This window comes from Pedobacter sp. SAFR-022 (assembly GCF_051965375.1).
In the GTDB taxonomy this organism is placed as follows: Bacteria; Bacteroidota; Bacteroidia; order Sphingobacteriales; family Sphingobacteriaceae; genus Pedobacter.
In genome coordinates, this window is sequence record NZ_JBQCME010000001.1 from 865072 (window position 1) to 1310107 (window position 445036).

Consider the following 445036-nt stretch of genomic DNA (forward strand, 5'->3'; position numbering starts at 1 on the left):
AGCGCGATTAACTCCGGGGTAAAGGATATCCGTGAGGTGATAGACCGTGCTACCGCGCTGAAAGATAGTCTGCTAGGCCTGCCGATCCTGTTTATTGATGAGATTCACCGCTTTTCTAAGTCACAACAGGATAGTCTCCTGGGTGCTGTAGAACGTGGACTGGTTACGCTGATCGGCGCAACAACGGAGAACCCTTCTTTTGAAGTTATCTCGGCTTTACTTTCCCGAAGTCAGGTTTACATATTGAAGTCGTTGGATGAAGCGGAGCTGAAAGGCCTGCTGGAAACCGCCATTGCCGAGGATGTGGTGCTTAAGCAGAAGAACATCACCTTAAAGGAACATGAAGCGTTAATCAGGCTCTCCGGCGGCGACGCCAGGAAACTGCTGAACGTGCTTGAAATAGCCATAAACGGCATTGGCGGCGACAACATTGTGCTGACCAATGAAAGTGTGCTTGCACATGCGCAGCAGAACCTGGCCATGTATGATAAAGCGGGTGAACAGCATTACGACATCATTTCCGCTTTCATCAAATCCATCCGGGGCTCGGACCCGAATGCCGCCGTTTACTGGCTGGCGCGTATGATTGAAGGTGGTGAAGATCCGCTGTTCATCGCCCGAAGGCTTGTGATCCTGGCTGCAGAAGATATCGGCAACGCCAATCCAAATGCCTTATTATTGGCGAACAACTGCTTCCAGGCGGTAAATGTGATTGGATTTCCGGAATCCAGGATCATCCTCTCCCAGGCGGTGACCTATATGGCCTCATCTGCGAAAAGCAATGCGGCTTATGAAGCCATTAACAAAGCGCAGCAGCTGGTGCGGGAAACCGGCAATTTGCCAGTACCGCTGCACATCCGCAATGCGCCAACGAAGCTCATGAAGAACATTGGCTATGGTAAAGATTACCAGTATTCACATGGCTTTGAAGGGAATTTCTCCGAACAGGAGTATATGCCCGAGCAGATCAGTGGCACCAAGCTGTATGATCCGGGTAAAAACCCTGCAGAGGAAAAGCTACGGGAAAAACTGCGCCAGAATTGGAAGAAGAAATATAACTACTAAATATGCTGAATACATTTTTAAGTCACCAGTGGAAGGGCTTTTTCCGGGCCAGAGGTAAAGGAACGAGCATCGCTGTCCAGATCATTATGGGCTTGCTGATCCTCTACCTACTGCTTTGTGCATTAGCGGTCGGCTTCTTTATGGATAAGCTTATCCACCAGCTTTATCCCGACCGCGCGGTGATGGATGTATTCAACGGCTTGATCCTATACTATTTTGCACTTGAATTTTTATCCAGGATACAAATACAGGAGCTGCCTACACTGGCCATTGTGCCTTATCTGCATTTGAAAATTCCGAAGCGTAAGCTGGTGAACTTCTTAAACATACGGGCTATTTTCTCTGCCTTTAACATCTTCCCGCTGTTCCTGTTCTTCCCCTTCATACTGATGAACGTGATGGGAACATACGGTGGTTTTGCGGCCATGATGTACATGCTTGCAGTGGTATCCCTTTCGATTTTCAATAACTACCTGGCGCTATATGTAAAGCGACTTTCCATATCGAACACCCGCTTTGTTGTTATCGGATTCTTAGTGCTGATTATACTGGGTTTACTGGAGTACTTTAAAGTGTTCTCCATTGCTGCAGTTTCCAATCAGATCTTCAGCGCTGTAGCGAAACAACCACTCATTGCCTTGGTGTTCCCTTTGGCTGCGGTCGGGGTCTTTATTATGAACGCGAACTACCTGCGCAAGAACCTGTACATGGAAGAACTCCGTTCGGGCGAAGAAAAGAAAACCAGCACAGACTATCCTTTTCTGGATCGCTTTGGTGCTGCTGGTCAGCTTGCGGCCCTGGAGATTAAACTGATATTACGCAATAAGCGAAGCAAATCTACGGTATCTAAAGGCCTGCTATTTATTTTCTACGGATTGCTTTTCTACAAGCAAAAGGAACTGGATCAGAACAACTTTGGTCTGATGCTCTTCGCCGCAGTGTTCATGACTGGCAATATGGTGCTGCTATATGGGCAGTTTATGTTTGGCTGGCAAAGTGCTGAATTTGATGGCTTGCTGAGTAATAAAGTGCGCGTACAGACCTTCTTCCGGGCGAAGCTGCTACTGTTTACCTTGGCTTCTACGGTATTAACAGCGGTGGTGAGCTTGTATGGCTTCATCAGTTGGAAGATTCTGGTGGTACAGTTCGCGGCTTATTTCTTCAGCATTGGGATTGCTCCAATTGTGGTCATGTACATGGCCACGTTTAACTACAAGGCCATTGATATGAAAAGCGGTTCCAGCTTCAATTGGCAGGGTGTAGGTGCGACCTCCATGTTGATGAGCCTGCCGGTATTCCTGATACCATACCTCTTCTACGTGCCATTTAACCTGATGGGAAAGCCTTACTGGGGCCTCGCGGCATTGGGTATTGCAGGTTTAATTTGCTTTTTAAGCCGCAGCTTCTGGATAGACGTATTAGTGAATGCATTTAACAAGAGAAAATATAAAATCGCCGAAGGCTTCAGAGAAAAATAATGATTGTAGAAATTAAGAACCTAAAGAAGATCTACGCGGAACGTACCGTGGTGAATATTCCGCAACTGCAAATTAATGAAGGTGAAACCATCGGCTTGGTGGGGAACAATGGCGCAGGTAAAACCACGCTGTTCCGCATGCTGTTGGACCTGATCCGGCCGGATGAAGGTGGTATCTTCTCTAAAGGCGAGAATGTTGCTAAAACGGACGATTGGAAGAACTATACCGCATCTTTCCTGGATGAGAACTTCCTGATCGATTACCTGACACCGGAGGAGTATTTTATCTTTATTGGCAGTCTGCACAACATGACACGTGCTGATGTAGAGCAGTACCTATTGCGGTATGTGGAGTTTTTCAATGGCGAGATTCTGAACAGCGGCAAGTACATCCGTGACTTCTCTAAAGGCAACCAGAACAAGGTGGGCATTGCAGCGGCATTGATGCAGAACCCTGAACTGCTGATTCTCGATGAGCCATTCGCCAACTTAGACCCGACCACACAAATACGGTTAAAATCCCTGGTAAAAGGCTTAAGGACAACACATCAGGTTACGACGATCGTTTCAAGTCATGACCTCAACCACGTGACCGATGTGTGCGACAGGATCATCCTGCTGGAAAAAGGCATCGTGATTAAGGATATACAAACTACAGAAAATACGTTACAGGAGCTGGAAACCTACTTCTCGGAGTAATACTGTTTAGAAAACAGGGCAACTTACACAGTTGCTCTACACACTTTTTCTCACCTTAATTCTTGGTACTGCAATATTCTTGTTAGTTAACAATAAAAACTAATAAGCATATCTTGGCATCAGGTTTGATTTAGCCCCGGTTTAAAACATACATTATGATTATCTCAAAATTTAAAACAGCAACATTAAGTATAGCATTGGCTATCGGTGCAATGGCATTCCAGTCATGCGATAGTTTAACTAAAACACAAAAGGGTGCGGGTATCGGTGCAGCAACAGGCGGCGTAATTGGTGCCATCATTGGTAAAAAAGCAGGTAACACTGCAGTAGGTGCCGTATTGGGTGGTGCAATTGGTGGTACCGCAGGTGGTTTCATTGGTAAAAGAATGGATAAGCAAGCTGCTGAGATCGAGCAGACTTTACCAAATGCAGAGGTAATCCGTGAAGGTGAAGGTATCATTGTAAAGTTCGACAGCGGTATTTTGTTCGACTTTGACAGCAGCAACCTGAAAGAAGCTTCTAAAGACAACATCAAAAAGCTTGCAGCTTCATTGAATCAATATCCAGGTACAGACATTAAAGTTATCGGTCATACCGATAGCCGTGGTACAGAAGCTTATAACATGAGTTTATCTGAGCGCAGAGCAGCAGCGGTAAAAGCTTATGCGGTAGCTCAGGGCGTGCCAGCATCAAGGTTATCTACCGTAGGTAAAGGTTTTTCAGAGCCTATTGGTGACAACGCTACTGAAGCAGGAAGAGCAACCAACCGTAGGGTTGAGATTGTAATTGTTGCGAATGATGACTTGAAGAAAGAAGCTAAAGCACAAAGCTAGGCGAGTTTACAATGAGCATTAGAAAGCTTTTCCTAAGGGAAAGCGACCAAATATAAAAAGGCCTCCTACAATTCAGGAGGCCTTTTTATTTGAATAAGATTCTTGTATGATAAGGTTCTTCGCCTTTAGGCGTTGAATTCATCGCCGTAGATTTCCTCGAAATAGGTAACCGCCAATGATTTCAGCAGTAGCTCCTGCTCCATCATGGCAAATGCAGGCACTGGTTTAATTAGCTTCCAGTGCGGCCAGCCATCCTGATCGAGTCCTTCGAGTTCGTAAAAGCCCATTTCACTTAAAAGCCTGCAGGTGGCGATATGCATCAGCTCTTCCTTTTGGCGCTTGCTGTATTTTCCAGGGCCTTTTCCCAACTCCTGTACCCCGATTAGAAACAGGATAACCTTCAAGTCCGGCTCATCAGAATCAAATTCCTTAGCGATCTTTTGCTGCAAAATCTTCCATTTTGCATGAATTTCTGAAGGTTTCATACTGCAAAGATACGCTTATATGCTTACTTTTAAACTATGGAGAAGATCATCAACACTGCCCTGCTGGCTTATGGAATGTCTGGAAAGCTGTTTCACGCACCTTTCCTGTCCGTACACCCGGGCTTTAATTTAAGCGCAGTTACCGAACGTAATGAGAAGAAAGCACATAAAGATTACCCGGAAATTAATAGCTACGACAGCATTGATGAACTGCTAAATGATCCTGAAATAGAACTGGTGGTGGTGAATACACCAAACTTCACGCACTACGATTATACCAGACAGGCACTGCTGAAAGGCAAACATGTGCTGGTCGAGAAGCCCTTTGCTGCTACGGTTGAAGAAGCACAAGCTTTATTCGATCTTTCCCGGGAAACCGGCAATCAGGTGTTTGTGTACCAGAACAGGCGCTGGGATAGTGACTACCTTGCGGTAAAGCAGGTTATTGACAGCGGCGTATTGGGTAAAATTGCCGAGGTTCACATCCGCTTTGATCGCTACCGCAATACGATCGGCCCTAAAACCTTTAAAGAAGAGCTGGTACCCGCAACCGGGCTCCAGTATGATCTGGGTGCGCACTTGTTAGATCAGGCGATTAACCTGTTTGGTAAGCCTTTAAGCTTCTACAAGGTCTTGGGTATGAACCGTAAAGACACCAAGGTAGACGATTACTTCCATTTCCATCTGCAATACCCGGATAGCCTGCAAGTATTTGTATGCTCCACAATGCTTGCTCCTGATCCACAGGCAGCGTTTGTAGTACATGCCGAACAGGGCAGCCTAGTGAAGTACCGTGCGGATATTCAGGAGGCGCAACTGCTGAAAGCCATTCGCCCGGGCAGTGAAGGCTATGGCGAGGAGCCAGAGGAGCTTGCGGCGACCTTAACCCGCATGAACCCGGACGGCAGTAAAAAGGAAGAGCGGCTGGTTTCGGAGAAGGGCAGCTACATGCCGCTCTTTGAAGGCGTTTACCAAGCCATCCGGAACAATAAGCCCTACCCGGTAACGGAAGAACAGGTCATCACGCAGCTCCGTATATTAGAAGCGCCGGCAGGGTTCCAGGAGTTTAAATAGTGCATCTTTTCCAGTGTGAGGACATTAGTGGCAGGTTTACCGAAGGCCTAAACCTCTCCTGAAGGGCTTTATCGCTTTTCAAGCGTTAGGCTTGATTAAAGGTTTTCAAGCAGCGTCGCGGCAAAAGCTTTGGGTATTTCGAGGTGTGGTATGTGACCGCAGTTCTCAAACTCGATCAGCTTAGCACCGGGAATCTCGGCAGCAGCCTTTTTACCCAGCACCTTGTATTGTCCATGCTGCGCCTGCTGCTCTGGCGTTAAACTGGCTTTCCCTACAATGGTATTATCTTCCAGGCCGATGAACAACACCGTTGGCACTTTCAGGTTCTTAAACTCGTACACTACGGGCTGCTCAAAGATCATGGTATAGGTCATGGCTGCTACTTTTGCGTACCTAGGAAATTCCTTGCTGTAACTTACGCCTCCCGCAATGCGCACCAGCTCGTCGTACTCAGGCTTCCATTTGGTAAAGTAGGAACCCTGGTAGTACTTGCGTACGCTTTCTGGCGTGGCTTTAAGCTCTGTTTGATACTGCTTTTCCGTGTTGGTGTAGGGGATGAAGGTCCTGTAGTCTTCCAGGCCGATCGGATCTTCCAGCAGCAGCTTTTCTGTACGTTCTGGAAACATCAGCGCGTAGCGCGTGGCCAGCATACCTCCCATCGAATGACCAAGAATCACCGATTTCGAGATGTTTAAACTTTCCAGCAGCGCCTTGCTCCAACTGGCGAGCTGATGAAAGCTGTAGTGAATATAAGCTTTAGATGATTTACCAAAGCCAATCTGATCGGGCACAACTACCCGGTAGCCATTAGTGGTTAATGTCTTAATGACATCCGTCCAGTAGTAGCCAGCAAAGTTCTTTCCATGAAAAAGGACCACAGTTCTGCCGTTGGCATTCTTCGTTGGCTGCACATCCATGTAGGCCATCTTGAGTTGCTGTCCTTCAGTGGAGATCGGGAAGAATTTAACCGGATGAGCATAGTTTACATTTTCCAGTTTTATGGATATAGAATCTTTCTGCGCAAACAATGCCGTGGTGGTAAGAATTAACAGGCTTAGGGTAATCAGCTTTTTAAACATGAGTGGTGCTATCTGAATGAAGTACATATTCTATTACGAAAGTTCAAGTGCAAAATTCATACCTGCATCAAGGCTACACGACAATTGATGATGTACCATTGATGCCCGGCACCTTACCGGCCAGGACTTCCAATCGCAAAGGCTACGGGCAACAAAGCCCCTCTAACTTTAAGCTGAGGGGCTTTCTTGATCCGCTATGTTACTGATCGCAATATGATATGAAGTCTACATCAAATCAGGGGAGTCAATCCATCTGAAAAGTAATTACTTCCCTGTGGTAATGTTCAATGGTAGTCTAAAACCGAAAGTAATGTTTCTTCCAGCGTTGTAAATACCGAAGGTAGGATCTTCTTCACTAAGCCTTCCCGGTTTGAAGCGGCTCAAGTGATCATAGTAGGCTTTATTCAATAGGTTCCTTCCAGCTACGTAGATCGTTAATTCCTGCTTCTTGTTTAGCTTCAACGTGGTACCAACAGCGGCATTCAACAACGTGTATCCAGAGGTGCTGGTTTCAAAAGCATCTACTTTAGACTGCTTGAAGAAGTTATCCAATCCTACGGAAATGTACGAGTGTACTGTACCAGGGATTTTCGGCTCGTAACGGAACTCATTACGTAAGGTCGCTGCAGGAATGAATGGCAGCGACTGCTTAGTGCTACGGTTCGTTGCGCGCGTAAAAGCAAAGGCATTTTCGAAGTGAATGAAGCTTACCGGGTGCAAGGTAAGTGAAGCTTCAATACCTCTTAGCAAAGCGTCGTTCTGCACAAAGTTGAATACCGGGTAATCCGTGCCGTCCACTTCAATGAACTCCCCGTTGGAGTTGTAGTAAATATAGTTGTTGATGGAGTTCAAAAACCCGCCAACACTAGCACTCAGGTACTCATCTGAATATTCAAAAGAAGCATCAAACTGGTTACTCCGCTCCTGCTTTAAGTCCGGATTACCGATTTCGTAACGGAAAGCACCTTCATGTACCCCGTTAGAGGACAATTCCGCAATATTCGGCCCGCGGAAAGCAGTACCTGCATTCGCTTTAAAGCTCAAAGCCTCATTAAACTCGTGGGTATACCCCAGTGCTGCACTCAGGTTGGTGAATTCGTTATTAATGGCCGCAAAAGACACTTCCTCCCCTTCAAAAGCGTAGGAGTTCAACTTGCGGTAATCCACACGTGCACCAATGTTAAACGTATTTTTATCCCAGGTTTTCTTTACAAAGCCGAAGGCTCCGTAAGCCTGACTATCGAAGTCTGGGATCAGTTGTTCTTCAGCACTGGTGTTTAAGCTATGGATAAACTCACCGGAGATACCAAGAACAGATGCCCAGCCATTAATTTCCTTAAAGGTGTATTTGAAGTCGTAGCTGTAAGCGTAGTTGTTCAGGTAAAGTGCGGCGCCCTCGCCTGCACTTTCCAGCTCTCGGCGTTGGTTCTGCTGATAACCGATGGTGGATCTTAAGCTACCATTGTTAAACAGGATGTTACTGTTCAGCGCAAGTTTATAGTGACGCACATCCTGCTTTGGAAAAGCAAGGCTACGATCGTGGTTTTCCGCCTTTGTAGGTACCAGTCCGTCTTCATTGACTAAAAACCCCTCATCATTACGGACAGGTTCATAAAACCCGATGTTATTTCTGAAGCTTGATGCATCCAGATGCGCATAACCCCAGTTTTTGTTCAGGCCAATCTGCCCTTCAAAGCTGGTTTCATTGAATCCGGAGTTCGGTACATATTCTGTAGGAGTTTTATAAGAATAGGCATTGCGGTAAGAGCCGCGGGCACGGTAAACCAGTCCGTTGCTATTACCCTGCAGCATCAGCGATGTTCCGCTTAGGCCATTGTTGGTCGCATAATTACTTAGGAACTCCCCTCTCAGTGTACCATCGGGTGCTGGCAGTGCATCCAGGATATTGATCACCCCACCGAGCGCATCCGAACCGTACATCAAGCTGGCAGGTCCACGCAGGATCTCCACCCGTTCCGCACTGTACTGGTCAATCTCAATACCATGCTCATCACCCCATTGCTGCCCCTGCTGTTTAACCCCGTTGCTCAAGGTAACCACCCGGTTGGCACTTAAACCACGAATCACAGGCTTGGAAATCGCTGGACCTGTAGTGATCTGTGACACCCCAGGTACTTTAGAAAGTGCGTCAATGATGTTGGTGGAAGGATTGTAAAGCAGTTCTTCCTTCGTTACCGTGGCAATAGAAGTACTGTTCTGACGGTTGTCAGAACTGAAGGCCGATCCGGTGATCACGATCTCTTTGCCTTCAATCACACTTTCCTCCATTTCGAAAACCACAGCGGCTGATTTGCTGAAATCAACGCTTTCCGTCAGGGTTTTATAGCCGATGTATCGGATCTGGATCAGGAACCGCCCCCGCGTTGGGGCACTGCTGATGGAGAACTCGCCATTCGCATCTGTGATAACTGATATCCGAAGATCTGGGATGGAAACACTTGCGCCAGGTAAACCGGCTTTCGACCTGGCATCGATGACTTTGCCGCTAAAGGTGATGGTTTCTGCTGCAAACAGGGTAGTCGCGCTCAACGTAAAAAGGAGCACAACCATATAGAAGTATATACGCTTGATCATATTTGTAAAATGGAATTAATGGCCATAATGGCCCTGAAAACTTAACTGGGAGGTGTTAAGCTACAGGCGGACCCCGTAAGGAGGTGCTGATTAATTCCGAGTACAAACCCGCTTCCACAGGCTGATTTTTGATAAACAACCCAGGGCTATCATAGAAGCTGAAGAAGTTATGGGAAATTACATAAGTCTTTTCGAAGTGCGCAGCACAAACCAGACACTGCTCCGCATGGGTGCTAAGGTGTTGCTTATGGCTGCAGATCGTTTCACCCTCGCACTGATACTTAATCTGCTGGTGATGATGGAAAGATGCCCATGGGGTAAGCGCAAGAAAGAACACCCACAGCATAGCTGTAGCCAACATTCTCTCGATATAGCTGCGTTTCTGGTTCACCTGCATGCAAAATTAAACAAAAAGCCTTTTCTAATGATGCGCTAACGTAACAATAACGATGATGGGGCAGGTTTCCCTATAGTAATCAAGATAACGGGTCATTTATTACGCAAGCATGATGATCTACAAGGAATTAAACCGGGTTTTACAAACCAAGATGCCGAAATTTACGTTAATAAAAATAAAATCCTCATGGTTACAGCGGAGCAAATCAGAACGGCTTATATCGACTATGTTCTTACACATGGTGAAAAGCCTAAATCCATATACAGTTTTGTAAAAAGCCTGGACATTCAGGAATCGGAGTTTTACAACCACTATGCCTCCTTTGAGAGCATAGAGAAGAACACCTGGGCAGAGCTGGTCGCAGAAACCATTGATGCCGTGCAGCAGCAGGAAGTCTGGGCGGAATACTCCTCCCGTGACAAAATGCTCTCCTTCTTCTACAGCCTTACCGAACTGCTGAAAAGCCAGCGCAGCTTCATTGTGTACAGCCTGAAACAGAATGGCACCAATCACTACACCCCTGCACCCTTGTCGGCCGCCAGGGAGTTGTTCGAGCAGTTTGCCGAAAACGTACTCGGTGAAGGGCTGGAAAGCGGTGAACTTGCAGAGCGTAAGTTCTTCACTAAACGCTACAAGGATGCGCTTTGGGCACAGTTCGTATTCATAACCAAGTTCTGGATCAATGACGACAGTACTGGCTTTGAAAAAACCGATGAAGCGATTGAGAAAGGTATCAACGTGACGTTCGACCTGTTTCAACGTTCTCCGATCGACAACCTGTTCGAATATGGAAAGTTCCTTTCCCGCAATGGCGCCTTCAAAGAAAAAATGAGATTTTAAAAACCTGATGAGAGAACAAGACAGTATTCCTACTACCAAAACCCAACGTTCTGCTAAATTCGTAAAAACCGGCTTCCAGATTGGTGGTAACTACATCAAACACTATTCTAAAAAGCTTTTCAATCCAGACCTCGACCGGGAACAACTCAACGAGGATAACGCAACGGACATATACAAATCCTTAAGCGAGCTTAAAGGTAGCGCCCTGAAGATCGCACAAATGCTCAGCATGGATAAAAACGTGCTGCCGCGCTCGTATGTAGACAAGTTTACGCAGTCGCAGTACAACGCACCTCCCCTTTCCGGACCGCTGATCGTACGTACTTTCACGAAACAGCTTGGCAAATCCCCAGAGAAGATCTTCGACAAGTTCAACGCCTCCTCTACGCATGCGGCCTCCATCGGGCAAGTGCACGAAGCCATGCTCAATGGAAAGAAGCTGGCCGTGAAGATCCAGTACCCGGGTGTTGCAGACAGCATCTCTTCAGACTTAAAGCTGGTGAAACCTTTTGCGTTCCGCTTGCTGGGCATGAGCGAGAAAGAACTGAACATCTATGTCGCCGAGGTGGAAGAACGACTTTTGGAAGAGACAGACTATGAGCTGGAGGTCCGCAGGTCCATCCAGTTTTCCGAGGCATGTAAAAACCTGAACAACGTCGTGTTCCCAACCTATTACCCAGAGTATTCAGGCAAGCGCATCATCACGATGGACTGGATCAAAGGGAAGCATTTGAAAGAGTTTCTGAAAACGAACCCTTCACAGGAATTAAGAAATAAGATTGGACAGGCCTTATGGGATTTCTACAACTTCCAGCAGCATGAACTACGTGCTGTCCATGCTGATCCCCATCCAGGCAACTTCCTGATCACGGAAGATGAAAAGCTTGGGGTGATAGACTTTGGCTGTATCAAAGAACTGCCAGACGACTTCTATGAGCCCTTCTTTTCACTGGTATCAGCAGGGATCCTTCAGGACAAAGCGAAAACCATAGATGCCTTCCGTAAGCTGGACATGATCTTTAAGACGGATACACCAGCACAGGTGGAGTTCTATTACAAAGCTTACAAGGAGATGATCAGTCTGTTTGCCCGGCCATACCTAGACGAAGTATTCGACTTCAGTAAGCCCGAGTTCTTTGATCAGCTGTATGCCTATGGAGAGAAGATCGCGAAGATGCCGGAGTTTAAACAGCCCCGCGGCGTGAAACACTTCATCTATGTGAACCGCACCAACTTCGGACTGTACACGATACTGCAGGAATTAAAGGCCACTGTGAACACAGGCACTTACAAACCTCATGTAAAATAAAAGGTACAATCGCCACAATTGTACCTTTTATTAAACCTAAAAACTACTAATAAGACGTCTTACAACATAAAAGGTTTCAATTCGCTGTAAAAATAAATTTCAGGTACTTTTTTTGGTGAGTAGATGCCTGAAACCTCTATATATTTGTAAATAAATACTGATTCTGCCTTGAAGAAAAGCGCTACCAACTATAAGAACATTCTAGTTATTGAAGACAATCATGCGATCCTGGATGTGATTACGCTGATTCTGCAAAGTGAGGCATATAAAGTAAGTGGCCTCAGCAAGAGTGCAAACTTTATGGATCATATCGATGAGTTTAATCCAGATCTGCTGATCCTGGATATCATGCTGCCGGATGCTGATGGCCGTGTACTCTTACAGGAACTGCGCTTGAACGAGCGTACCCGCCATATCCCTGTGCTGATGATCTCTGCCAGGTATACCAAGGAAAACCTGCAGAACGTGGAGTTCAAACCAGATGCCTTTGTTGCCAAACCTTTCGACATCGACGATCTGCTCGACCAGATTGAAGGCTTGCTTGCAGGCGAAAAGTATCTGTAAATCCCCTAATAAGCCTCTTAGGCCTTTTTCGATAAGCTCTGCATCAACTGGCTATACAAATCAGAACCGGATTCTTCCCTTGGCTTAAGCTTTTTCACCGTAGCCCGCTTACCTTTTGCTTTCGCTTTAATGATGCGCAACAGCTCCTTGGTATATTCGTCTTTGAAGGCTTCAATGTTAAACGGAGAGGTATACTGCTTTATAAGCGCCAGGCCGACATCCAATTCTTTTTTGTTGATCGTGTCCAGTGAAGGCACGTTGATCTCCTCAGCGGAGCGGATTTCCTCCGCAAAACGAATCTTAGTCACCGTAAGCACATTGTTGAGCGGATGGATCACACAGAGATTTTCGGTATTACGAAGTACAAAACGTGCCACACCAGCCTTGCCCGATTTCTGAAGGGCTTTTAGCAGTAGCGCATAGGCCTTTTTGCCCTGGGTTTCAGGTTCTGCAAAATAAGAAGTTTCATAGTAGATGGGATTGATCTCATCAATGCTGACAAAGTTCTCCAGCTCGATCATTTTAGTCTTCTCGGGACTTGCTTCTTCAAAGTCATGTTTATCCAGGATTACATACTTATCATCCAGCTTATACCCCTTCACGATCTTGTCGAACTCCACCACTTTCTGCGTGTTCTCATTGATCCGTTGGAACTTGATGTGGGAGTGATCTTTGGAGTCAAGCATATCCAGATCAAGGCCGCTGTTCTGCACGGCAGAGTACAGCTTGATCGGTATGTTAACCAATCCAAACCCAATCGAACCTTTCCATATTGATCTCATCGCATCCTGCTTTTAGTAGCATGATAACAACGGGCTAAAGGGAATTGTTTATTTCGACTTAAAGGCCTTTGTCCTGCAGCATATCAATGATGGCATCAATGCCAAGCTTTTCCTGTACACCACTCTTCATATCTTTCAGGGTTAACAGACCACTTTCCATCTCTTCACTACCGATCAGGATCACATATGGGATGTTTTTGTCATCGGCATAAGACATCTGCTTCTTCAGCTTCGCTGATGATGGATATAGCTCTGCAGAGATCTCCGCCTGGCGCAAAGCCTGCAAAAGGGGCAATGCATAAGCCTCAGCTGCAGCATCAAAATTGCTAATCAGCACTTTGGTTCCTGCACTGGCAGATTCTGGGAAAAGGTTCAGTTCCAACAGCACATCATAGATGCGGTCGGCGCCAAAAGAAACCCCAACACCAGTTAAACCTTTGAGGCCAAACATGCCGGTAAGGTCGTCGTAACGGCCACCACCACCAATGCTACCCATAGCCACTTCGTTGGTTTTCACCTCGAAGATACAACCCGTGTAATAGTTTAAGCCTCTGGCAAGGGTTATATCAAGCTCCAGCTTGATCTCCGCACGCAGACCGGCACCTGCCAGTGAAGCCACATAGTTGAATACGGTTTCAATCTCCGCGATGCCTTTCAAACCGGCTTCAGAACCCGAAAGAACAGCTTTCAGCTGGTTGATCTTTTCGTCGTTACTACCTTCCAGTAAGATCACGGGTTTAAGCACATCGATATCTGCTTCCGTAAAGCCTTTTGAAAGCAGTTCTTTAGTTACACCTTCAAAGCCGATCTTGTCCAGCTTATCAATGGCAACCGTCATATCGATGATCAGATCCGGCTTACCGATGATCTCAGCAATGCCAGTCAGGATCTTGCGATTGTTAATTTTGATACTGAAATCCCTTAGCCCCAGGTTGCTCAAAGCTTCCTGATAGATCAGGATGAACTCTGCTTCATTCAGCAGGCTGTCTGATCCTACCACGTCCGCATCACACTGGTAGAACTCACGGTAACGCCCTTTCTGCGGACGGTCCGCACGCCATACCGGCTGCACCTGGAAACGTTTAAAAGGCAGCGTAATCTCATTCTGGTGCATTACCACGTAACGCGCAAAAGGAACCGTAAGGTCATACCTTAACGCTTTTTCGCTGATCGAAGAGATCATCGCATTGGAGTTCTTGCTGCTCAGCAGCTCAGGATCCACCTTTGCCAGGTAGTCACCACTATTCAGGATCTTGAAGATCAGTTTATCGCCTTCATCGCCGTACTTGCCGGTAAGCGTGCTTAGATTCTCCATGGATGGGGTTTGAATCTCCGCATAACCATACTTCCGGAACACCTTTTTAATGGTATCATAGATGTAATTACGCTTAACCATTTCAACAGGTGAGAAGTCGCGGGTACCTTTAGCTAAAGAGGGCTTGATGTTTGACATAGCCGCAAAAGTACAAAAAGTAAAAGGCATAAAAAAAGCTGCCGAAGCAGCTTTTAAGTATTTAGTAGGGTTGTTAAACCAATAATCTAACCGGTTCTTCCAATAAAGCCTTAACAGTTTGAAGGAATGCAGCACCAGTAGCGCCATCTACCACACGGTGGTCACAGCTTAACGTTACTTTCATCACGTTACCTGGAACAACTGCGCCGTTTTTAACAACAGGCACTTGTGAGATACCACCGATGGCAAGGATACAAGCATCAGGCGGGTTGATGATGGCTGTAAATTCATCAATACCAAACATACCTAAGTTAGAGATGGTAAATGTTGAACCTTCCCAATCTGCGGGCTGTAATTTCTTCGCTTTTGCACGTTGTGCGAAATCTTTAACCTCCGCAGAGATGCGTGATAAAGATTTGCCATCTGCAAAACGAACAACTGGTACCAACAGGCCGTCTTCAACAGCTACTGCAACACCGATGTTTACATGCTCATTGTAACGGATCTTGTCACCTAACCATGAAGAGTTAACCGCAGGGTGTTGTTTTAAAGCAACAGCAACCGCTTTTAATACCAGGTCATTGAAAGAAACTTTTGCAGCAGCAAACTCATTGATCTTGGTACGGGCAGCAATTGCGCTGTCCATATCGATAGACATGGTTAAGTAGAAATGCGGTGCAGTGAACAAGCTTTCAGAAAGACGTTTGGCAATAACCTTACGCATCTGTGTAACTGGTTTTTCCGTGAACTTCTCTTCACCAACATATTGAGGAAGTGGAGCCGCAGCTTTTTCGCTTTCTTTAGCCGGAGCCGATGCAGATGCCGAAGCAGCAGCAGCAGCTGGTTTAAAGTTCTCGATATCTTTTTTAATGATCCTTCCACCGTCAGCAGAACCTGCAACCTGTGAAAGATCAATTCCTTTTTCTTTTGCAATGCGTTTAGCAAGTGGAGATGCTTTAACACGGCCGCCTTCAGTTGAAGCCGCTTCAGTGCTTGCAGCAGGTGCAGCCCCTTCAGCTTTGTTCTCTGCAGGTGCTGCAGATTCCTGAGCTGCAGCTGCAGGTGCATCACCCTGGTTCAGGATGCCACTGATGTCGGTGCCTTCCGGACCAACGATAGCAATAATGCCATTTACTTTAGCAGCCTGGCCTTTTTCAACGCCAATATGTAGTAAAGTTCCAGAGGCATAACCCATAACTTCCATTGTTGCCTTATCGGTTTCAACGTCGGCAAGGATATCATCATCTTTAACTTTATCACCAACTTTTTTATGCCATTCCGCAATAACACCTTCGGTCATGGTATCGCTCAACAATGGCATTCTTACCACGGTTACGCCCATTTTCTCCAGGTCAGCATCGGTAACGGCAGGTGCAGATGCAGCAGCAGGTGCCGCAGGGGCAGCCTCTTCTGACTTACTTTCCGCAGCCGGAGCAGCAGGTGCAGCTTCATTATCCAGTAAAGCTTTGTAGTCTTCACCTTCTTTTCCTACTACTGCGATTACCGCATCAATAGGAACTGCTGCGCCTTCTTCAACACCAATATATAAAACAGTTCCATCCCAATATGATTCAAGATCCATGGTCGCCTTATCGGTTTCCACTTCGGCCATAACATCGCCGCTTTTAATTTTATCGCCAACTTTTACATGCCACTTCGCCATCACCCCTTCGGTCATGGTGTCGCTCATTTTGGGCATTCTAACTACTTCAGCCATTCTATATTATAAAATTGAAAACTGTTTAAATTAATCTGTTACGTAAGGATAGTCCGACTGAACATAAACGTCAGTGTATAGTTCAGAAGCTTCTGGCCATGGAGACTCTTCAGCAAATTTCACCGAATCATCAACAATCTCTTTCACTTTCTCTTCTATACTTTCGATCCAGGCCTGATCAGCATACTTCTCTTTAAGAATAACTTCACGTACCAGTTCAATTGGATCTTTAGTTTTATAATCTTCTAATTCTTCTTTTGTACGGTATTTAGCCGGGTCAGACATGGAGTGACCGCGGTAACGGTATGTACGCATTTCCAAGAAAGTTGGACCTTCACCGTTACGGGCACGTTGAGCAGCTTCGTCCATTGCATTGTGTACTGCAACTGGATCCATACCATCAACTGGTGCGCATGGCATGTCAAAACCTAAACCGATTTTATAGATATCAGTCATGTTTGTGGTACGTTGTACGGAAGTACCCATAGCATAACCGTTGTTTTCGCAAACAAAGATCACTGGTAATTTCCATAACATCGCCATGTTGAACGCCTCATTCAAAGCACCCTGACGAACAGCGCCGTCACCCATGTAGCAAACATTAACATTTTTTGTTCCTTTATATTTCTCTGCAAATGCAATACCGGCACCTAATGGAATTTGACCACCAACGATACCATGGCCACCATAGAAGTTATGTTCTTTGCTGAACATGTGCATGGAACCACCTTTTCCTTTAGAGCAACCAGTAGCTTTACCATACATTTCGGCCATGATACTTCTTGCACTTACACCTTTAGCCAACGCATGTGCGTGGTCACGGTAAGCAGTAATCATAGAATCTTCAGGTGTTAAGGCAGAAATAGCACCCGCAACTACGGCTTCCTGTCCAATATATAGGTGGCAGAATCCACGGATCTTTTGTTGTCCGTAAAGTTGCCCTGTTTTTTCTTCGAATTTGCGCATCAGCAACATCGACTCAAACCACTTCAGATAGGTATCTTTATTAATTTCTACTGCACTCATTTTTGGGGTCTTGATTGTTTTTTACGAGAGCAAATCTACTTTTTTATTATAATATATCGAAAGAAATGCTGTAAATTACACACTAAGGTTACAAGACACGATATCCACAATAGAGAATTATTTATTCACATTTGGATTAACTAAGTTTAATACATAGTTTTGGAACTCAAACAATAAGCCATATAACTGGTGTACGTTTAAGTGTAAGTACCTTTTACCCAAACTTATAGTATAACATGATTAAAAAGTTTTTGTTTTCTACCCTGATTGCGCTGTGCAGCATATCCGCAGTAAACGCCCAGTCAAAAGCAAAAGAAACCAACAAATTAGAAGACCCGGATAACCTGGCCTCCCAATACTTCTCTCAGGTAATGGGCGTTGCAGTAGACGCAACATCAAACTTAAAGCTTTACAAATTTATATATGAATGGATTGGTACCCCTTACCGTTTTGGTGGTAACACCGAGAAAGGTATAGACTGTTCCGCATTTACCAAGGCCATCTACGATAAAGTATTTAATACGACCATCCTTCGTAATTCCAGAGACATCTTCAGCATGGTAAATCCACTGCCTAAAGACGAGCTTAAAGAAGGTGATCTGGTATTTTTCAAAATCAAAAGCAGAAGCATTACCCACATCGGTATCTATCTTGGCGATAACCGCTTTGCACATGCTTCCTCTTCAAGAGGTGTGGTGATCAGTAACCTGAATGAACCTTATTACTCCCGCTACTTCTATAAGGGTGGCAGGATCCTGGACTCTGTAAAGGACGAGTTGATTGAAGAATAAGCACACTAGATATTTTAGAAGCCGGTTGTTAAAACAGCCGGCTTTTTTTATGTGCCTAAGCTTCGTCTTTAGTATTCTTCACCAATCCGATACCGGAGAAAAAGAAGATGATGCCGATCACGCCGTAAACAATCAGCTGACGGGTAGCAGGATCGTTCTGCGTATAGCCATAGCCCGCATAAATTAACCCAATGATTCCAAGGATGGTAAGGATCGTTCCAAATGTGCGCTTTACGTTCATAACTTATATTTTCCAGGAATATGCAATATCTATGCCGAGCTGAAAAAAGGAACTAAGTCTTCAACTTCCCAGGCATACTCTTCTTTAACAAGATCCAGAGTAGCTGAACAACTATCAAAATCTTATGCTTACTCGAATGCGTATAATTGAAATTGAGATCTTTTAGTAAGGAAAAGGCGGTATGAGGCGCTCCACGCCTAAGTGCTGCATTTACAGCATACCACGTATTCATCGATATTTTTGATGCTACCAAGGAAATTAGATCCTTATTCATCAGTCTTTCCCTGATCGCATTTAATCCTAAAACCGTGTCCTCGTTTATGCGCCCTCCAGAACCAGTTAATCCATCTGGCGATAAGCGGTAAGCAAAGGTTCGACGATTAGCATACCAGACCTTCAAGCTAGAGTTCAAGAGATCAAAAACCCAGATGAAGTCTGCTACATGCCCAAATTTTGGATCGGGAAATATTCCATCGATTTTACTCCTTCTAACATAAAAGCCATCCAGGCATATCTTCTGATGAAGTGCAATCCCCAGGTTATCATATTGAATGCCCTCCTTCAAAGCGCTCCTACCATATGCAATGGAGTTACCTGTGGTTTTTTCAAGATTAATCTCTCCGCTTTCTTCACATATCCAATGATCGGTAAAGAACAAATCACATTTATATTCAAACTGCGCAGGAAAATCCGAATGATTGCCCGTCAAATAATCATCATCATGTAACAACAGAATCCATTCCATCCTGGAAGCTTTTAATAATCTTGTGACGTTAGTAGCTAAGGAACCTTTACCTTCAGGACGCAAATACCGGAGCGGTAATCGCGACGCAAATTGTCCACACACCATCCTGGTTTCCTCGTCTCCTCCATCATCTCCAACAACCACTTCATCAACTTTTACCATTGATTCAATGATAGATGCTAAATTTCTTCTAAGAAGTGCAGGACGTTTATACGTCGGAATCAATATGGATAAGGACATTTCTTGTTGCTTAGCATTTATGAACAGACGATTAACATAAAGCTAACTGAATAATCAAACATTGCAGCTGCAAAAACAACTTTATTTTCAAGACCAACCAAGGTCAAAACTAAGGGCCGATATCAAGGAAATAAACTGCAGCTAAACTCAGGTAAAACAAGTAACACATGCGGAGAAAACAGAAAGCAGGTGCACATCAGCACCACATCAAACACACAACGAATGTGCGTCTGATGTGCGCTTGGTGTGCGTTTGATGTGCGTTTGGTGTGCGTTTGACCCCAAGCTGGGCCGGACACAAAAAAACGGCTCTACCTGAATTGGTAGAGCCGTTAAAATTTGTCTTTGCTGGCGTATTATGCCTTCTTCATCTCGATCATGTCAACAATAACTTTCATGCTTTCATCTTCGATGAAATCGTAGGTCTCTTCCTTCTTTACCTTCTCACCCTTCTTAAGTGCTGGTAAACCTCTTGAGGTACGGATCAGGTTAGTGCGCTCCAGTGATTTAGCTTCAAGGCTATCTCGTTCGGCTTTCAGCTTGGCCTGGTTCAGCGTTATTGCGGTTTCTTTATCACGCTTTTGCATATCGGCGATGTCCTGCACCAACAGCTTGTAGTCTGTTGATTTTTCCATGCGCGCTTTATGACGGTTTACCAGTTCGGTTTTAACCGTAGACAGATCGGCTACCGGAGTAAAGTTAGATTGTGGTATTACATCCCAAGGCAATGCAGATGGCTCGGTATCCTCACCAATCTTGTCCAGTGGATAAATCGACGGAAACACGACGTCTGGCATCACCCCTTTATGCTGCGTGCTGCTACCATTTACACGGTAGAACTTCGCCATGGTCAGGTTTATCTGTCCAAGTTGTGGAGCTTCTTTAGGTGCCTCACCCTTAACCACTGCAGTCTTATTGATCAGGCTGGCAAGACGTTGCAACATGGAAGGATTTAACAGCTTATTCAGATCTATGGACGACTGCACTGTGCCTTTACCATATGTCTGGGTACCAATGACCACACCACGGCCATAATCCTGGATGGCACCTGCAAAGATTTCCGATGCAGAAGCGCTCAGGCGGTCTACCATCACGGCAAAAGGGCCATCCCATGCCACACCTGGATTGGTGTCTTCAGACACATCAATACGGCCTTTAAGATCCTTAACCTGCACCACCGGTCCACGATCAATGAAAAGACCAGTAAGGTCTATGGCTTCCACCAAGGAGCCACCACCATTTGCACGAAGGTCCATCATGATGGCATCAACCTTATCGCGGTTCTTCAAAGTATCAATCAGTAAACGCACATCACGGGTTGTACTTTTATAGTTTTTCTCACCAGCACTAGCTGCTTTAAAATCAGCATAGAAAGCAGGTACGGTGATCAGGCCAATTTTATAGGCTTTTCCATTCTGCTGGATAGTTTTTACCGACTTCTTAGCCGATTGGTCTTCCAGAATGATTTTCTCCCTTACGAGCGAGATAATTACCGGTTTTGAAGACAAGTCCTGTCCCGCAGGAATAACCTTCAGACGAACGGTGGTTCCTTTAGGGCCTTTGATTTTAGCAACAGAGTTGTCAATCCTCCAGCCAATGATGTCTTCAAACTCCCCGTTCCCTTGTGCAACTGCAACAATACGGTCGCCACTATTCAGCTGCTTGCTTTTGAAAGCAGGGCCGCCAGGGATAATCTCTGAGATTTTAACCACTTCGTTTTCCAACATCAATCGTGCACCAATACCATCAAATGAACGCGCCATATCTTCATTAAAGGCGGTAGCATTGGTTGGATTGAAGTAATTGGTATGTGGGTCGATACTTTCCGTAAAAGCATCCATTAAGGTCTGAAACACGTCCTGGTTGTTCACCTTGGCAACCTGTGACTTCAGGTTCTGGTACCTCTTGGTAAGTGTCTCCACATTTTTCGCTTGCTCGGTACCAGCAATTTGCAGATTGATCAATTCATATTTCAATCGCTTTTGCCAAACTTCATTTAATGCAGTACGTGTAGCTGCCCAAGGCATCTTCTCGCGGTCATAAACGTATTTGTCATTCCCATTGATGTCAAATTTATTCTTCACGTTCTGCAGGGAGAAAGCCACCCATTCATTATATCGTTTCAGGTATACGTTGAAGATGTAGAAAGGTGCACTCAGGTCGCCGTTTCTCAGATCATCATCCAGGCTGTTCCTGAACTGTTCAAAATCCTTGATGTCAGAAGCCAAAAAGTAATATTTGGAAGGGTCTAATGCTTTGACATAGCGGTCTAATATCAGCGATGAAATGGAATCGTTGAGCTTTATCTTCTTGTAGTTGTAATTTTCGATAAGCGTCACCACCTCTCTGGCAACCAGACTTTGCTGCTCATCAGGCTTTATATTTGCGATCCCATCTACCAGCTGTTGCGGCTTGGGAGCGGCACTACAGGCCAGCACTGCAGCGGTAAAAGTGACCAGTAAGATTCTTCTAAGCATCTGTTTAAATATTTTAAATTCCATTTGGGTTAATAGGTATCCAATATGATACCAAATTCTTTAATAAACAAAAAAGAGACAGTAATAATACGTCTCTTTTCTGTAAAAGTTATTTAAGTAAAATTCAACATTATTTTTTAGGGTTCTGACCATCAGCGATAGCCTTTCGGGCGTCACTGATCTGGCCGTTGAAATCCGTGTAGTTATTGGACTTCGCGAGGGTTTCAGCGCGGTTTACATCATAATTGGCCAGGTTAAATTCCTGCTTTTTGATCTTCACCTGTGCAAGTCCAAGCAGGGAGGCGATGTAAGCATTTTGGTTGCTAAGGCGCTGTGCCAGAATACCCTGCTGTGTCGAAAACCACAGGGCCTCTGTAAGTTTGTCTGCCGCAAGGTAAATTTTGGCAAGCTGCTGGTAAGCGTCCATCTCGCCCGAGATGCTGCCCAGTTTAGAATAATTCATTAAAGCGCCTTCCAGTACTAATTTCTCCGCTTTTGTGTAGTTATTCATCAGCATGTGCACGTTGCTCAAGCGCAATAAGGTCAGGCAGTATTGCGGCATCCTTCTAGACATGCTGAAGCCTGTCGCCGCTTTATCGTACAAAGCAAGTGCGATTTTAAGATCCCCTTTGCGCTCATTCTGATCGGCTTCATAGAAGTAATCATCTGCATTCAGCGTAGCGGGGTTGTAATAGGTGATGTTTATGGGGCCGCCAGGTACCGGGCGGGAAACGGTGATATCGGGTATCTGTGCCTTGACATTTACAGCAAGTAACAGCAGAATGATCAGGGAGATTTTTTGCATATCACAAAGATAGCAACAATTTAGTTAAACACCTGTAAACGACCGTCAAAAGCCGCCCATACCATATATGGATGGGAGTCTGTATGGTACATATCCCCATTGCTGCTGATTGCGATCACGCCGGCAAAGCCTTCGATCTGCTTCAGCTCTTCAAAGGATCTGTCTGTGGCCTGCTGTAATGGCATGCCATCGGTAACGCGGGTCACGATCTTCATAGCGAGTCCAACGTTCACGATGTCCTCTCCGACACCTGTGCAGGAAACACCCGCAAACTGGTTTGCATAATTCCCGGCTACAGTAGCAGAATCGCTAACCCGGCCAGGAAGTTCAAATCCCTTGCCGCCAGTAGAGGTTGCCGCCGCAATGTTACCCTGGGCATCCATAGCCACACAGCCAACGGTACCTTTGTTATTCTGCTGGTTGCGCTTCTCATCAAACTCCTGCTGCCTTTGCGGGGTTATGGGGTTATAATGTTCAAAGCCTTGCTGACGGGCGAAAGCCAATGCACCTGGCCCGCTTAACACCCGGTCTTCCTTTTCCATCAGCTTCAGCGCAACCTGAACCGGATTTTTAACGTCTTCTATATTAATTACCCCGCTAAAGCGCAGCGATTTCCCATCCATGATGGAAGCGCTCATCCGCAATTTGCCGTCGCTCTGGATCTGCCCGCCAGTACCGGCATTGAACAGTTCATGATCCTCGAGCAAGCCTACAACATAGGTGACCGTTTCCAGCGCCGTATGACTTTGCAGGTATTCATGACCCGAGGTTACAATTTCTGAAAGCGCTTTTTGCTTGGCAATCTTGGTTTCTTCGCTGGAGCTCGACTCACTAAAGAAGCCGCCGTGAATAATCAGTTTCATATCAGGATTCTGGTATTGCTTTAAGGTGATGGATTTTCAGCTGGTGCGTTTTCAGATCATAAACATCACCATCGCACATCACGTGCACGATCATGTTGTTGATTGAAACCGGTTGGCCCATCTGTACATCCGTTAGATTTGTGTCCGACATTTTACGGCCATCTACCAGAATAACCATGCCAGAGCCGATCGCTTCCATCCGTGTACCCTTACTAATGAACAATCCAGTATCTTCCCCTAGTCCGATACCCAAAATACCCGGATTACTTGCCGCAGCATAGAGTAATCGTCCTATCCGTCCACGTTGCACAAAGTGGGTATCTACGATCACACCGTCGATAAAACCCAGTCCACCGGTAATCTTTACCTCCCCTTTCAGCAAGGCGTCTTTGCTGCTGCCCTGATAGATCATGTTTTTTGAGCTTGCCGCAGCCCCCGCAGAAGTGCCGGCAATTACCACCTGCTCCTGCTGGTACTTCTCGAGCAGTACCTCATGAAATGCTGTACCGCCAAAAATAGAAGATAAACGAAGTTGATCGCCGCCAGTAAAGATGATCACTTCTGCTGCACGCAGGCGATCGGTATATTGCTTGTCATTAGCCTGCTCGCGACTGGAGATATTGAGCACGCCAACATTGTAAACATCAAGATGTGCGAAAGCTTTCACATACTCTTCGCCTACCCGGTCGGGAATCAGGGAAGCTGTGGTAATAATCTCAAATCTTGATAAATTATCTTTGATAGATTCGGTCGTAATTCGCTTTAAGATGCCCCGCTCGAAGAAGTTCATGTTATCGGCCTGACCAAACGTTGTTTCGGTAAAACTTCCTGTATTAATTGCGCCGCCAATTATTATTAATTTACCTTTTGGAGCCATTTAGATACTTTTTATTAGAACAAAGTTCAAATATATGGCTAATGAGGCTAAAAATCAGGTTTTTATACAAAACTTTCAGGTAAAAACCACATTCCATGCTGCGAAACGATAAAAATTTTAGAAAATGTATAAGGCACTTTACAGAAGTATACAAAAACCAAAGCAGCATCTATATAGTTTATAATTGACCAAACAATTCTGTTAATATGCTATTTTTACTGCCTGCAGCGCAGCTTAAAAGCGACCAAACCTTAACAACAATTTCAAATGAAAATATTAGGCATACAAGTGCTGCGAGGACCAAACATCTGGTCCATTACCCGTAAGAAACTCATCCAGATGCGTCTGGATCTGGAGGAGCTGGAACAACAGCCCAGCAATCTTATTCCGGGCTTTGCGGAGCGCATCCAGGCGCTTCTGCCAAGCTTATACACCCATCGTTGCTCCATTGGTGAACCTGGCGGTTTATTTAAGCGTATTGAAGAAGGTACCTGGATGGGCCATGTCATCGAACACATTGCGCTGGAGATACAAACGCTGGCCGGTATGGATACAGGCTTTGGCAGAACGCGGCAGACAAAAACGGAGGGCATTTACAATGTGGTATTCAGCTATCTGGAAGAGAAAGCTGGTGTTTACGCTGCTGAAGCTTCCGTAAAAATTGCCGAGGCGCTGATTAGTGGCGAGCCCTACGATCTGGAACAGGACATTCAACGCCTGCGCGAACTGCGCGAGCAGGAGCGCCTTGGGCCAAGTACAGGATCTATTGTTGATGAAGCCATCTCCCGGAAAATACCATGGATCAGACTGAACAAAAGTTCGCTGGTGCAGCTGGGTTACGGTAAAAACCAGGTACGCTTCCGCGCAACGATGACCGAAAGGACCAACAGCATTGCTGTAGATATTGCTTGCAATAAGGAAGAAACTAAACGTTTATTACAGGATGCTGCCATTCCGGTAGCTAAGGGCGTGACGATTTCAGACCCTGAAGGTGTAAGAGATGCCGTTCGCCACGTTGGTTTCCCGCTGGTGTTTAAACCGCTTGATGGCAATCACGGTAAAGGTGCCACCATTAATGTGCAGACCATGGAAGAGGCTGTTGCTGCTTTTGAGTATGCACAGAAATATTCCAGAAGGGTTATCATTGAGCGATTTATTTCCGGCTACGACTTTCGTATCCTGGTTATTGACCATAAGATGGTGGCAGCAGCATTGCGCGTGCCAGCCCATGTAACTGGTAATGGCCTAGACACGGTACAGGAACTGATCGATATTGAAAACCAGGATCCTAGAAGAGGTTATGGACATGAGAACGTGCTGACTGAGATCACCGTAGACCGCGATACCCTGGACCTGCTGGCTAAAAATAATTATACACTGGATTCCGTAGTTCCAAATGGCGAAACGGTTTACCTGAAGTCTACTGCAAATTTAAGTACAGGCGGAACATCCATTGACGTGACCGACCTGGTGCACCCGGAAAACGTTTTCACCTGCGAACGAATCTCCAGAGTTATTGGTCTGGATATTTGCGGGATAGACATTATGGCTCCGAACCTTACCCATCCTTTTTCGGAAAATGGCGGGGTAGTGCTCGAGGTTAACGCAGCACCGGGTTTCCGGATGCACCTGGCCCCTAGTGAAGGTTTACCGCGCAACGTTGCTGCACCCGTGATCGACATGCTTTATCCGCCGGGTAAATCTGCACGTATCCCTATTATTGCGATTACTGGAACTAATGGAAAGACCACCACAACCCGTCTGATTGCACATATTGTAAAAAGCAATGGTACACGCGTGGGTTTCACGACCTCTGATGGGGTATATGTACAAAACAACCTCCTCATGGAAGGGGATACCACAGGGCCAATCAGCGCGGAATTTATCCTTCGCGATCCAACGGTGGAGTTCGCTGTTTTGGAGACCGCTCGAGGCGGAATTCTACGTTCCGGACTCGGTTTTAACAGCTGTGACATCGGCATTGTAACTAATATTCAAGAAGATCACCTCGGTATTGCAGACATCCATAACCTGGACGACCTGACCCGCGTTAAATCCGTAGTTATTGGTGCAGTGAAAAGAAGTGGCTGGGGCGTGTTGAATGCAGATAATAAGTATTGCATCAGAATTGCGAACAAAGCGGATTGCAAGGTCGCTTACTTCTCGATGAATGAAGATAATCCGGTGATTAAGGAGCACTGCAAGAAAGGCGGCACCGCAGCCATCTACGAGAATGGCTACATCACGATCAAAAAAGGCGACTGGAAGATCCGGGTGATTAAAGTGACACACGTGCCTTTAACCTTCGGTGGAAGTTTGGAGTTCATGATAGAAAACGTGCTTGCAGCGACGCTGGCAACTTTCCTATATGGCTATAAGATTGAAGACATCCGGGTATCGCTGGAGACTTTCATTCCTTCTGCCGCACAGACGCCGGGACGGATGAACATCTTTAACTTTAAGGAATTTAAGATCCTGATCGACTTTGCACACAATCCGGACGGCTTTAACGGCATCAAGGGTTATTTGAGTACCATCGAAGCTACCGAGCATATTGGTGTAATTTCAGGCACCGGCGACAGGCGTGATGAGGACATCATTGAAACGGCAAAGATCTCTGCCGAGATGTTCGATAAGATCATCATCTGCCAGGAAAAATACCTTCGCGGCAGAACGCAGCAGGAACTTATCGATCTGCTTTTACAGGGGATAAGAGCAGTTAAGCCAGATATGAAGGTGATCATCAACAACAGTGGTGATGATTGTCTGCGCTATCTGGTAACGACCGCGCAGCCTGGTACCTTTATTACCATATTAAGCAACACGATTGACGATGCTATTTCGAAAGTGGCAGAGTACCGCGATAAAGAAGCGGGTGTTTAATTCCTTACACAAAAAAGCCCGGAACGATGGTTCCGGGCTTTTTTGTGTATTTATGGCTTCTTAAGCTACGGAGTCTCTTAAAGCTTTGATCTCATCGTGTGATACTCTTAGCTGCGCTTTTTGTTTAGTAATTAAAGCTCTTACATCTTCAGAAAGGTTGTCCATCTCTAAAGCCGTCTTGTACGCTTTTTGAGCCGCATCCTCACCGAATTCGCAGTTGTTCAAAACGGTTTTACGGTCGTGACCAGTAAAGATGGCTTTAACATCCATCCATGCACGATAGATTTTACCAGAGTTGGTGGTTCCAGTTTCGATGTCAGAACCATAACGCTGAACTTCTGTAGCAAGTTCCATTTTAAGTTTCTGGCTTTCTACGATCATCTGTGCAAATAATGATTTCAGATCGCTGTCTTCAGGCTGTAGCTCTTCAATTGCTTTTTCGTAACCTACGATACGGTCATTATTGATTTCAATCAGATCGTTTAAAGTTTCGTAGTTTGCTGTTTGATTACTCATAGTTGTAGATTTTTTGATGTACTAAAACAACAGCAAGAGGCCACAAAAGTTTTAAGCCTTGTATAATGGCATATAGCCAAGGGTTAAAGGATCTGCTTCCATATCGCTTGCCGGGGTGATTTCCAGCTGGTACGTCGCTTTTAAATCAGCAGCAAGAACATCGCTGATCTCGAAGGCATCATCCACATCTACCCCATATTTATCATCGATATGTGATGGTGCACCTGCGAAACCCGTATGCTTGTAAAATGCCGTTTGTTTGGCCTGCCTGGAAGCCTCTGCTTTGTCTTTTGCGACAATCAACAGCTTGTAATGTGGCTCGTCGAACTCCCCTTCGCGGTAGCCCCCAAGGTTTATGAAAAACAACTTCAACCCCTTTGATTCGCTATTGCTGCTTTTCGGCACCACCTTAATCCGGTAGCCGTCTACCGCAGTAACCGCCCGCCAGGCATCCATGTGTACGCGACCGTTTGCTTCCGGCCAGAAGTTGAGCACCTCAACCCTGGTGGCTGCGATCGACTCCGCAATAGTGAAAAAGATGTCATGCTGCTCGGTATGCCGGCCTGGCGGCTTACAGCCGAGCATGATCATGAATAAGGTTGCTTGCTTAGCTAGAGGTTCCATTAGCCGTAAATTTCGTTAATGATCTTTGCCAGACGAACACCACCTTTAAGCAATTGTTCGTTTAAGTGGTCTACAAAATCAAAGTTGTAGCGGTAGCTTAATTTATCATCCGCATGTGTCTTTGCATAGATCTTATCCACCAGCTGGTAAGATTCAAAAACATTTTCTGCCAATGAAATGCTTCTCCAGGCTTTTAACTGTGCTTTAGTTGGGTGGTTAATTGCAGTTGCATATTCCGTATAGCTCAGTTGTTGGTAGTCTACCAGACCTTCATCCCATACTTTGTGCAGGTTTGAACGGCCACCGAACCAGGATACATAAACCTTGTTACCACCAAGGTCTTCTTTTCTCGCGGTATGCATGGGTTGGTGCAGGTCGCCCACCATGTGTACCAACATGCGTAAAGCCATTTTCTTCTCGTCGGCACTGCTTTCCTTCTTTTTCAGGATGCTGATCATATCCTGGATCTTGTTGTAAACGTTTGGTTGTTTTTCTTGCTCCAGGAAGTTAATCACGCCTTGACGGTCGAGTTTTTCAGGCAAATTTACATAGTGCCATGAGCTCAGGTAGTTGTAGCTGCTGTCGGATTTGATGAAGTCGGCCCAGTTTGCGCTCATTGCCAGTGTTTCATCGCCAAGGATGTTCTTGATCGCTTTACGGGATTTTGAGCTCAGGTAAGATTCTGCGACCTGTCCAACAATGCGATGCCCCAACATACCCCATGCGGATGCATTCACAGGAATATAAGCGCAGATTGCCATGATCAGGCCTACTTTTAAGCTTTTACTAAGTTTCATTATTTGAATGTTGTTTTGAATGAATAAAACAGTCAGGACCAGGTTGATGAACATGCCTGATCATGACCGCTTAAGAATTATAAAGGTTTTGGATCGCAGACGATCTTTTCTTTTAACGTCAGCACAGCTTCACGCTGGTCGTTTACGCTTTGAATGATCAGCTGATTCGGTTTTGCTGAGGTAATGGAGAATGACCTCAGGTATTGACCGGTTTGGTAGCAGCCAGATACTTTTTGCTTGTAATTTGATTTGGTATAGGTGCCCTGAAGAAACAAGCTATCATTCCGAACCACATAAATTCCTTTGGCATACTCCTTCCACACGCCATTATTAAAGCAGGAGTCCTCATAGTAATTAACCTTGGAATGTGTGGTCAGGTCTACATAGAACGAGTCGCAGGTGAACTTAAACTTGTGCTCGGTGTAGTTTAACAAGGTGCTGGCATAAGGGATACTATCCTGTGTCCAGACACCTTGCATAAAGACCTCTCCTCTTCCCTGTACATCAGGCAGACGTTGACAAGCGGTTGCAAGTAACGCCAGTAGAAGTATAGGAAAGCAGAGCTGATATAATCTTTTCAATGGAATATGTATTTATTTAAGGCTTCCAACCATGTCTTCAGGTTTAACCCATTCGTCGAACTGCTCGCTGGTTAATAAACCTAGTTCCACTGCAGCACCTCTCAAGGTTTTATTTTCCTTGTGTGCTTTCTTCGCGATCTTAGCAGCATTTTCATAACCGATATGCGGGTTCAAAGCGGTAACCAACATCAGGGAGTTCTCTAGGTGCTTTTTGATCTCCGGCAGGTTAGGAAGAATACCTACCGCACATTTTTCTGTGAAGGAAACGCAGGCGTCACCAAGCAATCGGCCAGACTGTAATACATTGGCAGCGATCACTGGTTTGAAAACGTTTAACTCGAAGTGGCCGTTGCTGCCACCAATGCCTACAGTTACGTCGTTACCCATTACCTGCGCGCAAACCATGGTTAATGCTTCGGGTTGTGTCGGGTTAACTTTTCCTGGCATGATGGATGATCCTGGTTCATTATCCGGGATAATGATTTCGCCGATACCTGAACGTGGACCTGAGCTCAACATCCGGATGTCGTTCGCGATCTTCATCAACGATACCGCTACACGGCGGTAAGCGCCAGAAAGTTCTACCATAGCATCATGTGCTGCTAAGGCTTCAAATTTGTTTGGTGCAGTTACAAAAGGCAGGCCAGTAAGCTCAGCGATCTTCTGTGCAACAAGTACATCATATCCTTTAGGGGTATTCAAGCCAGTTCCTACTGCGGTACCTCCTAAAGCAAGTTCAGAGATCATTTGCAGGGCATTGTTGATGGCTCTTAAACCATTGTCCAGCTGCTGTACGTATCCGGAGAACTCTTGACCAAGGGTCAATGGTGTAGCATCCATGAAGTGCGTGCGACCGGTTTTTACGATCTCTTGAAACTCCTGTGCTTTTGCTGCAAGCGCATCTCTTAATTGTTTGATGCCTGGAATAGTGATCTCTATCGCTTGTTTATAAGCAGCGATGTGCATCGCAGTCGGGTAAGTATCGTTTGAAGATTGTGATTTGTTGACATCATCATTCGGGTGTAATACCTTTTTAGCATCCTCCAATGAACCGCCATTGATTACATGAGCACGGTATGCGATCACTTCGTTGGCATTCATGTTACTTTGGGTTCCAGATCCGGTTTGCCAGATCACCAATGGGAACTGATCATCCAACTGACCTGCGATAACCTCGTCACATACCTTTGCGATCATGTCCGCTTTATCCTGTGCAAGTACACCAAGCTCGGCATTTGCCAATGCTGCAGCTTTCTTTAAATATCCAAATGCGTGGATAATTTCCTTCGGCATAGAAGCCTCCGGACCTATTTTAAAATTATTTCTTGAACGTTCAGTTTGTGCACCCCAGTACTTGTCTGCAGGAACCTGCACTTCACCCATGGTATCGTGTTCTGTTCTAAAATTCATATAATTTCTAATTTTCAACAAAAATAGTCTTTCTCTTCTTAGAATGATTGTAAAGTAACTGATAATGTTTAAAACTCTTTTGCGTTTAGAACCATATAAATCTCTAAATTTCCGACTTTTTATAACCGACTTCTACCTGTCCATGATCTATCGTTATTCCTTTCTGGTAATTGCCATGATTACCTTGATGTTTGCCGCTTGCTCCAATACCAATAGTGCTAACACTGACCCAACGGTTCGTACACTAAGTGACGACAAAAAAGATAGCTTACTGCTGGTTTACAATCCTGCAAAAGAAGACAAGTTTATTGCAGATTTTGTACAGCGATTACATAAACGGGCTGGATTTAATGGCAATGTGCTCGTAGCAAAAGAGGGCAAGATCATCTATCAGAAAGCCATTGGCTGGGCAGATTATCTGCATCGCGACAGCTTAAACATTAAATCGGAATTTGAGCTTGCTTCGGTTACAAAGACCTTCACCGGCGTGGCCATCATGCAATTGATTGAGAATGGTAAACTGAGCCTGGAGGATAATGTAAAGAAGTTCTTCCCTGATTTCCCCTATGAAGGTATCACCGTACGGTTGCTCTTAACACACCGCAGCGGGATGATGAACTACGTTTATTTCACGGATAACATCTGGAAGGAAAAGATGAAACCGATGAGCAACATGGACGTAATGCGCCTGATTGCAGAACATAAACCTGCACGGTATGCTGCTCCCGACACGCGCTTTCACTACAACAACTCCAACTACATGGTACTAGCTTCCATCATTGAAAAGGTTACAGGTAAGCCCTACGCCGACTACATGATGGAAAAGGTGTTCAAGCCTGCGGGCATGAAAAACACACACGTTTACTCCACTACGGTTTACAAAAAACCTCCGGTTGACGTGGTTGGTCACGACCGCACTTGGAGGTATTCTGTGGTTCAGAACTTCCTGGATGGACCTGTTGGAGATAAAGGGATTTACAGCACCATACATGACTTGCTGCTTTACGACAATGCATTACGTAATGGCAGGCTGTTGAAAAAAGAAAGTCTGGACTCTGCATACAAGGGCCGCAATAAGCCGGTAAATGGGCACTTCAACTATGGCTACGGCTGGAGGGTGTTTGAAGGTGATAAAAACCGCCGTGTGGTGTATCATACTGGCTGGTGGCATGGTTTCAGGCACATCTATGTGCGTGATTTAGACAAGAAAATTGTGGTTGTATTTTTAGGCAACCTTACAAACGGAAGCCTGCTGCAGCTGGATGACTTGTACAAATACTTGAAGATGCCAGTGATCCGTAAAGGTGCTTATGCGGGCAATGGCTCGCTTCCGGGTAGTGACGAAGATTAAGGAGCGACAGACCTGTGGTCCCGAACTTCCGTTGATCTTCTAGGAAATTTTGTCGAAGGTGATACCTTGGTTTTTCTTGTGCAGGTATGATTTTAAAAGACTGTTCTTTGGAAGCTCCAACATTGGATCTTCATCAAAAAGGGCGATAATGGTATTTCTTGCCTCTGTGAGGATCACCTGATCTTGTGCCAAGTCGGCAAGTTTTAGGTCCAATACGCCGCTTTGCTGTGTCCCCTGAATATCACCAGGTCCACGTAACTGCAAATCTATTTCAGAGATCTCGAAGCCATTGTTGGTCTTTACCATCGTTTCCAGACGTACTTTACCTTCTTTACTTAGCTTATTGCCCGACATCAAGATACAGAAGGATTGCTCCGCCCCCCGGCCTACTCGACCTCTAAGCTGGTGCAGCTGAGATAGTCCGAAACGTTCTGCGTTTTCAATAATCATGATGGAAGCGTTAGGTACATTTACACCCACTTCAATAACGGTCGTAGCGACCATGATCTGGCTTTTACCCTCCACAAACTTCTGCATTTCGAAGTTCTTGTCGGCATTTTTCATTTGTCCGTGCACAATGCTGATCTGATAGTCTGGCAACGGAAACTGGTACCTTAACTGCTCTATACCGGCTTCCAGGTGCAGCAGATCGAGCTTCTCACTTTCCTTGATCAGCGGATAAACGACGTACACCTGCCGTCCTTTTTTGATCTCTTCACGCATAAAACCAAACATTCGCAGCCGTTGCCCTTCATACAGGTGTTTGGTGACAATGGGCTTTCTACCTTTTGGCAATTCATCGATTACGGAAACATCAAGATCACCGTAGAGGGTCATGGCCAGTGTCCTGGGAATTGGCGTGGCGGTCATGACCAGAATATGGGGCGGCACCTGATTTTTGCGCCATAACTTAGCGCGCTGCTCTACCCCGAAACGGTGCTGCTCATCAATAACCACCAAGCCGAGGTTCTGGAACTGCACCTTGTCTTCAATGAGGGCATGGGTACCCACAAGGATCTGGATCTCGCCGCTTTCCAGCGCCTGATGGAGCTTTGTACGTTGCTTTTTAGGCGTACTTCCGGTTAGTATGGCCACTTTTACCAGCTTATCGCCCAGAAGTTCTGTAAGCGACTCATAGTGCTGCCTGGCCAGAATCTCTGTTGGTGCCATCATACATGCCTGGTAGCCGTTGTCGTTCGCCAGCAGCATGCTCATAAGCGCAACTACGGTTTTACCGCTCCCAACATCTCCTTGCACCAGACGATTCATCTGCACACCTCTTTGGGTGTCCAGACGTACTTCCTTTATGACACGTTTCTGCGCATTTGTCAGTTCGAATGGCAGAATATCCTTGTAAAAGGTATTGACATTATGTCCGACTGTATTAAACAGCGCCCCTTTGAACTTCAAACTGCGCAGCTTTTTACTGTTCAATAGTTGTAATTGCAGGAAGAATAGCTCTTCGAATTTAAGCCGGCGTTGAGCCTTCTGCAATGCGGTTGCAGATGCAGGAAAATGAATGTTCAATAATGCCTCCCGCTTACTCATCAGCCGGTATTTTTCGAGGATGTATGCAGGCATGTTCTCAGGGATCTCTCTTAAATGCTGCTCCAATACAGCACGTTGTAACTGCTGGATACCTTTACTATCCAGGAAACGTTTTTTAAGCTTTTCCGTAGAGTTATAAATGGGCTGCAGGGTAAGGTTGCCGGTTACTGTTTGCGGCCTTGGGTAAGTCTCCAGCTCGGGATGCGATATGCTGAAGCTGCCGTTAAAAACATTGGGTTTGCCAAAAGCGATGTACACCTTCCCGCGCTCCACGTTGTCATCCACCCATTTGAGACTTTGAAACCATACCAGTTCAATGGTACCGCTATCGTCTGTAAACTTCGCTACAATGCGCTTTTTATGTTTTTCACCAATGATTTCCTTTCCTGTAATACGCCCTACGATCTGTACCAAAGGCAAGTCTGGATGAAGCTCGGAGATCTTATAGAATCGGGTACGGTCGATGTACCGAAAAGGATAATAATGCAAAAGCTGGGCATACGTATATATGCCCAGCTCTTTTTTCAGTAAGTCTGCACGCATAGGTCCAACACCTTTCAGGTATTCTATTGGCGCATCTATGGTTGCAGTATACAATTTCTAAATAGGATTATGCTTTATATGCTGTCGCAGAGATTTCCACGTTAACGCCTTTTGGAAGGCCTTTTACAGCTACAGTTTCCCTTGCAGGGAAGTTACTCTTGAAGAATGAACCATATACCTCGTTCACTTCATTGAACAAACTCATGTCTGACAGGAATATCGTTACTTTCACGATATGGGAGAAGTCGTATCCGGCTTCAAGCAGTACAGCATTGATATTACGCATCACCTGGCCGGTTTCTTCTTTGATAGAGCTTTGTTCCAATTCACCTGTGGTTGGATTGATTGGTACTTGTCCGGACAAGAATAAGAAACCGTTCACTGCTACCGCCTGGCTGTATGGTCCGATAGGCGCAGGGGCCTGGTCTGTGTTTATGATTTTCTTCATTACTTTAATATGATTAGGTCTATAAGTTTCCAGATTACACCTGCCAGAAAGACAATAATGGCCAAAGCATTAATAAAATGCATGATTTTGAGGTTTGTATTCTCAGGTCTGTTTGGATCTTTCTTTCTGAAGAAGTACATAAAACAAATGTATAAAATAAACCACATAAGCCACAAAGGGCATCTGGTAAAAATAGCGCATAAAAAAACAGGGCTCCGGATGGGAGCCCTGTTTTCTTGTATGTTGTGTTCTAATTAGTTAGAAGACGACTCAACACGACGGTTTTGGATACGACCTTCTTCAGTATCGTTTGAAGCAATTGGGTTAGCTTCACCATAACCTCTAGCTGCAACTTGGCTAGCGTTAACACCAGAGTTAACTAAGTAAGTTTTTACTGAGTTAGCACGGTCCTTAGATAACTTCATGTTATATGCAGCAGTACCTTCGCTTGAAGCGTAACCTTTAAGAGTTACTTTACTGTTGTTTTCACGTAATCTAGAAGATAATGCATCTAAGATTGGGTAAGATTCAGTTTTTAAAACTGAAGAGTTGAATTCGAATTGGATTGGCTCATAACCAGTTGCAGTTCCAGCTACGCTGTCAACTTGCATTTTAGGTAGTGGACAACCTGATCCGTCAACTGCAGTACCAGCAGGAGTTCCTGGGCATTTGTCGAATTGATCAGCTACACCGTCACCATCAGTATCTTTTTTCAAGTCTTCGATAGAACGCTCTACGTTAGATACACGGTTTTTAAGTGCCTCAACTTCTTGACGTAAAGATGGATCTTTCAATTCATCATACATTAAAGCTAGAGGGTTAACCCACTGAAGATCTGGTTTAGATTTAGAACCTAATGAGAATTCAAGACCAGCATATCCGTAAGAGAATTTATCTTTTGTAGTTGCTTTAGCGTATACTCCGTCTAAGTTATCTGCATCAACAAATGACATGGTGTAACCTAAGTTGAAAGCAACACGATCAGATACTTTGAATTTGACACCAACACCAACTGGGATGTAAGCTTCTTTCACGTAGTCTTTATCTCTGTCTTCGCCAACTGTACCTTTCCAATCAAATTCAGCACCGCTGGTAGAAACTGTTTTAGGCGCATAAGCGATTAAACCGTAACCTGCAGAAACGAAGAAGTTAACTGCATTCTCACGACGTAAAAAGTCTACAGTCGCAACGTTAACAACACCACTTAAGTCAGCAGCATAACCAACTTCAGTTTCGAATGATCTTAGACCGAACTGAGATCCGTTAACCGCATCCTTGTTAGTTCCAGAAATTTTTCCACGGAAGATATTACCTTGTAATGCGAAAGCATGACCTAGTTGTTTCTTCAACGAGATACCATAACCTAAGTTTAGGTCCTGGTTAGTGAAATCGTTAGATCCACCAATCACTACAAACGGAGATAAAACACCCGCGTTCACACCAACTGACCAAGTTCTGTACTGGCCTCTTCCGCCAAATACCTTGGCTGAAGACGAGGTACTTGTAGAATCCTGAGCACTAGCAAGAGTGGTAGCTCCTACTAAGGCTGCGAAGGATAATGCAAGACCCTTTTTTAAAGTAGAATAATTCATAATTTTCTTTTTTTAAGGTTAACAAATTTAAATAGTAATTCTTTTTTGTACAGCAAAACTAAACAAATATTTAATTTCTCAAAGCATTATACAAACTCTGTTCCAAACTTAGCCATGCCAATGTTTAAACGACATCCACATGTCATTCACCCGCCATTGTGAATAAAAATCAGCCTGCAGCGCACATTAGGAGAAAGGAAAATCTTAGGTTTAGAGCTTCTGAAGCGGGATTTTGGGCTAAAATAGAAACAGGTTCAGCGTATTATACAGTAAGTCCATTATTTAAGACAGAGTTATTAACATTATCTCCATGCATCAATAAACCTGTAAATATTGAAATTCTTTTCTTCAGAAGCCACCTTAATATCATTCAGTAAACGTTGCCGGTCAACATCCTGGCTGCGGTAGAATTGAAGTAACTTAAAGGCTTTTTCTGCAAGCAGGTAAGGTTTCCTGAAGTTATCATGGTGAATTGGGCTTGAAAGCCAGTCGCGTAGCGCTGAAATGCCTTTATTTTTGTCCGCTACAGTTTTAAAGACAGGAACCTGGGGTTCCGTTTGCCGAAGCAATTTTATTAGGTTGTTAGCGAATAGGTCTGCGCCTTCCCGATCAGATTTATTAACTACAAACGCCTGCGCAATTTCCATCAGTCCGGATTTGATATTCTGAATTTCATCACCGGACTCCGGAACAAGCACCACAAGAGTACGTTCGGCTAGGCCTGCAATTTCAAGTTCTGATTGCCCAACCCCTACGGTTTCGACGATGATGATATCGAAATTCGAGGCCGATAATACATCAACCATCTCCATTGTTTTTGTGGAGATACCGCCCAATGCGCCCCTTGTTGCAACAGAACGGATAAAAACATTTGGATTGTTGAACTGCTGAGACATTCTAATTCGATCGCCTAGCAGGGAACCGAAGTTAAAAGGTGAGGTTGGGTCCACAGCAAGGATGGCTACCCGCTTATCCGCAGCGGCATAATCGGCGGCAATAGCATTCACCAGCGTGCTTTTCCCGGCGCCTGGCGGGCCGGTAATGCCGATGATCGGTGCGCTACGCTGCACATCAAGAGCTCGCAGCAGTGCTTCGGATCCATGTAAGCTATTCTCCACGATCGTTAGTGCCCGAGCAATACTAATGAAATCACCTTCTTTAATGCCTTTAAGCAGTGCTTCTACTTTGTCCATCCGATCAGCTTTATTTACAAAGAAATATAATTCTCCGCATATTAGAGGTTATGGCGCGGAAAACTATTCTACAGATGATACCTTTGTAGCTCATCGCAGTTCAATCCATATGTCGATACCGAAAATCATTCATCAGACATTTAAAACAGATAAACTCCCGTTTATCACCAGGTGGCACATCGCGCGTTTCAGAAAACGGAACGCGGAATATGCTTATGAGTTTTACGATGATGATAGGATCGCCAGCTTTCTCCAGGAGCATTTCGATGCGGAAGTTTTCAGACAATATCAGCGGCTGAACATTGGCGCTGCGAAAGCAGATTTCTTCCGCTATGCAGTAATGCTTAAAAAAGGAGGGGTATACGTTGACCTCGATAGTGCTATCAATGGCCGCTTAGCTGACTTCATCAAACCAGATGATGTTGCGGTAATATCAAAGGAGCATAACCCAGGCTTATACGTGCAGTGGGCTTTGATTTATGAGCCAAACCATCCCTTTATGCAACGCACGATGGATATGATGCTTGATAATATCCGTCATAACCGCTACCCACACGATGTACACAAAATGACCGGGCCTCAGGTATACAGCGACGCTATAAACGCCTGCATTCAGGAAGACAACCAAGTACCCCACCGGATTTTTGGGTATGATTACAATGGTCACCTTAAGTTTAAATACTTCCTGAGTAAATTGATGTATACAAATCGTTCAGAACACTGGAAAAAAAAGCAGCTCACAACTCCGGTATTAAAAGCACTGTAGCGTTTCAGGAACTCATCTCGTTAATACAACTAAATATTGGCCTACCTTTGGCTTTTAATATTTAAATACTAAATGAAAGTCAGCGGATTTACTTTTATCAGAAATGCCATCGCCAACGATTACCCCGTGGTAGAATCTATTACTTCTGTATTACCACTATGCGACGAATTTGTCGTTGCACTCGGCAATTCTACAGACGGTACCGCTGACTTAGTCCGTAATATCCAATCAGACAAAATCAGAATAATCGATACGCTATGGGATGATACGCTAAAAGAAGGTGGGCAGGTATTTGCTGAAGAAACCAATAAGGCGCTCGATGCGATCTCAAAAGATGCAGACTGGATGATCTATATCCAGGGAGATGAATGTATTCATGAAAAGTATTTTGAAACAATAAAAAAAGAAATGCAAGAGAATTTAACAGACGATAATGTTGAAGCACTTTTGCTAAAGTACAAGCATTTCTATGCATCTTATGATTACATAGCCGAATCACGCAGGTGGTATAGACGTGAAATTCGCATACTGAAGAATCTACCCGGGATACGCTCCTACCGGGATGCTCAGGGATTTAGAATAGAAGGACGTAAACTCCGGGTAAAGTTGATTGACGCTTATGTATACCATTACGGATGGGTAAAAACCCCTGAAGCGCTACAGGGAAAAGTGAGAAACTTTAACAGGTTTTATCAAACAGAAGAATGGGTGGAGCAGAACTTTCCACCACAAAAAACTTTTGATATGCGGAATGCCGACCGCCTCGTAAAGTTCACAGACAGTCACCCTGCAGTAATCAGCAACCGTGTTGCAGCAACGAACTGGAAATTTGAAGACGATCTCACAAAAAAGACTAATAACATGAGCCTGCGGCGGCGGATACTTCAGCAAATCGAAGATTTTACCGGAGTACGGCTGTTCGAGTACCGCAACTATAAAATTGTCAAGTAATTTATTTAAACGTAAAAGTTATATGTTAAACAACCCAACAATAGCTTTATTGATTTCCACTTACAACTGGCCAGAGGCACTTGAGCTGGTGCTGAAAAGCATTTTGCAACAGAGCCGGATGCCTAACGAGGTCATCATCGCAGATGATGGCTCATCGGACGCTACCAGGGTGTTGATTGAACGTTTTAAAGGTAAATTCCCGGTGCCCCTTAAGCACATCTGGCATGAAGATAAGGGATTTAGAAAAAGTGTTATCCTCAATAAAGCAGTTAAAGCGGTGACAGCAGAATACATCGTCGAGATTGACGGAGACATCGTGATCCATCCAAACTTTGTGGCAGATCATCTTAAATCGGCAGAGAAAGGCTTTTTTGTGCAGGGAAGCCGGGCAATGCTCAGTGAATGGAAGACCAAAGAGTTGTTAAAAAGCAAACAGGTAAATCTTTCCTTTTTCTCTGCAGGCCTCAAGAATAGATTTAACGCGCTTCGTTTACCCTTCATGAAAAAGATATTTGAACTTGGGTTTTCGGATCCCTTTCATATCAAAGGCTGCAACCTTGCCTTCTGGAAAGAGGATTATATCAACGTGAACGGCTATTACAACAGCTTCGAAGGCTGGGGTGGTGAAGATTATGAGTTTGGCGCGAGATTGCTGCACGCCGGCATAAAACGTAAACGCCTGAAATGGGCTGCCTTGGCCTTCCACATCCACCATCACGATAATTGCAGACTAAACACCACCTCCAATGATGTGATCTATAAAAGAACCAGGAAAGAAAAACTATCGTACGCAAGTAACGGCTTTGCAGAGGTTTAGCATTAAACACAGGATAAATCTTACTTTTACACTTTATTCTGCTAAATGAAGACCTACTTTCGACTTTTATCCTTTGCCAAACCCATAGAGAAATTTGCTATTCCATATGCTATTGCAACCATACTGGCCGCTCTCTTCAATACCTCTCTTTTAACCTTACTCGGCCCACTGCTGGAAACTTTGTTTATGGACAGTGGAGATGTAGCTCAAGGCGCAACAACGCTTGACAAAGCCTCATCTTTTGACCTTGTTGGCCAGTTTAGTGAATTCATTAAGTACTCCAGCATAACCTATGGACGTACAGACACCCTGAAAATAGTCTGTGGGACCATCGTGGTGGTGGTGTTCATGGCCAACTTTTTCCGCTACTTCGCTCAGCGCTTCATGGAAGATCTAAGGGTACACATGCTCCTGAACTTAAGACGTAGTGTATTCAACAACATCATGGACCTCCAAATAGGTTATTTTACCAATGAGCGGAAGGGGGATATTATATCTAAAGTCGCATCAGATGTTCAGGTGGTGCAGTTTACGGTAACCAACACGCTTCAGGTCGTGTTTAAAGAACCTGTACAGCTGATCTTCTATTTTGCGGTTCTACTATCCATCTCCGTAAAGCTTACGCTATTCTCACTGCTTGTGATCCCGGTATGTGGATTCATCATCAGCAGGATTGTAAAACGGTTAAAAGCGCAGGCTACGCAAGCGCATGAGTCTTTCGGAAGAATGATCGGCTTTCTCGACGAATCACTTGTCGGTATAAAGATTATCAAAGCATTCAATGCTACACAAAGGATTAAGACCAAGTTTGACAATGAAAATGCTTTCTATTCAAATCTTACCAGAAAAATGGTTAGAAGGCAGCAGCTTGCTTCGCCGGTTTCTCAAACCTTAGGAGTACTGGTTGTTGTTTTCATTGTACTATATGGTGGTACCATGATCTTGAACAACCAGAGCGAATTGACTGCGCCGAAGTTCCTGGTATATATCGCTCTGTTTTCTCAGGTGATGCAACCGATTAAAGCCATCGCTGATTCTTTCAGTAACATTCATTCTGGTATTGCTGCGGGCGAAAGGGTGTTGGAAATGATCGACACCAAACCTCAAATGCTGGATAAGCCAAATGCTTTAGCATTGCCAGAGTTTAACAGCACACTCGAATTAAAAAATGTAAACTTCAATTACGGAGAAAAGCCCATCCTTTGTGGAATCAATCTGGCGATAAAAAAAGGGCAAACCGTGGCCTTAGTTGGCCCATCCGGTGGCGGTAAAAGCACAATTATGGATCTGATGTCCCGCTTTTACGATCCATTAGAAGGACAAGTGCTAATTGATGGACATGATTTAAGAGACATCAAGGTCGACAGCCTGCGCCACCAGATCGGGATGGTAAATCAGGAATCCATTCTGTTCAACGACAGCATATTTAATAATATCGCTTTTGGCAAGCCAGAAGCAAGCATGGATGAAGTGATTGCTGCAGCGAAAATTGCAAATGCACATGAGTTTATTCTGAACACCGAGCAAGGTTATCAAACCAATATTGGTGATCGCGGTAATAAGCTCTCCGGAGGCCAGAAACAGAGGATAGGCATAGCCAGGGCAGTACTTGCAAATCCGCCAATTATGTTGCTTGACGAAGCGACCTCCGCTTTAGATACAGAATCTGAAAAACTCGTACAGGATGCGCTGAATAACCTGATGAAAAATAGAACCTCCATCATCATCGCGCACCGTTTAAGTACAATTCAAAATGCAGATATGATCGTTGTCATTGATAAAGGGCAGGTGAAAGAATCAGGTAGTCACCGGGAATTACTAGCACAGAAAGGCTTGTATTACAGGCTTAATGCGCTTCAAACATTAAACGATTAGTTTTTAGCATGAAAGTATCTGTTATAATACCTAATTATAACCATGCGAGTTTTCTTCAGCAACGGATTGATTCTGTATTAAATCAGACCTACCAAGATTTTGAGTTAATTATTCTCGATGATTGCTCTACTGACCATAGCCGCGAGGTTCTGGCAGCTTACAAAGATCATCCTAAGGTAAGCCAGCTTATCTTCAATGAGCAAAACAGTGGAAGCCCCTTTCTGCAATGGGAGAAAGGTATATCGCTCGCAAAAGGTGAGTATATCTGGATCGCTGAAAGTGACGATTGGTGTGAGCCAACACTATTAGAGGTGCTTTTACAAGGCATAGAACAGGATCCTGCTTGCGTCATCAGCTACTGTCAGATGTATTGCGTTAATGATAAGAACGACATTAAATGGCAGTCATGGCACAGATGCTTGTCTGAAGTTGTCGATAGTGCAACGTTCATAGAAGATTACCTTGCGGTAAAGGTTTCTATTTACAACGCTAGTATGGCCATCTTCAGAAAAACTGCCTACGCAGCTGTTACTAAGGAATATTTAGCATATAAGTTTTCCGGCGATCACCTGTTTTGGATACAAGTAGCCATGCAGGGTAAAGTCCACATTAGTGGAAAGCTCCTGAACTATTTTAGGAAGCACGATGGCGATGTAAGCTCAAAAGCCTACAGCAGCGGTCTAAATTTCATTGAAGCGCTCCGCATCATCAACTGGATGTACGATAAAAAACTCATCTCTGATCGCACCTATGCAGCGGGCTTTAAGAAACAGTTTAAAGCCTATTGGCCGCTTAGAAAGCACATAAACGCTCAATATAACGTTATCGCAAAACAACTTTTTGATCATCCCCGCACATCCAGAGCCAGCAAGTACAATATGCTGCCTTCTGCTGTGTGGAACACATTTAAAAAACATTAGCCTTATCATGCAAAAGGGTGTTTCTGTAATCATAAGTACATATAATGGCGCCGGCAATTTGCCAGAGACCATTGAACATATAGCTAAACAACAGCTTGCTGAAGGCATTCCCTTAGAGCTCATCGTAGTGGATAATAATTCCTCGGACAACTCCGCAGCGGTAGCACAGGGCATCTGGAGCAAAGTAGGTTCTGCCCAAACATCCTTTCGGATATTGACTCAAAAAACGCCAGGTAAGTACTACGCGCTGCAGCTGGCTATAAAAGAAGCCAGCTATGAGTATATCATTATCTGCGATGATGATAACTGGCTCGCTCCAGACTATGCACAGCGGGTGTATGACATACTTGATGCCTATCCCGAAGTGGCTGCATTAGGTGGCCGCGGAATACCTGAGACAAAGGGAATACCTTTGCCAGACTGGTTCAAAGATTATAATTACGCCTACGCTGTTGGTCCCCAGGCCAAACAGAGCGGCATAATGAAGCCCCGTGCTGTTTTATGGGGTGCCAGTATGGCCACCAAGCGTTCAGTTTACCTCAAGATGTATGAAAAGTATCCTTCCTTTCTTCCAGAATATACTGATTTTGACGCAGTGTTTGCTGAAGATACCGAATACTGCATGCGCTTAATCTTGAAAGGATATAGAATATATTATGATGATAACTTAATCTACACACACTACATCCCGGAGCGAAAGCTGAATGAAAAATTCCGCGATGACAAGCTAATCTTCGAATTCAAAGGCTCCAATCCAATGCTGCGCAAGTACTACGCAGCCATGCGGGCAAAAGTGAAGACCAGAAATCGTCCCGATATCTGGTTGATGCTGTTGCTGATTGCCCCCTTCAATTACCTACTTTCCTTTTCAAAAAGAAGAGCAGATAAAGCGAAGCTGACACTCTACCATCTACTACCCGGAAACCTGATAAAGGTGGACCCAATATCGAAGAAAATAAAAGCTTTCATAGAAGATTACACGCTCGATTATAAACAGACTTAACTTATGCTGAGTAAATCTGCACCCCTGGTGTCCATAGCACTTTGTACATTTAACGGTGAAAAACACCTCAGAGAACAGCTTGATTCGTTAGTAAATCAAAGCTATCCAAACCTCGAAATTATAATTGTTGACGATTGTTCACTTGATGAGACACCGAAAATATTAGATGATTATAAAAAGCAATTTGCCTCCATTTCGGTCTTTTATAATGAACGTAATTTAGGATACGTTAAGAACTTCGAGCAAGCCATTAGGCTTAGCAAAGGCGAATACATTGCACTTTGTGACCAGGATGACATTTGGCGCACTGATAAGATACAAATCCAAATTAATGGTATTGGTGATCATGCGCTTTCCTATCACGATTCTGAATTGATAGATGAAGATGGCAGCATATTAGGTAAGTATATGTCAAATATATTCAACCTATATGAAGGTAAATCACCCCATCCATTTCTATTCTTCAACTGTGTCTCAGGTCATAGCTTAGTCTTCCATAGGCGACTATTACCTGATATACTGCCCTTAGACGAAAGCTATTTTCATGATTGGTGGATTGCATTGCTCGCGACTGAACGTGGCGGAATCACGTTAGCCAAAGGAAATCTGGTAAAATATCGACAACACCCCAACTCCTCTACAGATATTCTAAGAGCTCGAACCAAAGAAGCTCAGGTGGAGAAGTTCTTCACCACAGAAAAGCTAAGATGGATTAGAAAATTCGCAGAAAAATCAGTTCGTAACAGGACCTATTGCGAAGCGCTTTTAAATTGTTTTGATGCCAAAGGCCAGGTCAAAAATAAGTTTAAGCTCCTTTATTTATTTCTACTCAAGTACGATTCCATCCTATATGTGATAAAAAAATCAAGTCTAAGTAAGTTAAACTTTGTACGAAAGATCTGCTTACAGCGTAAATATTCTGAAGCCTAAACACCGATTATACAGCACAAAAAAATCCCTGTCTGATTAACCAGACAGGGATTTAAATATTATAGATCTTAAAGATTAGAGTTTTCTCTTAACCTCTACCTGTTCGTAAGCTTCAACGATATCCCCAACCTCAATGTTGTTGAAGTTATGGATGTTCAATCCGCATTCGTAACCGGCGTTAACCTCTTTCACATCATCTTTATAACGTTTCAATGAAGCTAGCTCACCTGTGTAAACCACTACACCGTCACGTACAATCCGGATCTTACTGTTTCTGGTGATCTTACCATCAAGAACCATACATCCTGCAATCGTACCCACTTTCGTGATCTTGAATACATCTCTGATCTCCACGTTCGCAGTGATCTTCTCTTCGAATTCCGGTGCTAACATACCCTCCATCGCCGCTTTGATCTCGTTGATCGCATCGTAGATGATCGAGTACAGACGGATGTCAATTTGCTCCGCTTCAGCAAGCTTTCTTGCACCTGAAGATGGACGAACCTGGAAACCGATGATGATCGCATCTGAGGCCGAAGCAAGAAGTACATCAGATTCTGAGATCTGACCAACCGCTTTACCAATGATGTTGATCTGGATTTCCTGCGTAGACAGTTTCAATAACGAGTCAGATAGTGCCTCGATAGATCCATCCACGTCACCTTTAACAATCAGGTTAAGCTCTTTAAAGTTACCGATTGCAAGACGTCTTCCAATCTCATCCAATGTAATGTGTTTCTGGGTACGTAAACCTTGCTCACGCATCAACTGCAGACGTTTGTTTGCAATATCACGTGCTTCATGTTCCGTTTCCAACGCGTTGAACCTGTCACCAGCGGTTGGTGCACCCTGCATACCCAATACCTGAACCGGTACCGAAGGACCAGCCTCGTTTACCTTTTGTCCACGCTCATTGAATAATGCTTTAACACGTCCACTATAGCTACCTGCAAGAATCGGATCACCGATTTTCAAGGTACCTGCCTGAACAAGTACGGTAGTAACAATACCACGGCCTTTATCAAGGGTAGCCTCGATCACGCTACCTGTAGCACGTTTATTAGGATTAGCTTTCAGTTCAAGTAATTCTGCTTCAAGTAATACTTTTTCAAGTAAAAGATCCACGTTTAAACCACTCTTACCAGAGATCTCCTGCGACTGGAATTTACCACCCCAATCCTCAACCAGGATATTCATCTGAGAAAGTTGTTCTCTGATGCGTTCTGAATTCGCACCTGGCTTATCAATCTTTGTAAATGCAAATACCAATGGTACACCTGCCGCCTGTGCGTGGTTGATCGCCTCTTTTGTTTGAGGCATCACCGCATCATCCGCAGCAACAACGATAATCGCGATATCCGCTACCTTCGCACCACGTGCACGCATCGCCGTAAAGGCCTCGTGACCTGGTGTATCCAGGAAGGTTACCTGTTTACCTGTTGGTGTAGTTACCATATAGGCACCAATGTGCTGGGTAATACCACCTGCCTCTCCGGCAACAACGTTTGCTTTACGGATATAATCCAGCAAGGAAGTTTTACCGTGATCCACGTGTCCCATAATGGTCACAACTGGTGCTCTAGGAATTAAATCTTCCGGATCATCTTCCTGCTCAATGATAGAATCGCTCTCATCATCAGGTTTAACAAACTGGATTTCGTATCCAAATTCGTCAGCCACAATGGTAAGGGTTTCTGCATCTAAACGCTGGTTGATGGAAACGAACATACCCAAACTCATACAGGTACCAATGATTTTCGTAACTGGTACGTCCATCATGTTTGCAAGCTCATTCGCTGTAACAAACTCGGTAACACGAAGTACTTTGGATTGTAATTCCTGCTCCATTGCAGCCTCTTCAGCTGTCATGGCAACATCGTCGCGTTTCTGACGACGAAGTTTAGCACGTTGTGCAAACTTACCAGATTTACCAGCACCACTCAAACGAGCAAGTGTTGCTTTGATCTGATCTTGTATTTCTTTCTCCGTAGGTTCTTCCTTAGGACCTCCTGAACCTAGCGCACCCGGTCTGGCGTTTCTAAAGTTAGGCCTGTTGGCAGTATTATTAGTATTGTTCCTGAAATCAGGTCTGTTGGTAAACGAAGGTGCACCTGCAGGGCGTGGAGCAGTACCAGGACCGCCATGCTGATTACCAGCAGCAGCAGTACCTTGTCCTTGTACAGGATTAGCACCAGGTGTTTTCTTGCGTTTACGCTTACGTTTCGCCTCTGCACTTTCGTTAGAAGAAGCAACTGGCTGTGATTTTCTTTCAGGCGTAGTTGGTAAAACAATTTTACCGATAATGTTCGGACCCGATAGTTTAACCGAACGTGCTTTAATAACCTCAACCTCTTCCGGTTTGTCCGCTTTAGGCGCTTCCGGTGCTGGCGTAGGTGCAGGTGTTGCAGGCTTAGGTGCTTCAACCGGTTTCTCCACTGGCTCCGGTGCCTCCGCAGCAACTTCTTTCGGTGCTTCAGGTGCAGCAGGTTGCTCTACTGCAGGGGCGGCAACTGGTTCAACCTTCACAGGTTCAGGAACTACAGCTTTCGGCGCTTCTACAGCAGCAGGCTGCTCTGCAGGTGCTGCAGGCTCATCCTTTTTAGCAGGTCTGGTTTTCGCATTGAAGTTGGTAAGATCGATTTTTCCAACAATCTTAACTCCTGGCAATGTGCCATCTTCATGCTTCTCCTCTGCTTTAGCAGCAGGTGCTGCCGGAGCTGGTTCTTCTTTTGCTTTAGGAGCAACCGCCGCCTCATCCTTAGGTTTTTCTGTATGCGGTGTATGTACGTTAAGGTTCTTAACTAATATACCCTCATTTTCAAACTCTACATTTTTTCTAGGTGCCTCCGCAACTTTCTCAGTTACTTCAGGCTCATCACGACGAATTTTACCTATAACAATTTGATTAGCTTCTTCTTTTACAATTTTGTCCCCCTGAAACTCTTTTAACAAAGAATCATACATCTCACGGGAGAGCTTAGTAGTGGGTTTATTTTCCACAGAGAAGCCTTTCTTTTCCAGAAACTCTACAGCCGTAGCGATTCCGACGTTAAGTTCCTTAACTGCTTTAAATAAAATTATTGGTTTGTCGTCTGACATTGATATCCTATTTTTCTTAATTCTTATACAAAAGTAACGTTTATTCTTGTTTATTTCATGTCCTTACAATTAGTTTTTAAAATTTGGAAGCACATATAACCTTATTTTTTAATCTGTTAAGAGAATATAATACAGGTTCAATAATTAACAAACGCCTATTCAAACTCTGACCTTAAAATACTGATCACTTCTTTGATCGTTTCTTCTTCAAGGTCCGTACGTTTAACCAGTTCGTCAACTGAAAGTGTTAATACACTTTTCGCAGTATCACATCCAATAGCTTTCAACTCATCAATGATCCAGCTATCGATTTCATCTGAGAATTCCTCAATATCCACATCCTCATCCTCTTCACCAGCTTCACGGTAAACATCAATCTCATACCCGGTTAACTTACCCGCAAGTTTAATGTTATGTCCGCCTCTACCAATTGCCAAAGAAACCTGATCTGGCTTCAGGTATACCGAAGCATGTTTGGTCTCATCATCAAGCTTAATGGAAGTGATCTTCGCAGGGCTTAATGCTCTTTGGATATATAAAGAAACGTTATTGGTGAAGTTAATTACGTCGATATTTTCGTTCTTCAACTCCCGGACAATACCATGAATACGTGAACCTTTCATACCAACGCAAGCTCCAACCGGATCAATACGATCGTCGTAAGACTCCACAGCTACCTTAGCACGTTCTCCTGGTTCTCTTACAATCTTCTTAATCGTAATCAGACCATCGAAGATCTCAGGTACTTCAATCTCAAATAATCTTTGTAAGAACTCCGGTGCAATCCTCGAAATAATGATCTTTGGTGTTGCGTTTACCATATCAACTTTGGAGATTACTGCACGTACAGTATCGCCTTTTTTGAAATAATCGGCCGGAATCTGCTCTGTCTTAGGCATGATCAACTCATTACCCTCGTCATCCAGAATCAGGGTCTCTTTCTTCCATACCTGGTAAACCTCACCAGTTACAATTTCTCCAACCCTGTCCTTATACTTCTTGAAGATCTCATCTTTCTCCAGCTCCAATACTTTGGAAACTAAAGTCTGACGGGCAGCTAAAATAGCCCTGCGACCAAAACTCTCCAGCGTGATCTGCTCAATGTAGTCGTCACCAACTTCCATATCCGGATCCAGTTGTTTTACTTCAGATAATTCTATTTCAAGGTCATCATCCTCAGAAAATCCATCTTCCATCACTTTCCTGGTGCGCCAGATCTCCAAATCTCCATTGTCAGGGTTCACGATAACGTCGCAATTCTCATCCGTGCCATACTTCTTCCGCAACATACTACGGAAAACTTCTTCCAACACACTGATTACCGTCGGACGGTCGATATTCTTGAAGTCCTTAAACTCCTGAAATGAATCGATTAAATTAATATTGCTCATTTTTATTTAAATGAAATTAAAACCTTTGTTTCTACTATTTGATCAAAGCTGATTACAGTTTCCTCTAATCTCGCTTTTTTACCTTTCTCTTTAATCTGCTCCTCGATGGTAATGTTATCATCTGTTACCGACAACAATTTACCTTCTTTTTTCGTGCCGTCCGAAAATTTAACACTTAAATCCCGGCCAACATTCTTGTAGTACTGACGCTTCAATTTCAAAGGCTCTCCAACACCAGGAGAAGATACCTCCAGATTGTAAGCCTGCTCAATAACGTTTTCCTCTTCTAAATGAAAACCCACATGCCTGCTTATGGCCGCACAATCCTGGATACTGATGCCTTCATCACCATCAACGTGAATAATTAGCTTATTGTTCGGAAGCATTTTAATTTCCACCAAGAACAGTTCCGGTCTATCCGAAATCTTTTCTTCAATTAACTCTTTTACTCTATTTTCTACTTGCATATCAAAATTTTAACAAAAGAAAAGAGGGGACCTTTGTCCCCTCCTATTCCTCTATTAGAGCACAAAGGTAATTATATTTTTTTTAATTTAAAAATCAAGTGGTTACAAGAATTCAAGTACCTTTTGATTTGGCGCCATATTGAATTTCGTCTTATTCTTTATAATCGACTGGAAATCGGCAAATTTTGAGTTGATATAAGTGAGCACCATATACTTCCTGCCCTTCGCAAAGGGTCTGGCCGGCTGAAAGATCAGAGAATCTCCGGCTGCCAGCAGCTTTCCTGACAGCTGCAGCTGCAAGCCCGCAGTATCTTCCGCCAAGGGAGATTCCATTACGGTTACCAGCTCCTGCAGCAAGGAATCGCCAAGTTCGCCATTTTTAATCTTAGCCATACCTACGGGATCAATGTTCTTGATCACAATCGAGGTACTATCGCCGGAGAAATCAATATCAAGCGGCTTATTTTTTGTAGAATTGCAGGCAGTAAGACTACAAAGCAGCATAAACACAACACAACAAAACGGGAACTTTAACATTCAACTAATATATTAAACGAAGGGCAAACAGATGAAAATTATAATCGACATCTTACTCATGGGCATCATTATGCTCCTGGCAGCTTACCTGGTACCTGGCGTTCAGGTTGATGGTTTCGGAACTGCAATTATTGCTGCGATCTTAATCGCAATTACGAATGCAACGATCGGATTTATCCTGCGCGTCTTAACGTTTCCGATCACCATCCTTACCCTGGGGCTGTTCTCTTTCGTGATCACCGTATTGATGATCCTGTTGGTAGATGCCATGCTGGATGGCTTTCATACCGCCGGATTCTGGTCGGCAGCACTACTCGCCATTGTCATAGCCATCATGAAGTCCATCTTTGGCGTTGTTGCCAAAAACGACTAGTACTATTTAAGGACCTCCCTGGAGATCACCATTTTCTGGATCTCAGAGGTACCTTCATAGATCTGGGTAATTTTTGCGTCGCGCATCAGACGCTCTACATGGTATTCTTTCACAAAGCCGTAACCACCATGGATCTGTACCGCCTCAACGGTTACATCCATGGCAACTTTCGACGCATAAAGCTTAGCCATTGATCCTGCAAGTGTATAAGGCTGTCCCTGATCTTTCAACCAGGCGGCTTTATAAACCAGCATTCTGGCTGCTTCAATCTGCGTAGCCATGTCTGCAAGTTTAAAGGCGATGGCCTGATGATCTGCAATGGCTTTACCGAAAGATTTTCTTTGTTTAGCGTATTCAAGTGCAAGCTCATAGGCGCCTGCAGCAATGCCCAATGCTTGCGCTGCAATACCGATGCGCCCACCTTCAAGGGTCTTCATCGCGAATTTAAACCCGAAGCCATCTTCGCCGATGCGGTTTTCCTTAGGCACCTTCACATCATTGAACATCAGCGAATGGGTGTCACTACCCCTGATCCCAAGTTTGTTCTCTTTAGGACCCACGGTAAAACCCTCCATCCCTCTTTCGACAATGAATGCATTAATTCCACGATGTTTTAGGGATCTGTCTGTTTGCGCAATGACCAGGTATACAGATGCAGTACTACCGTTGGTGATCCAGTTTTTAGTACCATTCAGCAGATAGTAGTCGCCCATATCCACTGCGGTGGTCTGCTGAGAAGTGGCATCAGAGCCCGCTTCGGGCTCCGAAAGACAAAATGCACCGATCTTTTCACCCGATGCCAATGGCTTTAAATATTGCTCTTTCTGGGCTTCTGTACCATAAGCTTCCAAGCCATAACAAACCAGGGAGTTATTTACAGATACCACAACAGAGGCTGAAGCATCTATTTTAGAAAGCTCTTCCATAACCAGAACGTACGACAAGGCATCCAGGCCGCTACCATGGTATTTTTCGTCTACCATCATACCAAGGAAACCCAGCTCACCCAGTTTTTTCACCTGTTCTGCCGGAAATTTCTGGTGCTCGTCACGCTCAATAACGCCAGGTTTTAATTCATGCTGTGCGAAATCCCGCGCAGCCTGCTGGATCATTAATTGTTCTTCACTTAATTGAAATTGCATAATATTGTATTTATGAGATATGGTCTGGCCAAATTTAGTATTTAAGAACTAAATATTATGGCAGCATAGCAATTTTAATACAATAGCTTTCAGTAACTTATTTCAATAAATGGTTGTTGTCGTCGGGGAAAACTAATATTGGATGGTATTTCTTTGCTTCTTCAATCGGCAATGAGCCGTAAGACATAATGATCAAGATATCGCCTACCTGCACTTTGCGGGCTGTTGCACCATTCAGGCACACCATTCCAGTGCCACGCTCGCCTTTAATCACGTAGGTTTCAAAACGCTCACCATTGTTGTTGTTCACGATCTGCACCTTTTCGTTTGCTATAATATGAGCAGCATCCATCAGATCTTCATCAATGGTGATGCTTCCAACATAGTTCAACTCAGCCTGAGTCACCTTTACACGGTGAATCTTAGACTTTAAAATTTGAATTATCATACCACAAAGTTAGGTATTTTTAAAACGGAAATAATACAATTAGCTCAACAGCATATTATCTATGAGCCTGGTATGACCAACCTTAGCAGCTACCAACGCAACCAGGTTTTTAGCGGTTTTATCGCTTTGCTTTTCCAGGGTGCTGCCATCTACGATGCTGAAGTAATCCAGTTCCACACCTGGTGTATTGCTGATCATCTCGCTGGCATGTAGCTCCAGCGCATCAATGCTTTCCTGTTCAAAGTGCTCTTTTACATACTGGAGCGCTTTACTTAATACCAGCGCATGGGTCCTGTCGGATGCAGAAAGATGGATATTCCTGGAACTCATGGCCAGGCCGTCCTGCTCCCGGATGATCGGGCAGGTCACGATCTCGATCGGCAGTTTGAAGTAATGAACCATATTCTGGATCATGAGCACTTGCTGATAGTCTTTTTGTCCGAACAGCGCTTTATGCGGCTGCACTGCATCGAAAAGCTTTTTAACGATTTGTGTTACACCCTGGTAGTGCCCTTTACGGTAAGCACCTTCAAGCAGGAATTCTGCAGAACCAAGGTCAATATGCCATTGTTCCTGCTGCGGATACATCTCCTGAACCGAAGGCATAAATACCAGATCACAACCTGCTTGTTCAAGCATTTTGATGTCATGTTCTACCGGGCGGGGATATTTTTCAAGATCCTTGGGATCTGTAAATTGTGTTGGATTAACAAAGACGCTGCATACTACAAAATCTGCGATTTCCTGAGCAGCCTTGATGAGCGAAACATGTCCTGGATGAAGCGCACCCATGGTCGGTACCAGGGCAATTTTTTGGTTTGCCGCATTTACCGGCTCGAGCTGCATTTTCAATGCCGCTATCGTATTTATTACTTTCAAAACAGCTTCTAAAATTTTAGGCGGCTAAGTTGGTTAATTATAATTTCCCAACAAAACATCTTGCCTAAGAAGTTGATAAATGGTATAATTTTGCTATCTTTGCGCCTTGATTATCTTTTCTTTAACATAATTTATCTACGAATATGGAGATGGCAAAAACGAAGCTACTGATTGTTACACACGAGATGTCGCCTTTCCTCGAACTAACCAAAATTTCAGAAATTACCCGCCAATTGCCTCAGGCAATGCAAGACAAAGGATTCGAAATTCGGATTCTTATGCCAAAATTCGGAAACATTAATGAAAGAAGGAATAGATTACACGAAGTGATTCGCTTATCAGGCATGAATATCGTTATTGACGATAATGATAATCCTTTAATTATCAAAGTTGCCTCTATTCCTGCAGCACGCATGCAGGTTTACTTCCTGGATAACGAAGACTACTTCCACCGCAAGTATGTTTTCAGGGACAAAGAAAGCAAATTTTACGAAGACAACGACGAAAGAGCAATTTTCTTTTGTAAAGGCGCTTTGGAGACCGTTAAAAAGCTTGGCTGGGCACCAGATATCGTGCATTGCCATGGCTGGATGACTTCTCTTGTTCCGGTTTACATCAAAACCAGCTACAAGAATGACCCGACGTTTAAAAGCGCTAAAGTGGTTTATTCTGTTTATGAAAACTGCTTCACTGAAACCCTTAACTCGAAACTTTCTACTAAGGCAGTGATGAACAACATGACTGAAGCGGATACTAAAGTGTTTGAAAAGGCAGATTGCAGTACCATGCATATTGGTGCGATAACTTACTCAGACGCAGTGGTGTTAGCAGACGAAAAGCTTGAAGACGATGTGTTAAAATTTGTTAAAGATTCTAACAAGCCAACTTTAGCTTATAATTTAACAGAAGATTTTGAGAACTTCTACAACCTGTATGAAGAGATCTCAACTGAAGAATTACAGTCAATAGCTTAACAGCATTATTAATTTATTATGAAATTTTACAAAATAGACTTATTAACCCTGTTGATAGGTCTTTTTCTTTTTGCGTCCTGTAAATCCTCGAATACCATTGGCCTGGACGTTGATCCGGAAACCGCTGTTCAAGGTGAGCTGATCGACACACTAACCATCAACACCCAGACTTTACTGGAGGATCCAACGACGACAAACAACCTGGCCCGGTACCCACTTGGCTTGTTGACCGATCCTGTTTTAGGAACAACCGAGGCCAGTATCGCCATGAGCGTGAACCTGCCAAGTTCCAACTACAAGATCCAGCTGGATGCGACACTTGACTCGGCCGTATTGCTACTACCCTATGCAAGTGGATTCTACGGCGATTCTACTTCCGTATACAGCGTAAATGTTCATCAGCTAACCGAGAATCTTTCTACACAGACCTCTTTCCCAAGCAATAAGGAATGGAGTGTAAACACCAGTTCTGAACTGGTTCCAAATGGTGTTATCGGTAACTTCACTGGCCGGCTTAGACCGAATACCGCAATTCGGGTGACCGAGGTTGTTAGCGGAAAAGCAGACTCGACGAAAAGCGTGAAAGCTTTAAGAATTAAGCTCGACAACAACTTTATCACCGAAAGCATCCTGAGAATCCCTGCAAATGCACTGGTTAACTCTGCATTTTTCAATAGTCGTTTTAAAGGACTTCGGGTAAGTGTAAACAAAGAAGGTGTTTCGGGAAAAGGTGCACTGGCATTTTTCAATGTATCAAACACCGAGGATGCTGGCCTTGAGGTTTATTTCAAGCAAAATAATGCTACCACTGCTTCCAAAAAAGATACCGTGTCAGCGCTCTTCCCGGTAAGCACCAGTCTTAATCCTGTCGCAGCAACAGTTAAACACGATTATACTGGAACCCCGGTGGAAACGCAACTTGCAAACCCGGGTGTTCAATATGAAACGACTTACCTGCAAGGAACCACTGGCTTAAGGAACAAGATCACTTTCCCACACCTGGCAAGTTTAATCCAGAACCTGGGCGGCAAAGTAATTATTAATAAAGCCGAGCTGGTTGTTGACCTTGCTGCCGGTACTGACGTTGCGCCATTTACACCTGCTGATCGTTTGGCATTATACCGTTATGACATCGCTGGTCAGCGTGCTTACATTCCGGATGATCCCTTAGGCACTGACCGAAGAAAATTAATAAACTACGGTGGTACTTACGACGCAACCAAAAAGAACTACTCCTTTGTCATTACGGCTTACCTGCAAGACTTACTTGATGGTAAAACCCAGGACTACGGAACCTATATTGCAACAACAGGTGCAACAGGAACAGAATCGACGCTTTTAGCAGTGCCAACATCAGGTGGCAGATCTGTAATTGGATCGTTCAATAATCCGAATAACAAGGTAAAGCTGAATATCTATTATACTAAGATCCAATAGTAGCCGCAAAACATAATTTAAGCCGCCTCATTTTTGTGAGGCGGCTTTTTTTTGCGCTAAACTTTCCTGCGAGGGTTAAGCTTGCATACGGGTTATACCTGGAAAGCCAGTGGCTTTGGGGTTGAGCCGCCCTCAAGCCGCCCTCTACCCGGCGTTGATACGCCCTTGACCGCCTTACTGGCGGATCAATGCCTCATGGATACCCATGCAACGCAGGTTCAAGCCAGGAGCAGTGGGCATTAAAAAAGCCGCTTTACCATTTTCAGGTAAAGCGGCTACAAAAATCTTTGAGATTATTTAAAACGGGATATCGCCTCCGATATCTGCAGAACCCGAGTAATCATGCTCTGGTTTAGAAACCGCAGCTGCAGGTGTTGTGTTTTCAAAATCACTCTTGCGGCCAAGTAGCGTGAAGTTCTCTGCAACAACTTCCGTCACATATTTTTTTACCTTTTCCCGGTCCTCGAAAGTGCGGGTACGTAATTTACCCTCAATATAAACCAGCTTACCCTTGGTCAGGTATTTGGAGGCAACCTCCGCCAGTCCCCGCCAAAGCACAATATTATGCCATTCAGTTTGTTCTACACGTTTGCCATCTTTGTTATAACTCTCAGAAGTCGCCAAAGGAAAACTTGCAACTGTAACACCGCCTTCTAAATGCCGGACTTCAGGATCTTTGCCTAAATGTCCTACTAAAATTACCTTATTGATACCTGACATGGACTTATAATTTGGTTAGATAAAATTTAACAAAGTCGTTAATGACGTTGGGTTTTGGCACAGCCATCAAGGCCTCGCTGTTTAGCCATTTAAAACCTGCCTTTGTATTAAAGTTAGTGATATTATTGTCTAAAGCAAAGAACTGCACATATATTATTTGGTGCGTAAGTACATGTTTTTTGTTTATCACCGGACGCAAAACGGGGATTGATCCGAACAGTTCATGCATAGCTTTCTGGAACATTTCCGGATCAGCATAATGCTCCTGAGCGGTCTCTACCAGGGGGAAATCATAGAGCTGCTGCCAGACGTCGCCGGCACTGCGTTGTTTCATCAATACCAGGCCATCCTGCTCGATTACGAAGTAGTTGAAATGCCGGACACGTTTACCTGCAGCCTTCAGCTTCACTGGCAGCAGCTGTGTCTGGTGGTGCTTAAATGCGAAGCAGTCCGGGCGCAGGGGACAGCTTTCACACAGCGGCACTTTGGGTTTGCACTGCAAGGCACCAAACTCCATGATGGCCTGATTGTAAATGGAAGGATCCTGGCCCTGGATTAACTCGGTAGCCAGTGCAGCAAACTGCTTTTGGCCTGCAGGACTGTTGATCGGCAGATCGATACCAAAATAACGGGCAAGTACCCGGTACACGTTACCATCAACTACAGCACGTAACTCTTTGGCAGAGAAAGAACTGATTGCAGCAGCCGTGTAAGCGCCTATTCCCTTGAGCTTGACCAAAGTATCATACTGTGTAGGAAAAATGCCGCCATGAAGCTCCATGACAGCCCTGGCCGTATGCAGCATGTTCCTCCCTCTGGAGTAATAGCCTAAACCCTCCCAAAGTTTCAGGATTTCCGCTTCCGAAGCGGCGGCAAAATCTTTTACGGTGGGGAAACGGCTTAAAAAACGGTTGAAGTACGGCATACCCTGCTCCACGCGGGTTTGCTGCAGGATAATTTCGGAAAGCCAAATAATGTAAGCATCAGATGTATTTCTCCAGGGTAATTCACGTTTATTATTTAAATACCAGGTGATTATTTCCGGTTGAAAATTCATGCCTGCAAAAGTACATGCTTATTAATACTTATTTACAAAACTTGCATTCAGCTGATGCTTTAAACTACAAATAAATGATCTTTTATTTTCCTATCTCGTTAAAAAGCAATACTTTTGCAACCCCAAAACACTGATAAACATAACACACAATAAATTAATAATAACGAATATGACTAAGGCAGATATTATTACAGAAATATCAACAAAGACAGGAATTGAGAAAGTAGATGTGCAGGAAGCAGTTGAAGCTTTTTTCAAGGTAATTAAAAATAGCATGATCAGTGGCGAGAACGTATACGTCAGAGGTTTTGGAAGTTTTGTTGTAAAGAAACGTGCGCAAAAGACAGCCAGAAATATTTCTAAGAATACTGCGATCATTATCCCTGAGCATTTTGTGCCAAGCTTTAAGCCTGCGAAAGTGTTCGTGGAGAAAGTAAAAAACAACTCTAAAAAAATTACTGCTGTAGAAGCCTAATTAATCATGTCAAATACCCGTTCTAAACAAATCATCTTAGTTTCGGCAGTTTTACTGCTGGTTGTATTTTTGTTTACACGGGATATTAAGGGCCTGGTTAAACCGAAGGAAGATACCACCGCTGCACCTGCAGCAGGGCAAATGCAGGCTGAAGCCGCTGAGATTAATCTGGATGAGGTTTCCACGGTAGGGAAGAACTTAGTCGGCTCTGCCGTTGCGAAAGAGATCTCTACACTGGAAAACGAATTCAAGACTTCAAACGGCAGTAAAAAAATCAGCCTTGCAGCTTCACTTGCTAAAAAGTGGGATGCGGTAGATCAACCTGTTCCAAGTGCCTTGTACCTGGAAATGGTGGCACAGCAGGAAAAAACATTAAATAGCTGGCTTGCCTCTGGCGAGAAGCTGATGAAAGCATTTGATAACAGCAGGGACAGCACATTGTTGCAGCCCCTGTTGCAAAAAGCTAATGCTTCATACAGCGCAGCTGTAGCACTGGATTCTACGAATCTGGATGCGAAAACCGGATTGGGAATTACCATCGTCAATGGTATGGGTATGCCGATGCAAGGTATCGCCATGCTGATGGACGTGGTTAAAAAAGATCCGAAAAACCTAAAAGCAAACATGAGTTTAGGCATCTTTGCAATTAAGTCAGGTCAGTTTGATAAAGCCATCGCCAGGTTTAATGACATCATTGCCATCAAACCATCACCGGATGCTTATTTCTATCTGGCAACCTCTTACGAGAGCTTAGGAAAAAACAAAGAAGCTATAGATGCCTATTTGCAAAGTAAAAAGCTAGCCGGTAACCTTACCCTGTCTAAATTTATTGACAGAAAAGTAGCCGAGCTGCAAGAAAAAATTTAATCAACAGATTTTTAAAATATTAAACTTTAAAATTATGCCAAGCGGTAAAAAAAGAAAAAGACATAAAATGGCCACCCACAAACGCAAAAAACGTTTAAGAAAAAACAGACATAAGAAAAAGTAATTTCTTAACTCTTATATACGCAACAACATAGATCAAGCATATTCATGGTCTATGTTGTTGCGTATAGTGTTTTATTTTCAGTCCATGTATTAATAAGGTATCCGTACCTTGAAATCTCTAGCTTTTGGTAAAGGAATTAATTATCGATTCGGCTCCAACAGGAGTAACCATAGCTTTGATTGAAGACAAACACCTTGTAGAGCTTCATAAGGAACACATCAACAATAATTATGCTGTAGGCGATATCTATTTAGGCCGCATTAAGAAAATTATGCCCGGCCTGAACGCGGCCTTTGTTGATGTAGGTTATGAGAAAGATGCTTTTCTGCATTATTTTGATCTAGGCCCTCAGGTGCAGTCTTTAATAAAGCTCACAAAAATTAAGCGGAATGGATCAGTTACTGGAAATTTACTCGATGATATCAAATTAGAGCCCGATATTAATAAGGCCGGTAAAATATCAGAGGTCGTTTTCAAAAACATGGTGGTGCCGGTTCAAATAGCCAAAGAGCCTATTTCAACCAAAGGGCCCCGTCTAAGTTCTGATCTTTCCATCGCAGGCCGGTACATTGTTTTAGTACCCTTTTCAAATGTGATCTCCATCTCTAAAAAGGTTAAGAGTAATACCGAACGTAATCGACTTAAAAAGATTATCGAAAGTATTAAACCTAAGAACTTTGGTGTGATCATCAGAACTGTTTCCGAAGGGAAAGGCGTTGCTGAGTTACAAAAAGACTTGATGGACTCTGTTGCAAAATGGGAAAGCTTCATGAAGAAGTTACCTGATGCAGAGCCTTCAAAAAGAGTGTGGGGAGAAATGGACCGCACTTCAACTTTAATCCGTGATATTCTGAGTACAGACTTCACGAACGTTTATGTTAACGATCAACACCTGTACGAAGACATCAAATCGTACGTACATGAGATCTCTCCGGAAATGGAGAAAATCGTTAAACATTACAGACACAAAGAGCCCATCTTTGAGCATTTCGGGATCGAAAAGCAAATCAAAAATGGCTTCGGTAAAACCGTAAACCTACCCGGTGGGGCCTACCTTGTTGTTGAGCATACAGAAGCATTGCACGTTATTGACGTGAACAGCGGAAACAGAACGGCAAGCAAGGAAAACCAGGAAGAAAACGCCTTACAGGTTAATAAAGAGGCTGCAAAAGAAATTGCCCGCCAGCTTAGACTGCGAGATATGGGCGGTATTGTGGTGATCGACTTCATTGATATGCACAAACCACTGAACAGGAAGATCCTGTTTGATGATCTGCGTGAACTGATGCAACTTGATCGCGCCAAACATACCATCCTGCCTCCAAGTAAGTTTGGTTTGGTACAGATCACCCGCCAGCGGGTTAGACCTGAAATGAACATCGTGACAAGCGAGAAATGTCCGACTTGCGGTGGAACGGGAGAAATCAAAGCCAGCATCGTGTTGATGGATGACATTGAGAATAACCTGAACTACATCCTTCGGGAGCAAAATGAAAAGAACGTAACCTTGTGTGTTCATCCATACATTGAAGCGTACATTAAAAAAGGGATCTATTCCCTGCAATGGAAATGGTTCTTCAAATTCGGACAACGAATTAAGATCCGCGCAGTTTCCTCTTACAACCTAACCGAATTTCACATTCTTTCTTCCAAGGAAGAAGAGATCAAACTCTAAAACAACAACAAAAAGGGTATTCAATAGAGTACCCTTTTTGCTTGCTGCACTTTTCGGTTATTAAAAGCTAAATTCGTAACAACTAAATATTAAGCAATTGGCTAAAGCTAAATCCTCCTATTTCTGTCAGAGCTGCGGTTATGAATCCGCAAAGTGGCTCGGCAAATGCCCCTCATGTAACCAGTGGAATACCTTTGTTGAAGAGATCGTTGAAAAGAGCAGCGCAAAAGTGCCTTCCTGGAAGACCAGTTCTTCGACGCACCGCAGCAATGTGCCCAGTCAGGTAAGCACCATTGTTTCGTCGACGGAGAAACGTTTGAGCACGAGCGACCAGGAGCTGGACCGCGTACTTGGCGGCGGACTGGTAACTGGATCAGTGACCTTGATTGGTGGCGAACCGGGCATCGGGAAATCGACACTGATGCTGCAGCTGGCACTGAACATTGATAATAAAAAGGTGTTGTACATTTCTGGTGAAGAAAGTGAGCAGCAGATCAAGATGCGTGCAGAACGCATTACCAGTACACCACGGGCCGACTGTTACATCCTCACGGAAACCTCTACACAGAATATATTTAAGCAGATCGAGATCCTGGAACCAGAGATCATCATTGTAGACTCGATACAAACGCTGCACTCCGCACATATCGAATCCACACCTGGCAGTGTATCACAGGTGCGGGAATGTACCGCAGAACTGCTTCGTTTTGCCAAAGAAACGGATACCCCGGTATTCCTGATCGGGCACATCACTAAAGATGGCGCAATTGCAGGCCCAAAGATCCTGGAGCACATGGTGGATACGGTGCTGCAGTTTGAAGGCGACCGTCACCATGTTTACCGTATTTTGAGATCGATCAAGAACAGGTTTGGTGCCGCAGCAGAGATGGGGATTTATGCCATGAACAGCACGGGCTTGCGCGAGGTTTCCAATCCTTCGGAGATTCTGCTTTCTCAGCGGGATGAAGAGCTGAGTGGCATTGCGATTTCAGCCACTTTAGAGGGCGCCAGGCCAATGTTAATAGAAACACAGGCATTGGTGAGCATTGCAGCTTACGGAACGCCTCAGCGTTCTGCTACGGGCTTTGATACCCGGCGGATGAATATGCTGCTTGCGGTGCTGGAAAAACGTTGTGGATTTAAGCTGAGTACCCGTGATGTGTTCCTGAATATCGCAGGTGGTATTAAGGTGGAAGATCCGGCGATCGATTTGGCCATAATCGTGGCCATTATATCTTCCCATGAAGATATTCCGGTAAGCTCTAAAAACTGCTTTGCCGCAGAGGTTGGCCTTTCGGGCGAGATCCGTGCGGTTAACCGCATTGATCAGCGTATTCTGGAGGCACAGAAGCTGGGCTTCGACAAGATCTTTGTTTCGAAGTTTAATTTGAAAGGGTTGGTCATGGAGAAGTACAGCATCGAGGTGATTGGCATCAGCAAAATTGAAGATGTACTATCCATCTTATTTGGCTAAAAAGCAGCCTTAACTTGAATTAATATCTACATGTTGGGGAATCTGATACCCACTGTGGAATGTACCTAAGTATTGTGGCACATTAAAAAGCGTCTTTAAATGTAAATTAGGGGGTTTTTTGCTGGAATTCAAAGTTGGAGCATAAATTGACTATACCTAATTGTTCTAATCCAGAGGTGGGTTTTAACATAATTATAGGGATGATTAAAATCTCGTTACCGGAGGGTAACGAGGTTTTTTTTTGCGCCAGATTTTAGGGCATAAAAAAACCAGGCTTTCGCCTGGTCTTGTATTTAAAATTAAGAAGGAACTATTTACTTAAGTACATGGACTTGTCTTTAACCAGCTTAAGGAAGTATGGATCTTCCAGGTTTTTGATGAAACGGATAGCTTCACCCGTAGATTTCATCTCCGGACCTAATTCTTTGGTTACTTCAGGGAACTTATCAAAAGAGAACACAGGCTCTTTAATCGCGAACCCTTCAAGCTTGCGCTCAATAGTGAAGTCTTTCAGTTTGTTTACACCTAACATTACTTTTGTGGCGATATTGATGTAAGGAACCTGGTAAGCCTTCGCAATGAAAGGAACAGTTCTGGAAGCTCTTGGATTGGCTTCAATCACATATACTTTATTGTCTTTAACCGCGAACTGGATGTTTAGTAAGCCTCGTACATTCAACGCACGCGCAATCTTTTTAGAGTATGCCTCCATGTTTGCAATAACCTCTTCAGATAAACCAAACGGTGGCAATACTGCACTTGAATCACCGGAGTGAATACCTGCAGGTTCGATGTGCTCCATCAATCCTACAATATGTACATCTTCACCGTCGCAGATGGAGTCAGACTCGGTTTCTTCTGCACGGTCAAGGAAGTGGTCAATCAGTACACGGTTACCAGGAAGGTCACCTAGTAATTTCACAACCGCTTTCTCCAGGTCTTCATCATTGATCACGATGCTCATACCTTGTCCGCCTAGGACGTAACTTGGACGAACCAATACCGGGTAGCCCACTTCGTTAGCAACTACAATAGCCTCTTCAGCATTTTCAGCAACACCGTATCTTGGGTAAGGAATCTCAAGTTCTTTCAACAGGTCAGAGAAACGGCCACGGTCTTCCGCAACATCCATATCATTGTAAGAGGTACCAATGATCTTGATACCATGCTCATGAAGCTTCTCAGCCATCTTAAGCGCCGTCTGGCCACCCAACTGCACGATTACACCTTCAGGGTTCTCCAGGTCGATGATCTCACGAACATGCTCCCAGAATACCGGCTCGAAGTATAATTTATCAGCAATGTTGAAGTCTGTAGAAACCGTTTCTGGGTTACAGTTCACCATGATCGCTTCGTAGCCACTTTCTTTGGCTGCAAGGATACCGTGCACACATGAATAATCGAACTCAATACCCTGACCAATTCTGTTTGGTCCTGATCCTAGTACGATCACTTTCTTTTTCTCCGAACGGTGTGACTCGTTTTCTTCTTCGAAAGTCGAGTAGTAGTAAGGTGTTTTAGCGGAGAACTCTGCTGCACAGGTATCTACCATCTTGTAAACACGCTTGATGCCTAAGGCATGTCTGCGGTCGTACACTTCATCTTCAGTAACATTTCCCAACAAGTAAGCGATCTGAATATCAGAGAAGCCTTTCTGTTTAAGCGTTACGAAGAAGTCTTTCGGTATGTTGTTTAAGGAATATCTTTTTAGTTCTGTTTCCAGTTGAACAAGTTCCTGGATCTGAGAAAGGAACCATTTATCAATTCTGGTTACTTTACGGATGGATTCCAATGGAACGCCCATGCTCATCGCATCTTTGATCAGGAATAAGCGGTTCCAGCTGGCATGCTCCAGGCCGTACATGATCTCGTCGATGCTACGGTTGTGTTTACCATCAGCACCTAATCCGGCTCTGCTGATCTCTAAACTCTGACAAGCCTTCTGTAAAGCCTCGATGAAGGTACGGCCGATCGCCATAACCTCACCTACAGATTTCATCTGCAAGCCTAGCTCCATGTTCGCACCTTTGAATTTATCAAAGTTCCAACGAGGGATCTTCACGATTACATAGTCAAGGGTTGGCTCAAAATAAGCGGAAGTCGTTTTGGTGATCTGATTTTCGATCTCGTCAAGGTTGTAACCGATGGCCAGTTTCGAAGCGATCTTCGCGATTGGGTAACCAGTTGCTTTACTTGCAAGGGCAGATGAACGGGAAACCCTAGGATTGATCTCAATGGCGATGATCTCGTCGTTCGCCGGGTTTACGGAGAATTGTACGTTACAACCACCAGCGAAGTTACCGATCGCTCGCATCATTTTGATGGCCTGATTACGCATATCCTGGTAGCAACGATCAGATAAGGTCATTGCAGGGGCAACAGTGATCGAATCGCCGGTGTGGATACCCATTGGGTCAAAGTTCTCGATCGAACAGATGATGATCACGTTGTCATTGCTGTCGCGCAAAAGCTCCAGCTCATATTCTTTCCAACCCAACACCGCCTGTTCTACCAGTACCTCATGTGTTGGAGAGGCTTCAAGACCACGTTTTAACGCATGGTCAAATTCTTCTTTTTTGTGTACGAAACCACCTCCTGAACCACCAAGGGTGTACGAAGGTCTGATTACAAGGGGATAGCCGATCTCTTGTGCAGCTTCTTTACCTTCAAGGAAGGAGTTTGCGATTCTGGAATTCGCAACGCCAACACCGATGTCTACCATCAGCTGGCGGAAAGCTTCCCTATTTTCTGTTTTTTCAATCGCAGCAACATCAACCCCAATCACCTTAACGCCATATTTTTCCCAAACACCGCGTTCCTCAGCTTCCTTACACAGGTTTAAGGCTGTCTGCCCACCCATGGTTGGTAAAACTGCATCAATGCTCTGTTCAGTTAAGATTTCAACAATGGAGTCAACCGTTAATGGCCGTAAATAGACATGGTCAGCAATGACCTTGTCTGTCATAATTGTCGCCGGATTTGAGTTGATAATGGAAACTGAAATGCCCTCTTCTTTGAGGGATAAAGCTGCTTGTGAACCTGAATAATCAAATTCAGCGGCTTGTCCAATGATAATTGGTCCTGAACCGATAATTAATACTGAGCGTATCGAGGTGTCTCTAGGCATAATTGCGTTTAAATATGAAGCGACAGGTTCTATGCGAAATGAAGTAATATCCCGACTATCCTGTCGGGGTGCAAAGATATGGTTTAAAGAGATACCGAGCAACAAAAAAGACCACTCTGGTTAGGAGTGGCCTCTAGGTTTAGGTTGATTGTTTATATATTATTGCTGTAGCTTAATTTCGCCCATATCAGTAGTGCTGCCCTCCACCACGGCGACCCCCTCAACTGGGGTGTCTTTAAACGGCGCCACACCTTTGAACCATACCGAATAGGTTCCCGGTTTTACTTTGGCTAAAAAGAATGTACCATCGGTTATCGGTGAACTGATGGTGTCCTTCCCCGAAATGGCCATCACGAGATTAGCACCTTCCGCAGGTACCACGCTACCTTTAATCGCACCTTCAAAAACATTTGTAAATGCAAATACAGCCGTAAGTGGAACAATACATGCTGCATATTTTAAAAAGCTCTTTACCATGATTGCCATTTTAAGTTCGACAAATAGACAACCTTCGTTCTAAATTGTTTTATTTTTTTAATTTAAAGTTTTTTCATTGTTACAATCAGGGCGCCTATTTAGCTGTAATTCAACACTCTGTAACAAAGACATTTTCTTTAAAACATTAGACGTCATAACAACGTCATGAAATATAAAGAAGGGTCTTTTCCTTCAGTTTGAACATACTTCATTAATCACTTTTCCGTTCTGTTCATAAACATTGCCAACGCGGTATTTGCTTTTGTCTGGAATAGTCAGACGCATGATTTCAGGTGTGGTTGTAACCAGCACCGAGTAGAATTGACTTAAAACATCCTCTTAATCGAGGGTATTCTTCATAAATAGTTTGTTTGGTTTATTATCCGGCAAGGAAAAGATTTCCCTGCCGGATTTTTTGTTGTATTTGTATTTAGGATATTTACTTTTGACCATGCTGTTATTTGCTGATGCCCTGAAAGAAAGTTTCCTGCAATTCTTCACGCAAACTAAACCGCTTGAATGGGCGGGTGTAATCACTGGCATTCTTTGCGTTTGGCTCGCGGCAAAGAATAACATCCTCAGCTGGCCGATTGCCATCATCAGCGTAATTATCTATACCATCATCTTTTTCGAAGCCAAGCTCTATGCCGATATGGGCTTGCAGGTTTATTTTTTCTTCATGAACCTTTATGGCTGGTACTTCTGGAGCAACAATAAAAACCTGGAAGAGGCGAAAAGCCCTGTGCTATCCATTACAAAAAAAGAGATCCTGCTTTCAATTTTGGCCGTAATTGCTTTCACCTATATTCTTGGCAACTTGCTTCATTACAATACGGATGCTTCTTTCCCTTTCATTGACAGCTTCTGCACGGCATGCAGTTTAGTCGCACAGGTTTTTCTTGCCAGAAAGGTGATGGAAAACTGGCTGATCTGGATCTTCGTAGACATCATCTACGTAGGCGTTTACTTTTCTAAGGAATTGTACCCAACAGCCCTGATGTATGCCTTGTACGTTTACATTGCCGCGGTAGGTTATACCGACTGGCGCAAAATTTACCGAACACAACATGATTAAAAAGATAGCGATCGTAGGGCCCGAGAGTACAGGCAAATCAACCATCTCGCAGCAGCTGGCCAGACATTATAATACTTTGTGGGTAGCAGAATTTGCGAGGTACTACTGCGCCGCACTTACGGAACCTTGCACCATGCAGGACGAGATCAACATGTTCCACGGCCAGGTTGCGCTGGAAGAATCGGTGCTCGCAATGGCGGATAAAGACTTCATCTTTTGCGACACCACCTTTGTTACGGTTAAGATCTGGAGCGATGCCATGCTGGGTCGCACACCACAGCTCGTGCTGGATGCACTACCTAAAAGAACTTACGACTTCTACCTGCTGATGGACATTGACCTGCCATGGCAGGAAGACCCTTTGCGCGACTTCCCCAATCAGCGGGAGCACTTCATGGAGGTCTGGCATAAGGAACTTCAGGCATTAAATGCCAATTATGTGGTAATAAGCGGCATCGAAGACCGCTTTGATAATGCTGTAGCTGCAGTAGATTCTTTCTTAGAACAATAGCGAACCACAACTAAGTGCGCTGAATTAGTGTCTGGGCACCTCTTCAAAACACCCCCCGAACTGCACAGCTGGACAACAGTTTCACAACTAAGCCCCGCTATTCAGCGTTTTGAAATAATTTCATACCTTTGCGACATCAAAAAGGGGTGCCTTGTTTTGCTAAGAAACACAAAAACAGGCTGAGAACATACCCATTATAGCTGCACACACAACCTGCCGCTATATGAACCTGATCCGGATAATGCCGGCGTAGGGATTGGAGTTATGGAGTTTAACTACACTGTAAGTACCCCTACTTACAGCAGGTTTAACTAAAAACGTTAGAAATTGAAAAAGTTACTGTTTACAGCCCTGGCTGTAATGTTACTGCCTTTATTTGTACAGGCACAGCTAAGCCTTCGCGGCAAAGTTTCCCAGGCGGGAACAAACAAAGTCTTACCCGGCGCAAGTGTCAGAATTCAAAGCCCAGCCAGAAACACGCAGACCGATGCTTCCGGAAGCTACCATTTCAATAACCTGCAAGCAGGAGATTACACTGTAGTGGTTACTTACCTCGGTTTCACTGCCGCCCAGCAAACCATTTCCCTTAATGCAGATCAAACCCTTGACTTCCAGCTTAGCGCTTCGGCGTTCCTGGCGGATGAAGTGATTGTGCGCTCCACCCGGGCTACCGAACGTTCTGCCACAACGTTCAAAAACATCGGTACCGAGGAGATCGAAGCCAACAACTTCGGACAGGATCTGCCTTTCATTCTAAACAATACTCCCGGCGTGGTGGTGACCTCCGATGCGGGTGGTGGCGTAGGTTATACCGGTATTCGCATCCGCGGAAGTGATGCCACCCGTGTTAACGTAACACTGAACGGCATTCCATATAACGACAGCGAAAGCCAGGGCACGTTCTGGGTGAATATGCCAGACTTCGCCTCCTCCGTAGATAACATCCAGATCCAGCGTGGCGTAGGTACCTCCACCAACGGCGCCGGGGCTTTCGGCGGTAGCCTGAACATCCAAACTACAGGAACCAGCGCTGAGCCCTATGCCGAGCTCAACAATACCTATGGATCCTTCGATACCTGGAAGAACACCGTGAAACTCGGTACCGGCCTCATCAACAATAAATGGAGCTTTGATGGGCGACTGTCCAGAATAAAATCTGATGGCTTCATTGACCGCGCTGCTTCCGATTTGAAGTCCTACTTCCTTTCCGGTGCTTACCAGGGCAAAAACGACCTGATCCGCCTGAACGTCTTTGGCGGATCAGAGCAAACCTACCAGGCCTGGAATGGTATTCCGGAATCCCGGTTAAATGGTGATCTGCCAGGCATGCAGGCCTACATTGCCAGGAACTACCTATCCGAAGCTGATGCCGCGAACCTGCTGAACTCCGGTAACCGCACCTACAACCCTTTCACCTACAAGGACCAAACCGACAACTATTGGCAAAACCACTATCAGCTGCTTTATGCCCGCCAGCTAAGCGACAAGCTTACCTTTAACGGCGCACTGCACTATACCGACGGCCGCGGGTACTATGAAGAATACAAGGCAGACCAGAAGTTCAAGAACTATGGCCTCGCAGATGTGATCCTTGGTGGTGATACTACTACGCGTACCAACCTGGTTCGGCGCAGGTGGCTCGACAATAACTTCTATGGCCTTACCTACAACCTGAACTACCAGGCAAACAGCCAGCTGAACTTTACCATCGGCGGTGCTTACAACGAGTATGATGGTAAACATTTCGGTGAGATCACCTGGGCGCAGTTCGCCTCAGACGGGAACCTGGGCGATCATTACTATGATAACACCGGCAAAAAGCAGGACTTCAACATCTTCGGAAAGCTGAACTTCAGTCCAAGTGAAAAGCTGAGCCTCTTTGCCGACCTGCAATACCGCAACTTAAACTATACCGTGCGTGGAACAGAGAAAAACCTGAACCAGCTGGACATTACCGATAAGTTGAACTTCTTTAACCCTAAAGTTGGCGCAACCTACTTCCTCAATCCGCAAAGCAACTTCTACGCATCCTTCAGTGTTGCCAACAAGGAACCCAACCGCGACGATTACATCAATGCAACAGCAAACCTTTACCCGCTCTCAGAGCGCCTGTACAATACCGAAGCAGGGTACCGGTTTAAAAACGAAAAACTACAGGCGGGCCTGAACATCTACCACATGCAGTACAAAGATCAGCTGGTACTGACCGGAAAGATCAATGATGTAGGTGAATCCATCCGCCAGAATGTGGATGACAGCTACCGCTTGGGTGTCGAGCTGGATGCATCTTACACCATCAGTCCAAAGTTCCTGATCAATGCCAATGCTGCCCTGAGCCGCAACAAGATCAAGAACTACATCGATTATCTTTATGAATATGATGACAATGGCGACATCAGCAACATCATCACGACGGATTACAAGGATACCGATATCTCCTTCTCACCTGCAGCGGTCGCCTTTGCGGAGCTTGCTTACGCACCAGCAAAAGGGCTTGCTATTGCTTTCCAGAACAAGTATGTAAGCAAACAGTACCTGGACAACACACAAGATGATACCCGCAAACTGGATGCATATTATGTGAGTAACATTCGCGCAGGTTATACGTTTACTGCTTTAGGCGTTAAAAAAGTAAACCTTAGCTTACTTATAAATAATATTTTTGACAGAAAGTATGAAAGTAACGGTTATACCTACAGCTCGTTGTACCAGGGTGTAAGAACCACGGAGAACTTTTATTTCCCGCAAGCCGGCACAAACTTTCTACTATCCTTAAACCTAAAGTTCTAAGCAATGAAAAAATACATTGAGCAACTACACTTCATCACCCACGACTTAGACCACCTGAGCCATGTGGAACAGGCAAGAATCGTGTGTGAAGCCGGCGGAAAATGGATCCAGTACCGTTGCCTGACCAAAGATGATGATGCACTTCTAGCAGACATCAATGAAATTGCGACCATCTGTGACGACTGGGGTGCCACGCTCATTGTTACCGATCATATTCACCTGCAAGGAAAAGCAGATATCCAGGGCTTTCACATGGAAGACATGAATGCCGACTTCCTGCGCATCCGTGCGCAAGTTGGCGAAGCCTGTACCATCGGCGGCTCTTCCAACACGCTCGAAGGATTGCTGCGCCTCGCGAAAGAAGGTGTAGATTATGCCGGCTTCGGTCCCTTTGCCCACACAGACACTAAACCAAACAGCTACCCACATCTAGGCGCTCGAGGTTACGAACAGGCCATGCTAAAACTCAAAGAAATGCAGGTAAACCTACCCGTCCTTGCTGTAGGTGGTGTAACCATCAATGATGTAGAGGCACTTATGCAGACCGGTATATTCGGCATAGCGGTTTCTTCGGCAATCAATCAGGCAGAAGACGTTGAAGCCGCATACCTGGATTTCTACCAGAAGTTGCGCTAAAACACTAAGCGGCTAATAAAAAATTGTAGGCCATAAAACACGGAAAAACAGCTAAAGAAAGGGGCTGGTTGTATCATAACAATCAGCCCCTTTTTCCTTTAAACAAATGGTTAGTTTTTAGCGATTAGCAGTTACCTTTGTTTAAAAATACACCTCTTGCAAAAAGCTACCATCATCGACAAGAAGGACCCCTACGCGGCCCTGCGTTACAAAGAATTCCGCTCCTACCTGGGCATGCGGTTCTTTTTCACCTTTGCTTACCAAATGCAGGCCGTAATCATTGGCTTTCACATATACCACCTTACCAAAGATCCGCTAGCCTTAGGGCTGGTCGGTCTCTGTGAAGCCATCCCGGCCATCAGCATTGCACTATATGGCGGCTACGTGGCCGATAAGTCCGAAAAGCGTGGCTTACTCTTAAAAGTCTTTATAGGCGTATTCATCTGTTCCTTGGTGATGCTGCTGGTAACCTCCAGTCAGATGCAGCCCTATGTACCCGTAAACTATATCGTGCCTATCATGTACCTGATGGTATTCGGAATCGGTATTGCGCGGGGTTTCTTCAGCCCGGCAACCTTCTCCCTGATGGCTCAGATCGTACCCAAAGAGATCTATCCAAACTCCAGCACCTGGAACAGCTCCAGCTGGCAGGCAGCTTCCATCATCGGCCCTGCGATGGGCGGGCTGATCTACGGTTTCTTTGGCATCACCGCCACCTATTCCCTGATCCTGTTTTTCATTGGTGTTGCACTCATCTGTATCTTTTTCCTGAAACCACATCCACCCACATTCATCCCCAAAGACAGTATCATCAAGAGCCTTACCGAAGGCGTAAAGTTCGTATTTAACAACAAGATGATGTTGGGTGCCATGAGCCTGGATCTCTTTTCGGTATTCTTCGGCGGGGCCGTGGCACTATTGCCCGTATTTGCAAACGACATCCTGAAAGTTGGCTCTGAAGGACTGGGATTCATGCGTGCAGCAGCATCCAGCGGTGCAGTGATCACCATGTTCCTGATGACGCGCTTTTCGCCGATGAACAAGCCATGGCGTAACCTGCTGATCGCGGTAACGGGATTTGGAACCAGTATTATCTGTTACGGCCTTTCTAAAAACTTCTATTTAACACTTGCATTCCTGTTTATGGAAGGCGCGTTCGACAGTGTAAGCGTGATCATCCGCTCCACAATCATGCAGCTGCTCACCCCTGATCAGATGCGGGGCAGGGTCTCTGCGGTGAATAGCATGTTCATCGGCTCATCCAACGAGATCGGCGCCTTTGAATCCGGGCTCACTGCAAAACTCATGCGCACCGTGCCCGCAGTGGTGTTCGGCGGTAGCATGACCATACTCGTGGCCGGCATCACCTACATGAAGACCAAAGGCATGACCAAGCTATCCCTTGAAGAGATCAACGAGCATACAACTTAGTTAGCCATTTACTTCAGGCACCCGTTCGCCCACCTGCTGGCGCCACATGGCATAGTACAGTCCCTTTTCATCCAGCAGGTCCTCATGGCGGCCCTGTTCGATGATCTTACCACGCTCCAGCACGTATATGCGGTCCGCATGGCGGATGGTAGATAGCCGGTGTGCAATCAAGATGGTGATATGACTGGTCTGTTCGGAAACGTCTCTGATGGTAGCTGTGATCTCCTCTTCCGTCAAGGAGTCCAGCGCAGAAGTAGCCTCATCAAAGACCAGGATATCCGGCTTACGCAGCAAAGCACGCGCAATAGATAGTCGCTGCTTTTCACCGCCGGAAACCTTAACACCACCTTCACCAATAACACTGTCCAGACCTTTATCTGCACGCGCAAGCAGATTCTCACAAGCCGCCTGACGTAACACGAACATACATTCTTCATCGGTTGCACCCGGTCGTACAAACTGCAGGTTCTCCCTTATGGTACCTGAAAACAGCTGCGTATCCTGAGTCACGAAGCCGATCTTCTCACGAAGCTGATCCAGATCAATCTCCTCTGCCGGGGTATCGTTATAGAGGATACTGCCCTGAACAGGTTTATATAGCCCTACAAGCAGCTTCACCAAAGTGGTTTTACCCGAGCCGGAAGGACCTACAAAGGCTATTGTCTCCCCATTATTGCTTCCAAAGGAGACGTCCGTAAGTGCGTTCTGCTGCCCGGTCAGGTGTTTAAAGCTCACACCCTTAAAAGCCAGACGAGTAATACGCTCCAGCTTTACGGGATTTGCTGGTTTCTGATCTACCGGAATACTTAGAATACGCTTGAAGTTATCCAGGGATACTTCCGCTTCGCGCCAGTATAGGATTACATTTCCAAGCTCTTGCAGCGGACCAAAAAGAAAGAAGGAGTAAAACAAGAACGAGAAGTACTGTCCCGGCGATATGGTGTTGTCAAAGATCAGGATCAGCAAAACCACCACCATACAACTCCGTACAAAGTTCACCGTTGTTCCCTGCAGGAAGCTCATGCTACGAACATATTTTACCTTCTTCAACTCCAATCCCAGAATCTTGTAGGTGGTCTTGTTCAGCCGCTCAATCTCCTGATTGGCCAATCCGAGACTTTTCACCAGCTCAATATTACGTAAGGATTCCGTGGTTGAACCCGCAAGCGCGGTTGTTTCCTTAATGATCGTACGTTGAATAACCTTGATCTTATTACTCAGCAACCAGCTCACCAGACTGATGATCGGGATGGCAGCAAAATAGATCAGCGTCACTTTGTAACTCACCGTTACCGAATAAACGATCACGAAGACCATTCCGATAAGACTCACAAAGAGTACAGAGATAAATGAAGTAATGAACTTCTCACTGTCCTGACGCACCTTTTGCAGCACGCCCAGGGTTTCCCCGCTACGCTGATCTTCAAAAACCTGGTAGGGCAACTCCAGTGAATGTTTTAAACCGTCTGCATACATCTGTGCACCTACTTTCTGCACAATAATGCTGGTAAAGTAATCCTGCAGGTTCTTAGCGATCCTGGAGCCCATTGCTGCAGCTACACCAAGGCCTACCAGGCCAAGTACGCCCCAAACAAATTCATTGCGGCTCAGGTCATCTTTGCGCTCAATAAAGCGGTCTACGATCAAACCGGTGATATATGGATCAAGTAAAGAAAAACCAATGTTTAAGGAAGCAAGCACAAGGGCCAGGATAACGATCCACTTGTATGCTTTTAGATAGGCTAAGAGTAATTTCATTCAGGCCGGAGATATGAGGAACAAAAATAAAAAAAGGAATACAGCAGCTGCCATATTCCCTTTTTTTTACTAGGAAAGATCAAAAAAATGACCTTAAATCGTCATGATGTCTTTCTCTTTTGCTTCCGCGTGTTTGTCAACTTTCACGATGCAGGCATCAGTGATCTTCTGAACTTCCGCTTCACCAACTTTAATGTCATCATCAGACACGGCTTCTGCTTTCAATCTCTTGATCTTTTCGTTTGCATCTTTACGGATGTTACGGATCGCGATACGGCCTCTTTCAGCTTCCTCTTTAACCTTTTTAACCAGGTCTTTCCTGCGCTCTTCTGTCAAAGGTGGCACAATCAGACGGATTACAATACCATCATTCTGAGGATTGATACCAATATTGGCTTCCATAATGGCGCGCTCAATAGGTACCAGCAGTTGTTTCTCCCAAGGCTGGATGTTCAAGGTACGCGCATCTGGCGTAGTGATACTTGAAACCTGGCTTAGGGGAGTCGGTGCACCATAATAATCAACCATGATCCCGTCAAGCATACCTACAGATGCTTTTCCAGCACGGATCTTGGTTAATTCAGATTCGCAATGGCTGATTGCCTTCTCCATAGTAGCCTGCGCATCCTGTAATTGTTTCTTTATCAGCTCATTCATATGATATTATTTTTGCAATATATATTCTTATCCTGCTACCAGGGTTCCAATTTCTTCACCATCGGTAACTTTCAACAGGTTACCTTTCTTATTCATATCAAACACAATGATCGGCAATTCGTTTTCCTCACATAAAGTGAACGCCGTCATGTCCATCACGTTCAGGTTGTTTGCATAAACTTCCTTGAACGACAGGTTAGTATAGCGTGTTGCGGTAGCATCTTTCTCCGGATCGGCGGTATAGATTCCATCAACACGGGTACCTTTAAGTACAATATCCGCTTTGATCTCAATTGCACGCAATGCTGCAGCAGAATCAGTGGTAAAATATGGATTACCGGTACCAGCACCGAAGATCACCACACGGCCTTTTTCAAGGTGCCTTACCGCCCTGCGACGAATAAAAGGTTCGCAGATCTGCTCCATTTTAATTGCGGTAAGTAAGCGGGTTTTAATGCCCACTTTTTCCAGTGCATCCTGCAAAGCCATACTGTTGATTACCGTAGCAAGCATACCCATGTAGTCTGCCTGCGCACGGTCCATACCCGACTTCTCTGCACTTAATCCTCTGAAAATATTTCCCCCTCCAATTACAATCGCGATTTCCAGACCTTTATCATGCACGGTTTTAATCTCTTTGGCATACTGATTAACAATTTCATTGTCAATGCCATACTGTTTGTCGCCCATTAGCGATTCACCGCTAAGCTTTAATAAGATCCTTTTATACTTCATTTCTTCAAAAATACTAATTGTTTTAATTAATAGGGTTCAAATATTCAACACCTGCTACAAATACACGTTTAAGGGACAAGTCTTCCCCTAAAACCAACAAGTCTGCCGGCATACCGCTGTTCAGTGCTGTGAGCGCTTTACGCCCGATAACTTTCGCCGGAATGCTGCTCGCCATAGCCAGTGCACGAGGCAATTCAATACCACAATGTTTAACGCAGTTCTGTACGGCTTGCAGTAAAGTGATGTTCGAACCAGATAGCGTGCCATTTTCCGTAACGTACTTATCGCCTTGCAACCGGTGTTTATAGGGGCCGATTTCACATGCGGTCACCGCATCCGTAATCAGGAATAAGCGGTCCTGCATCAGCTTGGCGGCCATTCTTACCACCTCAAAGTTAACATGTTCGCCATCAGCGATGATGCTGCCATGGGCTGTTGGGTGACTGAATAAAGCAACCGGCAAATTGGGTGAACGGTGGTGGATCTGCGGCATGGCATTAAACAGGTGGGTAGTCGTGCTGAAGCCGTTATTATAAGCCGAAGTGGCTTGTTCATAACTGGCGTCGCTATGGCCTAAAGACAGCACTACACCTTTCGAAAGCAGGTACTCGATTACCGCTGCATCCTGCAGTTCAGCAGCCAGGGTCATCATCTTCACGGTACCATCAGCGGCTTCGATCAGCCCTTTAACTTCCTCCAGCGTTGCTTTTTTCACATACGCTGCCGGATGTGCACCCAGACATTTCGGGTTCAGGTAAGGACCTTCCAGATGAAGCCCCATAAAACCTTTCGCTTCCGCACGATAAGCCTTTGCAGCTTCGATGGCTTTATAGAATACATCAATGCTATTGGTTGCCAGACAAACCAGGAAGGACGTGGTGCCCTTCCGCGCCAGGTCCATATCCATCTGCCTCAGCGTTTCTACCGTTGGATAAGCAGAAAACAGGTTACCGCCAGAACCATAGATTTGCAGCTCCATAAACCCGGACGTGATGAGCTGACCCGCAGCATCGATCCGTTCGTAAGTTTCCGGAACTTCCATCGCTCCGATGGCCTCAATATGGCCATTACTGATCAAAAATGTCTGATTGTGCAGCAATTCGCTGCCCTTGTAGTAGCTGGCATTGGTTATGGCGATCATCCTGGTAAATTTAAGTCATAAAAAAAGTCCCTTGAACCAAGGGACTTTTTAAAAATCTATAAGAATTAAGATCCTAACTGAACGCGTTTAAATGCGGTAACAGTTAATCCGTTCGAAGTATCATTTAAGAATTTACGAACGTCTTTAGAAGAATCTTTAACGAACTCCTGGTTCAATAAAGTGCTGTCTTTGTAGAATTTGTTCAATTTACCAGCAGCAATTTTCTCGATCATGTTTTCTGGTTTACCTTCAGCGCGGATCTGCTCTTTAGCAATTTCAGTTTCACGCTCAATAGTAGTTGCATCAACACCGTCTTTATCTAAAGCAACCGGGTTCATTGCCGCAATTTGCATAGCAACATCTTTACCAGCTTCTTCCACACCAGCAACATCCTGGTTTAAAGCAACCAATACACCTAAACGGTAGTTACCGTGGATGTAAGGAACAACTTTCTCACCAACTACAGTCTCATATTTAGAGATACCAATTTTCTCACCGATTTTACCAGTGTTCTCTACGATGATCTCAGAAACTTTCTGACCATCAATTTCCAACGCCAAAAGCGCTTCAAGAGATGCAGGATTGTTTTCAAGTGCTAGATCAGTGAATTTATTTGCAAGTGCAACGAAGTCTGCGTTTTTAGCCACGAAATCAGTTTCGCAGTTCAATTCAACAACAACACCGCGTTTGCCATCAGCAGTAGCTTTAGCGATAACAACACCTTCGTTAGAATCACGATCTTGTCTGCTTGCTGCAACTTTAGCGCCTTTTTTACGTAGGTAATCTACTGCGGCTTCGAAGTCGCCGTTAGCTTCTGTTAATGCTTTTTTGCAATCCATCATACCGGCACCGGTTTGTTGGCGTAATTTGTTTACATCTGCAGCAGTAATTTGTACTGACATTTTCTTTTCTTTTTTAAAGTTTTCAAAAAAAATATGGGTTGTACGTTGCGTGCTGAAGGCAAAGCCTGCAAAACACAACATACAACCCAATTAAATTATTTAAGCTTCGCTGGTACCTTCTTCAGAATCAGCATTAACTTTTTTAGGTCTTCTAGCGCCTGGTGCAGCAGTTTCCGGAGCATCAGCAGCAGCTTTAGCAGCTACAGCTTCTTTTTCAGCTTCATCATCTTTCTCACGTTTACGCTCGTCTAAACCTTCTTCAATTGCTTTGATGATTACATCAGTAATTAAAGAGATCGATTTAGTCGCATCATCATTCGCAGGAATTGGGAAATCGATGTTAGACGGGTCAGAGTTAGTATCAACCATTGCGAAAGTAGGGATGTTTAATTTCAACGCCTCGCTAACCGCAATGTGTTCTTTTTTAACGTCAATTAAAAAGATTGCAGCTGGTAAACGGTTAAGATCCGCGATACCACCTAAAAGGCTTTCTAATTTAATACGCTCACGCTGAATCATTAAACGCTCTTTCTTAGAAAGGATCGTGTAAGTACCGTCTTTAGTCATCTTGTCGATGTTCGCCATCTTCTTGATCGACTTGCGTACGGTAGCAAAGTTGGTTAACATACCACCTAACCAACGCTCAGTTACGAAAGGCATGTTTACTTTTCTTGCTTGTTCAGCAACGATTTCTTTAGCTTGTTTCTTCGTAGCTACAAATAAGATCTTACGACCAGATTTAACGATTTGTTTAATCGCGGCAGCAGCCTCTTCAGTTTTAGTTAAAGTTTTATTTAAATCTATGATGTGGATACCATTGCGCTCCATGAAAATGTAAGGCGCCATTTTTGGGTTCCATTTACGGGTAAGGTGACCAAAGTGTACACCTGCATCCAATAAGTCCTGATATGTTGTTCTAGCCATTGTGTTGTCTCCTTAAGATTAACGTTTACTGAATTGGAATTTTTTACGAGCTTTCTTGCGTCCTGGTTTCTTACGTTCAACCATACGCATATCACGGGTCATTAACCCTTTAGCGCGTAATGCTGGTTTTTTCTCAGCATCTAATTCAACAATAGCTTTAGCAATAGCTAAACGAACAGCTTGTGCCTGGCCTGTGATACCACCACCTGCTACATTTACAGTAACATCATACTGACCAGCAAGTTCTGCAACTTCGAATGACTGGTTAACGATATATTGTAAAGGTAATGTTGGAAAATATTCTTTGTGATCTTTACCATTTACGGTAATAGCGCCGTTGCCTTCTTTTAAATAGATACGTGCAACAGCAGTTTTTCTTCTTCCTGAAGTGTTTGTAACTGACATTTCTTTCTTCCTTTAATTAAAGTGTAATGGTTGTTGGTGATTGTGCTGCGTGCGGATGCTCAGAACCTGCGTAAACAAATAGGTTGGTGTATAATTTAGCACCAAGTTTTGTTTTAGGTAACATACCACGAACAGCTTTCTCGATAACACGTGTAGGGTGTTTCGCCATTAACTCTTTCGGAGAAATGAAACGTTGACCACCTGGATAGCCTGTGTAAGAAATGTAAGTCTTATCACTGAACTTGTTTCCGGTCAATTTAACCTTGTCTGCATTGATAACGATTACATTATCGCCGCAGTCTACGTGTGGGGTGTACTCAGGCTTGTTTTTACCTCTAATGATCATAGCGATCTTAGATGCCAAGCGCCCCAAAATCTCGCCTTGTGCGTCAACAACAACCCACTGTTTGTTAACAGTTTTTGCATTGGCAGAGACAGTTTTGTAACTTAACGTATTCACTTGCTTGTATTTAATTTGTTAAACAATTTGTAATTCCCAGTATTTTAGGGACTGCAAAGATAGCCTAAAATGTGTAATTCTCAAATACTTGCTAAAAATAAAAGATCATCTGTTTACAGCCTGCCTTTTGCACTGCTAAGATCCGCCACTGAACAATCAGAAATACTTCGGGAATATTTAACAATAAAGCTAAGGACTAACGTTGCTTAAGCTTCGTTTTGCACCGTACTTGCGACGTACTTGCCAGGTGCTTGCGACGTACTTCCTACGTATGGAGACGTAACAATCTCCCATCAACCTTGAGGCAACATTAACGCAATTAGCAATTAGAACTCAGCCCATCTAAATTCATTTGCCATTCAATTGCGGCACAATCTTGGCTTTCCCTAAGCCGGAGATTTAAATCGAAACTATTTAAAAGCAACGTTGTTAATTTTTAAAAACCCTTAAACTATGACAAAAGAAACCAAAATCATCGCGGGAGTACTGGCAGGAGCTGCCTTAGGTGCCGCTATAGCACTGATCTTATCTTCAGATAATACTGACGACCTTAAAAACGATGTAACCGATTGGTTCAGCGACTTACTGGATTCATCGAAAGACAAACTTGCAAGTGTTTCTGAATCTGTTAAAGACACCGTATCACATGCTAAAGATTCGCTTTCTCACGCAACTGACTCGATCACACATGCTAAAGAATCAGCAACCGATGCTGTTAAAGATTCCATCTCTAAAGTAAAGGGATAGGAATAGAATGAAAATCACATTTCATGGTGCTGCACGTGCTGTAACCGGCAGCAAGCACCTTATTACGCTAACCAATGGCACCCAGGTCCTGTTGGACTGCGGACTATTTCAGGGTATGGGCGAAGTAACCGACAAACTGAACGGTTACTTCGGCTTTAACCCGGAAAAAATAGACTACATGATTCTCTCGCATGCCCATATTGACCATGTGGGTCTTTTACCAAGACTGGCGAAAGAAGGCTTCAACGGCAACATCTATGCTACCGCAGCCACAATGGACCTTGCCAGGATATTATTAATGGATTCTGCGAAAATCCAGATGCAGGATGCAGAATACCTTAGCAGCACCGGCAACAGTGATGATGATGACGGCTTATATAATGAAGATGATGTCATCAAAGCGCTGGGGCAATTTAAGGTTCTGGAATACAATGAGGAAGTTGAAATTGATCCCAGGATTCGCGTAACACTTACCGATGCCGGTCACGTGCTTGGTAGTGCGGCCATACACCTGACCATTATCGATGATGGGAAAGAATATAAGATCACTTTCAGTGGCGATGTGGGCCGTTATGGTGATCTGCTGTTGAAAAGCCCGCAGACCTTCCAGCAGGCTGATTACATCATCATGGAATCTACCTATGGCAATTCCCTGCACAAGGACCTCGAACCTGTTGAGGACCGGCTATTGGAGATCATCAACAACACCTGCAACATCAAGGGTGGTAAGGTGGTTATCCCTGCTTTCAGCGTCGGTAGAACCCAGGAAATTTTATATGCACTGAACAGTCTTGAACTGAAGAACAAACTGCCGGATGTACCCTACTATGTTGATAGCCCGTTATCTTTGCAAGCAACTCAGGTGATTAAAAACCACCCGGAAGTCTACAACAACGGGGTGAAAGAGGTGATGAAGGTCGATGATGATCCTTTCCATTTCAAAGGCCTTAAGTTTATAGAAAGCGTGGAAGAATCACGTGCGCTGGTAGACGACCCGCGGCCATGTGTCATCATCTCCGCTTCCGGAATGGCAGATAGTGGCCGGGTAAGGCACCACATTCGCAACATCATCAGCAACCAGAAGCATACGATCCTGATGGTTGGATACTGTGAGCCGAAATCGCTCGGTGGCCGGTTGATCGCCGGGCAGCCGGTAGTGGAAATATTCCGTGAGGAGTTTACCGTAGCTGCAGAGGTTATTGCCGTTAAATCCATGAGTGCACACGGGGATTACGAGGATCTGCTACACTTTCTAAGTTGTCAGGATCCTTCTTTGGTTAAAAAGGTGTTCCTGGTCCACGGAGAATATGAGGTGCAGCAGGAGTTCGCAAAGAAGATCCTGGAGAAAGGCTTCACTTCGGTTGAAATTCCGGAATACCACCAGGAGTTTGAACTTGAATAACACGAATGAATGATATTAGATAGCATATTAGGTTACGAGTTTCCCAAATTTCTGAACAATCTGATCATTGCAGCACTTGCATTGTTGACTGGCTATATTATAAAAGTTATCTTATGGCAGGTTTTTCATGTAAGTACCAGGATCTGGGACAGCTTTGTGGTTAAAGCAATCAGCAGACGTTTAAATAAACCTTTTACGTTTTTCTTCCCCCTATTTATACTAAACATTGCGACAGGGTTCATGAATTTGAACCCTGTTTTTCGCTTTGAATTCAAGCGGGTTATCGGGATTTGCATCGCTATTGTTTTTGCATTTATCCTGATCAACATCATCAAAGTGCTGGAAGATTATTTCTACCATCGCTTTGATCTTTCCAAAGAAAACAACCTTAAGGAGCGTAAGCTTAAAACGCAGCTGCAGTTCATCCGGAAGTTTGTGATTTCGTTGATCGTCTTTTTTACGGTCGCCATCATCCTGCTGAGCTTCGAAAGTATGCGAAAAATTGGCGCAGGACTGCTCACCGGTGTGGGTGTAGGTGGTATCATCATCGGTTTTGCCGCGCAGAAATCATTGGGCAGCCTACTGGCGGGCTTTCAGATTGCCTTTACGCAGCCCATCCGGATAGATGATGTGCTGATCGTAGAGGGCGAATGGGGCCGCGTGGAAGAAATTACGCTCACTTACGTCGTAGTCAGCATATGGGACCAGCGCCGTTTGATCCTGCCGATCACCTATTTTATTGAAAAGCCCTTCCAAAACTGGACCCGGGTTTCTTCTGAATTGCTGGGTACCGTGTTTCTGAATTTGGACTACAGCATCCCCATCCCACCCTTGCGGGAGGAGTTTACCCGCTTACTGAAAGAAAACCCGCTTTGGGACAGACGGGTAAATGTGGTGCAGGTGACCGACAGCAAGGAATCCATTGTGGAAGTCCGGTTCTTAATGAGCGCCAGAAATTCTTCTGAAGCTTTTGACCTGCGCTGTTATGTGCGGGAGCATATGATTGCCTTTGTGCGCGACAACTATCCACATGGCCTGCCGCGGGCACGTGTAGAGTTTCATAAGACACCTTAAATCTGTATTTTTGGCGCTATGGACGTATTTGGACAAGCGCTAACCGATCAGTTTAAACATGGCAAAGCCGACACCCTGCATCTTTACACCTCCCTGGGTGATTTAGAGGAAATGCCGCTCGATCTGTTTTTCCGCTCGGAAGAAGAAATGCCAGAGCTGGAAACCTATGCGCTTGAACTTTGCAAGGGCAAGATCCTGGACATTGGCGCAGGTGTAGGCAGTCATGCTTTGGCACTGCAGCAAAAAGGCTTTGAGGTTACGGCAAACGATATCTCTGAAGCAGCCTGTGAGATCATGCGGGAACGTGGGGTACAAAACATCCTTTGTGGTAACATCCAGCAGCTGCAGCTTGAAAAATACGACACCCTGTTGATGCTGATGAACGGTATCGGTGTGTTCGGAAAACTAAAGGGCTTCTCCGGTTTTCTGGAACGTGCAAAAGGCTTGATCAATGAAGGCGGACAACTGCTGTTCGACTCGTCAGACATCACTTATGCCTACGAAGATACTGTGTTGCCCAAAGGCAACTACTTCGGTGAAGTATCTTACCAGTACGAATACAAAGGCAACAAAGGCGAATGGTTCGATTGGCTGTTTATAGACCAGGCGACCCTTATTTCAACGGCATACCAGGCCGGCTGGACCTGCGAGATACTCTATATAGATGAAAATGATCAGTATCTGGCTAGGCTTTTTCTTCCCAGATCGTTGCAATATTAACGATCGTCTGCACCGCTTTTTCCATATCCTGTAAGGAAACCCATTCCTGTTTGCCATGGAAAGCATGTTCGCCGGCAAAGATATTTGGACAAGGTAAGCCCATCAGCGATAGTCTGGAGCCATCGGTACCACCCCTGATGCTTTGACGGATCGGGTTTAAACCTGCACGTGTTATGGCGAGTATACCGTATTCCATCACCTTTGGATGCTGATCCAATACCTTCTTCATGTTCCGGTATTGTGCCGAGATCGTAAGCTTATACGAGGCCTCAGGATATCTTTGCATAACTTCCTTAACTGTACGTTCCAGGGTTTGCCCGTGTTCAGCAAGTTTAGCATCATCAAAATCACGCAGGATAAACTCCACCATCGTTTCCTCTACATTACCTGCAACATCTACGGGGTGAATAAAACCTTCCTTTAAACTGGTCGATTCCGGTGATAAATGATCCTTTGGTAAGGCATCAATAATCGCAGCAGCAATCTTAATCGCACTCTGCATCTTACCTTTTGCGAATCCTGGGTGGGCACTTACCCCATAAATGGTTAACATGGCGCCATCTGCAGAGAAAGTTTCGTCTTCAATGGAACCACAGGTCTCCCCATCAACCGTATAGGCGTATTGCGCAGCGAGCTTTTCGAGGTTTACATTGTCTACACCACGTCCAATTTCCTCATCCGGGGTGAAGAGGATCTTAATTTCACCATGTTTAATTTCCGGATGGCTTAGCAGGAAAGCTGCTGCTTCCATAATTTCGGCTACCCCCGCCTTGTTATCTGCACCAAGCAGTGTGGTTCCACTAGCGGTGATGATGTCATTCCCGATCTGATTTTTTAAGTCAGGATGCTCCGCCATTTTCAATACCACCGTAGGATCATCAGGTAATACAAGATCCTGGCCCTGGTAGTTGCGGTGTATGATGGGTTTAACATCCAAGCCACTGCAATCGGGCGAGGTATCCATGTGCGAACAGAAGCAGATCACCAGTACTTGCTTTTCCGTATTTGAGGGGATACTGGCATATACATAGCCAAATTCGTCAAGTTCTGCATCGTGGATGCCCATGCTTTGAAGCTCCTCCACCAGCACTTTGGCGAGGTTCTTTTGCTTTTCGGTACTTGGACTGCTGGTGCTGCGCGGATCGGATTGTGTATCAATCTGAACGTACTTTGTGAAGCGAAATGCGAGGGAATCGGTTTGAAATTGATAATTTGGCATAATTATGTAGCGGTATAGGATTAAAGCCCTTTACGAACAAAACTAACAATAGATCTCTTGAAAAGAATATATATTTTTCTATTATGCGCCCTGGCAGGATTGCAGGCAAGTGCCCAATCGAACTTCTACAAATACTCGGTTGGTGCTGGTGGAGGGGTAACTGTTGGCTATGGCGACCTGCGGGGTCAGTCGCTTTCGCCTGCAGCATACGGTACGGCAGAATTTTACTTTACGCCCTATGTTTCCATGGGTGTAGAAGGACAACTTGGACGCATTAAGGGCGGAGATACGACAGCGAATTTTGCAAACTATAACAATAAATACAAAGCAGGGTCCCTTTACGCGCGACTTGCCGCTGGTGCTTTTATGAACCACACCTATCGGCATACCACATTGAAAAAGCTTATCAGAGGGGTTTATGTTGGTACCGGGATCGGTTTAATTCGAAATGATATCGTGGAGCGCTACCCAACCGTTAACGTCAATCCACGCGTTGATCAGGGTAAACGCCATTCCTGGGATGCACTTGTTCCATTGAACGTAGGCCTCAACTATGGCATCAGTGAAAGAAATGGGTACGAACGCTTTGTGATAAACCTGAATTTTCAGGGTAACCTTACCTTGGGTGAAGGCATGGATGGCTTTGACCGGAACCCATTATTCTCCCGGAAAACCAGCAACGACATTTATACTTTCAGTTCTATTGGTATAAAGTATAAATTTGGTCCTGTTGGATATTTTAAACGATAAACATTCATGAGGCGAGTATATTTGATTTTCCTGGTATGCCTGGGCATGCAGAGCTTTGGACAGCAGACACCATTTGAAAACAGTCAGAAACACGCGACAGCAACCTACCCAGAAGTCATCAAGTATTATCAGGCCTTAGATGCCGCCTATCCTCAAGCCAAGCTCATTACCTATGGCCCGACCGACTTCGGTGAACCATTACACCTTTTGGTATTATCTAAAGACAAGACCTTTGATCCGGAGCTGATCCGCAAGCAAAATAAACGCATTTTACTGATCAATAATGGCATACATCCGGGCGAGCCGGAGGGTATTGATGCCAGTATGATGCTTGCACGCGACATGCTTAAAGGCAATAAATTGCCAGATAATATGGTAATCTGTATAATTCCGCTGTACAATATAGACGGAAGCTATAATAGAACCAGCACCTCCAGAGCTAATCAAAATGGACCTGTAGCTTACGGCTTCCGGGGCAATAGCAGGAACCTGGATCTGAACCGCGACTTTATTAAAACTGACTCGAAGAACTCTGCAAGCTTCCAGCAGATCTTCAATATCTGGCAACCCGAAGTATTTGTTGATACGCATACCAGCAATGGCGCAGATTACCAATACACCATGACGCTGATCCCAACACAGAAGGATAAACTGAATGCGACATTATCGGCTTACCTGACCAGGCAAATGGTGCCCGCCTTGTACAAGGACATGGCTGCTAAAGGTTACGAGCTTATTCCTTACATAAACAGCGTGGAGGAAACGCCAGATGCAGGGATCACGGGATTTCTGGAGCCGGCAAGATTTTCAACCGGCTATGCGGCGCTACACAATGCCATCGGCTTTATGCCTGAAACCCACATGCTGAAGGCTTTTGATAAACGTGTGGATGCCACCTATAAACTTTTGGAAACCTATATCGCTATTGTTTCGAGAGACGCTAAACAGATCGGTCTGAACAAGCAAAAAGCAGATCAGGATGTTGCTGCGCAAACCGTTTTTCCATTGGAATGGAAGCTGAACAAGGAATTATATGACAGCATCCCTTTTAAAGGATACACGGCGAAGCAAAAGCCGAGTGCGGTAAGCGGAAAAGACCGGCTTTACTATGACCGGAATGCACCTTACGAAAAGTACATCAAACAATGGAACAACTTCGAGCCTGCAGTTACGGTTAAGAAACCCGTCGCATACGTGATCCCGAAAGCCTGGAGCCGCGTGGTGGAACTGCTGAAGTTAAACGGCGTGAAGGTGCAGCAACTGGATAGCGATACCAGGCTGGACCTGGAGATGTACTACATTAAGGATTATAAAACCGCTCCAGCGCCATATGAAGGACATTATATCCATTCGGCAGTACAGGTAAATCCAGTGAAGCAGAGCCTGCAATTCTACAAGGGCGACTACCTGGTATACGTTAACCAGCCGCAGAACCGTTATATTGTGGAAACCCTGGAGCCACAGGCAACGGACTCTTTTTTCAACTGGAACTTCTTTGACTCCATCTTAGGACAGAAAGAGCACTATTCTGCCTATGTTTTCGAAGATACCGCAGCGCAGCTGCTGAAAGATAATCCCGAACTTAGAGAACAGTTGGCGCAGGCAAAAGTGAGTAACCCTGACCTCGCGAAAAGCGCAGCAGCACAACTGCAGTTTGTGTACAAGAACTCTGCATATTACGAAAAAACACACTTGAGGTACCCGGTTGGTAGATTGCTGGAACCTTTAAAGGATAGTACAAAATAAAAGCATGGAATATTTAAACCAGACCCCAGTAGCAAGTCTCATTTTAGTTTTTACCGTTGTTACCAGCATCTATGCTTTCAACGATCATACGCTTTATGGCAAGTTTATGCTGCACCCATACAGTGTTTACCGGAAGAACAAGCTATATACGCTGATTACAAGTGGTATGATCCATTCGGACTGGATGCACCTGATCTTTAACATGATGACCTTCTTCTTCTTTGCATTTACGCTGGAAGCGCAGATCGGTTCATTTCGTTTTGGCTTAATCTATTTCCTGAGCTTGATCCTGAGTGATATCCCTTCCGTGTTGAAGCATAAGGATGACTTCTGGTACAACAGTCTGGGCGCGTCAGGTGCCATTAGTGGGGTGCTGTTCAGCTACATCTTGTTCTATCCGCTAAGCAAGCTGTACCTTTTCTTCATCCCAATTGGCATACCGGCAGTACTCTTCGGCGGACTATACCTGATGTACTGTGTTTATGCTTCAAAGCAATCCAGGGATAACATAAACCATGACGCACACTTTTTTGGGGCACTCACCGGCATTATCATCACCATATTGATCATTCCGGGTATTGTGCCGCACTTTTTAAGTGCCTTAGTAGGCGGGCGGTAAAGCTGGCGGATTGAAATAGCTCATTGGTGCCAAAGGATCTTTGATGATCTCAAACAGTGTATGGCCCCATCGTTTCCAGAAGTTCTCCAGCACCTGCGCATAGGTTTTATGCTGCCAATTATCGAACAAAGGTTTGCTTGAAGCGCCTTTCAGTGGCATTGGTGAGATGTAAATAGTCCCTTCTACCGGCAGAATGGTGTATTCCGGCAAACGGTTGAAGAGGTAGGCGGAGTAAAAGAACCTGGCGCAGAGCTCTTCAAACTGCTGCTCGAGCAAGGCTTTACCTGCAATCTGATCCAGAATTTCCTTGTGGAAACGTTTGTTCGTGCCATTGTCCTGCAGACACATGATGATACCGAAATCCTTTAGCTTAAGAGAGAAGGTCATGGTATTGATCTCATCACGGAAGCTGAAATAATGGTCCTGATCAGCAAGCGGTACAACCACGATAGACCATGGTTCGAAATCCTCAAAATCTACGTTCAGGTAGATGCTTTGGATCATGGTGTGCAGGTTACCAAACTTATGCATCAGGCCCTGCGACATATTCACGCCATCAGAACTTAATTGCTGCAGCTTAATGGCCGCATTCATTTCTATATAGATCAGGCTGTACATGAACTTGCCCACCCATTTGAAAAGATCGATTTCTTCCAGCTTGGACACGGCTGCGTAGCCTCCTTGAAAAGCTGTTGCGATTTTCGCTTCCAGCGGATCAACAAACTGTTCAAGAATCTCGGTGTTAACCGGCACTTTGAGGGTGTTATAAGAACGTACACTTTCATCCAAAAGCTTAATCTGCTCCTGTCCGGAAAAGTTGGCGAGGGCAAGAAGCCAATCCGGAAGCACATTGATTTCCGTTATGGGCGTTTTCAAAGTATCGCCACTCAGGAAGCAGTTTTTATACTTAAAATCGAAGTTTTTGAAAGGCTGGTAGATGCTGCTGTTCATAGAACCGGCAATATTATGGATATTATTTTTACATTCACCGGCGCAATCATATTTTAACTTTACGATTACCAATCCGCTTCAGCATCATGCAGGCAACCTATATTTCCTACCAGCTTGAACTCAAACACCCCTTTGCGATCGCTAAGTTCTCCAGGACGAGCACACCCTTATTGCTGCTGAAGCTCGACCATGAAGGGCATACCGGATATGGCGAGGCCTCTATGGTACCCTATATGGGTGAATCATACGAGTCCGCACTGCGATTTCTGGAACGGGTAGACTGGAGCCGCTTCCAGGCGCCATTCGACTTTCCCGAGATCATTGCCTACCTGGATGCTCTTGAAAGTGGCAATCCCGCTGTAAAAGCTGCCATAGATATTGCGCTGAATGACCTGCAGGGTAAGCTCCTGAACAAGCCCTGTTACGAGATCTATGGTGCTGAACCTTCGAAAATGCCTTTAACATCTTACACGATCGGTATCGACAGGCCAGAGGTGCTGAAGGAGAAGATCCTTGATGCAAAAGATTTCAAGGTGCTGAAGATTAAACTCGGCCGCGATAACGATCGGGAGCTGATCAATACGATCCGTAGTGTAAGTGACCTTCCGCTGTATATTGACGCCAATCAAGGTTGGACAGATCGTAAGTCGGCCATTGAAATGATCTACTGGCTGCATGAGCAAGGCGCGGTGCTGATCGAGCAGCCCATGGACAAGAACGACCTGGAAGGCAATGCCTGGATTACAGGTAGAAGTCCGATCCCAATTCTGGCCGACGAGGCCGTGCAGCGTTTAACAGATATCGACAAGATCAAAGGTGCCTATCATGGCATTAATGTAAAGCTGATGAAAAGCGGCGGAATGTATGAAGCACATCAGATGATCCTGAAGGCAAAAAGCCTGGACATGAAGGTGCTGATCGGTTGTATGAGTGAGACCTCTTGTGCCACGCTCGCTGGAATCGCGCTGGCACCGCTATGCAACTGGGCAGATCTGGATGGACCATGGTTAACCAGTAACAATCCATTTAAGGCCCCGCAACTGGTTGCAGGGCGCTATAAGATGAATGATCTTCCTGGTTTAGGCCTGGAAGGTATTAACGCTGATTTGTTTTATTCTTAATGGTTTGTCTGAGGTCCCTGATCAGTGTGATCTTCAGATAAATAAAGAAGATCGCTGAGGCGACGAACAAACATACCGCAGGCATATTGTGTATTTCCCATGCCCATTTAAGCCCGATGATCGAAATGAAGATCCCCAGGTAAAAAAATACGTTATAGGCAATTTGTTTCTTCATGATTAGTATACCGGCATGTTTGGATCAAACGCTTCCTGCCATGCCAGGATACCGCCTTTAAGGTTATACAGGTTGGTGAAACCCAGTTGTTCCAGCTGCATCACTGCCGCCGCGCTGCGTTTTCCGCTTCTGCACTGCACGATCACCGGTTTATCGGTTGCAATTTTATCAGCTTCTATTAATATGCCGCCTAAAGGGATATTTTCCCCATTTAGATTGGAGGTTTCATACTCGAAAGTCTCTCTAACGTCGATTAGCTGGAAATCTTCGTTATTATCCATCTTCTGTTTAAGCTCTTGTACAGTAACTTCTTTCATCTGTTTAGATTTTTATTGGTAATGAAATCATCATGACGAGATTTCATGGTTAAATTTTCTCAAAGATAAGCAATTAATATAATACGCATTTGTAGCCTGACGACCAGCTTCCTGTAAAATTTATCGACATTATCGCTGTAACAACGTTGCTCCCCAGGCGTTTAATAGATAGCTATATTAATACCCTGAACTATGAACTCCGTTAACCAATTCTTTTGGTTTTGCTCCGGTGTGCACCTGGATACGCTAAAAAAACATCCTACCGAACAGAACAAGTATGTCGGGATCGGCGCCACTATTTTCTTTACAGGACTCTTCGCAGCACTTTCGGGCGGCTATGCCATGTATTTTGTCTTTAAAGGCGATCCATTTGCGGTCATCTTTGCGCTGCTGTTCGGCATCCTCTGGGGGCTGGCGATCTTTAACATGGACCGCTATATTGTAGCCAGTATCAACAAGAATGCCTCCTTATGGAAGCAAATCCTGCAGGCCACACCCAGGATTCTGCTTGCAGTGATGATTGGGATTGTAATTTCGCGCCCGCTGGAGCTGAAGATCTTTGACAAGGAGATCCGGGAACGGCTGAAGGTAAGTTACCTGAACAACCAGCGTGCAAAGATCGATACGTTAAACAAGGCATTCAACAACAAATACGCCATTGAGCTTGCTAAGCTGAATGCTACCCGCACCGAAAGAGACTCCCTTGCCAGTGCGATCAAAGCCGACCGGCAGAAGCTTAACTTTGAGATCTTCGGCAATAAAACTGCGGAAACCTCGGGTGTAATGGGTTATGGTCCGTATGCCAAGCGCAAGGAAGCTGAGCTCATCCAGCGCCAGCAGAACCTGGATACGCTGAATGCTTATGTCCGGCAGCAGGAAGATTTCGTGACCCGACGTAAGGAATTCGATGGTATGTTCGCTGAAAAGATATACACCGGCAAACAGCTGGACAGCCTGGCCAGCATTGCAGGTTTCGCCGACCGCAACTGGGCGCTGGGGCAGCTGAGCTTTAATCCTAATGGTACACGTGATGAAAGTACAGCCATGGCCGTCACCTTCATTGGCCTGCTCTTCATTTTCTTCGAGTGTTTGCCTGTTTTTGTCAAGATGATGAGCAGCATTGGCCCTTACGATAGATCCGTCGAGTTCAGGGAAACTGCCGAGGTCTATACCGCTGAAAAAGACCGTGACTATGAGGTAGAAGTGGTTGATGGCGTACATGAAACACGCGTAAACACCAGCATCGAGCAGAAAAAGTTAAGGCTTAAAGAAGATAATTACTAATTTAACCCAAAAAACAAATAATGAAGAACAAACTCTTTTATGCCTTTCTTTTTCTACTCCTGACCGGACAAGTCAGTGCTCAGGACATCAATAAGATCATCACTAAGGACTATGTAGACCGACTCATCAAAACCCTGAGCAGTGATGAAATGGAAGGCCGTGCCACCTTCACTCCGGGTATAGATAAAGCAGCAAGCTTTATTGAAAAAGAATTTAAGGCCATCGGCTTGAAGCCTTTAACAGGCGCAAGCGGATACAGGCAAAGCTTCTTCAAATACCGCGTAGCACCCGCTTCGGTTGAAGTAAACCTTAATGGAACGACGGTAGCGCCGGAGAACATCCTGGTTGCTGGTAGTACCACAGCATCACTTACCTTCGACAATACTGCTGCAGAAAGCTGGATGAAATTAGATGCTTCTAAAGACTTTATTTCGCAGTTCCGTGGGCTATCAAGAAGTAAAAAGCAACAACTGGTACTGGTTGACCCTAAGATGGAGAAAGACTTCAATCGTGTGAAAGATGCGCTTAAGCGTGGAAGCATGGTTGACGAGAAAGACCTTCAGGCTGCGCAGGCATATGGGTTGGTATTTGTGCTAACGAGCGACACCGTAGCTACGCAGTTCAAGGCGAACGTAAAAAACGAAGTATCCAAGCTGCCATTGTTTAACGTTGCCGGTATGATTCCCGGTAAATCAAAAGCGAAGGAGTTGGTCGTATTCTCAGGTCACTATGATCACCTGGGCATTGTAAAGGCTGTTGAAGGCGATAGCATTGCCAATGGTGCTGACGATGATGCCTCTGGAACTACTGCGATGATCGCGCTGGCGAAATACTATAAAAAGCTAAACAACAATGAGCGTACGTTAATCTTCGTTGCATTTACAGCAGAGGAGATCGGCGGTTTTGGTGCTAAATATTTCTCGGAACAGTTGAACCCAGACGAAGTAGTGGCAATGTTTAACATCGAAATGATCGGTAAAGAAAGCAAGTTTGGTAAGAATGCCGCATTCATCACCGGCTACGAGAGATCCGACTTTGGAAAGATCCTGCAGAAGAACCTTAGCGGCACGGAGTTTACCTTTCACCCGGATCCATATCCGCAGCAAAACCTGTTCTACCGCAGTGACAACGCTACGCTGGCAGCTTTAGGTGTTCCGGCACATACCATCAGTACTGACCAGATTGATACCGATAAGTTGTATCATACAGTGAAAGATGAGTACAGCTCTATGGATATCGACAACATCCTTTCTACCATTAAAGCAATTGCAAAGAGCGCCATTACGATCGTTAAAGGCGCCGACACCCCGAGCAGAATACCTAAGCTGGCTCGATAGTTTTTTCCATGATATAATCATTCATATAGAATCCGTTGCCAATCTCATTGTCAACGGATTCTTTGATTTTAAAGCCAGCACTTTCATAGAAGTCCTTGGCTTTATTATATCTGTTTACGTTTAAACGCAGGTATCTGCCGCCTTCAGCGCGGACCTTGTTTACCACTTCATTCATCAGGAATTTCCCGACACCCTGTCCATGCGCTTCCGGCAAGACATACAGCTTGTGCAGGTGAAAAGCATCACCTTCATCCCTGGAATAAGCAGCAAAACCGACCTCTTTAGAACCCTGGCGCGCAATAAAGAACTGATGTCCTTGTGCCAGCTGCTCCTGCAAGGCCGGAAGGTTGTAGATCTTGTTTAATATATAATCAACCTGCTCCTGACCAATAATATGGGTGTAGGTCGGCCCCCAGGTTTCCTGTGCGATCTCCTGAATGATCGGCAGATCAGATTCTGTAGCTTTCTTAAGTAGGATCATAATATTCCCTCACAAACAAATAGGTACCAGCAAATGTAAATTCAACGAAACCATCTTTGATGACTTCAAAACGTTCTTTCTCATTAGGGAGCAGGTTCGAGGTTTCAAAGTAATTCGTCAGCGGAATCTGGAACTCCGTCCCTTTAGGCTTCCATACTTTAAACCCTGATTTTATCGCATAGTTTTTAGTATTTGTCGTAAAGATCACAATGTTGATTTGCGGGAAGTAGTCAATAAGGTCTGGCAGCTGCCCATCCTGATCGATGATGTTAACCGCCTGGTAGCCCTCCTCGATCAGGAAGTCGAGCACTTCCAGGATATCGGCTTTCATCTTTTCAATTAAACGGGTATTCTCCTGGTATTCCTGTCGGCTGGAGGGATTTAGTACAACATCGACCTTCAAGCCTAAACTCACTACTTTCTCGTATTCCGTGGAATTTACGATCAAAGTCGGGCTCCATTCCAACAATTGTCCAAGGTATTCTTCATTAAAGTCACCCAGCTGGTGAATGTATAACGCAGGTTCCTGCTTTTCTCTGATGATATGATGTGATGACATAAAACAAAAATATAAATATGAGTTTATTGACAAACCCTGATTATTTCAAAAGCGGAAGATAGTCAAAAAATTAGGGTACCCTTGTTCTACACACGTTTACAAGAAATATTGCGTTAATTAGTATATTCTTTTACATTTAAGCCGCAAATGATAACCGCTAAGATAGCTTAGCAATTTAGAACCAATAAAATCTTATGAACAAATTAAGAATGTACTTTTTGCCAGTTGCGCTGGGCATCTTGACACTAACCATGTACTCGTGTAAAGCGAAAAAAATGGTCACAACAACCCCTGCACCGGTAGTTAAAAAAGAAACCCCTGAAGTAACCAAAACTGAGCCTGAGCCAGAAAGAGCACCTGAGCCACAGAAAGAAGAACCGGTTGCAAAGCCTGACTATAACTTTGAGAACATCCTGTTCGAATTCAACTCTGCAGTGCTAAAAACATCTTCTTTCGCGATCCTGGACAAAGCTGTAGCGGAAATGAAAAAAGATACTTCTGTTAAATTTGAGCTAAACGGTCACTCTTCTGCGGAAGGTTCTCCGGCACACAACATGTCACTATCTATCGACAGAGCAAACTCGGTAAAATCTTACCTGGTAAATGCTGGATTTAGTGCAGATAACTTCAGCGTAAAAGGATTCGGTGAAGCGAAACCAGCATCATCAAACACCACTGAAGAAGGTAGAGCATTAAACCGTCGTGTAGAAATTAAAGTCGTTAAATAATAAGCCTTCTGGCTTTAGACTATAAAAAAAGGAGATACCTGCGTATCTCCTTTTTTTATTACCAGAAAGGGCATTAAGCTATGTTACCTGAGCGGTGTTGCCTTACAATCCGCAGGTGCGAATATAAATCTGGCATGTTCATAATCAATCGGCACCGTTTCATCGAAGGCACCTGTGCCCCAAACCACATTGATCTGTCCGATACCAAGTACCAAGCTGTCGCCGCGCTTTAGAGAAGCCATAGGATTCCGGTACCATTTGTCTAGTTTATTTATCTTGAAATCATAAGCAAGGATCAGCGTATCACCTTTCCCTTTTTGTTCACCCAATATGGTGCCGTCATAGACTTTGCCGTCACCATAGTTAATGCGCATTTTACCTTTGATCTTAGATCCGGTAAAGCTTAGGTTCATCATGGCCGTGTCCTGCTGAAAACTGGCAACGTAGCAGCGCTCCGTAGTGCTTAGCTGTGTTGTGGCTTCCGGCTGCGTCTGATTGCAGCTTGTTCCAAGCATTATCGCTGGTGCCAGCAAAGCCAAGACTCCCTTAGCGGATGCAAGCTGCAGGAGAAATCGCGGAACAATGGCCCGTGGTGAATAACTTTCAAGCATTGGCATGTATTTTAACCGACATTCACCGGTTTAAAAGGGGGCATATTGGTTTTATTCAGAACCGATGTTACGCTGGAGATCACACCTGCGATATCAGAAAGATCTGCCGGCACAATCATCGTGTTATTGGTTTTCGCCAGTTTACCAAACTCGTTCAGGTATTGCTCTGCAATACGCAGGTTCACGGCATTCATGCCACCCTCCTGATTTATCGCACCAGCGATTTCCTTTATCCCGATGGCCGTAGCAACAGCAACCATCTCAATTTCCGCAGCAAGACCACTTGCTTCGTTGATCTTACGCTGCTTTTCACCTTCCGAACGTGCAATCATCTCCTGTTTGTCCCCTTCAGCACGGTTGATCTTCGCTTGTTTATCACCTTCAGATTCGGCGATCAAAGCGCGTTTCTCACGCTCTGCACGCATCTGCTTCTCCATCGCATCGCGGATACTTTGTGGTGGAGAGATGTTTTTTACCTCATAGCGGGATACTTTGATGCCCCATGGATCACTCGCCTTATCTACCGCATTAACGATCGCGCCGTTTACGGTTTCTCTTTCCTCGAAGGTTTTATCCAGCTCCATTCTACCGATCACACTTCTCATGGTGGTTTGCGAGATCTGGATCACCGCAAAGCGATAGTTATCAATCCCGTAGGAGGCTTTCTGCGGATCTACAACCTGCAAGTACAGCACACCATCTACCTCGACCGCGATATTGTCCTTGGTGATACAAATCTGTGGCGCCACATCGATCGCCTGTTCTTTCAGGTTCTGCTTGTAAGCTATTTTATCTATGAACGGGATCAGAATGTGAAAGCCGGCTTCTAAGGAGCGGCTGTATTTACCCAAACGTTCTACAATGAATACGGTACGTTGCGGCACAACTTTAAAGGTGGACAAAAATGCCACGAGCACGAATAGTGCGAGGAAGATCAGAATAATAGTGGATGACGTCATATTGCTTTAGTTGGTTTTACATATAATAAAATACTGTCTATTCGGGTAATGATCACGTTTTCGCCGGGTGAGATGGTTTCTTCAGAACAGGCATCCCATTCGGTGCCCCTGAATTCTACACGCCCCTTTTTACCAGGAAGGATCATGGTTTCTGCTACCGCAATTTTACCAACGAACTCATCAGGAAGCATGCTGGCCACCGTTTGTCCCATGCCGAACCTGCGTTTCACCCAGTTGCGAAACAGCAGCACAGAAAGCACAGAGCTTACCAGAAAAACGATCAGTTGCGTATTGATGGAAATGTCAAAAAAGAAGGTTGCTATGGCTACGATCCAGGCACCCAGCCCAAAAAAGAACAAGATGAAACCCGGGAGCAGAAACTCCAGCAAGAAGAGCGCTAGGCCGAGGCCAAACCAAATTACCGCGTTATTTAAAAAACTTTCCATATTACAATTACCTTATTTAGTTTTGAAGGTGCCATTTCTTCAAAGGATCTTTTAATTGGCTATATATCCCTTAGCACTTTCTCTAAATATAAGTAATTTACGCGAAAAAATGAACTTAAAAGGCACTGAAAGCCTTGCAATCACTCGAAAATGAAAGAAATTCCGGAGCGAAATCACGATCTGTTAAGAAAGAAGATATACATCATTATCTTTAGGTCGGATACGCCGGCGGGGAGACTTTTTGATCTGAGCCTGCTGTTCTTAATTCTGCTCAGCATCTTTTCAGTTGCCTTAGAAAGCGTGGCAACTTTCCGGAGAGATTACCTGACCTATATTCACATCATTGAATGGACCTGCACCATCTTTTTTACCATAGAGTATGCCTTGAGGATTTATGTCATAAACCGGCCGAAACAATATATTTTTAGCTTTTATGGACTGGTAGATCTGGTGGCCTTTTTGCCAACCTACCTTAGTTTTTTCCTGGCAGGCACGCAGTTTCTGGTCGTTGTCCGCGCATTCAGGTTGCTAAGGGTATTCCGGATCCTGAAATTGAGCAGGTTCCTTTCCGAAGGTAATATTCTGAAGCAGGCACTACAGAATTCTATGCATAAGATTGTGGTCTTTCTGGCTACAGTACTCACCTTGGTAATCATCATGGGCACCATTATGTACCTTATTGAAGGTCCGCATAATGGCTTTGAAAACATACCTATTTCTATTTACTGGGCTATAGTAACGATTACCACGGTAGGTTATGGCGATGTATCGCCACAAAGCCCCTTAGGGCAGTTCTTCGCCAGTATCTTGATGATTATGGGTTACGGAATTATTGCTGTACCGACCGGGATTGTGTCTGTAGAGATGGCGAAAGCAACGGAGCTGGCAAAAAAACGCTGCCCCGCGTGCAGGGCAGCGATAGTTGATTCGGAAGCAAATTTCTGTTCCAATTGCGGCGTCGATCTGAAACAGATCCAAACCAATGCGGAAGCCCAGAAATTGCAGTAAAGCCCGCAAATCCACCTGATATTAGCTGGCTTGGGCGGTAGGGCGCAGAATGATCTCATTCACGTCAAACTCTTCAGGCTGCTCAATCACATACGCTACTGCCCTTGCAATAGATTCTGGCGATATCGCAATGTCCAATACCGGCTGCATCACTTCTTTAATCTTATTGTCCGTGATGGTGTCAGGTAACTCCGTTTTAATGGCTCCTGGAGAAATAATTGTCGTCCGGATATTATAAGGCTTCACTTCTTGTCTCAATCCTTCTGAGATGGCCCTGACCGCAAATTTTGTGGCCGAATAGACCGCAGCCCCAGGCCCTACACGGTGCCCTGCAACAGAAGATACATTAATGAAATGGCCGCTTTTTTGTTCTTTAAACACCGGCAATACTGCGCCAATGCCATATAACACCCCTTTGATATTGGTGTCAATCATCTTTTCCCACTCTTCATAGTGCAGGTTTTCCAGACGGGATAGCGGCATCAGCCCGGCGTTGTTAAAGATAACGTCAACCCTACCGAAAGCATCCAGCGTGTTTTTTACCAGGGCATCAAGATCTTCCTTTTTCGTGACATCGGTAATGAAAGCACAGGCAGATCCACCTGCCTGCTCAATGTCTTGTACAATCTGATCCAGCTTCTCTTTTCTGCGGGCGCCAAGACTAACTTTCGCACCCTGTGCTGTAAGATGTTTTGCTACAGCTTCGCTAATACCACTGCTGGCGCCGGTGATGATCACCACTTTTCCTTCAATATTATTTCCCATAGAAATTGTTGATAGCTAACAGGGCTACCTGCCCTGGAGCATTTATCTACAATCGGGAAAATTTAATGTTTTAGCAGGGGATGGATCTGTAATAAATATGACAATAACGAACTAGGCGTTTACTTACCCTGATCGTCATTCACCTCCAGCCAGTGGCCATCAGGATCCTGGAAATACACCTGCTTTACCCCGTCAACCCGAATGGTAGGCGCCTTTTCAGTACCAGGCCAGTTAAGGAATTCGATCTTTTGTTTATTTAGTACGGCAATAAAGTTGTCAATATTAGGTACGCTGAAGCAGAGGTGCTCATTTTTATCGTGCGTTGCTTTTGCATTAGGTCCCTGAATCAGGTGCAAAGCGCCTGCGGGTCCTAAGGTAAACCATACATGTCTTCCGTCCTTAAAGGGTTCATCGATCTTCACCAGGTTTAACAAGGTGTGGTAGAACTTTTCACTTTTCTCAAGGTCAGATACGTATACGGCAATGTGGTTTAGCCTGGCACTTACCGGCTGATTTTTTTCCTGGGCATTCATAGATTTACAAAACAGCGTGCTTATTGCGATTGTTAGAAGGACTGCAAACTTTTTCATCATTCGGGTATTTGGTTTAATGGTAAACTTAAACACAAATCGTTATTCCCCGTAGCTGTTATTGTATTATTTTTATTGCTCGAAAAACTAATCAGTCAATTAACCAAATATGAAGTACAAATCCCTATTCTTAGGCAGCATTGCCTTGCTGTTCATCACCTTTGCTACGGCAGCGGCCCCAGTAAAAAAGGCACCACCACGTGAGTTCTACCAGCTTATGGTTTACCACATCAAAGACAAAGCACAGGAAACACGTATGGACAAGTTCCTGTCGGAAGCCTACTTGCCGGCCTTACACCGCGCAGGATTCAAAACTGTAGGCGTGTTTAAGACGCTGAACATCGACACGGCCAGCGACAAGAAAATTTATGTTTTCATGCCATTCAAATCCCTGGCAGCATTTCACAAGACCACGAAGCTGTTGGAAACAGATAAGGAAATCGCCGCTAAAGGCGCAGATTATCTAAATGCAGCTTACAACGATACACCATACATCCGTATGGAGTCTATCCTGATGGAAGCTTTCAGCGGCATGCCAGAGATGAAAAAGCCGACGTTCAGCACGCCGAAGAGCGAACGTGTTTACGAATTACGCAGCTACGAAAGCGCTACAGAGAAGTTGTACAGGAATAAAGTGGCCATGTTCGACAAAGAAGAAGTCGAAATCTTCGATAGAATTGGCAGTCAGCCCGTGTTCTATGGAGAAGTAATTGCCGGAAGCAGAATGCCAAACCTGATGTATCTCACCACTTACAGCAATATGGAATCCAGAACGGCACATTGGAAAACATTTAGCGATGATCCAAAATGGAAAAGGGTATCGGCCATGCCGGAATACCAGCACAACGTGAGTAAAAACGACACCAAGTTTTTGGTGCCAACGGACTATTCAGACATTTAAACAGCAAGCCTCCAAAACGCACGCAGCCTGCATCCAGCTTGTACCTTAACAAGGCTTTAACAGGGGGTTGACAAGGGGTTGACAGGGCCTAAAGCCGGCCAATGCCTTGTCAACCCCTAGCTAAGACCTTTTGAACCTCTTGTCTGACTACTACTTGTATATATTTTTTAAGTCCTTTTCAAAAAGCGTGTATGGGTCCTTGTAAAATTTCATGAAATCCGGTACGCTTGGATGCCCGGGAAAAGGAGCATAGTAGTGGGTAGGGCTTTTCGTATCATTTCTCCAGACCAGTACATAAGATAACTCCATGTTGTTGCGCTTCATCACTTTGAGCAACACATCATTCCACCAGTTGGTATTGGGAATAGACTCCAATCCAGTTTCCGTAAATGCCGCAAGCTTGCCGGTTTTTTTAGCATAATCAGAAACGATAGTAAGCTTCTGTACTGCAGCCTCCAGGTTATAACGATTATCACGGCCCATATCGCCATAGTTGTCCATGCCAACCATATCTACCCATTCATCTCCAGGATAGCGTTCCAGGAATTCTGCTTCAGTGTTGAATTTATTATCCGGGGAGAAAGCATAAAGGATGTTATGAACGTTAGCGCTGTCTTTTAGATAAGAGACTGTAAAGCGCCACAGCGTTTTAAACTCCTCGGTGGTACAATGCGGTTTACCCCACCAGAACCACTCGCCATCAAACTCATGGTAGGGGCGGAAAATGATTGGTACCTGCTTTCCATCCTTACCTTTTAGGTCTTTAACCAGTCCGGCTACATTGTCCAGGATCTTCTTGTATTGCTCATGTGCTTTGCCCCCAGGAATGATGTATTTCACTGCTGGCAAGGAAAGTGAATCTACCCAGTAGAACCCACCTTTGGCAACTGGATTGGAGAAGTGCCAGGCTACAGTAGTAACCCCTCCACGATTATAGGTATCTACGATGTTTTTCTTTAAAGCAGCTTTGTTCTTTTCGATCTCCGCTTCGGGAAGGCCTGACAGGCCAGAGAAATCTACTCCAATTACTGCCGGATGAGAACCGGTAACCGATTTAACATCCGAGCGGTTTTCTTCACCAAACCAGCCATGTCCGTATTCGGTGGCATGCTGGTGCCCAAACAGCGTGTGCTTTTTAGAAAGCGTTTTCAGGTTTTTATACAAGGCCTTGGTTTCAGGGGTTGCTTGCGCGTCTATCGGTCCCTGCTGGGCAGATGCCGCGGTAAAGAGCAGCATCGCGATCGCGGATAATAAAAATGATCTCTTCATGGTGTTATACTTGGTGTTGTAATAATTTCGGTGTTTACTGCATCGATTAAATCAAAGCTATTGGATTCCGCCGCCCGCTTTCAATGCTATTTTATCGGAACATTGTATTAAAATGCGAAACAGGAATGGAATAGCGCAAATTGATGATGATATAAGAAATCCTTACCGGGGAAGGTACTTCGAGAACTTTGCATGCAGGTATTTTTTTTCTTCAGCCTGTTGTCGCCCATAAATACAAATATAGCCGCTAAACAGATACGCGGTAAAACACGCCAGGGCAAAGAAAAGCAGATGTTCAACACCAAACAGTTCAAGGCCCATAACCGTACAGGCTAGCGGGGTGTTGGTGGCTCCGGCGAACACGGCAATAAAGCCCAATGCGGCAAAGAGGCTCACTGGTGCATTAAGCAGGCCTGAGAGTGCATTGCCAAGCGTAGCGCCGATATAAAACAGCGGGGTCACCTCACCACCTTTAAACCCCGTTCCAACAGTTACGGAAGTATAGATGGTTTTCCAGAGCCAGCTCCAGTGGTCTGCGCCGCCTAGGTGGAAAGCTGATTGTAAGGTCACCGCAGCGGGATATTCCGGATCTACTCCAAGGCTCAGGTAATCTGTCTTGCCCAAGAGCTGTGTAAGTCCGATGATGATGAGTCCCCCAACAAAGGGGATCATCCATTTCAGCTTGAAAATGCGGTTGGATAAAGTCTTTATTTCATTGATCATACGGGTAAACAGGTAGCTGGCCAAACCAAAAGCGGCTGCAGCAGGAATAATTTTCAACGCCAGCAGCAGATCAAAATGTAGTGTACGGCTGAAATAATCGGCCTGGAGGGGCAGCTCATCGATGCGGTAATGCTGATGGTGGACCTGCCAGGCCTTAACCGTTGCATCTGCTAGCAGTGCTGCCATAAGGCCCGGGAGAAATGCTTTGTATTGGACTTTGCCCTTAGTGAGTACTTCAAGCGCAAATATGGCACCGGTGAAAGGCGTTCCAAATACGGCGGCAAAACCTGCAGCCAATCCTGCGCTAAGCATCAGTTTGCGTTCTTCCGACATGAGTTTAAACAAGCCATTGAACATGGAAGCAATGCTGCCACCCATCTGTACCGCTGTACCTTCGCGGCCCGCAGAACCGCCAAACAGATGTGTCATCAGCGTTGTAAGAAGTATCAGCGGTGCGATGCGCTTTGGAACAGGACCACCATCCTGTTGAATTTGATCCAGGATCAGGCTGTTTCCTTTTTCGGCAGACTGGCCAATCGACTGGTAAATGAGCTGGATCGCCACCCCGGCTAGCGGTAGCAGGAACAACAACCAGGGTTGTTCAAAGCGGAAGTGAATGGTCTTTTGCAAGGCCCATAAGAAGAAGGCAACCATGCTGCCAACTACAATCGCCATCGGTACAGTTAAGATCAACCAGCGTACAAGCCAGCGAAAAACAGTAAGCTGTTCGGAAAAGTAAAAGTTTCTTTTGGGTGACACCATCTCCTGCGATAAAACTAATGCATTATCCCAGGAAATGCAAATGCCTCATTTTTATTGATGCGGGGATATACTACAGGTTAGCCGGTTGCGTTATAGGTACCTGAGTATGAGAGAGACAAGTAAAAACATTAACGCTTGCCGCTTGCTCCTTACCCTCTTCAGCTTTCTATTTATCACCTTCAGTGCTTCGGCTCAAATCATCCTGACAGACGAAGCCATCCAACCAAAGCCTACTGGTTTTTACATTGCAGAAGTAAAGGATAATCGTGCTGAGAAAAGCAAGCCGGCAGAAATCATTATAAAAGATAACTTAAATAAACCACAAGCACAGTCCATGAACCTTCAGGGTGGCACGGCGGACGCTATTAAGCAGTACCTCGCTAAGAACCTGCCAAAATCAACATCGGGCAGGCCTATCGTGATTGGCATCGAACAGTTCAGGATTAGCGAGACCGCCGTCGGGACTAACAGCGTGGATGGGCAGATCAGTTTGAAGCTGTCCTTTGGCCTGGATAAAGATTATGGCGTAGAGCCGCTGATCAGCTATCCTGGATCCCTGCGCTACCGCAGAGGTTTGGCCGGTACGGCATCTGTGGAAAGGAACCTGCGTCAGCTCATCAACAGCGGGATCGGGTACTTCAGCTCCTGGATGGCATCGAACCTGGGTTCGGACCGCAGACTGGCCAAGTCGGTGAAGATCAGCTTTACGGATTATAAGGAAAGCAAGGAGGGCGATACCATTTATTACGATCCGAAGAGGCCCTTAACCTGGGCAGACTTTCAGTCCAAGATCAGGATCTCCGGTAATTTTCAGGCCTCAGTGATGCCCAGTTTCGGTTACACACAGGATGCTGATCTGGAGAATGGTGTACTGGATGTACGGGTAGCTGTTAAGGCATATGTCCCGAAGAGCGCCTGCTGGGCCAACCCCACAGACCGGAATGCCTACTACCTAAACCATGAACAACGGCACTTTGATATTGCCAAGATCATTGCGGAGCAGTTTAAAAAGAAGATGCTGGCAAAAAAGCTGAGCCCAGACAACTATGAAGCATTACTAAACATGCAGTATTTAGACTCTTACCGGGATATGAATACGATGCAGAAAGCTTATGATGATGAAACGAGCCATGGCATCAACAGGTTTGCGCAGGATGTGTGGAACGCCAGGATTGATAAGGAATTAAAGCAATAAAAAACCGGCAGGGATTACCTGCCGGTTGAATAACTATTTTTGGAATACCCTTACATAATCGACCATCATTTGCTGCGGGAAAGTCGTTGTTGCGTCCGGGTTCCCCGGCCATCGGCCACCTACAGCAAGGTTGAACAACAGGAAGTAAGGCTCCTGAAATTCCTTCCGTGCTGCAGAACTAATCTCCTGGGTATGGAATTCAACATCGTCTACAAACCAGCTGATCTTGTTTTCATCCCATAGGATAGAAAAGACATGGAACTTTTCTGAAAAATCCCCGGTTGGCAATGCGTAAGGTTTGCTGATGTTCGCATAAGTGCCGTTATCGTCAAAATGGATGGTGCCATATACGGTATTGTCTTTGCCAGGACCGCCACCTACTAGCTCCATGATGTCGATTTCGCCACTATATGGCCATTTTACATCATCGATGTTAGCGCCGAGCATCCATAAAGCAGGCCATATACCTTGACCTTTAGCCAACTTCGCCCGGATGTCTATACGACCATATTTAAAGGTCTTTTTGTACTGGGTTTTGATTCTGGAAGAGGTATACTGATACCCGCCAAAGGCTTCTTTTTTTGCGGTAATGGTGAGATAACCGTCCTTCACACTCGTGTTTTCCGCCCGATAATACTGCTGTTCCGCATTACCCCAGCCATCAGTGCCGTTTCCAGTTTCGAAGCTCCAATCTGCAGTGTTTAGCGCATTTCCGCTGAAGTCATCTTTCCACACCAAGCTCATACCGGGGTAGCTGTCGGCACTTTGATAGCCTTCATCTTTGACGGCAACCGTCACATCAACCTCCTTTGTCGCTACTGCAGAGGTGTTATCCGGTCCATATGCGGTAACTTTGATGGTATATTTTCCACTGGCCGTATAAGTCACAGAGGCCTTCCCGTCGGTGGAACGCAGGCCTTCTTCGTTATTACTTTTTCCGAAGGTGAAATAGTAACGGTCAGCATTGTTTGCCGTTGCAGTAGCCTGAACCAGGCCGGAACCATCATTGGAAACCACTACTGAAAGTTGCAAGTTCAGCGATGCAGGTGCATGTTCTGCTTTGGAACAAGATACCGTTAAGGTAAGGAGGAAAAGCAGCAATACCTTGGTCATCGTAGCTATTATCGATTTCATAGGATCTTAATTTAGTCGTTCTTTCTAGTTTACGTAAAAGGGAATATTTGCGGTTGCAACATTATTATTGCCGTCCTTAACGTACACAAACAAGCGGTAAGCGCCTTTCTGGGCTGGTGCAGTAATGGCCACCTGTTTAGTTTTAAGGTTATCCAGGTTCAGCGGGATCGCCACCGGGCGATCTTCATGATCTCCGCCTTCACCCACATTGGTTGCTTCAGGCAAGAGTTCATAATGATAGCTTAAGGGATCCTGATCCGGATCTGCGGCATCAACCAGAACCTGGTACTTTGTTCCGGCCTTCAACTGAATGCTGTTGACTGCTTTTTTCCCATCGAGATTGAAAGCGTAGATATGCGGCGCTTTATTTTTAGGGTAGCTGCCCGACCAAAGGTACTGCATAACGTCTACCACTTCAGATTCTTCACCTTTCTCCGTGAACACACCGTACCACGTTGGTGTCCTTTCCTGTTTCTGTCCCCATAAAAACACGTAGGAGCCCAGGCAGTTCAGCGTGTCGCGTTCTACAGAAAAGGCGTACCTGCTTTTGTAAACCGCAGCTTTCTCGCTGCTGGTCTCCTCGATAGGTGCCTTCCAGGTGGTCTGCAGACCTTCCCAGTGTCCTGTTGGTCCCCATTCGGTTACCATGTACGGTCCTTGCCAGCCAGTAGCTTTAACCTGCTCAGGCAATTGCGCCAGTCCACCATAGGTGTTGATCGACAAAATATCGATGGCCGGTGTATTGGTCTTAATATAATCGATCTCTCTTTTATTGATCCCTGCCAGTACGGTGCTCGCCGGGTGATTCGGGTCTTCCTTGTGGATCATCTTTGCAATATCGTTTACCGCATCCCATACTTTAGGGTTCTTGTAAGAAAGATTAAGCTCATTTCCAATGCCCCAAGCCAGCAAGGCTGGATGATCTTTAAACTTGATGACGTCTGCTTTTACGCGCTCAAACTGCTTTTTAACCGCAGCGGCGTCGTCATAATTAAAGCCATGCCTTTCCGGAACTACACCTAATCCCATCAACACCGTTAATCCGTGCTTTTGCGCCGAATCCAGAATTTGCTGGGCATCTTTAGTACCCCAGGTTCGTACAGAATTTCCGCCATAGGCCGCAATGCGGTCCATATAACTGGTGCCGCCGGCACCTTTGATGAAATAGGGTTGGCCATTTCGCAACAACTGATAGGTGTTGCCATTCTTTTCTACCTCCACTTTCACCGGCCCTTTGGAGGTCGTTTGCTGGGCGCTCAGTGCCAAGGGTAATGTGCATGCAACTGCTGCGAACAATAAGTTTTTAAGCTTCATAACTGTTTAAATATAGGGAAAAGAGGGTAGCGGATGCGACCCTCCGCTGAGCGTATTAATATCCTGGATTCTGAACCAATTTGTTATTTCGCTCCAGTTCGATCTGTGGGATTGGAAGCAGATTATAGTGCTCCCTGTAGCCCCTGTTCTCGAGGTTTTCATCGGTGTAGGTGAAGCTGCCATCGGCATTTTTCACGATCTTAACACGTTTTACTGGCTGATTGAAATAGGTCGAGCCCAATTTCCAGCGGCGTACATCAAAGAAGCGGTGTTCTTCAAATGATAGCTCTACCCGTCTTTCGTTTCTGATCTTTTCTCTCATCTGACTTTGACCCATTGCCGTTAGTGCAGGCTGTCCTGATCTTTCCCGGACTTTGTTTATAGCAGCTAATACCGTTCCATCAGCCCCGGCAACTTCGTTTTGTGCTTCTGCATAGTTCAAGAGGATTTCCGCGTAGCGCATGAAGATCCAGTCGTTATCACCACCCTGGTAAACGGCGTCTGCAGATACATATTTCTCGTCAATAAACTTCTTCAAGCCATAACCCGTTTTGGTACGGTCGCCATTGGTTGGTTTGTTTGCATTGCCACCTTCAAAGGTTTCTACGGTAACACCTTTCCAGCTGGATCCGTTTCTGAGTACGGATTTATCCAGGCGGCTATCGCGGTTTGCATAAGGATTGTTCTTATCGTAGTTGCTGGTCGGATCGGTGATCGATTTACCATCTTTCATCTCGTAAGCATCCACGAAGTTCTGGGTAGCATGGAAGGCACCCCAAGCACCACCAATTACTGAAGGTGCTTCGATGCTCATGGCTAGCTTCCAGGCTGTTTCATGAGTTCTGCCCGGTCTTGCGAATTTCTTTGCGAAGATCACCTCCCGGTTACCGGTTTTATCCATAAACAAACGGTAGTAGTCTGGATGGGTATCGTAAACACCTAAATCCATCACATCTTTAGCTGCTTTGGCAGCGTTTGACCAGCGTGTTGCATCGTTTGATGGGTTGTTTAACGGACTTGCATAATAAAGCAATACACGCGCTTTCAAGCCCAGTGCTGCACCTTTTGTCGCGCGGCCCAGATCTGCATCCGAATAACTCAAAGGCAGGTCTGCAGCTGCAGCATCACATTCATCCACAATGAACTTAACACATTCGTCGTAGCTGCTTCTTGGCACCGAAAGATCATCGGAGATCATTTGTTCCGTGGTGATCAGCGGCACGCCTCCGAAAGCTTTCACCAGTTCTTCATAACCGAAAGCACGTAAGAATCTAGCTTCAGCCTTTAAGCGGGCTTTTAGCTGCTCATCTGTAGTCGGAACAGCGTCTATCCTGGCCAGTAAGGTATTTGCCCTTCTGATCAATACATAGTTTGCCTGCCACATCTCCGTGCCGAAGTTGAAGTTGGAGGAGTTTAGGTCGCCTGCCTGAATCAGGTTGACGTTCAATGAAGCGTGTGCCTCAATATCGTCCGTAGCCATATCCAATAATCCGAAACCTACGGACCAGTCCTGACCCAATCCGGCATCCCGGCGTTCAAAACCACTAAGCAAGCTGGAGTAGATATTGGTTACGAACTGTGAGGTAAGTGTAATGTCCTTGAAAACAGCCTCATCAGACACAAAGTTTGTTGGCTTTACATCCAGGACTTTCTTGCAGGAATAGGCAGTAGACGCAAAGAATGCGATGCCCAGGATCCATGTTATTTTTTTAGTAATCATTATATGCTGATTTAATATGAGTAAATAATTATGCTAGCTTAAAATTGAACACTTAAACCAAAGTTGAAGGTCTTCTGCTGTGGATAGTACCAACCGTTAGCAGCTGTATTTTCCGGGTCAACATTCAGGATGTCGGTCAGGGTAAACAAGTTTTGACCATTGGCGTAAACCCGAACACCTGATAGCTTCAATTTAGAAAGGAATTCTGTTTTGAAGGTATAAGCCAGCTCTACGTTTTTAAGGCGTAAATAGGTCGCATCTTTAAGCCAGAAGCTGCTGGTTACATAGTTATTTCCGTTAGCGTTTAGTGATAGTCTTGGCAAAGTAGCGTCGAGATTATCAGGTGTCCAACGATCTAACCATTCTTCTGTTACGCGACCGCCATTATAGAATGCCCATGATGCATTTTGCGTAAGCATCTGCTGTGATCTGGTTGCTCCCTGGAAAAGGAAGTTTAACTCGAAGCCTTTATAGTTCAGCCCACCGCTGATACCATAAATGATCTCCGGTAAAGCACCACCACCTAAATAGGTTACGTCGAAATCGTCGATTACACCATCCGGAGCACCGTTAGGGCCACTAAGGTCTTCATACTTGATGTCACCAGGACCCGTTGTAGCCAGGAAAGCTGAGGTTTTAGCGGAGTTGTTGAAGTCGGCAGCATCTTTGAAGATACCGATCGCTTTGTAGCCATAATAACCACCATTTGGACGTCCAGTGATTCTTTTTCCTGCAGGCACATTGATCGCCTCGGCAGCTTCGATGATCTTATTCTTCGCATACGTAAAGTTTCCGCTTACATAGTAAGATAGATCATTTGAAATGGTGTTGTTGTGACTTAGCACCAACTCTATACCTTGGTTGGTTACACGACCAATGTTTTCTGTAGGCAGATTTGCACCAAATGATAATGGAACAGATAGGCTACGCGTTGCGAGAATATCCTTACGGTCTTCCTTGAAGTAAGTGAAATCTACACCGATCAGGTTTTTAAGTAATCTGGTTTCGAAACCAATATCTGTCTTGGTTGAAGTTTCCCAGGTAACGTTTGGATTGGCAATGGCACCTGGCGTTAAACCATTATACAAGGTACCTCCAAAAGGATAGTTGTTAGCCACCAGATCATACCTGTTATAGTAACCAAACCGGCTAGCGATTCTGTCGCTACCGAGTTTACCATAAGATCCCTTAATTTTCAAGTAATCTACTACGCTGATGTTCTTCATGAAATCTTCGCCAGTAACCAGCCAGCCAGCAGATACTGCAGGGAAATAGCCGGTTCTTTTGTTTGGTGCAAAGTTTTCGGACTCATCACGTCTTAAACTTCCCTGAATGAAATACTTGTTATCATAATCATAGTTCAGACGGAATGCAGCACTTCTTAAGCCTGTTTTATTTTCATCGTCTGAAAGCACTTCATTCTCTGCAGGACCAAAGTTGATTAGTTCCAGTGCTGAGCTTTCGTAAGAGTTCCTGGCACCACGGAGCCGGCTGTCCTGATTTTCTTTCTGCAGGATTAATGCTAAAGCGGAGATACCGTGTTTTCCAAAGCGGTTCTCATAATTGATATGTCCCTGGAACTCCAAACCCTGACCTTCGTTGAAAGTCTTGGATAAAGAAGATTGGGAAGGTGCCGTAGTTCCATAAGTGCCATCTGCATTCTTGACGTACAGAGGCACCCAGGTATTCCAGGTTTTATTGTAATTGAAGTTCCTGTCGAATGCCATCACCCCTTTTACCGATAGGCCTTTTACCCCAGGAATGTCCTGTGCCAATTGGAAATTGGTTAGAATGTAGTTGCCGGAGGTTCTGTTGTAACCGCTTTCCGGGCTAACTAAAGCTAGCGGATTAGGGTATGAACCCGGGCTAGCCAGATGTCCGTCTGCATACTGCGCCAGGAAGATTGGCGGGTTACGCATGGTATGTTCGAAGATGCCGCCTGAAGGTGGGGCAAGCTTGTTTTCTAACCTTCCGGATAGATCCACAGAGAAACGTGTGGTGTTCGTCACCTGTACATCCAGGTTGGTACGTACATTATAGCGCTTGTAGTTAAGCGATTTATACAAACCATCTTCGTTCAGATAACCTAATGAAGTGAAGTACTTAGTTTTCTCTGTACCTCCGCTTAAGGAAACATTGTGCTGCATTCTGGCTGCAGTTCCACCAAGCACAAGATCCATCCAGTCAGTATTCGGATAAAGTTCGCGATCAACACCGCTTCTGAAACCATCTAATCGCTCCAGAGAAAATTCAGGTGCTGCATTTGGGTTATCGTTTAGTTTGGCTTCATTGAAAAGCACGCCATATTCATAAGAACCCAGGCTTTTAGGCAATCTGGTTACCTGTGAAAGTCCGTAGTTGAAAGTATAACTTGCGGTTAACTTGCCCGCTTTTCCGCGTTTTGTAGTAACCAAAATTACCCCGTTTGCACCTTTAACACCGAATATTGCGGCAGAGGAAGCATCTTTCAGGATGTTTACCGATTCAATTTCATTAGGGTCCATCTGCGAGAAGTCACGGAAAGCACGCACAATTCCATCAACCACGAACAATGGCTCCATAGTAGAGTTGCCAAAAGTTGAATTACCACGGATGTAGATCTGTGCCGCATCAGAACCAGGCTCGCCTCCCGGCTGCTTGGTGATTACACCCACAGTTCTACCAGCAAGCGTATTACTTAAATCGCCTACCGGACTTTGGAGCATTTCCTTACTGTTCAGCGTTGCAATTGACCCGGTAACACTCGCTTTCCGCTGGGTACCGTAACCGACAACCACGACATCGTTCAACACGTTCTCCGAATCTTCCAGCACCACATTGATGGTCCTGGATGTGCCAACCACGATCTCCTGCCTGTTGGTGCCGACATAGCTGAATACCAATACAGCACCGCTTTCAGGAACACTGATGCGGTAATTTCCATCTGCATCCGATGAAGTGGCCGTTGTAGTGCCTTTTAGGAGTACGGAGGCGCCAGCGATTGCTGTCCCTGTTTTATCTGTAATCTTTCCGTTTACAGCGATGTTTTGTGCAACCGCCTGCTGTAGGAAACAGGAGGTGATCAAAAACACTATAATTTGTATAGTTCTTCTCATTTCGTTTTTATTTAAATCTTGAATAGATGATGTTATTGGGCTACAAACCTGAACTGGTGTACAGTTTCATTCGCTTTTCCGCTTCTTAGTACGAGTTCAGAATCTGTAATGGAGATGATCCTGTAGTTATTTGAACTTACGTCGGTAACACCAATGAACATTGCAGGTGGCGCACCTGGAAGGGTGATGGTAGCGAGACCTGCGCCAGATACCACGGTGGAGTAGGTAAAGGAAACATTGCTGTAAGAGCGATCAGCACCACATGCATAGTTCGGCTGAACGTTTCCGGCGTTGAACGTTGATCCATTAGCGTTGTAAGTTAACTTGAAATCGTTGTTAACGAAGGCGAAGGTGTAAACATCATCCATTTGGCAATCTGCCAGGGAACCACCGCCGAAGTATTCTGCGGGATTATTCTCGGTACCCACAATGATCGGCGCGGTAGATGTAGGGTCCAGTTTCCAGGAATGTGCGGTAAGTAATTTGAACTCCGGGCTGTTTAAGATGGGTGAAAGATCATCTTCCGCGACCACTACTTTTTGGGTAGCGACATCATAGCCACCATTGCCGTGCGCATACAACTTTACTTCGTACTCACCCTTTTTAAGAAAGTAAGCTTCTTTGTTTGCCTCAGCTGCAACGAGCCCCTGTCCGTCGCCAAGATCCCACTGGTACCTGTAGGCATTTTCAGAAGTACTCTCTAGCAAGAAGGTATTGACCTTGCCGCTAACCGGGGTAACTGTAAAAGATGCTTTTGCGGCCTGGCCAAGTTCACCTACGGTTTTCTTGCAGCCAAGGATTAGGAAGAAAGCCAGAAATACTGGCAGGTACAGGCACTTGAGCCTATACGAAGATTGTAGAAAATTCATACGTGTTTACATTTGGGTTAAACAGCTACAAATGTATTCACAGCTTTCAGATTTGCGATTTTTAGGGGTACATCAATACTACATCATACCGCCTAAAAACATCATTAAACGCGGTTTTTGTGTACATTGATTGAAACGATGAAGTTTTTGCCTACTTTTATCCAAATTGCTATGCGCAGATCGCTTCTCCTCATTTCGATACTCTACACGCTTACTTGCGGCAGGTTATTAGGGCAAAATCCAGTCGGATTACCAGACATCATCAATTACGAAAAAACCACTTACGGTGCCGGCACACAGAACTGGGCCATTCAACAGGACCGGAATGGCATGCTCTATTTTGCCAACAATGAAGGGCTCTTAACTTTTGATGGAACCTTCTGGAAAACTTACCCTATAGCAAATAAAACCATCGTCAGATCATTGGTTATCGCGCCAGACCACAAGATCTATGTGGGGGCACAGGGCGACTTCGGCTACTTCTCTCCCGCAGCAAATGGCAAGCTGCAATACCACAGCCTGCTGGATAAAGTTCCTGAAGGCGATAAGGTATTCGCTGATATCTGGGATATCGTAGCGCAGGGTAAGGATATTTTCTTCCGTGCGGAAAATAAAATCTTTAAACTGTCTGAGCATAAAATTACCGTGTACAACAGTGCTTCCGGCTGGCGCTTCCTGGGTGCAGCGAACAACCAGATCATTGCGCAGGATAAACGTGGATTGTTAAAGTATGAAGGCAATAAATGGGTTTCCTTCCTTCAAGCGGATATTCCAGGCGACTACATCGCGACCTCGCTCTCTCCCTACAACGGAGATACGCTGCTGCTCGCCACCTGGCAACACGGGCTGTACACCATCAGCAACAACAGCATCCGAAAGCTACAGGACTACCAGGCGGAGCGGTTTACGAATGAACAGCTGTCCCAGGCATTTAAGCTCAATGCGGATATGATGGTGATCGCCACCAACATCAATGGATGCTACATCGTAAACAAGAAAGGTACGATCGTTTACAATTTCTCCCGGAAATTGGGCCTGCAGAACAATGCGGTGCTCAGCATGCTCAAAGACAATCATAACAACCTCTGGTTGGGATTGAACAACGGCATTGATTTCATTGCGAACAACGACGCCATCAGGCATCTCAACCCCGAGGCCTTTAGTGAAGGCGTAGGTCATAGTTCCATGCTTTACGACAATGCGCTATATTTCGGACTATCCGGGGCTGTTTTTAGAATACCCATTGATGAGGCGAAAGATTTCAGCCTGCTGCAGCATGCCTTCGAATACATCAATTACAGTGCAGGACAAGCCTGGGGCATGAATGTCGTGAAGGGCCAGCTCTTGCTTGGTAAACATGAAGGTGCATTCCGGGTCGAGGGAAATAGTGCAGTAAATCTGGTTGCTGGCAAAGGATACTGGAATTTTCTTCCCTATGAGCTGAATGACCAACCAGTAGTATTGGCAGGTAACTATAACGGCATTGATATTCTGCACTACCAGAACGGGAAACTGGTGCCTGCTGGGAAAATTAAGGGTTTTAATGAATCTGCCAGGTTTACCGCAGTAGATCAACAAAAGGTGATCTGGACCTCCCATCCCTATCAGGGCGTGTACAAGATCGACCTCAGCCAAGCTGAAACACCTAAGATCAGGTTGTACACCAAGGCAGACAAGCTGCCATCAACTTATAACAACCATGTTTACAAGGTTAAAAACCAGATTGTGGTTACCACAGAAAGTGGTGTGTATGCCTACAACCCGGTAAGCGATAAATTTGAGCCTTCGAGGTTATTTAACGAGCTTTTTGACGGATTATATATCCGCTACCTAAAAGAGGACAAGGATGGAAACGTATGGTTTGTGCATGAGAAGAATTTAGGTGTATGTGATTTCTCCGGCAATAAGCCAAAGCTGATCTATATTCCCGAGTTAAACGGCAAACTGGTCAGCGGATTTGAACACATCAACCCGATTAATAAGAACAACATCATCGTAGGGGCACAAAAAGGGTTTTATCACCTGAACTATGAAAAGTATCTGCAGGCCTTAAACAATCCTCAGGTACGCATAAATGTGGTACGGGCAATAGGAAAATCCGACAGCCTGCTATTTGCGGGTTATCATGGAGAAGTTAATGATTCAAAAACTCAGCAGCGCATTCCCAGCATTAGATACAACTGGAACTCCTTCCACTTTGAATTTACAGCGATATTGCCCCAAAGCCAGGCCAATGTGGAGTACAGCTACTACTTGGAAGGCTTCGATAAGCAATGGTCTGAATTCAGTAAGAAAACAGAAAAGGATTATACCAATTTGCCGTATGGAGATTATGTTTTCCGGGTTAAAGCCAGGAACAACTTCGGACAGGAGTCTGCCGTAGCGGCTTACCAGTTTGTGATACTTCCGCCATGGTACCAGACCATTTACGCTTATATGGCTTATGCGGTTGTGGCGGTATGCCTGGTGATCTTGATCTATAAACGCCAGCAGAAGAAGTTTCGTAAGCAGCGGGAGGCCTTTGAGCAGGAACAAGAGCGCATGCGATACCTGCACCAGCTGGAAATAGATAAGTCGGAACAGGAAATCATCAAGCTGAAAAACGAAAGACTGATCACCGAGATTGAAATTGCGAACACTGCACTGGCATCAACTTCCATGCACCTGGTTCAAAAGGAAGAACTGCTGACCAAGATCAAGCACGATCTAAGCAAACTGAACACCAACATCCCTTCAGACGAGAACCTTTACAACTTAAGAAAGATCATCAGGTTACTTTCCTCCGAGGAGAAATCAGCGGAGGGTTGGGAGCAGTTTTCCATTTACTTCAATAAAGTACATGCAAACTTTCTGGAAGAATTAAAATCAGTTTATGGCAACTTAACCTCCAATGACATGAAGCTGGCCGCTTATCTGAAGTTGGGATTATCTACGAAGGAAATTGCCGAACTGATGAAGATCTCGCCGCGTGGGGTAGAAATAAGCCGGTACCGTCTTCGGAAGAAGCTGCAGATACCGGCTGAAGTAAGTTTATTTACGTTTTTCTCAGAATTTAAAGCGAACTAGCTACCAGGATACCACTGGAGCAGCTTCACCTCAACACTTTTATCGCCATCATTCACCAGCTTTTTAAACGCTTCCACATCTTGTCCGCGGAAATGGTATGGATATACAACTTTCGGTTTAAATTCAAGCACCGCTGAAGCCGCTGCATTAACATCCATGGTGTATGGCAGGTTCATACAAACAAAAGCCATGTCAATATTCTTCAAGGCACGCATTTCAGGGGTATCTGCCGTATCACCCGAGATGTACAGGCGTTTTCCGCCGATTTCCAGGATGTAACCATTTCCTCTGCCTTTCGGGTGGAACTTGGCGTTTTCTGCATCTGGAAGGTTATACATCGGTACTGCAAGGATAGAAATTCCGGCTTGGCTGGTCTTTGAACCGTTATTGAGGATCACCAGTTTCTTTTTGTTGATGGTTGCTGGCAGCGAATCCGCTACCGCCTGTGGGACCACCAAGGTCGCATCTGATTTATTGATTGCTTCAATAGTTTTTTTGTCGAAATGGTCTCCATGGATATCCGTAATCAGGATTACATGTGCAGCGCCTAATCCTGTGTAGGCTTCCGCACCACCGGTTGGATCGACGTAGATGTTCTTGTTTTGGTAGTTCAATACTAAACTCGCATGAGTTATGGGCTGAATGGTAAGCTCGCCGCCTTTAACACTTACACGCTCCGGAACGGGCAATTTAGCTTGTTGATCCTGTGCATATAGGCTGGCAGTAGAGAGCATTAAGGTTGCGAGTGCAATTTTCAGTTTCATAATCATCTGGTTTTTATATTGTAAACGATAATTCAAAGGCTTTGTTTGCTAAGTCATCATCAATGCTATTTGAATTTCAAAACAGAAACGATCGGCAAATGGTCTGAAGCATAGCGCTCTGGAACGACCTGATGACTAACCACTTCCAGATTACTGGCTTTGCTGAAGCCGATAAAGTCGATCGCCTTTGTTGGATTGATCTGCGGAATGGTGAAGGCACAATCACTGCAGGTACGAGTGAACTGTTCATCAAAGATCTTGATCACTGCGCTTTCTGGTGTCGCGTTTAGGTCGCCTGCAATGATGAAGGGCAGTTCTTCCTGTGCGGCGATCTTGTTGATCTCCGCAACCTGTAAAAGCCTGTTGGTATCATTCTTCTGGGCATCCAGGTGTGTGCTTCCGAAAAGTACTTTTCTACCTCCAGGCAGATTCACCTGTGCTGTGGCGAGTACGCGTGGTTCTCCTTTTGTACCTTCTTGTGTCGGCAGCCGGTGAATTTGACTATTTGATATCGGGTATTTGGAGAGTATCGCCACTCCGTAATCGCCGCCTTCATGATCAATGGCTTTAGCGAAAAAGAAGCCTTTAAATCCCAGTTTCAGGGCAAGTATACTGGCTTCATTGATCTTTCCGGAACGGGCCGTGTTTACATCCACTTCCTGTAAGGCAACCAGATCTGGATCCTGGTCCTTGATAGCCTTCGCAATGGCATCAAGGTCGATCTTGCCCGGTTCGGCGGGTGGGTTAGCGTGGTGAATATTATAGGACATCACCTTTAAGCTACGCACATTGGCGGGCGTGGCTTGTTGAAGCTTCGGCGAACAGCTGAGCAGCACCATGATGCTGCTCAGGAGGCCAAGTTGTTTTAATATGGTCTTCATGGATTATTTGGTTAATTCCAGCCAGGATTTTGACCTAAGTTAGGATTTCGCTGAATTTGATTCAATGGAACCGGCCATAAATAATGTTTATTTTCATCAAATTGCCGCCCTGTCATGACGATAATGTAGCCATCTGCGTCTGCAGCGATGTTACTCACCTGAGCAGGTACCAGCGCAAGAGATTTCTTCATGCCTTTTACGTCTGCTGCAAGCAATGCACCTTGTTTCCAGCGAATGATGTCGTACCAGCGCTGACCTTCACGGGCAAGTTCAACCCGGCGTTCTCTTCTGATCTCATTGCGAAGGTCAAGTCCATTTTGTGCAAGTTCAGCGATCACCATGTGGCGCATACCGACCCGGTCCCGCAGCTTGTTTATGCTGATGTCCAGATCTGCCTGGGTAAGTGTCCCCTGCTCCATTTTGGCTTCCGCGTAGTTGAGCAGTACCTCGCCTAAACGCATAACATGGATATCATTCTGATCCTTTGAGACCTGAGATACGGTACTCACCTCAACATATTTGGTAAAATAATAGCCGGTGATGGTAACACTACCAAGCTTGTCGGATACAAACTTTGGTGCGGTGAAGATGCTCGCATTGGTATTTGCAGGATTACCGTCTCTACGACCGCCCCAAGCGGCACCTGGCGCAAGAATGGTCTGCTTCATTCGTGGATCGCGATTCTCAAACAAGGCCGCATAGCTGTCTTCTTTATACAATGGTGATCTATCGATCGGCAGTCCGTCCACGCAGAGGTACGAATCAACGAGCGATTTGGTTGGATTGTATCTTGAGGCCTGATCGGGAACTTGCGATTCCCGGCTGATGTTGTGCATGCTTACATCGGTCAGGTTCATTCTGGCAACAATGGTTTCTTTGTTGGCGCCATTGGATAGCTTTCCCTTGTAGTTGAAGAGGTTGTTGTAATCTACTGCAGGATTTCCCGTCGAATACAAGCTGTAAACCCCCAGGTCCATAACCTCTTTGGCTGCTTTTTCCGCTTCAGCCCAACGGCTGTCGAATAAGGCAATCCTCGATTTGAATGCTAATGCAGCGCCCTTACTCAGGCGGCCCAATGTAGCACCGGTCTGCGGTTTTGCCTGCATCATTGCTGCAGCTTCATCAAGCTCCTTGATGATAAAGTCGATCACTTCCTTCCTGGGCTTTCTAGGCTCATATAGCTCATCAATATTCAGCGGCTTGGTTACAATTGGAAGATCACCGAAGTAACATACCAGGTTCATATACATGTAAGCACGGATGGTCTTTGCCTCACCGGCCATCTGGTCTCTTTTCTCCTGGCTTACGCTGGTGGCGTTATTGTATTTTTCTAAAAAGACATTGCACTGTCGGATGCCCGCATATTGGCTACGCCATTCGGCATCTACCGACGCCAGATCTGCCCCGAAGTTGCCGCTGCTGAAGATGCGGTAGCTATCGCCGGTAGAGGAGTTGATGCTGTTATCACCCATCTGGTCCAGAGCAACGGTATTGCTGTTTTTGATATTGGCGTATAAGCCATTGACGGCCAGGATAAGCTGCTCTTCGGTATTCCAGAAGGTATCATCTGAAATGGTATCCAGCGGCTGGCGATCTAAAAAGTCTTTTTTGCATGAGCTGGCAACTAAAGCCAGGCTGAGCATCATATAGGTAATTTGCTTCTTCATGTTATTTGAAATTGATGTTCAGACCAAAAATGAATGTCTTTACTTGCGGATAAAATCCGCCGGATGATACAGGGGTCTCGGGATCGTATCCGTAGAAATAATTAGAGCTGGTAAACAGGTTATCTGCCGAGGCATAGAACCTTAGCCGGTCAATGCGAAGTTTCTCTGTAAGGGCTTTTGGGAAGGTATAACCCACCTGCACGTTCTTTAAACGCAGGTAAGAAGCATCTTCCAGCCAGTAGGTGGATAGTCGCTGGTTGTAGCTGTATCCGTAGGCCAGCCTCGGATAACTCGCATTGGTGTTTGTCGGTGTCCAGCGGTCCAGGTGAATGGCCTGAGGATTGGAGCTGTCATTGATCAATGCGTGTCGAGCCCCACCGGTAATTAAACCATCAGCTTTCCCAACACCCTGGAAGAAGAAGCTTAGATCTACCCCTTTGTAGCCAATATTTCCCCTAAAGCCGTAGGTATAACGCGGAATCTGATTACCAATAACCTGGCGGTCGTCTGCAGGGGTGATCCTGCCATCACCATTAAGGTCGCGGAACATGATATCACCTGGAAGCATTGGGTAACTTACATCGTATGGGAAGTTCGGCGTGTATTTGTTGGTTACGGGATCAAGCGTATAATCAGAAACCTGGCTGATGCGTTCTGCGACGAAGCCATAGAAAGCATCTATTGGGTGGCCAACCATGCGCACCTGATCACCTACGGTGGCTGGTGCGTCGCCTAAGCTCAACACCTTGTTGCGGACATCCGACAGGTTAAAGTTAACGCCATAAGTAAACTCGCGGATGTTATCCTGCCAGCCCATTTGCAGCTCCCAACCTTTGTTTTCTACTTTACCGGCATTTTGTGGCGGGTAACTTGTACCAAGCACATCCGGAAGTGGGACTTCCAGTAAGATGTTGTTGGTGGTATTCTTGTAATAATCTGCTGTCAGGCTTAAGCGGTTGTTCAGCATGGTAAGGTCGATACCAATATCCTGCTTCACGACCGACTCCCAGGTAAGCCATTGATTTGGAATGCCCGTTTGTCTGTAACCCAGGGTGATCACGTTACCAATCGGCATGGTATTTACCGAATTGATTGCCGCCAGATAGGCGAAATCGGAACCTACTTTATCATTTCCCTGTGTTCCGTAAGATGCTCTGATCTTACCGAAACTGATGATGTTTTGCAGTGGTTCAAAGAACTTTTCTTTGGAAAAGATCCATCCGGCAGAACCAGACAAGAACGTGTTCCAGCGAAGTTCAGGTGCGAAACGTGAAGAACCATCATACCGGAAGTTACCCTCCAGCAGGTACTTTTCCTGGAAGCTGTAGTTTAATCGTCCAAATAAAGATTGCAGCGCATTCTGGGAGCCATTGCTATCATTCAACTGGTTCAAAGTACCCAGGTTTATGCTACCAACATCCTGTGTAGGCACATTCGTTCTGCTGGCCAGCAGGTAGGTGTTGCTGTTCTCTTCCGAAGATGCACCTGCCAGTGCTTTGATGTAGTGCTTTTCCGCGAAGGTTTTTTCGTATTCTGCGGTTGCGATAAAGGTCTGGTAGGTTTGTGTATAATCCCTGTTGTCGATCTTATTGGGATTGTTGGTCATGTAGATCAGCGAGTTATCAATCGGACTGTAATAGTTGATTGTTTTATTGAAGATCTGTCTTAAGGAATTCGACTTTACCAGCCCATATTGGCCTTTCAACCGCAAATCAGAAGTAATGTTTAAGGTAGCCTGAAGGTTGGCGGTGAGCTCTTGTGAGCTGAAGTCGTTGGTGCCCCCGTCCGTCGCAATTGCAACGGGGTTTGCAGATCCCCCCAGGTACCCCCAGCCGCCAGTGGTAAAACGCACAGGCACCAATGGGGATATTACATGTGAGGTGTAAATGACCCCACTGCCTGCAGCTACGCCGGCGCTGGAGCCGTTTACGGCACGGTCTACATAACCCAGGTTCGCATCCAGCTGCAGTTTGTCGAACAAGGTCGAACTCAGGCGCATTCTGGCATTATGTCGATTGGCATTGAATGCATCCCCGGTGATCAGTCCGCCTTCCTTTAGAAAGGAGTAAGACACGTAATAATTCATGTTGTTTCCACCGCCAGAGAGATTCAGGTTATGGTTCTGCTGTGGCGCTGAACTCTTGTACATTTCATTGATCCAGTTTGTGCTGGCGTAGTAGTTGGGGTCGCTGCCGCTTCTGGCGATCTCAATTTGCTCGTCGGTATAGGTGGGATTGGCTCCTGCGTTGATCTTGGCTTCATTTAGCAGGGTCATATAGTCTACTGAGCCCAGGAATTCAGGCAGTGCCGTTGGCGTCTGAATACCGAAGTAGTTGTTGTACGACAAGCTCGGTTGTGCATTGGCAGCACCTTTTTTGGTGGTTACCAGGATAACACCGTTGGCGCCACGGACCCCGTAAATGGAAGATGATGCCGCATCTTTTAACACGGTGACAGACTCAATATCAGAGGGATTGAGGATGTTAATGTTACCACTGGGCACACCATCAATCACGTAGAGCGGGCTTGCATCGTTCAGCGTTCCGATACCTCGGATGTTGATGGTTCCGCCATTACTGCCCGGGAGGCCGGTGGAGTTTACGACGGTAACACCAGGCATTTGCCCCTGAAGCAGTGCGCCCACCGTGGGTGCCGCGCGACTTTCGAACTCCTTGCCAGTAACCGTGCTTATGGCACCGGTTAGGTTCGCTTTCTTCTGGGTGCCGTAGCCTACCACAACAACCTCTTCCAGGTCCTGTTCGGAGGATTGCATCCTGATGGTAAGCGTGCTTTGTGTGCCTGGACTGATGGTTTGTTCGGCGTAGCCGATCATTCGGAGCAGCAGTTGCTCGCCACCGGCCACTTCAATGCTGAACTTTCCGGAAGCGTCGGTAGAGACACTGCGCTTCGTACTGCTGTTGGTTACCACGACGCCGGGTAGCGCCTGGTTGTTGCTTTGGTCTAGCACTGTTCCGCTGACCGTTCTGCTTTGCGCAAGCAATTGCATGCTGAAAAGAAGCAAAATGCAGGTCATGGCGAGCATTGCCTTGACATGCATGCTGCATGTAAAACGTAAGGGTTTTCTCATGGATTAACTATTATAGGGTGAATAATTAGTCGTCTTTAGTTAGTTTTTACTCGGCGGCAAAGTAACTCATAATGGAATTTTATGGGGTTAAGCTCCTGTTAAGCAATCGTGATGTTACTAGCAAGATATCAACTTGATTGAATTGAAGGGAAGCCTTACTCGTAACAAAACCTTGACTTTGAGCAATTAACAAGGAAGTTACACAGCCGTATACATGGTACATTTCGCTACAAAGAACCTTGAAGAAAAATAATGCTTGTACGGTTTTCCGTAAAAACAGGGACATAGCACTGCATACTTTTGAGACAACAAAAAGAGAAATGCTGAGAAAATGGTTGAACACCATTACACCGATAGTTAAGGCAGATGCTGTTGCTAAACACAGCTGCCAAAGTACAAAGCAGATCAAATATCATTCAGGTGAATGATCCTGGAGGCTGTAAACTCCAGGGATTTAAGCCTTAATCTGACGAATGATGCCGCTAGGCATCTATGAATAGATTTTGAATGGTTTGAGTGCGTTGCTCTCAGGAATTGCGGGGATTGTTTCTGGTTCGTTTCCATCAACCAGCCGGAGCAATCCTCCTTTCCAAACAACATACCTTTATATTTAAAGCCTGAAAAGAACCACATCTTCATGGTTCTGAAATAGCTTTAAACCAAAAAAGCACTCCGAAGAGTGCTTTTTGTGGTCCCGACGAGAATCGAACTCATATCTAAAGTTTAGGAAACTTCTATTCTATCCGTTGAACTACGGGACCAGTACTATTTGATAACGCTGCCGTTGTTATGCTTATCAACAGGCGCCACAAAAGTAAGTTTTCCATCCGAATTTTCAGACATTAAAATCATTCCCTGAGATAATATTCCTTTGATCTCTCTTGGAGCAAGATTTACCAGTAAACTCACCTGCTGTCCAATAATTTCCTCTGGCTTATAGTGTTCTGCAATACCAGATACAACCGTTCTCGTATCAAGACCAGTATCAAGCGTCAGCTTTAGCAGCTTTTTAGTCTTTTCCACCTTTTCCGCAGCAATAATCGTCGCAACCCGGATGTCTACGGCGCTAAAATCATCGAAGTTGATATTCTCTTTAGCAGGTGCCGCTACAGCATTTGCTAGGCTATTTTCGTCTTTACTTTTTGTCAGCTTGTCTATTTGGAACTGCACTTGCTCATCTTCGATCTTCTCGAACAATAGAACTGGCTGATTCAACTGATGTCCACGTGGTAATAGGTTCAACTGACCCGCATGCGCCCAAAGGTGACCACCGTAGTTAAGCATTTTCATCAGCTTGTCGGCCGTAAAAGGCAGGAAAGGCTCAATCAGGATTTCCAGGCTTGAAACGATTTGCAAACTGATGTTCAAGATGGTTCTAACACGATCCTCATCGGTCTTAATGACTTTCCAAGGCTCCATATCCGCCAGGTACTTATTACCTAAACGCGCAACATTCATCACCTCCATCAAAGCCTCTCTAAAACGGTAATTCTCTATAGAAGCACTGATCTTGGCTGGATATTGCGCCAACTCGTCAATCACAGCCTGATCTTCCGGCTTAATTTCCATGATCATCGGTACCTTACCTTCGAAGTATTTGTGGGTTAAAACCACCACCCGGTTGATGAAATTACCCAAAACCGCAACCAGCTCATTGTTATTTCTGGCTTGAAAATCCTTCCAGGTAAAGTCATTATCTTTAGTTTCCGGCGCAGTAGCAGTAAGTACGTAACGAAGCACGTCTTGCTTATCAGGAAACTCCAACAGGTACTCATTCAACCAAACCGCCCAGTTCTTTGAAGTAGAGATCTTCTGACCTTCCAGGTTCAGGAATTCATTGGCAGGTACATTATCCGCAAGGATATACTCCCCATGCGCCATCAACATCGCTGGGAAGATAATACAGTGGAATACGATGTTATCCTTTCCGATGAAGTGTACCAGTTTGGTGCTGTCATCCTTCCAGTATTCTTCCCAATTGCCTTTTTCTACGGTATTCTGATTGATGTAGTATTTCTCCGCTTTCGGGTTCCAGACATCAAGCTTCGCATAGTTAAAAAACTCCTTCGTTGCGGAGATGTAGCCGATCGGCGCATCAAACCACACATAAAGCACTTTTCCGGCAGCATCTTTCAAGGGCACCTCTACACCCCAGTCCAGGTCTCTGGTCATCGCACGAGGCTGCAAACCGGCGTTCAACCAGCTTTGGCACTGACCATACACATTCGGTTTCCACTCCTTATGACTTTCAATATATGCTCTAAGTTTATCTTCATACTTATCCAGTGGCAGAAACCAGTTTTTGGTTTCCTTACGTACTGGAGGCTCACCAGATAAGGTAGATTTTGGATTAATCAGGTCCGTCGCATTTAAAGTACTTCCGCAGTTCTCACATTGGTCGCCATAAGCATGCTCAAAACCGCAACGTGGACAAGTTCCGGTGATGTAGCGGTCAGCAAGGAACTGCTGTGCCTTTTCATCATAGTACTGTTCAGTAATTTCTTCCGTAAACACGCCCTTGTTGTACAGACTTTCAAAGAAACCTGAAGCGGTTTGGTGGTGCGTTAGTGAAGAAGTTCTATGGTAGATATCGAAGGAGATTCCAAACTCCTGAAAGGAATCGCCAATGATCTTATGATATTTATCGACAACCTGCTGCGGCGTGATGCCCTCCTTTTTTGCTTTTAAAGTAATAGGAACGCCGTTCTCATCCGATCCGCAAACGAATTTTACATCACGTTTATTAGAGCGGAGGAAACGTACATAAGTATCCGCCGGCAGGTAAACACCCGCAAGGTGACCAATATGTACAGGTCCGTTCGTATAAGGCAAAGCAGCCGTTACTGTATATCTCTTAATTTTACTGTTATCCAAAACTATTTTTATTAATTTGTCAAAGATAAGTGTTTTACCAATGATTAAACAGCCGCCCTATTTAAAAAAAGGTGACAAGATTGCTATAGTAAGTCCTGCGAAAAAACTACCTGGAAAGATAGACGAAGGAATCAGAATTCTCGAAAGCTGGGGCTTGCAGGTGCTGCTCGGTTCTAGTGTTTACGCTGCCGAGAACCAGTTTGCCGGTAGCGATGAACTTCGTGCAGGAGATCTGCAACAATTCCTGGACGATCAGGAGGTAAAAGCAATTATAGCCGCACGGGGCGGATATGGCACCATTCGGATCATTGACCAGCTAGATTTCACGAATTTTAAGGAGCACCCGAAGTGGATCATTGGTTTCAGCGACGTCACCGTGTTGCTCTCGCACTTACTGGCAAAGCATAATACCATGAGCATCCATGCGCAAATGCCATATACCTTCCCGGATGCCACTCCAGAATCCCTGGAATCTTTAAGGAAATCGCTGTTTGGAGAACCTTTAAACTACGAATACAACAGCAAACACCCAAATATCCCGGGCCAAGCAGAAGGTATACTGATTGGAGGTAACCTGATGCTTTTAGTGATGCTTAGTGGCTCGGAATCCGAAATGGACTATACCGATAAGATCCTCTTCCTGGAGGATGTGGGGGAACAGGAATACGCCATAGACCGCATGATGCGGATGCTTACGCGCAGCGGAAAACTTGCTAAACTGAAAGGGCTGATCGTAGGTGCTTTCAACGAGATCGAAGAAGAACAAGTGCCATTCGGGCAGACGCCCGAATCGCTCATTTACGATTTGGTGAAGGAATATGGTTATCCCGTATGCTTTAACTTCCCTACAGGGCACATTGATGATAATAAAGCACTGACCTTAGGTCAGCAAGTCACGTTGGACATTAACGAATATGCTGTCACTTTCACGAACAACAGCAACAAAAAATAGAGGCTATAACGCGTTGTAATAATCGAACAGTTTTTGAAGATCCTGGCCTGAGGAGAAGCTTACTTTGTTATCTTTCAGATACTTTTCGATTGCAGCAGATTGACTGCTCATGGCTGCCAGGATACTTTTCTTTGATGGCTTAAATAGGTCCAGAGACTTAGATTGCGTATTCTTAATATAGTAGGCTGATTTTTCTAGGATCGTTTTAGTGACAGTCGCAGAATTATAGGTCTTATCTTCCCAGACAACTTTCCAAAGCTTCTTCATCAAACTGAGCTTTCCCTCTGAAAGCACCAGATAACATGAAGTCTCCTTACCATCCCCATCAAAGGTATACCGCATCTTTGCCAGGCCACTGCTTAGGGTATCAATAACAAGCATTTCAGCAACGGGCTCAACAAAGGCCAGCACGACCTCCCCAGATTTCGAAAATAAAGGGGTGTTTGTTACCAGATCAACGTTTACAGGAATGTCTTTCACACTCCTGCCGTTTTTAAGCAGCACAGTGGCTGATTTAAAGTTTTTGAACAAATGGGGGTCACCAACTACATCCGACTGTTTACTGCCCCTAATAGGCCTGCCATTCACTTCTTCCAGATAATTCTGGCTAAAGCAAAACGAACTGATAAACATCAAAAACATTAAAGGTGTCAGGATCTTCAGGGTCATGAAAGAATTATGGTTTAACGATTAAGGACCAGTCCATAAAATGAAACTGGTCCTTGAAATTTAATAATTATTTTTCAAAATCGATGCTGGTCTTACTGCCATCCTGGATTTTGAGTAATTGGGTTTCTATCCAACTCAGAAAGTGGAATAGGTGCTACTCGGCGGAAATCAGTGTAAGGAATATTCTTTACACTACCACCACGTTCAGTGATATCTCTTTTCAAACGATTCAAAGTGTGAAGACGATCACCTTCAAAAGCAAGTTCTTTTCTACGTTCTGTGATGATTCGCTCAAATAAAGCCGGCCCAGTCTCATTAACTGTAGCTTGCGGGTCTCTTTGTGCCACCAAAGTTCGTAAGTAAGTGGTTGCCTCTGTCGGACGGCCTAAGTTATAAGCAGCTTCCGCGGCGATCAGATAAACATCCGAAATACGAAGTACTTTCTTTGTGCCGTAGTTTACCAAATCAGGATATTTCCTCACGATGTAAGCAGGATTCTCCGCGCGGGTTCTTGCACCTACCTGGATTAAAGATTTACGAACATCTGTATCTGAGTATGCAGCATATAATAACGGATTTGCCAATGCATCTCCATAACCTTGTTGGCCAAAGAAATAAGCCAGCTCATCAAAGCCTGCATTATCAATCTGATCTGAAACAATTTCAAACAAGCTCTCATTGGCAGCAGCAGCTGTTTGTGCGATGCTTGAGCTCCAGTAAGTATTGTAATTTGCAAGTGTCAGTAAAGATGTATTCGAGCTGTTTATTACTTCAACAGCCTGGTCAAACGCCAACTGGTTGCTTGCTGGTGTTCCTTTAGACAAGTTAACCTTTGCAGCTAAACCTCTTGCAGCATATTTATTCAATCTTGCTGTAGTAGGCTTCAAAGTCATCAACTCATAAGCTTTGTCAAGGTCAGACAAAATTTGCGCATATACCTCTTCAACTGTAGCTCTCGCTGGTTTGCCTTCAATATTGAAGTCAAGTACAATTGGTACACCCAATCCAGCAGGATTATCAGTGTATGGTCTTGCGAAGTGTCTTACCAATTCAAAGTACATTAATCCACGGATCGCATAAGCTTCACCTTGATATTGATTAACATTTGCCTGACTGGTTACGGTAGGCTTTGCGTTGATAATGTTGTTAGCTCTCAAAATAACGCGGTAAGCGTTTTCCCAAAGCCCTAAAACATCTGCGTTGTTAACAACGAAGTTGTTTAAGTTATGGCCTGTAAAACGGCCTGAGTTACGAGTGGAAATAAAAATGTTGTCGGCCTGAAGGTCGCCAAGCAATGGCAATGTACGACCGTACAAGTTTGTATTCCTCATACCTGCATAGGTACCGTTTAGTGCGGTTAAAATATCCGCGTCAGTTGCCAATGCTTCATTGGCATCAATTGAAGTATAAGGCGGCTGATCCAAAAAGTCCTTGCTGCATGAACTCAACAATGTTCCAAAGACCAATCCGCTATATATTAAGTATTTAAAATTTCTTTTCATTTTCTTTCTAGATAAAATTAAAATCCAACATTCACACCAAAGGTCACCGTCTTAGGAATGAACAACTCAAAGTTGTTTGTACCACCGGCACCACCAGCTTCAGGGTCAAATGCCAATTTATCATCCTTTACCCAAGTCCAAAGGTTTGAACCTCTAGCATATACTCTAACGCTGCCAACTTTTGCTTTCTCAAGAATGCTTTGTGGCAAGCTGTAGCTTAAAGTAACATCACGTAGACGGATAAAATCACCTTTGTTTAACAAACGATCTGAAACTGCGTATGAGTTTGTTCCACCATATACCAATTTAGGCACATCGGTAACATCTCCAGGTTTTTGCCATCTGTTCAACTCGTTTGCACTTTGGTTGTAATTTCCCAAATACGCACCACCGCTGTTTTGGTACTGGTAGAAACCATTATAGATGTAGTTACCAAAGTTGTAGTAGAACATCGCATCTAAACCAAATCCTTTGTAGTTAAAGGTCGTTGAAACACTACCAAACGCTTTAGGCGCAGCAGTTTTGTCTAACAGCACACGTTGAGCCTGATTATAGCTGGTCACAACTTCAGTTCTGCTTGCATCTTTGTACCACTGTGGCGCACCAGTTTCAACATTTACACCTGCATATTGTGGCAAGTAGTAAGTTTGATAGTTCTGTCCAACCTGGCGGATGAAAGGGCTAGAAACTGTTTTGTCGGTCACAAGGTTGGTGATTTTGTTTTTGTTCAAGGAGATATTGAAGTTCAATGTCCATTGAAAATCGTCTGTACGGATCGGTGTTCCGCCCAAGCTGAACTCCCAACCTTTATTTTGCATACCGCCAAAGTTGTTTACATAGCTAGGGAACCCTGTCGTGTAAGAAACTGGAACGGATAGAAGTAGATCATCAGACTGACGGTTATAGTATTCAGCTGTTGCAGTCAATCTATTTTTAAAGAAACCCAAGTCTACACCGATGTCATAACTTTTGGTTTTTTCCCAAGTTAGGGTATTCACACCATATTGGCTAGGACCGCTACCGATAGCACCATTGTAAACAAAGTTATAACCGGTTCTGGTATAACCATAAAGGTTTCTCCAGGCATTGTTACCAATGTTAGCGTTACCATTCACGCCGTAAGATCCACGAACTTTTAACTGTGAGATCCAGTCAAGTTGTTCGATGAAATCTTCGCGATCTGCATTCCAGCTACCACCAAGGGACCAGAAGTTACCATACTGTTTTTCTGAACCGAAACGTGATGAACCATCTCTACGGAAACTACCTGACAATACATAGGTATTTTTGTAAGAGATATCTCCGATCGCTAATAAGGATGCGAAGGCGTAACCATCATTATTACCGTTAGCAGTGATCGGCGTTGCACCAACACTTGGAACATTGTAGTTGATGTTCAAAGGCACGTTATATGCAGCAACTGACGAGTTATAGTTCTGAGAACGTTGTGCTTCGTAACCCGCCTTAATGTTAGCGACTAAGTTATCGTCTTTGGTGATGTCCCAACGGTAATCTACTAAGTTGGTCCAAACCCAGTTGAAGTATCTTGTGTAATCTCTGTAAGTACGACCACCTACGTTTCTACCGTCACCATAAGTTGGGTTGTTGTAGCTATCTTCTTCAAGATTGTTGTAGTCGATACCATATTTCGATGTTAACTTCAAATTAGGTAAAAGCTTATACTCTGCAAAAAATGAAGTAATTGCTTTTTGAGTATTGTTGTTCTGTTTATCCAATTGCAGGATTGCGATTGGGTTGAAAAGACCAGAACCCGGTGCCAGGGGCCCACTCATATTAGGGGTACCATCTGCATTACGGGCGGCAAGATCCGGCATTAGGAATAGAGAACCTAATACAGGGTTAGCAAAAGCACCACCGTTTGATAAACCTTTAGTATTGGTGCTTGACAATAAGATATTAGTACCAATAGTAAATTTATCGGTTAGGCTGTGTTTAAGGTTCAGGTTTCCGGAATAACGTTTGAAAGCCGAACGAGGAACAGTTGCATCTTGTGTGAAATAACCTCCACCAATGTGAAACTGTGTTTTTTCATTTCCACCATCGATAGAAACATTGTACTGCTGCTGTGCACCTGTACGGGTAACTTCATCATACCAGTTAGTATTTACATCCGGATTAATGCCAAAACCATCTTCGCCAGTTACAAAGTCTCTGATGTTTGCAGGGGTTAAGTTGTATTGCGTTACGTTAGCTGGGCTATTCAATAAAGCCTCGCCGATCAAAAGAATGTTTTCTTCCGTAGTTAATGGTCTGGTTGCATCATTAAAAACGCCTGGTTTTACAACACCATACTCAGCGTCAACACGGATTTTCGTTTTACCTGCTTTACCCGATTTTGTGGTAATTAAAACAACACCGTTAGAACCTCTTGAACCATAGATTGCAGTTGAAGATGCATCCTTCAATACGGTTAGACTTTCGATATCATTCGGGTTGATACCAGCTAAAGCATTCGCCGAAGTCGTATTACGAGATAAATCTCCAGAGTTAACCGGGATACCGTCGATGACGAACAAAGGTTCTGATGAACCAGAGATAGAACCAAGACCACGGATCCTGATTTGCTGCATTGCACCAGGCTGACCCGAGGCACCAGTTGATTGCAAACCAGCAACACGCCCTTGAAGGGCCTTATCTACTGAAGTAAATGGAGTGGCTTCGATGTCTTTGGCAGCAACAGTTCCTACAGAACCAGTCTGTCTTGCTTTAGTTGTAGTACCATAGCCCGTTACAATAACCTCCGTTAAAGATTGTGCATCACCAGCCAAAACCACGTTTACCACGGTAGAACTTGCAGTAGCACTCTTGGTCGCGTAGCCGATGTAAGAAAATTCAAGCACGCTTGAGGCAGATGGTACAGAAATCGAGTATTTCCCGTCTGAATTGGTCTGGGTACCAATGTTTACGCCTCGAACTCTAACACTTACCCCAGGTAATGGTTGTCCATCATCCTGTCCGGTAACTGTTCCTGTAATTGTTCTATTCTGTGCAAACCCCAACATGGCGGTAAGTACGAGAAAGAACATACTAAGTAAAAGTTTTTTCATAATGTGAAATTGATAAAAATGAGCACCTAATATACCCTTAATTGGCCATATGAGAAAAAATACATCAGATTTATTCTCATTTTGGCACAATATTCGCGTCGGCAATTCAATTTTTTCAATTTCACAGTTCTTCTCGCTATCTAGAAAAACCTGTACAAGGCACTATAAACAAGCCAATTAATTCATTAATAAGTAGGAATTCTACTCTAAAAATTCAAGTGATCTATTTCACTTCCATAACAAAACCTGAACCCGATATATTCTGATTAAGCAAACCGAACTCCATCTTTATCTATAATCACGGACGTGAATAACTGATACAGCAGCATAAAAGTAGATTATCTTACATCAATATAAGTCCTAATCGACATGAACTTGGGAAACTAGTTGCTATACCAAAAGCTGCATGATGGCTGACGAAGGAAAATAGGCTCAGCTAATTCAAACTTGTATTTGCATTAGGAATTTGTCCATCTGAATCGCTGTCTTCCAACATCATTACTGGAAAAATCAACGGACATATTCACCTTGAACACAGCTGCTACTGGTTTACCCGACATCGTTGCGGGTAGCCATTCGATGTTAAAGAGCTTTACGTCTGGTTTCAAGCGCTTCGTCATCGTCACCCCTTCAGCATTATAATTCCCGGTGTAAGTAGCCCTACCATTCTGATCAATGTTCGCAATTAGTTCAACAGGTACAACACCTTCGGCATTTTTGTTTTCTGCTAATATTAACCTTCGGAATTCGGAACCAAGTAGCGAAACATATTGATCAATTGAACACACGGGAACAGGAATGGAGCCGTTGGCGCTTTCCTCTTTGACACCCGGAAATTCCACTATCGCTCGAGCGACTCTCGCTGTGTCAAGTACAACTAGTTTCTTCTGATCATAGTTGTATCTCATGTATACACTTCCATCGGGATTGAAACAGTACCAGTTTCCAGACCGTTTATCGTCTTTATAGCTTCCTCTTAATAAAACTTTGTCTTCTCTTGTTATGGCAAAAGGACCGTTTAATTTTTTGTCCTCAGACACGTTATAAATCACTTTTGAATTGTCTGATAGTGTAGCAGAGATTTCTTTATTATACAGGAGGCCAAGGAAGCTTAAACCAACTACTAAGACGGATTTTGATATGGCGTACATATTGAGAATGTTTTTATTGTAATATAACAAAAAACGTAAAATAAAAAAAGGCCATCTAAACTAGATGGCCTTTTTTTAAAGGTTGATAATTATGGCCGTGGGCCTACATAAACCATTTTCTCTTTAAAGAAAGTACGATCACCACCTTGCACCATGACGTAACTCACTTCAAGTGTTTTAGTAGCCGGATCGTATTTATTGATCCCGGTCACATCAATTCTTCCAGATCTACCGTTCGACGAAGGTTGACCATAAAAATTGACAACACTTACTACATTATTCTGATCATCAAAGTTAAAAACAGGAGCGAAATTTCCATAGTATGACCCTCCTGTTGGAGTATTAAATAGGTGGCCATAGTTTCCTAAATTTTCATCATCATAGAAAGCAACAGATTTTGCGTTCTGTGTTACCAAATGAATTTCTATAGGATATGCTCCAGTAAATGTTGAATTTTGAGTGTCATTGAAAGTACCTGTTAACGTGTAAATTCCGTCATAGATATTTTTCGGGTTAACACTTAGCAAAATAGTACCGAAATTGCCACTCACTATGCCTGATGACGTAGATGTGATCTTCAAAGGTAAAACATAGGACTTATCAAAATCAAACCTTTCTGTTGCGAATAACGCATTGAAGGTGGCCTTTTTTTCACCTTTTTTGATGACAACGCTTTTTGTAGAAAGTGTGAAAATATCTGAAGGCATTAAATCAAACGCTTTCTCTTGATCCTCATTATATGCCGTCACCTCGGCTTGTGTCCCAGCGTCGAAATTAACAACAATATCCTCCGGTGCTCCACTCTCCGGTCCAGAATAACTGATTGTTATTGGAATTGGAACTGCGGAGCCAGATTCCAAAGCAAATGTATAAAGTGGGTGCACGCTGCCAACTACCCCGATTTGTGCTGGATTGGCGAACTCAATTACATTATGACCTTTTTCAGGGTCAAGAACCAAGCTGTCATCTTTCAAACAAGAAGTAAGAAAACTTACTGCTAACATGAAAGAAAGGGTCCTATATATATATTTCTTCATAATCTTTTTTTTAATATTAGTTTATTTCCCAGAAAATTTTTGCAGAAAAGATGTTAACGTTCTGTGGAACATTGCCTTGATTCAAAGTGTACTCCACTTGCGGATAAGGAAGTCTTGTGATTAACTTATCTGGACTTGTAGAGGTAGACAGAAGTGACGCGAATGTAAGTGTTGGATTAGTTGAACCATTCACAATTCGTGGGTAGTTGGTACGTCTGAATTCTGCAAATGCCTCATCACAGTTAATCACGTTCATAGCAATATATTTCTGCGTAATGATGGCTTCGATCCGTTGCTCTGGAGTGGTAGCAAGATCAAAATTCACCAAGAAACTATTATCATTATCATTCAGGTAAGTTGTAAATGCTTGGTCAACATCCCCTACTACCGCACCAGTTTGATCTTCAAATAAATAAGAAATGGAACTTCTGATACCTGCTTCAAATGCCGCTTTTGCATCACCAGCTAAATATCCTCTAGTAAATGCTTCAGCAAGCAAAAACTCCGCCTCTGCTAGGAGCATGATTACCTGGCCTTGAGCCGGTCCCTTAACTGCTCCTAAACCTGGGGTGTTGAAATCTCTGCCAGTGTACCAGGCAGTTGAGCCAGCGGGTGGAATAACATCACTTTTAAGATTCTCCTGACCTAATTGGTTTGTTGCAGTATTCGGATAATCTCTGAATACCACAGATCCTCTTGCCGAGTCTATAAGCTTTGTGCCATCATAGAAGGAATAGATCCAATCAGTAGGTAATGCCGAAGTCACCCTGCGGTTGTTATTTTCATCAGCAGCCAGTAGGTTGTACGTAGGGTTCAAACGTCCACCTTGTTTTGTATAACCTGGATTTACCAACGCATCATCATGAATAATACCGAGCGCGTTGTCAAACGCTGCAAATTCCGTTGTAGCGAAACCGCTCAATTCTGGAACGGGTGCCATTTTAATCAGAAGACGTAATTTTAATGTATTTGCAAAGCGTTTCCACTCTTCCATATCACCTCCAAACATTGGATCTGCTTCACCTGAAATCGATGCAACACCTTCAGCAGTTTCAGCCGCTTCAATTTGCTCAATTGAAAGATTTAGCTGTGCAACCAAGTCCTTGTAAATATCAGCCGCTTTATCATACTTCGGCGTAAGGAATTCAGCACCTTTTAATGCTTCAAAGTAAGGTACATCATTATATTGATCAACCAGCTTTGAAAACACAAAAGACTTCATAATCCGCGCTATCGAATTGGAATTTGCCAGGCTGGCATCTCCTGTAGTATTATCAATTACATACTGGTAATCTTCAGCCACGTCGTAAGCAGATGTCCAAAGCGCGGTAAAGTTTGCTGATGAATAATTTATGGTAACTGTTGCGCCGTAAGCACCGAATCCATACACATTTGCAAAAAAGCCACCAGGATAGGTTAGTCCATTGTTGTATGTGCTCACCATAGCTCCTGTTCCAACTAAGGATTGAGGAAGCACCAGTTCCGGAGTAGAAGAAGTGGGGCTATTTGGATTGTCATTAATATCTAAGGTCTTCTTACAGGCGGTAGCTCCAATTGCAAGTGAACCAATCATTATATATGTTAATATTTTTTTCATGATCTTTTAATTATAAGGTAACAGAAATCGTCGCTCCATACAGTCTAGATGGAGGAGTCTGGTTTAAGCTAGACAAACCTACAGCGTTGTTATCTGATCCACCTTCGCTATACTCCGGGTCGGTATAGATGTTGCTCTTCGGTGTCCATAGGAACAAGTTCCTTCCTTGAAGACTAACGCGAACACCTTTCACATATTTACCGTTTCCTAATACAGATTTTGGAATATCATAACCCAAAGATAATTCTCTAAGTTTCCAGAAAGCAGCAGAGTAAACAAAGTTTGTTCCTGCATCAGTATAAGTAGGTCCTTCTGTCCAGAAAGCAGTACCACCGCTTCTGGTTGTAATGTTAGTGTTCTCCACGTAAGTATTCGTAGCAGGATCTAAATAAGAGGAATTTGGAACCACAAAACGCTCACGGTTGAAAGAGGCTGTAGCGGCACCCGCACCCGAGAAAGCAAAACTTCCGGCATTGTTGTACATCATATAGCCGCCACGGTATTCAAATAAGGCTGCAAGACGTAAACCTTTGAAAGTTACAGCAGCATCCACCCCAAATTTGTGTTTTGGTTCTGTATTGCCTATTTCAATAAGTTCAGTTCCCGCAGTCGGCATTCCGGTAATCCGATCTACGATAACTCTACCTTGATCATCTCTGATATAATCTCTGGCTTTTAATAATGGAAATGATTTACCCTCTTCTGCAAAAATACCTGCTTGTTGATAAGAAAATAAGTTTAGTTGTTTTAAGTCCTGGCTGATTGATTCAACCGTGTTATTGTTGTAAGTGTAGTTTGCACCAAAACTAACCTCAAGATTCCCAGTTCTAACTGGAACAAATCCAATACGAGTCTCGATACCTTCGTTGGTTACTTCTCCAGTGTTGGTCAGGTAAGATGTGAAACCAGTCGTAGGTGAAATGTTTACTGGTACCGTTTGGTCAGTAGTACTTGATTTGTAGTAAGTCGCAGATAATGTTAAACGTGATTTAAACATATCTAAATCAAAACCGCCCTCCATTAATTTTGTCATCTCCGGTTTAATGTTTGGCGAAACAATTCTGTTTCCTAAAGTATATCCAGGATTTCCATTAAACGGATAGCCAAAAGCTTGTCCAAAAGTTGGAAGTAAGCTGTATGCACCGAAGTTTGAGCTGGTACCTAGGTTAACCTGTCCAACTTTAGAGATACCCGCACGAAGCTTTAAACTCTCCACAATGTTTGACTCTTTTAAAAATGGAATCGCATCTGACGCGATGAAAGCAATGTCGGCGGCAGGATAGAAGAACGAGCGGTTTTCAGGCGCCAAGATTGATCTCCAGTCATTTCTTGCAGTAGCATGGAAATAAAGGTAATTTCTGAAACCTACCCTTGCATCAGCATAAACACCGATTTGAGTAGCATGAAAATTATTTTCAGTAGCACTTGGAACGTTAAGGTTATTACTTAAATTGAATAAATCAGGCTGTACTAAGCCAGAAATACTAGCATTCAAACCTTTGTATTTATTATCCCTTAAACTTGCACCTAATATTACGTTTAGATTAAAGTCCTTAGAAACCTGTTTAATATACTGGGTCTGAAACTCAGGATTTAATTGGGTGTTATATTCCATACCATCCGCCACATTTCCGAGAATATTATTGAAGTTAGGTGTGATGCCTAAACGATATTCAGAATAGGAGAATTTGTTTTGGAAAGCTTTTGTTGAGTTATTCCTGGTTGAAATACCTACCCGGAATAATAATGATAGTTCTTTGATCGGAAACCATTTCAACTGAGCCGAGCCTGTCAAATAGTCATTACGGGTTGATCTACGACTATTAGCTAAAGCAAAATAGGGATTTTGATAGTACTCATTGTAATAACCATTTGGATTTGCAAAGGGATCAGTTTCCCAATCTGCATAATCTAGCAAAGGAATTTGTCCTGGAGTCTGCAAAACATTATCAAAAACTGCAGAAATTGCATTTGATTGATCATATCTGTTCTGTACATAGTTTGCAGTTATGTTGAAAGTCAGATTTTCTAATAAACTCCTTTCTCCATTATATCTGAAACCAAATCTGTTGTACTTATCGCCAGGAATAGTAGCTTCCTGAGTTAAGTACTGACCTGAAAGGTAAGTCGTGCTTTTATCATCACCTGACGAAATACTGAAATCTGATTGGTTAGTGAACCCAAGATCCCAAAACTTGTCCTTATCATCTCTATAAGCATAAGGAACAGTCTGAATAGATCCATCTTCTAAAGGCTTGCCAATCGGTTTCAGGCTGCCATCGAACTCAGGACCATATTGCTGGTTTTCAAAGGGTGTGTAAGATGGCACGTCATCATTACCTGTACCCGAACCGAATCTTTTTTGAAGTTTTGGCAAAAAGCTTACCTGTTCAATGTTGAAAGTGTTTGAAAAAGTAACACTAGTTGTTCCACGTTTACCTTTTTTGGTAGTTACAATGATCGCACCGTTAGAAGCATCAGAACCGTATAATGCAGCTGCACCACCACCGTTTAATACTTCAATGTTTTCAATGTCTTCAGGATTTAAATTACCAAGGATTGACGTTGGTACGATAACGTTATCTAAAACAACCAATGCCTGGTTGTTTCCTAATAACGACCGGTTTCCTCTTAATACCAAACGAACGTTCGGGTTAACACCAGAACTTACACCATTTATCTGCAAGCCTGGAACTTTACCTGTTAGAGCACTCGCTACGTTGAATGCTTTACCTTGAGTCAATTCTTCCGCTTTGATTGATGTAGCCTGGTTACCTTGCTGACGTCGCTGAATCGCAATACCACCAGCAGAGATAACAACTTCATCTAAACCGGTTGCATTAGATGATAACACAACATTCAGGGTTCCTGAGGCACTTGAAACTTCTCTAGTTTCGTAACCAACAAAGGAGAACACTAATGTTTGGGTACCTGCAGGAACTCTGAGGGAGTATTTACCGTCAGCATTTGTCTGCGTACCAACGTTCGACGTTGCTTTTAGCCGGATCGAAACCCCCGGTAAAGGCAAACCGTCATCTTGACCGGTAACTGTACCGGTGATGGTTCTTTCCTGAGCAATTGCAGAGGCTGCAACACACAAGAAAATGAACAAACTTAGTATAAGTTTTTTCATAAATTAATAAAATTTGGGTTAGTTAATGAGTTAATATTTTCTGAAGATACCAAAAGGTGGATAAATGCAAACAAAAAATTTAGATTTTTTTAACATTTTCGAAACAATTAACATTTTGCGGTGTTAGAACCACTTTAAATCAGGTTTCCTTCAGAGTTTCAAATATTTATGTCCATCATGCTATTTTAAGAATGATATTCTGAAAATAGCGTCCAGTTAAAATAATGTAAGTCAATTTCCCATTTAAATAATTCTTCCTTTAGTAAGGTTGAGCTCCCCCAAAACCATTTATTTTCTTTTTAACCACCTAAACCTCTATTTTTTGTAAGTTCTTGTATCATATACGAAGAACTAACACGTAAAGATTGCTCCCTAACAAAAAAAAACGCAGTAGCTAAAAAGCTACTGCGTTTTCAAAGCAGATTACATCTGCCAGGTTCGATGTTTAGAATTTATCCCAGAACAATTTCTTTTCCACGTCGTCACCACCAAGGGCAGCTGCCGCAGCGTCAACATTAGATCTGTTCAAAGTATACTCACTGGTCACATACGTGATACGCAACGGAATACCACTTCTTGCTTCATTAGCTGGTTGCAAGGTTGGGTAATCCAGGCGTCTCCACTCGGTCCATGCATCATAGCCTCTGTTATAAAGTGCGATGTACTTCTGCTCGCCAATTTTTTGTTTGTAAGTTCCTGCAGCTGTCGCATAGGCAACATCCGGTCTTTCCAGATAAGTAGCCGCGCTCGCAGCTGAACCACCCCATGAGGTGATTGAAGCAGTGATTGCATTGTTATAGTGCGTTGCAGCAGATCCCCCAATACTCCATCTTTCAGCTGCTTCAGCAAGGATGAACTCAACCTCTGCGTAATCCAAGAGAACAGCAGGGAAATCTGTTTCGGTAATCCGGTCTGCTGGTTTAGATAGATCTGCAAAGCTGTTATTTACACCTTGCGCACCACCAAGATAAGCGCCGCCCACAGTTGTAAAATAGAACGGCCTTCTTGGATCATTTTTAGCATTCATCTTGTCGATGATCGTCTTGCCTGCAACATAATCCTGTCTGCTGGTTAAGATAGGGTTTGTATTATTTGAAATCGGGTTGTTATTAGGTGTTGAGCCCTGATATTCAAAGATGGCATTATCTGCATTGCTGGTAAACCCTTTATCGAAAGAAGCCTGGATTGCTGCACGGGCAGTTGCATCGTCTGCATCAGCAACTGTGATCGCTAGCTTCATTTTCAAGCTATGACCAAACTTTACCCAGGCGGTTGCATCACCACCGTAGATTAAATCCGCACTACCAAAGGTTGCGTTCGCTGGCGTTAACTGCGCAAGCGCTGCATCCAAACGTGTAAACAGGTCTGCATAAATTTCTGCAGCACTATCATACTTTGGCTTATTGATATTGATATCTAAAGCCTCTGAGTAAGGAATGTCACCCCAGGTATTTACCAAAACTGACCAGGTGTAAACCGACATGATTTCAATCTGTGCAATTCTGTTTGCCTTAACTTCGGGTGTCAATAGAGCATCCGCCTCGGTTAGCTTTTTTGCTTCATTCAAGTCCTGAAGTACTTCACGATAGAAGGGTGTCCAGTAGTTTAAAGGAATATTTCTCGACGTGATGTCATATCGAGGCTCATCCTGATAAGTGGTTGCAGCCCATTGCTGCGTCCAAAAACGGAAGTTGTTGATGTTAACACTTGGAGTTGCCTGGTTATCAGAAAATGCTTTTAGGGCATTTGAAAACAGGGAACTTGCCGAAACCGCCTGCGGGTTCTTTTGATCTATATTATATTCTTCCAGATTCTTTGCACAGGATGCTAAAAGCAGGACCGGCAACAGGAACATTATTAGTTTTTTCATAATTGTAAATTTGATAAGTAGGATTAAAATCTGAATTTGAAGTTAAATCCAATTGTTCTAACAGCAGGATATGCACCACTTTGATATCCTGAAATGTTACCAGAGCTTAAACCTGCTTCAGGATCTGAATAAGGAACATTTCCATGAATTAACCAAAGGTTACGTCCAACAAGTGAAACATCGATACCCTTAATGGCCTTATCTCCAAGGAACTTTTGTGGAACAGTATAAGTTAACGAAGCTTCACGTAATTTGATAAAACCAGCATCGTAGACAAATGCCTCCTGTGGATTATTGGAATAACCGTACGGCGTTACCGAGTTATCATACGCTTCAACCCTCACGGTGTTTGGCGTTCCGTCAGCTTGCACGCCTGGAAGGATCACACCACCACCGTTTGCAATAGGTACACGTTTTGGATTGCCAAGATCATTCAGGCCTGCACTTTCAGGATATAAACCTGTAGCCTGTCCATAGTATTGGTCAAGCGAGAATACACTTCCACCTTTTTTGATGTCAACCAAGAAACTTAAACCGAAGTTTTTGTATCTGAAGTTATTCTGAATACCACCTGTCCAGTCTGGGTTGATGTCACCGATAACCTGGTTCGCAGGTCCGAATACATAGTATCCATCTTCACCCACAACCTTCTCGCCATTATTATAAACAAAGCCTCTACCTCTTAGCGTACCGAAAGGCTGTCCTTTCGTTGCATTCAAAGTAACACCACCTTGGAATGATCCTAATTGCAAGTTGTCAGCGTCTTCATAAAGGTCAATTACCTTATTTCTGTTTCTAGAGAAGTTCAGGTTTAATGTCCAGGAGAAATCTGTTGTTCTTACCGGTAGTACGAATGCCGAAACCTCAAAACCCTGGTTTCTTACTGTACCGGCGTTCACCCATTTGTTTCCATATCCGGTCGCAGTTGAAATGTTAACTGCCATGATCTGGTTTACAGAGTTCGAACGATAGTAACTTAAATCAAATCCAAAGCGACCCTGGAAGAAGTTCGCTTCCAAACCAGCCTCAATACTTTTCGTACGCTCAGGTAATAGATCCGGATTGTTTTTGCTAATTGGCATTGACGTCAATGGATTGCCATTAAACAACGGATTGATGTTATAGATGTCATATAAGCTTAATGCCGCAGCATCGCTACCTACTTCCGCGTAGTTCAATCTTGCTTTACCATAACTTAACCAAGTCGATTCTTTCATCAAGTTCGAGAATACAAAACTACCCGCAACTGATGGGTACCAGTAGGTATTATTATTAACCGGCAAAGTTGTTGATTGATCACGACGAATAGTACCGTCTACAAAGAAGGTTTCTTTATAACCAAAAGTAGCACTTGCAAAATAACCATCTACAGCTACTCTGGAGAACTGCTCAACCGGCGCATTGATCGGACTTGCAGAATTTGCCAGGGAGTATAGTCCTGGAATTACCAAGCCGCCATTGGTTACAGCCGAAATAGAGGAAAGGTCTTGTCTTCTTAAGTTGCTTCCTAATAAACCACGGAAAGTTAAATCTTCAGAAATGTTCTTGTTGAAGTTAACGATCAAATCGTAGTTGGTTTCAGAGAATGATCTGTTGTATCTAAAATATTCAGATACATCTGCACCACCAACTGCAACGCGCTCTTCCTGCATCTCATTTGAACCATCATAAGTAACACGGCCCATCACATCTAACCATTCCAATGGTTTCCAGGTTACAGCAACATTACCGAAATATCTATCTCTCGAATCATTTTCTACGTTGTTGTAACGTGTCCAATATGGGTTGTTAGAATAAATCGGACGGTTAGCGTTGATGTTTGCCCAGTTCCAGGTTTGGTTTTTACCTTCTCTTTCAAAGGCAGCTTTTTGTTCTTTGATGTCAACGTTGGTCTGCCACCATTGTCTGAACTGTTGATTTGGGTTATCACCACTATAACCAGTTCCATATCGGCCAAGGCCGGTGATTCCGGTATAGTTGGCTGAGGCACTTACAGTCAGATTTTTGGTGATGTCGTGGTCACCTGAAACGTTAAAGATGTTTTTAGTGATCTTACTGTTTGGCAAAACACCAGTTTCATCATTTCTTAAGTAACCGAATTTAAAGGTTGTCGCATCGCTACCACCTGCAACGTTTACACTGTGTGAGGAGTTTACACCAGTTTTGTAAAAATCTGCAGGCCCGTTCTTAGCAGCAACCCAAGGCGTTGCCTGTCCATAAGTTGGAGAAGCAGGATCAAAAGCATCCCATTGGTAAACTAAAGTATTAGGATTAAATGCCGCACCATATGAAGCATCCTCTGTAAAAGGAGTAACTAAACTTCTTCCTTGACCAAATACATCATTGTACCAGAAATTTCTGTCTGGTGAAGCGTAACCTTCAGGCTCGCCATCAGCATTCAGCGAGTATTCATTCACATAACCTGCCCCGTATTCATTCTGATACTTAGCAAAAGTCTTTTTGTCAATGTTACCAAACTGGACACCCGTATTTACGGTAATACCTAAAGAGTTCTTTTTACCTTTTTTGGTTGTGATCATGATCACACCATTTGCAGCTCTTGAACCATAAAGTGCAGTCGCAGCAGCACCTTTAAGTACGTTCACAGACTCGATATCATCTGGGTTAACGTCAGCCGCCGCACTTCCGTAGTCAAAACCACCTGTACCTTGCTGCTGTCCGCTGCTGTTTGTAATCGCATTACTGATTGGAATACCATCAATAACAAATAAAGCCTGGTTATTTCCTGTTAAAGATTTGTAACCACGCATAACCACGTTGGTCGATCCACCCATGGTATTAGATTGTGTAATGTTCAAACCGGCAACTTTACCAGATAAGCCATTCACGAAGTTCGCATCCCTGGTACGGGTAAGATCTTCTGCTTTAACTTCCTGAGCTGCATAAGGCAATTCGTTCTTGTTACGACGAATACCTAAAGCGGTTACAACAACTTCGGATAATGCCTGAGCATCGTTATCCAGAGCTACGTTGATCACGTTTCCAGTTCCAATGGTTGCGGTTTGCGTAACAAATCCAATGGACGAGAATTGAAGTACATTGGCAGTTCCTGAGGTTTTGATCAAGAATTTACCGTCAGAACCGGTACTTGTTCCAACTGATGTACCCTGCAGACGAACAGAGACACCCGGTATAGGTTGTCCGTCTTCTTTGCCTGTTACTGTACCAGTAATCGTCCGTTCCTGAGCCATCGCAGACACTGCGAGGAACATCATTAAGAACAAACTTTGTAGTAGTTTTTTCATAAAGTAGGTTTTTAGTTAGTCAATAATTGCCTAATATATAGGTTTTTACGCCGGGCGACAAGCGTTTTTTAACATATTTTAACAATGACAAGTTTCAAGGACATCTTTCGAAAAGAGAAACTCACCGAAAATATGCTACACACCTCGATATTAGCAATAGATTAACTAACTAAAACCATATTGTTATAAAATTATGTTTTGTGCCAAAATTTATCCTTAAATCTGCTATTTATCCCACCAAACTGGCTCATATATTGGAATAGTTCCAGGATAGTTCAAATTTGTCGTAATCTCCGTATTTGGATACAACATTCTTAAAGGCATCCTGCCCGCACCAATGATTGAAGCGGCAGAAGTAACCAGAAATTCCGGATATCCGGTCCGTCGCCATTCTGTCCAGGCTTCAAATCCCTGAAATCCACACATCGCATAATACTTCTGTGTAATGATCGCTCGGATATTACCTGCAGGGGTTCCAGGAAGTTTTGCATCCGGCGAAGCAGCGATATAAGCTGCAGCAGCATCTGGAATACCCACGGCATCAAAACTGGCCTCAATACCAGTGTTAAACAGGCTCGTTAGATTTGCTGCCGATCCGCCCCAACCCCGGGCAACGGCTTCTGCCTGCAGGAAGTAACTCTCCGCAGCGGAGATCAATTTAACCGGACTTACTGCCGATGCAGGATCTACCGCATTTCCACCCACCAGGGCTGAAGGCGAGGAAACATCCTTGCCGCTATTCGCCCGATAACTGCCTTGCGGTATATAGGCTACTGTATCCACCGCTGCTGAAGGATCTGGAAAGACATCATAATAGCGCTGCAACCTTGGATCATTATTCCGCATAAACTGCCGAACCGCAGTTCCACTTGCCACCAGGTTCTGGGTTCTGCCTAGACCAACCATCTCATTGTAGAGCGGGTTCTCATTACCCCCTGTGGTGGAATATTCGATACTTGCATCTTGGTTCAGAAACGGCGCCCCGGAGTTAAATAATGCCGCAACACCGGCCTGTGCTTTTGGAGCATCCACCTGCGACAACCTCATATAGGCCCTCAGCTTTAACGTGTTCGCAAATGCCGTCCAAAGCACCACGTCTCCCTGAAAAAGCAGGTCCTGCTCACCAGGATCGGTTGCATTCGGCGTACCCAGGTCTGCAAGTCCAAGATCAATGTAACGGAAGATACTATCATAAACCACAGCCTGTGCATCGTACTTCGGACTTCCATACTGGCTTGCGTTCAAGGCCTCAGACAGCGGTATGTCTCCATACGCATCAGTGGTTAGTTGAACCGTATAGGCTTTAAGGATATAAGCCATGCCCCTGATTCGTTCATTATTTGGCGTGCTACTATTAATGATGGTCTGTGCATTTTGCAAAGCATTCCGGTAGGTAATCAACCATGGGCGGTCAAAGGCCGTACTGGTAACATTATACTGCTCTAATGATCGATACTGAGAGGAAGAAGGACTTTGGGTCCAGTATTGCGCCCATATATTACCATTGATCTGGTAATTATTACCGACCAGTTGTCCTACAGCAGCTTGCACGGTTGGCAACAACAATACCGGCGTAGCAGTACTCGGATTATTTGGATTCTCGTTTACATCCAGGAATTTTTTACATCCACTGAAAGTCAGGAGCCCGATAATGAACAGGGCTAAAATTTCTTTAGGTATATATAGATATCTAGTTTTCATAGGAAGCTGAATTAAAATGAGACTCTTACGTTAAGTCCAAAATTGCGCACCGAAGGCAAAGCGGTATAATCGAAGCCCTGTGCATTTCCCGCACCTGCCGAGTTTACTTCAGGATCTGCGAATTGGTTTTGCTTTGGTGTCCAGATAAACAGGTTATTGCCGAACACGCCAACAGTCAACTCCCCGAAAGGACTCTTCTGCAGCTGTGCTTTGCTAAAGGTATAGGCTAACCCTAGTGAACGGAGTTTCACAAACGAGGCATCCACCATGTGTTGACCTGCAACCAGGTCAGAATAATAATCCTGCTTGTTATAACCAATATCGGTATTAACCACACTATTGCCATTCTCATCAAGATAAACCGAGTTCGGATAGATTACACCGATACGGTCACCCCCGGTTTCTGCGGAAGTTCCGGTAAAGCCCATGATGTCTCGTGTCCTGGAGTAAAATACACCACCTTGTTTGGTATCAAAAAGGAAGTTCATCGAAAAGTTTTTGTACCGCACATTTCCACCCAAGGATGCTTGATATTTAGGATTGTAACTGCCCAGATACTCCGCTGCTGAACTCGGCAATGGGATACCGGTTTCTGGATCTACAATCGTCCTGCCCTGATCATCGGTAGCATTGGTTACCGCGTAAAACATACCGTAGGGCATTCCTTTAGCAGCAACGATTGACATACCCGAGTAACCGCCCACGGTTACCTGTTCAATGCCGGGCAACAAGTCAACGACCTTACTCTTATTTCTGGTATAAGTAGCAAATAACTCTACGGACAGACCTGTACTTGTGCGCAGCGGTGTTCCTCTTAAGCTGAGCTCGATACCTTTATTCTGTATTTCGCCGGCATTAACCACACTAAAGCTGTATCCTGTAGAGTTCGGGATCGGGATACTCAGGATCTGGTTCTTGGAATTGTTAGCATAATAACTCACGTCTACTGACAAGCGGTTCTTTAAGAACCCCAATTCTGCACCGACTTCAAAGGATATTGTTTTTTCAGGTTTAAGGTTTGGATTTCCGATCGTGGTGCTGGACATCAATCCGGCCACGTTTCCAAAGGGAAAAGTTGTGCTGCCGAAGCCACCAAGGATTTCCGCCCTTGAAAACGTAGTCATGAGTTGATATGGCTCCGGATCGTTACCTACCTGCGCATAGCTGGACCTGATCTTTCCGTAATCTAAGAAGTTGGCGATTGAACTTTCTTTTAAAAGTTCAGAGAATAGGAAGGATCCGCTTACACTTGGATAAAAGAACGAGTTGTTGGCATCCGGCAAGGTAGAAGACCAATCATTACGCGCCGTGGCCTCGAAAAACAACATGTTTTTGTAAGCCAAGTTTAAGTCTGCATAAAGGCCTATTAAACGTCTGGTAGTAAGATTATCTACCTGAACATTTACCGGGCCATTACTATTTGCCAGGTTGTAGTAGCCAGGAACCACCAACCCGCCACTAGCATTTGTGGAAGTCAGGTTACGGTTGGTGTTGCGGATACGAATGTTATTACCCACCATCAATGAGCCTTCCAGATCATCACTAAACTTGTGACTTCCGGTGATCATCAAATCATGAATAACTTCGTTAACATTCATTAGATCAATTTCATAGGCACCATTGCTGTTTTGTAAGTTACCGGCATTGTAATTCCCCGCTTCATCTGCCGGGAAAAAGTTGTACTTAGGGGTGATGGATCGCCTCCGGTCACTGTAAGTGTCTACCCCTAGACGTTCTTTAATGTCCAGCCAGCCGTTCGGCTTATAGCCGATATTGAAATTACCGGTTAAACGGTTTACATCATTGAAGTTGTCGTAGTTCTCCAGGATCCAGTACGGGTTCATGTTGTAAGCACCATAGAACCCATATAGGTCATCATGCTTAATGCCATCAGCGGTTGTAATGCCATAACCATAATACTTATTGTTCAGATCCTTCATGTCACTCAATGGGATGTCCCTTGGTGTCTGCAACACGTTGTTATATACCGAGCCACCACCTTGTCCGCCACCAACCTGATTGCTGTTGATCTTGAAATAATTGAAGGAAATACCCGCATAGAACTTATTGTTAAACTCTGTGTTGCCATTAAAACGTACACTGTAGCGGTTATAAACGTCTTTGTTGCCAGGAAATATGCCATCTGAGTTCACCGCATTCAAGCCCAGATAAAAGCTTGTTTTTTCACTGCCACCAGAGAAGCTTAAGTTATTATCTGTAGAGAAACCTGTGTTGAAGAAATCCTTGATGTTGTTTTCTACGGCTGAATATGGTTTCATCTGCCTTACCCCATCAATCATCTGACCCCACTCCTGCATCTCACCGGTAAATGGCGCACCCCAGCTCCAGTTCTCTTTAGGATCATTGATATAGGTCGCAGTTTTCCCATCAGGTAAGATCTCGTCGTAATAGCCTTGTCCGTATTGATTCTGGAAATCCGGCATCTTCAAGATCGAGGATGCAGAATTTGAGGTACTGAAAGTAATTTCGGTCTTTTGGGCACCCTTGGTACCGCTTTTCGTGGTGATGATCAACGCACCGTTTGATGCTCTTGATCCATAAAGTGCAGCCGCAGCAGGACCTTTCAAAACGGTCACAGAGGCGATATCATCCGGGTTGATGTCATTACCGCGGTTACCGAAGTCTACACTGGCTAAGCTCGAAGGACCTCCAATCACACTGGAGTTGTCAATTGGGATACCATCAATTACAATGAGTGCCTGGTTGTTTCCAGAGATGGAAGATCCACCCCTTAGTACTACACGGGAAGAGGCTCCAGGGGTATTTGAAGTCGTAGTGATGTTCACACCGGCTACACGACCATTGATGGAGTTAATAACACTGGGCTGTTGTCCCTGGTTCAATTCTTCCGTGTTGATCACCGGCGCAGAGTAGCCCAGGGATCTTCGTTCCCGCCTGATGGCATTCGCAGTAACGACCACTTCGCCAAGCGACTGTGCACTGCTGGTAAGTTGCACATTTACTACATTGGAGGCACCTAAGGTTACTGGCTGTGTATTGTATCCGATGGAACTAAAATCCAGGCCGGTGGCTCCAGCAGGAACTGTAATAGAGTATTTACCATCACCTGCGGTTTGTGTTCCGCCTTGTGCGCCTCTGATTCTGATGCTCACCCCTGGAATCGGTGATCCATCCTCGCTATCCGTCACCGTTCCAGTGATTGTTCTTCCTTGCGCGGCAGCACCGACCGCAAATGCAAAGATCAGGAACAAACTGAGTATTAATTTTTTCATAGGGATGTATTTAGGTTGTATGATCAATTGGAAATTCGTCAAAAAACAATCCACAACAGCCCAACCAACACACGTGTAAATACCTGTTTTTCAATATATTGATGTAATTAAAAAACAAATAACAACAAGAAACTCCTCTTTTGCGAGATCAAAAAGTTGAGCCTAATAGTTAGAAATTTTAAGTATAGTTCTATGGTGTTTTCTGGCGTTTGAGTTGGTGTTTGGTTTTATCGACAGGATTAGGTTAATAATCCAAACCTTTGAATAGATTATTATATATAATTTTACTGCGCAAGTCCTAAGTTTATGAGCAATATCGATTCTATATATACCCGTTTTCTTCAAAACCCTTTTATCTGCACAGATACTAGGGCAATACAACCCGGATGCCTCTTTTTTGCTTTAAAAGGAGATAAGTTCGATGCAAATACCTTTGCTGCAAGCGCACTGGAGGCTGGTGCCGCTTATGCCATCATTGACAATCCAGAATATGCCACTAGCGACCGCTGCATTCTGGTAGACGACGTCCTTACCACCTTACAGGAACTGGCACGGTATCACCGCAGCCAACTTACCATTCCTGTTATCGGATTAACCGGCAGCAATGGCAAAACCACAACAAAAGAGCTGATCAACGCGGTACTTAGTACTAAATTCAAAACACTTGCAACCAAAGGCAACCTGAACAACCACATCGGGGTACCATTAACCGTACTCGCTATCGGCACTGATGTAGAAATTGCCATTGTGGAGATGGGTGCGAACCATAAAAAAGAAATTGAATTTCTATGCAGCATCGCTCAGCCTACACACGGACTGATCACGAACATTGGCCATGCACATCTTGAGGGCTTTGGCGGCTTTGAAGGGGTAAAGATCGGGAAGTCGGAGTTGTACAAATGGCTTGCCGCCGCTAAAGGCTATACCTTTATATATAAGGATAACACCATATTGATGGAGTTGATTCAGGAAACAGGCTTGAATGAGGTGGTTTTCTATGGCACAGACCCCATGAACCGGATTTCCGGCAGCCTGGAAAAGTCAGACCCATACCTTCAGATCTCCTGGAACACGGCGGGAAAACAGTATCACACCAAAACAAACCTCACAGGTACCTATAACTTCGAGAATATATTGGGTGCAATCTGCATTGGCGACTTCTTCGGTGTCTCTGCACTTGAAATTAATCAGGGACTGATGACCTATCAACCCAATAACAACCGCTCACAGCTTACCAGAACAGCAAGCAACCAGGTGATATGCGACTTCTATAATGCCAATCCAAGCAGTATGGAGGCGGCTTTAAAAAACCTGAAAGCACTAACAGCTGACAAGAAGGTTGCTATAATTGCAGATATGTTTGAGATGGGCGAAGCTTCTGCTGAACAACATCGAAAGGTTGCAGAACTTGCCGAAAGCCTGAACCTCGATGAGCTGATCTTGATCGGAAAAGATTTCTACGCGAATAAAGAAGGTTTAAAGGGCACTTTTTTTGAAAATACTATGGCTGCAAAAAATCATTTGGAGCAGCATCCGGTTAAAGACAGCCTGGTGTTACTTAAAGGTTCCAGGGGAATGGCTTTAGAGCAACTATTACCTTTATTATAGGCTAAAGCTGCTCAATTTCTTCAGTAGACAGGTCGGTGAATTTAGCGATTTGGTCGATCGGGAAACCTTCTTTCTTCATCTTCAAGGCGATGTCCAAAGCTTTTTTGTGCTCACCCTCTGCAAGTCCCTCTGCCATTCCCAATTCTTTCGCCGTAGACACAGCGTACTCCAGCACACTCTCATTATCCCACTTGTATTTCAGACTTTGATCATACATCGTTTTTTCCTCCTTCGTCAGATTTGAATATTCAGCGATTTCGAACAGTTTTTCAAAAATGGGCTTCCGAAAGTAAACCGGAATCTTATGCATTTTACTCATATTCTTAAGTACATAAAACCACTTCTCCAGATCCGTTTCTAAACTGTCTTCTGTTTTATCAAATTTACTTAATTCAATATAAGTATATCCAAGTTTGTTATAAAATACTTCACCGGTATCCCTGTTACACAGGCAAATATCATGCAAGTACTGCAAGCTCGGTACATCCTCTAAGCCGAAGTTCTCCAGCAGTGCAATTAAGTAAACCTCTGAGATGTTATAACCCCATGCCGCACGGTCTCCTTTTGGCGCCTGCTCACTAATGAGCCTTGAAGCATAGAATAACGCCCGCTCCTTGAAGCGCGTCTGCCTTGCTCTTTGTACTTCAATCAATATCTGTTCGCCGTTTTCGCCGGTACAAAGCAGATCAAAGATTGCTGAACCCTCATGTTTTAAGTCACCGGGATGCTCAATTTTATTAAAAACAAGATCAATAATATGCTTCCTTCCTCTAAATACCGCATTGAGAAAGGCAATCAGTAAGTCCTTATTAGGTTCCGTACCAAAGATCTTCTTAAATGCAAAATCAACTAAGGGGTCGATGTACTTGCCTACTCTGGGCACAGGAGGTTTGCTCATACTTAAAGATAAGCATTCATCAAACCGAAAACAACTGAAAGGAAATTGTTTTAACTTTTAGTATGAAACTGTAATGCCAGCATCACTGACTTCCTTAAGCGGATTGTCGCGCATATTCTGCTCAATCTCCAACTCGTACTTTCCATTCGCAGGGAAATGGTAATTGGTTAACATGTTCAGCTTGTAAGTAAACAAGTTTCCTGAACCCGAACCCAGCCACTGCCCATCCTTTTCTGCAAGCTTATATTCAAACCTGCGGGTCATTTTCTGCTGTCCCGGCGCCTTGATATGCAGCAACACAAAGATGTTGGAGTATCGGTAATCTGCGGTATGGCGGAGCTTGAAATACACCGTATAGGGCTTAGTATGATCTGTGATCTCTATGCTTGCTTTGACCTTGTTCACGTAACTCCAGTTGCGTTTAGGCATGGACACGTTAAGATCTGCCAGGTTATTTGTATCGCAACCGATGGCTGCGATACAAATAGTGGCTATCAATAGAAAATACTTAATCTTATTCATCTTTAGGCTTATCCTGGGCCGGCTTCCTTCTTCGGTTATTCCTGTTTCTGTTGTTCCGGTTGCCTGCAGGTTTTGCTCCAGGCTGCCCTTCAGCAGCTGCAGCGCCCGGTAAGATCACCAGGCCAGGCTCTGCCAAAGGCATATCAACCGTGTTCTTTTTCGGATCTGGACGTCTTTGTTCCGGCCGTTTACCCTCAGGTCTTTTCCCGTCCTGCGGTCTGCCTTCACGACGCTTATTTTCAGCTTTAGGAGCCTCAGTACGTGCTTGATCAGGCTTTTTCTGCGCATCATTTGCATGACGCTGCTGAACCGCACGTGGAGGACGTTCCTGTTTCTTATTATTGTTATTACGCTGATTCTTATTCCTTGACCGGTCATCCAGGCGGGTTAAACTATCCTGACCCACAACGTTTTCGTAATCCAGCACCTTTTCAACTGGTTTTGAACTTGCCAGTTCAAAAGCTTCCTCTTTCAGGTTAATTGGTTTCTGGCCTTTTTTATTCATGGCCATAATCTCTTTTACGCGATCTACCTTCAATGGTATCCAGTCTTCGGCGTTTGGATAGCTGAACCACATGATCTTCTTGAAAATATCGGTCTTTTGGTGACGGGCAACGCCGATCTCCGTCTGCAGACTGTCAATACGATCCGGAATATCCTTCAGGGCATCCAAATAGGTATCAAGCTCATAGTTCAGGCAACACTTCAGCTTGCCGCATTGCCCGGCCAGCTTCAACGTATTCAAAGAGAGGTTCTGATACCTTGCCGCAGCGGTAGATACGGTTTTGAAATTCGTTAGCCAGGTAGAGCAGCAAAGCTCACGGCCACAAGAGCCGATACCACCTAATCTTCCAGCTTCCTGACGCATACCGATCTGCCGCATTTCGATGCGGATTCTGAACGTCTCCGCCATCTTTTTAATCAGTTCACGGAAATCCACCCGTCCTTCTGCAGTATAGAAGAAAGTCGCTTTGGTCTTGTCACCCTGATAATCCACGTCACTGATCTTCATCGATAAACGCAGATCCAGCGCAAGTGTGCGGGCCTTGTGCATGGTTTCCCACTCCAAACCCTTGGCCATTTTCCATTTTTCAACGTCTGCTTCCGTAGCCTTACGGTACACTTTTCGCGTTACCTGATCCATATTGGTCTTACGGCGTTTCATCTGCATTCGTACCAGCTCACCGGTTAAAGACACGTGACCAATATCGTAACCGCCGGTAGGGCCTTCAACAGCCACCAGCTCACCAATTTCCAGATATATGTTCTCGCTGTTTAGAAAAAATTCCTTCCTTGCACCTTTAAATTTGACTTCGATTACTTGAAACGGTATATAATTGGAGGGCATATCCAGGTTGGACAGCCAATCGTAAACTTCTAATTTCTGGCAACCTCCAGTAAGGCATGAGCCATTACTTTTGCAGCCAGAGGGGGCGCAACCGCCACCTGTAGAACAACTTCCACATCCCATAGTTAATTATATATATATTGAGTCCCTTTCGGGAACGATTTAAATTTTATTGTTTTTACCAACTGCAAAGATACATCTAAAAAGAGTATTTTCGGGTTGGCATTCCGCTCGATATGGTAGTGCGCCAGCTCCAACTCCGAAATAATGGCATCGGCCATGTTCAGATCGAGCACGTGGGTACTTAGCTTTCGAGCCGTATCCAAGGTACGTGGGGGCAATTTTACCAAGGCGTCTGCACCACTCAGCAGTAGGCTGCATTCCCTCAAAAAACTGATGCCATAGCGTAGAAAATTCTTTTGATTCTCCCGCCCCCAAGACGCAGCTTTATCTACAAAACCCATCATTCCAGGTACATCACCTTTGAAACCCATGCGTAACCAGTCTGCAAACAGCTCGGCATTGTTGTTGGCCGCATTTTCGACCAGCAATCGCGCTTCAATGAGGTTTCCGTCTGCCAAAAAGCTGTATTCTGCAGCCTGCTCCGCTGGCAGTTGATGCTTTTCCATCAGGTAATCCTGGATATCTTCATCGGAAAGTTTAGGCACCTTGGTGATCTGTGTTCTGGATAAAAGCGTAGAAAGGATCTGGTCCTGATGGTTGGCCACCAGAATAAACAAGGTATTTTCAGGTGGTTCCTCAATGATCTTCAACAGTGCATTTGCACCCCGGTCCAGATACTCCGGAAGCCACATAATCAGCACCTTAGTGTCACCTTCGAAAGCTTTATAACTTAATTTTTTGATGATTTCGTGACACTCTGCAATGTTGATGTTCGCCTGCTTATTCTCCGCATTTAACCGGGCCCGCCAGCTATTCATATCCACGTAAGGGTCCTGAAGCAACATTGTCCGCCATTCTTCAAGCACATCTACCGCCACGCGGATATCCTTTGAAGCAAAGAAGGGATACGAGAAGTGCAGATCGGGATGAATGTAGCGTTCATATTTCCTGCAGGAAGAACAGGTACCGCAACTATCTGTAGCTGTTTTGCTTAAGCAGTTGATGTATTGCGCATAGGCAATTGCCAGTCCGAGCGCACCACTGCCATCACAGCTTAGAAAAAGCTGCGCATGACTGATCCGGTTCTCCTTTACGGTTTGAATCAAATGTTGCTTAACGGCTTGCTGACCTATGATATCTTTGAACTGCATTTTCTGCAAAATAGTGAATTTTTCAGGAACCTGTAGCATGCAGTCATTCTCGATTGAACCAACAAGGGATTTATGCCTTGAAAAAGCTGCAGCATAAAAGACGTACAGCGGAAATTGCCAGGTTGTTGCAAGGCACTTGATAGGGGCTTGCGACGTCCACATACGTAGCAAGTACGTAGCAACTACCTCGCAAGTACGTCACAAACACCCATCAACACGACAGATCAGCGAAATTGTTTAGGCCTCCGTTCAGTGTTCATCAGCACTGTAAAATACGCCCAAAAATTAATTCCTTACCTTTGCCTTTCAAACAAAGCTGCTTATTGCTTATATAAAAATCCTATGCCCAGAATACTAGCCTTTGATTATGGCACCAAAAGAATTGGCATTGCCGTTACCGATCCGCTTCAAATCATCGCTACCGGGCTGGACACTGTTCATCCAAAAGACATTATCGCTTACCTCAGCAAATACCTGCAAACCGAGCAGGTAGAGGCTTTTGTGCTTGGCGATCCCAAGCAGATGGACAACACACCATCAGACAGTGCGCAGCATGTAGTGGGTTTTTCCAGAACCCTGAAAAAGCAATTCCCGCATATACCACAGTTCTGGGTAGACGAGCGTTTTACCTCTAAAATGGCACAGCAAGCCATTATGCAAAGTGGATTTAAAAAGAGCGACAGGCAGAATAAAGAACGGGTGGATACCATCTCGGCGACCTTGATATTACAATATTTCATGGAAAGTCGCCGTTAATTCAAATACCAGCAAACACATGATCAACGAAGACCTGCAAAATTTACTACTACAATACTGCGAGCCGGAAAGCGAATTGCTGCAACGGATAAACCGCGAAACCAACCTGAAGGTGCTGATGCCACGGATGCTTTCGGGCCACTATCAGGGTCGTGTATTGAGTATGCTGAGCAAGCTGGTAAACCCCAGACGTATCCTTGAGGTAGGCACTTTTACGGGCTATGCTACGCTTTGTCTGGCAGAAGGACTGCAGCCGGAGGGTAAGTTGTTTACGCTGGATATCAATGTAGAATTGGAAGATATGGTTCGCCGGAACTTCGCGGATTCGGCATATGAGAAGCAGATTGTGTACCTTCTTGGTGATGCGATGCAAAACATTCCGCAACTGGACGAAGTTTTTGATCTGGTGTTTATCGATGCGGATAAAAAGAATAACGGCGCCTATTACGATCTGGTGATTGATAAAGTGCGTCCGGGTGGACTTATCATTGTTGACAATGTGTTATGGAGCGGCAAAGTTCTTAGCAATCAACAAGATAAAGATACCAGAAATATTATTACATTTAATGATAAGATTGCTAAAGACCCGCAGGTAGAGAAGTTGATATTACCTGTACGCGATGGTTTATTTGTCATCAGAAAAAAATAACTATGGTTAAAAAATTCCTGTTCGTACTGCTAAGTGTAGGATTGTTACACTTTGGGGCTTTTGCACAAACGACTCGCAATTACATTGAAGAAAACCTTCCATTGGCGCAGCAACTGATGCGCGAGAACAACATTCCAGCCAGCATTATCCTGGGCATTGCCATACATGAATCCGCAGCTGGGACCAGCAAAATTGCCCGCTACCTGAACAACCATTTCGGCGTTAAAGGCCAAAATAACAGCAAAAAGATTCGCTCCTCCTATAAAGGCTACTCCAGCGTTGAAGATTCCTACCATCATTTCATAGACTTTTTGCAAAGTCGTACGGCATTCAGTAATTTGTTCGCCAAATACGGCGGCAGCGACTATGCAAGTTGGGCAAAAGGGATACAAAAGGGCGGCTACGCACATAGCAAGGTCTGGTCTGCGCAAGTGATTGCTTTGATTAAAAAGTATGAATTGTTTAAGTACGACAATGACCCTGAGGCCAGCATGCGCATGCTGGGTCCCGTTGCACCATTAACCAAGAAACTAAAACCCGCGCCGGTAAGAAAAGTGAAATTGATCAATGAAAAATAGAATTCTACTATTATTGCTGGCCGTAGCATTTTTTTCGGCTTGTAAAACTGCCAAATACAGCCGCAACAACCGCCAGATTGAACGTAATGCTACAAAGGGCAAGGGGGAAATTCCTTCGTATACGACATTAAGCTATATCGATAAGTTCAAAGACGTAGCCATTGAAGAGATGAATGCCTATGGTATTCCTGCAAGTATCACGCTTGCACAGGGTATCCTTGAATCTGGAAGCGGCAACAGTACCCTGGCTAAATTCGCAAATAACCATTTCGGCGTTAAAGTAACTTCAGACTGGAAAGGTAAAGGATACTACAAGGATGATGATAAAAGGAATGACTGTTTCCGTGTGTATAATGATGCCCGCGAGTCTTATAAAGATCATTCTGAATTCTTAAAGCGCAAGCGCTACAGTGCTTTGTTTGAGCTGGATAAAAACGATTACAAGAACTGGGCATACGGCCTGAAACAGGCTGGTTATGCCACCAATCCGAAATATCCGGACTTGCTCATTAACCTGATTGAGAAATACAGGCTGTATGAGTACGACCAACCGGAGACGGAAGCGCAGAAGTTGAGACGTGAGGATCGCGTGTTTACGGAAATCAATGCGAACATCCCACAGGAAAAGAAGAAGTTTACGCCAGTTAGCGTGCCACCTTCACAAAAGGTGATTACCGAATCGCAGGTGATCGAGAAAGTTGCTCCGGCAACGGCGTCATCAGCAAGACCGACCGTCCCCGCAGCCCTGAATACCTCTACGACGGTGATTGATGGCAAGTATTACATGGTAACCAAAGGAGATACGTTGTACAACATCTCTAAACGTTTTAACCTGACGGTAGAGGAGCTTCAGTCGATGAATACCTTGCTTGATGAGGGTATAAAAATCGGGCAAAAGCTGCAGGTCGTTAAATAATGTTAAACTGCCGCAGGCATCTGGCGGATCATGTAATTTTGCATTAATGAAGTTTTACTGTTCCCTGCTCCTGCTACTGTTGTGCTCCGGATTATACGCCCAGAAGAAACCTGTACAGGGCTTTGTGATTGATAAAGACAGTAAACAGCGGCTTGCCAAAGTTTACATCTATAACTCGAGAACAGACCAGGGGCTATACAATAATACCAAAGGAGAGTTTTCTACGCAAGCGATGCTTGGCGACACCTTGTTCGCTGCATTGCAGGGCTATGCCGTGGATACGTTGATCTACAATGGGCAAAATTCGGTCTTCTTCCAGTTGCACCCGTTATTTATCCGTCTTAAAGAGGTTGCCATTGTAGGCAGTAAACCAATAACACCCGAAGAGCAGTATAAAAAAACACAGCAGGAATACAAATATGCAACCTCCCGTGGAAGTTCCAAAGACCTACTGAACCTGGGTTCCAGAGGTGTAGGCTTAGGCATCGATGCCATCTACAACCTGTTAAGCAAAAAAGGCAAAAATGCCAGACACCTGCAGGAAATTCTGGAGAGGGATTATAAGGAACAGCTCATCGACTTCAAGTTTAAACCCGAGTATGTACAGCAGGTCCTGGGGATTAAGGAACCTGAACTAACGGATTTCATGCAGCAGTACCGACCGAGCTACACCTTTGTGCTAAGCGCATCGGAGTATGCTTTTATCGTTTACCTTCGGAACAGTTATGCCGCTTACAAACGGAATCCCAAGGCCTTGAGGTTACAAACTTTACCCAATGTGAAGATAGACCAGCTTTAAAAAATTGGCTTTAAACTTTTTTAAAGCGACATTTTTGGTTTTCTTTGTAATAATGAAGGGCTTGTATATTGGTTTAATCTTCTTACTTACGTTGGCCTCCGGGTTAAAGGCACAGGAAATCGATACCGTTCCAATTAACACCAATGATTTAAATCTTCGCCTGAAACGCAGTCCACTGCCATCCAGGGTGGGTAACATTGAATACAAACCCGTTCAACTTACGCCAGTTGTCATTGATGCCAAAGTAAATTACTGGAATACACGCACCTCCGTGGGTATTAACCTGAACCAGGCGGCTTTCAGTAACAACTGGACCGGTGGAGGTGTAAATTCTTTGGCCCTCACCGGATTAATCAACCACAGAGCAGAATACAGTCGGGAGGGTTATAGCTACGTTTCGGAAGTAATTCTGAACTACGGGAAGGTGCGCAACAAGAACCAGTCGGAAAAGAAAACCGTTGACCGTATTTTCTGGGATAATAAGGCCGCCATTCAGTTATCTAAAAACTGGTACTTCTTCGGATCGCTAAGTTTTGAATCCCAGTTTGATGAAGGTTATCGTTTTTTCGACGATGGGAGCGGCAATGAACAACGAAACCTCCTTTCCAGATTCATGTCACCAGGCTATTTAACCGAGTCTATCGGTTTTGAGTATAAGCCAAGCAAGTACTTTTCTACGAGGATCGGTACCGGTACGGCAAGGCAGACCTTTGTACTGGACACCAGCCTGGTAAGAATAAACGCAGCAGCCGGGAATTCAGGCTTTAACAATTACGGTGTGCCTGCTGGTGCTACCTTCAAAAATGAACTGGCATTTCAAGTAGTATCAAACTTTGATAAGGAAGTTGCCAAAAACCTAAACCTCAAAGCGAGATACATGGTGTTCATTCCATACGATCAGCTGGATTATACCAACCACCGTCTGGATGTGGAGCTACGTGCCAAAGTGAACAAATTCATGAACGTAACCGTTACCGGCGTGGGCTTGTACGACAAGAATACGACAGACAAGATCCAGGCAAGTCAGACCCTTGCCCTGGGTATGGTATTCGTATTCCCGAGATAATTACTTCTTTTTGTGCTTTCTGAGGTCGAGATAATCTACATAGTAGAGCATCTTGATGGATAGACTGTTATTCTGTGGCCCGGAGAGGATATAATCCAGATTTCTGAAATACCGCTTGGTCAGGAAGCTGTCGTTGGTTTCTGACAGCTTTTTATAGGTGATACTAAGCTCACTTCCAGGTGCGAATTGCCAGGTATAGATCAGGTCTATGTTAAAGACATTGTAGTTCCGGTCGGTGTTTTGCAGTTCGGGTCCGTTGTAGTCTGCTAATCTGCCATCGGACTGAAGGTTGTAGAAAGTCTTATTTCTTCTATCCGACCAGTAGTGTCTCGCCCTAAGATTGATGCCCATTTTATTGGTAAAGTTGTATTTGGCATCTATGGCATTCTCTATGGTGTTGCGATCGTATCTGGAGAAAACACTCTGATCGCCATTGAAGGTTACCCAACTTACGAAATCATAACTTGGCGAGTAACTGAAGTCGGTTCCAAAGCTCAACCGGTCGCTAAGCCTGAAGTTCTGATAGAAATATAGATCGTACATCTTTGCATCAAACATGGTCCGTGTACTGTAGCCAAGATAGCCGCCGGCATTGTAGGCTTTGGCGCGGTTCGAGTTGAGGTACATCTGTATGGTGAAAGCGCCAGGGCTTTTATACAGTCCCCCGTTTCTAGACTCATAGAAGTCATTGCCTTTGGCAGTCCAATTGGCATAAATCTCCGCAGACCACAGGTTCTTGAACTGCACGTAAGGACCTGTTTCCAGCACCAGATTCTGGTATGCTGCAGGTTTATACCGCCTGGAGTAGTTCAGGGACATGAAGGTAGCGATCTTGTAGTACCACTTGCCTGGCTTGTAGATGTTGTAATGGATGGTTCCGTTTTGATCGAGGAAGTTATTGTTGGTGAAGAAACCCATATCGGAAGAATCAAATAGCCGGTCGGCAAAACGCTGACGGTAGCTCCAGGTGAAGTTTCCGCTTTGCTTACCCGTCTCCAGGTCATAGTAGTAGCCGCTACGCTGATCTTTATCGGAATTCGCCGTGATATAGCTCATCTTGCCGGCTCCGTTGAAGTAATATTCGTTTTTTTTGTCGTTTAAATTGAAGAGTATCGCGGTGACATTGGCATCATAAGCACTTCCCTGACGAAGCACATTGGTGTTGATCAGACTTATGGCACTATTGTTTTTGAGGTTCTGATCCAGCACGAACACGTTATAGTTGGTTAAGGGCTGGCTCTCGATTTCCCTTTTGTTGCCTTGTTCATCTTCAACCACTGCATTCATGGCATTGGTTACAGCATTGAACACACCGATACCGAGGCCTTTGGCCGTACGTCCGGATACCTTGGTGGCATTAATGACCTTACTTTCCAGCGGCGATTTGATGACGGTTTCACCTTGTTGGAGTTGCCCGCTCAGGTCTTTGAAATAGCTGGGTGAAACGCCGATACGACGGCTGTAGAACAGATCGCCTTTGTTGAATAACTCTGTGCCTTCGGTAAAGAAGGACCTGTTTTCATTGAATTTAACTTCAAAAGGCGTAAGGTTCAGGATGCGGTTATCGGATTGTACCTGGCCGAAATCTGGAATCAAGGTCATATCCAGTGTAAAGCTGTTACTAATTCCATATTTTACGTCCATACCTCCGTTGAAAGAGGTGGTGGTGTTCTTTACGCCGGGTACGTTGTTTGGATAGTGGTTAATCAGTGCCGAGACATAGGGTGAAAAGGACAGGCGAAGGGGCGCTTTAATGTTCTGCAGGCCCACCATGGTACCACTCTGGTTCAGCAGACCATTCACTTTCGGATCAACGAAATTCCAGAAGGTCTGTGAGTTTTCCATCGCGCGTTTGCGGATAAAGTTGATGCCCCAGTTCTGAATATCCTTGCTGGAGAAACGTAATGCGGAATAAGGGATCTTGATCTCGGCTGTCCAGCCCTGTTCATCCAGTTTCACTTCACTTTCCCATACGGCATTCCAGTTTTCATCTTCACCGCCTACCTGGGAGTATTTTGCGTCGAATTGCGAGCCTGCGGCAGTGACAATAAAGCCGTTTCCGTTAATGCGATCGAGGTAGGTGTCCAGGAACACGCCGAAGAAATCGGCATTACCGATCTGATCGCGGGATACCAGTTCGTGTGCGATGCTGTCTGGTTTGGCGAACATGCGGGCGGCCAGGTAGATTGCGTTATCATCATATAAGACCTTCACTTCCGTACGACGTTCTGCAGATTCAACTCGTCCTGGTATAGGGTTATTCTCAATAAAGCCAGTTACCATTGGAGCATCTTTCCAGACCTCATCATCTAGAATGCCGTCTATTTTAGGGCTGGCAGTGGTTCGCCTTGCGGGCAGTTTCTTTTCAGCAGCCGGTATTTGGGCAGAAAGGGTAAAGGAGAGAAAGACAAGGAACAGTCCTGGAACGAGCGATTTCATTTAAATGATTTCCCATAGGACTGCATCGGAATAGGAATGTTGCACGAATGTTCTATTTTTTTCGGACTAATTGCAATATCAACCCTGGCTTTGCCGTTCCGCATCTTACTAAGCCTTTCGGGATATTGCCACATTCATGGCCAGTAAGTGTTCGAAATCCGATGCTTGCTGCCGATACTGTCAATAAAAGATAAATGGGTGTAAAGCATTTACGCTCAAAAATTAATAACTTTGAGGCTACAAAAAAATTTAACAATAAGCATTAAAAGAGATGTTTGAGAATTTACAGGATAAGTTAGATCGTGCATTTAAAGTTTTAAAAGGTCAGGGAAGTATTTCGGAGATCAACGTGGCAGAGACCATGAAAGAGATCCGCAAGGCCTTGCTTGATGCCGATGTAAATTACAAAACAGCCAAGAATTTTACTGACGAGGTTAAAGAGAAAGCCCTGGGTTTAAATGTACTTACAGCGGTTTCTCCGGGTCAGTTGCTTACCAAGGTAATGAACGATGAGCTTACAGCCCTTATGGGTGGTGAGGTTACCGATCTTGATCTAAAGAACAATCCAACCATTATATTAATTGCCGGTCTGAACGGTGCGGGTAAAACCACCTTTTCGGGTAAACTGGCGAACTTCCTGAAGAGCAAAGGTAAAAAGCCGCTATTGGTTGCTGGTGACGTGTACCGTCCTGCAGCGATCGATCAACTTCAGATCCTTGGTGAGCAGATCGGGGTTCCGGTATTTGCTAACCTGGAGTTTAAAGATCCGGTGGGCATTGCTTTAGAAGGTATTGCGGAAGGTAAAAAGAACAACAATAACGTGATCATCATCGATACCGCCGGTCGTTTGGCGATTGATGAGGAGATGATGAACGAGATTGCTGCAGTAAAAGCACAGACTAAGCCGCACGAGATCTTATTCGTAGTGGATGCAATGACTGGTCAGGATGCGGTGAACACGGCTAAAGCGTTTAACGATCGCCTTGATTTTACTGGTGTTGTTTTGACCAAACTTGACGGTGATACCCGCGGTGGTGCAGCACTTTCGATTAAATCGGTCGTGAATAAGCCAATCAAATTCATTGGTACCGGTGAGAAAATGGAGGCACTTGACGTGTTCTATCCAGACCGTATGGCTTCCAGGATCCTGGGTATGGGTGACGTGGTATCCCTTGTGGAACGTGCACAGCAGCAGTTTGACGAGAAAGAAGCTGCGGAACTACAGAAAAAGATCCGTAAGAATAAGTTCGACTTCAACGATTTCTACAACCAGATTCAGCAAATCAAGAAGATGGGTAACATGAAGGACTTGATGGGTATGATCCCCGGCGTTGGAAAGATGATGAAAAACGTAGAGATCGAGGATGATGCTTTCAAGAACATTGAAGCGATTATTCAGTCGATGACCAAATACGAAAGAGAGAATCCGGATGCCATTCAGCAGAGCAGACGTTTACGTATTGCGAAAGGTTCTGGTAACAAGGTTGAAGAGGTTACCAAGCTGATTAAGCAGTTTGAAGACATGCGTAAAGTGATGAAGCAGTTTTCAAATCCTGCTGCAGCAGCTAAAATGATGCGCGGCATGCCGAAGATGCCACAAGGCAAGTTCTAAGTATTTTAAAATATATTACAACGGCGCTTCCAGGTTGGAGTAAACTGGCATATACTAAGAGAAGTATATGCTTGTTAAAACCTTTGGAAGCGCCGTTTTTGGTGTAGATGCACTGACCATTACCATTGAAGTAAGTATCGGGGGCGGCAATAAGTACCATATTGTAGGCCTGCCGGATAATGCCATCAAGGAAAGCCTGCGCCGGATCGAAAGCGCCATTCAGACCACCGGCCTTCGGATGCCGCGGCAAAAGATCGTGGTTAATCTTGCACCCGCAGATATCAGGAAGGAAGGTTCGGCCTACGACCTGCCGATCGCCATTGGTATTCTAGCCGCCTCAGGACAACTTGAGGATCGTCTGCTTGCAGATTACTTTATCATGGGAGAACTTAGCTTAGATGGCGGCTTACAGCCGATAAAAGGCGCATTACCAATCTCCATACAGGCTCGAGCTTCGGGCTTTAAAGGTTTCATTTTACCGAAGGATAATTCACGCGAAGCAGCAATCGTATCTGAACTGGATGTTTATGGCATGAAAACGCTGGGCGAGGTCATTGATTTCTTCAACGGCAAACAGCAGTTTAAGCCGGTTATCGTAAATACCCGAGATGAGTTTTACCACAATGTGAGTAGCTATGAACAGGATTTCGCGGATGTAAAAGGCCAGCAGAATATTAAACGGGCGCTGGAGATTGCGGCGGCAGGTGGGCATAATTTGATCCTGATTGGCCCTCCCGGTGCGGGGAAGACCATGCTTGCGAAAAGGTTGCCCACCATTTTACCGCCTTTAAACCTGCAGGAAGCCTTAGAAACAACAAAGATCCATTCGGTAGCAGGTAAGTTAAATGCGCTGGATGCTTTAATGACCGAGCGCCCCTATCGCAGTCCGCACCACACGATTTCTGATATGGCACTGGTGGGTGGTGGCGTGAACCCGCAGCCCGGAGAGATCTCGCTGGCGCATAACGGCGTGCTTTTTCTGGATGAGCTGCCGGAATTTAAACGTTCGGTATTGGAAGTGATGCGTCAGCCTTTAGAGGATCGGCAGGTGACGATCTCCAGGGCGCGCCTGAGCGTGGCTTATCCAGCCAGTTTCATGCTCATCGCTTCGATGAATCCATGTCCATGTGGGTTTTATAATCATCCGGAGAAGGAATGTATCTGCGGGCCTGGTATTGTACAGAAGTATCTGAGTAAGATTTCCGGGCCATTGCTGGACCGGATAGACCTGCATGTGGAGGTTACCCCGGTGAACTTCAATGAGCTGGCTTCGATGCAGACCGCGGAGAAGAGTGCTGTGATCCGCGAACGGGTGATGAGTGCACGGACCTTTCAGGACAGGCGCTTTGAGCAGCTTCAAGGCATCCATTACAATGCCCAGATGAGCCCAAACATGGTGCGCAACATCTGCGACATCAATGATGCGGGCAGAAGCCTGATCAAGCGTGCTATGGAGAAGTTGGGCCTGTCTGCCAGGGCCTACGACCGCATTCTAAAGGTCTCTAGGACCATTGCAGATCTTGCGGGTAGTGAGAAGATTGAACTGGAACATCTGGCAGAAGCCATTCACTACCGCAGCCTGGACCGGGAGCGCTGGACGGGTTAGGGTTTCTGGTTGAGCTTAGTACTCTTCATCGTCGAAGAGGTCTTCGTCTTCTTCTTCTTCCTCCTCCTCTTTGTATTCGGAAATTTCCTTTCCAATAAGGTTTACCTCTTCATTGGGCTCAAACTGTGGTAATGCTGTTTCGTCATCCAGCTTAAGCCACTGATTTTCCTCATCTTTCTGGATCTGCATGTATTCTTTTCCGCCTTTGTAGATCACGTATGTATCATTTCCTTCAGGGAAAACGGCGTAGTGCGTATTTGCGACAATGATATCAAATGGTTGTTGCATAATGCTGTTCTCGTTAATTATTGTTCGCTGTTCTTTAGTTGCAGCATAAATTCTATAAACTTCTTGTGCCCGTAATTAGCCGCACCTTCTTCATTGAAACTGATTCGACCTTTTTTGTCGAATACGATGGTCGTAGGCAGACTCCCTTTGAAAAGCTGTTCCGGAATGTTACTGGCTACCTCATAAACAGGCATGCTGTATTTCTTTTTTTGCATAAACTGTTGTGCTTCGGGCAATTTACTATCCGCATCTACCAGCAGGAACACAAAGTCAGGATCTGCTGCAAACTGCGTATGAAGCTTCTGGATTGAGGGCATCTCGGCCAGGCATGGCGGGCACCAGGTTGCCCAAAAGTTCAGGAACACAACCTTACCTTTCAAATTGCCTAGGTCAACGACCTTGCCATTGATATCCTTGAAGCGAATGCCGCTCAGGTCCACTGCCGGCGCTAACCGTTGTTCAGCTGTTACGGCTGATGTGCCGGGTTTGAAAAGCCCAATCTCCATTAACCCACGCAGCATAAAAGCCTTTGCAGAAGGCACAAAAACCATCAGCAACACGAAGCATAACAGCAGCATGTTGAAGTAGTGTTTCTTTAAAAAAGCTGTATTGAACATAGCGCAGATTTTCTTTCAAATATACCAATTAATGTAAAGGTCAGGCGGCCTCCTGCCCTCAAAACCATCCCTGAAGATCAATTGAAATGTAAAATTAAAACCAGTATGAGGTTTTATTGTTTAATATCCATCTAACTAATTGTCTGTCTATGAAAGAGGAAGAATATTTCCAGGTCGCGCCTGGGATTTGGGGAATGCGAATCGTGTTTGTGAACATATACATGGTCGAAACCGGTGATAAAGAGTGGGTGCTTATCGATGCAGGTTTACAAGGAAGTGGCGGTCGCATCAAGCGGATGGCAGCCTCTTTATTCGGCGAAGATGTACCTCCAAAAGCGATTATACTTACCCACGGGCACTTTGACCATGTGGGCGCCATACATGACCTGCTCTCGACCTGGAAAGTGCAGGTTTATGCGCATTTTTACGAGATGCCCTACCTCACGGGCCATTCCTCTTATCCACCCCCAGATTCAACTGTCGGAGGCGGTATGATGAGCTCCATGGCCTTCCTATACCCTAAGAAGCCTATAAATCTGGGCACCAGGATCCATGCCCTTTCGAAAGAAGGCACGATTCCGAATATGCCTGACTGGATGTATATACACACACCCGGCCATACGCCAGGGCATATTTCGCTATACCGCGGCCGTGACAAGGTGCTTATCGCCGGTGATGCGTTTGTGACGACAAAACAGGAGTCTGTGATGTCGATCATTTCACAACGTAAGGAAATCAGTGGACCACCGAAGTACTTTACACCAAACTGGCTTGCCGCGGCGCTTTCTGTGAAAAAGCTCCGGGACCTGCGTCCTGAAGTGGCTGCAACGGGTCATGGAATGCCAATGTACGGCGCAGAATTGATTGCCGGATTAGATAACCTGGTGAACAACTTCAAAGAGGTGGCCATACCAAGCAGCGGCCGTTACGTGAAAGAACCGGCCAAAACAAACAAACAAGGTGTACAGCACCTGCCACCTGCACCATTGAGTAAAACATTACTGGTAGCTGTGGTGGCACTTTCTGCTGTGGTGGCATTCAGCATCGTGAGAAAAGCCAAACGAGGATATTAAAACCTATGAAACATATCCCTAAATGCAAAAGGCCCCATAATGGGGCCTTTGCTATAGTTAAAACGTACTAAAAACTTCATTTGCTTTAAGGTTTAGACGCAGAACCTGCGTTTAAACCTGTCGTTACGACTTAGATCAACTCCACGCTTCTGCTAACGAACTCTGTTAACTCTGCACCGGTCAACATGCCTTGAGCAAGTAAAGCAAGATCTACGGCTTGTTTGGCAAGCTTAGCCTGGGCGTCTGCATCTTCGGTCTGAAGAATACGGCTTACCAGCTTGTGATTACCGTTGATCGCTACTTTGTAGTTGTCCGGCATACTTCCGTAAAAGCCCATACCGCCACCCATAGCAGCCATATCTTTCATCCTGCGCATAAATTCATCCATGGTTACCGTGACTGGTAACTCCTCTGGGTTTAATGCTACAATCTCCACGTTATAGCCTGGCTTGCTGATTGCCTTTTCGAATACTTCCTTAACGGTTTTCGACTGCTCTTCAGTCAATACAGACTCTAAGTTTTCATCTTTTTCAATTAGCTTGCTTGCAACGCTAGAGTCAACACGTTTTAGAGAAGTTTTCTCCAATTTCTGCTCTAAAGAATTGATGAAGTGATTGTCGATCGGAGAATCCATTACCAGCACATCATAATCCTTCTTGTTGGCTGATTGGATGAAACTATCCTGTTTCGCAGGGTCGTTACTGTATATCAAAACAACCTGACCATTTTTGTCGGTTTGAAGGTCTTTTACCTTCTCTTTGTATTCCTCAATAGTGTAGTTTTCTTTCTTGGTATTGGTTAGCAAGGCGAAGTCTTTTGCTTTATCGTAGAACTTTTCTTCACTCACCATTCCATATTTCACGAATAAACCAATGTCAGACCACTTCTCTTCATAACCTTTACGGTCTTTATTGAATAGCTCTGCCAGCTTATCTGCTACCTTTTTGGTGATGTAGCTATTGATCTTCTTCACGTTGCTATCTGCTTGCAGGAAGCTTCTGGAAACGTTCAGCGGAATATCCGGCGAGTCAATTACCCCATGTAACAACATCAAGAACTCAGGTACGATGTCTTTCACTTCATCGGTAATGAACACCTGACGGGAGAATAATTTGATCTTATTGCGTTGCAGATCAAAATCGTTCTTCACCTTAGGGAAATACAATACCCCTGTCAGGTTGAACGGATAATCTACATTCAGGTGGATCCAGAATAATGGATCTTCAGAAAAAGGATAAAGTTGTTTGTAGAAATCCAGGTAATCCTGATCTGACAAATCTGCAGGAGCTTTAGTCCAGATCGGGTTGGTGGTATTGATGATCTTATCTACCTCAACAGGTTTAGTCTTCGGTTTACCTTCTTCATCTTCACCATCTGGTTCCTGTACGGTTGTGGTACCAAACTTAATTGGAACAGGCAGGAATTTACCATATTTATCAAGGATTTCTTCAAGTTTATGCTTGCTTAAGAACTCCTCAGACTCCGCATTGATGTGCAGGATAATGTCTGTACCGCGTGTGGTTCTGCTGCCTTCAGAGATCTCGTAGGTTGTACTTCCGTCACAAACCCATTTCGCTGCTTCAGCACCGTCCTGGTATGACAAGGTTTGAATCTCCACAAGGTCTGCCACCATAAACGCAGAATAGAAACCTAAACCAAATTTACCGATGATCTCATTGGCATCTTTAGCGTCTTTAAATTTCTCCACGAATTCACTTGCACCGGAAAAAGCCACCTGGTTGATGTATTTTTTGATCTCCTCAGCAGTCATACCCAAACCATTATCACTAATGGTGATGGTTTTTTTCTCCTCGTCAACTGCAACTTCTACAAGTGGGTTGCCCAACTCGCCGTTGTATTGACCAAGTGCTGCCAATCGTTTAATCTTTTGCACTGCATCAACCGCATTCGAAACCAATTCACGCAAAAAGATCTCATTGTCTGAATACAGGAATTTCTTAATGATCGGGAAAATGTTTTCGGTGTGTATGGAAATGTTTCCTTTTTCTTCTATGCTCATAATAAATTAATGGTTTTAATAACCCGAGCATATCAAGCCTTGTTCCAATCTGTGAAATTGTCAATTTGACAGGCATATTGCGAAACAACAAATCACATTGATGGCTTTATCCTTATCTTTGAACCTTAATGGAATACAACGTACACACCCTGCCGAATGGCATCAGATTACTCCATGTACCCAGCGCATCCGCGATTTCGCATGCCTGCATCCTGATCAACAGCGGATCCAGGGATGAAGCAGCACACGAATCCGGCCTGGCGCACTTTATTGAGCATTTAGTATTTAAACGCACCGAAAAAAGAAGCACTAACCAGATCCTGAACCGGCTGGAAAGTGTGGGTGCCGACCTGAACGCTTACACCACCAAAGAATATACCTGCATCCATGCCTCCTTCCTGAACCCTTATCTGGATCGTACGCTGGAGCTGTTCAATGATATCATGTTTCATTCCACCTTCCCGGAGGGAGAACTGGAGAAAGAAAAAGGGGTCATCCTGGATGAGATTGCTTCGTATCTGGACCAACCTGAAGAAGCCATTTACGATGATTTTGAAGATTTGGTATTTGCCGGCCACCCGCTTGGAAGAAACATCCTGGGGACTACGGAGTCTGTTTCCAAGCTCTCCCGGACCGACATTCAGGCCTTCATGGCCAGAAACTACCATACCGACAAAATGGTGATTGCTGTACTGGGCAACTATTCGCTCAACAAGCTGATCAAAACCGGTGCGAAGTATTACGAAGGCATTCCTGCAAACCCGTACAAAGCCAACCGCAAAGCGCCAGAAAAGGCTAAGACCGTCGATATCGTGTCAGAGAAACCAATCTCCCAGGCCCACGTGGTTTTAGGCTGTCAGGCTTACGATCTGCATCATCCATACAAAACAGGCTTGCTCCTACTCAATAACATCATTGGCGGCACGGGCATGAGCTCTATTCTAAACCTGCAGATCAGGGAGAAGTATGGCATTGCCTATACCATCGAAACGGGTTACAGCCCACTCAGCGATACCGGCATTTTCACGCTCTACTTTGGCACAGACAAAGAAAAACTGGACCGGGCAAGAACATTGATCTATAAAGAATTTAAGAAGTTCAGGGAAAACCCAATGACCGAAGTACAGCTGCAGCGAGCGAAGAACAAATACATTGGGCAGATTGCATTGGGTGAGGAAAACCGGATTGGCTTGATCATTTCCATGGCAAAAAGCCTGATGGATTACAACCAGATCGATAGCCTTGAAACCGTATTCGCGAAAATCCAGGCGGTGACCACACACGATATGGCAGAAATCGCCAATGAAATGTTGGCGGAAAATAATCTTAGCGGCCTAACTTTTTATCCTTTAAGCTAATATTCGTACTTTTGTACGCGCAATAAGCGGCACCAATGGCCTTTTGCCTTAGTGTTACCAGTTGCGATCATCTAAAAAAGAAACACCAATGAAATTACCTATTGTTGCTTACGGCGATCCTGTTTTAAGGAAAGTTTGTACAGAAATTGACGAAAACTATCCTGACTTACAGCAGCTGATCTCGAATATGTTCGAAACCATGTATGCTGCAAGTGGTGTTGGGCTGGCTGCACCGCAGGTAAATCTTCCTATACGTTTATTCATCGTGGATACCGGCGAAGATGAAAACGGCAATCCAGGTTACAAGAAAGTATTCATTAACGCTAAGATCATTGAAGAAACCGGCGAACCATGGGCTTTTAATGAAGGTTGTTTAAGTATTCCGGATATCCGTGAAGACGTTTATCGTAAACCAAACATCCGTATCACCTATTACGACGAGAACTGGGCTTTCCATGAGGAAGAAGTAACCGGCATGCCTGCAAGGGTGATCCAGCACGAGTACGACCATATCGAAGGGAAACTATTTACCGACACACTAGGCCTGTTACGTAAAAGAATGCTGAAATCTAAGTTTGATGCGATTTCTAAAGGCAATGTGCGTACAGACTACAAAATGCGCTTTCCGCAGCAAAAGAAAGGACGTTAACACCGCAGCTACACGCTGCTGCAGTCATAGCGTTTTAATCATCTGAACGCCTGCTACGATCACCATTGTTGATCATTTGCATCAGCTTACCCCATGCAAATGGGTTCAGTAGCGGGTTGGTCTGCGTCATATTCTTATTCAATGCACGATCATGGTTCAGACGCCAGTTGATGCCGGAGATCTCTCCCGCATCCCTGGAAAGCGTCTGGATCATGCCATTGATGCTCTCTCCAGACAAGTTCTTCCGGGCAATCTCATAATCATCATCCGCAATTTTCATGGCCATAAAGTCCTTGGTAAACTCTTCCACGGTTGCCCATGGTGATACCTGAACGGTACGCAGATAAACGATCTCCGCCTTCATTTTCACCATCTGCGTGAACTTATTCTCCGTAATATCTTCGGGAATGGTAAGCTCAACCTTGGAAAAGCCTACTGCCGAAAACTGAAGAATATCCCCCGGATGGGCAATGAAGGAGAAATAACCTTTATAATTTGCAGAAAAGCTCTGCTTGGTCGAAACATTGGTAATGGTGACATAGGGCACCACAAGGTTGCTGTCTACGTCTGTAATAATCCCCGAATACTGAATCAGTCTTTTTTCAGCTGCTTGCTGCTGCGCAGAAGCACTAAGGGAAAAAACAAGAATAAACAGGGATAAAATATACTTCATACACAAAAGTACTTCGAATAACGATCCTATATCGTTAAAATATGTTAAATGCTTTAGGCAGGTTCTGCCAGGTTAATGGCTTGAACGCCAGTAATCTCAGGTACAGCTTTCATGATGGCCTGCTCAATGCCGGCTTTCATGGTCATGAAGCTCATTTTGCAGGAGCCACAGTTACCAAGCAACTTCAATTTAACAACATTATCTGCCGTAATCTCTTCTATTGCCACATCGCCACCATCTGCAATTAAATAGGGACGAATGGTATCCAATGCCTGCTCCACTTGTTCGGTTAGATTCATTATTACTTGAATTAAAAATTAAACTTACTAAAAATTTAGGAATTTGCAGTCACGCCATTGTTGATTGATACCTGTTGTGCCACACGGCCGGCAATCTCAGCAAAGACTGCGGCAAGTGGACTTTCCGGGTTCAATGCAATTGGCGCGCCGTTATCTCCAGCTTCCGTGATGCTCTGCACGATCGGAATTTCGCCTAAAAATGGCACTTCAAAGCCTGAAGCCAGCGCTTTACCACCGTTCCTGCCAAAGATGTAATACTTATTGTCTGGCAGCTCTGCAGGGGTAAAATAAGCCATGTTCTCTATAACGCCCAGAATTGGGATATTGATACCCGGCATTCGGAACATCTGCAATCCTTTGCGGGTATCTGCCAGTGCAACCTTCTGCGGCGTCGTTACAATCACAGCACCTGCAATTGGGAAGCTCTGTGTAATGGTGATGTGAATATCGCCGGTGCCCGGAGGCAAATCCACCACCAGGTAATCCAGCTCACCCCAATCCGCATCGTTGAACAACTGTTTGATCGCGTTTGAAGCCATTGGACCACGCCATGGCACAGGCTGGTTTGGATCAGCAAAGAAACCTAAAGACAGCAGCTTGATGCCGTATTTCTCAATCGGTAAGATCAAGGTCTTACCATCTGCCGTTTCACGGGCATTTGGTTTAGCGTCAATCAGGCCGAACATCGTAGGTACCGATGGGCCATAGATATCTGCATCGATCAGGCCGACTTTCGCCCCGTCAGCACCCAAAGCAATCGCAAGATTGCTGGCCACGGTAGACTTTCCAACCCCACCTTTGCCAGAAGAAACCAAAATGATGTTTTTGATGTTATTCAATTGTGAGGTATCCATCGGCTTGGTTACTCTCGACGTGATGTTAATTGAAATGTTTGCCGATGCATCTACAAAGTGCTTTATCGCATTCGTACAGGCATTTTTCAGCATGTCCTTCATTGGGCAGGCCGGGGTAGTAAGCTCCAGGGTAAAGCTGATGTTTTTATCTTCGATCTTTAGATCCTTAATCATGTTCAGGGTCACCAGGTCTTTTTTAAGATCGGGATCTTCTACATTTCTTAAGGCTGCTAAAACTTGTTCGTTGCTGATTATCATTACCCAAAATTAACAAAACATGGACACAATAGATTGATATAAGCCGTATTAACTGTAATTTTAACACGAAATAAACATTTGCAATTTGCGTTTGAGCAATAACCACCAAGAAAAAACATGCAATTTCCAAAAATAAACATCCCCAAAAAATACATTAGAATTGGCGCTTGGGTTTTAGGTATATTTCTGGTAATCTGCATGGTCACAGGCGCTATCGCCTATGGTAAACGGGAAGCTTTACTGAAGAAGATGGTTGCCAGAGCAATCAATAAAGCGAAGGTAGACTACAACCTGGATGTGAAGATCGGCAGCGCCGGATTCAGCGGTCTCAGCACCGTACACATGACCGATATCTCCGTGGTCCCTCAGGACCGCGACACCCTGACCACCATTTCCGACATGACCATTGGCGTAAAGCTGATGCCCTTACTGGTGGGCAATGTAAAACTTGCAGAACTGGGGCTGGATTCCGGCACCATAAACATCGTGGTTAAAGACTCCCTGACCAACCTCGACTTCATCCTGAAGCGGAAGAAAAAGGACACGGTAAGCACAGGCAAAATGAACCTGGCCGACCTGGCGCATAACCTGCTCAACCAGATGTTGTATAAAATACCTGACGATATGCAGATCAAGAACCTGATGCTGCGGGTGAATGACAACGATACCGCGAAACTCAGCTTCCTGACCACGGAGGCAACCATCGTAGACGGGGCACTAAAATCTAATATCCTGGTTAACGGAAACGAGGCCACCTGGCACCTGAACGGCTTGCTGGAACCTGCTGACAAGCAGATGGACGTCACATTCTTTGCCGACAACAAGAAGGTAGAACTTGCCTATCTGAACAACAAACTTAAAGCGCAGCTGAGTTTTGACACCGTAAGAACACAGCTTAAAAAGGCAGCATACAAAGGTGATGCATACAAGATCACTGGCTCCTGGGCCGTGAAAAACCTGCTGGTAAATCATCCTGCCATCGCATCCAATGACATCGTAGTACCCAATGCTTCCCTGGATGCAGACCTGCTGGTAGGCGAAAATTATGTGGCACTAGACAGCACTTCGACCATTTTCCTACAGAAAGCATCAATACACCCCTACCTCAAATACACCCTTTCGCCGCATAAAATCTACGAGTTGAAGATGCATACCGAGCAACAGGATGCACAAACCTTCCTCAATGCCCTACCACAAGGCATGTTCGAGTCTTTGGAAGGTTTACAGGTTTCCGGCCAGGTGAAGTACGACATGAACTTCTACCTGGACACCAAACAGCCAGACAGCGTACAATTCAACTCCACCCTTACACCCAAGGATCTGAAGATCCTGAAATGGGGTACCACAAACCTGCAGCGCATCAACGAACCTTTCGTTTATACGCCTTACGAATATGGAAAGCCAATGCGGAACATCACCATTGGTCCTTCTAACCCGAACTTTACCTCTTTAAACCAAATCTCCAACAACTTCAAGAATGCCGTGTTAACGGCAGAAGACCCCTCGTTCTTCAAACATAAAGGCTTTGTAGAGGAGTCTATAAGGAAGTCTATCGCGGTAAACTTCAAAGAGAACCGCTTTGTGCGTGGTGGAAGTACCATCTCCATGCAGCTGGTGAAAAACGTATTCCTTAGCCGTCAGAAAACCCTTGCACGTAAGGTGGAAGAGATCCTGATCGTATGGCTGATTGAGAACAACCGCCTGATCTCCAAAAACCGGATGCTGGAAGTTTACTTCAACATCATCGAAATGGGTCAGAACATCTACGGTATTGGCGAAGCTTCCAGACACTACTTCGGCAAATCACCAGCAGACCTGAGTGTCGGCGAAGGTATTTTCCTTGCTAACATTGTTCCAAGACCAAAGATCGCCATGTTTAAATTCTATGGCGATGGTACCCTGAAGCCATACCTGAGGGGATATTTCAGGTTCCTGGGCAACATTATGGCACGTCGCGGCCTAACACCGTCGGATACGAGCAGCTATGGCTTCTACAATGTAAGATTACGGGAGGGCTTAAGACAATACTTGCTTCCAGACACCATTGAGGTGGATACCACGGTCTTTGACAACGAGGATGATGCACTGCCAGTAATCAATACGCAGGATGAATCTAAAAACCTGTTCGACCGCCTATTTGGCCGGGCGAAAAAAGACACTGCTACGGTAAAACCTGCGCAGCAGGATACCACCAAGACCAGAAAGCAGCTTCGGGAAGAGCGCCGCGAAAGGCGCCGATTAGAAAGAGAGCTTGAAAAAGCAAAAAAAGACGATTGATCCAAAGAAACATGAACAACATACAGATCGCTGATAAGGAATTTGAGATCTTCCTGGAGCATGAAAACATTAATAAACGTACAAGACTGCTGGGCATACAGATCAATGTAGATTATGAAAACCGCTGCCCGGTATTCATCGGCGTACTCAATGGCAGTATTCTGTTTATCGCAGACCTGCTTAAAGAACTGAACATCTCCTGCGAAGTAGAATTCATCAAATTATCCTCCTACCAAGGCGGATTGGCCAGTACGGGTAATGTGAAAGAGATCTTTGGATTACCAAGTAACCTGCATAACCGCGATGTGATCATTGTTGAAGACATCGTAGATACCGGTCGCACCATTAAACACATCATTGAAAAACTTCAGGAGCAAGATCCCGCTTCCATCAAAGTATGCTCACTGCTGTTTAAACCATCAGCCCTGCTGGAGCCGATCAAGGAGCTGGAATATGTAGGGTTTGAAATCCCGAATGAGTTCGTGGTTGGTTTCGGTTTAGACTATAATGGCCTTGGACGGAATTTAAAAGACATTTACCGCGCCGCAGATACAGTTACTTTACCTCAATCTTAAATATTTTTCTCACTTTTGCAGAATACTTTTAAGATTTTATGACCATACATAAGGAAGGTTACACATCGATTGCTTTAACACTGCTCGTTATTTTTGTGTTAAACGCATTCATTGATTACAGATATGCCGACATCACCTGGTTGCGTTGGCTGATCTACGTTGTGTCGCTGGTTTTATTCATTACCGTTCTCCAGTTCTTCAGAAACCCACGCAGACCATTCCTGGCGCAGGATAAAATGATCATCTGCCCTGCAGACGGCAAGGTGGTGGTTATTGAAGAAACTATTGAAGAAGAATACTTTAAAGACAAAAGACTTCAGGTGAGCATTTTCATGTCGCCCGTAAACGTACACATCAACCGTAATCCAATATCCGGCATTGTGCGTTACTTCAAATACCACCCGGGAAAGTATCTTGCCGCCTGGAACCCGAAATCTTCTACAGAAAACGAAAGAACAACCGTTGTGGTGGAGCATGAGTCCGGAACCCCGGTACTGTTCCGTCAGATTGCAGGTGCATTGGCCAGACGTATTGTATGGTATGTAAAAGAGGGCGATGTGGTAGAACAAACCAAGGAGTTTGGCTTTATCAAATTCGGATCCAGAGTGGATCTTTTCCTGCCAATCGGCACCAAGGTTGATTTGGAACTTAACCAAATCGTACGTGGCGGAATCACCGTATTAGGCGAGCTTCCATAAGCTTTATATTTGATCAGCATTCAAGAACGCATCATTAGACAAAATAAGAGATCAAACACGATCAAAAAACAACATAACAAAAAAGCCTGCAATTCAACGTTGCAGGCTTTTTTGTTATGTTGTTTTCGCTGCTACTTACAAAGCAACAGCGAAACGATGTTTATATCAGCTGTTTTAAAGCGATCTCGAAGGCTGTTTTCGAAATACCTGTACGAGCCTCAGAAGCTACATAAACGGCTTTCAGTGCCTTCTCAATGGTCTGAGAAGCATCAGTAAAGATGGCCTCATCACTCATCTCCACATTTTTCTCCATCAGGTAAGCAAAAACGCGGGCCATACCGCAGTTTGCAATGAAATCCGGGATCACGGAAACATGCGCATCTGCATGCTCCATAATTGGTCCGAAGAAGATCTCTTTATCCGCAAAAGGCACGTTAGCACCGCAGGCAATCACTTCTAAACCTCCAGCGATCAGCTGGTCCACTTCAGCCTGTTTTACCAGCCGGGAAGCAGCAGCAGGCACGAAGATTTCCGCATTTAATTTCCAGATCTGTTCACTAGCCAGATCAAAAGGAATTAAAGCATCCGCAACGAGCGTGTTTCCTGCTCTGTTGTTAAACAGATCAGTGATCTCCTCCAATGAAAACCCTTCCGGTTTGATCAGACCACCCACCCGGTCGATGATACCAATTACTTTAACACCGTTTTTAGCCAGGTAATAACCTGCAGCAGCAGCCACATTACCCCAACCTTGTATAACCGCACGCTTTTGACTCAAATCGCCGCCCCAGATGTTATAATAATGGCGGATCGACTCAGATACCCCGTAACCGGTGATCATGTCTGCAACCACATATTTACTCTTGATATTAGGCGTATATTCAAGATCTTCCAGCACTTTGGAAACGCCATAACGCAGCTGGCCGATCTGGTGGATCCTTTCATTCTCCCTTGCACGGTAATGACCGTTGATCACACCCTCTTGCGGGTGCCATAAACCATAATTCTCCGTGATTGGAATCACCTCGTGGATCTCATCAATATTCAGGTCGCCGCCAGTACCATAATAGCTTTTCAAAAGCGGCATTACTGCTTTATACCAACGTTGAAGCACTTCTTTCTTCCTGGGATCTGCAGGATCGAAGTTGATGCCCGATTTTGCACCACCGATCGGCGGACCGGACACGGTAAATTTAACTTCCATGGTTTTCGCCAGGGATTCTACTTCCCGTTTATCGAGGCCTTTGCGCATGCGGGTACCGCCGCCGGCAGCACCACCGCGCAGTGAATTGATCACCACCCAGCCTTCGGCTTCAGACTCCTTGTCCTTCCATTCGAATACAATTTCCGGTTGTTTTTCTTCGTAAATCTTTAATAGCTCCTTCATTTGTGTGTTTGTTCTTTGGCGAATATGGAAAACAAAAAAACCCTCCCGAGGTGATCGGGAAGGTTTAAATATCTTGGTTGCGTGAAATTAAACTCTTCTGGATTTAATACGCGCAGCTTTACCAGTTAATGCACGTAGATAGTAAAGTTTAGATCTACGAACTTTACCGTAGCTGTTAACTTCAATTTTTTGAATGTTTGGAGAGTTGATTGGGAAAATACGTTCCACACCAACGCCGTTAGACATCTTACGAACAGTAAAGGTTTCGCTTGCACCAACGCTGTTACGTTGCAATACAACACCTTGGTAAATTTGAACACGTTCTTTATTACCTTCGCGAATTTTATAGTGTACACTCACTGTATCTCCTGATTTGAATGCAGGAACTTCATTTTTTGCGATTACCTGCTCTTCAACAAATTTTACTAAATCCATGATTTTAAGCTATTAAGCCGATCTTTTGTTGTATTAAAATCGGACTGCAATATTAAGAATAATTTTTAATTAATAAAAGCGATTTTTATTTTTTTCCACATTAGTTGATAATTCCACATTCGACGCTGTTGAAGCCGTTTTTTTGGTGGAAAGATCTGGCCATATGGTATTTACTCATCGCCAAGTAAATCGGGTCTGCGCTGCTGTGTCCGCAATAATGCCTGTTCATGGCGCCACTCGTTGATCTTTGCTTCATGTCCGCTTAACAGAATGTCTGGCACCTTATGTCCGTTCCAATCTGCCGGCCGGGTATACACAGGCGCATCCAGTAATTCGCCCTGAAAGCTATCCGATAAAGCCGAAGTTTCATCATTGAGCACACCGGGAATCAAGCGCACCACGCTATCCACAAGCACCGCTGCAGGAAGTTCCCCTCCAGACAATACATAATCTCCAATAGAGATCTCACGGGTTACATAGATGTCGCGAATACGCTGATCTATGCCCTTGTAGTGCCCGCAAAGGATCATCACATTGCCCAGGCTCGAAAGCTCATTAGCCATGCTCTGATTCAACGTCGGCCCATCCGGTGTCATGAAGATGATCTCGTCATAGCTACGTTCTGCTTTTAGCGCCTCTATACATTTCGCAAATGGCTCTATCGACATCACCATGCCACTGCCACCACCATAAGGATAATCATCTACGCTTTTCTGCTTGTTTGTAGCATAATCCCGTAGGTTGTGCACCACGATCTCCGCCTTGCCCTTCTTCTGTGCACGCTGTAAGATCGAATGTGCAAATGGACTCTCCAATAAACCCGGGAGTACGGTCAGAATGTCGAAACGCATCTTAGGAGTTTAAGTAAAGGTCTAACAAGCCATCAGGCAAATCTACCAGAATGGTTTCCTCATCCAGATCAATCTCCAGGATCATGTCCTCATTCAAAGGGAAAAGCACTTCTTTTTCCTTGTAATTCATGGTGGCCACAAAATGCTGCGGATACTCATTCACATCCAGGATCTCTCCCAGCTCCCCAAGGGTTTCATCACTTACCATAAAGCCGATCAGGTCATTGTAATGAAAATCATCATCCGAACGGTCTGGCATCTTTTCTAAAGGCAGGTAGATCTTCTTTTTAACCAAGATCTGCGCCTTGTCGATATGATCGATGTCATCGAAGTAGATGTTCCCGGTCTGGTTGTTCTGAAGCTTGCAGGAGGACACGAAATATGGAACCATTTTGCCGTTAATTTCGGCAAAAACCACATCCAGGTCCAGTAATTCCGGACTATCGTATTCGAAGTACAGCTGCACTTCCCCTTTTAGTCCTTTGGTTTTGGTAATATACCCGATGTAAAATGCTTCTTCTAATTTCATAATGTCTGTAAATGAAAATAGCGAAGCGTTCTTTTACAGAAGCTTCGCTATTTTGCAGGATAACAATCTTAAGCGTTGTTTTCCGCTGTTTCTTCTGAAGTACCTTCAGCAGCAGTTTCAGCAGTTTCATCAGCAGCTGGTTCAGCTACTTCTTCAACCGGTGCATTTTTAATTGCTAAAGCAGCAGCACGGTCCTGGTTTTTCTTGCTCTCAGCAGCTAAAGCAAGTTTTCTTGCTTCTTCTTTCGAAGAAGTAAGGCTTTCTTTTTTGCCAGCAATCTTACCACCTTTTGCGTCTAACCATTCCGCAAATTTAGCATCAGCTTGTTCTGCAGTTAAAGCACCTTTCTTAACACCACCTTCTAAGTGTTTTTTGTATAAAACACCTTTGTAAGAAAGGATAGCGCGACAAGTATCAGTAGGTTCAGCACCTTTGTTTACCCAGTCTAAAGTTTTTTCGAAATCAATTTCGATGGTTGCAGGATTGGTGTTTGGGTTGTAAGAACCTAAACGCTCAATGAATTTACCATCTCTTGGTGCGCGAGAATCCGCTACTACCACGTGGAAAAAAGGCTTACCTTTTTTACCGAATCTTTGCAATCTGATTTTAGTTGCCATTTCGTTATTGGTTTATGTATTCAACATAGTTCCCGGAGCTACATGCTTGCGGGGATGCAAAAGTAAGTAAATTACTCATGATTAACAAGATGCAAGTTGGGGTAATTGTTGATTATGGTAAAAAGCTGAGCAAAAACCAGCGGGCGCATTATGGAAAGCAAATTATCACGACGCTGTCGCTTGAACTTACCACAAAGTACGGCCGGAATTTCGAGGAAAAGAATCTTCGAAGAATCCTACAATTTGCTAAACAATTTAATGACGAGAAAATTGTCGTTACGCTGTCACGACAATTAAGTTGGTCGCATATCTTGATAGCACAAGAAAGAATCGAAAAAAGCAGACTCTATTGAGTATGGATCAGCACAGTTGTTATTATCTTTTCGATATTAGGCAGCTAAATTCAGTATATGAGAATAGCAATAGATATGGATGAGGTCATTGCAGACCCGATAACTAAATTTATAAAACTCTACAACCGTGATTGCGGTGTCCCTTTAAACCTGGTGCTGGATCCCGGAAATGAAATTTACCATCATGTACCCGAAGCGGTGAACATGAAATGGTTCGATTACATCAATGAAAAGGGCTTTTTTAGAGATCTGCCGGTGATTCCCGGTGCAATTGAAGGCATTCAGAAACTGCAGGAGCAACATGAGGTGTACATTGTATCCGCAGCTATGGAATTCCGCAACTCCCTGGAAGACAAATATGACTGGCTGGCAGAACATTTTCCCTTCATTTCCTGGCAGCAAATCATGTTTTGCGGCGACAAGATCATTGAAGCCGATATCCTGATTGATGACCGCATTAAAAACTTCAAAGATTTTAAAGGGCGTCCGCTCCTGTTTTCTTCCCCACATAACATGCTGATCACTGGTTACGAACGTGTGGATACCTGGGAACAGGTTTTGAAAGCCATTCTTTGATCCAACATCCAAACTTGAATAAACTGCAGTAGAATCAGCCCGATGCATGCGTAGTGGCAGATTTGATCCCGATTGGAATATAAATCGCCTTTAAAGCGGCTCTTAGTCGCGTTTTCTTCGGCTGGAGCCGAACAATAGGCGAACAATAGGCGGTGAAGAGGCGAAGAGAAGGCGGCCAAGAAGCAATACTGCCTGCCCGCCGAATTTAGCTTTGATGCGCTTAAAAACATCTGCAAAAAAAACGCCTGCAGCATTCAACATGCTACAGGCGCTCAATAATGATATGTTTTAGGTTTACATGGATAGAATATCCACCAGTTTCAGCCAGGTTGGTGTTATTTCCTCTGCGTCGATGTGTTTGATCGCGCTATCGAAAGGTGTAAAAACCACTTCACGGTTCACCTGTCCTGCCATTTCTCTTGTACGCCCATTTAACAGCCCTTCTACCGCAGCCACGCCTAAACGGCTGGCAAGTACGCGGTCCATACAGCTTGGCTTTCCGCCACGCTGAATATGGCCCAGAACAGAAACGCGGATATCGTAAGTCGGGAATTTCTCTTTAAGCGCTTCGCCAACGTTAAACGCGCCGCCAATTTCATCACCTTCGGCAACGATGATTATCTTTGAAGACTTGTCGCGGCGGCCACCTTCTAACCTGGTTACCAAACCTTCCACACCAGAATTTGCCTCTGGAATTAGAATAGATTCCGCACCCACGCCAATACCACTTCTTAAAGCGATAAGCCCGGAGTCACGACCCATCACCTCAACGATGAACAAACGGTCATGTGATTCCGCGGTATCCCGGATCTTATCTACGGCGTCAATTACGGTATTGATTGCAGAATCATAACCGATGGTGAAATCCGTACCCCGAAGATCGTTATCAATCGTACCTGGTAAACCGATGATCGGGAAGTTGAACTCAGATGCGAAGAGGTTGGCACCCGTAAATGTTCCGTCACCACCGATCACCACCAAAGCATCTATGCCAGCTTTTACAAGTCTTTCGTGGGCAATTTTACGGCCTTCCACGGTTCGGAACTCTTTACTCCTTGCTGTTTTCAGGATGGTACCACCCCGCTGAATGATGTTCGCTACCGACTTGGCATTCATTTCGATAAAATCGCCATGAATTAAGCCTTCGTAACCTCTTAAAATACCGGTAACTTCTAAATCGTAGTATATTCCTGCCCTGACGACCGCTCTAATGGCAGCGTTCATCCCTGGCGCATCCCCACCTGATGTTAATACACCTATTTTCTTAATCTTACTCATTTGTGTTATTGCGTGCTTTATATATGTCAACCCCACGCTGCAGGAATGCCGCATATTCCGCAGCATCAAAAATTGCACCCTGAGGCGTAACCATTGGCTCAAGATCCTGTCCTGCCAGGACGTAAAAGGGTTGTGAATTTGATTGATATCTGGTAGCCTGGAAATCGCCGTTCCAGCTACCGAGATCTTTGGTTTCTTTTCTCAGTAATTTCGAGTAGTGAACCTTTTCTGCCGGCATTTTCACGGAACGCTCATCTACATATAACTGAATTAATACATATTCTTCTCTGATGATGCGACCAACTTCCGGATCTACCCAGACTTTGTCTTCCATCTTACGACAGTTTACGCAGGCATGGCCGGTAAAATCGATCAATACAGGTTTATTTACTTTCTTCGCGTAAGCCATACCTTCATCCAGATCGAAAAAGGCATTGAAATTACGTGGCGGATGCAATACATCATCGTACTTTACCGAAGCTGGAAATCCAGTATCCGAGGCCGGTGCAGCTGTTGCGCCTCCACCCAGAATAAAATCCTGCGTGTTCATTGGCGGAGCAATACCACTCAGGATATTCACCGGCGCACCCCATAAACCAGGTACCAGGTACATGGCAAAGGAGAAAGAGAAGATCGCAAAGAACAGTCGTGGTACGCTTACATAGGCCACATCACTATCATGCGAGAACTTGATTTTGCCAAGTAGGTAAATCCCCATTAAAACGAAGATCACGATCCAAAGGGAAAGGAAAATCTCCCTGTCGAACCATTCCCAGTGCCACACCAGGTCGGCGGCCGACAAGAACTTGAGCGCTAAAGCCAGCTCCAGGAAACCCAGGCAGACTTTAACCGAGTTTAACCAACCGCCAGATTTAGGCATGCTGTTTAGGAATCCCGGGAATACCGCAGATAAGGTAAAAGGTAGCGCTAAAGCCAGGGCAAAGCCCGACATCCCGATGGCTGGTGCAAGGATTTCCCCTTTAGCACTTGCCTGCACCAGGAGCGTTCCGATAATTGGTCCGGTACAGGAGAAAGAGACCAGCGCCAGGGAGGCTGCCATGAAGAAAATGCCGCCTAGTCCTTTGCCGGAATCTGCTTTTGCATCAATTTTATTGACGAAGGAACTTGGAAGTGTAATCTCGAAGGTTCCAAAGAAGGATATGGCAAATACCACCAGCAACAGGAAAAATGCCATGTTGAACCATCCGCTGCTGCTTAATTCGTTCAGCTTTGCAGAACCGAATAAAAGCGTGATCAACAAGCCAAAAGCCACATAAATCACGATAATGGAAGCACCATAGATCAGCGCCTGGAAGATTCCGCGTTGTCTGCTGCCGGCACGTTTGGTGAAATAACTCACTGTAAGTGGCACCATCGGAAAGATACAAGGCATCAGGAAGGCAATAAAACCACCTACAAGTCCTTCAATGAAGGTTTGCCATAAGGTTTTACTTGAATCCGCTGAGCTGTTTAAATCTGAAGCAGCATCTGAACCTGCGCCGATAGCTGTTGGAGCCGGACTTTTTGGAAGGGAATCTTGCAAACTTGAATCCTGAATAGCAGCGTTGTTAAGGCTGTCTTCAGCGGATCCGATTTCCGTAAATTGAAGATCATCAATTAATTCTGTAGAATCCTGCAAGGTGTTGCTTGCATAAGTATTCTGGCCTTGCAAGGCGAAAAAGCTTAGCATGATTCCAAGAATTATCACAAAATTTCTCATTGGCGCGGTTTAAAGGGCGTGAAATTAATGAATATTTTTTTATTCTGCTTTTTGAAGCAGGTGGCTTATGGCTTGGAGCGCGTGTGGAGCATAAAAAAAGAGCGCCTCGAAAATCGTGCGCTCTTAAAATACCTGTGTAGAGGGTTATTTTACCTGAACGCTGAAAGCGACTTCATTAGGCGGCAAACATTTACGGTCATTACAAACCATGAATTCTACGGTACCTTTAACTACGGTTGCGCCTTTAGCAAGCTTCACACGTTGCTGAAAGATCACATCGTTTTCAAAATAACTTACATCCATGTTGAAGGTGTCTTCGAACTTGGTGATTGGCTTCGGTTCCAGCGTTTTGCCCACTTTGGTGTAGCTTGCTGAAGGTTCAAACTTGATGGTGGTTTTGATCGGGCCACCTGGTTTAACATTCTGAGAATAGATGTGCCAGCCTTTTTCCATGGAGGCTTTAAGGTAAACCACGGCTTCTGTCGCGCTTACTTTTTTAGCGGCATACGACCAGGTAACCGGATCTTCAATCTGAGCAAAGGCGCCCATTGCGGTGAAAAACAAGAGGCTTAGGATTAAGGTTAGTTTTTTCATGTTCTGTTGGTTATAAATTCGATCTCTTTTAAGTTGAACTGTAGCTGCTTACCTTCTTTTTCCATGACCAACTGGCCACTGGAGGTAACGCCGGTAATTTTGGCTTCAAAAACAACATCGCCTTGTTTGTACCAGGCAATTTCATCATATTTGTAGAGCCCTGTCAAATACTGCGCCTGAAGGTCGGCATAAGCACCAGACTTCAATCTGAGGTACCCACTTTCAATCTGACTGCAAATTTCCGCTAATAGTTGAACTAAATTAACATCTTCTTGTAAAATTTGGGCTATAGAGGTGGCTTTACCTGCTAACAGCGGACTGAATTCCAGCTGGTTTACATTAATGCCAATGCCAACAATTGCAGACTTATACTTATTTCCAGCAAGCAGGTTCTCGATGAGGATCCCACCGAGTTTCTGATCGTTGTAGTAGAGGTCATTAGGCCATTTAAAGACGATGTTTTTACCCGTAAAGTTAGCTAAGGCTGTTTTTAAGGCATTACAGATCACCATGTTCAGTTTGAATTGATCGTTGATGGGCAGGAAAAGCGGATGCAGTAATAAACTGAAAGTTAAATTTTTCCCTGGTGCAGCGATCCAGGTAGAATTTTGCTGCCCGCGACCTGCAAATTGGTCATCTGCCATAATTACAGTCCCTTCGGCTAATGGCTCGGATTTTGACACCAGGATCTTTAAATAATTATTCGTCGAGTCGACCGTTGTTAATTTGATAAGATTTTGACCAACAAATAATGTCGAAAAAGTGTTATTTTGCAATGGTTGATTATATATTGTTGTTTATCAAACATAAAACATTTAATGATTAAAAAGAAAATCGGAAATCTCTCTACATACCTCTCAGAAATAGCCGTGCATGGCATCCAGGAAAAGAAAGGAAATGATATCGTTCGTTTAGATTTAAGAGCACTAAACAGCTCGGTGTCAGACTATTTTGTGGTTTGCAATGCTGATTCAGCAACCCAGGTTAAAGCTATCGCAGATAGCGTTGAAGAGGAAATATTTAAAAGTACCCAAACACATCCATGGCGGAAAGAGGGTTTAGAAGCCGCCGAATGGATCATCCTAGACTATTTCGATATCGTAGTGCACATCTTTAAAACAGAAAAACGCAACTTCTACGGAATAGAGGACCTATGGGGCGACGCGCAGACGACATCATATCAAAGCGCCTAATTTGTTAAATCCAGCAGACTAAAATGAAAGAAAAAGATAATAATAATAGCAAACCCAAGTTGATCAAGCGGATCCCGAATATACCTAAGAAGCCACAGAAGGGGTCTAAATTCAATATCTTCTGGGTTTACGCGGCAATCATCATCGGGTTGATCCTGGTTCAGTTCCTGATCAGCTCGGATTCAAGCAAGCCTATTGCTTACCGTACCTTCGAAACAGAGATGCTGCTTCCTGGAGACGTGGAAAAAATCGTTGCCTACAAGTATGAGGACCTGGTTCGTGCAGATGTTTTCATTAAAAAAGACAGACTAAAGGACCCTAAATACGCACCTTATAAGAACAAAAATAACTTTGGTGCTGCAGACGGGCCAACCGTTTACTTCAATTCAGGTTCCATGGACGGGCTTGATAATCAGTTGAAGGAATCGCAAAAGGATCTTCCTGAGGATCAGCGTATCGCAGCCATCAAAGAAACCAGACAGAGCACTTTAAACTCCTGGTTCTTTACGATCATTGTACCAGTATTGCTTTTCATCGGCTTCTGGATCTTCATCATGCGCAGAATGGGCGGTGGTGCAGGCGGTGGCGGTGGCCAGATCTTCAACATTGGAAAGTCTAAGGCCACGCTTTTTGATAAGGAAAGCCAGGTAAATGTAACGTTTAATGATGTAGCAGGCCTTGAGGAAGCTAAACAAGAGGTTATGGAGATCGTGGATTTCCTTAAAAATCCTAAAAAATACACCAACCTTGGGGGTAAAATCCCTAAAGGAGCGCTCCTGGTGGGTTCTCCTGGTACCGGTAAAACCTTGCTTGCCAAGGCCGTTGCTGGTGAAGCACAAGTACCTTTCTTCTCGCTTTCAGGTTCTGATTTCGTGGAGATGTTCGTGGGTGTAGGTGCATCCAGGGTACGTGACTTGTTTAAACAGGCTAAAGATAAAGCGCCATGTATCATCTTTATCGATGAGGTGGATGCCATTGGTCGTGCCCGTGGTAAAAACAGCATGATGGGTGGCAACGATGAGCGTGAAAATACCTTGAACCAGTTGCTTGTTGAGATGGATGGTTTTGGTACCGACTCTGGTATTATTATCTTGGCAGCAACCAACAGACCTGATGTTTTGGATTCGGCATTGCTTCGTCCCGGACGTTTTGACAGGCAGATCTCGATCGATAAGCCAGATTTGGTAGGTCGTGAACAAATTTTTAAAGTTCACTTGAAGCCAATTAAAACGGCTGAAGTGGTCGATGCTAAAAAGCTTTCTGCACAGACACCAGGCTTTGCCGGTGCTGAAATTGCCAACGTATGTAACGAGGCGGCGCTTATTGCAGCAAGACGCAACAAAGAAAACGTTGACATGCAGGACTTCCAGGATGCGATTGATCGTGTGATTGGTGGTTTAGAAAAGAAAAACAAGATTATTTCTCCTGAAGAAAAAAGGATCGTGGCTTACCATGAGGCTGGTCACGCGATTGCGGGCTGGTTCCTGGAGCATGCAGATCCATTGGTGAAGGTGTCTATCGTTCCACGTGGTGTTGCAGCCCTGGGCTATGCGCAGTACTTGCCTAAGGAGCAGTTCCTGTATACCACCGAGCAGCTGCTTGATGGTATGTGTATGACGCTTGGTGGCCGTGTAGCGGAAGATATTGTATTCGGTAAGATCTCTACAGGTGCTCAGAACGACCTGGAAAGAATCACCAAACTATCTTATGCAATGGTGACGATCTATGGTATGAACACCAATATTGGTAACGTTTCTTTCCATGATCCACAGAATGAGTACAACTTCAGTAAACCTTATTCGGACAAAACTGCTGAAATGATCGATGAGGAAGTACGTGCAATTATTGCAAATGCTTACGAAACAACTAAAAAGCTGTTGACCGATAAACGTGAAGGCCTTGAAAAGCTGGCGCAAAAGCTTCTTGAAAAAGAAATCTTGTTCCAGACCGATCTGGAAGAGATCCTTGGTAAACGTCCTTTTGACAACCGTACCACTTACGACGAGTTTGTGAACGGTACTGGTGATCAAACACCTGCAGCAGAAGGTCTGATTCATGAAGGCGTTGGAGAAACTACAGATCCAACTGCAATTATTAATCCTGCAAAATCGGAGTCCTAACAGACGAATTCCGAAAGAATAAAGACGGTTATATGCAGGAAAGCATCTCTTCAAAAGAGTTAATGTTAAAGAAGATAAGGAAAGCCCTTTTGGAAAAAAGGGACATTCCTTATCTTAATGTTGAGGATTCTGCCTTGTATAAAGCGACGGAAGAAATCCCTGAAATATTGTTTGCAGAAGAACTTACCGCCGTTGGCGGTAAGTTCATTTTCTGCGAAAATGGGATCGATTTTATCGAGAACATGCTCGACCTTGCAGCCAGATTTAAGTGGCGCAAGATCTATTGCTGGGAGCCTGAACTCCAGGAGCTCCTGAATCACTATGAATTTCCATTTTACGAGACCGACAAAGACTTTGAGATGGCAGAGGTAGGTATAACCTTGTGTGAAGCCTTAATTGCCCGTAATGGCTCTGTAATGGTATCTAATAAGAATGCTGCCGGTCGCCGGTTAAGCATTTACCCCAATCATCATATCGTAATTGCCCGTACCGGTCAGCTGGTGATGGACCTCAAAGATGGTCTTCAGCTCATCAAATCCAAATACGGTAGTAACATTCCTTCTTTGGTCAGTACGATAACTGGTCCCAGCCGCACGGCAGACATCGAAAAGACGCTTGTTCTTGGTGCTCACGGGCCTAAAGAATTATTCGTATTTCTTATTGACGATTTCGCCTAGTATTTTTCCGGGATTTGTATATTTAGCTAAATAACGTTAGATTTATACTTTATACCAAAACAGTATACGGTTCAAAATGGACAAAATCAGCCCTTTATACTCAACAATTACAGGTACCGGGAGTTACATTCCCAATAACGTCGTACACGGCAACTCGTTCCTGGAATCGGCATTCTATGAAAATGGTTTAAAGATTGAGAAAGACATCAAGGAGATCATCAGCAAATTTTCTGAAATCACGGAAATTACCGAACGCCGTTATGCGGATGCAGATCAGGTAAGCAGTGATATCGCTACGGTTGCTGCGCAAAACGCGATTGCAGACAGTGGTATTGACCAGGAAAGCCTGGATTGCATCATCTTCTGTCATAATTTCGGAGACGTTAAACTTGGGTCAAACCGGATGGACATGATCCCTTCGTTGGCAGCCAAAGTGAAACAGCGTTTGCAGATCGCCAACCCGGATTGTGTAGCTTACGATCTGATCTTCGGTTGTCCGGGCTGGGTGCAGGGTTGTATTCAGGCGGACTACATGATCAAGAGTGGTGATGCAAAGAAAGTTATGGTTATCGGCTCGGAAACCCTTTCCAGGGTGATTGATCCGCATGATCGTGACAGTATGATCTTTTCTGACGGCGCAGGTGCGGTAATTATGGAAGCTATCGCTTCAGACACACCGACAGGCATCATTGCACATAAAACGCAGTCCTATACGCTTCAACATGCATCGTTGCTAACGATGGGCAAGAGCAACAATCCAGGACATAATGCCGAAAATACCTACTTGAAAATGAATGGTAGAAAACTGTATGAATTTGCAGTGATCAACGTGCCGCAGGTAGTAAAAAAGGCAATAGACAAGGCTGGACTATCCATTGAAGACATCAAAACGGTATTCATTCACCAAGCTAACGGCAAGATGGATCACGCGATCATGAAGCGCCTGTTTAAGCTATATGAGGTAGATTGCATCCCGGAAAAACTTGTACCGATGACCATCTCCTGGTTGGGCAATAGCTCGGTTGCAACGATACCGACTTTACTGGATCTGGTTAAGAAGGGGAAGGTAGAAGGTTATGCGGTAAGAAAGGGTGAATATGCAGTGTTTGCATCGGTGGGTGCAGGTATGCACATCAATGCCTTTGTTTATCAATTTTAAGCCTATTGGTTGAACGATCTCTTACTTTACAACTAAGATTACATCAGACATAAAAAAAGCGATTAGAGGATTCTAATCGCTTTTTCTTTATCTAAGCTTTTATGACTAAGATGCTGCTTGTTCTAATGTTAAAGCCTCATCTACCAGAATTCTACCACAGTGTTCGCAAACGATGATCTTTTTGCGCTGACGGATATCTAATTGTCTTTGAGGAGGGATCTGATTGAAACATCCTGAACATGAATCACGGTCGATGGTAACTACAGCAAGGCCGTTATTTGCATTCTTTCTCAAACGTTTGTAAGCCGTTAACAAGCGCTCTTCGATGGAAGTTTCTGCAGTTTGTGCTCTTACGTTCAAAGTCTGCTCATCTTTTTCCGTTTCAGCGGTGATGGTTTCCAGTTCGCCCCTTTTAATTTCTAAATCTTTCTTTCTTGATTCCAGATCAGCTAATGCTTTCTCATAGATTTCGGTTTTTGAAGCGATGTCAAAGCCAAACTCTCTGATCTTTTTCTCGCAAACCTGGATCTCCAGGTTTTGGATCTCAACTTCCTTGGTTAAAGCATCATACTCACGATTATTTTTAACTTCTTTAAGTTGGGTCTCGTATTTCTTGATCAGGCTTTGCGCCTCTTTAATCATATTTTTACGGCTTACGATGGAATCTTCAGTATCATCCAGTTCACCTTTTAATTTTTGAATACGGGTTTCTAAACCTGCAACCTCATCTTCCAAATCCGCAACTTCCATTGGTAACTCACCACGGATCTGACGGATTTTATCGATTTTAGTATGAAGGGTTTGTAATTCGTATAAAGCTTTTAGCTTTTGCTCTACAGTTTGTTCCATTAAAAGAAGTAATTTATGGGGTTTGTATTTTGCGCTGTTAAACGGATCGCAAAGTTAGGAAATTTTTCTCTAATAATATTCAACAACAAATTCGACGTAAACTGTTCACTTTCAAAGTGTCCAATATCTGCAATCATCAGTTTTTGCTCTGCGTCAAAAAACTCGTGATACTTAAAATCTGCGGTTACAAAAGCATCTGCACCAGCAGCTATAGCGTCCTTCAGCAGGAAGCTTCCTGATCCACCACACACGGCAACTTTGCGGATGGGCTTCGGCAATATTTCGGTATGCCGCACTACGCTGGCCTTCATTTGTGTTTTAAGCAGCTGCAGGAATTCAGTGCCTTCCAGGGGTTCTTTTAGAAAGCCAACCATGCCTGCACCAACCTCCTGATTCTTATTATCGAGCAGGTAAACATCGTAGGCAACTTCTTCATACGGGTGGCTTTCCAGTAATGCCAGTAACACTTTCCGTTCATCTTGCGCCCGGAAAATGGTTTCTATACGCATTTCCTGCTCCTGATGGCGGATGCCAGGGGTACCCACAAAAGGATTGGTGTCTTCGTTACCGTTGAAAGTTCCGGTACCCCGGGTATTAAAGCTGCATTCGCTGTAATTGCCAATGTTGCCAGCGCCGGCAGCGAACAAAGCCTCACGGACGGTATCCGCTTCATCAACGGGACAGTAGGTGACCAGCTTTTTCAATTGTCCCTTTTTCGGGCTCAGTATCACCGGATCTTTGATGCCCAGCTTATCGCAGATCACTTTGTTTACCCCATGTTGTACACTGTCCAGATTGGTGTGGATGGCATACAGGGCAATATCGTGTTTGATCGCTTTGAGGATCACACGCTCGATGTAGTTTTTGCCGTTTAGCTTTTTTAATCCCTTGAAGATGATGGGATGGTGGGTGATGATCAGATCACAGTTGTGCAGGATTGCCTCGTCGACAATCGCCTCCGTACAATCCAGGGCTACCAGTGCGGAATTTACCTCTTTGGAAGCTGCGCCGACCAGCAGTCCTGAATTGTCGTAGTCTTCCTGGTAGGCTAGTGGTGCTATGCTTTCCAGGTGTTGTATTAACTCATTTAACTTCATTCTCAAATTGGGTTGCCCATTCGTACCATCTGAAGGCTCTCAAAAACCATGCGCTGATTGTATTCGAAGGCAAGACTTTTATAATTGATCAAATCTATGATGGTTCCGATGAAACAAAGTCCCAAAGTAAAGAAATAAAGCACGCCCATACCGATCTGGTTGATCAGGAATCTGGATAAACCTGGCACAAAGAAGCCCAGGATGCAGTAAAGCAACATATCATCGGGGTTCCTTCTTTTGCCCCCGTAAATCATCAGGAAGCCACGTAACTGGTTCTCACTGAAACCGGTAGTAGCGGTTTGCAGGTAAGAAAACTCCTGCGGGGTAATACCCGGCAGGGACATAAATGGTGAATTAAACATAATATTTCTCCCTTCCTATTAAACTTCTTTTAGTGAACAGCTGTTTGAACAATATGAAAATGCGGGACAACAGGATCAGCAATGCGGGTATTCCAAACCAGTGCATTCTAAAACTTTCCTGAATATGCCCATGCAGCAGCTGGCTTAAAGAACGGCCGATGCCGCAGCCGGGACACCAGGTAATACCCAGATTTGCCAGAGGGCAAAGGCTGAAATCCTGATGTGCTGTCGCGTCCGGCTGACTGGTTGTTGCCAGCAGGAGCAGGGCAGCAATCCAGAAGAGCAGTTCGAACGACAGGTATAACGGCGCTTTCATTTTCGTTTTATTTTTAGAGCCAGAAATGCCCTTTATGTTACATTATACACAATCTTAAATCTTACATTTGTCTGTGAACATCCGCGAAATTATCAATCAATATAAAACAGATGAGCGCATTGTAGCATTGGCAAAGGCCCTTAATATGGGCAAAGGCAGCAAGATCCAGCTTAAAGGGCTGGTAGGTTCTGCTGATGCTATGGCCGCTGTTGCCACTTACTTTCTACTCCATAAACCGCAGCTTTTTATCTTGCCAGACCGCGAAGAAGCAGCCTATTTTTTAGGTGATCTGGAAAGTATCCTCGATAAAGCGGTGCTGCTGTTTCCTTCTTCTTACCGCAAGGGTTTCGATTTTACACAGATCGATACGGCCAACGTGCTGGGCAGGGCAGAGGTGCTGAATGAGCTGAATCATGATTCGGAATTTGGAAAAATCGTTGTTACTTATCCGGAGGCATTGTCTGAGAAGGTGATCGACCGCTCGGTACTGGAGAAAAACACGCTGGAAATTACTGTAAATACGAAGCTCAGCATTGAATTCATTAATGAGTTCCTGTTTGAATACGAATTTGAAAGAACGGATTTCGTCTATGAACCCGGACAGTTTTCGATTCGCGGTGGTATCGTAGACATCTTTTCCTTCTCCCACGATCTGCCTTACCGGATCGAGTTCTTCGGCGATGTGGTAGAGAGCATCCGGACCTTTGAAATTGAAAGCCAGCTTTCGGTAGATGATGTAAAAACACTGACCATCATCCCCAATGTGCAATCGAAATACCTGACAGAAAGCAACATTAACCTGCTGGATTATATCGATAAAGACACGCAGGTCTGGATCAAAGACGTAGAATTTACGCTTGATATCATCAAAGCCGGGCACAAGAAGGCGGTTGAGCTGTGGAAGGCTTTGCCTGCACAGGAGAAGCAGGAAAATCAGAACTGGATAGACCCGAAATACAGCTTCTCCGATGAGAAAATGATTGCGGACATCCTGCAGGAATTCCCCTTGGTGGAATTTGGAAAGCAGTTCTTCTACAGAACGGATCACATCTTCAATTTCGACACCAAGCCGCAGCCATCGTTCAATAAGGATTTCAACCTGCTGATCCATAACATCAAGGAGAATGAGAAAGCGGGTATATTCAACTTTATTTTCTCCTCTTCGGCCAAACAAACAGAACGTTTATACGCCATTCTGGATGATATCGATAAAACCGCCAAATTTACTCCCGTAAATATTTCTCTTAGGGAAGGTTATATTGATCCGGTACGCAAGTTTGCCTGTTATACCGATCATCAGATCTTCGACAGGTTTTATAAATACAAGCTTAAAAGAGGCTATCAACGCAGTCAGGCAATAACCCTGAAAGAACTCCGTGACCTTAAACCGGGCGATTACGTAACCCACATTGACCATGGTATCGGTAAATACGCCGGACTGGAGAAGGTGGAAGTGAACGGGAAAACGCAGGAAATGATCCGTCTGGTTTATGCGGATAATGACCTGCTGTACGTGAACATCAACTCGCTGAACCGTATTGCGAAATACAGCGGCAAGGATGGTACACCACCAAAAATGAACAAGCTGGGTACAGAGGCCTGGGATAAGCTTAAGAAAACAACAAAAAAAAAAGTTAAAGACATTGCCAGGGACCTTATCAAGCTTTACGCTATGCGGAAGGCTCAGGTGGGTACGGCGATGGCGCCCGATGGTTATATGGAAACCGAACTCGAGGCTTCTTTCATCTATGAAGATACCCCGGATCAGGAAAAGGCTACGTTAGACGTGAAAAAGGATATGGAAGCACCTTATCCGATGGACCGTCTGGTTTGTGGTGACGTGGGGTTCGGAAAAACGGAGATAGCGGTGCGTGCGGCATTCAAAGCAGTGGCCAATGGTAAACAGGCAGCCGTGCTGGTGCCAACAACCATCCTGGCATTGCAGCATTATAAGACCTTTGCAGGCCGTTTAAAGGAGTTTCCTTGTACCATTGACTATATCAATCGCTTTAAGACCAATAAGCAGATTAAAGACACCCTGGCGCGTTTGGCAGAGGGTAAAGTGGACATCGTTATTGGTACGCACAGGCTATTAAGTAAAGATGTTAAGTTTAAAGATCTTGGACTAATGATCATTGATGAGGAGCAGAAATTTGGAGTAAGCTCTAAAGAAAAGCTTCGTGCACTTCGCGTAAACGTGGATACACTCACTTTAACAGCTACGCCAATCCCCAGAACTCTCCATTTCTCTTTGATGGGCGCAAGGGATTTGTCGATCATCAATACGCCACCACCAAACCGGCAGGCGGTAAATACCGAGCTTCATGTTTTCAATGATAAACTGATCCAGGAAGCCGTGCAGTTTGAACTGGACCGCGGTGGACAGGTATTCTTCATCCATAACCGGGTGAATGACCTTACACAACTCGGGGGACTGATCCAGACCTTAGTACCGAAAGCACGGATTGGAATTGCTCACGGTCAGCTGGACGGAGATGCGCTGGAAGACGTAATGTTAGACTTCATTAACGGAGATAAGGACGTACTTGTAGCCACCACGATCATTGAAGCCGGATTGGACATTCCGAATGCCAATACGATCATCATCAACCACGCTCATATGTTCGGGTTAAGTGACCTGCACCAGATGCGCGGCAGGGTAGGACGCTCCAATAAAAAGGCCTTCTGCTACCTGCTGAGCCCGCCATTATCTACTTTAACGAACGAGGCCAGAAAGCGCTTAAGTGCCATTGAAGAGTTCTCAGACCTCGGCAGCGGCTTTAATATTGCCATGAGGGATTTGGATATTCGTGGTTCTGGAAACCTGCTTGGAGCGGAGCAAAGTGGCTTTATCGCGGAAATAGGCTTCGATATGTACCACAAGATCCTGGATGAAGCCATTCAGGAGATTAAAAGCGATGAGTTTAAGGAGCTTTTCAAAGATGAGCCAGCCAGGCCATTCGTTACCTTCACACAGGTGGATACGGATGTGGAGTTATACATCCCCGATGATTACGTAACCAACATTACCGAGCGCTATAACCTGTATACCGAGCTATCCAAGATAGAGAACGAAACGGAACTCAAAGCCTTTGAAAAGTCATTACGGGATCGCTTCGGACCAATTCCTAGGCCTGTTACAACCATGATGAAGGTGTTAAGGCTACAGTGGGTAGGAAAACGGCTGGGATTTGAGAAACTAAGCTTTAAAAAAGGCATTCTCCGGGGGTATTTCATCGCGGATAAACAGTCGGCATACTTCGATTCCGCTACTTTTGAGCGGATCATCAATTTTGCGCAGCAGCACCCAAGATTGTGCAACCTGAAAGAAGTAAAAAACAGTCTTCGAATTGCTTTCGAAAACCTGAATACCATCGATGAAGCAGTGGAAATGCTGGAGCTCGTAGCACATTAACAATAAAAGAACCTGTGGTAGCAGTTTAGCTGCCACGATATGCATCATATGAATCCTCAACTGTTAAAAGACCTGGTTACCATGAAGATGCCGTTTGGCAAGTATAAAGGGCGTACCATGTGCGACCTGCCTGAATCTTACCTGGTTTGGTTCCATGGGGAAGGCTATCCTCCTGGCAAACTTGGTGAGCTCCTGGCCACCTTGTACGAGATCAAGTTAAATGGCCTGGAATACCTGTTGCAACCTATTAAGGCACAGTATGGAACCAGAAGCTAGTAAAAGCCGCGTAACGCTATTTATACAACATTACAGGGCTGCTTTATGATGGGCTTAATTCCCTCTCAACTTAGTTGAAAATCAGGTACAAGTAGACATAAACGATCGGCGCAGCAACAAGCAAGCCGTCAAAACGGTCGAGCAGGCCGCCATGTCCTGGCAGCAGATTACCCGAATCCTTAACATCCAGGCTTCGCTTAAGCATAGACTCCACCAAATCACCCAGGGTACCGAAAGTTACGATCAGCACGGCCATTCCCGCCCAGATTAAGATCGATATCTCGGTAAAAAACAGGGATACAATCCCGGCAACCAACACACTCATCAGGATCCCACCAGCAAAACCTTCCCAGGTCTTTTTCGGTGAATGCCGCTCAAACAGCTTGGTTTTACCAAGTTTACGCCCAAAAAGATAGGCGCCGGTATCACTTGCCCATAGCATCAGCATAAAGGCAAGCGGCAGATGGAAGTTAAACTGCTCATCTCGCACATAGCCCAGCGCGTAAAAGAAGCAGAATGGGACCACTACAAAGAGTAATCCGAGGAAAGTATAGGCGATGTTGTTAAAAGGGTTCTTAGCGGTCCTATAAAGCTCAAAGAGGAACACAGAAACGGCTATTGGAATACCTAAAAGCAGGTATTTGGTATCAAATGGAAAAAAGGGAAAGGCTGCAACAGCGCCAAACAGCAGAAATCCGGTCACCATACCAAGGATTTTGTGTGGTAGAATGCCTGCGGTATTAACCAGGGTATAGAACTCGTACAGGCCTGCAAGGCTCAGTAAAAGGTAGAAAATGGTGAATACTTCGGCACCCAAAAAGAAGGAGCCAAGCATTACAATGGCAAAGAAAAATGCGGTTATTGCTCTAGTCTTCATTCAGGTTATTCTCTATGATGTAAGCTAAAGCCTGGTCAAAGTTCTCCGGCTGCACGAGGATGTTTACGACGCCAAAGGCTTTATATGATGAATCCTGCTTGTTCATCACCACTGCAGGAATATCGTGCTCCACGAGAGCCTGCTTAATGATCTCCGCTGTAATGGGGTTCGTGGTGGTGTATACTTTGGTCCAGTTGTTTTCCATTTTCAATGTATCTTTTTCTAAGGTAAATGAGGAGCAATACGGTTAAAACCAGCCCTAAGACATAGCCCATCCAGTTGAATGCCGGCTGTTCATCTACGTTTTCCAAAGGTAGGTTATGAATTTGAAAGTACAAGGCCATACATACCGCATAAGCATTGTTCAGGAAGTGTGCGAACATTGGATACCACAGGCTTTTGGTCCAAACATAAAGGTAGCCGAACAGTGCACCGAGCAACAACCGTGGTATAAAACCGAAAAACTGTACATGTATGGCACTGAAAATGAAAGCAGTGATCCATATCGCTACATGCGGATTACCAAACATCCTGGAGAAAGCCCGCTGTACGCCACCCCTAAACATGAGTTCCTCTGCTACTGCAGGTAAGAAAGCAATCATGAACAGGTTTAAGAGGAAGTCCCCGGCGGTGTCCATCTTTAGCAGTGCTACCACCATCTTGGAAGCTTCCTCTTCTTTGTCCCGCATCCAGTTCTCCAGTGGCTTAAGCGCCTCGGGTAGTGTCATTTTCTGGTTAATTAATCCTGACAATTCCGTTATTGGCAGCGATACCATCATGAGCAAGAAGATGATGCCCAGCATGGCTAAAGTTGGCTTTTGCCAGTTGTAAAACTGACTGATCTTACTTCCTTCGGTAACAGCGAGAAATATCGGTGGCAAGAGAAAAAGCCCGATAGAACTCAAAATCTGCACGATTTTTAGGGAATTAATGCTGTTTGGATCTTCTATGGACAGATTCGTAAGCACTGCTATCGTCTGATGATCAGAGAACACGAGCAATACGATCAGGCTTAAAATACTACAAATGATGAGCCCTGCAAGTGCATATCCGGTGAGGATAAGTAACTGAACATAAGCACTACTTTCTGATCGGTGTTTCTGCAGGAAATCCATTGTATGTATGATTTTGTACCTTTGTGCCTGTAATTTGCGTTGAAGATAGAAAAATGTCCGTAAAAATAGGAAATATTGATCTGGGAGAGTTCCCGTTATTGCTTGCTCCAATGGAAGATGTGAGCGATCCGCCATTTCGTTACGTGTGTAAACAGAGTGGGGTGGATATGATGTACACGGAGTTTATTTCTTCGGAAGGATTGATCCGTGATGCCGCGAAAAGCAGGCAAAAGCTTGATATCTTCGAATATGAGCGTCCTATTGGCATTCAGATCTTCGGCAGTGAGATCGACCACATGCGGGAAGCCACGGAAATCGCCACGATGGCAGGTCCTGATCTGATGGACATCAACTATGGCTGTCCGGTTAAAAACGTGGCCTGTAGAGGTGCTGGTGCCAGCCTTTTGCAAGACATTGACAAGATGGTTAAGATGACCGAAGCGGTGGTTAAGGCCACACACCTGCCTGTTACCGTTAAAACAAGACTGGGCTGGGATGATAATACGAAAAACGTAGAAGAAGTGGCAGAGCGCCTGCAGGATATCGGCATTCAGGCACTAACCATCCATGGTCGTACCCGGGCGCAGCTGTATAAGGGACAGGCAGACTGGACACTGATCCGCGAAATCAAACGCAATCCAAGAATTAAAATCCCGATTTTTGGTAATGGTGATGTAGACAGCCCAAGAAAAGCGGCCGACTGGCGCCTGGAATATGAAGTAGATGGCATTATGATCGGTCGTGCTGCAATCGGTTACCCATGGATCTTCCGTGAAGTAAGACATTTCTTCAATACCGGAGAATTCCTTGCCGGCCCAACCGTAGAAGAACGTGTAAACGTCTGCAGGACGCATTTCGAAAAGTCTATAGAATGGAAAGGACCGAGGGTAGGTATCTTTGAAATGAGAAGACATTATGCCAATTACTTCAAAGGTTTGCCCGATTTTAAACCGTATAGAATGCTTTTGGTGAAGGAAGAGAACATCCAGACCATTCACGAAATATTGGACGAAGTGGCAGATAAATTCCGGAACGTGGAGCCTGTAACAGAAATGGCTTAATTTTTGAAAATAACACCATTTACAACAGCAATATGGTAACAGCAATTACGCAGGGAATCAAAATATCAGTTGAAACCATGTACCAGGATGAATATTCTAATCCTGCCAATGAACAATTTATGTTCGCTTACCGGATTGAAATTGAAAATCTTTCTGATTATACGATCCAACTGCTGCGCCGACAATGGTTTATCTTCGATTCTGCAGGCACCATAAAGGAAGTTGAAGGCGCCGGAGTAGTGGGTGTACAGCCCGTTCTGGAGCCTGGACAGGTTCATGCTTATGTATCCGGATGTCAGATCACAACGGATATCGGCAGTATGCGTGGCAACTATTCCATGATCCGGGTGGCCACAGACACCCCATTTCAGGTAGATATTCCAGAATTTGCTTTGATTGTACCTTACCGTCTAAACTAAGATTTAGCGGGTTCCCTTGCCGAAAAGCATACCCACATAATAGATCAGGTTACCTAACGCGCCTATAGCCGCAATAATGTAGGTCATGGCTGCCCACCAGAGTGCGTCTTTGGCTTGCTGGCGTTCCACCGTAGAAAACGATACCGAACGGTTATTACTAATCCACAATAACGCCCTTCTACTGGCGTCAAACTCCACTGGAAGCGTAATCAGGCTGAAAATAGTTACCAATGCAAGTCCAAAGACCCCGATGCTTAATACCACCGGATTACCGGTGAAACCGATCAGGAGGAAGCCAAAAATAAGGATCCATTGAAGCAGGTTAGAGGTTAAAGATACCACAGGTACCATCTCCGACCGCAAATACAGCCATTTATACGCTTTACTATCCTGAATAGCATGCCCACATTCATGAGCCGCGACCGCCGCTGCGGCTACACTACGCCCATGATAAACGTCAGTACTCAGGTTTACAGTTCTGTTTTGTGGGTTATAGTGATCTGAAAGCTGACCATCAGTACTCATCACCTGCACGTCGTAAATGCCATGATCCTGAAGCATCTTCTGTGCGACCTCCTTACCCGATAAACCTGAACCCAATTGCATTTCCGAATAGCTGGATAACTTGCTTCTGAACCGCCATTGGATAATCATGCTGATCATCAGCACCGGAATAATGAATATGATATAGGTAAGCATCTTAGCCAGTATGAGTTGTAGAGATCAAATCAAAAAGCGTTCCCTAATTCTGTAATGTCCAAAAAATTAACAACTTAATAATTATAAATCACCGCTTAGGGTGGCTTATTACAGGATTTTACCTTTATAATCCTACTATCCTACGATTAGGAATCCCAGTTTTTTACTAATATCTTTGTTATAAACAATAGAAAAGATTTAGAAATTATAAAAATATTAGCAAGATGGAATATATAATTATCGCACTGCTGCTGCTCATCTGTTTCCTGATGTTTCTCTTTTTAAAAAGACCAGCAGGCGACCAACTCAAGGCTCTATTGGAAATCAAAGAATTGGAACACCAGAAGCAACTCGAACGGCACCATGCCGATAAATCTCGAATAGAGGATGAGTTGCGGGATCTGCGTGAAAGTTTCATGATGGAGCGTAGCAGGGCCATTAAGGCCGAAGAAGCTTTGAAAGCCCAATTAAACCGTCAACTGGAGCAAGAACAGTATATCCAGGAACTGCAACATAAATTCAAGCTTGAATTTGAGCATCTGGCTACTAAAATCCTGGAAGAAAAGACCAGTAAATTTACCGAAAGCAACCGCATCAACCTGGATCAGATCTTAAACCCGCTTAAGGAAAACATCAAAGCATTTGAACAGAAGGTGGAAAAGGTCTATAAAGACGAATCTGACGAGCGGAATATGCTTAAAGGGGTAATATCCCAGCTGATGTTGCAAAGTAAACAGATACAGGAAGATGCGAACAATCTCACCAAGGCACTTAAAGGCGACAATAAAAAACAGGGCAACTGGGGCGAGATCATCCTGGAAAAAGTACTTGAACGTTCAGGATTGATCAAGGGACGGGAGTACCGGGTACAGGCTTCATTAAACCACGCTGAAGGCAACAGATTACAACCTGACGTCCTGATAGACCTTCCAGACGAGAAACACGTTGTAATCGACTCTAAAGTGTCTCTCATCGCATACGAGCGTTTGCTTAATGCGGAGTCTGAAGAGGAGCGTACCATTTTCATCAAACAACACGTAAGTTCGATCAAAGGGCATATTCAAAATCTTTCCGGTAAAAACTACCAGGATCTTTACCAGATCAACTCCCCGGATTTTGTGTTACTTTTCATTCCAATTGAATCATCTTTTGGCATTGCAGTGCAGGAAGACGCGGAGTTGTTCAATTATGCCTGGGACCGTAAGGTGGTGATTGTAAGCCCATCAACGCTGCTCGCCACACTACGTACCATCGCCAGCATCTGGAAACAAGAACGTCAGAACCGGAATGTACTTGAAATTGCAAGGCTTAGCGGTAGCCTTTACGAGAAATACATTGGCTTCCTGAACGATATGGAAGGTTTGGGTAAAAACCTGAAGAACAGCCAGGATTGCTATGATAAAGCTTTGAATAAACTGTCCAATGGTGCCGGAAACCTGACCACCACGGCCGAGAAGATCAAACGTCTGGGTGCAAAAACAAACAAACAGATCGACAGCAAGTTCCTCGACCACAGTTTGACCGGAGAGGAGCCAGCCGATGAAATTTCCAGTGAACTGCCTATAAACAATACAGCCAACTAGCACAAGCAAGGATTAAAACAAAATTAAAAGCCTGATTCAAACTTTTCCAAATGGATCTGTTTGAATCAGGCTTTTAAATTATCAATCTACTGGTCAGTTATTTATCGAACTACCGTTTAGCATTGATGGATCAAAACCAGCTAATTTGCTGCTTAAATCAGACCAAACAATTACAGCGGCCTGTTATAACTTGAAAGCATTCCATCCTTGAGCCTTAAGCTCATGTACCATATCTGATTTGGAGATCATTTTACAACCTGAATTCTTATCGGTGATATGCCCAATAACGCTGATGTCTACATCGTGTTTCAACTTTGTGTAGTCAGATTGTTTGATCGTGAACAACAACTCATAATCTTCACCGCCATTTAGCGCACAAACCGTGGGATCCAATCCTAATTCACGAGCAGTTTCATACGTCAAGGGGTCAATTGGAATTTTCTCCTCATACAGCGTTACGCCTTTTTCCGATTGCTGGCAAATGTGCAGGATCTCCGATGCTAAACCATCAGAAACATCGATCATCGAAGTTGGTACAATCTCCATTTGTGCCAGTAAATCAACGATATCCCTTCTGCCTTCGGGTTTTAGCTGACGCTCAATGATGTAATCCTTGCCCTCCAGATCAGGCTGAATATTTGGATTCTCTAAGAAAATCAGCTTTTCACGTTCCAGGATCTGCAATCCAACGTAAGCACCGCCTAAATCTCCGGAAACACAAACTAAATCACCTTCACCTGCCCCATTTCTATAGCAAACATCTTTTTTGTCGGCATAACCAATGCTCGTTACGCTGATCACCAGACCTTGTTTACTCGTTGAAGTATCGCCACCAACCAGATCAATGTTAAACTTATTGCAGGCAAGCTCAATGCCCTTATAGATCTCCTCTACAGCTTCCAGCGGAAATTTGCTCGATAAGCCGATGGAAACCGTGATCTGGGTTGCTATACCATTCATCGCGTAAATGTCGCTTAAATTCACTTGTACGGCCTTATAACCCAAATGCATCAAAGGTACATAAGCCAGATCAAAATGGATGCCCTCCAGCAGCAGGTCAGTGGAGATCAACACTTCCTTACCATCAAAATTCAGCACTGCAGCATCATCACCGATGCCCTTGGTACTGCTTTCATGACGGATTTTGAAATTATCCGTAAGGTGTTTGATCAATCCAAACTCTCCTAATTGCGCAATATCTGTACGTTCCTTATTTTCAAACATAATTTTCTTCTTTAGGGCCCTCCAGCCATTCTTAATCTTTAAACAGCGCGTATGCTGTACTAAAGAGCGTGTTAATGAATGCAAACATCAGCATTATATATTCCCAAATGCTGATACTTAAACACCAATTTACAAACCTAAACTGGCAGAGATTTCCAGCATTCTTTCAATTGGTTTTCTCGCCGCTACTATCGTTTCCATTGGTACAGTTACTTCAGGTGTTTCATTCTTCAAACACAAGTATAATTTCTCCAGCGTATTCCGCTTCATATACGGGCAATCATTGCAGGCACAGTTGTTATTTGGTGGCGCAGGAATAAACGTTTTATCCGGACATGCTTTTTCCATTTGATGGATAATTCCACTCTCGGTTGCAACAATAAATTCTTTAGCATCACTGTTGATTGCGTACTTCAATAATCCGGTTGTTGAACCAATATAATCTGCCATTTGAAGTACCGCTTCTTCACACTCCGGATGGGCAATAAACTTAGCTGAAGGATGACGTTCTTTCAAGCGTGTAATTTTCTCTCTAGAGAAGATTTCATGCACCATACATGCACCATTCCAAAGGACCATTTCGCGCCCGGTTTTCTTCGATACCCAGGCACCTAAATTCTTGTCCGGACCGAAGATAATTTTCGTATCCTTTGGTAAGCTTTCAACGATCTGCACAGCGTTGGTAGAAGTACAAACAATATCACTCAAAGCCTTCAATTCTGCACTGCAGTTTACGTAGGTAATCACAACGTGATCCGGGTATTTTTCCTTGAACTTTTTAAACAAGTGCGGCGGACAGCTATCCGCCAGGGAACAGCCAGCTTTCACATCGGGTAAAAGCACCCGTTTTCCAGGCGAAAGGATTTTGGCAGTCTCTGCCATAAAATGAACCCCTGCAAAAACGATGATGTCAGCTTCTGTTTTGGCAGCCTCCTGCGATAAACCTAAACTGTCGCCAATGTAGTCGGCGATGTCCTGGATATCCGGCTCCTGATAGTAATGCGCCAGAATGATCGCATTCTTCTCCTTTTTCAGTTTTTCGATTTCTTCAAACAGATCCAAGGTCGGATCAATCTTTTCATCTGCAAAACCTTTAATATTTATTTCCTCTAAGGTATCCATTTTCAACAGTTCAATAAATTATAATTATTTAATATAAATAGGTTTCTATTGTTTATTAGTGTGTTAGTAATGTTTATAATCTCCATAAAATTCTTTCGATTATTTGAGTTATTACAAAGTTATTAACAATTTATATAGGTTTTTATTTAATCTTTAGCCTGATCTTGAACGATATAAAAAACAACACCTAAACTTATCAATAGCTGAATGTGTATTATTTTTACGTTAAAAAAACGTTAATAACCCTGGCAAAGTTGCGCATAAATACTTTATAAAATTGTGTCAAATTGCCATTTTACCTTAGCTTTAAACAATCAAGAATAGTTGTTCTTTTTATTTATACAAATAATTAACAATGTTATCAACGTTGTTAACAATAGCCCGAATTACCATAAAGAATGAGAAAAGTAGATTTTTTAGTCATCGGATCAGGTATCGCGGGTTTGAGCTTCGCTTTGAAAGCTGCCCAACATGGAAAAGTACTGATCATTACCAAATCAAATGAAGATGAATCCAACACCAAATATGCCCAGGGAGGCGTGGCAGTCGTTGTAAATGAGGATGATTCGTTTGAAAAACACATTAAAGACACCCTGATTGCCGGCGATGGCTTATGTGATCCGGAAATCGTGGAAATCGTTGTTTCTGAGGGGCCTCAGCGGATTCAGGAGATTATCGACTACGGAACGCAATTTGACCGTGATCATCATGGTGTATACGATCTGGCGAAGGAAGGTGGGCACTCCGAGCATCGTGTACTACATTATAAAGATGTAACCGGCTATGAGATCGAGCGTGTACTCTTAAAACAAATTCACGAGAATAACAACATTGAAATATTAACACATTACTTCTGTTTGGAGTTAATAACTCAACATCACCTCGGTGAATTTGTGGACAAGAGCACAAAAGTTATTAACTGTTTCGGTGTATATGCCTTTAATACAGAGCGTAACGATGTGGAAAAGATCTTAGCAAGTGTAACGGTCATGGCTTCGGGCGGCGCTGGACATATTTATTCAAGTACAACAAATCCGGTGATCGCTACCGGCGATGGCATGGCCATGGTGTACCGCGCAAAGGGAAAATTGCGGAATATGGAGTTCATACAGTTCCATCCAACGGCACTTTACCACCCCGGAGAGTACCCTGCATTTTTAATTTCAGAAGCTGTTCGGGGCTTCGGCGGTGTGCTGCGGCGTAAGAACGGCGAGGAGTTTATGTATGAATATGACCCACGCGGATCGCTCGCTTCGCGTGATATTGTAGCCCGCGCAATCGATGCCGAGATGAAAAAATCCGGTGAAGACTTCGTCTACCTGGACATCACCCATCGCTCAAAAGATGACATTCTGGCACACTTTCCAAACATCTATGCGAAGTGTTTATCCATCGGAATAGACATGACCAAGGACTATATTCCGGTTACTCCAGCTGCACATTATATGTGTGGAGGTATATATGTAGATGCCTATGGGCGTTCTTCGATCAACAATTTATACGCCTGCGGCGAGACCTCATCAACAGGTTTACATGGTGCAAACCGCCTGGCTTCGAACAGTCTTTTAGAGGCACCCGTATTCGCCCATCGGATCTATTTAGATGCCATTCAGAAGTTCCAAAATAATGTGATTCCAGATAATATTCCGGAGTGGAATGACGAAGGGGTTACCCAATCAAATGAGGATATTTTAGTCACACATAATCTACGTGAAACACAAAAATTGATGAGCGATTATGTCGGTATTGTACGTTCGGATTTCAGATTAGATCGAGCAATGCGGCGATTATTTTTACTCTATGAAGAGACTGAAGAATTCTATAAAGCGAACAAAGTTTCCGTTAAACTTTGTGAATTAAGAAACGTTATTCAGGTAGCATTTTTAGTCATTAAATCTGCGAAGGCACGCAAAGAAAGTCGTGGTTTACATTATACGACAGACTATCCTTATCATGCCGAAACCATTCAAGATACCATCTTTTAAAAGACCACATTTATGCCAGTAATACTTCCCGTAGAAGACAAGAACCCCATCTGGGGAAACAACTGTTTTATTGCTCAAAATGCAACCATTGTAGGCGATGTAAAAATGGGTGATAACTGTTCAGTATGGTTCAATGCGGTGATCCGTGGTGATGTAAATTCCATTACGATTGGTCATGATACCAATATACAGGATGGCGCCGTGATCCACGCCACTTACCAGAAGGCTGCCACCGTAATTGGTAACCGCGTGTCTGTTGGCCACAACGCCATTGTACATGGCTGTACGCTTGAGGATAACATCCTCATCGGAATGGGCGCTATCGTAATGGATAATGCCGTTGTAGAGCCTTATTGCATCATTGCCGCAGGTGCAGTAGTCCTGGAGCATACACGTTGTGAGCGCGGCTTCTTATATGCCGGTATGCCTGCTAAAAAGATAAAGCCCATTACAGAGATGCAACGGGCTTTATTAGATAAATTACCTGATAACTATATTATGTACTCGGACTGGTTCCGCTAGCCGGCTCCTTAGGAATGGTCACCGTGGCCTTTCGATCCCAGTTGGCACGGATAGAAAGCTCCTGCAGTTCATTGTAGATCTGCTCCGGTAATTGTTTTAAACTTACCCTGCCGGTGTCCCAGATGCCATTTCCATTATTGTCGTACACCACGCGAAGAAAGTACTTGCCGGCACGGTAATTCGTGAAATTCAGCGTGGTGTCATGACGAATAACATGTTCTGATATCGTCTCTTTCTTTTCATTCGTAACCTGCACAACGTAACTTTTGTTGGCTTCCGGTACCTTTATGCTTAGCCCAAGGCTTCCATAATCATCTGCACTGGCCAGCTCAAAGGCCTTGGTAAACTCCTTGTTCTTGGAATCAAACATTCCTGTAATCGCACCTGGATTAAACTTCATTTCATACTCCGTGCCTCGGTCCCAGGGAAACTGAACATAGTAGCTCAGGAAGTCTGCCGAGTCCTTCAGCAGCTGGAAATTGGTTACTGCCACAGAGTCTTCCAGGAGTTGAATTTTAGTTCTGTCTATAGCTAACACCGGGGTAGGGAAGGTGAGGCGCAATCTTTTATTGGGGTTCAGTTGCCCGCCTTCAAGGTTATCTGCCGGCATCAGCGCCCGGGTATAAGTATCCTTTTTACCCCTGGTTAGCTTTACCGTTTGAAGCAGTTTACCGGCTTCCATGATCGAAACTTTGGTCGAATCAAAGCTTAAGTCATTTAACCACACGCGTACAGAATCGTTAGTCTTGCTGAACTGGAACTGCTTCGAAGCATCCAGATTTGAAGGCTCTGTGATCACTACAGATGGCTGCCGGAGCTTTTGGTTCCAGGTGATCAAAATCGTTCCGTCAGGCGCAATTTTGCGGTCTATGATCCGGAATTCCTGTGGATCTTCTTTAAAGACCTTAATTTTAAGATCGCTGACATTCGCGTTCAAAACGATGGAGTCCGGCAAAAATCCGATCTCATCAGATACCTGCTGGTAGATTTTATCACTGGTTTTTTCCTTCAACGCGTATACTTTATAAGTATTCTCCCGCAGGTTATTCAGTTGGAACCTGCCCGAACTATCCGTGGTTGCGTAGATTGAAGGTTTGGCTTTTCCGATGATGGTGTCACGATCTATCGGGACAATAAAAGCAAGTGCATCTAAAATCGGTTCACCGGTAAGTGCATCCACAACTTGTCCGCTGATGGATAGAGAATCCAGTTTCGGCCCGGTCGCGAAAACGTAAGTGAAATTCTTGAGTACGTTGTTCTCATTGATGTCTGCAATAGACTTTCCAAAATTCAAGGTATAAGTAGTGTTTTTTTCCAGTGTGTCCTGAAAGCTGATCTCTAAGGCACGTTTCTTTATTTTCAACTGTGGCAAGCGTTCCATATCAGGGGAGACACTGAATTCCCGAAATTGATCGTTCAGCTTGAAATATTCGTCGAACTGAATGGTAATCGTTTTAGCATTGAAATTCGTGGTCAGATTTTCAGGGAGCATTTTCAAAACCTTCGGTGCGATGCTGTCGCGGGGCCCACCTTGTATGGTTTTCTGACTTGCACAGCCTCCAACCAGGAAAATTTGGTAAAAACCATATATAAAAATCAAGAGGAACTGCCAGGTTTTAAATTTCATTGTTTTTAGCTGTTTTAAGACGTTTTTAGTTGCTAGAATATAATCTGTTTAAAAATTTCAGAAAGTGGCGTATATCGAATAAAAATAGGTTGATTTCCAAGCGCTACAAAATACCTTGTAGTTTACTGAAAATCAACCTGTTAGGATTTATCTGCTGATGTGGACCATCAAAACGGAGATATCTGAAGGTGAAACACCGGAAATTCTGGATGCCTGACCCAGCGTTCTCGGTTTAATCTTCAATAATTTCTCTCTTGCTTCCTTCGAAAGGGAATTTAACTGCGAATAATCAAAGTCAGGATTGATGTCCTTGTCTTCCATCTTCTGCATTTTCGCTACGATCTCCTGTTCTTTCTCAAAGTAGCTGTCGTATTTAATTTTGATCTCAGCTTGTTCAACCGTCTCCTGGTCAAACTTGCTTAGCAACTCATTTAATGGTGCACTGACTTTTCTTACATCTTCAATAGAAACCTGTGGGCGGCTTAGGAGACTGAAAAGTTTCACATTCTGGCTAATTGGACTCGTACCCAGCTCCTGCAACATGTCGTTCGCCTGCGACATCTCAATGCCTTGTTTCCGACTGAACGCAACGATCTCGTCCGAGTTCGCAACTTTTTGCTTTACAATATCCAAACGCTCATCACTGATCAAGCCAAGTTCGTGGCCAATAGGGGAGAGACGGATATCCGCATTATCTTGTCTTAGTAACAAACGGTGTTCTGCTCTGGAAGTGAACATACGGTATGGTTCTTCGGTACCTTTGGTGACCAGGTCATCTATCAATACACCAATGTACGACTCCGAACGCTTCATGATCAGCTCATGTTTGTCATTTACCTTCTGATGTGCGTTAATTCCAGCGATAAATCCCTGACTTGCAGCCTCTTCATAGCCAGTGGTACCATTAATTTGGCCGGCAAAGAACAAATTCTTGATTTTTTTGGTCTCTAAGGTTAAATCCAGCTGGGTAGGTGGAAAATAATCGTATTCAATCGCATATCCCGGGCGGAACATTTTGGCATTTTCAAATCCAGGGATTTGCGTCAATGCCCGGTATTGTACGTCTTCAGGCAGCGAGGTAGAAAATCCATTCACATAGATTTCTACGGTATTCCATCCCTCAGGTTCTACGAAGATCTGGTGACGGTCACGTTCTGCGAAGCGGTTTATTTTATCTTCGATGGATGGACAATACCTTGGACCAAGTCCTTTGATACGGCCGGTAAACATCGGTGATTTTTCAAATCCTTCTTTTAAGGTTTCGTGTACCTTGGAGTTGGTATAGGTGATCCAGCAGCAGCGTTGTTCTTTGGAACGTTCTACTTTTGTATAGGAGAATCTGCCCGGATTTTCATCACCCCATTGTTCTTCCATCACAGAATAATTCAGGGATCTGCCATCCACACGGGGAGGGGTTCCGGTTTTCATTCGACCCGCTTCGAAGCCCAATGAGGTAAGTTGTTCCGTTAAGCCTGTAGCTGATTTTTCACCAGTACGGCCACCGCCGAATTTCTTTTCGCCAATATGGATCAGACCATTCAGGAAAGTACCATTGGTCAATACTACGGATTTACCATGGATCTCTACGCCAATGGAGGTTTTTACACCACAAACAACATTATCTTTAATGATGAGGCTGCTCACCATATCCTGCCAGAAATCTACATTTGGTGTGCGCTCAAGGGCCAGTCGCCATTCTTCTGCAAAGCGTTTGCGATCATTCTGCGCACGCGGGCTCCACATGGCTGGACCTTTGGAAAGATTAAGCATTCTGAACTGTAGCGTAGTCTTATCAGCGATGATTCCGGAGTATCCGCCCATGGCATCAATCTCGCGAACGATCTGTCCTTTTGCTACACCACCCATTGCCGGATTACAACTCATCTGTGCAATGGTCTCCATATTCATCGTTATTAAGAGCACTGAAGAGCCTAAATTTGCTGCGGCGGCCGCGGCCTCACAGCCCGCGTGTCCAGCGCCTACAACGATGACATCATACGTTTTAAACATGGTTTTTTGGGTTATGTTTCACGTGGAACTTAGGTGAAAGTACATGCTTTTTAAGCCCTCGTTCCACGTGCATTATTCGATTTTAAATTCTTTAATAGGTTAAACAGGGATACTACAACCCAGACACTTTCCAAAATTACAAAGGGCATGAAGTTTATCATCCAGGCTGATATACCCGCTAAAGCGGCACCAACGAGATTCATTAAACTATACCAGTTGCTCTCTACTTTAATGACCTTTAAGATCTGTAGCAGAAAGGCGACCAACAGAATGGTTACGCCTGCAGTGGCTAAAATGTCTGAAGTGCTCATATCCTAGTTGTTTTTTTCTGATAGCTCGAGCCAACGCTCCATGACCTGATCCAACTCGTTGTTTAAAGACTGGATCTCTGCAGAAACGTTTTCAATTTCCTTGTAGTTGCTGCTGTCTATATCAGAAAGGGTGCTGGTAAGACTTACAATCTTATCTTCCAGCTTAGCGATCTTTGCCTCGGACTCTTCCAGTTCTTTCTGTTCTTTATAGCTCAGCTTCTTTGTATTTTCTTTAACTGCAGGAGTGGAGAGCGTAGCAGCAGCTTTCTTTTCAGTTTTCTCCTTCAGCTGCTCCAAACTTAAGCGGTATTCAGAGTAGTTCCCATTGTAGATATTAACCTCACCATTGCCTTCCATAATGAATAATTGCTCGCTCATTTTGTCCAGTAAATACCTGTCGTGTGATACCAGGATCAGTACGCCCGGGAAATTCTCCAGGAACTCTTCCAATACATTCAGCGTATCAATATCCAGATCGTTCGTAGGCTCATCCAGAATCAGGAAGTTTGGATTCTGCATCAATACCTTCATCAGGTGCAAACGCTTTTTCTCGCCACCGCTCAATTTCTCCACCATGCCGTGCTGCTTCTTCGGTGGAAACAAAAATAAGGTCAGCAACTGAGAAGCAGAGATCGTCTGACCATCGGCCATCTTGATGTATTCCGCATCAGATTTTACAATATCAATTACCCGTTCCTTTTCGTTGAAGGCTAAACCACCTTGTTTATAATAACCATAAACAGTTGTTTCACCGACGCTAACTTTACCTTTTTCCGGCTGAAGAAATCCGGTGATGATATTCAGTAGGGTAGACTTACCAGTACCGTTTTTACCAGCTAAACCAATGCGGTCTGCACGCTTAAAAGTATAGGAGAAATCATTGATGATTTTCTTTTCATCAAAACTTTGCCCAATATGTTCCAGCTCAAGAATCTTATTGCCCTGGCGAGCCATTTTAACATTTAACGTAATACTTTGATTTTCAGTATTCTGTTTCGTTCTGCTTTCCAGATCGTAAAATGCATCTATTCTGGCTTGTGATTTGGTACCACGAGCCTGCGGCATTCTGCGCATCCACTCCAATTCTTTTTTCAGGAGATTTTTATTCTTCTGGAAAGTAGCCTCATCAGAAGCTTCACGTTCAGATTTTTTCTCCAGGAAGTAGGCATAGTTACCATTGTAGGTAAAGGTTTTTCCTTTATCCAACTCTACAATCGTGTTGCAAACGTTATCCAGGAAATATCTATCGTGCGTAACCAGCAAAATGGTCTTGTTTCCAGAGGTCAGCAATTTTTCAAGCCATTCAATGGTATCAATATCCAGGTGGTTGGTTGGCTCATCGAGAATATAGAAGTCCGGATCTTCAATCAGCAGTTTCGCCAAAGCAAGACGCTTTTTTTGTCCACCGGAAAGGGTAGAGATCTGCTGCTGGAGATGCGTGATGCCCATACGACTGAGGATGGTCTTGATTTCATGTTCGTATTCCCAGGCATTATGCTCGCTTAGTTCTCCATACAAACGATTCAGATGATCTTCATCAGGATTTTCCTGCTCAATCAATTCCTCGTATTCTTTGATAAGCTGCTGTTGTTTGTTCTCCAGTGAGAAGATGAAATCACTGATTGAGAAACCTTCCGGGAAGGTCGGCTCCTGATCCAGGAATCCAATACGAACGGATTTATTCTTTACGATTTTTCCTTCCAGTGGAAGAAAGCGCTCGGCAAGCAATTTTAGCAGGGTGCTCTTACCTGCGCCATTTATTCCAACCAGCGCAACACGTTGCCCGGTCTGGATTCCTAAAGTTAATTTTTTAAATAGCCATTCATCATGATAAGCATGACCCAGGCCTTCAGCTGCAATTAATGTACTCAATGTGTGTTCTTAACGAAGTTTATATGCGAAATTACTACAAAAGTACACATTAAATTTTTGCATTCAGTTTCAGGCATTTAAGCAGAATGTAATTTTACTTCTGTCGCTTGTTGACCGACCTGTACCACCGCGCCAATAACCAAAATTGCGGGGTAACTGAGTCCTGCATTCTTCGCGGCTAACTCCAGCTTTCCAGCAGTGCAGATCACCTTCCTTTCCTGTGGCAAGGAGCCATGTTGAATAATCGCCGCAGGCATTTCTGAAAGTCCTGCCGAACGATAGACCTCAGCGATTTCACGCAATTTTTTCATGCCCATATAAATGATTACTGTAGCCTTGCTATTGATTGCACAGCTTAGGTCAGCAGATAAACAACCATCTTTTTTTGTACCGGTAATGACCCAGATGCTTTCACTTACACCCCGATGGGTTAAGGGAATACCATGCAATCCCGTGGTCTGCATACTGCTGATTCCGGGCACGTAAAAACTTTTAATACCAAGGGCTGCCGCATATAGAACTTCCTCATAACCCCGTCCAAAAATGTAGGGATCTCCACCTTTCAAGCGAACCACAACGCGATCCTGCGAACAATATGCGGCTATAAGTTGATGTATCTCTTCCTGCGGCATGTAATTTCCATAAGGTTGCTTACCTACATAGACCTTTTTGCAGCTTTCTTTCGCAATTTCAAGTAAATCCCGGTTAATTAAGTTGTCAAACAAGATCACATCAGCATTTTTCAGTACTCTTTGTGCCTTAACCGTTATCAATTCAGGGTCTCCCGGGCCTCCGCCAATTAAATATAAGCCATTTTCTAAGTTTTTATGCATGATATTCAAAGTTTACCGGTTTTAGAATTTATTTTACTCTAAAATTATGCCTTTAAATCTGTAAAACATGATTTATATCATATTATTTCGGGTAATTATTAAAAATAATTTGTTTTTATGCTTGTTAATGTCATAACTTACATTTAAAATCAATGGATTTTGAATTATTAGATGCTTTTTACCGCCATTTATCGGTTTAAAACTGATCGAGTAATGGATTTTAGGTGTAAATAACTGTGCTAAACCAAATATTTTCCTAATTCATGAACCAAAAGCCTGAAATATAAGGTCGGGTGAGAGAAATGTTATCATGAATGCTTTTTCAATTAAAAAATACTAATCAGATGAAAAAGGAAACTATAGTAGTTATCGGAAATGGCATGGTAGGCCATAAATTTTGCGAGAAGTTAATTGCAAAAACAACAGCTTTTAACATCATTGTATTTGCTGAAGAGTCCCGTCGTGCTTACGACCGTGTACATTTAAGCGAATTCTTCAATGGAAAATCTGCCGATGACTTAGCGCTTTGCAGTGCAGAGTGGTATGCAGAAAATGGAATCACACTGTTTCTGAATGATGCGGTTAAGCAAATCGAACGGACACAAAAAATAATTCATTGCCGTTCTGGCATGATCATCCAATATGACAAACTGGTTATCGCCAGCGGTTCTGCGGCTTTCGTTCCCAATATCCCTGGCTTATCTAAGGCGGGCGTATTTGTATATCGGAATCTGGACGATTTAGAATTGATTCGAAGTTATGCGGAGAATACCAAAAATGCAGCTGTTATGGGAGGCGGTTTGCTGGGGCTGGAGGCTGCCAAAGCCCTGATTGATTTGGGCGTCCAAAAAACCCATGTCATTGAATTTGCCCCTCGTTTGATGCCCAGACAAATTGATGCCGCCGGCAGTGAGATGCTGGTTGCTAAGCTAAACGACTTAGGTCTTTCCATTCATCTCAATAAAAGCACGGTTGCTGTACTTGGTGAGCATCACATCACCGGACTACAGTTTAGTGATGATACCACGCTGGAAGTTGATATGCTGGTGATCTCGGCCGGCATCAAGCCAAGAGATGAACTTGCCAGACAATGTGGGTTGGAGGTTAGCAGTAGAGGAGGAATCATTGTTGATGATAAAATGCAAACCAGTGATCCGAACATTTTTGCCATAGGCGAATGTGCCATTTACCAACAGATGATCTATGGTCTGGTTGCTCCTGGATACGAAATGGCGGAAGTGCTTGCCGAAAATCTTAGCAGCGGTCATAAAACCTTCCATGGTTTTGATATGAGCACGAAACTTAAACTCATTGGAATTGACGTTGCAAGTTTCGGTGATCCAGCCATCAAAGAACCTGCATGCAGAACCATCATTTTTGAAGATACCCATAGGGGTACCTACAAACGCATCAACATCAGCAACGACGGAAAGTACCTCCTGGGCGGTATCCTGATCGGTGATGCCAGCGCCTATAACCTGCTGCTGCAAACGGTAAACAACAAGATTCTCTTGCCACCAAATCCAGAGGACCTGATTCTTGGGGTCAGGGGTGCAGGAGCTGCAGATCAAGCGCATGCAGGTATTGCTGCTTTGCCAGATGAAGCACTGATCTGTAGCTGTGAAGGCATCACCAAACTTCAAATCTGTGATGCCGTAACCACAAATTCATGTGAATCGGTAGATGCCTTAAAAAAATGTACCAAGGCTGGTACCGGTTGTGGTGGCTGTATTCCGATGGTAAAAGACTTATTGCTCCATACCATGAAAGCCAATGGTAAGTACGTCCGCAACATCATCTGTGAGCATTTCAGCTATAGCAGACAGGAATTGTATGATCTGATTCATATTCATGAGATCAAATCCTACAATGAAGTGCTTGACCATCTGGGTACCGGCGATGGCTGTGAAGTTTGCAAACCGCTGGTCGCATCGATCTTAGCAAGCTTATGGAAAGAAATGATCCTGGAGCGGGGTAATGATACTGCGCAGGACAGCAACGACCGCTTCCTCGCTAATATTCAAAAAGGAGGCTCATACTCTGTGGTGCCTAGAATTCCTGCGGGGGAAGTCACGCCGGAAAAACTAATCGTTATCGGGCAGGTGGCACAAAAATATAACCTCTACACTAAAATCACCGGAGGACAAAGAATCGATCTCTTCGGAGCACACCTTACGGATCTGCCGCTGATTTGGGAGGAATTGATCGCTGCAGGATTTGAAAGCGGACATGCCTATGGCAAAGGCCTGCGAACCGTCAAAAGCTGCGTTGGCAGCACCTGGTGCCGCTTTGGACTGCACGACAGTGTGAGCTTTGCCGTCAGAATTGAAGAACGTTACAAAGGGCTGCGAACCCCTCATAAGTTCAAAGGGGGTGTGAGTGGCTGCATCCGGGAATGTGCAGAAGCACAGGGTAAGGATTTTGGAATTATTGCGACCGAGAAAGGCTGGAACTTGTATGTCTGCGGTAACGGCGGCAGTAAACCACAGCATGCCAAGCTGCTCGCAACCGATCTCGACAGCGATACCTGTGTTCGATACCTGGACCGCTTCCTGATGTTTTACATGCGCACCGCAGATCCACTGGCCCGCACTGCCACCTGGCTCAACAAGATGGAAGGTGGTATCGACTATCTCCGTAATGTCATCGTGAACGACAGCATCGGCATGGCCGAGGTCTGGGAAAAGGAGATGGAGCAACAAGTGCAGCTATACAAATGCGAATGGAAGGAAGCGGTAGAAAACCCAGCCATCCGTAAAAGATTTAACCACTTCGTTAACGCACCGGGAGAGAAAGACCCATCCATAGGCTTCACTGAAATGCGGGGTCAGAAAAAAGCAGAATGGACTAAAGCCTAAAAAATCAACTTCATTTTTCAAACCTAAAAACAGTATTATGAATGTAGCATGTGCCGAAGAAACCTATACCTGGATTGCAGCTTGCCAGGTAGATGATGCCGCCGAAAATGGTGGTGTATGTGTCAAATTTGGACAGGAGCAGATTGCGCTTTTCTATTTCACCCGCCGCCAGGAATGGTATGCGACACAGAACCAGTGTCCGCATAAGCAGCAGATGGCTTTAAGCCGGGGCATGATCGGCACCATGGGCGATCATCCCAAAGTTGCCTGTCCTTTTCATAAGAAAACTTTTTCCTTGGAAACGGGTGAATGCCTGAATGGCGATTGCGGTACCTTGAAGACCTATCCGGTAAGGGTTGAAGATGGTTTGGTTTACATCGGATTTACAAATTAGAACGACACCAGATGGATTATGTATCACCAAAAGAAGTGGCAGGCAACATGATGGCTGCTGCTGTATCGAAATCAGCACTTTCTATAAAAGACCTGCTGATCCGCGGAAGCATGTCAGGTGCCTTGCTGGGCATATCCGTGACGCTGGCAAATCTTGCAGCATCTCAAACCAAACTGCCTATGGCCGGCGCACTGGTTTTTCCAGTAGGGTTTGTCATCATTATTATCCTGGGTATGGAACTCGTAACCGGTAGTTTTTCGCTGATTCCACTCGCCTGGTTTGAGCAGAAGATTACGGCGAAAACGATGTTGAGCAACCTGTTCTGGGTCTTTACCGGCAATTTGCTGGGCAGCCTGGTATTTGCATTGTTGTTCTGGAGCGCCTCCTCAGAAACCGGAACGCTGACGGTTCTCGGCCCGATAGATAAAATGCTGGTTGCCGCCGCGGAACGGAAAACCACCGGCTTTGCCAGCCATGGCGCCGCGGGATTGCTTACCGCATTTGTGAAAGCCGTATTGTGCAACTGGATGGTCTGCATGGGTGTGGTGATGGCCATGACTTCCAAGTCGACCTCCGGAAAAATCATTGCGGCAAGCATACCAATATTCATATTCTTCGCGCTGGGTTATGAGCACGCGGTAGTCAACATGTTTGTTATTCCTGCAGGAATGTTATTTGGCGCCAAGGTAAGCCTGGCAAACTGGTGGCTGGACAATCAACTCATTGTTACCCTGGGGAACATCGTAGGTGGGCTGCTTTTCACAGGTATGGCAATCTACTATACGCATGGTAAGCCTGAGCAGAAAACAGTTCAAACACCATTAAACTTAAACTCCTGATAGATGAAGATTCTTACCCGGACGAGTGTTTTTGCTTTGCTGATCCTGTGTCCCGCGATAAGCCTGAAAGCGCAGTCTGCTGAAGGCATCAAGGCTAAAGCGCAATTACTCGATGGCTTGTTGGTAGCCGGATATCTGGATCATGGAGCCTTCATAAACTGCACAGGCCCCGCAATTAAGTTTAGCAAAAAGCCATATTGCGTAATGTTAGGTTTATTACCGGGCCTGCGGATAAAGGAGGACCAGGCTCCAGCTGAGGTTCCGAAAAATTCAGTGATTACGCCTTCTCTGGGCTTTGGATTAACAGCTTCCTTTAAACACCTTGCTTTGCAGTTGCCGCTGTATTACAACAGTAAAACGGCCACCAAGGACGGTGTCTGGAAGGCAGGGCTAGGTTTAGGTTATAAGTTTTAAGGATCGCTAATTAACTGGCTTTGCTAAGCAGTTGCAGCCCCTCGGCATTGATAATGCGGATTTTTTTACCAGACAGTTCAATCAGGTTTTCTTGGATCAGTTCATTCATGGTACGAAATACAGTTTCATAACTGGCACCGGTGAATGCGGCAAGATCCTGTCTACTCATATCAATGCTGATGCAGCCGTCCTCATCGACATCAAAGATGGATTGCAATTGAAGGAAAGCAGCCGCTAACCGGCCCTTCACAGACATGAGTGCCAGGTTTCGCATTTTCTCTTCCGATTCCCGAAGCTCTTCTGCATAGAACATCATGAGCTTAAAGGCGAAATCATGGTTTACACGCAGGGTAGACAGGAAAAAGTCTTTATCAATAAAACAGATGGTGCTGGCTTCAATTGCAGTAGCTGAAATGGGGTAAACAGAAGCGCTTTCACCCAGCGCCCGGTGCCCAAAGATCTTTCCTTTGGTTGCGAAACGGATGATAATGTCTTTGTCGCCCCACTGCTTATGTACTTTTACGCTGCCATCATAAACGAAATATACGCCGGTAACGGGATCACCTTCTTGAAAAATCGTTTCCCCTTTTCTAACCAAATAGTTTTTCTTGTGGGCTTGGATTGCCGGTTGCCATGCCGGCAGTGCAAGTTGGCACATCAAACAGCGCTTCATATCACAAGGTGGGCTCTTTTTCATTTCTTTTCGTTAAACCGATGATTTCTCAGGGCGCATTACAGCGCATGCCAAGCTAAAATAAAAATTTGTAAAGCGCGAGAGTTGCCTCTAATAATTTGAGGCCTCCTGCAACGCTGACTCAGGATAAAACAAGCACTGTTAATGGCAGGTACCAGTTGGGAGGTCGAGCCGCCCTCAACCCGGCATCGAACCGGCCTCCAACCGGGGTTGATACGCCCTGATACCGGATCGACCCCGGATTGAACCCAGATCGACACGGAATCAGCTATAATCCCTGTAGTTAGCGATAATGAATTTTGCAATGCCGGTATCTAAGACTTACATTTAGAGGTAAACTGCTTAATTTATGCCAATCAATACGCTCCCAAACCCTCATCTAACAATGCTCCTTCATGGCGAACCTTGCTGTAACTATCGCCTGATCTTTAAAAGAGAAAAGCAGGACCTATGAATGCAGGATCATTCAGGATGTGTGCTCTACGAACAGTACGGCATATCATAAAATCACTTTTATGCACCTTGCTGATGCTCTTGCCGGTCGTTGCCCATGCGCAGCAGGATAGTACGACAAACAAGAAAGGGGAAACCGTTGGACTTAAAAACCCTTTGGAAACTGGGAACGATGCGCTTGTAAATGCCCCGAAATCGAAAAGAGCTGACAAAATCGACGATAGTCAGAAAGGCTATTTTTATGCTGCTTTTAAGCTATCTGTTGAAGACCTTGCAACCTACGCTTTTGCCGATGAAGCCGAGGCACAGGATTATGAAACGAAAGAAGGCTTGATTTTAGATTTTGGTTACGGGAAGCAAATTAATAAACTCATGGGCATTGAAGCTGGCCTTGGAGCGTACTTTTTAAACCCACTTAATTTGTTCTATGATCACGAGGAAGATGAAGGATATGATGCCCTTGATATACAAAGCAGAGCCTTCTCTTTGCAGGTCAGGCCTTTTCTGACGTTTGATGTAGGGGCAGGTGCAAGCTTAAAACTTGGTGCAGGGCTGCTTTACCAGCAGTTGCATTCCTCAGGAAAATACTACCCCGATCAAGGGCAGGATAACACAAGCACGGCTTCGGGGCAGTCAAAGTCCAGTTATCGGTCCAGGTTCTTCCTGAATTACGAACCTTTCACCGGATTGGACTTCAAAATTAGCGATAAATGGGCAGTAGGGCTTAACTTAACCTATGTGCGGATCAACTGGAACAGATCACTCCATGGTTTGCGGTTCAGTAATCAACCGGGTCTTCAGCTTCCAGAACATCGTACCTCTATGGTATTCCTGGGGGCAAAGGTGGCTTTTAAGTAGTAGGCTTCAGTACCAGTTTCGCCAGGTAGAGATCTTCTTTCTCCGTCATGATCTTTTTGGCCGCTTTACCCTTGTCGGGGTAACCCAGCAGATGCAATGTTCCATGGACCATCACACGGCAAAGTTCATCCATAAAATCATGCTTAAATTCCTTCGCATTTTCTTTGATCCTGTCAATGCTGATAAATATATCGCCTACAATCGTTTTCGCAGCCTCTGAGTTATCAAAAGTAATCACGTCGGTATAAGTATCATGATCGAGGTATTGTTGGTTTATACCCAATAAATATTCGTCAGAGCAGAAGATGAAGTTTAGTTCTTCCAGTACATAACCTTCCGCACTGATCGTTTCCCGAAGCCAGTTACGGATGATGGTCTTGTTTTTTAAGGTGAAGGAGATCTCTTCCGTAAAGAAGTGTATGGCAGCTTTGCTCATGGTATGCTAAAAATGCAAAGATAAAAAAAAAGCTCCCCGGAATTTCCGGGAAGCTTGTACGAATATGTTTAATGAAATCTAGATTACTTTAACATTGATCGCGTTCAAACCTTTCTTACCGCTTTCTACATCGTATTCTACTTTGTCGTTTTCACGGATTTCGTCGATAAGGCCTGTTGAATGTACAAAGATTTCGCTATCTCCGTTTGTTGGAATGATGAATCCGAATCCTTTTGTTACATTAAAAAATTTTACTGTTCCTTCTTGCATTGTATTATGTATTAAAAAATTAAGTGTGCAAGGTAGTCATTATTTGTTATAAACAAGTAAATGCTTGAATTTTTGAGGAATATAGAAATTATGTGACTTTTTTCCTACTTTTTCCCACTCACATTTAGGGTGATTTCAGAAGAATGTGGGATGCCCAGCGTGCTGCCAGGTTTCACGATCAGCAGGTTCTGTAAGTACACGTCAATGATGCCCTCCAATACCTTTTTTCTTTGCTCATGATATTCAGGCATATCATCCCGGAAGCTGTTCAGGTAGATCTTACCATGCTTGTCGACCACCGCCGTAAATGAGTAGCCAAAATCCTGATAAGCTTTTTCTATTTTAATGCGGTACTCGGGGAACAAATAGTCGTAAGACTCCGTTCTGCCGACCAATCGATCTACTGTACTTAGCTTCTTTACGCTGATGATCTTACTTTTTGGAGTGAACTGCACAGGAATGCGGCCCGCAAAAGCGCTATCGGCATTTGCCGGATTGCGGTCGGCCCGCGCAACAAGCTTGCGGATGAAAGCCGTATCAGCCGCGGTAGGCTTACGCAGTTCTTCAGGGGTTTTGTTGATCTTCTTCAGGTAATCTTCCGAATAATAGGTCATGAAAACATCCGAGCGGATGTCTTTCTCAATCACCCGGTTGGTGAGTTGCAGACGCTGCATGCGGATGCTGTCTTTGCTGAACCCTTTGATCCGGAACCACTCACCGGCGAAATTATAGACATCCCCGTGATCGTACATGAAGTAGAAGGACTGCATGATCTGCTTTTGCGGACTCCAGGCTTTCACTGTATCATTCGAGGCAAACTGTATGATCCAGCTGGGTTCCTGCTGAAAGCCGATATCAGAAAAGGAAAGCCCGTTACTGAAGCGACGCGTCACCTCATGGTATTTTATGCCAACGATCGGCGTAAAATCCAGTCTTTTTATGTCTTCTTTTTTCTTCTTTTCTTTCTTTGCATTTTTTTCAGGTGTGGAGTTACACGCACTAATTACCAATCCAACAGCTAAAAAATAAATCAGCGTTTTGAAATTTAACATTCTCTATAAACGGATTACACGTAAAAATAATGCCCGCAAGCGGGCAGGAGCTCAGATTCTCTTTTTTAAAGTTAGGACTTTATAAACGATTTCGTCATTTTGGAATAGTTTAAGGACTACATTTTTACCGTCTCCGGCTTTAAGCAGCTGCACAATGGTCTGCAGGTCCAGGCTGGTAACGGACTTGAAATTGATCTCCAGCAACTCGGTACCAGGACGTATACCCTGCTTTTCTGCAGGTGAATTTTCTTCAATGCGTTCGATGAAAAAGCGGTTTGACTTACCTTCTTCCATATAGACTTCCATGCCTGACATATCATGATCAAACGCGTTTTTCAATGCGCTATTTGGTTTAAGGTAAACCACACTGTTCCGGTAATCGTAAGTGATGTGAAAACGCCGCAGCAGCTCCGCTCCGATACTGCCATTTCGCCCGGTGGACATTACCTTTGCCGCACCATCGGCATAATCCGGGTAATTTGTTAATACGTCACTTAAGGTCACCCGGCCGATACTCAAATTATGAACGCGACCGATGTGTCCGCTGATCAAACCACCGAAGCCCATACCTAAGTTTGCAGTAATGTTGCTGTCGGGCAGGGGAAACTTCTGACCGGCTAAACTCTCCAGGGAAAGGGCGAAGCTGGCGCCACTGTCCATCAGGAGCCGGGCATTGAAGAGCCCCACGTTAGGTGCCATGACGGAGAGGTGCAGGTAAGGCTTGTTAAGGATCATCTCCATCGGTACCGCAAAACCTTTGATCTTCCGCTTCAGCTCGTGCCGGTAAAATTTCATCGTATGGCTGAAATAGTCTACATGGACCACAAAGCTGTTTAAAAAATAGTAGCCAATTAGACCATGTACATGTATACCCAGGAAGTTTGACAGGTTGAAGATATCGCTCTTTAGAATGGCCGTAGGCACATTATCCATCCTGGAGGCACCAACACTGACATCAATGGTGTTTGAAGAATAAGCTTCAATCATCTCACCCTGCCCGAGCCCGGAGATCTTCATCGGCCGTAGCTGCGAAAAATCCAGCGTGTCCAGAATGCTGGGGTCTGTGATGAGCAAAGGGGATACGCCGGTGTCGAGAATGAAGTTGAAGGGCCCTTTGTCATTGATGTAAACCGGGATCACAATCAGGTTTTTGATCAGCTGGAAGTTCATGGTTTGCTGCTTCCTTTTGCCTCTGAACTCAAATTGTTGTCCTTGTACTTCTGCAGGAGGCCATAAAAGCAGCAGCCAGATGACAAGCAGCCAATGGCAAATCCGAACAATAGCCAAAAATCCTAAAAGCATTAAGTAATTTAAGAATTTCAAAGGATACTTCATCTGCCGCTTTCCATAATTCTGCCACGCGGTTAATATCAGGCTCCATAGGATTTCCGGATCATCCATAAGCTTCCATGAAAAACTTGCCTTGATTTCAATTCATTTCCAGCCAGGCTATTTGCTGTGTAATAGGGTGTAAATGCCTGTAAACGTAGGCGGAAGAATCTTGTAAATCTTTTTCTTCTGCAAAACTTGGAATTGTTTATTGTTTCATTACTTTTGTTTTGAAAGCTAAAACGAAAGATAACGAAGCTTTTTATAAAAGAATCGAAATGATATTAGATCGGAATTCAGCAATAAGCAAGCTAGAAGAACAGCAGGATTGGGACATCATTATAATTGGTGGTGGTGCAACAGGCTTAGGCACAGCGCTGGATGCAGCAAGTCGTGGATACAAAACTTTGCTGCTGGAGCAGGACGACTTTGCAAAAGGTACATCAAGTAGAAGTACAAAGCTGGTACATGGCGGGGTGCGATATCTGGCACAGGGTGATATTGCGCTGGTTTATGAAGCTTTGCATGAGCGAAGCCTGTTGCTGACCAATGCATCGCATCTGGTTCATGATCAGGAGTTTATTATTCCTTGTTATTCCTGGAAAACAAAATACATGTACCTGGTCGGCTTGAAATTCTATGATCTGCTGGCTGGAAAGAATGATTTCCGCAAGTCCAGCTTTCTTTCTGCAGCGGAGGTTATGAAAGCCATTCCCGGCTTAAATCCGGAGGGATTGATCGGGGGTGTAAGTTATAGTGACGGGCAGTTTGATGATTCCAGATTGGCAATTAACCTGGCACAAACGGCTGCTGAACATGGTGGCGTATTGCTGAACTACGCGAAAGTTACCGGCTTAACTAAAAAGGGAGACAAAGTTTGCGGTCTAAGCCTGGAAGATCTGGAAAGTGGAAAGACTTATAACCTGGAGGCTTCGGTGGTGATCAATGCAACCGGCGTTTTTGTAGATGAGATCTTAAAAATGGATGTGCCGAAAGGTGATCCGTTAGTACGGCCAAGTCAGGGTGCCCATGTGGTACTGGACCAGTCCTTCCTGAAAGGCAATAGCGCGCTGATGATTCCGAAAACTTCTGATGGCAGGGTGTTATTTGCAGTGCCATGGCATGGAAAAGTACTGGTTGGTACAACAGATACGCCGCTGGATACACACAGTTCCGAACCTCGCCCTTTGGAGGAGGAAATAGCGTTTATTCTGAATACCGCAGGCAAGTATCTGTCGAAGGCCCCTACACGGAAAGACGTGCTTTCCGCTTTCGCTGGCTTACGCCCACTGGCCGCACCAGGTAAGGATACCAATAAAACGAAAGAGATCTCCAGAAGTCATAAGCTAATTGTAAGTAAATCAGGGCTGATTACCATCACTGGTGGAAAATGGACCACCTACCGGAAAATGGCCATGGACGTTGTTGACAAAGCCATTGCCTTGGGTAAACTTTCCCCGGCGGCTTGTGTAACGCGGACGACAAAAGTACACGGTTATACTGCGACGGCCTCCAATGATGCCCTTGCGGTATATGGCGCTGATGCGGAAGGTATTCGCAAATTGGTTACCACGCAACCGGAGCTGGGGCGTAAAATACATGAAAAGCATCCATACATCGCTGCGGAAGTGGTGTGGGTAGTGCGGAATGAGATGGCACGCAAGGTGGAAGATGTGCTGGCAAGAAGAATCCGCATCCTGTTCCTGGATGCAGCGGCAGCGATTGAACTCGCACCGGCTGTAGCACGCATCATGGCAGGGGAATTAAAACAAGATGAACAGTGGATTAATAATCAGGTGGAAGCGTTCAGCATGCTGGCAAATGACTATCTCCTGCGACCTGCGGGATCCGGCAGCATCGGTAAATCTTACGTTACGAAGGCTTAATTAATAATTCCTTAACATACAACTTGACTGCAATCAAGATCTTCGTGGCCTTTTAAAAAACGAAATAAATTGAAATGCCACAACAAAAACGAAACCAAGTATAATACCTATAGTATGAAAAAAAGATTTACTCAACGGCGCAAGGCTGGGCAGTATATTGCTGGCGTTGCTTTGTTTATGTACGCTGCGCAAATGCCGCTGGGGTCGTTTGCGGCTCCCAGTGTCGCACTGGAATATCGCCAGCAGATGCAGGAGCTGGTTACCGTAAGCGGAACCATCGTAGATGACCAGAGCGGACAGGCGCTCCCGGGTGTAACCATTATGGATGCACAACGAAAAGTTTATGGCACGAGCAATAGCACCGGTGCTTTTACCATTAAGGTTCCAAAAGGTTCTGTGCTCAGCTTTACCATGATTGGCTATACTGCCACAACCTTACCGATCAACGCTAACCAGCCTAAATTAGCGGTCAGGTTAAAGGAGTCATCGAGTGAGCTGAATGAAGTTGTTGTAACCGCCCTGGGCATTAAACGGGAAGAAAAAGCGCTGGGATATTCGGTTTCAACGCTCGACAATAAAGATGTGACGAATGCCATTTCCAACAACTGGACCAATGCACTTTCTGGTAAAGTTGCAGGTTTAAACATGGTTAAGTCAGGTGGTGGACCCGCAGGATCCAACAAAATTATCTTACGTGGTGAGAATTCGCTATCGGGTGAAAGTGAAGCCCTGATCGTTATTGATGGGGTAATCACCAGCGGTAGCAGCGGCAGATCCACCGGAACAGGATCCGGTGCCTACCTTTCCAGCGAATCGCCGGCAGATTTTGGAAACAGCCTTGCCGACATCAACCCTGATGATATCGAAAGCATTTCTGTGCTTAAAGGACCTGCTGCAACAGCGCTTTACGGTTCAAGAGGTGGAAACGGTGCCGTGATCATTACCACCAAATCTGGTCGACAGGGACAGAAAGGTATCGGGATCAGCTTCAATTCAAATACCTCTATTGAGACCATTTCACGCTGGCCGGACTACCAGACAGAATACGGACAGGGTGATGTGGGTCAGGATCTATATTACTCCTACCTGGCAACTGCAGATGGTGCAAGTACCAGAAGTACCAGTTCAGCATGGGGACCTAAATTTGATGGTCAGAAGTTCTTTCAGTATGATCCTGTAACCCGGACCACAAGTGCGGAGCGTTTACCTTGGGTGGGCTATGAAAATAACCATAGGGAGTTCTTTCAAACCGGAACAAACTTCATCAATAGCATTGCCTTAGACGGTGCAAACGAGAAATCCAGCGCACGCTTGTCGATCACCAACCTGAAGAATAAATGGATCATACCAAATACCGGGTACACCAGGAATACGGTGGCACTATCTATCAGCCATAAGATCACCGACAAGCTACAGATCACCAGTAAAGTAAATTACACCAATAAATATTCTGATAATTTGCCATCTACAGGGTATAACAATCAAACCATCATGTATTTCATGCGCGGTCTTACGCCTAACATGAATATGGACTGGTTCAGGGATTACTGGATGCCAGGGCAGGAGGGGATCTTACAAAACCGCCCTTTCAGTAGCCTGCTCGATAACCCATACCTTATTGCAAATGAAATGCTTAACAAGTCTGACCGACACAATGTGGTTGGAAACGTTACAGCAACTTATAACTTCCTGCCAAACTTGAGTTTAATGGTTCGTACGTCGATGGATATGTCGTATGATGCCCGTTCGCAGCAACGTCCATTCAGTACCAACAAGTATGCAACGGGGATGTTCCGCACACAGAACATCTACAATCAGGAGGTAAACACGGACTTCTTGCTTCGTTATAATGATAAGATCGGATCGAAGTTTGAATATTCCATAACGGGCGGTGGAAGCAGGATGCACAACAAATATACCCGTGATGAACTTCGTGCAGAACAATTGTTGTATCCGGGCATTTACAACTTTTCCAACAGCAAGAATGTACTCGTTGCCTTGCCTAACCGGACACAGTATGCTGTAAACAGTTTCTATGCATTAGGTTCATTAAGTTACGACAACTTCTTGTTCATGGACTTAACTGCAAGGAATGACTGGGCAAGTACCCTGGCAACACCTACCTCCACAGACAACGTTTCCTTCTTTTACCCATCAGCTAGTTTCAGTGCTGTTCTGTCGGAGAAGATCAAAATGCCGGAAATCATCTCTTTTATGAAATTGCGTGCATCGATTGCAGGCGCGGGTAGCGGTTCGACGACAGCCTACCAAACGGCTTATGCCTATTCGCCAACAACTTTCCCGGGGAGCCTTTTGAATCCTACGGTCATCGCTAACCCGGAACTCAGACCACTGGCAACGACCAGTTACGAACTTGGTTTAGATACCCGTTTCTTCAATAATCGTCTGGAAATTGATTTTACCGCATATAAGAACAACACCAGGGATCAGATCATTTCTTCACCGGTTGACCGGGCTTCTGGTTATAATGCCACCATTCTGAATGTCGGAGAAGTACAGAACCAAGGTCTGGAACTTCAGGTAAATGGTACCCCGATCAAATCAAAGAATGGTTTAAACATGAACGTTTTCGGTACCTTCTCTTACAACGAAAACAAGGTTGTGGAGCTCGCAGACAGCGTGGGTACCATCGTGATGTCTACTGGTCCGAGAGGAACGATAGAAGCCAGGGTAGGCGGATCTATGGGCGATATCTACGGCTTGGGTTATCTAAGATCTCCTGATGGGCAGATTGTTTATCGTGATGGCTATCCAGTGTTGGATCAGAATAGCAAATATCTGGGTAATTCCACGGCAAGATACAAAAGCAGCTTAGGTGCGGGCTTCAGCTTCAGAGGTTTCAGCCTGAACCTATTGTTTGATGCACAGTTTGGTGGACGTGCCTATTCTTTAACACACTCCGTACTTGCTGACGAAGGTAAATTGCAGAAAACCGTACCGGGAAGATACAACGGTATCATCGGAAAAGGGGTGGTGCAGAATGCAGACGGAACGTACAGCCCGAATACCGTAGTTGCAGCAAGCACAGCTACCTATTACAAAACCCATTTCCAGCGCGACAACGTAGAAGCGAATACTTTCAGTACCGACTTTATCAAGTTCCGGGAAGCCAGGTTTGATTATAGCCTACGACCGAACCTGGTTAAGAAGCTTGGTTTGCAACGCGCAACAATTGGTGTTTACGGTCGTGACCTGTTCATGTTTACCGATTGGCCGGTGTTTGATCCGGAATTTGGTACCATTGGAAGTTCCGGTGAGATCACTGCAGGCTTCGAAACCGGGCAGTTCCCATCTACCCGCACCTTCGGACTAAACATCAGTATAGGTATTTAATCTTTAGCCAGGAATCATGAAAACTACATACAAAACTTTTTGCCTGATCTTACTTTCAGGCCTGCTCCTAAATACTTCCTGTAAAAAGGATTTTAAAGAGATCAATACAGATCCCAACCGCAGTGCGGCGGCATTACCCGAAGCACTGCTGACGCCATCACTTTGGGACGTTGTTACGCGAAATAATAATCGTGCGCTTAGACTTACCCACGAGTTAATGCAGGACCACGTTGCCATTTCCGATGGCGATGAAATACACCGCTACGTGGTGCGCCCGGGAGAATCCGATTACATGTGGAACAACTGGTACCTGCAGTTAACCAATTTCAAAGACATGTACACCCGTGCGAATGACCTGAAGAATAAGACCTTCATGGGTATTGCACTGATCTGTGAGGTATACGTAACCTCCCTGATTACTGATACTTATGGCGATGTACCTTACTCCGAAGCTGGAAAGGGCCGCGAAGGTTCTTACCAGCCAAAATTCGACCGCCAGGAAGACATCTATAAAGATCTTTTCCGCAAGTTGGAAGAAGCGAATACGCTGCTTGCAGAAGGTACCACCATGACCGCTGAGCAGTTGGCTTATGATCCGCTATACGGTCGCAATACCGGTGCAACTTCAGCAAGTACCATCACCAACTGGCGTAAATTTGGCAACTCCATGTATCTACGCTTGCTGATGCGGGTGTCTGGAAAGCCAGAAACAAACGCTGCTGCAAAGATCAGAGAGATCGTGGAAAGCAATGCTGCAAACTATCCGATCATGAGCAGCAATGAAGAGTCTGCGGTGGTAAGATATACCATGACGCCGCCATACACCTCTTCTTTCTACGGCGGAAGACCGTTTGACTTCAGCGGGAACAATGGTCTGACAGAATTTTTCATCAACACTTTGAACCAGTGGAATGATCCGCGCAGAACCAGATGGGCAACCATCGACGGTGGAACCTATATCGGCGTGCCGAGTGGCTATGCACGGGGACAAGTGCCGGAAAAGAGATCTACTTACCTTGATGCACTGATGAATGAGCCTTTATTAGGGAACATCATGAACTATGCAGAGTTACAGTTCTTATTGTCTGAAGCGGCTTTGAAAGGCTACATCAGCGCTGACGCGAAAACTTATTATGACAATGGGGTAATCAATGCCATCACTTTCTGGGGTGTTGAAGTGCCTGAGGGGCAGCTTGAAAATGAGTTCATCAAATGGAATCCGGAGGAGAGTATGGACAGGAAGATGGAGAAAATACACCTTCAGAAGTATTATACCTTGTTCTTTACTGACTTTCAGCAATGGTTTGAACACAGAAGGACCGGACATCCGGTGCTGCCAAAAGGTGCCGGGCTGGAGAATGGCGGACAGATGCCGTCAAGACTCAGATATCCGGTCAATGTACAATCGCTGAATTCGGCCAATTACGCTGCTGCGGTTGCTGCATTCGGGCCTGATGATATGAACACAAAGGTTTGGTGGAATAAGTAATCCTAATAGAAAGAACATGAAGAAGATTTATTCATTCATAACGGCGTTGACTTTATGCGCGCTGCTATTTAATGCCTGTAAAAAGGATGAAAGGCCTGCAGATGGAACCGTAAATTCCTTTGCTGCGCTATACGTAGTTAAAAATGCCTATAAAGGCAGTGATGTACAGTTAAACGCGGAGGCCCTTGGGGGTGCAACCCAGACCGGTGGTGTCGTGATTTCTAACCTGACGGGGAATAACTTTCCAAAGGGTGGCCTTATCATTCAGAATTCAAGCAGGGGACAGGTAAGAGGATTACTTGTCGAGCTTGGAGATGCCGCCTCGAACTATCTGCCAGGTGATTCCTTGCTGATCAATATTGAAGGCAGTACGCTGTCGAAGGTTGGTGCGTCGCTTCAGCTAAAAGGTATTAGCCCTGCAAACATTACCAAGGTGAGTTCAGCTAATGTGGTATCGCCAAGAACGGTTGCTTTGGGGGCATTACTGGGTAATTTCGAGCTGTATGAAAATACGCTGCTTAAGGTTACTGCAGATGCTAAGCCGTTGCCTCAAACAGGAGAAACCTATGCGGGCAATAAGATGCTGGATGATGGCTCGGGCAGTGCGGTTGCCTTGTATACCGCAGCGGAAGCCACATTTGCAAGCAATAGCTTACCAGCCAGTGCAACATACACCGTAATTCCATTGTTTGGTGACGAAGCCGGGAACTACGGGACAACCCCGCAGCTGCGGTTAAGAACTGCGGCTGACGTGGAAAATGCCAGCGGCCCGATCTATCCGAACTGGCCAGAGAGTTTTGAGGAACCCCTGGAGTCTGTAAAAGGTTCTTACAACATGAATACGCCTGCCGTTCCTGATAACAGCATTAACCTGAAAACAGGAAACTGGAAGTTGTACCAATCGATTCTGGCTGCAACCGCTGGACGCGACCGCATCAATGCTCCTGGCCTACAAAGCATCCGGATGCAGCAGAACCTTAAAGAATCGGCCTTCTTACAGATGAACTTTGACCTTCCGAACGGGGCTTCAAAGGTTACATTTTGGGCAGGCGCTTATTACACCGATGCGGTGAGTACCTTGCGCTTAGAATATTCAACCGATGGTGGTCTGACCTGGCTTGCTGCCGGTCCTGATATTCAGTGTCAGAGTGGTGCATCCAGACAGGAGACCTTCCTGTTAGACATTAAGGGTAACGTACGTTTCCGGATCAATAAACTAGGTTTGGGTACGACCAGCGTTCCAAATATTTTAAACGGCAGGTTGTGTATCGAAGATATCGCCATCTATTCTAACTAAGCATAAGATGAACAGAAGGTCATTTATACAAAGATTATCCTTGATTGGCGGGGCACTGGTTTTCAGTATGCCCGGCCAGTCTTTTTCCTTTTTTTCCGGGCAGAAAAAGCTGAAAGGCCGGGTTACCGATGGCACAAAGGGGATTGCAGGTGTTGTTGTCTCTGATGGTTATTCGGTGGTGAAGACCAATGCCGGAGGTTACTATTCCTTAAAGCCGCATGAACGTGCAAGCTCGGTTTGGCTGAGCACACCTGCAGGGTACGAGTTCCTGCACACGGATGGCATCTCCAGGCATTATCACCTGCTTGGCCGTGGCAAGAACCACGATTTCGTTTTGAAGCGACTATCAGGCACAGATTCGCGTCACCGGTTCATCGTATGGGCGGATCCGCAGGTGAAAACCAAAAATGATGTGAAGCAGATGATGGAAACGTCAGTTCCGGATGTGCAGCAGCTGGTACAGGGTATGGGTAGCGGCACGCTGGTTCATGGCATTTGCGTAGGCGATATCGTCTGGGATAAGCAGGAACTTTTTCAGGATTACAACCAGGCGGTGGCTAAAATGGGTATCCCGTTTTTTCAGGCCCTGGGTAACCATGATATGGACTACCGCAAAGGCGGTGATGAAACCTCGGATGTTACCTTTAAAGCGACATACGGGCCAACCTATTACTCATTCAATCGGGGGCAGGCGCATTATGTGGTGTTAGAGAACGTACGCTATTTAGGTACGGATCGTGATTATGATGGCTTTCTGGTAGAGGAGCAGCTGTCATGGCTGGCAAAGGACCTGGAGCATGTTGCAAAAGATCAGCTCTTGATCATCAACCTCCATATTCCGGTACATAGCGGAGTGAAAAATAAAACCGATTTGTACAAGGTACTGGAAGGTTATACCAACGTTCACATTATGTCTGGGCATACCCATTACAATAAAAATGTGATCAGCAACGGCATTTACGAGCACAACCACGGGACGGTGTGTGGTGCATGGTGGACGGGGCCGGTATGCGAAGATGGTACCCCACGTGGTTATGGCGTTTATGAGGTTGATGGCACCAATTTGAAGTGGTACTATAAGTCTACCGGGGAAGATCGCACAAAACAGCTGAGCGCCTACCTGGAGACTTTAGCGGGACAGAAAACCTTAACCTGTAACGTCTACAACTGGGATCCGGAATGGAAGGTGGAATATTTTCTAGATGGCCGGCCGATGGGTGTTCTGGGGCAAAAGGTAGGCCTTGATCCCCTGGCAACCAGGTTATATAAAGGGCCTGAGCTTCCTGCAGGGCGTCATTTCCCAGAACCACGTCAAACAGACCACCTTTTTGTTGCCCGTATCGAAAACGATGTAAAGCGAATAAAAGTAATCGCTACAGATCGTTTTGGCGAACAGTTCAGCACAGAAATCGACGCTTAATATGAAAAGTTTAAAATACATGGTTGGCATTGCCCTGCTATTTGGAACCGCATGCAAGACCGTTAAAACCGCTAGTAGCAATAAACCGGCTTTATTTCCAGCCTTCAGCACCGAGGCCCATCGTGGTGGCCGTGGTTTAATGCCTGAAAACACCATTATGGCGATGAAAAAAGCCATGGATCTGGGTGTGACCACACTGGAGATGGATACGCATATCACTGGTGATCACCAGGTTGTACTATCACATGATGAATATCTGAATCCCCTGTTTACGCTTAGCCCTGAAGGCCAGGAGATTACAAAGGAACAATCGAAGCAGTTGATCCTATACAAGATGCGGTATGAGGAGCTGAAAAAATACGATGTAGGCGCTAAATACTACAGTAAGTTTCCCGAGCAGCTGAAAGTTAAAGCACAAATTCCATTATTATCGGAATTGATTGACTCGGTGCAGCATTATGCCAAGGTAAAAGGCATCAAGCAGCCCTTTTACAACATTGAAACAAAGATGGGCAAGGATGGAGACAACGTGTTAAATCCTGCTCCAGCGCAGTTTGTGGACTTGCTCATGGAGGTTATACGCGATAAAAAGATCAGTCCGTATGTTGTCATCCAATCTTTTGATGTAAGGACCATTCAATATTTGCATGAAAAATATCCTGACATCCGCACCTCCTATCTGGTGGACAAGGGTAATGTGGAAGACAATCTGAAAAAGCTTGGCTATACACCTTTCATTTACAGTCCTGCTTACAAACTGGTCGATGCTGAGCTGGTGAAAAAATGCCATGATCTGAATATGAAAGTCATTCCATGGACGCCAAATACGAAGGCAGAGATTGAACAATTGAAGCGCCTGGGCGTAGATGGTATCATCTCCGACTACCCGAACTTGCTTGTAGACTAACACCTAAGCCCTATAAATGAATTTTGACTTACTAAAGCCGGCAGCACATAAGCCGCTCTTACCACAGGAACGAATTGATCCTGAATACAAATCACAACGACTGAAAGTTTTTCTTGGCATTTTCCTGGGTTATGCAGGTTATTATCTGGTACGGAAGAACTTTTCCCTGGGTATGCCCGACCTGATTGCTCAGGGCTATTCCAAGACGGAACTTGGGTTTGCGCTTTCGGGCGTTTCCATTGCTTATGGGCTCAGCAAATTTTTGATGGGCAACGTTTCCGACCGTAGTGATGCGCGGAAGTTCCTGACGGTTGGACTGGTGCTTTCGGCTTTTACCATGATCTTCATGGGGGTATTTCCCTTTGCCACCTCCTCCATTACGGTCATGTTTATCCTATTGTTTTTAAATGGCTGGTTCCAGGGTATGGGTTGGCCGCCATGCGGAAGGGTGGTGGTACACTGGTATTCCATTCGGGAGCGGGGTACAATGATGTCCATCTGGAATGTGGCGCATAATGTGGGTGGCGGCCTGGTTGGCCCGGTGACCATCCTGGCCATAGAGATCTTCGGAAACTGGCAGAGTAAGTTCTATTTCCCTGGTATGATCGCTTTGGTATTTGCCTTAATTGCTTACATCCTGGTGCGTGATACGCCACAGTCCTGCGGACTGCCGCCCATTGAAGCTTACAAAAATGACTATCCAAAGAACTATTCTGCAGAACAGGAGAAGGAGCTCAGTGCAAAAGAAATCTTTTTCACCTATGTTTTTAATAACCGGATGTTATGGTACATCGCTTTCGCGAATGCTTTTGTTTACCTGGTGCGTTATGGTATCCTGGATTGGTCGCCGACCTTTCTGAAGGAGGCAAAAGGCTTCACGATCAATGAATCAGGTTGGTCTTATTTCTTGTATGAATATGCAGGTATCCCGGGGACACTGTTGTGCGGCTGGATTAGTGATAAGGTGTTTAAAGGTCGACGAGCACCGGCAACCGTGATCTATATGGTACTGGTAACGGTAGCAGTCTTTGTTTATTGGAAGAATCCTCCGGGTAACATCTGGGTAGACAATGCGGCCCTGATCTTTATTGGATTTCTAATTTATGGACCGGTGATGCTGATCGGTGTTCAGGCCCTGGATCTGGTGCCGAAGAAAGCTGCAGGTACTGCTGCAGGGTTGACCGGACTATTTGGGTACCTTGGAGGCGCTTTATTTGCGAACATCGCAATTGGCATTGTGGTGGATGAATGGGGCTGGGATGGTGCCTTTGAGATGATCATTGCAGCATGTATCCTATCCATATTCTTTACGGCACTATCATGGAACCGTGAGAAACAGAACTTAGTAAACCTAAAATAATGAAGAACGCATTTAAGACTGGCTGCCTCTTTTTTATCTTGTTCCTGCTTGGAAGTAGCGCAGGAGCACAAAAGTTGACCTGGGACAGTACCTATCGTCCAAAAACCTATGCGGAGCAGGTTGCCAAATTCAGGAAGGCGGCCCACTCCAAAAAGGATGTTGTCTTTTTGGGTAACAGCATCACCGCTGGAACAAACTGGGCAACCCTGCTTGACTTGCCTAATGCTAGAAACCGTGGTATTTCTGGAGATATCAGCTATGGCGTACTGGAGCGCCTGGATGAAGTGATCGCATGTAAGCCGGCGAAGGTATTCCTGCTGATCGGCATAAATGATATCTCGAGGAACATTCCCGATTCCCTGATCATTGGAAACATCAAGAAAATTGTATCGCGTATACGTCAGGGCTCAAAACGAACAAAGGTCTATGTGTACACCTTGTTACCGGTCAATAGTTCCTTTGGAAAGTTCAAAAATCATTACAACAAGGATGAACATATCCTTTTGGTAAATGCTGAAATCCGGAAACTTGCAGGCTGCAAGGTCTCTGTTATTGACATCTATCCAGACTTTCTGGATGAAGAAAACCATTTGAGAAAGGCGCTGACCAAGGATGGATTACATCCAAATGCTGCTGGCTATGAAGTTTTTAAAGCAAAACTGAAGCAGGCTGATTATTTGAACTAGAAGATCTTTAAACGATGGTCACCTTAATGCTCATGCCTTCCAGCTGCTGTTTGATGTGGCTGGAAATGCCACTGTCGGTGATAATTTCATCGATCTCTTCGACACCGCAGATACGTCCAAAGCCACGTTTCCCGAATTTGGTGGAGTCGGCAAGCACAATTACTTTGTGTGATACTGCAATCATCTGCCGGTTTAGATGTGCTTCCAGGACATTCGTTGTCGTAATACCGAAATTCAGATCGATACCATCAACCCCCAGGTATAATTTGCTGCAAAAGAAGTCTGCCAGGATCTGCTCTGCATAAGGCCCCATAACGGAAGAAGAGCTCTTGCGGAGCAATCCGCCAAGCAATAGTACTTCCACTTCCGGGTGACGCAGCAGTTCCTGAGCAACGTTTATTGCCGAGGTGATTACCGTTAGGGAGTCCAGCGGTTGAATGTTCTTGGCTAAGGCGAGCACGGTTGTACCGGAGGCGATAATGATCGAATCATTCGGTTGAATAAGCTTCGCAGCCATTGACCCGATCTTCGACTTTTCTGCGGCTTGCAGTTTTTCTTTCTCGTTGACGTTCCGATCTACGGTGTAGGTGTCGGTTAGGGTCGCACCGCCATGGGTTCTGAATAGTAAATTCTTTTCTTCGAGAAGTTTAAGGTCTTTTCGGATGGTCACGGATGATACATCCAGTTCTTTACATAAATCCAGCACACTCACATGCCCTTCCTTCTGAATTTTATTTAAAATAAACTGGTGTCTTTCCGCTATATTAACCATGATTGAGGATTTGTCTGGCCAATTTAATACCCAGAATTGAATTCCAAAGCATTTTTATTTATGGTAGATCGGAACTGCAGGCGGAATCGGCTGTAAAATCTTTAATACAAGTTCTGGCGAACACACCAGGGTGAGTTTTTATGGTTCTTGGGATCAGTGCTTTAGCAAATTTGGTCTTTCGTTTTTAGATGCTTTTGTTTCTTTTCATATTTCATTTAATTTCATATACTTGAACAGGCGATTTCGTATTTTGTGATATTGAAAAAACCGAGACCAAATCAGACTGTATGAATAAATATATTTTAGCCTTTGATCAGGGTACCACAAGTTCCCGTGCGATTGTTTTTGATCGTACCGGTGCCATTATTTCCATTGCGCAACGTGAGTTTAAGCAGATTTACCCCCAACCAGGCTGGGTAGAACACAATCCTAAAGAGATATGGTCTTCACAGGTGTCTGTAGCTACGGAGGCCGTTCTAAACGCCAACCTGACCGCGGAGCAGATTGCGGCGATTGGCATTACCAATCAACGGGAAACGACGATTGTTTGGGATAAGGTAACGGGTGAACCTGTATATAATGCTATTGTATGGCAGGACCGAAGGACCGCAGATTATTGCGGATCGCTGAAAGCACAGGGGCATGACGTGCTGATCCAGGAGAAAACCGGCTTAATTGTAGATGCCTATTTTTCGGGCACCAAAATCAAGTGGATTTTAGATAATGTTGAAGGGGCACGCGATAAAGCAGCAGCTGGAAGATTACTTTTCGGTACGGTAGATTCCTGGCTGATCTGGAATATGACCGGCCGTAAGGTCCATGTAACAGATGTTACGAATGCCTCCAGAACCATGCTGTACAATATTCATACACTTTCCTGGGACGAGGACTTGCTTGCCTTGCTGGATATACCGGCGAGCCTTTTACCAGAGGTAAAATCATGCAGCGAGGTTTATGGTGAAACTTCAGGATCTGTCCTGGCTGCAAAGATCCCGATTGCAGGGATAGCAGGGGATCAGCAGGCAGCGCTTTTCGGCCAGATGTGTACCCAACCGGGGATGGTAAAAAACACTTATGGTACGGGCTGTTTCATGCTGATGAATATCGGAGAAACACCCATCCTCTCTAAAAATAATCTGGTAACCACCATTGCCTGGAAGATCAAAGACCAGGTTCACTATGCCCTGGAGGGCAGTATCTTCATTGCCGGCGCTGTAGTGCAATGGTTACGGGACGAGCTGAAGATCATCAACACTTCGGCAGATGTAGAACGGCTGGCGCTTAGTGTTGCGGATAATGGTGGCGTTTATCTGGTTCCGGCATTTGCGGGCTTAGGTGCACCACATTGGAACCAATATGCCAGAGGTACGATCTTCGGACTGACCAGAGGTACCAACAATGGACATATCGCCCGCGCAGCCTTAGAAAGCATTGCTTTCCAAACCATGGAGGTGCTGAATGCCATGGAAGCGGATTCCGGTAAAAATATTCTTGAACTCCGCGTGGATGGCGGGGCAACGGCAAATGATCTGCTGATGCAGTTTCAGGCTGATGTTCTGAATACTCAAGTGGTACGGCCTCAGGTGACAGAGGTGACTGCCATTGGCGCAGCTTACCTTGCCGGACTGGCTATTGGCTACTGGGACAGCCTGGAGGAAATACAGCAGCAGTGGAAGATTGATCACAGCTTTTCCCCGCAGGAAACGGCGGCTATGCCTGAAATGATCAAAGGCTGGAACAAGGCTGTGAAGGCCGTGAACATCTGGACAGAACTCGAATAAATTACCTTATCAACATAAATTATGAATCAATTTACGGCTGAACTTATTGGGACCATGTTTGTGATCCTGCTGGGCAACGGTGTTGTGGCTAACGTGGTGCTTTCCGGCACCAAGGGCGAAAGTAGTGGTTGGATTGTGATCACTACGGGTTGGGCACTTGGCGTGTTCACGGGAGTGGTGATTGCCGGACCTTATAGCGGCGCACATCTAAATCCTGCAGTAACCATCGGACTAGCCATTGCGGGCAAGTTCGACTGGGCAAATGCACCGATGTTTATCCTTGCGCAGTTCCTGGGTGCCATGCTGGGCGCGTTGCTGGTCTGGCTTACCTATAAAGATCATTTTAAGGTAACCCATGATCCTGGTTGCAAAGCGGCAGTATTCTGTACAGCACCGGCCATACGAAATACGACCTCCAACCTGATTGGTGAGATGGTCGGCACCTTTGTACTAATTTTTGTGATCTTTTATTTTACAAACCCCGAGATGGGCGACAAAACGCCATTTGGATTGGGCTCCCTGGGCGCATTGCCGGTAGCTTTTCTGGTCTGGGGCATTGGCCTCTCGCTTGGTGGTACCACAGGATATGCGATCAACCCTGCGCGCGACCTTGGTCCCAGGATTATGCATGCGCTGCTGCCCATCCCGAAGAAAGGCGATGGAAATTGGGGCTATGCCTGGATCCCGGTTGTAGGGCCTATTATTGGTGCCGCAATTGCCGCCTTGCTCTTTTTGTACCTGAAAAATTAATTAACTTGTCCGCCATACCCGGACAAGTTAAATTTACATGAAGAAAATCATCCTAGGCCTCCTCGCCAGTATTGTTTGCAGTGCCTGCTCCATGAACCAGAAAATGGCCAAGCAGGTTGCCAGGCAGTTTGACAAACCTGCTATAACCAACCAGTACCATACTGGTTTTGCCTTATATGACCTGCAGTCAAAAAGGATGATCTATGAGAAAGATGCTGATCGCTACTTTGTTCCGGCATCCAATACCAAACTCTACACTTTTTACGCTGGCTTGAAGATGCTGGGTGATTCCATTCCGGCTTTGCGTTATGTAGAACGCGGCGATTCGCTGATCTTTTGGGGCACTGGTGATCCCTCGTTCCTGGAGAACCAGCTGAAGAGTGATCGTGTACTGCGCTTCCTGAAGCATAGCCCCAAAAAATTGTTTTTCGCCGCCGGGCGTTATACCGGGAACTTCTATGGGAATGGCTGGTCCTGGGACGACTTTAATGACTATTACCAGCCTGAGATCAACGAATTCCCCATCAAAGACAATATGCTTGCCTTAAGCGGCAGCAATGGCAAGCTGCAGGTATTACCGGCATCGCTGAACAACTGTGTTGTCAAGGACACGAGTGCGGATCGTAAAGCTTTTCGCGTGGTTCGTGCTTATGATCAGAATCTTTTCAGGTACCCGGACCTGCCTGTTCCGGCAGATTTTACGCAATATGTGCCTTACAAAACAAGTACGGTATTGACGGTAAACTTGCTTACGGATACGGTTAAACGCTCTATTGGTGTGGTAAACATGAAAATGCCCGGGGATGCGAAAACTTTGTACAGTGTTAAAACAGATTCGGTTTTGAAGGCTATGATGCTGCCAAGTGATAACTTTATTGCTGAACAGCTACTGCTTGTTTATTCTAATAGCCTGGGTGCAGAATTAAATGGCTCAAAAGCGATTGCACATGTCCGAAAGCAGTACTTATCCAATCTACCGGGAAATCCTTCCTGGGTCGATGGTTCCGGACTGTCGAAAGGCAACCTGTTCAGTCCAAGGGATATGGTGTCGGTACTGGATTCCATTTACCATACGGTGAAGGATCAGAAAAGATTGTTTGATATGCTGCCGGCAGGCGGTAAGTCAGGAACATTGAAGAATGCTTATCCTAAGACAGATGATCCTTTTGTTTACGGCAAAACAGGGACTTTATCTGGCGTGCACAACCAAAGTGGTTACGTGCTGACCAAAAAAGGGAAAGTTCTGATCTATTCTTTTATGAACAACAATTATGTGCTGCCTACGGCCGAGGTCAGGAAAGAGATGGCCCGGGTGGTAAGTTACATCCATGAACATTTCTAGACTCAGGCTAGAAATGTTCCGTTTCTACCGGTTTTCCTTTATGGTTTGTAGCACGTTTTTAGTGTTTTCTTGCAGGCTTGCATAATCTTTTTCCTGTACCAGCGACTTGCTGATCAGCTTGCTGCCCATCCCTACGGCACTTACGCCAGCCTTGAACCAGGCACTGATATTTGCTGCGGTAAGGTCTACACCACCGGTCGGAATGAAGTGCTGCCCCGGGAATAGCTCCCTGATGGAAGCGATGTATTCAGGTCCCAGGATATTCGCCGGAAAGATCTTGATGAGCATTGCACCATATTGCTGCGCCAGATCAATTTCTGTAGGGGTCATGCAGCCCGGGATCCATAATAATCCCGTTTGTTGTGCGAGCTTGCCCACTTCAGGGTTGATGATCGGAGAAACCAGGAAATCGGCACCAGCGTTAAGGAATGTTTCAGCATCCTGAAGGGATTTTATCGTGCCAATGCCCAGATGTAGATCTGGCATGCTGCGGTTTTTAAGTTCGATCAGGTGTTTGAAGTTCTCCAATGCGGCAGGACCGCGGTTGGTATATTCAAACACACGTACCCCGGCCCGGTATAAGGCGGTGAGTATTTCGGCACTTTCTTCCTTGCTGTCCAAATAAAACAGGGGTAACAGTCCCTGCTCCAATAATGCTGCTAATATTTCTTCTCTGGTTTTCTTCATCTGTAAAATGTTGCTCAGGTTTTCTTAATGGAGGCATAGATCTCCGCTGTTTTGGTACTGGTCGCGTCGCTTGCAACGAAAAGTTTGTTGAATGCCGCTGCGGTGGCAAAATCCAGAATCTGCTGGTCATTGTGCCCCTGGAAATGGCCGTAAATTAAGCCGGCCATAAAACAATCGCCGCTCCCAACTTTATCAACGTAATCTGGTGTACTGTATACTGCGGAACGGTAAAACTGCTCGTCAGCATAAAGCGTTGTGTGATATTTTATACCACTTTCCATAAAATCGAAGCGATAGGTATTTGCGACCACCTTACACTTCGGAAATAGGCTGATGATGGCCTTGGAAGTGATTTCTGCCTGTTCAAGATAACCTTGTTCTGTATCGCGTGCTTTCAGGTCGGCGGCCAGAGGTGTGCCGAGCATCAGTTCTGCTGCCCATACATTGCCCATGATCAGGTCGACGTATCTTGCCAGTTGCGGCATTATTGCAATGGGCTGTTTTCCATACTGCCATAGCTTTGCACGGTAATTCAGATCCAGGGAGATAAAGATGCCGTTTTCGGAAGCATATTGCAGGGCTTCCGCACAAACTGCTACGACATTTTCAGAAAGCGCCGGACATATCGCAGAAAAGTGAAACCAGGAGATGCCTTTAAATACCTCGGGCCAGTTAATTGCACCTGGTTGCAACTCCGCAAATGCGGAATGTGCGCGGTCGTAGATCACGCCGGCATGTTTTACATCCTCGCCGGCGGTCAGGTAATAGATACCCATACGTTTACCCTGCAAGCTAATCCGGTCTGCGTTTACCTTTCTCGCTTCAATATAGCCGATCAGTTGCCTTGAAAGCATGTTGTCCGGGATAGCGGTCAGGTAAGCTGATGAAACGTCCCAGAGCGCAAGCGCTGAGGCAACGTTCAGTTCTGCACCCCCAACGTATACAGGTAGCTGGTTAGTCTGTAGCCAATCACCATTTGCATCCGGACAGATCCGCAGCAGCAGCTCGCCAAAGGATAATACGCCTTTGCCCGCTGGATTGAACCTGGGGTTTTCAGTTGTACTCATGGGCTTATCCGTTCTTTAAAGCGGGAAATGCAAAGTAGTTCTTCGCATTGTAATAGCAGATATCCTGGATGGTCTTTCCTATCCATTCGATGTCGTTCGGCAGTTCACCATTCTCTACATCGGTCGCATAAAGGTTGCACAAAATTCGACGGAAGTACTCATGCCGCGGGAAAGAAAGGAAGCTGCGTGAATCCGTCAGCATGCCGACCATACGGCTCAACAGGCCGATGTTGGATAGCGTGTTTAGCTGTTTGATCATACCTTCCTTCTGGTCGTTGAACCACCAGGCAGAGCCAAACTGGATCTTTCCGGCAAGGGAGCCATCGTTAAAATTTCCGATCATAGCGGCCATCACATCGTTGTCGGCAGGATTCAGATTGTAAATAATCGTTTTGGTCAGGCGGTCATCTGCATCAAGCTTATCAAGGAAGCGGGATAGGGCAGCGGCCTGGCTAAAGTCACCAATAGAGTCCCAGCCGGTATCCGGGCCAAGGTTTTGCAGTGCACGACGGTTATTGTTGCGTAAGGCCCCCAGGTGGTATTGTTGCACCCAACCTTTTTCGTGGTCCCAAAGCGCAAACTCGTAGAGCATGGCCGACTTAAACTTTAGGGCTTCGGAAGGGGTAAGTGCAATTCTGAGTCGTATGTTTTCGAAGATCTGCCGAATTTCTGCGGCTTCAAAATCTTCCGCATAGATCTGTTCCAGGCCATGATCAGACACGGTACAGCCCTTGGCGGCGAAGTAGTCGTGCCGGCTCTTTAAAGCTTTCAAATAGCTATCATAATCGGTGATTTCGATATCGCTGATACTTTCAAGCTTGTCAATATACTGGTTAAGCGTATCGAGATCATCCGGGTTCATGGCCTTGTCAGGACGGAAAGCAGGTGCTACCCCGATTTCGAACGCGCCATCCATTAATTGCTGGTGGAAGTTTAGCGAATCTAATGGATCATCTGTGGTGCAGACCTGTTGTACGTTCATGCGGCGCAGGAGGTTCCTTACGGAAAACTCAGGGCTTTGCAGTTGCTCATTACATTGCTGGTAAATGGTTGAAGCGTTTTTATCCGACAGCAGTTCATGAATGCCAAAATAGCGTTGCAATTCCAGGTGTGTCCAGTGATAAAGTGGATTACGCATCGTATAGGGGACGGTTTCTGCCCACTTACCAAACTTCTCTTCATCGGATTTATTGCCGGTGATGTAGGCTTCGCTAACACCGTTTGCGCGCATGGCACGCCATTTATAGTGATCGCCTGCCAGCCAGATCTGCGTCATGTTACCGAATTGCAGGTCCGCTGCAATCTGATCTGGTGGCAGGTGGTTGTGGTAGTCGATGATGGGCATTTCTTTCGCATAGTCGTGGTATAAACGTGCTGCGGTTTTCGTCTCCAGGAGGAAGTGCTCGTCCAGAAATTCTTTCATATTGCCGGTTTTAGGTCGTTCTTTTAAATTCAATTACTGTTATCCAGACTTCTGCGGATGCCCAGTTCCAGTCCCCGTAGTTCGGCCAGTCCGCGCAAGCGGCCAATTGCCGAATAGCCAGGGTTGGTTTTTTTATGCAGGTCGTCGAGCATTTTATGGCCATGGTCGGGCCGGAATGGCATTCTGGTGTCTTTTCTTCCTGCCGCAATGCGTTTCTGCTGTTCCTGAACCAGGGCTTTCACCACGGCATACATATCGACGTCACCATCCAGGTGATCGGCTTCATGGAAGTTGCCATCTTCATCCCGCCGGGTGCTTCGTAGATGAATGAAATGGATCCGGTGCCCGAGGCGTTCTACCATGCCTGGCAGGTCGTTATCTGCTCTAACGCCGAAGGAGCCTGTACAGTACGTCAGGCCATTATGGCTGGAGGGTACGGCTTCATACAGCGCCTGAATGTCGGCTTCCGTGCTCACTACCCGCGGCAGGCCCAGAATGGGATATGGTGGATCATCGGGATGGATACAAAGCAGCACCCCGGCCTGTTCTGCGGCGGGTACCACCTGCTTCAGGAAGTGGATCAGGTTTGCCTGCAGTTCCTTCGGACCGATGTGTTCATAGCTTTTCAGCACCTTGAGAAACTCGACCAGGGTATAACCTTCTTCAGATCCAGGTAATCCGGCAATGATGTTTTTAACGAGCAGCTTCTTATCCGTTTCTTTTTGCTCCTCCAGCCAGGTATGTGCTTTTTGTTGAATTTCTTCGCTGTAGGCTGCTGCGGCACCTGGGCGTTGCAGAATGTATAGCTCGAATGCGGCAAAGGCTAACGCTTCAAAGCGCAGCGCAGTGGAGCCATCCGGCATTTCATAGTCCAGGTTGGTGCGTGTCCAGTCGAGCACCGGCATGAAGTTGTAACAAACGATGTCTATGCCGCAGGCACCCAGGTTAAGTAAGGTGGTTTTATAATTTTCGATGTAGCGCTCGTAATTGCCGCTACGTTTTTTGATGTCCTCGTGTACGGGTACGCTTTCCACGACGGACCAGGTTAAGCCCGCTTGTTCAACTTCAGCTTTACGCTTTAGAATTTCTTCTTTAGTCCAGATCTCCCCGTTGGGGATATGATGCAGGGCGGTAACAACGCCAGTGGCACCTGCCTGCCGTATGGTTGATAGTGGCACCGGATCATTTGGACCGTACCACCTCCATGTTTGTTCTAAGCTCATAATTCTTTTAGCACGCTTATAATTTACCTTTTTTAAATGGCTAACGCTTGTCTTTAAACGCCGCCGAATACGGCAAAACCGCCATCCACACTGACTACCGTTCCAGTTACAAATTTGGAGTCGTCGCTCAGCAGCCAGATCAGCGCACCCTCAAGTTCCTCCGGTTCACCGAAGCGCTTAAATGGTGTTTGGCGGATGACAAGATTACCACGATCGGTCAGGCTCTGGTCTTCATTCGTCAGCAGTCGTCTGTTCTGTTCGGTAATGAAGAATCCCGGTGCGATGGCATTCATGCGGATCTTATCGCCATACCGATTGGCCAGCTCCACGGCAAACCAGCGTGTATAGGCATCAATAGCAGCTTTGGCAATGCTGTAGCCCATGACTTTGGTAATTGCCCGCTGAGCGGTCATAGAAGATATATTGACGATGCTGCCTTGTCCGACCTTTGCGATCTCAGGTCCGAATACCTGCGTCGGCTGGATGGTGCCTTGCAGGTTCAGGCTCATGACCTGGTTGAAGGCATTCATGTCCAGGCTGAAGAGATCCTGCTCCGGTGCGATCACCGCGCCAGGCATGTTGCCGCCTGCGGCATTCACCAAGCCGTCGATACGGCCGAACCGGAGGAGGATTTCAGCTTTCGCTGCTTCCAGACTGCTGATATCCATCACGTCGGCCATGACGGCAAGGGCGTTGCCTCCCTGAGCTTCAATTGCGGCTGCACGGTGCTGCGCGATTTCCAGCTTGCGACCGAGAATGACGACTTTACCGCCCATGCGGCTGATGCTGCTGACAAAAGAAGCGCCGAGCACGCCTGTTCCGCCAGTGACTACGATGACTTTATCTTTTAATGTTCCAAATTCCATATGGATGTGTTTGCAATAGTTTTAGATCAGTTTACTTCCTCTTGTATCATCGTAATGGGCTTCATTTTGCGGGTAAGGAGAGTGATGATTCCCCAAGCCAGAATGTAGGCGCAGCCACTGATGATAAATAGAATATGGTAGCCTGCGGAAATGTTTCCAAGATCTTTATAATAAGCCAATAATGTACCCACGAATATAGGGAAAAGGGCAGAGGCTATAGAACCCGACATCCCGCCGATGCCTACGACGGTACTTACGGCCGATTTCGGAAACATGTCTGATACGATGGTGAAGATGTTTGCGCTCCAGGCCTGGTGTGCTGCGGTTGCCAGGGCAACCAGGGCTACCACATTCCAGATGTTCGAGGCATATTGCACCAGAAAAATCGGCATCACCAGGATGGCCACAATGAGCAGGGTGGTCTTTCTCGCTTTCAATGCCGGCCAACCGGACTTGATGAAATGGGAGGATAGGTAACCGCCGCCGATACTGCCAAAGGTGGTCGCCCCATAAATCGCCGCCAGTTGCAGGCTCGGTTTAGTTAGATCCAGGGCAAAAGTATCGGCAAAAAAAGAGGGCAGCCAGAACAGGAAGAACCACCAGATCGGGTCGGTAAGTACCTTGCCGACGATATAGACCCAGGTTTGTTTCAGGCCCAGCAAATGAGCCCACTTGATCTTCATTTTAGCTTCCGGTGCTGCCTGGTCCACATCGCTCATGATGTAGTCGAACTCCGGCTTTTTAAGTCTTTTCTGCTTGGTCGGAATCTCATAGAAGATCCACCAGAAGATCAGCCATATAAACCCTATGGCGCCGGTGATGACAAATGCTTCCTGCCAGCCATACAAACCGAGGATCCAGGGTACAATGACCGGGGCAAGTACAGCACCCACACTGGTGCCGGAGTTGAAGATCCCGGTAGCCAGGGCACGCTCCCGCACGGGAAACCATTCTGCAACAGCTTTAATCCCTGCAGGGAAGTTTCCCGCTTCCGCCAGGCCCAGCAATCCTCGTACAAAGCCGAAGCCCAGGGTGCTTTTTGCCAGTGCATGCAGCACCGCCGCAATACTCCAGACGAGCACGGAGATACCGTAACCTATCTTTGACCCCACTTTATCGATGAAGGTTCCGAAGATCACATAACCTACGGCGTACATGATGGCGAACACCATCACGATATAGCCATAGTCGACTTCCGTCCAGTGGAATTCCTTCTCCAATGTGGGCTTAAGCAGGCCAATAACCTGACGGTCAATGTAGTTAATTGTTGTTGCGAAAAATAAAAGGGCGCAGACGATCCAGCGGTAGTTTCCTCTTTTTGCGTTTTCCATATTCAAAAACGGGTTTATATTTGGTGATTTTGGTTAAAGGGTGGTGATGGCGACTTCAGTGCCTTTCTGCTCCGCAGACACGTAGCCCGCGTATATGGTTGCCATGACGTCTGCAGCCAGACTGCTGTTGGACTCAATCGGGGCTCCAAATGCAGCGCTGCGGTAAAAGGCATCCATTTCATGCTGGTATCCATTGAACCACCCTTCATCCGGGGAAATGCTTGACCAGCCTTGTTTGGTTTCTGTTTTTTCGACTATATAAACATTCTTGAAGTACGTTTCATTTGGGGTATAGGCCTGCATGGCATCATTTGGTGCAATGTTGCAGACTGTGCGGTGGTTGTTGGCATTCACTTCCAGGCGGTTCTTTACTCCGCCGAGCACGAGCTCAGTCGCAAACAGGTTGGCAACCGTATTATCTTCAAACACGATGTGTACCATCGCCAGGTCTTCAATGTCTTTATAGTGGGTTTGCAGATGACCTTTATTGTCGTAAGTTTCCATGCGAGTAATGGCATGGGTACGCGCGGATACGGTTTTTGGTCGTATCGGGGAGCCATTACGGCTACGGCCTTCGACATGTTTGAGATAGATGGCCGCAGCGATCGGGTGACTGCCTTTGCCGATCATCGACCCACCGCCGGACAACTTCCATTCGCCATAAGCCAGGGAGTGTGATCCGGAATGCGATTGTTCGCCATGCATCCATAGAATCTGGCCGCCGGTTTTTTCCAGGACTTCACGTTCTTTCTGAATGGCGGGGGCGTAAACCCAGTTCTCCGCATACATGATCCGGCCTTGACTGGAGCTTTCAGCGTCCAGCATTCGTTTCAAGCTTGCTAGGGTATGGTCCAGTCCGGTTTGGCGTGGGAAGGTATCGCCGTTGAAGCTACTGCTGCCGTCACCAAAATAACCGGTAAAAGGCTTTTCGACAATTGCATGTTTGTGCTTTTGCAGAATGGCAAGCACCAGAGGTTCATGGGTCACCGGAGGGCTGCAAACATGCAGTACGTCGCAGGCATCAATAAGTGCTTCAAGCTGCTCAAAGGCCTGGATGTTTCGATCGCTGGTAAACTGCTGCAGTTTATCCATGTTCCTGGAATAGGCACCAACAACTTCAACCTTGGTGCTGAAAACACGTTTAAGGGCATCAAAATGAAATCTGGCAGCGAAGCCAGAACCGATGATGCCGGCCTTTATTACACTTTCGTTCATAGCTTATATTTGGTATTCTATTGCCGCAAGGATATGCAATCGTTTGCATTACATATTTAGAAATAATAATCCTTATATCAAAAGAAATCTTCGAAATAAAAGCTTAGTCCTTTTTGTGTCGGGTTGGTATCGTGCTACTGGACTCCCTGGTAATCAGCTCTACGGGCGTAGTCAGGGAAATGTAGCTCTTATTGTTAAGATCCTGTGTTTCGATCAGGTCCATGATCAGCTTGGCAGCGCCGTCGCCCATCAAATGGGGGAACTGTTCTACGGAGGTAATTTGTGGCCTGGAGATCTCCGTCCTGCTATCATTTGCATAGCCGGTGACCTTCAGTTGTTTAGGAACGCTGATGTTTTTGGTTCTCGCATATTCCAGTACTGCAAGTGCTGCAGTGTCATTACATGCAAAAACTGCATCCGGTACCTGAGGTTTACTGAACAGTGCTTGACAGCTGTTCAGCGTATTTTCTTTGTTGAGCTCATGAAAGTAGACCAGCGATTCATCATAAGGGATATTAAATTCCTTTAATGCTTCTTTATAGCCACTGAGCCGCTGCAGGTAGATGCTGCAACTTAAGGGACCGCTGATGTGTGCAATGCGTCTGCAACCTTGCTCCAGCAGATGCCGCGTAACCTGGTATCCACCAGTGTATTCGTCCCCAACAATTTTATGGCAGGTTTTATCAATGGGTACCCGGTCGTAGAAAACAACAGGCACATTGCCTAAGGTACTGCGATCAAAAATATGGTAGTCTTTGGTATATAAGGTCACAGAAACGATGAGTCCTTCCACCTGCGTGCCCATCAAAAGATTTACGATCTTTTTCTCCTGTTCTGGCGACTCATTGGACTGGAAGATCATGAGGTTGTAGCCAAAGGTCTGCAAGCGGTTCTGTATGGCGGTAATTACCGCAGCCTGAAAGGGCATGGAAATTCTAGGTACAATCAGTCCGATGGTCTTGGACCTACTGCTTCTAAGTGCGGCAGCAAGCGCATTATACCTGTAGCCAAGTTGTTGAGCAACAGCTTTTACTTTTTCTTTCGTTTCCTCACTGATGTGCGGGTGGTCGCTCAGTGCCCTGGAAACGGAAGACACCGACATGCCTACTTCGGTAGCGATGTCTTTAATAGTTACTTGTTGCTGTTTCTTTCTCATTTGCTGCAATCGTTCTCAAAAATAGCGGTAAATATGTTACACTGTCTACTTAATTTTTCCTTTCCATCTGTGAAGCTCGATTCCTCCCGATTAAAGCTGTTCCGGAGAACGTGCTTCGATGACCTCCTGAGAGCCTTAAAGCGAAATGCTTTACATCAGATGGGTTGATTTCTACCTTCGATATTTTGTTTATTCTAATTTTTTGTATAAATATGCATATGCAATCGTTTGCAGATGTATACCAAATATAGACTCATAGAATATGAAATCCCAAGTGGCTTACGATGTCATTCGTTTTTGCGCCAAAGAAAATACCACCGATGCTGCGGAGTTTAATGGCACCCTGCAGCATGAACCCGGATGCCTTGATCCCGATCCCGCAACAAGCTGTAGAAAATAGCTTTAAAGACGGGAAAGTTACATTGAAGCAGAACCCTGGTTATTAATTGTTCCTATTTTAGAGCTGCCGCCCCTGAGCCGGCAGAAAACCAAATATATCACCTTGTATGAACCTAAAACAGTGGCCTAAACCGATACGAGCCCTATTTTTCTTTAGCCTGGCTGCCATCAGTGTCTTGTGTAGCCAGTGTAAAACTGACCCGCTTTCTGCAGAAGCCTCACTGGATAACATGACCGTTGAAGAGGGCTTTGAACTGAAGTTAATCGCTTCGGAACCGCTAATTGCGGCACCAGTGGCGCTGACTTTCGATAATCAAAGCCGCATTTGGGCGCTTGAGATGAATGGCTTTATGCCTGATACCCTTGGTACCGGAGAAGATAGTCCAAGCGGAAAAGTAGTTATTCTTGAAGACAAAGACCAGGATGGCGAAATGGACGAGCGCAAAGTGTTTCTGGACAGCCTTCGTTTACCCCGTGCGCTTTGCCTGATCGAGGATGGCTTGCTTGTCGCGGAGCCGCCTTACCTCTGGTATTACGAGATCAAGAATGATAAGCCCGGTAAAAGGGTGCTGGTGGACAGCTTGTATGCCGATGACGGGAATGTTGAGCATCAGCCGAATGGCCTGTTGCGCGCAATGGACAACTGGATCTATAATGCGAAATCTGCCAAACGATACAAGAAAGATGGCGACCGCTGGATCATTGAAAAGACACACTTTAGAGGGCAGTGGGGCATCAGTCAGGATAATTACGGCCGATTGTTCTATAACCACAACTCTGCAAATGTGATCGGCGACTACTTCAGTCCAGGTTTAGGAGCAACCAACAAGAACCAGCGCGAGGTTGCGGGTTACAACATGGCCGTGGTGCCCGACAATAGGGTGTATCCTGCACATGCTACTCCAGGGGTAAACCGCGGATATCTTCCTGGTGTATTGGATACGACACAGCGGCTGGTGAATTTCACTGCCGCCTGTGGACCATTGATCTACCGTGGCGACCTCTTTGCTTCGGCTTACCGGTTAAATTCCTTTGTTGCAGAACCTGCAGGGAACCTGGTAAAGCGGAACATCATGAATTTAGACAGTGGTTATGTTGCTAAAGGGACTCAGGCATATCAGGAGAAAGAGTTTATCTCCAGCGTAGATGAACGTTTCCGGCCGGTGAACCTGCATGACGGCCCGGATGGTGCTTTATATGTCGTGGATATGTACCGCGGTATCATCCAGCATAAAACCTACCTTACGCCATACCTGAAAAATGAAATCAAAAAGCGGAATCTTACCTTGCCACTGGTTTGCGGCCGCATCTATAAGGTTGTGCCTAAAGGTAAAGCACCGAAGTTCAAGGCGATGCCGAAAGCGCCGCAGGCCCTGGTGCAGCTTTTAGGAGATCCGAATGGCTGGATCCGGGATCGCGCACAGCAGATGCTGGTAGACCGAAAGCAAAAGGATGTGGTTCCGGCGTTGAAAAAAATGCTGCAGTCGAATAATGTGCTTGCACGTATCCATGCCTTCTGGACTCTGGAAGGGCTGCATGCATTGGAAAGTCCTGAAGTGCTTGCCGCGCTGAATTCCAATGCATGGCCGGTAAAAATGCAGGCACTTAGTGTTATACCCGCTGTGATAAACCAGCGCACTGCGGCGGCATATGTTACAGCCCTGAACAGCCCTGCCATGCTGAATGATAAACTTGCTGCCCCATACCTGGCTCTACTTGCGCAAACGATAAGAGCCTACGACAGCAAGGCTGCTGAGGCCATGCTAAATCAACTGGTTAAAAACTATGCTAACGACAAGTTTGTAGCAGATGCGGTAATCTCCAATCTGGAGGGCAAAGAGGAAGCCTACCAAAAGCAGGTACTTAACCAGCTGCCTGATACGTCATTGATCATCAATAAACAGCTTAAAACGATTGTGACCAATAAGTTCAATGCGCTGAACAACAATGATCCGAGGGAAACAGAACGGAAGTTCCCAAGAGGTGCAGCTTTGTTCCGTACCAATTGCCAGACCTGCCACGGCGCAGATCTGAATGGCATAAAGTCACTTGCACCGCCCTTGAACAAGTCTGAATGGGTGACGGGCAAAAAAGAACGGCTGGCTGCAATCGTGCTTTATGGCCTTACCGGACCTGTGGAAGTGAATAAACATCTGTACACCAAACCGGAGATCATGGCTGATATGCCTGGAATTGGTAGCAGCATAGAATTTTCTGATGAGGATATCGCGCAACTGCTAAGCTACATTCGCGATTATGGCCGGAACAAGGCCGATAAGGTGAAGCAGCAGGAAGTCACGAAAGTAAGGGAACAATTCAAAGGGCGTGATAAGGCATTCACCGTTGAAGAATTGCTGAGCAATCCATTTACAAAATAACAACAAGTATTAGCAACCAAACCATAACGATATGAACATAAGTAAATTATTGATCCTGGCAGTGTTCTGTTATTCAGGAACCTGTACAGCCCAACAGAAGCAATCCAGTGGTGGCTGGAAGTCCTTGTTTAACGGAAAAAACCTGGATGGCTGGGAGCAGCTGAACGGAAAGGCCACCTATGAAGTTAAAAATGGGGAGATCATTGGAACTACCGTTCCTAAGGAACCGAACTCTTTTCTGGCCACCAAGGAAAAATACAGCGACTTTATCATGGAGCTCGAATTATTGGTAAACAATGATATGAACTCGGGTATACAGATCCGGAGCGAAAGCAAGGCAGATTATCAGGATTACCGTGTGCATGGCTACCAGGTGGAGGTCGATCCTTCGGAACGCGCCTGGAGTGGTGGAATATATGATGAAGCCCGCCGTGGTTGGTTATACCCGCTGGATATTAATCCTAAAGGACAGAAAGCGTTTAAGCGTGACGCATGGAACAAGTACCGGATCGAGTGTATTGGAAATTCTATCCGCACCTGGGTTAACGGTATTCCAACCGCGAATGTGGTGGATGACATGACACCTTCAGGATTTATTGCGCTGCAGGTGCATGGCATCTATGGTGATATGAAGCCGGGCATGCAGATCCGCTGGAGAAATATCCGCATACAAACAGAGAACTTAAAACCTTCAAAAATGGACGACATATTTGTAGTAAACCTGGTGCCGAATGATCTGTCTGCACAAGAAAAGCAGGAAGGGTACCAGATGCTGTGGGATGGCAAAACCACAAAAGGCTGGCTGAGTGCAAGAAACGGCACCAAGTTCCCGGAAAACGGCTGGAGCATTTCCAATGGAGAACTGAATGTACAGGAAGCCAATGGTCAGGAGTCCACCAACGGTGGCGACATCATTACCGAAAAGCAGTATAAAGCATTTGAGTTGAAGTTCGATTTTAAACTGACCGAAGGTGCGAATAGCGGGGTAAAGTATTTTGTAACGCTGGCCGAAAAAACCAAAGGTTCCGCAATAGGTCTGGAGTATCAAATTCTGGATGATGAACGTCACCCGGACGCAAAGATGGGTAGGGACGGAAATCGCACCCTGGCATCATTATATGACCTGATCACCAGTAAGAAAATTAACAATGCAAAGCGTAAGATCGGGGAGTGGAACAGGGGATTGGTGCGTGTATATCCGGATAATCGTGTTGAACATTGGTTGAACGGCTTCAAAGTGCTGGAATACAAGCGTGGCTCTGAGGAATTCAAGGCCTTGGTTCAGATCAGTAAGTATAAAGATTGGAAGGATTTTGGCCAGGCAGCGCAGGGACATATCCTACTTCAGGATCATGGCAATAAGGTCTCCTTTAGAAGCATTAAGATCAAAGAATTGTAGGTCTACTGAAGCCCAGCCTGTGTTGGGCCGGGCTTCAGTATATTCTTTTGTTACAAAATTTAGAACCAGATCTGTCGAATAATTGGTTAATTGGGTTTAGAAAACCAAATATATGCTGCTGACGATTCTGAACGTGATTTTCTGCATCTCTTTCATCGGCTTCGCTTACGTGAATCTGAATGATGGAGATTCCTGGCTTTGGGTGCCGATCTACCTGGTAGCCGCAGGCTTATGTGGGCTGGCTGCGATTCATTTCTATTACCCGCTTGGCTATCTGATTGCCATATCCTTTTACTTGATCTACGCGGTACGGCTGTTTTTCAGCAAAGACGGTGTCTTGGACTGGATTAAAGTTTATGGCCGGCCAAGTCTGGTCGAAAGTATGCAGGCAACAAAGCCTTACATCGAAAAAGCCAGGGAGTTTTTCGGGCTGCTGATCATCAGTGCTGCATTGGGAATCAATTATTTTACGACGTTGATATAGGAGTAACATGAAGACTGGAACGATGGAGGGCATTGAAAACCTGTTTACCTATCTGCTGGAAACCAGGTTGCGACCTGACGCATACAGCTCGCTGCGCAACATAGCGGCTACGTTTAAAAATACGGGTGATTTAAAGCCCTTGAACAGAGTTTTTGCGCAGGTGCCGCGTTATGCATCCAAGGATCTGCTCGGCGGGAATGACAAAGCCATACAGGAAATAAGCGTGCTTCTTCCAGGGTACGAGCTAGGTGACTGGACCATTGAAACGTTCTGTCGGGTGTGGCTGTTGCAGCAGCTGCCCGCAGGTGATCAAGACAACTATGTGAAAGCTGTAGACACCCTGTTTGTAGGTGCGGAACTCCAGGAGCTGGTGGCACTGTACAAAGCTTTACCCTTGCTGCAATACCCCACATACTGGCTAAGCCGCTGTGAGGACGGTATCCGGAGTAATATAGGTAATGTGCTGGAAGCCATCATGTACCATAACCCTTACCCAAGGCAGTACCTATCTGAAGCGGCATGGAACCAAATGGTTTTAAAAGCTTTTTTCACGGATAAAGATGTATTAAGAATAAGCGGATTGCAGGAGCGCCTAAACCCGGCACTTCAAGCAACATTATCAGATTATGTGCAGGAACGTCTGGCAGCAGGGAGAAGCGTTAATCCGGAGATATATAAATTAATAGAAGTATAGAAATCGCAAGAGATATGTGTTGTAATAACAATTTGAATGAACGTCATCAAGGTACAAGAACGCATACGCAACTTGACCTGACTGACATCTCCGGGATGCGGTTCTTTGATCCGCATGTACATATGACCTCGCGGACCACGGACGACTACCAGGCTATGGCCGATGCGGGCATTGTAGCGCTGATTGAGCCGGCCTTTTGGCTTGGACAACCCCGGACAGGCTTAGACAGCTTCCGTGACTACTACAGCAGCCTGATTGGCTGGGAACGCTTCCGCTCCTCACAGTTTGGTATCAAACATTATTGCACGATCGGCTTAAATTCCCGGGAGGCAAATAATGAAGCACTGGCGGAGCAGGTGATGGAGCTGCTGCCATCTTTTGTTTATAAAGAGGGCGTTGTGGGTATCGGTGAAATCGGCTTTGATGATCAGACCGCTGCAGAAGAAAAATACTACAGGTTGCAGCTGGAACTCGCAAAAGAGGCCGGGCTACCAGTTCAGGTGCACACGCCGCATCGTGATAAAAAGAAGGGCACCAGCAGAAGCATGGATATTGCCATGGAGCATGGCTTGTCGCCAGCTTCGATAATTATAGATCACAACAACGAAGAAACGGTAAAGGAAGTGCTGGATCGCGGATTCTGGGCAGCTTTTACCATTTATCCATTTACCAAGATGGGCAATGAACGGATGGTGGAGATCCTCAAGCAATACGGCTCTGAGCGGATTATGATCAACTCTGCGGCGGACTGGGGTATCAGTGATCCGCTGGCTGTACCGAAGTCGGCCGCCTTAATGAAGCAGCGCGGCATATCGCTGCGGGACATTGAGCTGGTAACCTACCGGAACGCAATTACCGCCTTTGGACAGAGCGGCCAGATCAATGAAAAAGATTTTGATCAGGTACGCGAGGTCGATCAGGCACAGAAATTTGAAAGCAACTCCATATTACGTGGCGGACAACAGCCGCGGATTGATAAGAACAACATCATCATCGCATAAAGGTATGGCTAAAGCATTGGGATTGGTCAGGTTGATGCGACTGGCAAATGTAGTTACCGCGATTGCCGATGTACTCGCTGGTATTGCCATTTCGGGTTATTTCAGTAGTTCGGAAGATTACCTGCCGGTGTTGCTGCTTTGTGTCTCTACAATCGGCCTTTATAGCGGAGGCATCATCTTCAACGATGTGTTTGATGCGGGCTTGGATGCCATTGAGCGGCCTGAGCGGCCCATCCCCAGCGGCATGGTCTCCCGGGCGGAAGCCATTGTTTTCGGAACGTTATTTTTCGGTATAGGCATTGGCGCAGCGGCTTTGTTCCAGCCAGAATCTCTGGTGATCGCCATATTGATTGTACTGGCCTGCCTAAGTTATAACCGCTGGGCAAAACATTATACCGTATGGGGGCCGCTGAACATGGGGCTTTGCAGAGGCTTAAACCTCATGCTGGGGATGAGTATCTTGTCGCATGAAATTGGAAACTGGTGGTTCCTCGGGCTCATTCCCCTGGTTTATATTGCCTCCATCACCATCATCAGCAGGGGCGAGGTTCATGGTGGAAATCGGAAGATGCTGCGCATTGCTGCAATTTTGTACGCAGTGGTAATTATCAGCATTCTCGGGGTTTCCGCTTCCTTGCATAATATTGAACTGACCCTGGTTTTTCTCATTCCTTTTGTACTGATGATTTTCAAGCCACTATTAAGGGCTTTCCGTCTGCCCAGCGCAGAAAATATTGGAAAGGCGGTTAAAGCAGGTGTCATTGCGTTGATCCTACTGAATGCATCCTGGGCCGGCGCTTTTGGCATCTGGCAGTTAGCCCTGTTCATCGTTATTTTATTACCACTCTCCCTGTGGCTGAGCAAATCTTTTGCCGTCACCTAATCAGACGATCATCATGAATTTTTTAGAGCAATCCTTTCATATCCGGTACGAATACAAGGTCTTTTTTACAGAGGGCCTGTTCGACACCGACAATCTCACGTTAGCAAACTTTTTCAGGGCTCAACCTTCAACGGTAAAAAAGAAGGTCCTGTTTGTGTTGGACGCAGGTCTGCTGGAAGCGAATCCATCCTTGAAAACGGCGATCACAGCATACTTTCAGGTACATACCGATGTGCAGCTCGCCGGGGAACTGTTGATCGTTCCTGGTGCTGAGGCCGCAAAGAACGACCCGGAAGCCTTTGAGCGAATTATTGACGCGGTGAATACCGAAGGGATCGACCGGCACAGTTATATTGCGGCCGTTGGCGGTGGCGCAGTGCTTGACCTGGTTGGTTATGCAGCTGCGGTGGCACATCGTGGTATCCGGCACATCCGCATACCCAGCACGGTGCTTTCGCAGAACGACTCCGGTATCGGCGTAAAAAACGGCATCAACTATAAAGGGAAGAAAAACTTTATAGGCAGCTTCGCACCACCGGCAGCGGTATTCAATGATAAGCGGTTCTTGCTGAGCCTGAATAATCGCGATTTCCGTTCTGGTATCGCAGAGGCTATAAAGGTAGCCTTGATTAAGGATGCTGCATTTTTTTCCTGGATGGAGGAACATGCCCATCTGTTGTTGAACCGCGATATGGATAGCATTGATTACCTCATCAAGCGCTGTGCGCAACTTCATATGGAGCATATTGCCGGAGCAGACCCTTTTGAAATGGGCTCTTCCAGACCGCTGGATTTCGGTCACTGGTCTGCGCACAAGCTGGAACAGCTGAGCAACTTCAGCATTACACATGGGGAAGCCGTGGCTATGGGAATGGCGCTCGACAGCACATACTCGCTTCATGCCGGGGTACTGACGGAAGAAAAACTGCAACGCATCCTAAATTTACTGGCCATATTCTTCGACATTACCCATCCACTAATCCGGATCACCGACCTCAAGGCGCCGATTCTAGATGGCTTAACCGAATTTCGCGAGCATCTCGGTGGTAAGTTATGCATTACCCTGCTCCGCGACATTGGTGTGGGATTCGAAGTTAATGAGATGGATCTACATACGCTTTTACAGTCCAGCCAGTATATCCTGCAATTCAAAATGTTCCAGTTCAAAACGAATACCCTCCATTGATGAAGACCAAATCAGGGCATTTAAGCTATTGTACAAACATCCATGCGGGAAAAGACTGGAGCGCAGATTTCGAGAATCTTAAAACCCACTTTCCGGAAGTAAAGGCCGCCATCTCGCCAACCGAACCAATGGGTATCGGCTTGCGGCTGTCGAACACAGCCAGTATTACGCTAGCAGATCCTGCCGCGCAGGATGAATTTAAACGTTGGCTGCAGGAAAATCAGGCATATGTGTTTACCATGAATGGCTTTCCTTATGGAGAATTCCATCATACCGTGGTTAAGGCGGATGTTCATAGCCCGGACTGGACCACAGCGGCACGAAAAGATTATACGATTCGTCTGGCACAGCTCCTAACTGGCTTGTTGCCGGAGGCTATGGATGGTGGCATTTCAACGTCGCCCTTAAGCTACCGTCATTGGTTCCACACAGCCGATGCACTAAATGCTGCGGTTGAAATGGCAACTATGAATATCCTTGAGGTCGTAAAAGAATTGATTTCCATCTACCGGGAAACTGGTAAATTAATTCACCTGGATCTCGAACCTGAACCCGATGGTGTGATTGAATCCGGACCGGAATACATCAGTTGGTACGATACCCAACTCCTGCGAATTGGTATACCGCTAATTGCGGGAACCTTCAGCCTGAATGATCAGGCAGCGGAAAGCTTGATTAAACAGCACCTTTGCCTTTGTTATGACGTTTGTCATTTCTCCATCGGCTATGAAGATCATGCTGCGGTACTCGAACAGCTAAAAACGAAAGGCTTAAAGGTTGGCAAAATACAGATCAGTGCCGCCTTAAAAGGCAAGTTTAGCGATGAAGCCCATAACCAGGCCATGCTGCAGGATTTTGAGAAGTTTAATGAGCCCACCTATCTTCATCAGGTTGTTGCAAAAGATGCTGCTGGCAAGTTAACGCGCTATCCGGACCTGGATGAAGCCTTAGCTGATTTTCATCCAAAAGCAGCAGCAGAATGGCGGGCCCATTTTCATGTGCCGGTTTCTACCGACCGGATCGGGCAGCTTTATTCCACCAGGGACGATATCGTCCAAGTACTGAAGCTTCAGAAACAAGCACCATTTACCAATCACCTGGAAGTCGAAACCTATACCTGGGAGGTTCTACCTGAAGGACTGAAAATACCTATCGCCCAATCCATCAGCAATGAACTGGAATGGGTGATCAATCATGCGATAAAATGAAGAAAACCGTAGTTATTGATGTTGTTGGACTGTCCTCAAACTTAATTGGGGAACATACACCGTTTCTCCAACGATACCTGGAAACACATCATATCAGCCACATCAAGCCTATGCTGCCTGCCGTTACTACAGCAGTGCAGTCGACCTATCTCACCGGGAAGAATGCCACGGAACATGGAATTGTGGGCAATGGCTGGTACGACCGTACGGACGCAGAAGTGAAGTTCTGGAAACAGTCCAACAAGCTGGTACAGCAACCAAAAATATGGGATAAAGCGAAAGCCATAGATCCCAATTTCACTTGTGCGAACATGTTCTGGTGGTACAACATGTACTCCAATGCAGATTATTCGGTAACTCCAAGGCCCAACTACCTTGCTGATGGTAGAAAAATACCGGATTGCTATTCCGCACCAGCAGCACTGCGTGACATCCTGCAGCAGGAGCTGGGTCAGTTTCCTTTGTTTCATTACTGGGGCCCCGGAGCGGACATTAAATCCAGCGACTGGATTGCCAAAGCCTCCATGTTTACTGACGAGCGTTATGACCCTACATTAACCCTGATCTATTTGCCACATCTGGATTATTGCCTGCAGAAATTTGGGCAGGATTTCTCCAGGATCGGCAAGGATCTCCAGGAAATCGACAATTTGCTCAAGGATCTGGTGAACCATTATGAGCGTAAAGGTGCCAGCGTGATCATCCTTTCCGAATATGGCATTGTGCCGGTTCACAGGCCAATTCACTTGAATCGTGCCTTGCGTGAACATGGCATTCTGCAGGTACGTGTGGAGCGAGGGCTGGAACTGCTTGATGCCGGTGCTTCTAAGGCCTTTGTCGTCGCAGATCACCAGGTGGCGCATGTTTATATCAACGACCCCACAGTAACGCAGCAGGTAAAAGAAATCCTGTCCAGCAGTCCCGGTATTTCCTTGGTGCTTGATGAAGCTGGTAAAAAGGCTTATGGCATTGCACACGAAAGGGCAGGAGACCTGGTATTGGTGGCCGAAGCAGACAGCTGGTTTACCTATTACTTCTGGCTGGATGATGCAAAAGCCCCGGATTATGCGCGTTGCGTAGACATCCACAAAAAACCTGGATATGATCCTGTGGAGATGTTTATGAGCTCTAAAGGTCGCGCAGCCTACAAGTTACTGCAAAAAAAGGCGGGCTTCCGGTATGTAATGGATGTGGTGCCTCTGGATGCCAGACTGATCAAAGGTTCTCATGGTAGCATTAATGTTTCCGAAGCATTCTATCCGGTACTGATTACCGATAAAGCACAACCTGTTGCGCAGTTGGAGGCGACGGAGATCCATGATGTGATCTGGCGTACGCTTATGCGGGATGAATAGGAAATGAATCCTCTGCTGGCGGGATTAAAGCTTTTCGAAGGGAATATCCATTAGCTCATATTTCTCCCAGCCGCGAAAGTCGTAGTGCCACCATTCGTTGTACATCACGCGGAAGCCATGTTTTTCCATTACCCCGATCAGGAAATCCCGGTTTTTCTTTATTGCGGGCGGTAAGTCCTGGTAATCTGCGGCAGCGGCCTTGCTGAAGCTGTCGTAAGGTGTCGGCATGGGCACATCCTTGCCCGTTTTCAGATCAATGATCGATAGATCTACAGCGCAACCACGGTTATGCTTGGAACCACTTTTTGGATGGGCTACAAAGTTCTTGTCGGATGCTTTCTGGTAAAAGGCTACGGTAATCGTGTACGGGCGGTAGGCGTCAAATATCTTCAGTCCATAACCTTTCTTCTTCAGTTCGGCCTGTATTTTCTTCAACTGTTCCACCACAGGCTTTCTCGCGAAAGCTCGGGCTGATGGATACATCACCTGCTTCATGAAGTTGTTTTTTGTGGCATAGCGGATGTCCAGCACCACGCCTGGAACTGCCTTTTTGATGTCTACCAATGCTTTTTCCGGATGTGCCTTAATGGATGCACGGTACGCCTGCGGACTGTTGATGATGTTCAGGCCATAGGGGTTCTTTTGTGCCCAAAGCACCGATACCTGAAAGAAAAGCAGCAAAGCAAGGATGTACCTCATGATGCTATCAACGATTAGAAACCACAAGCAACTCTATGTCCTTGTATGGCAGGTTAAACTTGTTTGCAAGGTCTTTATTCGTCAGATGCCCTTGATAAATATACAGCGCCTGCCGGATACCCGGCTTGCTCCAGGCCAGGTTCACCATGCCACCCATCTCACCAATATCCACCAGAATTGGGGTGAAGATATTCGTCAGCGCATAAGACGCCGTACGAGGCACCCTAGAAGCAATGTTTGGTACACAGTAATGAATTACATCGTATTTCCGGAAAACCGGGTCTTTATGATTGGTTACTTCGGAGGTCTCAAAACAGCCGCCCTGGTCAATACTTACGTCGATAACCACGGAATCCGGTTTCATCTTGCTTACGGTCTCTTCGGTAACAATGCAGGGGCTGCGCCCATTCGTGGCACGGATGGCACCGATAACCACGTCGCAGGTGGTAATGGCTTTATTCAGCACAATAGGCTGCATAACGGATGTATATACCCGGTCGTGCAGGTTGTTCTGCAAGCGGCGAAGCCGGTAAATGGAGCTGTCGAATACCTTTACTTCGGCACCCAGAGACAGCGCAGTTCGAGCTGCATATTCACCCACGGTTCCTGCACCCAGAATAACGATCTCTGTTGGAGGCACACCGGTAAAGCCGCCCAGCATCAAACCTTTGCCACCCGTAACGTTGCTCAGGTACTCTGCAGCGATGAAAATGGATGTTGCACCGACAATTTCACTCATGGCCCGTACCACGCTCAGGCTGTTGCCTTCATCGCGTAAGTGCTCAAAGCTTAAAGCATTTATCTTCTTATCTAAGAGGGCCTTTAGGTAATCCAGTTTGATGGAGCCCATCTGAAGTGCAGAAATCAGCGTCTGCCCTTTATGCATCATCGCGATTTCTTCGAAGGTAGGCGGGGCAATCTTTACCAGGATATCGGCATCGAAAACTTCTTTTTTGTTAAACGTAATAATGGCACCCTGCTCCGCATAATCGTGGTCGGAGAAGTTCGCACCAACACCGGCACCACTCTCCAGCACCACCTTGTGCCCATGGTTCACCAGCAAGGCCACGGAAAGCGGGGTCAGGGCAATCCTGTTCTCCTGAAAAGAGATCTCCTTAGGGATGCCGATGTAAAGACTATTGTTCTTCTCTTTTATCTCTGACAAGGTCTCCTTTGGCTGTATTAATCCTTGCTGGGCAATAGAGGCCATTTCTTCTCTTAAACAAGTAGCCATGTTTATTTATTAAGTTCTTAGAATACTAAAGATAAGCAATAAGGCATTAAATTTTCGAAAGGCTGATCAGTCGCTGTTCCGGACCGGTGACCTGAATGTCAACTTTCACATGATGCTCGGGGATTAACAATGCAATGCGTTCCGGCCACTCGATCAGGCAGCGGTCGCCCGAATAGAAGTATTCCTCGTAGCCGATGTCGTAGGCTTCCTGTAAATCCTTGATCCTGTAGAAATCAAAATGATAGATCTTGCCATCCTTGGCCAGATATTCATTAACAATGGAGAATGTTGGACTGGAGACCAGATCATCAACACCCAGAGCTTCACAAATCACTTTAATGAAAGTGGTTTTCCCGGCGCCCATATCGCCTTCAAACAGAAAGATCTTCTCCGCTGCTGCAAACTCGAGTAATTGCCTGGCAGCAGATTTAAGATCTTCCTGACTATTTATCTGAATATTCATTTATCGTGAACTGTATGTCGCTACTGGAATAACCATTTCTTCAAGCGAGATACCTCCATGCTGAAAGGTCTCGTTGTAATAATTCACAAACTGATTGTAATTGTTCTGGTAAACGAAGTAGCGGTCTTCTTTCGCAAAAATATAATTTGAGCTGATATTGATCTTTGGCAGCTGCGCTTCATGCGGATTTTTGATCAGAAACACCTCTTTAGCGTTATAGTTCAAATTCCGTCCCTGCTTATAACGCAGGTTCGTGTTCGTATTGCGATCACCAATTACCTTACTTGGATGTTTTACCCGGATGGTACCGTGATCGGTTGTGATCACCAGCTTCACCGGCTTCTGTGAGATCTTTTTCAGCAGATCCAATAATGGCGAGTGCTCAAACCAGGACATCGTTAAGGAGCGGTAAGCTGCATCATCATTTGCAAGCTCGCGGATCATCTGCATATCGGTACGCGCATGCGAAAGCATGTCGACAAAGTTGTAAACGATAGCGTTAAATTCGTTTTGCATCAGGTTGTTCACCTGTTCCGTTAATGCTTTTCCATCATCATAGGTCAGGATCTTGTTGTAGCTGAATTTGCAATCCTTACGCAGACTTCTCTTGATCTGATCTTCCAGAAAGGCCGCTTCATGCAGGTTTTTACCACCGTCATCATCGTCATTCTGCCACATTGAAGGGAAACGCTTTTCCATTTCCAGCGGCATCAGGCCCGAGAAGATGGCGTTTCTCGCATATTGGGTGGCTGTTGGAAGGATGCTCGAATAAGTATCTTCCTCTTCCATACGGAAGTATTCCGTGATCAGCGGATTGATGATTTTCCATTGATCATAACGAAGGTTGTCGATCAGAATAAAGAAAACCGGAACATTGGGATTGATTAAAGGAAATACCTTTTTTTTAAGGAGCTCATTCGATAGCAATGGCGCTTTCTCTTTCCCATTTACCCAGCCCAGGTAATTGTCTTCAATGAACTTGGAGAACTGCATGTTGGCCTCAGACTTCTGCATGGTAAGAATTTCATGCATCTGCGGATCATCCAGCTTTTCGAGCTCCAATTCCCAGAATACCAGCTTTTTATATACGTCTACCCATTCTTCATAGCTCAGCTTATCATTTAGGGTCATACCCAAACGCCTGAAATCCTGCTGGTAGGCCATAGAGGTCTTCTCGCTCACCAGGCGCTTGTTGTCGATAATCTTTTTTATGGTTAATAGCACCTGTTTCGGATTTACAGGCTTGATCAGATAGTCATCGATCTTTGAACCGATCGCATCTTCCATCAGGTTTTCTTCTTCACTTTTGGTGATCAGCACCACCGGCACGTCACTCTTTATATTTTTTATCGCGGAAAGCGTTTCAATTCCGCTCAGACCTGGCATGTTTTCGTCAAGAAATACGAGATCAAAATGTTCTTTGCCAAACGCTTCCAGGGCATCATTACCATTGGTAAAAGTGGTTACATCATAACCCTTTTCGTTTAGCAGTAAGATATGTGGTTTTAATAAGTCAATCTCATCATCGGCCCATAGAATCTTAGTTTCCTGCATTATTTATCTAATTAGTATTCAAAAAGAACCTGCTCTTTCCAAACTATGGATAAAATTAGCAATTTTTGTACCGGATAAACGATTCGACCCATATTGAACAAGAAGAAAATCATAAATGATCCGGTTTACGGATTTATAAATATACCCTCTGCCTTACTCTTTGACCTGATCTCGCATCCGTATTTCCAGCGTTTGAGATACATCAAGCAGCTCGGCATGACCCACCTGGTGTATCCGGGCGCACTACATACGCGCTTTCATCACGCCCTGGGTGCGATGCACCTGATGAGCCTGGCCATCAAAGTGCTGCGCGACAAAGGTCATGAGGTGACATCGGATGAAGAAGAGGCTGCTACCATTGCCATTCTATTGCATGACATCGGTCATGGGCCTTTTTCCCATGCGCTGGAACATTCGCTGGTCAATGGGATTAAACATGAAGACATCTCCATGCTGATCATGCAGCGGCTGAATGAGGCCTTTGATGGAAAGCTGAGCCTGGCCATACGGATCTTCACCGGCAATTACCACAAGAGGTTCCTGCATCAGCTGATCTCCGGACAGCTTGACCTGGACCGTATGGATTACCTGAACCGCGACAGCTTTTTCACGGGTGTTTCTGAAGGCGTGATCAGCTTCGACCGCATCATCAAGATGTTCAATGTAAGTAATGGTGAGCTGGTGATCGAAGAGAAAGGGATATACTCCATTGAGAATTTCCTGATTTCAAGACGCTTAATGTACTGGCAGGTGTACTTGCATAAGACGGTGATTGCTGCTGAACAGCTGTTGGTGAAGATCCTGGAGCGTGCCCGTGAACTCGCGGCTGGCGGCGTAGACCTTTTTGCCTCACCTGCATTGAAGCACTTCCTGACCAATAATATCTCAGAAGCCGCTTTCTTTTCCGAGCCCTTACATTTGGCGCAGTTTACAACCCTGGATGATCAGGATATCTTTACCTCGATAAAGGTATGGGTATCGCACCCGGATCACATCCTGTCGGAGCTCTGTAAAATGCTTACCGCAAGGAACCTTTATAAGATTGAGATCAGCAATGATGAACCTGGTGCCGAGCGTATGAATATGCTAAAAGACACCACTGCTGCAGTTTACCATATCAGTAAAGCAGAAAGCAGCTATTTCGTGTTTACCGCCGCAATTATGAACCGCGCCTACAATGCCGGAACAGGAAACATCAATATCCTGTTAAAAAACAGTACGATAATTGATATAGCTAAAGCATCGGATCTATCGAATTTGGAATCATTGGATAGAACTGTAACAAAGCATATTTTGTGTTATCCAAGAACGATTTAAGAAATTTTAACAAATAAGTAACCATTTTATTCCGTCTTTAGTCTATTGGAAGGCTAACAAATACCAGAAGGGGTAATTTGTTCATATCAATTTAACATCTAACTTTGTAAAATGCAATTTACTGCCCGGCAGATAAGCGAACTATTAAATGGAACCGTAGAGGGGGATGAAAATGTTCTTGTAGGAGAACTTTCGAAGATTGAGGATGGTAAGGCCGGTTCGCTGTGTTTTTTATCAAATCCAAAGTATGAGAACTATCTGTACGGCTCAAAGGCTTCCATTGTAATTGTAGGAGCCGACTTTACACCTGCTCAGCCTGTTCAAGCAACCTTAATAAAGGTTCCCGACCCATATAGTGCTTTTTCCATCTTACTGGAGAAATATAATGAAATGTTAAATATGCCCGACGAGAAGTCTGGTATTGAGCAGCCGAGTTTTGTGCACCCCAGTGCCAAGATTGGTAAGAACGTTTTCATTGGCGCTTTCACGTACATTTCCGAACATGTTGTCATTGGCGATAATACCAAGATCAATGCACAGGTATTTGTTGGCGCTGAGGCCGTAATCGGGGAGAAATGTCTGATCCAGCCAGGTGTGAAAATTTATAATCGCTCCGCAATTGGTAACCGCGTGATCATTCATTCCAATACCGTGATCGGCAGTGATGGCTTTGGCTTTGCGCCACAGGCGGATGGCACCTATTCGAAGATCCCGCAGATTGGAAATGTGGTGATCGAAGATGATGTGGAGATCGGTGCCAATACCACGATCGACCGTGCGACCATGGGTTCTACCTTTATCCGTAAAGGGGTAAAACTGGACAACCTGATCCAGATTGCACATAACGTCGATGTTGGGGCACATACGGTTGTCGCTGCACAGTCTGGTATTTCCGGAAGCACCAAGCTTGGTGGAAACTCTGTAATCGGAGGCCAGGTCGGCATCGCCGGTCACCTGAGTCTGGCAAAAGGAACCCAGATCGGTGCACAAGCGGGCATCAACTTTAACACCGTAGAAGAAAACAAACAATGGCATGGTAGTCCGGCGCAGCCACTGCGTGACTGGATGAGGGCCTCTGTGATATTTAAACAATTACCAAGTGTCGAAAAGCGCATCTCAAAATTAGAGGCTAAGATTGCCGAACTAACAGCTTTATTAGATCAAAGTAACACTACACAGACTTCATAATGAACGTAAAACAGAAGACCATTAAAAGTGAAATCTCCGTAACGGGGGTCGGTTTACACACCGGAGCGAATGTGACTTTAACTTTTAGTCCTGCACCAGAAAATCATGGGTTTAAATTTCAACGTATTGATTTGCCTGAACAGCCAATTATTGAGGCAGATTGTGATTACGTGACCGACACTGCACGCGGTACAACCTTAACTCAAAATGGTGCAAGCATCAGCACGGTGGAACATGTAATGGCATCGCTTGTTGGTATGGACCTGGACAACGTTTTAATGAAAGTTGACGGCCCTGAAGTTCCGATCATGGATGGCAGTGCAATCCAATTCGTGGAGGCGCTGGAAAGTGTTGGAACGCTTTTACAAGATAAAGACCGTGAATACTTCCAAATCCCACATAACATCACCTATACAGAGCCTGATCGTAAAGTAGAGATCGTAGCCATGCCTTTGGATGACTACCGCTTTACCTGTATGATTGATTATAATTCACCAGTGCTGGGTAGCCAGCATGCCGGTATTTCCAGCATCGCTGAATTCAAGAAAGATATCGCATCCTGCCGTACCTTCTGCTTCCTGCACGAACTGGAGTACCAGTTAAATCATAACCTGATCAAAGGTGGTGATCTGAACAATGCGATCGTGATCGTCGATAAAGAGGTTACTGCTGAAGAGCTGGATCACCTGGCTAAGCTGTTCAACCGCAATGAGATCAAAGTTGCGCCACAAGGCATCCTGAACAATATGGAACTGCGTTACCAGAACGAACCTGCAAGACATAAACTGCTGGACATGATCGGTGACCTGGCCTTGGTTGGGGTACATTTGAAGGGCCATATTATGGCTGCAAGACCTGGCCATGCGGCAAACGTTGCTTTCGCAAAGAAAATTAAAGCAGCAATTAAAAAAGAAAAGAACAAAAAAGTACAACATACCTACGATCCAGGTGCTAAACCACTTTATGATGTGGTTCAGATCATGGACATTCTTCCGCACAGACAGCCTTTCCTGTTTATTGATAAGATTCTGGAGCTTTCCAAAACACACGTGGTGGGCGTGAAAAACGTGACCATGAATGAGGAATTCTTCAAAGGCCATTTCCCGGGTGCACCAGTAATGCCCGGTGTAATTCAAATCGAGGCTATGGCACAAACCGGAGGCATTTTGGTGCTCAGTACCGTACCTGACCCAAGAAATTACCTGACTTACTTCCTGAAAATTGACAACGTGAGATTCCGTGCCCAGGTGTTGCCTGGCGATACCATTGTGTTCCGTTGTGATCTGATGGAGCCAATCAGACGTGGCATCGCCCAAATGAAAGGTGTCGGCATGGTCGGTGAGAAAGTTGTGGTAGAAGCAGAAATGATGGCACAGATCAGTAAAGTAAAAGAAACACAGCCAACAACATGATACAACCGCTAGCATATATACATCCACAGGCTAAAATAGCTGATACCGTGGTGATCGAGCCTTTCGCCGTCATACATAAAGACGTCGAGATTGGTGAAGGAACCTGGGTAGGTTCGAATGTGGTCATCATGGATGGTGCGCGTATTGGTAAAAACTGCCGGATCTTTCCCGGATCGGTAATATCGGGTATCCCGCAGGATTTAAAGTTTGCCGGAGAGGTGACTACCGCAGAAATCGGCGACAATACTACCATCAGGGAGTGTGTAACCATCAACCGTGGTACAAAAGATAAATGGAAGACCGTTGTAGGCAGCAACTGTCTGATCCAGGCTTATTCCCATATTGCGCACGACTGTCAGGTCGGCAATCACTGTATCTTCTCCAATAGCACGACCCTTGCAGGACACATCACCATTGGTGATTATGTGGTACTTGCCGGATTAGTAGCCATCAATCAGTTTGTTAAAGTTGGTTCTCACGCTTTTGTAACCGGTGGATCACTGGTTCGTAAAGACGTTCCGCCGTATGTTAAAGCTGCACGTGAGCCGCTTTCCTATGCAGGGATCAATTCGGTAGGATTGCGCAGAAGGGGTTTCTCTTCCGAGCAGATCGATGAAATACAGGAAATCTACCGGGTACTCTTTGTGCGCCATAACAACGTGACCAAGGCGCTGGACATGATCGAAACGGAATTTAAACCTACAGAGATAAGGGACGAAATTGTAGACTTCATCAGGAACTCCAACCGGGGTGTGATGAAAGGTTATGGTTCGGGAAATTAACCTCAGGGTTAGATGCGGATCGAACTTAAAGACGCTGGACGTCGCTTCAATCAGGAATGGATATACAGACATGTAAGCTACCTGTTTGAAGCGCCCAACCGTTATGCCGTACTCGGTCCCAATGGCTCTGGCAAATCAACGCTGCTAAGCCTTCTTTTAGGCAATCTCGCGCCCTCCGAAGGTGAGATCAGCTACACCGCTGCAGATGGCAGCAATATCCCCGTAGATGAAGTCTACAAACACCTCAGCTTTGCTGCACCATACCTGGATCTCATTGAAGAATTCACGCTGCAGGAAACCATCGACTTCCACTTTAAATTCAAGAAAGTTCATCCGGCAATCGCAAAGTCCGAAATACTGAACTTACTGGGACTGAAAAAGTCGCAGGATAAACCCCTTAAATACTTCTCTTCCGGCATGAAACAGCGAACCAAGCTGATTCTGGCCTGCTGCTCCGACACGCCAATGTTGTGTTTGGACGAGCCCACCTCCAACCTCGACGTTCAAGGCATCGCCTGGTACCAACAATTGATCGAGCAATTTTCAGACAACCGCTTGGTAATTGTCTGCTCCAATCAAAAAAATGAATATTTGTTCTGCAATCATTTATTAGAAGTTACTGATTATAAGTAAACAAGTTTATATTTGTGTATAGTTTTTCGGGAAAAAGCGAGAAATAATTGGTTATTTAAAATATTTATATTTACTATTGTTTTATAAGTAATTTACTTTTACCTTTGCGGCACCAAATAGGGCCGATATTATAAGGTTGATTTTTAGTACAATGGCAAAAGCATCAGAAGTAAAAAGTGGTAATATTCTTCGTTTCAATGGTGACCTCGTACAGGTAGAAGAGTTCCTTCACCGCACACCTGGAAACCTTAGAGCTTTTTACCAGGCCAGAATGAGAAATGTTAAGACTGGAAAACTGGTTGAATACAGATTTCGTACAGATGAAGAGGTAACCATCTGTCGTGTTGAAACCAGCGATTATCAATACCTATATGAGGATGGAGATTTCCTTGTGGTAATGGACAACAATTCTTTTGAGCAGTTTAACATCCCGAAAATCCTTTTTGGAGATTCCGTTAAATTCCTGAAAGAAGGCATGAATGTGATTATCGCATTTGAAAGTGACGAGCCGATCATGGCACAAACACCTTCACATGTAGAGTTGGAGATTACCTATACAGAGCCTGCAGTTAAAGGTGACACTTCAACAAACGCATTGAAATATGCAACTGTTGAAACAGGTGTAGAAATTAAAGTGCCAATGTTTATCAACCAGGGCGATAAAGTTAAAGTTGATACACGTACTGGCGATTACATAGAAAGAGTAAAATAAAGATTTTTCATAGTTTAGTTTTAGGTTTAGGTTGATTGTGGCTTCGGAGTGGTTCCCGAAGCCATCTTTTTTTATATATAATTGTAAATGAAAAAATCAGCACTCCGGAAACAAGCCAATCTGTTAAGGGCGCAGCTTGATCCTGAAGGCGTTCAATCGCTGTCCAGACAACTCTTAGCCCAGTTTAGCCAGCTCAACTTCAATGGGGTAAAAGTGCTGCATACCTTTTTACCGATACAGGAAAAGAACGAACCCGATACCTTCCTTTTCATCGAATGGCTTCGTGAACACCAGCCCGACATCAAGATTATTGTACCAAGATCAGATTTCAGCACCTTCTTAATGACGCACCATGTACTGGGCGATCATAAAGCCCTGCAAAAAAATGCTTTCAACATCCTCGAGCCACAGCATGGAGAAGAACACAAGGGAGAGATTGACATGGTTTTATTGCCTTTGCTGGCTTTCGACAAAAGGGGATACCGTGCAGGCTATGGAAAGGGTTTTTACGACCGCTTTCTTCAGGGCATGGATACACTCAAGGTTGGTTTATCGTTTTTTGATGTTTCAGCAGACATTGAAGATGTAAATGAACACGACCTGAAACTCGATCTATGCATAACTCCAGGCAAGCTGCATGATTTTCGCCTGCCTGAAGTTTAGTCTGCATTTAAACGTTCAGTTCCAGTAATACCGGGCAATGATCGGAATGAATGGCATCCGGTAGAATGCTGACCTTCTTCAAACGCGGTAACATTGGTTCGGTCGCCAGGTGGTAGTCGATACGCCAGCCCAGGTTCTTACCCCTTGATCCCGCACGGAAGCTCCACCAGGTGTAATGATGTGGATCTTTGGTGAAATGCCTGAAGGTATCAATGAATCCACGCTTCAGGAACAGATCCATCCATTCACGTTCTTCCGGCAGAAAACCAGAAGAGTTCGCGTTGGACTTTGGATTGTGAATGTCTATCGGCGTATGGCAGATGTTGTAATCGCCAGAAATGATCAAATTCGAATAGATTTTCCTTAATTCATCAATGTAGCCGTCGAAGAACTTCATAAATTCATACTTTTTAACCTGCCGTTCGTCGCCGCTTGATCCAGATGGCATGTACAGGCTCATCAGGGAGAAGTCTTCAAAATCTGCCCTTAAAATGCGTCCTTCACGGTCGATCCATTCCTCCCCGCAGCCATATTCTACATGCAGCGGCTTAACCCGGCTAAAAATAGCCACACCACTGTAGCCCTTTTTCTCCGCTGGAAACCAGTAATGGTAGTATCCGAGCTGTTCGATCAATGCAATGATTTCTGGTATTTGTTCCGGCATGGCCTTTACTTCCTGCAAACACACCATGTCTGCGTCCGTAGCCTGCAGCCAGCCAAAAAAGTTCTTGGTAGCCGCAGAGCGAATACCGTTTACGTTATAGGATATAATTTTCATGTAAGGCTTTCTAAGGGTATTGTTATTAATATTCTTTATTGATCAGCAGTGGATTGCTGGTTTTAAGCGCCTTTTCCAACTTGCGGGCCTGGCGACGCCTCAAAATGCTAACCTCCATCTTTACGTCAGTTACCGGCCGGTCTCTTTCATCCGTTTTCAGCACAGCAATGCTGTCGACCAGTTCCAGCCCTTGAACCACCTCCCCAAACGCTGTATAGTTGCGGTCCAGGTGTGGGGAGCCACCGAGCGTTTTGTAAACGGCACGATGACTTTCCGGCAATTTAAACTGCAATCTTTTCGTTTCGATAGCATCCAGCTGCTCATCGGTGTAGGTTTTCCCCTGAACGATATAGAACTGGCAACCACTGGAAGCTTTCTCCGGATTATTGTCCCTTGCTGCAGCAAGTACGCCCTTTTTATGGAACAGGCTATCCCTGAACTCCGCCGGAACCTGGTAACCTACATCACCCTCGCCAAGGGCCGCACCAGTCTTTGCATTCCTCGAATCAGGGTCACCACCCTGGATCATGAAGTTTTGGATCACCCGGTGAAACAAGGTGCCATTATAAAACTTCTCTTTTGCAAGCTTCAGGAAGTTGTCGCGGTGTAAGGGTGTTTGATTGTAGAGCATGATGATACATTCCCCTTTATCGGTGCTGATGCGAACATACTGATGCTTCGGCTTTGCCGCATAACTGCCCAGACTCAAGCACAGCAGGGCTACTAAAAACAGGTTTTTCATTGCTAGAATATTGTTTGCGGTGATGCATGCGCATCGGCTATTTAGCCGCTTTTCAGCCTGGAGCCGACGTGTAAGCTCACCAAAATTATTTTTGCTAAGGTAATCGTTTTTCCGGAGGGATAGAAAGTCTTCGTTAGTAGTACTTTATGTATAAAAATTCTTGTAGTTTCAAGAAATTTATTATTTTTGGTCAGAATGAAAACAATGCGTACCATAGCAAAGGGATTGAGCGTACTGTGCCTGTTAGGCGCAGTTGGCGTAATGCTGGTTTTGCAGCTATGCAGTTCTAATACAGGGATTTTCAATAATACTGCCAGCGGTAATCGGAACAACGGCCAGGCAGAGCATAAAGCCACTGAAGCCAGCTTCTCGTGTAAGGAAAATGGCCCGGCTTCCAATGCTCCAGCGGATATGGGTGTTACCAGTATCCTGACACCGATCATCTCCGAATACCTGTCAGGATTGTTGCCGCGATTGCTGCGCTAAGCAATTCTCAAACATCAACACTTATATTCAAGACTAATATGGATCTGGGCTCACTGCGCTCCAGCCACCATCCACCAGGATCGTCTGCCCGGTGATCTGCGACGCTTCATCAGAAACCAGAAACATTGCCGTGCTGGCAACATCCTGCACCGTACCCGCACGCCCCGTCGGCGTAATTCTTGCCCATGTTTTTTCGTAATCCGGATCTTCCAGTGTGCGTTCAGTTGCAGTGGCACCGGGTGCAATGCAGTTCACGGTAATGCCAAACCGGGAAACTTCAATCACCAGGTTCCTGGCCAGCATCTCCAGCGCTGCTTTACTCATCCCATAGGCAGCCAGATTGCGGTGTGCCTGGTGCCCTGTTACCGAGGACATGAACAGCAGCCTGCCGCCAGAGGTTTGTGCCTTCATTTGCTTTGCCGCAGCCTGGGCCAAAAAGAAGGTGCCGTTTAAATTCACCTGCATCACCCGCGAGAAAGCTTCCGGGCTATAGCTGAAAAAATCACCAAAAAGCGTAATGCCAGCATTCGCAATGGCAATGTCCAGTTTTCCGAAATTCGAAACTGCGGTATCAACGATTTGCTGAATGATGCTGAGGTCGCTGGAATCGCCAGGCACCGCTATACAAACACCCCCGGCATTGTTCAATTCCAGGACTGCCTGCGCGGCAAGTTCAGCATCAACGTCGTTCAAAATCACCCTGGCGCCCGCAGCACAAAGCTTTCTGCAGATCTCTAGTCCAATACCTTGTCCGGCACCGCTTACAATAGCAACTTTATTTTCAAAACTCATATTCGCATCTATCTTTTAAAGCATCATGGAGATGCCATGTGGTAAAGTTAATGAGAGTCACGGGTAACCTGACTTCCGGATCCACCGCGAAGGAAATCCAGATCGGCACCCAGGTGTGCACCCTGTACATGCTCCTGATAGAGCCGTACATAACCTCTTGCTGCCGTTGGTGCTACAGGAGGCAGCGCCTTCTTGCGTGCCGCGATTTCTTCATCGGAAACATGTAAATGCAGTAGCCTGCCTTTTACATCCAAAGTAATCTCGTCTCCGCCGCGTACAATGGCCAGTGTGCCGCCATCCGCCGCTTCAGGAGATACATGCAGCACCACGGTGCCAAAGCCTGTACCACTCATCCGCCCATCAGAAATCCGTACCATGTCTGTCACGCCTTTCGCCAGCAACTTCGCCGGCAAACCCATATTGCCCACCTCCGGCATTCCGGGATAACCCTTCGGACCAACGTTTTTCAGCACCAGCAAACTCGTCTCGTCAACCTCCAGCAAAGGGTCATCGATGCGTGCATTATAGTCCTCGATATTTTCAAATACGACCGCCTTTCCAGTATGTTTCATCAGCTGTGCGGAAGCCGCAGAAGGCTTGATCACTGCACCCTGTTCACACAAATTTCCTTTAAGTGCAACAATGCCCGACATGGTGCTGAAGGGCTGGTCGGTCGTCGTAATGATGTTCGGGTCATAACACTCAGCGCTGCCGAAATTCTCGGCGACCGTTCGCCCGTTTGCGGTCAGGCAACCGGTATGAAGATGGGGCAGCAATTTATTGATGATGGCCGGTAAACCCCCGGCATAGTATAGATCTTCCATGAAGAAACTGCCGGATGGCTGCAGGTTCGCAATCAGGGGAATGTCTGCCGACAAGCGGTCCAGATCTTCCAGGCTGAGCTCCACGCCAATCCGGCCGGCTATGGCCAACAGGTGGATCACAAAGTTCGTCGACCCGCCGATGGCGGCATTCACCTTAATGGCATTTTCAAAGGCTTCAGGGCTCAGGATGTCCGATAATTTACGGTCTGCCTTAACCATCCTGACGATCTCGGCACCGGAACGCTGTGCAATGATCTTCCGTGCCGCATCAGGCGCCGGAATAGCGGCGTTCCCGGGCAAGGAAATGCCCAAAGCTTCTACCATGCAGGCCATTGTCGATGCCGTACCCATCACGGCACAATGCCCATCGCTGCGGCACATGCCAGCTTCTGCCAGCGACAACTCCATATCGTCCATGTGCCCGGCACGTTGTGCTTCTGAAAATCGCCAGAGGTCTGAGGTGCCGATGCACTTGCCCCGGTGCCTGCCAGTAAGCATGGGCCCGCCCGAAACCACAATCGTTGGCAGGTCCACGCTACAGGCACCCATCACCAATGAAGGTGTGGTCTTATCGCAGCCGCAAAGCAGCACCACGCCATCCAGGGGATTGGCACGGATCGCCTCTTCCACATCCATGGATGCTAAATTTCGGAATAACATCGCCGTAGGTTTCATGAGTGTTTCCCCTAAAGAGAGTACTGGAAATTCTACTGGAAAGCCACCTGCCTCGTACACACCGCGTTTTACGTGTTCCGCCAATTCGCGGAAATGCGAGTTGCAGGGGGTAAGCTCCGACCAGGTATTACAGATGCCGATGATTGGCCGCCCGTCAAACTCATGCGGCGCAATGCCCTGTTTTCTCATCCAGGCACGGTAGATGAATCCATCCTTGCCTTTACGGCCAAACCATCCCTGACTTCTTAATTTCTGCTCGTCCATACCATTCAAATTTTTGCAAAAGGTCAGCGCATAAGTATGCGGCGTCTTCAGCCTTACGGAAACGTTTACATTGGTTATAGCTAAAAATAGTTCTAATAAAGCAAGAAAAGAAAACCCGACCGTAAAGAGATTGTGGCGAAACTGCTAGCGCAAATTATTTTATCTTGCAGCAGCTATATAAATCCTAATTCCTTCATGAAAAGAATCTTTACCGCTTTGCTGCTGTTTTCTGCAGCCGCTGTTCATGCACAGCAAACCAGCACCCTGACCGTAGAAAAGATCATGCGCGATCAGAAGTGGATCGGTGTTGCGCCTACTAACTATCGCTGGGCAGATGATAGTAAAACGCTGTATTTCGACTGGAACCCACAGCAGAAAGCCAAAGAACAACTCTTCCGCGTACAAGCCGGTAAAAACAAACCGGAGCTTTCTCCTGATTCCACTACCGAAAAGGCCATCGGACCTGTTTATACTTTTAACCAGAATGGCAGCCTCGGTGTAGCGGAGCAGGATGGCGACATCTACCTCTTACAGGTAAAAACAAAAAAACAGAGCCGTTTAACCAATACCATGGATCGTGAAAGTAATCCTGGCTTCCTGATCAATGGTGCCATCTACTTCCTCAAAGGCGGTAATTTCTTCAGCCTGGATCCAAACACACAAACCTTAACGCAGTTAACCAATTTCGTACCCGGCAATAAACCCGCAGGGAACAAGGCAGTACCTTCTCCACAGGAGAGTTGGCTAAAAAACCAGCAACTGCAGATATTCGATGTGCTCAAAGAAAACACCAGCACCGCGGGCAGAAGGCCATCCCGTGCCACAAACAAACAGGCGCTGAAACCCATTTACCTCGAAAACAAAGGCATTACTGGATTAACCCTTAGCCCTGATGGCCGTTTCGTGACCTATCAACTCGTAACCCTTGCCAAAGGGAACACCAATACCATCATCCCTAATTTTGTAACCAAATCGGGGTACACTGAAGATATCAATGGCAGAACTAAAGTAGGCGAGATCCCTTCCAGTTATGAGTTCTTCATCTACGATAAACAACGTGATTCAGCTTACCAGGTTGCGGTAAGCAATATACAAGGCATCAAGGACCTCCCAGATTACCTGAAAGACTACCCTAAACAGCTCGAAGAGCGGAAGAAAAAGAACGAAGACCGGAAAGTTCGTTTTACACCCGTGATCTGGAACAGCAACGCCAGCGCAGCAGTGCTTACGGCAAAGGCGCTGGACAATAAGGACCTCTGGATCCTGAAGCTTGACCCTGCAAAAGGCAGCTTCAGCGTAGTAGACCGCCAGCGGGATGAAGCATGGATCGCAGGCCCGGGAATCAGCTCCTATATTGCAAACATCGATTTCATCGACCAGAATAAGATTTATTACCAGAGTGAGGCCAGCGGATACTCGCACCTCTATGTGGCGGATGTCAATACCGGCAGTAAAAAGCAGCTTACCAGCGGCAAATGGGAGCTGCAGACCTTGAACCTTTCCAAGGATAAAAAGACCTTCTATTTCACCGGTAACATGGAACACCCAGGTATCACACACTTCTACAGCCTGCCGGTAACTGGTGGTAAACCGACCCAGATCACCAGCATGAAGGGTGGTAACCAGATCACCATGTCACCAGATGAGAAATGGATCGCCATCAATTATTCTTACATGGACAAGCCCTGGGAGCTCTACATCCAGCCGAATAAAGCAGGTGCGAAGGCGATACAGATCACGGAGTCCAGATCTGAAGAATTTAAATCCTATGCCTGGAGGAAACCCGATTTGGTTGCCTTTAAGAACCGCCATGGCGATGATGTTTATGCCAGGATCTATCCTGCAAAAAATGGAGGCCAGAACAGCCCGGCGGTAGTCTTTGTACACGGCGCAGGTTACTTGCAGAACGTACATTACTGGTGGAGCCAATATTCCAGGGAATATATGTTCCACAACTTGCTGGCAGATAACGGCTATACCGTTATCGACATTGATTACACCGGCAGTGCAGGTTACGGCAGAAATCACCGTACCGGAATTTACAGGCATATGGGGGGTAAGGACCTCACGGATCAGGTGGATGGCGTTAAGCTCTTAGTCGATAAATATGGCGTAGATCCAAAGCGGGTAGGTATCTATGGTGGTTCCTACGGTGGGTTCATCACCCTGATGGGGCTCTTCAACGAACCGGATGTTTTCAAAAGCGGTGCCGGTTTACGTTCGGTAACCGACTGGGCACACTACAATCAGGGCTATACGGCTAATATCTTGAATGAGCCTTTTAACGATGAAATTGCTTATCAGCGTAGTTCGCCGATCAATTTTGCAGCAGGATTGAAGGGTAATTTGCTGATGTGCCATGGTATGGTTGACGTCAATGTGCATTTCCAGGACATTGTGCGCCTGTCACAAAAGCTCATCGAATTGGGAAAAGATAATTGGGAACTCGCCGTGTACCCGGTTGAAGATCATGGATTTACCACGCCAAGCAGTTGGACCGATGAATACAAAAGAATCTTCAAACTGTTCGAAACTACTTTAAAAGAAAAATAGTTTAACGCTATTTTCTGCTTTTATGTTTATAGTTATCCTCTATAACCCTATAGAGAATAACAATCTACAACAAGCCATTTGGTGTTGCTAATCAGGGCGCAGAGACATACCTTTGCGCCATAAAAAAACCAATATAATTATGATCAACTTAGGTGAACAATTTCCTTCATTCTCTAAAATTGCCGTTGTAAGTCTAGAAAAAGGTAAAGAATTTGAAACCATTACTTCAGAATCTTTCATCAATGACAACAACGAGTGGACTTGCATGTTCTGGTGGCCAAAAGACTTTACTTTTGTTTGTCCTACAGAAATCGCTGAATTCAACGCTAACTACAGCGAATTCCGTGACCGCGATACCAAATTAATCGGTGCTTCAACTGACTCAGAAAACGTTCACTTGGCTTGGAGAAATAACCATGATGATCTTCGTGGCTTAAAATTCCCAATGCTTGCAGATACTTCTAAGTCTTTAGCTAAAGCATTAGACATCCTTGAGCCTGTTGAAGGAATTGCTTATCGCGCTACTTTTATCATTGACCCTCAAGGTATCATCCGTTGGGTAAGTGCTAACGACTTAAGCGTAGGTCGTAACGTTAAAGAAGTATTAAGAGTTCTTGATGCTTTACAAACTGACGAACTTTGTCCTTGTAACTGGGAAAAAGGTCAGGAAACCTTAACCGTTTAATTAAAAAACGAAAATATTATCCCTGTAAATGCTTTTTGCAGGGATTTTTTATACCCTAATATTTAAAAAATATGAGCGCAAACACAGAAGTTATCCAGGAAGTTCTAGCCATTGTAGGCTTAGATGCAGATTACAGAAATGCAAGCTTAAACTTGCTTGAAAAAGGCAATTCAAGATATGTACGTGACCTTAAATTGAACTTTACCAGCACCCTTACTTCTTCTTATTTATCAGAAAAGGAATGTGCTTTAGTGGCTTTAAGCATCGCGGTAAACAACAACAATGCGGTTTTAACCAACTTCCTGGAGAAACACGCTTTAGAAAAAGGTGCTACGGCAGAAGAGATTGCTGAAGCAGCTGGCTGTGCCTCTTTATTGGCTTTAAACAACGTATTCTACCGATTCCGTCATTTCACCGGTAAAGAAAAATACACGCAGATCCCTGCACGTATCCGTATGCAACTGATGAGCAGCCCGGTAACCGGAAAAGAGTTTTTCGAGTTGATGAGTATTGCCGTTTCTGCCGTAAACGGTTGCGAAATGTGTGTGAATGCACATGAGAAGTCGATCCTTGCACTAGGCTCTTCAGAAGAGCGTGTTTTTGATGCGGTACGTATCGCATCGATCATCACTGCAACGGGAAAAGTAATCTACTAATCCTTTGATCAGCACCATGTAAATGGTTGATTATAAAAAAACGCTGCCCTGGTAATCAGAGCAGCGTTTTTTTATGCTAAACAGGTATGCTAAGCCAGGTTTCTGCCGGCATTAACGATACCGTAAACGGTACGGATCGCAAGTTTCTCATAAGCTTGCTGCTCCTCTTCGCCTGGCTGCTGCTGTAGCATGGCCATCGCGTAATGCTGGATCAACACCAAAGGCAGCACAATCTTTTCCCTCACCGCTATAGAGCGCTTCTCTACAGGATAATTTTCCATCAAGGACTGCTGGTCAGCCAGCTTCAATAACATCGCCTTAGAAAGCTCGTATTCTGCATGCAGCATCTTCCAGAAACCACCGAATTCCGGGTCTTCCGCGAAGTGTGCGGTGATGGAGAAATCTGTTTTACTCATAGACATCATGCAGTTTTCAATGATCGTCTTGAAATAGCCAGATTCCTGGTAGGTCTTGTGGACCTTATCCCAATTGCCTTGTTCTTCCTGATTTTTCAATGCGGTACCGATGCCGTAAAAGCCAGGGATATTTTGTTTCAGCTGGCTCCAGGAGGTCACGAAGCTGATGGCGCGCAGGTCTTCTAATTCCAGTTTCTTTCCGGAGTTTCGTTTTACCGGTCTGGAGCTTATGGTGATCTTCGACAATAACGTTAATGGTGAAAACTTCTCCAGGTAGCTTAAGAACAGTGGATCCTGACGTAAGGACACATAAGCATTATAGCTATCCCTGGCCATGGTATCCAGTACCTCTTTGTGCAGCGGATCCAGCAGGATGTTGTGCTTTTCCCGGATGCCCGCGGAAATACCGGCATTGATCAGCTGCTCAATGTTGAACTCCGCACTGGCAATGGAGCCATACTGCGAGCTGATGGTTTGTCCCTGTATCGTGAGCTGGATGTTTTTGTTTGCAATTTCCTTACCCATCGAGGCATAGAAGCGGTGTGTTTTACCACCACCTCGTGCAGGAGGGCCACCCCGGCCATCGAAGAAGGCCAGTTGGATATTATGCCTGTTGGACACTTCTGTGAGTGCTACTTTGGCGTTAAAGATCGACCAGTTGGCCATCAGGTATCCACCATCTTTGGTGCTGTCTGAAAAGCCCAGCATGATGTCCTGTTTATTGCCCCGGCGTTCGAGGTGCCTTTTGTAGAATGGATGGGTATATAGCGTCTCCATAATTTCGCCGGCAACAGCAAGGTCATCCACGGTTTCAAACAGCGGCACAAAGTCCATGCTCAGGTCTTCTTCTGTCCAGCCGTTAAACAGGAACAGGTCGGTAAGCTGCAGGATATCACTTGCACGCTGACAGTTACTGATAATGAAGCGGTGGCAGGCCAGTTCTCCATTGCTCTGCTGAATCTGTTTGATCTCTGCGATGGTACTGATCGTGTCAACCGTTAGCGGATCGGGTTCCGTGGTACGATCCAGACAGTAGGTATACGCTTTACGCAGCACCCGGCTGTCTTGGCGGATATCCAGCGAAGCGAAGTGGCAACCATAAAGGTTTACTTTACGGATCAGGTCATCAACCACATCTACAAACAACCCATCATGTGAAGTGATCAGGGTATTGCGGATCTCCTCCAGCTGTGCGATCAGGTCTTCATTAAGGTTCTCGGATTCAATGTTGGAATCAAAGGCATTTTTATACAATACATCCTGTATTCTGGCGATGGTATCTTCCACACCACGGAAAGTAATGCGGCGCTTCAAGTTCCTGAAATCACGATAGTAACAGCGGAACAGGATCTGACGAAGCAATTTGGCTACCTGCAATGTCGAGTCTGCGTGTACGTTCGGGTTGCCATCACGGTCACCGCCGGGCCAGAAGCCCAGTTCGATCACCTTCTTCGAAGGGATGTTGAACTCAGCAAGCGTTTCATCGATATCCTTCTGGATGTTCGCTGCGGCGAAGTAAAATACATTTTCCATGAACCAGGCCAGGCTCAAAGCCTCATCGACCGGACTTGGTGATTTCTTGTTGAAGAAAGGTGTTTTACCCAGTTGCTGCAACAATTGATTGATGGTGGAAATATCATTCACCTTCAAAGCAGCGGTAAGGTCGGTGATGATAGACAACACACTACCCGGATAGAACTGCGTAGGGTGGGCGGTTAATACCAATCGTAAGGAAAACTCTTCGATTAAGGCCTCTACCTTGGTCTGCAGCAACCTGTTGTCTATACCTTTCGACAAATAGGAGTGCAGTGAACTTTGATCATCCGGTGTATTCAGCTTGTTGAAGGATGCATCCTCTACCGCGTCAAATAACACAACCTGGCGTTCAATGTATTGGATAAAGCGGAACAGCAGGTCAATGCCGTCCTTGGTATCTTCGGTCTTGCTGAACTTTTCGAAAAAGCTGTTGATGATCTCGGTAGGGTTCTGGTGTTGCTTCACACCATCCTCGCAATGTTTAATAAACAGCGGCAATAACGTTCCGGTATCTTTTATCTTGTAAAAGGGAAGCGTAAGGAATAAGCTGTTATAAAGTTCAAATCTGGACACGACATCGTTCGAAAAAATTGCTTCTTTTTGTCCACTGATTTTTGGTTTATAGGTCATAGTTTTAGGTCATTAAGAGCCCTTAAGCTAAGGATTTTAAGGTAAAAACGCCTAAAATGCTTCAACAAAAATTTTGAAGAAATACTAAAAGTTATTATCTTGCTACCACAAGGTTATTAAATCTTACAACAAATAGTAGTAATGATGTCCGCAAGACCATCAGATTTATTGTGTTAATTGTTAATTTTTTGGGAAAAAAAGGCCGCTGTTTTCAGCGGCTTTTTTTTGTTCAAAATTTTCTGCCAGCGTTTTTTTATTAACTCCAAAACGTGCAGATAAACCCGGATGAGACATAACCTCGCCTTGCCGTTGACAGGGGGTTAACAAGGGGTTGACAAGGCCTTGACAAGGCTAAAGCCGAAGAACCGCCTTGTCAACCCCTTGTCAATGCTTTGTTAAGGTCTGCTCAGTGCAAAGGCAAATAGGTGTTCTTTACTGTTTTCTACTTGTATAATGCAGGAATTTAAAGATCTTTGGGTATGAAAAAGATAGTACTACTGTTATTCCTCTTTATAACGGGTAGTTATGTACATGCGCAGCAAAAACCTGCGGTGAAAAAAGACTGGATAGAAACCAAGGATCAAAAACGGAAAGCTTATACGATTCCCCGGAAGAAACTCATCAGTACTGCGGTGAAAGATGATTACCTGATCGTGGTAGACAACCGGATCTTCGACAATGATGCTGCAGCTTTCGCGAAAGTGCCAAAAGATTCGCTCCTGCTGGTGAATACGATCAGAGATTCTTTAAGCACTTCAAACATCAAGACCATCCGCATTTATAAAAGGAAATAAAAAAAAGAGATAAGGTTACCTTATCTCTTTTTTCATTGCCACCATTAACATGATTAGTGAACATCAACCGGGATGTTCGCATTCTTTTTAAATTTCTGCAGGTAAAGCAGTGGGATGGAGCAAAGCATGATCATACCTGCAATCCAGTAGGCATCGTTATAGGTAAGCAGTAAAGTCTGCTTCACGATGGTACCTTCCAAAGCTTTGGTAGCAAGCATTTTCGCATCCAGATACCCGTAACCTTTACCCATAAAGTTACGTATGAAGCCCTCAAAGCGTTCTGAAAATGCGGGGTTGTATTCGTTTACATTGGTCAGCAGGTTTGTTCTGTGGTAACCCTGACGTACGTGGATGAGCGTGGTTAATGCTGCGATTCCAAACGATCCCCCGAGTTGGCGACTCATGTTATTCAAACCCGATCCCTGTCCAATCTCTGCACCTTTCAGATCCTGTATGGCCAGCGTAGTCAGTGGTACGAACAATAGCGCCATACCGAAACCGCGGATCACCAGTGGTAAAAAGAAATCGCCGGTTCCGGATTGAAGGGTTGATTTGCTCAGCATCATACAAAATAGGTAGAACAAGAACATCCCAATGGTAGCCATAAACTGCGCTGGTACACCTTTCTTCAGCATGATTCCGATGAAAGGCATCATCAGGATGGTACACAATCCACCGGGGAACAGCAATTCTCCGGTTTGTAATGGAGAGAAGCCCAGCAGGTTCTGGCAAAAGATTGGGAACACGAATACGGAACCGTATAATCCGAAGCCAAGGATGAAGGACGTAAACATACCCACTGAGAAGCTCCGGTGACGCATGATCTTGAAGTTCACGATCGGGTGATCCGTCGTGGTTTCACGCCAGATGAATAACAGAATACCCAGAACCGACATTACCGTTAATACAATGATGTATCCGGTGGAGAACCAGTCCTCGCTTTCACCTTTCTCCAGTACGGTTTGCAAACTGCCGACAGCGACCGCCAGTAAGATAATGCCCCACCAGTCAATCGGCATACCTTTACCTTCTTTAGGCGTGGATCGCACGAAAGTGTAGGTGAGGTATGCGGCGAGAATACCGACCGGAATGTTCACGTAGAAGATCCATGGCCAGGTGCTGATGTCGAGGATGTAACCACCGATGGTAGGGCCTACAGTAGGACCCACAACGGCACCCAATCCGAATAATGCGGTTGCGATACCGATGTCTTCCCTTGGCCAGGTTTCAATTAAGATGGCCTGGGCCGTAGAGATCAAACCACCACCTGCAACACCCTGCAGGATACGGAACAAGATCAGCTCATCCAGATTTGTCGCATTACCGCACAAAAAGGAGGTAATGGTAAACATGATGATGGAGAATAAGAAATAATTTTTTCGTCCGAAGCGTGAGCCCAGCCAGCCCGACATGGGCAGGATGATCACGTTCGCCACGGCATAACCGGTGGAAAGCCAGGCTACGTCTTCGAGCGTGGCACCCAGGTTACCCTGTATCTGTGGCAGTGCTACGTTTACGATGGTCGTATCAATCAGCTCCAATAAGGAGGCGGTGATCACCGTGAACGTAATAATCCACTTTTTAAAACCTTTTTCGGCCATTTTATTAATCTTTTATGGAAACAGAAGCTTGTACACTCATACCCGGACGTAATTTGTCCATGATTTCTTTTGAGGCTTTTGTAATCTTAATTTTTACCGGAACGCGTTGTACCACTTTCACGAAGTTACCGGTAGCATTATCCGGAGGTAACAGGGATCCTTTTGCACCTGTAATCGGCGAGAAGTTGTACACTTCACCAATCACTTCGTCGTTTGGATAAGCATCAACTTCCACACGCACTTTCATGCCTGGTTTGATGTCTTCCAGTTGCGTTTCTTTGAAGTTGGCAGTAACATAGATGCTGCCTTCATTCACGATAGAGAACAAAGACTGACCGGCTTGTACCAGCTGCCCTTTCTGAATGTTCTTGCGGGAAACGGTACCTGTTGCAGGTGCCTTGATCTCTGCATAGGACAATTGCAACTTGGCGAAGTCTACATCTGCCTGGCGCTGATTAACGCTGGAGCTGCTTACCGCAAGTTGCGATTGCGTGGTGCCCACTTGTTTTACAACGGCATTATACTGGTCTGTAGCGGCCTGGAAGGCTGCTTCTGCAGATTCTTTTTGTGCTTTAGCCTGATCAAATTGTTGTTGCGTGATTGAACCGTCTTTTACCAGGTTTGCATAACGTTCGTAGTCTTTCTGCGCAAGGTTTAATCTTACTCTCGCTTCAGTAATGTTGGCTTTTGCCGTGCTGGTATTGGCAGAAGAAGCTGCAATTTGTGCTTGTGACACGCCTACACCTGCAGATGCACCTTTTTGAGTAGCAAGGGCCTGCTCTAATTTCACTTTATAGTCACGATCATCAAGTCTTACCAAAACTTGTCCTTCGGTAACACGGGTGTTTTCTTCGAAAAGGATTTCGTTTACATAGCCGCCAACACGGGCCACTACCGGACTGATGTCGCCATCAATCTGTGCATCATCTGTGTCTACGTGGGTACTGTAATATAAGTACTCCTTTACGCCAAAAATGGCGCCTATAAGGATCAATACCCCTAAGATGATAGGTACGATCTTGTTTTTCTTTTTTACTTCAGTTGTCATGTTAGTGGTTGTATGATTTATTGAGAAATTTTTCCTGTTGAGTTTAGTAAGGTATAGTAAGCCAGTCCTGCATCTGCTTTAGCGATTTCAAGGTTGATCTTACTTTGATATAATAAGGTTTCTGCATCAATACGGTCGATTGCGGAAGCCACATTGTTCCTGTATTTGGATTCCAGTAAGCGGTCGTTTTCAGAAGCCTGCTGAATAGAAGTTTCCAGCACTTTGATTCTGGCCAATGCGAGTTGGTAATCCTGGTAGTTCTTGTTGATCTCAGTTTTCACCTGATCCAGCTGCAGGTCCTTGGTTAGGGTAACCTCTTTCTGCTGAATTCTGGCTTCGCTTACTTTATTCTTGTTGTTCCATAGTGCGCCTATGTTCCAGGAAACATTCGCGCCGACAGTCATTGGAACGATGTATTGGTTGGCTGGTGGAATAAACTTGCCACTTGGATTTACATAGTACAGGTTCGCACCAACACCTACCGTAGGCAGCACATTCGCTTTCACATTCTTGATGTTGTTTTCGGCAACCTTGTTTTGCAGATCAAGGGAACGAAGTTCCTGGCGATTGGCAAGGCCCATTTGCAGGTAGGCATCCAGCTGCTGTGGCGTAGCCAGGCTCTCATCCGGATTGGCGATCTCCAGTTCTGTTTGCTCTGGCAAACCCAGGAGTACATCCAGGTTATAGTTGATCACCTTGCGGTTGTTTTCCGCTTCCATCTGCGAAAGGGTCACGTTAGCTTGTTGCAGCTGGAACCTCAACACGTCGTTCTTAGTTACAATACCTTGTTCAAAAAAGCGCTGCGCTTGTTTCAGCTGGCTGGCAATGGCCTCCAGGTTTTGCGCAATCACTTTCTTACTCTGCGTGATCTTGTGCAAAGCATAATAAGTGTTGATCACCGCATAACTTACATCTTTAGCGCTTTTATCCGCATCCAGTTTAGCCACTTCCGTAAGCAGACGGGTAGATTCTTCAGCAAGTCTGAATTTGCCACCGCCATAAACCAGCTCTTGCACGGCTGCCGTACCGATGAAGGCATCAGAGCGTTTTGGCAGACGCAGCGGGTCGGCACCGCCAAAGTCGAAGGTGCTGGTTGGAATTTCTGCGTGATTATAGGCAAAGGAGGCACTTGCCGTAGGCAGTTTCTCGTCTTTGACGGTTTTGAGCTGCGCTACGGCGCGGTCAATCCTGTTTTGGGACAGCTTCAGGTTCTTGCTGTTCTCCAGTCCCAGTTGTACCGCCTCAGGCAAGCTTAGCTTACGCACGTTCTGTGCATACAACATTCCGGGCAGCAGCAAAGCCAGGATGCTTAGTTTTAAGGTGTTCTGTATCATTGTTGGGGTGTTAAATACGTGGTAATTAAATCTTTCAGGTAGGTAATCAACCGTTCGGTCAAAATCTCACGGTCTGCAGGGATTTTGATATCCAGTTTAGAGCCCGCGGTAATCTTTGATGGTGCCGTAGCCACATTGGTGATCGTTCCCATGATGGTTGCGATAAGCATCCGCACATCTACCGGACGAAACTGCTCCCTGGCGATACCTTCATTGATGATGCGCTCAATAGCCATCAGGTTTTTGCTCATGGCCTCCTTAAGCTTGTCGTACATTTCCGGCCGCTGCGTTAAGGATAGCTCCCGGTGCATCATTTTATGAAAGGATATATTTCCGAGAATTCTGCGGGCATACTGATCAACAACCATGGTCAGCTTTTCCAGCTGACTTAAATCCTCAGCCTCAATGCTACTCAGCGCCAGGCTGAAGCCATTTATCCGGTTAGACATGATCTCCATGAACACACCTTCTTTGGAGCCAAAGTAGTAGTTGATCATGGACATATTCGCCCCGGCTTCAGTTGCGATCTGCCGGGTGGATGTCCCTTCGTAGCCCTGAGAGGCAAACAACTTTTCAGCAGCATTAAGGATACTGGTTCGTTTATCTGTTTTTCCCATTTCTTTATTGCGCGGCAAAACTAATCAATCGTTTGATTGATTAAAAGAGATTTAAAGAAAAAGCGCACAGATTACCGGAGTTTGACAGTTGCACTAGGTTGCTTGCATGCTACGGTAGAAAAACGAGTGTATGGAAACCGAAAGGGAATGAGTTTGTTAAGGAAAGTAAATACTTTTTAAAATAATTCGATACCTTTGAAGCATTAGCATTTATGAATATGAATACAGAAGAAAGCACACAGAATTTTGATTGGGTTTATTATGTATTAGGGATCATTGCCGGAATCCTTATTGCAGCAGCCGCTACAGGAAGTTTCTTATCGTCAATTTTAGGCGGTATTATTGGTTTGATTATTTCGTCTTTATTCTTGAATAAGATCGTTAAAGGCCGCACCTACTAACTAGTATTTTAGCTAACCAAATATTATGAGAAAATTAAGTTTAATGCTTGTATTTGCATTGTTTGCAATTACGGCTACTGCACAGGAACTGAAGTTCCCGGGATTGGATCCAAGTCCGGTTGATCTGGCTTATTTCCCTGCAAGGGCTACACAGATGGCGAAAAAAGGTGCTGAATCTGCTGCGCTGATCAAAGTTACCTATGCCCGTCCTGCTAAAAAAGGACGCGAGATCTTTGGTGCTTTGGAGAAATTCGGAGCGGTTTACCGTTTAGGTGCCAATGAGAGTACAGAGATTAAATTTTATAAACCCGTAGTAGTTGGTGGCAAAACCATCCCTGCAGGAAGTTACAGCTTGTTCGCTATCCCGAATAAAGACAACTGGACGATCATTATCAATAAGGATACCGACAGATGGGGTGCTTATTCGTATGATGAAAGCAAAGATGTTGCAAGGGTAGAAGCTCCGGTTAAGCCGTTGACGGAAACTGTAGAAAATCTTGCTATGGTATTTACTGGTACCGGAAATGATGCGGTGTTAAACATTGGCTGGGATAACACCAGTGTAGCATTGCCGATTCAGGTACAATAAAAAGAGCATAAAACGGTCCACAGCAGGACTGTATCAGATACAAAGCCGCTTAATCTTCATTAAGCGGCTTTTCTATTTTCTAGTGTGCTGGTTTGTGCATCTTCCTTCTGATCAGGCGATCCATGTACAACAGCAGTAATGCCAGGTCGAACATCAGGAAGATCTTCATGTACAATGGGCTGAGCATCTGGCTCAGATCCATTTTGAAGCTAAAGCTTGGCATTGTAAATTCGGTTCCACCAGGTGTGCTATTTGCCAATGCATAAACGAAAATGGCGGCAATGGACAGAATAAAGAATGCGGCGATGCTATAGATGATCTTGTTGTTGACTTTGGTCGTCAGCTTTTTTGGCGCGATCTCCAGGGCTACCGCTTCCATAACATTCCTGCTGAAAGACATGGAAGGTTCTTCCAGATCGTCTGCTGCCATCAGTGTATTCAGCTTCATCAGTTCCTGATAGCTGGAGGCATAACGCTCGTCGGTCGCGATCTTTGCCGCTATGCGCTCGCTTTCTGCGGCATCGCAGCTACCGTCTATATAGTCCCAGATTTCTTCGTCTATGGTTTTCATAACAATTCCTTTACTTCATCTTTTAACAAGAACTGCAGTTTTTCTTTGAGCCTGGTTCTGGCCCGGTGCAGTTTAACTTTCACGGTATTGGGTTCCATTTTTAGTGCCTGCCCAATTTCTTCCAGGCTTTGTTCCCCTTTGTAAAAGAGCGTAATAATTGCGGCATCATCGGGCAGCAGCTGCTCAATGGCCTGATTCAGGTATACATATCCGGAGCGTTGTTCTATGCCATTTGCCTGGTAGGCCGAGATATGGTTCTCCAATTGTATGCCACTTTCTTCATCATTGATGGAGTCGGTGAGCAGTCTTTTTTTGCGCAGGAAGGTCATGGCTGTGGTATAGGTGATGGTAAACAGCCAGGTGCTGAACTTGGAGCTTTGCTTGAAGGTTCCCAAGGCACGGTAGGCCTTAACAAAGGTATCCTGCGCAATCTCTTCGGCATCTTCGCGGTTTTTAGCATAGCGCATGGCCAAAGTAAATACATAACGCTGGTGGCGCTTCACCAACTCTGCATAGGCGGAAGTATTGCCCTCCAGAATGGCTGTAATTAAGTCGTTGTCGCTAAGCTTTTGCTGCATAATTACCCATAAGACGCAACTTGTCTTGCTGAGGTTACACTAAATTACCAATAGTTTGTTGCAAAAAAAAAGGATAGCTATGGGCTATCCTCGTGATTATTGAACGCGTGTTTTATTCCGGATGTTTATCGATCCAGTTTTTCTCAATGGCATAGGATATAATTAATCCGATTCCACCGAAGATGCCCAGAAATCCGAAGTATACTGCTACAGATTCTTCTTCTGTAAGGTTATTTAGCTTGGCCGCAAAAAGGGCTGCAATTAATCCAATGCCGAGCCCGACCAGCAACAATCCGAACTTTAGGCTGAGGAAGGGCCTTGGTGCTGCAACACTCTTGCTCATGCCTGGGTCCATGCCACGTTCGATCATGGCCATCTTTTCTTTGTTCGATAAATATCTGATGCCAAACACCATTGCGAATGCACCAAGAAACATTGTGATAGGAATTAGTTCTTCCATGATATTGTGTGTTAAAAAAGGTTAAAGTAAATGAACTCTTAACAGCTGTTCTGTATACTAAGACCACATGAATTTTTAACAGGTTACAGGTAAAATAAAAAAAACTAAACAGCGGGTGTTTCCAGGTAACGTTCCTTGATGATGCGGGTATGATGGATGATGTGTCCGGCCAATACAAACAGCATTGCACGGACCGTGATGTCCCGGTTGGAAGCATTGCCCATCTGATCCAGCTCCTGCTCCTGAAGGGATTTGAACAGGAACATATTGGCGCGCCTTAACAAAGAGAATTCTTCTGAAAAGCTAAGCAGGCTGCGGTCGCTGAAATGCGCATTGGCAACATAATCATCTTCTTCAAAGCCCGGCAGTGGTGTTTTTTCACCACGAGCGAAACAGGTCAGGCGATAGGTAAGAATTCGCTCCGTATCGATCATATGGCCGATCAACTGTTTGATGGTCCATTTTCCGGGCGCATAAGCGTAGTCGGCCTTTTCTACCAGGTTATTGATGAAATCAGCAAACTCCGTAGCTTGACTTTCCAGGATCTGCAGCACATCGTCCTCTACAAGTTTGATATAGGTTTCCGCCCATACGGGGTATTCACTAGGTTGTGGTCGGTTCATAAGTTATACTGCTTTTTAATACAATTCTGAAGGTGGTGCCTTTCCCGAGTTCAGACTCTTTTACGAAGATCTGTCCGCTATGGTAATTCTGAATAATACGTTTTGTTAAAGATAGACCAAGGCCCCAGCCGCGCTTACGGGTGGTATATCCCGGCTGGAACACCGCTTCAAACTTGGAACGCGGAATACCTTTACCCGTGTCGGTTACATCAATAAAAACCTCTTCTTTGGCCAGATGCTCAATGATGTTTACCGTAATGGTGCCTTCATTGCTGATCGCATTGGCGGCATTCTTAAGCAGGTTTTCGATCACCCAGTCGAACAGGGGTACATTCAGCAAGGCACGAACCTGGTCATCACCAGTGATTTTAAAGGTGATCTTATCGGAGGTCCGTAATTTAAAGTAGTCCACAAAGTTGCTGATCACCACATAAACCACGTGATCTTCCAGGATGGGTTTGGACCCGATCTTCGAGAACCTGTCGGTAATCACTTCAAGCCGTTTAATATCGTTCTCCATCTCTTCAATGAGCGGATCATTTTCGGCGTTAAAACGGGCTTTCATCAATTCGACCCAAGCCATAAGGGAGGATATTGGCGTGCCAAGCTGGTGTGCCGTTTCCTTGGCCATACCAACCCAAACCTGGTCCTGTTCTGCTTTTCTTGCAGAGCTGAAGGCCACATAGGCAGTGATTAAAAACAGGGCAATTACACCCAGCTGTATGTAGGGGAAGTAACGCAGTTGCGTAAGGATGAAAGAGTCTTTGTAATAAACCAACATTTTCTCGCCCATGTAGTTGATGGGTAATGGCGCATGCTGTTCTTTCATACGCCTCAACTCACGCTGGAAATAGGCCGGGTCGTAAGTGGCATCCGACTCTGCGTTCATGTAATTGGTTTTGGTACTATCAAGCCGCAGGTAGGTCATGATCTTTGTGCCCGTCGTATCGGTGAGGATCACCGGCACTTTACTACTCTGAATAATCATGTTAAGTACATCCGCATAGCGGACATCGTCGAAGATTTCGGAAGACTTTTCCGTTCCTTTAACCCAGAGTTCAAATTGGATCTTCTCTTCGCGCTCCATCTTTTTGACAAAGAAGTCGGAATAGAATACAGATGCCGTTCCAATAACGATGGCAAAAACAAGGAGAAAGATCTTCCAGCGGCGTTTCTTTTCGTAAGGATTCATAGGATAGAAACGCAAATTACAAATTATATATCTTTGCAACACAGTTATGGAAAAGAAAGTAAGAGTAAGATTTGCTCCAAGTCCAACCGGAGGACTTCATTTAGGTGGTGTACGTACCGCCCTGTTTAACTATTTGTTTGCCAGGCAACATCAAGGAACCTTCATTTTAAGGGTCGAGGATACGGATCAAACACGCTTTGTACCCGGTGCAGAAGCATATATTGCTTCTTGTTTGGAGTGGTGCGGAATAAAACCGGATGAAAGTCCTGATTTGGGTGGCCCTTTTGCACCTTACCGCCAAAGTGAACGCAAAGCAAGCTACAGGCAATATGCCGAGCGGCTTGTTGCAAGCGGCCATGCTTACTATGCCTTTGATACGCCTGAAGAGCTTGACGCTAAGCGCAAAGCAGCTCCAAACTTCCTTTATGGCCAGGCCACAAGAATGGAGATGCGTAATTCCCTGACTTTGGATGCGGCAGAAGTACAAGCGCTATTGGATGCAAATACGCCGCATGTGGTGCGGATTAAGATACCAGAAAATGAAACGGTTTCTTTCCATGACCTGATCAGGGGCCATGTAAGTTTCGATACCAACCTGGTTGATGATAAAGTACTATTAAAAGCGGACGGCATGCCAACCTATCACCTGGCGGTTGTTGCAGACGATCGTGCCATGGAGATCTCACATGTTTTCCGGGGTGAAGAATGGCTGCCTTCAGCACCGATCCACATCCTGCTTTGGCGCTACCTGGGCTGGGAAGATGAGATGCCCGCATGGGTGCATTTACCATTGATCCTTAAACCAGATGGCAATGGAAAATTAAGTAAACGTGATGGCGACAGGCTCGGCTTCCCGGTGTATGCACAGAACTGGACAGATCCTAAAACTGGTGATCTTACCAAAGGTTTCCGCGAGCTGGGCTTTATGCCGGAAGCATTCGTGAACCTGCTAGCCATGCTGGGCTGGAACGATGGCACGGATCAGGAGATCTTTAGCCTGGACGAACTGGTGGAAAAATTCTCCCTGGAGCGTATTTCGAAAGCAGGAGCAAAGTTCGACTACGAAAAAGCCAAGTGGTATAACCATGAGTGGATCAAGAAGACACCAGCGGCAACACTCGCACCGGCAGTAAAAACTGCGCTGACTGCTGCAGGGATTGAAATTGCTGATAACGAAAATTTATTCACTGTTATTGAGCTTGTTAAAGACAGATGCAACATAATCTCTGATTTTGTCACACAAAGTGCCTACTTCTTTGTTCCTCCTAAGGAATATGACGTCGCATCGGTAAAGCCGAAGTGGAACGAGCAGAAAACAGCATTCTTTGAAGCTTATGCGGCCAGCCCGATGGAAGGCACTGCACAAGCGCTTGAAGCGGAATTCAAGGCACTTGCAACAGTACACCAGTTAAAGCCAGGTGAACTGATGTTGCCTTTTCGTGTGATGCTGGTAGGCGGCAAGTTTGGTCCGGGTGTATTCGACATTGCTATTCTATTGGGTAAAGCTGAGGTAAAGAACAGAATAAAAGCTGCGCTAGCGGCGTTCATTTAAAAGACAACTATGCAATGGTTCGGTAAAGGAAGCGGAAATGTAGATGACAGGCGTGGTATGAGTGGAGGTGCCATCGGCGGCATCGGCGGTATCGTGCTTGTTGTACTCGGACTGTTGTTTGGTCAGGATTTTAGCGGAATCGTAAGCCAGTTGCCAATTGGCAATCAGGCAGCCGTTGAAGGTCGCAAAGGTGTGCCGGAAGATGCTGCAGGGCGCTGGGCATCCAATGTACTGGCATCTACAGAAATGGTCTGGACGGCAAAATTCGAAGAAATGGGCCGTCAATATGAACCACCAATCCTGACCTTGTTTGAAAATGGTGTTTCTACCAGCTGCGGAAATGCCAGTTCTGCTGTAGGGCCATTTTACTGTCCTGCAGACCGGCATGTGTATCTGGATCTGAGTTTTTATAACGAGCTGAACAACCGTTTTGGTGCTTCGGGTGACTTTGCAAACGCCTATGTGATTGCACATGAGGTGGGGCACCACATACAAACCTTGCTGGGTATTTCCCAAAAGATGGATCGTTACCGCTCGCAGCTTTCGGAAGTGGAATACAACAAGCTCTCGGTAAAGCTGGAGCTTCAGGCAGACTTCTTCGCCGGTGTATGGGCACATGACGCCCAAAAGCTTGGTCCGGATCTGTTCAAGCTCGAAGAAGGTGACATCGAAGAAGCATTGAATGCCGCAAATGCTATTGGCGATGATAAGCTGCAGCGGCAGGCACAGGGTGAGGTGAAGCCGGATACCTTTACCCACGGCACTTCTGCACAGCGTATGGCCTGGTTTAGAAAAGGGTTTGATACCGGCGACATGAGCCAGGGTGACACCTTCAATTCCGATGAGTTATAGGTGTAAATAACACATAATTAAGATTTTACTTTAACATTATAGCATAACATACAAAGTTGTATAACTTGCCTAGCAAATATACAGCTGCCTTTAAGGCTTACTTATAAAAGAATGATTCTAATTGTAGATGACACCCCGGAGAACTTGATATCCTTAAAAAAAGTTCTTGAAAAACATGATTTTGAAGTTGATACCGCCTCTTCGGGAGAAGAAGCACTGCGAAAGGTACTCCGAAATGAATATGTTTTAATCATCCTAGACGTACAGATGCCGGGAATGGATGGCTTTGAAGTTGCTGAAGCCATCTCGGGCTATAGCAAAGCAAAAGAAACAGCCATAATCTTCCTGTCGGCTGCAAATACGGAAACCAGGTTTATTACTAAAGGTTATTCCTCAGGTGGATTGGACTACATTACCAAGCCCGTGGATATGAGCGTATTGCTGCTCAAAGTGAAGACCTTTTACCGGATCTATGAACAAAGCAGAAAACTTATTGAAATACAGACCGCCTTACTTGAGGAAATTGAATATCGTAAACAGGCGGAATATAAGAAAGATGAGTTCATAAGCATCGCCAGTCATGAGCTTAAAACGCCCCTTACCAGCGTAAAGGGTTATGTTCAGCTGCTCGAAAGAAGTATCGATAAAGGCGATGTGGATACCGTTAAAAAGCACCTCCACAAGGCACAGACACAGCTGGAAAAGCTGAATAATCTTATCGCAGACTTACTCGATATCTCCAAGATCGAAAGCGGTAAGCTCAAGTTCAATAAACAAAACTTCTTTATCGGCGACCTGCTCAAGAACATTGTTGAGGTCATGGCGCAGTCCTTCCCGGATTATAAGATCACCGTAAGCGGCGCTGCAGAACATTGCATTTATGGCGATGAGATGCGAATTGAACAGGTGATCATCAACTTCCTGACCAATGCCATCAAGTATTCTCCCGGCACCAGCGAAGTGTTGATCAACGTACGGGAAGAAAACGAACAAATCTATGTTGGCGTGCGTGATTACGGCATCGGTATAGCACCAGAACAACAGAAAAACCTGTTCGAGAAGTTCTATCGTGTAGAAGAAACTGCACTTCATTTTCAAGGTTTAGGTATTGGTTTGTATATTTCTGCGGAGATTATAAGAAGGCATGGCGGAATAGTTGGCGTAGAAAGCACCTTGGGTGAAGGCTCCGAATTTTACTTTGAAATACCTTTAAACGCGCCTTCAGAAATCGAATAATATTTTAAGTTACTATGCAGAAATCACTAAAAAGCAACCTTCAGGTCGGTTTAGGTCTGTCATTATTAATTCTATTTATCACCTCACTCGCTTCTTTTATAAGCATTCGAAATCTGGTTAAAAGCTCTGAACTTGTTGCACATAGCAATGAGGTAATCTTTAAGACCAACCAGATCATTTCACACCTTAAAGATGCAGAAACCGGTCAGCGCGGCTACCTGCTTACAGGCGAACAGGTCTTTCTGGAGCCTACAGTGGGTGCTAAAGCAAAAGCATTAGACCTGATCAATGAGGTTGCTGCAGAAACAAAAGACAATCAATTTCAGCAAAAGAACCTGGAAAAGCTGCATGTTATTGTAGACCGGAGGTTGGATATGATCATGCGCCTTATTGATGTAAGGACAAAGGGTGGCGACATCAGTGTGAATGCCTTACTTGAAGGCAAGGATTTGATGGATGAAGCCAGATCGATCATAACGATGATGCAGACAGAGGAAAACAGGATTCTGCAGTCGCGTACGGAAGAACTCAATAAGTTTGCTGGTTATACACCAATCCTGATCATCATTGCGGCGATCATCTCTATCTTCATCACCATATACTTCTACCGTAAGGTCTACAAAGACTTTTACGCTAAAATGGAATTGCAGCGGGCGCTGGAAGAGAAGAACAGGGAAATTGATTACCGTATCGGGGTAATCAGAGATCTAGCCAGTCAGATTTCTGCAGGTAACTATGACATCCGACTGGACGATCAGCAGACCGACGGACTGGGCAGCCTTACCGGACACTTGAATGCCATGGCAGAGTCGCTGAAGAAATCTTTCAGCCTTCTGGAAGAAAAAGAATGGCAACAGGCTGGGATCGCAACTTTGAATGATAAAATGGTTGGCGAGAAAACTGTAGCCCAGTTAACCAGTGACGTTCTTGAAAACATTGTTGAACATACAAACAGTCAAGTTGCTGCTTTTTACCTGCTTGAAGACAAGGAATTACATTTGGTAAGCAGCTTCGCATTGGCAGCCGGACATGCTAAAACCAGGGTTAAAGTTGGTGAAGGCCTGGTCGGCCAGGTGGCTGATTCTGGCAAACTAATGGTATTAAACGATATTCCTCAGGATGAGCTGACGATCAGTTATACCTCTGGGGAGACTGTTGCCAGAAATGTGGTTGCCGTTCCGGTATACCGCGACAGAGCACTGATGGGGATCATGGAATTTGGCTCCTTAACCACTTATACACCGCAACAACTTGCCTTTTTACGCGAGGTGTCACATAACATTGGTATTGCCATCCATGTTTCACAGAACAGGAAGAAGCTACAGGAATTCCTGGAGGAAACGCAGGCACAAGCCGAAGAACTGCAGGCACAGCATAGCGAGTTGGAGGGCTTGAATGCTGAGCTGGAAGCACAGTCGCAGAAAATACAAACTTCAGAAGAAGAACTGCGCGTGCAGCAGGAAGAGTTGCTGCAAAGCAACCAGGAACTCGAAGAACGCACCAGTTTACTGGAAGAGAAGAACCAGATGATACAGGAGCGTAACCGCGACATTCAACTGAAAGCAGAACAGCTGGAACAGAGCACCAAGTACAAATCTGAGTTCCTTGCCAACATGTCGCACGAGTTGCGTACCCCGCTGAACTCCATTTTGCTGCTGTCCAAACTGATGTCGGAGAACAATGATCTGGACAAGGAATACATCGAGTATGCGGAAGTTATCCAGAGCTCGGGTCAGGGGCTGTTAGGCTTGATCGACGAAATACTCGATCTTTCAAAGATCGAAGCCGGCAAGATGAAGCTGGAATTCTCGGATGTGAACATTGGCGAAGTTGCCACGGATATGCGTTCCTTGTTCAACCCATTGGCTAAGAATAAGCAGCTGCAGTTGCTGATCGAGCTAGATGAGGATGTAAAAACGCTGAACACCGATAAGATGCGTTTGGAGCAAGTGCTGAAAAACCTGCTTTCCAATGCCATTAAATTCACCACTGCGGGTGAGGTGCGCCTGAGTGTTTCAAAAGATGAACGTGGTAGAAACATCCTGTTTAAAGTTACAGATACCGGGATCGGCATTCCAGAGAATAAGCAAAGCCTGATCTTTGAAGCTTTCCAGCAAGCCGATGGTTCAACCCGCAGAAAATACGGCGGTACCGGCCTTGGATTGTCCATCAGTCGTGAACTCGCCAAGCTATTGGGGGGTGAAATTGAGCTAACCAGTAAAGAAAACATCGGAAGTGAATTCACACTTTCACTACCGATTGAGCGCGGCACAACAACTGAAGATGCTTCGTTCGCCGAGCCTGTGGTGGTAAAACAGGTTTACCCGGAAAAGGTAGCTGAACCACTGCCGGAACGTTACACGGTACCAAACATCCCTAAGGATGTAGAGGATGACCGTGATGACATCCAGGAAGGCGATAAGATCATTCTGATTATTGAGGATGATACCAACTTCGCAAAGACCCTGCTGAACTTTACCCGTAAGCGAAGCTACAAGGGCATTGTTGCCGTACGTGGTGACGTCGGTATAGAGCTGGCCAACCATTACAAGCCGCTGGCGATTCTGCTGGATATTCAACTACCGGTAAAAGATGGATGGCAGGTCATGGAAGAGCTGAAGAGCAATCCGGCTACGCGTCCGATCCCAGTGCACATCATGTCTTCCATGGAAGTGAAGAAGGAGAGTCTGTTGCGTGGTGCCATTGATTTCATCAATAAACCCGTAGCACTGGAACATATGAGCCAAATATTCCAGAAACTGGAACATGCACTCAGCAGGTTTCCTAAAAAGGTGCTAATCGTAGAAGAGAATCGTCAACATGCCGAAGCGCTGAACTACTTCTTGAGTAACTATAACATCCAGACACAGGTTGCGAACAACGTGACGGAAAGTATTGGTGCCCTGAGTAAGCAGGAAGTGGATTGCGTTATCCTGGATATGGGTGTGCCGGATACCAATGCTTATGATACGCTAGAAACCATCAAGAAAACCAAAGGTCTGGAGAACCTGCCAATCATCATTTTTACCGGTAAGAACCTGTCGAAAGGTGAAGAAGCCCGCATCAAACAGTATGCAGACTCTATCGTGGTAAAAACTGCACATTCTTACCAGCGTATTCTGGATGAAGCAGGCTTATTCCTGCATCTGGTAGAAGAACAGGCTGCTGGCACTAAGCCAGGTAAAATACTACCGGAACGTTTCGGTGGATTATACGAGGTACTGAACAATAAGACGGTGCTTATTGCTGATGATGATGTACGTAACATCTTTTCACTAACCAAAGCATTGGAACAGCACAAGATGAAAGTGCTTGCCGCTACAGACGGAAAAGAGGCCTTGCAGGTGCTTAAAGAGAACCCGCTGGTTGATATTGTCCTAATGGATATGATGATGCCGGAAATGGACGGATATGAGACCACCAAGCAAATCCGTAAGATTCCTGCGTACAAACAATTGCCAATTTTAGCTGTTACAGCCAAAGCGATGATGGGAGACCGGGAGAAATGTATTGCTGCCGGCGCTTCGGATTATATCTCGAAGCCGGTGGATGTGGACCAACTGACCTCATTGCTGAGGGTTTGGTTGTATGACAAAGTTTAATGATCGCTTTCAATATGGCTAAGGATAAGATTTTAATCGTAGATGATGATAACAGGAACATTTTTGCCCTCTCAGCGGTGCTGAAGGCGAGGAAGTATCGCTGCGTCTCCGCGACCAGCGGAGAGGAGGGATTGGCCCTGTTAAAACAAGATAAAGAGATTGGCATTGTGTTGATGGACATGATGATGCCAGGCATGGATGGTTATCAGGCCATTGCCGAGATAAATGCTGATGAAGAACTTAAAGCTGTACCTGTAATTGCGGTTACTGCACAAGCCATGCTTGGCGACCGCGAGCGCTGCCTGGAGGCGGGTGCCACAGGATATGTGTCGAAGCCTATCAATGTCGATACACTCACCGCTTTAATCACTAAATACATCTAATTTGGAAGGTACTGTAATTACAGAAGATCAGATCGACATACTGCTGGCAGATTTGCTGGAGCGGTATGGTTACGACTTCACGGGCTACTCGAGAGCCTCGTTAAAACGTCGTATCCATCGCTTATACAGCATAGATAAAGCCCTGAGTTTTGCCGAGTTCAGGTTTAAAATTGCGAATGATCCGGTATACTTCAAGCGTTTTGTGGAGCAGATCACCGTAAACGTAACCGAGATGTTCCGTGACCCAACATTCTTCAAGACCCTGAGGAACGAGGTGCTGCCGAAACTTGGCACTTACCCATTAATCCGTATTTGGGTAGCAGGCTGTTCTACCGGCGAGGAAGCTTATTCGATCTGCATCCTGTTGCAGGAATTAAACCTGCTGCACAAGTCCTTGGTTTACGCTACAGACCTTAATCCCGCCGTGCTGGAAAAAGCTGCACAGGGGATGTTCGGCCTTAGCCAGATGAAGCAGTATTCGGAAAACTACATTCTTTCGGGCGGTAGCAAGGACTTCTCCAGCTACTACACGGCGAAGTATTCTTTAGCGAAGTTCAATGATGATCTGCGAAGAAAAATCATCTTTTCTACCCATAACCTGGTTTCTGATCGTTCCTTTAATGAATTTCAGCTGATCTTATGCCGCAATGTACTGATCTATTTTGATCGTGATCTGCAGCACAAGGTAATCAGCCTGTTCGACGACAGTCTTGAGGAGCTGGGCTACCTGGCCTTAGGCAGTAAGGAAACCCTGGAATTTTCTAACGTATCAAAACGGTACCGAAGGTTACCGAATGAGAAAATATGGAGGAAGATGACCTGATGAAAACCTGTGAGGCCCTGATCATTGGCGGCTCTGCGGGGAGCCTGGATGTACTGTTAAAGGTACTGCCGGATTTAAGGCCCGATCTGCCTTTTCCAATCATCATTGTGATTCACCGTAAACATGGCGCAGATTCACTGCTTCCGGAATTGTTGAAGGGCAGGACAACCTTGATTGTAAAAGAAGTTGAGGAAAAAGAACCGATACTTGCAGGTACCATCTACGTTGCTCCATCCGATTACCATCTCCTGATTGAACAGGATCTTACTTTTTCGCTCGACTCCTCAGAGAAGGTTAACTATTCCCGGCCCTCGATAGATGTAACCTTTCAAACTGCTGCAGAGGTGTATGAAGACAAACTGGTTTGTATGCTACTTTCCGGTTCAAATGCTGATGGGGTGAATGGTTTGAAAGCGGTTAAAGCCTATCGTGGCAGGGCGATTATCCAAAATCCGGCAGATGCACAGGTGCCTTACATGCCTGCGCAAGCCGCACAGAATGTTGTAATTGATGCATCATTAAACATTGAAGATACCGCAAAATTTATAAATTTGTTATCTTAGATTAAATTAACATACATGAGCAAGGCAAAAAAGGTGTTCGTCTTTGACGACAATGTTGACATACTCGATCTATGCACAATCATTCTTGAAGACGCTGGTTACGAAATCAAGACCTCCTCTACATCAAACAATATCATTGACCAGGTTTCATCCTACGTGCCTGATATTATATTCATGGACAACTGGCTTCCGGATGTAGGTGGTATAGATGCAACAAAGGAATTGAAAGCCCACAAGGAGCTTTCCCATATCCCTGTAATCTATTTTTCTGCGAATAATGACGTTAAATCCCTGGCTGAACAGGCCGGCGCGGATGATTATCTTTCCAAGCCATTTGATATCGAAGAATTGGAGAAGATTATAAGTAAATACTTATAATCCACCCAATACGTCTACACCTTGTTGAAAAACGATATCTACCGGAATTCCCTTCTTATTTAAATTATCCAAGTCCTGCTTAAGTTCGCTGCTGATGACTGCGTTTTCAGCTTGTGCTTTTGCTACAGCCGCGCGATCCCCGTCACCCTGTAAGGTGAGGATCATTTTACTCAGCGCATTCATTGCCTGTTCAAACTTTACATAATCAACTCTGTACGTTCCATTTGCAGTTCTTGTGAAAGCACCTTGTTGCTTAAAGAAATTGAAGCCCTGCATATTGGCCTGACCATGTGCGCTGGCTGCACCAAAACGAACAGAACGTAATAAGCCGGCCATGTAGGTCGTGTAATACGCCTTGATATCGCCCTGCAGCTCGCCTGCTTTAAGCATGTTGGTTACCATGTAAAGTCCTAAAACGTCTGCTTTACCCTCTTCCAACCAGGAAAACTGCTCTTTCAGCGCATCTTTAACCAGACCTTTGCCTTTTACAGTCTTTTTAATTCCCAGACCATGCGCAACTTCATGGAACATGACGTTGGCGAAAAACGCGTCGAAGTTGATGTATTGTTGTTGCTCCTTATCGATCAGTTCGTTAGCGATCGGAACCAGGATCTTGTCGAACTTCGCCTGCATGGCGTTCTTCAACTGCGACCTTCTGGTGCCTTTTTTCTGCTGTATCATCGCGTCATTTGGAAGGTTCACGGCGATCGTCTTTGAGCCCGCGTTGCAATCTCCGGCATAAAATACCACATCATAGGCATTAAGCTCCGAATCTACACCTGGTTTTTCCTGTTTATACTTTGCAGGCACTGGTAGGCCTTTTTGAAGCCCTGGAAGCAGGCTTACATATTTAGCCAGCCGTTTACTCCATTCCTTGTCTTTTACAAGCACATAAGCTTCGTATGATGCCCGTGCATTGAAGAGATTATCTTCATAGTTCTCAATCGGACCGATGATGATGTCCAGTCCATTATCTTTCATATCCATCCAGGCCAGGTCGCTGGCGGTATAATCATCCGAGGTAAGTGCATCTGCACGCAGGTTCAGGTACTTTTTCAGACCTTCATCTTCCGCAATCAGCGCCGCTTGTTTCAGCAGGCTCGAAGCGCGCTGTAACTGGGTTGCAAAAAGCTCGTGATAAGGAACGGTCATCAGTTTGCCGGTCGAATCTCTTTGAACAACACTGTACTGCCCATACTTATCCTTCAAGTCTGATTTTTCAAGTTCTTCCTTGGTCATGTCTGCCGGGTAAAATGTTGCTCCCGCTGGTTTTACACCGATGCCCGCAATAAAGGGTTTATTGTTGTTGAGGCGGTCCCATGGACCGTAGTTGATCCGGATAAATTCTTTGGCCCGGTCATCTTTAACCGCATTCAAAAGGCTGTCTCTTTGCGGATAAGTCTGCAACCAGAAAAGCTCGTCCATAATCTGAGCAGCCTGGATCAGCAATGGCAGCATTTTACGTTCCGCGGTGCTCAGCTGATTGAGGTTCGTTGTCAGTTTAACCGTTTCATAGGTCTTTATTCTGTCATTTACGTATTCCTGTAAGCTGTCTGGCAGTACAACAGTATTCGTCTTTTTTTCTGTATTACTGGCCGTATTGGTGCAGGAATGAAGGCTAGCTGCCAATGCGCAGCCTGTTAGAAATAAGGTTGTTTTATTAAATAATTTCATTCAATATAATTTCAAACGATTGGAGGGTCAAAACTACTAAATATTAGGCTTCTATAAAGAATCGCGATCCTGTTGGCTGCATTGGCGAATAAATCCTAATTTCACACTTTTGAAATCCAACATGATCAGACCTTACAAACTCTTCTATTTAATGCTTGCTGCAATTGCTTTTTCGGCATGTTCAAGCAATAAATACGCCGCAACGAATAAGATTTACAAACAGCAGGCAGAAAATTTCGCCAACAACATCAAAGCGATGCCCCCTCAAGGACAGTTCATTGATTCGCTTAGACCAGAAGTACAGTCCTTTATTGGCTCGGTGAACTTCGGCATCCGTAAGCCGAACTTTGTGGTGATACACCATACGGCACAAAATTCCCTTGATCAGACCATTAAAACCTTTACGCTGGCCAGGACGGGCGTTAGCGCGCACTACGTGGTGAGCCGCGATGGAAAAGTGGTACAGATGGTGAATGATTACCTGCGTTCTCAGCATGCCGGCTTGGGCAAATGGGGGAATGATACCGATCTTAACTCTTCCTCCATCGGGATAGAGCTCGATAATAATGGCTCGGAAGCCTATTCCACGGCCCAGATCAATAGCCTTCTGGGTTTATTGGCTACTTTGAAAAAGAAATACAACATTCCAAGGGCAAACTTTATTGGTCATGCGGACCTGGCTCCAAAGCGGAAGCCCGATCCAAACAACTTTCCCTGGAAAACACTTGCCGACCGTGGCTTCGGACTCTGGTACGACCAGGTGTTAAAGATGCCTCCACCGGAGTTTGATCCACTTGTGGCTTTAAGAATTATCGGTTATGATATCAGTAACGTCGGCGCAGCAGTAACTGCTTTCAAAAGACATTTTCTGCCCACAGAAACCGGGCCTACCATTACACCAGGTGTTAGGCTGGTGTTGTATAACCTGTACCCTAAATACATGTAACAGCCACGAATTGCCTTTTGGGGCAAATGTTATACAGCCTGTCTCATCCTGAATGAAGACAGGCTTTTTTGTACGTAGACATTGCTGCGGCAACGCAGTGCCGGCAGGTTCGGATCAACCGAAGGTCTGAGGCACACCAAGTGCACACCAAACACACAGCTGTGTGCGTTTGGTGTGCACTTGGTGTGCGCTTGATGTGGGTCAGGTGTGCGTTTGATCCAATGCTTCCGCAATACCGGGTCAAGCTTCCTGGGCGGAATACCTGCAAGGCATCAGACAGTTCCCGGACATGGAATCACCAGGATTCGGGCATAAAAAAAGAGGATGCTCAATTGCTGAGACATCCTCTTGGAATGATATGTATTTAAGGCTTTGCCTTTATTTCTTTGCCTTCGCCCAGGCGTCTTTCAAGCCCACGGTCTGGTTAAATACCAGCTTTTCCGCTGTCGAGTCTTTATCAAGGGTGTAATAGCCCTTACGGATAAACTGATATCTGGTGTCAGCAGTAGCACTCGCCAGATAAGGTTCAATATATGCTTCTTGAATGACCTTAATGCTGTCTGGGTTCAGGTAATCTTTAAAGTCGCCTTCTTCGCTGTCTGGAGATTCTACGCTGAACAAGCGATCGTAGATCCTGATTTCCGCCGTTTTAGCATGTTGAGCACTTACCCAGTGGATCGTGCCTTTTACATTGATGCCGCTGGTGTCTTCACCGCTTTTGGACTCTGGAATGTAGGTACAGTGGATTTCGGTAACGTTACCATTTTCATCTTTCACAAAGCTATCGCACTTTACAATGTAAGCGAACTTCAAACGTACCATGGCGCCAGGAGCTAACCTGAACCACTTCTTGGCAGGCTCTTCCATAAAGTCTTCACGTTCGATCCATAGCGCTTTGCTGAAAGGAATTTCACGTGTTCCGCCTTTATCCTCCGCTTCCGGGTTGTTCTCGCCGATGAGAACCTCCCCATTACCTTCAGGATAGTTGGTGATCACCATCTTGATTGGATCCAGCACAGCCATCACGCGATTAGCGGTTTTATTCAGGTGCTCACGAACACAGAATTCCAGCAAGCTAAGCTCGATCAGGTTTTCTCTTTTCGCAACACCGATACGGTCGCAGAACTCACGGATACTTTCCGGGGTGTAACCGCGTCGTCTCAAACCGCTGATCGTTGGCATCCTTGGATCATCCCAGCCACTTACCACACCTTCATTAACCAATTGCAGCAGTTTACGCTTGCTCATAACCGTATAGGTCAGGTTCAAACGTGCAAACTCATACTGATGTGAAGGGAAGATGTTCAGTTTTTCAATGAACCAGTCGTACAATTCACGGTGTGAAACGTACTCCAGGGTACAAAGGGAGTGGGTAATGCTTTCAATGCTGTCACTCTGGCCATGCGCAAAATCGTACATCGGGTAAATGCACCATTTGTTACCGGTACGGTGGTGTTCCGCATGTTTAATGCGATACATGATCGGGTCGCGCATCAGCATGTTCGGACTAGCCATATCGATCTTTGCGCGTAAAGTGCAGGCACCGTCGGGAAACTCAGCGTTTTTCATGCGGTTAAAAAGATCCAGGTTCTCTTCCACAGAACGAGAACGGTAAGGGCTATCCTTACCAGGCTCTGTAGGTGTGCCTTTTGCCTGTGCGATTTCTTCCGCAGTGCTGTGGTCTACGTATGCCAGGCCAGCCTCAATCAGCGTTACCGCAAATTGGAAAAGCTGGTCGAAGTAATCTGAGGTATATAATTCATTTTTCCATTCAAAACCAAGCCATTTGATGTCAGCTTGCTGGCTATCTACGTACTCGGTTTTTTCAGTTACTGGATTGGTATCGTCGAAACGTAGATTGGTATAACCGCCATATTTCTTTGTAAGTCCGAAGTTCAAACAAATCGCTTTGGCATGTCCTATATGTAAATACCCATTTGGCTCCGGAGGGAAACGGGTGATCAGGGTCTCGTATTTTCCGCTTTGTAAATCGTTTTCAATGATTTCCTCAATAAAATTCAATGATCTTTCTTCACTCATAAAAACTGTTAATTTTTCTCCAAAGTTAATATAAAACCGCTAATTTACTTACTTTTACCACCCGCTATCTTAACTATTTATGAGTAAAACCTTGAACAGGCCAATCCGTGTTTTAGTGGCAAAAGTAGGGCTGGACGGCCACGATCGTGGTGCTAAAGTGATCGCTACCGCACTCCGCGATGCGGGCATGGAGGTCATTTACACCGGCCTGCGACAAACCCCTGAGATGGTCGTAAATGCGGCCTTGCAGGAAGACGTTGATGCCATCGGGATCTCTATCCTTTCAGGTGCGCACATGACCGTCTTTCCGAAAATCATGGACATTATGAAACAAAAGGGGCTGGAAAATGTACTGGTAACCGGAGGCGGCATCATACCGGAAGCGGATATGCTAAAACTTAAACAGATCGGGGTAGGCGAGTTATTTGCGCCAGGAACCTCCATGCAAACCATTACCGAATATATTACCAACTGGGTAACCGAAAACCGAAACTTCTAACATGGAATATCAAAATCTTCTTACCGAAATCAAAGACAACATCCTGTATGTAACCATCAACAGGCCGCTCAAGATGAATGCTTTGAACCGTGAAACGTTGAAAGAGCTTGCTGATGTGGTAATCTATGCGAACACCACAGCGGAGGTACTTGGCGTATTGCTTACCGGCGCTGGCGAAAAGGCCTTTGTAGCGGGTGCGGATATTTCCGAGTTTGCCGACTTTGACGTTACGCAAGGTGAACAGCTTGCCAGAGATGGGCAGACTGCAGTTTTCAATGCCATCGAGCGGAGCACAAAGCCTTTCGTTGCTGCCATCAATGGCTTTGCACTGGGTGGTGGACTGGAACTGGCCATGGCCTGTCACCTTCGAATTGCTGCTGAAGGCGCAAAGTTAGGTCTGCCGGAAGTTACCTTAGGACTTATCCCGGGGTATGGTGGTACACAGCGCTTAACGCAGTTGGTGGGTAGAGGAAGGGCTTTTGAAATGATTGCTACCGCAGATATGATCACCGCACAGAAAGCTGCTCAGATTGGCCTGGTTAATGAGGTGGTGCCCGCCGGGGAACTCATTTCTACAGCCGAACGTATGCTGGGCAGGATCAAACAACGTGCTCCACTAGCCATAGCCCATGCAATTGCTGCGGTAAATGCAGCCGTAGATGTGGATGTAAACGGCTTTGATGTTGAAATTAAGGCCTTTGCGGCTTGTTTCGGTACGGTAGACTTCAAAGAAGGCGTTTCTGCCTTCCTGGAGAAACGGTCGCCACAGTTTTCAGGTAATTAACCCGGAGCTCCGGTGTAGCTTTACCTGAACTGTAGAAAATATTTCCCATTAACAATTTTTGCTTATCTTTACTTTTGTATTTAACGGGCTCTTGTAAGCATATGAAAAAGATCTTAATAATTGACGATGAGGTAAATATAGGTGTACTGCTTTCCAAATTTTTAACGAAAAACGGATTTGTAGTAGATGCTGTTACCTCGGGTGCTTCAGCGCTTGATCATCTTACCAGCAGACAGTACGATCTGGTACTTTGCGATTATCGGCTGGATGATACGGATGGACGTGAATTATTAATAAAGATCAAAGCTAAATATCCACAAACCTGTGTAATTATCATCACCGGTTACTCGGATGTCAAAATTGCTGTAGAGCTGATTAAATTGGGTGCCTTTGATTATATCACCAAGCCGCTTTATCCGGACGAGATCCTCGCTACCATCAATAAAGCCCTGGAAACACAAAGTGCCCTTGCAGGTACGCAAAATGCAGAACCGCAGAAAGATAAACAACCATACAATCAGGATGCAAACTTCGTAGCCGGGCAAAGCCAGGCATCAAGGGATCTGTTAAGACAGATTGAACTGGTTGCACCAACTTCATACAGTGTGATCCTTACCGGCGAAAGCGGTACCGGAAAAGAGTCGGTGGCCAAGGCCATTCACATGAACAGCCCAAGGAAGGATATGCCTTTTATCGCCATGGATTGTGGCTCGCTCACGAAAGAACTTGCGGGCAGTGAGTTTTTTGGGCACGAAAAAGGATCTTTCACCGGAGCACTTTATACCAAAATCGGACACTTCGAAATGGCTAATGGTGGTACTCTATTTCTGGATGAGGTGGGTAATTTGTCTTATGATATACAAGCGGCCTTATTACGTACGGTTCAGGAGCGTAAGATCAAACGGATTGGTAGCACCAAAGAGATTGATCTCGACGTACGCATTATTGTAGCAACCAATGAAAACCTGTCTGTAGCCATCCAAAAGGGTAAGTTCAGGGAAGATCTTTATCACCGTTTTAATGAGTTCTCGATCAGTTTGCCGCCTTTAAGTCAACGTGGCAAGGATATTCTTGTTTTTGCGCACACTTTTTTGAAGCTTGCAAACAAAGAACTGAATAAAGATGTTCAATCATTTTCAACGGAAGTTGAGGAGTGTTTTCTAACCTATAACTGGCCAGGCAATGTCAGGGAGTTGAAAAACGTGATCAGACGTGCAGCATTGCTCGCGGAAGGTTCGGAGATTCAGCTTAAAGCTTTGCCGCTGGAGATTTCAACTTATGCCAAAAGCGCGGTTATTGAAACCAGTATTCAAAGAACGGAACGCCCTAGGGATTTGAAGAATGCAGCTTTTGAAGCGGAATATGCTGCAATACTGGCGGTGTTGCGTGAAGTGAACTTCAATAAAACAAAGGCCGCTAAGATCTTAAATATAGACCGGAAAACACTTTATAATAAAATGAAAGCAATCAATCTGGATACCTAAACTTGTATGTCCCTATTTACCTATAAACAGCGTAATAATATAAATCTTGTCATTATTGTCGCTCTGGGGGGACTAATTGCATATTCACTTCTCGGGATATTCAGCTCCATATTAGGCACTCTGGTGCTTTATACCATACTTCGGCCGGTGTACTTGTACCTAGTTCAGGATCATCACCTCAATAAGCGCTTTGCGGCCATTCTACTGCTTTTTACCTCCATTGTGCTCATTGTACTCCCCTTCTATGGTCTGAGTAATATGGTCATCACGAAGATTCATGAGCTGCAGGGCGATCAGATCTATTACAAAAACCTTTTCTACAAAATCCAGCATCTGGTACCCGTAGGCGGTGATGCCGAACGTTTAATCAGTGAAGGATTAAGAAAGGCGGGCACCTGGGCCACAGAGCTCTTTCCCTCGCTCATTTCGGGCGCTTTCAACATCGTTTTAGGCCTGCTACTCATGTATTTCCTGCTATACTTCATGCTGGTAGAACATGAGCGTTTTGAAGCCGCTATGCTCAAGTATGCGCCTTTTCGTGAGCAGAACGCACTACGCTTTGCGGAAGAAATGAAGAACACCACCTTCGCCAATGTGGTGGGGCAGGGTTTGATCTGCCTGGTGCAGGGTTCGTTGGTTAGCCTTTCTTTCTTTGTACTCGGCTTCAGCGATCCCTTTTTCTGGGGCGTTATTACCACCTTTATTTGTTTTGTTCCTGTCCTTGGTCCACCGATCATCTTTGTGCCTGCTGCAATAATGCAGATCGCCAATGGCAATGAATTTGGGGGTTATGCCATGCTCATCTTCGGCTTTGTTGTGATCATCAACATCGACAATGTACTGCGTTTTCTTATCGCGAAAAGAGTAGGAAACATCCATCCGATCATTACGGTCATCGGTGTAGTCATTGGAATTCCGCTTTTTGGTATATTGGGCCTGGTCTTTGGTCCACTGTTGTTATCGTACTTTATCCTTGTGGTTAAAATATACGAAACGAGTGCCCTGGCCTCCGATAGAATGGAAAGAATTAAAACAATTTCAGAAACTCAAGAGTTATAGTCTTTGATAAACAAACAATTTAAAATTTACGGTTATGAATGATAGTTCAAAAGTATTAATAGGGCTTTTAGCAGGTTTAGCAGCTGGTGCAGCATTAGGTTTATTATTTGCGCCAGAGGCAGGTTCGGAAACGCGTGAGCGATTGGGACAGTCTTTTAAAGATCTGAGCGATACCATTAAAGAGAAAGCTGCTGAAGAGCTGGACCACCTAAGCAGCCTTAAAGATAAGGTCGTAGACTCCGTGAAAGGCAAAATGAACAATGATGACGAGTATGCCGACGAATTAGACATTGCTTAGTACTTCTTAACCTTACAACGATGCAGGAAAATCAAGAAAAAACGCTGGAAGAACTTTATGCTGACGCGAAAGTTTATCTGGAAACCCGGGTGGAGTATACCCGTTTTTATCTCTTAGAAAAAACATCAAAGCTCGTTGCAGATATCATCACCAATACTTTCATGATCATCTGCTTTATCCTGGCTTTTCTTTTTGCTATAATCACCCTGGCACTATTCTTATCTGAATTGATCGGCAGTTATGCAGCAGGATTCGGAATAGTGACTTTGCTTCTGGTTTTGATTGCAGTAGTTGTAATGCTTGCGAAAGAGAAGGTAGAAACAGCAGTCATAAACATTGCTATAAAAAAGTATTTCACCAAACTAGCGGACAAGGAAGATGAGGAGAAAGTATAACATCAAGAACGCAGAAGAGCTTCAGGCAGCAATAAGCGGCCTTAAAGCGGAATATACCATGCAGGAGGAGCGATTGGTCTCTGATGCCAAGGTATACGTTAAACAATATTCTTTTAAAAATCTCACTAAAAAGTACCTCACACCATCTACCTTCCGTAAGGCTGATGATCAGCTGAATATCAGCAGTAGGGTGATGTCGTTTTTACTTCCGGTATTAATGAACAACACCTTGTTCAGGGGCTCCGGATTTATCACCAAAACCCTTGTAGGTTTAGCAACCAGTAAGGTTGGCAAATCGCTGGATGCAGAACACCTCAGCGGGATCTTCAGCAATGTTAAATCATGGTTTGGTGGTGCCAAAAAGAAAATCGCAGCGAAGCGGCAGGTTGGTTATGTTGATTACGGCATCCCACCTGATAGCGAAACATATTAATAACATAAAAAAAGGAGCTTTAAGCTCCTTTTTTTATGTTGATTATTTTAAATCTGTTTTGATTCTCAGTTCCTTGAGCTGTTTATCATCGATTGTCGATGGACTGTCGATCATCACATCACGTCCGGAATTGTTTTTCGGGAATGCGATGACATCACGGATGGTATCCAGACCAGCGAAGATGGAGCACAACCTGTCAAATCCGAAAGCAATACCACCGTGTGGAGGTGCGCCGAACTCGAAGGCATCCATTAGGAAGCCAAACTGCTTTTGTGCTTCTTCTTTGGTGAATCCAAGGTGTTTAAACATCAATGCCTGCAGTGTCCTGTCGTGAATACGGATAGATCCACCACCAATCTCGGTACCATTTACAACCATATCATAGGCATTTGCACGCACATCACCAGGGTTGGTGTCTAATAGTGCGATATCCTCGGGTTTTGGAGAGGTAAATGGGTGGTGCATGGCATGGTAGCGCTCAGTTTCTTCATCCCATTCCAATAGTGGGAAATCAAGTACCCACAGGGCGCTGAAGGTGTTTTTATCACGGAGACCAAGTCTGGTACCCATTTCTAAGCGCAGTTCATTCAGCTGTTTACGAACTTTATCTTTAACACCGGCAAGGATCAGGATTAAATCACCTGGCGCTGAGTTAAATGCTGCAGCCCATTTTTTCAACTCCTCTTCGTTATAGAACTTGTCTACTGAAGATTTGATGGAACCATCTTCATTGTGTCTGTAGTAGATCAGGCCGTTAGCGCCAATCTGCGGACGTTTGATGAAGTCTGTAAGTTCGTCAAGCTGTTTACGGGTATAGTGTGCTGCACCCTTGGCGTTGATGCCCACAACAAGCTCTGCCTGTTCAAACACGGGGAAGTTATGGCCCTTAACAAGGTCGTTAAGTTCAACGAACTTCATGTCAAAGCGGGTATCTGGTTTATCTGAACCATACAAGCGCATTGCATCCGCATACTGCATTCTAGGAACTTCAGGAAGGTCAATGCCTTTGATATCTTTGAATAAGGTACGGATCAGGCTTTCGAAAGTATTCAGGATATCTTCCTGCTCGATGAAGGACATCTCACAGTCGATCTGAGTAAATTCGGGCTGTCTGTCGGCACGTAGATCCTCATCACGGAAGCATTTTACGATCTGGAAGTAGCGGTCAAAGCCCGATACCATCAACAGCTGTTTGAAGGTTTGTGGGGATTGTGGCAAAGCATAAAACTCACCGGCGTTCATTCTGCTTGGAACAACGAAATCTCTTGCACCTTCAGGGGTAGATTTGATCAATACCGGTGTTTCAACCTCAATGAAGTCTAAGGCATCCAGGTATCTTCTTACGGCCTGAGCCATCTTGTGGCGCAACACCATGTTATTTCTAACCGGATTTCTGCGCAAATCCAGGTAACGGTATTTCATTCTTAGATCGTCGCCACCATCGGTTTCATCATCGATCAAAAAAGGTGGGATTTTCGAGGCGTTCAGGATTTCTAAAGCAGTGATCTTGATCTCTATTTCGCCAGTAGGGATTTTAAGGTTTTTATTGGAACGCTCAACTACAGTACCGGTAGCCTGAATCACGAATTCCCGGCCAAGTGTACGTGCTGTTTCGCAAAGTGCCTGATTATCATCCATATTGAAAACCAACTGGGTGATTCCGTAACGGTCACGGATATCAATAAACGTCATTCCGCCCAAGTCTCTGGATTTCTGCACCCATCCGCATAATGTTACACTTTCACCGATGTTCTGAATGTTCAGTGCGCCGCAAGTCGTTGTTCTTAGCATTTTTTATCGTATTAAGCTGCAAAAATATTCATTTTGAGCCATATATCACTGCCAATCTCTATTTTAAGGACTTGCAGCACTGATTTCTGTACTTTCAAAAGACATCGTTTTGCTGCTATAGCGGGAAATTCTGAAATATTTCTGCAGCACATGCAACATTTGTAAAATCCGGCAGTCTTTTAATCAGAATTGAGATGGAGGAGATTGGGCAGCAAACCTTAAACTGGATAACCAGATATTACTTTGGAAGCGGTATACATAGACAAACATGTTTCTTTGATCAACGAATGCAGGCAGGGCAGCCGGCAGGCACAATTTGAGATTTACAAGTTGTACGCCAAAGCCATGTTCAACATAGCCCTCCGCATTCTGAATCACCATGGGGAGGCTGAAGATGTACTGCAGGAGTCTTTTCTGGACGCGTTTATGCGTGTTAAAGAGTTCCGCGCTGAAACCACCTTTGGGTTGTGGCTGAAGCAGATCGTGATCAATAAATCGATCACCTGCCTGCGCAAGCGAAAGATGGACCTGGTGCCAGTTGATGAAATTGATATCGCGGAACCTGTGGAAGATGATCATCAGGATCTGCAGTTACAGGTAGATCTGGTTAAAAAAGCAATCGCCTTGCTACCGGATGGGTATCGGCTGGTGTTAACGCTTTATCTGTTTGAAGGTTATGATCATGAGGAAATTGCACATATTTTGAACATCTCAGAAAATACATCACGCACGCAATATATGCGGGCAAAACAAAGATTACATCGCTTACTAGAAAAGAAAGGAGAAAAGGATGAGCAGAGAAATTGAAGATTTTATCAGGAAGAATAAGTCCGCTTTTGACACAGAAACGCCGGGAGAGCACCTATGGTTCAAAATGGAGCAGCAGTTAACAAAAGCCGAGCAAAAGCGGCCGAACAATCGCTTATGGATCAGCATTGCAGCTTCCTTACTGGTGGTCTTCAGCATCGGGTACATGTACACGCAAAAAGGACAGCATAGCAGTACCCTGGCGCAAGTGAACCCTGGTCAGGCGCAGAAACAGGTACGGTTTACCAGTTTGATCGAGAAGAAAACAGACAGTTTACAGGTGTATGCTGCAGAAAATCCAGAGCTCTATCAGAAGTTCAGTACAGACCTGGAGCGCATTCAGGCCGACTATGACCTGCTAAAGCAGGATCTGGCAAAGAGTCCTAATCAGGAGTTTATCATCCGGGCGATGGAGAAGAACTTGGAACTTCAGTTACAAGTTGTTTCGCAACAGCTCCAAATTATAAATCAAGTCAGACAAGTAAAAAAAGATAATCAACTATGAAAAACTTCCTTGTAACGCTCGCGGCAATTAGCTTGGGAACCATTGCTGTCGCTCAAAAGATACCGGCAGCACCGCAGTATTCTGCATTAAAAAGCACGGTGCCTACTGCACCAGCAGCACCATCAATGCCAGCTATGGAAGCTAGAGTGGCTACGCCGGCAATGCCCGAATTGCCAGCTGTACCTGAAACACCTTCCTTCGAAAGCTACAGCCCAAGCAACGATTCAGAGGATGATGGGCTGACAAAAACGTTCAGCAAAACCTTCTCTGCAGCTGCGTCTGATAAGATCAGCGTTAACAATCAGTTCGGTTCCATCACCATAAAGACCTGGGACCGGAAGGAAGTGAAGGCAGATGTTACCATAAGTGCTTACAGCAATAATGCCGGGGAACAACAGAAGCTCTTAGATGACACCCACATAGAGGCCGAGAAATCCGGCGATCAGATCAGCTTCAAAACGCAAATGAACACCAACCGTAATGGTAACTGGGGTAATGGCACCAGAAATGGGAAGAAATGGCGTAGAGAGGTGCGGGTAAACTATACACTTTATGTTCCCTCAAGCAATCCACTAAACTTATCACAGCAGTATGGAAATGTTGAGCTTGGTAGCCATGCGGGGCCTGTTAATGCCAAAGTACAGTACGGTAATTTCAACGCCCAAAAGCTAAGCAGTGCCAATAACAACCTCAATGTGCAGTATGGTAAAATGACGGTACAGGACCTGAATAATGCTAATCTTAAGCAGCAGTACGGGGGAGGCATAACTTTAGGCAGCGCCAGAGACATCAACGTGAGTGCGCAATATTCGAATGTGACGATTGAAAGGCTAACTGGAGAGGGCATTCTAAGCGTGCAATATAACAAGCTTAGAATTGGCGAGGTGGCTGAGAGTTCAAAGGTGCTGACCATTAACGCTCAATATGGCGGGGTCGACGTCGGTTTTAGTGATGGCTACAAGGGCCGGATGGATGTAAGAACCAGCTATGGCGGCTTCAAGTTTGGCGCAGGGGTATCTGCGAAAGTTGAAGGCGATGATGAAGGCCGCGTTTCTTTTTCGAAGAGTTATACAGGAAGCATCAATGGCGGCGGCAGTGGTCAGGTGAGTGTTAAATCCGCTTACGGCTCTGTTACCTTCCGATAAAAATAACTACAGCAATTCAGGGGTTTTTAAAACTCTAGCATAAAGAAGCTTGTTGATCATTCAGCAAGCTTTTTTCATATCTTAGCAGCAAATATCGACAACCCTATGGAACTCTTAAGTAATCCGGAAGCCTGGATCTCCCTCATCACCTTAACCCTTCTTGAAATTGTACTTGGTATTGATAACATCATCTTTATCTCTATTCTTTCTTCTAAACTACCGCAAAATGTGCAGAAGAAGGCCAGACAATGGGGACTGGGCCTGGCGATGATTACCAGAGTGTTGCTGTTGCTATCCCTAAGCTGGGTGATGACCTTAACTTCTCCTTTGTTCAACATTGGCGAGTGGATCAGTGTCGATAATGAAGAATGGTTAAGTAAACTGGCCATTTCCGGACGCGACCTGATTCTGATTGTCGGCGGACTATTCCTGATCTACAAGAGTACCCATGAGATACACCTCAAACTGGAAGGGGAGGAAGATGAAACCGGAAACCCTAAAGTGCACACCTTTGCTGGTGTACTGATTCAGATCTTACTCCTTGATATCGTGTTCTCCCTGGATTCCGTAATTACTGCCGTAGGTATGGCTGATCACGTGGAGATCATGATTGCGGCCGTAATAATCGCCGTGCTGATCATGATGGTTTCCGCAAACGCGATCAGTAACTTTGTAAACAACCACCCAACGGTAAAAATGCTGGCACTGTCGTTCTTGCTTCTTATTGGCGTTTCCTTGCTTGCAGAAGGCTTGGATCAACATATTCCTAAAGGATACATCTACTTCGCAATGGCCTTCTCTATCCTGGTAGAAATGCTAAACCTAAAGATGCGTGGCAAGGAACGGAAACCTGTAGAACTTAGAGATACGCCTAAAGAAGATCAGGTTTAGTACTTTTGTACATGATTTCTTTTTATGAGGCCTTCTTGGCTGAACTTGCTATCCACAGGATTGGAAACAAATCCCAGGATGAATTTTACGTGCTTTCTGATCAGTCGCTGCACATTCAGGACAACCTGCTGAAGAACCTGTTGCTTCAGTATTTTCTGAGTCCATACCAGAAGGTGAATGAAATATATCGGTTCACACACCCAAACAATGATCTGAACCTGAATGAGGTTTACCATTTCGCAGAGGCGATATTCGCGGATGGCTCAACCTTCCATGAGAATAGCCAGCAGCTGGCAAAATACCTGTATGAAGTATCTGGTCACCCGAAGATCAAGTCCGGAGAGTTGTACGTAGCCTATTTTGAGAACGTTCAGATTGAAGGTGAACTGCTGGATGCGATCGGTATCTTCAAGTCCGAAACCAAGGAGACATACCTGAAGGTCTACCCTGAACAGGCAGGTTTCAACCTAAGTTACGAGGAGGATGCCATCAACATCACCAAACTCGATAAAGGCTGCCTGATCTTCAATACCGACAAGGAAGAAGGTTTCAAAGTTGCTGTAATTGATCAAACCAATAGGACTGCGGAAGCCGTTTACTGGAAGGATGAGTTCCTCAAGTTAAAGGTGCGCAATGATAACTACAACCAAACCAACAACGTGCTGGGTGTTTACAAGAGCTTCGTAACTGAAAAGCTGGACGAAGAATTTGAGATGACCAAGGCAGATAAGATCGACCTGCTGAACAAGTCCATGAAGTACTTCAAAGAGAAAGAAAGCTTTGATCTGGATGAGTTTGCCAACGAGGTGATCGCCAATGAAGACGGCATTGAATCCTTTAAGAATTTCAAGAAGAGCTACGAAGAAGAGTTTGATACGGCTATTCCAGACAGCTTTGATATTAATACAGCCGCCGTTAAAAAGCAGGCAAGGGTATTTAAAAGCATCATTAAGCTCGACAGGAACTTCCACATTTATATTCATGGGGATAAAGAACTCATTGAGAAAGGCTTTGATGAGGATAAATCCATGAACTATTACAAAGTGTACTTCAAAGAGGAAGCTTAAGCAGTTCGTTTCTTCAGCTTATTTCAAAAGCCCCAAAAGTAAAAAGCCTGCGTGTCCATCAAAGGAACACGCAGGCTTTTTACAATTTATGGTGTATTACAGCACTCTTAAAAGCAAGCCTTTCAAATACTCACCTTCTGGGAAGGAGATCCTTACCGGATGATCTTCAGGCTGGCTAAATTGCTTCACAATCTGGATTTCCTTACCTGCATCTAATGCAGCCCAGGCGATGATCTGCTTGAAGGTTTCGATATCTACTGCGCCAGAGCAGGAGAAGGTAGCCAGCAGGCCTCCACTTTCCAGTAAACCCATGCCATGGCGATTTAAGTCTTTATAGGCGCGAGCAGCACGATCCAATGCAGAACGTGATGGCGCATATTTTGGTGGATCCAGGACAATCACATCGAACTTCCTGCCTTCTTCTTTAAAAGCACGTAGTTGCTTATTTACGTCAGATTGAACCACGGTGCTTTGTGCTTTGTCAAAGCCATTCAAATCAATGTTCTGTTGCAATGTTTCCAATGCCAGTGCAGAGCTATCTACACTCGTTACATGTGTTGCACCTGCTTTTAAACTGTTTAAAGAAAAACCGCCGCTGTAAGAGAAACAATCCAGTACCGCTCTACCGGCAGTATATGCTGCTAAGATTTGACGGTTATCCCGCTGATCGCAGTAAAAGCCCGACTTCTGTCCACCTGCAATGTTGATGTGGTATAGGATTCCATTCTCTTTTACTTCCAGGAATTCTGGTGGCTGCTCACCCCAAAGCAAGCCGTTGGCCACTTCCAGGTCTTCATGGCCACGTGCAGTCGCATCGCTTTTATCGAAGATGCCTTTTGGTTGTAACTCTTCACGCAGGATGCTGATGATCTCTTCTTTGGCATTTTCAATACCCGCGCTTAGGATTTGCAGGGAAAGGAAGTCCGCATAGCGATCTACAATGAGTCCCGGAAGGAAGTCTGCCTCGGAGAATACCAGGCGGCAGGTGTTGGTATCCCCATGCTGTAGCACATGTGCCCGCGAAGCAATAGCGGTGCGGATCTTTTGCTGGTACCAGCCGCGGTCAATGGTTTTTGCTTCATCCCATTCCAGCATACGCACCGCAACACGACTTTTTTCGTTGAAATATCCATAAGCCAGGAACGCTTTATCTGCAGCCAATACGCGCACCACTTCCCCGTTTGCCGGACTACCTTTTATGCGATCCAAAGCACCGGAGAATATCCATGGATGTCTTTGCAGTGCTGCTTTTTCTTTTCCTTTTTTCAGTATTACTTCAACCATGCCGCAAAGTTACTAAAAGCAAAAACACCAATACCTTTCTGCATGATATTTCTACCAGGCAGCGGTATTGGTGTTTTAAGATCTAAAGATTAGATCAGCTTATTTCGTAGCTTTTTCGAAACGCTCGCTAACAGCATCCCAGTTTACTACATTCCAGAAGGCCGCGATATAATCAGGGCGTCTGTTTTGATATTTCAAGTAGTAAGCATGCTCCCAAACGTCCATACCCAAGATCGGAGTACCTTTAACTTCAGCAATGCTCATCAAAGGGTTGTCCTGGTTAGGGGTAGAGCAAACCGCAACTTTCTTATCAGCAGTTACGATTAACCAAGCCCATCCGGAACCGAAACGGGTTGCACCAGCTTCAGCAAATTTGGTTTTGAAGTCAGCGAAAGATCCAAAAGCAGCATTGATAGCATCTGCTAAAGCGCCTTTAGGCTCACCGCCTTTGTTCGGACCGATAACTTCCCAGAATAGCGAGTGGTTATAGTGACCGCCACCATTGTTTCTCACTGCAGCAGGGAACTTGTCTACGTTCTTCATTAAATCTTCAATGCTTTGGCTAGCTTCTGGTTTGCCTTCCAATGCCTTGTTTAAGTTGGTAACGTATGCCTGATGATGTTTGTCATGGTGGATTTCCATGGTCATTTTATCGATATGCGGTTCTAATGCGTCAGTTGCGTATGGTAACGCAGGTAGTTCAAAAGCCATATTTTTATGATTTAAGTTTAAATTCTATACAAATATAACATTCAGCTGCAAAGTTTGTTCAGCCTATTGTCAAGTAGTTTAATCGCGTCTGGCAGCAAAGAACTTACGCATCAGCTCGCCACATTCTTCTGCCAGAACTCCAAATTCCATAACTGTTTTCGGATGTAAAATATTGCTGCATTTGCTTGTAAAGCCTCTTTTTGGTTCTGGTGCACCATAAACCAGTTTGCTGATCTGCGTCCAGTAACTTGCACCTGCACACATTACACAAGGTTCAACGGTTACATAAAGCGTGCAGTCCTTTAAGTACTTGCCACCCAAGGTTTCACTGGCTGCGGTAAAAGCCTGCATTTCGGCATGAGCAGTAACGTCGTTAAGCTGCTCGGTAAGGTTATGCCCACGACCTACCACACGGCCCCTGCAAACCACTACGGCACCAACTGGAATCTCGCCCAACTGGAAAGCTTTCTCTGCTTCCTGCAATGCCAGGCGCATGAAATACTCGTGTTCGGCCCTGGGGTCTTTATCTTCTGCGAAATTGTAAAAGCTCATGCCGCAAAGATAGGGCTTTAGATCAGTTTGCTGCCATCAGGAACAGGGCGTTCCAGACTCGTTAGTACGATGTCGCCATTTTCATCAGCGAATCCCGTCACCAGGAACTCCGACATGAACTTGCCGATCTGCTTCTTCGGAAAGTTGGTCACGGCAACAATCTGACGCCCCACCAGTGTTTCCTTCGTGTAATGCTTCGTGATCTGCGCCGAGCTCATCCGTACCCCGTAAGGGCCAAAATCAACCTTAACTTTAAATGCGGGTTTACGTGCTTCCGGAAAATCGAAAACTTCCAGGATGGTTCCTGCACGGATTTCTACTTGCTCAAATTCAGACCATGTAATCTCTTTCATGATATGCTTTACTATGCTTTTATTTTAATTCTAATTGCTAATTAATATCCCAAACTTAGATGCCAATTACATCCTTTTTCTTGCGCTGTTTCATCGTCTTTGGAATCACGGCGAGGATCTCTTCCCGAAATGCATTCAGCATGCGCTTTTTGATGAAATTCTTGTGGGTCACGATGCTGATCTCCCGCACGGGTTCCGGGGATTTAAATGACCGCACCTTACTCAGCTGTTTGTTGGTCAGCTCCGCAAGCGCCAGCTCGGGTACCAGCGTAGCGCCATCATTGCGGTCAACCATACGGATTAAGGTTTCTACACTGCCGGTGTTATAGGTGAGACCCTGCAGGCGATTATCCTTGGTGGTCCGGCAAATGTTCAGCACCTGAGAACGCATACAATGCCCCTCATTCAAGAGCCAGATGTTCTCCTCCTCCAGATCATCCGGGTCAATGTTTTTCTTTTTATAGAGCTTACTGTTCTTGCTGATATAGGTCACGAAAGACTCGTAGTATAAAGGAAGTTCTTCCGTAGCCGGATCACCGAAAGGCGTGGCCATGATGCCGCAATCCAGTACACCGGTTTTCAGGTGATGGATGATGTCTTCGGTGGTATATTCCCAAATGAGTAGTTTCAGATCAGGATATTTCTCCATCATCGCAGAGATGACCTGGGGAAGCAGGTAAGGGGCAACCGTTGGAATGATGCCTATGCGGAGCTCGCCAACGATGTCCTGTTGCTGGCTGTTGATGATCTCTTTAACCTTATGACTTTCCTGCAGAATAACCCTGGCTTGGGCGATGATCTGTGCACCAATCTCTGTTGGTACCACTGGCTGTTTGCTGCGGTCAAAGATCTTCACGTTCAGCATTTCCTCCAGCTTCTGGACCTGCATGCTTAAGGTAGGTTGCGTTACAAAGCACTTTTCCGCTGCACCTACAAAACTGCGGTAAGTATCAACAGCAACGATATATTCCAGCTGTACTAATGTCATATAATTAAAGTTTATATACTTTGATAAATATATAAACTTTAATTATTTATATTGCTACAAGGAGAACGATGTTGATGACTTGAAGGTTAGATTCTGATATTTAAGAAGTCTTCGTAAGCTAATTTGATACCCTGCTCCAGCTCAACTTTATGTTTCCAGCCAAGTTTGTGCAACTTACTCACGTCCATCAGTTTCCTTGGTGTGCCGTCAGGTTTGCTGCTGTCGAACGTTAAGGCACCCTCATAGCCAATTACCTTCTTGATCAGTAAAGCCAGGTCTTTAATGCTGATGTCCTCGCCGGTTCCGATGTTAATCAAAGTTGGCTCGTCATAGTTCTGCATCAGGTAGTAACATGCTTCCGCAAGATCATCGGCGAAAAGGAATTCGCGTAATGGCGAACCTGAACCCCAGATGGTCACCTGCTCCGCATTATTAATCTTTGCTTCATGGAAGCGGCGGATCAATGCAGGCAATACGTGCGAGTTCTGCGGGTGGTAATTATCATTAAAGCCATATAGGTTTGTCGGCATCACAGAGATGAAATTACAACCATATTGTGCACGGTATGCTTCACACATTTTGATACCTGCAATTTTCGCAATCGCATAAGGTTCGTTCGTTTCTTCCAGCAAACCGGTCAACAGGTACTCCTCTTTCAATGGTTGAGGCGCAAGTTTCGGGTAGATACAGCTGGAGCCTAAAAACATCAGCTTTTTAACGCCGTGTTTGTACGATTGGTGGATCACGTTGTTCTGAATGGCAAGATTCTCATAAAGAAAGTCAGCGCGGTAGGTGTTGTTTGCCACAATTCCACCCACTTTAGCCGCAGCAAGAAACACGTAATCAGGTTTTTCCAGGTCAAAAAATTCCTGCACAGCAACCTGGTCACGCAGGTCAAGTTCTTTCGAAGTCCGGGTTACGATATCAGTATAACCTTCTTTAGCAAGCTTACGGTGAATTGCGGAGCCTACCATTCCACGGTGGCCGGCGATGTATATCTTTGCGTTCTTTTCCAATGTATAGTCGTTTAGGTCCTCAAAATTACTAAATAGATGCCAACTTATTTAAAAGACTGATTTAATTGTACTTTTGTAAAAAAATTTCACAGGTGGGCAAAGATAAGCTAAGAAAATTCTCAGAGATAGACACTTTTCATAATGTATACCAGCTTGATGCAGGTAAGGAACTAAAAGGAAAATGGGCGGAAACGCACTTCAAAAACGATAATCCAATTGTACTGGAGCTTGCCTGTGGCAAAGGAGAGTACTCCGTTAATTTAGCGAAACTATTCCCGGAGAAAAACTTTATAGGCGTAGACTATAAAGGTAACCGGATTTGGAGAGGTGCTAAAACCGGTATTGAAGAAAACATTCCAAATGTTGCATTCCTGCGTATTCAGATTGAAGGCATCCTGGAGTTTTTTGCAGCGGGTGAGATCGACGAGATCTGGATCACCTTTCCCGATCCCCAGCCGCAGATCAGCAGGGAGAAGAAACGTTTAACCTTCCCAGGTTTCCTGGAGAAATACAAACAACTGCTTAAACCAGGCGGCAGGATTAACCTGAAAACCGACAATGACGGTTTGTACGCTTATACTGCAGAAAAAGTAGAAGAACTTGGGTTGATCTGCCACAAGTCTACTGATCAGCTTTACACCTCCGAATATTACGATGAGGTGCTGAAGATAAAAACGCATTATGAGCGCATTTATCTTAAACATGACAAAAACATCAACTATATTCAATTCTCCTTCGAGTAAGCTGGAATAATACCGCTGCTTAGGGACCTTAAACCAGTACTTATGGAAAAAACATTTTACGAAATGGTCTATGAGGTGGTGCGACTTATCCCCGCAGGAAGGGTAACTTCTTATGGCGCCATTGCAAAATGCCTGGGTTCAGGCGGTTCGGCAAGGATGGTTGGCTATGCGATGAACAATGCACATGGTATGCATCCGCCAGTGCCCGCGCACCGTGTGGTAAACCGCAACGGACTGCTTACCGGTAAGTTTCATTTTACACCACCAGAACTGATGCAGCAGTTGCTCGAAAACGAAGGCCTGATCATTGTTGATGACAAAATTCAAAACTTTAATAAACACTACTGGGATCCTTCAGTAGAAATTTAAGAACACATGGGAAAATTAGTAGAAGAATTTAACGACTACCGTTCTAAAATGAACGATAGGATCATGGAAACGGCAAATACCAATATCAAAAGGTTCTTTGCTTTAGATACCACCACCTATGCAGACGGTGCCTTGAACGTGAAGACCAAGGAGATGCTTGGCCTGGTTGCTTCAATGGTGCTTCGCTGTGATGACTGTATCAAATATCACCTGGAGAAGTGTTATGATGAAGGTGTAAGCAATGCAGAGATCAACGAAGTATTTATGATCGCAAACCTGGTTGGAGGTTCTATCGTGATCCCACACTACCGCAGGGCTGTAGAATACTGGGACGAGTTAAGTCTTTAAACTCCGATCTAAAGACAAAGACTGAAAAGCAAAGCCATAAAAAAAGCTGATGACCAGAGGGCATCAGCTTTTTTGTTATTTATGCATCAGGTTGTAGGCCTTCACGTAAGCTGCTACTGACTTAGCATCGAAGGACTCTGTTTCCTTGATCCGTTCTGCAAGATCCTCATCATTGTTTAATTTCTCCAGCAAGATCTGTTTCACCCGCTGCTGATCGCTTGAAGAGTTCAGCTGTATTTCTAACATCGGTCCGCTGCCAGGTTTCTCAATAAAGTACAACGCTTTTCTGCCAGCCGCTTTTTTGGCGTTATTCCTCCGCCCGCCGCCAATGGAAATACCACCGCCGATACCTACACCACCAAATCCACCACGGCCCATACCGCCCGAACCTAAGCCAATACCAACACTGGGACTAACCCGGACCCGCTTTTCCTGCGGCGCAGTGGGGTCGGCCGACTGCTCGCCAATGGCATACATGTTCACCGTACCCATTTCAATAACCTTAAAGAACCGTTGTTCTACTTTCTTATTGTTGATGATCGGCTTGCTTACATAGGTCTCGCCATTCCAAAGGAACTCCTTTACATCTTTTGCTTTATAAAGCACCTCCACCTGGTCGTCCTTCAGCAGCGCTACGGTACTATAATCTGTGCCTTTTATCGTTCCACGTACGAAATTCGTGCTGTCGAGCATCACCACATCCTGCGCAGCAGCGAGGAAGGAAAAGCTGATCAGGAACAATAAAATGGCCGTAATTTTCATAACTTTCATAGGTTACAAATAACGTAAATTATGGATTCTTTGATACAAAGCGGTTTACAATAATTAACTTTGATTATGAAAAAACTGTTCCTGCTCGATGGAATGGCGCTTATTTACCGGGCGCACTTTGCTTTAAGTAAAACTCCACGATTCACCTCCACAGGTCTGAACACTTCTGCCGTAATGGGCTTCGCAAATACCTTGCTGGAAGTGATCAAAAAAGAGAAACCAAGCCATATTGCGGTGGTTTTTGATACCAATGCACCTACCGAAAGACATACTGATTTTGAAGCTTACAAGGCACACCGTGAAGCCATGCCAGAAGATCTTGCAACGGCCTTGCCTTACGTGGTGAAGCTTATTGAAGGTTTCGGTATTCCGGTGATCACCAAAGATGGCTTTGAAGCAGATGATATTATCGGCACGCTGGCTAAGGAAGGTGAGCGACAGGGCTTCCAGGTGTTTTGCATGACGCCGGACAAAGACTTTGCACAGCTTGTTTCAGAGAACATCTTCATCTATAAGCCATCCCGCATGGGTAATGGCGTAGAAATCATGGGTGTACCTGAGGTGCTTGCCAAATGGGAGATTGAAGATGTAAAGCAGGTGATCGACATCCTCGGCCTATGGGGTGATGCGGTAGATAATATCCCGGGTATTCCGGGAATTGGTGAAAAAACCTCCAAGATCCTGGTTAAACAATACGGGTCGGTAGAGAACATCATCGCCAATGCGGATGAGCTGAAAGGCAAAATGCGTGAAAACGTGAAGATGTATGCCGAGCAGGGTATGGTCTCCAAAAAACTCGCCACCATTATTCTGGATGTGCCGGTAGAATTTGACCCCCATGCGCTGGAGCTTGGCGAGCCTAACCGGGAGTTGCTGGAACCGCTTTTCGCGGAACTTGAATTCCGCACCTTAGGCAGACGCGTATTTGGAGATAACTTCTCTATCGGGGAAGCGGGCAGTAGCGTATCACAACAGACCGACCTCTTCGGACAGCCGGTTTGTGAGCCGGAACAAGCCTCGAAAGTTTTTGTTGCACCACCTGCTTTATTCGAGCAGCCTGCATCAAAAACCATTGCTGATGTTCCACATGATTATAAATTAGTTGACACGGCGGAAGCTCGCAAAAGTCTTATCGACCTGCTTTTACAGCAGGAAAGTATTTCCTGGGATACAGAAACCACTGGTACAGATGCGAACCTGGCCGAGCTGGTTGGTCTTTCTTTCTGCATTAAAGTAGGAGAGGGTTATTATATTCCTTTGCCTCCGGAACGTGAAACGGCGCAACGGATCGTTGATGAATTCCGTCCGGTGCTTGAAAATGAGAAGATTGCTAAGATCGGGCAGAATCTTAAATATGATATCCTGGTGCTTAAATGGTATGGCGTAAACATTAAAGGTCGCTTATTCGACACCATGCTTGCCCATTACCTGATCGATCCGGATACCCGCCATGGTATGGACCTGCTTTCGCAGAACTACCTTGGTTATACGCCAATTTCGATCACCAGCCTGATTGGTACCAAAGGGAAGAACCAGGGCACCATGCGTGATGTGCCAGTAGAAAAAGTAGTTGATTATGCTGCCGAAGATGCTGATGTAACCTTACAGCTGGCCAATATCTTCGAACCGATGCTGAAGGAACTGAATGCGGAAGAACTGGCCAGGGACATTGAAAACCCATTGATCTACGTACTTGCGGACATCGAAAAAGAAGGTGTACGCATTGATGTAGATACCTTAAATAAATATTCCAAAGATCTGGAAACCGACATCGCAAGATTGGAGCAAAGTGTATTCGAAAAATGCGGTGTTACCTTCAACCTGTCTTCACCGAAACAGCTTGGAGAAGTGCTTTTTGATAAACTGGAACTTGATCCTAAAGCGAAGAAAACCAAAACCGGGCAGTACCAGACCGGCGAGGATGTGCTTTCGCGTTTAGCGAACAAAAGCGATGTGGTGCAGGATATCCTGGATTACCGCCAGCTTTGTAAACTAAAATCCACCTATGTGGATGCCTTGCCGCTATTGGTTAACCCGAAATCCGGACGCGTACATACCAGCTTCAACCAAGCGGTTGCTGCAACTGGCCGGTTAAGTTCTAATAATCCAAACTTACAGAACATCCCGATCCGTACGGAAAGGGGCAGGGAGGTGCGCAAAGCTTTCATTCCAAGAGATGAAAACCACGTACTGCTGTCTGCGGATTATTCGCAGATCGAGCTGCGTATCATTGCGGAGATCAGCAAGGAAGAGAACATGCTGGATGCCTTCAGCAAAGGCATTGATATCCATACTGCAACCGCGGCGAAGGTTTACGGAACCAGCATCGAGGAAGTTACACCTACACAAAGGCGGAACGCCAAAGCGGTAAACTTCGGGATCATCTATGGGCAGTCGGCATTCGGACTTTCTCAAAACCTGGATATCCCAAGAAAAGAAGCCGCAGACATCATTGAACAATATTTCACCCAATATCCTGGCATCAAGCGCTACATGAGCGACACGATGACCTTCGCACGGGAAAACGGCTTTGTAGAAACCATTATGGGGCGCAGGAGATACTTAAGAGATATCAATTCTGCCAACCAGACGGTACGTGGTTTTGCGGAACGAAATGCGATCAATGCGCCAATTCAAGGCTCTGCAGCAGATATGATCAAGATTGCAATGATCAACATCCATAAAGACATACAGGAACGTGGTTTACAGGCTAAAATGACCATGCAGGTGCATGATGAGCTTGTGTTCGACGTGCCGAAGCCGGAGGTCGAGGTGATGAAAGAAATTATTAAACACCGTATGCAAACAGCCATTAAAACCAATGTGCCAATCGAGGTGGAGATTGGTATGGGGGAGAACTGGTTGGCTGCACACTAGTTAGCGAAGAATGTATAAAAGAAAGGCCCGGTCAATCGATCCGGGCCTTTCTTTTATAACTCAATAGTCTCTCCAATTGCAGGAAGCAACAGGATCTTGCCTTCACGTTTAAATTTCGCAAGTGCATCTTCCTTGTCGATCTTAATCAAGTCGAAAGTATCATAATGTACGCCAATCACCTTATCGCATTCAATGTATTTGGTTGCAACAAGTGCATCATCGACGTCCATGGTGAAGTTACCCCCGATAGGCAGGATGGCATAGTCCAGATTGTACAAGTCTGCAAGCAGCTTCATGTCCATGTTTAAAGCAGTATCTCCGGCGAAATAGACCGTTTTACCTGCACTTTCCAATACAAAGCCGGCAGGATTACCACCGTAGCTACCATCAGGCAAACCACTGGAGTGCGTAGCCCATACCATACGCAGGTTACCGAATTCGAACTTGGTCTTACCGAAGTTCATCGGATGCACATTGCTTACCCCTTGTGACTGCAACCAGTTGGCGATTTCCACCATCGTGATCACCAGGGCACCGGTTTGTTTAGCAAGGTCTACGAGGTCGGCAACATGGTCGCCGTGGCCATGACTAACCAGTATATAATCTGCAGTAATGGATTTTGTATCAATCGCTGAGGCCAGCGGATTTGGGGTAATAAAAGGATCAAAAAGAAACTTTTTACCACCAAGTTCCAGCAAAAAGCAGGATTGTCCGTAATAGCTGAATTTCATATTTCTGAGTTTTATGAATTGAATTGTTAAGCGCCAAACATGCCACCTAAACCGCCAAGCATGTCTTTAGTTGCCGACTGCATTTCTACAGCGCTCACCTGGTCTGCCTGTGTCAAAGCTTTGTTTACAGCCGTTAGCAGCAGCTCTTCGATTTCTTCTTTATCCGCTTGCTTGAAAAATTCTTCCTGAATTTCAATGGCTGTGATGGTCTTGTTTGCGGTCGCAGTAACCTTGATCGCACCACCTTCAACCTCACCATATACAGAAACGTGATCTAAACGTTTTTTTATTTCCTCGGCCTTTTGTTGTGCGGCCATCAATTTATCGAACATAACTTTAAATTTATATTAAGACCCTAAATTATTGAATTTGTTTGTATCAAGTTTCATCTGCGTGCTTTTTGTCTCCCAAACCGGGATCGTAGCGTCACTCACAAACGGAAACCGAGCCCGGCTTAATGGTGTTTGCGGGGTTTAGCCCTTTCATATTGCACCGGCCATTTCAGCTCAACATCAAGCGCTTCTGCGGCATGCAGCGGGAAATATGGGTCACGTAAAAATTCACGCGCCAGGAAGATTAAGTCTGCCTTTTCCTCTTTCAGGATATCTTCTGCCTGCTGTGCCGAGGTGATTAATCCAACTGCGCCACTCAGTATGCCGGTTTCTTTTTTGATCTGTTCGGCAAACTGCACCTGATAGCCCGGGAAAACGGGAATCTGTTGTTTCTTGGTTAAGCCACCTGAAGAGGCATCAATAAGGTCTACACCTTTATCTTTCAGCAAGCCCGCGAGTTTAACCGATTCTTCAGCATTCCAGCCGCCTTCTGCCCAGTCCGTTGCCGAGATGCGCACAAATAGCGCGTTTTCTGCTGGCCATACTTGCTGAATGGTTTCTACGAGTTCTAACAGCAGTCGTACGCGGTTTTCAAAGCTTCCGCCATATTGATCCGTACGTTCATTGCTCAATGGCGATAGGAACTGGTGAATCAGATAGCCATGCGCTGCATGGATCTCAATCACCTTAAATCCAGCTGCGATGGCTCTTTGGGTAGCAGCTTTAAAGTCGTCCTTCACTTTTTGGATACCTTCAGCGCTTAGTGCTTCAGGGATGGTATCTTCCTCATTAAAAGGAATAGCACTTGGTGCTACGGTTTGCCAGCCGCCTTCAGCAATGCTGATCTGTTTGGGGTCTAGCCAAGGGGCTTTGAAGCTGGCTTTACGACCGGCATGTGCCAGCTGGATGCCTGCAACAGATCCATATTGGTGGATGAAGTCGGTGATGCGTTTTAAGCCTGCGATATGTTCATCTTTCCAGATGCCGATGTCTCCGGGCGAGATCCGGCCTTCCGGTGATACGCTGGCTGCTTCCGTGATGATCAGCCCTGCGCCGCCCATGGCTCGGCTGCCAAGATGCACCAGGTGGTAGTCGGAGGTAAAGCCATCTTCCGCGGAGTACTGGCACATTGGAGAAACCACAATTCTGTTTTTTAGGCTTAAATTCTTTATGGTAATTGGGGAAAATAGATTGGACATTGTCTGGTATTATTGATGTATTTACGTTTAGAAAGATTCGCTTCCTGGCCGCCTATTCTTCGCCTCTTGGCCGCCTATTGTTCGCCTATTGTTCGGCTCCAAGCGAACAGAAGGCGTTTAATAGCCAAGCAAGAGCCGTAGAAGGCCCGAATCTGAATTGCAATGATAACAAGTCTTAAGTTTAATTGTTCAATCTGGAATGTAAGGCAAACCTCATAAAAAAAGCGCTCCGGAAGGAAGCGCTTTTAATTACAATGTGGATATCTTATTTGCCTAAGACATAATAGAACGAGAATGATGTCGTATTATTCAAGAAGCCGAGACTAAGATCAGTTTGTTTGGTGGCTCCAGTGGACCTTTTGAATTCTGTCCGTGAATAGGCTAAGCTGCCCAGTGATGCAACAAGTCCAATTCTCTTCACTGGGAAATAGACAAATTCCAGATTCAAGCCTGCGCTGTAGCCTTTGAAGTCGAAATCACCGCCGTTATAGTCGTAGGTGCTTGTAGCTTTAGCTTTTTGGGTGTTATAACTCGTGAAAGGTCCTGTACGGACACCTATTTTATCTTCGAATAAGAAATATTTGTTCAGAGACAGTGACGCGAATAATCCGGTGTTAGTGGTTTCTGTAGATCCACTGGTCGCGTATTGATCCGAATGGGAGCGGGAATAACCAAGATTAGCAGTAAGCCCAAGTTTGTTTGCCAGAAAGTAGGTGTATGAAGGACCTATGCTAAATGCATTTTGCTTGTTAGTTGCTTCTGCTGATGGTGTGTTCGCGGGCTCACTCTTGTTATGATTTAAAGAGAAACTGCCCCCGAGCATGTGTGTTCCTTTTTCTGTTTGTGCGCTTGCGGTCAAGCCACTTAGTGCAGCTAATAAGAGTAACGTTAATTTTTTCATGTCTTGAATTTTCAGCGAATATAGAAACAAATCGCAGTTTCAAGCACTTCGAGTCTGGCCGTTTCCCCTGATCACCCATTTATAGCTGGTGAGTTCGGTAAGGCCCATTGGTCCGCGGGCATGGAGTTTCTGCGTACTGATGCCGATCTCTGCACCAAGCCCGAATTGCGCACCATCGGTAAATGCTGTCGAGGCATTTGCATATACCGCTGCGGCGTCCACCTGGTTAAGGAAGGTCTCCACGTTCGCTGCATGCTCAGAAATGATGGCTTCGCTATGTTTGGAGCTGTATTTAGCAATGTGCTGCAGCGCTTCTTCCAAATTGGACACCGTTTTTATAGCCAGCTGGTGGGAAAGAAACTCTGTTCCGAAACTTTCGGCTCCGGCAGGTTTCAGTAAATCCCCGGGATAATTACCCTTTAACACGGCATAAGATGCTTCATCAGCATGGATCAGGACCTTCGAGCCACTCAGTGCGATCACTAATGAAGGCAGGTCTTCCAACCGGTCTTTGTGGATCAGCAGGCAATCAAGCGCATTACATACACTTACCCTGCGGGTTTTGGCATTTAGCACAATGCCTTTACCCTTTTCCAGATCACCATCCAGGTCGAAATAGGTATGTACAATGCCGGCACCGGTTTCAATCACCGGGATCTTGCTGTTCAAACGAACATAGTCGATCAAAGCCTGACTGCCTCTTGGGATCAATACATCCACCAGTCCGCGGGCATTCAGCAGACTTTCTGTTGCCGCGCGTTCCGGTGGCAGCAGGGTAAGGACATTTTTGTTGATCCCGAACTGTTGCAGTACTTTCTGGATCACTTCTGCGATTGCGGCGTTAGACTGCGTGGCATCACTTCCACCTTTGAGCACGGCAACATTTCCCGTTTTAAAGCAAAGCGCAAAGACATCAGCGGTTACATTCGGCCGCGATTCATAGATGACCCCAACAACGCCGAGCGGCACGCGTAACCTGGAGATCTGCATGCCATTTTCTGCCTGGTGTCCATCAATTAGCTGGCCTATTGGGCTTTCCAGGTTAGCTACCTTGCTCATGTCTGCAGCGATATCCCGGATTCTATCTGGCGACAACCTTAGGCGGTCGTACTTAGGATCCGCTTTGTCCATGAGGTCAAGATCCTTCTTGTTGGCTTCCAGGATCTTGTCTGTATTCCTCACCAGCGCTTCCGCAACATCAAGCAGGGTGTGTGCAATAGTTTCTTTTTTAAGGATGTTCAGTTCTCTGCTGGCGGTAATCGCGGCTTCAAAGTAGCTTCTGTATTTCATAATCAGATCAGGGGATGAAAGTAGTTGTAGTGTACCAAAGGCCTTTGTTTTTGTTCGCCAATGCAGGCACGTGCTTTTTCTGCACCATATTCCGCAACACCCAACCCGATCAGGTGTTCCTGCTCATCGATGAGCTTTATGATGTCACCTTTTTTAAAATCCGCATGGATGTCTATGATTCCTACGGGTAGCAAACTGCTTGCTTTGCCCGACAGCAGTGCTTCTTTGGCACCCGCATTAAGTTGCACAATGCCGGTTGCGGCACCTTCCGAATGCGCAATCCATTTCTTTTTGCCAGACCTGATCTTCTCGGCCGCGAAGCGGGTATGGACAACCGTCTTGTACAGGAGATCTGTTATAATGTGCTCCCGGTTGCCATTGGCGATCATGACCGGGATGCCCAGTTTAGCGACTTTTTGGGCCATACTGAGCTTGGTAACCATGCCGCCACGTCCATGGCCGGACTTGCTTGTTGTAATGAAGTTACCGATGCCGCCTTCGGTACCCTTGATCTCCGTAATCACCTTTGACGAGGGTAATCTCGGATCACCGTTATAGATGCCGTCTACATTGGAAAGGATGATCAAAGCATCTGCATTGAGCATGGAAGCGATTAGGCCAGCCAGCTCATCATTATCGGTAAACATAAGCTCTGTAACGGATACCACGTCATTTTCATTGATCACCGGGATCACTTGATGCTGCAGCAGGATCTCCAGGCAGTTTTTGATGTTCAGGTAGTGCATGCGGTCACGGAAGTCTTCTTTTGTGACCAGCACTTGCGAACAGAGCATCTCATGCTGTTCAAACAGCTGCAGGTAAAGGTTGATCAGTTTGATCTGGCCTATGGAAGCGAGTAGCTGTCGTGCAGCAACAGTATTTTGCTTTTCGGAGATCTTAATCAGGCTCCTGCCGGAAGCAACCGCACCTGAAGATACCAGGACGACTTCTTTTCCATCTTTTTTTAGCTTTGCCAGTTGATCAACGAGGTGGCTGATGCGCTCCACGTTCGGCAGACCATCCGCTTTGGTAAGTACATTGGAGCCTACCTTAATGACAATTTTCTTGAATAGGGAAGTATCGGACATAGAAAAGGGTTACAGGACCGTGAGGATCGGATAAAATGAAGCGTTGGTTCTGCCATTTAAACGGACAGTGTTTAGTCCTTCTTGTCCTCGGGGACGGCTAAAGGAATTTTCTTTATCCGCATGGGCGTAGAAGTGGATCGCACCGATTTAAAGGAATTTGGGAGAGCAACGGGTTGATTATACTCGTTGTAACTAGGCTTTTTGACGAACTTGTTGGAGTCAATCAAGTAACTGTTAGAATCCAAACGAAGATATAAATGAGGGCTATCAATCCTGAATTTCAGACCTGGGCTTAGCTTATCAGCATCAGGTAACAACTTTAAATCTGTTTGTGCATTAGCATCTATGACCGACAAGGTCAGGATCATTGCCGTAGCAGAAAGGAAGGTAAATGGTCTCATGTCAGCAGCTTTGCAAGCAATTTAATGAAATTACGTCGCTGAGCAATGTAGAAATTTCATTACTTTTTTCGGGTACGGTGCACCATCGGGCATTTCAAAGCTGTTTATCTTCCACGTCCGTAGCGTTATGTTCCAGCTTGCAATCTGGCATCCGGCTGTTTGATGATGCTGAGGCCATCTGTTTATCTGTCCTCTGGCTGCATGGAAACTTGATCGCAAGACCTACGAATTAGGTAATGATCCTTTTCCTTTCGGATAAGATATTCATGCAATTTTTAAGGCTGTTTTTTTGGAACAAAACAGGTATGTTCCTGTTTGTTAAATAAGTTAAGGTTTTTTGGCAGTCCGGTTGAATATTTCGAAGTTTGATGCCCTCTGTAATAAATTGATATTCAGACCCTTCAATGATGTTGCCTCGAAAATCGATCACTTTAAGGGAAATGTAAAAAAAGCAAAAACGTTTTGCACAACTGAATATTTATTTAAACCTTTGCGCTTCAATTAATTTAAAGCGGGATCTAACACAGAAAATGAGTAAACAAAACACACATAAACTTTCCATTATAGCGGCAAAGGTTCTCGCTTCTAATAGTTTGTTTATCGAACGTTTACGACCCATATTTTTTGCGCCGTCCAACCGGCATGCCTACACGCCACGTCTTTGAGTAATTGCTACTCATCGCCCCCGGGACATATTCGTTCCAAACAGTTAAACAGTTATTTTATTTTTTCGTTATATAAATAATGAATATAAACGATTTTATAGTGCAGGTTGCACTACCTGAACATCGTGTTTTTGCAGAGGAAATCTGCAATGAAATGGCCGAATCTGCTAAGGCCCGCGGTACAGGAATTGCCAAACGTTCTCCGGAGTATGTTGCTGGCAAAATGGCGGATGGCAAAGCGGTGATCGCTTTCCATAAGGATGGCAGCTGGGCAGGGTTTTGCTACATCGAAACCTGGAGCCATGGTCAGTTTGTGGCCAACTCTGGACTGATCGTTAGTCCGAATTACAGAAAAGCCGGACTGGCGCATGCCATCAAAGAAAGAATTTTCGAACTCTCCCGTACAAAATACCCTAAAGCAAAGATCTTCGGTTTAACAACCGGTCTTGCTGTGATGAAAATTAACTCTGATCTGGGTTATGAACCGGTAACGTATTCTGAGCTTACGCAGGATGAGGAATTCTGGAAAGGCTGCCAAAGCTGTGTAAATTTTGAGATCCTGAAAAGTAAGGATCGTAAGAACTGCATGTGTACGGCAATGCTTTATGATCCGGCGACCCAAAAGCATGACGTTGCGAAGAAATTCGCAGAGGAGTTGAAGCGCAAGCCTAAGCTCTATGAACGTTTTATGCTGATGAAGCAAAAGATGATCATCAAAAAGAGTCCCTTATTATTTTTATCGCTGTTTAAATAGCAATTTCAATTTTTGAAATCGTCACTAGGATGGTTTCATCACCAACACAAATATAAAATAGATGAAAAAGAAAGTCGTTTTAGCTTTTAGCGGAGGGTTAGACACCTCGTTTTGTTGTGTTTACCTGTCTCAGGATCGTGATTTAGAGGTACACTCTGTCATTGTAAACACCGGTGGTTTTTCTGAAGAAGAATTACAGGAAATTGAGAGACGGGCATACGCACTGGGTGTAGCTTCTCATGCCGTGGTTGATGAAACCGACAACTACTACGACGGTTGTATTAAGTACCTTGTGTTTGGTAATGTGCTTAAAAATGCCACTTACCCGCTTTCTGTTAGCGCGGAACGTGTAAGTCAGGCCACAGCAATTGCGAACTACGTTAAAAAGATTGGCGCGGATTACGTGGCACACGGAAGCACCGGTGCTGGTAATGATCAGGTGCGTTTCGATATGATCTTCAACATCATCATTCCGGAGGTAGAGATCATCACGCCGATCCGTGACTTAAAATTATCCCGCGAAGCGGAAATCAAATATCTTGCAGAGCATGGTGTTGAATATAGTGCAGCGAAAGCGAGATATTCAATCAATAAAGGGCTTTGGGGAACTTCCGTAGGTGGTCAGGAGACTTTAACTTCTCATGAGATGTTACCGGAAGAGGCATGGCCGACCCAGGTTACCGAAAGCGGCAATCGCAGAATTGAGCTTACTTTCGAAAAAGGTGAACTCACCGGCATTGATGGCGAAACCTTGGCACCAGTTGCGGCAATCCAGAAATTGCAGGCCATTGCACAGCCTTATGGCATCGGTCGCGATGTACACGTTGGTGATACTATCATCGGTATCAAAGGCCGTGTAGGTTTCGAAGCTGCGGCACCGATCCTGATCATCAAAGCACACCATACTTTAGAAAAACACACGCTAACCAAATGGCAGCTAAGCTGGAAAGAGCAACTCGCTTCTTTCTATGGCAACTGGCTGCATGAAGGTCAGTTTCACGATCCGATCATGCGCAACATAGAGGCTTTCCTTGCCGATACGCAGAAAGTGGTTAGCGGAAAGGTTTTCGTTGAATTGATGCCTTACCGTTTCCAGATCATCGGTATCGAGTCTGCGCACGACCTGATGAGCAACAAATTTGGTAGCTACGGCGAGATGAACAACACCTGGTCTGGCGAAGATGTAAAAGGCTTCTCCAAGATTTTTGGAAACCAGGTGATGATCTGGCACAAAGTGAACGGCCATGAAGATTAAAGCAGGAATCGTTGGTGGTGCGGGTTATACCGGTGGAGAGATGCTTCGCCTGTTGCTGAACCACCCTGACGTGGAAATTGACTTCGTGCTGAGCAGCAGCAATGAAGGTAATCTGGTCTCTGACGTACATACTGATCTTTACGGGGATACGGATTTTCGTTTTTCAGGTACTTTAAAACAGGATATTGATGTGCTGTTTTTATGTGTTGGCCATGGTGATGCGAAGAAGTTTTTGGATGCCAATCCGATCGATAAAGGGGTAAAGATCATTGATCTGAGCCAGGATTTCAGGTTAAAAGCTGCGGCGGGTAACGACTGGGTTTATGGTTTGCCGGAGTTTAACCGTGAGCGAATCAAAACAGCGAATTGCATTGCTAATCCAGGCTGTTTTGCAACGGCGATACAGCTGGGTTTACTGCCGATGGCTGCGAAGGGATTACTTAAAAGCGAGATCCACATCAACGCGACAACTGGTTCTACCGGTGCTGGACAAGGTCTTTCTACGACCTCACACTTCAGCTGGCGCAATAATAATCTTTCCATATATAAAGCTTTTGATCACCAGCATCTGAATGAGATTGGAGAGAGCATGGTGGTGCTTGATCCTGAGTTCAGTGCACCGGTGACCTTCATCCCGCAACGCGGTGATTTTACCAGGGGGATTCTGGCATCTATCTATCTGGATACCGATCTTTCTGCCGAGGAAGCGCTAAAGTTGTATGAAGATTATTATGCGGATGCAGCCTTTACCCATGTAAGCAAGAAGAATATAGATTTAAAACAGGTGGTGAACACCAATAAGGGCTTGTTATACGTGCAGAAATATGGAAGTAAGCTCCATGTGATCAGCATAATTGATAACTTGTTAAAAGGTGCCAGCGGACAGGCGGTTCAGAATATGAACCTGATGTTTGGACTGGAAGAACGGCAAGGCTTGCGGTTGAAGGCTTCTGCCTTTTAATTTGAGCATTGTCTAATTTTTAAACCGGGCCTTCTGGTCTTTAAACCTTTTTAAAATGAACTTATTTGACGTTTATCCATTAAATGATATCGAAATTGTAAAAGCATCCGGCAGCAATGTATGGGATGCAAACGGACAGGAATACCTTGATCTTTATGGCGGCCACGCTGTAATTTCTATCGGGCACACCCATCCGCATTATGTTAGCCGTTTAACCGACCAGCTATCTAAGGTTGGTTTCTATTCCAACTCCATTAAAATTCCTTTGCAGGTACAGCTTGCGGAGAAATTGGGTCAGGTTTCCGGTAAGACAGATTACCGGTTATTCCTTTGTAACTCTGGTGCGGAGGCGAATGAAAACGCACTGAAGCTTGCTTCTTTCTATAACAACAAAAAGACGGTAATCGCCTTTAAAGGTGCATTCCATGGCAGAACCTCCCTTGCGGTGTCGGCAACAGATAATCCAAAGATTATTGCGCCGGTAAATGAAACCGATAATGTAGTTTTCCTTCCATTTAATGACGTGGCGGCACTTGCGCAAGCCTTTGAAGATCATGGTGAAGAGATATCATCCGTGATTATTGAAGGTATTCAGGGTGTTGGCGGGATCAAAGAAGCTTCAGTAGAATTCTTGAAATCCATCAGATCATTCTGTGACCAGTATGATGCGGTATTTATCGCGGATAGCGTACAATGCGGATACGGTCGTACAGGCTTGTTTTACTCGCATGATTATGCAGGCGTGGACGCTGACATCTATACCATGGCAAAAGGTATGGGGAATGGTTTTCCGATCGGTGCGATCTCCATTGCGCCGAAGTTTGTGCCATGGCACGGGATGCTGGGTACTACTTTCGGTGGTAACCACCTGGCTTGTGCGGCAGCATTGGCGGTTTTGGAGGTAATGGAGCAGGATCAATTGATGAAGAATGCTGCGGAAGTAGGTGCTTACCTGATCACAGAACTGAAGAAATTCTCTGAAGTGCAGGCGGTACGTGGCCGTGGTTTAATGATCGGTATCGATCTGCCTGCAGAACTATCGGGCGTGAAAAAGAACCTGCTCTTTAAACATCATATATTCACTGGGGAAGCAAAGCCGAATGTGATTCGCTTGCTGCCTGCATTAAACCTGACAAAGGCACATGCAGACTTGTTCCTTGAAAAATTCTCCCTGGCTTTAAAAGATTAAGAATCCGTTATGAAACAATTTACATCTGTACATGACGTCGCTGACGTTGAACAGTTGGTGAAAGATGCGTTAAGTTTAAAATCAAATCCATATAGCGATAAGCAGCTTGGTGAAAATAAGACCTTAGGTCTGGTGTTTTTAAATCCAAGTTTACGTACGCGTTTAAGCACGCAGAAGGCTGCGATAAACCTGGGCATGAGCGTTATGGTCATGAACATGGATAAAGACGGCTGGGCGCTTGAAACGCAAGATGGCGTGGTGATGAACGGCAGCACCGTAGAGCATATCCGCGAAGCGGCTGCGGTCATGGGGCAATACTGCGACATTCTTGGCTTACGTTCTTTTCCAAAACTGAAGGATCGTGAAGAGGATTACAGTGAGGATTTCTTTAACAAGTTTGTTTCTTACTGCGGTGTACCGGTAGTGAGTTTAGAAAGCGCAACGCGTCACCCGCTGCAGAGTCTTGCGGATCTGGTAACAATCAAAGAAACCTGGAAAGCTGAGGCAAAGCCTAAGGTAGTTTTGGCCTGGGCGCCGCACGTGAAAGCATTGCCGCAAGCTGTTCCGAATTCTTTTGCCGAGTGGATGTGCAAAGCGCAGGAGCTTGGTATGGTCGATTTTACCATTGCACAGCCTGAAGGTTTTGAATTGAATGAAGACTTTACGCCGGGTGCGCAGATCGTGCATAACATTGATGAGGCACTTCAGGGTGCGGATTATGTTTACGTGAAAAACTGGTCGAGCTACAGTTCTTACGGACAGGTGCTTCCTTATCCGGAAGGCTGGATGATGAACAATGAGAAACTTGCTTTGACGAACGATGCGAAAGTGATGCACTGTTTGCCGGTAAGAAGGGACCTTGAACTATCCTCAGAGATCCTGGACGGGCCAAATTCACTGGTGATCCATGAAGCTGGGAACCGCTTATGGGCTGCACAGGCGGTTTTGAAAGATCTTTTGCAAAGCCTATCTTAGGATTTCTTAAATTCTAAAGATGAAAAAGACACTCACCATAGTAAAAATCGGGGGTAATGTAATTGACAATTCGGAGCAGTTACATTACTTCCTGGAAGACTTCTCTGCATTATCGGGCGATAAAATCCTGGTACATGGAGGCGGAAAAGTAGCGACGGAGCTTGGGGTGTCTATGGGCATTGAAGCGAAAATGGTTGATGGACGGCGAATTACTGATATCCATACGTTAAGGATCGTGACCATGGCTTATGCCGGGTTGATCAACAAAAATATTGTGGCCCAGCTGCAGGCCAGGTATTGCAATGCGATCGGCTTAACCGGCGCAGATGGCAATACGATCAAAGCAGTGAAACGGCCAGTAAAGGCCATTGATTATGGCTTTGTGGGCGATCTTGATGAACATTCCGTTTCCGTTGAGACCATTTCCAGTCTTTTAGGGAGTAAGCTGGTACCTGTGTTCTGTGCGCTTACGCACGATGGGGATACCCAGCTACTGAATACCAATGCGGACACTATTGCTTCTGCCATCGCAGTTGCAATGTCTTCAGTTTACGATACTACGCTGATTTATTGCTTCGAGAAAAAAGGGGTGCTACGCGATGTGGATGATGAAAGCTCGCTGATCCGGGAGATCCGCCTGGAGGAGTTTACTTCATTGCAGGAATCTGGTGTGATATCCGGAGGCATGATCCCGAAGTTGCACAATGCTTTTGAAGCAATTAAAAGTGGAGTAAAAGAAGTGTTGATCGGCCATGCCGATGAACTTTTAAAGAATGGTGATGCAAAAGGTACACGTTTAACGCAATAATCATGGAGCAGTTTACAGGTCAAATCGCCATCATTGGCAGCGGAAATATCGGAACTTCATTGGCGCGTGGGTTGGTGAAGTCAGGCTATGCTTCTGCTTCGCAGATTACCTTAACCCGCAGGAATGTAGCAGGTTTAAGTGCTTTTGCAGAACAGGGTTTCGGCATTAGCGGAGATAATCCTGCTGCGGTTGCAGCAGCTGATATCGTGGTGCTTTGTGTGTTGCCACAGCAGTTAAATAAACTGCTGGAGGAGATTAGTCCGGTGATCGATGTGAGCAGGCACCTGGTAATTTCAGTTGCTTCCGGGGTAAGTTGCGCCGATATCCGGAGCAAACTTTCGGCGGGTTTAGAGGTGGTACGGGCCATGCCGAATACAGCCATCGCCATTGGGCAATCCATGACCTGTGTGGCTACGGACCGAGCATCTGAAGCAAACGTGCAGCTGGTAAGCCGTATGTTCGAAACCGTTGGTGCAGTGGTTAAGATTAACGAAGACCTGATGACGGCAGCTACGGCACTGTGTGCTTGTGGTATTGCTTTCTTTTTACGTGCCATTCGTGCGGCTTCGCAGGGTGGGGTAGAGATCGGCTTTCATGCCGAGGATGCATTGAAGATGGCGGTACAGACCGCTAAGGGTGCTGCAGATCTGCTCTTGCAGATGGAATCGCATCCAGAGCAGGAAATAGATAAGGTGACTTCCCCGAAGGGCTGCACCATTGCAGGTTTGAACGAGATGGAGCATAATGGCTTCAGCTCTTCACTGATAAAAGGCATAAAATTATCTGCAGTAAAAGCAGGTGAACTATATAAAAAAGAATAGCTATGATGGAGAAACTGCAAAATGATGCAGTAGCATTGTTGAAAGAATTGATCACGATTTCATCGTTCAGCAGGGAAGAAGATAAGACAGCTGATGTAATTGAACGCTTCCTGCGGGAACGAAATGTGAAAACCCAGCGAAAGGGTAACAATGTCTGGGCTTATAATGCTCAGTTTGATGCCAATAAGCCAACTTTGCTTTTAAACTCCCATCACGATACCGTAAAGCCCAATTCCGGTTACACCAGGAATCCTTTCTCTCCGGATGTAGAAGCGGGCAAGCTTTATGGCTTAGGAAGCAATGATGCAGGCGGCTGTCTGGTTTCCCTCATTGCAACCTTTCTTTACTACTACAATACCGAAGATTTAACGTACAACCTTTGTCTGGCAGCCACTGCAGAGGAGGAGATTTCTGGTCTGAATGGGCTGGAAAGCATCTTGCCTGAGCTTGGTTTGTTGGATTTCGCGATTGTCGGTGAGCCTACCCTGATGAACCTTGCCATTGCGGAAAGAGGTTTAATGGTGCTGGACTGCCAGGTGCATGGCAAAGCTGGTCATGCTGCACGTGAAGAAGGGGAGAACGCGATCTATAAAGCTTTGAAGGATATTCAATGGTTTAAATCCTATCGCTTTGCGAAGGTTTCCGAGCTGTTTGGACCTTTAAAGATGTCGGTTACCGTAATAAACGCCGGCACACAGCATAACGTGGTGCCCGAGCTTTGCAGCTTCACTGTTGATGTGCGGGTAACAGACGCTTATACGAATGAAGAGGTGCTGAAGATCATTAAGACCAATGTAAGTTGTGCGGTTAAACCGCGCTCTACGCGTTTGAAACCTTCTTCAATTGATAAGAACCATCCAATTGTACAAAGCGGTATCCGCATGGGTAAGGAAACTTACGGCTCTCCGACTACTTCAGACCAGGCATTATTAAGCATTCCTTCGCTGAAGGTTGGGCCTGGGGATTCGGCGCGTTCGCATATGGCGGATGAGTACGTTTACGTTCAGGAGATTCTGGATGGCATTGAAGGCTACGTGGAGATGCTTAAGCCCGTGATCACCGCTGGGTAACGGTAAAGCCTCGCCGGCACGGCTCTTATTAATTATTCCTATTTTTGTTTCAATTTAAATATATCGGTAAGCATGAAGATCTGGCAAAAAAACATTGACGTGAACAAGGACATTGAAACATTTACTGTTGGGCGCGACCGGGAGCTTGACCTGGAGATGGCGGCTTTCGACGTATTAGGCTCCTTGGCGCATGTGGAGATGCTTGAAAGTATTAACCTGCTTACAGCTGAAGAGCTTAAAACCGTGCAATCGGCTTTAAAGCAGATCTATAAAGAGATTGAATCCGGTGATTTCGTGATTGAAGATGCGGTGGAAGATGTGCACTCTCAGGTAGAGTGGCTCTTAACGCAGCGCATCGGTGAAGCTGGTAAAAAGATACACAGCGGCAGATCTAGAAATGACCAGGTGCTGGTAGACTTAAAACTTTACTTCCGTGCCTGCATCGAGGGCATGGTGACAAACACCTCCGCACTCTTTGAACAGCTGATCAGCTTGAGCAATACGCATAAAGATAAACTACTGCCGGGCTATACACACCTACAGATCGCCATGCCTTCATCCTTCGGGCTGTGGTTTGGTGCTTATGCAGAAAGCCTGGTTGATGATATGGACATGATGCTTGCCGCCTGGAAGATCACCAATAAAAACCCATTGGGTTCTGCTGCGGGATATGGTTCTTCCTTTCCTTTGAACAGAACCAGGACAACGGAACTCCTGGGCTTCGAACGGTTGAACTACAACGTGGTTTATGCCCAGATGGGCCGTGGGAAAACGGAGCGTATTTTGGCACAAGCAATGTCTTCTATTGCTGCTACACTGGCTAAGATGGCCATGGATGTATGTTTGTTCATCAATCAGAACTTCAGCTTCATTAGTTTTCCAGCGGAACTGACTACGGGTTCCAGCATCATGCCGCATAAGAAGAACCCGGATGTTTTTGAGCTTATTCGCTCACGCTGCAACAAAATCCAGGCCTTGCCTAATGAAATTGCCATGATGACGACCAACCTGCCTTCAGGATATCACCGCGATCTGCAGTTGTTGAAAGAAAGCTTGTTTCCAGCAATTACCTCCCTTAATGAATGCCTGCAGATGGCAACTTATATGTTACAGCACATTGAGGTTAAAGACGGCATCCTGGCGGATAAAAAGTATGCATATTTGTTCAGTGTGGAGTCTGTGAATGAACTTGCACTGAACGGTGTTCCATTTAGAGAGGCTTACAAGATTGTTGGCGAGACCATCGAGAACGGCACTTTTGAACCAGGTACTGCCGTGAACCATGTGCATGAGGGCAGTATCGGTAATCTATGCAACGAGGAGATCTCGGGCATGATGAATGAGGTGCTTGCGCAGTTTAACTTTGAAAAAGTAAAAGGTGCCATTGAAAAATTACTGGCACATTAATTAAATCAATTAGAAATGAATGTATCCTTATTAGCAAACGCCCTTGTAGGCTCGGAGATTATCAAAATTGGAAATGAAGTCAACGAGTTGAAACGAAAGGGCGCCAAGATCGCCAATCTTACGATAGGTGATTTTGACCCTGCTGTATTCCCAATACCTGAAGCTTTGAAATCGGAGATCATTGCGGCGTATAATGATCATCAAACTAACTATCCACCTGCGGATGGTATATTGCCGCTACGGGAAACGGTAGCGAACCTGCTGGATAAGCGAATGAACCTGAACTATAGCACCGGTGACATCCTGATCTCCGGCGGTTCAAGGCCATTGATCTATGCCACTTACCTGGCCCTGGTTGATCCAGGCGATAAGGTGATCTATCCGGCACCATCCTGGAATAACAACCACTACTGTACATTATCTTCTGCAAACGGTGTGGCTGTTGAAACGACCGTTGAGAACAACTTCATGCCTACTGCAGCACAGCTGAAGCCACATTTGAAAGGTGCAACCTTGCTTGCCTTATGTTCGCCGTTGAACCCGACCGGTACCATGTTCAGTGCAGAACAGCTGGAAGAGATCTGCGACATCGTGTTGGAGGAGAACAAATCCCGGTCAGCAGGGGAGAAGCCTTTGTACTTGATGTACGACCAGATCTATTCTTTGCTGACCTTTGATAAGGAACACGTTAACCCGGTGACTTTGCGCCCTGAGCTGAAAGACTACGTAATCTACATCGACGGGATTTCAAAAGCACTTGCTGCAACCGGTGTTCGGGTAGGTTGGGCTTTCGGACCATCATTGGTGATTTCTAAGATGAAAGCATTACTTGGTCACATCGGAGCCTGGGCGCCTAAAGCGGAGCAGGTAGCGGTTAGTAAGTATTTTGCGGACGATGCGCAGGTAGACACCTTCCTTGGAAACTTCAAAGAGCAGATCCAGTTGAGCCTCAATGCAATTTACGATGGTTTCCAGTCGCTTAAAGCGGAAGGTTTTAACGTCGATGCAGTAGTGCCAATGGGTGCAATTTACCTGACCATCAAGATTGATTATATCGGGAAGACAACGCCTGCAGGTGATGTTTTGAAGGATAGTGCGGATGTAAACTTCTACCTGATTAAGGAAGCGCAGTGCGCATTGGTTCCCTTCTCCGCGTTTGGCAACGAGCATAGCATGCCTTGGTTCAGGGCTTCTGTTGGCGGTTGTTCTTTAGAAGACATCCAGGCAATGATGCCAAGAATTAAAGCTGCTTTGAGTAAGTTGAAATAGTACTTCCGATCGATGGACTTCTGCTCGCGTGGAGAAATACGCCTGTTGCAAGTGTCATATAAGGAAAAAGCTCAATATAAATAGCATGAAAAAGGCGACCATTGGTCGCCTTTTTCATGCTATTTAATGCTGATTACTTAAACTCTGATGTTTTGTGGAATTCGATATCCGGATAATCGCGCATGGTCATGTTGATCATGAAGTCGTTATCTGCAAGGTACACCGGATTGCCGTCCTTGTCGGTACCAATATGTGCCTGTTTACGTTTAAGGAACTCTTCCAGCTTCTTCTTGTCTTTCGAAGTTACCCAATTGGAGCGGCTGTATGTCAGCGTACGGAAATGCGCTTTAGCGCCGTATTCGTGCTCTAAACGGAAAGCAATTACCTCGAACTGCAGTTCACCTACGGCACCAATGATTTTACGATTACCAGGCTGCTGTACGAAGAGCTGGGCGACACCTTCTTCGGTAAGCTGCTGTATGCCCTTTTCAAGCTGTTTGGTTCTAAGTGGATCTCTGTTCTCTACTTCCTTAAAAATTTCAGGAGAGAAGCTTGGAATGCCCTTAAATTGAAGTTTCTCGCCCTCAGTAAGGGTGTCTCCAATTTTGAAGTTGCCGCTATCATATAAACCGACAACATCACCTGGCCATGCCTCTTCCACAATACTCTTCTCATTGGCCATGAAGTCCATCGGGTTGGAGAACTTCAGCTTTTTATCCTGGCGGGTATGGTAGTAGAACTTGTTACGCTCGAATTTACCGGAGCAGATCCTCAAGAAGGCAATACGGTCGCGGTGTTTGGGATCCAGGTTTGCGTGGATCTTGAATACAAATCCACTGAAGTTTTTCTCTTCAACGGTTACCATGCGCTCTTCCGCTTCGCGGCTTTTTGGGCTAGGTGCGATATTGATGAAAGTATCCAGCAACTCTTTGATACCAAAGTTATTGATTGCACTTCCAAAGAATACGGGAGCAAGCAAGCCTTCGGTGTACATCTGGTTATCGAGATTGCCATATACGCCTTCCACAAGTTCCAGATCGTTCTTTAAACCATCAAGTTCTTTGGGTTTAAGGAAGTTGCTTAACTTTTCATCTTCCAGGTCGTTCACTTCTATCACCGGTTCGCTGATCTTGCTTTTATCCGGTTCAAACAGGTTTAGGTGTTTATTGTAGATGCTGTAAACCCCTTTAAAGGTATGTCCCTGCCCAATGGGCCAGGATAGTGGGCACAAGCTAATGTTCAGTTTATTTTCAATCTCATCAAGCAAATCGAAGGCATCTTTACCCTCACGGTCCATCTTATTAATGAAGATGATCACCGGGGTATTACGCATGCGGCAAACGCCCATGAGCTTCTCGGTCTGTTCCTCCACACCTTTCACACAGTCTACCACAAGGATTACGCTATCTACTGCAGAAAGTGTACGGTAAGTATCTTCGGCAAAGTCCTTGTGACCTGGCGTATCCAGGATGTTGATCCTTTTACCGCTATATTCAAATCCCATCACGGAAGTGGCTACGGAGATCCCGCGCTGCTTCTCAATTTCCATGAAGTCGGAGGTATTGCTTTGGTTGGCTTTGTTCCTTTTTACCGCACCCGCTGTGTTGATTGCACCTCCGAAAAGCAGGAATTTCTCGGTAAGTGTTGTTTTCCCGGCATCGGGGTGACTGATGATGGCAAATGTTTTTCTTTTTTCTATTTCTGGGTGGATCATAAAGGATTACGCCTGTTATTGAATAAGGCTGCAAAGATAACTATAATATAAATAAGAAAAACCGGCACTAAGGCCGGTTTTATAATGGTAGCGTCGTAATATTAACCTCTGCCGCCACGGGTTGCCCTGGTAGCTCCCGAGCCTCCGTTGCTGCTTCTTGGTTCGGCAGCACGTTGTGGCGCTTGTACACGCTCTGTACGTTGCGGGCTGGACATCTGCTGACGCTGCTGGCGTTGCTGAGATTCCCGCTGCTGGCGTTCCGCCTGATCCCGTTGCTGACGCTGTTGTGCCTCACGTTGTTGATTTTGCTGGCTTTCACGCTGCTGGCGCTGTGCCTGCTCACGTTGCTCCCGCTGCTGTGCATCGCGTTGTTGACGTTCTGCCTGGTCGCGCTGCTGGCGTTGTGCAAGATCACGCTGCTGCGCATCGCGTTGTTCCCTTTGCTGTGCATCGCGCTGTACATTTTCAACCTGATTCCGCTGTGCGGTTTCGCGTTGCTCACGTTGTGCACGGGCAGCAAGTGCCCTTTGTTCGCTGCTGCTGTTCCTGTCCTTGGTCGCTCTATCCAGCGTTACACGTTCAGAAGAGATCCGGTTATCGTTGTTTCTATCGGTCCGGTTCTCGATGCTTCTGGCAGAAGGTCTCACCTGGTTTTCAGTCCGCTGTTGCGGACGCTCATTCCGGACATCATTCCTGTTCCGGGTACTGCTTGTTGCGCCACGATCATTCCTCACAAGCGCATCCTTTTGTACAACAGTCCTAGGTGCCGCTTTACGGTTATCTAGGCCTCTAACAGGGCGTGGATTGTAAACGTTCACGGTGTTGTTTGAAATACCGCTTCTGCCTGGACGGTCAATTCTGTTGATGTTGTAAACCGGTACATCGCGATTGATGACCCTTCTGATCTCGTCCCTTCTTGGTCCGGTATAATAAGTATTACGGTTATGTACATAAACATTGTTGATGATCACCGTATTGCTGATGTACCTTGGATTTCTGTAAGATCGGTATCTTGGAAAGCGGTCTACATATATCCTGGTTTGCGGCACGAATACCCACCAGAAGCTTGGAACATTAAATCCAATGCTGATGCTTGGTCCGAGCGGTGCCCAGCCATATTGGCCAGCGCCACTGCGCCAGTTTACCCATGCAGGTCCCCAGGTGGTGTCTGGAATCCAAAGCCATTGATTATAGCGGTCGGTTACCCAGCGGCCATAGTGGAAAGGTGCCCAGCCCCAGTCATATTCTGATACCCAAGTGTTACCATATTCGGTCATCACCCAGCGGCCGTTGGTGTAGTAAGGCCGGAATTCGCGCTGATCAACATCCGGGCGCCATACGTACCCATACTGCGGATCCTGAATCCAGGTGCCATAAGGAGAAAGCTCATCGTAGAAAGTCTGTAACGAGATGTCCTCGTCTTGTGCAAACACTTTCTGGTTGATTCCGGTGAGGAGCAGTATGAGCCCCAGCACAAGCGCCGGTAGTTTAATCATGTGTTTCATGGTATTTAGATTTGTGTGTGTCTTATTGATTTCTAACCTAAAATCTATTGGTAGGAATGGATGAAAAGGCAATAGTTTAATTATGCTTGCATAATAACAATTATATTACAATTGCCCAGGTCTGGTCTTAAAAATTTGAACGCAGTTTTTAAAAGAACTATTCAATATACTGAATATTAGATGATCAATCAACTGAAAAGGTTGCATGTGACCTAAAGATTATACTTCAATTTGCTGGAATTCGCTTTACAAGTAATTATTTCGACCTTTGTGATCTAAATCATCATCATGGAAAAAGGGGTTCTGTTTCTTATACCTGTACCGCTGGCGGAAAACGCGGCGCATAAATCTTTCACGGCTTACAACATCGAAGTCATCAATGCCATCAATACTTACATTGTGGAGAATGAGAAGACTGCCCGTAAGTTTCTAAAAGAAGCAGGTATCAAGATCCCACAGAGTGAACTCGTGATCCATGACTATGGAAAGCATAAACGTGGCAACTCCATGGTGCCCTTCTTCAAAGAGCTGATGACCGGAAAAGATGTGGGGTTGATGAGTGAGGCGGGTTGCCCAGGCGTTGCTGATCCTGGTGCTGAAGTGGTTGCGGAAGCCCACAAACGTGGGATCAAAGTGGTTCCACTATCTGGACCTAACTCCATTCTGCTGGCCTTAATGGCTTCCGGATTCAACGGACAAAGCTTTACCTTTCATGGTTACATCCCGATTGACAAGGTAGAACGCGGTAAGCGGATCAAGGAACTGGAACAGCTTGCGGAGAAGAATCGCCAAACACAGATCTTCATTGAAACGCCGTTCCGTAACAATCACCTGTTTGATGATATCCTGAAGAACACTGCTGCGCAGACCTTACTTTGCGTGGCGAGCAATTTAACCGCTGAAGACGAGTTTGTAAAAACGCAGACCATCGGACAATGGAAGCAAGAGAAGATCGATCTGCATAAGAAACCAACCATCTTTCTGATCTACCGCCAGCATCTGCGCTAAGCGCTGCAAGCCTCCTGAACATCAAGCAATAAGCCTCAATAGGAGCATGCTGCAGTGATCACGCTTAAACACTGTCCAACCAGTAGCTAGCGGTACATATTCTTGCCTTCAATAAACTCCAACACGCTATCTGGCAGGAAGAACTGCACGTTTTTACCTTCCTTGATGGCGTTCCTGATGAAGGTCGAAGAAATCTCCATGTTTGGCGTATCCGTTACCCGGATCGCCGGATGATTGGCCCAGTCGCTAATGTCCGAGCCAGGTCTTGGGTACACATAGATCTTGTAGTTCGCCAGCAGTACCTCATAATTCTTCCATTTCTTGAGTGAAGCGAGATTATCCGCACCCATGATCAGCGCGAACTCCCTGCCAGGGTATTTCTCATTCAGGTAAGCCAGTGTATCCACCGTATAGGAGGGCTGAGGAAGCCCGAATTCGATGTTACTCACCTTCACGCGTTCCGCCTGCTCCGTCGCCAGCCTGGTCATCTCCAGCCGATCATACATGTTGGTCAGTTTACGCTTATCCTTTAAAGGATTGTGCGGCGATACCACCATCCATACCTCATCAAGATCCGTAAAGTTGGCCATGTAACTGGCGATGATCAGGTGCCCGGTATGTACCGGATTAAATGAACCGAAGAACAAACCTACTTTCATCAGCTGGGGTAACTATTTGTTTATGAAATCAGCAACCAACTGCTCTGCTTCCATGCAAGCTGTTTCAAGATCATAATTCTTCAAAATCACGTCGAACTTGTCAGCATACTGAAGCTCCTTTTCAGCCTTTACAAAGCGCTCTTGCAGCTTTTCAACGCTATCGGTACCTCTGCCGCTCAAACGTTCCTTAAGCACCTCTAATGAGGGTGGCTGAACGAATATTGCCAGGGCATCCTGCTCGTATTTGCGTTTCAGACGTAAGCCACCTTCAACGTCGATGTCGAAGATCACATGTTTGTCTTCATTCCAGATACGCTCGATCTCTGAGCGAAGTGTACCATAGAAAGTACCGCTGTAAACTTCCTCAAACTCTACAAATTCCTGGCGGGCAACGCGGTGTAAGAAGTCTTCTTTGGTGATAAAATAATAGTCGTTTTCATGAACCTCAGCACCTCTTGACTCTCTGGTTGTCGCAGAAATGGAGAAGCTTAAGTTGGGGAATTTCTTTAAAAGATGCTTTACGATGGTTGTTTTACCAGCACCTGAAGGAGCGGAAAATATAATGAGTTTACCTTGTTTCATTTGTGTATGTTGAGCCTGTTAGAGTACGTTTAACAGCTGTTCCTTAATCTTTTCCAATTCTTCTTTCATGCCCACAACCAATTGCTGGATCTGTGCATCATTTGCTTTGGCACCCATGGTGTTGATCTCACGACCAATCTCCTGAGAGATGAATCCAAGCTTTTTACCGTTTGCATCTTTGCTTTTCAGAGTCTGTGTGAAGTATTCACAGTGACTTCTAAGACGTATCTTTTCTTCTGTAATATCCAGTTTATCAATGTAATAGATTAGTTCCTGCTCCAGGCGGTTCTGGTCTATATTCACTTTACCTACGTTGTCTTCTAGAAATTGGTTCAGGCGTGCCCTGATCTGAGGAATCCGCGAAGGCTCCAACACTTCAATCTGAGAGAAAAGATCGAGAATGTTCTTTATCCGAAGCTCCAGGTCGGTTTTAAGCACTTCACCCTCGGTAACTCTAAACTGGTTGAAGTTCTGTAAGGCGGCCATAAATGTGCTGTGCACAATATCCCAGTCACCTTCATTTACCACTTCTTCCGCGTAGGAAATTACCTCCGGAAGGTTCAATACTGCCTGTAGCAGGTTGTTTGAATTGGCACCAAGATTTACGTTTATCGCTTCAAGCTCACGGTAATATTTGCTTAGTAAAGCGGCATTGATGGTTGCGCCTTTAAGACTTTCTTCGCCGCGTTCAATGTTGATGGAAACATTTACTTTTCCGCGTTCAATGTCTTTACTGCAGATGTTGCGTAATAGCAGTTCCTTTTCAGAAAAGGCTTTTGGCAGCTTCAGGTTGAGTTCCAGAAACTTACTGTTCAGGGATTTGATCTCGACAGAAAACTTGCTGTTTTCATGATCAGTAGAAGCCAGGCCAAAACCTGTCATTGATTTTATCATGTGCAAAGATATGATTTATTGTTAAAATGCTTAATTCCTGCGATTTTTTAAGCTCAATATTGCGCCGCTATTGGCATTTAACATAATTTAACTTCAAAGCTCCTTAACAAAATGTAATTTTGCACGTTACCACTTACATGATGCGTCGACTGATCTATCTTCTTAGCCTGTCTGCTTTTAGCCTTTTTCCAGAGGCCGAGGCGCTTGCGCAACAGGAGTTTCAGCTTAACGGTGTAGTCATGGAAAATGGCAGTAACAATCGCATCGCCTTAAGCGAAATTACCAATAAGCGGAACAAGTTCGTGGTAGGCAGTAATGATCTCGGGATCTTCCAAATTAAAGCGGCTATCGGCGATACGCTGGTGGTGGTAAAAAGAGACTTCGGCGACCGGGAAATCATCGTCACCTCACAGCAGGATGTGCTGGTAAGGATGAACCGTACCACGCTGAATACCGTAAATATCTATGGGCAGACCAGGAAAGAGGAGCTCAACGCCGTAAAAAAAGATTTCCGGAACAAGGGATCTTTTTACGCCGGCAAACCACCATTGCTTTCTTACATCTTTACTCCACTCACGGCCATTTATGAGCTTTTCGGCAAAACACCGAAAAATGCAAAACGCTTCAACAGGTACTACAACAATGAGATGCAGCAGTCTCAGATAGACGGCTTCTTCAATGAAGAACTCATCAAGAAGAATACGCCGCTTACTGGAAAAGACCTCGAAAACTTCATGTTGAACTACCGGCCTGAATACGAGAAAGCAAAAAACTGGACCACCTACGATGCCATCAAACACATCCGGGATTCTTATGCCCAATATGCCGATACACTGAATAAGTCAGGCAAATAAGCATCAGCTTAAGCCTGATAACAGGGAGCGGCAAGGCAATCTTAGGGGATCGGCTAAGCTACCCAAGCAAGAAAAGAGGGGAATGAAAATCTAGATGGCAAGCGCTTCACATGCTTTTTCGGCAGCAAGCTTCTCGGCGTTTTTCTTGTTGTAGTCTCTTCCAACACCTACAATATCACCGTCTACAATGGCATGTATGGTAAAAAGTTTGGAGCTTTCACCGGCATCGTTCTCCACCACTTCGAAGGTAAAATCTTTACCCTGGCGCTGGCACCATTCAATAAGTTTACTCTTGAAATTCGTTTCTGTTTGCTCCAGTGTATGGATGTCGATATAAGGCTTCACGATCCGTTTCAGCAGGAATTCTTTAGTGAAATCGTAGCCCTTGTCTAAATAGACGGCACCAACTAATGCTTCAAAAGCATCACCCAGCATAGAATGATGCTTTGACTGCATATTAACCATCTTTTGATCGAAGACGATCAATTGATCGAAACCCATTTTACGGGCCAGTTGGTTCAGATTTGCGCGGTTAACAATCTTGGAGCGCATTTCAGTCAGGAAGCCTTCTTCCTTGTAAGGATAGCTTTTAAAAAGCAGCTCAGCGATAACGGAGCCCAAGATGGCATCACCCAGAAATTCCAGACGCTCATTGCTGCTTCTGCTACCATTCTTTAACAATCTGGCAACAGAGCGATGTCTGAAAGCCATCTTATAGAGCACAATATTTCCGGGAATGAAGCCTAGAATATTCCTAAGCTTCCTGATAAAAACCTTATCAGCCGAGAAATAAAGCTTATAAAGTCTAAGCAACGCCTGTCATTGTTAAAGAAACCAACATTTTTTACGCTTCGTACTTTTTGAATACTACAGATGCATTGTGACCACCAAAACCGAATGTGTTACTTAATGCAGCACGAACAGTACGTTTTTCAGCCTTGTTAAACGTGAAGTTTAAGTTCGCATCAAACTGCGGATCATCTGTAAAGTGGTTGATCGTAGGCGGAACAATGTCATTCTTAACCGCTAATATCGCTGCAATGGCTTCTATAGCACCAGCAGCACCCAATAAGTGGCCGGTCATAGACTTTGTTGAGCTGATGTTCAGGTTATAGGCATGTTCTCCGAAAAGATCAAGAATCGCACTGATTTCTGAAATATCACCCAGTGGGGTAGATGTTCCGTGTACGTTGATGTAATCAATGTCTGAAGTGTTCATTCTCGCGTCATTCAAAGCATTGCTCATCACCATCTTAGCACCCAGACCCTGAGGATGTGGCGCGGTAATGTGATTTGCATCTGCACTCATGCCACCACCAACAATTTCAGCATAGATTTTAGCACCGCGTTTTTTCGCGTGTTCCAGTTCTTCCAGGATAATGGTACCGGCACCTTCACCCGCTACAAAGCCCTCACGGTCTTTGTCGAATGGACGGGAAGCGGTTGCAGGATCGTCATTTCTGGTCGAAAGAGCGTGCATAGCATTAAATCCACCAATACCAGCTTCGTTGATAATAGCTTCAGAACCCCCTGAAATGATCAGGTCAGTCATGCCCAGACGAATGTAGTTATACGCGTCGATCATGGCATTGGTAGAAGAAGCACAAGCGGAAACTGTGGCGAAGTTTGGTCCGCGAAGACCATATTTAATAGATATATGTCCTGGAACAATATCTATAATCATCTTTGGAATAAAGAAAGGGTTGATCCTTGGGGTACCATCGCCAGAGAAGAAATTACGCATCTCTTCAAGGAATGTCTTAATACCACCAATTCCAGAGCCCCAGATCACACCAATCCGGTTGGTGTCAAGGGTAGAAAAATCAAGTTGACTATCTTTAACTGCCTCATCTGTAGAAGCAATTGCATACTGGACAAATGGATCAAGCTTACGTGCTTCTTTTCTATCCATGAACTCTTCAGGATTGAAATTCTTAAGCTCGCATGCAAATTTAGTCTTGAATTTTTCGGTGTCAAAACCTGTGATTGGCCCAGCGCCGCTCACACCATTCAGCAAAGCGTCCCAGTATTCCGGGACGGTATTACCAATTGGAGTGAGCGCACCTAAACCTGTAACTACTACTCTTTTTAATTCCATTTATACGGATTATACGGAGACCGTATGTTTTACTTTACGTTTTTCTCTAAGTAAGCAACTGCTTGACCAACTGTACCAATGGTTTCAGCTTGATCATCTGGAATTGCTACATTGAATTCTTTTTCGAATTCCATAATCAACTCTACAGTATCTAATGAATCCGCACCTAAGTCGTTAGTGAAAGAAGCTTCTGGGGTAACTTCGTTTTCATCAACACCTAATTTTTCAACGATAATAGCCTTAACTCTTGAAGCAATATCAGACATAATGTTATAATTTAATGGTTAAATAATTCAGTGCAAAGAAAAATAAATTCTAACACATTTCAAATGTTTTTATTTCTCTGGGTTCCTATTGTTTTATTTCAAACGGCAAAGTTAGAATTAGTTTTATAATTTCGTGGTCTAAAGCAATTAATCTGATTTGACCAAGACTTACTTAAAATTATCCCTCGATCTAGACTTTACACTGATTGCAATAACGGCGCCTTTGAAAGATTATGTGCTTTGCCACAAAATTAATACAAGGCTCAATTACAACTTCAGTAAAATCGACGATCACGAAGTCTATTTCAACATAGACGAACCTGCCTTAGCCTTCTCCAAGTACCAATTTGAAGCCGAACAAGGCGGTAACGTTTACTTCATTGTTAACAATCGAAATCCTGAAGGGTTTTTAATTCCTGAAATGAACAAAGTCGATTATTTCCTTGTTGTACACAATTATATCGATGCGGAAGATCTGGATTTAATGTTGAAGGGTTTAAACCAAATACCTGATATACAGCTCGCTGTGCAGGTCGACCCATTAAAGCTGAAGTCGAGGGAAAACCTCGTTATGTAATTTTTACACCAGCGGTGTATTAAATACACTATATTTGAATCTTGCAATAAACAGTAAATTAACGAATAAGCAGCAGGATTTTAGGTGATCACCTTTTATTTTAGCGCTGTTTATCCAACATTAATAAAAGTAAATTCCAATGAAACCTTTTCATTCAAGAACAAAAATTGTGGCCACTTTGGGCCCTGCCTCAGCGAAACCAGAAGTTTTATTTAGTATGTTCAATGCAGGATTGGATGTTTGCCGCCTAAACTTTTCCCATGGCTCACAAGCTGTTCACCAGGAAGTTTTGGATACCATCAGAAGTCTGAACGAGAAATACGATTATAACGTTGGTATTTTAGCTGATTTACAAGGTCCTAAAATCCGCATTGGTATGGTACAAGACGGTGGAATTCACCTGGTTAATGGTAACCGTACCACCATCACCACTAAAGAATGCATTGGTAACGAGGAACGCATATATATTACATACGAAACTTTCCCGCAGGATGTAAAAGCAGGCGAAATCATCCTTTTAGATGATGGTAAACTGCAGCTACGTGTGGTGGAAACCAATCTTCAGGATGAAGTGGTTTGTGAGGTTGTTCACGGTGGTATCCTGACCAGCAGAAAAGGTGTGAACCTTCCGAACACTAAGGTTTCTATCCCTTCCTTAACTGTTGAAGATCGCAAGAACCTTGACTTTGTACTGGAGAACAACGTAGAGTGGATCGGCTTATCTTTCGTTCGTACAGCAGACGATATCCACGAATTAAAAGAAATCATCGCTTCAAGAGGCAAAACAGCTAAGGTTGTAGCCAAGATTGAAAAGCCAGAGGCGATTGCTAATATAGATGCCATTATTGCTGCTTCAGATGCTGTAATGGTTGCGCGTGGTGACCTTGGTGTTGAAATGCCAATGGAAGAAGTTCCATTGTTACAGAAAATGATCGTTAACAAATGTCGTGCAGCTTCTAAACCAGTTATCGTTGCAACACAGATGCTAGAGAGCATGATCACCACCCCACGTCCAACACGTGCAGAGGTAAATGACGTTGCTAACTCTGTATTAGATGGTGCTGATGCCGTGATGTTAAGCGGTGAAACTTCTGTAGGTGAGTTTCCATTGATCGTAATTGAAACCATGCAGAAAATCATCCAGAACATTGAGCAGAACAACTATCCGTTCTATGCAGATAAGTACCTTAAGTCAAGCGCTGAAACTTTCCTAAGTGATGCAGTATGTGATTCAGCAGTATTCCTGGCTAAGCAAACCAAAGCAGTAGGTATCGTATCTATGACTTTAAGCGGTTACACGGCATACGAAATCTCTAGCCACAGACCAGATGCATTGATCTATATCTTCACCAGCAACAGAAGTTTGTTAAACAGCTTAAGCCTGGTATGGGGTGTTCAAGGCTTCTACTACGATAAGTTTGAGAGCACTGATGATACCATCATTGATGTAAACCAGTTCTTGAAAGACAAAAAGCTGATCAAGAAAGGTGATGTGATCATCAACACCGCAGCGATTCCAATGGAGCGTAAGGGTAAAACCAATATGGTAAAGATTACAACAATCGATTAATCGGATAATATAAATTGCAAAATTTTTATAGTTTTGCAATCCGAAAAGGAGAGGTGTCCGAGTGGTTGAAGGAGCACGCCTGGAAAGTGTGTATACCTCAAAAGGGTATCGAGGGTTCGAATCCCTCTCTCTCCGCAGTAAAAAAACAAAGCCCGTTGAGCAATCAACGGGCTTTTTGTTTTTAGTACTCCCTTAATCAATTTCCAGGAACTCATCCTGTTTGAAATCTGCAGCTTTCCATTTGTTTGTCGCAGGCCCCACCCAACACTTCAGCTGTAAATTTGCGTTATCAAAATCACGAACAAACTGATGTTTCAAATGACACAAACAAACAAAACCATTGAAGAAACAAAAGAATACCTAGGGATGTGGGTCACTGAAGACGGCTATATCCGACATGAACTATTATCGAATAACAGGTACGATGAAGCTAGAGGAAAGCGCAAAAACGCGTATCGTGGCAGTTATCAGGTTACCGGTAACCACATCGACTATCAAGATGACACCGGTTTCATTGCTGATGGAGAATTCCGGGAGGGCATCTTGTACCACGCAGGAATGATTCTGTACAAAGAAGGGGTAACAAAGCTCCCAAAAACTAACATGGCATAGAAAACAGGCAAGCACCTTCAACGCCTTTAAAACGCCTATTGTTCAGGTTTTCTCCGGCTGGAGCCGAAGCATAGGCGAACAATAGGCGAAGAATAGGCGGTCAAGAGGCGAACAAGGTCCGAACCTGTAGCAGCGCTATATGCGCTACTTTAAAAGTTTAACGCGGTACAGGTCTGAACGGCGATCCGTAAGGGTCTTAACCGTTCCGTAATGATGTAACTCATCAAGCAGGTGCAAGTCAACGTCCACCACAAGTACCATTTCCGTGTTTGGTGTTGCTTCCGCTTTCACGGCATTGGTTGGAAAGGCAAAGTCTGATGGTGTAAATACCGCGGATTGTGCAAACTGGATATCCATGTTATTCACCTTCGGCAGGTTACCTACGCAACCAGCAATAGCTACGTAGCATTCGTTTTCAATCGCTCTGGCCTGTGCGCAATGACGTACACGGGTATAGCCATTTTGGGTATCAGTTAGAAATGGTACAAAGAGGATCTGCATGCCCTGATCCGCCAGAATGCGGCTTAATTCCGGGAATTCCACGTCGTAACAGATCAGGATACCAACCTTACCGCAGTCCGTGTCGAACACCTGAATGCTATCTCCACCCACCATGCCATAGTATTTCTGTTCATTCGGGGTGATGTGTACCTTACGGTATTCCTCCGTCTTTCCACTGCGGTGGCAGAGGTAAGCGACATTGTACATCTTATTGTCCTCATCAACTACCGGCATGGTGCCTGTAATCACGTTCACGTTATAAGAAACGGCATACTCCTGAATCCTAAGCACGATATCAGGTGTCATTTCGGCAAGCTTACGCATAGCCTCCATTTCTGAAAGGTGGTTATAAGGTGCGAGCAGTGGCGTGTTGAAGAATTCCGGGAACACAACAAAATCAGATTTGTAACCACTTACCGTATCTACGAAAAACTCCACCTGTTCATAGAATGCGTCTATGTCTGGGAAGAGGCGCATCTGCCATTGTACCAGTCCAATGCGGATGGTTTTAGCGGAACGTGCCGAAGCGTCAATGCCTTGGTAGTAGATGTTGTTCCACTCGATCAGTGTTGCAAATTCATGCGATTCATGATCCCCAGGGAGATAGTTCTTTAGCACCTTACGCACGTGAAAATCATTGGAGATCTGGAAGGTCAGCGTTGGGTCGTAAAGTTCCTTTGCCTTTACCTTATCGATGTACTGTCTAGGGGTTAGCGTTTCCGCATGGGCATGATAGCCGGGGATTCGGCCTCCGGCAATGATGCTCTTCAGGTTCAGGTTCTCACAAAGTTCCTTACGCGCTTCGTACAGCCTGCGGCCCAAACGTAATCCGCGGTAATCTGGTGAAACAAAGATCTCTATGCCATAAAGGGTATCCCCATTCGGGTTATGTGTAGAGAAAGTGTAGTTTCCAGTAATCAGGCGGTACGTGTGTTTATCGCCATATTCGTCGTAATCAACGATAATAGATAGTGAGCAGGCCACCACTTTGTCATCAACGGATATACATAGCTGTCCCTCGGGGAACAGGTTCAGTAGTTTGGCAATGCTGTCCTTACTCCAGATCTGACCACCCATGGTATCATAGGCTTGTTCCATCGACTCTTTAAGGTCGTGGTAATCATTCAGGGTAAGTTTTCTAGTTTCAATATTCATATTGTAATGCTTTTATTTTCAGCAAACTTGCTGATGCATGCTGGCGAAGGTACTACACAATGGTCACAGATGCGCAGCTGATCAGCAGTTCTTCCTGTTTAAACAGCTTTTTAAGTTTTTCTTTATAGGCGAGCCAGAAGTCTTTGTCCAGTTCCGGGGCCAGCACCTCATAGATGAGGATGTCGTCTTTAACCGTCTTGTCTTGTTCTTCTTTCCAAAGGCCTTCCGCCGGAGACCGGGTGTACATGGTTAGTCCACCGAATTTCTCCGTAAGCGTTTCTTTGATCTGTTTGAAAAGACTTTCTGGTAAGGCTTCGCCTGATGGATCATATAGTGGCAGGTAGATCTGGATCAGCCGTTGTGGCTGCAATGTGCGGTCTGCTGTGGCTTCCAGCATTTTCCGCGCCTTCTCCGCAGCAACGCGTTCTAATACCTTAAACTTCTTTCCGGCCTGATTATTATAATTGGCGAAAAAAGCTTCCAGCTGATTAAGGGTATCTTCAGGCAGTTCCTCCAGGGAATCAATGCTTGCATACAGTACAGAGACTTCCGGCACGGCGAGATAGCGGTCATTGCGCATCTTCTTGCCATCTCTTTCCTGCTGTTCAGCCGTGATGGCGCCAATGACCCGGCAGTCCATCATACATCCCGGAAAAGTTTCGATTTCCGCAAGCACCAGCACATCCACCGGGTCACCATCGCCACCCACGGTACCTGGAAAAAAGCCGAAGTCGAAGGGAAATACCATACCCGCAGGCATGACTTTCTTCAGCATGAAATTGCCTGTTCCAGGATCGAAGTCGTACTTCTGACCCTGACCTTTTGGTGTTTCAATGATCACCCGCATAGGCAGTGTTTAAATTTTACGTTTATTTTCCAATGCATTGATCACTGTTGCAGCAACCAGTCCGCCAACAAGGTACCACGTTACCGTAAGTGCTTTGGTAGGGCTGGAATAGGTAACGGGTAGGTCGTCTAAGCCCATTGGTCCGGGCAACTCCAGTGCACCGATCCCTGCGGCAAGGCCTGCAACCGTACCTTTTATATATATGTTTTTGGTACCACCCATAGCGATGGCACTATAGTATAGGCCATTACTGATTACATCGCCTGCAAGTGTAGCCAGGTAAAGGTTTTCACCTTCCGGGGGTTCGGCGCCAACTGCTTCCATCGATTTCTCCAAAGCTTCCTCACCCAAAAGATCAATGCGGGGCGCTTTCTCGTAATAACGTTTTACCGTTTCATGCAGGATGTTCAGCGCAATGGCGCCAGCAAATCCACCTATTAATGCGTTGATTAGTTTCATACATATAAAAAGGTTCAAGGCCAGTAAATTGTTTCAAAAACGAGAAACCCCGCCAATTCAATTGGTCGGGGTTTCTCATAGGTTTATAAACGGCGGTGCTTAGAACTTATAACCTAAGCCAAATGACCATACCTGGTTTTTAAATTCAGGGGTGTTTGTAGTACCGTTTTCATTGTTTTTCTGGAAGTCCAATGCATAACGACCGTGGATATCAAGGTTCTCTGTTAAGCCGTAGCGCGCACCGATCACACCACCAAGTAAGCTCTTCTTAAACTGATCGCTGTTTTCATTTACGTCCTCTACAGAACCATAGCCAGTTTCAAACTTGTTCTTAGTAGACAACAGGAATGATACCTGTGGACCAACAACAAGGTCCAATGGGCCTGCTAATCTTACGCTGGCTAAAATTGGAATATCAATAAAGTTTGTAGTTTGTGAGTATTCGCCAAAGTTGTTGGTCAATTTATAACCTTTTTGAGCGAACAATACCTCCGGCGTAAAGGATACGCTTTCCGTTAATGGAATATCTGCAGTTACACCAGCGTTGAAACCAGTTTTACCTTCAGTATTGAAATTATCACCATCATCTTTGATGATATTTGCAATGTTAACACCTGCTTTAACGCCAAATCTAACCGGGCTTTGTGCATTTGCTGCGCCTGCGATAAACAGACCAGCAGCTAGAATAAAAATCTTTTTCATTTGCTTCAATTTTGTTGTTTGATGATTCTATCCTGATCTTAAAAGCTAATTCGACGCACTAGAAGATCATGATCGTTTCATGTTGTGTTCGATCATAGCTATGAAAGAAATGTGCCAAGCGAAGAGGCGGAATTTCAATAACAGGCCTAAAAACGTGTTCTAATAGTAATGGGTGGCATATTAGTGGAGATTGTCAGCGCTTTGAAGATGATATTTCTGGCATCTAAAAGTGTATCGAATTTGATACATTCTTGGTTTATTTTCGGCGTTTGGCGGATTCAGCAGCAGTTTAGACCGATAATTGCAGTAGCAGATCACCATAGCCGATTGTTCACCCGCTTTTCATAATTTAGCAGCTTATTTTAAACCCTGTAATGAAATTTAAGAGATACGCCTTACTTACCATGCTGCTATTTGGCGCAGCGACCCAGGTTAACGCACAGCAAAAATCTTATCTACAAACCTTAGCGGAGCCTAATGCATGGGTTGATTCCGTATTCCATAAAATGAGTAAACGCGAAAAGATCGCGCAGATGTTCTTCATCCGGGCATTAACCAACGCCGACAAAAACTATGAAGATTCTGTAGGCAGGTTTATCCGTCGTGCAAGAGTTGGTGGACTGGTGTTCTTTCAAGGTGGTCCCGGCCGTCAGGCGAACTTAACCAGCACTTACCAGAAGAAAGCGCGCACACCTTTGTTGGTAACGCTGGATGGAGAGTGGGGTTTAGGCATGCGTCTGGATAGCACGGTTTCCTATCCCTACCAGATGGCCTTGGGTGCTGTTCAGGATACCAGCTTGATCTATAAGATGGGACTAGAAGTTGCCAAAGATTTCAAAAGGATCGGCATGCACATGAACCTGGCACCTGATGTTGATGTAAACAACAATGCCGGCAACCCGGTGATCAACTACCGTTCATTTGGGGAAAACAAATATAACGTCGCGGCCAAGTCGGAAGCTTATATGCGCGGCATGCAGGATGGCGGATTATTGGTGAGCCTTAAACACTTTCCGGGACATGGCGATACCGATGTAGATTCACACCATGATCTTCCGCAGCTTAAGTTCACGAAAGAACGTCTGGATAGCCTGGAGCTTTATCCTTTCAAACATCTGATCTCAAAAGGTGCTTCAGGGGTAATGATCGCACACATGAGTATCCCTTCTCTGGATAATACACCAAACTTACCGTCAACATTATCCAAACCGATTGTTACGGGATTACTAAAGGAAGAGCTTGGCTTTAAAGGCATCATCATTTCTGATGCTATGGAGATGAAAGGTGTGGTAAAGTACTTTAAAGAAGGCGAAGCAGATATCAGGGCAATTGAGGCCGGTAATGATATTCTGGAACTTTCTGAAGATACCAGAAGGAGCATCAAGCTGGTACGCCAGGCGGTAAAATCCGGCAGGATCAGCATGGAAAGAATTGATGAGAGTGTAAAGAAGATCCTTACCGCTAAGTATTATGCTGGCCTGAATACCGAACCGGAGATCGGACTGGAAAACGTGGCTGCAGATGTTAATCGCCCGGAAAGCCACGCGCTGGTGCAGGAACTTGCAAATGCTTCTATGACCATGTTACGGGGCAAGCAATTCATCAAATCTTTTGACAAACAGAAGCGCACTGCAGTGATTAGTATTGGTACACCAAATGTCACGACTTTCCAGCATTCCCTGGCTAGCACCTATCCGAATGCCGTGATGTTCACCTTGGATAAAAATGCAAATGCTAATGCAATTGCCAAGGTGATGCGTGAGCTTGGTATGTTCGACCAGATAATTGTTGGCATTCATGATACCCGCAATCGACCCGGGAATGGTATGCCACTAAGTGCTGACTTGAAAATGTTCATGAAAGATCTAGCACAGCGCAACACTGCTTTTGCAATATTTGCGAATCCATATAACCTGGCAAGCTGGGCTGGACTGGAGAACAGCAAAGCATTGCTAATTGCATATCAAAAAGAAGATTTTATGCAGAAGGCAGCGGCTTCGGTACTTAGTCATGCTTTTGAGGCTACAGGCAAGCTACCGGTTTCTGTAAACACCTTCTTCAAATATGGGGACGGGGAATAACAGGCATTGTTAAACTGGTATATAAAAAAGAGGCCTGCACGATAATCGCGCAGGCCTCTTTTTTATATGATCTGAAATTGTTCCTTAAGATTTAGCAGGTGCTTTAACCGCTGCAGTGGTCCAGTTCTTTAGAAATCCCTGGATCTTTTTCACACTGTGACCAGGACCTTCAGCTTTAGCTTCTTCTGCATCTCTTTCCAGGTAACCGGAATCCTGAATGTGCAGCACCTCACCTTTATTGTTCAATACTACGAATACAGGATAGCCGAAACGGCCAGGGTTGCCCAATTTGGTTAAGACCGCTTTATTTTTTACCTCAGGGCTGTAGTTTACCAGTACCCATTCGAAGTTATCATTAAGGTATTTGTTCAGCTCAGGGGTTTTATTTACAAGGTCGTGGAATCGGATGCACCAAATGCACCAGTTGCCACCTACTTGTACCAATACGTTCTTGTCTGATTTTGCAGCTTTTGCAACCGCAGCATCAATGTCTGCTTGTGCGTTTGCCTGCGGATTATAGATGGTTACGGCTTCTTTTTTTGCAGCTTCCTTAGCAGGTGCAGGCGCATTCTGCGCGAATGCGCTGATGGAGAATACCGATGCAAGAGCCAGGGAAAAGATTAGTTTTTTCATGTATTTAAAATTTGATTTTATTGCTGAAGCAACCTGAATTGCTTCCTGGTTTTTTGTTGGTTTAGTTAATGATCAAAGGTAAATACAATAATAAAGCCGAGTGTTTCTATAGAGTAAATTTATTTTGATGGGTGTTGCTGTAAGCTGCTTGTAATGAGTGTCAATGGTGCCGCTCTAAAGGGCATTAAATTAGACGAACTTCGTTGGATCAGGGTTAATCTGCTTAATCACACGACAGGGGTTACCTGCAGCAAAAACATTGTCTGGAACATTTTTAGTCACCACACTACCTGCACCTATTGTCGTATTGTTGCCGATTGTTACACCAGGACAGATGATAGCGCCCCCGCCAATCCAGACATTGTCACCAATGGTAATTGGCGAAGCCAGTTCGGGACCTTTGATGCGCTCTTCAGCCGCAAGTGGATGATATGCGGTATAGATCTGCACATAGGGGCCGCACATGACGTTTTTGCCAATGGTAACCTGCGCGCAATCCAGGATCACACAATTAAAGTTCATGAAGAAGTTTTCACCAGCAGTGATGTGGGTTCCGTAGTCACAGAAGAAAGGTGGTTGAATATCTATGGTGCTGCAGGAGCCTAAGAGTTGTTTTAGTGTTTCGTTGCGTGTTTCCAAGGGCTGGCCCATTTGCTGGTTGTACTGTCCTAGCAGGCTCCTGGCTTTTTCACGCATTTCCACCAGGGTGGGATCATTGGCATTATATAGCTCAGCATCAAGCATTTTTTGAAGTTCTGTTTTCATGGGCCAAATTTAGGTTAATGAACAATGATTGATCTTCATTGTTCATTAAAATAGGCGATAATGCTAAGCGACGATGAGTTTTGAAGTTATTGCAATTCTGTTCCATGCGTTGATGGTCACAATGGCCATGATGATCTGCGCCAATTCTTTCTCTTCAAAAAATGCTGCGGCTTTAGCGTAGGTTTCATCTGAAACATGATTGCTTATGCGGGTTACTTCTTCTGTTAGCGCCAAAACCGCTTGCTCCTGAGCTGTGAACAAAGTTGTCTCGCTCCAGGCATTCAAAAGATATAAGCGTTGTTCGGTTTCTCCAAGCTTGCGTGCATCTGCTGAATGCATGTTAAGACAAAAGGCACAGCCGTTGATTTGTGAGGCTCTCATTTTAATGAGTTCGAGCAAGATGGGGTCTATCTTACTTGTCGATAGATATTTTTCTAGTGCAAACATGGCCTGGTATGCTGCCGGCTCTACTTTCTGGATGTTAATTCTGCTTTCCATGACTTTGATTTTTAGTTCGATTCAAAGGTCCGCAGTCAGGGCAAGAAAAAACTTAATGTAGTTTAAGAAAGCAGGGATGAGCGCATAAATCTCTGATTACTTCTTTGCACGGATTTTACTTAAAAATTCCGGTGTAAAGCCCAAATAGGAGGCGAGCATGTACTGTGGTACCCGTTGTACAAATTCAGGAAAGGAACTGCTGAAGTTGGTGTATCGTTCTTCGGCGGTTTGGCTATAAAGGTATTTGATTCGAATTTGGGAAGCCTGATGTAACTTCTGGTAGATCAACCTGAAGTATTTCTCCATTTTTGGAAGCTTTTCAAACAGTTCGTCATAATGTTGGCGATCTATTACGATAACTTCGGTAGCTTCTGCAGCCTGGATGTAGAAATCAGAGTGTTTCTGAAAGAGAAAACTGGTTAGATCTGAGATCCACCAGTTTTCAATTGCAAACTGCGTGGTTTGTTCAGCACCTTTGATGTCTATGAAATACAGCCTTAAACAGCCTTTAACTACAAAGTAGTTGGCGCGGCAGACATCACCAGCCTCATGTAGAAATGCTTTCTTCTTAAAAGAAGCGGTTCTCAGCATATTTCCAAGAACCGCCTGTTCCTCGTCATTCAGGCTGGTAAATTTATGGACGTGGTTAAAGAGTGGATTGTACATACGGCTGTTTGGCCTTAAGTTACAGCTTTTTCACCATCACGTTAAAATCTACACCTGCAACCGGCATTTTCTTCCACTCGGTGCCTTGGTACCGGTAAGTGCCGCCGTTGAACAAGCCTATCGAGAATATTGGATTATTTCCTGGTTTGGTGTCCAGGAACTCGATAGCTACCAGGATATCGCCCTTGGCTTGGATGTCATATTTAGCAAGGTCTATGTTCATGCGGCTTTTGCCTGCAGGGATTTTAGTGAGGATCGGGCCTTTAGCAAGGTTCTCTGTTGGTTGTTCCTTTTTAAACTGGTACACATTCACCTTGATGTCAATCGGCTCTTGTTTGCTGTTCTCGACACCAAAATCCAGGCTCAACAATTGAACATTCTTGCGACCAGCATTCATTTTGATGCCGATCTGATGTCCCCTATTTACGGCGAAGCTGGTGTTGCTGGTGCCGGTACGTGGTTTATTGCCGATCCTTTTGGTTTTGTCCTGCGCCTGTGTGGTAAGGCTGAACATTGAAAGCGCAATGATCAGGAATAGTGGAAATTTAGAAGTAAACGTTTTCATCATCATGTTTTTAGGTATGACGAAGCAAACAGGAGATTAGTTGCAGGCTAAGGTAAAAATATCTGTTAAGTTTTGCTTTTGAAAGCGCAGAAGTAACTATTGTACAGCACTTTTGAAAAACAATTCGAAAAATCTTTCGTTAATAATAGTAAATAATTATATTTAGATATGGCCGCGAAAAAGGGACTCTACAACCCAGATAAATTGACTAACAAGAAAGTAAACTCGAAGGTAGGCTCCTCTAAAGGTACTACTGGGCAGGCAGTCACATCAAAGAGCCATTCTAATCAATTATTTGAAGTTGAAGTCTCCTACCGAAATACAAGCCGAGCAGTTAGTTTGTTGAATTCATATAGGAAAGCCTTTAAATCACCAGTAGAAAAACTAACTACAATTAAAAAAGGGCTAGAGGCGCATGCAATTAGTGACTTGATCGAAATTACTGGAGCGACGCAAGCCACCGTGGCAAGTATTCTAGATCTTACAGAACCGACATTAAGGAAGCATATAAAGACCGGAACTGAACTTAACACAGGGCTTAGTGAACATATCCTTCAGCTCTTTCAGCTTTTCGACAAAGGAATGGATACGTTTGGTTCACTTGAGGAATTCAAGAGTTGGATGTCCCATGAAAGTATTGGGCTTACCGCTCGCCCAGTTGATTTACTAGACACAATTACAGGTATCAACATGGTCATGGATGAGTTAATCAGAATCGATTACGGCATCACGGTCTAGGAATGTTGGTCTATAGAATCACTCAAACTAAATATGCAAATTCATTAAATCCACCAGGTACAGCTGCACGTTGGAATTCAGCTGGCGTCCGAGTATTATATACAGGTGGAAGCCTTGCCTTGTCTTGCCTTGAGTCGCTTGTTCATAAAAATGGTGCGTCAATGTCTACAGGTGATTTTTCTGTTAGCATTATTAGTATAGATGATTCAATTTCAATCGAAGAGATTACCATTGAAGAACTTCAACATCTAAATTACGACTGGACAGCCATTGTAAATTACCCCATCACGCAAGAACTTGGGGAGAAATGGATTTGCGGAGGAAAGTCTGCCGTTTTAAAGGTTCCATCAGCGATCATCGACTTAGAATATAACTATCTATTAAATCCAGAACATCAAGCGTTCTCTAAAATTGAGATCGTTAAAATATCTAAATTCACGTTTGATCCAAGGCTAAAAGCAAATCCCTAAAAAGACGTTGTAAAAACTTATATTCCATAATTTAGGTTTTTCTTTGCATATGCTTCAACCCATAAAAATACTTCAGGCTTCGGCCGGGTCTGGCAAGACCTTTAGCCTGACGGTACATTATCTTACCTTACTCTTCAGCGCTGAAACGAAATACCGCGAAATCCTAGCTGTGACGTTCACCAACAAGGCTACCGAGGAGATGAAGACCAGGATACTGGAGGTGCTACAAGGGCTGGCAACCGGTGATCATTCCGGTAAGATTCAAGCTTACCGGGAATTGGTGCTGAAAGCGCATCCAAACTTAAATCCCCATAGTCTTCGTGAAAGCGCCGATATCATCTACCGCAAGATTCTGCATGATTACAGCCGCTTTTCGGTAAGCACCATTGACGGCTTCGTACAGAAGGTGATCCGCGGTTTCGCTTTTGAGCTTGGACTGGATTCTGGCTACGCGCTGGAAATGAACTATGATAAGGTAAAAAATGAGCTTGCCGACAGGCTGGACAAGGCATTAGATACGCAGCCACAATTACTGCAATGGATCATTGATCTGGCACTAGAACGCATAAACAATAATACGAGTTGGAACTATCGGAGGGAGTTGCTGGATCTCAGTAGCGAGATCTTCAAAGAGCGTTACCAGCCCTTTGAACAGGCTATTGATTCGCTTTCTGAAGTCGTTGATCTGGATGAACTGTTTAAGGATTATCAAACCCTCACCCGCGAGAACATCCGGCAGTTTGAAGAGTCCCTGTTGCGGCTTGCTAAAGACGGATGGGAGCTTTTCAATGTACTGGATGTGGATACGAACATGCTTAAGGGCAAGTCACGTTCTCCGCTGTTTAACCTGAAGCGTGTCGCAGAAGGGGATTTTAGCAAGGTGAGTAACCTCGGAAAACTGATCGACGACCCGGAACAATGGTTTCAGAAAGGGCTGAGCCATGAGTTGTATGACCAACTGAACCCTTTATTGAAGCAGCTGCAGGAGCATTACTCAGCTGGGTTGGCCGAATATGTGCTGGCGCAAAGCTTTAATAAAAACCTGTACTACCTAAGACTCATGCAGGAGATGGCGGCTTTGCTGAAAAGCTATCGTGATGAAAGCAAAAACCTGTTGATCAGCGATGCACAAAACCTGCTTAAAGGCATTACCGATGATGCTGGCGATAATCCATCCTTTATCTGGGAGAAGATGGGCGGGCGGTATAAAAACTTCTTGTTCGATGAATTTCAGGACACTTCATCTAATCAGTGGGGCAGTTTTAAATCGCTCTTGAGTAACGCGATTGCTTCACCAAGCAACACGCTGATTGACCACCTGATTGTCGGGGATACCAAACAATCCATTTACCGCTGGCGTAATGGCGACTGGAACATCCTGCACCAGCAGGCGAAATTGGAGCTTGGTGCACATAATGTTATGGACGACAGTCTGGAAGAGAACTACCGAAGCACGGAGAACATCATCAACTTCAACAACAGGTTGTTTAAGGACCTGCCGGAGGTGCTGCAAAGACAGCTAAACAATACCATAGATTGTCAGGAGGGGAATGTGGACCTGCCGGATTGGTGGCAACAACAGGGCTTTGACCGCATTGTTACCGATGTATATGCTGGCGCTGCGCAGAAGCTTACGCCGAGAACCTTAAAAGGAGGAACCATAAAGTTCCAGGTGATTAAAAATGATGCACTGGGTAATCCGGTGACGAAGAACAATTATACGACAGAGGCCATCAGCCAGATGCTGGCAGAAGTAAAGCTGTTGCTGGAAGAAAGGCAGTACAAACTTCGCGATATCTGTGTGCTGGTGCGGAAGAATGCTGAGGCGGTAGCTGCAGTAAAGGCCTTGCTGGAAAATGGTATCCCTGTAATTTCCGGGGAAGCATTGCTGCTGGCAAATAACAGTTCCATCAAGCTGCTGCTGAACACGCTGAACGTGCTTGCTGGCCTGCCTTCCAATACGGGCTTGTACAAAGCAAACTGTATTAGTCTTTATGCCCGGCTGCAAGGTCGCCAGGTAGAGACCTCACATTATTTCGCCTTGAAGTTTAAGACGCTGGATCAGCTTACGGCCGTATTGCCGGCCGACTTATGTCTGAATTGGCAAAGCTGGATACAGCAGCCTTTACCAGAGCTGATCGAACGCATCATGCGCGCCTATGGCCTTGATCAGTTGGAGGGGCATCTGCCATATCTGTTCGCTTTCAGGGACCTTTGCGGGAACTTCACCCGACAGGGGGAACGCGGCATAACTGCCTTCCTGAGATACTGGAATGAGGAAGGGGCAAGGAAGACCCTGCCGTCTTCGGAAAACGCTGATGCGGTACAGGTGGTAACCATACACAAAGCAAAAGGCCTGGCCTTTAAAGCCGTGTTGCTGCCATTTTGCAACTGGGATATCAATGGTAAAACCAACAGCATCTTTTGGGTGCCAGCTGAAGGTACGCCATACCACCATTTACAAAGCATTCCGCTGAAGTATAATAAAGAACTGGGTAATTCAAGTGTGGCTAAGCCGTACTTTGAAGAGTTGCTTTTCAATAACATGGATGCATTGAATATGCTTTATGTGGCAACCACGCGCAGTAAAGAATACCTATACATCAGCACCATGGGAAAGAAAACGGATTCCATCACAAACATCGGTGATCTGCTGATCAAGGTGCTGGAATTTGATCTTTCAGCAGAAGGCAGTTATGTACTGGATGAGGTGGTGGATTCCAAAGACGAAGGGGAGGTACTGAAACCTGCCATCAACCTGAAGGTTTACCCGACATCCGACCGGCTGAGCCAGGTGTTTGATGCAGATCTAAAACGCCGGGATTTCGATCTGCTAACCGGTAACACGGCGGGCCGTACGGGAAGTATCCTGCATGATGTGCTGGCGAATGCAAATACAGCGGAAGAACTGGATGCTGTACTCGGCAGTATGCTTGCCGCAGGGAACTTTAAGGCAGAAGAGCTGCCGCAGCTGAAGGTGCAAGCCAAAGCGGTATTGAAAAATCAGGAGCTGCAGCAATTGCTGGCGAACAGCACACAAAGTTTAACAGAACAGACCATTATTGATCGTCAGGGCAAGAGTTACCGGCCAGACCGGGTGCTCATCAATGAAAAAGGCCTGATGATCATCGATTATAAATTTACCATGGAGCAGAGTGATAAACATATTGAACAGGTGACGCATTACCGCGATCTGCTGTTGGATATGGGGTATAAAAACGTGCAAACCTATTTGTTTTACGCCGTAACCGGGAAATTAAAGCAAGTATGAAGGCCTTTTTAAAAGAAGTAGCGGAACATTTGGTATCGGAACTGGGCGACCAACTACAGCATTCAGCAATCGTGTTTAACAATAAACGTCCGGTTGCTTATCTGCAGAAACACCTGGCAGATATTATTCAGAAGCCTTTCTGGAGCCCCGCCTTTTATACCATACAGGAATTCTTTGCCTTATCTGCAGGTTTAAATCTAGCAGATGCATTTACACAGTTTTTTACTCTTTTTAAGGTGTACAACAGGCTGGTGATTGCAGAAGGTGGGCACCCGATGGAACCTGCTAACTTTTATCCTATTGCCCGGATCATCTTGAGTGATTTTGCGCAGATAGACAATGATCTGGTGGATGCAGTGAAGCTTTTCCAGGAGTTGGAGGATATCGCAGAGATCGACCTGCAGTTTGATTACCTGACCTTGGAGCAGCAGGAATTTCTTCGGAGCTTCTGGAGCTCGTATTCGGAAGGTAAACAGAAAAAACAGCAGGAACAGTTTATCCGTATGTGGCGCAGAATGCCGACGCTTTACGAGGAGTTCCATGCCGAACTTCGGGAGAAAGGTATGATCACCATCGGGCAGGTGTACCGTCAGCTGGCGGAAGGCCGACCCGCAAAGCCCGAGTTTACCGACGCTTTTGCTGCCGGTAAACTGGTGTTTGTCGGTTTTAATGCGTTAAGTCAGGCGGAAGCTGTAGTATTCAGGAGATTGCAGGAGCAAGGTAAAGCAGTGTTTTACTTCGATACGGATACCTACTACATGAAGGATAAGTCGCAGGAAGCGGGTTTGTTCCTTCGGAAGAACCTGGAGCGAAATGGCTTGTTAAATGCTTTTACCCAGGAGCGCTCTTTTTTAAAGGCGACAAATAAGATAGTGAACGTTTATCAAACACAGGGTCATGCTGCGGAAGCTAAAGTGCTGCATGAGACCCTGCAGCAGGACTATCCGCTGTTGCAGGATGCGCAGCATGCCGGACAAGTGGCCTTGATCCTGGCGGATGAAACGTTGTTACTACCGGTGCTGCAAACCATTCCTACACAGTACCATGATGGGCAGAAGAACCATAAGGTGGACCTGAATGTAACCATGGGTTATCCGCTTGCCGCCTCTTCGGTATATGGCTTGGCGGATCTCTGGCTTTGTGTGCAGGCACAGATGATCGAGGGGAAAAAGGATACGGTGAACTTCAAGGAAGTGGAAGCTTTCCTTTCCCATCCGCTGACTGGCGCTTCTGAACGCAGCAGGAACAAGATCATGGATAAGCTGATTCTGGAGCAGCTGGTGGAAGTGCCGGTTTCCAGGTTAATTGGTCAGAAGGGTTTGCTGGCACTGTTCTTTAATCCGGTGAAGCGGGTAGAAGATGCTACACTGGCTTTTCAAGCGGTGATAAAATATATACTGGAGCTGCAACTGGCACAGAAGACCTTGAAACAGACCGAAGCAGACCTGTTTATTGCTACCTTAAAGGAGCTGAACAGACTTCATGATACCTTAACCGAACACCTGCAGATCTCCAGAGCGGGATTCTCGCTGCAGTTTGTGCTATCGCTGATCCAGAAAGCAGTTCAGGGCATCTCGGTACCATTAAGCGGGGAACCACTCGAGGGCATCCAGGTGATGGGTTTGCTGGAAAGCAGGAACCTGGACTTCGAGCACATCTATGTGCTTGGGGTAAACGAAGGCATTCTGCCGCAGACCAGCATTGCGACGAGCTTCATTCCAGACAGCATCCGCCGTGCACATGGTTTACCGGTCATTGAGAACCTGGATGCCATATCTGCGTACATGTTCTATCGACTGCTGCAAAGGGCGGAAAAGATCAGCCTAGTGTATAACGTGCAAACGGATGAAAGCAACACTGGTGAGCCGAGCAGGTTCTTGCGGCAGCTGGAATATGAGAGTGGCTATCAGTTCAACTACTTCATTCATCAGCAGGAAGTTGCCACAGAAAACAAGGTTCCAGTGATGATCAAGAAAGACCCTGAAGTTATGGGGCTTTTAAATAGATATTTAACTGGTGAAAACCGGTTGTCGGCAAGTGCATTGACCACCTACGTGACTTGTCCGCTGCAGTTCTTTTATCGTTATGTTGCCAAGATTGAAGAACCAAAAGACGTGGTGGAAAATGTGGAAGCTAATGTGATCGGTTTGATGCTGCACTGGGTGCTGGAAACCTTTTACCGGGATCTGCTTAAAACGGATGCCATGATGACCAAAGAACGGATCAGCGACAAGCGGAAAGAGCTGGCCAGGTTGTGTGAACGGGCTTATGCGAAGATTGTTTTCAATGATGATCAGCATCAGGTTGAACATAATGGCATGCAGAAGGTGGTGCTGGCGATTGTTGCGGCTTACGCCAACATTGTGCTGGATCAGGATGAAGCGCATGCGCCGTTCCGCCTGCTTGGGCTGGAGAAAAAGGACGAGATCAGCTTTAAGTTTAAGGTGAAAGGAGAAGAGAAAACCATCCGTCTGCATGGCATTATTGACCGCATAGACGAGAAAGACGGCATGATCCGCATTGTGGATTATAAAACAGGCAGTGATGACCTGCGCTTCAATACCCTTGAAGATGTGTTTGAAACGAATGGTAAAAAGCAGAATAAGGCATTGATCCAGACGCTGTTCTATACGCATGTTTTTGAGCAGGCTAATCGCCATGCGAATGTAGAACCACATTTATATAGCATCCGTAACTTACGTACGGAAGGCGCGTTGTTTATGGAAGGTAAAGCGAAGATGCCGCTGGAAGGTGAAAGGCTTGAAGCCATAAAGCAGCAGTTTATCGCCTTGCTGCAGGATAAACTCGGAGAGCTGTTCAATGACGAGATACCTTTTACACCGACTACAAACGAAGAAAGTTTCACTTATTCACCTTATACCACGCTATGTGGTATGTAAAAATACAGTCATGTTACAAACAGCAATCCCCATTCTTGCATCGCTGGACGCAACGCAGACCATCGACTTCTACACAGGTAAACTTGGCTTCAAACTGGAGTCACAATGGGATGGTTATCTGATCTTTTCGAAAGACGAGATCTTCATTCACCTTTGGGCAACAACGGACCCGGAAGTGCCTAAAGCCACCGGTTGTTACATTCGGGTAATGGAAGTGGATGCGCTTTTTGCGGAATACGATGCGCAAGGTGTGGTACATCCGAATGGGCGTTTAGATGATATGCCATGGGGTATGCGGCAGTTCTCGATACTGGATAACAATGGTAATATCATCCATTTCGGGCAGGATAACCGCCTGTAATTGTAATTAAAACACTACTTTATAATTAAGTTACAATAGTTATATTTGCGCCAGTTAATACTTGAATAAACAATGAGAGAAATTCAGTTTAGAGAAGCCTTGCGTGAAGCCTTAAGCGAAGAGATGCGTAAGAACGAAAACATTTTCCTTATGGGAGAAGAGGTTGCGCAATATAACGGTGCTTATAAAGTTAGTCAAGGTATGCTTGATGAGTTTGGTGATAAACGTGTTATCGACACGCCGATTGCTGAGCTAGGTTTTACCGGTATTGGCATTGGTGCTGCAATGAATGGATTGATTCCGGTTATTGAGTTTATGACCTTCAACTTTTCTCTTGTAGCGATCGATCAGATCATTAACAGTGCTGCGAAGATGCTTTCCATGAGTGGTGGTCAGTTCTCCATTCCAATTGTTTTCCGTGGCCCGACTGGTAACGCTGGTCAATTGGGTGCACAGCACTCCCAAAACTTTGAAAACTGGTATGCGAACACTCCTGGATTAAAGGTTGTTGTTCCATCTACACCATATGACGCAAAAGGATTGTTAAAACAAGCCATCCTTGATCCGGATCCAGTGATCTTCATGGAGTCTGAAGTGATGTACGGTGATAAAGGTGCAGTTCCTGAGGAAGAGTATTACCTGGAGATCGGTAAAGCGAACGTGGTAAAGGAAGGTACTGACGTAACCATCGTTACTTTCGGTAAAATGTTAAGCCGTGCGGTGAATCCTGCAGTTGAGGAATTGACCAAAGAAGGCATCAATGTAGAGGTGATCGACTTACGTACGGTTCGTCCGATCGACTATGCAACCATCATCAACTCTGTTAAGAAAACCAACAGATTGGTAATTGTTGAAGAAGCATGGCCATTAGCGTCTATCTCTTCTGAGATCGCGTTCAATGTTCAGAAAAATGCTTTTGATCATTTGGATGCTCCGGTATTGCGTATCACTTGCGCTGACGTACCGCTTCCATATGCGCCGACTTTAATTGCTGCAAGCTTGCCTAACGCAGAGCGTGTGATCAAAGCAGTTAAAGAAGTTATGTACATTAACAAATAGTATTCTTAAAGAACTAAGATAAAAAATCCCGTTGGCGAAGAGCTGCGGGATTTTTTTGTTTTCACAAATCGACATGAGTCAACATTCAAACATCATTGCTGCGGAGCTTGGACTGAAGCCGCAACAGGTTAATGCAACCATTACCCTTTTAGATGAGGGTGCTACCGTTCCTTTTATTTCACGTTACCGGAAAGAGATGACGGGCAGTCTGGATGAGGTTCAGGTGGCGGGTATCCGCGACAGGTTCCAGCAGCTGCGTGAACTGGATAAACGTCGCGAGGCGATCCTGAAAGCACTCACGGCGCTGGACAAGCTGAGCCCAGAATTGAAACAGCAGATCAATGCAGCGCTTACGATTACGGAGATCGAGGATCTTTATCTTCCATATAAGCCTAAACGTAAAACCCGGGCTTCTGAAGCGCGTAAGAAAGGACTGGAGCCTCTGGCTTTAACCATCCTGGAGCAGCAGCAACTGAATCCGGATATGGAAGCAGCAAAGTTTATCAATGCAGAACTTGGTGTAAACAACGCGGAAGGGGCTTTGGCAGGTGCAAGGGATATCATCGCTGAGATCATCAATGAGCATGCAGAGACCAGAACGGCCATGCGCGAATACTTTAAACAGAAAGCGACCTTTAAATCTACTGTGGTAAAAGGCAAGGAAGAGGAAGGCATCAAATATAAGGACTATTTCGACTGGGAGGAGCCTCTGAAATTGGCACCTTCGCACCGTGTGCTGGCGATTCGTCGTGGTGCGCAGGAGGGCTTTTTGAAGCTCGACATTATGCCGCCTGAGGATGGCGCGATCAGCATTCTGGAAAGGCAGTTTCTGAAGGGTAAGGGCCCGGCGGCGCAACAGGTGAAGCTGGCAATTGCAGACTCATACAAGCGACTGCTTGGCCCTGCGATGGAAACTGAGATCCGCAACTTCTCTAAGGAGCATGCAGATGAAGAAGCTATCCGCGTATTCGCGGAAAACGCCAGACAGCTCTTGCTTGCTGCACCTATGGGGCAAAAGCGGGTATTGGCTATTGACCCTGGATTCAGAACAGGCTGTAAGGTGGTGTGCCTGGATGAACAGGGCAAGCTGCTAGAAAACACAACGATATATCCGCATACTGGTCAGGGCAACGTGGCTAAAGCAGCTGCTACGCTGAAAGACCTGTGTGTAAAGCACAACATTGAAGCGATTGCTATTGGTAATGGTACTGCAGGCCGCGAAACCGAAGCGTTTGTGCGTGGCTTGAGCCTGGAAAACGTGCTTGTAGTCATGGTGAATGAAAATGGAGCCTCCATCTACTCCGCTTCAGAAGTTGCAAGAGAGGAGTTCCCGACGCAGGACATCACCGTAAGAGGTGCTGTGTCCATTGGCCGCCGTTTGATGGATCCATTGGCAGAGCTGGTGAAGATTGACCCGAAGTCGATTGGCGTGGGGCAGTACCAGCATGATGTGGATCAGCAGAAGCTGCAGCAGTCGCTGGATGATACTGTGATCAGCTGCGTGAATGCTGTAGGTGTGGAGCTTAATACGGCCTCCAAGCAGGTGTTGTCTTATGTTTCAGGACTAGGTCCACAGTTGGCACAGAACATCGTTTCTTACCGCAATGAACATGGTGCGTTTAAAAACCGCGAGAGCCTTAAAAAGGTGCCCCGCCTGGGCGATAAGGCCTTTGAACAGGCTGCGGGCTTCTTAAGGATCCGCAACGCGGAACATGCGCTGGATGCCAGTGGCGTGCACCCGGAACGTTACCCTTTGGTGAACAAGATGGCCAGAGACCTGAACTGCAGCGTAGCGCAGCTGATGAAAGACCCTGAACTGCAGAAGCAAATCAAGCCCCAGCAGTACCTGAACGATGAGATTGGGCTACCAACCTTAAATGATATTTTAAAAGAACTCGCTAAGCCTGGCCGTGATCCAAGGGAGCAGTTTGAAGCTTTTGCTTTCACTGAAGGGGTGAATGAGATCAGCGACCTGAAGATTGGCATGAAGCTGCCCGGTATTGTCACCAACATCACCAATTTCGGTGCTTTCGTCGACATTGGCGTGCATCAGGATGGTTTGGTACATACCAGTCAGCTTGCAGACCGCTTTGTAGCCAACCCGAACGATGTGGTTAAGGTGAGCCAGCGTGTTGAAGTTACGGTAACCGAAGTAGACGTTGCACGTAAGCGTATTTCGTTGTCTATGCGTACCGGGCAAGCTGGTGCTGCAAAGAGCGGCAGAGATAAAACGCAGAGCAGCCCAAAAGGTGGTTCATCGAAGTCCTCAACACCGGTTGCAGGATCTAAGCGCCCGGCAGGAAAAGCAAATCCAAAAACAGCGCCTGCGAAAGCTGCAGGGACAAAAGCAAAGGAAGCCGATGGCGATTTGCAGATGAAACTTGCAGCCTTGAAGGACCTGTTTAAAAAATAATTACCCCAGCTCTATTTGTCTGCGGATACTTTCCTCGAGGGATATGAGGGTTTCGGTACGTTGGATACCTTCCACGGCCTGGATCTCTTCGTTTAACACATGTCTGAGGTGGGAAGTATCCCGGCAAATGATCTTCGCGAACATGCTGTAAGCACCAGTGGTATAATGTAACTCGACCACTTCCTTGATCTTGCTCAGCTGATTTACCGCATCTTTATACTGAATACCCTTTTCCAGGTAGATGCCCAGAAAGGCGCAAATGTCGTAACCCGCTTTTTGTGGGTCAATGATCAGGTGTGAGCCCCTGATGATGCCCATTTCATGGAGTTTTTTCATTCTAACGTGTATCGTTCCCCCTGAAACGATCAGATCCTTAGCAATTTCCGTGTAAGGTTTCGTAGCATCCTGCATGAGCTGTTTGAGGATCTCAATGTCTAGATTATCAATTTCTAAATTTTGGCTTTCTTTTTTTAGCATCGTTTAAGAGATTAATTGCATAAAGCTAATGTAATTATTAAAATTGTAATAATAAAAATAAATCATTATAATATTTGCAACATAATGGAAGTGTTGTTACATTTGTATCAAGCAAGACGGAAAAAATAAACGTTCTTTTGAAAACTTGCTCTTATCCTGTTGGGTGGTGGAACTGGCAAACACACCTCCTTGTCTCGGTGGCGGAGAATCTGGAAACCCGTAAGGGCTAACTACTCCTTGAAGGTTCGACTCCTTCCCCAACAGCTGTTTTTTATGAATATTAGTTAACCAAAAAGAGCGACCCGATCCGGGTCGCTCTTTTGCTTTGTGCCTGATTAATTTGTTTTCAGGCCATATTTCTCGCTGAACTTCTTGTTCAATTGCTTATGCAGGTTATCTAAGGAGATATTTCTGCCTTGGATAAATGCATTTTCTACGTTGATGGTGGTCATGTTCAGGGCATCACCTGAAGAGATGAACAAGGTCGCATCTTTACCAACCTCCAGACTTCCGGCAGTTTTGTCGATACCTAAGACCTTTGCTGTGTTCAACGTGATGGCTTGTAGTGCTTTTTCCTTATCCAAGCCCCATGCAGCAACAGTGCCGGCCATAAATGGCAGGTTACGTTGTTGCCAGTAGCCATCAATGCTAATCACGATCGGAATGCCTGCATTGGCCAGGATTGCGCCGTTTTTATAAGGCATATTCACATCGTCGTCCACTGAATTCGGCAAAGCATGCGGTTGTTTAACCACCACGGTAATGTTGTTCTCTTTCAAGAAGTCCGTGATCAGATGTGCTTCATCGCCGCCTACAATCACCGGTGTGATCTTGTGCTTCTTGGCGAAGTTCACTGCAGCCACGATATCCTTCTGACTATCTGCCGTAATGAACAGCCGTTCTGAGCCCTCAAATACGCGCTTCATGGCTGCCAGACGAGGATTGGTTACTGCAGGTTTGCTTTCCGAGTAGGCCTTTGCTTCCGCGAAGAAAGACTCCAGTTCGCTCAGCGCGGCATCGCGGCGCTCACGCATGGCTTCTTCTGACATGGCCATACGACCAAAGCGGCTGCGTGGGATTACCGGCCAGTTCAGGTGAATAGCGTCATCGGTACGCAGTGCTGCATCTTCCCAGTTCCAGGCATCCAGCTGCACGACAGAGGAACTGCCAGCAATAGTACCACCTTGCGGGGTAATCTGCGCCATCAAGACCCCGTTGGAGCGTAGGGTTGCCGGAACCTTCGAATCCGTGTTGTACGCTACCAAAGAGCGGACATGAGGGTTCAGGTTGCCTATCTCGTTAAAATCCAGTGTAGCTTTCACGGACTCGAACTCCGTTAAGCCCAGGTTGGTGATCGGTGCAATGAAACCCGGATAAACGTGCTTGCCATTGGCTTTGATCTCCGTTGAACCAGACTGTGCGGTGCCTCCTGCGGATACGGAAATGATCTTGCCTTTATCAAATACCAGCGTGCCATTCTCGATTACGCTGCCATTGCCAATATGGATCGTGGCACCTGTAATGGCGATAGCCTGGCTTTGTTTCGGTGCCGGAGAGATGTTCGCCTGCGCAAAACTTGTTGTGCTGACAAAACTTGTAACACTAAAGACGCTTAATGCTGCGGCTAAAATATATTTATTCATGTGAGTGGCTCCTTTCTAAAGTATTGAATTCAGCAGCATAATCTTCTTCCATTGTCTCGCAGTTGTAGATGCGTTGTGCCGGTGCTGCCGCGCGTTGCGTTCTGCCGCCTTTGTTTTTGCTGTCTAACATTTTCTTAATGATCCTTGCTTTCTCTGCCTGCTGATCGGCACGTACTTTCGCATCACGCTCGATGTCCCAGTAAGCGACACCGTCTACGAAGGTTTTCTCTGCTTTAGCATAGATGGTAAGTGGATTTGCAGACCAGATCACCACATCGGCGTCTTTGCCAGCCTTTAAGCTACCAACACGGTTGTCGATGTGCATCATGCGAGCTGGATTTAAGGTTACCAGCTTCAAGGCTTCCTCTTCAGGCACGCCGCCATAGAGCACAGATTTACCAGCTTCCTGGTTTAACCTTCTCGCCATCTCCGCATCATCCGAGTTGAAGGCCGTCGTAATACCTACGTTGTGCATGATCGCACCGTTGTAAGGTATCGCTTCTGCAACTTCCATCTTGTAAGCCCACCAATCGGAGAAGGTCGATGCGGCAATACCATGGGCCTTCATCTTGTCGGCCACTTTGTAGCCCTCCAGGATGTGGGTAAAGGTGTTAATTTTAAAGCCTAAGCTATCTGCCACATGCATTAACATGTTGATCTCTGATTGCACATAAGAGTGGCAGGTAATGAAGCGTTTGTTGTCCAGGATCTCCACCAAAGCATCCAATTCAAGGTCTCTGCGGGCATTGCTACCTTTCACTGCCAATGCTTTTTTGTATTCTTTAGCACGGGTAAAGTCATCCACAAACACCTGCTCCACGCCCATGCGGGTTACCGGGAAACGCATGCCTGTGCCGAAATTACTTTGCTTCACGTTCTCACCCAAAGCGAACTTAATGAAACCATCATTGCCTCCGAACTTAAGTTCCTCGGAGTTCTTACCCCAGCGTAGTTTGATCAGCTGACTTTGTCCGCCGATTGGATTAGCAGAGCCGTGCAACAAGTGCGAGGTGGTTACCCCACCTGCCAGCTGACGGTAGATGTTTACGTCTTCCGAGTTCACTACATCGGCAACACGAACTTCCGCAGAGTTGGATTGTGCACCCTCATTCACGCCACCAGTGATGGCAATGTGAGAGTGTTCGTCGATGATACCCGGAGTGATGTGTTTTCCAGTGGCATCAATAACCTTTGCAGCACCGGCCGAAAGGCCTTTACCTACCGCTTTGATCTTGCCGTTTTCAAGCAAAACATCTGCATTCTGCAGGATGCCCTCTTTCTCATTGGTCCATACCGTAGCGTTTTTAAGCAATACCGACTCCTGAGCAGGTGCTGCCGTTACACCAAAGCTGGTGAATGGATAGATCAAAGGACCGTTCTCTGCCTGTTGTTTCGGGCTTTCTTTTTTAGGTTGTTCGGTGTTTGCCGATGTAAAGGTTGCTGTCCAGCGACCTTCCTTGCCACCCGAAACTGCTTCGCCTTTGAAGGTTAATGGATTTTCGCTAGTCACATAGCCGCTTAAACGTACGTCAGTGGCTGGATTTTTAAGGCTGAAGCTCATGCTTACCCAGTCGCCATTACGGTTGAGGCTGGAGGTCACCTTTGCGCTGTCCGTTGCTGAACGCTGTACCGTAGCCGAATTGCCGCTACCTGTACCAGAGATCTTTAGTACCATTGGCGATTGTCCCTCGATGTTCAAGGTGTAAGTGCCACGAAGATCTGCCGTGTTTATCTTGTTTACCACAAAGCGTTTACCCTGTACCCAGTTTTCGAACACGATATTGCTGTTGCTGAATAGCTTGTCGGAGGTAATCAGGAAGTTCGCCAGTTTACCCTTGTCCAGGGTCCCCACTTTGTCATCAATACCCAGCATGGCAGCAGGGATCTCTGTTGTAGACAATAAAGCCTGTTTCTCCGTAAGACCGTTTTCGATTGCTGTCCTAAGGTTGGTCCAGAAATCTCTAACCTGCTCCAGACCAGTTGCGGTGATCGCAAAGCGGATGCCTGCTTTCTCCAGTGCTGCCGGGTTTGTTGGTGAAATTTCCCAATCCTTCATCTGCGCCAAAGTGATGTTGCGTGCTTCTGCAGGATCTTCCACATCAAAAGCCTTGGTGAAGGTTAAAGGGATGATCAGGCTTGCACCCGTTGCTTTGACTGCTGGGATACGCTGATACTCGTCACCGGTAGATTTGAAGATGTACTGTTTGCCGAATTCCTTGCCGATCTTGTCTGCACGCAGGATATTCTGCCAGCCGTCCACCTCAAAGATCTGCGGTAACGTTTGCTGTTTATTGAACGCATCAAGCGAGATGTTGTATTCTTCTTTTTGTTTAGCGTACCATTGTCCGTCGTAGTAGGTCTGACGAAGCAAAGCGATGGCACCCATCAGGGAGGTTGGATAGTCGTTCTTTGAAGTCCCTTTGCTGAAAGAGAAATTCGCAGCCGTTTCACCTTTAATGATATTCTGATTCTCACGCTCCGTACTCAAGGTCACTGCTGCCGAGGTACCTCTCACAATACCATCACGGTTCACGACGTTTACGGCACCGAAGCCCACCTTACGCAGTTCTTCCGCTTTTTTGTCGTCATTGCCGAAGATGCCTCTTACTTCTGTTTCCGGACGGATGGCTTCGTTCCAGTTGTAAGCGCCTTTTTTGGTGGATACAAAGATCGACTGCCTGCCACCAAAGCCACCAGTTGCACGTGCAGGTTCTGCCACGCCATAGCTGCTGAATGCATCAATCAGAGATGGATAGATGTACTTGCCTTTCAGGTCGATCACCACATAGCCCTTTGGGACTGTGGTTCCCGAGCCCACCGCCTCGATGGTCTGACCTTTGACCAGCAGGGTTCCGTTGCTGATCGTTTTGTTGGCATTAACAACAATGTTCGCATTTGTGAAAGCAAACTGTCCCGGGCGGTTGTCGAATGTACCATTAACCGGATAAGTTTGCTGCGCAAATAACACTGAAGCAGAAAATACCAACGTTAGCGTAAGTAAAATTTTCTTCATTTGATTATAGTTTTTCTAAAACTATCATTTATAATGCAGTAAATGTATATATAACACGTTTTTTACCCTGTTTTTTATGGGGTTTTTTAGATCCTGCCGCTGTTTTCGCAGAAATTGCCCGGAAGCCCAGTCTTATTGGCATCATGTGGGTGGATTTGGGGCCTCGAAAGCGCAGTATGCATTCGAAAATACTGCTGAGATGTATCGCTAAGGTATATCTCCGATCATTGTATAAGCGATTTCAAGCCCTAATGTGTTCGTTAACTAAAGTCAGAAGCTCTTCTGTCTGCAAACAGCGACTGTCCAATGTTCATATACAGCAACTCGCAAGGTTCCTATGCAGCAACTTGCAACCTTCCTCTGTAGCGATTCGCAAGGTTCGTATATAGCAACTCGAACCCTCCTCTGCAGCAAGTTCGCAAGGTCTCCTCGCTTAGCTTGTAGCAAGAAAGTCCAAGAGGCAAAAGCCGCTCAATACCCAAGCTCAAAGCATAACATAACCGCTACTGAAAACAAATGCCTTAAAAATTCTCAAACAGGCATTCTCTTTGTATGTTGCTTTTATTTATGTTTGAAAAAATAATTCTATCCATATGTATGAAATTTTAAGGAGTGCACACTCAGGCTGGAGATACGTTGTTATCTTATTATTGTTAGCCGCATTTGTTACAGCAGTATCCGGCTTCACAGGTAAAAAAGCATTTACAGAAGGCAACAGAAAACTTGCTGTATTTGCATTGATCAGTTCACACATTCAACTGATATTAGGCTTGTTGCTGTATTTCATGAACGACTGGTACAAATTGGATAGTTCTGTGGCTTCTAATCGTTACTGGAAGATGGAACATATCGCCATGATGATCATTGCCATCATCCTGATCACCGTTGGAAATGCAAAATCTAAAAAGGCCGTAGATGCCGTTGCTAAACACAAAAACATCTTTGTATTCTTTGGTTTTGCATTACTGATCATTACAGTAGCCATATTCTTAATGGTGAAGAATGATGCTTCAAGATCTTTATTCGGGATTTCATAAAAATGCTCAAGAAATAAGTGTTTTTAAGTTTAATTTATAATTTTGCAAACCATGAATGCGTTATAGTCTCCTACAAAGGTTGATTATAAGTGAATCATAACCGTTAAAACGAAATTAAGAGATGAAAAACAATGTTAAAAGCTGGCAGTGGCGTGGTTATTCTGAAAAGGGTATCGTCGTAGCTTTGTGTAACATTTAGTTTTTCAACCTAAACCTAAAAACACATTTGAAAACCCGGCGTATACCACGCCGGGTTTTTTGCATTTTAGACATTCACAACCGACATACCAGCAAACATGAATTTCAGACCTCTCCAAAGCAATCTTAAGATCATGGTCGCTATCAACAAACTAAATTAAACAGATGAAAACGTTCGACATTAAAACATCTTTCCTTAAAAAGCTGGCCGACACCGCCACGCCGGTGAGCATTTATCTCCGCTTAAGAGACGTATTTCCAAATACGATTCTGTTGGAAAGTTCCGATTACCACAGCCGTGAAAATGCAGTCAGCTATGTCTGCGCAGATCCGGTTGCCGGCATTACCGTAAAAAATCAGGTACTCCGCAAATACTTCCCTGATGGGAGCAGCGAAACCATGGAATCCTTTGATCTTACCAAAGAGATCGAGGTGTTCAAGTCTGCCTTCCAGACCAGCGAGCTGCCCGATAAACGATATGTTTCTAATGGCCTGTTCGGCTACTTCACCTGGAAAGCCATTCCGTACTTTGAAGACATCACTTTCAAAGCACAAACACCCGCAGACGATGCTATCCCGGAAATGCAGTACCACATCTATCGCTACATCATTGCAGTAGATCACTTCCGCAATCAGGTAACCTTATTCGAAAACACCTTCCAGGGAGAAGAAGCGTCGGGGCTGGACAGAATAGCCTACCTGATTCAGAACAAGAACTTCCCGGAATATAAATTCAATACGCAGGGCGAAGAAAGCTCTAACCTGAAAGATGAGGAATTCATCGCTATCGTTGAAAAGCTTAAAACGCACATCCTAAGGGGAGATGTCTTCCAGATCGTACCCTCAAGGTCCTATAAGCAGGGTTTCAGTGGAGATGAATTCAATGTTTACCGCTGCCTGCGTTCCATTAACCCATCGCCATACCTGTTCTACTTCGATTATGGCAGCTTCAAGCTTTTTGGTTCCTCGCCTGAAGCGCAGATCACCATCAAGAACAACACAGCAAACATCTTCCCGATTGCAGGTACCTTTAAACGGACCGGCAACGATGAGGAAGATGCCATCCTTGCCAAACAGCTCGAAGAAGATCCTAAAGAAAGTGCAGAGCACGTCATGCTGGTCGATCTGGCCAGGAACGACCTGAGCAGGCACTGCAAGAACGTGGAAGTTAAGTCCTTCAAGGAGATCCAGTATTACTCGCACCTGATCCACCTGGTATCCAAAGTTAGCGGTACCCTGCAGCAGGATGCTACCGCCATCAAGGTGGTGGCAGATACCTTTCCGGCAGGCACGCTCAGCGGCGCACCGAAATACCGCGCACTGGAGCTGCTGGACGAATACGAAGGGCTGGCCAGGAACTTCTACGGCGGAGCAATTGGCTATATGGGCTTCAATGAGGAGTTCAACCATGCCATCATGATCCGTACCTTCATGAGCAAGAACAACCATTTACACTACCGCGCAGGGGCAGGCATTGTTGCCGATTCCGTACCGGTAAATGAACTGAACGAAGTGAACAACAAGATTGCTGCATTGCGCAAAGCAATGGAAATGGCTAACGATATTTAAAACATACCCCATGAAAAAGAAAGTCTTAATCATCGACAACTACGACTCCTTTACCTACAACCTGGTTCACCTGATCAATGAAGCTGGTCATGAGGCGGAAGTCTGGAGGAATGATAAATTCAATATAGAAGACGTGGATCGGTTCGATAAGATCCTGCTGTCGCCAGGCCCAGGTATTCCTGAAGAAGCAGGTTTACTGCTAGAGGTCATCAGAACTTATGCGCCAACAAAGAGTATCTTTGGCGTCTGTTTAGGTCAGCAGGCCATTGCAGAGGCTTTTGGTGGTACGCTGTTTAACCTGGGCCGCCCAATGCACGGCATTGCAACCACCATCGACGTTAAAGATCAAGGCGAGTTGACCTTTAAAGACCTGCCAGAGCACTTTAAGGTTGGTCGTTACCACTCCTGGGTGGTCAGCAACGAAGACTTACCGGAATGTTTAACTGTAACCGCCAAGGATGCCAATGATCAGATCATGGCCTTAAGGCATAAGGATTATGACGTGAGAGGCGTACAATTTCACCCGGAAAGCGTGTTAACAGAACATGGTAAACAGATGATGATAAACTGGTTAGAGGCATAAGATGAACATATTAGACAAAATCGTAATCCGCAAAAAAGAAGAAGTTGCACAGGCGAAAAGCAATAAGCCAGTCAATACGCTTGAAGCTTCCAGCTATTTCAGCAGAACTCCATATTCTTTCAGGGAGTTCCTGTTAAACCCTGAACGTACCGGTATTATTGCAGAATTCAAGCGAAGCTCACCCTCCAAAGGACTCATCAACGGAAACGTATCGGTAGCCGAGGTAACCAAAGGTTATGCTGCTGCAGGTGCCTCCGCACTGTCGGTGTTAACTGACCAGGATTTCTTCGGCGGCAGCTATGCCGATCTTGCCGTGGCAAGGGAGAACAACGAAATTCCCGTGCTTAGGAAGGACTTCATCATTGATGAATACCAGATCATCGAATCAAAAGCCATGGGTGCCGACATCATTTTACTCATTGCCGCCATCCTGACACCGGAGCAGGTCAGCAGCTTCGCCCGGCAGGCCAAAAGCCTCGGCATGAACGTTTTGCTGGAGGTGCACAGCAGGGAAGAGTTGCAGCGCAGCATGGCTGATAACATCGATGCGATTGGCGTGAACAACCGGAACCTGGGCGACTTCAGTGTAGACATCCAAAACTCCTTTAACCTGGTTAAGGAGATCCCTGATGAGGTAATGAAGATCTCGGAAAGTGCGATCAGCGATCCTGCGATTATCGCGGAGCTGAAGCAGGCAGGTTTCAACGGCTTCCTGATCGGCGAAAATTTCATGAAAACCGACGATCCAGCAGCCGCTATGCAGCGCTTTGTCAGTGAATTGAGATCGGTATAACTTTTGTACCTTTAGCGATAACAATGGGAAAACAAAAGTTTTATGACACAGCACTCAAGCAGGAACGCGCGGTTCTTGTGGGAGTCATCAGACCTGGCGAAAAGCCAGAAGAAACTAAGGAATATCTCGATGAGCTGGCTTTTCTTGTAGATACTGCAGGAGGCGCAGTGGAGACGGTATTCACTCAAAAAATGCTTAAGCCCGACCGTGCAACCTTCGTAGGTACCGGAAAGCTGGAGGAAATCAAAGGTTATGTGCAGTCTGAGGAGATCGATATGGTTGTTTTTGACGACGAATTATCGCCTTCACAGCTCAGAAATATAGAACGTGAACTACAAGTAAAGATACTCGATCGAAGCAATTTAATACTTGATATCTTCGCCGGGCGTGCACAAACTGCCCAGGCGAAAACACAGGTAGAGCTTGCACAGCTGCAGTATTTGCTGCCAAGACTAACCCGTTTATGGACCCACTTGGAACGTCAAAAGGGTGGTATCGGTATGCGTGGTCCGGGGGAGACCCAGATCGAGAGCGATAGAAGGATGATCCTGGACAAGATCTCCCTGCTCAAAGACAGGCTTAAACATATCGACAGGCAAAACGAAACTCAACGTAAAAACCGGGTGCAGCTCATCCGTGTAGCACTGGTCGGTTATACCAACGTGGGTAAGTCGACCATCATGAACATGCTGGCCAAGTCAGAAGTATTTGCAGAGAATAAGTTGTTCGCAACGCTGGATACCACGGTAAGGAAAGTCGTGATCGAAAACCTGCCATTCCTGCTTTCGGATACGGTAGGATTCATTCGCAAATTGCCTCACCACCTGGTAGAATGTTTTAAATCTACACTCGACGAGGTTCGGGAGGCAGATATTCTGATCCATGTCGTGGATGTTTCACACCCCAACTTTGAAGATCAGATCAACGTAGTAAACGAAACCCTGAAAGATCTGGGTGCCAGAGATAAGCCGACGATCATGGTCTTTAACAAGATCGATGCGTATGTAAGTCCGGAAGCCCGTGAAGAGCATCATGAAGATGAAAAGGTAACACTAACCTTGGCCGAGTTTAAAAACAGCTGGATGGCACAGCATAATGCGCCTGCGCTGTTCATTTCCGCGCTGCACAAAGAGAATTTAGAAGAATTTAGACAGTTGCTGTACGATATGGTGAAGGGGCTTCATACCCAGCGCTATCCGTATGACAAGCTGTTGTTTTAACACACACAAATATGGAAAGTAAACGTCAACAGAAGTTTGCAGGCCTTCTACAGGAAGAGCTTGCCGCTGTTTTCCAGAAGGAAGGCGCAGCCTACCTTCCCAATACACTGGTTACCATAACGAAAGTAAGGGTATCCCCAGACCTGGCTGTAGCTAAGGTCTACTTAAGCTTTTTAAATACAAGCAACACAACTTTATCGGTTAATACCGTAAACTCACATGCCGGAGAGATCCGCTATAAGCTGGGTTCACGCATCCGCCATCAGGCACGTGTAGTACCAAGCCTTACGTTCTTCGTAGATGATACCAACGAGTACACCGAGCACATGGACAAGATCTTCGATAAAATTGCTAAAGAACGTAAAGAAAACGAAAGCGCAGAAGATGACGCCTAAACAAAAATTTGAGGCCCTTGGAAACAAGGGCCTTCATTTTCATCCAGTGGTTCCTTTCGAGCCAAATACCGATCAGCTATTCCAGTTTGATCTTACCAGCAATAACAGCAGCCTTACCGAAGAGATCATCAGCGACACGACCATATTCAGTAAATGGATTAGTCAGGAGCTGGCAGATCATCACTGCCGGTACGGCATTGGTGGCTACAATGAACACCGCAGCATCTATTCTAGAAGCAGTTATTTCGATGGGGCAGAAGAACCCCGGCGCTTACACCTGGGAACTGATATCTGGGGCCCTGCGGGGACACCCGTTTACAATTTTTACGACGCTGAGGTACATAGCTTCAAATTCAATGACCACTTTGGGGATTATGGCGCCACTATTATCCTGAAATATAACCTGGAAGGGTTGGTTTTTCATGCCTTATACGGCCATTTAAGTCTTAATTCCCTAGCTGGCCTCAGAGAAGGGCAAAAGATCCCCTCTGGCAAAGAATTTGCAGCTTTTGGCATTCCAGAGGAGAACGGATATTGGCCGCCCCATCTGCATTTCCAACTCATTATGGATATGCAGGGCAATGCAGGCGATTATCCGGGTGTTTGCCAGTATTCCAGAGCCGATCAATACTTAGAGAATTGTCCTGATCCAAAACTGATACTAAAAGATACCTTTGGACTTGCAGCAAGCTAATCCTAACAACCAGGCGATGCGTCGGATCTTCAAACTATTTGCTTTTTTAGACCTCATCAGTATCCTATTTATGTTTTCCCAGGTGTGGTTCCTGTTAACCCACCTTGGCAAAATAAAACCAGATGCATTTTCATTGATAAAAGCAGGTTTAACCCTGCTGATCTACATTTCGCTGTTTTATACCGCCTACGGGCAGTTCCGTTTCAAGCGCTACGGCATGATCATCTATTACATCCAATTTCCTTTCCGCCTATTCCTGATGGTGCTTTCCATTGGTTTCATCACCATGTTGCCAGAACTGGTACCCATGAGTGATAACGCCTTTACCTGGCTGTTCCGGATCTGTATTGTCGCTGAGTTTTTCCGGCTGTACTACACCATACTCGCGTATAAGAAATTCGTTAAAGTCAGACAATTACCCGGATTGCGTCAGTTATAATATGCGCTGATATCGTGTTTACCTTGCCCTGATATTCGCCATCCACCTGGAAATGTGTTCGGTGTTTAGACTTGATCACCAGCTTATCGGTTTTAAAGGTTTCAATAGAGTTCGGGTTAAATGGCAGGTTAGTGAAACGGATCTTCAGGATCTCCAGAATGTTGTAGTTCTTCACCAGGATCACTTCAAAAACATCGTCTTCCAGGCTGCCTTCAGGATTAATCTTTACGCCGGTACCGTACATCGTAGCATTCGCGATTACAACCATCGACGCTTCAGAGCGTATCTCTTCACCATCGATCTTTATCGTCACTTCCATTTTATGGTGGTTCCATAAGGCATGCCAGGCCGCTCTGGCGTAACCTTTCATGCCACGCTGCGGCAGGTCGTCAAACTTCTTGATGATGTAGGCATTGAAGCCGATGTCCGACAGGTGAATGCAAAGTTCATCATTAACCATTACCGCATGGATGCGTTTGGGGCTGCCATTTACCGCCGTTTCCAAGGCTTCATCAACCTCCACGGAAATACCCAGTTCTTTAGCCATACCATTTGCAGAACCCGCGGGAATGATACCGATAGGCATCTCTGAATTTAAGAGGCATTGGGCCACAAGCTTTAAGGTACCATCGCCACCCACAGCAATAACGCGGTCTGTTTTAGCTTCCTCAATGCGTGCTTTAATCTGCTGGTTGGAGCAATCTTTCGGCAGTTCATAGATTTCAAAATCATGTTGCAGCTCGGAGAAGAAATGTTGAATCGCAACTTTATAGTCTGTTTCGCCATTACCGGAACCCGGGTTAACGATAAACAGAAATTTTAAACCAGCAGGCTTAGGGTTCATGAAGTGTATTTTAATCTAAAAACAACATTGATGATCCTGATGTTTTAAATTCAATGAACAATTCTGTCAGCATTAAAGTCTACCATGGTTACGGCCATACCCACAACCTGGTCATCTATGGGAATGCCTTCAAGTATAAAGCCAGAACGGTTCAGCAATACAGTGATAACCTCTTCACCAATATCCTGTATTTACTGAAGCTCTTTATTCTTAAACCTTTTCCATCGTTGCGCCTGCGGCTGACCTTTTATGATCAGGTAGTGTACCAGACTTCCGAATACGATGGCTTTTTTAAGTTCGAATGGAAAGCAGCCGCGGAAGTTGCTCCGGGCTGGCACAAGGTAAAGGTGGAAGCCCTCGACGAACAGGATCAGGTACTGGCGGAATGCAGCAGCACCATCTTTGTGCCGCACATTACCCAGTATGCCTTCATCTCCGACATTGATGATACGATCATGGTGTCACACTCCGCAACCATTTACCGTCGCCTGCGGGAGCTGTTCATCAAAAATCCCAGGACAAGGAAAACCTTTACCGATGTGCAGCTGCATTACAGCTTGCTGGCGCTGTCACATACCACGGCCGATCAGCCCAATCCTTTTTTCTATGTTTCCAGTTCTGAATGGAATCTCTACGATTACCTGGTCGAAACTTTCCGCTTCAATAAGCTACCCGAAGGGGTGTTTTTGCTTAACCAGATCAAGATGTGGACGAACTTTCTGAAGTCGGGCAAAACCGGGCACGAGGGGAAGCTGATCCGGGTGATGCGCATCATCGCCGCCTTTCCCAACCAGCGATTTGTGTTTTTCGGCGACAACTCCCAGCGTGATCCTTTCATCTATGCGAGCATTGCAGAGAAGTATCCGGAGAAGGTAGAAGCCATATACATTCGCAACATTGTGCCACAGAATGAGCGAACAACCATAGATACGCTGGCACCCGCAAAAGAAAAAGGGATCAAGATTTGTGTATTCAACAGCAGTTCGGAGGCCATGACACACTCACGTGCTGTCGGACTGATCGCACCACTGGCGCACATCGAAGGCATTGAAACGATATTAAAATAATTATAATTGCAGTATGGTTTTTGGACTTGACGAAGTTTACCTGGCCTTCCCTGATCCTGCATTGGCAGATCCTGACGGATTGCTCGCTATTGGCGGTGACCTGAGTCCTGAGCGGCTTAAGAATGCGTATGCCAGTGGCATTTTCCCCTGGTTCAGTGAAGGTGACCCGATCTTATGGTTTGCACCACATGAGCGTTGCGTCATATTTCCGGAGAAGGTTAAAGTAAGCAAGTCCATGCGCAAGGTGCTGCATAGCGGTATTTTCCAGATCACCTGGGATCAGGCCTTCGAGCAGGTGATCAGATGCTGCGCGGAGGTGGATCGTACCAAGCAAGGGCAGGATGGTACCTGGATCACAGATGACATGCAGCAGGCTTACATCAAGCTCCATAACTTAGGAAGGGCCCACAGTGTTGAAGTCTGGCATGAGGGCAAGCTGCTGGGCGGGCTTTATGGCGTGGTGACGAACAAGGTTTTCTGTGGTGAAAGCATGTTCAGTCTGATGAGCAATGGTTCTAAAGCTGCCTTGATCTCCCTATGCCAAAGCGGAAAGTTTGATTTGATCGATTGTCAGTTGCCTAATCCGCACCTGATGAGCCTTGGTGCAGAACTTATTCCCTGCAAAGATTACCTCAGCATCTTGAAGCAGCCTTAATTCAGAATTTCCTGGATATCTGCTTTCGTTAAAGATTTGAAGAAACTCTCCTCTGTGGTGATCAATGAACTTGCAAGTCGCTTTTTGCGGTTCTGCAGGGCAAGGATCTTTTCCTCTACCGTGTCTTTGGCGATGAACTTATAGATAAACACCTTTTTCTCCTGGCCAATCCTGTGGCTACGGTCAATGGCCTGTTGCTCAACGGCAGGGTTCCACCAAGGGTCCAGAATGAATACGTAATCCGCCTGGGTGAGGTTTAAACCAACACCACCAGCCTTGATCGAGATCAGGAACACTTTCAGATCCGGGTCATTCTGAAAGTCCGCCACGGTTTCTCCGCGGTTCTTTGTAGAGCCATCCAGGTAAGCATAACGAATTTGCTTCTCCTCAAACTCCGCTTTAAACAAGTTCAGGTGTTTTACAAACTGGGAAAAGATCAGCACCTTGTGTCCACCTTTAAGCACGTTGTCCAAAGCATGAAGCACATTTTTAAACTTCCCGGAATCTGAATGGTAATTTTCATCGATCATAAAGGGATGGTTTGCCAATTGCCGCAACAGGGTTAGTCCCTGCAGCAGTTGCACCTGTTTCTCCTTATAGCTGCCATCGTCCATGCTGCTCAGCAGGTCGTTCCGGTAAGCCGATTTGGTCTTCTCATAATAGGCCGCCTGATCCTCGCTCATGTCGCAATAGAACACCTGCTCGGTCTTCGGTGGAAGCTCCTCTGCAACCTGCTCTTTGGTCCTACGTAACACGAAAGGTTTAATGATGGCCTGCAGCTTCCTTGCTTTTTCCTCATCCTTCTTCTTTTCGATGGCCTGCACATACTCTTCATTGAAAAAAGACTGCGTTCCCAATAAACCTGGGTTCAGGAAGGTTAGCTGCGTCCATAAGTCGCCCACGGAGTTCTCCACCGGCGTACCGCTCAGGATCAGTTTATGCCTGGACTTCAGGGAGCGCACTGCTTTGAAGGACTTTGAAGCCGGATTTTTGATGTTCTGACTCTCATCCAGGAAGATGTAGTTGAAGTAGAAATGCTGCAGCAGTTCCGCATCGATCCTGGTGATGCCGTATGTCGTGATGATGATGTCGTAATCAATAAAATGCGAGACATCCTTATTTCGGGCGCCACCGGTATGTGCAAAGATCTTCAGCTGCGGCGTAAATTTCTTCGCTTCATTGAGCCAGTTGTAGATCAGTGAAGTTGGCATGATGATCAGTGAGGTACTTTTGGTACTGTTTTGCTGGTCCTCTTCCTTGATTTTCTGCAGCATTGCCAGCGTCTGGATGGTTTTACCAAGACCCATATCATCGGCTAGGCAGCCACCAAAGTGGTATTCCCGAAGAAAACTGAACCAGTTATAACCCGCTTTCTGATAGCTGCGCAAATGACCTTTAAAGTGTACGGGCATATCCGTCTCTTCGATGTTTTCAAAATCATTCAGCTTTTGCAGCTTTCGGTTAAGCGTTACATGTACAATGCTGTCTTCAGACAGATCATTGATCAGTCCGACATGATGTTTATGCAGCTTCAGCGCCTTGCTGGAATCAGAGAAGTTAAAGAGACTTCCATATTGCGAGAACCATTTATCTGGGATGATCGCGATGGATCCATCGGGTAGTGGGAACTCTCTTTTTTTGCGAAGAATATATTGTTTTAAAGCAATGAATGGTATGGCAAAAGATCCAAAGTAAACGATGGCATTGATGTCAAACCAGTCGTTTTCCTCTTTGATCTCGAAGTCAATGTGGTTGCTGGCAAAAAGAAATTTCTTCGGCCCGGCAGATTGCTGGATTTCAAATCCACGTTCCTGCAGCTCCTTGATGTGTTCGTTGGTCCAGTTGAGCACGCCATAGGCAGGGTCAGCATCCTCCTTATTGTTCAGTTCCAGGGTATAAAATACGGGTCCTGTTTTCCGGAGCCCCATTTTCAGCAGCTCTGCATATTTACCCTTTTCCCAGTCGCTTTGTCTTTTGATGCGGTTAAATATATATTCATCAGCTTCCTTTGAAACCCTTACCGTTACCTTTTGTTCATCGCCCATGGCAAAGGTGTAGCTGCCATAGCGGAAGCAGAGCTGAAGTTGCGAGATACCGTCTTCCACGAAGGAAACATTCAAGATCGGTACCGGATCATTTTTCTCCGTTCTGATGTCAAAACCTTCTGCATATACGTGGTACTTTTCGATCAGCGGTGCTACAAATTTCTCAAAGTAGGTTTCTTCGGTTGCTTTGGGAATGGTGATGTAGCGTTTATTGAGAAAGGGCTGCAGCTTTTTACCCTCCATACCCGGCTCAAAGAAATACAAGGTCTGGTCTAAGAGCAGCCATGCGGGTTGATTGCTGATCAGCTGCGCATCTTTGAACATAAAGTCGATGCGCATACCGGCGTATTTAATCGTAGGGAAGTAGCGGGTTTCCTGAGGATTTCTTCTGAAGTGAAACAGGATTGTAGCGGGCTCAGCGGCAATTTGTAGCCTTGAACCAACCGGCCAGCCATCTTTAGACATCAGGTAAAGTGATTTTGCAACCACCGGATTTTTCAGGATGTCTGCCAGCTTTCTTTCCACCCTTGGGCGCACATGATCGTAGAACTTATCGTCGAATACCTTACTGAAGAATTCAAAAGGGCGGATCTGCTTTTTATAGTATTTCTTAATGATGGAATCCTGCTCGATGTCATCGAGTGTTTTAATGATTTTCATATCCGCTTCCGAGAGGTGTTTTTCAAACTCTGCGGCAGTATGACTGAATATCCGCTGGTAAGTTAAGGAAAAATCGCCCTGCGGATTAAGTTGAACGACGTGTGGTTCAACAAGATAGCCCAAAAAATCATGTTTACACAAGGCGTACACTAATTTGAATGGCTTGGAACTATCTACACGTAACATGGGATGAAAATAAATTTAAAACTAAGGGAGTGCGCGTATAAAAGTTTTAAACATACAGGATTTTCACTTTGTATCAAACATCAAATCACGGAATTGAAAATTTTTTTACCTGTTGGTCGAAATATATATGCCTTTCGTCGAAATACAGGCTGACATGGTCTAATTAGACAAAGCAGGCTGAAACGTTTTTTTTGTCGAGGCATCTTATTACCAAACAAATAAAAAGATATAAATAATTGATTTACAAACATTAAGGAATAAAAATCATGAAAACTTCAGTAAAAACCTTGTTCGCTCTATTCACCGGAATAATATTAATCGCCAACACTGCCGCAGTAAAAGCAGGAGCGCCTAGCCACTACATTACCACCTTAAGTTCAGTTAAGGAAATTAAGAAGATCGTTGTTAGTGGAAACGTAAACCTGCTGCTGGTTCAGGATAGCAAGGAAAGCGTGAAAGTATATGATAAGTACTACTCCAAAAACGCTTTGGTGCAACAGCAAGGGGGTACGTTGCGCATCAGCTCTTTCGCTGACCGGCCTTTATCTATTGTGGTTTATGTAAGAGAACTGACTGCAATTGAAGCGAACAACCAATCGAAGGTTAGAACTGAAGGTTGTTTCCAATTATTAAACCTCAATGTGAAGTTAAAAGACGAGGCAACAGCGGATATTAAAGCTAAAACGGTGTCTTTATTTACCTCGGTAAAAGGCGCATCAGCACTTAAAATTTCAGGTAAAACCGATCAGCACGCGATTGAGATGTGTGATCTTGGAAACCTCACCATGGATCAGTTTGCAGCAAATGAAACCATTATTGCGAGCCGCCCAACTGCAACGCTGGCTCGTCGTTAATCTCCAGTTACAGGATTGTATAGTTATTTTCGAAATTACGGATGTGGGTGTATAATTAGTTTAGTATTAACAGCTAAACAGGTATAGCCATAATAGGGTAAGACACGGATAAGACAGCTTTGGAGCAAACGCAGGTCTGACCCACATCAAACGCACATCAGACCCAGAACAAGCGCACACAAACTGTGCGTTCGATCTGGGTTTGATGTGTTTCAGCTTTGCATTCTATTTGGTTTTACTTGTATGCTGGTGCTGCTATAAAGACAGCCTTCGGTTTTCTTGCCGCAATCTATGCTTAATGCCTTCTATTTAAATTTTTTTCATATCTTAAGAATTCATGATTTTAAATGGTTTAAGCCTTATTAATCAGGAAGAAGATGATTCAAAAAGACTTGTCAACATTAACAGATGAAGAATTATTACAGCTAGAAAAGAAGATGAAATCTACTGCAATACTCAATGCTGTATTCATCGGTTTCTTGTTTGGTATTATAGTCTTCAGTTGGATGAAAAATACCTTAGGACTCGTCACCTTGATTCCGTTATTCTTTGCTTACAAACTTATAAATGGTTCAAAATACGATAAGGAGGAATTGGAAGCCGTTTTGAAAAGTCGCCAATTGAAGTAACATACCCGAACCCCCAAATATGACGCAACTACTAAAGCTAAATGTTCTCGCCCTGTTCAGTTTTCTTTTCTTCTCATCAAAGGCTGCCCCTGCAGCTGTGATGGTAGATCCGCCGGGGATAAAAGCAGGCACAACTAAGATTACGGGAACCATAATCCGGCGGGAGGGCTCCAACGCGGATGAAACCTCGGTAAATATTACCGTTCCACATCCGATTTCAGGAGAATATGTTCGCTATAAAGCTATCGTTGATCAGTCGGGGAAGTTTTCAATTGATGTTGATATTGAAACAGATAGCGCCATGATTGGCTTAAACACAAGTCTGAATCCGGAAAAGGCTTTTCTAGTTAAAGTAGGCCATGCTGGCCTTACCAATATTGATATTGCCTATGAATCGAACGGCGATCTTAAGAGTGTTGGGATTCATCCGTATAGAAATCACTATGATCTCACCCAAGGCTTTGATGTGGTCAATAAAATGATCGCGTACCGGCCGAAGCGGGCAGCGCAACCGCTATATGAAAAAAGCACGGATTACTTTTTCAACTATGTTAAAATGGTCTTAGGGGAGCGACTAGAGATTGTCAGGAAAGATAGCTTGTTGTCAAATGAGCTAAAAAGCATTTTGGCGAAGGACTTCGGTTTGTTCATGTATAGTGGACATGTTTTTGATTACGAAAGTGAGATGAAGCTTAATTATCGGAACATCAATAATGATGAAAGCGGTCAGCCCGATATTCAGAAGATCGACAGAACTTATTATCGCTTTTTAAAAGACATGAAGTTGAATGATCTGGAATACCTGCAATGTTTTTCACTGGTGGAGTTTCAGATGAAGATTCTTCAGAATGAAACCATCGGACTGCCATTAATTGAGGAAAGCGATATTGCATCCTGGATCGCAGATACAAAGCATATTCTGGGAGATTTGCTTGGGTTTAAGGACGGTCCATATTACGATATTTTAGCAGCTAATGCGTATGCAAGGCAGCTTAATGAAGAAGTACGACCACTTAGCAAGAAACAAAAGGAGCACATTGCCAGGTACTGGAAGAATGGAGAGATTGCAAAAATCCTGCTTCGGAAAAACCTGCAGGTTGAGGAATTAGATAAATTTAAAACACCGACCATTGTTCATGATATATCGTCTGTTCCAGCGGAAAAGGTGTTGGAGACGATCGTAGCCAAGCATAAGAACAAGGTTGTTCTGGTAGACCTTTGGGCAACATGGTGCGCACCCTGCCTGGATGCCATGCAGCAATTCAGAACTGCAAAGACCAGTTTCCAGGATAAGAATGTTGCATTTGTGTATCTCAGCAATAGATCATCTCCTCGGAAACTATGGGAAGAAAAAATAAAGGGGATAGGGGGTGAGCAATATTACCTGACCGATGCGCAATGGGAATACTTGATGGATCATTTTGGCTTCGAGGCGATTCCGTCCTATGTCATCTATGATAGCGCAGGTTCGCTCGCACAGAAGTTTACAGGCTTTCCAGGGAGCGGTACGATGGCGGGGATGATTGATGAAGCATCTAAATCAAAGTAACTAGATTAATCTCGATTTGCTACCTGCCTTTTATATTGCATCTAAAAGGTACAATAAATGCATATATAAATAACTTTGCACGAATGAAGTTAGCGCTATACCAAGTTGATGCTTTTACAGACCGCATATTTGGCGGTAATCCGGCCTGTGTTGTTCCTTTGGAAGCATGGCTTTCTGACGATCTTCTGCTGAAGATCGCCAAAGAAAATGCAGTAGCGGAAACCGCCTTTTTTGTAGAACTGGGTGATAAAATCCATCTACGCTGGTTTACCCCGGAAATTGAAATGGATCTATGCGGACACGCTACCCTTGCAACTGCACATTGTTTAAAAACTATCTTGGACCATAAGGCTGAGGAGCTGACGTTCGAGACCCTGAGTGGAGATCTGAAAGTCAGGATTGAAGATGATTGCTATACGATGGATTTCCCTTCAAGAATGCCCGTACCGGCTAGCTTGCCAGAAAGCATCATGAAATCCTTAAACATTAAACCGAAGGAGGTATTAAAATCCAGAGATTTCATTCTGGTGTATGAGGCCGAATCAGAGATCAGGGATATTAAGATTGACCGGATGCTGTTTGACCAGATCAATCTTGATCCGGGAGGTGTGGTCGTAACTGCACCTGGTGAGCACTGTGATTTCGTTTCGAGGTTTTTCACTCCTCAGGCATCAATTCTGGAAGATCCAGTAACAGGTTCGGCCCATTGTTCGCTGATTCCTTTCTGGGCAGAACGTTTAGATAAATCCAAGCTGAATGCTTTACAAGTTTCTGAACGGCTTGGGCAGTTGGTTTGTGAAGCGAAGGGTGATCGCGTGCTGATTAGTGGTCAAGCTAGAACTTACAGCATTGGGGCTATCTGGATAGAAAAATAAATATGTTTATTCTTAGGCTAAGTTAAGGTGTGATGGTCCTTGGCTGAGAAACGTTCATCCCCCATGCTTCTCCATTCTTATGCCCAGAAGTAAAAAGCAAAATCCCGTCACGACGAAGGTGTTCTTCAAAAATTTTAAACATCGCTGGTTGTTCAGTAGTCGCCAAATGGAAAAAGCTATGCCAAGCATTTATCGCATTGAACCTTCTATTTAGATTAATAAGGCGCATATCCTGTAGAATAAACTCGACTTGAGGGAAGTTGGAATTAGCAATTTTAAGCATTTCACCGCTTGCATCGACTCCGGTGACATTGAGGTTTTTGCTAAGAAGGTATTCCAGGATTGGCTTGCCTGTACCGCAGCCCAGATCTAAAACACTACCCTCATCAGGGAGAAACCCTATTAAATTGTCTAGGTATTTCCTTTCAATTAGTCCAACATCCCTATTGTTAGAAAACCAGCTGGCAATCTTGTCGTAAACTTTAAAAACATTCTTCCTCTCACCTTCCATATGCGAACAGACAAGCCATATATATTCAAAACTTGGGAAGACATTTTTTATTGTTTGCACGTAAGGGTTTAAAACGGGCCTTTTCTGTGACAGAAGTTTTAGTTCTGCGTACCTTGACTATTTAGATCTATAGCTAAAAGAGAAGAAGCGGAGCGGTCGAAATACTATAATTTACCAAAAGTTCGATATGGACTAATAGTATTTCTCGATTTACAACCCTCCAAAGCACCAACGCTTATTGTTGTATCAAATTCGCTCCCGGTATTCCTTTGGCGTTACCCCGAGCAATTTTTTAACATAGCGGGTAAAGAACGAACGGCTTGAAAAATCCATTGCATCGGCTATTTCGGAAATGTTAAGGTTCTTGTTTTGCAACAGGATAATGATCCGCTCTTTTGCATTACGCTGTATCCATTCTGAGGCGGTAATCCGTGTATTAGCCTTGCAAATAAAATTGAGATATTTTGGTGTGATGCTCAACTTATCGCTATAAAACCGTACCTCACGGTCTCTCATACAATGTTCCTGTACCAACTGCACGAACTGTTCGTACAAGGACCCGCTTTGCAGACTGCGTTTTTTTCTGTCGAGCTCATCTTCAAAAATGTGCCACATCTCCAATAAGAAGATTTGCATTTGAAGTTTAAGTGCTTCCTCATAGAACCGATAGTCGGTTTCCTGCGAGATATCGTACAGCAACTGAAAATTTTTCAGGATTTTCACTTTATCATTTTTATCCGGATGCAAAATGGGATATTCCTTGGAATGTATAATGCTGTCTATGCTCACTGTGGCATTCGGCAGACTTGCGGTAAGTAGATCGCTGTTGACAAACAAAATTGTAGCCTTAAAATTTCCTGACAAGGATAAATTCGAAATATTAGCGCCTGCTAACCAAAAGATGAACTCACCTTTTTTACTTTGATATCGCTGGCCGTTAAATACAAATTTCAAGCTCCCACCTTGACAATAGATATGTGTATGAAACCGGATATTAAAATCCTTTGGAAATTCAGTTGCCGACACCGCTTTGCAGAGTATAACTTTTTGATTTGCTGCCATAGAATGGACTGAACAGCAAACTAGAAAACATCCGAAAAGTTGTAGAGCAATCGCTCAAGCGTCTAAAATCTGATCGAATTGATCTTTTGTATCAGCATCGTGTAGATAAAAATGTGCCAATTGAAGATGTGGCAGGCACTGTAAGAGATTTAATCAAAGAAGGAAAAGTGTTGCATTTTGGTCTTAGTGCAGCTAAAGCAGAAACCATTCGAAGAGCTCATGCAGTTTGTCCCATAACGGCGGTGCAAAGTGAATATTCCTTTATGACCAGACTGCCCGAAGAGTTCATTTTTTCAACATTGCAGGAGCTGGAAATTGGCTTTGTAGCTTACAGCCCGCTGTGTCGTGGTTTGCTTGGCGGCACATTGACCGAATATTCTGATCTGAATACAAATGACATTCGTGGAGCTTGGCCGAGGTTTCAGGCTGGGGCAATAAGGCAGAATCTCCGTATTGTAGAAGTATTGAACGAATTTGGGAAAACCAGGGGAATGACCTCGTCGCAAATATGCCTGAGTTGGATGCTTTCGAAATACCCTTTTATCGTGCCACTTCCCGGCACAACTAAACTCTCCCATCTGGAGGAAGATTTCAGAGCTACTGACTTTACGTTAACACCTGCCGATTGTCAATGAATCCATTTCCGGACATAATTGCGAAATGCAGGCAATCTTTTTCATCGGCAGCAATGCAAAAAGCCTCTCATTTCTAAGAGGCTCCCTTAACACCGCATTTTTAGACTTCCACTATTTAGCAAGTTTATAGCAGAGATTAGCCAAGATAAAGCCTTCTGGATCTCTTGGGTCATTTCCAGTAGATTGGTCCAACCTAAATATTTTGCTTTGTAAACTGTTGTCACACCAATCAGGTATATTGATTAAAAATGTGAAAATTAGAGAAAATAGGTTTAGAAAATAATTTTACACTCCACAACTTCCACGCAAATTTATTTACGGTTTCCATTGAATGCTATATATTTGGTACCAATCTAAGTTGAAACTAAATGTCGCAAATTACTAAAGCATTCCGTTACGATATAAATGCACTCCGGGCAATAGCTGTGCTTGGAGTTCTGTTATTCCATTTCAAGGTGCCTTATACAAACGGTGGCTTTGCAGGAGTAGACATCTTTTTCGTGATTTCTGGATATCTAATGTCAAGAATAGTATTGAATGGAATGTCAAAAAACAGCTTCAGCATTCTTGACTTTTACAAACGTAGAGCATTAAGAATTATACCTGCACTGTTGGCATTAGTGACAATCGTGACCTTTGTGACCTTCTTTTTATTTTTACCTGTTGACTATAGGGATTTGTCAAAAAATGCGCTATCAAGTCTCGTGTTCATATCTAACATCATTTATTCTAAAGTTGATTATTTCGCGCTATCCTCCGATAATAACATGTTTCTCCATACGTGGTCATTATCTGTAGAATGGCAGTTTTATTTGATTTTGCCTATAGCACTAGTTTTAATAAACAGGTACTTTAGAAATGACAGAAATAAGTTTTTGCTTTTATTTGTTTCTGCTTCAGTTTTATCATTCGCGTATTCTGTATATCTCAGTGATCAAGACCCTTCAATATCTTTTTATTTTTTACATACAAGAGCATGGGAGATGTTGCTTGGCGGTATTGCTTTTCTTTGCGAGGATAAAATAAAATTCAGGTTTAAATCTACTATCGCTATAATCGGGTATCTTACCCTTATTTTGAGTATAGTTATTTTAAGAGAGGACATGCAATGGCCGGGCTGGTATACATTAATTCCAACTATTGCCACTTTCGCTATAATTCTGTGTAACCAGAACTCATTCTCGGTTTTAAAATCTGGATTTGTCCAATTTATAGGAAAAACATCCTACTCCATATATTTATGGCACTGGCCTTTATATGTGTTTGCAGGTTATTTTGCGCTTTATTCTATCGAATATGCTCAGCTAATATTAATATTAGGATCAATTGCACTTGGGTACGCCTCCTATAATCTGATTGAGAAATATGATTTTTCTAATGTTTTCAAGATTATAATACCAACCCTCGGGGCAGCAGCTGTCCTTATTATCGTCAACAAGTTGGACTTTAATGATAGGCTATTTGAAAAAGAAACTTTACGTGTCGCCAACTATAAAGAAAGTCATAAAGTTGAAGTAGATAAGCTGTTGACCAGAGAATGTGCAGTAAACTTTGAAATGGGTGAGAAACCTGACTTTGATAGCAAGTTGTGTTTTGGACTCGTGGATGGCATGAGGAATGTGATACTCATAGGTGATAGTCACTCAGCCCATGTATCGCAATCATTTAGAGAGCGGTTTCTACGGGATTCCACTAACTTAATTCAAGCTTCATTTGTAGGATGTATGCCTATTTTGAACAAGAATGGTAATCAAGGTTGTAGTGAAGCCGTCGATTATATGTACGCTGATTTTATACCTAAGAACAAGAATAAAATTGACGCAGTCATCATTAGTGCTAATTGGATTAATGCTGACCGTAAGGAAGAACTAGTTCCAAACATTATGACGACCATAAAATATGTTGAAAGCTTCAATATACCTGTACTCATACTGGGGCAAAGCGAGACATATATCACCTCCTATGCTTCAATTGCAGCAAGGGAAATTGAATATAAAACATCTTTTGATAAGAAATTTATTGATCAGGAGTCCCACAAAGTAAATCAGGTACTAAAAAAATCCTTAGGGTCCTATTATATTGATATTTTCGAAGTGAATACCGACAAACTAAATAAGGACAATGTTCCTTATATGTACGATCATAATCATTATACAAGATATGGTGCTGAGTTTGTAACCAACCATATTTTCAAAAATCAAGCTTTTTCTTCCATATTAGATAACTAATCGCCTTCGTACCTGGTCTTTGCTGTCAACGATGTAGTAACAGTCAAAAGATGCAACCCGGATAGGGGAGAGCTATGCGTTACCTGTGAAATTATCAGCCCCCAGAGGGCTAGATCTTGCAAATCGACGACGTACGTCGAAGCCTTGGTATCCGCTGATTTTCAGTAAATTAATTTTGTATTTAGTTGTTACAAGAGTAATTTTTCTTAAATTGATTAGATAAGTTCTTATAAGCTGTTTATATCATCCCATGCTGGATTTCCAAATCCAGGCGATTTTTTGACGTAACACTTCAAAAATAAATCAGATATGAAACATTGTATTTCCGTTGCTTTATGCGGCCTAATAATGCTTGGATTACTGGTCCCTGCTAGGGCATTCGCCCAGCCCAGGCTCCCTGAGGGATACTTTCACAAAAAAACTTTTAAATGGGCTGGAGGTCGTGGTTATTGAGAATAGTAAAGTTCCCTTGGCAACCATCGAAATAGCCGTTAAAAATGGTGCTTACACAGAAGGTCCGGAATTTAGCGGGCTTTCTCATCTGTTCGAACACATGTTCTTCAAAGCAAATAAAGACTATCCAAACCAGGAAAAGTTTCTTAAACGTACGCAGGAGTTAGGCGCGGTATGGAATGGCACAACGGATATAGAGCGGGTAAACTATTTTTTCACGTTCGACAAGGACAGTTTGGACGCAGGGCTTAAATTTATGAATTCCGCAATTCGTTTCCCGATCTACCGGGAAGAGGATATGAAAAAGGAACGTCCGGTGGTGGACGGAGAATTTCAGCGCGCGGAAAGTGATCCTAGATTTATCCTCTGGTTTGACTCCCAAAAATACCTCTGGGGAGACTTGTTGACACGGAAGAATCCGATTGGTGATCACGAGGTAATCAATACTGCGACTCCGGAGAAAATGATGATCATCAAAGACAAGTATTATTACCCAAATAATAGTTTACTGACCATCTGTGGCGACGTAAAACATGAAGACGCTTTTAAAATTTAAATTGGCGGAATCCATTTTTGGTGATTGGAAAGACAGTGGTTTTGATCCCCATACTAAATATCCAATACCTCCATTTAAAGCACTTAAAGCTTTTAGGACTTATGTTGGGAACACTTCCTGGGTGTATCATGGGGACGTAAGTAAAGTTGATCCGACACTTTTCACAAGTGGCGAAATCCCACCACATTTACCTTGAATAAGCCTCTGGTATTTATTGTTCATCTTTGAAACTCACAATTATCCCTTGGTTTAAGTAAGTCCCAATGCTTAGTTATCATCAACTTTGTATCAGATAATTAAAGTCCTGGGAACCTATTGCGGGTAGGCTTATATTTGAAGCTAAATGAAACTTAGATGAGCTCTAAAACGAAAAAGTTAGTCGGAGGTTTTTTCCTCATTCTCCTTATTTTAATAATAGCAGCGGTCATACGGGTAAATGAACAAATAGGCGAGCGTTACTCGCATGAAGAAAGTATCGAGCAATTTGGAGGACTTTCCTACTATGATCCCACGCTTGATGAGTTTGTGAGTCCTGAAAGCATCATCTCCGCAAAAGATAAAACTACAGGAGGCGATCCGGGCTTTCTAAGGTTTTTCACTAAATCACCCTATGCACCGCAAAATGAGTTGCCCAAGGTTAAGCTCAACCAATCGGATTTCTCTAAAACACCCCAGGATCTGGCGATGTATTGGTTTGGACATTCTACAGCCTTGATGGAACTTGATGGATACCGGATCCTGATAGATCCTGTTCTTGATAATGCAGGTCCGCTTCCTGGAATCACAAAGCGTTTTTCGGCTGCTCCAGTTGAGCGGAAGGAGCTTCCATCAATCGATGTGCTGTTGATTACACATGATCATTATGATCACCTGGAAGCGAACACGATTAAGCATTTTGCAGCTACAGAGACACGGTTTGTGGTGCCCTTGGGCGTTGGCGCCCGGCTAAAAGGCTGGGGTGTTCCGCCCAACCGCATCACTGAACTTGCCTGGCATCAAAGCTTTGATTTTAAGAGTATTAAAATCACGGCAACACCGGGTGTTCATTATTCGGGCCGGAGTAATAAGGACAGAAACAAAACGCTCTGGGCCTCGTACGTAATCAGCGGGAAAAAGTCGAAGCTCTTTTGGAGCGGTGACACCGGATACAGTGCACATTTTAAACAGATCGGCGAGAAATATGGCCCCTTTGATATCGCTTTTGTAGAGATTGATGCTTGGAATAATGGCTGGCCAAATACACATCTGTTTCCGGAGCAGGTAATTCAGGTTGTATCTGATGTTAAAGCCAAATCGCTGTTCCCGATTCACCTGGCAACGTTCGATCTTGCGCTACATCCATGGAAAGAATCTATAGAAATGGTATCGAACCTTGCTGAAAAGTCAAATATAACGATCATTACGCCGCTTATGGGTCAGAAAACCATTCCTGGTGTTACTAAGACCGGCAAGTGGTGGGTATCACAACAATAACTCGGTATTAATCTTTAGAAAACCTTTTTTTGAATTCCATCGGCCCTAGTCCTTCTAATTTGTTAAAGAGCTTATTGAAATAGGACAGGCTTTGAAATCCGACATCATAACATGCTTCTGTTACCGTAACATCCTTAAGTAACATGGTTTTCGCCTGATTAATCCTGTACTGATTGACGAAGTCTGTGAAGGTCATCTTCGTTTGTCGCTTGAAGTAACGGCAGAAAGCGGAGGTGCTTAAACCAACACGCGCTGCAACCTCGTTTACATCGACATGTTCATGATAATTGCCATGAATATAGCCATAGATTGTACCCATTCGAACCTTATCTTTTAAATAAAGACTGATACTCGTATCCTGATCATTTAGTAGTTCACATTCATCGCTGAGTGCCAAAAGCTGAAATATCTCGAGCAGCTTAAGTAGCCGATCAAAGCGGTTCAGAGCCTCCATTGCTTTCAACATCTGCCCGGCTGCGGCTTTAACACCACCTTTAAATACGATACCATATCTGGCTCTTTTAAAAAGCTGTTCAATAGATGCAAGTTCAGCCGTAGCACGAAGCACATCGCCCGGGAAACTCTCCTTCATTTGCACTACGATTTGCCGATATTCGGAAGTTAAGCCGTAATCGAAATTCAAGTGCGGAATATTGGGTCCAATCAGCACAAGGTCACTGTCCATGAAACTTGATACCTGCTGTCCCACATGGCGAATACCGGTCAGGCCTTCAATGAAGATAAGCTCGACCTCTGGATGGTAATGCCAATAGAAATACTCCCTTAAGCTTGGTGAAAAAAGCTTAAAGGATTGTCCGGGATCTATAATAACCTGCTCTTTTTGAATTTGCACGGTTGCTTGCTCTAATACATTTAAAGATAGCAGTATTTTAATAACGGTCAACCCAGAGCAAAAACTTGCCATTATAGAGAAAAGCAAGTGGAGCACGCTGCAGCATTTTTGTATGGTCAACTAACATTAACCAATTATGGAAAGAGAAACAATGATGCCCGGCGCTGGAGTGAATACGGCGCACAAGGAAATTCCTGGGAACCCTTCTACAGCAACCAGCAGTAAGATCAAATTAAATGACCGGAGTAATGGCAGGCCCTTAAAGGTTTTATCTGAGGATGACTGGAAATTCTGGATCGAAAACGGCTATGTGGTAATCAAACAAGCCATTCCCAGGGAACAGGCGCAAAGGACGGCTGACTTTCTATGGCATTATGAGGATAAGGATCCCAATGATCCTGAAAGCTGGTACCGCGTACCCTCAGCGAAAATGCAAATGACCGAATTGAATAATACCGGAATGGTAGAAGTTTACAACAATCAGCTGCTGTGGGACAATCGCCAGAATAAACGCATCCATGATGCTTTTACAGATATATGGGGTACAGAGAAGCTTTGGGTAACCATAGACCGGGCTAACCTTAACTTTCCGATCCGGCCGGGACATGAGTATAAGGGTTTCATTCACTGGGATTATGATCCGGAAACCAAACCACAAAATGTACAGGGCGTGTTGGCGCTGGCCGATCAGATGGATGAGCACATGGGTGGGTTCCAGTGTATCCCGGAATTGTTCCGGACTTATGATACCTGGAAGCTTAGCCAACCGGCTGATCGCGATCGCTTCAAACCAGATATCAGCGGTTTTACACCGACGAAAGTAAAATTAGAAGCTGGCGATCTGCTGATATTCAACAGTACACAGCCACATGGCATCAGAGCCAATAACAGCGTTGATAAAGTGCGTGTTGCACAATACATCTCGATGATGCCCGCTGATGAAGATAATGAAGCTATGCGTCAATGGCGGATAAATTCCTGGCAAGCACGTCTCGCTCCTGAAGGTTATGCATTCCCCGGCGATCCGGCACGTCGGGAACTAAACTATCCTGTAGCTGAACTGTCGCCCTTAGGAAAGAAGTTGCTAGGCCTGGAATATTGGTGATAAACCGCTATAGTCTTGCTCTTCGGGACTTTGATGCTGTTTCAGACTCTTCTTGAATGCTGCGGGTGTACAGCCCGCTTTTTGATGAAAAATCCTGTTGAAGTAGCCTGGATCATCGTATCCAAGTTGATAGCTGATTTCTTTGATGCTGCTGCCGGTATACATCATTAAGCGTTTTGCTTCAAGCACAATCCTGGCTTTTATAACTTCATTAGGATTTTCAAGTTTCAGCTTTTTCAATCTGGTTGCGAGGCTTTTTGGCGCGATACCAAGTAAGTCGGCATATTCAGAAACACTGTGTTTGGATCGGAAATGGATTTCGACCAGACGACTGAAGTTTCTAAAGAGATCTTCTTCTGCGGGTACAGGAAGCGTGCTGCCCTCAAGATTTTGCTTTCTCCATGCCCTTGTTGCTTGTATAATAAGCTGCTTCAAGTGAATTCTGATCATTTCTTCTGATGAGTAGTCCTTCGAAATCAGCTCTTCCTGAATGGTGCTGAAGATGTTCAATGTATTTTGAAGACCTGCTTCGCTCAGCGCCACTTTTGGAATCTCAAAGATGTTGTTGAACAAGAGTCCATCGCATGCTAATTCCGCATCATGTAGCTGAATGCAGTAGAAATCCCGGTTATAGTAGATCATCCTTGCATTTTCGGCTGTACCAGTAGTAATATGCAGGTATTGATTTGAATTGACGAAAAACAGGGTGTATTGTTCTGTATGATACTGGTTGAAATCTATGCTTAAACAGTAACCTTTCGGTACCAGTAGCACCTTAATGTATGAACGGAAGTTTTCAGCATTTGCGGAACTCAAACCGGTTTCATCAAAGGCATGCATACCCAGTTTCTTGTAATTCGACTCGAAAAGTAAACTTCCGGACTTCATAATGATCAGCTTTCCAGCGGTAAAAGTAAGGATAAAGATCTATCCAGCGATTCTAAGAAAATGGACAACATTCGCTGTTTGCGGAAAAAAGTACAATTCTTATCGACTTTTTAACGTTTACCGGCCTTCTGCCTGGCGATACCTTTGTCATATCAAAACAAGTCAGGAAATAGCAAACAATATGAAAATTAAAAATCCACTAATAACCAGTATCTTATTACTAACCCTAAACACTACAATCATGGCACAACAAAACAATGTACAACCAGCAGCACAAGACCCAAACATCGGCAAAGAAACCAGAGCTTTCTTAAAGGCTTTAAACAGCGGCGGTGGCGAACCACTTGAAACCCTAAGCCCGGCGGAAGCAAGACAGGTGCTGGTCGGTGCACAAGCATCCGTTAACTACGACTATTCAGACATTGAAGAAACAGAAAAAACCATTACAGTTGACGGCCAGCCTTTGAACATTCACATTGTGAAACCTAAAGGTGCAAAAGCCGGACTTCCGGTATTTATGTTCTTCCATGGCGGCGGCTGGGTGCTTGGCGATTATCCAACGCACAAGAGATTGGTGAGAGACCTCGTGGTAAACAGTGCTGCAGTGGCAGTTTTCCCAGATTACACCCCATCTCCTGAGGCTCAATTTCCCGTACCCACAAACCAGGCATATGGTGCAACCAAATGGGTGGCCGAGCATGGAGATGAGATCGGCGTAGATGGCAGCAACCTTGCCGTAGTTGGAAATAGCGTTGGCGGCAATATGGCTGCTGTGGTAGCGCTGATGGCTAAAGATAAAAACGGTCCAAAGATTAAACAGCAGATCCTGTTATGGCCAGTAACAGATTCAGATTTTGGCCGTGAATCCTATACCAAGTTTGCACAGGAAAGATTCCTGACTACACCGCTGATGCAATGGATGTGGGATAACTATCTGCCGGATGTAGAAGCCAGAAAGCACAAATATGCTTCTCCTGCACAAGCGAGTTTGGAAGCGTTAAAAGACCTGCCGCCTGCATTGATACACGTGGCTGAAAATGACATCCTGCATGATGAGGGTGTGGCTTACGGCAGAAAACTGGATGAGGCAGGGGTACCTACCACGGTGGCAGAATTCAAAGGCTTTATTCATGACTACGGCATGTTGAATCCACTGGCCCATATACCAGCAGTACAATCATCGATCAAACAAGCTGCAGCTGTTTTAAAAGATGCCTTAAGAAAATAGAAGCTATTCGTTAACGATAGAAAGCGCCTGGTCATGCATCATGATCAGGCGCTTTCGGTGTTTATCAGGTTTTCCGATGGCATTAAGCAGGATTAATCCTACTTTTATTCGATCAAAATCTATATGCACAACATAAGGGGCTTGTTAATTTTTGTATGTTTCCTGTTCGGGTGCAAACAGAAGGCGGTCGTTCATCCAACTTTTTATTTCTGGAAAACCAATTATCAGAATAACGCGGTGGAGAGCAGTTATCTGGAGCGGTTTAAATCGAAGTCGCTTTACCTGCGCATCATGGATGTAGACTACAATCCGGATTTGCAGCAAGCTACTCCAGTTTCTCCAATCAAATTTTCTGATCCGCTACCACATGGCGTTGAGGTTATACCAGTAGTGTTTATCGTAAATCAGGTTTTCCATAAACTTGATGCTACACAGCGTGCTGCACTGGCAGGAAGGATAGCGACCTTCGTAGCGGCTAAAGTTAAACAAGGAGGGAAGCAAAGTTTCAAAGAGCTCCAGATTGATTGCGACTGGACCAAAACAACCCGGGATAGCTACTTCGACTTCCTTCAACAATTAAAGGCACATCCGCTGTTACATGGCAAATCGCTTTCCGTTACGCTCCGCCTGCATCAGGTAAAAAATATTAGCTTAAGTGGCATTCCGCCCGTAGAAAAGGCTATGCTGATGTGTTATAACATGGGTAATCTCCGGAAATACGGCGAGCAGAACTCCATTCTTGATCAGCATGAAATGGATCTTTACTTGCAGGATTATCTTCAAAATTATCCTTTAAAACTGGATGTGGCACTACCTATTTTTGACTGGGCTGTTGTATTTAGAAACCGCGAATATGCAGGTATATCTAAGAGGATCAGCAAAATGCAAATTGAAGACAAACACTTGTTCCGGCAAAGGGGCAATTCCATTTTATACGATTTGCTAATCAACTATCCTGCTGCCGGGTTGAAACGTGGCGATGTCGTTCGTTGGGAGGAAATTTCCAGTGCAGATTTACAACAATCCGCCCGGTTCTTATCACGTAATTTAAAACCGGAAGAAAGAACTCTGGCATTTTATCACTTAGATGCCAACCTTTTAAAACATTATACTGATGAAGACTATCAAAAAATCATTGCTAATTTTTAGCGTTTTCCTATTTACTTTTTTCGCTGAAATTGCTGTCGATATTGCTTGCGGTGGAGAAGTAGATCCTTATGATTATTATGTGTCGTATTTTCATAATAACGTGCAGGGCGATGAATACCTGCCTTTCGCTTATAACCAAATGGCTTATTTGAATAGTGAGCAAGATGTTGAAAGTGAATCGGAGATTAACAGCAGGGAATGGGGGCACTACCTGCATGTTGCAGCAACTGATGTATATCAGATCATGTATCAGGCGGATAGTGTGACAAGTTCAAGGCTAGCCACATACAATGGAAATATTGCAGCATTGCCTGACAGTTTACAGAAGAACAGCTTTGTGCAGGGCCTATCGAAACACAAAAAAGCTTTAAAATATTTCCGCTTTGCCAAACGCTGCGAGCCCTATGCTGATGTCGCATTTGATCCATGGGATCCGGAACCGAGAGATAGTTTGGGCATGTCTGTATTAGCGAAGGAGGCCTTAGCGTTGACCAAATCAACACGCGATAAGTTCCTGAAGTTGCGCTATGCCTATCAGGCAGAAAGGATGTTCCATTATGCAGGCATGCACGAAGACAGCAAAGCGGTATATGAGCGGTTCATCATGAACAATAAATCTAAAACTGCGGTAAAAGGATGGGCGCTGGCGCTTTATGCTGGTTCGATTCGCAGGCTGGGGAACACCGGGCAGTCTGCTTTTCTTTTTTCGAAGGTTTTCGCCAGCAATCCGGAAAGAAGAATACAAGCCTATAAAAACTATTACTATAACAGTGCTCCGCTGAGGGCTGCACTAGAGTATGCCACGACGGCCGAAGAGAAGGCTAATATCTGGGCGATCAATGGTTTTGGAAATCCAGAATTCAACCTGGAGAGTTTACATCAGGTGTACCAATATGAGCCAAAAAGTGCTTTGAATGGAGTTTTATTGGTTAGGGAGGTAAATAAATTGGAACAAGCGTTGATCGAGACGAGCGATATTGCCAAGGTTTCCTATAATTACTATTTCGCAGACAGCGACAACACCAATTACAAGGATAGTGTCAAAGCAGCTAACCTAAAGCAGCTTAATGAGATCAGAAACTTCGCTTTAAAATTAGCGGCAGAGCGGAAGTATCCTCAACCCGAGCTGGGGACCCTGACAGCTGCCTATCTATCCTGGATGGAGCATAAAGATTCATTGGCGATGGACTATTTAAGGGCTTTAAAACCAGATCAGCTGAATGAAAAGCTACGCGATCAATACCGGATCACGACCTTATTAATCAGCGCTAACAGCCTCAAGAATGGAAAAGTACTTGATGAAATTGCGCTGCTACCTACTTTGAAATGGCTGGAGGAAAAGCGTTCTGCGGAAAACAGCGTAGAGGCCGCCCGGCAATTTGCAAATCGCTCGGGCACAGCGGAAAACCGGTTTAGCAGAACAGCCCGCAACTTTTATCAGCAGATTCTGGCACCTGCGTATTTAAAGTTAGGGGACACCGCACGGGCTGCGCTGGCGATGAGTAAAGGTGATCCCGGGAGTTATCAGGCCACTGCCTTTCTACACCAATATATGAGTGCGAAGAGCATGCAGGATTTGCTTAAGTATAAAAACAAAGCAGCTGGAAATGAGATGACGGACTATCTGGCGAAATCGTTGGTCTGGTTTAGTGATGATGACTTTTATGAGCTTTTCGGGACGACTTATCTGCGAACGCATCAATATGATAAAGCAATTCAAATGTTTGCAAAGCTCCCGGCAGGCTACAAGTTCTTCACACCAGAAAACTGGTACAGTGATGCTTCAAACCCAAAGCTTTACGCAAACCCTTTTACCGAAACCATAAACGACTATCCGAAAAAGTATGTTTCCGAAAAAGGCGCTTTTACTAAAAAGACTTTTGCTGCGGAAATGCTACGGCTGCAGCATCTAACGGTCAGCGATAAGAAGAACGCTGCGTTGCATTATTACAAAATGGCAAATGCTGTTTACCAGACAGGCTATTTTGGCAACAGCTGGTATTTGATCAGTTATAACTGGTCATCTTATGATAATACCGCACCATTAAAACACGCTTACGATGCGGATTTCAAGATAGCCGAAACGGCAAAGCGCTGGTACTTGAAAGCAAGAACCTTAAGTAACGATCCTGATTTTAAGGCAAAATGTACCTTCATGCTCGCAAAATGTGAGCAAAAGGAGGTCATTGTGAATGCACAGATCAATGCTTTTTCCCAATGGGATATCAATGACATGCGCTATCAAAATTTTAGTGCGGCATACTACGGCAACGCCTATTTCAAAGAGTTGAAATCGAAATACAGCAAAACACCTTTCTATAAGATTGCTGCAGGGGAGTGCAGTTACCTGAGTGATTTTATTACAAGGAAGTAAGCTGCTAATTATCGAACAAACGACAGCCAATCATATAAAGCCATAGTTTAGTATCTTTAGAAGGATACTGGCACATCAACAACTTACTTAAAATGATCGTTGTAAAAGGTTTAAGCAAATACTTCCAGCAAACTGCTGCCGTGCAGAAAATATCCTTCGAAGTTAAAAAAGGAGAGACCTTGATCTTGCTTGGGACCAGTGGCTCGGGCAAAACGACAACCTTGAGAATGATCAACCGTCTGGTAGAACCTTCTAGTGGCGAGATCTTTATCAATGCACAAAACGCCTTAGCATTGCCGGCAGAAGAGCTCCGCAGGTCTATCGGCTACGTGCTGCAGAATAATGGACTATTTCCACATTATACAGTTGCTGAGAATATCGGCATTGTGCCGCAGTTACTAGGCTGGGAAAAAACCCGAATCAAGGCCAGGACGAGGGAGTTGATGCTGAAGTTACATCTTGATCCGGACGGTCATGCGCAGCGGTACCCTGCTGAACTCAGTGGTGGACAACAACAACGCGTAGGACTCGCACGAGCATTGGCCTCTAATCCGCCAATTCTGTTGATGGATGAACCTTTCGGATCGCTCGATCCAGTGACCAGAACGCGAATCCGGAAGGAGTTTATTGGTCTGGATGAACTGAATCAGAAAACTATTATCATGGTTACACACGACATCGAAGAGGCTTTTGAACTTGGAGACAGGATTTGCCTGTTGGATCGAGGACAAGTTCAGCAAATTGGAAGACCTGCTGAATTGCTCTTTAAACCCGCAAATGATTTTGTACGTGATTTCTTTGGTATAGAGCGGCTTCTCCTCGAAATGAAAGCACTCCGGGTTAAAGATATTTGGGGCAACTTAGTCCCTACTCCCGGAAAAGGGCTAGGGTATGAAGGAGCTTCCGGAGCTGGAAAGCCCGGGCCGACCGATAGTTTGTGGACCCTGATGCAAAGCTTAACTGCCGGGGATGTTCAATCGGCAACTGTTCAGATGGGGAATGAAGCGAAAACAATCACGCTACAGGACATCTTCAAGGCAATAAAGCAGCTTAAGGAAAACTAACATGAACGAACAACAAAGTCTCTGGCAGTTCCTGACCTTGCAGTGGGAGAAAATTCTGGATCAGACCATTACGCATATTGGCCTGACCTGTACCTCCTTGCTTCTGGCGGTGATCATTGGTTTTCCACTAGCAATCTTGATTGCCAGGAAGAGAAACCTTGCCGCGCCGGTACTAGGGATGACTTCAGTGATGCAAACCATTCCAAGTGTGGCACTCCTGGGTTTTATGATCCCATTGTTTGGCATTGGCACCTTGCCCGCGATCGTTGTTTTGTTCTTGTATGCTTTACTGCCCATCATCAGGAATACCTATACCGGCATCACCGGAATAGACGAGGCAGTCCGGGATGCCGCAAAGGGGATGGGCATGACCGACAAGCAAATCCTGTTTAAAGTTGAAATCCCGCTCGCCATGCCGGTGATTCTTGCTGGCGTACGTACGGCAACTGTGATTAACGTGGGGGTTGCTACACTTGCGGCCTATATTGCCGGAGGTGGATTAGGTGAATTCATCTTTGGGGGTATTGCCCTGAATAATACAAACATGATCTTAGCGGGAGCGATACCCGCTGCGCTGCTGGCGATATTATTCGATTTTCTGCTTGGCAGGATACAGCAGCGAAAACCCGCAGGTATACGTAAGTGGAGTCTGATGTTTCCCCTTATTTTGCTGTTAATGGCCTGCTTTCAACTTGCTCCGGTTACACGTACAAGTCTACTGGCCGGATTTGAACCGGAATTTATGGGTAGACTGGATGGATATCTTGGCCTGAAATCCCGCTATAATTTGAATATATCTTCAGTTGTCATTAATGATGCGGTGATGTATGAGGCACTTTATGAGAATAAGCTGGATGTCATCGGCGGTTATAGTACCGACGGGCGGTTGAAGGCTTACGACCTGATTACCTTGCAGGATGATCAGACCATTTTTCCGCCGTATTATGCAGCGCCACTGGTGCGCTCTGATCTACTCAAGCGCTATCCGGAGTTGGCGGTGGCACTTAATCTGATTGCCGGAAAGATCACTGATTCTGCGATGACGGCGATGAACTACCAGACGGATATCTTAAAACGCAGTCCGGCAGGCGTGGCTAAAGAGTTTCTAGTCAGCCAGAACCTTTATCAACCACCGACAAACGGGAATAAGGCAACCATACGCATTGGCTGTAAGATCTTCGGAGAGCAGTATATCCTGACTGAGATCTACAGGATGTTAATAGAGGGCAATACTGACCTTCGCGTAGAAACAAAGACCGGTTTAGGGGGCACTAAGATTTGCTTCGACGCGCTTACGAATCATCAGATTGACCTTTATCCCGAATATACAGGAACTGGTTTTCTGGTGATCCTGCAGCCACCTGCTGCGGTGGTGCAAAGTATGATATCGAGCCCCGAAGAGGTCTTTAGCTATGTACAGACACAGTTCGAAGCTCGTTACGGTTTAACCTGGCTGAAGCCAATGGGTTTTAATAACACCTATGCGTTGATGATGCGGCGGAAGGATGCGCTGGCCTATAAGCTGAAAAGCATAACAGACCTGAAAAACTATCTAGATCGTCAAAAATAAGCTAAATGTTAAACTTGATCCCTTGTGCCAGTGGCAAGGTGTTCGAGTAATTGATGGTATTCGTTTGCCGGCGCATATAACCTTTCCAGGCGTCGGAGCCGCTCTCACGGCCACCACCAGTCTCTTTCTCTCCACCGAAAGCACCACCGATTTCTGCTCCTGAAGTGCCGATGTTCACATTGGCAATCCCGCAGTCTGATCCAGCGGCAGATAAGAACTGCTCGGCTTCACGTAGGTTTAAGGTCATGATCGCAGATGATAAACCTTGCGGTACTCCATTCTGTAAAGCAATCGCTTCATCTAGGGTTTTGTATTTGATCAGGTAAAGAATTGGTGCAAAGGTCTCTTCCTGCACGATCTTGTAGTGGTTTTCGACTTCGGCCACGCAGGGTGTTACGTAACATCCAGAGGTATAGGCTTCGCCTTCTAAACGACCGCCTTCCACCAGGAATCTGGCACCTTCTTCTTTGGCTCTTTCAATTGCTTCCAGGTAGCCATCGACAGCTGCCGTGTCAATCAGCGGTCCTACATGGTAACTTTCGTCCAGTGGGTTGCCGATGCGCAACTGTCCGTATGCGGCAACTAATCTTTCTTTGAAGGTATCGTAGATATCTTCATGGATGATGAGGCGGCGGGTAGAGGTGCAACGTTGACCCGCGGTACCTACAGCGCCAAATACCGCGCCGATGACGGACATATCAAGGTCCGCATCTTTGGAGATGATGATGGCGTTATTGCCTCCAAGTTCCAGGATAGATTTTCCGAACCTCCCTGCTACGGCAGTGGCGACGATCCGGCCCACGCGCGTTGATCCCGTGAAGGATACCAGGTTGATGCGTGGATCATGGTTGATCTTGTCGCCGACAGCATTGCCAATCAACAGGTTGCTGATACCTTCAGGCAAGTTATTTTCTTTCAGCACTGTGGCCAGGATATGCTGACAGGCAATGGCGCAAACCGGAGTTTTTGAAGAGGGCTTCCAGATACAAACGTTTCCACAAACCAAGGCCAGTGCCGTGTTCCAGCTCCAAACCGCAACAGGAAAGTTAAAAGCAGAGATGATCCCGACGATACCTAAAGGGTGCCACTGCTCGTACATGCGGTGCGCAGGACGTTCAGAGTGCATGGTTAAGCCATAGAGCTGTCGGGACTGCCCCAAGGCAAAGTCGCAGATGTCGATCATCTCCTGCACCTCGCCCAATCCTTCCTGCAGGCTTTTGCCCATTTCGTAGGACACCAGTGTGCCGAGGTTGGTTTTGTTCCTGCGAAGCGCATCGCCGAATTGACGTACAATTTCACCTCTTCGTGGTGCTGGCACAGCCTTCCAGTATGCAGCGGCAGCAGTTGCCTGCTCTAGTACGGTCTCATAATCCTGTTCGGTGGCCGTAACTACGCTGGCAATTTTCTGCCCGTCAACCGGAGAGAGGCTGTCGATGGTAGTGCCTTCAGGTTTACCCCAGACACTGCCGGTGCTATATGATGGATTGGTGTCCTGGATGCCTAGTTGGTCGAGAATGCTTTTGATGTTGATTTGCATAGCTATAATCTTTATCTACACAAATAGACAAAAAATATATTTAATACAGGAACACACATAATTCGGGTAACATTGTTATTCCTGTGCGGTTTTCATGACCGGAATTTTACCAGGTTGTTGATGAAGTTTTGTTACTTTGTATTTATAATCGAACCGCCCAGACCGGGCTTATCTATGCTGGAAGTAAATTTCCCATTCAATTTCTTGCCTTTCATTATCAATAGGTTAGCCCTAAACCGGGTTTTTGTTGAAAATTATATAAGCATTCTGTTCTGCAAACGTCAACTTAATAGTTATATTAATTACGTTGAGCTGTTCTTTTAATTAATTAGTACGATGGAAGAGGATTTTAATTTTGATTTTAGTGATGATGCGCAACGTTCCGTAGAACGTTATGAGGAGATGTTGAGGAACCAGGATCAATATTTTTTTGATGCCCATGCTTTTGAAAATATCATCGACTATTATATAGAGAAAAACGATCCTGTAAAAGCTTTGCAGGTGACAGAATATGCATTGAACCAGCATCCTTATGCGGCGGTTTTCAATGTAAAACAGGCACATTTATATGTTGCGACAGAACAGCTTGAGCTTGCTTTCCAGGCTTTGGAGAAGGCAGAGATGCTGGAAGCCTCCGAGCCGGAGATCTACGTAGTCCGCGGAAACATCTATGCCAGCCTGAAAAGGTACAACGAAGCGTTGGACAATTACCAGAAAGCGCTGGAAATGGCCGATTCTACGGATGAGATCCTGCTGCAGATCGCGTTTGTGTATGAAAAGATGATGGATTATGAATCCGCCATCGTGTACATCAAGCGCAGCCTGGAGCAGAACATGGAAAACAAAGATGGTCTTTATGAACTGGCTTTCTGCTACGATATTCTCGATAAGCAGGAGGAAAGTATCAAGTTCTACCAAGAGTATATTGACAAGGATCCATATTCCTATGCTGCATGGTACAACCTGGCTAATTCCTACCATAAACTGGATTTATTTGAAAAGGCCATTGATGCTTATGATTATGCAATCCTGATCAAGGACGATTTTGCTTCTGCATATTACAATAAGGGTAATGCTTTGGTGCAATTGGATAAATTCGCAGAAGCCATCGAGGTGTACAAGCAGACTTTTGAATATGAAAAACCTGATGCTGATACGTATTGTGCGATCGGTGAATGTTACGAGAAGCTGGAGCGCATGGATGAAGCACGTGCTTACTACAAGAAGTCTGTAAAGATGGATAGCACGATGGCTGATGCCTGGTTTGGTATTGGCGTGACCTTAAATTTCGAAGAACGTTATTTTGAGTCCCTCCATTTCTATAAGAAAGCGATTGAGCTTGATGAGGAAAATCCTGATTTCTGGTTTGCCATGGCGGATGCCTACTACAAGCTCGGACAGATGGATCAATCAGCTGAGGCTTACGAAAAAGTAATTGAGTTTAATCCCATAGACGTAGAAGCATGGTTAGATTATTCCACCTTGTTGTATGAACTGGGCAAATTAAGGGAAGCTGCAGATACCATTTCTGAGGCGATTAAAAATAATCCGGATGCTGCTGAATTATACTACCGCATGGTTGCTTATCTGTTCGCTTTAGGGGAATCTGATGAAGCGCTGATCTATCTGGAGACGGCATTGGTTACCGATCCCGATAAACATTATATCTTATTTGAATACTTACCACAGCTTCAGGAAAATGGGCTGATTTTGGAAGTAATTAATAAATTTATGAGATAAGAGTGATGTGCTAAGCAGAATTCGTAAGCAGAACTTCTGATTTTTTTATAACCTTTGCAGCATATATGAATTACCAATTAAATAATATACCGGAACGCCCGGTGAAACCGCGTCAAAAAGGTCTTACCATGGTCATGGATAAAGGCTTAAGTTTGAGACAAGTTGAAGACTTTATTGATGTAGCCGGCGTACATACAGATATTGTAAAATTAGGTTGGGCAACATCTTTTGTTACCCCGAATCTTAAAGAAAAACTGGCTATATATCGCAGCGCTGGAATCCCTGTCTACTTTGGAGGTACCTTGTTTGAAGCCTTTGTGATCAGGAATCAGTTTGACGACTATCGCCGTGTGCTTGAGGAGTTCGGAATGGAGTATGCAGAGGTTTCTGACGGTTCAATCACTATTGAACATGATGAAAAATGTAATTACATCAGCAAGCTTGCGGAACAGGTGACCGTAATTTCGGAGGTTGGTTCTAAAGATGCAAAGAAGATCTTTGCACCGTATAAATGGATCAAACTGATGAAAGCGGAGATTGAAGCGGGCAGCTGGAAAGTCATTGCTGAAGCTCGTGAGGGTGGGAATGTAGGTATTTACCGTGATTCGGGAGAGGTTAGAGAGGGCTTGGTTGACGAGATCCTTACTGAAATCCCTGAAGAAACCATCATCTGGGAAGCACCTCAAAAGGAGCAACAGGTTTGGTTTATCAAGCTGATCGGTACGAATGTGAACCTCGGAAACATTGCGCCGGCAGAAGTGATTCCCTTGGAAACGATACGCTTAGGATTGAGAGGTGATACCTTCGACTATTTCTTAAATTCAATTAAATAATACATTCAGAGGCAGCCTTGCTGCGCTCGCTTGAGGGTAACAGAATGAAATTATTTGGTTTGATAGGCTTTCCCCTTACACACTCTTTCTCCAAGAAGTATTTTTCGGAAAAGTTTGCGCGGGAAGGCATAGTGGATTGCGCATATGAGTTGTATCCCATAGAGCGCATTGCGCAGTTAGAAACGCTATTGACAGATCACTCACAGATCGCAGGTCTGAATGTTACCATACCTTATAAAATTGCCGTGCTTGATTTCGTAGATGAGCTTGATGCCGCTGCGGCCTACATCGGCGCGGTAAATACTTTGCACATCAGCGATCTTGATGGTAAACGCTTCATTAAAGGCTACAATACGGATGCTTTTGGATTTGAAGCTTCTTTAAAACCGCTTTTGGGATCCCAGCATAAACAGGCATTGATCTTTGGTGACGGTGGCGCTGCAAAGGCCGTTAAGTATGTGCTGGAGCAGCTAAACATCGCTTATACATCCGTGCTACGCAGACCTCAGGCGGGTTGTTTAACGTACGGGGATTTAGATGAATCAATTATTACGTCATCCAAGATCCTGATCAACACGACACCACTCGGCACTTATCCGGATGTGGAGTCCTGTCCAGACATTCCCTACCAGTTTATAACTTCAGAACATTTAGCGTACGACCTGGTATATAATCCTGAAGTAACTGAATTTCTCCAGCGTGCTAAAGCGCAGGGCGCTAAAACCAAGAATGGCTTAGACATGTTACATCTGCAGGCGGAACGCGCCTGGACCATCTGGACAGCATAAATATGAAAAGAGCCCTGTTCTATCTGTCGTTTGTACTGCTCCTGCTCAGTGCTTGTTCCGGGAATGACCCGGTTACACCAAAGCCCAGGGGGTATTTTAATATAGAACTTCCGAAGAAAGCCTATCACCATTATACTAGCGAATGTGCATACAGCTTCGACTATCCAGTGTATGGAAAAGTAGAACCTGATCTGGACAAAGCAGCGCAGCCATGCTGGAAAAACTTGGTGTTTGAACGATTTAATGGCAGGCTGCACATGACCTACCATAAGATAGATTCTAAAGAAGATTTCAACCGCCTGGTAGAGTACGCAAGGGAACTTGCCTTTAAACATACCGTTAAAGCAAATGCCATCGACCAGAAGTTCATCAATTATCCAGATAAAAAGGTTTATGGCGTGTATTATGCTATAGATGGCAATACCGCTTCATCGGTTCAGTTTTTCTTAACCGATAGCACAAACCATTATTTTAGAGGTGCATTATACTTTAATGAAAGGCCACAGTATGATTCCATTCAGCCTGTGATTAACTTTTTGAAGAAGGACATCGATGTAATGATTGAAACATTCAAGTGGAACAACAACAAATAAGCTCATGATCAATATTAAACAGTTTACATTTAATGCCTATCAGGAAAACACCTACGTTTTGTTTGATGAAACGGGTGAATGTGTGATTATTGATCCGGGCATGTATGATGGTGCAGAGCAAAATGAACTCGTGCAATTTATCACCGCGGCGGAACTAAGGCCTGTAGCACTTTTAAATACGCATTGCCATATTGACCATGTATTTGGCAATAAATTCGTGTTCGATCAATGGGGCCTGAAACCCCAGTTCCATCAAGGTGAATTGGCTGTGCTGCAAGCTATTCCCGGCTATGCGCCGCAGATGGGGATGCGCTACGAACTGTCGCCCGAGCCAGAAAGCTATTTGCCTGAAAGCGGTGAAATCACCTTCGGGAACAACAAATTGACCTTAATCTTTGCACCGGGGCATTCTCCTGCGCACTTGTGTTTCTATTCTGAAGCGGATAACATCCTTATCGGCGGAGATGTGCTATTCTATCAAAGCATCGGCCGTACGGACCTTCCCGGTGGAAACCATGAGCAGTTACTGAGCAGCATCAGGGAGAATTTATTTATCCTACCGGCAGAGACCAAGGTGTTTCCTGGGCATGGTAAGTCGACTACGATTGGATTTGAGATGAAGCACAATCCATTCTTAACTTAATCTGTTCGAGCTTGAATACACCCTTTTATATTGCCCGCAGGTACCTTTTTGCAAAGAAGTCTACCAATGCCATCAACATCATCTCCACGATCTCGGTGGTGGGTGTATTCGTAGGCAGTGCGGCGCTGATTATAATACTTTCTGTATTCAATGGCTTTGAAGAGGTGGTGTTGAAGATGTTCAATACGGTTACGCCCCACCTGGTGATTACACCGAAAATGGGTAAGACCTTTGAACCTAATACAAGCTACTTCAACAACTTAAAGACCAACAAGGATATTTACTCCTATACTGAAGTGCTGGCGGAAAACGCATTGCTGGTATATGATAAAAGGCAGAGCGTGAGCCTGGTAAAGGGTGTTAGTGCAGACTACTTGAAAAATCCAAGCCTGGATAGCATAACCGTGCAGGGCAAGTTTGTACTCCGTAATGATGCCGGAGCAAATGCCGTTATTGGCTCCGCCATCCAGAACTACCTGATGGTGAATACCAACGATCCGTTCACGCCTTTGCAAATCTATTCGCCAAAGAAGGGGGTGACCACAGCCAGCGTGATACCAGGGCAGGACCTGATCATTAAATCCTTGCCGGTTTCCGGGATATTTGAGGTTCAGCAGGACTTTGATAACATGACCATTGTGCCGCTTGATTTTGCCCGCGAGTTACTAGGTGAGGAGAAAGAGATATCGTCCATCGAAATCAACTTAAAGCCTGGCTTTGATGCTGATGAGTTTAAGGATCAGATAGAGTCAGAGATCGGTGAACACTTTACCGTTAAGAACAGGATTGAGCAGAATGTTGTGCTCTATAATATCCTGGGTACTGAAAAGTGGGCAGTTTACATCATATTAACTTTCATTCTGATCATTGCCATCTTCAACATCATCGGGTCTTTAACCATGCTGGTGCTGGACAAGCTGAAGGACATTGCCATTCTGAGGAGCCTGGGTGCCGGGAAGGCATTCATCAAGCAGATATTTTTATTTGAAGGAATGATGATTACCATGGCAGGTTGTATATTAGGCCTTATTATTGGCTTTATCTTTTGCCTGCTTCAGCAGAAATACGGATTTATAAAAATGTCGAATGTTGCATTCAATGCTTATCCGATCGCTTTTAAATGGACGGACTTTCTGCTTGTTTTTTTTACCGTAAGTTTGTTCTCTTTTGTAGCATCAGCGCTTTCGGCCCGCTTAAGTGTTAAAAAGATTAATGAAATGAATAAGGATCTTTAATCATGAATGGATTAGGATCGCTTCATTGCAAAAACATAAATAAGAAATGATGAAAATAGTTAAACAATTATCGCTGTTGCTGCTGCTGTTAACCTTGTTTGCTGCATGTAATTCCAATTCTGCAGGTAAAAAGCAAGAAAAGGCCAGGATAGTTAAAGGGTTGTATAGCTATGGACCAGAAATTCGCTCCTTTACCGACTGCGATGAAGCCAGAGAGTACTGGGTTGTTGACAGCGCCAATACATTGGAACTTGCCTACAGTAACATGAATTTCGAAAAGCCTTACGAACCCGTGTATATTGAAGTGGAATGTAAAGTCGTAAAGTCAGACAGCCTTACCGTTACTGCTGACTATGATTCTACGATGGTTGTTACCAAGCTCCTGAAGATGACCAAGGAGATCCCTGATGGCCCCTGCAACCAGTAGGCTTAAGAATTTAGATACAGGTTCTTGTTGATTTCAGGAATAAGTCCTTTCTCCGTAGCCATCTTGAATAAGATATCTATCGCTTTGCGGCCTTCAGTGCCAAGATCCAGCGAATATTGGTTTACATAAAGTTCAATATGTTTGTACATCACGGACTCTTCCATTTCCTGTGCATGTGCACGAATGAAGTCGAGACCTGATTTGGGGTTTGCAAACGCGAACTCCACAGATCTTTTTAATACGCGGTTAACCTTATGCTGTACTTCCAGGTCAATATTCCGGTTAATTACAATACCCCCTAAAGGAATTGCACAGCCGGTTAAGTCTTCCCAGAAGCTACCAAGGTCAACAATCTTCTTCAAGCCTTTTTCCGCATACGTGAACCTGTTCTCGTGTATGATCAGGCCCAGATCAATCTCGCCGGTAAGCAATGAGTTTTCAATGTCTGAAAATACTTTCAATACCTTATTCTGCAGATTGGGATAAGCAATACCAAGCAGGAAATTAGCTGTGGTGAGTACACCAGGTATCGCAATGGTTGGATTCAGTTTCCCAAGATTTTCTGGATCAAGAAAGCGTTCGTCCTTGCAGATCAGTAAGGGCCCTACACCAAAGCCCAGGGCACTACCGGAATCCAGCAGGGCATACTTTTCCGCCACGTGCGCAAAAGCGTGGAAGCTAAGCTTGGAGATGTCTAGTATGCCGTTCAAGGCCTTTTGATTAAGGGTCTCCACATCATCAAAAAACACTTCGAATTCAAGGCCTTCGGTATCGATCTTGTGGTGTATTAAGGCATCAAAAATGAAGGTGTCATTTGGGCAGGGGGAGAATCCAAGGCTTAGTTTCATGTGGTAAAAATAAATACAATCAGAACAGGATACGTTGATCCTTTGTCAAAAACCGGATTGCCCAATTATTGAGGTTTTCAATAGCCAGTTCAATCTTCCAGTTTTCTCTATTTCGGGGTTCTACGAAGTTTGATATCGCCCGCACCTGGATGCAGGGAATCTGTATCTGGTTGCAGGCGTAAATCACAGCAGCACCTTCCATGGTTTCAATGTCTGGCGACAGTCGCGCTTTCAGGGCATCAATGCTGGGTTGATGCCCATGAACTTTGTTCACGGTGATCCCTTTTACGGTGCTCAATGGCGGATCTAACGGCTGCAGCGGCGGTATGGCTGTGTAACTGCTTTCGCCGAAGCCCAGGGTCTGTATTGGAAGGAACTGCTGTCCATCCTCGGCGCCCAATTCTGCGAAGATATCTGTGCAAACCTGAACAATCGTACCTGGTGGAAACTCGGGGCTGAAGCTCCCTGCAATGCCGAGATTTAGCACTTGTCCGTATTTTCCTGGCAATAGGTGTTGCCCCAGTGCAAAGGCGGTTGCTGTCATGCCAACGCCAGTTATCAGCACATCAAAAGTTGGTGTTTCGACATAGTTTTCGGCACCTAAGTTAAAGTGTTTCAGTACGTTTTTGATTTCAAACCCGGTGGCTGCAACCAGTAATGTTTTCATATTGCTAAGGTAAAGAACTTTCTACTTAATGGTTTCTGCGTATATTTGTAATCTATTCACAAGAAATGATTTATATTACACGCAAAGCAAATTTTAATGCTGCTCATAAATTATCCCGTCAGGATTGGTCTGATGACAAGAACCTGGCGGTTTTTGGCAAGTGCTCTAACCCAAACTGGCACGGACATAACTACGAACTTTTCGTAACGGTAAAAGGGGAGGTAAACCCGGAAACGGGCTTCCTGGTAGACCTGAAATGGCTTAAGGAGGTTATGAACACGTATGTGGTGGATAAGATAGACCATAGGAACTTAAATCTGGATGTAGATTTTATGGCTGGTAAACTTGCCTCTACAGAGAACCTGGCGATTGCCATCTGGGATATTTTATTACCGCACATTGAGGCTGCCAACGCCAGCCTTCACTGCATAAAAATTTATGAGACCGAAAACAACTTTGTAGAATACTTCGGTTAAGCACACAACAAATGGACAAACACACACAAGATTTTACGGAAGAAGAAAACGAAGGATACGTTAAAATTGACAGGTATAATCAAGGTAGAATTGATTCTATTGCTTCCCATTATAAAGACATTCTAGAGCAGATTGGAGAGGATCCACAACGTGAAGGACTGGTGAAAACACCGGAACGCGTTGCAAAAGCACTTCAGTTTCTGACCCATGGTTACGATACCAAACCGGAGGAAATCCTTCGCTCAGCCATGTTCAAAGAGGATTATTCACAAATGGTTGTCGTTAAAGACATTGAAATCTTCTCCATGTGCGAGCACCACATGTTGCCATTTTTTGGCAAGGCACACATTGCCTATATTCCAAACGGCCATATTGTAGGCTTAAGTAAAATTCCAAGAGTAGTTGACGCCTATGCCCGTCGGTTGCAGGTACAGGAGCGATTAACTAATGAAATCAGGGATTGTATCCAATCTACACTGAATCCTGCAGGTGTTGCTGTGGTGATCGAGTGCAAGCACCTGTGCATGTCTATGCGCGGTGTTCAGAAGCAAAACTCCGTGACTACAACTTCCGCATTTACCGGACATTTCAAGAATGAGACCACCAGGGCAGAGTTTTTGAGGTTGATTACAGCAGGTTTACATTAAAATTTATTGAATGAAAGCATACATATTTCCAGGTCAGGGTGCACAATTCTCTGGCATGGGCAAAGCATTATATCAAGATCCTTCTTCTAAAGACCTGTTTGAGCAGGCGAATGAAATAATGGGCTTCCGCATCAGCGACATCATGTTCGAAGGTAGCGATGAAGCGTTGAAACAAACCAATGTTACCCAACCGGCGATTTTCCTGCATTCGGTTATCCTTGCACTGTCCTTAAAAGATAATTTTAAGCCTGATATGGTTGCTGGTCACTCTTTGGGTGAGTTTTCTGCACTTGTAGCGGCTTCTGCTTTGAAATTTGAAGATGGCCTTAGACTGGTGATGGCCAGAGCAAACGCCATGCAGCGTGCATGTGAGTTGCAGCCCTCTACCATGGCCGCAATCTTAGGTCTTGCAGATGATGTTGTAGAGCGCATTTGTGCGGAAATCGACGAAGTGGTTGTACCGGCAAACTATAACTGCCCGGGTCAGCTGGTAATTTCCGGCAGCATCGAGGGTATTGATCTGGCATGTACAAAATTGACTGAAGCAGGTGCTAAAAGGGCTTTGAAGTTGAATGTTGGCGGTGCTTTCCACTCCCCGCTAATGGAGCCTGCCAGGGTAGAGCTTCAACAGGCAATCGAGCATACCACCATCATGAGCCCGATCTGCCCGATATACCAAAACGTAGATCCACGTCCGAATACTGATCCGGATCAGATCAAGGCTAACCTGATCACCCAGCTTACCGGTGCGGTAAAATGGACACAAACCATTGAACAGATGCTTGCTGACGGTGCAACTGAATTCACTGAAGTAGGACCAGGAAATGTGTTACAAGGATTGGTTAAAAAGGTGAACAGAGCGGCAGTGACCAACTCCGCAGACTAATCATAAATACGGGCCCGCCCGTAAAGAACAAGTTATGAGTATAGGTGCGAAAATAAGGTTTCTGTTACTGATTTTAAGCCTGTGCTGTATAGCTACTGCAGTGTCGCTGAAACATTCAATTTCAAAAAAAGACCTGCTGGACCATGAGGCCTCCATCTTACAGGAGAATTTAGCTGTAAGGGAACACATGGTCTATAATTTTCTAAATGATCCTGCTGAGCTGAAAAAAGCGCAGGCATATCACCTGAATGAGGATTATGCGCTGGAGTTTATTCAGCGTTTTAAGACCAAAGGCATCCAGGTGCTGACCTTTCAAAACAATGAACTTCTATTCTGGAGTTCATTCAAGACTTTTCCCTCCGAAGTTGTACGACTTCGGGAGGGAAATTCTTTCCACCAGTTTCCAAATGGCTGGGCGGAAGTAATCAAGAAAACCAGGGGTAATTTCACCATCGTCTTTCTAATCGAGGTTAAAAACCAATACAAGTTCACTAATAAGTACCTGAGCAACAACTTCGTGCCGACTTTGACGGACTCAAAGTCGCTTACGCTGGCAAGCTTCAATGATACCGAGGTGCATGGCATCAACGATCATAGTGGCAATCTTTTGTTTGTGGTTAAACTGGTGCCTGGCTACGTAGATACGATCTTTTCCAACCTGGAGGTCTGGCTGTGGATCATCGGCTTATTTAGCTTCTGCCTGTTTGTGAACTCCCTTTGTGCATTGCTGGTGCGCTCGGGTAAGCTGTTGCTCGGTACCCTGCTGATCACCTTGTTCTTCCTGATCTTACGGGTAACGGATCTGGAATTCGGTTGGTTTAACCACCAGTTCAACTTCCAACTGTTCGATCCAAAGGTTTATGGCGAGAGTTATGTGCTGCCCTCCCTTGGAGATTTCCTGTTGAACGTGATCGCCATTACCTGGGTGGTGTTATTCGCCTATACTTACAAAGATCAGTATGTGCTTCCTGAACGTTTAAAGCGTAGCAAGGCTGCTGGTATAGCATTGCACGTGGTATTAATGTTGATATTCGTGGGTATTGGATTTCTCTTTGATCACATCGTTTATGGCCTGATCATCAACTCGAAGATCAATTTCGAGATTACCAATATTGTTGGCCTCGGCTGGCTTAGCTGGATCAGCATCATCATTCTTTGCCTGGTCTGGTTTAATGCCTTTATCCTGGGCTATATTCTGATGAGCCTAAGCAAACAGCTGCAAGTAAGCAACAAGCAGCGATTGCTGATCTTTACTGCTATCGCCTGTGCCTTTTTGATCGGTTACCTAAATCTCGGCTTTGCAATCTTTTTTGTTGCTTACTGTTTCTTTGTTTTCTTGCTCGGTTGGAACATTTACCTGCAGCAGGCACGATTTTATGTGTACATCTATTCGTTGATGTTCTTCTGCCTGGCTTTCATTTCAGCCATTAAATACCTGGAATATAACAGCAAGCGCGAGCAAACAATGCGCTTAACCATCGCCCAGCGATTGCATTACACGGACGATCCAAAAGTGCTGATGGCAATAAAGACGCTGGAAGAGGGCGTCACATCCGACAAGTATGTTGCTGAACGCTTTGTTTCGCTCAAAGAGAAGCAACAATCCGCCTTGGACAAGTACATCAATCAGAAGTTCCTGGATGGCTATCTCACACAGTTTGAAAACACGGTGCTGGAATATGGCAGTCAGGATGCTGCAACTGATACCGTTCCAAACAAATTAAGTTATTACCGCAACCTGGTTCGTTCTGGATCTGTTAAGGTCTCGACCTATTTCTACCGCTTGAACGATCCTTTTGGCTTTGAAAATTACTTTGGTATCATTCCCGTTTTTAATGAACAGCGCCTCATCGGGACTTTGCTGATTGAATTGAAATCTCAGCAGTACAACTACTACAGCAAATTCCCTGAACTTCTGGTGGAAGGGCGTACCTCGAGGGATGAGACCGACAAGGATTATTCTTTTGCTTTTTACAACAATGGTAAATTGTTCCGGCAGTCCGGGCCTTATACCTACAAGCTTTCTGCTGCAGCTTATTCGATCAGTTCAAATCCCACCTACATCAATGATGAGGATGGTTTCAACCATTTGGTTTACCGTCCTGGGGCTTCGAAACTCATCATTATCAGTAAAGAAAACATTGGAGCGGTCATGCATTTGGCAACCCTATCCTTCTTTTTTCTGGTTTTTATCATCTTCTCGGCGGCGCTGTATATTCTGATCTGGCTGGTCAAGAACATTGATGAAAGCTGGACCGGTTGGTTTAACATCAACCGCTCTTTAATGATCAACGCAAATAAGATCCTTTATAAGACGCGTATTCAGTTTTCTATTATTCTATCTGTGGTGGCAACCCTGCTAATCGTTGGCTGGACGACTTACTTTTACATCAGTGCAGAGTATCGTAAGCAGCAGGATGAGCTGATGCGGGAACGCATTCGTAAGATTCAAATCTCTTTTGAGAAGCAAATTGCTGATGTGGGCTTACCGGAGGTCAACACGCAGTCGGTGGTAGATTTCAATCAATTCGCGGATATGAATGCAGCCTACCTGAACCTGTTCAACGTAGAGGGCGACTTGTTGTTCAGTTCTTTGCCAAACATCTACGAAAATGGACTGATTGGTAAAAAAATGGCCTCAAACGCTTATATCTACCTGCATGAGTTACAACGTTCCGAATTCCTGAATCCATCAGAGCGTATTGGCGACTTTACTTATTCCTCTGCTTATGCACCAATCCGTGATCATCAGAATAGAACCGTTGCTTATATCGGCTTGCCTAATTATGGCAACGAATCAGATTATCAAAGCAAGATCAGCCTCTTCGTAAATACGCTGATCAATATCTATGCACTGGTATTTGTGGCCATTGGCGTCCTTGCAGTATTCCTTGCGAATCAAATCACCAGTCCACTAACCTTCATTCAGGAGAGTATCCGTAAAACTAAACTGGGCCAGATCAATAAACCCATCGTCTGGTCGCGGCACGATGAAATCGGCGCACTCATCAAGGAGTACAACAAGATGATCGCTGCCCTGGAGGAGAGTGCACGGAAGTTGGCACGTTCGGAACGGGAGCATGCCTGGCGCGAGATGGCCAAGCAAATTGCGCATGAGATCAAAAATCCACTCACACCATTAAAACTGGGGGTACAGTTGCTGGAGCGCTCATGGAAGGAACAGGATCCGAATTTCGACACAAAGTTCGACCGCTTCAACAAGTCGTTTATCGAACAGATCGACAGCTTGTCAACCATAGCTTCGGAATTCTCGAACTTTGCCAAGATGCCCGATACGAAGCTGGAGAAGCTGCAGGTGCTGCCGATTATCGAAGAAAGCAAAAGGATGTATGGCAATGCGGAGGCTACCGAAATTATCATCGATAATCAGGTAGATCATCATGTTTTAATCTGGGGCGATAAAGGCCAGCTGAGCCGCTCATTTAACAACCTGTTCAAAAATGCGATTGAGGCTGCTTCTGCCAATGCGGTTCATTGTTTGATTTACGTGAAGATCTTTATTGATGCCAGCGATCTGGTGATTGAGGTTGCGGACAACGCTAAAGGAATAGACCTTGCGCTCCAGGACCGGATCTTCGTTCCAAATTTTACCACAACCTCTTCGGGTACGGGGTTAGGACTTGCGTTCGTAAAACAGGCGGTTGAAAATGCAGGAGGCAGTGTAACCTTCAGCTCGGTTATTAATGAGGGTACGACCTTTTATTTACGCTTTCCAGTCGTGTAATGTTAATTAAGGTCGATTGATCCTTTACCCATTATAAAGCCATCGGCATAAAGGATAATGGCGTAGGTCCCCTTGACGAATTCTTTAGGATTAACCCATTGCATACTGTAAGCTGTACTATCGTCATTGAAAGAAATCGTGATCATGTCACTATATTGCATTTCCTGACCATCAGCTTCAAACATGTTGTTTTCATTGGCAAGGAGATTTCCCGCCGGATCAAAAACCCTTAAATAGATTTGGTGGTAGTCCTTTTTGGCAAGTTGGTTCGGTACAACATTGAAGTCGATCTGTAGCTTCTTCGCTGACGATGCGCTGTTTGTACTAACGCTTTTGCCATTGTTTTTAACCCGGAACGCCTGGATGTTTACATTGGCAGCTTTCAAGGCCGCGCTTGTTTTAACCAGAGCATTCAACTCCTGGTTGTTCTGTGCCAGCAGCTCCGCCTTTTCGTTAATCTGATCAACGGATTTCTGTAAGCTGTCTCGAACATTCTTCAACTTGAGGTTTTCCTTGCCCAGTCTTACAATTTCTTCATTATAGTTATAGACAAATTCTTTGAGTTCTTTGATCTGCTTTTGTGCAAGGGTCAGTTCACCTTGTGTAAGCTTGCCCTTTTCCAATGCGGCTTTAAGTTCTGCAATTTTAATTCTTGCGAGGTCCTGCTCTTTGATCAGCTTTTCATTCAGCTGCAGGTTAATTGCACTGACCTTATCCAATTCAACTTCTATCTTTTCCACTTCCAGCTTAAGCCGGTCTTTCTCGGTGTTGACGGTTACAAACCGTTCATTCTCATGCTTATCTTTAAAATATAAGTAAACATTACTACCCAATAAAGCAACAATGGCAATGGTCAGAAAAAAGATCTTATTTCGATCACCCTTATTAATCTTGGTATTTTGTTCAGACATTTTATCTTAAATAATAATGCTAAGTGCTGGTTGAAGCTTGTTTTTCAAAAATCTAACATACTACAAAAGTTGATAATATTGGTTAAAACCAGCTTTTGATTGTATGAGACTTTAAATAAATTCGTTTAAATGGTTACTTAGCAAGTACTTTTGCATACTGTTATTCACACAAATACACATCAGTAAGAACTTAAGAATGCCTAAAAATAAAATTTATGCAATTCTCATTGCACTCCTTATAAGTACGCCCATTCTGGCACAGACTACATCAAAAATAAATCCAAAACGTGAGTTTCGGGGTATATGGGTTGCAACTGTTACAAACATCGACTGGCCATCAAGAGCTGGACTGAGCGTGGATCAGCAAAAACAGGAACTGATTGCCTTGCTCGAGTACCATAAAGGTAACGGCATGAATGCCGTTGTATTGCAGGTTAGACCCGCTGCCGACGCTTTTTACGCGAAATCACGCGAGCCATGGAGTAAGTGGCTCATGGGGAAACAAGGATTGGCACCAGCTGCAGGATATGATCCCTTAGAATTCGCCATCAAGGAGGCGCATTTCCGTGGCATGGAACTTCATGCCTGGTTCAATCCTTATCGTGCTACAATGAGTGCCAACGAAGTTGTGAGCCCAGATCACATGACCCGCAAAAAACCGGAATGGTTCTTTACCTACGCAGGCAAAAAGCAGTTTGATCCAGGCAAACCTGAAGTACGGGAACACATTGTGCAGGTCATTCTGGATGTGGTTAAAGGATATGATATCGATGGTGTTCACTTTGATGATTACTTTTACCCCTATCCCGTAGCAGGCCAGAAGATCAATGATGAGCAAACCTTCGCGCAATACAACAATGGGATCAAAAATATTAACGACTGGCGCAGGAACAATGTCGATGTGCTGATCAAGGAATTATCAGACAGCATTCATCATTATAAAAAGCATGTAAAGTTTGGGATCAGTCCATTCGGCATCTGGCGGAATAACCACGAAGATGCTGAGGGCTCCGAAACCAAAGGTTTGTCGAACTATAGCGCCTTGTTTGCAGATTCTCGTAGATGGATCAAAGAAGGCTGGGTGGATTACATCAATCCACAGATCTATTTCTCCTTTACCCGCAAGGCGGCACCATTTGGTACTTTGGTAGACTGGTGGAGTAACAATACTTACGGAAGACACCTTTACATCGGGCAAGCGGCGTACCTGGTTAACCAGAAAGCTGAAGCTGCCTGGCGTTTACCGGAGCAAATTCCAGATCAGGTCAGATACATCCGCGACAATAACCGGGTTCAGGGCAGTGTATTTTTCAGTTCTAAATCTTTCTCTACGATTGCACGAGCCGCAGGAGATTCGCTTCGCCTGAGCCTTTACAAATACCCGGCCCTGCCTCCGCAGATGCCATGGCTGGATGATGTTGTGCCTAATGCACCAAGAAGTTTTGCGGCCACGGCTACCCCAACAGGTGTGCAGTTAAAGTGGGAGGCACCTACTGCAGCCAGCGATGGGGAAACTGCCTCCGGTTACGTGATCTACCGGTTTGAGGAAGGTGAGCAAATCTCTATCCTGGACCCAAAGAATATTATCAAGATCAGTTTCGAAGATTATACCATGTTCCTGGATACGGAAGTAGAAAAGAACAAACGTTACAACTACCTGGTAACTGCATTAGACAGGCTTAAGAATGAAAGTGATCCCAGCGGACCGGTAGGCATCGAAGCCCGGGCCTCAAACTTTGATAAAGATGTTCTTTCTGTACATGATGTAGAGGATGGCAAACCAAAAACAGATCTGGGCAATGGCCCAGGCAAGGGAAGCGTTAATGGGGCTGAAGTTCGTGCTGAAGAAGTTGGTGTAGAGAAAGGATTGTAAGCCTGATACTGTGCCCTCGGCGTTGCTTACCTTTATCATATTCATCGTTCTTGGCAATAAGCCGGAAAGGAAGAATACTGTTATGGCATTCTTTCCGTATACCACAAAGGGCAGGGTGTAACGCTGGTATCTATTTACATCGATGATCCAGTAACAAAAGGAAAGGATCATGGTCGCCAGACCTCCGGTGTACAGCACAAAGGAACTGGTCCAAAGGGATTTGTTCAACGGAAACTGTAGTGCCCAGATCATCCCGCCGATAAACAACATTAATCCTGTGCTGAAAAGCCAGGAGATCTTGTAACCATCTTCAAGATCTCTTCTTCGTAAAAAGGAACCAACAAGCACACCGATCAATCCCGAAGCAATTGCTGGTAAGGTGCTGAGCATGCCCTCCGGGTCCCAGGTTTTCGCAGATTTCCAGAGGTGTGCTTCTGTGAGGATGCTCCGGTCTATCCATGCCGCCATATTCGTCTCTTTCTCCAAATTGGCAAATCCGGTTCCAGGTACCGGAATAAAGGTCATGATGATCCAATACAGGACAAGTATACTGCCTGTGATCCGCATGATGTTCCGTTCCGTGTTCTTAAGAAAGATGATGCTGGATATCAGAAAGACCACCGCGATCCGCTGCAGCACGCCCGGTATACGGACCTGAGCGAGCGCGTTCAAGGGCTCCGTGAAGATCTTTGGGTACAGTGATAGAAACAAGCCCAAACCAAACAATATGGCTGCTCTTTTTGCAGCTTTCAGGATTGTTCTGGTATGGGCTTGTGGATCTGCTTTCTTTGAAGACATGGCGTATGTAATGGATACGCCGACAATAAATAAGAAGAATGGAAAAATCAGATCAGTTGGCGTACATCCATGCCAGGAAGCATGTTCCAGCGGTGCGTAGATATGTCCCCAGTCACCCGGATTGTTTACCAGGATCATTGCTGCTACCGTGGCTCCTCTGAAAACGTCGAGTGAAAGTAGGCGCTGATTAGATTTTTCCATCAAGTATCATTAAAACTTCCAGCGAACGAATGCTTCCATGGCTTCGTATTCTGCAAGGCCAAGCTCGTCGTAGCGGCGTGCGGTCTCCCGGTTGCGGTCTTCAGCTCGCTTCCAGAACTCCCGTTCATCATCACCAGGGAAAACAGCACGGTCTTTTTGTGACTGGTGTTTGAAGATGGCGTATTTCTTACGTTCTACCTCTTGAGGGCTAAGTGGTACGGCCATTTCGATCTCATGGGTCTCGAACTCATGCCATGCACCTCTGTACATCCATAACCAGCAATCCTGTGCCCAGGCTTCTGTTTTGCGAAGTTCTGCCAAGGCATCCAGGATGATGTTGAAGCATACGATGTGTGTACCATGTGGATCTTCGAAATCACCGGCTGCAAAAACCTGGTGTGGTTTAACCTGCTGTAACAGTTCAATGGTGCGGCGCACATCCTCGGTGGTCACCGGGTTTTTCTGACTTTTGCCACTCTCATAGAATGGAAGGGCCATAAAGTGAATGTGGTCGTCCTCCAGGCCGCAGTATCTCGCACCGGCAATAGCTTCACCTTTACGGATCAATCCTTTTACGGTCTGAATTTCTTTGGTGTCTACCTGGTTTGGTCTTTTTACTTCCAGGAAGTTGCGCATATCCTCGTAAAGTTTTTCCGATGGTGCAGCGTCAAAGCCCATTTTTTTAGCGAAGTCAATGCTGAATTCTACAAATCTTAAAGCATCATCATCCCATACAGCGGTATTACCCGAAGTCTGGTAAGCCACGTGTACGTCATGCTGTTGATCTACCAGACGGATGAAGGTACCGCCCATGGAGATCACATCATCATCTGGGTGTGGTGAAAAGATCAGTACGCGCTTCTTTGAAGGTTCTGCACGTTCCGGGCGTTGTGAATCGTCTGCATGGGGTTTTCCGCCCGGCCAGCCCGTAATGGTATGCTGCAGTTTGTTGAAAATATGAATGTTGATGTTGTATACCGGTCCTTTTTCAAGGGCCAGTTGCGCCATACCGTGGTTATTGTAGTCGTCTTCCGTAAGTTTTAGAACTGGCTTGTTCAAGGTGTTTGCCAGCCAGATCACCGCCTTACGCGTAAGCATCTCATCCCACACACAGTCCTTAACCAACCATGGCGTATCAAAGCGCGTTAACAGGCTTGCCGCTTCTGTGTCAACGATAAACTCCACGTTGTCAGACAGCTGAAGGTAGGTTGCTGGTACGTCGCCAGACATTTCCCCTTCAACCGCTTTTTTAATGATTGGTGCTTTTTTACCGTTCCAGGCCATAAGGATAATTTCCCTGGCATGAAAGATCGTACCAATACCCATGGTAATGGCTTTGGTTGGTACGAAAGATTTCCCTCCAAAATCACGTGCAGCATCTTTACGGGTCAGATCATCCAGGGTTACCAATCGCGTTCCTGAGTTTGGCGCCGAACCAGGCTCATTAAAACCGATGTGACCTGTTCTACCAATACCCAGGATCTGGATATCCAAGCCACCAGCGTCAGCAATCTTTTTCTCGTAGTCAAGGCAAAATGCAGGAATGTCCTCCAGTTTAAGTGTCCCATCAGGGATGTTAATGTTATTTCTATCAATGTCAACGTGATCAAATAACTGCTTGTTCATAAATGAAACATAGCTTTGATCAGCATCAGGCTGCATTGGGTAATACTCATCAAGGTTAAAAGTGATGACGTTTTTAAAGCTCAAGCCTTCTTCTTTATGCATACGCACCAACTCTGCATAAACGCCAACCGGCGTTGCCCCCGTTGCAAGTCCCAAGACCGCCATCGCATTTTCGCCCTGCTTTCTGCGAATCAGGTCTGCAATTCTTTGTGCCACTTTGATGGATGCCTGCTTCGGGTTATCAAATACAGTTACAGGCAGCTTTTCAAAGCGCGTTTCTTCTAATAGATTTAATCTAGCCATTGTTAGGTGTTTTAAAAAAATTGGTTCGGAGCAGTAAATATAGCTACTCTGATCGCTTTAATGGAATTTTAATGACAATCGTGCAGGCCTGAGAAAATTGCTAAGAGATATTCAGGCCTTTGGATCGATAAGTATTCAGAATATCATCGCTTGGCAGCAGTTCGGTGATCAGGTGATGGATGCTTTCCAGCCCCGCAACCTTTAACCTGAGCGTGATGTTTAGCTTTTCGGAGATACATAAGATCGCTACTTTCCGGGCACATTGGAACATTGCTTTTTTTAGTTGATTGATTTCCCAGTCGGTGTCTGTAAGACCGTTTTCCGGATGAATGGCACTGGTTCCGATCAGGCACAGATCTGCATTGATCCCCGCAAGCTGGCTGATCACATGGCCTCCAAAAGTCACCTTGGAGTTCTTGGAAAATATACCACCAATTAAAATGACCTCAATGCCATCGTATTTTGCAAGCTCTATGGCTACAAAGGGGCTGATGGTAAAAAATGTGGCTCGAAGATTTACTGGAAGCTGTTTCACCAGTTCAATGATGGTGGTACCGCCACCCGTTAAGATAACCATACCATCCTTGATCAGGCTGATCGTCTTTTTGGCTATGGCTATTTTAGCTTCACGGGCATAGATCGCATCGTCATCGTAAGCGGATTGGTAAGAACGGGATAGTGCCCCTCCATGTACTTTTAGCAGTTTTTGATGATCACAAAGCTCCTGCAAGTCCCTTCTGATGGTGTCTTCTGATACTTGAAGCAATTCGACAAGGTCTGTGGTCAGTACCCGATTATGAAGATTGATCTGGCGCATGATCAGCTCATGCCGCTCCCGTTTTAACATATGGTTTTTTGGTTTATGCCAATTTAGAAATAATTATTAAAAACACAATCTGCGTGTTTATGCGGGATTTTGCCTGCTTTTCAGAATTAAATGTTACCTAATCGTTAACGGGCTATTTTTTAATTCAAAAATATCATGATATTTACTTGACAAACTGCAAAATGCGGGTTAATGCGTTTTTCAGTTCCGGCATTTTAGGTTAACTCATTATTCACAAACAAACTAATTCATGAAAAAAAAGCTACTCATGTTTTTATGGGGCATGATTTTGTTCGCGACACAAGCTGTTGCGCAGCAGATCAATGTTACCGGTAAGGTGACCTCATCTGATGGTCAGCCTATACCTGGTGTCTCCGTTAAAGTCAAAGGTGCCCAAACTGGTACCCAGACCAACACATCCGGTGTTTACACCATCAGTGCTGCTAGCGGCGCTGTTCTTTCCTTCTCCTACATCGGTATGACGCCTCAGGAGAAAACCGTTACTGGAAACACCATCAACGTTGTACTTGCCGATGATGCACAAGGACTGGACGAGGTTGTGATCACCGCTTTAGGACAGGCTGTTCAAAAAAGGTCGCTTGGTACTGCACAACAAGCCGTAAAGGGCGCTGAAATTGCCAGTACACAACGGGAGAACTTCGTAAATGCGCTTCAAGGCCGTGTGGCTGGTGTAGAGGTAAACAACTCTTCCGGTGTTCCGGGTGCGTCTTCTTCCATTACCATCAGGGGTGTAAGTTCCATCAGCGGGAGCAACCAACCGCTTTTTGTCGTTGATGGTTTGCCGATTGATAACAAAACACTCAGTACAAGTGCATTTACGTCTGACAAAAGTTCATCCACAGGGCTTTTTAACCGCGGGGTAGATTTTACCAACCGTGCTGCCGATATCAATCCGGAAGACATTGAATCACTAACCGTACTAAAGGGACCTGAAGCTGCAGCCTTATATGGTATTGATGCTGCCAATGGTGCCATCGTGATCACCACCAAAAGAGGTAAAGCAGGTGTAGGTTCTGTAAATTACAGCAATAGCTTTCGGGTGGAATCCGTACGTTCACAACCTGAAATTCAGCACAAATATGGTATTGGAAGTGCAGGTCAAACGGGCGTAGTAATCGCTCAGGCAGGTTCATATCCTTCATTCGGACCGGAATTCCCTGCAGGTACCCAGTTGTTCGACAACGTTTCTGAATTCTTCCAGCAAGGCTTTACCCAGAAACATAATTTGTCCTTCGATGGCGGTTCCGAAAAAGTAAATTACAGGATCTCTACCTCCTATGTGGATCAGCAAGGTGTGGTGCCAGGTACCAACTATGAGCGCTTTAACATTACCGGTGCTTCACAGGGCACGGTAAACGACTGGTTGAAAACAGACCTTTCCATGCAGTACAGTTATTCCAATAACGATCAGGCATTCAAAGGTAATGGCGGTCCGCTACTAGGACTACTCGTATGGCCACAAACTGATGATGCCAGAAATTATCTTACCCCTGCGGGCACTAGAAGAAAGCTGAGCCTTCCGGGCTTTCCTTCCGGGACTCAAAGTGAAATTGATAACCCGTATTTCAACGTAAATAAAAACAAGATCAACTCCAAGGTAAACCGTATTGTAACCAACTTCGGACTAACCATCACACCTTTCTCTTGGGTAAACATCAACTCTAAGATCGGTATTGATGCCTACACCAGTCAGAACATGATCTTACGTCACCCGGAGAGTGCCTCAGGTTTCTCCAGAGGCGGATTGCTGGATGTTGCGAATGACGTAACCCGCAACCTGAGCATGCAGAACCTGATCAACTTCACAAAACAGAACTTAGGTAATGACTGGACCTTCGATGCAACTTTGGGTAATGCCATTCAGGATGCAAAGTCAAACATCGATGCTGGTGCTGGTGAGAACTTCCTTGATCCTAACTTCATCTCCCTGAACAATACCGCAACAAGGCTCAACAGCACCACCATCTCTCAACGACGGTTGGTGAGTTTCTTCGGTAGAGCAACGTTTGGATATAAAGACTTCTTATACCTGACCGCAACCGGACGTAATGACTTAACTTCAACCATCCCGGTTGACGCCTATTCGTTCTTCTATCCTTCCGTTTCGGGTAGTTTCATCTTTACCGATGTGCCAGCGTTTAGCGGCTTAAAAAAATTCCTTACTTCGGGTAAATTAAGAGCAGCTTACGCACAGGTTGGTAAAGATGCCAAACCATATGCTTACAGACCTGTTCTGGAAAACAAACTTACTGTTGGTGGTGGTTATGGTTACGGTTTTACCGGACCAAATCCGGGACTTAAACCAGAGTTCGCAAAATCATACGAGTTCGGAACGGAGCTAGCATTCCTGAATAACCGTTTAGGTGTCGATGTAGCCGTTTACCGCAAGGAAACCAAAGATCAGATTGTAAACGACATTCGTGGAAGTTACGCGACCGGCTATATTTTACTTAATCTAAATGGTGGTGTAACCCGTAATGAGGGTGTCGAAGTTAGTGTTAGAGCCAGACCAATCGAGCGCCCGGGATTTAGCTGGGATATCTTAGCCAACTTTGAGCATGCCAAAGGAACAGTGGTTGCCCTTCCAAACAATCTGCCTGAATCTTACGTGTCGGATACCTGGTTGTACGGAAACGTAAGAAATGGTAATACGCCGGGGGAATCTACCAGATCGCTGACGGGCTTGTTCTATTTACGTAATAATAATGGAGATATCCTGATCAATCCTACGTCCGGTTTGCCAATTAGATCCACCACTTTCATTAGCGGCGGATATGATAGGCAGCCAGATTTTAGCTTAGGTATCACGAATAACTTTACCTTCAAAGACTTCTCCTTATCATTCCTGATCGATACACGTAAAGGCGGAGATGTATTAAATGCAACAGAACATTTTTTAACAACACAAGGCTTAAGCACCAGAACACTTGATCGTTCGACACCGAGAATTGTAAAGGGTGTATATCAGGACGGCAGAGAGAATACTGCAAATCCAACGCAGAATACCATTGTTGTAAATCCTTACCTGCAAAACAGCTTCTACATCAATACAAGTGAGGAGCAGTTTATTGAAAAGGACATCAACTGGATCAGACTTAAAGATGTAACCTTGTCCTACCGCTTACCTTCAAGACTATTGCAGAAACAAAAGTTTTTTAAATCTGCAAGTGTTTTCGTAACCGGTACCGATCTGTTCCTGATCACCAACTACTCAGGACTTGATCCCGTTGTAAATGGAAATACAGCTGCTGTAGGTGGTTCGGGCTCTGCCGGTGTGGATTATGGTAATTTTCCAATGCCGATCGGCATGAACTTCGGAGTTAAAATTGGCATGTAATCTAAATTGTAAATCATCATGAAGAAATTATATATCACCTTCCTAACTGCTGCAGTGATGCTCGCCGGCAGTGGATGTAAAAAATATTTGGATGTCAATACCAATCCAAATGCACCAGAGATGGTGACCCCAAACCTGTATTTGTCGCCAATGTTGCATTGGATGGCTACCGGTCCGCAGTATGATGCGCGCTTCATCAACCGCTATACACAGAATCTAACCCTTACCACTGTAAACAGCACCTGGGACAGGATGGGTTACGACCCATCATCAGACAATGCTGGAGAGTTGTTCAGGGATGTATACTGGACCTTCGGACAGAACCTGGTAGATATGATGACCAAGGCCGAGGCAGAAGAGCGCTGGGACTTGCTTGGTGTTGGTTATATCCTGAAAGCATGGGGCTGGCAGGCATTAACTGACATTCACGGAGAGATCATCGTGAAAGAAGCGATAGACCCCACTAAAAACGTCTTCAACTATGATACCCAGGAATATACTTATGAAGAAGTAAGACGTTTATTGCAACTTGCCATTACCAACCTGCAAAGAACAGATGGTGCCGTTGATGCTGCATTTCTGGGTAAAACAGATCTGATCTATAAAGGTGACCGTTCCAAATGGCTGAAGTTTGCCTACGGTTTGCTGGCGATGAACTTAAATCACTACAGCAACAAGGCTGCATATAATCCTGATGAGGTTATTGCCGCGGTAGACAAGTCCTTCGAGAATAATAATGATGACGCTTTGCTGGGCTATACCGGCGTATCCAATGATGACCGGAATTTCCTGGGTCCCACAAGAGAAAACTTCACTGCTTACAGGCAAACTACTTTCATCGTGAATCTGATGAACGGTGCCGAGTTTTCTGGCGTTGTAGATCCGCGTATGACCAGGATGCTTTCGCCAGCACCTGATAGCGTGTACCGTGGTTTAGAACCAACATTTGGTACAGGTGGTTTAACTGCAAACCAGGTACCAAATAATATCTGGGGTTATCCCGCAGTCATTTCGATAGGTACACCAACAAGGTACCTGTTTGATGACAAGAGTAGGGTCCCGGTAATGACCTATTCGCAGTTGCAGTTTATCAAAGCGGAAGCAGCTTACAAGAAAGGAGATAAGGAAACCGCTTTAGCAGCATATAAAAACGGTGTGTCTTCGCATATCGACTTTGTCAATGCAAGGAACCGAGATGCGAACCAGACGCCTACTCAAATCAGCGCAGCAGAAAAAGAGGCCTTCCTTGCCAATCCGGCAATCGTTCCTGCAGCGGCAGATCTGAGCTTGTCGCACATCATGGAACAAAAATATATTGCTCAATGGGGATGGGGAGCTCTAGAACAATGGATGGATTTGAGAAGATATCACTATACCGATGCAGATCCAGCGACCGGCGATCAGGTATTCAGCGGCTTTGTGATCCCGGTAAACCTTTATCCGGATAACGCCAACAAGCCAGTTTACCGTATCAGACCGCGTTACAACTCCGAATATGTATGGAACCGGGAAAGCCTGGAAAAGATTGGCGGTTTAGCACTCGATTACCATACCAAAGAAATGTGGATCACTCAACCTTAATCACGAATCATGAAAAAAATAAATATCATCACAGCAATACTACTCTTGGCTACCACATTTGTCTCTTGTGAGAAGGATGGCATTCATGAGATCGAAACCACGCCAACGGATGCTGGCGCACAGATCAAATTTTTCAACTTCGGTGTAAATGCCCCGTCCATGAACTTTTACGCCAATGACCAAAAGATTTCGGCAACCCTTAGCGGCACCGGTGCTGAAGCGGCTGCTGGTGTTAACTATGGAAGTGTGTTCCCGGCAGCTAACTATGCATTACTGCCAGGGGGAGATTATACCCTAAAAGGCATCGTTTCAGCCACTGCAACAACAAATCCCAATGCAGTGGTAGCCAACCTGCAGGGCTCATTAGAAAATGGAAAGCTCTATTCATTGTACACCAGTGGCGCGTACAATGCGGATTCGAAAACCGTGGAGGCTTTTCTTGTTGAAGACATTCTTCCTGCTGCAAGTGCGACCAATGCACATGTGCGCTTTGTCAATACCATTGCGAATGCAACGTCAGGATTCGATCTGGTTGCTAAAAACATAAACACAGCGGCGGAGGTCGTTATTGCAACAAACATTGGTTACAAGGCGGCATCAACCTTTACTGAAGTGCCAAATGGGGTGTATGAAGTGTTTGCCAGATACCCTGGAAACCCTGCAAATGTGATCAGCAGAACAGGGACCTCTCAGGTGTCGTTTATTGCTGGTAGAGCATATACCATTAGCTCCAGAGGCGATATGACGGTAACGGGTGCAGCAGCGACCAACAGACCATTTCTGGACAATACATCCAACAGACCATAAGGGTCACCTAAAAACTAAAGCCCACACCGTAATGGCGTGGGCTTTTTTTATTTATATATTTTTATACTTTTGATAAAAAGATACTGATATGGCAAGCTTTACACTTACTCCTGATACCGCTGAAAAGGTTAAATTGAAGTTCCTGAGAAAATACAGAGATTTAGCACAGAAAGATCTGCCTTTTAAGCCTGGCCAGGAAGATCAGTTGGTAGAACAATTGATGGAGCTCGTTAAACGGGATCGCCGTTATGTGGAGTTCACCATCCAGAAAGCCCTTGCTGATCCAGACGGAAACAGGCTCTAAGCCTAGGTTCCGTGTAGCTTAACAACTAAGCCATCCATTGCCGGATTAAGCTTCAGCTGGCAAGCAAGTCTCGAATTTGGCAATAAGTCAGGTAGCGTATCCAGCATGGCATACTCATCATCCGACATCTCATTCAACTTTTCTTCGCCTTCAAGCACATCTACACAGCAGGTTGCACATAATGCCATCCCACCACAGGTGGCCAGGATATCGTACTCAGAAGCTTTTAAGAACTCCATTAAACTTAGGCCCATATCAACAGGTGCCTCCAGTGGGGTTATTGATCCGTCTGGATTCTGAATGCTTACAGTGATGTTATTTTCTTCCATATTAGAATTCTGATACACCGTTAACTGTAGTGTATTTCATGGTATATTTAATGCCTGGATTCATGTATTGGTATGCACTGTGGCTCATTAAAGCCGCTTCGTGGAAACCACATAAAATCAGTTTAAGTTTGTTTTTGTAGGTATTGATATCGCCAATAGCATAGATGCCCGGGATGTTTGTAGAATAATCATCAGTATTTACCTCAATAGCACTTTTGCTGATGTTTAATCCCCATTGCTCAATAGGACCTAACTTAGGGCTCAAGCCGAACAAAGGAATCAGATGATCTGCTTCAACGTTGGTAACCTCCATAGAACGGTTGTGAATAATTTCAACGTTCTCCAGTTTGCCAGTTCCGGAAACTGCATTTAAGTTACTGTTCAGGATCAGGTTGATTTTACCGCTGTCTGCAAGCGCCATCACCTTGTTTACTGAATCTGGTGCACCTCTGAAGCTTTCACTTCTGTGAACCAATGTAAGCTGATCTACCACATCTGCCAGGTAAATGGTCCAGTCAAGCGCCGAATCACCACCACCTGCAATCACCATCTTCTGGTCACGGTATTTCTCCGGATCAAGGATCATGTAATTCACACCTTTACCGTTCTCAAACTGCTCTAGTCCGGAAACCGCAGGTTTACGAGGCTCAAAACAGCCAAGACCACCAGCAATAACCACAACTTTAGCTTCAATAACGGTACCCATGTTCGTGGTTAAAACGAAATCACGCTCGCCACGTTTCTCCAGGCCTTCAATCCGCTCGCCCAAGGTAAAACCAGGGTGGAAAGGTTTAGCTTGTTCCATCAGATTATCAATCAGTTCCTGTGCAAGTACTGTCGGATATCCGGGGATGTCATATATAGGTTTTTTAGGATATATCTCTGAAAGTTGTCCGCCTACCTGAGGTAAATAATCTATCAGGTGACAACGCATTTTTAGTAAACCTGCTTCAAATATCGCGAATAGACCAACCGGTCCGGCGCCAACGATGGCTATATCTGTAGAAATCATGTATTTAAATTTGCTGCGAATTTACAAAATTTGTTTGTAATGATTCTTAATTGTCAACAAATGCTTCAAATCTGACTATATTTGTCGCAATTGATGACAAAGAAAATATATTTCGCTTCCGATTTCCACCTCGGATCACCCAATCACCAGCAAAGCAGGATGCGTGAAGACCGCATTATACGCTGGTTGAACTTCATAGAACCGACATGTTCTGAATTGTTCCTGATGGGTGATGTATTCGACTTCTGGTTTGAGTATAAAATGGTAATTCCTAAAGGTTATGCCCGTTTACAGGGTAAACTTGCCATGATGACTGATGCCGGCATCAAGATCTACTTTTTCAAGGGCAACCATGATATGTGGGTTCATGACTATTTCAGTACCGAACTCGGCATGCAGATCATCAGCGACGAGTTAGAGATGGAGCGAAATGGGAAAAAATTCTACCTCCATCATGGTGATGGCTTAGGTCCCGGGGATCATAAATATAAATTCCTGCGTAAGGTGTTTCGCAACCCCGTTTGCCAGTGGTTATTTTCATTGGTACCCCCAAGGATCGGAATAGGTATTGCAAATGCCTGGTCAGATAGCAGCCGCACCAAGAAAGCACATGCTTTTACCATTCCTGAAGATGAATGGCTTTTTACCCATGCTTCCGAGCAGCTGCAAAAGAAATACTACGATTACTTCATTTTCGGCCACCGCCATCTTCCGCTTGATCTCAAGGTTGGAAGCAACAGCCGCTATGTGAATACCGGAGAGTGGATGAACTACAACTCGTATGCGGTGTTTGATGGCAACGAGCTCGCCCTGAAATATTTTGAAAAGGAATATTAAGCTAAAAACCTTATTTTTGCATTCCAAACTTAATACCTGACACGGAATATCCTATTGAAGTTCAGGTAATTTAATTTCTAAAAACATATGTTAGAAAAATTAGAAGCTATAAAGCTGCGCTGGGAAGATGTAGAAGAGCAGTTAAGCAATCCTGATACGATGCAGGATATGAAGCGCTTTGCCCAGCTTAATAAAGAATATAAAGACCTTACCAAGATTGTAGACGAGTACAAAGTTTACAAGAATGTAATGAGTAATATTGAAGCCAACAAAGAGATCCTGAGCAACGAAAAAGATGCGGAGTTACGGGAGATGGCTAAAGAAGAATTGGACCTGCTTTTGAAACAACAGGAAGAGTTGGAAGAGAAAGTACGTTTGATGCTTATCCCTAAAGATCCTGAAGATTCCAAGAATGCTGTATTTGAGATCCGTGGCGGTACCGGTGGTGATGAAGCGGCCTTATTCGCAGGCGATCTATACCGTATGTACACCCGTTACTTCGAGCAGAAGCGTTGGAAAGTGGAAGTGGTTGATGTTACCGAAGGTACTGCCGGAGGTTACAAGGAGGTTATCCTGAAAGTGTCTGGCGAAGATGTGTATGGCCAGTTGAAATATGAATCAGGTGTACACCGCGTGCAACGTGTTCCTGAAACCGAAACACAGGGTAGGGTGCATACCTCTGCAGCTTCCGTGGCTGTATTGCCGGAAGCTGAGGAGATCGACTTCTATTTGAACCCTGCAGATATCGAGCTACAGACATCCCGTTCAGGTGGTGCCGGTGGACAGAACGTGAATAAGGTAGAGACCAAAGTACAGCTTACGCACAAGCCAAGTGGTATTGTTGTCGTTTGTCAGCAGGAACGTTCTCAATTGGGTAACCGGGAGATCGCGATGGAGATGCTTAGAAGTAAGCTATACGACATTGAACTGCAGAAAAAGAATGGTGACATCGCTGCCAGAAGAAAGACAATGGTATCCACTGGTGACCGCTCTGCTAAGATCAGAACTTACAATTATCCGCAAGGTAGGGTTACTGATCACCGTATTGGATTAACACTTTACAACCTGAATGCCGTGATGGACGGTGGTGTTCAGGAACTCATCGATGCACTTCAGTTTGCTGAAAATGCTGAAAAGATGAAAGAAGGTGCGGTAATCTAATCTTTTCTGTACTGATCATGAAGTACTTACGTGTACCTTCTGATTTTTATCAAATAAATGTTGCAAACTCAGATGTTTGATCTATATTTGCATTCCCGAAAGGGACAAACGGACCGGTAGTTCAGCTGGTTAGAATGCCGCCCTGTCACGGCGGAGGTCGCGGGTTCGAGTCCCGTCCGGTCCGCAGAAAGCCACTCCAACGAGTGGCTTTTTTGTTTTATTGCTTTTTTCCTTAATCTCTTTGAATAAAGCGTTATTTATTTATATTTGCACTCCCAATGGGAAACGGACCGGTAGTTCAGCTGGTTAGAATGCCGCCCTGTCACGGCGGAGGTCGCGGGTTCGAGTCCCGTCCGGTCC

The 445036-nt window shown here is 45.1% G+C and carries 398 protein-coding genes, 5 tRNA genes and 2 pseudogenes (1 of these 405 cut by a window edge); 209 read left to right on the forward strand and 196 right to left on the reverse strand.

The genetic code is table 11. The features are described from left to right. The 4 genes from ACTHQF_RS03720 to ACTHQF_RS03735 all read left to right on the forward strand — a co-directional run. Positions 1-1065, forward strand: the 3' portion of a protein-coding gene (locus tag ACTHQF_RS03720) for a replication-associated recombination protein A (protein WP_440428984.1). 186 nt of this gene lie to the left of the window's left edge; 1065 of the gene's 1251 nt are visible here — the last part of the coding sequence; its start codon lies beyond the left edge, outside the window; it ends in the stop codon at positions 1063-1065. Between the two features lie 2 nt (positions 1066-1067). Then, on the forward strand, positions 1068-2543 hold the full coding sequence (locus ACTHQF_RS03725; RefSeq protein ID WP_440428509.1) for a DUF5687 family protein: 1476 nt from the start codon (positions 1068-1070) through the stop codon (positions 2541-2543). Continuing rightward, entirely contained in the window at positions 2543-3241 is a 699-nt protein-coding gene (locus ACTHQF_RS03730; protein ID WP_440428510.1) for an ABC transporter ATP-binding protein, read from the forward strand. The genes ACTHQF_RS03725 and ACTHQF_RS03730 overlap by 1 nt, the downstream gene beginning before the upstream one ends. A 155-nt stretch (positions 3242-3396) precedes the next feature. Continuing rightward, positions 3397-4074, forward strand: coding sequence for an OmpA family protein (locus ACTHQF_RS03735; RefSeq protein ID WP_440428511.1), 678 nt, complete (start codon positions 3397-3399; stop codon positions 4072-4074). 125 nt (positions 4075-4199) lie between these two features. On the opposite strand, the gene ACTHQF_RS03740 is transcribed toward ACTHQF_RS03735, so the two are convergent. Further along, positions 4200-4559, reverse strand: coding sequence for a hypothetical protein (locus ACTHQF_RS03740; RefSeq protein ID WP_440428512.1), 360 nt, complete (start codon positions 4557-4559; stop codon positions 4200-4202). A gap of 36 nt (positions 4560-4595) precedes the next feature. Here ACTHQF_RS03740 and ACTHQF_RS03745 point away from each other — a divergent pair, with 36 nt between their 5' ends. Then, complete coding sequence (locus ACTHQF_RS03745; protein ID WP_440428513.1) at positions 4596-5633, forward strand: Gfo/Idh/MocA family oxidoreductase; 1038 nt, start codon at positions 4596-4598, stop codon at positions 5631-5633. A gap of 95 nt (positions 5634-5728) precedes the next feature. Here ACTHQF_RS03745 and ACTHQF_RS03750 read toward each other — a convergent pair whose 3' ends face one another. Both ACTHQF_RS03750 and ACTHQF_RS03755 read right to left on the reverse strand, forming a co-directional pair. Continuing rightward, positions 5729-6739 (reverse strand): alpha/beta fold hydrolase, encoded by a 1011-nt coding sequence (locus tag ACTHQF_RS03750; RefSeq protein ID WP_440428514.1) that lies wholly within the window; start codon positions 6737-6739, stop codon positions 5729-5731. Between the two features lie 237 nt (positions 6740-6976). After that, positions 6977-9307, reverse strand: a complete 2331-nt coding sequence (locus ACTHQF_RS03755; RefSeq protein ID WP_440428515.1) for a TonB-dependent receptor — start codon at positions 9305-9307, stop codon at positions 6977-6979. Between the two features lie 169 nt (positions 9308-9476). Between ACTHQF_RS03755 and ACTHQF_RS03760 the strand changes: the two genes are divergently transcribed. The 4 genes from ACTHQF_RS03760 to ACTHQF_RS03775 all read left to right on the forward strand — a co-directional run bounded on the left by ACTHQF_RS03760 (position 9477) and on the right by ACTHQF_RS03775 (position 12417). Then, positions 9477-9743 carry a hypothetical protein gene (locus tag ACTHQF_RS03760; RefSeq protein WP_440428516.1) on the forward strand — a complete coding sequence of 89 codons (267 nt, stop codon included), beginning with the start codon at positions 9477-9479 and terminating at the stop codon, positions 9741-9743. A gap of 147 nt (positions 9744-9890) precedes the next feature. After that, positions 9891-10544 (forward strand): TetR family transcriptional regulator C-terminal domain-containing protein, encoded by a 654-nt coding sequence (locus ACTHQF_RS03765; protein WP_440428517.1) that lies wholly within the window; start codon positions 9891-9893, stop codon positions 10542-10544. 7 nt (positions 10545-10551) lie between these two features. Then, positions 10552-11853, forward strand: a complete 1302-nt coding sequence (locus tag ACTHQF_RS03770) for an ABC1 kinase family protein (protein ID WP_440428518.1) — start codon at positions 10552-10554, stop codon at positions 11851-11853. 168 nt (positions 11854-12021) lie between these two features. Then, the gene (locus tag ACTHQF_RS03775; protein WP_440428519.1) at positions 12022-12417 is read left to right on the forward strand and encodes a response regulator transcription factor; all 396 of its coding nucleotides are present in this window, start codon (positions 12022-12024) and stop codon (positions 12415-12417) included. A 17-nt stretch (positions 12418-12434) separates the two neighbouring features. On the opposite strand, the gene ku is transcribed toward ACTHQF_RS03775, so the two are convergent. The 4 genes from ku to pdhA all read right to left on the reverse strand — a co-directional run bounded on the left by ku (position 12435) and on the right by pdhA (position 17395). Next, positions 12435-13199, reverse strand: coding sequence for a non-homologous end joining protein Ku (gene ku / locus ACTHQF_RS03780; protein ID WP_440428520.1), 765 nt, complete (start codon positions 13197-13199; stop codon positions 12435-12437). 58 nt (positions 13200-13257) lie between these two features. Then, positions 13258-14652 carry a histidine--tRNA ligase gene (hisS, locus tag ACTHQF_RS03785; protein WP_440428521.1) on the reverse strand — a complete coding sequence of 465 codons (1395 nt, stop codon included), beginning with the start codon at positions 14650-14652 and terminating at the stop codon, positions 13258-13260. A 73-nt stretch (positions 14653-14725) separates the two neighbouring features. Continuing rightward, a complete protein-coding gene (locus tag ACTHQF_RS03790; protein ID WP_440428522.1) occupies positions 14726-16369 on the reverse strand; it encodes a pyruvate dehydrogenase complex dihydrolipoamide acetyltransferase in 1644 nt (547 codons plus the stop codon). 30 nt (positions 16370-16399) lie between these two features. Next, entirely contained in the window at positions 16400-17395 is a 996-nt protein-coding gene (gene pdhA / locus ACTHQF_RS03795) for a pyruvate dehydrogenase (acetyl-transferring) E1 component subunit alpha (RefSeq protein WP_440428523.1), read from the reverse strand. A gap of 236 nt (positions 17396-17631) precedes the next feature. Here pdhA and ACTHQF_RS03800 point away from each other — a divergent pair, with 236 nt between their 5' ends. Beyond that, a complete protein-coding gene (locus tag ACTHQF_RS03800) occupies positions 17632-18186 on the forward strand; it encodes a C40 family peptidase (RefSeq protein ID WP_440428524.1) in 555 nt (184 codons plus the stop codon). A 55-nt stretch (positions 18187-18241) separates the two neighbouring features. Here ACTHQF_RS03800 and ACTHQF_RS03805 read toward each other — a convergent pair whose 3' ends face one another. From ACTHQF_RS03805 to ACTHQF_RS03830, 6 genes are all read right to left on the reverse strand, one after another. Beyond that, the gene (locus tag ACTHQF_RS03805; protein WP_440428525.1) at positions 18242-18427 is read right to left on the reverse strand and encodes a hypothetical protein; all 186 of its coding nucleotides are present in this window, start codon (positions 18425-18427) and stop codon (positions 18242-18244) included. A gap of 52 nt (positions 18428-18479) precedes the next feature. Continuing rightward, positions 18480-19412 (reverse strand): glycosyltransferase family 2 protein, encoded by a 933-nt coding sequence (locus ACTHQF_RS03810; protein WP_440428526.1) that lies wholly within the window; start codon positions 19410-19412, stop codon positions 18480-18482. Positions 19413-19767: 355 nt separating this feature from the next. Next, positions 19768-21912: a carboxy terminal-processing peptidase gene (locus ACTHQF_RS03815; RefSeq protein ID WP_440428527.1), complete on the reverse strand. Its 2145-nt coding sequence runs from the start codon at positions 21910-21912 to the stop codon at positions 19768-19770. 106 nt (positions 21913-22018) lie between these two features. Next, the gene (locus tag ACTHQF_RS03820; protein ID WP_440428528.1) at positions 22019-22693 is read right to left on the reverse strand and encodes a hypothetical protein; all 675 of its coding nucleotides are present in this window, start codon (positions 22691-22693) and stop codon (positions 22019-22021) included. Between the two features lie 20 nt (positions 22694-22713). After that, positions 22714-23556 carry an isoaspartyl peptidase/L-asparaginase gene (locus ACTHQF_RS03825; protein WP_440428529.1) on the reverse strand — a complete coding sequence of 281 codons (843 nt, stop codon included), beginning with the start codon at positions 23554-23556 and terminating at the stop codon, positions 22714-22716. A gap of 1 nt (position 23557) precedes the next feature. Continuing rightward, positions 23558-24433, reverse strand: a complete 876-nt coding sequence (locus tag ACTHQF_RS03830) for a cyanophycinase (protein WP_440428530.1) — start codon at positions 24431-24433, stop codon at positions 23558-23560. 267 nt (positions 24434-24700) lie between these two features. Between ACTHQF_RS03830 and cphA the strand changes: the two genes are divergently transcribed. Beyond that, positions 24701-27316 (forward strand): cyanophycin synthetase, encoded by a 2616-nt coding sequence (cphA, locus tag ACTHQF_RS03835; protein WP_440428531.1) that lies wholly within the window; start codon positions 24701-24703, stop codon positions 27314-27316. A 60-nt stretch (positions 27317-27376) separates the two neighbouring features. On the opposite strand, the gene ACTHQF_RS03840 is transcribed toward cphA, so the two are convergent. From ACTHQF_RS03840 to fumC, 5 genes are all read right to left on the reverse strand, one after another. Continuing rightward, positions 27377-27832, reverse strand: a complete 456-nt coding sequence (locus tag ACTHQF_RS03840; RefSeq protein ID WP_440428532.1) for a ferritin-like domain-containing protein — start codon at positions 27830-27832, stop codon at positions 27377-27379. Between the two features lie 51 nt (positions 27833-27883). Beyond that, positions 27884-28456, reverse strand: coding sequence for a DUF1543 domain-containing protein (locus ACTHQF_RS03845; RefSeq protein WP_440428533.1), 573 nt, complete (start codon positions 28454-28456; stop codon positions 27884-27886). Next, on the reverse strand, positions 28456-29253 hold the full coding sequence (locus tag ACTHQF_RS03850; protein WP_440428534.1) for a S1/P1 nuclease: 798 nt from the start codon (positions 29251-29253) through the stop codon (positions 28456-28458). Before ACTHQF_RS03850 ends, ACTHQF_RS03845 begins: the two co-directional genes overlap by 1 nt. 77 nt (positions 29254-29330) lie before the next feature. Beyond that, entirely contained in the window at positions 29331-29834 is a 504-nt protein-coding gene (locus tag ACTHQF_RS03855) for a fumarate hydratase (protein WP_440428535.1), read from the reverse strand. Between the two features lie 12 nt (positions 29835-29846). Then, the gene (gene fumC, locus ACTHQF_RS03860) at positions 29847-31244 is read right to left on the reverse strand and encodes a class II fumarate hydratase (RefSeq protein WP_440428536.1); all 1398 of its coding nucleotides are present in this window, start codon (positions 31242-31244) and stop codon (positions 29847-29849) included. Positions 31245-31431: 187 nt separating this feature from the next. Here fumC and ACTHQF_RS03865 point away from each other — a divergent pair, with 187 nt between their 5' ends. Continuing rightward, positions 31432-32595: a serine hydrolase domain-containing protein gene (locus ACTHQF_RS03865; RefSeq protein ID WP_440428985.1), complete on the forward strand. Its 1164-nt coding sequence runs from the start codon at positions 31432-31434 to the stop codon at positions 32593-32595. A gap of 39 nt (positions 32596-32634) precedes the next feature. Here ACTHQF_RS03865 and recG read toward each other — a convergent pair whose 3' ends face one another. The 5 genes from recG to meaB form a co-directional block, all read right to left on the reverse strand. After that, positions 32635-34740: an ATP-dependent DNA helicase RecG gene (gene recG / locus ACTHQF_RS03870; protein WP_440428537.1), complete on the reverse strand. Its 2106-nt coding sequence runs from the start codon at positions 34738-34740 to the stop codon at positions 32635-32637. Between the two features lie 13 nt (positions 34741-34753). After that, positions 34754-35134, reverse strand: coding sequence for a RidA family protein (locus tag ACTHQF_RS03875; RefSeq protein ID WP_440428538.1), 381 nt, complete (start codon positions 35132-35134; stop codon positions 34754-34756). Next, complete coding sequence (locus ACTHQF_RS03880) at positions 35134-35301, reverse strand: DUF6728 family protein (RefSeq protein ID WP_440428539.1); 168 nt, start codon at positions 35299-35301, stop codon at positions 35134-35136. Before ACTHQF_RS03880 ends, ACTHQF_RS03875 begins: the two co-directional genes overlap by 1 nt. 87 nt (positions 35302-35388) lie before the next feature. Beyond that, positions 35389-36726 carry an OmpA family protein gene (locus tag ACTHQF_RS03885; protein ID WP_440428540.1) on the reverse strand — a complete coding sequence of 446 codons (1338 nt, stop codon included), beginning with the start codon at positions 36724-36726 and terminating at the stop codon, positions 35389-35391. Between the two features lie 302 nt (positions 36727-37028). Then, positions 37029-37919 carry a methylmalonyl Co-A mutase-associated GTPase MeaB gene (meaB, locus tag ACTHQF_RS03890; RefSeq protein WP_440428541.1) on the reverse strand — a complete coding sequence of 297 codons (891 nt, stop codon included), beginning with the start codon at positions 37917-37919 and terminating at the stop codon, positions 37029-37031. A gap of 109 nt (positions 37920-38028) precedes the next feature. Here meaB and ACTHQF_RS03895 point away from each other — a divergent pair, with 109 nt between their 5' ends. From ACTHQF_RS03895 to ACTHQF_RS03925, 7 genes are all read left to right on the forward strand, one after another. After that, positions 38029-38685, forward strand: a complete 657-nt coding sequence (locus ACTHQF_RS03895; RefSeq protein ID WP_440428542.1) for a glycosyltransferase family 32 protein — start codon at positions 38029-38031, stop codon at positions 38683-38685. Between the two features lie 72 nt (positions 38686-38757). Next, positions 38758-39636, forward strand: coding sequence for a glycosyltransferase family 2 protein (locus tag ACTHQF_RS03900; RefSeq protein WP_440428543.1), 879 nt, complete (start codon positions 38758-38760; stop codon positions 39634-39636). A gap of 22 nt (positions 39637-39658) precedes the next feature. Next, complete coding sequence (locus ACTHQF_RS03905) at positions 39659-40453, forward strand: glycosyltransferase family 2 protein (RefSeq protein WP_440428544.1); 795 nt, start codon at positions 39659-39661, stop codon at positions 40451-40453. Between the two features lie 45 nt (positions 40454-40498). Continuing rightward, entirely contained in the window at positions 40499-42328 is a 1830-nt protein-coding gene (locus tag ACTHQF_RS03910; RefSeq protein WP_440428545.1) for an ABC transporter ATP-binding protein, read from the forward strand. An 8-nt stretch (positions 42329-42336) separates the two neighbouring features. After that, positions 42337-43248, forward strand: coding sequence for a glycosyltransferase family 2 protein (locus ACTHQF_RS03915; RefSeq protein ID WP_440428546.1), 912 nt, complete (start codon positions 42337-42339; stop codon positions 43246-43248). 7 nt (positions 43249-43255) lie between these two features. Beyond that, the gene (locus ACTHQF_RS03920) at positions 43256-44251 is read left to right on the forward strand and encodes a glycosyltransferase family 2 protein (RefSeq protein ID WP_440428547.1); all 996 of its coding nucleotides are present in this window, start codon (positions 43256-43258) and stop codon (positions 44249-44251) included. 3 nt (positions 44252-44254) lie between these two features. Beyond that, positions 44255-45181 (forward strand): glycosyltransferase family 2 protein, encoded by a 927-nt coding sequence (locus tag ACTHQF_RS03925; RefSeq protein WP_440428548.1) that lies wholly within the window; start codon positions 44255-44257, stop codon positions 45179-45181. A 75-nt stretch (positions 45182-45256) separates the two neighbouring features. Here ACTHQF_RS03925 and infB read toward each other — a convergent pair whose 3' ends face one another. From infB to ACTHQF_RS03945, 4 genes are all read right to left on the reverse strand, one after another. Continuing rightward, on the reverse strand, positions 45257-48280 hold the full coding sequence (gene infB, locus ACTHQF_RS03930; RefSeq protein ID WP_440428549.1) for a translation initiation factor IF-2: 3024 nt from the start codon (positions 48278-48280) through the stop codon (positions 45257-45259). 155 nt (positions 48281-48435) lie between these two features. Further along, positions 48436-49671, reverse strand: a complete 1236-nt coding sequence (nusA, locus tag ACTHQF_RS03935; protein ID WP_440428550.1) for a transcription termination factor NusA — start codon at positions 49669-49671, stop codon at positions 48436-48438. 2 nt (positions 49672-49673) lie between these two features. Then, the gene (gene rimP / locus ACTHQF_RS03940) at positions 49674-50138 is read right to left on the reverse strand and encodes a ribosome assembly cofactor RimP (protein ID WP_440428551.1); all 465 of its coding nucleotides are present in this window, start codon (positions 50136-50138) and stop codon (positions 49674-49676) included. Positions 50139-50240: 102 nt separating this feature from the next. Further along, the gene (locus tag ACTHQF_RS03945; RefSeq protein WP_440428552.1) at positions 50241-50675 is read right to left on the reverse strand and encodes a hypothetical protein; all 435 of its coding nucleotides are present in this window, start codon (positions 50673-50675) and stop codon (positions 50241-50243) included. Positions 50676-50706: 31 nt separating this feature from the next. Between ACTHQF_RS03945 and ACTHQF_RS03950 the strand changes: the two genes are divergently transcribed. Beyond that, the gene (locus ACTHQF_RS03950) at positions 50707-51048 is read left to right on the forward strand and encodes a phage holin family protein (protein ID WP_440428553.1); all 342 of its coding nucleotides are present in this window, start codon (positions 50707-50709) and stop codon (positions 51046-51048) included. 2 nt (positions 51049-51050) lie between these two features. On the opposite strand, the gene ACTHQF_RS03955 is transcribed toward ACTHQF_RS03950, so the two are convergent. From ACTHQF_RS03955 to panC, 3 genes are all read right to left on the reverse strand, one after another. Further along, positions 51051-52190, reverse strand: coding sequence for an acyl-CoA dehydrogenase (locus ACTHQF_RS03955; RefSeq protein WP_440428554.1), 1140 nt, complete (start codon positions 52188-52190; stop codon positions 51051-51053). A gap of 97 nt (positions 52191-52287) precedes the next feature. Further along, entirely contained in the window at positions 52288-52638 is a 351-nt protein-coding gene (gene panD, locus ACTHQF_RS03960) for an aspartate 1-decarboxylase (protein WP_440428555.1), read from the reverse strand. A gap of 39 nt (positions 52639-52677) precedes the next feature. Further along, positions 52678-53517, reverse strand: coding sequence for a pantoate--beta-alanine ligase (gene panC, locus ACTHQF_RS03965; protein ID WP_440428556.1), 840 nt, complete (start codon positions 53515-53517; stop codon positions 52678-52680). 149 nt (positions 53518-53666) lie between these two features. Here panC and ACTHQF_RS03970 point away from each other — a divergent pair, with 149 nt between their 5' ends. Beyond that, positions 53667-54491, forward strand: coding sequence for a glycogen/starch synthase (locus tag ACTHQF_RS03970; protein WP_440428986.1), 825 nt, complete (start codon positions 53667-53669; stop codon positions 54489-54491). An 18-nt stretch (positions 54492-54509) separates the two neighbouring features. Further along, positions 54510-55928 carry a DUF4270 domain-containing protein gene (locus ACTHQF_RS03975; protein ID WP_440428557.1) on the forward strand — a complete coding sequence of 473 codons (1419 nt, stop codon included), beginning with the start codon at positions 54510-54512 and terminating at the stop codon, positions 55926-55928. A 297-nt stretch (positions 55929-56225) separates the two neighbouring features. Here ACTHQF_RS03975 and ACTHQF_RS03980 read toward each other — a convergent pair whose 3' ends face one another. Next, positions 56226-56648, reverse strand: a complete 423-nt coding sequence (locus tag ACTHQF_RS03980) for a single-stranded DNA-binding protein (RefSeq protein WP_440428558.1) — start codon at positions 56646-56648, stop codon at positions 56226-56228. A gap of 4 nt (positions 56649-56652) precedes the next feature. Next, positions 56653-57705: an A/G-specific adenine glycosylase gene (mutY, locus tag ACTHQF_RS03985; protein ID WP_440428559.1), complete on the reverse strand. Its 1053-nt coding sequence runs from the start codon at positions 57703-57705 to the stop codon at positions 56653-56655. A gap of 169 nt (positions 57706-57874) precedes the next feature. Here mutY and ACTHQF_RS03990 point away from each other — a divergent pair, with 169 nt between their 5' ends. The 4 genes from ACTHQF_RS03990 to radA all read left to right on the forward strand — a co-directional run bounded on the left by ACTHQF_RS03990 (position 57875) and on the right by radA (position 62320). Then, the gene (locus ACTHQF_RS03990) at positions 57875-58180 is read left to right on the forward strand and encodes an HU family DNA-binding protein (protein WP_188625318.1); all 306 of its coding nucleotides are present in this window, start codon (positions 57875-57877) and stop codon (positions 58178-58180) included. Positions 58181-58186: 6 nt separating this feature from the next. Continuing rightward, complete coding sequence (locus ACTHQF_RS03995; RefSeq protein WP_440428562.1) at positions 58187-59047, forward strand: tetratricopeptide repeat protein; 861 nt, start codon at positions 58187-58189, stop codon at positions 59045-59047. 248 nt (positions 59048-59295) lie between these two features. Beyond that, positions 59296-60846, forward strand: a complete 1551-nt coding sequence (locus ACTHQF_RS04000) for an Rne/Rng family ribonuclease (protein ID WP_440428563.1) — start codon at positions 59296-59298, stop codon at positions 60844-60846. A gap of 97 nt (positions 60847-60943) precedes the next feature. Continuing rightward, the gene (radA, locus tag ACTHQF_RS04005; RefSeq protein ID WP_440428565.1) at positions 60944-62320 is read left to right on the forward strand and encodes a DNA repair protein RadA; all 1377 of its coding nucleotides are present in this window, start codon (positions 60944-60946) and stop codon (positions 62318-62320) included. 310 nt (positions 62321-62630) lie between these two features. Here the strand turns inward: radA and carB are convergent, their stop codons facing one another. Together carB and ACTHQF_RS04015 are read right to left on the reverse strand one after the other, a co-directional pair. After that, complete coding sequence (gene carB, locus ACTHQF_RS04010; RefSeq protein WP_440428567.1) at positions 62631-65447, reverse strand: carbamoyl-phosphate synthase large subunit; 2817 nt, start codon at positions 65445-65447, stop codon at positions 62631-62633. Positions 65448-65606: 159 nt separating this feature from the next. After that, positions 65607-65924: a carboxypeptidase regulatory-like domain-containing protein gene (locus ACTHQF_RS04015; RefSeq protein ID WP_440428569.1), complete on the reverse strand. Its 318-nt coding sequence runs from the start codon at positions 65922-65924 to the stop codon at positions 65607-65609. A gap of 451 nt (positions 65925-66375) precedes the next feature. Here ACTHQF_RS04015 and pnuC point away from each other — a divergent pair, with 451 nt between their 5' ends. The 5 genes from pnuC (at position 66376) to ACTHQF_RS04040 (ending at position 72367) form a co-directional block, all read left to right on the forward strand. Continuing rightward, a complete protein-coding gene (gene pnuC / locus ACTHQF_RS04020) occupies positions 66376-66999 on the forward strand; it encodes a nicotinamide riboside transporter PnuC (protein ID WP_440428571.1) in 624 nt (207 codons plus the stop codon). Next, complete coding sequence (locus tag ACTHQF_RS04025; protein ID WP_440428572.1) at positions 66992-67510, forward strand: AAA family ATPase; 519 nt, start codon at positions 66992-66994, stop codon at positions 67508-67510. The genes pnuC and ACTHQF_RS04025 overlap by 8 nt, the downstream gene beginning before the upstream one ends. 327 nt (positions 67511-67837) lie before the next feature. Next, on the forward strand, positions 67838-70300 hold the full coding sequence (locus ACTHQF_RS04030; protein WP_440428574.1) for a TonB-dependent receptor: 2463 nt from the start codon (positions 67838-67840) through the stop codon (positions 70298-70300). Between the two features lie 3 nt (positions 70301-70303). Continuing rightward, the gene (locus ACTHQF_RS04035) at positions 70304-70936 is read left to right on the forward strand and encodes a thiamine phosphate synthase (RefSeq protein WP_440428575.1); all 633 of its coding nucleotides are present in this window, start codon (positions 70304-70306) and stop codon (positions 70934-70936) included. Positions 70937-71092: 156 nt separating this feature from the next. Beyond that, positions 71093-72367, forward strand: coding sequence for an MFS transporter (locus ACTHQF_RS04040; protein ID WP_440428576.1), 1275 nt, complete (start codon positions 71093-71095; stop codon positions 72365-72367). Here ACTHQF_RS04040 and ACTHQF_RS04045 read toward each other — a convergent pair whose 3' ends face one another. The 8 genes from ACTHQF_RS04045 to rplM all read right to left on the reverse strand — a co-directional run bounded on the left by ACTHQF_RS04045 (position 72368) and on the right by rplM (position 79349). Continuing rightward, positions 72368-74125 (reverse strand): ABC transporter ATP-binding protein, encoded by a 1758-nt coding sequence (locus ACTHQF_RS04045; RefSeq protein WP_440428578.1) that lies wholly within the window; start codon positions 74123-74125, stop codon positions 72368-72370. Between the two features lie 93 nt (positions 74126-74218). Then, on the reverse strand, positions 74219-74782 hold the full coding sequence (frr, locus tag ACTHQF_RS04050; RefSeq protein ID WP_440428579.1) for a ribosome recycling factor: 564 nt from the start codon (positions 74780-74782) through the stop codon (positions 74219-74221). Between the two features lie 27 nt (positions 74783-74809). Beyond that, on the reverse strand, positions 74810-75517 hold the full coding sequence (pyrH, locus tag ACTHQF_RS04055) for a UMP kinase (protein WP_440428580.1): 708 nt from the start codon (positions 75515-75517) through the stop codon (positions 74810-74812). A 22-nt stretch (positions 75518-75539) separates the two neighbouring features. Next, the gene (gene nagA / locus ACTHQF_RS04060) at positions 75540-76658 is read right to left on the reverse strand and encodes an N-acetylglucosamine-6-phosphate deacetylase (protein ID WP_440428581.1); all 1119 of its coding nucleotides are present in this window, start codon (positions 76656-76658) and stop codon (positions 75540-75542) included. A 65-nt stretch (positions 76659-76723) separates the two neighbouring features. Beyond that, on the reverse strand, positions 76724-77560 hold the full coding sequence (tsf, locus tag ACTHQF_RS04065) for a translation elongation factor Ts (RefSeq protein WP_440428582.1): 837 nt from the start codon (positions 77558-77560) through the stop codon (positions 76724-76726). A gap of 99 nt (positions 77561-77659) precedes the next feature. Continuing rightward, the gene (gene rpsB / locus ACTHQF_RS04070) at positions 77660-78484 is read right to left on the reverse strand and encodes a 30S ribosomal protein S2 (protein ID WP_440428583.1); all 825 of its coding nucleotides are present in this window, start codon (positions 78482-78484) and stop codon (positions 77660-77662) included. 18 nt (positions 78485-78502) lie between these two features. Then, positions 78503-78889 carry a 30S ribosomal protein S9 gene (rpsI, locus tag ACTHQF_RS04075; protein WP_440428585.1) on the reverse strand — a complete coding sequence of 129 codons (387 nt, stop codon included), beginning with the start codon at positions 78887-78889 and terminating at the stop codon, positions 78503-78505. Positions 78890-78905: 16 nt separating this feature from the next. Next, positions 78906-79349 (reverse strand): 50S ribosomal protein L13, encoded by a 444-nt coding sequence (rplM, locus tag ACTHQF_RS04080; protein ID WP_440428586.1) that lies wholly within the window; start codon positions 79347-79349, stop codon positions 78906-78908. Between the two features lie 453 nt (positions 79350-79802). Between rplM and ACTHQF_RS04085 the strand changes: the two genes are divergently transcribed. The 4 genes from ACTHQF_RS04085 to ACTHQF_RS04100 are packed head-to-tail and all read left to right on the forward strand — an operon-like array spanning position 79803 to position 83292. Beyond that, the gene (locus ACTHQF_RS04085) at positions 79803-80096 is read left to right on the forward strand and encodes a YtxH domain-containing protein (protein WP_440428587.1); all 294 of its coding nucleotides are present in this window, start codon (positions 79803-79805) and stop codon (positions 80094-80096) included. Positions 80097-80103: 7 nt separating this feature from the next. Then, a complete protein-coding gene (locus ACTHQF_RS04090) occupies positions 80104-81498 on the forward strand; it encodes an MBL fold metallo-hydrolase (protein ID WP_440428588.1) in 1395 nt (464 codons plus the stop codon). Positions 81499-81507: 9 nt separating this feature from the next. Then, a complete protein-coding gene (locus ACTHQF_RS04095; RefSeq protein WP_440428589.1) occupies positions 81508-82572 on the forward strand; it encodes a mechanosensitive ion channel family protein in 1065 nt (354 codons plus the stop codon). An 18-nt stretch (positions 82573-82590) separates the two neighbouring features. Next, positions 82591-83292, forward strand: coding sequence for a class I SAM-dependent methyltransferase (locus ACTHQF_RS04100; protein ID WP_440428591.1), 702 nt, complete (start codon positions 82591-82593; stop codon positions 83290-83292). On the opposite strand, the gene pepT is transcribed toward ACTHQF_RS04100, so the two are convergent. Next, positions 83258-84511, reverse strand: coding sequence for a peptidase T (pepT, locus tag ACTHQF_RS04105; RefSeq protein ID WP_440428593.1), 1254 nt, complete (start codon positions 84509-84511; stop codon positions 83258-83260). The two genes, ACTHQF_RS04100 and pepT, sit on opposite strands and share 35 nt — an antisense overlap. Before the next feature lie 57 nt (positions 84512-84568). Here pepT and ACTHQF_RS04110 point away from each other — a divergent pair, with 57 nt between their 5' ends. From ACTHQF_RS04110 to ACTHQF_RS04120, 3 genes are read left to right on the forward strand one after another with little or no spacing between them, the layout of a single operon-like run. Continuing rightward, on the forward strand, positions 84569-85261 hold the full coding sequence (locus ACTHQF_RS04110; protein ID WP_440428595.1) for a hypothetical protein: 693 nt from the start codon (positions 84569-84571) through the stop codon (positions 85259-85261). A gap of 6 nt (positions 85262-85267) precedes the next feature. Next, positions 85268-87007, forward strand: a complete 1740-nt coding sequence (locus ACTHQF_RS04115; protein ID WP_440428596.1) for a M14 family metallopeptidase — start codon at positions 85268-85270, stop codon at positions 87005-87007. Between the two features lie 4 nt (positions 87008-87011). After that, positions 87012-87626: a rhomboid family intramembrane serine protease gene (locus tag ACTHQF_RS04120; RefSeq protein WP_440428597.1), complete on the forward strand. Its 615-nt coding sequence runs from the start codon at positions 87012-87014 to the stop codon at positions 87624-87626. Here the strand turns inward: ACTHQF_RS04120 and ACTHQF_RS04125 are convergent. Further along, positions 87609-88577, reverse strand: a complete 969-nt coding sequence (locus ACTHQF_RS04125) for a hypothetical protein (RefSeq protein ID WP_440428598.1) — start codon at positions 88575-88577, stop codon at positions 87609-87611. The two genes, ACTHQF_RS04120 and ACTHQF_RS04125, sit on opposite strands and share 18 nt — an antisense overlap. A gap of 86 nt (positions 88578-88663) precedes the next feature. Here ACTHQF_RS04125 and ACTHQF_RS04130 point away from each other — a divergent pair, with 86 nt between their 5' ends. Beyond that, the gene (locus tag ACTHQF_RS04130) at positions 88664-89698 is read left to right on the forward strand and encodes a dipeptide epimerase (protein WP_440428599.1); all 1035 of its coding nucleotides are present in this window, start codon (positions 88664-88666) and stop codon (positions 89696-89698) included. On the opposite strand, the gene ACTHQF_RS04135 is transcribed toward ACTHQF_RS04130, so the two are convergent. Continuing rightward, on the reverse strand, positions 89673-89873 hold the full coding sequence (locus ACTHQF_RS04135) for a DUF6358 family protein (protein ID WP_440428600.1): 201 nt from the start codon (positions 89871-89873) through the stop codon (positions 89673-89675). The two genes, ACTHQF_RS04130 and ACTHQF_RS04135, sit on opposite strands and share 26 nt — an antisense overlap. Positions 89874-89875: 2 nt before the next feature. After that, complete coding sequence (locus ACTHQF_RS04140; protein WP_440428601.1) at positions 89876-90190, reverse strand: rhodanese-like domain-containing protein; 315 nt, start codon at positions 90188-90190, stop codon at positions 89876-89878. Between the two features lie 192 nt (positions 90191-90382). Between ACTHQF_RS04140 and ACTHQF_RS04145 the strand changes: the two genes are divergently transcribed. Then, positions 90383-91474: a DUF4407 domain-containing protein gene (locus tag ACTHQF_RS04145; protein WP_440428602.1), complete on the forward strand. Its 1092-nt coding sequence runs from the start codon at positions 90383-90385 to the stop codon at positions 91472-91474. Between the two features lie 20 nt (positions 91475-91494). Then, entirely contained in the window at positions 91495-92811 is a 1317-nt protein-coding gene (locus ACTHQF_RS04150) for a M20/M25/M40 family metallo-hydrolase (protein WP_440428603.1), read from the forward strand. Here the strand turns inward: ACTHQF_RS04150 and ACTHQF_RS04155 are convergent. Next, positions 92795-93292, reverse strand: a complete 498-nt coding sequence (locus tag ACTHQF_RS04155) for an N-acetyltransferase family protein (RefSeq protein WP_440428604.1) — start codon at positions 93290-93292, stop codon at positions 92795-92797. The genes ACTHQF_RS04150 and ACTHQF_RS04155 overlap by 17 nt on opposite strands. Further along, positions 93279-93851, reverse strand: a complete 573-nt coding sequence (locus ACTHQF_RS04160; RefSeq protein WP_440428605.1) for a thiamine pyrophosphokinase — start codon at positions 93849-93851, stop codon at positions 93279-93281. The genes ACTHQF_RS04155 and ACTHQF_RS04160 overlap by 14 nt, the downstream gene beginning before the upstream one ends. 194 nt (positions 93852-94045) lie before the next feature. Here ACTHQF_RS04160 and ACTHQF_RS04165 point away from each other — a divergent pair, with 194 nt between their 5' ends. Then, entirely contained in the window at positions 94046-94579 is a 534-nt protein-coding gene (locus ACTHQF_RS04165) for an OmpA family protein (RefSeq protein WP_440428606.1), read from the forward strand. Between the two features lie 83 nt (positions 94580-94662). On the opposite strand, the gene ACTHQF_RS04170 is transcribed toward ACTHQF_RS04165, so the two are convergent. The 3 genes from ACTHQF_RS04170 to ACTHQF_RS04180 are packed head-to-tail and all read right to left on the reverse strand — an operon-like array spanning position 94663 to position 96595. Next, positions 94663-95190, reverse strand: a complete 528-nt coding sequence (locus ACTHQF_RS04170) for a hypothetical protein (RefSeq protein WP_440428607.1) — start codon at positions 95188-95190, stop codon at positions 94663-94665. 11 nt (positions 95191-95201) lie between these two features. Then, positions 95202-96149, reverse strand: coding sequence for an SPFH domain-containing protein (locus tag ACTHQF_RS04175; protein ID WP_440428608.1), 948 nt, complete (start codon positions 96147-96149; stop codon positions 95202-95204). Beyond that, positions 96146-96595 carry an NfeD family protein gene (locus ACTHQF_RS04180; protein WP_440428609.1) on the reverse strand — a complete coding sequence of 150 codons (450 nt, stop codon included), beginning with the start codon at positions 96593-96595 and terminating at the stop codon, positions 96146-96148. The genes ACTHQF_RS04175 and ACTHQF_RS04180 overlap by 4 nt, the downstream gene beginning before the upstream one ends. Before the next feature lie 150 nt (positions 96596-96745). On the opposite strand from ACTHQF_RS04180, the gene ACTHQF_RS04185 reads away from it, so the two are divergent. Further along, a complete protein-coding gene (locus ACTHQF_RS04185; protein ID WP_440428610.1) occupies positions 96746-97603 on the forward strand; it encodes an ion transporter in 858 nt (285 codons plus the stop codon). Positions 97604-97624: 21 nt separating this feature from the next. On the opposite strand, the gene ACTHQF_RS04190 is transcribed toward ACTHQF_RS04185, so the two are convergent. Together ACTHQF_RS04190 and ACTHQF_RS04195 are read right to left on the reverse strand one after the other, a co-directional pair. Further along, a complete protein-coding gene (locus ACTHQF_RS04190) occupies positions 97625-98368 on the reverse strand; it encodes an SDR family oxidoreductase (protein WP_440428611.1) in 744 nt (247 codons plus the stop codon). A gap of 119 nt (positions 98369-98487) precedes the next feature. Beyond that, complete coding sequence (locus tag ACTHQF_RS04195) at positions 98488-98901, reverse strand: VOC family protein (protein WP_440428613.1); 414 nt, start codon at positions 98899-98901, stop codon at positions 98488-98490. Positions 98902-99067: 166 nt separating this feature from the next. On the opposite strand from ACTHQF_RS04195, the gene ACTHQF_RS04200 reads away from it, so the two are divergent. Next, complete coding sequence (locus ACTHQF_RS04200; protein WP_440428615.1) at positions 99068-99859, forward strand: NIPSNAP family protein; 792 nt, start codon at positions 99068-99070, stop codon at positions 99857-99859. Positions 99860-100009: 150 nt separating this feature from the next. Here the strand turns inward: ACTHQF_RS04200 and ACTHQF_RS04205 are convergent, their stop codons facing one another. Both ACTHQF_RS04205 and ACTHQF_RS04210 read right to left on the reverse strand, forming a co-directional pair. Continuing rightward, entirely contained in the window at positions 100010-101128 is a 1119-nt protein-coding gene (locus ACTHQF_RS04205) for a glycoside hydrolase family 26 protein (protein WP_440428616.1), read from the reverse strand. Between the two features lie 162 nt (positions 101129-101290). Further along, complete coding sequence (locus ACTHQF_RS04210; RefSeq protein ID WP_440428618.1) at positions 101291-102526, reverse strand: voltage-gated chloride channel family protein; 1236 nt, start codon at positions 102524-102526, stop codon at positions 101291-101293. A gap of 193 nt (positions 102527-102719) precedes the next feature. On the opposite strand from ACTHQF_RS04210, the gene ACTHQF_RS04215 reads away from it, so the two are divergent. Continuing rightward, positions 102720-103808 (forward strand): DUF922 domain-containing protein, encoded by a 1089-nt coding sequence (locus tag ACTHQF_RS04215; protein ID WP_440428619.1) that lies wholly within the window; start codon positions 102720-102722, stop codon positions 103806-103808. Between the two features lie 33 nt (positions 103809-103841). Here ACTHQF_RS04215 and ACTHQF_RS04220 read toward each other — a convergent pair whose 3' ends face one another. Genes ACTHQF_RS04220 through ACTHQF_RS04240 form a run of 5 tightly spaced genes read right to left on the reverse strand, consistent with a single transcriptional unit; the run spans position 103842 to position 111940 of the window. Next, positions 103842-104942, reverse strand: coding sequence for a family 16 glycosylhydrolase (locus ACTHQF_RS04220; protein WP_440428620.1), 1101 nt, complete (start codon positions 104940-104942; stop codon positions 103842-103844). Between the two features lie 24 nt (positions 104943-104966). Then, complete coding sequence (locus ACTHQF_RS04225) at positions 104967-106256, reverse strand: glycoside hydrolase family 2 TIM barrel-domain containing protein (protein WP_440428621.1); 1290 nt, start codon at positions 106254-106256, stop codon at positions 104967-104969. Between the two features lie 55 nt (positions 106257-106311). Continuing rightward, positions 106312-107976, reverse strand: a complete 1665-nt coding sequence (locus ACTHQF_RS04230; protein WP_440428623.1) for a RagB/SusD family nutrient uptake outer membrane protein — start codon at positions 107974-107976, stop codon at positions 106312-106314. A gap of 38 nt (positions 107977-108014) precedes the next feature. Then, a complete protein-coding gene (locus ACTHQF_RS04235) occupies positions 108015-111071 on the reverse strand; it encodes a SusC/RagA family TonB-linked outer membrane protein (protein ID WP_440428625.1) in 3057 nt (1018 codons plus the stop codon). Between the two features lie 32 nt (positions 111072-111103). Then, positions 111104-111940: a PKD domain-containing protein gene (locus ACTHQF_RS04240; RefSeq protein ID WP_440428627.1), complete on the reverse strand. Its 837-nt coding sequence runs from the start codon at positions 111938-111940 to the stop codon at positions 111104-111106. 171 nt (positions 111941-112111) lie between these two features. On the opposite strand from ACTHQF_RS04240, the gene ACTHQF_RS04245 reads away from it, so the two are divergent. Continuing rightward, on the forward strand, positions 112112-115006 hold the full coding sequence (locus ACTHQF_RS04245; protein WP_440428629.1) for a ligand-binding sensor domain-containing protein: 2895 nt from the start codon (positions 112112-112114) through the stop codon (positions 115004-115006). Here ACTHQF_RS04245 and ACTHQF_RS04250 read toward each other — a convergent pair. The 6 genes from ACTHQF_RS04250 to metG form a co-directional block, all read right to left on the reverse strand. Further along, the gene (locus tag ACTHQF_RS04250) at positions 115003-115770 is read right to left on the reverse strand and encodes an MBL fold metallo-hydrolase (RefSeq protein WP_440428630.1); all 768 of its coding nucleotides are present in this window, start codon (positions 115768-115770) and stop codon (positions 115003-115005) included. The genes ACTHQF_RS04245 and ACTHQF_RS04250 overlap by 4 nt on opposite strands. Before the next feature lie 65 nt (positions 115771-115835). Next, entirely contained in the window at positions 115836-116651 is an 816-nt protein-coding gene (locus ACTHQF_RS04255; protein WP_440428632.1) for an endonuclease/exonuclease/phosphatase family protein, read from the reverse strand. Between the two features lie 11 nt (positions 116652-116662). Further along, on the reverse strand, positions 116663-118318 hold the full coding sequence (locus tag ACTHQF_RS04260; protein WP_440428633.1) for a RagB/SusD family nutrient uptake outer membrane protein: 1656 nt from the start codon (positions 118316-118318) through the stop codon (positions 116663-116665). 1 nt (position 118319) lies between these two features. Continuing rightward, complete coding sequence (locus ACTHQF_RS04265; RefSeq protein ID WP_440428634.1) at positions 118320-121406, reverse strand: SusC/RagA family TonB-linked outer membrane protein; 3087 nt, start codon at positions 121404-121406, stop codon at positions 118320-118322. Between the two features lie 689 nt (positions 121407-122095). Then, positions 122096-122167: transfer RNA gene (locus ACTHQF_RS04270), tRNA-Arg, on the reverse strand. Between the two features lie 4 nt (positions 122168-122171). After that, on the reverse strand, positions 122172-124280 hold the full coding sequence (metG, locus tag ACTHQF_RS04275; protein ID WP_440428635.1) for a methionine--tRNA ligase: 2109 nt from the start codon (positions 124278-124280) through the stop codon (positions 122172-122174). Between the two features lie 40 nt (positions 124281-124320). Between metG and ACTHQF_RS04280 the strand changes: the two genes are divergently transcribed. Beyond that, positions 124321-125232 (forward strand): S66 peptidase family protein, encoded by a 912-nt coding sequence (locus tag ACTHQF_RS04280; protein ID WP_440428637.1) that lies wholly within the window; start codon positions 124321-124323, stop codon positions 125230-125232. A 3-nt stretch (positions 125233-125235) separates the two neighbouring features. Here the strand turns inward: ACTHQF_RS04280 and ACTHQF_RS04285 are convergent, their stop codons facing one another. From ACTHQF_RS04285 to ACTHQF_RS04335, 11 genes are all read right to left on the reverse strand, one after another. Next, complete coding sequence (locus ACTHQF_RS04285; RefSeq protein ID WP_440428638.1) at positions 125236-125901, reverse strand: hypothetical protein; 666 nt, start codon at positions 125899-125901, stop codon at positions 125236-125238. Between the two features lie 92 nt (positions 125902-125993). Further along, positions 125994-127403, reverse strand: a complete 1410-nt coding sequence (locus tag ACTHQF_RS04290) for a RagB/SusD family nutrient uptake outer membrane protein (RefSeq protein ID WP_440428639.1) — start codon at positions 127401-127403, stop codon at positions 125994-125996. Positions 127404-127420: 17 nt separating this feature from the next. Then, positions 127421-130471, reverse strand: coding sequence for a SusC/RagA family TonB-linked outer membrane protein (locus ACTHQF_RS04295; RefSeq protein ID WP_440428640.1), 3051 nt, complete (start codon positions 130469-130471; stop codon positions 127421-127423). 458 nt (positions 130472-130929) lie between these two features. Continuing rightward, on the reverse strand, positions 130930-131622 hold the full coding sequence (locus ACTHQF_RS04300) for a hypothetical protein (protein ID WP_440428642.1): 693 nt from the start codon (positions 131620-131622) through the stop codon (positions 130930-130932). An 89-nt stretch (positions 131623-131711) separates the two neighbouring features. Beyond that, the gene (locus ACTHQF_RS04305) at positions 131712-132659 is read right to left on the reverse strand and encodes a BT_3987 domain-containing protein (RefSeq protein WP_440428644.1); all 948 of its coding nucleotides are present in this window, start codon (positions 132657-132659) and stop codon (positions 131712-131714) included. 16 nt (positions 132660-132675) lie between these two features. Then, entirely contained in the window at positions 132676-134256 is a 1581-nt protein-coding gene (locus ACTHQF_RS04310; RefSeq protein ID WP_440428645.1) for a SusD/RagB family nutrient-binding outer membrane lipoprotein, read from the reverse strand. Between the two features lie 10 nt (positions 134257-134266). Then, positions 134267-137389: a SusC/RagA family TonB-linked outer membrane protein gene (locus tag ACTHQF_RS04315; protein WP_440428646.1), complete on the reverse strand. Its 3123-nt coding sequence runs from the start codon at positions 137387-137389 to the stop codon at positions 134267-134269. A 445-nt stretch (positions 137390-137834) separates the two neighbouring features. Continuing rightward, positions 137835-139259 (reverse strand): SusD/RagB family nutrient-binding outer membrane lipoprotein, encoded by a 1425-nt coding sequence (locus tag ACTHQF_RS04320; RefSeq protein ID WP_440428647.1) that lies wholly within the window; start codon positions 139257-139259, stop codon positions 137835-137837. A gap of 23 nt (positions 139260-139282) precedes the next feature. Then, positions 139283-142525 (reverse strand): SusC/RagA family TonB-linked outer membrane protein, encoded by a 3243-nt coding sequence (locus tag ACTHQF_RS04325; RefSeq protein ID WP_440428648.1) that lies wholly within the window; start codon positions 142523-142525, stop codon positions 139283-139285. Between the two features lie 225 nt (positions 142526-142750). Further along, positions 142751-144226, reverse strand: coding sequence for a SusD/RagB family nutrient-binding outer membrane lipoprotein (locus tag ACTHQF_RS04330; protein ID WP_440428649.1), 1476 nt, complete (start codon positions 144224-144226; stop codon positions 142751-142753). An 11-nt stretch (positions 144227-144237) separates the two neighbouring features. Then, positions 144238-147480, reverse strand: coding sequence for a SusC/RagA family TonB-linked outer membrane protein (locus ACTHQF_RS04335; RefSeq protein WP_440428650.1), 3243 nt, complete (start codon positions 147478-147480; stop codon positions 144238-144240). A 306-nt stretch (positions 147481-147786) separates the two neighbouring features. Between ACTHQF_RS04335 and ACTHQF_RS04340 the strand changes: the two genes are divergently transcribed. Next, positions 147787-149088 carry a UDP-N-acetylmuramoyl-tripeptide--D-alanyl-D-alanine ligase gene (locus tag ACTHQF_RS04340; RefSeq protein WP_440428651.1) on the forward strand — a complete coding sequence of 434 codons (1302 nt, stop codon included), beginning with the start codon at positions 147787-147789 and terminating at the stop codon, positions 149086-149088. A 1-nt stretch (position 149089) separates the two neighbouring features. Here the strand turns inward: ACTHQF_RS04340 and ACTHQF_RS04345 are convergent, their stop codons facing one another. Genes ACTHQF_RS04345 through ACTHQF_RS04360 form a run of 4 tightly spaced genes read right to left on the reverse strand, consistent with a single transcriptional unit; the run spans position 149090 to position 153130 of the window. Further along, the gene (locus ACTHQF_RS04345) at positions 149090-149986 is read right to left on the reverse strand and encodes an Rpn family recombination-promoting nuclease/putative transposase (protein ID WP_440428652.1); all 897 of its coding nucleotides are present in this window, start codon (positions 149984-149986) and stop codon (positions 149090-149092) included. Positions 149987-150043: 57 nt separating this feature from the next. After that, the gene (locus tag ACTHQF_RS04350) at positions 150044-150508 is read right to left on the reverse strand and encodes a gliding motility lipoprotein GldH (RefSeq protein ID WP_440428653.1); all 465 of its coding nucleotides are present in this window, start codon (positions 150506-150508) and stop codon (positions 150044-150046) included. After that, positions 150501-151979 carry a PSP1 domain-containing protein gene (locus ACTHQF_RS04355; RefSeq protein WP_440428654.1) on the reverse strand — a complete coding sequence of 493 codons (1479 nt, stop codon included), beginning with the start codon at positions 151977-151979 and terminating at the stop codon, positions 150501-150503. Before ACTHQF_RS04355 ends, ACTHQF_RS04350 begins: the two co-directional genes overlap by 8 nt. A gap of 2 nt (positions 151980-151981) precedes the next feature. Continuing rightward, positions 151982-153130, reverse strand: coding sequence for a DNA polymerase III subunit (locus tag ACTHQF_RS04360; RefSeq protein ID WP_440428655.1), 1149 nt, complete (start codon positions 153128-153130; stop codon positions 151982-151984). A gap of 342 nt (positions 153131-153472) precedes the next feature. Here ACTHQF_RS04360 and ruvX point away from each other — a divergent pair, with 342 nt between their 5' ends. Genes ruvX through ACTHQF_RS04390 form a run of 6 tightly spaced genes read left to right on the forward strand, consistent with a single transcriptional unit; the run spans position 153473 to position 157894 of the window. After that, on the forward strand, positions 153473-153886 hold the full coding sequence (gene ruvX, locus ACTHQF_RS04365; protein ID WP_440428657.1) for a Holliday junction resolvase RuvX: 414 nt from the start codon (positions 153473-153475) through the stop codon (positions 153884-153886). A gap of 19 nt (positions 153887-153905) precedes the next feature. Next, the gene (locus ACTHQF_RS04370) at positions 153906-154535 is read left to right on the forward strand and encodes an O-methyltransferase (protein WP_440428658.1); all 630 of its coding nucleotides are present in this window, start codon (positions 153906-153908) and stop codon (positions 154533-154535) included. Between the two features lie 2 nt (positions 154536-154537). Then, entirely contained in the window at positions 154538-155113 is a 576-nt protein-coding gene (locus ACTHQF_RS04375) for a glucosaminidase domain-containing protein (protein ID WP_440428659.1), read from the forward strand. Then, entirely contained in the window at positions 155103-156029 is a 927-nt protein-coding gene (locus ACTHQF_RS04380; protein ID WP_440428661.1) for a glucosaminidase domain-containing protein, read from the forward strand. Before ACTHQF_RS04375 ends, ACTHQF_RS04380 begins: the two co-directional genes overlap by 11 nt. A 46-nt stretch (positions 156030-156075) precedes the next feature. Then, the gene (locus ACTHQF_RS04385) at positions 156076-156828 is read left to right on the forward strand and encodes a hypothetical protein (protein ID WP_440428662.1); all 753 of its coding nucleotides are present in this window, start codon (positions 156076-156078) and stop codon (positions 156826-156828) included. A gap of 52 nt (positions 156829-156880) precedes the next feature. Further along, the gene (locus ACTHQF_RS04390; RefSeq protein WP_440428664.1) at positions 156881-157894 is read left to right on the forward strand and encodes a DUF3078 domain-containing protein; all 1014 of its coding nucleotides are present in this window, start codon (positions 156881-156883) and stop codon (positions 157892-157894) included. On the opposite strand, the gene ACTHQF_RS04395 is transcribed toward ACTHQF_RS04390, so the two are convergent. After that, a complete protein-coding gene (locus ACTHQF_RS04395) occupies positions 157895-160333 on the reverse strand; it encodes a DUF5916 domain-containing protein (RefSeq protein ID WP_440428665.1) in 2439 nt (812 codons plus the stop codon). Positions 160334-160604: 271 nt separating this feature from the next. Here ACTHQF_RS04395 and ffh point away from each other — a divergent pair, with 271 nt between their 5' ends. Next, positions 160605-161945, forward strand: a complete 1341-nt coding sequence (ffh, locus tag ACTHQF_RS04400; protein WP_440428667.1) for a signal recognition particle protein — start codon at positions 160605-160607, stop codon at positions 161943-161945. A 67-nt stretch (positions 161946-162012) separates the two neighbouring features. After that, entirely contained in the window at positions 162013-163551 is a 1539-nt protein-coding gene (locus ACTHQF_RS04405) for a YifB family Mg chelatase-like AAA ATPase (RefSeq protein WP_440428669.1), read from the forward strand. A gap of 15 nt (positions 163552-163566) precedes the next feature. Here ACTHQF_RS04405 and ACTHQF_RS04410 read toward each other — a convergent pair whose 3' ends face one another. Both ACTHQF_RS04410 and ACTHQF_RS04415 read right to left on the reverse strand, forming a co-directional pair. Then, positions 163567-163839 (reverse strand): hypothetical protein, encoded by a 273-nt coding sequence (locus ACTHQF_RS04410; RefSeq protein ID WP_440428671.1) that lies wholly within the window; start codon positions 163837-163839, stop codon positions 163567-163569. A gap of 17 nt (positions 163840-163856) precedes the next feature. Beyond that, positions 163857-164456 (reverse strand): TlpA family protein disulfide reductase, encoded by a 600-nt coding sequence (locus ACTHQF_RS04415; protein ID WP_440428673.1) that lies wholly within the window; start codon positions 164454-164456, stop codon positions 163857-163859. 149 nt (positions 164457-164605) lie between these two features. Here ACTHQF_RS04415 and ACTHQF_RS04420 point away from each other — a divergent pair, with 149 nt between their 5' ends. Next, entirely contained in the window at positions 164606-165529 is a 924-nt protein-coding gene (locus ACTHQF_RS04420; protein WP_440428675.1) for an MBL fold metallo-hydrolase, read from the forward strand. A 130-nt stretch (positions 165530-165659) separates the two neighbouring features. Here the strand turns inward: ACTHQF_RS04420 and htpG are convergent, their stop codons facing one another. Continuing rightward, on the reverse strand, positions 165660-167549 hold the full coding sequence (htpG, locus tag ACTHQF_RS04425; RefSeq protein WP_440428677.1) for a molecular chaperone HtpG: 1890 nt from the start codon (positions 167547-167549) through the stop codon (positions 165660-165662). 128 nt (positions 167550-167677) lie between these two features. On the opposite strand from htpG, the gene ACTHQF_RS04430 reads away from it, so the two are divergent. Next, on the forward strand, positions 167678-168907 hold the full coding sequence (locus ACTHQF_RS04430) for a M16 family metallopeptidase (protein WP_440428679.1): 1230 nt from the start codon (positions 167678-167680) through the stop codon (positions 168905-168907). Between the two features lie 88 nt (positions 168908-168995). Then, entirely contained in the window at positions 168996-169556 is a 561-nt protein-coding gene (gene def, locus ACTHQF_RS04435; protein WP_440428681.1) for a peptide deformylase, read from the forward strand. 34 nt (positions 169557-169590) lie between these two features. Here def and ACTHQF_RS04440 read toward each other — a convergent pair whose 3' ends face one another. The 3 genes from ACTHQF_RS04440 to ACTHQF_RS04450 are packed head-to-tail and all read right to left on the reverse strand — an operon-like array spanning position 169591 to position 171640. Continuing rightward, a complete protein-coding gene (locus tag ACTHQF_RS04440; RefSeq protein ID WP_440428683.1) occupies positions 169591-170229 on the reverse strand; it encodes a hypothetical protein in 639 nt (212 codons plus the stop codon). 53 nt (positions 170230-170282) lie between these two features. Further along, positions 170283-170528, reverse strand: a complete 246-nt coding sequence (locus ACTHQF_RS04445; RefSeq protein WP_440428684.1) for a NifU family protein — start codon at positions 170526-170528, stop codon at positions 170283-170285. A gap of 35 nt (positions 170529-170563) precedes the next feature. After that, entirely contained in the window at positions 170564-171640 is a 1077-nt protein-coding gene (locus ACTHQF_RS04450) for an Mrp/NBP35 family ATP-binding protein (RefSeq protein ID WP_440428685.1), read from the reverse strand. A 117-nt stretch (positions 171641-171757) separates the two neighbouring features. On the opposite strand from ACTHQF_RS04450, the gene ACTHQF_RS04455 reads away from it, so the two are divergent. The 3 genes from ACTHQF_RS04455 to ACTHQF_RS04465 are packed head-to-tail and all read left to right on the forward strand — an operon-like array spanning position 171758 to position 175190. Beyond that, positions 171758-173917 carry a transglycosylase domain-containing protein gene (locus ACTHQF_RS04455; protein ID WP_440428686.1) on the forward strand — a complete coding sequence of 720 codons (2160 nt, stop codon included), beginning with the start codon at positions 171758-171760 and terminating at the stop codon, positions 173915-173917. Between the two features lie 11 nt (positions 173918-173928). Continuing rightward, entirely contained in the window at positions 173929-174492 is a 564-nt protein-coding gene (gene hpt / locus ACTHQF_RS04460) for a hypoxanthine phosphoribosyltransferase (RefSeq protein ID WP_440428687.1), read from the forward strand. A 38-nt stretch (positions 174493-174530) separates the two neighbouring features. Continuing rightward, positions 174531-175190, forward strand: a complete 660-nt coding sequence (locus ACTHQF_RS04465; protein WP_440428689.1) for a phosphatidylserine decarboxylase family protein — start codon at positions 174531-174533, stop codon at positions 175188-175190. A gap of 160 nt (positions 175191-175350) precedes the next feature. Here the strand turns inward: ACTHQF_RS04465 and ACTHQF_RS04470 are convergent, their stop codons facing one another. From ACTHQF_RS04470 to ACTHQF_RS04490, 5 genes are all read right to left on the reverse strand, one after another. Further along, positions 175351-176577 carry a Glu/Leu/Phe/Val dehydrogenase dimerization domain-containing protein gene (locus tag ACTHQF_RS04470; RefSeq protein ID WP_440428690.1) on the reverse strand — a complete coding sequence of 409 codons (1227 nt, stop codon included), beginning with the start codon at positions 176575-176577 and terminating at the stop codon, positions 175351-175353. An 87-nt stretch (positions 176578-176664) separates the two neighbouring features. Then, on the reverse strand, positions 176665-177012 hold the full coding sequence (rplS, locus tag ACTHQF_RS04475; protein WP_440428691.1) for a 50S ribosomal protein L19: 348 nt from the start codon (positions 177010-177012) through the stop codon (positions 176665-176667). Between the two features lie 170 nt (positions 177013-177182). Next, positions 177183-177863 carry a tRNA (guanosine(37)-N1)-methyltransferase TrmD gene (gene trmD / locus ACTHQF_RS04480; protein ID WP_440428692.1) on the reverse strand — a complete coding sequence of 227 codons (681 nt, stop codon included), beginning with the start codon at positions 177861-177863 and terminating at the stop codon, positions 177183-177185. Position 177864: 1 nt separating this feature from the next. Next, a complete protein-coding gene (gene rimM / locus ACTHQF_RS04485; protein ID WP_440428693.1) occupies positions 177865-178392 on the reverse strand; it encodes a ribosome maturation factor RimM in 528 nt (175 codons plus the stop codon). Positions 178393-178460: 68 nt separating this feature from the next. After that, on the reverse strand, positions 178461-179009 hold the full coding sequence (locus ACTHQF_RS04490) for a 30S ribosomal protein S16 (RefSeq protein ID WP_440428694.1): 549 nt from the start codon (positions 179007-179009) through the stop codon (positions 178461-178463). 68 nt (positions 179010-179077) lie between these two features. Between ACTHQF_RS04490 and ACTHQF_RS04495 the strand changes: the two are divergent. Both ACTHQF_RS04495 and ACTHQF_RS04500 read left to right on the forward strand, forming a co-directional pair. Then, positions 179078-179362 (forward strand): annotated as a pseudogene (locus ACTHQF_RS04495) (DUF1016 N-terminal domain-containing protein); the annotation flags it as partial. A 57-nt stretch (positions 179363-179419) separates the two neighbouring features. Beyond that, positions 179420-179938 carry a 5' nucleotidase, NT5C type gene (locus ACTHQF_RS04500; RefSeq protein ID WP_440428695.1) on the forward strand — a complete coding sequence of 173 codons (519 nt, stop codon included), beginning with the start codon at positions 179420-179422 and terminating at the stop codon, positions 179936-179938. Between the two features lie 294 nt (positions 179939-180232). Here ACTHQF_RS04500 and pfkA read toward each other — a convergent pair whose 3' ends face one another. The 4 genes from pfkA to ACTHQF_RS04520 all read right to left on the reverse strand — a co-directional run bounded on the left by pfkA (position 180233) and on the right by ACTHQF_RS04520 (position 184306). Further along, complete coding sequence (pfkA, locus tag ACTHQF_RS04505; protein WP_440428696.1) at positions 180233-181216, reverse strand: 6-phosphofructokinase; 984 nt, start codon at positions 181214-181216, stop codon at positions 180233-180235. Further along, positions 181209-182936 carry a protein-disulfide reductase DsbD family protein gene (locus tag ACTHQF_RS04510; RefSeq protein ID WP_440428698.1) on the reverse strand — a complete coding sequence of 576 codons (1728 nt, stop codon included), beginning with the start codon at positions 182934-182936 and terminating at the stop codon, positions 181209-181211. Before ACTHQF_RS04510 ends, pfkA begins: the two co-directional genes overlap by 8 nt. Positions 182937-183080: 144 nt before the next feature. Continuing rightward, positions 183081-183530 (reverse strand): protein-disulfide reductase DsbD domain-containing protein, encoded by a 450-nt coding sequence (locus ACTHQF_RS04515; protein ID WP_440428700.1) that lies wholly within the window; start codon positions 183528-183530, stop codon positions 183081-183083. Beyond that, positions 183527-184306: a biotin--[acetyl-CoA-carboxylase] ligase gene (locus ACTHQF_RS04520; RefSeq protein WP_440428701.1), complete on the reverse strand. Its 780-nt coding sequence runs from the start codon at positions 184304-184306 to the stop codon at positions 183527-183529. The genes ACTHQF_RS04515 and ACTHQF_RS04520 overlap by 4 nt, the downstream gene beginning before the upstream one ends. A gap of 42 nt (positions 184307-184348) precedes the next feature. On the opposite strand from ACTHQF_RS04520, the gene rsfS reads away from it, so the two are divergent. The 4 genes from rsfS to ACTHQF_RS04540 all read left to right on the forward strand — a co-directional run bounded on the left by rsfS (position 184349) and on the right by ACTHQF_RS04540 (position 188679). Next, positions 184349-184723 (forward strand): ribosome silencing factor, encoded by a 375-nt coding sequence (gene rsfS, locus ACTHQF_RS04525; protein ID WP_440428702.1) that lies wholly within the window; start codon positions 184349-184351, stop codon positions 184721-184723. A gap of 23 nt (positions 184724-184746) precedes the next feature. Then, entirely contained in the window at positions 184747-186843 is a 2097-nt protein-coding gene (gene ftsH / locus ACTHQF_RS04530) for an ATP-dependent zinc metalloprotease FtsH (RefSeq protein WP_440428703.1), read from the forward strand. A 32-nt stretch (positions 186844-186875) separates the two neighbouring features. Continuing rightward, complete coding sequence (locus tag ACTHQF_RS04535) at positions 186876-187520, forward strand: LutC/YkgG family protein (protein WP_440428704.1); 645 nt, start codon at positions 186876-186878, stop codon at positions 187518-187520. A gap of 76 nt (positions 187521-187596) precedes the next feature. Further along, positions 187597-188679: a 3-oxoacyl-ACP synthase III family protein gene (locus tag ACTHQF_RS04540; RefSeq protein ID WP_440428705.1), complete on the forward strand. Its 1083-nt coding sequence runs from the start codon at positions 187597-187599 to the stop codon at positions 188677-188679. 105 nt (positions 188680-188784) lie between these two features. Here the strand turns inward: ACTHQF_RS04540 and ACTHQF_RS04545 are convergent, their stop codons facing one another. The 4 genes from ACTHQF_RS04545 to ACTHQF_RS04560 are packed head-to-tail and all read right to left on the reverse strand — an operon-like array spanning position 188785 to position 191303. Beyond that, entirely contained in the window at positions 188785-189528 is a 744-nt protein-coding gene (locus tag ACTHQF_RS04545) for a zinc ribbon domain-containing protein (RefSeq protein WP_440428706.1), read from the reverse strand. After that, entirely contained in the window at positions 189528-190625 is a 1098-nt protein-coding gene (locus ACTHQF_RS04550) for a Nif3-like dinuclear metal center hexameric protein (RefSeq protein ID WP_440428707.1), read from the reverse strand. The genes ACTHQF_RS04545 and ACTHQF_RS04550 overlap by 1 nt, the downstream gene beginning before the upstream one ends. A gap of 2 nt (positions 190626-190627) precedes the next feature. Beyond that, the gene (locus ACTHQF_RS04555) at positions 190628-190969 is read right to left on the reverse strand and encodes a TM2 domain-containing protein (protein WP_440428709.1); all 342 of its coding nucleotides are present in this window, start codon (positions 190967-190969) and stop codon (positions 190628-190630) included. Between the two features lie 10 nt (positions 190970-190979). Further along, on the reverse strand, positions 190980-191303 hold the full coding sequence (locus ACTHQF_RS04560; protein ID WP_440428711.1) for a DUF2752 domain-containing protein: 324 nt from the start codon (positions 191301-191303) through the stop codon (positions 190980-190982). Between the two features lie 73 nt (positions 191304-191376). Between ACTHQF_RS04560 and mfd the strand changes: the two genes are divergently transcribed. Together mfd and ACTHQF_RS04570 are read left to right on the forward strand one after the other, a co-directional pair. After that, the gene (gene mfd / locus ACTHQF_RS04565; protein ID WP_440428987.1) at positions 191377-194718 is read left to right on the forward strand and encodes a transcription-repair coupling factor; all 3342 of its coding nucleotides are present in this window, start codon (positions 191377-191379) and stop codon (positions 194716-194718) included. Between the two features lie 48 nt (positions 194719-194766). Further along, entirely contained in the window at positions 194767-194994 is a 228-nt protein-coding gene (locus tag ACTHQF_RS04570; RefSeq protein ID WP_440428712.1) for a DUF3820 family protein, read from the forward strand. A gap of 70 nt (positions 194995-195064) precedes the next feature. On the opposite strand, the gene ACTHQF_RS04575 is transcribed toward ACTHQF_RS04570, so the two are convergent. Genes ACTHQF_RS04575 through ACTHQF_RS04585 form a run of 3 tightly spaced genes read right to left on the reverse strand, consistent with a single transcriptional unit; the run spans position 195065 to position 196986 of the window. Further along, positions 195065-195871, reverse strand: a complete 807-nt coding sequence (locus ACTHQF_RS04575) for a phosphatidate cytidylyltransferase (RefSeq protein ID WP_440428713.1) — start codon at positions 195869-195871, stop codon at positions 195065-195067. Next, on the reverse strand, positions 195861-196076 hold the full coding sequence (locus ACTHQF_RS04580) for a putative signal transducing protein (RefSeq protein WP_440428714.1): 216 nt from the start codon (positions 196074-196076) through the stop codon (positions 195861-195863). The genes ACTHQF_RS04575 and ACTHQF_RS04580 overlap by 11 nt, the downstream gene beginning before the upstream one ends. Continuing rightward, positions 196015-196986 (reverse strand): lysostaphin resistance A-like protein, encoded by a 972-nt coding sequence (locus tag ACTHQF_RS04585; RefSeq protein ID WP_440428715.1) that lies wholly within the window; start codon positions 196984-196986, stop codon positions 196015-196017. The genes ACTHQF_RS04580 and ACTHQF_RS04585 overlap by 62 nt, the downstream gene beginning before the upstream one ends. Before the next feature lie 53 nt (positions 196987-197039). On the opposite strand from ACTHQF_RS04585, the gene dusB reads away from it, so the two are divergent. Both dusB and apaG read left to right on the forward strand, forming a co-directional pair. Further along, positions 197040-198047, forward strand: a complete 1008-nt coding sequence (dusB, locus tag ACTHQF_RS04590) for a tRNA dihydrouridine synthase DusB (protein ID WP_440428717.1) — start codon at positions 197040-197042, stop codon at positions 198045-198047. Between the two features lie 32 nt (positions 198048-198079). Next, complete coding sequence (gene apaG, locus ACTHQF_RS04595) at positions 198080-198466, forward strand: Co2+/Mg2+ efflux protein ApaG (protein WP_440428718.1); 387 nt, start codon at positions 198080-198082, stop codon at positions 198464-198466. Positions 198467-198469: 3 nt separating this feature from the next. On the opposite strand, the gene ACTHQF_RS04600 is transcribed toward apaG, so the two are convergent. Then, positions 198470-199165 carry a zinc metallopeptidase gene (locus ACTHQF_RS04600; RefSeq protein WP_440428720.1) on the reverse strand — a complete coding sequence of 232 codons (696 nt, stop codon included), beginning with the start codon at positions 199163-199165 and terminating at the stop codon, positions 198470-198472. 224 nt (positions 199166-199389) lie between these two features. Here ACTHQF_RS04600 and ACTHQF_RS04605 point away from each other — a divergent pair, with 224 nt between their 5' ends. Continuing rightward, a complete protein-coding gene (locus ACTHQF_RS04605) occupies positions 199390-200748 on the forward strand; it encodes a DNA recombination protein RmuC (protein ID WP_440428722.1) in 1359 nt (452 codons plus the stop codon). 183 nt (positions 200749-200931) lie between these two features. Here the strand turns inward: ACTHQF_RS04605 and thiL are convergent, their stop codons facing one another. Further along, the gene (gene thiL, locus ACTHQF_RS04610) at positions 200932-201972 is read right to left on the reverse strand and encodes a thiamine-phosphate kinase (RefSeq protein WP_440428724.1); all 1041 of its coding nucleotides are present in this window, start codon (positions 201970-201972) and stop codon (positions 200932-200934) included. A 129-nt stretch (positions 201973-202101) separates the two neighbouring features. Next, complete coding sequence (gene nadA, locus ACTHQF_RS04615) at positions 202102-203094, reverse strand: quinolinate synthase NadA (protein ID WP_440428725.1); 993 nt, start codon at positions 203092-203094, stop codon at positions 202102-202104. A gap of 398 nt (positions 203095-203492) precedes the next feature. Between nadA and nadB the strand changes: the two genes are divergently transcribed. Both nadB and ACTHQF_RS04625 read left to right on the forward strand, forming a co-directional pair. Further along, the gene (nadB, locus tag ACTHQF_RS04620; RefSeq protein WP_440428726.1) at positions 203493-205079 is read left to right on the forward strand and encodes an L-aspartate oxidase; all 1587 of its coding nucleotides are present in this window, start codon (positions 203493-203495) and stop codon (positions 205077-205079) included. Between the two features lie 12 nt (positions 205080-205091). Further along, a complete protein-coding gene (locus ACTHQF_RS04625; protein ID WP_440428727.1) occupies positions 205092-205601 on the forward strand; it encodes a gamma carbonic anhydrase family protein in 510 nt (169 codons plus the stop codon). Here the strand turns inward: ACTHQF_RS04625 and ACTHQF_RS04630 are convergent. The 5 genes from ACTHQF_RS04630 to cobA form a co-directional block, all read right to left on the reverse strand. Beyond that, positions 205576-207228 (reverse strand): Ig-like domain-containing protein, encoded by a 1653-nt coding sequence (locus tag ACTHQF_RS04630; protein ID WP_440428728.1) that lies wholly within the window; start codon positions 207226-207228, stop codon positions 205576-205578. The genes ACTHQF_RS04625 and ACTHQF_RS04630 overlap by 26 nt on opposite strands. 147 nt (positions 207229-207375) lie before the next feature. Next, positions 207376-209238, reverse strand: a complete 1863-nt coding sequence (gene mnmG / locus ACTHQF_RS04635; protein WP_440428729.1) for a tRNA uridine-5-carboxymethylaminomethyl(34) synthesis enzyme MnmG — start codon at positions 209236-209238, stop codon at positions 207376-207378. A 50-nt stretch (positions 209239-209288) separates the two neighbouring features. After that, complete coding sequence (locus tag ACTHQF_RS04640) at positions 209289-209549, reverse strand: CBU_0592 family membrane protein (protein ID WP_440428730.1); 261 nt, start codon at positions 209547-209549, stop codon at positions 209289-209291. A 3-nt stretch (positions 209550-209552) separates the two neighbouring features. Then, positions 209553-211421: an ABC-F family ATP-binding cassette domain-containing protein gene (locus tag ACTHQF_RS04645; protein ID WP_440428731.1), complete on the reverse strand. Its 1869-nt coding sequence runs from the start codon at positions 211419-211421 to the stop codon at positions 209553-209555. 77 nt (positions 211422-211498) lie between these two features. After that, positions 211499-212254, reverse strand: a complete 756-nt coding sequence (gene cobA, locus ACTHQF_RS04650; protein ID WP_440428732.1) for a uroporphyrinogen-III C-methyltransferase — start codon at positions 212252-212254, stop codon at positions 211499-211501. 344 nt (positions 212255-212598) lie between these two features. Between cobA and nirB the strand changes: the two genes are divergently transcribed. From nirB to ACTHQF_RS04670, 4 genes are read left to right on the forward strand one after another with little or no spacing between them, the layout of a single operon-like run. Next, positions 212599-215112, forward strand: a complete 2514-nt coding sequence (nirB, locus tag ACTHQF_RS04655) for a nitrite reductase large subunit NirB (RefSeq protein ID WP_440428733.1) — start codon at positions 212599-212601, stop codon at positions 215110-215112. A gap of 37 nt (positions 215113-215149) precedes the next feature. Continuing rightward, positions 215150-215506, forward strand: a complete 357-nt coding sequence (gene nirD, locus ACTHQF_RS04660) for a nitrite reductase small subunit NirD (RefSeq protein WP_440428734.1) — start codon at positions 215150-215152, stop codon at positions 215504-215506. An 11-nt stretch (positions 215507-215517) separates the two neighbouring features. Beyond that, complete coding sequence (locus ACTHQF_RS04665; RefSeq protein WP_440428735.1) at positions 215518-216345, forward strand: formate/nitrite transporter family protein; 828 nt, start codon at positions 215518-215520, stop codon at positions 216343-216345. A gap of 3 nt (positions 216346-216348) precedes the next feature. After that, entirely contained in the window at positions 216349-216759 is a 411-nt protein-coding gene (locus tag ACTHQF_RS04670) for a hypothetical protein (RefSeq protein WP_440428736.1), read from the forward strand. 10 nt (positions 216760-216769) lie between these two features. On the opposite strand, the gene ACTHQF_RS04675 is transcribed toward ACTHQF_RS04670, so the two are convergent. Next, positions 216770-217456, reverse strand: coding sequence for a Crp/Fnr family transcriptional regulator (locus ACTHQF_RS04675; protein WP_440428737.1), 687 nt, complete (start codon positions 217454-217456; stop codon positions 216770-216772). A gap of 447 nt (positions 217457-217903) precedes the next feature. On the opposite strand from ACTHQF_RS04675, the gene ACTHQF_RS04680 reads away from it, so the two are divergent. Then, on the forward strand, positions 217904-218764 hold the full coding sequence (locus ACTHQF_RS04680; RefSeq protein WP_440428738.1) for an outer membrane beta-barrel protein: 861 nt from the start codon (positions 217904-217906) through the stop codon (positions 218762-218764). Here ACTHQF_RS04680 and ybeY read toward each other — a convergent pair. The 4 genes from ybeY to ACTHQF_RS04700 form a co-directional block, all read right to left on the reverse strand. Further along, positions 218757-219200, reverse strand: a complete 444-nt coding sequence (gene ybeY, locus ACTHQF_RS04685; protein WP_440428739.1) for an rRNA maturation RNase YbeY — start codon at positions 219198-219200, stop codon at positions 218757-218759. The genes ACTHQF_RS04680 and ybeY overlap by 8 nt on opposite strands. A 78-nt stretch (positions 219201-219278) precedes the next feature. Continuing rightward, entirely contained in the window at positions 219279-219470 is a 192-nt protein-coding gene (locus ACTHQF_RS04690; protein WP_188625455.1) for a cold-shock protein, read from the reverse strand. Between the two features lie 104 nt (positions 219471-219574). Beyond that, positions 219575-220522: a hypothetical protein gene (locus tag ACTHQF_RS04695; protein ID WP_440428740.1), complete on the reverse strand. Its 948-nt coding sequence runs from the start codon at positions 220520-220522 to the stop codon at positions 219575-219577. Positions 220523-220573: 51 nt separating this feature from the next. Beyond that, on the reverse strand, positions 220574-221824 hold the full coding sequence (locus ACTHQF_RS04700) for an aspartyl protease family protein (protein WP_440428741.1): 1251 nt from the start codon (positions 221822-221824) through the stop codon (positions 220574-220576). Positions 221825-222129: 305 nt separating this feature from the next. On the opposite strand from ACTHQF_RS04700, the gene ACTHQF_RS04705 reads away from it, so the two are divergent. The 8 genes from ACTHQF_RS04705 (at position 222130) to ACTHQF_RS04740 (ending at position 234250) form a co-directional block, all read left to right on the forward strand. Then, entirely contained in the window at positions 222130-223737 is a 1608-nt protein-coding gene (locus ACTHQF_RS04705; protein WP_440428742.1) for a glycerol-3-phosphate dehydrogenase/oxidase, read from the forward strand. Between the two features lie 114 nt (positions 223738-223851). Next, positions 223852-227091: a SusC/RagA family TonB-linked outer membrane protein gene (locus tag ACTHQF_RS04710; protein ID WP_440428743.1), complete on the forward strand. Its 3240-nt coding sequence runs from the start codon at positions 223852-223854 to the stop codon at positions 227089-227091. A 16-nt stretch (positions 227092-227107) separates the two neighbouring features. Next, positions 227108-228580, forward strand: a complete 1473-nt coding sequence (locus ACTHQF_RS04715) for a SusD/RagB family nutrient-binding outer membrane lipoprotein (RefSeq protein WP_440428744.1) — start codon at positions 227108-227110, stop codon at positions 228578-228580. 16 nt (positions 228581-228596) lie between these two features. Next, a complete protein-coding gene (locus tag ACTHQF_RS04720) occupies positions 228597-229877 on the forward strand; it encodes a DUF5689 domain-containing protein (protein ID WP_440428745.1) in 1281 nt (426 codons plus the stop codon). 7 nt (positions 229878-229884) lie between these two features. Further along, positions 229885-231297, forward strand: a complete 1413-nt coding sequence (locus tag ACTHQF_RS04725; protein ID WP_440428746.1) for a calcineurin-like phosphoesterase C-terminal domain-containing protein — start codon at positions 229885-229887, stop codon at positions 231295-231297. 1 nt (position 231298) lies between these two features. Then, positions 231299-232204 carry a glycerophosphodiester phosphodiesterase gene (locus ACTHQF_RS04730; RefSeq protein ID WP_440428747.1) on the forward strand — a complete coding sequence of 302 codons (906 nt, stop codon included), beginning with the start codon at positions 231299-231301 and terminating at the stop codon, positions 232202-232204. Between the two features lie 16 nt (positions 232205-232220). Further along, on the forward strand, positions 232221-233564 hold the full coding sequence (gene glpT, locus ACTHQF_RS04735) for a glycerol-3-phosphate transporter (protein WP_440428748.1): 1344 nt from the start codon (positions 232221-232223) through the stop codon (positions 233562-233564). Further along, positions 233564-234250: a GDSL-type esterase/lipase family protein gene (locus tag ACTHQF_RS04740; protein WP_440428749.1), complete on the forward strand. Its 687-nt coding sequence runs from the start codon at positions 233564-233566 to the stop codon at positions 234248-234250. The genes glpT and ACTHQF_RS04740 overlap by 1 nt, the downstream gene beginning before the upstream one ends. Before the next feature lie 7 nt (positions 234251-234257). Here ACTHQF_RS04740 and ACTHQF_RS04745 read toward each other — a convergent pair whose 3' ends face one another. Next, positions 234258-235022: a DeoR/GlpR family DNA-binding transcription regulator gene (locus ACTHQF_RS04745; protein ID WP_440428750.1), complete on the reverse strand. Its 765-nt coding sequence runs from the start codon at positions 235020-235022 to the stop codon at positions 234258-234260. A gap of 287 nt (positions 235023-235309) precedes the next feature. Here ACTHQF_RS04745 and glpK point away from each other — a divergent pair, with 287 nt between their 5' ends. Genes glpK through ACTHQF_RS04760 form a run of 3 tightly spaced genes read left to right on the forward strand, consistent with a single transcriptional unit; the run spans position 235310 to position 238895 of the window. After that, positions 235310-236803, forward strand: a complete 1494-nt coding sequence (glpK, locus tag ACTHQF_RS04750) for a glycerol kinase GlpK (protein WP_440428752.1) — start codon at positions 235310-235312, stop codon at positions 236801-236803. A 21-nt stretch (positions 236804-236824) separates the two neighbouring features. Beyond that, a complete protein-coding gene (locus ACTHQF_RS04755) occupies positions 236825-237553 on the forward strand; it encodes an MIP/aquaporin family protein (RefSeq protein ID WP_440428753.1) in 729 nt (242 codons plus the stop codon). Between the two features lie 37 nt (positions 237554-237590). Then, on the forward strand, positions 237591-238895 hold the full coding sequence (locus ACTHQF_RS04760; RefSeq protein WP_440428754.1) for a D-alanyl-D-alanine carboxypeptidase/D-alanyl-D-alanine-endopeptidase: 1305 nt from the start codon (positions 237591-237593) through the stop codon (positions 238893-238895). A 24-nt stretch (positions 238896-238919) separates the two neighbouring features. Here ACTHQF_RS04760 and ACTHQF_RS04765 read toward each other — a convergent pair whose 3' ends face one another. From ACTHQF_RS04765 to ACTHQF_RS04800, 8 genes are all read right to left on the reverse strand, one after another. Further along, the gene (locus tag ACTHQF_RS04765; protein ID WP_440428755.1) at positions 238920-239582 is read right to left on the reverse strand and encodes a bifunctional 4-hydroxy-2-oxoglutarate aldolase/2-dehydro-3-deoxy-phosphogluconate aldolase; all 663 of its coding nucleotides are present in this window, start codon (positions 239580-239582) and stop codon (positions 238920-238922) included. Positions 239583-239596: 14 nt separating this feature from the next. Beyond that, on the reverse strand, positions 239597-240649 hold the full coding sequence (locus ACTHQF_RS04770) for a PfkB family carbohydrate kinase (protein ID WP_440428756.1): 1053 nt from the start codon (positions 240647-240649) through the stop codon (positions 239597-239599). Between the two features lie 4 nt (positions 240650-240653). Beyond that, entirely contained in the window at positions 240654-242072 is a 1419-nt protein-coding gene (gene uxaC, locus ACTHQF_RS04775; RefSeq protein WP_440428757.1) for a glucuronate isomerase, read from the reverse strand. A 29-nt stretch (positions 242073-242101) separates the two neighbouring features. Beyond that, a complete protein-coding gene (gene uxuA / locus ACTHQF_RS04780; RefSeq protein WP_440428758.1) occupies positions 242102-243295 on the reverse strand; it encodes a mannonate dehydratase in 1194 nt (397 codons plus the stop codon). 53 nt (positions 243296-243348) lie between these two features. Further along, the gene (locus ACTHQF_RS04785) at positions 243349-244161 is read right to left on the reverse strand and encodes an SDR family oxidoreductase (RefSeq protein ID WP_440428759.1); all 813 of its coding nucleotides are present in this window, start codon (positions 244159-244161) and stop codon (positions 243349-243351) included. A gap of 26 nt (positions 244162-244187) precedes the next feature. Further along, positions 244188-245492, reverse strand: coding sequence for an MFS transporter (locus ACTHQF_RS04790; RefSeq protein ID WP_440428760.1), 1305 nt, complete (start codon positions 245490-245492; stop codon positions 244188-244190). A gap of 33 nt (positions 245493-245525) precedes the next feature. Then, positions 245526-246707: a Gfo/Idh/MocA family protein gene (locus ACTHQF_RS04795; RefSeq protein WP_440428761.1), complete on the reverse strand. Its 1182-nt coding sequence runs from the start codon at positions 246705-246707 to the stop codon at positions 245526-245528. A 103-nt stretch (positions 246708-246810) separates the two neighbouring features. Beyond that, positions 246811-247863: a LacI family DNA-binding transcriptional regulator gene (locus ACTHQF_RS04800; protein WP_440428762.1), complete on the reverse strand. Its 1053-nt coding sequence runs from the start codon at positions 247861-247863 to the stop codon at positions 246811-246813. A gap of 284 nt (positions 247864-248147) precedes the next feature. Here ACTHQF_RS04800 and ACTHQF_RS04805 point away from each other — a divergent pair, with 284 nt between their 5' ends. From ACTHQF_RS04805 to ACTHQF_RS04850, 10 genes are all read left to right on the forward strand, one after another. Beyond that, positions 248148-248309 carry a hypothetical protein gene (locus ACTHQF_RS04805; RefSeq protein ID WP_440428763.1) on the forward strand — a complete coding sequence of 54 codons (162 nt, stop codon included), beginning with the start codon at positions 248148-248150 and terminating at the stop codon, positions 248307-248309. Positions 248310-248369: 60 nt separating this feature from the next. Then, on the forward strand, positions 248370-250640 hold the full coding sequence (locus ACTHQF_RS04810; RefSeq protein WP_440428764.1) for a DUF7133 domain-containing protein: 2271 nt from the start codon (positions 248370-248372) through the stop codon (positions 250638-250640). 31 nt (positions 250641-250671) lie between these two features. Next, a complete protein-coding gene (locus tag ACTHQF_RS04815; RefSeq protein WP_440428765.1) occupies positions 250672-252039 on the forward strand; it encodes a 3-keto-disaccharide hydrolase in 1368 nt (455 codons plus the stop codon). A 112-nt stretch (positions 252040-252151) separates the two neighbouring features. Further along, positions 252152-252523 carry a transmembrane 220 family protein gene (locus ACTHQF_RS04820; RefSeq protein ID WP_440428766.1) on the forward strand — a complete coding sequence of 124 codons (372 nt, stop codon included), beginning with the start codon at positions 252152-252154 and terminating at the stop codon, positions 252521-252523. Positions 252524-252530: 7 nt separating this feature from the next. Beyond that, positions 252531-253217, forward strand: a complete 687-nt coding sequence (locus ACTHQF_RS04825) for an EboA domain-containing protein (RefSeq protein WP_440428767.1) — start codon at positions 252531-252533, stop codon at positions 253215-253217. Positions 253218-253249: 32 nt separating this feature from the next. Then, a complete protein-coding gene (locus ACTHQF_RS04830; protein ID WP_440428768.1) occupies positions 253250-254218 on the forward strand; it encodes a TatD family hydrolase in 969 nt (322 codons plus the stop codon). A 4-nt stretch (positions 254219-254222) separates the two neighbouring features. Continuing rightward, a complete protein-coding gene (gene eboC, locus ACTHQF_RS04835) occupies positions 254223-255101 on the forward strand; it encodes a UbiA-like protein EboC (RefSeq protein WP_440428769.1) in 879 nt (292 codons plus the stop codon). A gap of 13 nt (positions 255102-255114) precedes the next feature. Next, on the forward strand, positions 255115-256287 hold the full coding sequence (locus tag ACTHQF_RS04840) for a 3-dehydroquinate synthase (protein WP_440428770.1): 1173 nt from the start codon (positions 255115-255117) through the stop codon (positions 256285-256287). Next, complete coding sequence (gene eboE, locus ACTHQF_RS04845; protein ID WP_440428772.1) at positions 256287-257495, forward strand: metabolite traffic protein EboE; 1209 nt, start codon at positions 256287-256289, stop codon at positions 257493-257495. Before ACTHQF_RS04840 ends, eboE begins: the two co-directional genes overlap by 1 nt. Further along, positions 257492-258850 carry an alkaline phosphatase family protein gene (locus ACTHQF_RS04850; RefSeq protein WP_440428773.1) on the forward strand — a complete coding sequence of 453 codons (1359 nt, stop codon included), beginning with the start codon at positions 257492-257494 and terminating at the stop codon, positions 258848-258850. The genes eboE and ACTHQF_RS04850 overlap by 4 nt, the downstream gene beginning before the upstream one ends. 24 nt (positions 258851-258874) lie before the next feature. On the opposite strand, the gene ACTHQF_RS04855 is transcribed toward ACTHQF_RS04850, so the two are convergent. From ACTHQF_RS04855 to ACTHQF_RS04870, 4 genes are read right to left on the reverse strand one after another with little or no spacing between them, the layout of a single operon-like run. Beyond that, a complete protein-coding gene (locus tag ACTHQF_RS04855; protein ID WP_440428774.1) occupies positions 258875-259549 on the reverse strand; it encodes a M15 family metallopeptidase in 675 nt (224 codons plus the stop codon). A gap of 7 nt (positions 259550-259556) precedes the next feature. Continuing rightward, a complete protein-coding gene (locus ACTHQF_RS04860) occupies positions 259557-260783 on the reverse strand; it encodes an alanine dehydrogenase (protein WP_440428775.1) in 1227 nt (408 codons plus the stop codon). A gap of 46 nt (positions 260784-260829) precedes the next feature. Next, positions 260830-261246: a tRNA (adenosine(37)-N6)-threonylcarbamoyltransferase complex ATPase subunit type 1 TsaE gene (gene tsaE, locus ACTHQF_RS04865; RefSeq protein ID WP_440428776.1), complete on the reverse strand. Its 417-nt coding sequence runs from the start codon at positions 261244-261246 to the stop codon at positions 260830-260832. Next, entirely contained in the window at positions 261247-262800 is a 1554-nt protein-coding gene (locus tag ACTHQF_RS04870) for a PglZ domain-containing protein (RefSeq protein WP_440428777.1), read from the reverse strand. Between the two features lie 93 nt (positions 262801-262893). On the opposite strand from ACTHQF_RS04870, the gene ACTHQF_RS04875 reads away from it, so the two are divergent. The 7 genes from ACTHQF_RS04875 (at position 262894) to ACTHQF_RS04905 (ending at position 269507) form a co-directional block, all read left to right on the forward strand. Beyond that, a complete protein-coding gene (locus ACTHQF_RS04875) occupies positions 262894-264117 on the forward strand; it encodes an HD domain-containing protein (protein ID WP_440428778.1) in 1224 nt (407 codons plus the stop codon). 111 nt (positions 264118-264228) lie between these two features. Continuing rightward, positions 264229-265305: a UDP-3-O-(3-hydroxymyristoyl)glucosamine N-acyltransferase gene (gene lpxD / locus ACTHQF_RS04880; protein WP_440428779.1), complete on the forward strand. Its 1077-nt coding sequence runs from the start codon at positions 264229-264231 to the stop codon at positions 265303-265305. Continuing rightward, a complete protein-coding gene (locus tag ACTHQF_RS04885) occupies positions 265305-266717 on the forward strand; it encodes a bifunctional UDP-3-O-[3-hydroxymyristoyl] N-acetylglucosamine deacetylase/3-hydroxyacyl-ACP dehydratase (RefSeq protein WP_440428780.1) in 1413 nt (470 codons plus the stop codon). Before lpxD ends, ACTHQF_RS04885 begins: the two co-directional genes overlap by 1 nt. After that, positions 266714-267499 (forward strand): acyl-ACP--UDP-N-acetylglucosamine O-acyltransferase, encoded by a 786-nt coding sequence (gene lpxA / locus ACTHQF_RS04890; RefSeq protein WP_440428781.1) that lies wholly within the window; start codon positions 266714-266716, stop codon positions 267497-267499. The genes ACTHQF_RS04885 and lpxA overlap by 4 nt, the downstream gene beginning before the upstream one ends. Positions 267500-267511: 12 nt before the next feature. Continuing rightward, positions 267512-268132: an ABC transporter ATP-binding protein gene (locus ACTHQF_RS04895; RefSeq protein ID WP_440428782.1), complete on the forward strand. Its 621-nt coding sequence runs from the start codon at positions 267512-267514 to the stop codon at positions 268130-268132. Positions 268133-268283: 151 nt separating this feature from the next. Next, on the forward strand, positions 268284-268844 hold the full coding sequence (gene efp / locus ACTHQF_RS04900) for an elongation factor P (RefSeq protein ID WP_440428783.1): 561 nt from the start codon (positions 268284-268286) through the stop codon (positions 268842-268844). 87 nt (positions 268845-268931) lie between these two features. Further along, positions 268932-269507 carry a 5-formyltetrahydrofolate cyclo-ligase gene (locus ACTHQF_RS04905; RefSeq protein WP_440428784.1) on the forward strand — a complete coding sequence of 192 codons (576 nt, stop codon included), beginning with the start codon at positions 268932-268934 and terminating at the stop codon, positions 269505-269507. Positions 269508-269514: 7 nt separating this feature from the next. Here ACTHQF_RS04905 and ACTHQF_RS04910 read toward each other — a convergent pair whose 3' ends face one another. Together ACTHQF_RS04910 and ACTHQF_RS04915 are read right to left on the reverse strand one after the other, a co-directional pair. Next, positions 269515-270285 carry an exodeoxyribonuclease III gene (locus ACTHQF_RS04910; RefSeq protein ID WP_440428785.1) on the reverse strand — a complete coding sequence of 257 codons (771 nt, stop codon included), beginning with the start codon at positions 270283-270285 and terminating at the stop codon, positions 269515-269517. 25 nt (positions 270286-270310) lie between these two features. Further along, positions 270311-271027 carry a peptidylprolyl isomerase gene (locus ACTHQF_RS04915; protein WP_440428786.1) on the reverse strand — a complete coding sequence of 239 codons (717 nt, stop codon included), beginning with the start codon at positions 271025-271027 and terminating at the stop codon, positions 270311-270313. A 195-nt stretch (positions 271028-271222) separates the two neighbouring features. Between ACTHQF_RS04915 and ACTHQF_RS04920 the strand changes: the two genes are divergently transcribed. Then, positions 271223-271513 (forward strand): hypothetical protein, encoded by a 291-nt coding sequence (locus tag ACTHQF_RS04920; protein ID WP_440428787.1) that lies wholly within the window; start codon positions 271223-271225, stop codon positions 271511-271513. Between the two features lie 33 nt (positions 271514-271546). Here the strand turns inward: ACTHQF_RS04920 and ACTHQF_RS04925 are convergent, their stop codons facing one another. After that, positions 271547-272305, reverse strand: coding sequence for an SDR family NAD(P)-dependent oxidoreductase (locus ACTHQF_RS04925; RefSeq protein ID WP_440428788.1), 759 nt, complete (start codon positions 272303-272305; stop codon positions 271547-271549). A 47-nt stretch (positions 272306-272352) separates the two neighbouring features. After that, positions 272353-274068, reverse strand: a complete 1716-nt coding sequence (locus ACTHQF_RS04930) for an IlvD/Edd family dehydratase (RefSeq protein WP_440428789.1) — start codon at positions 274066-274068, stop codon at positions 272353-272355. A 195-nt stretch (positions 274069-274263) separates the two neighbouring features. Between ACTHQF_RS04930 and ACTHQF_RS04935 the strand changes: the two genes are divergently transcribed. The 3 genes from ACTHQF_RS04935 to ACTHQF_RS04945 all read left to right on the forward strand — a co-directional run bounded on the left by ACTHQF_RS04935 (position 274264) and on the right by ACTHQF_RS04945 (position 277962). Next, positions 274264-276621 (forward strand): prolyl oligopeptidase family serine peptidase, encoded by a 2358-nt coding sequence (locus ACTHQF_RS04935; protein ID WP_440428790.1) that lies wholly within the window; start codon positions 274264-274266, stop codon positions 276619-276621. A 139-nt stretch (positions 276622-276760) separates the two neighbouring features. Continuing rightward, positions 276761-277306, forward strand: coding sequence for a peroxiredoxin (locus ACTHQF_RS04940; RefSeq protein ID WP_440428791.1), 546 nt, complete (start codon positions 276761-276763; stop codon positions 277304-277306). Between the two features lie 71 nt (positions 277307-277377). Then, positions 277378-277962, forward strand: coding sequence for a carboxymuconolactone decarboxylase family protein (locus ACTHQF_RS04945; protein ID WP_440428792.1), 585 nt, complete (start codon positions 277378-277380; stop codon positions 277960-277962). Between the two features lie 89 nt (positions 277963-278051). Here the strand turns inward: ACTHQF_RS04945 and ACTHQF_RS04950 are convergent, their stop codons facing one another. Next, a complete protein-coding gene (locus ACTHQF_RS04950; protein WP_440428793.1) occupies positions 278052-280544 on the reverse strand; it encodes a phosphoenolpyruvate carboxylase in 2493 nt (830 codons plus the stop codon). A gap of 479 nt (positions 280545-281023) precedes the next feature. Here ACTHQF_RS04950 and ACTHQF_RS04955 point away from each other — a divergent pair, with 479 nt between their 5' ends. Continuing rightward, positions 281024-281338, forward strand: a complete 315-nt coding sequence (locus ACTHQF_RS04955; protein WP_440428794.1) for a hypothetical protein — start codon at positions 281024-281026, stop codon at positions 281336-281338. A gap of 53 nt (positions 281339-281391) precedes the next feature. Here ACTHQF_RS04955 and ACTHQF_RS04960 read toward each other — a convergent pair whose 3' ends face one another. The 4 genes from ACTHQF_RS04960 to ACTHQF_RS04975 are packed head-to-tail and all read right to left on the reverse strand — an operon-like array spanning position 281392 to position 285938. Further along, positions 281392-282939, reverse strand: coding sequence for a DHA2 family efflux MFS transporter permease subunit (locus tag ACTHQF_RS04960; RefSeq protein ID WP_440428796.1), 1548 nt, complete (start codon positions 282937-282939; stop codon positions 281392-281394). 4 nt (positions 282940-282943) lie between these two features. Next, the gene (locus tag ACTHQF_RS04965; protein WP_440428797.1) at positions 282944-283987 is read right to left on the reverse strand and encodes an HlyD family secretion protein; all 1044 of its coding nucleotides are present in this window, start codon (positions 283985-283987) and stop codon (positions 282944-282946) included. 17 nt (positions 283988-284004) lie between these two features. Next, the gene (locus ACTHQF_RS04970) at positions 284005-285321 is read right to left on the reverse strand and encodes a TolC family protein (protein ID WP_440428798.1); all 1317 of its coding nucleotides are present in this window, start codon (positions 285319-285321) and stop codon (positions 284005-284007) included. Then, on the reverse strand, positions 285318-285938 hold the full coding sequence (locus ACTHQF_RS04975) for a TetR/AcrR family transcriptional regulator (RefSeq protein WP_440428799.1): 621 nt from the start codon (positions 285936-285938) through the stop codon (positions 285318-285320). The genes ACTHQF_RS04970 and ACTHQF_RS04975 overlap by 4 nt, the downstream gene beginning before the upstream one ends. Before the next feature lie 218 nt (positions 285939-286156). On the opposite strand from ACTHQF_RS04975, the gene ACTHQF_RS04980 reads away from it, so the two are divergent. Continuing rightward, positions 286157-286339, forward strand: a complete 183-nt coding sequence (locus tag ACTHQF_RS04980; RefSeq protein ID WP_440428800.1) for a hypothetical protein — start codon at positions 286157-286159, stop codon at positions 286337-286339. Between the two features lie 25 nt (positions 286340-286364). After that, positions 286365-286928 (forward strand): DUF2911 domain-containing protein, encoded by a 564-nt coding sequence (locus tag ACTHQF_RS04985; RefSeq protein WP_440428801.1) that lies wholly within the window; start codon positions 286365-286367, stop codon positions 286926-286928. Between the two features lie 79 nt (positions 286929-287007). Here the strand turns inward: ACTHQF_RS04985 and ACTHQF_RS04990 are convergent, their stop codons facing one another. The 5 genes from ACTHQF_RS04990 to ACTHQF_RS05010 all read right to left on the reverse strand — a co-directional run bounded on the left by ACTHQF_RS04990 (position 287008) and on the right by ACTHQF_RS05010 (position 290352). Next, positions 287008-287499, reverse strand: coding sequence for an anti-sigma factor family protein (locus tag ACTHQF_RS04990; RefSeq protein ID WP_440428802.1), 492 nt, complete (start codon positions 287497-287499; stop codon positions 287008-287010). After that, the gene (locus tag ACTHQF_RS04995) at positions 287496-288077 is read right to left on the reverse strand and encodes an RNA polymerase sigma factor (protein WP_440428803.1); all 582 of its coding nucleotides are present in this window, start codon (positions 288075-288077) and stop codon (positions 287496-287498) included. Before ACTHQF_RS04995 ends, ACTHQF_RS04990 begins: the two co-directional genes overlap by 4 nt. Before the next feature lie 112 nt (positions 288078-288189). Next, positions 288190-288537, reverse strand: coding sequence for a DUF6249 domain-containing protein (locus tag ACTHQF_RS05000; RefSeq protein WP_440428804.1), 348 nt, complete (start codon positions 288535-288537; stop codon positions 288190-288192). A 104-nt stretch (positions 288538-288641) separates the two neighbouring features. Then, positions 288642-289160 (reverse strand): DinB family protein, encoded by a 519-nt coding sequence (locus ACTHQF_RS05005; protein ID WP_440428806.1) that lies wholly within the window; start codon positions 289158-289160, stop codon positions 288642-288644. Further along, the gene (locus tag ACTHQF_RS05010) at positions 289141-290352 is read right to left on the reverse strand and encodes a sensor histidine kinase (protein ID WP_440428807.1); all 1212 of its coding nucleotides are present in this window, start codon (positions 290350-290352) and stop codon (positions 289141-289143) included. Before ACTHQF_RS05010 ends, ACTHQF_RS05005 begins: the two co-directional genes overlap by 20 nt. A gap of 46 nt (positions 290353-290398) precedes the next feature. On the opposite strand from ACTHQF_RS05010, the gene gltX reads away from it, so the two are divergent. The 8 genes from gltX to ACTHQF_RS05050 all read left to right on the forward strand — a co-directional run bounded on the left by gltX (position 290399) and on the right by ACTHQF_RS05050 (position 299741). Continuing rightward, positions 290399-291904, forward strand: a complete 1506-nt coding sequence (gltX, locus tag ACTHQF_RS05015; protein ID WP_440428809.1) for a glutamate--tRNA ligase — start codon at positions 290399-290401, stop codon at positions 291902-291904. 9 nt (positions 291905-291913) lie between these two features. Further along, positions 291914-292756 (forward strand): KPN_02809 family neutral zinc metallopeptidase, encoded by an 843-nt coding sequence (gene ypfJ / locus ACTHQF_RS05020; RefSeq protein WP_440428810.1) that lies wholly within the window; start codon positions 291914-291916, stop codon positions 292754-292756. Positions 292757-292867: 111 nt separating this feature from the next. Further along, complete coding sequence (locus ACTHQF_RS05025; RefSeq protein ID WP_440428811.1) at positions 292868-293992, forward strand: hybrid sensor histidine kinase/response regulator; 1125 nt, start codon at positions 292868-292870, stop codon at positions 293990-293992. A 14-nt stretch (positions 293993-294006) separates the two neighbouring features. Continuing rightward, entirely contained in the window at positions 294007-297594 is a 3588-nt protein-coding gene (locus ACTHQF_RS05030; protein ID WP_440428812.1) for a response regulator, read from the forward strand. A 14-nt stretch (positions 297595-297608) separates the two neighbouring features. Beyond that, positions 297609-297977 carry a response regulator gene (locus ACTHQF_RS05035; protein WP_440428988.1) on the forward strand — a complete coding sequence of 123 codons (369 nt, stop codon included), beginning with the start codon at positions 297609-297611 and terminating at the stop codon, positions 297975-297977. Between the two features lies 1 nt (position 297978). Continuing rightward, complete coding sequence (locus ACTHQF_RS05040; protein ID WP_440428814.1) at positions 297979-298800, forward strand: CheR family methyltransferase; 822 nt, start codon at positions 297979-297981, stop codon at positions 298798-298800. Further along, on the forward strand, positions 298782-299363 hold the full coding sequence (locus ACTHQF_RS05045) for a chemotaxis protein CheB (protein WP_440428815.1): 582 nt from the start codon (positions 298782-298784) through the stop codon (positions 299361-299363). Before ACTHQF_RS05040 ends, ACTHQF_RS05045 begins: the two co-directional genes overlap by 19 nt. A 15-nt stretch (positions 299364-299378) precedes the next feature. Continuing rightward, complete coding sequence (locus ACTHQF_RS05050; protein WP_440428816.1) at positions 299379-299741, forward strand: response regulator; 363 nt, start codon at positions 299379-299381, stop codon at positions 299739-299741. Here ACTHQF_RS05050 and ACTHQF_RS05055 read toward each other — a convergent pair. Then, positions 299736-301415: a dipeptidyl-peptidase 3 family protein gene (locus ACTHQF_RS05055; RefSeq protein ID WP_440428817.1), complete on the reverse strand. Its 1680-nt coding sequence runs from the start codon at positions 301413-301415 to the stop codon at positions 299736-299738. The genes ACTHQF_RS05050 and ACTHQF_RS05055 overlap by 6 nt on opposite strands. A gap of 121 nt (positions 301416-301536) precedes the next feature. On the opposite strand from ACTHQF_RS05055, the gene ACTHQF_RS05060 reads away from it, so the two are divergent. Beyond that, positions 301537-302361 carry an N-acetylmuramoyl-L-alanine amidase gene (locus ACTHQF_RS05060; RefSeq protein ID WP_440428818.1) on the forward strand — a complete coding sequence of 275 codons (825 nt, stop codon included), beginning with the start codon at positions 301537-301539 and terminating at the stop codon, positions 302359-302361. 378 nt (positions 302362-302739) lie between these two features. On the opposite strand, the gene ACTHQF_RS05065 is transcribed toward ACTHQF_RS05060, so the two are convergent. Continuing rightward, the gene (locus ACTHQF_RS05065) at positions 302740-304401 is read right to left on the reverse strand and encodes a glutamine--tRNA ligase/YqeY domain fusion protein (protein WP_440428819.1); all 1662 of its coding nucleotides are present in this window, start codon (positions 304399-304401) and stop codon (positions 302740-302742) included. 79 nt (positions 304402-304480) lie between these two features. Between ACTHQF_RS05065 and ACTHQF_RS05070 the strand changes: the two genes are divergently transcribed. From ACTHQF_RS05070 to ACTHQF_RS05100, 7 genes are all read left to right on the forward strand, one after another. After that, on the forward strand, positions 304481-304900 hold the full coding sequence (locus ACTHQF_RS05070; protein WP_440428820.1) for a cobalamin B12-binding domain-containing protein: 420 nt from the start codon (positions 304481-304483) through the stop codon (positions 304898-304900). Between the two features lies 1 nt (position 304901). Further along, on the forward strand, positions 304902-305684 hold the full coding sequence (locus ACTHQF_RS05075; RefSeq protein ID WP_440428821.1) for an enoyl-CoA hydratase/isomerase family protein: 783 nt from the start codon (positions 304902-304904) through the stop codon (positions 305682-305684). A 101-nt stretch (positions 305685-305785) separates the two neighbouring features. After that, a complete protein-coding gene (locus tag ACTHQF_RS05080) occupies positions 305786-307168 on the forward strand; it encodes a sigma-54-dependent transcriptional regulator (RefSeq protein WP_440428822.1) in 1383 nt (460 codons plus the stop codon). A 6-nt stretch (positions 307169-307174) separates the two neighbouring features. Next, positions 307175-308227, forward strand: coding sequence for an AI-2E family transporter (locus tag ACTHQF_RS05085; protein WP_440428824.1), 1053 nt, complete (start codon positions 307175-307177; stop codon positions 308225-308227). A gap of 34 nt (positions 308228-308261) precedes the next feature. Next, the gene (locus ACTHQF_RS05090; protein WP_440428825.1) at positions 308262-308525 is read left to right on the forward strand and encodes a YtxH domain-containing protein; all 264 of its coding nucleotides are present in this window, start codon (positions 308262-308264) and stop codon (positions 308523-308525) included. 20 nt (positions 308526-308545) lie between these two features. Then, complete coding sequence (locus ACTHQF_RS05095) at positions 308546-308920, forward strand: phage holin family protein (protein WP_440428827.1); 375 nt, start codon at positions 308546-308548, stop codon at positions 308918-308920. Further along, positions 308904-309353, forward strand: coding sequence for a hypothetical protein (locus tag ACTHQF_RS05100; protein ID WP_440428828.1), 450 nt, complete (start codon positions 308904-308906; stop codon positions 309351-309353). Before ACTHQF_RS05095 ends, ACTHQF_RS05100 begins: the two co-directional genes overlap by 17 nt. A gap of 42 nt (positions 309354-309395) precedes the next feature. Here the strand turns inward: ACTHQF_RS05100 and aspS are convergent, their stop codons facing one another. Then, positions 309396-311144, reverse strand: coding sequence for an aspartate--tRNA ligase (gene aspS / locus ACTHQF_RS05105; RefSeq protein WP_440428829.1), 1749 nt, complete (start codon positions 311142-311144; stop codon positions 309396-309398). Positions 311145-311387: 243 nt separating this feature from the next. On the opposite strand from aspS, the gene ACTHQF_RS05110 reads away from it, so the two are divergent. The 5 genes from ACTHQF_RS05110 to ACTHQF_RS05130 all read left to right on the forward strand — a co-directional run bounded on the left by ACTHQF_RS05110 (position 311388) and on the right by ACTHQF_RS05130 (position 315559). Further along, entirely contained in the window at positions 311388-311951 is a 564-nt protein-coding gene (locus tag ACTHQF_RS05110) for an RNA polymerase sigma factor (protein WP_440428830.1), read from the forward strand. Next, the gene (locus ACTHQF_RS05115; protein WP_440428831.1) at positions 311935-312456 is read left to right on the forward strand and encodes a hypothetical protein; all 522 of its coding nucleotides are present in this window, start codon (positions 311935-311937) and stop codon (positions 312454-312456) included. The genes ACTHQF_RS05110 and ACTHQF_RS05115 overlap by 17 nt, the downstream gene beginning before the upstream one ends. Beyond that, the gene (locus tag ACTHQF_RS05120) at positions 312453-313601 is read left to right on the forward strand and encodes a hypothetical protein (RefSeq protein WP_440428832.1); all 1149 of its coding nucleotides are present in this window, start codon (positions 312453-312455) and stop codon (positions 313599-313601) included. The genes ACTHQF_RS05115 and ACTHQF_RS05120 overlap by 4 nt, the downstream gene beginning before the upstream one ends. Positions 313602-313706: 105 nt before the next feature. Next, positions 313707-314492: a TerC family protein gene (locus tag ACTHQF_RS05125; RefSeq protein WP_440428833.1), complete on the forward strand. Its 786-nt coding sequence runs from the start codon at positions 313707-313709 to the stop codon at positions 314490-314492. 11 nt (positions 314493-314503) lie between these two features. Next, positions 314504-315559: a nucleoid-associated protein gene (locus ACTHQF_RS05130; RefSeq protein WP_440428834.1), complete on the forward strand. Its 1056-nt coding sequence runs from the start codon at positions 314504-314506 to the stop codon at positions 315557-315559. 96 nt (positions 315560-315655) lie between these two features. Here ACTHQF_RS05130 and ACTHQF_RS05135 read toward each other — a convergent pair whose 3' ends face one another. From ACTHQF_RS05135 to fcl, 6 genes are all read right to left on the reverse strand, one after another. Further along, entirely contained in the window at positions 315656-316843 is a 1188-nt protein-coding gene (locus tag ACTHQF_RS05135; RefSeq protein WP_440428835.1) for a class I SAM-dependent rRNA methyltransferase, read from the reverse strand. A gap of 99 nt (positions 316844-316942) precedes the next feature. After that, on the reverse strand, positions 316943-317554 hold the full coding sequence (locus ACTHQF_RS05140) for a superoxide dismutase (RefSeq protein ID WP_440428836.1): 612 nt from the start codon (positions 317552-317554) through the stop codon (positions 316943-316945). A gap of 78 nt (positions 317555-317632) precedes the next feature. Next, positions 317633-318106, reverse strand: a complete 474-nt coding sequence (locus ACTHQF_RS05145) for a nucleoside deaminase (RefSeq protein ID WP_440428837.1) — start codon at positions 318104-318106, stop codon at positions 317633-317635. A gap of 17 nt (positions 318107-318123) precedes the next feature. Next, a complete protein-coding gene (locus ACTHQF_RS05150; RefSeq protein ID WP_440428838.1) occupies positions 318124-318459 on the reverse strand; it encodes a tRNA-binding protein in 336 nt (111 codons plus the stop codon). Between the two features lie 55 nt (positions 318460-318514). Next, positions 318515-319447 carry a hydrogen peroxide-inducible genes activator gene (locus ACTHQF_RS05155; protein WP_440428839.1) on the reverse strand — a complete coding sequence of 311 codons (933 nt, stop codon included), beginning with the start codon at positions 319445-319447 and terminating at the stop codon, positions 318515-318517. An 86-nt stretch (positions 319448-319533) separates the two neighbouring features. Beyond that, positions 319534-320463, reverse strand: a complete 930-nt coding sequence (fcl, locus tag ACTHQF_RS05160) for a GDP-L-fucose synthase (protein ID WP_440428840.1) — start codon at positions 320461-320463, stop codon at positions 319534-319536. Positions 320464-320555: 92 nt separating this feature from the next. Here fcl and trmB point away from each other — a divergent pair, with 92 nt between their 5' ends. The 3 genes from trmB to ACTHQF_RS05175 are packed head-to-tail and all read left to right on the forward strand — an operon-like array spanning position 320556 to position 321923. Then, positions 320556-321206 carry a tRNA (guanosine(46)-N7)-methyltransferase TrmB gene (gene trmB / locus ACTHQF_RS05165; protein ID WP_440428841.1) on the forward strand — a complete coding sequence of 217 codons (651 nt, stop codon included), beginning with the start codon at positions 320556-320558 and terminating at the stop codon, positions 321204-321206. A gap of 42 nt (positions 321207-321248) precedes the next feature. Further along, entirely contained in the window at positions 321249-321575 is a 327-nt protein-coding gene (locus ACTHQF_RS05170; RefSeq protein ID WP_440428842.1) for an MGMT family protein, read from the forward strand. Between the two features lie 6 nt (positions 321576-321581). Next, positions 321582-321923: a carboxymuconolactone decarboxylase family protein gene (locus ACTHQF_RS05175; protein ID WP_440428843.1), complete on the forward strand. Its 342-nt coding sequence runs from the start codon at positions 321582-321584 to the stop codon at positions 321921-321923. Between the two features lie 75 nt (positions 321924-321998). Here the strand turns inward: ACTHQF_RS05175 and ACTHQF_RS05180 are convergent, their stop codons facing one another. Beyond that, on the reverse strand, positions 321999-322694 hold the full coding sequence (locus tag ACTHQF_RS05180) for a hypothetical protein (protein WP_440428844.1): 696 nt from the start codon (positions 322692-322694) through the stop codon (positions 321999-322001). A 66-nt stretch (positions 322695-322760) separates the two neighbouring features. Here ACTHQF_RS05180 and polA point away from each other — a divergent pair, with 66 nt between their 5' ends. Next, on the forward strand, positions 322761-325571 hold the full coding sequence (polA, locus tag ACTHQF_RS05185; RefSeq protein WP_440428845.1) for a DNA polymerase I: 2811 nt from the start codon (positions 322761-322763) through the stop codon (positions 325569-325571). A gap of 53 nt (positions 325572-325624) precedes the next feature. Here the strand turns inward: polA and ACTHQF_RS05190 are convergent, their stop codons facing one another. The 7 genes from ACTHQF_RS05190 to ACTHQF_RS05220 form a co-directional block, all read right to left on the reverse strand. After that, positions 325625-326302 carry a metal-dependent hydrolase gene (locus ACTHQF_RS05190; protein WP_440428846.1) on the reverse strand — a complete coding sequence of 226 codons (678 nt, stop codon included), beginning with the start codon at positions 326300-326302 and terminating at the stop codon, positions 325625-325627. A gap of 26 nt (positions 326303-326328) precedes the next feature. Next, positions 326329-326634, reverse strand: coding sequence for a YbaB/EbfC family nucleoid-associated protein (locus ACTHQF_RS05195; protein WP_440428847.1), 306 nt, complete (start codon positions 326632-326634; stop codon positions 326329-326331). 122 nt (positions 326635-326756) lie between these two features. Beyond that, a complete protein-coding gene (gene namA, locus ACTHQF_RS05200) occupies positions 326757-327833 on the reverse strand; it encodes an NADPH dehydrogenase NamA (RefSeq protein ID WP_440428848.1) in 1077 nt (358 codons plus the stop codon). Positions 327834-328098: 265 nt separating this feature from the next. Then, positions 328099-328734, reverse strand: a complete 636-nt coding sequence (locus tag ACTHQF_RS05205; protein WP_440428849.1) for an outer membrane beta-barrel protein — start codon at positions 328732-328734, stop codon at positions 328099-328101. A 39-nt stretch (positions 328735-328773) separates the two neighbouring features. Further along, complete coding sequence (locus tag ACTHQF_RS05210) at positions 328774-330024, reverse strand: glutamate-5-semialdehyde dehydrogenase (RefSeq protein WP_440428850.1); 1251 nt, start codon at positions 330022-330024, stop codon at positions 328774-328776. 2 nt (positions 330025-330026) lie between these two features. Continuing rightward, positions 330027-331112, reverse strand: coding sequence for a glutamate 5-kinase (gene proB, locus ACTHQF_RS05215; protein ID WP_440428852.1), 1086 nt, complete (start codon positions 331110-331112; stop codon positions 330027-330029). Positions 331113-331183: 71 nt separating this feature from the next. After that, on the reverse strand, positions 331184-331513 hold the full coding sequence (locus ACTHQF_RS05220; RefSeq protein WP_440428853.1) for a hypothetical protein: 330 nt from the start codon (positions 331511-331513) through the stop codon (positions 331184-331186). Between the two features lie 744 nt (positions 331514-332257). On the opposite strand from ACTHQF_RS05220, the gene ACTHQF_RS05225 reads away from it, so the two are divergent. From ACTHQF_RS05225 to ACTHQF_RS05270, 10 genes are all read left to right on the forward strand, one after another. Then, the gene (locus ACTHQF_RS05225; protein WP_440428854.1) at positions 332258-332932 is read left to right on the forward strand and encodes a GNAT family N-acetyltransferase; all 675 of its coding nucleotides are present in this window, start codon (positions 332258-332260) and stop codon (positions 332930-332932) included. Between the two features lie 61 nt (positions 332933-332993). Further along, positions 332994-334187 carry an argininosuccinate synthase gene (locus ACTHQF_RS05230; protein ID WP_440428855.1) on the forward strand — a complete coding sequence of 398 codons (1194 nt, stop codon included), beginning with the start codon at positions 332994-332996 and terminating at the stop codon, positions 334185-334187. Further along, positions 334177-335148: an N-acetyl-gamma-glutamyl-phosphate reductase gene (gene argC / locus ACTHQF_RS05235; RefSeq protein WP_440428856.1), complete on the forward strand. Its 972-nt coding sequence runs from the start codon at positions 334177-334179 to the stop codon at positions 335146-335148. The genes ACTHQF_RS05230 and argC overlap by 11 nt, the downstream gene beginning before the upstream one ends. A 55-nt stretch (positions 335149-335203) precedes the next feature. Then, a complete protein-coding gene (locus tag ACTHQF_RS05240; protein WP_440428857.1) occupies positions 335204-336337 on the forward strand; it encodes an aspartate aminotransferase family protein in 1134 nt (377 codons plus the stop codon). 9 nt (positions 336338-336346) lie between these two features. After that, a complete protein-coding gene (locus tag ACTHQF_RS05245; RefSeq protein ID WP_440428858.1) occupies positions 336347-337312 on the forward strand; it encodes an acetylornithine carbamoyltransferase in 966 nt (321 codons plus the stop codon). Between the two features lie 19 nt (positions 337313-337331). Then, positions 337332-338120, forward strand: coding sequence for an acetylglutamate kinase (gene argB, locus ACTHQF_RS05250; RefSeq protein WP_440428859.1), 789 nt, complete (start codon positions 337332-337334; stop codon positions 338118-338120). A gap of 2 nt (positions 338121-338122) precedes the next feature. Next, on the forward strand, positions 338123-338941 hold the full coding sequence (proC, locus tag ACTHQF_RS05255) for a pyrroline-5-carboxylate reductase (protein WP_440428860.1): 819 nt from the start codon (positions 338123-338125) through the stop codon (positions 338939-338941). A gap of 2 nt (positions 338942-338943) precedes the next feature. Then, complete coding sequence (locus ACTHQF_RS05260; RefSeq protein WP_440428861.1) at positions 338944-340011, forward strand: M20 family metallo-hydrolase; 1068 nt, start codon at positions 338944-338946, stop codon at positions 340009-340011. A 72-nt stretch (positions 340012-340083) separates the two neighbouring features. Beyond that, positions 340084-341418, forward strand: coding sequence for an argininosuccinate lyase (gene argH, locus ACTHQF_RS05265; RefSeq protein ID WP_440428862.1), 1335 nt, complete (start codon positions 340084-340086; stop codon positions 341416-341418). Between the two features lie 15 nt (positions 341419-341433). Continuing rightward, positions 341434-342687: a pyridoxal phosphate-dependent aminotransferase gene (locus tag ACTHQF_RS05270; protein ID WP_440428863.1), complete on the forward strand. Its 1254-nt coding sequence runs from the start codon at positions 341434-341436 to the stop codon at positions 342685-342687. Positions 342688-342820: 133 nt separating this feature from the next. On the opposite strand, the gene ACTHQF_RS05275 is transcribed toward ACTHQF_RS05270, so the two are convergent. Both ACTHQF_RS05275 and ACTHQF_RS05280 read right to left on the reverse strand, forming a co-directional pair. After that, on the reverse strand, positions 342821-344401 hold the full coding sequence (locus ACTHQF_RS05275) for a peptide chain release factor 3 (protein WP_440428864.1): 1581 nt from the start codon (positions 344399-344401) through the stop codon (positions 342821-342823). 101 nt (positions 344402-344502) lie between these two features. Further along, on the reverse strand, positions 344503-345906 hold the full coding sequence (locus ACTHQF_RS05280; protein WP_440428865.1) for a DUF6600 domain-containing protein: 1404 nt from the start codon (positions 345904-345906) through the stop codon (positions 344503-344505). 288 nt (positions 345907-346194) lie between these two features. On the opposite strand from ACTHQF_RS05280, the gene ACTHQF_RS05285 reads away from it, so the two are divergent. After that, positions 346195-346914, forward strand: coding sequence for an SAM-dependent methyltransferase (locus ACTHQF_RS05285; RefSeq protein WP_440428867.1), 720 nt, complete (start codon positions 346195-346197; stop codon positions 346912-346914). A gap of 86 nt (positions 346915-347000) precedes the next feature. Here the strand turns inward: ACTHQF_RS05285 and nadD are convergent, their stop codons facing one another. From nadD to ACTHQF_RS05300, 3 genes are read right to left on the reverse strand one after another with little or no spacing between them, the layout of a single operon-like run. Further along, positions 347001-347573 carry a nicotinate (nicotinamide) nucleotide adenylyltransferase gene (gene nadD, locus ACTHQF_RS05290; RefSeq protein ID WP_440428868.1) on the reverse strand — a complete coding sequence of 191 codons (573 nt, stop codon included), beginning with the start codon at positions 347571-347573 and terminating at the stop codon, positions 347001-347003. 12 nt (positions 347574-347585) lie between these two features. Further along, the gene (gene gmk, locus ACTHQF_RS05295) at positions 347586-348155 is read right to left on the reverse strand and encodes a guanylate kinase (RefSeq protein WP_440428869.1); all 570 of its coding nucleotides are present in this window, start codon (positions 348153-348155) and stop codon (positions 347586-347588) included. Positions 348156-348173: 18 nt separating this feature from the next. Continuing rightward, the gene (locus tag ACTHQF_RS05300) at positions 348174-349037 is read right to left on the reverse strand and encodes a YicC/YloC family endoribonuclease (protein ID WP_440428989.1); all 864 of its coding nucleotides are present in this window, start codon (positions 349035-349037) and stop codon (positions 348174-348176) included. A gap of 131 nt (positions 349038-349168) precedes the next feature. On the opposite strand from ACTHQF_RS05300, the gene ACTHQF_RS05305 reads away from it, so the two are divergent. Continuing rightward, positions 349169-349903, forward strand: coding sequence for a hypothetical protein (locus tag ACTHQF_RS05305; protein ID WP_440428870.1), 735 nt, complete (start codon positions 349169-349171; stop codon positions 349901-349903). Between the two features lie 90 nt (positions 349904-349993). On the opposite strand, the gene rnc is transcribed toward ACTHQF_RS05305, so the two are convergent. From rnc to ACTHQF_RS05320, 3 genes are read right to left on the reverse strand one after another with little or no spacing between them, the layout of a single operon-like run. Continuing rightward, positions 349994-350716 (reverse strand): ribonuclease III, encoded by a 723-nt coding sequence (gene rnc, locus ACTHQF_RS05310; protein ID WP_440428871.1) that lies wholly within the window; start codon positions 350714-350716, stop codon positions 349994-349996. A 31-nt stretch (positions 350717-350747) separates the two neighbouring features. Then, positions 350748-352001, reverse strand: a complete 1254-nt coding sequence (gene fabF, locus ACTHQF_RS05315; protein WP_440428873.1) for a beta-ketoacyl-ACP synthase II — start codon at positions 351999-352001, stop codon at positions 350748-350750. A gap of 29 nt (positions 352002-352030) precedes the next feature. Continuing rightward, complete coding sequence (locus ACTHQF_RS05320; RefSeq protein WP_091367661.1) at positions 352031-352267, reverse strand: acyl carrier protein; 237 nt, start codon at positions 352265-352267, stop codon at positions 352031-352033. Positions 352268-352424: 157 nt separating this feature from the next. On the opposite strand from ACTHQF_RS05320, the gene ACTHQF_RS05325 reads away from it, so the two are divergent. From ACTHQF_RS05325 to ACTHQF_RS05340, 4 genes are all read left to right on the forward strand, one after another. Further along, complete coding sequence (locus ACTHQF_RS05325; protein WP_440428874.1) at positions 352425-352844, forward strand: IPExxxVDY family protein; 420 nt, start codon at positions 352425-352427, stop codon at positions 352842-352844. Positions 352845-352983: 139 nt separating this feature from the next. After that, positions 352984-354414 carry a pyruvate kinase gene (gene pyk / locus ACTHQF_RS05330; protein ID WP_440428875.1) on the forward strand — a complete coding sequence of 477 codons (1431 nt, stop codon included), beginning with the start codon at positions 352984-352986 and terminating at the stop codon, positions 354412-354414. Positions 354415-354461: 47 nt separating this feature from the next. Next, positions 354462-354549, forward strand: a tRNA-Ser gene (locus ACTHQF_RS05335). 183 nt (positions 354550-354732) lie between these two features. Then, positions 354733-355026, forward strand: a complete 294-nt coding sequence (locus tag ACTHQF_RS05340) for an Atu4866 domain-containing protein (RefSeq protein WP_440428876.1) — start codon at positions 354733-354735, stop codon at positions 355024-355026. Between the two features lie 144 nt (positions 355027-355170). On the opposite strand, the gene ACTHQF_RS05345 is transcribed toward ACTHQF_RS05340, so the two are convergent. From ACTHQF_RS05345 to ACTHQF_RS05360, 4 genes are all read right to left on the reverse strand, one after another. Continuing rightward, positions 355171-356682 carry a GNAT family N-acetyltransferase gene (locus ACTHQF_RS05345; RefSeq protein WP_440428878.1) on the reverse strand — a complete coding sequence of 504 codons (1512 nt, stop codon included), beginning with the start codon at positions 356680-356682 and terminating at the stop codon, positions 355171-355173. Between the two features lie 52 nt (positions 356683-356734). Then, positions 356735-357529, reverse strand: a complete 795-nt coding sequence (locus tag ACTHQF_RS05350; protein WP_440428879.1) for an inorganic diphosphatase — start codon at positions 357527-357529, stop codon at positions 356735-356737. Between the two features lie 9 nt (positions 357530-357538). Then, positions 357539-357988: a hypothetical protein gene (locus ACTHQF_RS05355; protein WP_440428880.1), complete on the reverse strand. Its 450-nt coding sequence runs from the start codon at positions 357986-357988 to the stop codon at positions 357539-357541. A gap of 99 nt (positions 357989-358087) precedes the next feature. Further along, positions 358088-358690, reverse strand: a complete 603-nt coding sequence (locus ACTHQF_RS05360; RefSeq protein WP_440428881.1) for a porin family protein — start codon at positions 358688-358690, stop codon at positions 358088-358090. Positions 358691-359064: 374 nt separating this feature from the next. Here ACTHQF_RS05360 and ACTHQF_RS05365 point away from each other — a divergent pair, with 374 nt between their 5' ends. Next, on the forward strand, positions 359065-360771 hold the full coding sequence (locus ACTHQF_RS05365; protein WP_440428882.1) for a glycoside hydrolase family 3 protein: 1707 nt from the start codon (positions 359065-359067) through the stop codon (positions 360769-360771). A gap of 84 nt (positions 360772-360855) precedes the next feature. On the opposite strand, the gene ACTHQF_RS05370 is transcribed toward ACTHQF_RS05365, so the two are convergent. The 5 genes from ACTHQF_RS05370 to ACTHQF_RS05390 all read right to left on the reverse strand — a co-directional run bounded on the left by ACTHQF_RS05370 (position 360856) and on the right by ACTHQF_RS05390 (position 363904). Further along, positions 360856-361404, reverse strand: coding sequence for a thioredoxin family protein (locus tag ACTHQF_RS05370; RefSeq protein ID WP_440428883.1), 549 nt, complete (start codon positions 361402-361404; stop codon positions 360856-360858). A gap of 189 nt (positions 361405-361593) precedes the next feature. Further along, positions 361594-362169 (reverse strand): sugar O-acetyltransferase, encoded by a 576-nt coding sequence (locus ACTHQF_RS05375; protein ID WP_440428884.1) that lies wholly within the window; start codon positions 362167-362169, stop codon positions 361594-361596. 63 nt (positions 362170-362232) lie between these two features. Then, the gene (locus ACTHQF_RS05380) at positions 362233-362667 is read right to left on the reverse strand and encodes a carboxymuconolactone decarboxylase family protein (protein ID WP_440428885.1); all 435 of its coding nucleotides are present in this window, start codon (positions 362665-362667) and stop codon (positions 362233-362235) included. Between the two features lie 96 nt (positions 362668-362763). Then, on the reverse strand, positions 362764-363333 hold the full coding sequence (locus tag ACTHQF_RS05385; RefSeq protein WP_440428886.1) for a Crp/Fnr family transcriptional regulator: 570 nt from the start codon (positions 363331-363333) through the stop codon (positions 362764-362766). Between the two features lie 19 nt (positions 363334-363352). Then, positions 363353-363904, reverse strand: a complete 552-nt coding sequence (locus ACTHQF_RS05390; RefSeq protein WP_440428887.1) for a hypothetical protein — start codon at positions 363902-363904, stop codon at positions 363353-363355. Positions 363905-364066: 162 nt separating this feature from the next. On the opposite strand from ACTHQF_RS05390, the gene parS reads away from it, so the two are divergent. The 7 genes from parS (at position 364067) to ACTHQF_RS05425 (ending at position 375110) form a co-directional block, all read left to right on the forward strand. Next, positions 364067-364636 (forward strand): type II RES/Xre toxin-antitoxin system antitoxin, encoded by a 570-nt coding sequence (gene parS, locus ACTHQF_RS05395; protein ID WP_440428888.1) that lies wholly within the window; start codon positions 364067-364069, stop codon positions 364634-364636. A 2-nt stretch (positions 364637-364638) separates the two neighbouring features. After that, a complete protein-coding gene (locus tag ACTHQF_RS05400) occupies positions 364639-365106 on the forward strand; it encodes an RES family NAD+ phosphorylase (protein WP_440428889.1) in 468 nt (155 codons plus the stop codon). 49 nt (positions 365107-365155) lie between these two features. Then, the gene (locus ACTHQF_RS05405) at positions 365156-368377 is read left to right on the forward strand and encodes a UvrD-helicase domain-containing protein (protein WP_440428890.1); all 3222 of its coding nucleotides are present in this window, start codon (positions 365156-365158) and stop codon (positions 368375-368377) included. Then, positions 368374-371277 (forward strand): PD-(D/E)XK nuclease family protein, encoded by a 2904-nt coding sequence (locus ACTHQF_RS05410; RefSeq protein WP_440428891.1) that lies wholly within the window; start codon positions 368374-368376, stop codon positions 371275-371277. Before ACTHQF_RS05405 ends, ACTHQF_RS05410 begins: the two co-directional genes overlap by 4 nt. A 10-nt stretch (positions 371278-371287) precedes the next feature. After that, positions 371288-371638: a bleomycin resistance protein gene (locus ACTHQF_RS05415; protein ID WP_440428893.1), complete on the forward strand. Its 351-nt coding sequence runs from the start codon at positions 371288-371290 to the stop codon at positions 371636-371638. 72 nt (positions 371639-371710) lie between these two features. Beyond that, entirely contained in the window at positions 371711-372697 is a 987-nt protein-coding gene (locus ACTHQF_RS05420; protein WP_440428894.1) for a pyruvate dehydrogenase complex E1 component subunit beta, read from the forward strand. 73 nt (positions 372698-372770) lie between these two features. Then, positions 372771-375110, forward strand: coding sequence for a Tex family protein (locus ACTHQF_RS05425; protein ID WP_440428895.1), 2340 nt, complete (start codon positions 372771-372773; stop codon positions 375108-375110). Here the strand turns inward: ACTHQF_RS05425 and ACTHQF_RS05430 are convergent, their stop codons facing one another. After that, positions 375111-375587, reverse strand: coding sequence for an Lrp/AsnC ligand binding domain-containing protein (locus tag ACTHQF_RS05430; protein ID WP_440428897.1), 477 nt, complete (start codon positions 375585-375587; stop codon positions 375111-375113). Between the two features lie 157 nt (positions 375588-375744). On the opposite strand from ACTHQF_RS05430, the gene ACTHQF_RS05435 reads away from it, so the two are divergent. Beyond that, positions 375745-375851, forward strand: a tRNA-Asp gene (locus tag ACTHQF_RS05435). A gap of 71 nt (positions 375852-375922) precedes the next feature. On the opposite strand, the gene ACTHQF_RS05440 is transcribed toward ACTHQF_RS05435, so the two are convergent. Both ACTHQF_RS05440 and ACTHQF_RS05445 read right to left on the reverse strand, forming a co-directional pair. Continuing rightward, complete coding sequence (locus ACTHQF_RS05440; RefSeq protein WP_440428898.1) at positions 375923-377230, reverse strand: amidohydrolase family protein; 1308 nt, start codon at positions 377228-377230, stop codon at positions 375923-375925. Further along, positions 377223-380243, reverse strand: coding sequence for an amidohydrolase family protein (locus ACTHQF_RS05445; RefSeq protein WP_440428899.1), 3021 nt, complete (start codon positions 380241-380243; stop codon positions 377223-377225). Before ACTHQF_RS05445 ends, ACTHQF_RS05440 begins: the two co-directional genes overlap by 8 nt. Positions 380244-380836: 593 nt before the next feature. On the opposite strand from ACTHQF_RS05445, the gene ACTHQF_RS05450 reads away from it, so the two are divergent. The 8 genes from ACTHQF_RS05450 (at position 380837) to ACTHQF_RS05485 (ending at position 387171) form a co-directional block, all read left to right on the forward strand. After that, positions 380837-381280 (forward strand): cytochrome B, encoded by a 444-nt coding sequence (locus ACTHQF_RS05450; protein ID WP_440428900.1) that lies wholly within the window; start codon positions 380837-380839, stop codon positions 381278-381280. 363 nt (positions 381281-381643) lie between these two features. After that, complete coding sequence (locus tag ACTHQF_RS05455) at positions 381644-383047, forward strand: anthranilate synthase component I family protein (RefSeq protein ID WP_440428901.1); 1404 nt, start codon at positions 381644-381646, stop codon at positions 383045-383047. 10 nt (positions 383048-383057) lie between these two features. Beyond that, a complete protein-coding gene (locus ACTHQF_RS05460) occupies positions 383058-383630 on the forward strand; it encodes an anthranilate synthase component II (RefSeq protein WP_440428902.1) in 573 nt (190 codons plus the stop codon). 1 nt (position 383631) lies between these two features. Beyond that, complete coding sequence (trpC, locus tag ACTHQF_RS05465; protein ID WP_440428903.1) at positions 383632-384423, forward strand: indole-3-glycerol phosphate synthase TrpC; 792 nt, start codon at positions 383632-383634, stop codon at positions 384421-384423. Between the two features lie 23 nt (positions 384424-384446). Continuing rightward, positions 384447-385643, forward strand: a complete 1197-nt coding sequence (gene hflX, locus ACTHQF_RS05470; RefSeq protein ID WP_440428904.1) for a GTPase HflX — start codon at positions 384447-384449, stop codon at positions 385641-385643. A gap of 11 nt (positions 385644-385654) precedes the next feature. Beyond that, positions 385655-386038: a 30S ribosome-binding factor RbfA gene (gene rbfA / locus ACTHQF_RS05475; RefSeq protein ID WP_440428905.1), complete on the forward strand. Its 384-nt coding sequence runs from the start codon at positions 385655-385657 to the stop codon at positions 386036-386038. Further along, positions 386028-386732, forward strand: a complete 705-nt coding sequence (locus ACTHQF_RS05480; protein ID WP_440428906.1) for a peptidoglycan DD-metalloendopeptidase family protein — start codon at positions 386028-386030, stop codon at positions 386730-386732. Before rbfA ends, ACTHQF_RS05480 begins: the two co-directional genes overlap by 11 nt. Before the next feature lie 16 nt (positions 386733-386748). Beyond that, a complete protein-coding gene (locus tag ACTHQF_RS05485) occupies positions 386749-387171 on the forward strand; it encodes a hypothetical protein (protein ID WP_440428907.1) in 423 nt (140 codons plus the stop codon). Here the strand turns inward: ACTHQF_RS05485 and ACTHQF_RS05490 are convergent. After that, a complete protein-coding gene (locus ACTHQF_RS05490) occupies positions 387140-388015 on the reverse strand; it encodes a diacylglycerol/lipid kinase family protein (RefSeq protein ID WP_440428909.1) in 876 nt (291 codons plus the stop codon). The two genes, ACTHQF_RS05485 and ACTHQF_RS05490, sit on opposite strands and share 32 nt — an antisense overlap. 53 nt (positions 388016-388068) lie before the next feature. Here ACTHQF_RS05490 and ACTHQF_RS05495 point away from each other — a divergent pair, with 53 nt between their 5' ends. Continuing rightward, positions 388069-389082 (forward strand): App1 family protein, encoded by a 1014-nt coding sequence (locus ACTHQF_RS05495; protein ID WP_440428910.1) that lies wholly within the window; start codon positions 388069-388071, stop codon positions 389080-389082. A gap of 13 nt (positions 389083-389095) precedes the next feature. After that, on the forward strand, positions 389096-389737 hold the full coding sequence (aat, locus tag ACTHQF_RS05500; RefSeq protein WP_440428912.1) for a leucyl/phenylalanyl-tRNA--protein transferase: 642 nt from the start codon (positions 389096-389098) through the stop codon (positions 389735-389737). Here aat and ACTHQF_RS05505 read toward each other — a convergent pair. Then, entirely contained in the window at positions 389734-392628 is a 2895-nt protein-coding gene (locus ACTHQF_RS05505; protein ID WP_440428914.1) for a DEAD/DEAH box helicase, read from the reverse strand. The two genes, aat and ACTHQF_RS05505, sit on opposite strands and share 4 nt — an antisense overlap. 266 nt (positions 392629-392894) lie before the next feature. Here ACTHQF_RS05505 and ACTHQF_RS05510 point away from each other — a divergent pair, with 266 nt between their 5' ends. The 4 genes from ACTHQF_RS05510 (at position 392895) to ACTHQF_RS05525 (ending at position 396535) form a co-directional block, all read left to right on the forward strand. Further along, entirely contained in the window at positions 392895-393482 is a 588-nt protein-coding gene (locus tag ACTHQF_RS05510) for a GIN domain-containing protein (protein ID WP_440428915.1), read from the forward strand. Between the two features lie 377 nt (positions 393483-393859). After that, on the forward strand, positions 393860-394111 hold the full coding sequence (locus ACTHQF_RS05515) for a hypothetical protein (protein ID WP_440428916.1): 252 nt from the start codon (positions 393860-393862) through the stop codon (positions 394109-394111). A 19-nt stretch (positions 394112-394130) separates the two neighbouring features. Continuing rightward, positions 394131-395660 (forward strand): TlpA family protein disulfide reductase, encoded by a 1530-nt coding sequence (locus ACTHQF_RS05520; protein WP_440428917.1) that lies wholly within the window; start codon positions 394131-394133, stop codon positions 395658-395660. An 83-nt stretch (positions 395661-395743) separates the two neighbouring features. Then, the gene (locus tag ACTHQF_RS05525; protein WP_440428918.1) at positions 395744-396535 is read left to right on the forward strand and encodes a PhzF family phenazine biosynthesis protein; all 792 of its coding nucleotides are present in this window, start codon (positions 395744-395746) and stop codon (positions 396533-396535) included. A 22-nt stretch (positions 396536-396557) separates the two neighbouring features. On the opposite strand, the gene ACTHQF_RS05530 is transcribed toward ACTHQF_RS05525, so the two are convergent. Next, positions 396558-397106, reverse strand: coding sequence for a class I SAM-dependent methyltransferase (locus ACTHQF_RS05530; RefSeq protein ID WP_440428919.1), 549 nt, complete (start codon positions 397104-397106; stop codon positions 396558-396560). Between the two features lie 186 nt (positions 397107-397292). Then, positions 397293-397883 (reverse strand): helix-turn-helix domain-containing protein, encoded by a 591-nt coding sequence (locus ACTHQF_RS05535; protein ID WP_440428920.1) that lies wholly within the window; start codon positions 397881-397883, stop codon positions 397293-397295. Between the two features lie 254 nt (positions 397884-398137). Here ACTHQF_RS05535 and ACTHQF_RS05540 point away from each other — a divergent pair, with 254 nt between their 5' ends. From ACTHQF_RS05540 to ACTHQF_RS05555, 4 genes are all read left to right on the forward strand, one after another. Continuing rightward, complete coding sequence (locus ACTHQF_RS05540; protein WP_440428990.1) at positions 398138-398743, forward strand: aldo/keto reductase; 606 nt, start codon at positions 398138-398140, stop codon at positions 398741-398743. Between the two features lie 368 nt (positions 398744-399111). Continuing rightward, positions 399112-400971, forward strand: a complete 1860-nt coding sequence (locus ACTHQF_RS05545) for an acyltransferase family protein (RefSeq protein ID WP_440428921.1) — start codon at positions 399112-399114, stop codon at positions 400969-400971. A gap of 352 nt (positions 400972-401323) precedes the next feature. Next, positions 401324-401980: a M16 family metallopeptidase gene (locus ACTHQF_RS05550; RefSeq protein ID WP_440428922.1), complete on the forward strand. Its 657-nt coding sequence runs from the start codon at positions 401324-401326 to the stop codon at positions 401978-401980. A 354-nt stretch (positions 401981-402334) separates the two neighbouring features. After that, a complete protein-coding gene (locus ACTHQF_RS05555; protein WP_440428923.1) occupies positions 402335-403453 on the forward strand; it encodes an MBL fold metallo-hydrolase in 1119 nt (372 codons plus the stop codon). 7 nt (positions 403454-403460) lie between these two features. On the opposite strand, the gene ACTHQF_RS05560 is transcribed toward ACTHQF_RS05555, so the two are convergent. Next, a complete protein-coding gene (locus ACTHQF_RS05560) occupies positions 403461-404306 on the reverse strand; it encodes a helix-turn-helix domain-containing protein (protein ID WP_440428924.1) in 846 nt (281 codons plus the stop codon). 136 nt (positions 404307-404442) lie between these two features. Here ACTHQF_RS05560 and ACTHQF_RS05565 point away from each other — a divergent pair, with 136 nt between their 5' ends. Beyond that, entirely contained in the window at positions 404443-405411 is a 969-nt protein-coding gene (locus ACTHQF_RS05565; RefSeq protein ID WP_440428925.1) for a phytanoyl-CoA dioxygenase family protein, read from the forward strand. Here the strand turns inward: ACTHQF_RS05565 and ACTHQF_RS05570 are convergent. Continuing rightward, entirely contained in the window at positions 405391-406299 is a 909-nt protein-coding gene (locus tag ACTHQF_RS05570; RefSeq protein WP_440428926.1) for a helix-turn-helix domain-containing protein, read from the reverse strand. The two genes, ACTHQF_RS05565 and ACTHQF_RS05570, sit on opposite strands and share 21 nt — an antisense overlap. Positions 406300-406540: 241 nt before the next feature. On the opposite strand from ACTHQF_RS05570, the gene ACTHQF_RS05575 reads away from it, so the two are divergent. The 5 genes from ACTHQF_RS05575 (at position 406541) to ACTHQF_RS05595 (ending at position 413684) form a co-directional block, all read left to right on the forward strand. Further along, entirely contained in the window at positions 406541-407527 is a 987-nt protein-coding gene (locus ACTHQF_RS05575) for an alpha/beta hydrolase (protein WP_440428927.1), read from the forward strand. 123 nt (positions 407528-407650) lie between these two features. Next, positions 407651-408676: a hypothetical protein gene (locus ACTHQF_RS05580; protein ID WP_440428928.1), complete on the forward strand. Its 1026-nt coding sequence runs from the start codon at positions 407651-407653 to the stop codon at positions 408674-408676. Then, entirely contained in the window at positions 408642-411050 is a 2409-nt protein-coding gene (locus tag ACTHQF_RS05585; protein ID WP_440428929.1) for a hypothetical protein, read from the forward strand. Before ACTHQF_RS05580 ends, ACTHQF_RS05585 begins: the two co-directional genes overlap by 35 nt. Before the next feature lie 92 nt (positions 411051-411142). Next, positions 411143-412114 (forward strand): ABC transporter ATP-binding protein, encoded by a 972-nt coding sequence (locus tag ACTHQF_RS05590; RefSeq protein ID WP_440428930.1) that lies wholly within the window; start codon positions 411143-411145, stop codon positions 412112-412114. 1 nt (position 412115) lies between these two features. Continuing rightward, entirely contained in the window at positions 412116-413684 is a 1569-nt protein-coding gene (locus ACTHQF_RS05595) for an ABC transporter permease/substrate-binding protein (protein ID WP_440428931.1), read from the forward strand. Between the two features lies 1 nt (position 413685). On the opposite strand, the gene amaB is transcribed toward ACTHQF_RS05595, so the two are convergent. Next, a complete protein-coding gene (amaB, locus tag ACTHQF_RS05600) occupies positions 413686-415221 on the reverse strand; it encodes an L-piperidine-6-carboxylate dehydrogenase (protein ID WP_440428932.1) in 1536 nt (511 codons plus the stop codon). A 336-nt stretch (positions 415222-415557) separates the two neighbouring features. Between amaB and ACTHQF_RS05605 the strand changes: the two genes are divergently transcribed. The 7 genes from ACTHQF_RS05605 (at position 415558) to ACTHQF_RS05635 (ending at position 421480) form a co-directional block, all read left to right on the forward strand. Continuing rightward, complete coding sequence (locus ACTHQF_RS05605; protein ID WP_440428933.1) at positions 415558-416961, forward strand: tetratricopeptide repeat protein; 1404 nt, start codon at positions 415558-415560, stop codon at positions 416959-416961. A 65-nt stretch (positions 416962-417026) separates the two neighbouring features. After that, complete coding sequence (locus ACTHQF_RS05610; RefSeq protein ID WP_440428934.1) at positions 417027-417794, forward strand: phosphosulfolactate synthase; 768 nt, start codon at positions 417027-417029, stop codon at positions 417792-417794. Positions 417795-417838: 44 nt separating this feature from the next. Further along, complete coding sequence (locus ACTHQF_RS05615; protein WP_440428935.1) at positions 417839-418582, forward strand: shikimate dehydrogenase family protein; 744 nt, start codon at positions 417839-417841, stop codon at positions 418580-418582. A gap of 2 nt (positions 418583-418584) precedes the next feature. Beyond that, positions 418585-419175, forward strand: a complete 591-nt coding sequence (gene gldD / locus ACTHQF_RS05620; protein WP_440428936.1) for a gliding motility lipoprotein GldD — start codon at positions 418585-418587, stop codon at positions 419173-419175. A gap of 4 nt (positions 419176-419179) precedes the next feature. Continuing rightward, complete coding sequence (locus ACTHQF_RS05625; protein ID WP_440428937.1) at positions 419180-419818, forward strand: MBL fold metallo-hydrolase; 639 nt, start codon at positions 419180-419182, stop codon at positions 419816-419818. 11 nt (positions 419819-419829) lie between these two features. After that, entirely contained in the window at positions 419830-421053 is a 1224-nt protein-coding gene (locus tag ACTHQF_RS05630; protein WP_440428938.1) for an ABC transporter permease, read from the forward strand. A gap of 46 nt (positions 421054-421099) precedes the next feature. Further along, positions 421100-421480: a hypothetical protein gene (locus ACTHQF_RS05635; RefSeq protein WP_440428939.1), complete on the forward strand. Its 381-nt coding sequence runs from the start codon at positions 421100-421102 to the stop codon at positions 421478-421480. Positions 421481-421482: 2 nt separating this feature from the next. Here ACTHQF_RS05635 and ACTHQF_RS05640 read toward each other — a convergent pair whose 3' ends face one another. Together ACTHQF_RS05640 and mqnB are read right to left on the reverse strand one after the other, a co-directional pair. Continuing rightward, complete coding sequence (locus tag ACTHQF_RS05640) at positions 421483-422328, reverse strand: menaquinone biosynthesis family protein (protein WP_440428940.1); 846 nt, start codon at positions 422326-422328, stop codon at positions 421483-421485. 19 nt (positions 422329-422347) lie between these two features. After that, positions 422348-422995 (reverse strand): futalosine hydrolase, encoded by a 648-nt coding sequence (gene mqnB, locus ACTHQF_RS05645; protein WP_440428941.1) that lies wholly within the window; start codon positions 422993-422995, stop codon positions 422348-422350. A gap of 65 nt (positions 422996-423060) precedes the next feature. Here mqnB and ACTHQF_RS05650 point away from each other — a divergent pair, with 65 nt between their 5' ends. The 4 genes from ACTHQF_RS05650 to ACTHQF_RS05665 all read left to right on the forward strand — a co-directional run bounded on the left by ACTHQF_RS05650 (position 423061) and on the right by ACTHQF_RS05665 (position 428749). Then, positions 423061-423471, forward strand: a complete 411-nt coding sequence (locus ACTHQF_RS05650) for a 6-pyruvoyl trahydropterin synthase family protein (protein ID WP_440428942.1) — start codon at positions 423061-423063, stop codon at positions 423469-423471. Positions 423472-423482: 11 nt separating this feature from the next. Further along, complete coding sequence (folE, locus tag ACTHQF_RS05655; protein ID WP_440428943.1) at positions 423483-424118, forward strand: GTP cyclohydrolase I FolE; 636 nt, start codon at positions 423483-423485, stop codon at positions 424116-424118. Between the two features lie 10 nt (positions 424119-424128). Beyond that, positions 424129-425004, forward strand: coding sequence for an ACP S-malonyltransferase (gene fabD / locus ACTHQF_RS05660; protein ID WP_440428944.1), 876 nt, complete (start codon positions 424129-424131; stop codon positions 425002-425004). Between the two features lie 100 nt (positions 425005-425104). Beyond that, positions 425105-428749 (forward strand): ATP-binding protein, encoded by a 3645-nt coding sequence (locus ACTHQF_RS05665; protein ID WP_440428945.1) that lies wholly within the window; start codon positions 425105-425107, stop codon positions 428747-428749. 2 nt (positions 428750-428751) lie between these two features. On the opposite strand, the gene ACTHQF_RS05670 is transcribed toward ACTHQF_RS05665, so the two are convergent. Next, positions 428752-429660, reverse strand: coding sequence for a hypothetical protein (locus ACTHQF_RS05670; protein WP_440428946.1), 909 nt, complete (start codon positions 429658-429660; stop codon positions 428752-428754). Between the two features lie 196 nt (positions 429661-429856). On the opposite strand from ACTHQF_RS05670, the gene ACTHQF_RS05675 reads away from it, so the two are divergent. Continuing rightward, positions 429857-431533, forward strand: coding sequence for a glycoside hydrolase family 10 protein (locus tag ACTHQF_RS05675; RefSeq protein WP_440428947.1), 1677 nt, complete (start codon positions 429857-429859; stop codon positions 431531-431533). A 309-nt stretch (positions 431534-431842) separates the two neighbouring features. On the opposite strand, the pseudogene ACTHQF_RS05680 reads toward ACTHQF_RS05675, so the two are convergent. The 3 genes and pseudogenes from ACTHQF_RS05680 to ACTHQF_RS05690 all read right to left on the reverse strand — a co-directional run. Beyond that, positions 431843-432532: pseudogene (locus ACTHQF_RS05680) on the reverse strand (acyltransferase family protein); the annotation flags it as partial. A 9-nt stretch (positions 432533-432541) separates the two neighbouring features. Further along, positions 432542-434461 (reverse strand): glucosamine-6-phosphate deaminase, encoded by a 1920-nt coding sequence (gene nagB / locus ACTHQF_RS05685; RefSeq protein WP_440428948.1) that lies wholly within the window; start codon positions 434459-434461, stop codon positions 432542-432544. A gap of 100 nt (positions 434462-434561) precedes the next feature. Then, positions 434562-435308, reverse strand: coding sequence for a DeoR/GlpR family DNA-binding transcription regulator (locus ACTHQF_RS05690; RefSeq protein WP_440428949.1), 747 nt, complete (start codon positions 435306-435308; stop codon positions 434562-434564). Between the two features lie 229 nt (positions 435309-435537). Here ACTHQF_RS05690 and ACTHQF_RS05695 point away from each other — a divergent pair, with 229 nt between their 5' ends. From ACTHQF_RS05695 to ACTHQF_RS05710, 4 genes are all read left to right on the forward strand, one after another. Next, positions 435538-438645 carry a SusC/RagA family TonB-linked outer membrane protein gene (locus tag ACTHQF_RS05695; RefSeq protein WP_440428951.1) on the forward strand — a complete coding sequence of 1036 codons (3108 nt, stop codon included), beginning with the start codon at positions 435538-435540 and terminating at the stop codon, positions 438643-438645. A gap of 18 nt (positions 438646-438663) precedes the next feature. Next, the gene (locus ACTHQF_RS05700; protein WP_440428952.1) at positions 438664-440226 is read left to right on the forward strand and encodes a SusD/RagB family nutrient-binding outer membrane lipoprotein; all 1563 of its coding nucleotides are present in this window, start codon (positions 438664-438666) and stop codon (positions 440224-440226) included. A 9-nt stretch (positions 440227-440235) separates the two neighbouring features. Continuing rightward, on the forward strand, positions 440236-441033 hold the full coding sequence (locus ACTHQF_RS05705) for a DUF4397 domain-containing protein (RefSeq protein ID WP_440428954.1): 798 nt from the start codon (positions 440236-440238) through the stop codon (positions 441031-441033). A gap of 88 nt (positions 441034-441121) precedes the next feature. Next, on the forward strand, positions 441122-441337 hold the full coding sequence (locus tag ACTHQF_RS05710; RefSeq protein WP_440428955.1) for a hypothetical protein: 216 nt from the start codon (positions 441122-441124) through the stop codon (positions 441335-441337). A 2-nt stretch (positions 441338-441339) separates the two neighbouring features. Here the strand turns inward: ACTHQF_RS05710 and ACTHQF_RS05715 are convergent, their stop codons facing one another. Next, positions 441340-441666 (reverse strand): 2Fe-2S iron-sulfur cluster-binding protein, encoded by a 327-nt coding sequence (locus ACTHQF_RS05715; RefSeq protein WP_440428956.1) that lies wholly within the window; start codon positions 441664-441666, stop codon positions 441340-441342. Between the two features lies 1 nt (position 441667). Continuing rightward, positions 441668-442678, reverse strand: a complete 1011-nt coding sequence (locus tag ACTHQF_RS05720; protein ID WP_440428957.1) for an NAD(P)/FAD-dependent oxidoreductase — start codon at positions 442676-442678, stop codon at positions 441668-441670. A gap of 93 nt (positions 442679-442771) precedes the next feature. On the opposite strand from ACTHQF_RS05720, the gene ACTHQF_RS05725 reads away from it, so the two are divergent. From ACTHQF_RS05725 to ACTHQF_RS05740, 4 genes are all read left to right on the forward strand, one after another. Beyond that, the gene (locus tag ACTHQF_RS05725; RefSeq protein ID WP_440428958.1) at positions 442772-443515 is read left to right on the forward strand and encodes a UDP-2,3-diacylglucosamine diphosphatase; all 744 of its coding nucleotides are present in this window, start codon (positions 442772-442774) and stop codon (positions 443513-443515) included. A gap of 87 nt (positions 443516-443602) precedes the next feature. Then, positions 443603-444676 carry a peptide chain release factor 1 gene (prfA, locus tag ACTHQF_RS05730; RefSeq protein ID WP_440428959.1) on the forward strand — a complete coding sequence of 358 codons (1074 nt, stop codon included), beginning with the start codon at positions 443603-443605 and terminating at the stop codon, positions 444674-444676. 110 nt (positions 444677-444786) lie between these two features. Beyond that, a tRNA-Asp gene (locus tag ACTHQF_RS05735) sits at positions 444787-444860 on the forward strand. Positions 444861-444963: 103 nt separating this feature from the next. Then, positions 444964-445036: transfer RNA gene (locus ACTHQF_RS05740), tRNA-Asp, on the forward strand.

What these genes read in the sequence shown, in the direction of transcription:
- ACTHQF_RS03755 (WP_440428515.1), bottom strand. Translation starts at nt 9,307, where the DNA reads ATGATCAAGCGTATATACTTCTATATGGTTGTGCTCCTTTTTACGTTG.
- ACTHQF_RS05130 (WP_440428834.1), top strand. Translation starts at nt 314,504, where the DNA reads ATGATTTCTTTTTATGAGGCCTTCTTGGCTGAACTTGCTATCCACAGG.
- ACTHQF_RS05720 (WP_440428957.1), bottom strand. Translation starts at nt 442,678, where the DNA reads ATGATTTCTACAGATATAGCCATCGTTGGCGCCGGACCGGTTGGTCTA.
- ku (WP_440428520.1), bottom strand. Translation starts at nt 13,199, where the DNA reads ATGAGATCAATATGGAAAGGTTCGATTGGGTTTGGATTGGTTAACATA.
- ACTHQF_RS04165 (WP_440428606.1), top strand. Translation starts at nt 94,046, where the DNA reads ATGAACAAATTAAGAATGTACTTTTTGCCAGTTGCGCTGGGCATCTTG.
- ACTHQF_RS05385 (WP_440428886.1), bottom strand. Translation starts at nt 363,333, where the DNA reads ATGTACAATCCACTCTTTAACCACGTCCATAAATTTACCAGCCTGAAT.
- rimM (WP_440428693.1), bottom strand. Translation starts at nt 178,392, where the DNA reads ATGAAATTAGAAGAAGCATTTTACATCGGGTATATTACCAAAACCAAA.
- ACTHQF_RS05115 (WP_440428831.1), top strand. Translation starts at nt 311,935, where the DNA reads ATGAGCAGAGAAATTGAAGATTTTATCAGGAAGAATAAGTCCGCTTTT.
- ACTHQF_RS05555 (WP_440428923.1), top strand. Translation starts at nt 402,335, where the DNA reads ATGAGCTCTAAAACGAAAAAGTTAGTCGGAGGTTTTTTCCTCATTCTC.
- tsaE (WP_440428776.1), bottom strand. Translation starts at nt 261,246, where the DNA reads ATGAATATTCAGATAAATAGTCAGGAAGATCTTAAATCTGCTGCCAGG.
- ACTHQF_RS04125 (WP_440428598.1), bottom strand. Translation starts at nt 88,577, where the DNA reads ATGAACAGCAGCATCTACCAGCCTTTCAAAAACTTCGATTTTAAGTAT.
- ACTHQF_RS04885 (WP_440428780.1), top strand. Translation starts at nt 265,305, where the DNA reads ATGAACGTAAAACAGAAGACCATTAAAAGTGAAATCTCCGTAACGGGG.
- ACTHQF_RS05520 (WP_440428917.1), top strand. Translation starts at nt 394,131, where the DNA reads ATGACGCAACTACTAAAGCTAAATGTTCTCGCCCTGTTCAGTTTTCTT.
- ACTHQF_RS05075 (WP_440428821.1), top strand. Translation starts at nt 304,902, where the DNA reads ATGGAATATCAAAATCTTCTTACCGAAATCAAAGACAACATCCTGTAT.
- ACTHQF_RS04705 (WP_440428742.1), top strand. Translation starts at nt 222,130, where the DNA reads ATGATATTAGATCGGAATTCAGCAATAAGCAAGCTAGAAGAACAGCAG.
- ACTHQF_RS03730 (WP_440428510.1), top strand. Translation starts at nt 2,543, where the DNA reads ATGATTGTAGAAATTAAGAACCTAAAGAAGATCTACGCGGAACGTACC.
- hpt (WP_440428687.1), top strand. Translation starts at nt 173,929, where the DNA reads ATGAACAACATACAGATCGCTGATAAGGAATTTGAGATCTTCCTGGAG.
- ACTHQF_RS04335 (WP_440428650.1), bottom strand. Translation starts at nt 147,480, where the DNA reads ATGAAAAAATTAATACTCAGTTTGTTCCTGATCTTTGCATTTGCGGTC.
- panD (WP_440428555.1), bottom strand. Translation starts at nt 52,638, where the DNA reads ATGATAATTCAAATTTTAAAGTCTAAGATTCACCGTGTAAAGGTGACT.
- ACTHQF_RS05605 (WP_440428933.1), top strand. Translation starts at nt 415,558, where the DNA reads ATGGAAGAGGATTTTAATTTTGATTTTAGTGATGATGCGCAACGTTCC.
- ACTHQF_RS03845 (WP_440428533.1), bottom strand. Translation starts at nt 28,456, where the DNA reads ATGGAACCTCTAGCTAAGCAAGCAACCTTATTCATGATCATGCTCGGC.
- ACTHQF_RS03895 (WP_440428542.1), top strand. Translation starts at nt 38,029, where the DNA reads ATGTCGATACCGAAAATCATTCATCAGACATTTAAAACAGATAAACTC.
- ACTHQF_RS05485 (WP_440428907.1), top strand. Translation starts at nt 386,749, where the DNA reads ATGCGTCGGATCTTCAAACTATTTGCTTTTTTAGACCTCATCAGTATC.
- ACTHQF_RS05070 (WP_440428820.1), top strand. Translation starts at nt 304,481, where the DNA reads ATGAGTAAAACCTTGAACAGGCCAATCCGTGTTTTAGTGGCAAAAGTA.
- ACTHQF_RS04145 (WP_440428602.1), top strand. Translation starts at nt 90,383, where the DNA reads ATGAACTCCGTTAACCAATTCTTTTGGTTTTGCTCCGGTGTGCACCTG.
- cobA (WP_440428732.1), bottom strand. Translation starts at nt 212,254, where the DNA reads ATGCATAAAAACTTAGAAAATGGCTTATATTTAATTGGCGGAGGCCCG.
- ACTHQF_RS04325 (WP_440428648.1), bottom strand. Translation starts at nt 142,525, where the DNA reads ATGAAAAAACTACTACAAAGTTTGTTCTTAATGATGTTCCTCGCAGTG.
- nusA (WP_440428550.1), bottom strand. Translation starts at nt 49,671, where the DNA reads ATGAGCAATATTAATTTAATCGATTCATTTCAGGAGTTTAAGGACTTC.
- ACTHQF_RS04220 (WP_440428620.1), bottom strand. Translation starts at nt 104,942, where the DNA reads ATGAAATCGATAATAGCTACGATGACCAAGGTATTGCTGCTTTTCCTC.
- ACTHQF_RS04870 (WP_440428777.1), bottom strand. Translation starts at nt 262,800, where the DNA reads ATGCAGGAAACTAAGATTCTATGGGCCGATGATGAGATTGACTTATTA.
- ACTHQF_RS03745 (WP_440428513.1), top strand. Translation starts at nt 4,596, where the DNA reads ATGGAGAAGATCATCAACACTGCCCTGCTGGCTTATGGAATGTCTGGA.
- aspS (WP_440428829.1), bottom strand. Translation starts at nt 311,144, where the DNA reads ATGCTAAGAACAACGACTTGCGGCGCACTGAACATTCAGAACATCGGT.
- gldD (WP_440428936.1), top strand. Translation starts at nt 418,585, where the DNA reads ATGAAAAGAGCCCTGTTCTATCTGTCGTTTGTACTGCTCCTGCTCAGT.
- ACTHQF_RS04085 (WP_440428587.1), top strand. Translation starts at nt 79,803, where the DNA reads ATGACAAAAGAAACCAAAATCATCGCGGGAGTACTGGCAGGAGCTGCC.
- ACTHQF_RS03810 (WP_440428526.1), bottom strand. Translation starts at nt 19,412, where the DNA reads ATGTCCTTATCCATATTGATTCCGACGTATAAACGTCCTGCACTTCTT.
- ACTHQF_RS03800 (WP_440428524.1), top strand. Translation starts at nt 17,632, where the DNA reads ATGATTAAAAAGTTTTTGTTTTCTACCCTGATTGCGCTGTGCAGCATA.
- ACTHQF_RS05195 (WP_440428847.1), bottom strand. Translation starts at nt 326,634, where the DNA reads ATGTTCGATAAATTGATGGCCGCACAACAAAAGGCCGAGGAAATAAAA.
- ACTHQF_RS04015 (WP_440428569.1), bottom strand. Translation starts at nt 65,924, where the DNA reads ATGGTAAAGAGCTTTTTAAAATATGCAGCATGTATTGTTCCACTTACG.
- rimP (WP_440428551.1), bottom strand. Translation starts at nt 50,138, where the DNA reads ATGCAAGTAGAAAATAGAGTAAAAGAGTTAATTGAAGAAAAGATTTCG.
- ACTHQF_RS03825 (WP_440428529.1), bottom strand. Translation starts at nt 23,556, where the DNA reads ATGAAACTGATTATTCACGGCGGCTTCTTTAGTGAGTCGAGCTCCAGC.
- ACTHQF_RS03875 (WP_440428538.1), bottom strand. Translation starts at nt 35,134, where the DNA reads ATGAAGAAAATCATAAACACAGACCAGGCCCCTGCGCCTATCGGACCA.
- ACTHQF_RS04355 (WP_440428654.1), bottom strand. Translation starts at nt 151,979, where the DNA reads ATGGGATGTGGAAGTTGTTCTACAGGTGGCGGTTGCGCCCCCTCTGGC.
- ybeY (WP_440428739.1), bottom strand. Translation starts at nt 219,200, where the DNA reads ATGAGCAAAGCTGCCATACACTTCTTTACGGAAGAGATCTCCTTCACC.
- ACTHQF_RS05650 (WP_440428942.1), top strand. Translation starts at nt 423,061, where the DNA reads ATGATTTATATTACACGCAAAGCAAATTTTAATGCTGCTCATAAATTA.
- ACTHQF_RS04235 (WP_440428625.1), bottom strand. Translation starts at nt 111,071, where the DNA reads ATGAGAAGAACTATACAAATTATAGTGTTTTTGATCACCTCCTGTTTC.
- ACTHQF_RS05375 (WP_440428884.1), bottom strand. Translation starts at nt 362,169, where the DNA reads ATGAAAACAGAACTTCAAAAAATGCTTGATGCTGAGCTATATAATGCC.
- ACTHQF_RS04445 (WP_440428684.1), bottom strand. Translation starts at nt 170,528, where the DNA reads ATGAATCTAACCGAACAAGTGGAGCAGGCATTGGATACCATTCGTCCC.
- ACTHQF_RS04745 (WP_440428750.1), bottom strand. Translation starts at nt 235,022, where the DNA reads ATGGTTAATATAGCGGAAAGACACCAGTTTATTTTAAATAAAATTCAG.
- ACTHQF_RS04680 (WP_440428738.1), top strand. Translation starts at nt 217,904, where the DNA reads ATGAATGCAGGATCATTCAGGATGTGTGCTCTACGAACAGTACGGCAT.
- ACTHQF_RS03850 (WP_440428534.1), bottom strand. Translation starts at nt 29,253, where the DNA reads ATGAAACTTAGTAAAAGCTTAAAAGTAGGCCTGATCATGGCAATCTGC.
- ACTHQF_RS05025 (WP_440428811.1), top strand. Translation starts at nt 292,868, where the DNA reads ATGATTCTAATTGTAGATGACACCCCGGAGAACTTGATATCCTTAAAA.
- ACTHQF_RS04700 (WP_440428741.1), bottom strand. Translation starts at nt 221,824, where the DNA reads ATGCTTTTAGGATTTTTGGCTATTGTTCGGATTTGCCATTGGCTGCTT.
- ACTHQF_RS05525 (WP_440428918.1), top strand. Translation starts at nt 395,744, where the DNA reads ATGAAGTTAGCGCTATACCAAGTTGATGCTTTTACAGACCGCATATTT.
- proB (WP_440428852.1), bottom strand. Translation starts at nt 331,112, where the DNA reads ATGTCCGATACTTCCCTATTCAAGAAAATTGTCATTAAGGTAGGCTCC.
- ACTHQF_RS05320 (WP_091367661.1), bottom strand. Translation starts at nt 352,267, where the DNA reads ATGTCTGATATTGCTTCAAGAGTTAAGGCTATTATCGTTGAAAAATTA.
- gmk (WP_440428869.1), bottom strand. Translation starts at nt 348,155, where the DNA reads ATGAAACAAGGTAAACTCATTATATTTTCCGCTCCTTCAGGTGCTGGT.
- ACTHQF_RS05490 (WP_440428909.1), bottom strand. Translation starts at nt 388,015, where the DNA reads ATGAACCCTAAGCCTGCTGGTTTAAAATTTCTGTTTATCGTTAACCCG.
- ACTHQF_RS04935 (WP_440428790.1), top strand. Translation starts at nt 274,264, where the DNA reads ATGAAAAGAATCTTTACCGCTTTGCTGCTGTTTTCTGCAGCCGCTGTT.
- ACTHQF_RS05270 (WP_440428863.1), top strand. Translation starts at nt 341,434, where the DNA reads ATGAATGTATCCTTATTAGCAAACGCCCTTGTAGGCTCGGAGATTATC.
- ACTHQF_RS04695 (WP_440428740.1), bottom strand. Translation starts at nt 220,522, where the DNA reads ATGTTAAATTTCAAAACGCTGATTTATTTTTTAGCTGTTGGATTGGTA.
- ACTHQF_RS04820 (WP_440428766.1), top strand. Translation starts at nt 252,152, where the DNA reads ATGCTGCTGACGATTCTGAACGTGATTTTCTGCATCTCTTTCATCGGC.
- ACTHQF_RS05495 (WP_440428910.1), top strand. Translation starts at nt 388,069, where the DNA reads ATGAACAATTCTGTCAGCATTAAAGTCTACCATGGTTACGGCCATACC.
- lpxD (WP_440428779.1), top strand. Translation starts at nt 264,229, where the DNA reads ATGCAATTTACTGCCCGGCAGATAAGCGAACTATTAAATGGAACCGTA.
- ACTHQF_RS04395 (WP_440428665.1), bottom strand. Translation starts at nt 160,333, where the DNA reads ATGAAATCGCTCGTTCCAGGACTGTTCCTTGTCTTTCTCTCCTTTACC.
- ACTHQF_RS04170 (WP_440428607.1), bottom strand. Translation starts at nt 95,190, where the DNA reads ATGCTTGAAAGTTATTCACCACGGGCCATTGTTCCGCGATTTCTCCTG.
- ACTHQF_RS03805 (WP_440428525.1), bottom strand. Translation starts at nt 18,427, where the DNA reads ATGAACGTAAAGCGCACATTTGGAACGATCCTTACCATCCTTGGAATC.
- mutY (WP_440428559.1), bottom strand. Translation starts at nt 57,705, where the DNA reads ATGAATTTTCAACCGGAAATAATCACCTGGTATTTAAATAATAAACGT.
- ACTHQF_RS04925 (WP_440428788.1), bottom strand. Translation starts at nt 272,305, where the DNA reads ATGAGTTTTGAAAATAAAGTTGCTATTGTAAGCGGTGCCGGACAAGGT.
- ACTHQF_RS04320 (WP_440428647.1), bottom strand. Translation starts at nt 139,259, where the DNA reads ATGAAAAAACTAATAATGTTCCTGTTGCCGGTCCTGCTTTTAGCATCC.
- frr (WP_440428579.1), bottom strand. Translation starts at nt 74,782, where the DNA reads ATGAATGAGCTGATAAAGAAACAATTACAGGATGCGCAGGCTACTATG.
- ACTHQF_RS04630 (WP_440428728.1), bottom strand. Translation starts at nt 207,228, where the DNA reads ATGAAATTTAAAACCTGGCAGTTCCTCTTGATTTTTATATATGGTTTT.
- ACTHQF_RS04500 (WP_440428695.1), top strand. Translation starts at nt 179,420, where the DNA reads ATGAGAATAGCAATAGATATGGATGAGGTCATTGCAGACCCGATAACT.
- ACTHQF_RS04315 (WP_440428646.1), bottom strand. Translation starts at nt 137,389, where the DNA reads ATGAAAAAACTTATACTAAGTTTGTTCATTTTCTTGTGTGTTGCAGCC.
- ACTHQF_RS04770 (WP_440428756.1), bottom strand. Translation starts at nt 240,649, where the DNA reads ATGAGTACAACTGAAAACCCCAGGTTCAATCCAGCGGGCAAAGGCGTA.
- ACTHQF_RS05570 (WP_440428926.1), bottom strand. Translation starts at nt 406,299, where the DNA reads ATGAAGTCCGGAAGTTTACTTTTCGAGTCGAATTACAAGAAACTGGGT.
- ACTHQF_RS05220 (WP_440428853.1), bottom strand. Translation starts at nt 331,513, where the DNA reads ATGAGACCATTTACCTTCCTTTCTGCTACGGCAATGATCCTGACCTTG.
- ACTHQF_RS05175 (WP_440428843.1), top strand. Translation starts at nt 321,582, where the DNA reads ATGGGAAAATTAGTAGAAGAATTTAACGACTACCGTTCTAAAATGAAC.
- ACTHQF_RS05400 (WP_440428889.1), top strand. Translation starts at nt 364,639, where the DNA reads ATGTTGGTCTATAGAATCACTCAAACTAAATATGCAAATTCATTAAAT.
- argC (WP_440428856.1), top strand. Translation starts at nt 334,177, where the DNA reads ATGAAGATTAAAGCAGGAATCGTTGGTGGTGCGGGTTATACCGGTGGA.
- ACTHQF_RS04465 (WP_440428689.1), top strand. Translation starts at nt 174,531, where the DNA reads ATGACCATACATAAGGAAGGTTACACATCGATTGCTTTAACACTGCTC.
- ACTHQF_RS05095 (WP_440428827.1), top strand. Translation starts at nt 308,546, where the DNA reads ATGCAGGAAAATCAAGAAAAAACGCTGGAAGAACTTTATGCTGACGCG.
- ffh (WP_440428667.1), top strand. Translation starts at nt 160,605, where the DNA reads ATGTTTGAGAATTTACAGGATAAGTTAGATCGTGCATTTAAAGTTTTA.
- nadA (WP_440428725.1), bottom strand. Translation starts at nt 203,094, where the DNA reads ATGGATACCTTAGAGGAAATAAATATTAAAGGTTTTGCAGATGAAAAG.
- ACTHQF_RS05285 (WP_440428867.1), top strand. Translation starts at nt 346,195, where the DNA reads ATGGAAAAAGGGGTTCTGTTTCTTATACCTGTACCGCTGGCGGAAAAC.
- efp (WP_440428783.1), top strand. Translation starts at nt 268,284, where the DNA reads ATGGCAAAAGCATCAGAAGTAAAAAGTGGTAATATTCTTCGTTTCAAT.
- aat (WP_440428912.1), top strand. Translation starts at nt 389,096, where the DNA reads ATGGTTTTTGGACTTGACGAAGTTTACCTGGCCTTCCCTGATCCTGCA.
- ACTHQF_RS04100 (WP_440428591.1), top strand. Translation starts at nt 82,591, where the DNA reads ATGGACGTATTTGGACAAGCGCTAACCGATCAGTTTAAACATGGCAAA.
- ACTHQF_RS05380 (WP_440428885.1), bottom strand. Translation starts at nt 362,667, where the DNA reads ATGGAAAGCAGAATTAACATCCAGAAAGTAGAGCCGGCAGCATACCAG.
- ACTHQF_RS04375 (WP_440428659.1), top strand. Translation starts at nt 154,538, where the DNA reads ATGGTTAAAAAATTCCTGTTCGTACTGCTAAGTGTAGGATTGTTACAC.
- ACTHQF_RS04195 (WP_440428613.1), bottom strand. Translation starts at nt 98,901, where the DNA reads ATGAATGCCCAGGAAAAAAATCAGCCGGTAAGTGCCAGGCTAAACCAC.
- ACTHQF_RS05230 (WP_440428855.1), top strand. Translation starts at nt 332,994, where the DNA reads ATGAAAAAGAAAGTCGTTTTAGCTTTTAGCGGAGGGTTAGACACCTCG.
- ACTHQF_RS03760 (WP_440428516.1), top strand. Translation starts at nt 9,477, where the DNA reads ATGGGAAATTACATAAGTCTTTTCGAAGTGCGCAGCACAAACCAGACA.
- ACTHQF_RS04545 (WP_440428706.1), bottom strand. Translation starts at nt 189,528, where the DNA reads ATGGAACAAACTGTAGAGCAAAAGCTAAAAGCTTTATACGAATTACAA.
- ACTHQF_RS04755 (WP_440428753.1), top strand. Translation starts at nt 236,825, where the DNA reads ATGAATCAATTTACGGCTGAACTTATTGGGACCATGTTTGTGATCCTG.
- lpxA (WP_440428781.1), top strand. Translation starts at nt 266,714, where the DNA reads ATGATACAACCGCTAGCATATATACATCCACAGGCTAAAATAGCTGAT.
- argB (WP_440428859.1), top strand. Translation starts at nt 337,332, where the DNA reads ATGAAAAAGACACTCACCATAGTAAAAATCGGGGGTAATGTAATTGAC.
- ACTHQF_RS04510 (WP_440428698.1), bottom strand. Translation starts at nt 182,936, where the DNA reads ATGAGAAATTTTGTGATAATTCTTGGAATCATGCTAAGCTTTTTCGCC.
- ftsH (WP_440428703.1), top strand. Translation starts at nt 184,747, where the DNA reads ATGAAAGAAAAAGATAATAATAATAGCAAACCCAAGTTGATCAAGCGG.
- ACTHQF_RS04945 (WP_440428792.1), top strand. Translation starts at nt 277,378, where the DNA reads ATGAGCGCAAACACAGAAGTTATCCAGGAAGTTCTAGCCATTGTAGGC.
- mnmG (WP_440428729.1), bottom strand. Translation starts at nt 209,238, where the DNA reads ATGTTTAAAACGTATGATGTCATCGTTGTAGGCGCTGGACACGCGGGC.
- ACTHQF_RS04045 (WP_440428578.1), bottom strand. Translation starts at nt 74,125, where the DNA reads ATGAAATTACTCTTAGCCTATCTAAAAGCATACAAGTGGATCGTTATC.
- ACTHQF_RS03900 (WP_440428543.1), top strand. Translation starts at nt 38,758, where the DNA reads ATGAAAGTCAGCGGATTTACTTTTATCAGAAATGCCATCGCCAACGAT.
- def (WP_440428681.1), top strand. Translation starts at nt 168,996, where the DNA reads ATGAAATTACCTATTGTTGCTTACGGCGATCCTGTTTTAAGGAAAGTT.
- ACTHQF_RS04285 (WP_440428638.1), bottom strand. Translation starts at nt 125,901, where the DNA reads ATGACCCTGAAGATCCTGACACCTTTAATGTTTTTGATGTTTATCAGT.
- ACTHQF_RS04405 (WP_440428669.1), top strand. Translation starts at nt 162,013, where the DNA reads ATGCTTGTTAAAACCTTTGGAAGCGCCGTTTTTGGTGTAGATGCACTG.
- ACTHQF_RS04805 (WP_440428763.1), top strand. Translation starts at nt 248,148, where the DNA reads ATGTCATTCGTTTTTGCGCCAAAGAAAATACCACCGATGCTGCGGAGT.
- ACTHQF_RS04430 (WP_440428679.1), top strand. Translation starts at nt 167,678, where the DNA reads ATGGAATACAACGTACACACCCTGCCGAATGGCATCAGATTACTCCAT.
- ACTHQF_RS03925 (WP_440428548.1), top strand. Translation starts at nt 44,255, where the DNA reads ATGCTGAGTAAATCTGCACCCCTGGTGTCCATAGCACTTTGTACATTT.
- ACTHQF_RS05695 (WP_440428951.1), top strand. Translation starts at nt 435,538, where the DNA reads ATGAAAAAAAAGCTACTCATGTTTTTATGGGGCATGATTTTGTTCGCG.
- ACTHQF_RS05350 (WP_440428879.1), bottom strand. Translation starts at nt 357,529, where the DNA reads ATGCGGGTGATCATTGAAACACCAAAAGGTCAGGGTCAGAAGTACGAC.
- ACTHQF_RS03980 (WP_440428558.1), bottom strand. Translation starts at nt 56,648, where the DNA reads ATGTCAGGTATCAATAAGGTAATTTTAGTAGGACATTTAGGCAAAGAT.
- ACTHQF_RS05225 (WP_440428854.1), top strand. Translation starts at nt 332,258, where the DNA reads ATGAATATAAACGATTTTATAGTGCAGGTTGCACTACCTGAACATCGT.
- carB (WP_440428567.1), bottom strand. Translation starts at nt 65,447, where the DNA reads ATGCCTAGAGACACCTCGATACGCTCAGTATTAATTATCGGTTCAGGA.
- ACTHQF_RS05030 (WP_440428812.1), top strand. Translation starts at nt 294,007, where the DNA reads ATGCAGAAATCACTAAAAAGCAACCTTCAGGTCGGTTTAGGTCTGTCA.
- ACTHQF_RS05480 (WP_440428906.1), top strand. Translation starts at nt 386,028, where the DNA reads ATGACGCCTAAACAAAAATTTGAGGCCCTTGGAAACAAGGGCCTTCAT.
- ACTHQF_RS03830 (WP_440428530.1), bottom strand. Translation starts at nt 24,433, where the DNA reads ATGGCTCCAAAAGGTAAATTAATAATAATTGGCGGCGCAATTAATACA.
- ACTHQF_RS04785 (WP_440428759.1), bottom strand. Translation starts at nt 244,161, where the DNA reads ATGGAATTTGGAACATTAAAAGATAAAGTCATCGTAGTCACTGGCGGA.
- eboE (WP_440428772.1), top strand. Translation starts at nt 256,287, where the DNA reads ATGAAGACCAAATCAGGGCATTTAAGCTATTGTACAAACATCCATGCG.
- ACTHQF_RS04150 (WP_440428603.1), top strand. Translation starts at nt 91,495, where the DNA reads ATGAAGAACAAACTCTTTTATGCCTTTCTTTTTCTACTCCTGACCGGA.
- gltX (WP_440428809.1), top strand. Translation starts at nt 290,399, where the DNA reads ATGGAAAAGAAAGTAAGAGTAAGATTTGCTCCAAGTCCAACCGGAGGA.
- cphA (WP_440428531.1), top strand. Translation starts at nt 24,701, where the DNA reads ATGAAAATATTAGGCATACAAGTGCTGCGAGGACCAAACATCTGGTCC.
- ACTHQF_RS04690 (WP_188625455.1), bottom strand. Translation starts at nt 219,470, where the DNA reads ATGCAAGAAGGAACAGTAAAATTTTTTAATGTAACAAAAGGATTCGGA.
- ACTHQF_RS04940 (WP_440428791.1), top strand. Translation starts at nt 276,761, where the DNA reads ATGATCAACTTAGGTGAACAATTTCCTTCATTCTCTAAAATTGCCGTT.
- ACTHQF_RS04200 (WP_440428615.1), top strand. Translation starts at nt 99,068, where the DNA reads ATGAAGTACAAATCCCTATTCTTAGGCAGCATTGCCTTGCTGTTCATC.
- ACTHQF_RS04960 (WP_440428796.1), bottom strand. Translation starts at nt 282,939, where the DNA reads ATGGCCGAAAAAGGTTTTAAAAAGTGGATTATTACGTTCACGGTGATC.
- ACTHQF_RS04730 (WP_440428747.1), top strand. Translation starts at nt 231,299, where the DNA reads ATGAAAAGTTTAAAATACATGGTTGGCATTGCCCTGCTATTTGGAACC.
- ACTHQF_RS03790 (WP_440428522.1), bottom strand. Translation starts at nt 16,369, where the DNA reads ATGGCTGAAGTAGTTAGAATGCCCAAAATGAGCGACACCATGACCGAA.
- infB (WP_440428549.1), bottom strand. Translation starts at nt 48,280, where the DNA reads ATGTCAGACGACAAACCAATAATTTTATTTAAAGCAGTTAAGGAACTT.
- ACTHQF_RS04350 (WP_440428653.1), bottom strand. Translation starts at nt 150,508, where the DNA reads ATGAATAAGATTAAGTATTTTCTATTGATAGCCACTATTTGTATCGCA.
- fabD (WP_440428944.1), top strand. Translation starts at nt 424,129, where the DNA reads ATGAAAGCATACATATTTCCAGGTCAGGGTGCACAATTCTCTGGCATG.
- ACTHQF_RS05080 (WP_440428822.1), top strand. Translation starts at nt 305,786, where the DNA reads ATGAAAAAGATCTTAATAATTGACGATGAGGTAAATATAGGTGTACTG.
- trpC (WP_440428903.1), top strand. Translation starts at nt 383,632, where the DNA reads ATGAACATATTAGACAAAATCGTAATCCGCAAAAAAGAAGAAGTTGCA.
- ACTHQF_RS05670 (WP_440428946.1), bottom strand. Translation starts at nt 429,660, where the DNA reads ATGTCTGAACAAAATACCAAGATTAATAAGGGTGATCGAAATAAGATC.
- ACTHQF_RS04625 (WP_440428727.1), top strand. Translation starts at nt 205,092, where the DNA reads ATGCCAGTAATACTTCCCGTAGAAGACAAGAACCCCATCTGGGGAAAC.
- ACTHQF_RS03740 (WP_440428512.1), bottom strand. Translation starts at nt 4,559, where the DNA reads ATGAAACCTTCAGAAATTCATGCAAAATGGAAGATTTTGCAGCAAAAG.
- nirB (WP_440428733.1), top strand. Translation starts at nt 212,599, where the DNA reads ATGAAAAAGGAAACTATAGTAGTTATCGGAAATGGCATGGTAGGCCAT.
- ACTHQF_RS04550 (WP_440428707.1), bottom strand. Translation starts at nt 190,625, where the DNA reads ATGAAGTTAAATGAGTTAATACAACACCTGGAAAGCATAGCACCACTA.
- ACTHQF_RS04720 (WP_440428745.1), top strand. Translation starts at nt 228,597, where the DNA reads ATGAAGAAGATTTATTCATTCATAACGGCGTTGACTTTATGCGCGCTG.
- pdhA (WP_440428523.1), bottom strand. Translation starts at nt 17,395, where the DNA reads ATGAGTGCAGTAGAAATTAATAAAGATACCTATCTGAAGTGGTTTGAG.
- ACTHQF_RS05705 (WP_440428954.1), top strand. Translation starts at nt 440,236, where the DNA reads ATGAAAAAAATAAATATCATCACAGCAATACTACTCTTGGCTACCACA.
- fumC (WP_440428536.1), bottom strand. Translation starts at nt 31,244, where the DNA reads ATGAATTTTAGAACAGAACACGATACCATGGGTGAAGTGCAGGTTCCT.
- ACTHQF_RS04175 (WP_440428608.1), bottom strand. Translation starts at nt 96,149, where the DNA reads ATGACGTCATCCACTATTATTCTGATCTTCCTCGCACTATTCGTGCTC.
- pyrH (WP_440428580.1), bottom strand. Translation starts at nt 75,517, where the DNA reads ATGAAGTATAAAAGGATCTTATTAAAGCTTAGCGGTGAATCGCTAATG.
- nirD (WP_440428734.1), top strand. Translation starts at nt 215,150, where the DNA reads ATGAATGTAGCATGTGCCGAAGAAACCTATACCTGGATTGCAGCTTGC.
- ACTHQF_RS05420 (WP_440428894.1), top strand. Translation starts at nt 371,711, where the DNA reads ATGAGAGAAATTCAGTTTAGAGAAGCCTTGCGTGAAGCCTTAAGCGAA.
- rplS (WP_440428691.1), bottom strand. Translation starts at nt 177,012, where the DNA reads ATGGATTTAGTAAAATTTGTTGAAGAGCAGGTAATCGCAAAAAATGAA.
- ACTHQF_RS05575 (WP_440428927.1), top strand. Translation starts at nt 406,541, where the DNA reads ATGGCACAACAAAACAATGTACAACCAGCAGCACAAGACCCAAACATC.
- ACTHQF_RS05180 (WP_440428844.1), bottom strand. Translation starts at nt 322,694, where the DNA reads ATGAAAGTTATGAAAATTACGGCCATTTTATTGTTCCTGATCAGCTTT.
- ACTHQF_RS05690 (WP_440428949.1), bottom strand. Translation starts at nt 435,308, where the DNA reads ATGTTAAAACGGGAGCGGCATGAGCTGATCATGCGCCAGATCAATCTT.
- ACTHQF_RS05170 (WP_440428842.1), top strand. Translation starts at nt 321,249, where the DNA reads ATGGAAAAAACATTTTACGAAATGGTCTATGAGGTGGTGCGACTTATC.
- ACTHQF_RS05595 (WP_440428931.1), top strand. Translation starts at nt 412,116, where the DNA reads ATGAACGAACAACAAAGTCTCTGGCAGTTCCTGACCTTGCAGTGGGAG.
- ACTHQF_RS05035 (WP_440428988.1), top strand. Translation starts at nt 297,609, where the DNA reads ATGGCTAAGGATAAGATTTTAATCGTAGATGATGATAACAGGAACATT.
- ACTHQF_RS05060 (WP_440428818.1), top strand. Translation starts at nt 301,537, where the DNA reads ATGATCAGACCTTACAAACTCTTCTATTTAATGCTTGCTGCAATTGCT.
- rpsI (WP_440428585.1), bottom strand. Translation starts at nt 78,889, where the DNA reads ATGTCAGTTACAAACACTTCAGGAAGAAGAAAAACTGCTGTTGCACGT.
- ACTHQF_RS04180 (WP_440428609.1), bottom strand. Translation starts at nt 96,595, where the DNA reads ATGGAAAGTTTTTTAAATAACGCGGTAATTTGGTTTGGCCTCGGCCTA.
- ACTHQF_RS05135 (WP_440428835.1), bottom strand. Translation starts at nt 316,843, where the DNA reads ATGGTTGAAGTAATACTGAAAAAAGGAAAAGAAAAAGCAGCACTGCAA.
- ACTHQF_RS05275 (WP_440428864.1), bottom strand. Translation starts at nt 344,401, where the DNA reads ATGATCCACCCAGAAATAGAAAAAAGAAAAACATTTGCCATCATCAGT.
- ACTHQF_RS04415 (WP_440428673.1), bottom strand. Translation starts at nt 164,456, where the DNA reads ATGTTCAATACAGCTTTTTTAAAGAAACACTACTTCAACATGCTGCTG.
- ACTHQF_RS04580 (WP_440428714.1), bottom strand. Translation starts at nt 196,076, where the DNA reads ATGGAAAACAACTGGACCAAAGTATACACCACCACGAACCCCATTACA.
- ACTHQF_RS04025 (WP_440428572.1), top strand. Translation starts at nt 66,992, where the DNA reads ATGATTAAAAAGATAGCGATCGTAGGGCCCGAGAGTACAGGCAAATCA.
- ACTHQF_RS05545 (WP_440428921.1), top strand. Translation starts at nt 399,112, where the DNA reads ATGTCGCAAATTACTAAAGCATTCCGTTACGATATAAATGCACTCCGG.
- ACTHQF_RS05390 (WP_440428887.1), bottom strand. Translation starts at nt 363,904, where the DNA reads ATGATGATGAAAACGTTTACTTCTAAATTTCCACTATTCCTGATCATT.
- ACTHQF_RS05440 (WP_440428898.1), bottom strand. Translation starts at nt 377,230, where the DNA reads ATGAATAAATATATTTTAGCCGCAGCATTAAGCGTCTTTAGTGTTACA.
- ACTHQF_RS05205 (WP_440428849.1), bottom strand. Translation starts at nt 328,734, where the DNA reads ATGAAAAAATTAACGTTACTCTTATTAGCTGCACTAAGTGGCTTGACC.
- ACTHQF_RS04240 (WP_440428627.1), bottom strand. Translation starts at nt 111,940, where the DNA reads ATGAATTTTCTACAATCTTCGTATAGGCTCAAGTGCCTGTACCTGCCA.
- ACTHQF_RS05405 (WP_440428890.1), top strand. Translation starts at nt 365,156, where the DNA reads ATGCTTCAACCCATAAAAATACTTCAGGCTTCGGCCGGGTCTGGCAAG.
- pfkA (WP_440428696.1), bottom strand. Translation starts at nt 181,216, where the DNA reads ATGAGTAAGATTAAGAAAATAGGTGTATTAACATCAGGTGGGGATGCG.
- proC (WP_440428860.1), top strand. Translation starts at nt 338,123, where the DNA reads ATGGAGCAGTTTACAGGTCAAATCGCCATCATTGGCAGCGGAAATATC.
- nagB (WP_440428948.1), bottom strand. Translation starts at nt 434,461, where the DNA reads ATGGCTAGATTAAATCTATTAGAAGAAACGCGCTTTGAAAAGCTGCCT.
- ACTHQF_RS04090 (WP_440428588.1), top strand. Translation starts at nt 80,104, where the DNA reads ATGAAAATCACATTTCATGGTGCTGCACGTGCTGTAACCGGCAGCAAG.
- fabF (WP_440428873.1), bottom strand. Translation starts at nt 352,001, where the DNA reads ATGGAATTAAAAAGAGTAGTAGTTACAGGTTTAGGTGCGCTCACTCCA.
- ACTHQF_RS04360 (WP_440428655.1), bottom strand. Translation starts at nt 153,130, where the DNA reads ATGCAGTTCAAAGATATCATAGGTCAGCAAGCCGTTAAGCAACATTTG.
- ACTHQF_RS05450 (WP_440428900.1), top strand. Translation starts at nt 380,837, where the DNA reads ATGTATGAAATTTTAAGGAGTGCACACTCAGGCTGGAGATACGTTGTT.
- ACTHQF_RS04115 (WP_440428596.1), top strand. Translation starts at nt 85,268, where the DNA reads ATGAGGCGAGTATATTTGATTTTCCTGGTATGCCTGGGCATGCAGAGC.
- ACTHQF_RS04250 (WP_440428630.1), bottom strand. Translation starts at nt 115,770, where the DNA reads ATGAAACTGAAAATTGCACTCGCAACCTTAATGCTCTCTACTGCCAGC.
- ACTHQF_RS04765 (WP_440428755.1), bottom strand. Translation starts at nt 239,582, where the DNA reads ATGAAGAAAACCAGAGAAGAAATATTAGCAGCATTATTGGAGCAGGGA.
- amaB (WP_440428932.1), bottom strand. Translation starts at nt 415,221, where the DNA reads ATGCAAATCAACATCAAAAGCATTCTCGACCAACTAGGCATCCAGGAC.
- ACTHQF_RS03880 (WP_440428539.1), bottom strand. Translation starts at nt 35,301, where the DNA reads ATGTGGTTTATTTTATACATTTGTTTTATGTACTTCTTCAGAAAGAAA.
- ACTHQF_RS03945 (WP_440428552.1), bottom strand. Translation starts at nt 50,675, where the DNA reads ATGTTAAAGTTCCCGTTTTGTTGTGTTGTGTTTATGCTGCTTTGTAGT.
- ACTHQF_RS04155 (WP_440428604.1), bottom strand. Translation starts at nt 93,292, where the DNA reads ATGATCCTACTTAAGAAAGCTACAGAATCTGATCTGCCGATCATTCAG.
- ACTHQF_RS05280 (WP_440428865.1), bottom strand. Translation starts at nt 345,906, where the DNA reads ATGAAACACATGATTAAACTACCGGCGCTTGTGCTGGGGCTCATACTG.
- ACTHQF_RS04560 (WP_440428711.1), bottom strand. Translation starts at nt 191,303, where the DNA reads ATGAAAGCGCCGTTATACCTGTCGTTCGAACTGCTCTTCTGGATTGCT.
- ACTHQF_RS05120 (WP_440428832.1), top strand. Translation starts at nt 312,453, where the DNA reads ATGAAAAACTTCCTTGTAACGCTCGCGGCAATTAGCTTGGGAACCATT.
- ACTHQF_RS04210 (WP_440428618.1), bottom strand. Translation starts at nt 102,526, where the DNA reads ATGGCGATTGTAGTTGGCAGCATGGTTGCCTTCTTCTTATGGGCCTTG.
- ACTHQF_RS04850 (WP_440428773.1), top strand. Translation starts at nt 257,492, where the DNA reads ATGAAGAAAACCGTAGTTATTGATGTTGTTGGACTGTCCTCAAACTTA.
- ACTHQF_RS04535 (WP_440428704.1), top strand. Translation starts at nt 186,876, where the DNA reads ATGCAGGAAAGCATCTCTTCAAAAGAGTTAATGTTAAAGAAGATAAGG.
- ACTHQF_RS03915 (WP_440428546.1), top strand. Translation starts at nt 42,337, where the DNA reads ATGAAAGTATCTGTTATAATACCTAATTATAACCATGCGAGTTTTCTT.
- ACTHQF_RS03990 (WP_188625318.1), top strand. Translation starts at nt 57,875, where the DNA reads ATGACTAAGGCAGATATTATTACAGAAATATCAACAAAGACAGGAATT.
- meaB (WP_440428541.1), bottom strand. Translation starts at nt 37,919, where the DNA reads ATGGACAAAGTAGAAGCACTGCTTAAAGGCATTAAAGAAGGTGATTTC.
- ACTHQF_RS05505 (WP_440428914.1), bottom strand. Translation starts at nt 392,628, where the DNA reads ATGTTACGTGTAGATAGTTCCAAGCCATTCAAATTAGTGTACGCCTTG.
- ACTHQF_RS04345 (WP_440428652.1), bottom strand. Translation starts at nt 149,986, where the DNA reads ATGAGCAAACCTCCTGTGCCCAGAGTAGGCAAGTACATCGACCCCTTA.
- ACTHQF_RS04725 (WP_440428746.1), top strand. Translation starts at nt 229,885, where the DNA reads ATGAACAGAAGGTCATTTATACAAAGATTATCCTTGATTGGCGGGGCA.
- ACTHQF_RS05045 (WP_440428815.1), top strand. Translation starts at nt 298,782, where the DNA reads ATGGAGGAAGATGACCTGATGAAAACCTGTGAGGCCCTGATCATTGGC.
- ACTHQF_RS05355 (WP_440428880.1), bottom strand. Translation starts at nt 357,988, where the DNA reads ATGAAACTAATCAACGCATTAATAGGTGGATTTGCTGGCGCCATTGCG.
- ACTHQF_RS05000 (WP_440428804.1), bottom strand. Translation starts at nt 288,537, where the DNA reads ATGGAAGAACTAATTCCTATCACAATGTTTCTTGGTGCATTCGCAATG.
- ACTHQF_RS04255 (WP_440428632.1), bottom strand. Translation starts at nt 116,651, where the DNA reads ATGAAGACCATATTAAAACAACTTGGCCTCCTGAGCAGCATCATGGTG.
- ACTHQF_RS04370 (WP_440428658.1), top strand. Translation starts at nt 153,906, where the DNA reads ATGATCAACGAAGACCTGCAAAATTTACTACTACAATACTGCGAGCCG.
- ACTHQF_RS04675 (WP_440428737.1), bottom strand. Translation starts at nt 217,456, where the DNA reads ATGAAAAAGAGCCCACCTTGTGATATGAAGCGCTGTTTGATGTGCCAA.
- ACTHQF_RS04825 (WP_440428767.1), top strand. Translation starts at nt 252,531, where the DNA reads ATGAAGACTGGAACGATGGAGGGCATTGAAAACCTGTTTACCTATCTG.
- ACTHQF_RS03955 (WP_440428554.1), bottom strand. Translation starts at nt 52,190, where the DNA reads ATGCAATTTCAATTAAGTGAAGAACAATTAATGATCCAGCAGGCTGCG.
- ACTHQF_RS04450 (WP_440428685.1), bottom strand. Translation starts at nt 171,640, where the DNA reads ATGATAATCAGCAACGAACAAGTTTTAGCAGCCTTAAGAAATGTAGAA.
- ACTHQF_RS04455 (WP_440428686.1), top strand. Translation starts at nt 171,758, where the DNA reads ATGCAATTTCCAAAAATAAACATCCCCAAAAAATACATTAGAATTGGC.
- ACTHQF_RS03725 (WP_440428509.1), top strand. Translation starts at nt 1,068, where the DNA reads ATGCTGAATACATTTTTAAGTCACCAGTGGAAGGGCTTTTTCCGGGCC.
- ACTHQF_RS05125 (WP_440428833.1), top strand. Translation starts at nt 313,707, where the DNA reads ATGGAACTCTTAAGTAATCCGGAAGCCTGGATCTCCCTCATCACCTTA.
- ACTHQF_RS05675 (WP_440428947.1), top strand. Translation starts at nt 429,857, where the DNA reads ATGCCTAAAAATAAAATTTATGCAATTCTCATTGCACTCCTTATAAGT.
- ACTHQF_RS05635 (WP_440428939.1), top strand. Translation starts at nt 421,100, where the DNA reads ATGATGAAAATAGTTAAACAATTATCGCTGTTGCTGCTGCTGTTAACC.
- ACTHQF_RS04665 (WP_440428735.1), top strand. Translation starts at nt 215,518, where the DNA reads ATGGATTATGTATCACCAAAAGAAGTGGCAGGCAACATGATGGCTGCT.
- ACTHQF_RS04215 (WP_440428619.1), top strand. Translation starts at nt 102,720, where the DNA reads ATGAGAGAGACAAGTAAAAACATTAACGCTTGCCGCTTGCTCCTTACC.
- ACTHQF_RS04160 (WP_440428605.1), bottom strand. Translation starts at nt 93,851, where the DNA reads ATGTCATCACATCATATCATCAGAGAAAAGCAGGAACCTGCGTTATAC.
- ACTHQF_RS05150 (WP_440428838.1), bottom strand. Translation starts at nt 318,459, where the DNA reads ATGAAAGAGATTACATGGTCTGAATTTGAGCAAGTAGAAATCCGTGCA.
- ACTHQF_RS03765 (WP_440428517.1), top strand. Translation starts at nt 9,891, where the DNA reads ATGGTTACAGCGGAGCAAATCAGAACGGCTTATATCGACTATGTTCTT.
- ACTHQF_RS04440 (WP_440428683.1), bottom strand. Translation starts at nt 170,229, where the DNA reads ATGAAGTATATTTTATCCCTGTTTATTCTTGTTTTTTCCCTTAGTGCT.
- argH (WP_440428862.1), top strand. Translation starts at nt 340,084, where the DNA reads ATGAAGATCTGGCAAAAAAACATTGACGTGAACAAGGACATTGAAACA.
- uxuA (WP_440428758.1), bottom strand. Translation starts at nt 243,295, where the DNA reads ATGAGCTTAGAACAAACATGGAGGTGGTACGGTCCAAATGATCCGGTG.
- ACTHQF_RS04470 (WP_440428690.1), bottom strand. Translation starts at nt 176,577, where the DNA reads ATGAAGGAGCTATTAAAGATTTACGAAGAAAAACAACCGGAAATTGTA.
- ACTHQF_RS05210 (WP_440428850.1), bottom strand. Translation starts at nt 330,024, where the DNA reads ATGAAATACAGAAGCTACTTTGAAGCCGCGATTACCGCCAGCAGAGAA.
- apaG (WP_440428718.1), top strand. Translation starts at nt 198,080, where the DNA reads ATGGTAACAGCAATTACGCAGGGAATCAAAATATCAGTTGAAACCATG.
- ACTHQF_RS05240 (WP_440428857.1), top strand. Translation starts at nt 335,204, where the DNA reads ATGAACTTATTTGACGTTTATCCATTAAATGATATCGAAATTGTAAAA.
- ACTHQF_RS04265 (WP_440428634.1), bottom strand. Translation starts at nt 121,406, where the DNA reads ATGAGAAAACCCTTACGTTTTACATGCAGCATGCATGTCAAGGCAATG.
- ACTHQF_RS05410 (WP_440428891.1), top strand. Translation starts at nt 368,374, where the DNA reads ATGAAGGCCTTTTTAAAAGAAGTAGCGGAACATTTGGTATCGGAACTG.
- ACTHQF_RS04575 (WP_440428713.1), bottom strand. Translation starts at nt 195,871, where the DNA reads ATGAAGACTAGAGCAATAACCGCATTTTTCTTTGCCATTGTAATGCTT.
- ACTHQF_RS03910 (WP_440428545.1), top strand. Translation starts at nt 40,499, where the DNA reads ATGAAGACCTACTTTCGACTTTTATCCTTTGCCAAACCCATAGAGAAA.
- ACTHQF_RS04340 (WP_440428651.1), top strand. Translation starts at nt 147,787, where the DNA reads ATGAGCAATATCGATTCTATATATACCCGTTTTCTTCAAAACCCTTTT.
- ACTHQF_RS05085 (WP_440428824.1), top strand. Translation starts at nt 307,175, where the DNA reads ATGTCCCTATTTACCTATAAACAGCGTAATAATATAAATCTTGTCATT.
- ACTHQF_RS03750 (WP_440428514.1), bottom strand. Translation starts at nt 6,739, where the DNA reads ATGTACTTCATTCAGATAGCACCACTCATGTTTAAAAAGCTGATTACC.
- rpsB (WP_440428583.1), bottom strand. Translation starts at nt 78,484, where the DNA reads ATGGCTAGAACAACATATCAGGACTTATTGGATGCAGGTGTACACTTT.
- ACTHQF_RS04795 (WP_440428761.1), bottom strand. Translation starts at nt 246,707, where the DNA reads ATGAACGAAAGTGTAATAAAGGCCGGCATCATCGGTTCTGGCTTCGCT.
- ACTHQF_RS05365 (WP_440428882.1), top strand. Translation starts at nt 359,065, where the DNA reads ATGAAATTTAAGAGATACGCCTTACTTACCATGCTGCTATTTGGCGCA.
- folE (WP_440428943.1), top strand. Translation starts at nt 423,483, where the DNA reads ATGGACAAACACACACAAGATTTTACGGAAGAAGAAAACGAAGGATAC.
- ACTHQF_RS05245 (WP_440428858.1), top strand. Translation starts at nt 336,347, where the DNA reads ATGAAACAATTTACATCTGTACATGACGTCGCTGACGTTGAACAGTTG.
- ACTHQF_RS04280 (WP_440428637.1), top strand. Translation starts at nt 124,321, where the DNA reads ATGATTAAACAGCCGCCCTATTTAAAAAAAGGTGACAAGATTGCTATA.
- ACTHQF_RS03735 (WP_440428511.1), top strand. Translation starts at nt 3,397, where the DNA reads ATGATTATCTCAAAATTTAAAACAGCAACATTAAGTATAGCATTGGCT.
- ACTHQF_RS04600 (WP_440428720.1), bottom strand. Translation starts at nt 199,165, where the DNA reads ATGCTTACCTATATCATATTCATTATTCCGGTGCTGATGATCAGCATG.
- ACTHQF_RS05370 (WP_440428883.1), bottom strand. Translation starts at nt 361,404, where the DNA reads ATGAAAAAACTAATCTTTTCCCTGGCTCTTGCATCGGTATTCTCCATC.
- ACTHQF_RS05640 (WP_440428940.1), bottom strand. Translation starts at nt 422,328, where the DNA reads ATGAAACTAAGCCTTGGATTCTCCCCCTGCCCAAATGACACCTTCATT.
- ACTHQF_RS04760 (WP_440428754.1), top strand. Translation starts at nt 237,591, where the DNA reads ATGAAGAAAATCATCCTAGGCCTCCTCGCCAGTATTGTTTGCAGTGCC.
- ACTHQF_RS04410 (WP_440428671.1), bottom strand. Translation starts at nt 163,839, where the DNA reads ATGCAACAACCATTTGATATCATTGTCGCAAATACGCACTACGCCGTT.
- ACTHQF_RS03995 (WP_440428562.1), top strand. Translation starts at nt 58,187, where the DNA reads ATGTCAAATACCCGTTCTAAACAAATCATCTTAGTTTCGGCAGTTTTA.
- ACTHQF_RS04130 (WP_440428599.1), top strand. Translation starts at nt 88,664, where the DNA reads ATGCAGGCAACCTATATTTCCTACCAGCTTGAACTCAAACACCCCTTT.
- ACTHQF_RS04815 (WP_440428765.1), top strand. Translation starts at nt 250,672, where the DNA reads ATGAACATAAGTAAATTATTGATCCTGGCAGTGTTCTGTTATTCAGGA.
- hisS (WP_440428521.1), bottom strand. Translation starts at nt 14,652, where the DNA reads ATGTCAAACATCAAGCCCTCTTTAGCTAAAGGTACCCGCGACTTCTCA.
- ACTHQF_RS04980 (WP_440428800.1), top strand. Translation starts at nt 286,157, where the DNA reads ATGAATACAGAAGAAAGCACACAGAATTTTGATTGGGTTTATTATGTA.
- ACTHQF_RS04740 (WP_440428749.1), top strand. Translation starts at nt 233,564, where the DNA reads ATGAAGAACGCATTTAAGACTGGCTGCCTCTTTTTTATCTTGTTCCTG.
- ACTHQF_RS04390 (WP_440428664.1), top strand. Translation starts at nt 156,881, where the DNA reads ATGAAGGGCTTGTATATTGGTTTAATCTTCTTACTTACGTTGGCCTCC.
- ACTHQF_RS05700 (WP_440428952.1), top strand. Translation starts at nt 438,664, where the DNA reads ATGAAGAAATTATATATCACCTTCCTAACTGCTGCAGTGATGCTCGCC.
- polA (WP_440428845.1), top strand. Translation starts at nt 322,761, where the DNA reads ATGAAAAAACTGTTCCTGCTCGATGGAATGGCGCTTATTTACCGGGCG.
- ACTHQF_RS05300 (WP_440428989.1), bottom strand. Translation starts at nt 349,037, where the DNA reads ATGACAGGTTTTGGCCTGGCTTCTACTGATCATGAAAACAGCAAGTTT.
- ACTHQF_RS04790 (WP_440428760.1), bottom strand. Translation starts at nt 245,492, where the DNA reads ATGGAAAACGCAAAAAGAGGAAACTACCGCTGGATCGTCTGCGCCCTT.
- ACTHQF_RS04540 (WP_440428705.1), top strand. Translation starts at nt 187,597, where the DNA reads ATGGACAAAATCAGCCCTTTATACTCAACAATTACAGGTACCGGGAGT.
- ACTHQF_RS05005 (WP_440428806.1), bottom strand. Translation starts at nt 289,160, where the DNA reads ATGAACCGACCACAACCTAGTGAATACCCCGTATGGGCGGAAACCTAT.
- ACTHQF_RS05430 (WP_440428897.1), bottom strand. Translation starts at nt 375,587, where the DNA reads ATGCTAAAAAAAGAAAGCCAAAATTTAGAAATTGATAATCTAGACATT.
- ACTHQF_RS05100 (WP_440428828.1), top strand. Translation starts at nt 308,904, where the DNA reads ATGAGGAGAAAGTATAACATCAAGAACGCAGAAGAGCTTCAGGCAGCA.
- ACTHQF_RS04490 (WP_440428694.1), bottom strand. Translation starts at nt 179,009, where the DNA reads ATGGCAACTAAAATCAGATTGCAAAGATTCGGTAAAAAAGGTAAGCCT.
- ACTHQF_RS04955 (WP_440428794.1), top strand. Translation starts at nt 281,024, where the DNA reads ATGAAAAAGATAGTACTACTGTTATTCCTCTTTATAACGGGTAGTTAT.
- ACTHQF_RS05260 (WP_440428861.1), top strand. Translation starts at nt 338,944, where the DNA reads ATGATGGAGAAACTGCAAAATGATGCAGTAGCATTGTTGAAAGAATTG.
- ACTHQF_RS05515 (WP_440428916.1), top strand. Translation starts at nt 393,860, where the DNA reads ATGATTCAAAAAGACTTGTCAACATTAACAGATGAAGAATTATTACAG.
- ACTHQF_RS04855 (WP_440428774.1), bottom strand. Translation starts at nt 259,549, where the DNA reads ATGAGGTACATCCTTGCTTTGCTGCTTTTCTTTCAGGTATCGGTGCTT.
- ACTHQF_RS05065 (WP_440428819.1), bottom strand. Translation starts at nt 304,401, where the DNA reads ATGAGTGAAGAAAGATCATTGAATTTTATTGAGGAAATCATTGAAAAC.
- ACTHQF_RS05460 (WP_440428902.1), top strand. Translation starts at nt 383,058, where the DNA reads ATGAAAAAGAAAGTCTTAATCATCGACAACTACGACTCCTTTACCTAC.
- ACTHQF_RS04995 (WP_440428803.1), bottom strand. Translation starts at nt 288,077, where the DNA reads ATGCAGCAAAAGCTTAGCGACAACGACTTAATTACAGCCATTCTGGAG.
- ACTHQF_RS05090 (WP_440428825.1), top strand. Translation starts at nt 308,262, where the DNA reads ATGAATGATAGTTCAAAAGTATTAATAGGGCTTTTAGCAGGTTTAGCA.
- ACTHQF_RS05610 (WP_440428934.1), top strand. Translation starts at nt 417,027, where the DNA reads ATGAATTACCAATTAAATAATATACCGGAACGCCCGGTGAAACCGCGT.
- ACTHQF_RS05340 (WP_440428876.1), top strand. Translation starts at nt 354,733, where the DNA reads ATGACACAAACAAACAAAACCATTGAAGAAACAAAAGAATACCTAGGG.
- ACTHQF_RS05710 (WP_440428955.1), top strand. Translation starts at nt 441,122, where the DNA reads ATGGCAAGCTTTACACTTACTCCTGATACCGCTGAAAAGGTTAAATTG.
- ACTHQF_RS03970 (WP_440428986.1), top strand. Translation starts at nt 53,667, where the DNA reads ATGGCAAAAACGAAGCTACTGATTGTTACACACGAGATGTCGCCTTTC.
- ACTHQF_RS05625 (WP_440428937.1), top strand. Translation starts at nt 419,180, where the DNA reads ATGATCAATATTAAACAGTTTACATTTAATGCCTATCAGGAAAACACC.
- ACTHQF_RS04895 (WP_440428782.1), top strand. Translation starts at nt 267,512, where the DNA reads ATGCGGATCGAACTTAAAGACGCTGGACGTCGCTTCAATCAGGAATGG.
- ACTHQF_RS04975 (WP_440428799.1), bottom strand. Translation starts at nt 285,938, where the DNA reads ATGGGAAAAACAGATAAACGAACCAGTATCCTTAATGCTGCTGAAAAG.
- ACTHQF_RS05050 (WP_440428816.1), top strand. Translation starts at nt 299,379, where the DNA reads ATGAGCAAGGCAAAAAAGGTGTTCGTCTTTGACGACAATGTTGACATA.
- trmD (WP_440428692.1), bottom strand. Translation starts at nt 177,863, where the DNA reads ATGCGTTTCGACATTCTGACCGTACTCCCGGGTTTATTGGAGAGTCCA.
- ACTHQF_RS05455 (WP_440428901.1), top strand. Translation starts at nt 381,644, where the DNA reads ATGAAAACGTTCGACATTAAAACATCTTTCCTTAAAAAGCTGGCCGAC.
- ACTHQF_RS03770 (WP_440428518.1), top strand. Translation starts at nt 10,552, where the DNA reads ATGAGAGAACAAGACAGTATTCCTACTACCAAAACCCAACGTTCTGCT.
- ACTHQF_RS05425 (WP_440428895.1), top strand. Translation starts at nt 372,771, where the DNA reads ATGAGTCAACATTCAAACATCATTGCTGCGGAGCTTGGACTGAAGCCG.
- ACTHQF_RS04840 (WP_440428770.1), top strand. Translation starts at nt 255,115, where the DNA reads ATGAATTTTTTAGAGCAATCCTTTCATATCCGGTACGAATACAAGGTC.
- ACTHQF_RS05565 (WP_440428925.1), top strand. Translation starts at nt 404,443, where the DNA reads ATGGAAAGAGAAACAATGATGCCCGGCGCTGGAGTGAATACGGCGCAC.
- ACTHQF_RS04570 (WP_440428712.1), top strand. Translation starts at nt 194,767, where the DNA reads ATGAATCCTCAACTGTTAAAAGACCTGGTTACCATGAAGATGCCGTTT.
- nadB (WP_440428726.1), top strand. Translation starts at nt 203,493, where the DNA reads ATGAGAAAAGTAGATTTTTTAGTCATCGGATCAGGTATCGCGGGTTTG.
- nadD (WP_440428868.1), bottom strand. Translation starts at nt 347,573, where the DNA reads ATGAAAGTAGGTTTGTTCTTCGGTTCATTTAATCCGGTACATACCGGG.
- uxaC (WP_440428757.1), bottom strand. Translation starts at nt 242,072, where the DNA reads ATGAAAGAATTTCTGGACGAGCACTTCCTCCTGGAGACGAAAACCGCA.
- glpT (WP_440428748.1), top strand. Translation starts at nt 232,221, where the DNA reads ATGAATTTTGACTTACTAAAGCCGGCAGCACATAAGCCGCTCTTACCA.
- ACTHQF_RS03905 (WP_440428544.1), top strand. Translation starts at nt 39,659, where the DNA reads ATGTTAAACAACCCAACAATAGCTTTATTGATTTCCACTTACAACTGG.
- tsf (WP_440428582.1), bottom strand. Translation starts at nt 77,560, where the DNA reads ATGTCAGTACAAATTACTGCTGCAGATGTAAACAAATTACGCCAACAA.
- mqnB (WP_440428941.1), bottom strand. Translation starts at nt 422,995, where the DNA reads ATGAAAACATTACTGGTTGCAGCCACCGGGTTTGAAATCAAAAACGTA.
- ACTHQF_RS04120 (WP_440428597.1), top strand. Translation starts at nt 87,012, where the DNA reads ATGGAATATTTAAACCAGACCCCAGTAGCAAGTCTCATTTTAGTTTTT.
- ACTHQF_RS04990 (WP_440428802.1), bottom strand. Translation starts at nt 287,499, where the DNA reads ATGAAAACCATAGACGAAGAAATCTGGGACTATATAGACGGTAGCTGC.
- ACTHQF_RS05590 (WP_440428930.1), top strand. Translation starts at nt 411,143, where the DNA reads ATGATCGTTGTAAAAGGTTTAAGCAAATACTTCCAGCAAACTGCTGCC.
- ACTHQF_RS04230 (WP_440428623.1), bottom strand. Translation starts at nt 107,976, where the DNA reads ATGATTACTAAAAAAATAACATGGATCCTGGGCATCGCATTCTTTGCG.
- prfA (WP_440428959.1), top strand. Translation starts at nt 443,603, where the DNA reads ATGTTAGAAAAATTAGAAGCTATAAAGCTGCGCTGGGAAGATGTAGAA.
- ACTHQF_RS05145 (WP_440428837.1), bottom strand. Translation starts at nt 318,106, where the DNA reads ATGAGCTTTTACAATTTCGCAGAAGATAAAGACCCCAGGGCCGAACAC.
- ACTHQF_RS04035 (WP_440428575.1), top strand. Translation starts at nt 70,304, where the DNA reads ATGAAAAAATACATTGAGCAACTACACTTCATCACCCACGACTTAGAC.
- pyk (WP_440428875.1), top strand. Translation starts at nt 352,984, where the DNA reads ATGAAACCTTTTCATTCAAGAACAAAAATTGTGGCCACTTTGGGCCCT.
- rbfA (WP_440428905.1), top strand. Translation starts at nt 385,655, where the DNA reads ATGGAAAGTAAACGTCAACAGAAGTTTGCAGGCCTTCTACAGGAAGAG.
- ACTHQF_RS04985 (WP_440428801.1), top strand. Translation starts at nt 286,365, where the DNA reads ATGAGAAAATTAAGTTTAATGCTTGTATTTGCATTGTTTGCAATTACG.
- ACTHQF_RS04930 (WP_440428789.1), bottom strand. Translation starts at nt 274,068, where the DNA reads ATGGACGAGCAGAAATTAAGAAGTCAGGGATGGTTTGGCCGTAAAGGC.
- ACTHQF_RS05055 (WP_440428817.1), bottom strand. Translation starts at nt 301,415, where the DNA reads ATGAAATTATTTAATAAAACAACCTTATTTCTAACAGGCTGCGCATTG.
- ACTHQF_RS03885 (WP_440428540.1), bottom strand. Translation starts at nt 36,726, where the DNA reads ATGAATTATTCTACTTTAAAAAAGGGTCTTGCATTATCCTTCGCAGCC.
- ACTHQF_RS04915 (WP_440428786.1), bottom strand. Translation starts at nt 271,027, where the DNA reads ATGAAAAACCTGTTTTTAGTAGCCCTGCTGTGCTTGAGTCTGGGCAGT.
- ruvX (WP_440428657.1), top strand. Translation starts at nt 153,473, where the DNA reads ATGCCCAGAATACTAGCCTTTGATTATGGCACCAAAAGAATTGGCATT.
- ACTHQF_RS04920 (WP_440428787.1), top strand. Translation starts at nt 271,223, where the DNA reads ATGAAAACAATGCGTACCATAGCAAAGGGATTGAGCGTACTGTGCCTG.
- ACTHQF_RS04095 (WP_440428589.1), top strand. Translation starts at nt 81,508, where the DNA reads ATGATATTAGATAGCATATTAGGTTACGAGTTTCCCAAATTTCTGAAC.
- ACTHQF_RS04205 (WP_440428616.1), bottom strand. Translation starts at nt 101,128, where the DNA reads ATGAAGAGATCATTTTTATTATCCGCGATCGCGATGCTGCTCTTTACC.
- ACTHQF_RS03820 (WP_440428528.1), bottom strand. Translation starts at nt 22,693, where the DNA reads ATGCAAAAAATCTCCCTGATCATTCTGCTGTTACTTGCTGTAAATGTC.
- ACTHQF_RS05190 (WP_440428846.1), bottom strand. Translation starts at nt 326,302, where the DNA reads ATGAAATTCAGCTATTACGGACAATCCTGCTTTTTGCTGGAACTTGGT.
- ACTHQF_RS04555 (WP_440428709.1), bottom strand. Translation starts at nt 190,969, where the DNA reads ATGTCCCTGCCGGGTATTACCCCGCAGGAGTTTTCTTACCTGCAAACC.
- ACTHQF_RS04605 (WP_440428722.1), top strand. Translation starts at nt 199,390, where the DNA reads ATGGAATATATAATTATCGCACTGCTGCTGCTCATCTGTTTCCTGATG.
- ACTHQF_RS04910 (WP_440428785.1), bottom strand. Translation starts at nt 270,285, where the DNA reads ATGAAAATTATATCCTATAACGTAAACGGTATTCGCTCTGCGGCTACC.
- ACTHQF_RS05345 (WP_440428878.1), bottom strand. Translation starts at nt 356,682, where the DNA reads ATGAATATTGAAACTAGAAAACTTACCCTGAATGATTACCACGACCTT.
- ACTHQF_RS05585 (WP_440428929.1), top strand. Translation starts at nt 408,642, where the DNA reads ATGAAGACTATCAAAAAATCATTGCTAATTTTTAGCGTTTTCCTATTT.
- ACTHQF_RS04970 (WP_440428798.1), bottom strand. Translation starts at nt 285,321, where the DNA reads ATGATACAGAACACCTTAAAACTAAGCATCCTGGCTTTGCTGCTGCCC.
- ACTHQF_RS04300 (WP_440428642.1), bottom strand. Translation starts at nt 131,622, where the DNA reads ATGTACGCCATATCAAAATCCGTCTTAGTAGTTGGTTTAAGCTTCCTT.
- ACTHQF_RS05445 (WP_440428899.1), bottom strand. Translation starts at nt 380,243, where the DNA reads ATGAAGAAAATTTTACTTACGCTAACGTTGGTATTTTCTGCTTCAGTG.
- ACTHQF_RS04420 (WP_440428675.1), top strand. Translation starts at nt 164,606, where the DNA reads ATGAAAGAGGAAGAATATTTCCAGGTCGCGCCTGGGATTTGGGGAATG.
- ACTHQF_RS03975 (WP_440428557.1), top strand. Translation starts at nt 54,510, where the DNA reads ATGAAATTTTACAAAATAGACTTATTAACCCTGTTGATAGGTCTTTTT.
- ACTHQF_RS04305 (WP_440428644.1), bottom strand. Translation starts at nt 132,659, where the DNA reads ATGAAGAAATATATATATAGGACCCTTTCTTTCATGTTAGCAGTAAGT.
- namA (WP_440428848.1), bottom strand. Translation starts at nt 327,833, where the DNA reads ATGTCCAATCTATTTTCCCCAATTACCATAAAGAATTTAAGCCTAAAA.
- ACTHQF_RS03815 (WP_440428527.1), bottom strand. Translation starts at nt 21,912, where the DNA reads ATGGAATTTAAAATATTTAAACAGATGCTTAGAAGAATCTTACTGGTC.
- ACTHQF_RS05580 (WP_440428928.1), top strand. Translation starts at nt 407,651, where the DNA reads ATGCACAACATAAGGGGCTTGTTAATTTTTGTATGTTTCCTGTTCGGG.
- ACTHQF_RS04330 (WP_440428649.1), bottom strand. Translation starts at nt 144,226, where the DNA reads ATGAAAACTAGATATCTATATATACCTAAAGAAATTTTAGCCCTGTTC.
- ACTHQF_RS04950 (WP_440428793.1), bottom strand. Translation starts at nt 280,544, where the DNA reads ATGACCTATAAACCAAAAATCAGTGGACAAAAAGAAGCAATTTTTTCG.
- ACTHQF_RS04225 (WP_440428621.1), bottom strand. Translation starts at nt 106,256, where the DNA reads ATGAAGCTTAAAAACTTATTGTTCGCAGCAGTTGCATGCACATTACCC.
- pepT (WP_440428593.1), bottom strand. Translation starts at nt 84,511, where the DNA reads ATGCCAAATTATCAATTTCAAACCGATTCCCTCGCATTTCGCTTCACA.
- ACTHQF_RS03920 (WP_440428547.1), top strand. Translation starts at nt 43,256, where the DNA reads ATGCAAAAGGGTGTTTCTGTAATCATAAGTACATATAATGGCGCCGGC.
- ACTHQF_RS05715 (WP_440428956.1), bottom strand. Translation starts at nt 441,666, where the DNA reads ATGGAAGAAAATAACATCACTGTAAGCATTCAGAATCCAGACGGATCA.
- ACTHQF_RS04260 (WP_440428633.1), bottom strand. Translation starts at nt 118,318, where the DNA reads ATGAAGAAGCAAATTACCTATATGATGCTCAGCCTGGCTTTAGTTGCC.
- ACTHQF_RS04515 (WP_440428700.1), bottom strand. Translation starts at nt 183,530, where the DNA reads ATGAAAAAACTAACCTTAATCCTAAGCCTCTTGTTTTTCACCGCAATG.
- ACTHQF_RS05615 (WP_440428935.1), top strand. Translation starts at nt 417,839, where the DNA reads ATGAAATTATTTGGTTTGATAGGCTTTCCCCTTACACACTCTTTCTCC.
- ACTHQF_RS04380 (WP_440428661.1), top strand. Translation starts at nt 155,103, where the DNA reads ATGAAAAATAGAATTCTACTATTATTGCTGGCCGTAGCATTTTTTTCG.
- ACTHQF_RS05010 (WP_440428807.1), bottom strand. Translation starts at nt 290,352, where the DNA reads ATGAATCCTTACGAAAAGAAACGCCGCTGGAAGATCTTTCTCCTTGTT.
- thiL (WP_440428724.1), bottom strand. Translation starts at nt 201,972, where the DNA reads ATGTTTGAAAATAAGGAACGTACAGATATTGCGCAATTAGGAGAGTTT.
- ACTHQF_RS05415 (WP_440428893.1), top strand. Translation starts at nt 371,288, where the DNA reads ATGTTACAAACAGCAATCCCCATTCTTGCATCGCTGGACGCAACGCAG.
- ACTHQF_RS04290 (WP_440428639.1), bottom strand. Translation starts at nt 127,403, where the DNA reads ATGAAAAGAAATTTTAAATACTTAATATATAGCGGATTGGTCTTTGGA.
- ACTHQF_RS04385 (WP_440428662.1), top strand. Translation starts at nt 156,076, where the DNA reads ATGAAGTTTTACTGTTCCCTGCTCCTGCTACTGTTGTGCTCCGGATTA.
- ACTHQF_RS04310 (WP_440428645.1), bottom strand. Translation starts at nt 134,256, where the DNA reads ATGAAAAAAATATTAACATATATAATGATTGGTTCACTTGCAATTGGA.
- ACTHQF_RS04295 (WP_440428640.1), bottom strand. Translation starts at nt 130,471, where the DNA reads ATGAAAAAACTTTTACTTAGTATGTTCTTTCTCGTACTTACCGCCATG.
- ACTHQF_RS05510 (WP_440428915.1), top strand. Translation starts at nt 392,895, where the DNA reads ATGAAAACTTCAGTAAAAACCTTGTTCGCTCTATTCACCGGAATAATA.
- ACTHQF_RS05140 (WP_440428836.1), bottom strand. Translation starts at nt 317,554, where the DNA reads ATGGCTTTTGAACTACCTGCGTTACCATACGCAACTGACGCATTAGAA.
- ACTHQF_RS04670 (WP_440428736.1), top strand. Translation starts at nt 216,349, where the DNA reads ATGAAGATTCTTACCCGGACGAGTGTTTTTGCTTTGCTGATCCTGTGT.
- ACTHQF_RS03840 (WP_440428532.1), bottom strand. Translation starts at nt 27,832, where the DNA reads ATGAGTAATCAAACAGCAAACTACGAAACTTTAAACGATCTGATTGAA.
- ACTHQF_RS04715 (WP_440428744.1), top strand. Translation starts at nt 227,108, where the DNA reads ATGAAAACTACATACAAAACTTTTTGCCTGATCTTACTTTCAGGCCTG.
- ACTHQF_RS03950 (WP_440428553.1), top strand. Translation starts at nt 50,707, where the DNA reads ATGAAAATTATAATCGACATCTTACTCATGGGCATCATTATGCTCCTG.
- ypfJ (WP_440428810.1), top strand. Translation starts at nt 291,914, where the DNA reads ATGCAATGGTTCGGTAAAGGAAGCGGAAATGTAGATGACAGGCGTGGT.
- ACTHQF_RS04810 (WP_440428764.1), top strand. Translation starts at nt 248,370, where the DNA reads ATGAACCTAAAACAGTGGCCTAAACCGATACGAGCCCTATTTTTCTTT.
- ACTHQF_RS04135 (WP_440428600.1), bottom strand. Translation starts at nt 89,873, where the DNA reads ATGAAGAAACAAATTGCCTATAACGTATTTTTTTACCTGGGGATCTTC.
- ACTHQF_RS05725 (WP_440428958.1), top strand. Translation starts at nt 442,772, where the DNA reads ATGACAAAGAAAATATATTTCGCTTCCGATTTCCACCTCGGATCACCC.
- ACTHQF_RS04905 (WP_440428784.1), top strand. Translation starts at nt 268,932, where the DNA reads ATGAAAAAATCAGCACTCCGGAAACAAGCCAATCTGTTAAGGGCGCAG.
- htpG (WP_440428677.1), bottom strand. Translation starts at nt 167,549, where the DNA reads ATGAGCATAGAAGAAAAAGGAAACATTTCCATACACACCGAAAACATT.
- ACTHQF_RS05360 (WP_440428881.1), bottom strand. Translation starts at nt 358,690, where the DNA reads ATGAAAAAGATTTTTATTCTAGCTGCTGGTCTGTTTATCGCAGGCGCA.
- ACTHQF_RS04640 (WP_440428730.1), bottom strand. Translation starts at nt 209,549, where the DNA reads ATGAGCACTTCAGACATTTTAGCCACTGCAGGCGTAACCATTCTGTTG.
- rsfS (WP_440428702.1), top strand. Translation starts at nt 184,349, where the DNA reads ATGATTAAAAAGAAAATCGGAAATCTCTCTACATACCTCTCAGAAATA.
- ACTHQF_RS04140 (WP_440428601.1), bottom strand. Translation starts at nt 90,190, where the DNA reads ATGAAAGAAGTTACTGTACAAGAGCTTAAACAGAAGATGGATAATAAC.
- nagA (WP_440428581.1), bottom strand. Translation starts at nt 76,658, where the DNA reads ATGATCGCCATAACCAATGCCAGCTACTACAAGGGCAGCGAATTGCTG.
- glpK (WP_440428752.1), top strand. Translation starts at nt 235,310, where the DNA reads ATGAATAAATATATTTTAGCCTTTGATCAGGGTACCACAAGTTCCCGT.
- eboC (WP_440428769.1), top strand. Translation starts at nt 254,223, where the DNA reads ATGGCTAAAGCATTGGGATTGGTCAGGTTGATGCGACTGGCAAATGTA.
- ACTHQF_RS04710 (WP_440428743.1), top strand. Translation starts at nt 223,852, where the DNA reads ATGAAAAAAAGATTTACTCAACGGCGCAAGGCTGGGCAGTATATTGCT.
- pnuC (WP_440428571.1), top strand. Translation starts at nt 66,376, where the DNA reads ATGCTGTTATTTGCTGATGCCCTGAAAGAAAGTTTCCTGCAATTCTTC.
- ACTHQF_RS04965 (WP_440428797.1), bottom strand. Translation starts at nt 283,987, where the DNA reads ATGACAACTGAAGTAAAAAAGAAAAACAAGATCGTACCTATCATCTTA.
- parS (WP_440428888.1), top strand. Translation starts at nt 364,067, where the DNA reads ATGGCCGCGAAAAAGGGACTCTACAACCCAGATAAATTGACTAACAAG.
- ACTHQF_RS04585 (WP_440428715.1), bottom strand. Translation starts at nt 196,986, where the DNA reads ATGGATTTCCTGCAGAAACACCGATCAGAAAGTAGTGCTTATGTTCAG.
- ACTHQF_RS04800 (WP_440428762.1), bottom strand. Translation starts at nt 247,863, where the DNA reads ATGAGAAAGAAACAGCAACAAGTAACTATTAAAGACATCGCTACCGAA.
- dusB (WP_440428717.1), top strand. Translation starts at nt 197,040, where the DNA reads ATGTCCGTAAAAATAGGAAATATTGATCTGGGAGAGTTCCCGTTATTG.
- ACTHQF_RS05155 (WP_440428839.1), bottom strand. Translation starts at nt 319,447, where the DNA reads ATGACATTAGTACAGCTGGAATATATCGTTGCTGTTGATACTTACCGC.
- hflX (WP_440428904.1), top strand. Translation starts at nt 384,447, where the DNA reads ATGGGAAAACAAAAGTTTTATGACACAGCACTCAAGCAGGAACGCGCG.
- ACTHQF_RS04860 (WP_440428775.1), bottom strand. Translation starts at nt 260,783, where the DNA reads ATGGCTACTTGTTTAAGAGAAGAAATGGCCTCTATTGCCCAGCAAGGA.
- ACTHQF_RS04245 (WP_440428629.1), top strand. Translation starts at nt 112,112, where the DNA reads ATGCGCAGATCGCTTCTCCTCATTTCGATACTCTACACGCTTACTTGC.
- ACTHQF_RS04190 (WP_440428611.1), bottom strand. Translation starts at nt 98,368, where the DNA reads ATGGGAAATAATATTGAAGGAAAAGTGGTGATCATCACCGGCGCCAGC.
- ACTHQF_RS03865 (WP_440428985.1), top strand. Translation starts at nt 31,432, where the DNA reads ATGTTTGCCGCTTGCTCCAATACCAATAGTGCTAACACTGACCCAACG.
- ACTHQF_RS04185 (WP_440428610.1), top strand. Translation starts at nt 96,746, where the DNA reads ATGAAAGAAATTCCGGAGCGAAATCACGATCTGTTAAGAAAGAAGATA.